Genomic DNA, 461,373 nt, shown 5'->3' on the forward strand with positions numbered 1-461,373 from the left:
CTAAATCACGTTGCACATCATCTGCTGATAATTGTTTTATTGGCTCTGTTTTACTGTGTTTAATCAATGCTTTTTCACCTGAAACAACAACATTCGCTTTAAGTTTTTTAATATCGTTGCTGGTGTCTGTTGCATCTTTAAGACGATTAAAATCAGTGGCGTCAACCTGAGTACTGGGGTCGGCAATCATCACTTTGCCTTCTGTTACAACGAGTTCTAGATCTGATGCCGTGTTCCGCTGCACGTTAAACACAGTGCCTAATGCCGTAAACGATTTATCACCCGCTATCACAGTGAATGGACGACTCGCATCTTTTGCAACATTAAATCGTCCTTCACCTCGATTCAAAATGAGTTGGCGACGATTACCTGTGTATGCAACTTCAAGATTTGTGTTGGTATTTAACTGAACAATAGTACTGTCTGGCAGGACAAAGGTGGCTTGTTCGCCGACTTTTGTTCGGTAAATTTTTGTAAATTTAGCATGATCGTTTTCAGCTGAATGCCAATAGCTTGAATAGATTAACATGATGCAACCAAGTAGCATCACCACTAAAAAGCTCGCAGCGGTAGCCATCCCAAATGAAGTACTTTGTTTTGTAGGCGCTTTATGTGGAAACAAGCTGCTTAATTCATTTAGCACACTCATTTCATCCCATAATTGTGCTAACTCAAACAATGCATCCTGATGCGCTCTGCTTTGACTTGCCCAAACTTGTAATTGTTTAACTTCCTCATCTGATAAGCCACGGTCAATCGCGCTTATCCAACGGCTTGCCTGCGCTTGAATCATGTCGTGTGAGGTAAATGGGTGAACATTACTCATTTATTCACCTCTTTGGCTGTAAATGTGTTTGTTTCAGGGTAATTGTTTTGTTGAATATCGTGGGCTTTCATCGCACGGTGCGCATGTAACAATCCTTTAGCGATATGTTTTTCAACAGTGCTCGTACTTAGGTTCATTTCTTTGGCAATTTCCTTTTGGCTCAAACCATATACTTTTTTAAGGATAAAACACTTTTTAACTTGTGGGCTCAATTCATTTGTTACACGACAAAAGAACAAAAATCGCTCTTTAGAGGTGACTTCATCTTCCAACGCCATTGTGCGCATATGACGTTCAACTTGCTGCTGTTCATCCAATGAATCTTTGTATTTATTATCCCATTTAGCTATATGATTAAGTGCTAAGTGCTTCGCTGTTTTAAGCATATAACTGTGCGTAAATTCAATATTTTGCTTGAGATCAGCCTCATAACTTTTAATAAAGGTTTCTTGCACTATGTCTTCGACATCATCTGGGCTCACAATGCGAGATACAAAGCGCCTTAGTTTATTAGATATTTCAGCAAACGTTGATGTTACCCCAATGTGTTTCGTCATCCCTAACTCACCTTTATTATTTTTATTACTTTAGGGTACGAGTTTTCATTATAAATACAAGCGTATTTGTTAAATTTTTGTTCCTCACGTAAACAAAGATTTCATAAACTCATACAAAGTCTGTTTTTACGAGTTGCTAAACTACAAAACAACTTAATATAGCCTCCTGTGAGCCACTGTGCCGACAGGCAAAAAACCAGACTATCAAGTCAATACAATTATACCAACCTGTCATAATACTGAATCATTCTGAGGGAGAGACCTGTCGCTACCTGCGCTAAACATGTCTGATTTACGCCTGCATGGATGCAGGTGGTAGAGCAATGCAGGAGCAATTGCCGAGAACACCTAAATAACGACTCTTTTGCCTCCTTAGCAACGACGTTTATCGCCTCAAAATAGCTCACTTCGTTAAGCAAATTGGTATGGATGAACTGGCTAAATTATTTAATCACTAACCCGCAATTAGAGTACACTGTATGTGCGCTATCTCTTTGTGAAGATAGCATTTAATTCTCTGATTATCTCACCTGTAAAAAGTAAACTAAAGGGTGTACCTTTCGCTAATTTGGGTATAAACTAAACGCGCTTAATTTCTGCATAGTATCGCCTTTCGATAGTGTATAGGCTATTTTCTATGCTTACCTACTTAACAATTGGACTGTGGAGTAAACATGCGCCTGCCTTTCGCGTCTGCCAAATTATCATTATCTGCGTTGTTTTTTGTAACTGCACCTTTACTATTACAAGGTTGCTCAGAAGCACCTCAGCAGCAACAGGGTCAAATGCACCCTGCCGCGGTAGCAACTATGACAATGACACCGCAAGATGCCCCCTTTACTATCGAATTACCTGCTACGTTGTCTGGTTCAAAAGAAGTCGAAGTTCGTGCTCGCGTTGCGGGAATTCTTGAATCACGTAATTTTGAAGAAGGTCAACGTGTTGAACAAGGTCACTCTTTATTTACTATCGACCTTGAACCTTATCAATTAGCGGTTGACCGTGCTCAAGCTGCACTTGATGGAGCCAATGCAGCGTTAGTACAAGCTAACAGAGATGTAAAACGTTTAGCTAAATTACGCGCAGAAAAATCTGTGTCGCAACGCGATTACGATAATGCGAGTTCAGCTTACGACATTGCAAAAACAGATCTCGAGGCGGCGAAAGTTGCCCTAAAACAAGCGCAGTTGAACCTTGAATATGCACAAGTTAAAGCCCCGGTTGCCGGTGTAATGGGTCGTGAATTTGTCTCAGAAGGGACCTTTGTATCGGGGCCCGATTTATTGCTTACACAAATGACACAGTTTGATCCAATCCGTATCCGCTTTGGTTTATCTGAGCGAGAGCAGTTACAAATGCGTCAAGATGTTCAAAATGGCTCTCTGACCTTACCTGAGCAAGGCCATTGGCAAACAAAAATTAAACTTCAAGACGGCTCTGTGTACGGTAAAACAGGTGAAGTTAACTTCTCAGATGTGCGTATTAACCCAAATACAGGCACCAGTGAATTTCAAGCGATTATTCCAAACCCTGATTTTCAATTACGTCCTGGTCAATTCGTCCGTATTGAGTTAAGTGGTGCTGTGCGTAAAAATGCGATCATTGTGCCACAGCGTGCTGTACTGGATAACGGCACAGGTAAGTTTGTGTACGTTGTCAGTAAAAATGAGCAAGGCATGGATGTTGCCCTGCCGGCTCCCGTAACGGTAGGAGAATGGGTTAAACAACCAAATAACGAGCAATATCAGAACTTTTGGCTGATTAAAAGTGGCCTTAAAGAAGGCGATAACGTGATAGTTGATGGAATGGCGCGTATTTTCTTCCCTGGTATGCCAGTGAATGTTGGCCAATCGGCTGCAAATTCAAACCACGCAGAATAAACACAGGGAGTCTTATGTTTTCTCGTTATTTTATAGACAGACCTATTTTTGCGTTTGTTATATCTATTGTCATCGTATTGGCAGGTCTTGCTGCCATGCGCAGTTTACCCATTGCCCAATACCCTGAAATTGCGCCCCCAGTCGTTCAAGTAACAGCTGCATACCCAGGTGCGTCTGCAGACGTACTTGAGCAAACAGTTGCTGCCCCAATTGAAAATGCGATCACCGGTGTTGAAGGCATGATGTATATGTCATCAACCTCGACGAGTGCAGGTTCAACCACTATTGAAGTCACATTTGAAATTGGCACAGACGTAGACCAAGCCGCAGTAAATGTGAACAACCGTGTTAAACAAGTTGAAGCGCGTTTACCAGAAGAAACACGCCGTCAAGGTGTGGTTGTTCAAAAAGGCTCATCCAGCTTTTTACAAGTGCATGCCTTTTATTCACCGGATGGTTCTCGCTCAAGTTTATGGACATCAAACTATGTCACCATGAACGTGCTAGACCGTGTAAAACGTATTCCAGGCACTACGAGTGTGCAGATTTTTGGTGCCAAAGACTACGCTATGCGCATTTGGTTGCGTCCTGATGTTATGAGTCAATTAGGCGTGACTGTCGAAGAGGTGGCCGGAGCGATTCGCGTTCAAAACTCCCAATATGCCGCAGGTAAAATTGGCGCTACCCCCACTGCATCCTCACCACAAGAGCTTGTTTATAGTGTAACGGCACAAGGCAGACTCTCTGAGCCTGAACAGTTTGAAAACATTATTATCCGTTCAAACCCAGATGGCAGTAGCTTACGCTTGAAGGATGTCGCGCGTGTTGAGCTCGGGTCCAAAGATTATAACTTTAAAGGCACAATCAACGGTAAAGAAGCGGTCCTGTTGGGTATTTTCTTACAACCCGGCGCGAATGCACTTGATGTCGCAGACGAAGTAAATACTGTAATCGAAGAGATGAAAAGCCAGTTTCCAACCGGTCTCTCACATTTAACTTCTTACGACACGACACGTTTTGTTGAAGTCTCAATTCGTGAAGTTGTTAAAACACTGCTCGAAGCCATGGTATTGGTATTTTTAGTAGTGTATTTATTTTTGCAAAACTGGCGCGCAACATTAATCCCCACCCTTGCTGTGCCTGTGTCTCTGCTTGGAACATTTGCCGGCATGTACATGCTTGGCTATTCGATTAACTCATTGACGTTATTTGGTATGGTGCTCTCGATAGGTATCGTGGTTGATGATGCCATTGTGGTACTCGAAAACGTTGAGCGTATTATGCACGAAGAACACTTAAGTGCACGCGAAGCGGCAATTAAAGCAATGCGTGAGGTCAGTGGCCCTGTTGTTGCAATCGTTTTAGTGCTGTGTTCTGTGTTTGTGCCTATTGCATTTTTAGGCGGCTTAACTGGTGAATTGTTCCGTCAATTTGCGATCACCATCTCTATTGCGGTGAGCTTATCGGGCGTAGTTGCACTAACCATGACACCTGCATTATGCGTCCTAATCTTAAAACAAGAGCATAAACAAACCGCGCGGTTTTTCTTATGGTTTAATGCAACCTTCACAAAAATTACGAGCCGTTATGTTGGTGCCGTCGGATTTATGGTTCGTCGTGGATTACTCGGCTTAATACTCATGACAGCAATGATTGCTGCCACAATTGGACTGTGGCAGAACACACCCGGTTCATTAGTACCAGACGAAGATCAGGGCTATTACATTTCGGCTATTTTCTTACCCGATGGTTCATCGCTTGAGCGTACAGAGCACGTTACTCAACAAGTTGTTAAAGCGGTGCAATCAAACCCTGCCAACGAAAACGTCGTGGCATTTACGGGGTTTGACTTTATCGGTGGCGGGTATAAAAACAGCGCTGCAACCTTGTTTGTCACTCAAAAACATTGGGATGAACGCGAGGTCGACACGAAAGCGCTTGTTCAAGAATTGTTTATGAAAACAGCCGGGATAAAAGAAGCACTGGTACTTGCCTTTAATCCCCCCGCTATTTTTGGTCTGGGAAATACAGGTGGTTTTGAGTTTTATATTCAAAACAAAGGTGACAGTGACCCTGATAAACTGCAACAAGCAATGCAGTTAATGACAGCAGAAGCACAAAAGAGCCCTATCATTAGTGGCCTTCAAACTCTGTGGCGCCCAGATGCCCCGCAACTGCGTGTTGATGTTGACCGCGAGCAAGCTCGTGCAATGGGGGTTGAAATAGACGATGCCTTTACCGCACTGGCTGGTAACCTAGGCACCTATTATGTAAACGACTTCAATAAGTTTGGCCGTGCATGGCAAGTGCTTATGTCTGCGGATGCTGAATTTAGAATGAAACCTGATGACATCAAACGTATCTATGTTAAAAACAACCTAGGCAATATGGTGCCCTTGTCAGCGTTTACAACAATTGAATACAGCCGAGGCCCTGAGAACTTAAACCGCTACAATAACTTACCAGCCGTAAAACTAATGGGTAATGCAGCACCAGGTTATAGCTCAGGCCAAGCAATTGCCGAAGTAGAACGGATCGCAAACGCAGTGCTCCCCCCTAACATGACCTACGAATGGACAGGGTCTGCGTACCAAGAAAAACGCAGTTCAGGGACAACGGGTATTGCACTAGGGCTTGCTGTGATCATGGTGTTTTTAATTCTGGCAGCATTGTATGAACGTTGGTCATTACCGCTCTCAGTGATGCTAGCATTACCCTTTGGTACGTTTGGTGCATTGATTGCTGTTTGGCTGGTAGGCATGACTAACGACGTTTACTTCCAAATTGGCTTAGTCACCCTACTCGGTCTAGCGAGTAAAAATGCCATATTAATCGTTGAGTATGCGCTAATGAAACATCAACAAGGGTGGAGCGCAAGTACTGCTGCATTGGAAGCAGCTCGCTTACGTTTTAGACCCATTATTATGACCTCATTAGCCTTTATATTGGGTGTTGTACCATTGGTGTTAAGCTCAGGTGCCGGTGCTGGAGCCCGTCACAGCGTTGGTACAGGCGTAATGGGCGGCATGATGGCGGCTACCTTCCTCGCAGTGTTCTTTGTACCGCTGTTCTTTTATTGGCTGACTGAGCGTAAGTTAACTGAAAAACGTTCAAGGCAAGAGCTTGCTGATGAAATTGCTGCGCACCATAAGCAAGAGCATGTCGATACGCAAGAAGGCAACTTATAAAAAACGAAGGGCAAACAATAAGTTTGCCCTTTTTTTATAAGTCATTTGTCAGTATTTCATTACTGGTAATTTGTGCTTTGCGGCGCTAATATTAACTAAATATGTGTGGAGTACAGCATGAACAATCAAAAATTAAGCGAATTTGAGCAATACTTTCAGATAGAAGAAAGCAACCGCGTGAACTTATACGCTGTTGAGCCACATGTTGTGCCGAAAACGCATGCTGAACTTGAAGCCGATATTCCCGCCCTATTTAAGCTTGCAAATGAAGTGAATGAACTTGAGCAAAGTACATTACGCCCACTGCGTAATTTAGGTGACATAGCTCAAGAGCTGGCCATATTTTTACAAGCTCAATCACGTAAAATAGACTTGATTATGAGCCACATTCTGGCCTCTGAACAGCCCGAAGATAACGCAAATTATTGTGATAGTTATGGTGGCGGTGGCGTAAAACTCACATCGACTGAGGTATACGAATTAGGGCAAACGTTTAGAACCAAACTATTTTTGCAGCATGAAGCATCAGCGATATATTGTTATACCGAATTAGTTGCGATTGAAAAGCGCGATGATGATAAATACCAATACACTTTATTATTCACTGCCATTCGCGATGCAGACCAAGATTTAGTCGTTCGGGCAGCATTGCATGCACAAACTCGCCAGCTTAAAAAACGTCAACAAGAAAACACGTCGCAAAGCAGTTAAAAATCCTGCTTTATCGCGCACAAAAAGCTGACATCTATGGCTAAAATGCTAAACTAGCCCCACCTTTGTTTGTTTAATACCTTCATGAAATTTAGACTTTTACCTGAATGGGCTGAGCAAGACGCTGTAATGCTCACTTGGCCGCACCAAGATACCGATTGGGCTGCAATTTTAACGGTTGTAGAACCCGTTTACGTCGCCCTATGTCAAGCAATTAGCCAACAACAAGATGTGGTGATTGTTGCTCATAACGACGCACTTAAAAACCACATAAGTGCCCTACTGGCCGACGCGGGTGTTGATGCACACCGTATTCACTTTGTCGTTACCCCGTGCAACGATACATGGGCTCGCGACCATGGACCGTTAACCTGTGCGAACCTTGATAACGCAGCTGATTTAAAAATCATGGATTTTATTTTTAATGGCTGGGGTAATAAATTCGAAAGCCAGCTTGATAACCATATTAATCAAGTGCTCGTCAAACAACTAGCAAACCCAAACACGGCTTATCAGCAAAGTGATTTAGTGCTTGAAGGTGGCGGCGTTGAAATTAATGAGCACGGTGTGCTGTTGACGACCAGTGAATGTTTGTTAAACCCGAATCGTAATCCATCGTTATCTAAAACAGACATCGAGCAAATCCTTAAAGAACAATTAGGTGCCGAATCGTTTTTATGGGTTGATCACGGCTATTTAGCGGGTGATGACACAGACAGCCACATTGATACGTTAGTGCGTTTTGCACCAAACAATACGCTTGTATACGTTAAGTGTGATGACGAAAATGATGAGCATTTTGCTGCATTAGACGCGATGGAAAAACAGTTACACACGTTTAAAACACACCAAGGTGAAGATTACAGGCTTATCGCTCTTCCTTGGCCTAAAGCGGTGTTTAACGATGACGGTGACAGATTACCCGCCACTTATGCCAATTATTTAATCATCAATAAAACAGTGCTTGTGCCAATTTACGGTGATGAACATGACTCACTGGCATTAGCTCAAATTGCAATGGCCTACCCAGAACACACCGTACTGGGTATTAACTGTTTACCAATTATCCATCAGTTTGGCAGTTTACACTGCATTACGATGCAATTACCGCGCGGCTTTTTAGCAGGAGCAAACAATGACTAAACCAACGCATTTAAAGGTTGCCCTTGTTCAGCAATCTAATTCTGATAACGCCCAAGAAAACATGGCAAAATCAATTGCAGGCATTCGTGATGCAGCAAGCCAAGGCGCTAAACTGGTTGTTCTTCAAGAACTACACCGCAGTTTATATTTCTGCCAAACAGAAGACGTTGATGTTTTCGATTTAGCAGAAACAATTCCAGGCCCAAGTACAGACACACTGGGTGCGCTGGCAAAAGAGTTAAATGTGGTGATCGTGTCATCATTATTCGAAAAGCGTGCCACAGGCCTTTACCATAACACCGCCGTTGTACTTGAAACAGACGGCAGCATTGCGGGTAAATACCGTAAAATGCACATTCCGGATGATCCGGGGTTTTACGAGAAGTTTTACTTCACACCGGGGGATTTAGGGTTTCAACCAATTCAAACCTCAGTGGGTAAACTCGGTGTGCTAGTATGTTGGGATCAATGGTTCCCTGAAGCCGCACGCTTAATGGCGATGGCGGGAGCTGAAATCTTAATTTACCCAACAGCCATCGGCTGGGATCCTCGTGATGATAAAGACGAGCAAACGCGTCAAAAAGACGCCTGGGTTATTTCACAGCGTGCGCATGCTGTTGCCAATGGTGTGCCCGTTATTAGCTGTAACCGCGTTGGTCATGAAAGTGATCCAAGTGCGCAAAGCGAGGGTATTCAGTTTTGGGGTAATTCGTTTATCGCAGGCCCTCAAGGTGAAATCCTTGCACACGCAAATAACAGCGACGAGCAGTTACTTGTTGTTGAACTTGACCAACAACGCAGCGAAAACATTCGCCGTATTTGGCCATACCTACGTGATCGTCGCATCGACCACTATCAGGATCTAACAAAAATTTATCGAGACTAAACACAGTTTAAAGGAGTAGTAAATGGCGTTTGCGCAATGGGCAGCATTGCCTTGGGTAAAATCTGAGAAAGATAAAATTCACTGGGGACAACTAACCGGCAGCGGGCTGAGTATCGCAATAGCCGAAGGTGTGAAACAACATAACGAACTTGTTGTGATTGTCACCCCAGATACACCAAGCGCCCTTCGCCTTGAAACTGAACTCGAATTTTTATTACCTGAAAACCCAGTCATGGTCTTCCCTGACTGGGAAACGTTACCTTATGATCATTTTTCACCGCATCAGGATATTATCTCTGCGCGTCTTGCCACTCTTAACACCTTAAAAAAAGAACAACAAAGCGTGTTAATTGTGCCCGTGTCGACCTTGATGCTACGCACTGCTCCCGCGTCATTTATCTATGGTTCAACCCTTAATTTTACGGTGGGTGACACGCTAGATACTCACACCCTACGTGATAACCTTGAGCAAGCAGGCTACTTACATGTTCAACAAGTGATGGAGCATGGTGAATATGCAATACGTGGCTCAATTGTTGACTTATACCCGATGGGGAGTCCTCACCCATTCAGATTAGACTTTTTTGACGATGAACTAGACAGCATCCGCTTGTTTGACGTAGAAAGCCAACGTTCTGATGAAAAAGTCGATAAAATAGAGCTCTTACCGGCCCACGAATTCCCGACAAACGATGCAGATATAGAACGGTTTAGAATTAACTATCGTGAACAATTTGGTGCCAGCTCCGAGCAAGATTCTATCTACATGCAGGTAACCAAAGGCACTTGGCCTGCGGGGATTGAATATTACATGCCGCTGTTTTTCGATCAACTAGCGACAATTTTCGATTACCTTCCTAACAATACCACTTTCATGCACTTTGGTGATATTGAGCATGCCGCTGAGCAGTTTTGGCATGATGTAAATGTACGCTATGAAAACCGCCGTGTAGACCCTCTTAGACCGCTTCTTGAGCCTATAAAACTTTATCAAAGTGTCAATGAACTGTTTGGTGAGTTTGCACACTACGCGCGAATACGTTTATCACAGGCAAAGCTTGGTACGAAAGCAGGACACACAAATTTAGCCAGCAACGATTTACCCAATGTACGTATTGATCATAAATTGCATGAGCCGTATCAAGGCTTAATTGACTATGTTGCCAGTGAAAAAAAACAAAAAGGCCGTGTGCTACTGTCTGTAGAGTCTGACGGACGACGTGAATCGCTGCTGACACTGTTAAGACCAAGTGGTTTAAAGTTTAAAGAATTTAATTCATTCACCGACTTTACCCAAAGCTCCAGCGACGTGGGTTTAATTGTCTCGCCCCTTGAACAAAGTGTGGTACTGGATGGTAAACCCCGTTTAACCATCATTACAGAGCAAGAGTTATTAGGTATTAAGGTGTCTCAGCGCAGACGCCGAAAACATAAATACGAAGCAAGCCAAGATGCATTAATTCGCAATCTGGCCGAACTGCGTCAAGGTCAACCAATAGTGCACCTAGATCACGGTGTGGGTCGTTATCAAGGTCTTGAAACCATTGATGCTGCAGGGGTGATTACCGAGTTTGTTACGATCACCTACGCAAACGAAGCCAAACTCTATGTGCCCGTTTCTGCACTTCATATGTTGAGCCGTTATTCAGGTGGAGAAGAAGCAAGTGCCCCACTTCATAAACTGGGTTCAGATGCATGGGAAAAAGCGAAAAAACGCGCCGCAGAAAAAGTACGCGATGTCGCTGCTGAGCTGTTAGATATTTACGCAAAACGCCAAGCTAAACCTGGCAATATGTTTAAGCTTGACGGCAGTGCTTATCGCCAATTTAGCGACAGCTTTCCATTTGAAGAAACAGACGACCAACGCAACGCCATCGAAGCTGTACTGGGCGATATGCAAAGTAAACAGGCTATGGACCGATTGGTGTGTGGTGATGTGGGTTTTGGTAAAACAGAAGTCGCCATGCGTGCTGCCTTTGTTGCCGTAAATGATAACAAGCAAGTCGCCGTGCTAGTCCCGACCACGTTACTTGCACAGCAACATTTTGAAAACTTTAAAGATCGCTTCGCTGATTTGCCAATAGAAGTCGGTGTTTTATCGCGTTTTAATTCGACAAAAGAGCAAAAAGAAACACTGGATAAAATGGCCGAAGGCAAGCTAGATATTGTCATAGGTACTCACAAATTAATTCAGCAAGACATTAAATTTAAAGACTTAGGCTTATTAATCGTTGATGAAGAACATCGCTTTGGTGTTCGTCAAAAAGAAAAAATAAAAGCACTGCGCGCCGATGTCGACATTTTAACCCTCACCGCCACCCCGATTCCGCGTACACTGAATATGGCAATGAGCGGCATGCGCGACTTATCGATTATCGCCACACCACCGGCTAAACGATTGGCTGTTAAAACCTTTGTAAGACAACGTGATGCTGAGCTCATTCGCGAAGCTATTCTGCGTGAAATTAAGCGCGGCGGCCAAGTTTATTTCTTACACAATAATGTTGAAACAATCGACCGTGTTGCTGAAGAAATTACTGGGTGGGTACCAGAAGCGAGCGTTACCACTGCACACGGACAAATGCGTGAACGCGAGCTTGAGCAAATCATGAGTGATTTTTATCACCAAAAATACAATGTGATTGTGTGTACAACAATCATTGAAACCGGCATTGATGTTCCGACTGCAAATACCATCATAATGGATAGAGCCGACAAGCTTGGCCTAGCTCAGCTGCATCAGCTTCGCGGCCGCGTTGGTCGAAGTCACCACCAAGCGTACGCGTATTTATTAACAGGCAATCCAAAGTCATTAACTAAAGATGCAGTAAAACGCCTTGAGGCCATCGAGTCTTTAGAAGATTTAGGCGCAGGCTTTGCGTTAGCGACACATGATTTAGAAATTCGTGGCGCGGGTGAGCTACTCGGTGATGATCAATCAGGGCAAATGCAGAGCATCGGTTTTAGCCTTTATATGGAAATGCTTGAACAGGCCGTTAACGCACTAAAAGAAGGCAAAGAGCCAACACTGGAGAACCTGCTAGGTCAACAGACTGAGGTTGATTTAAAACTGCCAGCCTTATTACCGGATGATTATATTCATGATGTAAATGCACGCTTAGGAATCTATAAACGCATCGCAAGCTGTGCTAATCTCAATGACATGGACGAGCTACAGGTCGAGTTAATAGACCGATTTGGTTTACTCCCAGATGCCACTAAAAACTTATTTAGTTTGCAACAACTGAAATTGCAAGCCAGCAATATTGGCATCAAAAAGATTGAAGCAAACCCGAAAGGCGGCTATTTTGAGTTTAGCCAGCATACAAAGGTTAACCCTAGCTTCATTATAGGTTTGATACAAAGTGCTCCGCATATATATAAAATGGACGGCGCAAATAAATTGCGTTTTGCGATCAGCGAGGCGAACCCTCGTGAACGCTTGAAAATGGTCACTGCAATGATTGCAGATTTCGAAAAAAAGGTTAGCCATTAATGTTGTTTAGAAATAGTTTTATTTTACTTTGTTGCTTATTTACAAGCTCATCGTTTGCAGCACGCTGGTTCGAAATAGAAGTGCTTATTTATAAACAACGTCCAGCGCCCTACTTACAAGAAGATTTCTCGTTAAAACATGATGAAATCAATGCAAAACGTTCGAAAGACTTATTATCACCTGTCTACAAAGCGCACGCTAAACAAGCTTGTATTAACGGTGATAGTCGTTTTCGTTCACAGTCATTTACTGATGAATTGATTAATTCAAACCCACATTCGAATGTCTGTGACGACAGCGTTGATTTTTTAGCAAGCTACAACGAATTACCAGTCTCTCCCCCTGTCGAACCACGTGAAGACACCGACGAAATTTATTTAATGGCGCCTGAGCAACTGCAATTTACTGAACAGAAAAACCAGCTTGATAGAAAAGGTTTAACACCGTTATTACACACCGGTTGGCGTTTTCCTGAAATGAGTGAATCACGCGCTCAAAGTATTCGGTTATTTGCAGGCAAACATTTAGCAGCAAGTTCACCTGCTATTGAACCAGATAACAATGACTTTATTAGCCTAGTAACTCCATCAGAGCAATATATTCCAGAGAGTTTGCAACAAACGCCTGATTGGGAATTAGATGGTTTAATGAAAATTTACGTTCGTCATTACCTTTTTATAAATGCTGATTTTGATATTAGTCAGCGTTTAGAAACCGGTGATTATGAAAAAGCCCGCTTTTCACAATTTAAGCGTGTGATCAGCAACGAAATACATTATTTCGATCATCCTCGTATGGGCATGATCGTGCAAATAAGACGCTACAACCATTAATGGAATCTATTATGAAAAAATATATGGCAATTGCTGCTGCCGCTGCAGTGTTAACATTAGCTGGCTGCTCTAAAGTAAACCTTGAGAACTATGAAAAAATAAAAATCGGTATGGATAAAGCAGAAGTTGAAGCTATCTTAGGCTCGGCTGATAAGTGCGAAGAGAAAACACTGCATACGAACTGTATCTGGGGTGATAATGATAAAAATATCGAAATCACTTTAGTTTCAGATAAAGTATCGCTTTATAGTAAAACAGGTTTAGACGCTAAATAATCCTGTAAGGGTGGCATATAGCCACCCTACTCACTCTTATCTAATTGACTGTGGATCAGCTCTATATTAATAATTTTGCTGCGATTTAACGTAATTTTGTAGCGTTCATACCTAGTTTCGTGCTCATTTTCTGAAAAAACTAACACCAAATTTAATTGGTAACGCCTCTCAACTGCCTGCTTTGATATTTTATTACTGTCGAGATGATAGAGTTTCCCCTCACCACGTTTTAAGTAACGCGCAAACGGCGCTAAGCTAAAGCTAACAGTTTGTTGCAACGTATCATACCCGGGCAAAAACTCTTTTGCATTGACGTGTGTTTCACTGGCAAAGTGTAACCATTGTGCTGCTTGTTTATTTTGATGGCGACGCTTAGAAAATATCTGACGCACTTTTTTTGGGATCCGCTTGAACGAGGTGTATTCGAGCCAAATGTACTGACTGGCGATCCTGTCTTTTGTAATACTGTTCTTAAACTGAAAACGCCATTTCGGCCTGCCTCTCACAATGGCACGCCAAATAACACGTGTTATATCTTCTTTAAATATTTCACGCAGCCCGTAGATCACCCCTAAAATCAAAATTAATGTCGCTGTCACTTCAGTAAAGGTTGAGCGTGCATTAAGTACAACCAGCATCACAAAAGCCATTATAACGGCAGTGACAGTGCCTTTAACCATTCGCTTTAGATAACTATTAAGATGCCGTGTGGTGCGATTTAAGATAACGCCATGCTCAATTAAGCGTTGTAATAAACGCATTTTATTTGTAATGCGGTTTGCATCTTCAAGGGTTGATTGCGAATTATACTCTTGTTCTTCTCGGTAGCTGTTTTCTGCTTTACAGAAATCGAGCAACTCACCACGCTCTTTTGCAAAATCGCTACTGCGCGGCCCTTCGTCTAATAACTTTAAAAATGATTGTTCAACATGCCAGCTTAAATAGTTATCGGCATTTTTATAAAATGGCAGCAACTTTTCATCATCTGGGGTATAACGACGTAGTTTTTTTAGTAACCCTTCAGTTTGCTCACACAACTCCATCGCCGCAGGGTAAAACTCGTCAGCTTCGTTATGTTTTAGGGTGTCTTTAATATCTGCATTGAGTGCTAGACGCACCTGATAACAATATAAATTTAGGTTTTGCCTATAATCTTGTTGCTCACCTTTGTTTTTACTCACAAACCGACTTCGCACCAGTGGCAAGTGAATATTGTTCGCATTGTAAGCTAGGTGCGACTTAAAGTGGTTGTTGAAGTACGCTTCTTCACTGAGTGTTTGTGGGTTGACACTCATTTCATTTGGAATAGAAAAATACAGATCGAGACGCTGCTCTGCGCGGGGACTTAGCTCAGGTTCGATAATAAAAGATAGGTTTTCGTCTTGTTTAAGCAATATCACCTCGTTGTTTACTTTTACACTGTAAGTTTACGCCGAGATAGCTTTTCAGACAATAAAAAAGGCCCAGTAAAAACCGGGCCTTAATAATCATTTCAAACTAGATTAGAACTTAACGTTCACACCAGCGTGGAAACGACGACCTAGTACATCGTATGTGTACGGGTCAGTGTTTGAGTCATTGTTACCTGTGTAGTAAGGTGGCTCTTTATCGAACAAGTTATTAACACCTGCAGATAGAGTCACTGTATCAGATAGTAAGTATGAACCACTGATGTCATGATAAACAACTGATGGTGTTGTAGGTGCTAAACAGCTTGATGGATCACTTTTACATAGGTAGCTATCCATTCCTGCGATATAACGTGCCTTGTATGTTGCATCCCAGCTTTCGCCACGTGCTGATAATGTAAAGTTAGACTTGATATCAGCGTAGCCACCAGAACCAGAAGTGATAAGACCCGCGTAATCAGTCGTATCATCAAGTACTGTTACAACGTACTCGTCTAGGTAAGTAGTATCTAGACCCGCTTTCCAGTTAAGGCCTGCAGCTTCAAAGCTGTAAGTTAGGTTTAAGTCGATACCAGAAGTCTTCTCAGAACCAATGTTTTGTAATTGGTTGTTGAATTTAACACGACCCGTGCTATCCATGCTGATATTCGCTGATTGACATAGCACTGTATTAGCATTGTCAGACGTTGCTAAACACTGATCAACAATGTATTGCTCATTAACTGACGCAATCGCATTCTCAATTTCAATTTTGTAGTAATCAAGTGTCATGCTGAAGCCTTCAAACCACTCTGGCTCGTACACGATACCAGCAGTGAACGTATCAGCTTCTTCTGGAGTAAGTAGAGAGTTACCACCAACAGTTACTTCAGCTTGGTCCTGAGCACCTGGGAAAGTGATCTGTTCAAACGATGGTGAGTTACCTGAGTAAAGCTCTGATACAGTTGGTGCACGGAACGCAGTTGACACAACGCTACGTAGCATTAATTCATCGTTTGCTTTCCATGTTAAACCTAGTTTCCATGTTTCATCTGAACCGAATGTGCTGTAATCAAACGCACGGATTGCTGCGCTTAGTTCAACATTTTGTGCAAATGGTGCATCAGCTAGTAGTGGTAATGCAAATTCAATATATGCTTCATTTACATCAAAACCGCCTGCTGTCGGCTCAACCATAGGGTCATTTGCAAGACCTTGTGCTGTTAGAGAGTCTGGTGTGTACCATGCTTTCTCTTGACGGCGCTCAACACCTGCAGCGAATGCAGCATAACCTGCTGGCATTTCAAACATTTCACCAGATACTGATGCTGCTAGGATGAATAATTGGCTACCACCATTGTTTACTTCTGTGTAAACATTTTTACGGAAATCTTCAGATACCCATGCTGCTTGGTCTAATGGGTTAAAAGTACCCGCAGTAATTTGATCTTGGATAGCACCCATGTTGTGAAGGTTGCTTAGCTTATCTACAGAGTCGTTACGACCGAAGTTAGCAGATACATCCCATGAGTAGTCGCCTACAAAACCTTGTGCACCAACAACAGCACGAACTGTATCTACAGACTGTTCGAAGAAACGAGCACCGGTGTCAGACATACGACGACCGTAAGAGATCTTGTCGCCATATTTGTAGTTCATTTCTTGAGTCACGTAGCTGCCATCAGCATTTTTATCTAAGTAACCGTCACCATCTAGATCAACACGTTGATCATAGCTTTGGCTAAGAAGTGAATTACCCATGTTTTCAGTGTATTCAAAGTCAAACCATACTGGCTGTGGTGCCATTTGTTGCTCTGACCAACGCTTCGTGTAAGTGAACTCAGTGAATAGAGATGTATTATCTGATAATTCATAAGTTGCTAAACCAGTCAGGTTTAAACGCTCCATTGGCGTATAAAGGTAGCTTGCTGGTGAGTAGTTATATGCATCAGCATTGCCATAACGGTGATATTCACCACCACGGCCCGTTACACCGCTGTCGTCGATAAGAGATACTGGTGTATCTTCGCCTTTAGCATTAACCGTTAGACCTTTCTCACCGTTACCATTCCAGATGTGACCACCTTCGTTGTAAGATGAACCAGTACAGTAAAGACCATTGCTGCCTTCAGCTAGTGGACACTCAGAGAAGCTACGGTCAGCTTGAGATGCTTTACCACGGTCAGTGTACTGCATACCGATTACGATATTACCTTTATCGAATGATGTACCAACAGTGAAGTCAACTGAGTTTTCTGTTGCATCGCCTTCGCCAGTGATCGCAGTATTTGCGTTCATGTCTAGGCCTTCAAAATCATCTTTAAGAATGATGTTAACAACACCTGCTACCGCATCAGTACCATAAACAGCAGAAGCACCATCTTTAAGCACTTCAACTGATTTGATCATTGATACAGGAATTGTGTTTAAGTCAACAGTAGAAGCTGCACCAGTACCCGATGCAATCATACGGCGACCGTTAACAAGAACCAATGTACGGCTGCTACCTAGACCACGTAAATCGATACGTGCATTACCACCAGAACCATTGTTGATACCTGGGTTAGTCATCGCACCGCCAGTGGCAGTCATTTTTTGTAGTACGCTATCGATGCTTGTTGCACCCATCGCTTTAATATCGTCTGCGCCGATAATTGTTACTGGGCTTGCGTTTTCCATATCTGAACGCTTAATGCGAGAACCCGTAACTTGAATTTTTTCAATAGACTCTGCTGCATTATCAGCAGCTAATACTTGCATGCTTGAGAACATTGGGATTGCTGAAACAACAGCTAAACCAAGAATTGATTTTTTCATGTGAAACCCTACTTGTTGGAAATTTACCTTTAGTTAGGTAGCGCTCGTTATTATTAGAATCACGAGTCAGCGGAGGGCAACTTAGGCGTAGTTAACTGAACGAAAACTGAATGTTAGATTAAATAAAAAACACTCCAAAAATTACGTACCCATTTAAGGTAATAAGGTTTCACTATGTATCAATGTTAACAATAAAAAACCAATACAAAACAAATAGGTACAAAATGTTTAAAACAAAAAAAACACGATTGAAATCAATTACACACACTTTGTAATCAAGTGTAACTGCGATGGATATTTGTCTTTAAATGAAAATTTTACAAGTTGATCACACAACGTTATAAAAACCGTAATAGGTCAATATGTCTGCTAACCATAGTTATTCACAAAAAATAACTAAATTGGCAAAGTTAGCTTTTAAACAAGGTATTAGAGGATGGTTTTTGTATTTTGTTCACACGGATTAAATTTCCATGCAAAAAAGCAGTATGAGCGTGTTATTCAAGATAAGTGGCAAACGTAAAAGCTATTACCTATTATAAGGCAATGAGGAGGCTGTTAATGCTCAACCTTATTTACACAGCATGGCGAGAGTCAAAGTAATAAAAAACACTCTGCTGACGGTTTTGCGCATCGGTAAAAACGACTGTCATTTTCCAGGTCATCACGGGTTCGGAGCACACTCCGACCATCGTCTGGGCCGACCAATAACTGCTTTTTTGGGTAAACTGTAAAGGGATATACCCCATATACATCGTAACCCCTTCTAGTTTTGCCGAAACGTTATACGCATTTGGAGGTAATTTAAGGTTGATTGAAAAGGGAGTTTCTGGGCTGATGGCTGAATTGGACAACCAAATTTCCACATCGTTTGCAAACTGACAATGTGTATTTTTTTCGCACGTTGCACTTGTCTGTGGCTCATCTATACTTTGCCTGTCACAAGCAACTATGAAAACACTCAAAAACAAAATGTAGATGGTTATTGTAGTTCGCACTCAACTTACCTGTATAAAATAAAAGCGGATACTAGTCCGCTCGTCTATGAAAAACAACTAGGCTAAGTAGAATAAGTTAATAAAAATACAATGACTGACAAAAAATAACCAACAAAGCGGGAAAATTTGATTGATGTCATAATTTTATGCAATTGACCTATCTTTTTAAGGTCAAAAATTTTATCATTTCCATCGCAAAATAAGGGTTTCTCGAGTTTGTTTTCTGAAGCTATCATCTACAGCTAGCTTTGGGTAACACGCTTGTGAAGTAATAGTAGGCCCCACTTATTACTAAGTGGGTAATTCATTTCTAAAACGCATTAATTGCAGCGGAAGCCAGAAAATGAGCCAAACAGTAGCATCACAAACTGAGTACAATTATAAAGTTGTACGCCAATTCGCTATTATGACAGTGATTTGGGGCATCGTTGGCATGAGTGTTGGGGTTCTGATTGCTGCCCAATTAGCTTGGCCAGCACTTAACTTTGATACACCATGGTTAACTTACTCTCGACTACGTCCGTTACATACGAACGCAGTAATTTTCGCATTTGGTACAAGTGCACTTTTTGCGACGTCTTATTACGTCGTACAACGTACGTGTCAAACGCGTCTTTTCTCAGATAAACTAGCGGCCTTTACCTTTTGGGGTTGGCAACTTGTTATCGTACTTGCCGCGATTACCTTACCGTTAGGTATCACGAGCTCAAAAGAATACGCAGAACTTGAATGGCCAATTGATATTCTTATCGCGGTAGTTTGGGTAACCTACGCCGTTGTATTCTTTGGTACGCTAATCAAACGTAAAGTATCGCACATTTATGTTGCAAACTGGTTCTATGCTGGTTTCATTATTACTGTTGCCGTATTACACATTGTAAACAGCATGGCAATTCCGGTGTCACTAACTAAATCATACTCTATTTATGCGGGTGCAGTAGATGCGATGGTTCAGTGGTGGTACGGTCATAATGCTGTTGGCTTCTTATTAACTGCTGGTTTCTTAGGTATGATGTACTACTTCGTACCAAAACAAGCAGGTCGCCCTGTATATTCTTACCGTCTATCGGTTGTTCACTTCTGGGCGCTTGTTTCTTTATACATCTGGGCAGGTCCTCACCACCTTCACTACACTGCGCTTCCAGACTGGACGCAAAGCTTAGGTATGGTTATGTCAGTTATCTTATTCGTCCCATCATGGGGTGGTATGATTAACGGTATCATGACGTTATCAGGTGCATGGCACAAACTTCGTACTGACCCAGTACTTCGCTTCTTAGTTGTTTCACTGTCTTTCTACGGTATGTCTACGTTTGAAGGTCCAATGATGGCTATTAAGTCTGTTAATGCACTTTCACATTACACAGACTGGACAGTAGGTCACGTTCACTCAGGTGCGCTAGGTTGGGTTGCGATGATTTCAATCGGTGCAATTTATCACTTAATCCCTGCACTATTCTCTCAGGGTCGTATGTACAGTGTTAAACTGGTTAATACACACTTCTGGTTACACACTGTAGGGGTTGTTCTATATATCGTAGCAATGTGGATTTCAGGTGTAATGCAAGGTCTTATGTGGCGTGCAGTAAACTCAGACGGTACGTTAATGTACAGCTTTGTACAATCACTAGAAGCATCGTATCCGTTCTACATCATGCGTTTCCTTGGCGGTGTATTCATCGTAACGGGCATGCTAATTATGGCTTACAACGTTTACCGTACAATTGCTGCGAAGAAAGATTCGCTTCAATTAGACGCTGACGCACAATTAGCATAACGGAGTAGGATGATGAGCAATAATAATTCACAAAACAAACATGAAATAGTCGAAAAAAATGTTGGCCTTATGGCTATCTTGACTGTCTTTGCGATCAGCTTCGGTGCACTTGTAGAAATTACACCGTTGATGTTCCAAGATGATACGACTAAGCCTGTTGATGGCCTACGCCCTCTTACAGCTTTAGAAATGGAAGGTCGTGATATTTATGTACGTGAAGGTTGTTACAACTGTCACTCACAAATGATTCGCCCTTTCCGTGACGAGGTTGAGCGTTATGGTCACTACTCTGTTGCTGGTGAATCAGTATGGGATCACCCATTCCAATGGGGTTCTAAACGTACTGGTCCAGACCTAGCACGTGTTGGTGAGCGTTACTCAGACGATTGGCATCATGCGCATTTAATGGACCCACGTGCTGTGGTTCCAGAATCAAATATGCCAGCGTTTCCTTGGTTAGACGAAAACAGAGTCGATACGACCCATACTCTTAAAAAGCTTCAAATATTCCGTGATAGCTTCGGAATTGATAAAGCAAGCACCCGTTACGACGGTAAAGGTTATGGAAGCGATGAAGAGTTACAAGCTGACATTGCGAAAATTGAAGCCATGAACAATGGTGAAGGCGCAACTGAGATGCAAGCTCTAATTGCTTACTTACAACAGCTTGGCACACACTTGAAGTAATTATTATGGATTACGGAACATACAGAGGCATTTTAACTCTGGTAATTTTAGTACTGTTTATTGTGATTGTTGTATGGGCATATAGCAAGCGTAGCAAACGTCGTTTTGATGACGCAGCTAATGCCATATTTGAAGATGAAAAAAAACACAACAACACAATCTCTAACGAGGAAAAGGAGTCTGAGAAATGACTAGCTTTTGGAGTATATGGGTTATTGTATTAACCCTTGCGTGTCTTGCTATCATCTTCGGCCTACTTCTGTGGAACTTAAAAAACTACACAGGTGTTAAAGAAGGCGAAAGCTGTGGTCACGAATTTGATGGCATTGAAGAGCTGAATAACCCACTACCAAAATGGTGGACTTACATGTTCTTTGCAACATTCGTTTGGTCAGTTTATTACTTAGCGGCTTACCCGGGTTTAGGTAACTGGGAAGGTTTAGGTAAATGGACAAGTTCAAACCAAGGTATTACGTCTTTAGAAGAGTCTAAAAAGGCTACTGAAGAAGCGTTAGCCAATGGTGTAAACGTTCAATTAGACCAAGAGTTTATTGCAGCAGATGAGCGTTTTGGCCCAATCTTTGAGTCGTTCGCGAAACAAGACATTGAATCACTTGTAAAAGATGAAAAAGCGCTTGAGATTGGTCAACGTTTATTCTCTCAAAACTGTGCTCAGTGCCATGGTTCAGATGCGCGTGGTGGTCAAGGCTTCCCTAACCTAACGGATAACGATTGGTTATACGGTGGTTCACCAGACAAAATTAAAGAAACGCTTCTTTACGGCCGTGTTGCAGCAATGCCACCTTGGGGTGATGCACTTGGCGAGCAAGGCATTAAAGAAATGACTGCTCACGTACTTAGCCTTTCGGGTCGTACAGTTAACCAAAAAGACGCTGAAGCTGGTGCAGCTAAATTTGCAATGTGTGCTGCGTGTCACGGTGCTGACGGCAAAGGTTCGGTTGCTCACAACTTACCGTTTGGTGCGCCTAACCTAACCGACAATATCTGGTTATACGGTGGTTCTAAACGTGCTGTTGAAGAAACACTGAGAAATGGTCGTGCAGGTGTGATGCCAGCATGGAAAGACATTCTTGGTGAAGACAAAGTACACCTTTTAACAGCGTACGTTTACAGTCTGTCACAAGAAAAATAACCGCGCGGTTAATAAAATGTATATACAATTAATCTTTTAATTCAATAGATTAATTAAGATCAAAAAAGCCTCCATCTGGAGGCTTTTTTTTAGTCTTTTGCTTTTAGATCCGATAAAATGCGTATAACGTTTTTTGAGGTAGTAAGTACTATGAATCCCACTCCTTGGTATAAAAATTTCTGGCCATGGTTTTTAATCTCTTTTCCACTTGCCGCTATCATCGGTTGTGCGGGTCTTATTTATATGGCAATAGGCAACGGACCTGACATGGTTGTTGATGATTATTATAAAAAAGGAAAAGCAATCAATTTAGAGCTTAGTAAATTTAATAAAGCCAAAGCGCTTTATTTACATGGTGATTTAAACGTTGCTGATGACAAAGTCACGTTTGTTTTCACTAAAGGTGATGCCAGTAATGTTCATTCTTTAAAAATGTCATTTTATCATCGCACCATTAAAGCTAACGACTTTGATGTAAGCTTAATGAAAAATGCTCATGGTGACTTTACAGCCCTGCTCGATGCTCATGTTGATGGTGCGTATACCGTATTTATTGAACCTGTCGATAACAGTTGGAAACTAAAAGAAGATATTATTCTTCCAACAGCTAAAACAATTTCGATTAGCCCTGAATATAAGTAGTTAACGCTCATGTCTGATAATTGCTTTCATTGTCTTGAAAGTGTGCCAAAAGGCTTTAATGCAACTGTCGTAATAGATGGGAAGGCACAGCCTATGTGTTGTATTGGCTGCCAAACAGTGGCCGAGAATATCGTTGCCCAAGGCATGACCGATTACTATAAGTTTAGAACTGTTCGCTCTGGGAAAGTTGAACAACTTGTTCCAGAGCAATTAGAGCTTATAAAAAGTTACGATAACGAAGATATTCAAGATGAGTTTATTGCCACCTCCCAAGAGTTATCTGAGGTTTTACTCACCGTTGAAGGGATTACCTGTGCCGCCTGTGCTTGGCTTATTGAAAAGCAGCTACTTAATTTGTCAGCCATCAGACGCGTAGATGTAAATACCTCAACAAATCGTGCCATGATCCAGTGGGATAAATCAGTCACCCCACTGAGTAAAATAATTACTGCATTACATGAAATAGGTTACAAAGCCTACCCCTTTCAAGCCGACTTAGAAGCCAGCCAAAAGCAACAAGCTGCAAAGGCCTATATTCGCCGCTTAGGTGTCGCCGGCCTGATGACTATGCAGGTAATGATGTTTGCTTTAGCAATGTACTTTGGCATGTTTTCTGGCATGGAAGAAAATTTTGAACAATACTTTCGCTGGATAAGCCTCGTACTTGCTTCGCCGGTTATTCTTTACAGTGCATTACCCTTCTTAACGAATGCAATTAATGGATTAAGAGCAAAACAGCTGAATATGGACTTACCCGTCTCTTTGGCTATTTTTGGCGCGTATGGCGCAAGTTGTTATGCAACCATAATGTCGGTTGGCGAAGTGTATTTTGAATCAATCTGTATGTTTACCTTTCTATTATTGTTGGGTAAGTATTTAGAGTTCAGAGCACGATTAAAAGCCAGCGAATTCACAGCAAACCTACAAAAACTACTCCCGCTTACCGCACGCATTATTGATAACACCCATCAAGAATCAATCATTGCCGCTAAAAAACTCAAACTGGGCGACGTGGTACTTATAAAAGCTGGTGAAACAATCCCCGCTGACGGGATAGTTATTAAAGGTAAAACAACGGTCGATGAAGCGATGATGACAGGCGAGCATCAACCCGTTAATAAATTTGTTAATCATCAAGTATTTGCTGGCACCATTAACCACGATGGCGTGATCAGCATTGAGATTAATAAAATTGGCCAAAACACCCTTATTAATCAAATTATAAAACTGCAACATACAGCCCTAACTAAGCGTCCACGACTTGTTGAGATAACGGATAAAGTGGCACAATGGTTTGTCGCATGCTTATTGCTTTTTGCCTCAATCACCGCTATTGGCTGGTATCAAGTTGATCCTGAACATGCATTTTGGATCACCATTTCTGTATTGGTTGCAACCTGCCCGTGTGCGCTCAGCTTAGCGATTCCTACGGCACTCACTTGCGCCGTGGCAAGCTTAACTAAACGCGGTATATTAATAAAACAAGCCCACGTCTTAGAGACACTCCCTCAACTAAGTGATATCGCCTTTGATAAAACAGGCACACTCACACAAGGTCGTTTTACAATTGAGCGCATTGAGTTAATAGATAATACGTACTCAGAAGCTGAAGCATTAACTCTTGCTGCTCAGCTAGAGAGCTTTTCCGAGCACCCGATTGCCAATGCCTTTGCAGGGTTTAACAATAGCGTCAATCAGTTCGAAAATGTCACTATTGAACCAGGCAAAGGTATCATTGCTAACCTTAATAATGAGCACTTTGCGATTGGTAAAAGTGGCTGGTTTGAAACCGATAAAGCAGACGCCCAAGCCACTTTATATGTAAACAAACAGATTGTTGCACGCTTCTACCTATCGGATAGTTTGCGTAATAATGCCGATAAACTCATTAAAAACCTTCATGCACAACACATAAAGTGCCATATGTTAACTGGGGATGCCTCAAACAGTGGGGAACGATTGGCTAAACAACTAAATCTCGACACTGTTCACGCTGGCTGCAGCCCACAAGATAAGCAAACGCATGTTGATGCCCTTGCAAGTAAAGGCGCTGTGGTTGCTATGGTTGGAGACGGCGTTAATGACAGCCCAGTTTTTGCAAGTGCACACTTATCAATTGCGATGGAAACTGGGGCAGATATTTCCAAAAACAGTGCCGATGTGGTATTACTCAATAGTGATTTAAGCGCCATTGAGCATCTGCTTAGCGTCTCGAAAAAAACGCGCAGAATTGTGAAACAAAACTTGGCGTTATCACTTATTTACAATGGTTCGATTTTACCTTTAGCAGCATTGGGGCTCGTTGCGCCTTGGATGGCTGTTATTGGCATGTCTGCAAGCTCCATTTTGGTTATTACCAACTCATTAAGGTTATTAAAACTATGAGTATCATTTACATGTTAATCCCGATTGCGATTTTGTTTGTAATAATCGCTATTGGTGTATTTTTTTGGGCTGTAAAAAGTGAACAATTCTCAGATTTAAATAAACAGGGCCACAGTATCCTGTTTGAAGATGACAAAGAGCAGCACAACAAAAGTAATGATTGATCCCCTTTTCATTAGTGCATTTGTTATGGGGTTACTTGGCAGTGGCCATTGCTTAGCGATGTGTGGTGGCATTGCAAGTAGCTTACAGCTTGCCGCCGACAAAAATCGTGCTGTGAGCTTTTCTGTTGCCTACAATGTAGGGCGCGCGCTGAGTTATATGTTAGCGGGTGCTTTAGTCGCGGGTATCAGCAGTCGCTTTGCAGCACAGAACACCAGTATCGCCCTCGCTTTATCATTTTTGAGTGGCATTTTTATGCTACTTGTGGGCATCTATATTATGCGTTTGGCTGCCACATTACAGTGGTTAGAAAAACTTGGGAAAACGCTCGTGTGGCAGCATTTAGCAAAATTAAATCGCTATTTATTGCCGGTTAATACAACCCCTAAAGCCCTGCTTTATGGTGCGCTTTGGGGTTGGCTGCCGTGTGGATTAGTCTACTCTGCACTGACATGGGCCCTGACGAGCCCTTCTGCGCTTCATGGTGCAGGGGTTATGCTATTTTTTGCCCTAGGCACATTTCCAGCGATGGTCAGTGTTGGCCTCGCGAGTCAAAAAATAAACGTTTTTTTAAACCATGTTTGGACTAGGGTTATTCTAGGAAGCGTAATAATATGGTACGGTGTATACTTATTAATTATAGCAACTGACAGGCTCGTTCATTAACCTTACGAGTTGTTAACTTATTAGAATGGATTTGATGTATGGACTTTTCACAAAACAAGTCAAAAGGCTTATGCACTATTAGCTGTAATAATTGCAGTATTAGTCAGCTGTGTTTACCATTTTCGCTTAATGGCCAAGAAATGGATCGTCTTGATGAGATTATCGAGCGTAAAAAGCCTCTTCACAAAGGCGACTTTTTATTTGAGTCGGGTGAAAAGCTAAATGCAATTTATGCAGTTCGCTCAGGTTCATTTAAGTCTTATACGCTTTCGGAGCAAGGTGATGAGCAAATCACAGGCTTTCATTTAGCCGGTGATCTCGTTGGCTTTGATGCTATCAATAAAATGTCTCATCAAAGTTTTTCGCAAGCGCTTGAAACATCAATGGTATGCGAAATTCCATTCGATACATTAGATGAATTGGCAGGAAAACTACCAAAATTACGCCAACAAATTATGCGCTTGATGAGTAACGAAATTAATTACGACCAAGAAATGTTGTTACTGCTTAATAAGAAATCAGCAGAAGAGCGTTTAGCCAGCTTTATTTACAACCTTGCAGAACGATTTGGTGAGCGTGGTTTTTCGCGTAAAGAGTTCCGTCTTACAATGACTCGTGGCGAAATAGGTAATTATCTTGGTTTAACCGTCGAGACAATTAGCCGCTTGCTAAGCCGCTTTCAAAAAGCCGACATTATCAAAGTTGAAGGTAAATTTATTACCATTTTAGATCAACAGGCGCTTGCTTCAACAGCCGCGATTAAATGTAAATAGAGTTTGATATAGCGCAACTTTCTATTGCTTGCCCCTTTAACTGCTCAGAATTTAGGTTACACTCAAGGTATATCTTTTTGCAGAACAGTTAAGGAGCAGCATATGGACGCAATAAAACGAATTTTAGCAGTAATAGATCCCACCAAGGAACAACAACATAGTTTAAGCCGCTCAATTGACCTAGCCAAAAAGTCAGGCGCAACCATCACTGCTTTTCTTAGTATTTATGACTTCTCCTACGAAATGACCACAATGCTTTCTTCTGATGAGCGTGAAGCCATGCGCGAAGCTGTCATCAAAGACCGTCAAGTCTGGTTAAATGAACAAATCGCCCTTTACCCTGAATTATCAATTGATAGTTGTGTTGTTTGGCACAATCGCCCTTACGAAGCCATTATTAATACGGTGATCAATGACGGTTATGATCTTGTGGTTAAAGGCACACATCAGCATGACACCCTTAAATCAGTGATTTTTACACCGACAGATTGGCACCTCATTCGTAAGTGCCCTGCACCGGTGTTATTAGTTAAAGAAAAAGAGTGGCCTGCACATGGCAATATACTCGCAGCAGTGAATGCAGTCAGTGAAAATGAGCAACACCTTGCGCTGAACAAACGTATTATCAATGATGCACGCTTTATTTGTGACCTTGCTAATGCGCAGCTTAATTTAGTGAATGCCTACCCTGCTACACCGGTAAATATTGCTATCGAAATTCCTGAGTTTAACCCGGGTGTATACAACGAATCGGTTAAAAAGCATCATTTTGAATCAACCTTAGAACTAGCAAAAAGTTTTCAAATTGATGAAGCACAATGCCACATTGAAGAAGGTCTTCCTGAAGATGTGATTCCTGATGTTGCTGCAAAACTTAACAGCGAGCTTGTGGTTATTGGCACTGTAGGCCGCACCGGTTTAAGTGCTGCATTGGTTGGTAATACAGCTGAGCATGTAATTGATAGCCTAGATTGCGACGTATTGGCTCTAAAACCAGATGGCTACGTGAGCCCTTTAGCAAAATAATTCTCATCGTTGCGGGAAACAAATAATTGTTGTTTACCCGCGCTTCAAATATAATACGCCCCTTTATTTTACCCATGTATTTATAAGGGGGCGTAGTGTCTCACTCAGCAGAAGCTAAAGCGCAATATAACTTTAATAAGTTACAAAAACGCTTACGTCGATTAACCGGCCAAGCCGTTATGGACTTTAATATGATCGAAGATGGCGATCGTATCATGGTCTGTTTATCAGGCGGCAAAGACAGCTACACCCTATTAGATACATTACAGCATCTACAACGTGTCGCACCGGTTAAGTTTGATTTGTTCGCGATTAACTTAGACCAAAAGCAACCAGGGTTTCCTGAGCACGTTTTACCCGAATACTTAGATAAACTCGGTATTGAATACAAAATAGTTGAAGAAGACACCTACAGCATTGTTACCGATATTATTCCTGAAGGTAAAACAACCTGTTCACTGTGCTCACGCCTTCGTCGCGGTATTTTATACCGTACAGCGAAAGAAATGGGCGCGACTAAAATTGCCCTTGGTCACCACCGCGATGACATGATAGAGACGTTGTTCTTAAATATGTTCTACGGCGGTAAATTAAAAAGTATGCCCGCTAAATTAATGAGCGATAACGGCGAGCATATGGTGATTCGCCCACTGGCATATTGTAAAGAAGTCGATATCGAAAAATACGCAGAGCGTATGGAATTCCCTATTATTCCATGTAACTTATGTGGCTCTCAGGAAAACTTGCAGCGTAAACACACAAAAGCCATGCTTGCTGAGTGGAATAAACAGCATCCGGGCCGTATTGAAAGCATTTTCACGGCAATGCAAAACGTCGTGCCGTCGCACTTAGCTGATAAAGACTTATTCAATTTTAAAGACCTGCAAACAGGTGATGTAATTGATGGTGGCGATATCGCCCTTGATAAGCCAGATATCCCAAAACAGCCTGCGCTTGATGACGAACACATTAGTGACGTTGTGACAATTAACCTAAGCTAATGGTTTAAAAAAACATTTAACTAATTATTAGGAGAGCAAAGAAGCTCTCCTTTTTATTTTTGGTAAAAAATTATCTAACTAACTTTCGCTCCTAATCGAGCTGCTTTCTCAAGCCAGACTTTTCTTTTATTGCTACTGGAATTTATAACTGGCCCAAAATATGTAGTGGTTTTATTTTTAATGCCAGAAAAGTCCAAAATACAATGTTTAAAATTCTTATAGATAACATTCCCTTGAATGTATTTATACCAAAAAGCAGGGGTATCTAACGTTATTAATAACTCTGATGTACGTCCTTTTAATAACTTTTTCGGTATTGATTTACCTTCGACATATTTAAACGAAAACCCCGGTAAAAAAACTCTATCAATCGCCCCTTTAAACTTAGCAGGCATGGTTCCCCACCAAACAGGACTAACAATCACAATATGCTCAGACCACAGAATCTTCTCTTGGAGATCTGCTAAACAAGGCTCTAAATCAATCACTTTGTCATAGCCTTCGGCTAAATTGATTTCGAAATTCAAGTCACCGATATTCACGTGCTTAACGTCATGTTTTTTTATGGCAACTGCTGCATACTGTTCCGCTAAAGATTTACACAGGCTGGTTAGTTTGGGGTTAGCATTGATTACTAATATTCTTTTCATACACTGACATATCCATTTAGAGTGAGGACACAGTGTAAACTCTCACCTAAGGGTAAGAGTCAAGTTCTTGAATACACTTATCAATTGAAATTCGGTAATTTTTAATGCGCTCTCTTTGAACTTCAAGCTCCTTTATCTTTTCTTCGACTGCAGCTTGCTTTTGAATAAGGCAATGGCTGACAGCCTGCCAATCAAAATCCTCGTTTTCTCCCTTCAAAGCAACCATATCTGACAGTGCAACTCCCAGAGTTTGAGCCTCTTTTATTAATTTGATTAAATAAATATTCTCTTGATTATAAACTCGATACTTTCCAACCCTAGAAACAGTCAGTAATCCCACTGATTCATAGAGCCTTATTGCTCTTTGTGTTGCCCCATACAGTTTAGATACCTCATTGAGATACATTCGAACGTCCTTATCCACCAAATCAATTTATGTGACATGCTTTATTTGTATTTAAGAGATAGTGTTAGATATAGATTTTTCAGATTAATACCATTGTGCTTAATTAAGTGGTCTATTTTGAGGCAATAAAACCGCGTTGATAACAAGGCAAAAATTTAGTTATTTAGTTGTTCTCGGCAATTGCTCCTGCATTGCTCTACCTCCTGCATCCATGCAGTCGTAAATCAGAAATTTTTAACGTAGGTAGCGACTGGTTTAATCACTCAAAATGATTAAGTATTTTTGCAAAATGGTATAAATCATTAAAGCGTAATTTAAAGCAACAAAAAAGGACCTGTAAAGATCCTTTTTTGAATAATAAGCTATGCTATCAAAAAGATGACTCAGCTATTTTACAATCCACGGCGTTGCACTAATAAGATTTGCACTGCTATTAAGCAGAGTCTTATCATCTTGCCACTCATCAGTAATTTTAATCGTGCAGCGGTTTTCTTTACAGCTAACCCCCTCACCCGACATATTTGCAGGAGCGTCAAATTTAAGTACGACTCCTTGTTGCTCAGGTAATAAAAACCACATTAGTTTGCTAACAAAAAAGCCCGATAAATCAGATAAAAGCTCATCAAACTCTTGGTTAAGCTCAAATAAATTCGCTTTTGTTAGTGCAAAGTTACTAAGCTCTGTTGCTTCAATTTGCAGCTTTAATTGGCAATCATGCTGAGGGTTTTTAGGCTGTACGACAATCACAGCTTTATCCGTGTCTAACTGCTTATCAAAAGGCAATAACAGCTGTGCATTGTCGGTGTACGTTAAATCGAACTCTTGTTTTTCGGTTAGAATTTTACCTGACTTAATCGTACATACTTCGTTAGTGGCAATATCACTTAAATAAAAGTTAACTTGTGCGTACTGAAACTCCCCCTTGTTTACGACTTTTAAACGGTCGTAAAAACCGTCATATGCAATCACAAACTCACTAGCAGTTGCTTTAAAGCTCGTAACGCTTAATGCACTGATCACACCCACCACTTTTAACAAAAAAAAGATTTTATTCATCAAAATATGCTCTGTTCTGATTAATCATCGTGTTTAATTCTTCTATGTATGCTTCACGTCGCTCAGAATACGATAACAACCCTTGGGTTAGTTTTGTCGCTTCAATCGGTTTTTGTTGGCGACGTAAATCTGCGCGGATTGTGCGTAAATCTTTATACGCCGCATGGGTATTAATATTCTTAAAGTAAGAGCTTACAGCACCACGAACAGATTTGAATGCCGTCACTTCATGAGCCGCCTCATTTGCACGACGTCGTGGCACCATGCCACAGCCTTTGTTATAACACCATTGGCCAAAAAAGTTTAAGCCAATACGCGCAAAACGCGATGTTCCCCATGCTGACTCATTCGCCGCCTGCATTAAGGCAAGTTCTTTTGGAATGATATCAACACGACGCAGTGCTTGTGTCAAAGACAATACATCAATACTTGTTGGTAATTTATAACTGGTAAGAATTTTCTTAATATCAGACAGCTGCTTACTCGTCAGAGGCTCATTATATTCTAGCATCATACGTGCAATTTCTAAGCTGGCACGCTGCTGTAGAATTTTCTTGTTTTCAGCTTCAACATGGGGACGAATAAAATCAAAAAACGCCTGTTTCTTTTCTTTTACATCAGTAAAGCCCGCAAAGTCAGGCAGCTTTACATTATGTAATGGCTTTTCTTTTTTAATTACTCGCTGTTTACCCTGCTGAGTTGCCTCGGTTTGGTCGGCCTCCTCCACTGCAACATCTTGATTCATGAAAGGCGATAATAACGCCCATGCAAAAAAAGCGGTCAGTAAACCTCGAAAAACGTACTTAAGCATGTATTCTCTCAAATAAACTACAACTCATGTGCGGTAAAGCCACGCACACACAAAGGCGGATTATATCAAAGAGCTAATTTTTTCGCGAATATCAGCGTATTTTTTTGCCCTAACTCAACATGACTTGCTGCGAATCACGTCCAATTTACTCGCAATTTTCAAGTGCTTGCGTATACTAAAGGGCAACTGAGCGAGTAATTATAAGGTTCTATTTATGTGCCAGTCTTGGCAAGCGCGTATCATTGATCAGCAAAAATATCGCCCAAACGACAACCGCACTGCCTGGCAGGTTGACCGCTCTCGTATAATTCACGCGGCAGCATTTAGACGTTTACAAGCTAAAACTCAAATAATGGGCATTGGCCTAAACGATTTTTATCGTACTCGCCTCACCCATTCTCTTGAAGTCGCACAAATAGGCAGTGGTCTACTGCGCCACCTTAAAAAACAACACCCAAATTTTAGCCATTTCCCCAGTGGTAGCTTACTTGAAACCTTGTGCCTTGCTCATGATATTGGGCACCCTCCTTTTGGTCATGGTGGTGAAATAGCCCTTAATTACATGATGCGTGAACACGGTGGTTTTGAAGGAAATGCGCAAACCCTAAGAATTGTTTCTAAGCTTGAGCCATACAGCAATGGCTATGGTATGAACCTAACACGCCGCACTTTGCTTGGTTTTATAAAATACCCCGCTTTTATTGATGACTTATGGCACACCATTCCACCGCTCTCTGAGCAGCGCAGCTTTATTAAAGCTGATCACTGGCGTCCTGCAAAAGGCTTATACAAAGACGACAAAGATGTGTTTGATTGGATTGTCGCGCCACTATCAAAAAACGACCAGCACATTTTAAGTCGCCATTATAACGTTGATGAATTCAGAGCAAAAACACATTATAAATCGATTGACTCTGCCATCATGGAGCTCGCCGATGATATAGCTTATGCTGTTCATGACCTGGAAGATGCTATCGCCACAGAAGTACTCACATTAGCTGATTGGCAAAACCATGCATTAACGCAGTTACAAGCACTAAACTCACCATGGTTAACAACGCATTTAAGCTCTATTACGGCGCGCCTTTTTTCACACCATGAATATGAGCGAAAAGATGCCATCGGTGAGCTTGTTAATACTTTTATAATTCACGCCAATTTAGTGGTGCAAAATGCTGATTTCGAATCAGAAATCTTGCAATACACGGTTAGTTTACCCGACGAATTTGCAAGCATTCTTAATGTGTTAAAACACTTTGTATTTAAACGTTTAATTCGTGAACCGAAAATGCAGCAAGTTGAATTTAAAGGGCAAAATTTACTCATTGAACTGTTCAGTGCGTTTGCAAGTGATCCTATGCGTTTACTGCCAGAAACCACCCAAGAAATGTGGCTAAATGCACACCAACAAGGTGATAATGCAATGCGTATTATCTGCGATTACTTATCGGGGATGAGTGACGAATACGCATATAAAACCTATCAACGCCTATTTTTACCCTCTGCTTAAGGACTTTGAAGAGGGTAAAATATTGAGCTAGTATTTAATTAGTACCTAATTACTATAACAACTTTCTTTCGCATTTTATTAAACATGGATTGGAATAATGCTCAAAAAATACCTGCTTATTAGCACGCTTTTACTCTCTCCTTTAACTTGCTTCGCAAATGAATCCCTGCCTGATCCACTGTTAGAAGAGCGTGGTGTCATCATTAAAGATGCCAGTCAATTTGACTGGGTAAGGCTCAACTCAGGTGAATGGCTCAAAGGTGAACTTATCGCAATGTACGATAAAGAGCTTGAATTTGACAGTGATGTACTCGACACCCTCGTAATTGACCGTGAAGATATCTATATGATTGTCTCTGACCGCCATCACACAGTACGCTTTAACGACGGCACAGAACTCAGTGGCACACTTAATATATCAGGCGGTTATGTAAAGGTCGGTGACTTACCGGCAAAGTATCGCTATCGTGATTTAGTGTCGATTGCCCCTTCAATCGACAGTGAGCTCAGCGCGTGGACAGTAAAAATTTCCTTGGGTGCTGATTTATCGCGAGGTAATACAGACCAAACAGAATACTCTGCCAGAGCCGATATTAAACGTCGTACGGCATCGAGTCGCTTTTTAGCCGAGTTTTTAGGCTACCGTACCACCAGCGATGAACAAGTAACTAAAAACAACATTAGAGCCAATGGCACGTTCGACTGGTTTTACACTCAAAAAATGTATTTCCGTCCTATCTTTTTTGAATATTACCGTGACCCTTTTCAAAACATTGCTAATAAATACACTGTAGGCGCAGGTGTCGGTTATTACGTGATGGATACCGACAAAACTGAGTGGGATTTTTCAACTGGCCCTGCGTATCAAAAAACTGAATTTGATACTGTCACCACCGGTGAAGACAAAAGTAATGCGTCAATGTCTTACTTTATTGGCACTAATTTTGAGCATGAACTTACTAAAAAAATCGACTTTACCTTCAATTATCGCTACCTCACGGCCAAAAGTGATACAGGAGGAGATTCTCAATACGCTATGGCAAGTTTCGAGATTGATATTACTGACGACATTGATTTTGATATCTCTCTGGTTTGGGATTACTTAGCAGACCCGATTGCCGACGAGAATGCCGTGGTGCCTGAAAAGGAAGACTATAAAATGATTTTTGCTTTGGGAATCGATTTATAAAATACGCGTTTAAAAACGATCGTTTAAAACAAAAAACGCCGAACAATTTTGCTCGGCGTTTTTGTTACCACTCATTAAATTAAAGTGATTTAACACCCATATTATAAAGCGTGAAACCATAGATATCAGCGTACTGATCAATAATCTTACTGGTTGGTGTACCCGCGCCATGACCCGCGTTAGTTTCAATACGGATCAGGTAAGGGTTCTGTTTTGCACCTTTTGCTTGTAACTCAGCGGCAAATTTAAATGAATGAGCAGGTACAACACGGTCATCGTGATCGCCTGTCGTCACAAGCGTTGCAGGGTACGTTACCCCCTCTTTTACGTTATGAACAGGTGAATACCCTTTCAAGTAGTCAAACATCTCTTTACTTTGTTCACTAGTACCGTAGTCATACGCCCAGCCTGCACCCGCTGTAAATGTGTGATAGCGCAGCATATCCAGTACACCAACAGCCGGTAATGCTACTTTGAATAGCTCTGGGCGCTGGGTCATAACCGCACCAACTAATAAGCCACCGTTTGAACCACCACGCACAGCTAAATAGTCTGGCGAGCTGTATTTTTTATCGTTTAGATATTCTGCAGCCGCAATAAAATCATCAAATACATTTTGTTTTTTAAGCTGTGTACCATTAATGTGCCACTGTTTACCATATTCACCACCGCCACGAATATTAGCAACTGCATACACACCACCGTGCTCAAGCCACGCTGCAACTGTTGGGCTGTAGCTTGGTGTTAAACTTACATTAAAGCCACCATAGCCATATAAAATCGTTGGATTTTTACCGTTAAGTTCAGTGCCTTTCTTATACGAAATAATCATCGGTACTTTCGTGCCGTCTTTCGATGTGTAAAACACTTGTTCAGACACGTACTCGTCGCTGTTAAATTTAGCACCCGACTTGCGATAAACATCCGATTGCCCTGACTCAATATCAAATGAGTAAGTGTTACCCGGCGTCGTGTAATTCGTGAAAGAATAATACAGCGTGTCAGCGTCATGCTTGCCACTAAAACCATAGGCTGTGCCTACACCTGGTAAACTGATTTCGCGAACTAACTTACCTGATTTATCGTACTGCTTAACTTGCGAGATAGCATCGACCATATACTTAGCGAAGAAGTAATTTCCCCCTTTAGTCAGGCTCAATACATTGTCTGTTTCGGGAATAAGATCTTGCCAGTTTTCTGGGCTTGGATTATTCGCATCAACTGTCACAACACGTTTATTCGGTGCATTTAAGTTTGTTACCAAATACAATTTACTGCCATCATTATCAATAATGGATGTATCAGAATCTGTGTTGTCTAAAATTGTCACCAATTCGCTATCTGGATTAGATAAGTCTTTAATAAACAGTTTATTACCAGATGTTGAGGTACTTGCCGAGATGATCAAGTAGCGATTATCACGGGTAACAGCAGCCCCAATATAACGATGTTTTTGTTCTTCTGTGCCACCATAAACTAACTGATCATCCGCTTGAGAAGTGCCAAGCTTATGATAATACACTTTATGTTGATCAGTTTTAGCCGACAGCTCACTCCCTTTTGGCTTATCGTAGCTTGAATAATAAAAACCTTCATTTCCTAACCACGAAATACCACTAAATTTCACATCAACTAACGCCTCTTCAATAGGCTGCTTAGTGGCAGTATCAATAATAATAATTTTACGCCAGTCGCTTCCACCCTCTGAAATCTGGTACGCAGCTAGCGTGCCATCTTCGGTAAACGTTAATCCCGACATAGAGGTTGTGCCATCAGCACTGAATGTATTAGGGTCAAGGAAAACTTCAGCCTCTGAGTCACCTTTTTTACGGTAAACAACGTATTGGTTTTGTAGGCCATCATTTTTGTAGAAATAGGTGTACTCGCCCTCAGTGAACGGCGCAGTGACTTTTTCATAGTTCATTAGCTTTTCGAGAGTCGTTTTTAATTCATCTCGATAAGGAATATTCTTTAGGTAAGAAAATGTCACCTCATTTTCGGCTTTAACCCATTGCGCCGTCTCTTCGCTCATGTCGTCTTCAAGCCAACGGTAAGGATCGGCAACCTTTTCACCGAAATACTCGTCAACAACATTGCCTTTTTTAGTTTCAGGATAATTCACGGCAGCTTTTACCTCTGCGGTTTTTACTGTTTGTTCTGTCTTCGTTGTGGTTGATTCACTGCAACCAGCCAGTGCAATTAGAATTGCACATGCAAGCGTCTTCTTAATCATAATCTTCATACTTTTTAGTTATTGTTAACAAACAGAAAATAGAGTTAATGAAATAGAAAGTCTAGCAATTTGCGGTTAAACACAGCCTAGGCTGTAAACCAATGTAAAATACCAATAAAAAAGCCACGCAAGTGCGTGGCTCTGCAATAAAAAGGGTGCCTATACTTTAGTCAACCAACCGTGGTTGTCCGGTGATTTACCCCATTGAATATTATTCAATGCTTGGCGTAACTTCGCCACTTTCTCACCCGGCTCGCCCGAGCCTACTTTAAACTCTTGGTCGTTATGAATAAGTGTACCAACAGACGTCAGCACTGCAGCAGTGCCTGAAAGCGCAGCTTCAGTACCTGGCTTAGCGGCACGCTCTAGTAATTCACTTACGGTAAAGTTGCGTTCAGACACCGTCATACCTAAATCTCTGGCAATAGTTAAAATACTATTACGCGTAACACCGTGTAAGAAAGTGCTATCAAGTGCCTTGGTGATAATTTCATCACCATCAATAAGAATGAAGTTGGCAGCACCCGTTTCTTGTACGTCACCACCTGGGCAGAACAATATTTGGTCAGCCTGATGCTCAGAGCGTGCTTGTAAAATAGGCCCTAATGCACTGGCGTAGTTACCACCACTTTTTACCATACCCATATGAGGCGCACAGCGCATGCCGTCTTCTTCAAGTAATACACGAAGTGCTGTTGCACCCCCTGCAAAATAATCACCTACAGGCGAAAGAAGCACATACAGTAATGAACTCATTGAAGGCGCAGCCGCTTTACCAATTGCCGCTTCTGTACCAATATGAGTTGGGCGAATATACATTGAACCCGGAGGGGCTGGCGTTTCGTCTGCGTACTCTTTAACAATGTCTTTGATCATTTGCTCAAGCATACTTTCATCAAAATCAGGCAAGTTTAATAGCTTTGAGCTTTGCTTCATTCGGGCAATATTTGCGTCCATACGAAAGATATAGACCGAGCCATCTTCGTGACGAAATGCTTTTAATCCTTCAAAACACGTGCTTGAATAATGTAATACGTGAGCACCTGCGTGTAATTCGATTTTATCAGATGGGACCAGCGCGCTTTCACTCCATGTGTTGTCTGCAAAGCGTGCTTGGATCATGTGTGGCATAAATACAGTACCAAATGCGGCCATTGTTGTTCTCTCTTGTTTGGACTACTTTTTCTCCATTGTATGCTAATACCTCCCCGTTTAACCATAGCTAACGCATGCCTTTTATCGATTAAAGTGCAAATAATTTCACCTCGCAGTATAAAAAACACGCAATTTAATTGCGTGTTTTTTATTAATAATCATTCACGGTCACGTTTTTGCTTTTACCGGTAATTCATTCGTGCCGTTAGTCGATTAAAAAAGCGAGGGAAAAAGCGTTTAATTGTCGGCGCTAAACCGCTGATCCCTTCACCAACGACAACCTCATCCTTTTCCGCTTCTATGGCTTTGATCATTTTCGCAGCAGCTCTGCCAACATCCATCCCATTTTCAATCGATTCTTCGGGTTTATTTTGTGGTTTACCTTGCCCATCCAACGAATTATGCGCAATGGCTGTTTTGATTGATCCGGGACAGATTGTTAAACAATTGACATTTTTATCTGCCAGTTCAGCACGCAAACAATCCATAAACCCCACAACCGCATATTTTGAGCCCGAGTAACCGGTTCTGAATTTAGAGCCAACTTTACCCGCCACACTGCTTATAGATACAACCATGCCCATACCTTGTTTAACCATCTGCGGCACGACCACTTTCGTTAATGCAATAAGGCCAAAGTAGTTCACCTCCATTAACTGGCGATACACACTGAAATCGTTTTCTAAAAACAAACTGCGCTGCGACACCCCGCCGTTATTAATTAGCACATCAATACGCTTAATACGTTCAACAACCGCAGGCATCTCTTTAAGCAGCGCCTCAGGCTCTGCTAAATCGAGTGGCACAACATGATGCATTCCGCCTAAACGTGTATTTAGCGCTTTTAATTTATCTTCATTACGGGCAGATAAAACCAAGATTGCCCCTTTTGCAGCCAATTGTTCACACAGTGCTTCACCAATACCTGATGATGCCCCCGTAACCCAAACTATTTTATCTTTTAAATTCATGTGTGTTCCTTTTCTTATTGTTATTATTGCTGTTATCACGCTTTATGAGGACCTGCATGTTGCTCAATGTAATCAGCAACATCTTTATAAAAACCAAGTATGATTAAGGCTTCTACGACAACAAATAAGGGTCCAATAACGAGGCCAATAATGTCATCAACAAAGGCGGGTTTTTTACCTTCATAGTAATGACCCATAAATTGAAATAGCCAACCCACCACAAAGCAGCCCACACTCACAGCCAGCCACATTGATGTTGAAAGCACAACGACAGGCTGTGCAATAATGCTCAATAAAGCAAAGCACACAGCCATAATTAGCCCCATAGAAATACTGAGCATTAAGTAATACAGGCACGTAATCGCAATAACAATACTTGCCACTGTTAACGTAACGGGTTCAAGCATGATTGTTGCGCGTTGCAATAAACAAATAATGGCAAACACAATCAAGGGAATACCAATAAAATGTGTATAGATATTGCGTTTTGAACGGTGATAAAGGGCGTAATTGCTCAGCTGTTGTTTGAGAGTTTTCATTATTATTCCTGCCAAAACTGTGTTCAAAACTCAGATTAGCAGAAAATTTACCACTAAGAATGTCAACTAGCCGACATTTTAAAGTAACTGCATTAAATTAGCGCATCGATGACCTTGCCTTTTTCGGCTTCTGGCTGCATATCCATGCGCTCGCGTCCTTTTTGATATTCTTCATCAAGCATGCCTTGCAACTTATTCATTTTTTCTTGCAGTGCTTTGGTATCTGCACCTTGTTGTTGCATTTGTTCAGCAAGCTTTTCTATTTGCGCTTTGATTTCATCGATTTTCTCTTTATCTACCCCTAAGCGCTGATAAACAAGAGCTTCGTTTGCTGTCTCTAAAAATGAACTTGGTTCGGGTTGTTTTCTTAATAGACTTTGTGCATCAGAAGACGTTTGAGGCATCAATTTTGATTCTGATACATCCAGTGCTCGCTCAAGTTTATTAGTGCCTGAGTAATGATAAGCTTTATATTGGTTATGAAAAGTAATAGCCACACGTAATCGTCCTTTAAACTTGTCTGAAAAGATGTAGCAATTTTAGTTCCAAGCTAACATTGAGCTAAGAGTTTATCTAAATTTTCTATTTCAACTATCTGATACTTAAGACTAATAACTGACTCTGTTTGCAATGATTGTAATATTTGATTCACTGTTTGCCGTGTTAAATAAGTCATATCGGCAAGTTGTTGCTGAGAAAGTGGCAACCTAGTTTGCCCCGATAAGTGGCACAACATATACAGTCGCTTACTGACTTTTTGCTTTGCCGTAAGTAACGCATGATCTTCTAAAGAATCAAACAAACTTCTCACTTTCTCGGTTAATAACACCCCAAAGTCATGCCAGTATATCGGGTGTTCGTTCAGCAATTGAGTGAGTGCTCGTTCAGACACATGTATAAGGCGCACTGAAGTATGGGCATACACATCGTGGGTGCGTTTGCCGCCATCAAAAAGCGCCACTTCACCAAACCACATGGCACTTGTTACAAAACTAAGCACCGCTTCTTTACCTTGTTTGTTTACGCCCGATACACGTAACACCCCACTTATTACACAATACAAACCCGTATTTTCATCACCGCGCAAAAATAAGGCATCACCTGCATTACACGTGATTAATTTAGCGTTTTTAAGTAAGTGTTGCTTAAACTCTTGGCTGCGATTTTTAAACCATTTATCGTGGTTAATTATCGAAAGGTCTTGTTCATTCAATTATTTATACTTACATTGTTATGAGTGCAATTACTTATAATAAGAGGATACAGGATGTTTAACAAACTACTTTCGACCAGCTTACTGCTCAGTGCTATGTCTGCTCCTGCATTTGCCAGTGATATAGAGGCAGAACTTAAATCAGCCAACAAAAGTGTCAGTGAAAAGGTCATAAAATGGCGCCGCCATCTGCATCAATATCCAGAACTGAGCAATCGTGAATTTGAAACGGCAAAGTATGTTGCTAAACACCTTCGCTCATTAGGACTAGAAGTGCAAACAGGCGTAGCTCACACCGGTGTGGTGGCCAAATTAAAAGGCGGCAAAAAAGGGCCACTTATCGCGCTTCGTGCAGATATGGATGCCCTGCCAGTTAAAGAGCAAGTTGATTTACCTTTTGCATCAACACAAACAACTGAATATAAAGGTAATACCGTGGGTGTTATGCATGCCTGTGGCCACGATAATCATGTTGCAATCTTAATGGCTGCTGCTGAGTCTTTGGTAAAAATTAAAGATAATCTCGCTGGCGATATTCTATTTGTATTCCAACCTGCAGAAGAAGGTGCACCCGATGGCGAAGAAGGGGGTGCTGAACTAATGCTAAAAGAAGGCTTATTTAAAGAAAAACCCGAAGCCATCTTTGGTTTACATGTCACCAGCTCACTAAACACAGGGCAAATTGGTTTTCGTGAAGGGCCGCTAATGGCCAGCGCCGATAAGTTTACGATTACTGTAAAAGGTCGCCAAACTCATGGCTCGCGTCCTTGGAATGGGGTTGACCCCATTGTCGCGTCATCACAAATTATTATGGCAACGCAAACCATTGCATCACGCCAAGTTGATGTAACGAAAGCCCCTTCTGTTGTCTCCTTTGGTGCCATTAATGGGGGTGTACGTAATAATATAATCCCTGATCAAGTTGAAATGGTCGGTACAATTCGTACTTTTGATCAAGACATGCGTGCTGATATTAAAAAACGCTTAGCTAAAACCGCCGAAATGGTGGCTGAATCAGGTGGCGCAGAAGCGCATGTTCACATTGATCACGGTTACCCAGTCACCGTGAACGATGTTGAATTAACCAAGAAAATGACACCAACACTTGCAGGTGTGGTTGGCAAAGAAAACCTGATCACAACGCCATTAATAACAGGGGCAGAAGACTTTAGTTACTATGCCTTAGAAACACCAGGAATGTTCTTCTTTTTAGGAGTTACGCCAAAAGGTCAAGATGCCGTAACAGCGCCGAGTAACCATTCACCACACTTTTTTGCAGACGAGAAAGCATTACAACTGGGTGTCAACGCCATGACGCAATTAGTGGTTGATTACCTTAAATAGTTGATTACATTAAATAATAATCTTGTGAAAAGAGCCGAACTAATCGGCTCTTTTTATTTAACCATGTAGATACAATCTGCCAAAGGCATTAGGGCTGGGTACTTGGATTCTTGAAAACCTAATTTTTTATAAGCTGCAATGGCCAAGGTATTGTGGGTATATACGAACAACGACACTGTATTACAGTGCAATTGCTGTTTGCCCTGCTCGCTTAATAAATTAATCAGTATTTTTGCAAGCCCTTGCCCCCGCATATTCAAAGCCACGACCAAACGTCCTAAATGACAGCATCCTTCACGTAAGTAATATTGGCCAAAAGCCAACATCTGGCCCTCATTATTTACCAGCGCGTATGAGTTCAGTTCATCAAGATTTAAATCTTGTTTAAAGCTGTGTGCATCAAATGGGAAGTTAAAAAATGGCCCAGACCAAATACGCAGCTCCGCCTCTGTGTTAAACCAACCCATTAGCTTAGTTAAATGCTCATCAGTCACGCTAACTAGCTGCATGTTTTAACCTATCGAATAAACCCGATGCTCGGGTAACTGATTTATTCATTGCCATTAGTAACACGTTTTTATCTGCCACCAGCTCAAAGGTGTTTTTTGCACGAGTGATCCCCGTGTACACAAGCTGTCTGTTGATCCCTTGGTTTGCTTGATTTATTGGCGGTAAAATCATCGCTGTATACGCAAACTCAGAGCCCTGCGATTTATGAATAGTCATGGCATACACTTTATCGTGAGCGGGTAAACGAGCTGGCGAAAAAGCACGAATGTTTTCTTGCTCATCAATAAACATTGCTTTTAGTTGACCTTGCTCATCGTGCATTAAAATACCAATATCACCATTGAACAGTTTTAACTGATAATCATTTTGGCTGATCATAATGGGCATACCCAGGTAATGGCGCTGATACGGTGAAATAAGCCCTTGTTGTGAAAGTGCTTTTTCAATTCGAAGATTAAGGCTGTTTACGCCATAATCGCCCTCTTTCACCGCTGCCAGTAATTGATAGTCAGAAAAAGCATTGTGCACTTTAGCCACCCCAGCACCTTCGCGTATCAGTGTTAAATACGCCTGATAATGCTGGGCTGCTAACTGAACAAAATGCTCAATCGGTTTGTTAATCACATTGTAATTAAGTTTAAGGTCGCTAAAGCCGCCCTCGTTCACCGTTTGCTCAACATACCCAAGTAACCCTTGGCTATTGGTATTAACAGCTTGCGCTAATTGACCTATGCCGCTTTTGCCGTCAAAACGGTAGCTTTGCTGTAAAAACGCAATACAGTCGCTTAACAAGTAACTGTCTTCACTGTGTGAAAGCACGGCGCGATTATTAAAACACACCCGATTGAGTTGCTCTGCCCGCGCTTGGCTGTAGGCGGGCATTTTTTCAAGTGTTAATCCTTGGCATAAATCGCTGAGAATACTGCCAGTATCGACCGAGGCTAATTGGTCTTTATCTCCCAGCAGAATTAACCGAGCATGACTTGGCAGCGCCTCAATTAATTTTGCCATTAACGATAAATCAACCATGGAGGCTTCATCAATGATCAACACATCTAAATGCAGTGGATTACGTTTGTTATGGCGAAATTTATTCGTGTGCGGAATCACGCCAAGTAAGCGGTGAATCGTTTGTGCCGTTTCAGGAATAAGCGGTGCGATGTCTTTTGGGATCATACTGAGTTTTTGCTTCGCTCCCAAAATTGACTCACTTAAACGAGCCGCGGCCTTACCCGTGGGTGCAACCAACTTAATTGTCAACGGTGCACTGGCATACAACGACTGCATAATAGCTAATAATTTGGTGACAGTTGTGGTTTTACCGGTGCCTGGCCCTCCGGTAATCACACTAAAGCCTTTGGTGGCGGCTATGGCACACGCTACTTTTTGCCAATTTAACGTTTTAATAGGATCTGCGGGGTCTTCACGGTGAGCTTCATCAGGGAAATACTCTGTCAAAAGCGCAGTTAACGCCGTTTCATCGATGTTTAGTGGTTTTGCTGCCAAATGACTCAAACGTGACGCTAACACAGTTTCATACTGAGCTAATCGCGCAAAATATAACTTATTAGCAAACAGCAGCAGTGGCTTGTCATCACCCACACAAGCTGCAGCCATGAGCTGTGTTTCAGCTTGCTGCGCGTCATAGTTTTCTGAAAACGGCGAAATAATATCAGGTGCAGCAATGCTTGCCTCCGATACTGCCTGTTCTCTAATTGCAAACGGATTTTGCCAATTAATAGCGTTTAAATCTAAGCAACTATGCTGGCTTTGCTGAGCGACGGCAAGCAACAAAATAAGGTAGAACACCTCATTTTTCTGGGAGGTATCAGTGCCTATTAAAAGCTCAGCAAGTTTTACATCCACTAAGCGAATACGTTTCGTCTCTAACAAAAAGTCCAGTAAGGGCTGTGTTTTCATTTCAACCTCAGTCCCCTCTAATGCCTGTACAGGCTCCTTTAACGGTTCTTTGTGTTTGCGAGGTTGCTCTGGTTCACGTTCATCAAAGCCAAATGTCATCTGACTCATAACATTGCTCCTCGTGCAAATAAACTATCCAGCTCAATTACTTGCTGCTTTGTAAGCTGATTAAAGTACACCCCTTGGCCATCACTCATGCCCCGTAAAAAGGTGTAATACACGCCGCCTAAATGGGTCTCTATGTCGTAATTTTTAACACGTTGTTGTAATAAGCGATGCAGTGCAACAGTGTAAATCAAATACTGTAAATGATATTGGTGACTGCTCATCGCTTGCTCAAGCTGATCATGTTGATAATCAGCTGCGCTGTTGCCTAAAAAGTTCGACTTATAATCAAGAATGTAATACTTATCCTGCCAACAAAAAATTAAATCGATGAAGCCTTTTAGTAAACCTTGCACATCAGTAAAGTCGAGTTTGCCCGGTAAACCAAAATGCTTTACCAAAATTTGATTTAACTTATCACTTGAAAGCGATAATAACGGTAAATTAAACTCCATTTCGACTAAACACACTTCAGGCGAAAGCGCCGATAAACAAAGCCCTTTATCGTTTAGTGGACACTTTAAAGCGGCATTGATCCAGCTTTCGGTCATTGCCTCCCAACTATCATCAATGTGATACTTAGCAAACAGTTTTGTTATTACCTTATCAAGAGCATGGTCGTCACGCTCGTTGTCTGGTCGTTTCAATGCATAGGGATCCGTAAAGTCCAATTGCTCAAATATTTCGTGTAAACAACTGCCCGGCTTCGCACCTTTCGGGAAACTATAGGGGGTTAGTTGCACTGCTTGCTGCGCTAAAAATTCATCTTTTTCGTGATCTTCATCACTGCGCCCCAGTTCAATATGATCAGTCTGCTTTTTAAAGGTTAATGCACTAAAGCTGGTTGAACGCCAATCTCGTTCAATGTGGGTTTCGAGTGTGTTGACTTGATATGACTGCTCAGCATCTGTGCTTGTTAGGTCAAGCACAGTGACCTCATCGGGTTGCGTAAAAGCTTCAAAATGCATATGCGCCGACTGAGCACAAAAATCGCTTAATAACCTGTGCCACTCATCAGCCGATTTAATTTCTTCCCCTGCAAACAGTACATGACCAATACTGGTACTTTGTATACCAGGGCGATTACTGCGCCCTTGTGCGATGTTATACACACCGACTGAGCAAAAATGTACAGCACGGGTCAACGCCACATACAATAAACGCAAGTCTTCAGCTAAACGTTCTTGCTCTGCTTTTTGTAAGGCCTCATCACTGTTAGCAAGGTCGTAAACCAGTTTTCCGTTATGATGATAAAGCGCTTCTTTGGTTTCACGGTAGCCACAAGCAAACGGCATAAACACTATCGGATATTCCAAACCCTTTGAAGCATGCATCGTGACGATTTTTACTAAATTGGCATCGCTTTCAAGACGAACTTGCACCGCTTCACCCTCTTGTTGGCTGACCTTTTGCGCAAACCAGCGCAATAATCGGTGAGTGCCTTCTAGTTCAATTTGCTTTTGCTGCAAGATTTCACCTAAATGGCGAAAATCTGTCAGCCAACGTTCCACGTTATAACCAAGCCCCTGCCAGCGTGCAGCGAGTTGATTGTGGCTCAGTAAGCGCTCAAGCATCGCCATCGCACCTTGCTTATGCCAAATATGTGAAAGCTGAGCGAAAAAGTTTAAATGTTCTTGCCATTCGCTTTCGTTTTCATGTAACGCATAAATACGGTTATAGCTTAAGCAAAACAAGGGGCCTGCCAGTACGCCGCGCAATAATGATTCATCGTACTGACCATGAAGCGCTGTTAAAAAGTTTAATAAATGATGACTAAGCTCTTGCTGAAACACGCTATCACGAGATAAATACACGCTGGCAATGGCTGCCTCACTCAACGCCGACTTCATCAGTTGTGCTTCGTTTCTATCTCGCACTAATACACAAATATCGGCAGCGGTGACCGCTTTGCCAGCAATTGTGGCTTCACCTGAATGCGCCTGCTTAAGTAAGCGTGTGATTTTTTGTGTGTAGTGCTGGGCAAGCGCCTGCTGGGCAACCCCTTTGCTGGTTGGCTTATTATTAGCCTGAGCGTATTCATCAACAAACACTGAAAACTCAAATGCATTGGTGGTTTCGCCATTGATTAAAAACGCTTTGTTTTCAGGCTTCCCCTTTGCATGAACTGCTTGAAACGGAATCGCATCGTTATAAATAAAGCTATTAGCGTTTTTAGAAAAAATGCGATTTACACTCTCGACCACCCCTTCACTTGAGCGAAAGTTAGTGTCTAATGTGTATTGTTTTTGCGCAACAACCGCTTTTTTGGCACCAATATAGGTAAAAATATCTGCACCACGAAAACCATAAATAGCCTGCTTTGGGTCGCCTATCATAGCGAGTGTGGTATTTTTGGCGTTATAAATGCGGCTAAAAATACCGTATTGCACTGGGTCGGTATCTTGGAATTCGTCTATCATGGCAACAGGAAATAAGGCCGCTATTTTTTCGCTTAGCACGTCTCCTTGGTCGCTACAAAGTGCCTGATGCAAGTTAGTTAGCAAATCATCAGGGGTGATAACCCCTTGCTCCTGCTTACGTTTTATAAGTGCATTCGCAACCCATTTTGTTGCATATTGCACTATCGCAATATTCAAGCCGTTATTAATAAGGCTACTCAGTTTGGCCATTTCATCAAACTGTGCCGTCATTGCGTGACTAAGCAAACTGCCGTTTTTCTTATAATTCGCAGGGTCGCTTAAATTCTCTGTGCTCCAAACTTCAAACGAATACTTGCTGGTGCCAAATACAAAAAAGGTGTCGTCATTGTTTAGATATTCTTCAAGCGCTGCAAGGCTGTTTTTGCGGCCTGGCGTTTTAGAACCACTCAGATCAGACGCTTTTACAGCATTGATAAATTCACTGTCACGGCATGCCTTTTTAAAAGCAGGTACTTTTGCGACAAAGTTATCGCGTGCTTGCCATATTTCATCAAGGTTGTATTCAGGGGTAATAATCGCCCCTTGTTTGCTGAGCAAACTGACCACGTGCGGATACATCGACGCTGGCACCGGGAAAATATCAGTAATCGCTTCTGTGCGCGCTTTTGACTGTGGGTATACAAAGGCACGCCAAAAATCATTGAGTGTTTCTTGAATGAGCTCTCGCTCATCTAAAATAAATTCTAAGTTAAACGCTACACCCGACTCAAACGCGTGCTGTTTGAGCATGCGCTGACAAAAGCCATGAATAGTAAAAATAGCCGCTTCGTCCATTGATTTGGCCGCAGCGTCGAGTAAATCAAACGCCGCGTGTTTGTCATTAACTTCATTGATAATTTGACTAATTAATTCATCTTCAGGATTTTTGCCCAGCAGTGCATCTCTGGCATTGATTATGCGTGCGCGCACACGGTCTTTTATTTCTTGGGTAGCCGCCTCAGTGAAAGTAACAACCAATATTTGTTCAACACTGAGCGGGGTATTTAAAAGCGCAGTGCCGTCTACGTGCGTCGCTTTTTGTAAGCCCAATAAATAACGTAAATACAACCCCGTTATAGTGTACGTTTTACCTGTACCGGCACTGGCTTCAATCAGGCTTTGCCCACAAAGCTCCATGCTAATAGGATTAAGCGTTTGCATGGTCAGCCTCCTGCGCTAATTCAACCAGCGGCGATAAAAGCAGCTCACTCCAATGAATAAACTCGTCTTCGCAGTCTTTTAGATTCCGAATGGTTAGGCGAATATAGGGGTTTTCTCCTTCACCCACCCCGATATATTGCGGGGCAAATTTATTATTCGCTTTTGCCATGTCTTTATTTGTTTTAATGTACTCGTAGCCACTTACTGGAAAAAATGCCACTGGCCGTGTAAGTAATGCTTTATAGAGCATAAACCAATCGTTCAAATAACCACGTGCATCGTCTTGTGAAAGCGCTGAAAAACTAATTTGTTTATCTAAACCAAGTATTAAGGTTTCAACATGTTGGCCCATGATCTGTGCAGCTAAATGCTGAATAAAGCCCTTAATCACGTCTTTGGCTTTAATGCTTGCGGTACGATAAAATACCTGTTTTTGCCCGTAAATGTGGTTAAGCCAGCCCTCTAAGGTGGTATTTTCAAGAGTTATTTTGACTTCAATTGGCAGCAACTCATCATCTTGAATATGGGCTTTCACCTGCCCTGCTAACGCATCAACACGGTGCTGCATACTTTCAAACACCAAATCGCCAACATGCGCTTGGGGCAACTCACCGCGTTGCATGATTTGCGCTTTATTAAGTGGTGTTTCTAGAATACTGGCTTCTAAAATTTCATCTAAGTAGAAATAGCGACGCAGTGCATCAAGGCTAAATGGCTCTTCATCTTTCGCAATATCATTAAATTGCGGCAACCTTAAGCCCAAACTCTGCTGATAAAAGCTTTCGTGCGGCTGACACACACTGCGAATAAACTGGTTTAGCTCAACAATTTGCTCGGGTGATACACACAGGTCTTGCTGTGGCTCTGGCGTAATACTTTGAGCGGGTATCCACACCGGGTTATAGCTGTGTAATTGCGTTACCGCAGGCTGCTTAGCCTTAAGATAATAGGCAGGATTAAACGGTTGCAAGTGCTGATAATTAATCAGCGCCTCGGGCAGTGCTGCGTGACAGTCTTTTTCATCGTCAAATTTAAAGCTACGGGCGATGTATTCTAACAGCTCACTGACGAGTGTTGAGGGCATTCTTGGTTGGTTATCAAAACACGAGCGCCCAATATAACTGATATATAAGTTTTCACGGGCGCTTAAAATGGCTTCTAAAAACAGATACCTGTCATCTAGTTTACGCGAACGGTCGCCTTTTTGGCGTTTTGAATACGGCACTAAGTCAAAACCAATGGGCTGCACGGTACGAGGGTAATCAGCATCGTTCAGACCCAGCATACACACCACTTTAAAGGGCACGGCACGCATTGGCATCAGCGTACAAAAGTTCACTTGCCCAACTAAAAAGCGCTGTCCTACGCCTTTCTCTTGAATACCTTGCTTCACTAAATAGCTAACAATACGCTGCGAAACATCCCCTTGGTAATCACCGTTTTCGTAATGCTTAATGAGCGTATCAAGCACTTTTTGCAGTACCAGTAAATCCCAGCTTTGCTCGCCCTCATCACTGTAAATTTCGCCAAGCAGGGCTTTTAAAATCGCGGCTTTTTCGTTTAATGGTGCATCATCGTGTAGTTTTTCTTTATAACGAGCCAATACATCAATAAATTCAATTAATTTATTAAGGGTATTTAACGCCATGCCTTCGACTTCATCGGCACTGTAAATTCCCGAAAATGGCATGTGTTCATCACGTTGTGCCACCCCTAGCAGTAACCGGTTTAACCCATGCTGCCAGGTATTTAAATCAATAGCAGGAAGACCAAAACTGTCTTTATGCGCGGCATCTAAACCCCATTTAACACCCACTCGCTCAAGCCAAAAGCCAATTTGTTCGTATTCATGAGCCTCTAAGTTAAACTTTTCGGCGATTTGTGTGACTTGCAGTAAATCAAGAATGTCAGACACACCAAACCGTGAGTAAGGTAAATCGGCCAAACTTGCAAATGAACTCAGTACAGGCTTTTCTTGTTCAATGGCTAAATCGGCTAACGCATAAGGAATAAAACGACGACCTTCTGCACCACCAAAAACGGCCTCGATATACGGGCTGTAAGTGCCAACATCGGGCATCATCACAATAATATCTTTCGGCGTTAAGTGTGGGTTTTGGTTAAACAAATTTAATAAGTAATCATGAAGCCGCTCTACTTCACGCAGTGGCGTGTGACAGTCACTGAGCACAATACTGGTATCGCCTGCTTTAATTGGCAGTTTACCTTCATCGTTAATAAACCATTCTTTATCGGGTGTAAGCGATTCGCCTTTAAACGCTAATTGATAAATCTCAGCGTGAATTTGCGATAATAAAGTGTCATCAAATTCATTCTCAAAACCATCTAACCACTGCGCGTCTAGCTGCAATAATTGCTCAAAGTAATCTCGGCCTAATTTCCCCCACGACGATAGCAGCGGATTGCCAATAAAAAAGTACTCATGGTCGGGATTTTTTGCATGGTCTTCAAGCGCATCTAGGTGCGGACGTTTGGCATATTTTGCAGCAATTTTAGCAGCCGTTTTTTCATCTAAAGTGTCACCCCAATAGTGCTCGCTTGGGTTGAAGAAAAACAGAAACACCTGCGTTTTTTTCGCAATGGCTTGGAACACTTCAAGCTGACTACTGGCAATCGCCGAAATACCAAATAAGCTAATACGCTCGGGTAATAAGCTGCTATCCATCGTTTCAAGCGCAGCGAGTAATTGGTCTTGCATATTGGCACGATGATAATGGCTTTGGCCAAGTTGTTTACTGTGCGCCACCAGCCTACGCCAAAGATCAGGCTGCCAAGGTGCTATGCCTATATCAACATCATCAAGTTGATCTGTGCCCTGCTCCCACGTGGCAATCCAATGTGGACGATACATTAGGTATTGGTCATACACATCGGCGATTTTTTCACATAATGCGAAGGTCTTTTGGCCATCAGTATCGCCATCTAAATACGTTTTTAGAGGTAAATACAACGGCTCATCAATACAATCAGGCAGAATAGCAAACAGCTTCCACGCAAGGTTTGCTTTATTATAGGGAGATTCACTGGGCACATCGGGCAATAGTTGCTGATACAGCTGCCAAATAAAACTAGATGGCAGTGGAAAATCAACCTGTGCGGCAATGCCTAAATGTTCACTTAAGCCTATTTTTAGCCACTGCGACATACCGGGTGACTGCACAAGCACAATTTCTTTTTTGAATGGACTCGTTAACGGATTAACTTTAAGAAGAGCGTGAAACCGCGCTTGCAGTGCTTCCATGCGATTTGATTGAATTATATTCAGCACTTTACACTGTCCTTGCTTGAAACTAACTAATTGACACAGTGTAAGATATTTTAATTAGATGGGATAGGTATAAGAGTCACCTAAGTACGCTCTTAGGTGACAATTTAAGCGATCTGCAGATTAGATAAGTTCTGCCAGCATTTCTTCGCTGTAAGGTGTTAATGCTTCACCATGGGTAACTTTACTAATGTAATCTGGGTTTGCGATAAAGGGGCGTCCAATCGCGATTAAGTCAAATTGGTTGTTATCAATTGCCTGATTAGCTGACTCAAACGTATAACTACCTACACCCACTAATGTACCTTTATATGCACTGCGTAAGTATTCAGATGTCGTTTTATTTTCAAGGCTTGCAAAACGCATACTGTCATCAAAAATACCCGCATGAAGATAGGCAAGATTGCGACTTTCAAGCGCTGTTAATAAATAATCAAACACGGCCTTATCGCGGTTATCTTCACTCATATTAAAATATGCACCCGGAGATAAACGTAATGCTGTTTTATCTGCGCCAATGGCTGCGATTACAGCATCTACAACCTCTAAGGCGAAACGTGACATATTTTCTGGTGTTTGACCGTATTGGTCATCGCGTTGGTTGGCAGCGAAGTGTAAGAATTGATCAATTAAATACCCATTTGCACCATGGATTTCAACCCCGTCAAAGCCCGCTTCTATAGCGTTTTCAGCCGCTTTAGCGTAATCAGCAATTAAACCTTGAATGTCTTCAATGGTTGCTGCTTTTGGTGTCACGTAAGTTAATTCACGCATGCGTGGCACAGACCCTTCTACACCGATTGCCGAAGGAGCAAGTACATCACCACCAAAAAAATGTGGGTGAGCCACACGCCCTACATGCCAAAGCTGAGCAAACATTTTGCCGCCTTTCGCATGCACTGCATCGGTGACTTTTTTCCAGCCTTGAATCTGTTCGCTGGTAAATAGCCCTGGGGTATTTGGGTAACCCTGTGCATCAGGGCGAATAATTGTCGCTTCACTAATGATTAAACCGGCATCGGCACGGCGTGCATAGTAGTCAACCATTGCTTGAGTGGGGACTAAATCATCATCACTCATACAGCGCGTAAGCGGCGCCATTAATACACGGTTTTGCAGTTCAATTGTGTCGTTTAACCTAAAGGGAGTTAATAAATCAGTAGCCATAAATGTCTCAATTATTTTTGAATGTACATTCAAGATAGGGATTCTTGAATCATTATTCAAGGCTATTTTTGAATATTTGTTCAAGATTAAGTAGACTGCAAATAATGACCTCAAAAAGTTGATGTAATGAGAACTGCTGAATTTGATAATGACTATGTGTTAAGACAAGCCATGCTAGCCTTCATGGAGTTTGGGTATGCTAAAACCAGCATGCAAAAACTAACGCACGTTACTGGCCTTCACCCCGGTTCGCTGTATGGCGCCTTTGGCAATAAAAAAGCGATATTTTTAAGAGCTATAGAACAATATCAAAAAGATCGTAATCAACAGTTCACAGCGTTATTTCATAATAAACAGCCTATTTTAGAAACACTTAAAAATTATCTGACCCTCATTGTTGATGAGTGTATCAAAGGCGAAGTAGCAAAAGTGTGCTTACTCACCAAGAGTATTTCAGAGGTAGAAGGCAACGATCCGCAAATTTGCAGCGTGCTACGTGGCAACTTAAATGCCTACGAAAATACGCTTGCCGAACAAATTCAAAAAGCCCTTGATAACAACGAATTTAAAAGCAGTAAAACCGCGCAGCAATTAGCGCGCTTTTTAGTTATGGGTATTTATGGTATCCGTACTTATGCGCTCACTAATAGCGATCCAAAAGCGCTACAGCTGCTTGCCGATGATTTATATTGTGCCCTTCTTAATTAACTCACGGCATTCGCACTATTAATAACTACTATGTCGCCACGCCAATAGCGAATAGTTATCTTACAAAAAGCAAATCAATTTAGGAGACCACTTTTCTCTTATTACACATACACATATAGCAACTGAGCCTGGAAAATATATATTTACAATCACAGCAAGTAACCATGACTTCATTGAACAGCTCAGTGTTAAATTAACTGTCCTGCCCCATAATCCCACTTTGTAGGTTTACTCATCCCGATAAATTGACCCTTCCTAACGACCCAACTCACAGCGTTATCAGCACGATTACTGTTGTAGAAAAAGTGCACGTGTACCCTGCTTATGTCACTGTTAATATTAATTCTTCGTGGATAAATGATTTATCTTTTGCATTGGTGCCACCTTCCAGTGAACGATTTCAGTTACTTAAATCTAAATCGATAAGTGCAAAATCAACACACACCGAACCAACAACTATCTAATTTATAAACAGCGAATGCACCAATGGCTTGCCGCTTACATTAATAGCCGTGAAGGCGCATTAACCACCATTCATTGCACAGAGATAATCGCTTTATTACTTGTCATATTAATTTATCACCTTATGATTAAGATAATGCTGTGTATAACTAAAAAGAGTGAGCCTGTCATGAATAATGCAACTGCAAAACGTGTTGAAACAGAATTAGACGAAATCCTTGCCCTTGGTACAAAAAAACGACTCGCTTATATGTTTGAAATGGTTCACGAATTTAAACAGATTTGGATCCTTAATGATGAGCACGGCTGTGTAATGCTTACCAATGAAGACGATGACTGCGTACCCGTTTGGCCTAGCCGTGAGTTTGCACAAAGTTGGGCAACCGGAGAGTGGCAAGATTGCGAGCCCAAAGCGATACCCGTCAAAGATTGGTTGAGCCGCTGGACGCCAGGTCTTGAACAAGATGACTTACTGATTGCCGTTTTTCCAACTGAACAAGATGACGGTACTATTTTATTCCCTGACGAATTTGACTCGCAACTAAGAGTGCCAAAAAGACGCTTTTAAATCATGCTTATAACTTAACAAAGGGAGCAATAGCTCCCTTTGTTATGCGGTATTTACCGATAGGCTATGATACCAATCCGTAAAATACCTAATCCTGCCAATTTAACAAAAATTATTGACTACTTTGCTAAATGCTCTAAATATAATTCTAATTTTTGTGATTCGTTTAATGTTTTTAGCACCGCTTCTTGTTGTGCAAACCAGCTATCGGCAATACCGTCGTTATTTTTATCTTGAACAACAGCAACATCTTTAAATTGAGCTTCATACGCTTGCCAGCTAGGAATAACGTCAAGTTCATGATTAATTAACCCATCCCCTGTTACGGGACGCTTGTCATTGAGTTGGTCATAAACTAACTGATCAACGCTGTCTATGAACACGCCATTTGCATTTCTATTCGCTCCCGCTAACTGATTTTGTGCGATGTCATAAAACACCTGCTTCGCATTCTTTGCTTTAAAATCAGACTCTTTCTCAACTATAATTTTTTTATCACTCAACCAAGGGCTGTTTGCTTGGCTGGCGATACGTTTCCCTTCTTTTTTATTTCTATAATTGACAGCTAACCAGTTTTTATCATCAAACTCTGGGTACCCTTCTAGAATATTTCCAGCGATATAAGCTTGGTTTTTGCTAATGAATGGGGAGAACCAAATATCCGCAAATTGAATGCGCTTGCTCGCTTTACCCGGTTTGTAATAATTCGCTATTAGGTTAAATCGCCCATTCTCAGAGCCATACACATTATTGTGTCCCCAATTAAAAATAATATTATTACTCACTTCGATAAATTCATCTGTGTAAGGGTAAGGAGATTTTAGTCTGTGTCCATTTATACGGGGAGTTCTACTTGCATGATTTGCTATTATATTATTAATAAAAGAGGCATTAGCTCCTCCCCAAATACCACCATAACCATGTTTTCCTTTAGGATGAATAGAGTCGTTTAAGCTATATGAAATAATAGAGTTTTGTAATGTGAAATTACGATTATTGTAAAAGCTACCCGTTTCATCAACAGACCAGCTTAATGAACAATGGTCTATAATAACATTGTTAGAATTGCGCACAGTTAATGCGTCTTCTACCACCTTAAATGTCCCTAATCGAAAACGAATAAACCGAATAATCACATCCTCTGCATTTGAGACAGTAAATGGCGCACCTGAAATGGTAATGCCTCCCGCAGAGGTTTGCCCTGCTAGCGTAATTCGACCGTGGTTTACTTTTAATTCTTTTGACAGCTTAATCACCCCAGACACAGCAAATGTAATAACGCGAGGATGCTTTTGATTAATTGCGTAACGTAAGGTTCCGGGCTCATCTTTGTCTTCGAGGCTCGTTACAATATACAATTTCCCCTCTGCGCCACCTCGAGAGAATTTACCAAACCCTTCGGCACCATCAAAGGCAATAGACCTAGGCGTTAACGACTGACCCATACTATTTGCACTAAATAGTGACACACTCAATGCACCAAACAGTAGCAATAGGACGTTTCGACGAAACCGGTATTGTTCACTTTTCATTCAAACCCACCTTTTTGTACCTTATAGAAAAAAACCAGCCTTTATGCTGATTAAAAAATTGACAGTTTAATTAATGCGGTGTTAACTTTATGTTATCTTCATTTGCCACCGGTGGCAAATGAATTTTTAAAAATAAAATAGAACACAATAAAAGCCTTTTAAAAAGGAACAACAATGAAAACGATAAAACTCAGCGGTATTGCAGCAGCACTTTTGGTTGCCCTGCCCGTCTATGCACAAGACGCACAGACAACCAAACCCGTACCGCAAACAGCGTCTAGTAGTAATGAAAAAACAGCGATAAAGAAAGCCCAAGATGAAGATGATGACATGGAGATCATCGCTGTAACAGGCATTTATCAGGCTGATTTAAAAGCCCGAGCAATGGAACGTGAAAGCAAAGCATTTAGCTCTGTGATTGCTACAGATGATTTAGGTAACTTAGTTGACCAAAATGTCGCTGAGTCTCTACGTCGTGTTCCCGGTGTCACCTTAGAAAGAAGCGAAGGCGAAGGTAAATATGTAGCAGTACGTGGTCTTGGTCCCAAATTTGTGTCGGTAAATATGAATGGCGCGGAACTTTCTGGTGCAGGTGATGACCGAAAAGTCGGCCTTGATGGCATAACGGGTGACTCTCTTGGTGCAATTGAGGTGTTTAAAACGCTCACACCTGATATGAACTTAAACTCAATCGGTGGCGCAGTAAACGTAAAAGCTATTTCGGCTTATGACCGTGGTGACAATACACTGAAAATAAAACTTCAAGATTCTTACAATGAAATGAGAGAGGCACATTCACCGAAGTTTAGTATTGATGGTACACAGTTGTTATTTGATGACAAAGTTGGTATTGGCTTTGCGGCCAGCTATGAAGACAGACAAACACAAGTCGATGAAGTACGTCATCACAGCTCTCGTGATATGAACTTTTTAAAAGGGGGTATTGGTCTCTCTGAAACAGAATTAGCAAATGCAGAAGAAATTTTAATCCCTGCACAGCTCGAAAACCGTCGCGAAATAGCGGATCGTAAACGTACCAATGCCACACTGAATGTCGAATTCAAACCAAATGAAGACAGCTTTTACTATATTCGTGGTAATTATTCAAAATACACCGACGACGATATCGCTCAACGTGAATTTTATAACTTTTATAATGGCGATCAAGAAGACGAAGTTATTTATGTTAACCCACAAACTAAGGAGTTTGCACTTTCAGATATTGATGTTTACAACCAGTATTTTATTCAAGAAGGTGAAACTGTAACCACCAACTATAGCTTTGGTGGTGAAAACTACTTTGCTGAGTCGTGGCGCGTAGATTATGAATATGCTTACTCTAAAACAGACGATGAATCAGTGGGTGATCGTCGTGTGCAATTCCGCGAACGAGAAAATATCGTTTATGGCAAGGCTGGCCGTGATTTTATTACTGCGAAAGTATTAACGCCTTCTGAAGCTGCGGCTCTTGGTGGTTTTGAGCTTGACCCAGACAATGATGTTTTTGCTGGTGAGGCCGACGGTGATTTAAGCGATCTTTCTAATATGCAATACGATAACCTATTCATGGAAGACAGCACCCGCACAGACGAAATCACAAGCTTTAAACTTAACTTTCAAAAGGAGTTTGATAGTCAGTTTTTAAATTCTATAAAGTTTGGGGGCACCTATAACGAACGTGAACACTATAGAGATAAAGATCGTTGGAGTTACACGATAAATGCTGATGATTGCGATGGTAATGAAACCTGTATCGCTGTTGCTAACTCTAATATTACCGATTATGACTATAGTGTGCCCGCTGGTGATTTATTCACCTACCCTTTAGTGTCCGCGCAGGATGTTGAGTACATGGTTGATTCAACAAAAATTACGCGCGAAAATGCCACCGGTGGCGAAGTGTCAATCGACAGCACTAAAGAAGACTATGTACTCACCGAGGACACGTATGCCGCTTATGTTATGGCAGAACTGCAGTTATCAGAAACAGTAAGCGTAATAACGGGTGTGCGTTATGCGCATACCGAGTTTTCGTCGACTGGTTTTATGTCACTTGAAAATGACGATTGGTCATTTGGTGGTGAGCATACCTTAGATATTGCAGTTCCGTTACCTGAATCATCAATAACTTACAGTGAATACTTCCCTAGTATGCATCTTCGTTATGAACCAAATGAAACGATGTTAGTTAGAACCTCTTTATGGACCAGCTACACTCGCCCTTCGTTTAAACAAGCACGAGGATATGCACGGTTTGATGATGATATCAGTTTATGCGACCCCACAACCAATACATGTTATAGCGAACCCGATGGGCAAAGTGCATTAGAATTACAAAACTATATTTTGGGGCCCGACAATGCACTTCAAGTTGGTAACCCAAATCTTGTCGCAATGACATCAGACAACTTTGACGCCTCATTTGGTTGGTATCCTTCCAAAGAATTATTCGTTGAAGTAGCTGTTTTCTATAAAAATATTGATAACTTCATTGTTGATGTCAGTGGTATTCAAATGGGGTTAGATGAGCTACCTCTTACATTACCTGTTGATCATGTTTCTGACTTCGCGATTCCACAAGACTTAGTCATAAATCAAGTTGATATCACCTTAAACGGTGATAAAGCAACCGTGTATGGTATGGAGCTTAGTTATAACCAGTTTTTTGAAAACGGCTTATTTTGGCAAAGTAATATGACCGTCGTCAGTAGTGAGTCAAAACTCGATGACACCATACGCTATGAAAAAATGCCGTTACCAGGCCAAGCAGATATTACCGCTAATATTGCGCTGGGTTGGGAGAATAAAACAGCGTCACTTAGGCTAATCAGTAATTATCGTTCCGATATTTTAGAGCAAGTAGGCTCTTGCCCTATTTCAGCAGACAAAAATGATGCTAAAGCATGTAAAACATGGGCTGATATCTACCAAGATGACATATTAACCTTTGACATAAAAGCGACTTACGACTTCAACGAACACCTTTCATTCTACTTTGATGCAATCAATATCACCGACGAGTCAGACCTTCGTTATTTCACCGGTAATGATCAGTCTGGCGGCGAGATTTTGTATCAACGAGAAGATTATGGTCGGACATATCAACTAGGAATGAATTATAAGTTCTACTAATAATTCAACTACTTAAAACAACAATAATCACTGAACACACGCGTTTGTGTTGCTAAACGCGTTCATCCTTGGAGGGATGTATGAATAGCACAATTAAAATTCCATCTTGCTTATTGCTTGCTGCCGTACTTGCAGGCTGCGGCGAAGAAAGCTCTGTCAACGTAAAAGAGGCGCCACTCCCCCCTATTCAAGGGGTTTTTATAGATAGCCCTGTCGCCGGATTGACCTATAACAGCCCGTCTGTGACAAACGGTAAAACGGACAGTAATGGCCAATTTGATTATTTCCGTGGTGAAGCGATCACATTTTCTATTGGTGAGCTGACATTTCCAAGTGTCGCGGCCAGCAATGTTGTCACTCCACTGAGCGTATTCTCTACAGACACCGTATTTCATCCTGCTGTAATCAATAGTTTGCGTTTATTGCAGTCGTTAGATGTGGATGGTGACACCAGTAACGGTATTACCATTAGTGACGCAGCAGCACAGGCTGCCGTAATGGAATTAGCCCAAGGACAAACACCTGCAGAATTCTTTGCCAGTGACGATTTTGACGAAAAGGTAAATCAATGGCTTGCTAACGCTGGGGGAGCAAATACCAGCTTAGTGAGTGCTGATACTGCCATTATGCATTTTGTAGATTTTATTTTTGAGCAGTATAACAGTACACAGCCTCTCGCCTTCACTCCTGCCGACTTCACGGGAACAATTTATAACCCCGTTGTAAAAGGGGCAAAAGCGAGTATTGAAATGTGGCAGTTTATACCTAGTGAAGAAGGAGCAAGCACGGGGTCATTCACTAAGCTAGTCGATGGGAATGAAACGCTTGTTGGCAGCTATGAGTTTCAGTTTGGTAATCGCGTTTTAGTATTAACAACCAGTGAAGGTGATACACCGAGTAAGCATTATTTAATTTCTCGCTCGCACAACACTGTCAATAATACCTTTAGTGTGTGCTCTACAAATGATGCAGCACAGCTTGCAACGTTAGTACTTAGCTGTGATAACAACGATGATGCATACAACAATATTTTAGCATTTGATGAACAGCAAGCCCAAAATGAGTTGGTAAAGCTTAGTGAACTTGCTGAACAAACCGGTCTTGCGTTAAACGAAGAATTCGATACCGACACTGATACATTCTTCTCATCCAGTTATAAGAGCCTCTCTGATGAGCAAGGAAGTGGGCCTCTTTATTTTAAATCTGGCGGCAGTGCCATTATCAATGAATTGGGTCAGCTTGTTTTGGAAGGTGACCGTTTCACAATCGGTAATACCCTACCTGGTAAAGAATCATCGCCAAGCGATACAATGGGTGTGGGGATATACAATTTAAGCGAAGGCTTCACTATTAGCTTTGACGTCATTAGCCATAATGGTGCAGGCTCTCTTTCTTTATACGTTGATAACAATACAACAAGCCAAAGTAACTCTGTGCATGCTGATGCATCAAAGTTTTATGGAAAATCGATTGATGAAACCAACCTGCCTGTCGGACAACGCTTCTCTTATACTTATATACCTGGGCAAGATGTTAATACAGGAACTGAATTAACGCACCCAGATGCACGCGGTATTCTGAGCGCAGATATTAAAAACTCTTACTTTCAAATCAGAACCGATTCAGCCGCCTTATTAGTCATAGATAATCTAAAAATAGAAACAGTTGCGACAGATGTGCCAGAAGTTGTGCCACCTGTTGAACCGCCAATTGATCCACCTGCGACAGGTGAGATTCCCACTGTTGAACTGCCTTACACAAACGATTTTACGACTGTTACTGGTGATATTTTTTCTGTCGACTATCAAAAAATAGTTGATAGTCAAGGTAATGAAGTTCCGATGTTTTCAAAAACTGGAGGATCCGTCACCGTCGTCGAAAACGGCTTAGAACTGGACGGGGGCCGATTCACTTTGGGTAATACCACTGCGGGCGTGGAAACCAGCGAAAATGATACAAACTCAACGGGGGTATTTGATTTATCAAGGCCTTACCAAGTCGTCATGGATATTGTCAGTGCCAGCGATCCTGAAGGTGACAACAAGTTCCAAATCTATGTCGACAACAATACATCAAGTAGCTCTAAATCGATGCACGGTGGTGAATCTCGATTCTTCAACGAGTTAATCAATGACTTAGTTGTTGGCGAAACCTTAGTCGTACCCGGAAAACTCGCTACCAAGAACTCTTTTTTACAATTGCGTACCGAGACAGGCGGTAAAGTAGTGATTAATAATTTACGCATTGAGTACGTTGAAGACCCAAGTATCTTTAAGTGTTCAGATGCACCTGAACTGTATTTTTGTGATGATTTTGAAAGTGGTGATTTGAGCAACTGGAAAATTTTAGCAACGCCTACTAACGTAGACGGTGCCATGGGTGAATTCGATATTTTAAATATCAACGGTAATAACATGATGCGATACACCGCAGGCAACGCAGGCGGTGAACTTATTTTAGCTACAGACGAAGCAATGCAAAATATCCCACAAACAGGTAATTATTTTGTAGAAGCGAAAATTCGTCCTCGTCAAAACAGTACAACAGCAAACAAACAGTTGTATATGATGGCCCGTTATCAAGATACAGGAAACTGGTACGGTGGCGGTTTAAATGTACAAAACTCATCTAGTAGCACGCGAGTAGAAGTTGCTGTCAGCACCGAGGGCTCTATTGCACGCCCTGTTCAGGCAAGTACACCTATTTTACTCGGCGAAAAAGGGGGCACAGAAGACGGTGTTTGGTACACCACCCGTTTTGAATTAATCAATGATCAATTAACCATTTACTTAAATGGTGAAAACTTAGGCTCAGTGAGTGATACAAATTACAGCGCACGTGGGCTAATAGGTTTATTTACTAATAACCGTTCATTTGAATTGGATGACTTAAAAGTTGGCGATCCGACTATCAAACCCATTCAACTCACACTGGATTACAAGGACCCTAACTGGGACACCTCAACGACAGCTGAACCATTAACAATTAATGTCACCGCCATTAAAAATGATGGGGTAACAATTGATGAATTCACAGTGACTTCAACTGATGACAAAATTGTCAGTGTCGATATCAATGGGAGTGTAATTACTCTCACCCCAATGGCGGCCGGTAATGCCACGATTACGTTCGTCTCTGGTTCTGATAGTACCATAACCCGAACAATAGAGGTGAGTGTGGCTGAAGGTTTTGTCATGCCAACAACTGACTATGGCGACTTAGCTGGAAAATTATTTCCTGAAAAAAACAGTGCCAATCAATTTATTGATACGCAATTTAGCCTTACATTTGATAATGAACCAAGTTTAGGCGCTTTAGGTGAAGTACGTATTTATAAAGTCAGCGATAACAGTTTAGTCGATACCCTTACCGTTGGTAAAAACATTGACCACATTGGTTTTGCTGGACAAGCTAAAGTTCGCTCTGTTTACTACTATCCACTACAGCTAAATGGGAACACGCTCACCATTAAACCACGCAATAATACCCTTGAGTATGGACATACATACCGTGTTGTAATTGGTGATGATGTCGTGGTTGGTGCAATGCTAAATGGTCAAGAATTTAGTGGCCTAGGTGATAACAGTCAATGGGACTTTGTCACTAAAGTAAGCATGCCTGCAGGTAATCAGCTGCTCGTTGATGATGAAGGTGCGGCAGACTTTAGAACTGTGCAAGGTGCACTTAATTTTGCTATGCAGTACTTGGGCAAAGATGAGCACACCACTGTCTCCATAAAAGACGGCATCTATAACGAACTGTTATTTTTACGCGATAAAAACAACCTCACTATTCAAGGTGAAAGCCAAGAAAACACCGTTATTCAATATGAGAATTACGAGTCTATGAATGGCGGCACGGGTGGCTGTGCACCTATTAGCACAGGAACACCTAACGGAGGTAGAAGTGTGTTTTTAGTAGAAGGTGTCGACATGCTGACCCTTAATAATCTCACCCTTAAAAATACGCATATTCGTAATAAAGTGGATTCGAACCAAGCAGAAACTATTTATTTCAATAGCCCGTACCGCCTAGTTGCGAACAATGCCCGCTTTAAAAGTGAACAAGATACCCTCCTGTTAAAAGGATACTCATGGTTCTACAACACGCTTGTTGCAGGGAATGTTGATTTTATTTGGGGTTACCCAACAACGGCGTTATTCGAGAGTTCAGAGATCCGTACAATCGGTGATTCAAAAGACGGTGATCCTTTAACTGACTCAGCGGGTGGCTATGTTTTACAAGCGCGTGTACCTGTAGAAACAGACCCTGGTTTTATTTTCTTGAATAGTCGATTCACACATGGTCCTGGCCCCATTGGCAATGATGTTTTAGATAACTCAACATACATTGCAAGAAGTGGAGGCAGCGATACATACTTTGATAATATAACCTTAATAAACAATAGGTTTGATACACATATCGCTAAAATTGGCTGGGCTGTTCAAGGTGTAAATAATCAACCTGCTCCTAACCCTAGCGTTGCCACAGCAACCAGTGGTTGGCGCGAATATGGCAGTATGGATTTAGACGGTAATCCACTTGATTTATCTGAACGCGAAGGTGGCTATATTCTTTCAGATTCAGAAGTCAGCGAGCTGCTAGACCGCGAAAACATTTTTGCAGATTATAACGACGGTCAAGGATGGAGTCCAAAACCACTTGCTATTCCTCAACTACCGGATGAGCCTGTCAGCATTGCGCCAATCAATCCTAGTCGAGGGTTTGCAGGGTATAACTATAATATCACCGGAGGTGAAGGCGGTACTGTTGTTACTGTTGATAATGGGGCTTCATTAAAAGCAGCCCTAGCACAAGCGAAGTCTTCAGCATCCGCTATTACTATCTATGTTGATGGTGTAATCACAGATGCTAACAGTGGCGGTGATAATAAATCTATTGAAATTAAAGATATGAATAATGTCTCAATTATCGGTGTGGCTGATAGAGGTGAGTTTAATGGGATTGGCATTGCTATTCGCCGCGCTAACAACATTATCATCCAAAACTTAAAAATTCATGAAGTACTCACTGGTGGTAAAGACGGAATTTCAATTGAAGGTGATGAAAACGAAACAACAGCAAACATTTGGATTGACCATAATGAGTTGTATTCTTCGCTCTCCGTGGATCAAGACTATTATGATGGCTTAATTGACTCTAAGTCGGGTGCTGAGAACATTACCATTTCTTACAACTATATACATGATAGTTGGAAAACTTCATTACATGGCCATAGTGACAATGACGACAGCAGTAATAAAAACCGTCATATCACCTTCCATCACAACCGCTTTGAAAATATTGTCTCTCGGGTCCCTTTATTTAGGTTCGGTAATGGTCATATTTTCAATAACTACTATAACAATATCACTTCAAGTGCAATTAATTCACGTATGGGAGCTGAGCTACACATAGAGAATAATTACTTTGAAAATACCAAGAACCCTGTGGTTTCTTTTTATTCAGCACAGATTGGTTATTGGAACACATCAGGTAATTATCTAGGCGAAGGCATTACATGGAGTGATGCGGCAGATGGGGATGTACGAGCAGAAGTGACTGAAAACGGCATGACGCCAACCAGCTCATATAAAGCACCTTATGAATATACGCTTACGCCTGTAATGGATGTTAAAGCACATGTACTTGCTCATGCAGGTGTTGGTAAGCTGGATCAAAGTGATTTAAACATTCCTGATATTCAGTCTCCAACGGAGCCTCCTATACAAGAACCACTTGGATTGCCTTTTACTGAAAACTTCTCTGCTGCTAATACTGATGAGTTTTTTAGTAACAGCTATCGTGATATTTCAGGAGCTGCGGGTAACGAACAAGCGCTGTTCTACCGTGTAACAGGTAATGTTGACGTCGCTGGCGGACAGTTAACAATGACTGGCGCTAGAATTAGCATTGCTAACACAACCCCAAGTACCAGTACGACAGGAAATGACACCGAAACAACAGGCTTGCTTGATTTATCAAACAACTACCAAGTAACGTTCAAAGTTGCAGCGGTGGCTGGAAACACAGCCAAAAACTTTCAAATTTATGTCGATAACAATACTTCGGGTAGTAGCAATTCAATTCATGGCACTGCGTCTAAGTTTTATTCTGTGCCGCTGTCTGACTTAACAGCAGGCCAAACTTATACTGTGGATGGACTCGTTGCAACCAGCACTTCATTCATCACCATAAGAACGGAAAGTGAAGCGACTATCACATTGGATGAAATAAGCATTCAATAGTGCATTTCGCATTACGCTATAAACCTCGCAATTGCGGGGTTTATTTTTTTATAAAGAAAATTTGATAAAAATAGACAAGTATATTGAAAGGAAATGGCGGTGACGGAGAGATTCGAACTCTCGATACGTTGCCGTATACACACTTTCCAGGCGTGCTCCTTCAGCCACTCGGACACGTCACCTAAAGCGTTAACTGATTAACGCGGCGTTATAGTATGAAAACAACCCTACATACGCAAGGGGTTTTTAAAATAGCTAACTTAAGTGGCTAGTAAACAAACAAAAAAGGCAAGGTATGTACACCTTGCCTTTCATTTCTATCGCAACAATTCTTAGCGTTGTAGTGTCGCAGAGAACTCTAACATGCGATTAAGCGATTTTAACGCGCCTTCGCGTAAGTCCATATCAACAAACACTTCTTTGCCTTGTGGGTCTGTTAGGGCTTCTTCAATCGCTTTTAAGCCGTTCATAGCCATCCACGGGCAATGTGCACAGCTTTTACATGTTGCGCCTTCACCGGCTGTAGGTGCTTCAAAGAATTCTTTCTCTGGGCATAACTGCTGCATTTTATAAAAAATACCGCGGTCTGTCGCCACGATGAACTTTTTGTTGTCCATGGTTTGCGCAGCTTTAATTAGTTGGCTTGTTGAACCAACAGCATCAGCAAGGGCAACAATCTCAGCAGGTGACTCTGGGTGTACTAACACCGCTGCATCTGGGTGTAGGGCTTTCATGTCCTTTAACGCTTTGGTTTTAAACTCGTCATGAACGATACACGCGCCATTCCACATAATCATATCGGCACCGGTATTCTTTTGAATATAAGAACCAAGGTGCTTGTCTGGACCCCAAATGATTTTTTCGCCTTGCTCATCTAAGTGCTCAACGATTTCAAGCGCACATGATGAGGTAACAATCCAATCGGCACGTGCTTTTACCGCCGTAGAGGTGTTAGCGTACACCACTACTTTACGATCTGGGTGTTGATCACAAAACGCAGAAAACTCTTCAATTGGGCACCCTACGTCTAATGAACAGGTCGCAGCCAAAGTTGGCATTACAACTGTTTTGTTTGGCGTTAAGATTTTTGCTGTTTCGCCCATAAAACGCACGCCGGCGACAACAATAATATCCGCATCGTGTTTAGCACCAAAACGTGCCATCTCTAACGAGTCGGCCACACAGCCGCCTGTTTCTTCAGCAAGTGCTTGAATTTCAGGATCCGTATAGTAATGGGCAACAAGAACTGCATTCTTGTCTATTAGTAATTGTTTAATACGTGCTTTGTACTCAGCTTGCTCATCTTTTGATAACGGCGCTGGCTTTGGAGGAAAGATATAATCCTCAGGCATAATTTGTTCAGCTAGACTCATTTCTCGACCACTTAGTCCACAGTGCATTCATGGCGCGAATTATACGAGAATATAACTCTAAAGAACAGTATTGCTGAGTGCTGTTAAAGATAATTAAGGGATAACTTAGATAAAAAAGATAAATTAAGCGTGGTGGGTCATGATGGACTTGAACCATCGACCAATGGATTAAAAGTCCACTGCTCTACCAACTGAGCTAATGACCCGCTCTGATATGTAATGCGTAAATCCGCCGATATGCATGACCATTCAAAAAGAATGGTGGGTCATGATGGACTTGAACCATCGACCAATGGATTAAAAGTCCACTGCTCTACCAACTGAGCTAATGACCCGCTCTTGATATGTGATGCGTAAATCCGCCGATATAAATAACCATTCAAAAGAATGGTGGGTCATGATGGACTTGAACCATCGACCAATGGATTAAAAGTCCACTGCTCTACCAACTGAGCTAATGACCCGCTCTATTACTTACTAAAAGCTATACGTAAATCCGTCGATTTTAGATTACCATTCTAGAAAGAATGGTGGGTCATGATGGACTTGAACCATCGACCAATGGATTAAAAGTCCACTGCTCTACCAACTGAGCTAATGACCCGCTCTATTGCTTATTAAAAGCTGCGTAAATCCGCCGATATTAACAGTACCATTCAAAAAGAATGGTGGGTCATGATGGACTTGAACCATCGACCAATGGATTAAAAGTCCACTGCTCTACCAACTGAGCTAATGACCCGCTCTGCTGCTTATTAAAAGCTGCGTAAATCCGCCGATATGTAACTGTACCATTCAAAGAATGGTGGGTCATGATGGACTTGAACCATCGACCAATGGATTAAAAGTCCACTGCTCTACCAACTGAGCTAATGACCCGCTCTGTTACATTATTAAAGCTGCGTAAATCCGCCGATATCTAAAAGTATACCATTAAAAATAATGGTGGGTCATGATGGACTTGAACCATCGACCAATGGATTAAAAGTCCACTGCTCTACCAACTGAGCTAATGACCCGCTCTTTTAGCCGCATTTTGGCTGTTGTTACCAATCGCCTGCTGCGGGCGCTTATAATACTTATTTAAATGCTGAGTGCAACAGAAAATATCTCTTTTTTTAAGTTTTTATGTCTAGTTGCCTAATTTTAGACCGCTTAAGTCAAAAAGCAGTCTAATCAGGTCAAATCTACAGTTGCGACAGACGTTCTGTGGCTAATTTAGCAGCGGTTGTACTTGGGTACTGATTAATTAAATCATTAAAGGTTTTAAGGGCTTGTTCGCCTAAACCTTGATCAACAAGTAAGTTGCCTAACTTCAACATAGCATCAGGACGTTTATTCGAATTCGGAAATTCATTCACAACCACTTTAAAGTGTTTAGTTGCAGCAGCGGGATCGTTTTGAATTGTTAAAAGCTGCCCTAACCAATAATGCGCGTTTGACGCATACACTGAATTTGGATAAGTCGTTAAGAATGTTTGGAACTCAGGTATTGCTTGCTCATAACGCTTATCTTTCATAATTAGCGCCACAGCACGCTCATAGGCTTCATTTTCAGATAAGTCTGAGCTGATAGTCTGTGATGCATTTATATCTGTGTAAGTATTCGTTGGCTGAGTTGCTGCCGCAGGCTGAGAATAGGCCTGACTAACGCGATTCTCAATTTCTTGATAAAGCTCACGTTGACGTTGGAGCACTTTTTCAAGCTTATAGCTTTGCTCTTCAGTAATGCCACGAACCTGACTCACTTCGTCTTGTAATATATTCAACTGCTGCTGAAGCTCAGCTTGCAATAAATTACGTGACTTCATCATGTTTTCTAATGCGATTAAACGCTTCTCTATGCTCGATTGCGAGCTTGCAGCTTCTGAAACAGGAGCGGGAGCAGCCCATAACTGGGTGCTCCCGCTTAAGATCATTGCTGCCAAAATAATTTTCGGCTTCATAATGTCTCTTTCTTAGTAAACTAATACTGCGCGACGGTTTTTAGCGAACGCTTCTTCAGTGCGAGATTTAACCATTGGCTTCTCTTCACCATAGCTCACTACCGACATTTGGCTAGCAGAAACACCTAAGCTTTGTAGATATTTTTCTACTGCTTGACCACGGTGCTCACCTAATGCGATGTTGTATTCAGGCGTACCGCGCTCATCTGCGTGACCTTCGATTAGTACTTTAACTGAAGGGTTTTGTACTAAGAACTCAGCGTGTGCTTGTAGAAGCTCAGCGTATTTGCTTTGGATTTTAGCGTTATCAAAACCAAAGTAAATGATTTGTTCTTGACGTAACGCTTCGTATTTTTCACGAAGTGCTTCTTCAGCTTGTTGCTCTGGAGTAAGCGTTGCAACTTCAACTGTATCATTGTTGTTTGCTTGCTCAACCGCACCTTGGTTTGTTTGGTTTGCAGCACCTTCGTCAACACCTGAAGAAGAGCTACATGCTGCTAAAGTCATCACTGGCACAGCAATTAGCAGGCCTTTTAAAGTTTTATTAAGTTGCATTGAATTGATTCCTATATTGAGTAAACCAGTAAAATTACTGTAAATAAGGCGACCAAGCCGGTGCCTTAACTTGTCCGTCTAGCACAGGTAAGCGTGCTTTAAAGCGACCATCCATAGAAACTAACGCTAACACCTGTTTATTATTATGAAGCGTGCTGTAGATAATCATCGAGCCATTGGGTGCAATACTCGGCGATTCATCTAGGCGTGTTCTCGTTAATACTTGGAACGCACCTGTAGCTAGCTCTTTCTTAGCAAGATGGTATTGACCGTTTGTACGGTTCACCATCACTAATTCTTTTCCATCCGGTGAAACCGAACCTGCTAAGTTCATGTCACCATCAAAGGTCATTCGTTTTGACCTACCTGTTTGCAAATTTAACTTATAAATCTGAGCATTACCACCCCTTTCAGAGGTAAACACGATATCTTGACCATTTGGAAACCATGATGGTTCAGTATCTATACTGCGGTGATTTGTAAGTCGAGTTTCTTTGCGTGTTGCAAGGTCTAATAAGTACACTTCTGTTGCGCCATTACGGTCTTTTGATAGCACTAACAGTAGTTTTTTACCATCAGGAGAAAACTGAGGCGCACCATTAATACCAGGGTGACTGGTAATTAGTTCGCGTTTTCCTGTATATAAGTCTTGAATGTAAATTTGGCTTTGGCGATTTTCAAACGTTACATACGCTAACTTAGTCCCATCTGGCGACCACGCTGGTGACATAAGCGGCTCTTTAGAGCGAAGCAACACTTGCTCATTAAAGCCATCATAATCAGCAACCACCAATTGATAAGGTTTAGCGTCATTTTCACGCACAATGACATAGGCAATTTTTGTTAAAAATGCGCCTTTTTCACCCGTAAGAGCTTCGTAAACCACGTCGCTGATACGGTGTGCGTACCGACGAAAACCATTTTCACCAATAACACTTTCTCGTGCATCTAAAATATGATCTTGGCTTTTAACCAACTTACCGTTGCTCATTAATTGTGTTTCGCCGCCCGTAATTTGGCCACGAATCACATCAATAAGTTCATATTTAACACGGTAACGGCCATTAGGTTGTTGCTCTACCTCACCCACTAACACAGCCTCGACACCTTTATTAACCCACGCGCCGTAATCAACATCTGAATCTTTAGCAGGAAGCTGAGGCATGGTATTAACGTCGATCGGCTTAAATTTTCCGCTGCGCATTAAATCGGCAGCAATCACTGAACTTAACTTTTCAGGGATAGGACCCACACCTTGATATTTAAAAGGCACAACCGCAATTGGGCGCGCACCATCGATACCATCGGTGATCACGATTTCTAATGCAGCACTGGCAATGCCATGAAAGCCCAGTAATACAATAAAACATGCTGTTTTTATCTGGTTAAACATATCATTCCTTTAAAATTGAGGCGCTATTGTTAAATTAATATTTTTTAATTGCTCAAATACTTCACGATCTGGTGAAACAGGTAGCGTGTCAGCCATACGCACTGCGCGCATCGCAGCTTCGCACACTAACGTATCTCCACCCAATGATTTAACTTGGGTCACCAAACCATTAAAGCCAAGGCGAATATTAAGGCGACATTCTTTGCCTTTCATCTTCTCATCTTTTAAGAAGTTTTGCTGAATACGCGCCATAATTAACGCTTTATATTTCTCAACTTCGCCAACAACCTGCTGCTGACGCACTTTATCACGTGCAGCCTGTTCTGCAGCCAGTTGCTCTTGGAGCATTTGCTCTTGCAATGCCTGCTGACGCTTACGCTCTGCTTCAGCCTCTTTGCGTTTACGTTCAGCTTCAGCTTCTGCAGCTTTACGCTTGCGCTCTTCTTCCGCTTTTTTCAATGCTTCTTCTTCGGCTTTACGCTTCTGTGCTGCGGCTTTTGCTGCTGCTTCGGCTTCTTGCTTTTGTTTTTCAGCTTGCTGCGCTTTAGCACGTTCTTTCTCTTGAATTTCACGCGCTTTCTTTGCTTGAGCTTCAGCTTCGGCTTTTTCTTTCTCTTTCGCACGACGCTGCTGTTCTAATTTTTTCAGACGGCGGTCTTCAGCTTCACGTTGCTTACGCGCGTCATTAGCACGACGCTCTAAATCACGAATACGTTTTGCTTCTGCTTGCTTTTTAGCTTCTTCTTGCTTTTTTAGCTCGGCAATCTTTTGCTCAACCTTCTGCTGATCAACCGTGACGGCTGACACCGCTTTTTCAGGCTCAGGTAATGCAGGGTTTAAAGTCACCTCCATTACTTTTGGTGCTGGCATATGAAAATTGGCTGTCGCCACTAATAAACCTGCAATTGCCAAGTGCAAAAGAACTGATTTTATTACTGATGCACCCATAACTAGCCTTTATTCCCCTCAAACGATTCGGTCATAAGGCCAACTGAAGGCACCCCTGCATTTTTAAGAAAATCCATTAACAACAGTACTTCTTGATAAGATACACGACCTGAACCTTTGATCATAACCGGAGTATCGGGATTTTTTTGCAACTGTAATTTAATCACAGCAGCGACGTCTAATGCTTCCATCGGTGCTTCTGGGTCAGTGCCGATACTGACATAATACTTACCTTCAGCGTCAATTGACGCAATGATAGGCGGTGTATCTTTTGTATCGACAAGATCAGATTCTTCCATTTTTGGCAAATCTACTTTCACCCCATGAGTAATTAATGGGGCTGTTGCCATAAATATAATAAGTAGTACCAACATAACATCAATGTAAGGTACTACGTTTATCTCCCCTACTGGGCGACGTTTTTTACGCTGATACATTCGCTTTTGCCTCTATTTGCGTAGCTGCTTGGCGGTGTAAAATATTGGCGAACTCTTCCATGAAGTTAATATAATTACCTTCCAGCTTTTCTACTTTATTTGCAAAACGGTTGTAAGCAATAACGGCTGGAATTGCCGCAAATAAGCCCATTGCAGTTGCAATAAGTGCTTCGGCAATGCCCGGTGCAACCATTTGTAATGTAGCTTGTTTCACTTCACCTAGTGCGATAAATGCATTCATGATACCCCATACAGTACCAAATAAGCCGATATAAGGACTAATAGAACCAACGGTCGCCAAAAACGATAAACTAGATTCTAATTTTTCAACTTCACGCGACAAAGCAACACGCATTGAACGATGCGTGCCTTCCATAACGATACTGGCACTTTGGAACGTATTTTTTTTGTGGCGTGCAAATTCTTTAAAACCGGCAACAAAAAGAGCTTCAACGCCCGAAGCTCCGCCTGGGCGGGCAGACACTTCATTATATAATTTACTAAGATCAACACCTGACCAGAACTTTTGCTCAAAACGCTTTGCGCCATTTAATGCATCAGAAATCGCTTTTTTACGTTGAAAAATAATTGCCCATGACATGACCGACATACCCACTAATGCCAACATCACTAATTGGACAAGTACACTGGCTTCTAGAATAAGATCTAAAAAGTTAAGCCCTGATCCCACGTTAAACTCCTAAAATAGATTTCTATATAATTTGTTATATTTTTTACACTTGCATTTATTGACCACAAACTTGGCCAAAAGTTACATCTAGTGTATCTAGTCAATAATGAACTGACAACGCTCTTGCTGTGAAATAGCGGCAAATAACGGTGAAAAGCACTCAGCTTAGCTATTTTTTGCTCACAATCCTTTAAAAACTTATTTTTGCTATGTTTTCACTGCAAAAATGAGTACCACCATTAGGCAACTAAAAATATAGCAAAACCTCATAAAACACGGCGTTTATTCATATTTTACGCATAAACACCCAAAACATGTTTTGCAAATCTACTACAGAATACTTAAACTAATCCTGAACAATGTTTGTTGATATTATAAAAATCATTTTATTCATAAACTTAAAGTAAAAACACTCAATAAGTGAACAAAAAGAAAACAAACCAACAAATCACTCACATTAGTTTTTTTTATCTGAAAATTAAATTTTTCTAGTTTGAAGAAAAATCCACCATTGCGTATCATTTCCCCATACCGAGCTGCAACCTTTGAAAGTTTTTTCATTAAGCTCCGTTTTTTGCAATATGAAGTTTCGTATTGCACTTGGTTGACTTAAACAGGATAAAACCTCTTTAAGAAAACCGTAGTTCCCTGGATTACTTCCTTCAACTTGTTGTTTGCCCGCATGCTTATGCGGGCTTTTTTTTGCCTGCACAAACGTCAATGAGAATACCTACAGATAACTTAACAGCATGTGAATTACAGATGTTAAAATGAGACCATCAATCGTGGTTTGTGGTTTGTGGTTTGTGGTTTGTGGTTTGTGGTTTGTGGTTTGTGGTTTGTGGTTTGTGGTTTGTGGTTTGTGCAAAATAAATCCACATTAACCTAAGGCAAGCTTTTTATATTTAATCGCTACAGTAACCCCCGCTCGATCCACCTTCTAATATCTACCTTCTAATATCTACTTTCTAGTATCTACTTTCTAATATCTAAAAACTAAAAACCCCGCTAAGCGGGGTTTTGTTATTTATCTGGGGTAAGACCAAAATGAAGGTAGGCAATATCAGAAACGAGTCGCCCTCTGGGCGTGCGTTGAATAAATCCTTGTTGAATTAAAAATGGCTCAATGACATCTTCAATAGTCTCTTTTTCTTCGCCAATGGCAGCCGCTAAGTTATCGAGACCAACAGGGCCACCCATAAACTTTTCAATGATGGCAAGAAGGTATTTTCGGTCCATGTAATCAAAACCGCTTTTATCAACATCGATCATATCAAGTGCTTGTTCAGCGACTTCGGCATTTACTTTACCGTCTGATTTAACTTGCGTGTAATCTCGTACTCGGCGCAAAAGTCTGTTTGCTATTCGTGGTGTACCGCGTGAGCGTTTAGCAATTTCAACGGCGCCTTCGTCACACATGATTAAATCTAAATATCGAGCAGAGCGGGCAACAATTTTTGATAAATCTTCAACCGAATAAAACTCTAAGCGTTGCACAATGCCAAAACGATCTCGTAATGGCGATGTTAACGAGCCAGCACGCGTTGTAGCCCCTATTAATGTGAAAGGCGGTAAATCGAGCTTAATTGATCGTGCCGCAGGACCTTCACCAATCATAATATCGAGTTGATAATCTTCCATTGCGGGGTAAAGTATTTCTTCTACTTGTGGACTTAAGCGGTGAATTTCATCAATAAACAGTACATCGCCTTCTTCAAGGTTAGTTAATAGCGCGGCTAAGTCGCCCGCTTTTTCAAGAACCGGCCCTGAAGTCGTTTTAATGTTTACATTAAGCTCATTCGCTACAATATTAGCCAGTGTTGTTTTACCCAAACCCGGCGGACCAAAAATGAGTAAATGGTCTAACGCTTCACCACGATGACGAGCGGCTTCAATAAAAATTTCCATTTGTTGCTTAACATGCGGCTGGCCTGTGTAGTCGTTTAATAGTTTTGGACGTATTGCACGATCGACACTGTCTTCATTACTTTGTTCACTCGCATCAATTAAGCGATCTGCTTCAATCATGGTGTACTCACAACATTGACTTTAGAGCTTCTTTAATAAGAACCTCTGTTGTCATACCTGGTTTATTTACAGCTTTAACCGCTTTTTGCGCTTGCGGTAGTTTATAGCCTAAAGATTCAAGTGCTGAAACAGCATCATCCGCAGCATTATTCGCTACTAGCGTATCATTACTTGCAGGCTCAATAATGGCATTATCGCTAAATGGTGTGAATAAGTCATTACCCCAATTTTTTAGCCTGTCTTTCATTTCAAGTACCAAGCGCTCTGCAGTCTTTTTGCCCACCCCAGGCAGTTTAACCAAGGTTGTCGCATCTTCATTGTTAACACAACTAACAAACTGCTGCGCCGACATGCCCGACAAAATGGCAAGGCCAAGTTTAGGGCCTACCCCATTTGCTTTTAACAGCTCTCTAAATAAAGCACGTTCAGTTTTATTATTAAAACCAAATAATAACTGTGCGTCTTCGCGAACAACAAAATGAGTATAAATAACCGCTTGTTCACCCACATTGGGTAAATCATAAAAACAGGTCATTGGCATTTGCACTTCGTAACCGACACCACTTACCTCTATAAGTATTTCTGGTGGCTGCTTTTCAACAAGTAACCCGTTTAATCGACCTATCATATTACTTCCTTAATCGTCCTCTTACGGTTTTGCTCGCGCTGCCCGCAAGTTTAATTAAATTTTGTTCTGAGTGAGCATGGCAAATGGCAATTGCTAACGCATCGGCAGCGTCGGCTTGCGGGGTTCCCGGCAGTTTTAGAATATTTTTAACCATATGCTGTACTTGCGATTTATCGGCACCACCATTCCCCACGACCGCCTGTTTTATTTGTCTGGCTGAGTACTCAAATACGGGCAACTCTGCCATTGACGCACCGACTATGGCGGCCCCTCGGGCTTGACCAAGTTTGAGTGCTGAGTCAGGATTATGTGCCATGAACACTTTTTCAATGGCAAAATTATCCGGCGAAAACTGTTCAATTAACTGGCTAACACCTTGATAAATCATTTTTAAGCGTATAGGAAAGTCGTGATCAGCAAGCTTTATACAGCCACTCCCTAAATAAGTAAATTTAGTACCTTGGTGGGCTATTACCCCATAACCTGTTAATCGTGAACCAGGATCAATCCCTAAAATAATCGCCAACTAACTGACCCATCTATAAAATCATCATCTGCATTTAATAATGCCAGAGCACTGTATAAATTACCAGTAACTAATTACAGTTCATAAAAAATGCCCGCAATTGCGAGCATTTTTTAAACATCGTCTTTATCCTAGCGACCGCAGTAAACCTTGAGTATTTTTTCGCATAGTGCGCGCTATCATTAAATACCCTAAACACGCAACAAATAACCCACCTGCTGCAGGGCCTATTAACCAAATATGTGGATGCAACTTACCTGCTAATTCGAACATTTGTTTTTGTACAATTAACAAAGCAACATCACTGACAACAGCCGCGACTAAACCGGCCGTAAAGCCTAATAATAAAAATTCATACAAGGTCGCGTTTTTAATTAATCGCCCTTTAGCGCCTAGCGTACGCAAAATAACAATTTCTTGCATACGCTCACCTAGGCTGGCTTGCACTTGCGAAATAAGCACTAAAGCACCACACGCAACAACAATCGCGAGTACAAAGCCAATCGCTAACGATACTTGCTCTATTGTTGAGCGTATTTGCTTAATAAAGCTTTCAACATCAATCGCATTCACCGTTGGGTATTGACGTAATAACTCACTAAACTCTCGCTTTTGATCTTTATTTACACGCACCGATGAAATGTACGTCGCAGGGAAACTTTGCAGCACATCGGGGCTCAAAATAATAAAGAAATTCGGTTTTAAGGTGTTCCAATTTACTTTACGTACACTGGTAATTTTGGCATCGAATGACTGAGCGCCAATTAAAAAGGTGAGTGTATCGCCCAACTCTACATCTAAACGCGCTAACATTGACTCTTCTAATGACGCCTCTGCCACTGAGCTCTCGGTAAACCATGTACCGTCAATTAACTCATTTTGCTTGGGTAGCTCAGCGCGCCACGTAAGATTTAACTCTCGGCCAATACCTGAACGTGCTTCTTCATCTTTTTTCTCATTGTCTTCTAATGATACCTCACGAGCCACCAGCTCACCATTAACGGCATTAACACGACCACGAACAATCGGGTAAAAATCTGACGTAGGCATGTCACGCTCTGCTAAAAACGACGTGATAGGTTCAAGCTCAGCTTCTGTTATATTCACTAAAAATGAGTTTGGCGCATCGGCTGGCAATTGTGACTGCCAATCTGAAATCATGTCGTTTTTAAGTACGATTAAAAACAACAGTAATTTAATAGCAAGCGCAAAGCTTATAAGCTGCACCGCATTTACGTTCGCTCGCTTTTGAATTGAAGCAATCGCTAAAGACCAGCTATTACCAGGACTTAAGCCTAGCTTACGACCCCCACCAAAAATAAGCTTCGATAGACCAAATAGCACCACGATTAAAAACGCTGTTGAGGTAAATAAAATGGCCGTAATTTTAATGTTATTACTGAACAACCACATTAACAAAAACACCGTTAGCGCCGACATTGCAAGGTGAATTTTGCTCACTAATAAACGGTCACCCAAGTTGCGACGAAGTACACGCAATGGGGGAATATCAAATAAATCCAGCAGCGGCTTAATCGAGAACATAACGGCACAAATCACGCCTGTACTGACTGCGATAAGCCAAGGTTTTGCCGATGCGCTTGGCAGCTCTGTGCCCATTGACTGAGCAAGGTAATCACTGGCTATCATTTGTAAAGAATAACCAATAACTAACCCCAAAATGACCGACATTGTGCAAACTAAACTTAAATGTAATAAGTAAATTTTACGGATAGTTGCCCTACTGCCGCCAAGAGTTTTCATCATTGCGACTGGGTCATATTGCCTTTCACAGTAGCGTTTTGCCGATACCGCAATTGCCACTGCCGCTAAAATGATACCTAACAAACCTGCCAGTAATAAAAAGCTCTCCGCTCTATTTAAGCTGTTCGCAATAGGTGATTGCCTGTCTTTAACACCATACCACTGTTGGTTTTCTTTCATTTGGGGTTTAAGCCAAGCATAAAAGGTGTCTAAGTCACTTTGCTCACCAGCATACAATTGACGATAAAACACGCGACTCCCCGGCTGGATCACCTGTGTCGCGTCTATGTCACGTTCATTAATTAAAATGCGTTGACTACTGGAAAAAACATTAAAAGGAGCATCGGGTTCTTCGGCAACCACTCGACTTGCTGTAAACGTTGCAGCGCCCAGCTCAACTTGACTACCAACCTGAATATTAAGCGCATAAAACACTGACTCACTAAGCCATACTTCACCCATTTTTGGCACTTCGTCAGTAACAATAGCATCTGAAGTTAAGCGTGTTTTTACTTTAAGTTCGCCTTTTAATGGATAACTATCAGAAACCGCCTTTACTGAGCCAAGTTGCATTTCGTCACCTGCAAATAGCATGGTATCGAAATACGTAATTTTTGCAGTGCGTAAGCTCTGTTCCTGCGCTTTTTGCAAATACTCTGTTGGTAACTGATGATTACTGGCCAACACACGATCCGCAGCGATAAAGGCACTACTTTTTTGCGCAATACTTTGACCAATTCGGTCTGTTACCATAGAAAGTGTTAATACAGTGAGCACAGCCAAAGCAATAGCCGCACTGATCACCGTTAATTCACCCCGTTTAAACTCACGTGAAAACAGTTTAAGTGCTAACTTAGCCCACATTCGCTTGCACCTCTTCGCTCTCTTTTACTGTTACTAATTGACCTGCTTCAATGTGTAAAATTTGTTGGCATTTTTCAGCAAGCTGTTCATCATGAGTTACTAAAATAAGCGTGGTACCGTGTTCTTTATTCAGTTCAAAAAGTAAAGATTCTATCAATCTGCCATTTTTGCTATCAAGGTTTGCAGAGGGCTCATCCGCGAACAAAATTTTAGGCGTACCAATGAATGCACGCGCAATTGCAACACGCTGTTGCTCACCACCAGAAAGTTGCGAAGGATAATGCCCCACACGGTGGCTAAGACCCACTTTTTCGAGTAACTCTAGGGCTTGTTGTTTTGCATTTTTACTACCAGCAAGCTCTGCCGGTAGCATCACGTTTTCAAGCGCGGTTAAACTTTGCACAAGCATAAAAGACTGAAACACAAACCCCACTTTATCAGCGCGTAATGCCGCGCGGGCTTCTTCATCTAAATCGTGCAATGCAGCGCCGTCTAAATGAATGCTGCCACTGGTTGACTGGTCAAGACCTGCTAATAAACTCAGTAACGTAGACTTACCCGAGCCCGATGTGCCAACAACGGCCACAGAATCGCCCGACTTGACATTAAAGCTGATGTCACTGAGGATGGTTAGGTCACCCTCCACTGTGGTGACTGTTTTAGTAAGTCCATTAACTTGAATAATGTTTAATTGAGAAAGCGCTGACATATGATGCATCCAATCCTACGTTTTATATTCGTTTTACTGTTAGTAATCAAACCACTTACGGCAGCAGCTGACAACACAATTTTAATTTTAGGTGACAGTTTAAGCGCCGCTTACGGCCTCAAACAAGAGCAAGGTTGGGTTAAATTGTTACAAGATAAGTACGATGAAAAAAGCCAACCTGTTAACTTAGTTAATGCAAGCATTAGCGGTGAAACAACTGGCGGAGCACTTAGACGACTCGATACCCTGCTAGCCGAATTTGAACCCACTCATGTACTTATTGAGCTTGGTGGAAATGACGGTTTACGTGGTTTTCCAATCAAACGTTTACACGCTAACTTACGTGATTTAATTAACAAAAGCCAACAAGCAGGTGCCAAAACTGCCGTGATGGAAGTTCAGATTCCACCAAATTATGGCCCCCGCTACACTAAGTTATTTACCGACAGCTTTGAAAGTATTGCCAATGAAACCGACAGCGAACTTATGCCATTCTTTATGTTAGACATAGCAGGTCGCCCGGAGCTCATGCAAAACGACAATTTACACCCAAACGCTGATGCCCAACCATTAATACGTGATTTCATGTATAAAACGATCAATGATTGGCTAGATTAACACCTAGCCTCTGTCTTTATTGCTTAAAATGAACAATAAACAAGCAATCAGACCACAGGTGTATTGATTTTTATAAAAAAAGACGTACTATTGCCTCAAATGTCGGCATATAGCGCAGCTTGGTAGCGCACTGTCATGGGGTGTCAGGGGTCGCAGGTTCAAATCCTGCTATGCCGACCATTTTCCTCCCCCCACTGTATCTCTAATCGCTTTCTTTATTGCGTTGCAGTTTAAACTCAGTGAATATTTGGTTCACATCTACTTTTGCGCCTAACTTTGCAGCGATTAAAAACAACCCTACTAACTTCCTGTGTACGAATAGTGCGTCAACTGGTGGTGCATGCCAGTATTGCGATGCAGTGCTCATTTCAAGACCGAGTTCTTTGATGCGTTTTGGTAAATCGCTTTTAGCGAAATCGTACTCGCCTTGACAGCTAAGTGGCTCACACGCGAGTAGAAAAATATCGACAACGTTATCAATGTATTCTTGCGCTAGTTCTTGCCCAAAATACCCGATACGCTTGGCTGCTGCTGCAACTTCTGCCCTGTCATTTTTGGCGGCTGCTGATAATAATTGCAAATAACCATTGCTTATATGTTGAGGTAATTCACGTGTTGCGCCAAAGTCTAATAACACTAAACGCTGCTGGTCCATTTGATACTGATAGTTGGCAAAGTTAGGGTCTGTTTGTATCAGCTTAAAGGTAAATAGCTCATTTAAAAATAAACGCAGTAACTGTTCTACCGCTTTGTTTCTTAACGCTTGATGTGCATCTACAAGTGCCTCTATCTCTTGCCCTTCAACAAAATGCATGACTAGTATCTGCTTTGAGCTGAGCTCATCAACCACTTTTGGAATAACGTAGTTTTCATCATCGGCTAAGCAAGCGCGATAACGTGTTAGGTATCGTGCTTCAAATTCGTAGTCTGCTTCATTTATCAATTGCTGTTTAGCTTCATCAATAAGGGGTTGCAGATCCACATTTTTTGGGAGCAAGCCACTTATTTTGAGTAGATAAGCAAGGTTATCAACATCACTGGCGATCCCTTTTGCAATGCCTGGGTATTGAACTTTCACCGCCAGTTTTTTCCCCATTTCAGTGTAGGAAATATGCACTTGCCCTATCGACGCAGCAGCGAACGGCCGTAATTCAAAGTGCGATAAGTGCTCTAGCCACGCATCCCCCCAATGGTTGCGCATCACCTGTACGAGCTGTTTGTGTGGCATAGGTGTCGCCTCAGCACGTAACCGAGCGAGAATAGCCGACAATTCGGGCGTAAGTAACTCACCACTGTCCATCGACAACAGTTGGCCTAATTTCATTGCTGCACCACGTAAATGGGCAAGCTGCTCGGTAAGACGCTGAATATTCTTAGGCTGTAATAATAATTCTTGACGAGAGGTTTCCTTGCCAGCGACCCATGCTTTTGCGCTTGAAAACAGCATATTTCCCGCCACTTTCGAGACTAAAGCACCAAGGCTTGCAGCCCTTGAAAACCTTGATGTAGGCACTGCACTTTGTTTAATAGTCATAGCGTGTCACGTATTTTATGTATCATGTTTTAAATACGTAAGTAAAAGAACTTTAGATCCCCTTTGTATTGAGCTTTAACAATGTATGTAATTTTAAACGCGACACAATACACGCTATAAAAATCAATTAACTTGTAGTGAAGATAAAAAGTGATTTCGTCATTTATCACTCAAACTACGTCATTTTAAGCCACTAAATTGAGGCGAAAATTGGAAAATTTCTAAGTATCGACAATACTTTATTATTATAAATCACTCATTTCTCAGCTCTGGCCTCTCAATGTCTCTTAGAACACAATTAATATTATTATTGAGCACTTTGTTTATTGTCGTTTTGATAAACACTTTTATTGTCTTTATTCTCGACAGAGAAGGCCGTTTAAAATTTGATGTACTTAATCGTACTCATGAGATTATTGATCAATCTGAACGACTCTATAACCATATTATTAATGCTGAAACGGGCCAAAGAGGTTATCTTTTAACAGAGAACCTCAATTATCTTGATCCCTACTACCGTGGTTTAGAAAAAACGAAAGAACAATTCCTAATACTCAATAAGCTGACTCTGAATGACAAAAAACAGCAACAAAACCTTGCACAACTCGATGCATTGATTGAGAAAAAATTCGCCGAACTGAATTTAACGATTAATTTAATAAAACAAAATACGCCCGATGCAGCCGAAGAGGCAAAAAGCATTGTTTACACCAACGAAGGTAAAGCGTTAATAGAGCAAATTGAGGCGTTAATAAAACAATTTCAAAATGTTGAGCGTACAAGGTTGGCTGAGCGAAACGCAGATTTCCAGAATAACCGGTTACTTATTACGCAAGTCGTATCTGTGCAAATTCCGTTATTTATTTTCCTATCCATTTTTTGTGCTTTTTACATTAACAATAAGCTGTTTAAACCGCTAAAGAGATTACTTAAAAATACCGAAAAGCTAGAAAAAGGCGAAATACCTGATCGTATTGAAAAATGTGACACCAATGAAATTGGCTATTTACTTCGACGTTTTCATCGTATGAGCAACATTATTTACAGGCGCACCAACAAGTTAAGTTTTTTGGTAAGTCATGACCACCTTACAGGTGTGTTGAACCGAACAGAGCTTGACCGTCAATTAAAATTCGCCATTAGTGCAAGCTCAAAGAACAATAAGATGGCTGTTATATTTATCGATATTAATCAGTTTAAACAATTGAACGATCAATACGGTCATGTCATTGGTGATAAAGTGCTTGTTGAAGCTGCTAAAAGAATAACTGGCGCTGTGCGTGCTGATGATGATGTATATCGTTATGGCGGTGATGAATTTATTATTGTGGCTCACCACCTCAGAAAACTAAGTTATATTGATGCGATGATCAAGCACTTGCTCGATAAGTTCAACAGCCCCTTTGAGGTAGAGCAGCATAACTTAAAAGTCACTTTAAGTATTGGTATTGCTGTCTCACCCGATCACACAACTGACCATACACAATTATTAAAATTTGCTGATCAGGCAATGTACGAAGCCAAGCAAAGCCAGTTACACACATATAAAATTTTTCAAGGAATTGAGGGAGATAACTGAACTTATTCAATGCTTATTACGTACAAATTTGCAAAAAGCTCAGTCGCTATGTATAAAAAACATACACTCATTTAATTAAGGTGCCCTATGCATATTTTATTAACAGGTGGAACAGGCCTCATTGGAAAGCATTTGTGCCCATTTCTTTTAAACCATCATAAAGTCACAGTACTGAGCCGAAATCCTATTCAAGCCAATGTATTACTGACTCATCAAGTGCATGCTGTAAAGTCGTTGGATGAGGTTGATTTTGAAGATATAGATGCAGTGATAAATTTGGCTGGCGAGCCTATTGTTAACAAACGTTGGAGCGAGTCACAAAAACGCCGTTTGCTCGACAGTCGAATAAACCTAACATTGCAAATATCTAAAGCGATTAGCCGGTGTGAAACGCCTCCTCATACCTTTATTTCTGGTAGCGCCATTGGTTTTTATGGTCGTCAAGGCGACAAACATATAGATGAGGAATTTAATGATATATACCCAGAATTCAGCCATGTTCTCTGTCGAGATTGGGAGCATGCAGCCACCAAAGCGCAATCAAGCAAAACCCGTGTTTGCTTGCTGAGAACGGGTGTTGTTCTTGCCAAACAAGGTGGCGCACTGAGTAAAATGTTACCTGCATTCAAGTTTGGTTTTGGTGGGCCTTTAGGGCATGGTCACCAAGGTATGTCTTGGATCCATATTGACGATATGATTCAGCTGATATTATTTGTACTGACCCACGACGACTTGCATGGGCCAATTAATGCCACAGCTCCAAACCCAGTTGACAATAATGAGTTTAGCCAAACATTAGGGACGGTACTTTCGCGCCCCGCCATGCTCAGAATGCCTAGTTGGTTACTTAAGCTGATGATGGGTGAAATGTCAGACTTACTTATCCATGGTCAGTTCGTCATGCCGAATAAATTACTCGCGCATAACTATCGCTTTCATTACCCTGAGCTAAAACCTGCGCTGGAAAGTTTAAAACTGTAATACATTGATAAGTAAAATTAAATTTGTATAAACCTTTACTGTATACTGTTATGCAGTAAAGGTTTTCTAACTATCATGGCAAACCAGCGACGTACCAAAATATACATGTAGCTACGTCTTCATGGTTAAACTGTGGTTTAGCGTATGAAGCTCATTTGTAACCCATTCTTTGTCTAAGCACTGTTCTAAATTAAGTTCTGCAAATCTTAAAAAATTACGTGCAGCATGGGACAAATGCCGATCTGTCCGAACAACAAAATACCAATGACTTGCCAGCTGAACATCAACAACATTAAGCATACAAAAGCTTTTATCGTGTGCTGGCAATACATGACGAGACACAACACCTAATCCCATTCCAGAACCGACGGCAACCCTAATAGCCTCATTACTTGCCATTTGCACGGTGTCACTAAGTACAAAGCCACGGCTTTGTAACTCACTTTCGAATAACATGCGTGTCGCCGAACCTGGCTCACGCAATAAAAAGCGCTCAGTCATTAAATCATGCAGTGTTACGTGTGAAGATTTAGCCAGAGGGTGATTCATTGGGGCGATAAACACTAAGGGATTTTGTAAAAAACGCCCTGCTTTCGCGTGCTCAAGCGACGGTGGATGACTAAATACATAAATATCATCTTCACCTCTTTCAAACCGAGCCAATACTTCGGCCCTGTTTCCTATTTCTAACGGAAGTTCTACATGCGGATGTAAATTACTGTATGGCCCTAATAGTTTTGGCAGGATGTATTGCGCTGTATTTACAATCGCTATTTTGCAACGTCCCCGCTCACCGCCTCTCAATTCAACCAAATAATCTTGATAATCGTCAAAATGACCAAACACTTGCTGACAAGTTTGAAATAAAGCAAACCCCGCTTCGGTAATATGAATACGCTGCTGGTTAACCACAATGAGAGGCTCGTTTACAGTTTCTTGCAGTCGCTTTATTTGCTGCGATACTGTTGGCTGCGTTAAATGTAATTGCCTTGCCGTTTCACTAATTGAACGTGTTTTAACTACACACATAAACACTTCTAATAGCCGAAAAGAAATATGTCGTAAGTCCACAACCTCACCTCATAGATAAAAACCTATATGATGGTAGCATTCATTTAATTATTTACTATGTGTTTTTTTATTTAGAATAGCGGCGCTTTTAACTAAGAGGAGAAAAAAGTGCCTGATATTGTTGTCATGTTTTTTGTTTTAGGGTTAGCCGCAGGTTTATTACGATCTGATCTAAAAATTCCGCAAGCAACTTATGAAACTCTCAGCCTATTGTTAATGCTAACAATTGGTTTAAAAGGTGGCATGGTGCTACACGGAAATATACATTGGCAATTATTACCTGAAATGGGATCGGTATTGTTACTCGGAGCGTGTATCCCTCTTCTACTTTACCCCGTACTCAAACGCTTACTTAATTTATCGGTCGCAAACAGTGCAAGTATTGCAGCACATTATGGCTCGGTGAGTGCAGGTACATTTGCTGTTGCTTTGGCGTACGCCGAATCAAATTCACTTGTGGTAGGTGCCGAAGTAACCCTGTATCTCGTCATGCTTGAGCTGCCGGCCATTATTGTTGGCTTATTGCTTTATCGCCGACTAGGAAATAAAGCCTCTGCAGGTAACCTATCGCTTAAGGCGCTGTGGCATGAAACCTTAACAAACAAAAGTGTTATTCTGCTTGTAGGTGGCGTTATTATAGGCATGATGTATGGCACACAACAAGGCAGCCAAGTTACGAGCTTACTAACCAATAGCTTTAAAGTTGTATTAGCCTTATTTTTACTTGAAATGGGTCTTATGGCAGCACAAACACTACGCCCTATTCCATGGCATCATTGGCGATTAGCGTTGTTTGCACTTATTACACCCAACTTATTAGGTGCGATTGGTGTTGGGGTTGGCACCGCATTGCAGCTTGAGCTTGGCTCAATCGTAATTTTAGGAAGCTTAGTTGCTAGCGCATCTTACATTGCAGCACCTGCAGCGATTAAAGCAGCAATCCCCGATGCAGATATTGGCTTAGCCATGTTAAGCTCGCTTGGGATAACCTTTCCGTTTAATGTATTAGTCGGTATAGGTTTGTATCATCATATGGCATTACTAATCTCATAAAAAAGTGAATTTAAACATCACTTTATGAATGCGATTTGGACTAAAGTCGTTTAATATAAAGAAAAAATGTGCAAGGACTTGCTATATGTTTGATCAATCTCTCAGCACAGAGCAACAGCATGTGAGTAACATTTTTAAGCGCTTATGTGCTGAATACAATGTGCAAAATAATGCAGAACTTGAGCACCATTTATCATTACAAAGCGGATTTAGTGAGCACTGTATTTTCAGTGCCACCATCCCTTATTCATTAATTGATAAAACGAGTAAAGCAACACACGTGAGTTTTGACTATTTACTTAATGGTCAAAATCAACACACGGTGCAATTAAGTAATGACCAATTAAAAGCGATTAAGAACGGCATTATCAAAAGTATCAAAAAAATGTCTATGGCTGGCTTAATTAAGGGTGAAAATCACAATCAAGAAACACTGGGTGAGCTGGCAGAAATTCATGTAGAACAGATTGAAAACGAGTTAAAAATACAAAGCCAAGTTAAATAACTTGGCTTTTTTTAATTCTTGCCTTTGTATAACTCATTATAGATATCGGCAATATTATTTTGTTTATCATAGTAGCGCTGCAATTCGCCCAGCGATAAATCTTTTAACGTATCATCAGTAAAATCTATTGGTTCGGCAAATTTAAAGTTGGCTACATTTGGCGACTCGCCTAGTAAAGCCGCAATTTCACTTTTTAAAGCTTCGGCTTTATTAAATAATTTGAGCGCTTTATTTATATCGGTTTCATTTTCAGCCTGAATGGTACACCAAACGACTTCAACCGATTTGCTTCTTATTTGATCTTCAAATATGTTTTTACGCGCAATTAGCCATGTACTCGCTATAAGCAGGATAGCTAAAACGGCAATTGCACTGTAAATTAGTTCAAGCATCACGTTCCCTCGGTAAACTAAATGTTACTATACACCCAAACTTGGTTCGTAATACATCAGGAAAAAGCATTATAAATGATAGTACGAGGCTGATATATAAGAAATATCTGATTCGCGCCCAATCTCTAGTGTGGCCAACTTGGACTCACCAAAAATTTTAACTTCGTTTTAAGCAAACTGGGGAAAAGCATCACCACAGCTAAGGCAATACTAATGTAAAGGACGACAAAACTGTAAATGTAATGAATATAGGCGTGCTCGGCTTGGATATCCAAGACAACAAATTTAAACCATAAAATAAAATGAGATAAAGCAATAATGATTGTTAATTTGAGCACACAAAAAAATAATAAGCCAAATTTATAGCTAAGCTTCACATGCAGTATGTAAAGCAACCATATACTCAAAAGGTTAAACAAACATAGTGCTAAATATACATTCTGTGCATTATTAACAGCGTGGCTTTCATGTATGTAAAGAAGAACTTTTTCCATTAAAAGCGACGTAATTAAGTACTTAGTTACTACTACAGCAATTGATAAAAAGTCACTAAATAGCTCTTTGTTTTTTACTGCTCTATAAACAGACAAAACTAAAGCAACTAAATACATCAACGAAATTATGACTTGCAATGAAAAAGCATCTCTACTTTCACTAGCAAACATAAATTCATTATATAAATCAGAGATGTAATCAATCATATCCCACCCTTAAACCGCGGGTAGGATATAACTATATTTAAAAGAAAACCAGCAATTCAGCTGACTTAGAGAATTAGTTTTCTTTTTTCTTAGGATCTTTAATAATGATGATACCGCCAGAACCTTGTAACTCTTGCTTTTTCTTTGGATCTTTAATAATAATAATTCCGCCACTCCCCTGAAGTTTTTGAGTATCAAAACTTGTTGCTGGTGCTGCGTCGAATGCTAAAGTAGATAGTAATAGGGCTGATAAAGTCATTTTTTTGTTCCTTCATTGTTAAAGATGCTGTTTCTTAGCAAGTACTGCGCCACTTATATTGCTATTTTAGTAACACAACACTCTTAATCTCTATATAAGCATAAAAAACAATCGATAGGCTATTTTTTGTTCTACCCTTGTTGGTAAAATAGACATTCCCTAACACCTTTACGCTTTGCTCTATAAACTAATAAGGCTCTATGCCATAATTCTGTTAACTAATAAATTTAATGGTAAGCGCACATACGCTTAGCAAGGTTTAATGCATGGCATATCAAGAACAACAGCAACCAACAATTTACTGGCATGACTACGAGACCTTTGGCGCCAGCCCGCAAAAAGACCGCCCGAGTCAATTTGCTGGCATACGTACCGATCTTGATTTAAATATTATTGGTGAGCCGCTCATTGAATATTGTAAACCCGCGGCAGACTATTTACCGCACCCAGAGGCGTGTTTAATAACCGGCATTACACCACAAATAGCCATGCAAAAAGGACTGCCTGAAGCCGAATTTATGGCAAAAATTCATGCCGAGTTTAGTCAGCCTAACACCTGTGTAGCTGGCTATAACAGTATTCGCTTTGACGATGAAGTAACACGTTACAGTCTATATCGTAATTTTTATGACCCTTATGAGCGAGAGTATAAAAACAATAATAGCCGTTGGGATATTATTGACCTTGTTCGTGCTTGTTATGCGTTGCGACCAGAAGGTATTGAGTGGCCATTAAAAGATGATGGCACACCCAGCTTTAAACTTGAGCATTTAACTGTTGCTAACGGCATAGAACATGCCGCAGCTCACGACGCGTTAAGTGATGTTACTGCAACCATTGCGCTTGCAAAGCTTATAAAAGAAAAACAACCCAAGCTGTATCAATTCTTTTTTGGTTTACGCTCTAAAAAAGCGCTGGCTGATTTAGTTGATGTGTTCAACATGACACCGCTGGTACATACTTCATCACGCATACCGGCAAGCCAAGGCTGTACTAGCTGGATAGCGCCGATGAGTTTTCATCCAGTAAACAAAAACGCCATCATCTGCTTTAATTTAACAGATGATCCGCAGGTGTTATTAGATTTATCGGTTGAAGAGTTACGGACACGCCTTTACACCAAACACACCGACCTTGGCGAAAACGAGGCCCCTGTCGGCTTAAAACTAGTTCACTTAAATAAGTGCCCTATTCTTGCGCCCGCTAAAACACTATTACCAGAAAATGCCGCACGCCTAGGGATAGACCGCGAAAAGTGTTTGCAAAACCTTGCTATATTAAAAGCCAATACTGAACTTCGCGACAAAGTAACCGAAGTATTTAACGAACAACGTGACTACGGTGAAACACATAACCCTGACTATCAACTATATGATGGCTTTACGAGCCATGCCGATAAAGCCAAATTTGCCATTATTCGCGATGCAAGCCCTGAGCAACTGGCCACAATGCAGTTAGATTTTGAAGACAAAAAGTTTAACACCTTGTTGTTTAGATACCGTGCTCGCAACTGGCCACACACCTTAAGCCAAGACGAACTTGCACAGTGGCGTATGTATTGCCAAAATAAATTAATGCACGGCGATGACAGTCCTTCTATTAGCGCACACGATTTTATGATTACGCTCGAAAATTTAGCTCATGAGCACGACGATAATGAAAAAAATCTGCACATTTTAAAAGCACTGTATAACTACGCACAAAGTATGTAATATAACCATCAATTACCATGCTTTTTGTGAAAATGGCACCTTATAAGATTAAACCGTTTATACAAAAAGCAATGCTCTAACATTATATAAATAAAGGAATATTTATGAAAAAAAGTATGCATTTTACCCTATTTGTCATTTTATTCATTGGCATAAGCCATGCCTACTCTTTTGAATCCAAAATGGATTTCGAAACTTACATACGCGCTTGTATATATAAACCTGATGCTAGCTATATGGGTCAGTGTAATGAGATGGGAGTAGATTACGAGAAGATTGATACAACACTTTATTCTGAAAATAATGATTCAATCTCATTTTCTACAAATGTCATTAAATCTAGGGCAGTTATATTTAAACAGTTCCACCATGGCTTTATAATTAATTGTAATGCTTGCTCAGCACCAACAAGTGTTTCTGATACTTTCAGTGCCTTCACTCGCTTTAAAAAAGCTTTTGAATCAAGTGCATTACATAGCGCATTTACTTCCACAGTTGTAACCAGAAATAACCGCAATACCTCAGAGCCAAGTGTGCAAAATAATGGAACAAGTTTCAGTGAAGACTTCAAAAACTTTGCAAGCGGAACTATAGATTTCAAAGATGTATTTGCATCCTTGTTTGATAGTGGAGACCAAAATATCGTCTTAGTAAAAGACAGTCGCGGCGAACCTTTTGCACTAATAGAGATAAAAAATGGCAAATATAGCTTAGTCGCAGATTTAACGAAAACAGTTAAGAACTCAGATGGTTCAACACTCTTCAATGCAAACCTAAGTACCAGTAATACACAGCCTTTTGTAGATATTGTCTATGGGGGCTCACTTAATATAGGCACTCATTGTAAAATTGCCTTTACGAGAGCTGAAAATGGGCAAAGATTAGTCTCGCAAGTTAGCTGCTATTAAAATAGTTTTTATAAGAGTTCACATGTGCCTAGCAATGCTAGGCACTTTTTATGACCAATACCCCATTACTTTTTATGCAACGCCTCAATACGTGCTAATAAACTAGAGGTATCGTATCGGCCGCCGCCTAAGGCTTGTACATCGGCATAATACTGGTCAACTGTTGCCGTCATAGGCAACGTTGCGCCGTTCGCTTTTGCCTCATCAAGAGCAATGCCTAAATCTTTACGCATCCAATCGACTGCAAAGCCAAATTCGTACTCACCTGCCCACATTGTTTTGTAGCGGTTTTCCATTTGCCATGAACCTGCGGCACCTTTAGAAATTGTTTCAATCACTTTTTCACCATCAAGGCCAGCTTGTTTAGCAAAGTGAAGTCCTTCTGCTAAGCCCTGTACTACCCCGGCAATACAAATTTGGTTCACCATTTTGCAAAGCTGACCTGAACCTACTTCACCTAATAGTTGGCTAAAACGACTAAAAGCAGCCATGACAGGTTGCACAACACCAAAGTCAGCTTCTGCGCCACCCACCATCACAGTGAGAACACCATTCTCTGCACCAGCCTGACCACCAGACACCGGGGCATCTAAAAACGCAATACCTTGTTGCTTAGCTTTAGCACCCACTTCACGAGCGACTTCTGCTGAGGTCGTTGTATGGTCAACTAAATAGCTACCGGCTTGCATGCTAGCCAGTACACCATTTTCGCCGTACACCACTGAGCGTAAATCATCGTCGTTACCAACACACATAAACACAATGTCAGCGTCTTTTGCCGCTTCTTTTGGCGTTTCGCTGTAGTGACCTTGATATTCTGATACCCACTTTTGTGCTTTTGCTGTTGTGCGGTTATAAACAGTCACGTGATGACCTGCGTTAGCAAGATGACCCGCCATAGGGTAACCCATGACACCTAATCCGATGAAGGCGACTTTCATTGACATAAAACTGACCTATTTGAGTGATAAATTAGTAACAATTTCATTATCTCAATCGAATAACTAAAAAGCGAATGAAAAAGCGTTCATTAATTTTAAGTAAGTTAAAAACACACAGGTAAAACATGGATAGTATATATCGTTTTAATGCCCAGCTTGCGTCTGGTGAAAATTTTAGCCTTGCGTCGCTACAAGGCAAAACCACTCTTATTGTTAACATTGCCAGTAAATGTAATTTTTCGATGCAAATGGCAAGTCTCGAAAAACTTTACAACACATATAAAGACCATAATTTTACTGTGCTGGGTTTTGCCTGTAACCAATTTGGTCATAATGAGCCACTCGAAGGTGGAGAATTATTAGCGTATTACCAGCAACACTTTAATGTAAGCTTTCCTCTTTTTAATAAAGTGCTCGTTAATGGGCCTGAGGCGCATCCGTTATTTAATTATTTAAAATGCCATACACGTGGAATTGCGCAAAACCGCGCAATTAAATGGAATTTCACCAAATTTCTTATAAACTCAGAAGGTCAACTCATTGCACGGTACGCCCCGCGTACCAAACCTGAAACCCTCAAAATGGTGATAGAGAGTAATTTAAATGATAAAGCTGGCCTTATTCAGTGCGCAAAAATATGAGAAACCCTTCTTTGACAATAACTCAACTAATTACAGTGAGTCTGTTTCTCTGAGCTTCATTGAGCAATCACTGAATATAACAACCGCACCATTAAGCAAAGGTTTTGATGCTGTATGCGTGTTTGTTAACGATACCGTTGATAAACACGTCATTTCTGCTTTAGCGAACGATGGTGTTAAAGCCATTTTATTACGCTGTGCTGGCTTTAATAATGTTGACCTTGAAGCCGCCAAAGAGCATGGAATAAAAGTTTGCCGCGTACCCGCTTACAGCCCAGAAGCAGTTGCAGAGCATTGTATTGCGCTCATGTTGACACTTAATCGCAAAACACATAAAGCATTTAATCGCGTTCGCGAAGGCAACTTTGATTTAAATGGCTTACTCGGCTTTAACCTATTTAAAAAAACCATTGGCATTATTGGCTGTGGTAAAATTGGCTTAGCACTGGTAAATATTTTAAATGGTTTTGGCGCTAACGTTTTAGTGTGTGATCCTAAAGTAAAAGCAGGGCCATTTACGCTATGTGACTTAGATACCCTACTCACGCAAAGTGATGTCATTTCTTTGCACTGTCCACTAAATGAGCATACCCATCACTTAATTAATGAAGCTGCATTTGAAAAAATGAAAGAAGGTGTCATGCTAATCAACACCTCACGCGGTGCGCTACTAGACAGTAAAGCCTGTATCAATGCGCTAAAATCAAAAAAAATTGGCTATCTGGGGCTTGATGTTTACGAACAAGAATCAGAACTGTTCTTTAAAGATCACCGTGAAGAAATTATGCAGGATGACATTTTTTCTCGCTTAGTCAGTTTCCCAAACGTACTTGTTACAGGTCACCAAGGTTTTTTCACTCAAGAAGCCCTTAACGAAATAGCTTGCACCACACTGCAAAGTGCTAATGAGTTAAGCCAAGGCTTGCCACTGACTAATGAAGTTATTTAAATGCGCTTAACTCTATGCGCTTAAAATAGTTCTATGCTCTTAAAATAACTCTATGCACTTAAACAATAAGGGCGTAAGGTTTGCGCCCTACGCCTTTTAAACAAGTGACTCTCGAATTAAAGCTGATAGTTTTATTTCAACAGCGCCACATTCACGAACACTGCGGTCATCAGTAACGGACACACAAAACGAATGTACTGAGCGAACCAATAATGTGGGCCACTCGCCACTTGGTGTAATTTGTTACCACGTTTCCATAACCAACCTACAGTAATGAAATAAAACAGCCCCATCAGCGGTAATTGGTATTGTGTTAATACCATAATCACTAAGCCAAATAACCAATCAAAGTTAAGAATGATCAAAGATGAAGCAACAAACACAACTAAGGTTACAAATAACGTGGCTTGTTTACGCTCAATGCTGTGATTTTCAACTAAAAATGCGACAGGAATTTCAGTTGATGAAATAGTTGAGGTCACCGATGCAATCGACATCAACACAAAAAACAACAAGCCAACCAGTAAGCCTACTTGCCCCATAGTGCTAAAAAGCTCAGGTAATATTGCAAAAATTAATTGCCCCTCACCGACTAGCTTACCATTACTGAATACCTCAACGCCGTTGTGCTGAGCAACAAAAATGGCAGGAATAATTAATAACCCTGCTAAAAATGCCACCCCCGTATCAAGCAATGCAACCGTGCCTGTTAGTTTTGGTAAGTTGGCGTCTGGCTTTAAATATGAGCCATATACCATCATACACCCCACACCTAACGACAATGAAAAGAACGCTTGCCCCATCGCGGCAATAATTAAGTTTGCATCGAAAATTTGACTAAAATCAGGCACTAAATAAGCAGCAAAGCCATCCATTGCGCCATCAAGGGTGGCAATATAAGCAATTAAAGCCACCAGCAACACTAACAATAGTGGCATTAAGCGGCGTGACCAGGTCTCGATACCCGATTTAACCCCTTTTAAAATAATACTGGCTGTTAAGATAAGCATGAGTGGCGTAAACACAAAATTGCGCGCCATTGAATCACTGTGTAAAAAGTCACTGAGCTTAGCTAAACCAAAAAAGCTAGCGATTGGTTCAAGCGCATATGCAAGCATCCAACCTGCAACAATCGAATAAAAACTTAGCATCACAATGGCGCCAAATAGGCCTATGTAACCCGCTGCGGCACCGACTTTTGGCGAGGTATCTTGCCATGCACTTGATAACGCTTTAACAGGATTTGCTTGCGCTTGATGACCTAAATACAGTTCGGTGTACAAGGCTGGAAGCGCTAATAAGAAAATAACAATAAAATAAACAAGTAAAAATGCACCGCCGCCATGGTTTGCCGCTTGCGTTGGGAAACCCCAAATATTACCTAAACCTACTGCCGCACCAGAAGCGGCGAGAACAAAACCAATACGACTTTGGAAGCCGTCACGAACTTGTGCCATACATCTACATTTCTGTTATTATTTTTCCTCATTAAACCATAATTACAGTCAACTGCGTAAACAATTTGCGTTTGTGTGTGCCTGCAACCGTGCATTTGCTGTAAAAATAAACAAATCTAATTCTGAGTATATGCGAAAGCCGCAAACCATGAGCAGTCACTATTTTTCTAACACTTTAAAAATTGATTCAGCAGTAAGTTCAGCTGATAAACAAATCGTACTTGTGGATGCTTCACATATCGATATTAGTGCCCTGCCGGTTAGTAAATTACTCAGCCAGTTTGAGCAAAGCGTACTTGCAAAGCGCAAAGTACAAGCAGCAAAACAAGAGTACATTGCCACACGGTTAACACTTAAGTATTTATTAAAGCTCAGCGTTCCAGCATTTAAAAACACACCTCTTTGCGACATTTCAAGCCAATTTGATGACGCAGACAGCAAGCTTAAACTACACACGCCTGAGGGTGAGCCCATTTGGGCCTGTTTATCGCATTCGCGTGGTTTTATCGGCGCAGCACTCAACCCTGAGCAACATAAATTTGGTTTCGATATTGAACACTACACAAAAACACGCCCCTTTGTAAAACTTGCCAAACACTTTTATCACCAAGAAGAAGTCAACCTAATTAGCGCCTTTAACGATATAAACGAGCAAGCTGGGTGTTTTTTTAGAATTTGGACACTCAAAGAAGCGTTGGCCAAAGCAACTGCACAGCCTATCGCTAAGCTCTTGAGCCCAAATGTGTTTGAGGAAATTGAAAAACATAGCTTGACCGCATCAAGCCGAACCGTAAATGATTTTGATATTAGCGTGGTGGCACAAAAAAGCACTGACTGGCAGTGCTCTTTTATGACATTTGACGACTTACGCCGCGTTTTGGCTTTCTAATAAACGACTATGAATAGCTTGAACAACAAGGTCAGACTCACTCTGCTCAACTAAAAAGCACAGGTTATGTTTACTTGCACCATGGCAGATTAAGCGAATATTAAAATCACTCAATACCTGCATTAAGTTAGTTTCTTGCTGACGTAATTGAATTTCTGAACCAATTAATGCTACCAACGTTAAGTTATTCTCAACCGATACATGACAAAACTCAGAGAGTTTATCTAAACAGGCTTGATCAAGCTCTGGGCGTGATGCGTTAGGTGCGTTATCTAAGGTAATTGCCACACTGATTTCAGAGGTTGTTACTAAATCAACCGAGATATTAAACTCACTTAAAATAGTGAAAACACGCGCTAAGAAACCACTGGCTAAAAGCATTTCTGGGCTTTTAACCGTTAAAAGAATTTGGTTTTTACGCTGTGTGACTGCTCGAATACCAGGCTGCTCTGACTTTTCTTTTTCAATCCATGTGCCCCCTAATTGCGGTTCACGGCTTGAGCCAACAAACACGCTAATATGGCTGCGACTTGCCGGTAAAATAGTCGCGGGGTGCAATACTTTTGCCCCAAAGGTTGCCATTTCAGCGGCTTCGTCAAAGCTTAGTCGAGCAATAGGCGTGGCTTTTACACATAAACGCGGATCTGTACTGAAAATACCCACTACATCAGTCCAAATATGCACACTTTTAGCGTTAATTGCTTCTGCAAGCAATGCCGCGCTGTAGTCAGAACCACCACGGCCTAACGTGGTTGTTTGGTTATGCTCATCACTGCCAATAAAGCCTTGGGTTACCACAACTTGTTCTGCTAATAAGGGCACTAAATGTTTTTGCGCTGCCGCGGCTGTTGCAGCAATGTTTGGGGTAGCTTTTGCAAATTGACTATCTGTTTTTAAGACTTTACGCACATCAAATCGCACAGCATCTAAGCCCTGACCACGCAGTACTTGAGTAAATAAATAAGATGACAGGCGCTCACCAAAGCTCAGCAGTTCATCTTGCTCAGCGGCCGATTTAGCCCCTGCTGCTGCAAGCGTTTGAAATGCTTTTAAGGTTTCATCAAAGCCATGAGCTAAATCAGCATCCAGCGACAGCTCGGCTAAAATATTTTCTTGAATAGCAATAACACCTGTGATGTGTTCATCGCGCTGTGCTGCGCTTAAATCACCTTTACACAGTGCAACTAAATGATTGGTTACGCCCGCACTTGCACTCACTGCAACAACGCGTACTTGATTATCTGCACAGACAATTTCTGCACAACGACTCATGGCGTCAAAGTTAGCTACACTGGTGCCACCAAATTTTGCAACTACATAATCTGATTTCGAGTTGGCGGCTAATTGGGTATTCATGTCGTCTCCTTTTGTGGGTAACAATCCACATTAATTCAAGAAGAACTCGGCAAGGGGTGCTTTGATAAAAAAGAGTAGTCCACTGCCAGAAGCTCTCCACCTAGTTTGGTGACAGTTTTGAGGATTCAGCCCCATAAACCGAAAAATAACCGCGACGACCGATTACTTTCCTCGGCGAGTACTTCCCTCTTTAATGGTCATTGGCAATCGTCACCTCACATTAAATACCTAAGTATCGCACCTCTTCTGAATGTTAAGTTAACACCTGGTTAAAATAACAAAGCCTGCTATAAAAAGCAGGCTTTGAAACTTATCGTTTAGACGTCTAGCTGTCAAGTATTAAATAAAACTTCCCGCTAGGTATGAGCCATAATAACCCGTTGTATAAGCTATTAATAAATACAGCGACATTTTTAAATAACTCATAAACGTTAATGCTTTTACTTTACTCATTGCGATAATACCCGCTGCAGAGCCGATAATAAGCATTGAGCCTCCGACACCTGTCGCATAGGTAAACGATAACCATTGCTGAGAGCTCATGACAATATCGGCTTTCAGTAATGCAGCCGTTAGCGGCACGTTATCAACCGCAGCCGACAACAAGCCCATTAAGTAGTTTGCATACTCAGGCGCCATAAGCTCATATAAGTGCGTAAATTTAGACAGCATACCCACTTCTTTAAGCGCACCTACGAGTAGCAATACCCCCACGAAGAATAAGAGCGTGTCGTATTCAATTTCACGAATATAATCAATAATTTTTTTGTTAACGTCTTTCTTGCGCATTAAAAATTGCGCCACTAAAAACATTAACGACAAACCAAATAAAAAGGTTAATAGTGGTGGCACACTATAAAGCACACTGAGTGTTAGGGTTGCGATAATCGTCGAGAAAAAGATCACCGCAATGGTGATGTCGGTCTTTTCTATGCGGCGGGCAGCTTGTTTTTCGAATACGACATTCCCTGACATCCCCGTAGATAGCATAACAGCCAATAGCGCCACACTTGCAAGTGAAGGCACAATAAGCAATAACAAGTTACCGATGGTGACTTTCTCATCAAGGAAAATCATTAAGGTCGTTACATCACCCGTAATAAGTGATACCCCACCAGAGTTCACACTGAATACAATGAGGGTCGCGTATTTTATTAATTTTTTAGGATCAAGCTTTAGCGACATCACTACTGCAAGCGAAATTAATGTTGCTGTGATATTGTCGGAAATAGAAGAAAACAAAAACGCAAAACCACCAATCAAAAACATCAGCTTTCGTTCGCTGATTTGATTTGGCATAATTTTGTGAACAATATTTTGAATAAACCCTTTCGAGTTTAAATAAGCAACAAAGGTCATAGCAGCCATTAGGAATAACCACAAAGTAGCAATTTCTAAAATATTGTGATCAAGTTGATGTTGTATAGTTTCTGGGCTTTGCCCATGAATTGGAGAGATAAACAAGATAATCCAGCATAAAGTGCCAAAAAAAAGCGTCGTTTTGGCCTTGTTTACATGGATAATATCCTCTATAACGATAAGCAAAAATGCCACCGCTATCAGGGTTAGGATAAGTGGGGTTACCATGGTGTTTGAACAACCTTTATAAAAATGTAAAAATTGTAAGTCGAGTGTTTCGGCGCGGATTCTAGCAGCATCTAAGTCATAAAACTATTCTCAATTACATAAATTACTACTAAACGCTAACACCAAAATTTTGATTTACTGGAGCCGTATGATCCCAGCTAAAAAGTTATTAAATACCCTTACAGAGCATTGGGGGGTGTTAGAACTCTTATTTAAACGTTTTAAGATGGCTGATTTCAGCTTAAAAGACGTGCAAAATGCGATAAAACAAAAACAGCCAAGCTGGTCAAATGAACGCATTTATAAAGAAACAAATCGTTTATTGAATCAAGATATTATTATTCCACTGGCAAAATCTTCGCAATTAGAAATCAACCGCGCAATTGCTGACTTTGCAACCTTTTTATTGCAAGAAGAACATTTGGGTTTAGCACAAGAGATCAACGTATTAGTTGATGACTTAGCACGCTTGGGCAACCGCTTAGCAAAAGCCGGAGAAATTGAAGATTACGACGAGCTGCGTCGCTTTAGCCGAATTATGGATGATCGGGTTCGCAAAATAATGAAACTGTTTAGCCATAACGAAAACGCTATTTTAAATATTGTTGAACAAGCTAAAGCTAATAACGCAGTACAATCGCTACAAAAACGCTATCAAGCTGTTATAGAAGCATTTGACGAATACATAGAGCCAATGCTTGAAATGGTTGATATACGCGGCGATTTCCATGCTTGTTTTAACACCATTGAAACGCAAATAAGCCTTCAGATTGAACAAATTGATCGGCTCGGAAAGTCATACCAAGACAAACGCATGCTTGAGCAACTTCGAACGCGTATTTTAGAAATGCATTTAGTGGGTCGCGAAAGCCTGCGTAAAAGTGCTGATATGCTAATGCCACTGCGTGAAGAGCTGCGCCGTAATAACTTGATCACCCGCCAAGCAGCGAAAGTACTTGGGCTTGTGCGTAAAAATGGCGTTGATAACATGCTGAGCGCCGTGCAACCTAATTTTGTTTCTGATTCACAACGCTTTTCACTTGGTCAACAACGCCATATTATCGCCTATATGGCAGGTTTAGTTGACTTTGAGCACGATGAATACGAGCTACCAGAGCATCAAGATGTGCCGGCGTACCAAAGCCCTAATATCCCCGATTACAACGATGTAAAATCACAGTTTAAAAAGCGCTTCAAAAAGGCCACCAAAAAGTCACAACCGCTGCTTAGTTTCTTAGATGAAAGCTACCCCGACCTTGACGCTGACGAAATGCTGTTTTTATATCAAAAACTCATTAGCGATGGCGACCTTGAAATCAGCCAAAGCCAAGAAAAAGTAAAAATAAAGATTGCCCAGCAGCACTTTTCACTCTACCCGTTTAATTCATCGCCTGCTGATGACAAACAAGCAACAGAGCAATAACTATGACAGATATTAATTTAGATGATTTAACACATCTACAAGCGATTAATAAAAAGCTCACCTCAGGCTATCACATTAGCGAGCAAGACACCTTAATGTGGCAAGAGCTTGATCAACACATTGATGCTTATCGCGCCCTATTCAATGCACTCGGTCATGATTTACAACACGATAGCCGTGGCTATTACTACTTTGGCAGCGATGAAAGCACACCTAATATGGGCAAGATCTCGCGCGCTATTGCACTGACTATTTACATTTTGATTGAACACTATGCCAACACAGGTAAAGACCCGATGCGCGCTTTGTTCGACGAAGTTAATGACTTAGAGCTCATGCAAACCCTTGTGCAAATTAATAAACATTTGTTTGATCAACTTGAAATTTTCTCTGGCTCAGATTTACGTAAAGATGTGTATCTACGTATGGTGCGCTTAGGACTTGCCCGCGAAGTTGAAAACGGCTTTATGCTACAAGCCCCTATTTATCGTTATATCGATGCATTAATGGAAGTAAACGAAGAAACCTACCTAGGAGATGACGAATAATGCAAAGCCAAAGCCTATACGGACTCAGTAAGCTTGCGCTATTAAATACCGCTGGCTATGCAAAATGCGTGATCCCGCTTGATAAAAGTAGCTCGATTTGTGCCCCTAACAATACCGGTAAAAGCTCTGTTATTAATGCCCTGCAGTTTCCGCTAATTAATGATTTACGCCTTACCGAGTGGGATGGTCACGATTTAGATGAAACCCGAAAGTTTTATTTTTCATCCGACCAATCATATATATTACTTGAAGCCGACTTACCAAACGGCCCAGTAGTCATTGGGGTTGCTGGTTTGGGTAAAATTGCAGGATTCGCACATCAGTTTTTTTGCTATCAGGGCAAACTACACCTTGACCATTACACCCAAGGCAAAACTATTGTTAAGTTCACTAAGCTGTTTAATCATTTAAAAGAGCAAGGATTCAATCCTATTGAACTTAAAGCACAAGAGCTCAACGCCCTTTTAACTGGTGGTGCGACGCCGTTTGATGGCGATATCAATTTAAAAATGATCCCGCTGAATAACGTACAAGACTCGGCAATTTACAAAGAAATCTTCCGCCGTATTCTTAACTTGCACAAGCTCGGTGCCAGTGATGTTAAACGCTTTATGCTGCGTGTGTTTGAGCGCCATATGTCAAACTCTCGGGTAGACTTTTATGAAGTATGGCGTCGCTCATTCGACAAAGTAAACCGTGCCAAACGCGAGTTAAAAGCCCTTGAATCAATGCAAGAGCCTATTGCAGCCCTTGAATCTATGCTTGAAAATCAAACCGTATTAAAAGGTAAACTGGCTGCGTACGCACCTAAGATTGACCAAGCTTTAATTGACTTTGAAAGCTATCAACAAGAGCAGCTAACAGAGCTCAATCTTGCCCTTGAAGATATCGAGCACGAAAAACACGAATTTGAACAAAAGCAACAGTTATACATTCAACAGTCTCGCGATATTGAACGCAAACAAACGCAAATTGAGCAATGGTTTTTAGACTACCGAGCATTAAAATCTGAGTTTGAACTGGTTAATAAAGCCACTTTAAAAGTAAGCCTTACCCAGCTTAAGCAGGACTATGAGTCGCTGTCGCATTCATTAAACAGCGCACAAGGGCAAAGCTTACACACGCTTGATTACCGCATCAGCGAAACACAAAAGCAAATTAAAAGCTTAAAGCTGCAGCTGAAAAACTTAGAGTTCAACCTCTTTACTCGTATGCGTGAAGACTTGTCTTTAAAAGAGGTTGAAGAAATTTCGCGTATTCTCAATCCCGATATTCTCTCGTTTGCGACCACCAGCAATGGGGATGTCGAGATTACTGACGAAGATGCCTTTGGGGAATTTTTAGAGCAATTATCAGCCAACGTAAAAGGCGGTATTCTTACCCTACCGGGTGCAACGATTAAGCTCAAAAAGCTTAGCCCAGTGCAAATGCAAACTGGCGAAAACAAAGAGCAATTAACCGCACAATTAGCCGCACTTGAAAACTCATTAAAAGAGTTTAAACAGCAGCGCGAAGTTGCTGCCAATGTCGCCCAAAAGCAAAAAGAGAAAGACGCGCTTTATGATGAGCTAATGGCCTCTGAAGAGGCGTTAAAACGCTTTGAACAATTTGAAATCATGCAGCAATCTGTTGATGCGCAAACCCTGCTTAAAGAGCAGCTAAATGCTGAACGCGAACAAGTGGACGACTACCTGCAAGATATCCAAAAAAACAGTGGGTCAATTAGTGATCGTCGTTCAATTATCAAATCGAAAAAAGATCTACTCGCCCGCCAAGCTGACCGCTTACGTCAAGTTAAGTCGGAGCGAATTGACCATACTCTCGATTTTTACTCAGGCAAAGTAACGCCGTACATGATCGAAATCAGCATTGATTTTGATAACTTAAGTGATCTCATTCATCATTTTAATAAAGATTGCCAAGAGCTGAGAAACTTTGATATCAACGTGCGCAATACCTACATGCATATTTACAATGCAGGAATTACAAAGTTCGATAACGAAAACGATGAGTTCACTAAGTACGAAAAACTAATAAGCGCGTTTAACAATATTGATAACGAACGCGATGCGGTTGAGCGCCAAGGCCGAGTTGCCCTTACCGAAGTAGCCGCCACCATTAAAGGCCTTCGTGAAGACCTAGATCGCCTTCGCCGCGAAATGAATAGCTTTAACAAAGGCATTAGTCAGCATCGTATTTCAAACTTACAAGCCTTTAAGATCAATGTGATCCCGCGAAAAATGTTGGTTGATAGTATCGACACCATTATCAGTACCTCAAACCAGTTTGAGCAAGGTGATACTCTCGATTTATTAAGCCAAGAGCCGTACAGTGAGTCGGCAGTAAACGAAGCAAAAGATCATTTAATTAAGCTCGCTTCAGATAAAGCGGGATTAACACTGACCGATTTATTTGATATTCGCTTTGAGGTAGTAAACCGTGCAGGTGAAACAGAGCACTTTGAAAAAATTGACTCTGCGGGCTCTAACGGCACACGTATAACAATTAAGTTACTATGTGGCATGCTGTTTATTCGCTACCTGTTAAGTGATCAAGAACAAAACTTATACCGTATCCCTATTTATATTGATGAAGCGGCGGATATCGACCCACAAAACCAAAAAGCAATAATAGAAACCGCTTTGAGTTTTGGCTTTGTGCCAATTTTTGCATCTGTTAAGCCACAAGTGAGTTGTGACTACATTGTGCCTATTCGGACAGTAAAAGATGGGGCACAAAACTGGGTCGATGAAAAAGACTGGATTGAGGTCGAACACAGCGCCTAATCACATAAATTAATAAATGATTCAGTCAAGGATGACTATATTTACATTCTATTACATTACTTTTTTTGAAATGTGCCATAGTAACTAAATAATCATTCAGTTGAATTATTTTTGTGTTATGTTATCAATCAAGTAGTGGAAATTTTTGCCAAGGAGCAAACAGTATGAAGAACTTATTAATCGCAACGGCTGTTTTATTTTTAGCGGCTTGTGCTAAAACCCCTGATTGGGATTACGATAAATCAGCTGACTTTAGCAACTATAAAACTTTCTCGTGGGTTCCTAACGCGAGCCTAACAAAGAATGTTGCAAACTACCAAATCAGTCCATTAATGGAAAAGCGTGTCCGCGAAGCGGTAAATGCTGAACTTGAAAAAAGTGGTATGCAACTGGTTGACGTTGCACAAGCTGATGTACTTATTAACTACCATGCATCTGTTGATACTAAAATCGATGTAGATACGTTTAATGTTGGTTATGGCGCACGCTGGAATTATTGGGGCATGGGCTACAACACGCAAACAACAACGCGTGAGTACGAAGTAGGCACATTAATTTTAGATGTTGTCGACCGCGCTTCTAACCAACTTGTTTGGCGTGGAGCTAAAGAAGGTCGTTTACAAAAGAACCAGTCACCAGAAAAACGTACTGAAGTGATCAAAGAAACTGTCGCGAATATTTTAAGTAACTTTCCGCCACAGTCAGTGAAACAATAATTACATGTTTCGATAAAAGACCGCGATTAATTCGCGGTTTTTTTATGCCTAAATCAATGCTGGTTGGAGTGGTATAACTCAGTGATTCAGATACAATAGCCGCAATTTTGCAGTGGTTTGCCATGTTTATACGGTAATTAACCCCACTGCTCTCAACACAGTAATCATAAGAGAGTTTTAGATGGTACGAGCGGTACACTTCACACTTCCTGCATTATTCGTCACTTGCTCACTGTTTGCAGAAGAAGCAAACAACATTGAACAAATCACCGTTGAAGTATCAGCAACAGCCAATAAAGAACCTGTTGGCACCTTTGATGCGCCCGTTTCAAATTTAGAATACGACCCACGTGTCGACTTACAATCACGTAATATGGCTGAGGCACAAGCCGATGTGACGATACGGGGTGGTATTTTTGAAAATACCGGCTTTCGTGTTGGCAGCAGCACCTTATTCGATCCACAGTCAGGGCATTACTTTGCAGAAATTCCTATTGCACCGCAGATGCTAGCAGGCCCAGCGGTTCTAACCGGTGCTGATAACGCTCTATATGGCATGAATAGCTCTGTAGGGACCGTTTCATTTGGCTGGCGACCTATTACAAGCACGGGGAGTGCTTCGTTAGGGATTGGTAGCAATGGCTTTAACTTACAGAGTATTCATGCAGCGCACAGCCAAAAGCTTGAGAGCATGCCTGATTGGCGCTTAGGCTTTGAAGGTGAGTATTCGCATTCAAAAAGTGATGGTTCTATTAAGAATGGTGACCATGATTTTGAACGCGCATCGGCACGCATTCAACTGGCAAGTGACACTTCACAAACTGATTTAATGTTCGGTAAACAAGCAAAGTTTTTTGGTTGGCCCAACTTATACACGCCGTTTAATTTTAATGAAACCGAAGATCTTGAAACCACTTTGGTAATGTTAAATCACAAACACTTGTACGGTGCGAGCAATACATTTGAAGTGACCGGTTATTATCGTAAACATAACGATCACTATGTATTATCACGTGAAAACCCCGCTATTTTTGAAGCTTTTCACGAAACAACGGTAAAATCACTGGGGTTATCGGGCCGCCACGCACTCAACACGGCATATGCAATTAACTACTCAGGGCAATTTATTGCAGATTCTATTGAGTCTACTTCTCTTGAAAACAACTTTACTTCACGCAATTACACGAAGTTAAGCGTATTGCCAGAATACACAACAGCACTTGCTACTGATAAACAGCTTACCGTGCGTGCGGGTGTAGCATTTGATAACACAAATCGTGATCGTTCAGATACCTCCTTCATTGCTGATGCGAGCCTTAAAGTTGTCAATCAAAATGGCAGTGAACACACGTGGTATGCGTCATACGCAGAGGCAACTCAAGTACCAGGTTATACAGCGATTGGTGGCAGCGAAACAGGTGGTTTATTCAGAAGTAACTACAACCTTGAGCGCGAAACGACCGACAACCTCGAGTTAGGCTTGCTAATTGAAGAGCAAACATGGCGCTTAGATTCAGCGATATTTTATCGTAAAGATAAAAACCTCACTGACTGGACCTACCGCTTTGATGCAACCTCAGCGCGTTTTGCCAACCCTGTTGATATTGATACTTTAGGGGTTGAGTTCCTAGCTAATAAGTCGTTTGACACCACCGAGCTTATTGCCAGCTACACCTATTTAGAAAAGTCCGAAGATTATGGCGCAGCGGATATTGATGCGAGTTTTTACGCCCTAAACTATCCAGATCACCGTTTAACACTCGGTGCAGTTTGGCAACCAATGGACGTACTTGAACTGCGTATTGATAATGAATGGCGTAAACAGCACAGCAATCGCCTGAGACGCTCAAGCGATGAAGCCTTCTTTACGCAACTGACGCTAAAATTCACTCCAGCTCAGCTTGAAAATGTGTTTATTACTTTAGCAGCAGACAACATATGGGATGAATCATTCGAAGAAGTCCCCGGCACTCCAGGACGCGGCGAGCAATACACACTAAGCGCTACGTATAGCTGGTAGTTCACAAACCAAAAATGCCAGTCAATAAGACTGGCATTTTCGGTTACATTCTTAAGCTAAAAATGAATGGTATAAGCCATAAAATATCGGAGAGCTAACTAAAAAACCCACAAATAATATTTTAAAAAAACTATCTTTGCTTTCAATCGAACTCATAATCGATACAGAATCCGTATCAGCCTGTTCTATGGGTTTAAATCTTCGGTAAGTTTTTACCACCACTAAACCGATAATGAATGGCATGACAATAGCTAATACAACTAACAACAAAAATAACCACGCTTCATTGGATGTGTGTCTCATATTCTTCCTTAATTACAAAATCAGTGTATCGTAACTAAAATAGAACCAGCTTGCTAAATGTTTTATGATAAATATTGTTTAAAGCTTTTCAGAAACAACAGCCAAATTTATGTCATCTGTTCAAGTTCGGTAATTAGATACAATGCTTGTTCGTTAGTCGTGCCACACACATCTATCGTGGCAGAAAAGTCGCTACACACCTTTGGCCTTGAGGCATCACCAAATAATTTACACAAATTATTCTCATCAAGCTGAATACAGCGCTCTCCGGCCGCTTTGCCGTTTGGCATCCCTGGAATGGGTGAGCTAATACTAGGTGCAATACAACAGGCGCCACAGCCTAATCTACATGCCATTTTATCTGTCATCACGTACCTCTTTAAGAACCTTTATCGCGTCTTTGTAATATGTGTAATGGTTTGTTACATCTTCAAACGCCTTGTAAACACTTTATTGCGTATGCTTAGCCTAACAAATTTTAAATTTAATCATTACCGTCAACCGTGAGGGAATATCCCGTGGCTAGTAAAAAACAAATCATTCTCCCTATTGCCGTTTTAGTCGGCGGCTTAGGAATGGCTTTTGCGTTTGCCTCAATGAAGCAAGCCCCTGTCGAAAAACCAGAACAAGATACGCGTCCGCTTGTATCGATTAAACCATTGAGCTTCGATACGATTACTCTCGATGTAAAATCGTACGGCATTGTTAAGCCAAAGAATCACACCGAGCTTGTAGCGCAAGTTAGCGGCCAAGTTGTATCGCTTTCTGATCAGTTTGTACAAGGCGGATTTGTTAAGCAAGGCGACATTCTAGCACGAATTGACCCAAATGATTACGAAGCAGCACTTATCGAAGCCGAAGCTGGGCTTGCACAAGCAAGTTCTGCACTGGAGATTGAACGTGCACAAGTTTCTGTTGCGCAAGCTGAGTGGGATCGTATCAAAGGCGACTCTCATCAAGTTATTCCCTCTGAACTTTACCTACGTAAACCACAACTCGCTGAAAAACTTGCTAATTACCGTGCAGCGCAAGCAAGCGTTAAGCGTGCTAAACGCAACTTAGAACGTACTTATATTAAAGCCCCTTACGATGCCATTATCGAAGAACGCTTAATTAGTTTAGGCAGTGTTGTTAACCCGGGTAACAGCTTTGGCAGTTTAAGTTCTACCTCACTTGCTGAAATCCGCTTACCCGTTGCCGATAAAGACTTACAGTATTTGGATAATCAAGGTATTGGTGCAAACGTTTCTATTAGCGCCGAGTTTGCTGGTAAACAAACCACATGGCAAGCTACCATTGTTCGCACTGAAGGTGTGGTAGACCAACGCAGTCGAATGAATTATTTAGTTGCCCAAGTTGCTACGCCCTACCAGCAAAAAAATCCATTACGTTTTGGCTCATACATCAACGCGACTATTCAAGGTCGCGCTTTAGATAATGCCATTGTTGTGCCACACCACTTAGTAAAAGACAACAAAATTGCCGTTTTACAAGAAGGCGAAACACTGACATTTAAAACCCTTCATATCGTGCGTGAACAAAATGGTATGGTGATCGCGGATAACGGCCTTGCGAATGGCGAAAAACTCATTACCTCAGCCCTTGAGTACCCCACTGAGGGGATGGCTGTAAAGTTAGATAACGCTGAGTTAAGCGCGCCAACCACGCAACTCGCGTTAAAAGAGGACTAAGTCATGACCACGCAAAGAGAAAAAGGTTTAATCGCGTGGTTTGCTCGCAACCCTGTTGCAGCAAATCTCCTCATGATCTTTATTTTAGTAGGCGGTTTGCTGACCGCTATGTCTGTTCGTAAACAGATGTTCCCACAGTTTGAAAGTAACTGGATCAGCATTCAAGCTGTTTATCCGGGTGCTGCTCCACAAGAAGTAGAAGAAGGCATCACCATAAAAGTCGAAGAGTCACTTGAAGGACTCGAAGGTATTAAACGCTTAATTACTTACTCAAACCGCGGGTTTTCACAAGCCTGGATCGAAATTGAAGAACAATACGATCCGCAGGAAGTGCTTGACGAAATCAAGATGCAAGTTGACTCAATTAATACCTTTCCTGCAGAGATGGAACGGCCTATTGTTCGCCGTGATAAGTACGAGCAAGAAGTCATGATCTTGGCGCTTTATGGCGATATGAGCAATTACCAACTAAAAGAGCTGGGTAACGACATAAAAGATGAACTTCAAGCGTTACCGCAAATCAACTTAGTTGAATTTCACAGTGGCCTAAATTATGAAATTGGCATTGAAATAAGCCCTGATAAACTGCGCGAGTATGGTTTAACGTTCCGGGATATTGCGACTGCCGTGCGTAGCTTTTCGGCAAATATGTCGGCGGGTCAAATTCGCTCTGAAAATGGTTATATTTCAATGCGTGTTGAAAACCAAGCTTACCGTGGTAAAGAGTTTGAGAACCTCCCGTTATTGCACCTACCCGATGGCGCACAAGTGCTACTTGGCGATGTAGCCACCGTGAACGATGGCTTTGAAGAGGGTCTGCAATACTCAAAATACAATGGCAAAAACTCATTAACGTTTGAAGTTAATGCCTCTAAAGATCAAGATATCACCAAAGTTGCAGCGGTTCTTAAACAGTACCTTGCTGATAAAGCCCCACTCTTACCAGAGGGTGTAAAATTATCACCTATTGTCGATTTAACTTACTACCTTGAAGGTCGTCTAAATATGATGATCGATAATATGATTTGGGGGGGTATTTTGGTGATGGTGGTACTCGCCCTATTCTTGCCATTGCGATTAGCATTTTGGGTCATGATGGGGTTGCCTGTGTCTTTCCTAGGTGCTTTTTTAATGATGCCAATGGGCTTTTTAGATATCACCGTTAACCTTGCATCCTTGTTTGCCTTCATATTAGTTCTGGGGATCGTCGTTGATGATGCCATTGTGGTCGGTGAGTCAGCCAGTGCTGAAATTGAAAAACACGGCCATAGCCTTGATAACGTTGTGCGTGGTGTAAAACGCGTTGCCATTCCTGCTACATTTGGTGTACTAACAACCATTGCTGCATTCTTACCGCAAACACTGGCGTCGGGACCTGGTTCTGCGTTCTCTAAAGCCATTGGTGGGGTAATTATTTTATGTTTAATTTTCTCTTTGATTGAATCGAAACTTATTTTACCAGCTCACCTAGCGGCAATGAAAAATAAGCCTGCCAACCCAAAAAACCCTTTACATCGTTTGCGTTTAGGTATGGATAACGGTTTGAAAAACTTTGTCGATAATTATTACACGCCATTTATTGGTCACTGTATCCACTATCGATATACCGTTATTGTTGGCTTTATTTGTGTCCTTATTGTGAGCGGTGGTATGTTTGCAGGTGGTTTAGTGAAGTTTGTTGCGAACCCTAAAATTCCGCATGACTTTCCGCGCATCTCAGTCGAAATGAACTTATCGTCATCTGAGCAAGCAACGCTTGAGACAGCAAAAACAATTGAAAACGTCATATTAAATGTCGATAAGCAACTGCAAGAGCAGTATGGTCAATCGATGATCCGTGACTTATCAGTCAGCTTACGAGGTCGCACCAATGCCAATATTATGGCTATTTTAGTTGAGCCTGACTTACGCCCTATCGATACATTTCAGTTAAGTGCGTTATGGCGTGAACAAATGCCGCCACTGCCTGGTGTAAAAACACTTAACATTCAAGACAGCATAATGAATGGCGGCCGTGATGATGGCGATGTAAGTTTTCGCTTAGAAGGCAAAGACATTAACAAACTAAAAGAAGTCGCAGCAAAACTTAAAGAGAAACTTAACAGCATGGAAGGTGTTGGTGACGTTAATGACTCACTACAATCGGCGACCGATGAAGTACAGCTAGAACTTAAACCTCTTGCGTATAGCTTAGGTCTTACACTGTCTGATGTTGCTTCGCAAGTGAGCTTTAGTTACTACGGATTAGAGGCACAACGTATTCTTCGCGAAGGTGAAGAGATCAAAGTCATGATTCGCTATCCACGAGAATCACGCAATGCTGTGAGCGACATTACCGATGCACGTATCATTACGCCAACGGGTGTTGAAGTGCCGCTGGCAGAAGTTGCTAAAGTAAATATCGTAGATGGGGTTAACCGTATTCGCCGAGAAAATGCAAAGCGTACTGTTAATGTGTGGGCTGCGGTTAATACCGAGCAAGCAGAACCATTTGCAATCGCAAAAGAAATTCGTGATGAGTATTTACCCAGCCTACTTAAAAACTACCCAGGTGTAGAAAGTAATGTAGCAGGACGTATTCAAGAAGAAATGGACAGTGTGGCTGAGCAAGTACGTGATTTTGCTCTGTCGATGATGATTATTTTTGCATTATTAGCGATTCCACTTCGCTCATATTCTCAGCCATTTATTATCATGTCGGTTATTCCATTTGGTGTGATTGGTGCCATGTTTGGTCACATGATTTTAGGGATGACCATGAGCAGCCTGTCGGTGTTCGGCATTATTGCGGTTGCAGGTGTAGTTGTGAATGATTCACTCGTAATGGTCGATTTTGTTAATAAAGCCCGAGCAGAAGGAGTCGCAATTAAAGAGGCAGTAATGCAAGCAGGGGCACGCCGCTTTAGAGCCATTTTATTAACGTCGATCACTACATTTATAGGTGTATTGCCAATAATTATGGAAACCAGTTTACAAGCCAAAATAGTTATCCCAATGGCTGTATCGCTGGCGTTTGGTGTGTTATTTGCGACCGTGATTACATTAATTTTAATTCCATGTCAGTACGTGGCATTAGAAGACTTCAAGCGTTTAATTGCTAAACTAAGAGGCAAAAAAACAACGCCTGATGCCCCACTACAGACATCGAGTAACTAAGCCCTCTCCTTATCCCAACCAAGCGCTTGGTAAGCTTTCTTACCAAGCGTTTTTTGTTAAAAAATAAACAAATATGTTCCTAAAATTTTCATAACTTTGCTAAGCTTAAGTGTGTAAAAAAGAAACAAATTCAAAGAATACTAATTTGCATATTCTAAGAGTTATTTTTAGGCGAAAACCCTCGTCGCGAGCACTGCAAAATTTCGTTGTTCAAAATCAGAAATTTTTAACGCTGTCAGCATCAGGTTTTACCCCTCTGAATAATTAAGTATTAATGCTAATTAGTGTCACTCTTACAAACACGTTATAAGGACATAGCTATGAAATTTATTCGCTACACTGCCTTGGTTAGTTGTTTATCTTTTTGTATTCCTGCGCTGGCTGAAAACCCATATTTACAACAACAGCTTGAACCTATTTTAATTGGCGAATCTCATTCTGTAGAAAGCGAACTAATCCACTCCCCTGAAATGACTGTTGCCACCTACAAAGCAAATAACTTTGAACGTGTTTGGTCTGATTTTGCGTACACAAAACAAGCTCTTAATTTAATTGCACAAGCTGAGCTTGAAGGACTTTTCCCTAACGATTACCACTTTGACACGCTGATGGCATTGGCAAAAGAAATTGACAAGCGCGGCACGCAAGCCGTCGAAGCACAATTCGATGTGCTGATGACCGATGCCATCATGACTTACGCAAAACACCTGATTCGCGGTAAAGTGAACCCTAAACTACTATCCGACACATGGAATTACGAGCAGTCTGATGTCACCCCAGATGCCGCTGCAAAAGCGCTGCTTAAACATGTAAAATCAAAAAGCCTCGAAAAAGGCCTTAATGATTTAAAACCCACTCTGCCCCACTATAAAACCTTGAAAGATGCATTGGTTTTTTATCGCGAACTTGACACCAAAGGTGAGCTTGCGAATATCACATTACAAAATAAGGTATTAAAACCCGGTCAATCAGACCCCGCTGTGCCACTATTAAAACAAAAACTACAACGCTTAAACTACTACTCTTCTGGAATTTCAGATGAAACCAGTTACGACAATGAACTTGTTGAGGCTGTTAAAAAATTCCAATATTTACATCAAGTTGCTGACGATGGTGTAATAGGAAATGAAACCATAAAGCTGCTCAATAGAGATTACAGTGAATATGTTAATGATATCTTAGTTAATTTAGAGCGCATTCGCTGGGTAGACAACACCATTACCGAGCGTTTTTTAATCGTTAATATTGCGGGGTATATGCTTTATCTGTTCGAAGATAACAAACTTCAATGGAAAACCAATGTAGTTGTAGGCCAAAACTACACAAAAACCCCCATATTCAAAGGGCAAATGAGTTACATAGTAATGAACCCGACTTGGACAGTACCACGGAGTATTTCTGGAGGGATTATTAAGAAAATGAAAGATAACCCCAACTATCTGAATGAAAAGGACTTTGTGGTAGTAGATAGCCGCCGTAACCCCGTAGATAGCAAGAGCATTGACTGGGCTAATGCGAGCCGCAAAAACTTCCCGTATTGGTTTGTACAGCAACCTTCAGAAAATAATTCACTGGGACAAATCAAATTCATGTTCCCAAATAAATACTCAATTTATTTGCACGACACTCCTGCAAAAAGTTTATTCCAGCAAGACCAACGTGCATTCAGTCATGGTTGCGTGCGGGTTGATGAGCCACTCACACTCGCTGAAAAAATATTAGGAACCTCGGATGGTTGGTCTCGCAGTAAAATTGATGACGCTATCTCTGCTAAAGAGACACAAAAAGTAACCCTGTCAAACCCGCTTGATGTCTTTTTAATGTATTGGACCGTGGCTGCAAATACAGATGATGGACTGCATTTTTACTCTGATGTGTATAATCGCGATCCTGTATTACTAAAAAAACTCACTAAGCCACTTTCAAATGATTCAATCTAGAGGTATTTATGAAATTTAGCCTAGTGGTTATCAGTACGTTGTTTGCATGCATAACGCTGCCTATCAGTGCACTTGAGCTCAACAACTCGCTGCACAGTATTGTAATGGATGCGAATGAAGTGCTCACCCTTGATAACACGGCTGACTTTTCTGCTACCGATGTGTCAGATGTAAAAACAGAACGGTTAGGCCCAGCAAGCCTCGCCGTTTATGCTCCTGAAAAAGCAGGGTTTTATTCTTTAGTACTGGCAAATTCACACGCTGAACGCACCTTAATGGTTATTGTAAAAAAGCCGTTTAACGCCAAAAACAAAGTACTGAATAATTACCAAATTGGCACGTACCCTGCTCCATACAAAAACAACCCACAGTACAGTGCCCCATCAGGGCTTATTGAAATAACAGAGCAGGATTTAACACGCCAATTAACACCTCATGTGCAAGTTAGAAATGTGATTTGTAAACAAGTGAGTGGTTTTCCAAAATACCTTTATGTTAATAACGACGGGTTAATGATGCTCGAAGATTTACTTAAATTTGTGCAACGTGAAGGGATTAAAGTAACTAAATTTGCCTTTATCAGTGGCTATCGTACGCCTCATTACAACCGCTCTATTGGTAATGGACGACACAGTCGTCATCAATATGGTGATGCCTTTGATTTATACATCGATGAAAACGGCGATGGACGCATGGACGATTTAAACGGTGATGGCAAGCTCACCATTGCCGATGTCGATGTACTTTATAAACTGTTCGAAAAATTTCAAAAGCAAAGCCGCTACACTGGCGGTATTGGCCGCTATATACCTGCGGCTCATCATGGTGGTTTTGTACACATAGACAACCGTGGCTTTACCGCAAGGTGGTAAGACACTCTATTAATAAATGAATTGTAATAGAATGTTTCTATTATATTCCAATAAGATAAAGACTAAGCTATTGTGAATTAGTACAAAAATCACACTAAATAGAAAATCCATCGCTCACATAGTGTCACGGCTAAAACGAGACTGCCTCTTTTGGAATTAGAATGGATTAGATTCATCATAAGGACAGCAATGAAAACATTTATAAATTACATAAAACTACTCTTTATCATTTCAATAATTATTTTTACAAGCCTTGCCCGCAGCCAAGATATGCAAACTGAGATGGCTCACTTTATTCAAGGTTTTCATGACTACAAGCAGTTCAATGGCAATGTACTAGTCGCTAAAGATGGAAAAGTACTGTTTGAAAAAAGTTATGGCTACGCAAACTTTGAATGGGATATTGAGCACAGCGAGAAAAGTAAATTTAGAATAGGTTCGATTACAAAACAATTTACTGCCATGCTCATTTTACAACTTGCGCAACAAGGTAAGCTCAAACTTGATGAACCTCTGGCAACGTACCTTCCTGATTACAGGCAAGATATCGCAGCAAAAATTACTCTTCGACAAATACTCAACCATACTTCTGGGCTTAGTAATTACACTCAATTAAAAACATTTCGCGACGAATATAGTAAAAACAACTACAGCGTTGATGAATTTATCCGCTTATTGTGCAGTGATGATCTATTGTTCGAACCCGGCACTGAATTTCGTTATAGCAACTCAGGCTACTTTATTTTAGGTGCAGTAATTGAAAAGGTAACGGGTCAAAAATACAAAGACGTATTACAGAAGAATATTTTAGATCCACTCGGAATGAACGACACTGGCTATGATTCTCACAATAAAATAATTAAATTTCGCGTATCGGGTTACGACAATGGCCTAACTGGCTACAGCAATACAGACTACTTAGATATGTCTATCCCGTATGCTGCTGGGTCTATGTATTCAACAGCACGAGATTTACTAAAATGGGATCAAGCCCTTTACTCAGATAAGTTATTGAACAAAGAATATAAACAGCAGATGTATCACGTGTCTGAGCAAAGAAATTATGCGCTTGGTTGGGAAGTAACTAACCTTGATAAAAGCACCTATGGAAAACCCCTGACACGTATTCAACATGGCGGTGGCATCAATGGTTTTAATGCATTTATAAGTAGGATCATCGAAGACAAATTACTGGTTATCATTTTAAATAATACCGGTGGTGCGCCACTCACCCCCATGACTAATGGCCTACTTGCAATCTACTATGGCAAACCCTACGAAAAAGCGACAGAGCATATAGATAGCAAACTTTATAACGTATTTAAACGTGAAGGTATTGAAGGGCTAAAGAAAACCTATCAGCAAATGGTGAGTGATGGTAATACGCCAAGAGAAAGGTCGCTAAACTACTTTGGCTATGAATTAATGCAGATGGGTGAGCTAGACGCCGCAATCACGGTGTTTGAACTCAACAATCAATCTTATCCAGATTCCGCAAATACGTTTGATAGTTTAGGTGAAGCATATTTAGCAGCCGGTGATAAACAAAAAGCATTAGCAAGTTACAAAAAAGCGCTCACGCTAGACCCAGAAAGTAACAGTGCACACGACGCGATTGAAAAACTGCAATAACAAAAGAAGCCACGCCACGTGGCCTCTTTTTACTTTTAGCATGGCTAAAGCGCTCGCGGGCTCACTTTAATTTAAAGTATAAAGCCTGAGAGGAATTTCACCCTGCTCTGAGAATGTTGCTTAGCCATAAAGATGAAAAAGCCTCGTTATTCTATACTTAAAATAATTAGTTATCGAGTACCCGCTTATCTAAAATACCCTTTTCAATCAGTTGATTGAGTATAGCTTTGGTTTTTTCGCGGCATATATCCCGAACTAAACGAACAGCAGGTGTAATTGATTGCCGACTTGGACAGATAAGCCACAGCTCTGCACATAAATGTGGATAGTCTTGCATAACAGGTATCACACGTTCATTAAGCAAATCATCACTGATATCAATGCATGATTTAACTGCAAGGCCTTTACCTGCAACACACCATCGTCTGACTAAATCACCATCATTAGAGGCACGGCGACCTTGCATTTTTACCTTAAAACGTTCTGTGCCGTCAGTAAAATCCCAGACATTATTAATGATATCTTGCAGTTGATAAAAAAGCCCCTGATGTTGTTTTAAGTCATTTGGGTGCTTAGGCATACCATGCTTGGCTAAATAGTCTGGGGTTGCACATAATATACGTGGCACATTACAAATTTTGAAACCATAAAGATTGGAATCTGATGGCGAGCCATAGCGCAGTGCAAAATCGACTGAATCACGGTAAAAGTCAACATTACTATCACTGATATGCGGTCTCAAGCTGAGTTTAGGGTACTCATCTAATAATTCATCAAGCCAAGGAATAATCATATTACGGCCCAGATCAGATGATAACGCCACTCTAAGCTCCCCTTCAATTTCATCATGCTCGCCTTTTAATGCAAGAGTTGCTTGCTCAAGCATGGCAATTGCCTGCTGACATTGAGGCAAAAAGCGCTCACCAGCTGCTGATAAACGCAAGTGACGCGTTGTTCGCACAAATAACTCAGTACCGAGTGCTGCTTCAACACGCTTTATTGCTGCACTCGCTGTTGCTGAGCGCATATCTAGTTTTGCAGCAGCGGTAGTAATGCTGCGGAATTCAGCGACCTTGAGGATTAATTTCAGATCTTCAACCAACATATTAACTAAAATTTTTTGATAATGTTTATTGAATTATGCGCTTTATCGCTAAGTATGCAAGGCGTACACTCAGTCATATTGTTATACATGCGGGAGCAATTACATGACACACCCTATTATTTCAGACTTACAACGCCGTTATACAAGCAAGCGCTACGATGCAACTAAACGCATTAGCCAAGATGATTTGGCCGTTATTTTAGAAGCACTGCGCTTAACTCCTTCATCGATTAACTCGCAACCATGGAAATTCGTAGTAATTGAATCAGACCAAGCAAAACAGCGTTTACACGACAGCTTTGCAAACAAGTTTCAGTTTAATCAATTACATGCGAAGGCCGCCTCACACACTATATTATTTGCTTATAACCCTCGCTACAAACGTGAAGATTATGAAAAAGTCATAGAGGCAGACATTGCTAATGGACGTACAAAAGCAGAAAACAAAGAAAGCGCTTTTGGTGCCTTTGCTTTTGTTGATTTAAATACCGATGAACAAGGCAATAATGCACAGTGGACTAAGTCACAAACGTATATTGCGTTAGGCAATACCATGCATGCCGTGGCTCGTTTAGGCATTGACTCTACTCCGATGGAAGGGGTTGATAAAGATTTACTCGGTGAGCTTTTCGCTGATGAGCTAGATGGGTATGTCTGTGAAGTTGCTTTGGCAATTGGCTATCACGAACCTGAGCAAGATTATAATGCTGCATTACCAAAATCGCGTTTAGATAAAGATACTATTATTTCAGTGATTTAAGCGCTACATGCCGTGTATTACGCCTACTCTCGTAGGCGTAATATTTAATTTAACGTTGTATTGACCTTCACATTACGCGCCATACCTTCACTTAAGTCAGCAGTAATCGTTGCAAAACCACCATTAATAAGCGCTAAATTTGGCGCAACATGTCCAATGTCTGCATCGACAATAACCGGAAATAAGTTGCCTTTAAATGCGAGCTCAATTGCTTGGTATTCATCAAAGTAGCAGTCGTTATTTATTGCAGGGCTGCGACCAAACACAACGGCATTTACATCGGTAAAAACATCATTCAATTTTAACGATAACAAACAGCGTGCAAGTGCCATCGGGCTGAGCTCTGCATTTTCTAAATATAAAATAAGTCCTTCAGGTGCATACTGTTTTTTAAATTCATGTAATGCGTAGTAATTAGAAGGTAATAGTAAACCTAACGTATCCAAACAGCCGCCTATCAAGCGCCCTGACACTTCAATTTTACGTGTGTCTTTGTAGTTTATACAACGCCATTGGCTCGGTGCAGTTAAATCAAACTGTGCCTGCGGCTGGTGCGAATAATCTATAACAGACTGCTGGTAATAAGGTGAGGCCACTTGATTTAATTGACCTTTTTCACCTAATTGTAGTGCTTTGAAAATGTTTGCTAAGTATTCATCAGGATCGTCTGGGTGAATTTGCATTAAATTTGCTGCGTGCAGTGTTGCCCAACCACATCGTGTCGTTAAAGCACATGCAAATGTACTGATATCTGAAAATCCCACTAACCACTTCGGTTGTGCTTGGCTTATCGCATTAAAATCAAGTAAAGATAAAATTTCCATGGTGAGATCGCCGCCCCATGGCGGCATGATAGCGGCAATTGAGTCATCTGTTAAAAACTGCATTAATTCATCTGCACGCTGTTTTGCAGGACTATGGGCTTCGCGTAAGCATGCCCCTTCTATAACTTGAAAGCCTTTTGCTTTTAAGCCCGCCAACACAAGATCTAAACGTGCGTGATATGCTTGATCAACCCCTGATGAAAAAGCGCAAATGGCTATTTTATCGCCTTTTGAAAGCGCTTTAGGGTAGTGAATTTTTGCCATTGTCACCTCTATATAATCGTTAATAGAACGCCAACGTAACGAATAATTGGGTGGCTGTAAACAGGCATAAAAAAACCGCGGTATAAAACCGCGGCTTCATCAATGCTTGGTTAAGCTATTAAATATACTCAACTTCAATGATTTCGTATTCAACTTCACCATTAGGTGTTTTAATGGTAACGGCGTCATCAACCTCTTTACCAATTAAACCACGCGCGATTGGCGAGTTTACAGAGATCAGGTTATTTTTGATATCTGCTTCATCATCACCCACGATTTGGTATTTAACCTCAGCGTCGGTTTCAACATTAACGATAGTAACCGTTGTACCAAAAATAACTTTACCTGTCTTAGGCATCTTAGTTATATCGATGATTTGTACATTTGAAAGCTTCGCTTCAATTTCTTGAATACGACCTTCACAAAAACCTTGTTGCTCACGAGCAGCATGATATTCCGCGTTTTCTTTCAAATCACCATGCTCACGTGCGTCAGCAATATCAGCAATGATTTTTGGACGGGTAACTGTTTTTAATTCGTTAAGTTCTTCGCGCAGTAATGCTGCACCACGAACCGTCATCGGAATTGATTGCATATTATTCTCACTTAATCCCAAGGGCGAATCACTCGCCCTTGGCACATTTCCTTAGTTCATTCGCTGGTGTAGTTCCTGAACTGACGTCACTTTGCTACGGTCGTCTGCTTGGTTTGCAGTACAGTTAGCAAATGCCGCGTTCAGTGTCGTTGTGTAGTTAGTCTTGTGCTGTAACGCACCACGACGTAACACCTTCGAATCTTCAATCGCTTGGCGACCTTCAGTAGTGTTTACAATGTAGCTGTATTCACCATTTTTAATTCTATCAAGAATATGAGGACGACCTTCGAATACTTTGTTTACGCGACGAACTGCAATACCAGCGTCTTCAAGTGCTTTGGCAGTACCACCTGTTGCATCTAGCTCAAAACCAAGTTCAGTCATAGTTTTAGCAAGTTCAACAATACGTGGTTTGTCACTGTTGCGTACCGATAGTAACGCGCGACCACCGCGTGGTAAAGTGTTGCTTGCACCTAATTGTGCTTTAGCGAACGCTTCGGCGAATGTTTCACCAACACCCATTACCTCACCCGTTGAGCGCATTTCTGGGCCACGCATTGGGTCAACACCTTGGAACTTAGCAAACGGTAATACAACTTCTTTAACGCTGTAGTAAGGAGGAATCACTTCTTTGGTGATACCTTGGCTTGCCAATGACTGACCTGCCATACAACGCGCTGCTACTTTAGCAAGTGCTACACCCGTTGCTTTTGATACAAACGGTACTGTACGCGCTGCACGAGGGTTTACTTCGATTAAGTAAACTTGGCCGTCTTTCACTGCAAACTGTGTATTCATAAGACCCACTACGCCAAGCTCAAGTGCCATGTCTGTCACTTGCTTACGCATTACGTCTTGTACTTCAGCAGTTAATGAATGAGCAGGTAATGAACATGCTGAGTCACCTGAGTGAACACCTGCTTGCTCGATATGCTCCATAATACCGCCGATAATCACTTGCTCACCGTCACAGATAGCATCAACGTCAACTTCGATTGCGTTATCTAAGAAACGGTCAAGCAATACTGGGGCTTCATTTGATGCAGATACCGCTTCAGTCATGTAACGACGTAAGTCATCTTCATCGTAAACGATTTCCATCGCACGACCACCAAGTACATATGAAGGACGTACAACCAGAGGGAAACCGATTTCAGCCGATTTTACAATCGCTTCTTCTAGAGACGTTACTGTTGCATTTTCAGGTTGAAGAAGGTTTAAACGCTCAACAAGTTGTTGGAAACGCTCACGGTCTTCAGCACGGTCGATTGCATCAGGTGACGTACCAATAACTGGCACACCATTCGCTTCAAGTGCACGAGCCAGTTTAAGTGGAGTTTGACCACCGTACTGAACGATTACGCCTTTTGGTTTTTCAACACGAACGATTTCTAATACATCTTCAAGCGTAATTGGCTCGAAGAATAGACGGTCAGATGTGTCGTAGTCTGTTGAAACAGTTTCAGGGTTACAGTTAACCATGATTGTTTCGTAACCGTCTTCACGTAGCGCTAATGCCGCGTGAACACAGCAGTAATCGAATTCGATACCTTGACCAATTCGGTTAGGACCACCACCAATTACCATGATTTTATCTTTGTCAGACGGGTTCGCTTCACACTCTTCGTCATACGTTGAGTACATGTAAGCTGTGTCTGAACTAAATTCTGCCGCACACGTATCAACGCGTTTGTAGACTGGCACGATATTTAATTGGTGACGTTTTTTGCGAATTTCAGCTTCAGATACACCCGCAATTTCAGCGATACGTGCATCAGCAAAACCTTTGCGTTTAAGCTTGCGTAAGAACTCGGCATTTAAACCAGCCATACCTACTTCGCTGATTGTTTCTTCGTCTTTTAAGATATCTTCGATTTGTACTAAGTACCATGGATCGATTTTAGTCAATTCGAATACATCTTCAACGCTCATACCATGACGCATTGCATCAGCAACATACCAAATACGCTCGGCACCTGGCTCACGCAATTCACGAATGATTTTCTCTTTCGCTTTCGGGTCATCAAGCGCAACAATTGGGTTAAAACCTGTTGCACCCACTTCAAGACCACGTAATGCTTTGTGTAGTGATTCTTGTTGGTTACGACCAATAGCCATAACCTCACCCACAGATTTCATCTGTGTAGTAAGACGGTCGTTTGAACCTGCGAATTTTTCGAAGTTAAAACGTGGGATCTTAGTCACAACGTAATCGATTGAAGGCTCGAATGAAGCAGGTGTTTTACCACCCGTGATATCATTTTGAAGCTCGTCAAGCGTATAACCTACAGCTAGTTTCGCAGCGATTTTAGCAATTGGGAAACCCGTTGCTTTAGACGCTAGAGCCGATGAACGAGATACACGAGGGTTCATTTCAATGATAACCATACGGCCATCAACTGGATTCACACCAAACTGTACGTTTGAACCACCTGTTTCAACGCCGATTTCGCGAAGTACCGCCATCGATGCATTACGCATGATTTGGTATTCTTTATCCGTCAACGTTTGTGCTGGTGCAACGGTGATTGAGTCACCCGTGTGAACGCCCATTGGGTCAAAGTTTTCGATAGAACATACGATGATACAGTTGTCGTTTTTGTCACGAACAACTTCCATTTCGTACTCTTTCCAACCGATTAATGATTCATCAATTAGAAGTTCATTTGTTGGTGATAAATCTAAACCACGCTCACAAATTTCATCAAATTCTTCTTGGTTGTATGCAACACCGCCACCGGTACCACCCATGGTGAATGATGGACGGATAATACATGGGAAGCCTATACGAGTAAGTACATCGTGTGCTTCGTCCATTGAGTGAGCGATTTCAGCACGCGGACACTCAAGGCCAATATTTTTCATTGCAGCGTCAAAACGCTCACGGTTTTCTGCTTTATCGATGGCATCCGCAGTTGCACCGATTAGCTCAACACCGTGTTTAGCCAACACACCGTGCTTGTCTAGGTCAAGCGCACAGTTTAATGCTGTTTGACCACCCATTGTTGGGAGTACAGCATCTGGCTTTTCTTTTTCAATAATTTTTTCTACCACTTCCCAGTGAATTGGTTCGATGTACGTCGCATCGGCCATTTCAGGGTCAGTCATGATAGTTGCAGGGTTCGAGTTTACAAGAATAACTCGATAGCCTTCTTCTCGTAGTGCTTTACACGCTTGTGCACCAGAGTAGTCAAATTCACAAGCTTGACCGATAACGATCGGGCCCGCGCCTAAGATAAGAATGCTTTTTATGTCGGTACGTTTTGGCATTGTTACTCCGGTTAAATTAGTTAGAACGAGCTTGCATCAAGTCGATGAAGTGGTCGAATAAAGGTGCTGCATCGTGAGGACCTGGGCTTGCTTCAGGGTGACCTTGGAAGCTAAATGCAGGCTTATCAGTACGGTGAATACCTTGTAGCGTACCATCGAATAATGAAACGTGAGTTGCACGTAAATTCGCTGGTAATGTCGCTTCATCCGCTGCGAAACCATGGTTTTGCGCAGTGATCATAACCACATTGCGGTCAAGGTCTTTAACTGGGTGGTTACCACCGTGATGACCGAACTTCATTTTTACTGTTTTTGCACCAGAGGCAAGCGCAAGTAATTGGTGACCTAAACAAATACCAAAAATTGGCGTATCTGTTTCTAAAAAGGTCTTAATTGCGTCAATGGCGTAGGTACAAGGCTCAGGGTCACCAGGGCCGTTCGATAAGAAAATACCGTCTGGGTTAAGTGCGAGTACGTCTTCAGCAGATGTTTGTGCCGGCACAACGGTTAATTTACAACCGCGGTCAACTAACATGCGTAAGATATTACGTTTAACACCGAAGTCATAAGCAACAACGTGAAATTTCTCGTCTGCTGCTTCTAGCGTTTTAAAGCCTTCACCTAATGTCCAGCTTGATTCACGCCACTCAAAATTTTCCTTGGTTGAGACAACTTTTGCTAAATCCATGCCTTTTAAGCCTGGGAAGGCTTGCGCAGCTTCGAGCGCTTTATTCTCATCTAACTCGTCGCCTGCAATGATACAACCATTTTGAGCGCCTTTATCACGTAAGATACGTGTTAATTTACGAGTGTCGATGTCAGCAATACCTAGGATATTGCGTTCTTTTAAGTAATCACTTAACGATTGCTCGTTACGGAAATTACTTGCTAGCAGTGGCAAATCACGGATCACTAGGCCTTTAGCCCAGATTTGACCCGCTTCTTCGTCTTCGCTGTTAGTACCCGTATTACCGATATGTGGGTACGTCAAAGTTACGATTTGTTCCGCGTATGAAGGGTCAGTCAAAATTTCTTGATAACCAGTCATAGACGTATTGAATACTACTTCACCGACTGACATGCCGTCAGCGCCGATTGCAGTACCGCGAAACACTGTGCCGTCTTCTAGGACTAACAGAGCGGATTTAGTCAAGTTAACCTCCTAACAGTAAAAAACGGGAGTAAAGTCATTTGCTCTACTGCCCGTTTAAAGCGATTGGAAACACGCATTTATGAATTTTTGGCAAATTGGCGCTATTTTACAGTAATTTGCTTTTCAGATCTAATCATAATTAATAAAATAGTAAAAATAAGCGTTATTAACTTAATTTTCACTGAAACTGCCAAAAAAGAAACTAAACTACTTCAAGTCAAGCACATCTTGCATGTCATAAAGTCCAGCCGGCTTATTTTTCAACCAGCCCGCAGCTCTTACAGCACCTAAGGCAAAGGTCATTCTAGAACTTGCTTTATGAGTTAATTCTAGTCTTTCGCCAGAAGTTGCGAAATATGCGGTGTGTTCACCTACTATATCTCCGCCTCGCATGACCGAATAACCGATTTCATTTTGCGATTTTGCTTGTTCATCGTGGCTTCTATCGAAACGTGCAACGTCATCATGTTGCCAGCCTTTTGCCTCTGCAATAGCCTCACCAATAGCTAAAGCCGTGCCCGAGGGCGCATCAATTTTATGACGATGGTGCGCTTCAAAAATCTCTATGTCCATGTCATCGCCAAATTTCACAGCTGCAGTCTGCACTAAGTTAAGCAGTAAATTAACGCCTACGCTATAGTTACGAGCAAAAACAATCGGGATATACTTTGCTGCATCGTTTAACGCTTCAAGGTCGTCGTGGGTTAAGCCTGTCGTGCCGATCACCATGGCTATATTTTTTTCTACCGCTGTTTTGAGGTGATTACGCATCCCCGCGGGTAAAGTAAAATCAATAAGTACGTCAGTCTCTTTTACATCAGTTTCTTTGCTAAATTGCACATCCGCATCAGCGGCACTGTTTAATTGATTAACAGCTAAATTAATAAGCGGTGAATTTTCACGGACATACGCCCCCGTTAACACAGAGTGCTCATTTTTTGTAACAGCCTCTAATAGTGCAAGCCCCATGCGGCCATTGGCACCAAATACACCTATACGGTTCATACTTTTACCTTATCTATTCTTATTAGCTGGCTAGATTTTATCGAAAACTCATGTAATAGTCAGGTTAGCTTATAAAAAATACAGCGCTAATTTTTTGGATTTATAAAATAACAACAATAATAACAGATAGCCTTTGCATTTAGCCATCTATACATTTAAACTTCTTCCTTTGCGCCGATTTGGTCTTTGGCTTGCGGGCGCTGTTGTTGTTTTTATTTTCATAAAACAACAACTAAATACAGCTAAAAGAAGTTTTTGGCTGTGTTTTTGGTTATCTAACGAGGAATATGATGCAGCCATCATTTAATAAAACAAAAGCAAAACTTTCTTTGCTGCCGCTTTTGGTGTTTGTCGGCTTATTTTTAGGCGCAGGCTTATACTTACAATCTCAAGGTGTTGATTACGCCTTTTATCAACTACCGGCACCGGTTGCTATTTTACCTGCCATTATGTTGGCCTTTATTTTAAATAGAAACACGATTAACCACAGTGTTGAAACGTTTATAAAAGGTGCAGGTCATAGCAATATCATTACTATGTGCTTGATTTACCTTCTTGCAGGTGCATTTTCTGCCGTCGCAGGCGCAACGGGGGGTGTTGATGCCGTCGTGAATGCCGGTTTATCTCTTATTCCCCCAGCTTTATTACTTCCGGGCTTATTTTTAATCGCTGCCGTGGTTTCAACTGCCATGGGCACATCAATGGGCACCATCGGCGCGATTGGCCCTATTGCCTACGCCGTAGCGCAAAAAACGGGTATCGATCCGGCATTGATGGCCGGTACAATTGTATCGGGTGCAATGTTTGGCGATAACCTATCAATCATTTCTGACACAACTATTGCGGCTACCCGTACACAAGGTTGTGAAATGAAAGATAAATTTCGCGAGAATCTAAAGATTGCTCTGCCTGCTGCTGCACTCACCATTGCATTATTGTTCTTTTTAACACCGGCAGCTGAAGCGGTTGAAACACAGGATTACGATATATTACTCGTGCTTCCGTATGCCTTTATTTTAGTGCTAGCGGTGATGGGATTTAATGTATTTGTGGTGCTGTTTAGCGGGATTATTTTCGCAGCACTAATGGGCTTTACAGGCAGTTATGAAGGCGCAAGCTTTGTAAAAGATATCTACAAAGGCTTTACCGATATGCAGGAAATTTTCTTGTTATCTATGTTTATTGGCGGCCTGTCAGAATTTATTCGTATAAACGGTGGCCTTGATTACATTGCTAACAAAATTCAGGCAATCACGAAAATTATTGCTAAATGGCATCGTAAAGTTGCTGATCAATTAGGTATTGCAGCACTCGTAATGACGAGTAACGTATGTATTGCTAATAATACGGTGTCTATTATTGTTGCAGGCCCTATTGCGAAAAAACTGGCCGATGACGGTGAAATCACTGGCAAGCGCTCAGCCAGTTTATTAGATATTTTTGCCTGTGTAACACAAGGCTCTTTGCCCTACGGCGCACAAGCCTTATTGTTAGGTGCAACGTTTAAAATCAGCCCTTGGCAAGTATCTACATCGTCATATTATTGTTTTATTCTCGCGTTTACTGCGATTGCGGTAATATGCTTACGCCGTAATAAAGCCTAAGTTAAATATTTTTGAGCAGATACGTCATTTTAAGGACGTATCTGCTATAATCCTCACTTTGTATCCCCCTTTATATACTAATTCGCTTAATCAAGTGAATTGTTTTGACTACATCAATATTGAGATATGAACTTGAAAAAGATCCTTTCTATTGCTGCGCTATGTGCAGCGAGTACTTCGAGCTATGCGGCTAATTGGAGCTCAACGCAATTACACATCAATAACGGTGAGCACAAAAATCCGTTTTCTTTGGCTAAATCAAACACAACGGTTGTGTCATTACAGCATGCATCTGGTTATGACTATGGCGATAACTTCTTTTTTATTGACTACAGTGATGATGATTTACAAGATGGATATCAAGATAAAGACTTTTATGGTGAATGGTATTCAACCTTCAGCCTGTCAAAAATCTCAGGCAACGATTTTTCATATGGTGCGATTGCTGACGTAGGTTTAACTGCGGGCTTTAACGCTGCTGGAGACTCAAAGGTTCTAAAATATTTACCCGGTGTAAAACTAAGCTGGCAAGCACCAGGTTTTAGCTTTTTATCAACGTTGTTTACAGCCTACATTGATGACAGTGAAGGTGTTGCTCGTGGTGGTGCTCCTACTGAAACAAACAGCTGGATGATTGATGTAGCATGGGGCTACCCATTCACTATTGGCTCACAAAAATTTAATGTGACAGGCCATGTTGAGTACATTGCAGAGCGTGAAAACGAATTCGGTCAAGACGTTAAAGCATGGATTTTAGCACAGCCTATTATTACATGGGATTTAGGTCATGCAATCAGCATGAAAGAAAATACCCTGTTACTTGGCCTTGAGTGGCAATACTGGCATAACAAACTAGGCACAGATACCACTGAATCAGTCCCACAACTTCATGTTGAGTGGACGTTCTAGCGAGTTGCGAGTTGCGAGTTGCGAGTTGCGAGTTGCGAGTTGCGAGTTGCGAGTTGCGAGTTGCGAGTTGCGAGTTGCGAGTTATCAATATTAAAGCCTGCAGTCAGCTAGACTACAGGCTTTTTTTAATTAAATTGATCAGAAGTCCATTTAGCCACATAGCGACCACCCGCAACGGCTATTTTCTCTAAGCGGTCACAAGCGTCAAAGGCTACTCCAGAACCAATTTCCTTCGTTGTTTTCGCTATAATCTCATCACTTTTTTTAGTTGCACATGTAATGTTGCTGATGAGCTTGGTCTAACCGATGGGAAAACCCATCTATGGAGTTAATTTCAATATATTTTGCTTCTATGAAATACTCTGCTTTGGATTTATCTTGCCGTTGTTCAAGTAATGTTACTGAATATTTTTTTGCCAAGTCAGTCATTGAATTAGCTAATTTATCAAGCATGATACAATCACGTTGAACTTTATCTGCTTCAACTCCAAGTGCAAAATGGAATTAAAAAGAGCTGCATAAGCAGCTCTGGTAAGATTTTATTACAGTTTACACTGTGGGTTTCTGCCCTGCGCTTTTGCCGCTTGTTGTGCTTTTAAAGCCGTTGGCATGTGTTTTTGTAGCTCTTTAATTCGATTACCCGGTGCTGGGTGAGTCGACATGAATTCGGGTGTGCCGCTGCTGCCAGCTGCACTCATGTTTTGCCATAATGACACTGACTGCTCTGGATTAAAGCCAGCCTTTGCCATTAAATCTAAACCTACAATATCAGCTTCAGATTCATGTGAGCGGCTAAAAGGTAACACCACACCAAATTGTGCGCCGAGTCCAAGTGCTTGCATAATTTCACCGCGATATTGCACATTACCCATATCAAGCGCAGCACCACCGACTTGTAAACCTGTTTGAATCAAGGAGTTTTGCGATACACGTTCATTCGAGTGCTCAGCAATAACGTGTGCAACTTCATGGCCTAACACGGTCGCTAGTTGATCCCTGTTAACCGCTACTTTTAATAATCCGGTATGTACGCCAATGTAGCCGCCTGGTAATGCAAACGCATTCGCGGAATCTTCTTCGAACACCACCACTTCCCATGCTTGTTGAGCATATTCACGCGGCAAAACAGAAATCACATCGTCTGCGATGCATTTTACATACGCATTAACTTTTGGGTCGGAGTTAATCGGCTGTGTTTTCTTCATTTCAGCAAAGCTTGCTTGGCCCATTTGACTCATTTGTTGATCTGAGTAGAGCGCGATCTGTGTACGTCCCGTTGGAGACGTTTTACACCCTGCTAAAACAGCGGTGGCTAACACGACCATCATTAACTTTTTCATGTGAATCCTTACAAATACTATTAGTGCAATTGTTGCTAATATAGCAAAGCATTCATTAATTTTATATGAAAATACATTTCCCACCGTGCAAATGTGATTTTTCAGTTAAATCTTTTAGTTAGCAGGCAAACTAAGTTCACCAATGAACCACTCGCTGCTACAATAGGGGTCTATTGATTGATAAATGAGTTTCCAATGCCTTCCCCCGACACATTAAATAAACGCATTTTATTGCCGTTACTGGCAAGTATTGTCGCCATTACTCCGCTGGCAATTGATTTGTATCTACCTGCGATGTTGGTCATTGCCAATGACTTACAAACAACCATGCCAAATGTACAAATTTCATTGAGTATCTATTTAGCTGGCTATGCACTGGGTATGCTATTTTTTGGCCCTATTGCCGATGAGCTTGGTAGACGATTACTGGCTAAAGTAGGCTTAGCGCTGTTTGGTTTAAGTTCGTTAGCACTGGCATTTTGCCATAACATAGAGCTTTTTTGGTCACTTAGGGCAGTACAGGCTTTCACTGGTGCCGCGGCAACCGTGGTTGTACCGGGTATTATTCGTCATATTTACCGTGAGAATACGGCAAAGGGGATGTCGTATGTATCGATGATCATGATGGTAGCGCCCCTTATCGCCCCCACGCTTGGCTCTTTAATTATGGGCATTTCGACATGGCAGGTTATATTTTTAGTGTTAGCTGCGTATAGCTTTGCGATTTTAGCACTTGTGCAACTTTACTTAATTGATATCCCTATTTTCAAAAGTCAGCAACGCGGTTTAGCGTTATTTTTTAACAGCTATAAAACCGTCTTTTCACGTCAAAGTGCGCGTGCCGACATCGCTAGCTCTATGTTTGCCTCGTTCGCATTTTTCTGCTTTTTAACGTCTGTGCCTTACGTTTATTTGGACTTTTTTAAAGTAGATGAACAACTCTTCGGTATTTTATTTGCCTTTAACGTACTTGCCTTAATGTTCGGTAACTTTATGAATACCCGACTTGTACCACGCTTAGGATCGCGCAAATTACTGTTTATAGGCTTAGGTATTGGCTTTGCATCGGGCTCAGCATTACTGCTGTTTAGTTTAATGCATTTGTCGCTGTATTTTATCGTCGCAAGCATAGCGCCTTTAATGATGAGTTTGGGGATTGTGGCAAGTAATGCCGACTCATTGATTTTAATGCAATTCGAGGAAAAGTCAGGGACTGCAACGGCGGTAATTGGTACGTTACGTTTTGGCAGTGGCGCACTCGTAGGACCTATCCTCGCGTTTATTCACCCACAAAGTGCGGTGCCATTTTCAGCCATGATGTTCAGTGCGCTTATCCTTATACTACTTGTGCAGCTTTGGCATCGAAAATTAGACAAAAAAAATGCCTGTCTATGACAGGCATTTTTCTCTAAAAAGCGTTTATTCAGCTTCTTTCGATACCATTACCATAGCAGGACGCAGTAAACGACCGTTTAACGTGTACCCTTTTTGCATAACTGCAAGTACCGTATTAGGTGCTACATCATTGCTTGGTTGAATTGACATCGCTTGATGGAATTCTGGATTAAACTGCTCACCTTGTGGGTTAACAATTTCTACACCAAACTTAGACACGGCATCGTTGAAGCTTTTTACCGTCATCTCGATACCTTCAAGTACAGGCTTAAGCTGCTCATTTTCTTTGTCAGAAAACTCAATCGCACGCTCTAAATTATCAATCACGGGTAATAATTCGTTAGCAAACTTCTCAAGTGCAAACTTGTGAGCTTTTTCAACATCTTGTGCGGCACGGCGACGCATGTTTTCAACATCTGCTGCGGCACGTACAACACTGTCTTTTTGATCATTTATAGTTTGCTTTGCAGCTTCTAGTTCACTATAAAGTAGTGCAATTTCAGCTTCAGGGCTTAGTTCTTCGCCTTCAACTTGCTCTGCTGCTTCAACGGCTGCGTCAACATCCGCTTGCATTTGTTCAAATTCTTCGTTTAGTTCAACTTCTTGCTCTGGTGATTTTGTCTGCTCAGACATAGCTTAAATGCTCCAATTCTTTACAACTGCGGTAATTATGGGGATTGAATAAAAAGATTCAAGAGGTTGATGACCCGATTAACTCAAATTCTTGGATGATTGCTTCAATTTGTGCTGATTTTGGACAAATAACACAAAAACGACTCTGATATTCGAGGTTATTAAAGTAAGGAAGGCTGATCACCATTAACTCATCACAATCGGTAAATGGAAGTTGTTCTGTGTTTAATACCGACAAACCGTTTCTAAATGCGAGCTTGTCTTCAACAAAATTTAGAAATGAGACGCCTATATTTAAGCTCGTTTGACAGTCTACTTGCTTATATAAATAGTTTTCACCTACCACAATACTGTTATCAGACCCCAGTTTCTGGCTCAATTGGCGAGTCCATTGGGTCAACGAGTCATGGCAGTTGCGCGGTGCAGTATTCGCCATTGCCTGCATACGGTAAAGACCTTCCATCAGAGTTTGTTGACTGAACACCGTATTAAGCCACGTTGCAAACTGATAGCGAACCGAATCACTGGCGTCCTCAGGTTTACTAATACAAATATTGTGACTTTGCCCTGCTCTATCAATCAGTAAAATAAGCCAATCACTGCCATCAAAGTCAAGTACTTCAACCCTAAAAACCAATTGCGAACTCACTTGCGGTAAACCAACACAACAACATACTTTATAACGTTGGCTCAAGCCGTGGGCCAGCTCAACAAGTTGTGCTTGTTGAGGTTGCCAATACGTCGCAATTTCGGGCAAAGAGAAAAATTCGGTTAACCAATAGTCAAACCCAGCATTTGTTGGCACGCGGCCTGCCGAGGTGTGTGGCGAATAAAGCAACCCTTCTTTTTCAAGCCTTGCCATTGCATTTCGCACTGTGGCAGAGCACACAGCCATGCCCTTTTGCTTTGCTATACGCGTTGAAGCCACTGGTTGGCCCTCGCCATTACAATATAGGCTCATTACGGCTGAAAAAATTTGTTGATCGCGGGGGTTTAATTTCATAATTCTTACATCTTGACACTTGCCCTAAGATATTTGGGCACTGCAAGTTTATTTCAAGTTATTTTCAAAGCATTAATTTTTAATGTAATCTATCCCTATGAAATAGTTAAGTGCACGTACCATGGACTCACCGTTTAAAACCATAGGTTTAATTGGTAAACCTAACCACAGCGCCGCGGCTACAACGCTACAGCGATTACACACCTTTTTACGAGCGTTAGGTTTTGAGGTGCTCGTTGAGCAACGAACGGGTCGGCAATTAGAAGATGTGCCTGCGAACAACCTCGTTAAACTCGTTGAGTTAGGCGAGCGTGCTGATTTAGCCATCGTTGTCGGTGGCGATGGCAACATGTTAGGTGCTGCACGTGTTTTAGCGCGTTTTGACGTTGCAGTGATTGGCGTAAACCGTGGTAACCTCGGATTTTTAACCGACTTAAACCCAGAAGGTTTTGAAGCAAGTTTAGAGCAGGTTCTAAGCGGTCAATTCATTGAAGAAAAACGCTTCCTGCTAGAAGTAGAAGTATACCGACATGCTGAACTTAAAAGCGCAAATTCAGCGGTTAATGAAGCGGTACTCCATGCCGATAAAGTCGCTCACATGATTGAGTTCGAAGCCTTCATAAATAATGATTTTGTATTTTCACAACGCTCTGATGGTTTAATCGTATCTACACCGACTGGCTCAACGGCCTATTCTCTCTCTGGTGGAGGGCCTATTTTGACACCAGAACTGAATGCTATTTCGTTAGTACCCATGTTTCCTCATACTCTTTCGAGTCGCCCTTTAGTCGTTGATGCCGATAACGAAGTACGCCTTAAACTCAGCCTAGAAAATACCGACAGCTTACAAGTGAGCTGTGACAGCCACGTTGTTTTGGCTGTTTTACCTGGCGATGAAGTGGTTATCAAAAAAGCTGACAAACGGTTACGCTTAATTCATCCAAAAGAATATTCTTATTACAATGTACTGCGAAAAAAACTGAACTGGGGTAGCCGCTTATTTTAAACAGCAATTTTCTTCTTAAATAATTGCCAAGTGAAATCTATTAGCGCAAAATAATTCACTTTACCGTAGTACACATTTAAGGAACCTAAGCAAAAATGAGCTATATAGTTTTTCTTGCTCTTTTATTGTTGATCACTCTACTAGGCTGCTATTGGATCATCGAAAGCAACCGTCGCAAAGCGATAGAAGCCGAAAAAAAACGCTTTCATCAACGTGTAAAAGAGATCAATAACGACTTCAAAATTAAATTAATCGAATTTAGTGAAGCAAAGCTCATTCGCCCTAAAAATGTTGCACGTTTGAACCAAATCACCAGTAATTACTTTGTCGTTCAAGCTCACAACGAAGAAAATCTAACGCATTTAGAGTTTATTAGTGAGTTGTTTATCAGCACCATAATCATGGAAGCAAACAAAGCACAAAGCCCGCATGAACATGACCAACTTGCCGATAGATTACAATACTTTATGGCACAACTTCCTTATAATGGCATTGAATACAATAAAGCGTTTTATCAAGAAGTATTACCCTCATTAATTGAAGTTATTAAATACGCGCCACCTATTAATCAACATGATGACCCAGCGCAAAGCCAGAGTCCATCAATGCCTGATGAATTAAATCACGAAAAACAGATATCAGAATTAACAAAAGCATAAAAATTTAATTTGCAAAACCCGAAAACACTGTATAAATTAACAGTTAATTAGCTGGATGGATAAACAGTATGTTAATCGGGTTAGAAATTAAAAACTTTGCCATTGTAAGTAACTTGAGTACTGAGTGGCACAATGGCATGACAGCCATTACAGGTGAAACAGGTGCAGGGAAATCAATTGCTATTGATGCCCTATCGTTGTGTTTAGGCGAACGCGCCGATGCGGGTGCTGTTCGTCCAGGAACTGAGCGTGCAGAAATCTGCGCGCAATTCGATATTACCCAATTACCCCTTGCACAACAGTTTTTAGAGCATCACTTACTGTCTAATGCAGAAGGTGAATGCTTACTGCGCCGTGTTATTTGTAAAAATGGCCGGAGTAAAAGCTATATTAATGGCAGCCCTGTCACTGCTGCGCAGCTTAAAGAGCTTGGGCAATACCTCATTTCTATTCATGGTCAACACGCGCATCAGCATTTATTAAAAGCCGAGCATCAGCTGCATTTACTGGATGCATATGCTGGCCATACAAACCTGCTTTCCAATGTTAAAGAACGTTTTAAAGCCTATCAGGCGCTAGTAAAAGAGTTTAACCACTTAGAACAACAACAAGCGCAACAAGCGGCTCAAAAACAGCTACTTGAATACCAAGTTGCTGAATTAGACGAGTTTGCCTTACAACCCGGTGAGTTTGAAGAAATAGAAGCTGAGCACCATAAGTTAAGCCACAGCCAAACTATTTTAGAGTCGTGCCAGCGTGAACTTCAGCACTTATACGAAAGTGATGAGCAAAGTGCATGCTCAATGCTGCAACACAGTGCACAGCAATTTGCTGAACTTGCCGGCTACGATGATAGCCTATCTAGCATTGCAGCGCTTTTAAGTGAAGCCGCTGTTCAGGTTGAAGAAGCAAGCCGTGAAATTCGCAGCTATGTAGATATAACAGATTTAGATCCTGCTCGCCTCGACGAAGTAGAAACTCGTTTAACTGGGGCAATGGATTTAGCACGCAAGCACCATATAAAACCGGAAGAGCTGGTAGAATTTCACCAATCAATTGCGCAAGAGCTTGCTTCAATTAGCTACAATAGTGACCGCTTAGCATCACTAGAAACCGAGATAAATACAGCCCTTGATGAATATAAAGACGCTGCACAGGTTTTAAGTGATAGCCGCCAGCGTTATGCTGAAACACTCAACACATTGATCAGCGATAGCATGGCTAACTTATCAATGGAAAATGGCCAGTTTGCGATTGATATTCAACAAACAAGTGATAAAGCCCCCAGTGCAATGGGGTTTGATACCGTGGCGTTTTTGGTATCGACCAACCCTGGGCAACCAATGCAAGCTTTATCGAAAGTTGCATCGGGTGGCGAGCTTTCGCGTATCAGTTTAGCGATACAAGTCATTATCGCCCAGCGCGTGACAACGCCAACACTCATATTCGACGAAGTCGATGTGGGTATTTCTGGCCCAACGGCCTCAGCGGTTGGCAAGTTATTGCGCCAGCTTGGCAAATCAACCCAAGTTATTTGTGTTACGCACTTGCCACAGGTTGCTAGCTCTGGGCATCAGCAATTTTTTGTTGCGAAAGAAATTGCAAATGGTGAAACCTACACACAAATGAATAAGCTCAGTAAAGATGGACGAATTGATGAAATTGCCCGTCTACTCGCTGGCGATAATATTAGCAAAATGGCCAGAGCAAATGCGAAAGAGCTGATTAGTGCGCATGCATAACCACTCTCGCACTTAATGACATTAACGTTTTAGTAATTAATTAAGGCTATTGTGCATAGCCTTCGACCGGATTATACAATGAATAAACAACGTAAGTTTGGGTTAGCAAGCGGGTTATTATTGAGCTTAAGCTCACCTTTACTGCACGCCTCTGTGTCATATACACCTGTCGTGTCACAAAATTATATGTTCGCTCTACTACAATGCACTTTATTTGCGTTTCCTATCGTGGCGCTACTTTTGGTGCTATGGAGCCGATGGAAGCACCTAAGGTTTAAACAACGTTTACAAACATATTTATATGCTTCTGCAGCAATGATGCTCATACTGTTTGTAATAGTGAGCCAGCAATCAGAGACAATTTCTGTTTGGTCTGTTGTTGTAATGATTTGTCATTTTATCGTGGTAAGCCTTGCTTACTTTTTATTAAAACAACACAGCAATAAAGTAAAAAACACGTTATCAGGCTGCTGGTAGTCTGTTTTAAATTGTCGGGCTTTTTCTCTCATTTAAAAAAACCTACTGATTTTTAGCCATCGTTACACATAGCTTTAAACAGGGTCAGTTAATAAGAATAAGCAATTATAATATTAGTAACGTAGTTAATATTGGTAACGTAGTTAAAGAAATTAGCGGGTAAGCGTAATGTTTACCCGCTGCTTATATTAGTCTTGAGTGACTATCTGCCAGTCGATACGATAATTAGTCACGACGCTGGTATACCCTTTTACTTTGAAAATATAGTCTCCAGCTTCTGTAACCGATAACTGTGCTGTTTCGGGGTTATCAAGTGTCGCAGAGCTTGCGAGGTCTTCTCCCTGACTGTTTGCTATTGAAAAATCAAGGTCTGCAAATGGTTGCCAACTTAAGACCGCAGTCACACCCATAACATTATCAGGTACTGAAACTAAATGCTCAATAATGCTATAGGCTGGGTCAACACCAAGCCCAGCAAGATCTAAACTTACTGATGGTCCCATTGTACCCTCAATACTTGGCATTAACTGTGTAGTAAATGACACACCGGGCTGGGTGACAATACCGTCAAATTCGAATCGATCTAATGCGACTTGTCCTGATATAGTGCGCACTTCAAGTGTATGTGCTGAGTCGTCTAATTGGTTAATTGCCACGGTAATGGCTTCGCCTTTTTCACCACTGACGCTCAACGATTCATACTCGACTCCATCCACTAATATACTGACCTCTCCTTGGTTAGTTGCCGCAAAGTGTATTTTCGCACGCTCACCTTTAAAGCCAACATAAGCAATATTTCCAGGCCCTTTTGCTTTTGCCAGTGTGCCGTTATAAGCACTGCTATCCGTTGTTTCTGACCACTTGCCGGCAAAGTAAACTTTATCAGCAGTGTTGTCTGCTTGCTGCCAAGCACCTTGACTCGAAAATTCAGTGTCTCCAGCTAAAAACTGGCGCATATTACCTTCAGTTTGTAATGCAAGCTCAACTGCTTTTTTCACATTAATATGACCCGCCCCTACTTCGTGCGGTAAGTACTGTCGCCCTGTTTCATCAAACATGTCATCGGCACTGGCTTTTAAAATTTCGTCAATTTGATCAGGCGATAAATGCGGGTTTGCTTCAAGCAGCACAGTCGCAGCACCTGCAACAAAAGGGGTTGCCATCGACGTGCCACTCATCGTCGCATAGTAAACATAATAATCAGGGTTATCTAAATCGATGACCGGTCCTAAAGCGGGCAAAGGGGTATTGAGTGCTCGCGTCGAATATATGCTTGAGCCAGGTGCTGTAATGTCGGGTGTTTTAATCGCATCACCTGGCACACCACGGCTAGAAAAATCAGCCAGCATTCTATTCGGCGTGCCTGCTGCGACGTCAATAACCCAAGGAGCGACGGCATACACATTGAGGGTATCATCACCGTCGCCATCGTTACCCGCAGCAAAAGTGACAATCATGCCGCGTTTGTATGCTTCGAATGATGCTTTGTTTACAGGGTTATTAGGGTCGAAGTTACTTCCTGCTCCCCCTCCCCAACTATTCGTAATAACATCAATATCGTATTTGTGCTGGTTAGCTAATGCATAATCAAAGCCTTTTAAAGAATGTAAAATTGAAATGGCTTCACCAGCAGAAATACCGACAATCTTTGCATCTGGGGCAATGCCATCATGCAAATTAGCACGTGTAGGATCATTCGCAGAATCAGTGCCACTGCCCGCAACAGTGCCAGCAACATGGGTGCCATGTCCTGATGATGTATCGGTGTTTGGTAACCCTTCGATATCGGCGGTCAAACCGTATAAATCAAGATCGTTTATTAGTTTTACATTTTGAATGGTTTTATCACCGTAAGCTAAATCGGGATGTGTCGCATCGACTCCTGAATCGAGTACAGCCACAACGCCACCTTTGCCTGTAAATAAATAGTTATCATGTACAAAATGACCGCCAGTGATCTCACCCGAGTTATAGTTGTAATAGCGCAGTGGCGCATCATAATAAATACTTTCAATGGCAGGGTTATTTTGTAACTGTGTGACGAGTGAAGGAGTCAGCGTAGCGCCAACCATGGGTAATTCTTTTAAGGCTAAGTACGGCACACCGAGTGACTGCATTACATTATAAACCTGCTGTTTATCTTTAAAGCTTATAATGACTTTGATACTTGGTTCAGTAAGGCTTTGAGTTAGGCTTGTTGTTGATAATTTTTCTGCTAATTCTGGGCCTAGTAAGGCTTGTGCTTGAGTGGCAAAGCTGCCAACCATGCCAAGACCGATGAGTATACTAGAAAGTTTAGTTCGCATTGGTTTATCTCCTGGATTAGTTTGTTACTTTTTTGTAACTACAGAACATATACTCGCAGCGAGTGACACTCACCGATATAGGGGAAAACCCTCATAAGGCTTTAGGAATAGCCCCTGCGTACGCAATCAATATTTTACAAGCACAAAAAAAGCAAGCCCGCAGGCTTGCTTTAGTATCTATACAAAATTATGAATGGGGAGTATTGCAGATAGCTTTTACACCTCTAGGTAATCCATAATTCCTTCTGCCGCATTGCGACCTTCAAAAATAGCCGTTACCACCAAATCTGAGCCGCGAACAATATCGCCACCAGCGAAGATTTTAGGGTTCGTTGTCTGATGGGTAAATTCACCTTGTTCAGGTGCATTAATACCACCCCAATGGTTAATTTCAACGCCATATGGTTCAAGCCAATCCATTTTGTGCGGTTTAAAACCAAATGCCATTAACACTTTAGTGGCTTCTATCACATGCTCTGAACCAGCCACTTCTTCAGCACGACGGCGGCCATTTTCATCTGGTTCACCCAGTTGCGTTTTGACCATTCTTACGCCTGCAACTTTACCTTGCTCGTCAACTACAATGCCTTTAGGTTGCACGTTAAAAGTAAACTCAACCCCTTCTTCGCGGGCATTTTTAACTTCACGTTTAGAGCCTGGCATGTTTTCTTCATCACGGCGATAAGCACATGTTACTTTGCTTGCACCTTGGCGAATTGACGTTCTTACGCAGTCCATTGCGGTGTCACCCCCGCCCAATACAACCACTTTTTCGTTGGCCATATCAATATAAGCTTGCTTGTCTTCAGCGTAGCCCATAACACGATTTGTGTTACCAATTAAGAACGGTAAAGCATCATGTACGCCATCGGCATCTTCATTTTCAAATCCTGCGCGCATACTTTGATAGGTCCCTACGCCTAAAAAGACTGCATCATATTCAGCAAGAATTTCATCTAGGGTAATATCAACACCGACTTCCGTGTTTAGTTTAAACTCAACCCCCATTTCAGTGAAAATTTCACGACGCTTCTGCATCACTTCTTTTTCAAGCTTAAATGAAGGAATACCGAAAGTAAGTAACCCCCCTATCTCAGGGTGACGGTCAAATACCACCGGTTTAACACCATTACGCACTAGAATATCAGCACAACCTAACCCGGCTGGACCTGCACCAATAATCGCCACTTTTTTATCAGACCAAACCACATAAGACATATCTGGTTTCCAGCCCATTTTAAAAGCAGTGTCTGTAATATATTTTTCAATATTACCAATTGTTACAGCACCAAACTCTTCGTCAAGTGTACATGAGCCTTCGCATAAGCGGTCTTGTGGACACACTCGACCGCAGACCTCAGGTAAACTATTTGTACGATGTGACAGCTCAGCCGCTTCTAATATACGGCCTGTACGAATTAGCTTTAACCATTGCGGTATATAGTTATGTACTGGGCATTTCCACTCACAATACGGGTTACCACAATCTAAGCAACGGTCCGCTTGTGAATTTACTTGCGTCTCAGAAAACGGCTCGTAAATTTCCACGAATGATTGTTTACGTGCCGAAATCGGTTTTTTACGCGGGTCAACACGTTGTACATCGATAAACTGGTATACATTTTCGCTCATACTACCCCCTTACTGAGCCTGAACACGAAGCTCTGCACTACTGCGTGCTCGGTGTCCGAGTAAACTTTTTACATCACTTGATTTTGGCTTCACCAATTTAAACATCGGAATGTATAAATCAAAGTTCGCTAAAATCTGCTCAGCGCGGTTAGACCCCGTTAGCTCTAAATGCTCTGCAATAAGACCACGAAGATGCTCTTGATGAGACGCTAAATCTTCCAGCGTAACAATTTCAACAAGCTCAGGGTTAATGCGTTTTTCAAAGTCATTGCTTTCATCAAGAATATAAGCAAAACCGCCCGTCATCCCCGCACCAAAGTTAATACCGACTTTGCCAAGGACACACACAACACCGCCTGTCATGTATTCACAGCCGTTATCGCCCACACCTTCTACAACCGCTTGCACACCTGAGTTACGAACAGCAAAACGCTCACCCGCACATCCTGCTGCAAACAATTTGCCGCCAGTAGCACCGTACAAGCACGTATTACCTGCTATGGTTGCTTTGTGGCTTTCAAATGATGATCCCATCGGTGGGCGAATGACAAGTTTGCCCCCCGCCATGCCTTTACCAACATAATCGTTAGCGTCACCCACCAACGTCATTTCTAGGCCTCCAGCATTCCATACACCAAACGACTGACCTGCAGTGCCGTGTAACTCTATAGATACAGGATCGGCAGCCATACCTTGGTTACCGTGCTTAGATGCAATGTATCCTGATAGCATCGCCCCCACAGAGCGGTCTGTATTACACACGCGGCTCACTAATGAAATACCCGATTTTTCATCAATCGCTTGCTTGGCTTTATCAAGCAAGGTTTCATTAAGCTGACCTAAATAGTGCGAGCTGTTTGGCGCACTGCAATACAAGGTTTCACCGGTTGGGTTGTTCGGCACAGCCACAACTGACGATAAATCAATTTTCTTTTGCTTCGGCGTTTTGCCTTCAATCGCCTCAAGTAAATCTAAGCGACCAATTAAATCGGTTAAATGGGTTACCCCTAAGCTTGCCATGATTAGACGCGCTTCTTGTGCAATAAACTTAAAGTAGTTCATCGCCATTTCTGGTAAGCCATGGTAGTGCTTCTGACGAAGTGTATCGTCCTGCGTTGCTACACCAGTCGCACAGTTATTCAAATGACATATACGTAAGTATTTACAACCCAGTGCCACCATAGGACCCGTACCAAAGCCAAAGCTTTCAGCACCTAAAATAGCGGCTTTAATAATATCGAGACCGGTTTTCAAACCACCATCCGTTTGTAATCTAATACGGTGGCGTAAGCCATTTTCAACCAAAGCTTGTTGTGTCTCAGCTAGGCCCAACTCCCAAGGACTGCCTGCATATTTAACAGAAGTAAGCGGGCTTGCACCTGTACCACCGTCATAACCCGCAATCGTAATGAGGTCTGCATAGGCTTTTGCTACACCCGTTGCAATCGTACCGACACCGGGTTCAGACACTAATTTCACTGAAATTAGAGCTTCAGGATTCACTTGTTTCAAATCAAAAATTAGCTGGGCTAAATCTTCAATAGAGTAAATATCATGATGCGGTGGCGGTGAAATCAACGTTACACCCGGTACTGAGTAACGCAGTTTAGCGATATAAGGCGTTACTTTTTCACCCGGTAACTGACCTCCTTCACCGGGCTTTGCACCTTGTGCTACTTTAATTTGAATCACATCAGCACTGCGTAAATAATGCGGTGTTACACCAAATCGGCCTGAGGCGACCTGTTTAATACGTGAATTTTTCTCGGTGCCATAGCGAAGTTTATCTTCACCCCCTTCACCTGAGTTAGAACACCCACCTAAGCGGTTCATGGCAATAGCCAATGCTTCATGTGCTTCAGGTGATAGTGCACCAATACTCATTGCCGCCGAGTCAAAACGCTTATACAGCTCTGTTGCTGGTTCAACATCATCGATACTGATTCCGGCATCAGGAATTTTAAGCGCCAACATGTCACGTAAATTTGTGATTGGGCGGTTATTAACTAAATCAGCGTAAGCAACGTAATCACTGTACTCACCCGAGCGCACTGCTTTTTGCAGAGTTTGGATCACATCAGGGTTGTAAGCATGATATTCACCACCGTGAACATACTTTAATAAACCACCATGGCTTAATAACTTGCGCTTACTAAATGCGAGCTTATGAAGCTTACGTTGATCATCATCAAAGTCAGTAAAACACGCACCTTTAATACGGCTTGCTACACCATTGAAACAGGTTTCAATAACCGCTTCTGACAAACCAACCGCTTCAAACAGCATCGAGCAACGATATGAGGCAACTGTACTGATCCCCATTTTCGACATGATTTTGTAAAGGCCTTTGTTGATCGCATTACGATACGCCAACGTGACTTCACAATAGCTCTTGTTGATAATTTTTTTATCGCTCATTGCAACCAGCGATTCATAGGCCAAATAAGGGTAAATCGCCGTCGCACCAAAGCCTAATAACACAGCAAATTGATGAGCATCTCGCACGCTACCTGATTCAATAATGATGTTTGATTCACAACGTAAGTTATTATCAACTAATCGTTTTTGAATTGATCCTACCGCCATTGCAGCAGGAATGGGTAGGTGCGTTTCACTAAAGTTACGGTCACTCAAGACTAACATCACACACCCTGATGCGGCTTTTTCTTGCGCTTCGTCACAAATACGTGTGATCGCTTTTTCAAGGCCTTCTTCGGCTGTGTAAGTAATATCGATTTTGCAGTAGCTGTAATGCGCTTGGTCAGCACTTAACAGCTGTTTCATGTCTGCGTACATCAAAATCGGTGTTTCAAATTGCAGACGTTTCGCATGACCCGTGGTTTCATTGAACACGTTTTGCTCACTACCAATACACGTGGCAAGTGACATAACATGATTCTCACGCAGAGGATCAATCGGTGGATTGGTTACTTGTGCAAACTTTTGGCGGAAGTAATCAAATAATGAACGGTGCCCTTCAGACAGCACGGCAAATGGGGTGTCATCACCCATTGAGCCCGTTGCTTCTTGACCGTTTTCGCCCATGACACGAACAACACTGTCGAGTTCTTCGTTAGTAAAGCCAAACATTTTTTGATATTTCAGCAGTGTTTCGTCATCAAACGAGCGATTACCTGCATCTTTTTCAGCCAGTTTTTCGAACGGAGTCAAACGCTTAACGTTAGCTTCTAGCCACGCTTTATACGGGTGACGTGATTTAAGATCTTGGTCAATTTCGTCAGAGTGCCAAATTTTACCTTGGTGAGTATCAATTACTAATAATTCACCCGGACCAACTCGTCCTTTTTCAACCACTTCGTCTGGCGCGTAATCCCAAATACCCACCTCAGAAGCAAGCGTAATAAATCCATCTTGCGTAATGACATAACGCGCTGGACGAAGGCCATTTCGGTCAAGGTTACAGGCCGCAAAACGACCATCAGACATAACAATACCAGCAGGGCCATCCCATGGTTCCATATGCATAGAGTTAAAGTCGTAGAAAGCACGTAAATCGTCATCCATGGCTCGGTTTTTCTGCCATGCAGGCGGAACAAGCATACGCATCGCACGGAATAAATCCATACCACCCGCTAAGAACAATTCAAGCATGTTATCTAAGCTTGATGAATCAGAGCCACTTTCGTTGACAAATGGGGCTGCTGATTGCAAATCAGGGATCAGTGGAGATGCAAATTTATAAGCACGGGCACGTGCCCACTGGCGGTTACCTTGAATGGTATTAATTTCGCCGTTGTGCGCTAAATAGCGGAACGGCTGCGCCAATGGCCAACGAGGTTGCGTATTGGTAGAAAAACGCTGATGAAATACACAAATCGCACTCGTCATGCGCATGTCAGCTAAATCGAGGTAAAAGTTCGGTAAATCCACAGGCATCATCAAGCCTTTGTAAACCGTTACCAAGCCAGACAAGCTCGCAATATAGAAATGCTCATCATTTTCTAGGCGCTTTTCTGCACGGCGACGCGCAACATACAAACGACGCTCTAAATCTTTTGGACGCCAGCCCTCAGGTGCGCTGACAAAAATTTGTTCAAAGCCAGGTAGTTGTTTTTTTGCAATTGGCCCTAAACAAGATGCGTCTGTCGGAACGACTCGCCATCCTTGGATATTTAAGGTTTCTTTTTCGAGCTCTTCACTCAAAACATCTTTAGCAGTCTGTGCAAGCACGGGATCGGCATTTAAAAACACCATGCCGACTGCGTAGTTCTTCCCTAAATGCCAATCGTGTTCACTGGCAATTGCACGAAAGAAACTATCGGGTTTTTGCATTAATAAACCACAGCCATCACCTGTTTTACCATCAGCAGAAATACCACCACGGTGTTCCATGCGATCTAGGCCTGTGATTGCGGTTCGAATCAAGCGATGACTCGCCTGACCATTGACCTGGGCGATTAAGCCAAAGCCACAATTATCTTTTTCTAATTTTGAGTCGTATAACATAGACCCCTCCCCTTGCTACAACGACTAGCGGTTCAGTCTTTTGTGACAGTGCTAGCAGACGAACAAAACTATCGCCAAATAAACCATGAGTCAATAGAGTTTTGAATACATATTCATATTTATGAATATTTCTCACTTGAGGACGCACTTTAAAGTCTATGCTATTTTTTTACATTTAGACGCTATTTAACCATTATTTTTTTATGACACTGGTGTCAATTTTAACAGTTTGTAAAAAACCATCCTGAAAACGGATAGTTTACGTTAACGTAAACTGACAACCCATTTTGCATAAATATTCAAATCATGCATAGTAATGCAGTTATTTTGCGCTCTCTCAGCTGTTAGCTGCTTAAATATTTACCAATACATTAAGCTTAGTTACAAATAGCACTTTTTAGCAGCCGACCTTAGTCTTACTTACCTTTAGGTGTTTACCTCTGCGTCAACCAATGCACTTTAAAAAGTGTCCGCTGCGGACACTTTTTCTGTCCGCGGACAGAATAAAAACCTCAAATAAAAATAAAAACATTAAAAATCAATGAGTTAAATATTGGCACACTATTGGTATAGATAGGACATTATCGAATTAGAGGATCGAAACATGTTCACTATGAGTTTGTTTATGACATCACCACTTACCATGATTGCCATTGGCTTCATGATTATATTTTTTGAGAATCGTAAGGAAGTATGATGATTAAAGATACCAGTGCCCAAGATATAACCGTGGCTAAAAAAAGAAACATTAAAAAACCACTGTTGTTCACTGTGAGTGTTCTTATTGTGAGTGCCCTTGGCTTTCAAGCACTCTTTGCGAGCAACGATGGGAGTGTGTCTGTTGATAAAGCCAGCTTACAAATAAGTGAAGTGACTCAGCAAACCTTAATTAGAGATGTGGCAGCAAGCGGGAAAATTGTCGCGGCTAATGCACCTAAAGTTTACAGCCCCGAGCGCGGCTTTGTCGATCTTAACGTAAAGGCTGGCGACAGTGTTGAAGCAAACGAAATTATTGCTGTGGTTAAAAGCCCAGAGCTTACCAATGAATTAAAACAACAACAATCTGTGTTGGCGCGTTTAGATGGTGAATTACAACGAAAGCAACTTGAAGCACGTAGACAAAAATTAAGCTTAACAAAAGCACTTGATTTGGCACAGGTAGAGCTAAATGCCGCTGATAGAGAAAACCGCCGTGCGCAATTATCTATCGAGAAGCACCTTATAAGTCAGATCGATTTAGAAAAAGCCGTAGACGATTTAGCCCGCGCGAAACTCTCCTTCAAGCATGCAGAACAAGAAGTCAGCCTTGCTAAAGACACACTGGCATTCGAGCTAAAAGCTGCAGAGCGAGACCTTGCTCGTCAACAACTCATTGTGGATGACTTATTACGCCAAGTTAATGAGTTAACAATTAAAGCCAGCGTCAGTGGCATTGTAGGTAATTTACTCGTGCAACCTAAAGAAGCGGTTACACAAAGCCAACCATTAATGACACTGGTTGACTTAAGTAATTTTGAAGCACAGTTGCAAGTACCTGAAAGCTATGCCAATGAGCTAGGCCTTGGCATGCAAGTAGAATTAACTCTCGGTGCCCGCCAAGTCATGGGGACATTATCAGCAATCTCGCCGGAGGTGAATAACCGTGAAGTCACAACACGTGTTCGCTTCGATAAAGAAATTACCGGCATTCGCCAAAATCAACGTTTAACCGCACGCATTCTTTTGGAGAACCGCGACAATGTTTTACAAGTTAAGCGTGGTGCGTTTTTACAACAAGGCGGTACCCGCGCCTATAAAGTAGACGGCGACATGGCCTATTTAATCGATATAAAAACAGGTGCTAGCAGTATCAATGCCGTTGAACTGTTAGAAGGGGTAAAACCAGGCGACAAGCTAATCATCTCTAACTACGACCGTTATAAACAAGCACCGACTCTCGTATTACGCTAACAGCAACAAGGAATAATTATTATGCTTACAATGAACAACATCAGCAAAGTGTATCAAACAGACATGGTACAAACTCATGCATTACGTGATTTCAATCTCCATGTAGAAGAAGGTGAATTTATTGCTGTTACTGGCCCGAGTGGTTCAGGCAAAACGACCTTTTTAAATATTGCCGGTATGCTAGAACCGTTTTCAGAAGGCCAGTATCTTTTAGATGGTATTGATGTAGGTGGTCTAAACGATAATCAGCGTGCTGATTTACGGAACCAAAAAATAGGCTTTATCTTCCAGGGGTTTAATCTGATACCTGATTTAAATCTATACGAAAATATTGAAGTACCTTTGCGATATCGAGGAATTAAAGCTGCTGAGCGTAAACGTCGTATTGAACAATGTTTAGAGCAAGTAGGTTTAGCGTCACGTGCTAAGCATTTACCGCAACAACTTTCAGGTGGGCAACAGCAACGCGTGGCCATTGCCAGAGCACTTGCGGGTGAACCCCGTTTTTTACTTGCCGATGAGCCAACGGGTAATCTAGACAGCTTAATGGCGCGCCAAGTAATGGAATTGCTCGAACAAATTAATCGTGATGGCGCCACCATTGTCATGGTTACTCACGACCCTGAACTTGCCCGAAGAGCCCCGCGAAATATCCAAGTGGTGGACGGTCAACTTGCCGATTTCACGCTTTACCAAGGCACGCAAAACCTCAAAGCGGCAGGAGTATAGTTATGTTCCTTCATTATCTAGATTTAAGTTGGCGAAGCTTTAAGCGCACGCCCTTAGTGAGTTTTTTAATGGTATTAGCGATTGCCATTGGCATTGGTGTAACGATGACGAGCTTGTCGGTGTATCACATGATGTCTGCCGATCCGATCCCGCAAAAGAGTAGCCAACTATACAGTGTGCAATTGCAAATAATGGACGAGGGTTCAACTTGGTGGACAAAAGATAATTTACCAATGCAATTAACCTATCAAGACGCGGTTAATTTAAATAAGGCAGAAGCCGGCGGTAAGCGCGTCACGATGGTGCGCACTGGGTTTTCAGTTTATTTAGACTCCGATACCGTAAAACCATTTATTGGTCAGGCGCGTTTAACAACCCCCGACTTCTTCGACATGTTTAACTTATCATTTTTATACGGTGGCGTGTGGAGTCAGCAACAAGAAGCAACTGCTGCACCTGTAGTCGTTATCAGTAAAAAGCTCAACGACAAACTATTTGCAGGAGAAAACTCAGTTGGCAAAATTATCTACCTTGATGATGCCAGCTATGAAGTGGTTGGGGTTATGGATGACTGGAATATTACGACCAAATATTACGATTTAAATAACGGCGCATTTAATAAAACCGAACAACTCTACCTGCCTTTTAGCTTATTAAAAGCACGTGAGCTTGAAAACTGGGGCAATACAAACGGCTGGAAGCACGAAAAAACCAATACGTTTAACGACAAGCTTAATTCTGAATTAGTTTGGCTGCAATTTTGGGTCGAACTAAAAACACCCGCAGAAAAGCAAGCGTATGAAGATTTCTTAATGGCTTATATGCAAGAACAGCAAAAGCGTGGTCGCTTTAACCGCGAAAAGCTTGAAGCGAAATTGCGTGATGTAAACGAGTGGATGGAATACAACAATGTGGTAAGTGAAGATAACGAAATTCTCGTTGGCCTAAGCTTTATGTTTTTAGCGGTATGTTTGGCAAATATTCTAGGCTTATTACTGGCTAAATTTCTTCGCCGTGCGCCAGAGGTTGGCGTACGCAGAGCTTTAGGCGCAAGCAAACGCCAAATTTTCTTTCAACACATTGTCGAAGTGGCCATGCTCGGGTTTTTAGGCGGTATTTTCGGGGTTATTTTAGCCCAAGTGGGACTTTTAGGTGTGCGCCAAAGCTACAGCTACTATCAAAGCTTAGCCACCATGGATTTAACCATGTTACTTAGCGCCCCTGTAATAGCAATTAGCACCTGTGTAATCGCAGGTCTTTACCCTGCGTGGCTGGTGTGTAAAACCAACCCTGCTATTTACCTTAAGAGCCAATAAGGAACTGTGTTATGTTAGAAATTAAACCTATATTTCATGCCTTATGCCGCTCAAAGGTTGGGGCTATTCTGTTACTAATTCAAATTGCCATTACCACAGCAATCGTCAGTAACGCCGCGTTTATTATTCAAGATAGAATTAGCTATTTAAGTCAAGAAACAGGCTACCCAGAACAAAACATTTTTATTTTTAATGTGATGATGTTCGGACAAGACACCTCGCCAAGCCAACAATACGAGCTTGATGAAGCTATGTTACGTCAAATTCCTGGGGTGGTTGATGCTGCTTACTCTAGTACCACACCTCTTTCGGGCAGTGGTTCATCATCTGACTTTAGTTTAAAACCGGCCCCACAAGAGAGTAAATCAGCACGTAGCTCATATATGTTTATCGACGAGCACGGCATTAACACGTACGGTGTTAACTTAATTGCTGGGCGTAATTACAGCGAAGACGAAGTGATCGTAACAGAGAATTACGATGAGCTTTCGAAGGTCATCGTGGTGAGTAAAAGTCTATCTGATGAGCTTTTCCCTGATGGTAATGGCTTAGGTCAATCTATTTACTTTGGTGATATTCCTTTAAAAATTATTGGTATTGTCGATGTAATGAAAGGCCCATGGCTTAAAGATAGTCGCCCAGATAATGTGGCATTAATTCCGTTCATTAAAGCAGGTAGCAATGCACGCTTTGTCGTAAGAACAGAGCCTGGGCAACGCCAGTCTGTAATGAACCGTGTTGAAGAAGCCATGCTTAAAAACTACAACAAACGCGTTATCTCGCGCATTCGCGGCCTTGATGAAGACAAAGAGCAGTACATGGCTGAAGACACGCTTATGATGCGTATGTTAATTGTTTTAATCACAATTTTAGTGTTGGTCACTGCGCTGGGTATCTTTGGTCTTACACTCTTTAATATTAGTAAACGCACGAAACAAATTGGGACTCGCCGTGCTCTTGGAGCAAGAAAGTCCGCCATTATTAGCTACTTTTTAGTCGAAAATGCCATGATTTGCAGTGTAGGTTTAGTAATAGGCATGATAGCAGCGATGTATTTAGGCCAATTACTGATGCAACATTTCTCGATTGCTCAGTTAGATGTGCGTTATGTAATTGCCACTGCAAGCGCTGTGTTTATTATGAGTTTGCTTGCGGTTCTTGCGCCAGCCAAACGAGCTGCGAACATTTCACCCAGCATTGCAACACGCACCATTTAGTTCTCCCAAGCTATGCTACACTGGATTTACAGTGTAGCATTTATAAGTACACACTTAAGTTGGCTCTTGCACCGGACTTACTTAACATATTTAGGAAAACAGCAAAAAAATAATAATATGGAAAAAATACTTATTGTTGATGACAACCCCGCGATATTAGACGCCTTGTCATTATTATTAGAGATCCACAATTTTACCGTGGTTACTGCAAGCACCCCATTTGAAGCAATCCAAGCAGTACAATACCAGCGTATTTCATTAGTTATTCAAGATATGAACTTTACCGCCGACACCACCTCGGGTGAAGAAGGCAAGGCGCTGTTTTATGACTTACGCAATATAAACCCATTACTGCCTATTATCTTAATCACCGCATGGACCGAGCTTGCAACAGCTGTTGAGCTTGTAAAGGCGGGTGCCGCAGACTATTTACCAAAGCCGTGGGACGATACAAAACTGCTGACTTGTATCAATAATTTACTCGAACTTGGTAAAGCGAAACAACAAAATGAAACTTTCGCACGCCACCAGCAAGAACGCGAAGATTCTATTAAAACTGCCAACCTTGTCGGCCTTATTTATAAAAGCACAGCGATGGAGCATATTGTTAATCTTGCTATTCAGGTGGCAAAGTCAGACATATCAGTGCTTATCACTGGCCCAAATGGCAGTGGCAAAGAGCGCATAGCACAGATAATCCAAGCCAACTCTCTGCTTGCAGACCATCCTTTTATCACTGTTAACGCCGGTGCATTGCCAAATGAACTCATTGAAGCTGAATTGTTTGGCGCTGAAGCTGGCGCGTACACAGGTATCACCAAGCAACGCATTGGCCGTTTTGAAGCCGCCGATGGGGGCACATTATTTTTAGACGAAATAGGCAACCTACCGTTGTCCGGTCAAATGAAACTATTACGTATTCTGCAAACCGGTGAATTTGAGCGTTTAGGATCAACGCAAACTCGAAAAGTAAATGTGCGGGTTATATCAGCAACAAACGAAGATTTAACGCACGCGATTAAAGCGGGTCATTTTCGGGAAGACCTATATTATCGTCTCAATGTTATTGAGTTAAACCTGCCTAGCCTAGCTGACAGACCCGATGATATTCTTGCCCTAGTGGCACACTTTTTACCACATCGCAGTGTGTCTCTAAGCACCGAGAAAGCCCTGCTTGCCCATCCGTGGCCGGGTAATGTACGTGAACTTGAAAATGCGTGTAAACGGGCTGCCGTATTAAAACCAACTGGCAATATTGAACTTGCCGACTTTGGCTTAAACGTCGATACCACTAAAGCGACATCACCCAAAAGTGAACCGACAAAGCACGATATTGAACTGGCAATGCGCGAACACCAAGGGGTGATTGCTAAAGTTGCGCGACATTTTGGTCTTAGCCGACAAGCGCTGTATCGCAGACTCGATAAATTTAAGATAGATTACTAATGTTAAGAAATAAGATTATTCTATTGTGTGTTGTTGCAGCGGTAGTCCCTCTATTACTGGTAAGCTATTTTGCTGCTCTTCCTGGGTTATATACTTTGCTTGCAGTCATTGGTTGCGCCTTGCTAGCTGGCCTTTTGGCGTACCAGTTAAGCCGCCCTTTAGCTGACGGTATTGCGTCTCTTGAATCTGGATTGCTTAACTTTAAAGACGGTGAACTGGCCACCCTTTTGGCCTATGATAGCAAAGATGAACTGGGTGACTTATGCCGACTTTATAACCAAACAGCAAAGCAACTTCGCCAAGAAAAGCAATGGATATACCAGCGTGAATTAATGCTCGACAAAGTACTGCAAAGCTCTGAGCAAGCGGTGCTACTTATTAACGATCAAGGTTTTATTGTTTACAGTAATCACAGTGCTCGTAGCTTGTTTGAAGCAAAATCAGCTATCGAAGGACTTAAACTAGAAAATGTGATAAGTACCTGCTCTGAACAACTGACACGTGCTATCAACAAAGGGATTGATGGCTTATTTACCCTCGATAAAACGGAACAAGAATCACAAACTTGGCATATGGCAACGGGCCGCTTATTACTTAATAATCAATACCACCAACTGTATGTGTTCAAACAGCTCACACGGGAACTCAGCCGCCAAGAGGTTGAAGTATGGAAAAAAGTAATCCGTATCATCAGCCACGAACTCAATAATTCGCTGGGCCCAATGTCATCAATGCTCCACAGCGCACAGTTATTAACAAAAGAAGTCGACGAGCCACGTTTAAAACGCGTATTCACCACCATTGAAGACCGTATCAAACACCTTAATGAATTTGTTCAAGGCTATGGTAAATTTGCCAAATTACCCACTCCTCAGTTATCAGCGATTAACTGGCCATCAATCGTCGAGCAATTAAAAAGCCAATGGCAAGTCAATATTACTCTTGGCGATAACGTAAACACACAAGCCGATCATACTCAGCTTGAGCAACTGCTGATTAATTTATTAAAAAATGCGTACGAATCGGGTACTAAACCTGAAGACATCAGTCTGAGTATTCAACAAGAAATGGCCAGCACCCACATTACTGTGAGCGACAGAGGCAAAGGCATGAGCGAAACTGTAATGGCGAATGCACTGATCCCCTTTTACTCCACTAAATCGACAGGCAGTGGTTTAGGGCTAGCGCTGTGCCGAGAAATAGTTGAAGCACATCACGGGCAAATTAGCCTTCACAACCGCGAGCAAGGTGGCTTAAGTGTGCATGTGATTTTAGCGCAATAAAAAAGCCGCTTATGCGGCTTTCTCGGCAAACTAAGTAAGATTACTCAGCGTCTTGTTCTTTGTACTTTGCAGCTGTTTCTGTGATTAATGGTTGTAATTCACCACGTTGAAACATTTCGATGATAATGTCACAGCCACCAATTAATTCACCTTCAACCCAAAGTTGTGGGAATGTTGGCCAATTAGCGTAAGCAGGTAACTCTGCACGAATATCTGGATTAAGAAGAATGTCAACGTAAGCAAACGGTTCACCACACGCCATTAAAGCTTGTGATGCTTGAGAAGAAAAACCACAGTTAGGTAATTTTGGTGATCCTTTCATGTATAAAAGGATTGGGTTTTCAGAAATTTGCTGTTTAATTTTATCGATGGTTTCCATTTACAACCTCAAAAGACATTGACTTACTACACTGGCCTTGAAAAATATTCACTGTGGCCTCAGATATATAACTTAAAATGGACTATAACAGTCACAATTTTAAAGAGTCTTTAGCAATAGCATTGCTGTTTGCTAAAACTTGAGTAAAATACTCAACAATTATAGTAACACTATAATACCATTTGGTATAGGTGAGTACGCTGTTTACCTCGCTATTACCTATAACTGAGTGGACTATCAACCAAGAAGATGGAGATAAAAAATGGCATTTGAACTACCGTCACTACCATACGCAATCGATGCATTAGAGCCACATATTTCAAAAGAGACTCTAGAGTTTCACCACGGTAAACACCACAACACATACGTTGTAAAATTAAACGGTCTGATCCCAGGCACTGAATTCGAAAACAAATCTCTAGAAGAAATCGTTTGTTCTTCAGAAGGTGGTGTATTTAACAATGCTGCGCAAATCTGGAACCACACATTCTACTGGAACAGCCTATCTCCAAACGGTGGTGGCGAACCAACTGGCGCTATTGCAGACGCTATCAACGCTAAATGGGGTTCTTTCGAAGCATTCAAAGACGCGTTAAACGACAAAGCTGTAAACAACTTTGGTTCAAGCTGGACTTGGTTAGTTAAACTAGCTGACGGCACTCTTGATATCGTTAACACATCAAATGCTGCTACACCATTAACTGATGAAGGTGTTACACCAATCCTAACTGTGGATCTGTGGGAACACGCTTACTACATCGATTACCGTAATGTTCGTCCTGATTACCTAAAAGGTTTCTGGGCACTTGTTAACTGGGATTTCGCGAACGCTAACTTCGCTTAATTCTGTTTAACTTGCAGTAATTAAAAAAAGACGCTCCGGCGTCTTTTTTATTGCCTTTTTTATATCACTGTTCAGCCGCAGCCCAAGCGCCATAATAAATGCGTACCAAGATGATCTTTTTTCAATTAAATTCTTAATTTTCTTGCGCAAAAATTCAAAATCGTGACTAAGCTTTAATTAACCTTTGCTTTTTTCTTAATCTAATTACACGTCATTTTAGCGGGTTTTCGGAGGTCTCTATGAGTATTTTTGAGCATTACCAATCACGATACGAAGCAGCGCAAGAAGAAGAATACAGTATTGAGGAATTTCTCGAGATCTGTAAGAAGGACAAATCAGCTTACGCAAGCGCACCTGAGCGCCTGTTAATGGCCATTGGTGAGCCTGAAATTATTGACACATCGACCGATGCGCGGCTCAGCCGATTATTCTCCAATCGTGTCGTTGCGCGCTACCCTGCATTCCACGATTTTTATGGTATGGAAGACGCCATTGAACAAATCGTTTCTTACTTAAAGCATGCTGCGCAAGGTTTAGAAGAATGTAAGCAGGTATTGTATTTACTTGGCCCTGTGGGCGGGGGTAAATCATCTATTGCCGAAAAACTAAAATACCTGATGCAACAAGTGCCTATTTATTCAATAAAAGGGTCCCCTGTCAATGATCACCCTCTCGCTTTGTTTGATCCAAACGAAGATGCTGAACTACTCGAGAAAGAATACGGCATTAAGCCACGCTATTTAAAAACAGTGATGTCACCGTGGGCAGCCAAGCGCTTAAGTGAGTTCAATGGTGATATAAGCCAATTTAGAGTGGTAAAACGCTACCCTTCTATTTTGAATCAAATTGCGATCGCCAAAACGGAACCGGGCGATGAAAACAATCAAGATATTTCGGCATTAGTCGGTAAAGTCGATATTCGTCAGCTTGAGCATTTTGCACAAAATGACCCTGATGCTTACGCGTATTCAGGTGCACTTTGTTTAGCGAACCAAGGGTTGATGGAATTTGTGGAAATGTTTAAAGCACCTATTAAGGTACTCCACCCGCTACTCACGGCCACCCAAGAAGGTAACTATAATGGCACCGAAGGTATTAGTGCCCTTCCCTTCAACGGCATGATTTTAGCTCACTCGAATGAATCTGAGTGGCAAACATTTAAAAATAACAAAAACAACGAAGCATTTTTGGACCGTGTTTATATTGTTAAGGTACCTTACTGCTTACGCGTTTCTGAAGAAGTGAAAATCTACAACAAACTTCTTGAAAACAGTGAACTTCACGATGCGCCATGCGCACCAGGCACGTTAAAAACATTGGCACAATTTACCACTCTTTCACGTATTAAGGAGCCAGAAAATTCAAGCATCTATTCAAAAATGCGTGTCTACGATGGTGAAAGCTTAAAAGACACCGACCCGAAAGCGAAGTCATACCAAGAATACCGTGATTATGCAGGTGTTGACGAAGGCATGACTGGGCTCTCTACACGTTTTGCCTTTAAAATTTTATCGCGAGTGTTCAACTTTGATACCACAGAAGTCGCAGCAAACCCTGTTCACTTGTTTTATGTTTTAGAGCAGCAAATTGAGCGCGAACAGTTCTCAGCCGATGTGGAAGAACGCTACCTAAGTCACTTAAAGGGCTATCTAATCCCGCAGTATGTCGAGTTTATTGGCAAAGAACTACAAACTGCCTATTTAGAGTCTTATTCTGAATACGGACAAAATATTTTTGATCGCTACGTAACCTATGCTGATTTTTGGATTCAAGATCAAGAATATCGCGACCCAGATACAGGCCAACTTTTTGATCGAGCAGCATTAAATGCAGAGCTCGAAAAAATTGAAAAGCCAGCAGGTATTTCGAACCCGAAAGATTTCCGTAACGAGATTGTCAATTTCGTACTGCGCGCACGTGCGCACAACCAAGGCAAAAACCCGCTTTGGACCAGTTACGAAAAACTTCGCACAGTGATTGAGAAAAAAATGTTCTCGAACACCGAAGATCTGCTTCCGGTTATTTCTTTCAATGCGAAAACTTCTGCCGAAGATCAGAAAAAACACGAAGACTTTGTCAACCGTATGGTTGAAAAAGGCTATACCCAAAAACAAGTACGTTTACTTTCTGAATGGTATTTACGCGTTAGAAAATCGCAGTAAAAAACGTTTGTTTCAAGGGGGTTGTTATGGCGCATTTTATAGACCGACGCCTGAATGGAAAAAACAAAAGTACGTTGAACCGTCAGCGTTTCATCAGGCGTTATAAAAAACAGATTAAAGAAGCTGTATCTGATGCCATTAATAAACGCAGCGTAACCGATACGAGCAGTGGCGAGAGTATTTCTATTCCACAGCGCGATATTAGTGAGCCTGTATTTCATCAAGGACGAGGGGGCGATCGGGAGCAAATACATCCAGGAAATGACCAATTCTCAACAGGCGATAAAATTAAACGCCCGCAAGGAGGCGGTCAAGGGGGTGGCAGTGGCGAAGGTGACGCAAGTGATTCGGGCGAAGGCCAAGATGAGTTTGTTTTTTCTATCTCTAAAGACGAGTATTTAGATTTATTATTTGAAGATTTAGAGCTGCCAAACTTACAGCAAAATCAACTTGATAAACTCGTGCAAATGAAAACGCATCGCGCTGGTTTTTGTAGCGATGGTATGCCCAGTAATATTGATATAGTGCGCTCATTACAAGGCTCGCTCGCTCGCCGTGTTGCAATGACAGCGGGCAAAAAACGACATCTGAGCGAACTTCAAGGACAATTAGCGCTTTTGAAAGCAGAGGAAGAGCCCGACAAAGCCGCCATTGCCCTGCTTGAGCGTCAAATTGAAGAGCTTGAAAGTCGCATAAAAGCCGTGCCGTTTATTGATAATTACGACTTACGTTTTCGCAATTACGAAAAACGTCCCCACCCGACGAGTAAAGCCGTGATGTTTTGCCTTATGGATGTGTCAGGTTCGATGGATCAAGCAACAAAAGATATGGCAAAACGGTTTTATATTTTGCTGTATCAGTTTTTGACTCGCAGCTACAAAGATATCGAAGTCGTGTACATTCGCCACCATACACAAGCGAAAGAAGTTGATGAGCAGGAGTTCTTTTACTCACAAGAAACCGGTGGCACTATTGTGTCGAGTGCGCTGAAATTAATGAATGAAATTATCGCTGAACGTTACCATGCAGATGAGTGGAACATTTATGCTGCACAAGCATCTGATGGTGATAACTGGGCCGATGACTCTCCTCATTGCGGTGAAATACTCCGCAATAAATTACTCAAAGCAGTACGTTACTATGCGTACATAGAAATTACGGCGCGTGCGCATCAAAGTTTATGGCGTGAGTATCAATCAATAGCACAAACACACGACAACTTTGCCATGCAACATATTCGTGGTGTAGAGGACATTTACCCTATTTTCCGTGAATTATTTAAAAAGAATCGTCAGCAGCAAGGCGCCGCATAGCCTTGCGAGTGAGGTAAAATATGGCCGATAAACGTATTAGTGACGGACCTGATTGGACGTTTGATTTATTAGCACAGTACCAAAGTGAAATTGAGCGAGTCGCAAAGATCTATAAGCTCGATACTTACCCGAATCAAATAGAAGTGATCACTGCTGAACAAATGATGGATGCTTACTCAAGCGTAGGCATGCCTATCGGTTATAGTCATTGGTCATACGGTAAAAAGTTTATTCAAACAGAGCAAAATTATAAACGCGGGCAAATGGGGTTAGCGTACGAAATTGTTATAAATTCAGACCCCTGCATTGCTTACCTAATGGAAGAAAACACCTTGCCAATGCAAGCTCTCGTGATGGCGCACGCGTGCTATGGCCACAACTCATTTTTTAAAGGTAATTACTTATTTAAAACCTGGACCGATGCAGGTTCTATTATCGACTACTTATTATTTGCGAAAAATTATATTGCGCGCTGTGAAGAGAAGTACGGTATTAATGAGGTAGAAAACCTTATCGACTCTTGTCATGCCTTAATGAACTATGGGGTTGACCGTTATAAGCGCCCGCAAAGAATTTCGCTGTATGAAGAGCAAAAGCGTCAACAAGAACGCGAAGATTATCTGCAATCGCAGGTGAATGAATTATGGCGAACTATTCCAACATCTCAACAAGAGTCGAAAAAACACGAGCGTCGATTTCCTGAGGAACCACAAGAAAATATTCTGTATTTTATAGAGAAAAATGCCCCGCTACTTGAATCATGGCAACGTGAAGTAATCCGTATTGTGCGAAAAATTTCACAATACTTTTACCCCCAAAAGCAAACGCAGGTGATGAATGAAGGTTGGGCAACGTTTTGGCATTATACGATTTTAAACCACTTGTATGATGAGGGAAAACTCACCGATGCCTTTATGCTCGAGTTTTTACAAAGTCATACCAATGTGGTTTATCAGCCGCCTTATAACAGCAATTATTATTCTGGTATTAATCCCTATGCATTGGGCTTTAATATGATGGTTGATATTCGCCGAATTTGTGAAAATCCCACTGATGAAGATAAAAAGTGGTTCCCTGAATATGCTGGAGCCGATTGGCTAGAAACCCTGCATTTTGCCATGCAAAACTTTAAAGATGAGAGCTTTATTAGCCAGTTTTTATCACCTAAAATTATCCGTGACTTCAAGCTATTTACTATTATTGATCATGAAAAAGAGCCAACCCTTAATGTCGGCGCGATACATGACGAAGTGGGCTATCAACAAGTACGTGAAACGTTATCTGCACAATATAACTTAAGTAATCATGAACCCAATATACAAATCTATAATGTTGATATTAGAGGAGATCGTTCTCTAACCTTACGCTATGTACCTCATAAAAACATTCCGTTAGCTGGCTCAAAAGATGAAGTGCTGAAACACCTTTACAGGTTATGGGGGTTTAAGGTAAAACTGGAACAAGAATCTTCAACCGGTGAAATTTCACTACTTGGTGAATGCCCAAAAAGTGATGCACGACACACAACAGAGTAGATCACATGGATAAAAAAATACTGGTCATCATCGACGCTATCGCCGATGCCAAAACCTCGATACTTCACGCCAAACAAAAAGCGAAGGGGGTTAGGCATATTGATATCGTCGCATTTAGCTATGAAGATACCAACAGTATTTTATTTTCGATTCCACCCGAAGAAGCACTTGCTATTCAGGATAAAGAATTAGGTAAAATTCGTGACACACTATCACCTTTAATTGACAGCCATTTAGAGCAAGGTAGCTACACATTCCAAACGCTTTGGCATGAAAGTCCTGAGCAGTGGCTTGCTAATGAGCTTGATACGTCAGCGTACGAGCTTGTGATTAAAACGCGTCATATTGATGCAGAAACACAGTTTAGTGAGCTTGATTGGCAGCTTATACGCTTCAGTCCCCTACCGCTTTATTTAGCTGCTGATAACAAGTGGAAAAACAATACTAATGTGCTCGCTGCGCTCGACTTAGGCAGTGAGAAAGCCACTAAATATCGTCTTAACGAAGCAATGATAAAAATGGGTCTAGCGTATGCCGCTGATTATGAAAGTGATTTTTTTGCTTGTTATACCGTGCATGTATCGCCCTTTTTACGCGATTTGGGGTTAGTTTTTTCTGATGAGCAAGTTATTAATGCTTATGAAAAACTCCCCAGTGCCCAACGCGCACTGATTGAGTCATATAACCTCAAAGAAAAGCTAGAAATTAAGGCAGGTATCGTCGAGCAAGTGATCCCCAGTATCGCCGCAAAACTCAGTGCAGACCTTGTAATAATGGGTACGGTGGGTAATACAGGAATTAAAGGGCATCTTATTGGTAATACAGCAGAAAAGGTTATGAAATTACTAAAAACGGATATTTTAGTGATCCCTCCTTTCGATAACTAAAGCCAGACTTAATATCAATTAGCTTAATTAGGTGGTCTATTTTGAGGCAATAAAACCGCGTTGATAACACGGCAAAAATGTCGTTATTTAGATGTTCTCGGCAATTGCGCATACATCCATGCAGTCGTAAATCAGACATTTTTAACGCAGGTAGCGACAGGTTTAATGCCTCAAAAAGATTAAGTCTTGTTTTGCAATTGGTGTCATAAGTCTGAATAAGCCGTCACTTTATTACGGCCATTTTGTTTAGAGTGGTATAAGGCTTGATCAGCTGCTTCAATCCACTTTTCATAACGCTCAAACTTTTTCTCATCAGAGCACGCAAAGCCAATACTCACCGTGAGTTTAATTTGTTTATCACCAAAATAAATTGACGAATTTTCAATAAGAGCACGTAAACGCTCTGCAAAGATCATTGCACCTTCATGATCCGTATCAAGCAAAGTTACGGCAAATTCTTCACCACCATAACGGCCTGCTAAATCAGTTTCACGTAATGTTTTTCTCAATAAATCAGCAATATGACGCAGTGCTTCATCACCAGCACGATGCCCATGCTCATCGTTAACGGTTTTAAAATGGTCGATATCAAACATTAATAACGTACTGCAGCCACCGCTTCTGGAAATACGCATGTATTCTTTACGTAGTTTTTGCTCCCAGAATCCGCGATTAGTTAGCTGTGTCAATGCATCAGTGCGACTCATTTGTTCGAGCTTCGCATTAACGTCTTCAAGTTCTTTTTTATTCACCGCTTCATCGGTCACATCGTAAATAATAATACAGATATGTGATACTTCGCCGGTCGTTGTGGTGAGCGGAATAAAGGTAGCATTTTGATACATATGATCCGCTTTACCGGTAATTGGACGGTAATTTTTAAAACGGAAAATATAGGGTTGCTGCTCCCAAATCGTGAACGAGCGATTATTAAGAATAAACACAGATTCAGACTTACTACGAAACCATTTTTCATCAATTGATGGAAAGAGATCAAATAAGTCTTTGTCTTTTACTGCGCTTGGCAATAAACCCGAATGGTTTTCCATAAAACCATTCCAAATGCAGACTTTATAGTCTCTATCAAGCACCACAAGGCCTACATCAACGGTATTAAACATATCCATTAACCAATGGAGTTCATTCATATTAAAATCGGCTGCAGGCATAGTTTAGTCTTCTAATAAATAAGCTACTTTATATTTTAAAGTTTTTAATGAGTCCTCAGTAAACAGCAACATAAGATCACAATTAATGTTGTGATTTTCAATGCCGTAACTGATCTCAATGGCGAGAGTTCGTTGCCAACGTGATTTATTGGCTTTAACCAAATCAGACACATCACAATGCTGACCTAACACCACCGGATGACCTTGACTAAAACGCATATCAAGTTGCTTTGACAGCCCACTCAAAATAGCGCCTATTAAGATGTTACTGACATCCATTAACAGTTCAAGCTCAACTTTATTGTTAAGCTCTCCTTCGTAATTCATTAACGAAGCAATTTCTTTAAAACTCGAATCATTTAACAGCAATAACGCTTCACCCGACACGCCACCGCCAATAAAGCCTTGGCACACACCTGACGTTGAGGCATTGGCATCAATCGACCGCAAGGCCATATCAAGCTCATTGACTTCAAGTACATTTACGTTCGGAATTGGAAGCTTTACAAACACATTCAATAAACGTGCTAATAAGTCCCCTGCTTGGCCCATAGCAACATTGGTGAGTTCTTGGTATATGTCACGTACATCGGGGTCGACTTGCTCACCTAGCTTATTTGCTAAGCGCTCCCGCATGGCTTTGTCTTTAATACCATGATGTTCAATAATGTTCGCGAGCTTTTCTGCTGAGCAGGGTTTCTGAATAAAATCGATTGCGCCAAGTTCAAGCACGCGTTGATGCGCATTTGGCTGGATATCGCCCGAGACGACAACGGTTAATACATGTAAGCCTTGATCTTGAATGGCTTGCAACACTTCATAACCATCCATTTCGGGCATATTTAAATCAAGAAATAAAATTTCGGGCTGTAAACGCTTAATTTGTTCAATACAGTGAATGCCGTTTTCAGCAAATTCGACTTTTATATCCCAATCATCAGGTAAAGAGCGCGCTAATTGTCTACGCGCTAATTTTGAATCATCACAAACTAATACCGATGTTGACATATATTCTCTCTAAATACGCACTTTTGAACTAGCTAATACAAAATGCACTAACTTTATTATTATTTTTATAAACAAAAATCGGACTACGCACACATGTTAATCAAACTACAGGTTATTTACAATTTTAAATTGTGGTAAACCTTGGAGCTATTGGTTCAGTATAATACACTGATGTTAAATGCGTTAATTTGAAGGAATGAAGTAATGTTGTTACGCCCTCTTATGTTTGCTCTTGGAGCAGTTTGTACATTCAGTTATGCCAATGATTTAGTAGAAAATAGTTTAGATGCTGGCAAAGTTTCTGCACAATCGAAACCCGTCACATTACTTGGACAAGGTGTTAAAGTAGGTCAGCAAGCCCCTAACTTCAAGGTCGTAGATGGTAATTTCACCCCTGTCACTCTCAACGACTATCAAGGGCAAGCCGTATTATTAAGTGTTGTGCCAAGCCTTGATACGGGCGTTTGCAGTATTCAAACAAAACATTTTAATGAAAAAGTAGCTTCTGAGTTTCCCAGCATTGCAATGCTAACATTAAGTGCTGATTTACCCTTTGCGCAAAAACGCTTTTGTAAAGCCGAAAATATCGATAAGGTCACGGCATTGTCTGACTCTGTTTGGCGTGACTTTGGTCAAAACTATGGTTTGATCATTAAGGATATGGGGTTATTAACCCGTGCAGTGTTCGTTTTAGATAAGGAACACAAAATCGTTTACAAACAACTTGTCGATAACCTCTCTAAAGAGCCCGATTACGACAGCGCAATTGATGCACTGAAAAAGCTATAACCTCAGCGATACTAAAAACAAAAAACCGCCAACAGGCGGTTTTTTTGCTTAGTTAATCCTAAGATTAACCAAGTAGTTCACCAAGTTGTTGGCTTACTGCTTCAACAGCTTGTGTACCATCCAGTTTGTGGTACTGAGTGTTACCCGCTTTTGCTTCAGCTTGGTAATAGTCAACAAGTGGTTTAGTTTGGTCGTGGTAAATACCTAAACGTTTACGTACTGTTTCTTCAGTATCGTCATCACGAATAATAAGGTCTTCACCTGTGATATCGTCTTTACCATCTACTTTTGGTGGATTGTAAACAACATGATATACACGGCCAGAACCTGGGTGTACACGACGACCGCCCATGCGCTCAACGATGATTTCGTCAGCAACATCAAATTCAATAACATGGTCAACAACCACGCCATTTTCTTTCATTGCATCAGCTTGAGGAATAGTACGTGGGAAACCATCTAGCAAGAAACCTTTTTCACAATCAGGCTTTGCAATACGCTCTTTAACAAGACCAATAATGATTTCATCAGATACTAATTGACCTGCATCCATTACTTTTTTAGCTTCAAGACCAAGCGGTGTACCTTCTTTGATTGCTGCACGCAGCATATCGCCCGTAGAAATTTGTGGAATACCGTATTTGTCCATCAAAAACTGAGCTTGAGTACCTTTACCTGCACCCGGCGCGCCCAAAAGAATAATGCGCATATCATTGTCCTCTGTGTGATACTAATCTTTAATTATGGTCGATCAGTGGAGTTTTGTTTTTAGAGCCTGAATTCTTCCACAACTGAGGCTATACCTCAAGTAACTTATACCAATTGCCTATATTAGCGGCAATAAAAAAGGAAGCTGGGCTTCCTTTTCTAATTCAAACTGTAAAAACGCTTACTTGCTTAAATCTAGCATTAGTTTATTCAAGCGAGTTACAAAGCCAGCAGGGTCTTTTAAGGTACCGCGCTCAGCCAGTAATGCTTGGTCAAGTAGGACATGTGACCACTGAGTAAACTTGTCTTCATCTTGTTCAACATTTAAATGCTTCACAAGTTGGTGCTCTGGATTAAGCTCAAAAATTGGCTTTTGCTCAGGCACTGTTTGACCTACTGATTCCATTAGTTTTTGCATTTGCGAGCTCATGTCATGCTCATCAGCAACAACACAGGCAGGCGAGTCGGTTAAACGGTGCGTAAAGCGTACATCTTTAACACTATCACCCAGGGCTGTCTTAATACGTTCAACTAAGCCTGCCACTTCTTTTTCTGACTCTTCTTGCGCTTTTTTGGTTTCTTCATCATCCATGTTGCCAAGGTCTAAGTCACCACGAGTGATTGACTGGAATGATTTTTCGTTGAACTCTGTTAGGTAGCTCATCATCCACTCATCAACACGGTCACTTAGTAGCAATACTTCAATGCCTTTCTTACGGAAGATTTCTAGGTGCGGTGAATTTTTTGCCGCAGCAAATGAATCAGCAACCACGTAGTAGATCTTATCTTGTTCTGGCTTCATACGCTCAATGTATTGATCAAGCGATACATTTTGTGTGCTTTCGTCTGTGTGTGTTGAAGAGAAACGCAGCAACTTAGCAATAACTTCTTTGTTTGCCGTGTCTTCTGCTGGGCCTTCTTTTAACACTTGACCAAACTCGTTCCAGAACGTTTGATAATCTTCTTCACGGTTTTTAGCCATGCGCTCAAGCATTTTAAGGACACGCGATGTACACCCTTTACGGATTGCTTGTGTCACTTTGTTATCTTGTAAGATTTCACGCGATACGTTAAGTGGTAAGTCATTTGAATCAAGTAGACCTTTCACAAAACGCAGGTAGCTTGGCATAAATTGCTCAGCATCATCCATAATGAAAACGCGTTGCACATACAGTTTTAAACCTGTTTGACGGTCACGATTCCATAAATCGAATGGTGCTTTTTTCGGGATGTATAACAAGCTTGTGTATTCAGTTTTACCTTCAACCTTGTTATGCGCCCAGCTTAATGGCTCTTCCCAATCATGACCAATATGTTTATAGAATTCTTTGTATTCTTCGTCTGTTACTTCTGACTTGTCGCGAGTCCACAGTGCCGTTGCGCGGTTAATACCTTCCCATTCGCCTGGTTGTGCTGGGATTTTCTCGCCATCAGGACCTTCAGATTCTGGTACTTCTGCTTTGTACATTTCAACAGGAATTGAAATATGGTCAGAGTATTTAGTAACGATACTGCGTAAGCGATATTCATCAGCAAATTCTTTTTCGTCTTCACGTAAATGAAGAATAATTTCAGTACCACGGGTTGGCTTATCAATTTCTTGTAGCGTGTATTCGCCTTCACCAGCTGATTGCCATTCAATACCTTGGCTCTCACCGGCTTTACGGGTGCGTACCGTTACTTTATCCGCAACGATAAATGCTGAGTAAAAGCCTACACCGAATTGACCAATTAATTGTGAATCTTTGCTTTGGTCACCCGTTAAGTTTTGAAAAAACTCTGCCGTGCCTGATTTTGCAATCGTACCTAATGAGTTAATTACATCTTCACGGCTCATACCGATACCGTTATCAGTAATAGTCACTGTGTTTGCATCTTTATCGGCACTGATACGTACTTTTAAGTCGGCATCGTTTTCATATAAATCGCCATTTGAAAGCGCAAGGAAACGTAATTTATCTGCCGCATCTGACGCGTTTGATACGAGTTCACGTAGGAAAATCTCTTTATTAGAATAAAGAGAATGAATCATCAGGTTTAATAGTTGTTTGACTTCTGTTTGAAAGCCTAATGTTTCTTTTTGTGCTGCAGTCATTGTGTAAATCTCCAATTAACAAAGTGTCTTATCTGCACTATGACTCATATATGGGGCAGGCTTTAGGAACTTCAAGGCAAAAAATTAAATTTGCAGGTAAATTGGAGATAAAACACAAAAAAGCCTGCATTAAGCAGGCTTTTGATACCGTTTTGGGTATTAGTTTTGATTTACTGCGCGTCGCCCGCTAAAGGCATGCATTAGGGTCATGCCATCAAGCAAGTCAAGCTCACCACCAACTGGCACACCGTGAGCAATGCGTGAAGCATTCACTTGGTATTTGTGACAAAGCTCTGCAATATAATGGGCTGTGGTTTCACCTTCAACACTTGGGTTGGTTGCGAGGATCACCTCATTAATGCCGCCGTTTTGCAGTTTACTTTCTAGGATATCAAGGCCGATTTCTTTGGGGCCTATGCCATCAATTGGTGACAAGTGACCCATTAAAACGAAGTAAAGCCCTTGATATTGTCCGGTTTGTTCAATAGCAAGTACATCGGTTGGCGATTCAACCACACACAATAAACCACTATCTTGGCGTTTAACACTTGAACAAATATCGCACACAGGCTGCTCTGTGAAGGTACGACAAGACTGACAGTGCCCTACTTCATCCATTGCTTTTGTGAGTGCGTGGCCAAGTTGTTTACCCCCTTGGCGGTCGCGTTCAAGTAAATGAAAAGCAATACGCTGTGCTGACTTCGGGCCAATACCCGGTTGGCAGCGCAGTGCTTCAATTAACTGTGTTAAACTAGGCGATAGTTGCATAAATGTTCACTTAGAATGGCATTTTCATACCTGGTGGTAATTGCATACCGCCAGTTACTTTGCTCATGCGCTCTTGTGTTTCTTCGGCAACACGGCGTACAGCGTCATTACATGCTGCTGCAAGTAAATCTTCGATCATATCTTTGTCGTCTTCCATTAGGCTTTCGTCAAGCTCTACACGACGTACATTGTGGTTACCTAGCATCGTTACTTTAACTAGGCCTGCACCTGCTTCACCTACAACTTCTAGGTTTGCGATTTCTTCTTGGGCTTTTTGCATGCGCTCTTGCATTTGCTGCGCTTGCTTCATCATGTTACCCATTCCACCTTTAAACATAACTGTCTCTCTTTCTAAACTACTTTAATTGGCATGAAGATAAGGGCTATTGTGTGTAATTACAATGCCTGAATACTGTTTTCGTCGATTATTGCGCTAAATAATTGTTGAAATTGCACAATGTTCTCATCGCTATTTATTACATCTATTGCTTGTTGATGACGGCCTGCATCAATCTTTTGCTGAATCAAATAAGGCGAATCTATCACCCCATCTGCAAAGTCGATATTGAGCTCTACATTATGGCCATAAATCTCGCTTAACGCTGCGTTGAGCTTTTGTCTTAGTACGGCGCTGTCGAGGTGACGTTGTGAAGAGTCGACTTCAATATGAAGCTGACGATCATTCTTTGTGAAAATAGAATGTAGCGCAAATTGACGCATACGCCCACCTAGTCCCATACGTTTTATTAAATAAGCCCATTCATCTTGTTCGTGTGCAAATTTAATACTGCTGATCGGGCTTTCAAAATCATCAGGAACAGGAATACTAGGCTCTTCTGCTACAGGCTCCGGTGCTTTTTGTGGATTAATCTGCTCAAGCAACTCAGGGGCTAAATTTTCTGTTATGGTTTGATGCTTTGCTTTAAAGTCGACTTTTTTTACTTTATGACTGCTCTCCCCCGTCGGCTGGGGGCTTGGCTTTTTTACATCAGCAGCCACTGTTTGCTGCTGAGGTTGAAAATTCGTTGATGCTGAACCATGTTGCGTTGGCTCATGTACTGTCGATTCCGCGGGCTCTGGCTTTATGTCAGTTTGACTTGCAGCACCGCTTAAACGCCCTGCACCAGAAATATTACGATCTTTTAAAATACGTGCAATTGCCGATTGAGCCAAGCTTTGCTGCTGTTGTAATTGCACAGGCGCTGTTTGCTCTGCCTGCGGCAGTGGTTGCACATCTGGCTCGTTAGCAATAAAACCCTGATCATAAGCGCTACTCATCACATCATCATATTGCGCTGCAAGCGATGAGTCCATTTGAGCATCGTAATCATCATAGTATTCTGTCGCTGGCATATCAGGCGTATCGGTACTATTTTGTTGATACAAAGAAGCCGCTGACTGTTTATCAGAACTCCCTAACGTATCAAAAGATTGACTAGGTTGTTGTGACTGCTCAGCTGTATTATCGACTTTTTGTTCAGGTTTTAGGTCAATCTGTGGTGCTGCCGCTTGTGTAACCGTAGGCTCGGCTTTTATTGGCTGTGGCTGCAAAGGTGCTTGGTTTACTGCCGTAGACGTTTGCTCGGATGCTGCTTGTTCACGCTGAGCTGATGATTTTTTTAAGATATCACGTAGTGCACCTGCACCACTTGGTTTCACCTGCTGTTGACTATTTGTCGGTGTTTGGCTTTGCGCAAATTGTGTCGGTTGGAATGCCAACAAACGCAACATGATCATTTCAAACCCTAGTTTTGCATCCGGTGCCCATTGCAAATCTTTTTTACCATTTAACAGCAACTGGTAATACACTTGCATTTGTTGAGCATCGGTTGTTTGTGCAACCTGCTCAATAAAGTCTCGGTTAGTCTCATCAAGTGCAGCGGCACTGGGGACTAATTGCACAAGCTGAATAAGGTGAGTAAGTGCAATTAAATCATCCAATAAGGCGACAAAATTTGGGTTTCGACTGACAACCGCTTTCACTTCGGCCAGAAGTGCATCACCATCTTGGCATAAAACGGCTGCTAACATGGTTTGACTGTAATGTGTATCCATCAAACCAAGCATGGTTTGAACAGCTTGATGATTAATATTACCGTTTGTCTGAGCAATAGCCTGATCGGTTAAGCTTAAGGCGTCTCGCATACTGCCATCGGCGGCTTTAGCAAGGATAGACAACGATTTATCATCAAAGCTTAATTGTTCTTGATTAAGAACATGAGCAAGTTGATCATGAATTTCTGATTGTGATAACGCGTTTAAATTAAACTGTAAACAGCGCGATAGAATTGTCACTGGCAGTTTTTGTGGATCGGTCGTGGCTAATAAAAATTTCACATGCTCTGGCGGCTCTTCCAATGTTTTAAGTAGCGCATTGAAACTGTGCTTTGAAAGCATGTGAACTTCATCGATAAGGTAAACCTTATAACGACCTCGCGTTGGTGCATATTGCACGTTATCAAGGATTTCACGGGTGTCTTCTACCTTGGTACGCGATGCAGCATCGATTTCTAATAAATCAATATAGCGACCCGCTTCAATGTCGGTACAGCTTGAGCATTGACCACAAGGTTCTGCAGAAATTCCTTTATCGCAGTTTAGACTTTTAGCAAATATACGTGCGATGGTTGTTTTACCCACCCCACGGGTTCCAGTAAAGAGATAAGCATGATGAAGTCTGTTTTGTGTTAATGCATTAACTAACGCTTGCTTAACATGAGACTGTCCCACTAACTCGTGAAAGGTTTGTGGTCGCCATTTCCTTGCTAGAACCTGATAACTCATTAATTATTCGCCTTCGAATTCAACCAACTTTAGAATTTTAATGCCCATTTGTGCAACACGCTGCTCTCCACCAAGCTCTGGTAATGAAACAACGAAAGCAGCATCGGTTGCATGACCACCTAATTTAGCAACAAGTTTAGCCGTTGCTTCAATTGTGCCGCCTGTCGCGAGTAGGTCATCTACTAATAACACTTTATCACCTGCAACGATAGCATCAGTATGAAGTTCAAGTGTATCTTCACCATACTCTAATTGGTAATTTTGCGAAATGACTTCACGCGGAAGCTTGCCTGGTTTACGCACAGGAATAAACGGAATACCCAGCGCATAAGATAGGGGTGCACCAAAAATAAAGCCACGTGATTCTGTACCAATGATTTTAGTAAATCCTTGATCTTTGTACGCAGAAATAAAGCTATCAATTGTTGCTTTAAAAGCGTCTGCGTTTGCCATTAAGGTTGTTACGTCACGAAACATAATACCTGGCTTAGGGTAATCAGCGATAGTTGCAATGCTCTGTTTAATGAGCGCTGAAGTTGCTTGAGTCATAATTTATACTGCTCAATAGTTAATATAACAAAGCTTGCGAGTATAACATCGCCTTATTTAAAAGTCGGTAGCAAGTTTTGAAATAAGCACAAAAAAGGCTGCATTGCAGCCTGATGTCTTAAATTTGCATACGCATATTAAGATAAAGCGGTGATCCAGCCTAGGATAGCGTTAAGGCAACCAATACCAGCAAACACTGCTAGGAACGCAATAAAATACGTTGCGTTGAACGGATCTTTAAAGTCTTTATCATTCGACATAATTACTACCTTTCTATTAAGCACGATAAAACAAAGCGCACATAATAGTCGAAGTGCTTACATCAATAAAGCGTTTATGCTGTTTTTTAAGGTGCTCGCTGAGTGACAATGACGCCTCGTTCAGCCATTGAACTCAGTGTACTTAATGCTCCTTGATACAGCTGTTCTAATGTAAATTGTGGAACATGTTTTGCAACCTGCTGACATACCTCAGCTAAATCAATACCGGGTTGTGATTCGATAATACTTAACAATAAAGCGGTCATTGCATTTGTTGAGAGAAATTGTACCTCATCGTTGTTATCGCGATACACAACAAAATAATAGGGTTCGCTGGCAGGCACTGTAGGTTGATGATCCTGACTGATTGTATGTACTGGGTAAAGATAACTTAAATTACGAGCCAAACTGGTTAAATATAAACCTGCACGCGCAACTTGGTTAGCTTCTAAATTTATTTCATGACTACCTTGATGTGACACCGATACATCGAGTTCAACCCATTCATAATGGGCTAATTCGAGGATAAATGGCGGATCGTTTTTTTGCTTTGTGTAGCTGCCAGCAAGAAACTGTAAAAACTCTCCTGCAATGTCTAAAAAAAACGGGGAACTGCAATCATGTTTACTAAAAAACTGCCGCACTCTTTGTTGCCAATCATCTTCTTTATACAAACTTTTTAAAACAGGAAATGCTGAACTTACAAAACCATCAACATTATTGAAAAATAAGTCACGATAAATCGCCATTCGTCGCTCTTCAACATCAGCTGGTTTTGCGTTGTGAGCAGGATCACGGATATGCGCCATAAATTGCTGTTGGACTTCAATAAAATGACTAGGCACTTTGTTTCACCGTTGGTTGATTTGTTTTTAAAGCTGCTCGTTGTAAGTTATTAATAATTGCCAGCTCAGCAAGAAGCTCATTCATTGGCGGTATATTAAAGTCACGCTCAAGCAGTGTTGGAAACACACCGTGCACATCATACGCCTTTTCTAGCAGCTGCCAAACAGGGTCTATAACGGGTGAGCCATGCGTGTCGACTAATAAATCCTCAGCTTCAGTATAATGCCCCGCAACATGTCCATACGCTATTCGATGGCTAGGCAAGCCCATTAAAAAATGCGTTGCATCGTAGCCATGATTTATTGAGTTTACATAGATATTATTAACATCGAGTAAGAGTTGGCAATCTGCTTCTTCAAGTATCGCTTTTGTGAATTCAAGCTCCGTCATTTCTTGGCCTGGAGCCGCATAGTACGACACATTTTCGATAGCGATAGTCTGCTCTAAAATATCTTGAACCTGTTTAATACGTGAAACAACATGTTTAATAGCTTCTTCAGTAAAAGGAATTGGCATTAAATCATACATATGACCCTCTCCCGAACAATAGCTTAAATGTTCACTAAACAAGCGTATGTTATGCTCTTTAAAAAAGGCTTTTAATGATTTTACAAACTCGACATCCAGCGCAGCGGGTGAGCCGATTGATAACGATAAACCATGACAAATAAATGCATGTTGCTCTGTAAGTTGCTTAAACTGTTTAGCAAAACGACCGCCTAGCTTCAACCAGTTTTCTGGTGCCACTTCTAAAAAATCAATTGGCTTTGGGACATCTGCGAGCATATCATCAAGCATTTCACGTCGAAGTCCTAAACCAATTTGGCCAAAATCCAAGGTCGATTCAAATGACATATCATCTCCTACTAAAAAGGGCCTAAATGGCCCTTTTACTCGCTAAGTAAAAGCTTAGTGGTTTGAACCACACTTACCTTCACCACATTTACCTTCTTTAGCAGCTTTTTTAGATTCCTTTTTGTCAGCGCCACATTTACCTTCGCCACACTTGCCTTCTTTGGCTGCTTTTTTAGATGTCATTTTGTCAGCGCCGCATTTTCCTTCACCGCACTTGCCTTCTTTGGCTGCTTTTTTAGATGCCATTTTGTCAGCGCCGCATTTTCCTTCACCGCACTTGCCTTCTTTGGCTGCTTTTTTAGATGCCATTTTGTCAGCGCCGCACTTACCTTCGCCACACTTACCTTCTTTGGCTGCTTTTTTGTCAGCGCCGCATTTACCTTCGCCGCACTTACCTTCTTTTTCAGCCTTTTTCTCGGCACCGCATTTACCTTCGCCGCATTTGCCTTCTTTTTCTGCCTTTTTCTCGGCACCGCATTTACCTTCGCCACATTTGCCTTCAGCAGCATCAAGCTGGTAACCCGCTTGCATTTGTTGGAACTCAAATGGGTTTGCATTTACATCTGTGGCTACAAAGCTTGATGCACCCACAACAACGGCGCCTAATGTTAATGCAATTGAGTTTTTCTTAACTGTGTTCATACGATGACTCTCTTTTTTATAAGGTATATTAAACAAGACCCGACGATTAAAAATTAATTTCATATTTATGCAATTATTTTAGTAAATCGCCCTACAAAGCAAATTACGATTTATCAAGTTGCTAATTGCAGGTAAAATACGCGTCCAATTTTTCATTAAGTTTAATGGTATTATGCAACTAGTTTTAGCACCAATGGAAGGCGTTGTCGATTTTAAAATGAGACAGCTTCTTACTGACATAGGTGGGTTTGATTTATGCGTGACTGAATTTGTGCGTGTTGTTGATGCAACACTTCCAGAACGTGTATTTCATCGCTACTGCCCTGAATTAAAAACAGATGGCTACACCCGTGCTGGAACACCAGTGAGAATTCAGCTACTTGGCCAAGTTGCAGATGCATTAGCTGAAAATGCTGTAAAGGCGATTAGCTTAGGCTCACACGGTATTGACCTAAATTTTGGTTGCCCCGCAAAAACGGTCAATAAAAGTAAAGGCGGCGCAGTACTATTGAAAGATCCGGAGCATATGTACGACATCATTAAAACGGTTCGCGATGCTGTAGATAGCAAACATCAAGTAAGCGCTAAAATTAGACTGGGTTTTGATGATGATAGTAATAGCCAAGAAATCGTTGATGCGGTAGTCAGCGCGGGTGCATCTAGCCTCGCTATCCATGCAAGAACAAAACGTGATGGCTACAACCCTCCTGCATACTGGGAAAAAATCCCGCCATTAATTAAAAATAAAGATATTGCTGTAGTGGCTAATGGTGAAATATGGCAAGTCGAAGACGCAATGCTGTGCCAGATTCGTAGTCAATGTCAAAACTTAATGCTTGGCAGAGGCGCCTTGGCAATGCCAGATCTTGCAATGCAAATTAAAGCGCATGTAAACAATGAAACATATACTCCACTGCAATGGGAACATGTTATTTACCACATTATTCACTCATCAATGCACCAAGACGAGAGTAAGTGTGAAAAATATTTTGCTTCTCGCACCAAGCAGTGGCTTGGTTATCTGAAACGCCAATACCCACAAGCACATACACTTTTTGATGAAATTAGACGTTTAAAAGCGAAAGATGACGTTGCAAATGTACTAAGAAAGTATGCCAAAGCGCCTAGTTTTGATGCAAATCATAACTAATGGATCGCTTTTGTTGGATAATTAAAGTATTGCCCACTTGGAACAAACGCGATGAACAATACTGAAATCCAAACAAAGCTATCTGCGGAACTGGCGCAGGTTAGACAACGTTTACTTGATATGTTGGCTAGTTCTAATCAAGGTCACCATCAGCTACTACTCTCGCAACTTAAGGATAACCCGCCTTCTGTTTGGTTAGAAATGACAGCGAATAATCTCGGACCCGAATTTCAAATATTGATATCTCGGTTAGAAAAACTCGAAGCAGCACTGTGCCAAATTGATATTGGTCAATATGGTTATTGCTGTGACTGTGAGGAAAAAATTGATAATGAGCGTTTAATTGCAGACCCTGCAAGCCAACGCTGCCGACACTGCGCTCCTTAAAGCGCAGTGTTGAATAGATAACCTAGTTAACGCGCAAAAATAAAGCTCATTGCAGGATAAAGTACAATATCTTCGATTAGCCAATCAGCCTGCTGCTGATTAACACTTAAACGCTTCATTAAATTTACCCGTGCTTGTTGCTCATTCCAAGTGTGATAATGAATCCCTAAATCGGTTTCCATCATTACAGACCAAAAGTATTGTTCATCTTGATTCAATTGACGTTTACTTTGTTTGACATCAATGAAATCTAATTGCCAGTCAAGCCCAGCATGTAAATCGCCGTCCTCTAAATACTGCAACACGAGTGGCTTGTTATGTGATGAAAAAACAGGTGATGACAAATCGACTGTGGGCTTTTCTTTTAGTAAATGCTGAATCTCACTTAACCAAGACAAGGGTGGCTTTGTTGTATTGGCAAAATAATTAAGTTTACTTTGATACCAATCCTTACCATTCGCAAGCCCAACTAACCCCAGCTTTGTTCGAGGCTTGTATTGCGCTAAATATTGATTAAGCTTCGTTAGTGCCATCACGACATTTTCATTATTATTATCGAGGTGAGATATCACCATACTGCGTAACAACTTTAGCTCAAGCTTATTAAGCCTTAAATTACTTTGCTCAGCCTCTATGAGTTTTGTTTCTACTCGCTCTATCCACTTGCAGAGCGCTTCCGGTGTGTAATCATCTTGCTTTATAGCATTACTTATCACATCACGCTGTACGGGCCATACAAAAAATCGTTCTGGATATCGCTGCGCAATAATTAAATAATTTAACTGCGCTTGCTGTGAATCACTCAACTCAACATTTGCTAAGCCTTGGTAAGCAAGATGACGAGCCTGTAAGTACGCTTCAGAAAATGGCCAATATGTTTTGCCACCATTGTCTAGCTGGGTTGATAAAAGATTATTTATATTGCCAATTTGCTGTTGTCCTTCGGTATACGTGCTAAAGCGATCACTTTGCTCACTGCAAGCAGATAACATGACACTGACTAATAACAACAAAACGATCTGTCTTATCATAATAAAATTCCATAAAAAAAGCCCCAGAGGGGCTTTTTATTTTAAAACAACATCAATTAGATTTTTACACCGTTGCGAGCGGCTTTATCTTTGATGTAGGTCGACCAGCTCTTCGCAAATTTGCGCGTGCGCGGATCATCCATTGCTTTTGTAATAGCAGCATACGCTTGCTTATACTTTTCTTGGTAGTAATAAGCTTCAGCTAAGTCTGTATAGATAGATCCCGTTTTATCAGAACCTAACTCTAATGCCTTGTTCAAACGAACAACGGCTGCACCATAATTTTGCGATTGTAAAAGTAATGAACCTGCTTTGCGATAAAGCTCTGCATCGTCATCAAATTTAGCCGCTTCTTCATAGTACTTAGCTGCTTTCTCAATATCTTTTGAGCGGTGATAGTTAGATGCCACTGCACTGATATTTTGCTTGTTACGAACCACTTTTTCTTCGTTAATTGCCTTTTCAAGCACAATAGCTGCTTTGTAAGGAATTTCGTTTAACGAGTAAAAGTTAGAAAGTACTTTGTATTCAACTTCGTTTTCAAAATAGCCATTTTTATAGGCAACTTCCATGGTCGCTAGACCTTTCTTGAAGTCTTCAGTTTGAAGGTAGTATTTACCTAAACCAACCCAGGCTTTTTTGTCTTCAGGCCAAACACGAACAATCTCTTCCGCTACTTCTACCATGTTTTTGTACTGTTTAAGTTCAAAATAGGCAGCTAGCTTTAATTGGTAAGAAGCTTTAGAAGGCTCCTCCGCCAATTTGATTGCTTTGTTTGCAGCTGGAAGAACGTCGTTAAACTGTTTTAACTCATAGTTTGCTTGCGCAATACGAGTGTAAACTTTGTCGTCTTCTTCACCTGTGAAGTCCATCCAAGCGTAATACGCATCTTTTGCTTTTGCGTATTGCTCAGTACCCGCGTACATGTCACCTAATAGTTTTAAGCCTTGCGATTGGTCAGCAAAGTTTAATACATCAGGTTTCACCGCCGCTGCGACATGCTTAATAGCCAGTTTGTACTGCTCTTTTTGAGCGTACATTTGACCTAGGTAGCGATCAACAGTTGCCTTATCAAACTCATCCGATGGATCAATTTCTTTAAGTAATGCAATCGCTTCATCAAGCTTCTCTTCATTGTACAGGTCGAATGCTTTAATAACTTTCTTACCAACGCGCTCACCCATTACTTTAGTTTTTGCTTTTTTACGCGCTTCAATCTTCGCGTAATCTGGCGCTGCTAAAGCAGGTGCAGTGAAAACCACACCTGAAAGAGTCATAAGAAGCGCAAGTGCTGTTACTTTAGATAAATTTCTCATTACTCGCCTCCTTAGTTGCCTTGGTTAAGTTTAAAGTCTAGTTGTACTTGAAGACCAAATTGTTTTTGTGGTTTACCATCGATGATTTTCGGACGGTATTTCCACTTACGAAGTGCACGTTTAGCTTCGCGGTCAAAGATACGTTTTGGATCAGCATCGATCACTTCAACATCTTCTACACCACCTACTTCATTGATAGTAAATGAAAGTTGAACCCAACCTTCTTTACCGTCACGCGCTGCTTGCGTAGGGTATTTTGGTTCAATACGAACGATAGGTGTCGCATCACCATCACGTCCAAATGCACCTGGACCACTTAGGCCTCCAGCTGTGCCACCCACATCGATGCTTGGCATATTAAATGACAAACCACCAGTGTTAGGGTTGCTGTTTTCCGGCTGAGGCGGCTGCGGCTTAGGCGGCTGCTTTGGCGGTGGCGGAGGCGGAGGCGGAACACGCTTCCTCTCCTGCACCTTAGATTCAGGCGGATTCGTCATAATTTCGACTACAATCTGTTCTTTTTGTTCAGTCGCACGATCAGCTCCACCGGAGATGAGGTACGCCATGAAGTAGAACAAGCCGAAAGTAACTGCCCCACCTGCAATCAGTGAAAACAGAAAACGAATCATTACTGATCTCCAGCTATTGAAATTTTAAGGTTATCACCCGTCGCTTTGATCTGGTCCATAACTTTAACTACTACGCCGTGTTTTGCTTCTTTATCAGCTTGCAAAATTACAACTTCAGTAGGTTGTTCTGCTAATAAACTTTCAAGTTTAGCTGAAACACGTTCAACGTCTACTTGTTGTTTATCAATCCAGATCGCACCGTCAGCACGAATAGCAACAAAAATATTTGCATTTTTTTGCTTCGTAGCTTGGGCTGCCTTAGGTTTATTGACTTCGATACCAGCCTCTTTAACGAACGATGTAGTTACGATAAAGAAAATAAGCATGATAAATACGATGTCAAGCATTGGCGTCATGTCAACCGCTGCTTCTTCTTCTTCACGAAAACGTTGTTTACGTGCCATATTTAATTCTCTCTCTAGTGATGAGGCATGCTATCTACAAGTTTAGCTTTCGCCATTCTTGCTCTCGCTTCAAGGCGTGAGCTGAAGAATACTCCAGATAGTGCCGCAACCATTCCAGCCATTGTTGGGATTGTTGCCATTGAAATACCTGATGCCATTAAACGTGCGTTACCAGTACCTTGAGTAGCCATGGTTTCGAAAACCGCGATCATACCCGTTACAGTACCTAATAAACCGATTAAAGGACAAATAGCTACCAATGTCTTAATCAACAACATACGCTGATCTAATTTTTCAGACGCTTCAGAAATCCATGCTTCACGGATTCTGTGTGCGTACCAAGACGTAGTGTCTTGGCGGGCATCCCACTGAGCTACAATATCCTTCGTCATACGAGGAAACTCAGCTAGTAGGAACCAATAGCGCTCAATCATTAAAACCCACATAAGAAAGAGTGCTATCGCGACCACGTATAAAACCTGGCCGCCTGTGCCAACAAAATCCCTGATAGATTCCCAGATCTCCATCAGGACTAGCATTAGGCTTTCTCCTTCTCCGCGTGAGCTGCGATGATACCAGCGCTTTGCTCATCAAGGACATGTAAAACCGACTTACTACGACCAGCAACAATTGAGTGAAGTAGGATAAGTGGTAGAGCTGCAATTAGACCTAACGCTGTAGTTACAAGTGCTAGAGAGATATTACCAGCCATGATCTTCGGATCGCCCGTACCGAACAATGTGATTGTTTGGAACGTAAGAATCATACCGATTACCGTACCTAGTAGACCAAGTAATGGTGCGATTGCTGCCAAGATCTTGATGATGTTGATACCAGCTTCGATGCGAGGCGTTTCACGTAGGATAGCTTCGTCAAGTTTAAGCTCAAGGTTTTCAACGTCTTGATTCTTGTTGTCAGCATAAACCTTAAGAATACGACCCAGTGGGTTGTTTGTATTCGGAGTAGAAAGGTTTTTAAGCTGGCTCTTAATCTTAGTGCTAGTAAGCGCAAGATCAACGAAACGTACTACGAAGATTAGTAGACCAACAAGTAATAATACTGTGATGATATAACCAACTTCAGCACCTTGCTCATAGTATTCCATTAACGATTTCTTCTGCGTATTGATACGTAAGATCGCGCCACGAGTCGGGTCGATGTATACGCCAGCATAGTTGTCAGCAGATGTATTTTCTAAATCGCTAATACCCGCTAGGATGTAGCTATCAGGTTGCTTACCTAGAGGTTGGATTGCTTTCGTTTCTGGAGAGTAAATTAAATAACCATCATCAGTTACTAAGTTAAAGTTACCGATACGCGTTACTTTTTTCACAGAAGATGAACCGTCAAGACCAGCAACTTCAGTTTCAAATGTTGAAACTTTTGCAGACTCAGTCATTTCAGTTTGAAGTGAAATCCAAAGCTCTTCTAATTCGCGAACTGTTGGAAGTTCTTTCGCTGCAGCTAATGAGCGAAGTACTTCAGCACGTCCTGGCTTTTCAGCAGAAACAAGTGATGCTTCGATTGAACCGATTGCATCAGCTGCTGCACGACGTACAACACCGAACATCTCACCTAACGTACCTTGTGCATTTAAAAGAGCTTGCTCTTTCTCAGCTAAAGTATTTTCGTTTTGAGCATATTCTTTAGCTAAACGGTCACCACGCGCTTTTTCAGCAGCTAGGTCACTTTTCGCTTTGTTAAGTAACGCTTGCTTGTCAGCGCGAGCTGAAAGGAACTCTTGTTCACGTTGCTTATTTAATTTACCTTCAGAGATACGTTCTTGCTTAACTTGCTCAAGAATTTTGTCTAAAGCATCAGTGTTTGCATGTGCATTAAGCGCGGTACCTGCAGAAACAGATAGTACTGCTGCAACAGCAAAACCTTTAAATAGTTTCTTCATTATTGATTACTCCGCGCCAAAGATTGGTAGTTTAACAAGTTCTAATGTCGCTTGTTTACGCGCCATACGAATAACTTCTTTAACAGGTTTTAGGTATTCTTCACCTAATTCTTTCCACTGTTTAGTGTTGTTATCCCATACCCACGCATGCTTAAGGTCAAAAGACTGAGCTACGTAAGTAATACGACCTAAACGACCGAAGTCAACGTTGATGCTCTTACCATCGATCTCAAGAGTACCTTGAGCAGCAGTTACAGCTGAGCTGTACGCAGTTTCAACAGTGTAAGCTTCAAGAACTTGGCGGAATTTTTCAGATGTAGTAACTGATGCTGACGCCATGATGTCACGAAGTCTTTCAACACGTGCTAGACGGTTTTCAAGATTAAACGGAACGTCCGCTTTGATGAATTGCTCAAGCGTATCGATCATGCGATACATCAAAGGCACAACGTTTTGTTTCGTGTTATCGATTGTTGCGATTTGACGGTCAAACGATTCGATAGAAGCGTTTTGGTCAGCGACCAAACGTGCTACGTGATCGTTATAAACCTTCATTAGCTCAGTTTCATCAACAACGCTACGGTACTCAGCGATTAGCTCTTGAGTTTGACCATATACATTGTCAATTTTAGTTTGAGACTTAACAGCAGCCTTTTGAATTTGTTGACCTGCATCTTGCACATCTTTCAAAGGATCTGCAATCACATTGCTGCTTGCAAATGCAAAAGCGCCAACCAACGCAGATGCTACAAGACTCTTTCTGATTTTAACAGACATAGTTCCCAACCAATTAAGTAATGTTACTTTTATAATTTAATTATCCTCCGAAGAGGACAACCCTGATATCTTTTAATAGATATCAACCCTCCAATAATGCTAAATGCATTAGAGTCTGTCAACTTGATGTTCGGGTTTCATCGGAAAAATTTGGTCACTCGTCGTTGCTATGAAAATAGCCAAAACAATGAATTAACAAAAATATAACAGAGGTGTTCGCGTTAAGGTTCTATAACCCTTGATTGGCAATCATTCCGTTCAGATTAGATTCAAACTTAAACATAAATGTAACATTTAATAAAAGTTTAAATAGGTAAAGATAAGTGAAAAAAAAAATCTCTTTTTTTTCTAACAAAACGGTTTTGAAGAATTTTTATGCATTAAAAAGAGATTAATGTTCAATAAGCAGGCAATTCACCCTTCCGACTGGAAGGATGAATACAGTGAGCGTGTTATGTGTCATCAAGAAATTGGTTAGAATACCGCGCGATCTTTTACAAGCTTTGCCAACGATATTATTGAGTCTACCTCAAGCTTTTCAAAAATCTTTGCTTTATAGGTGCTCACTGTTTTATTGCTAATAAATAGCTTCTCACCGATATCTTTATTGGATAGTCCTTGCAATAAATAATTCATTACCGCAAGTTCACGCTCAGTAAGCAGCTCATCAATGTCTTTTTCACAGGCCACTAAGTGGTCTTGTGGAAAAAACGTGTAACCTCGCAAAATCATTTCAACAGCTGACGAAATGTCTTCTAAGCTTTCTGCTTTATTAACAAAGCCTTGTGCACCTAATTTAGCAGCGGTACGAATAATGTGTTTGTCTTGCTTAGCTGACAAAAACAACACTTTCCCAGTAAAACCGCCACTGACAGCTCGCTTGTATAAACTAAAGCCGTCGGAGTCTTCCAGTTCAATATCTAGAATCGCTAGCGCAACATTATTATTCTTTAAAAACTGCAGCGCCTCCTTTTGACTTGCAACAGCTTGAACTTCGTTTACGAGAGTTGACTTCGCTAGCACCATTTTAATTGCTGTTGCCACCATCGGGTGATCGTCTACCAGCAGAATATTGTTTCCTATGCTCATCAATTAGCAAACCTTCATTATATTTTATCAAACAAGTATGAATTACTCAGCATTTTTTCTACGTTCGAGTTGTACTAAGTTTAGCGGGAAATTTTCAGATTGTTGAAAATATCTTCAAACTTATTATCACCAGTTTGAAATCGTAACTTGAGTGATAAAAACTACCAAATTACACAACTATCAATGTCACATTAAATAGATCCTGCGCAAAGCATATAATACTTTAGTTATGGAGAGTAGCTTTTAAGGAATAGTTATTTAACTTATAGCCGAATGGCTGATATAAAAAACCTAAATTAATGCCTTTGGAGGAATATAATTTCGGTACATGAGAAGTAATTGATTAAATTATGCAGAGGAAGTGTGTTTATTAAGAATGAATTTTGGTGAAACAGAAACTGTTTCACCAAAATGTACTAAGTTTCACATAAAAAATTATGCTACTTCTACGTTCTCAGCTTCAGGGCCTTTTTGACCTTGTTTGATGCCGAAAGATACTTGTTGGCCTTCGCTAAGAGTGCGGAAGCCTGTACCTGTGATAGCACTGAAATGTACGAATACGTCAGGACCATTTTCTTGTTCAATAAAACCAAAGCCTTTAGCTTCGTTGAAGAACTTAACTTTACCAGTAACCGTGTTTGACATACCAAATTTTCCTGTAAGTCAATTATTAAAATTCAGCCATAATGGCTCTATCCTCCCTGAGTGAATGCCCAATAAACTTGGGGTAAAGTACAGGAAGAACTAATAACCAACCGGTAACCGTACAAGCCGCACATTATCCGTAAATTCAATACGCAAAAACTCAAAGCAACTTAAGACTAACACAATAAATGTCTTTTAGCTCTATTAATCGAAAATTATTTTAAGGTCAACCTTCAGTTTTAAAAATATGACAGGCGTATTTCTAAACAATTAAATTACAATGAAAAAAGCCCATCAACTTTGATGGGCTTTTATTTCTTTATTTTATCTTACTTTACTTGCCAGTCCATTTGCGCTTCGGCCTTAATAGGCACTACCTGCGAATCGCCTAATTTATAAGTAGCAGGCACTGTCCAACTTTCTTTCACTAACGTGATGGTATCGCAATTGCGCGGCAAACCGTAAAAGTCAGGGCCATAATGACTCGCAAAGCCTTCTAGCTTATCTAAAGCCCCCGCTTCCTCAAACGCTTCTGCATAGAGTTCAATCGCTGCATGTGCGGTATAAGCACCCGCACAACCGCAAGCAGCCTCTTTCTTATCTTTATAATGCGGTGCAGAGTCGGTTCCCAAGAAAAACTTTTTACTGCCACTTGTCGCCGCCGCAATCAGCGCTTGCTGATGGATATTGCGCTTCAGTATAGGTAAACAGTAATAATGTGGACGAATGCCGCCTGCCAACATATGGTTACGATTGTATAAAAGGTGATGAGCTGTAATTGTTGCAGCAACATTATCTGGTGCGCTATTAACAAACTCTACCGCATCTTTTGTGGTGATATGCTCAAGGACAATTTTCAAGCTTGGGAAATCATTCACAACATCGGCAAGAATGGTTTCTAAAAACACTTTTTCACGGTCAAATATATCTATCGATGAATCTGTCACTTCACCATGAACAAGTAATAACATACCGACGTCTTGCATCGCTTCTAGAACTGGGTAAATATTCTTAATTGATGTAACACCCGAGTCAGAGTTTGTTGTCGCACCTGCAGGGTAAAGCTTTGCAGCAACAATTTTTCCTGTTGCTTTTGCTTTTTTTATCTCTTCTGGGCTCGTTTTATCAGTGAGATAAAGCACCATTAGTGGTTCAAAATCACCCTGTGGGCCAGCCGCTTTAATACGCTCATAATACGCCAATGCACTATCGGTACAGGTAGCCGGTGGAACAAGATTAGGCATAATAATCGCACGACCCATGTAGCGGCTTGCATCACGGACAGTATCGACCAATTGATCACCGTCGCGTAAATGAATATGCCAATCGTCTGGTCGTGTAATGGTGAGGGTTTGAATCGTATTTAAATCTGACATTGCTGGTTTCCACGGCTAAGAGTTAGAGGGATAGCTTAAACGAGGTTAAATCACTAATTGACTTACTTTCGTTTATATTCAGGTGCGTAGTTTACACCAGTTTCAGTTTTTTTTGAAAATAACTTTGTGGATATATTGATAGTAGGTTAACGTAATTAATTAACAGATTATTTGGCTCATTTTTCTTTATTATGCCTAAACATTTAGATACCGCGAGTGCACTTGAAGTCAAAACAGATCAGTTGCATATCATTAATCAGTTTTCATCATCGTTGATGCAGTTAGACACCATAGAAGAGCTACTTGAGTACGTCACATCACATGTTGTAAACAGACTCGGGTTCATTGAGTGTGTCATTTACTTAGCAGATGATGAAGCACGTACCCTCAAAGAAGTTGCTTCGATGGGTAAAACAAATAGCGGTGATAACTCTTATTACATTGACCGCACAGAAATTAGTTTTGATCAGGGTATAACCGGGTATGTTGCATCCACTGGCAAACCTTTAATGATAGGCGATGTAAGACACGAAAAACGTTATATCGCAGATGCGCGCCCCGCCCTGTCTGAATTATGTGTGCCGCTGGTTTATAAAGAAAAAATCTTAGGGGTCATTGACTGCGAGCATCCGCAAAAACATTACTATAATGATGCTCACCTTGAGATTTTATCAACGGTTGCCCATTTACTCAGTGCAAAAATCGACCAAGTCAGAACCGTTAAAAACTTAAAGCAAACTGTTAATCAGTTAAACGATGCGCAAAAACTTGAAAATTGTATGCTACAGATAGCCAATCTTACCTATCAATCTAGCGAACTCGACAGCTTTTTTGAGTCACTTCATGCCATTATTACCACGCTACTCAGGGCTGATAACTTTTTCATCGGGCTTTATGACAAAAAATGTGATGTGCTCGATATCGTTTATATTATCGAAGAAGGAGTGCGCTCTAACGCACACAAAAAAATCTCTAAGGATCTATTAAAAGACACGGCTTCCTATTATCTGCTCACAACAGAGCAATCTCTATTATTCAATAAGGAAGAATTCCAGCAACATATTGATGCAGGCCATTTTAAAATGGTGGGTCGCCAAGCAGAATCATGGTTAGGTGTTCCCTTTAAAGTAAATGACAGAATTAGCGGGGTCATTGCGGTGCAAAGCTACAGTGATCGTTATCACTACAGTGAGCATGATCGCGCGCTTCTTACCTATGTAAGTCGCCAAATTAGCATGGCTATTGACCGTCAATTATCACGTCAAGAATTAGAGCACCGTGCATTACATGATGAACTAACAGGGTTAGCAAACCGTTCATTATTAATTGAACGCATAAAACACGGCATATTGCGTTTAGCACGTGCGAATAAAGAGACCCAACATGCGTTGTTGTACTTAGATTTTGATCGGTTTAAAAGTATTAATGACTCATTAGGTCATGAAGTGGGTGACCATTTTTTAGTGAGAATTTGTGAGTTAATTCAAGGCACCATTCGTAACACAGATACTTTTGCCCGTTTAGGGGGAGACGAATTTGCGATTTTTATGGAGAATATAACCGATAAGCAGCAAATAAATGATGCCCTAGAGCGAATTCAAACTGCACTAGCTGATCCCCTCAATATTGACGGCCACTTATTACAGGCTTCTACCAGTATTGGCGTTGCATTTTGTGAGAGTGAAAACGACAAAGCTTACAAATTATTGCAACATGCTGATGCAGCCATGTACGAAGCTAAATCTTCAGGGCGTGGACACGTAAAGTTTTTTAATAACACAATGCGTAAAAAGCTAAAAACCCATGCCGATATCGAAAATGATTTACAGCATGGCATCGAACACAATGAATTTGAACTGTATTATCAACCAATTTTTACAATTCAAGAGGCACAGGTCATTGGCTTTGAAGCACTGGTACGCTGGCACCATCCAACCAAAGGGTTTGTAGCACCGAATGATTTTATCCCCGTTGCAGAAGATACAGGGCAAATCATCAACTTAGACCTGCATTTACTCGACTTAGCAGCTCAGCAAATTTCACATTGGTATCAACACGGACTTCCCTTTACCAGAGTCACTGTTAATGTCTCGTCTAGACACTTTGCGAGTCTTGATTTTGTAGCCCAAATGCATGCTTTATATAAAAAGTATAAACTTCCGTTAGGGTCACTCTGTCTAGAAATTACAGAATCAGGGCTAATAGGTAATTTAGAACTCGCAACTAAAATAATAAAAGGGTTAGCGCCCCTTGAAGTAAAACTTTGCTTAGATGACTTTGGGACAGGTTACTCTGCCCTAGGCTATTTACACCAATTACCGATTCATATCTTAAAAATTGATAAGAGCTTTATTGATCATATTACAAAATCACATAACCCATTAATAGATGCCATATTATCTTTAGCACAATCACTACAGCTTGATGTGGTTGCAGAAGGAATTGAAACTGAGCAACAGCTAGCCATCTTAAAACAAACACCGTGTAAATTTGGTCAAGGCTTTTTAAAAGCAAGGCCAATGCCGGCAAAGGATGCTAAAAACGTTATTTTACATGGCTTATAAAAAGCATACTCGCCTTTATAAGCCATGAAAAAAACGACCTTACTGTAAAAAGACGGATTTGTTTATTGATAAGCTTGCTGTAATAACCTTTAGCAACCATACGCAATCATTTTCAGGCATTAAACCTGACATACACAGCGTTAAGGATGTCTGATTAACGCCTCCATGGATGCAGGAGTTACAGCAATGTAAAGGCGATTACCAAACACAAATAACACAGCTACATAACACAATGTGCTTGCTACCGACGCGGTTTTCTTACCTCACATTTATTGCCACTAAATTAAAAGCCTTGCTAGCAACGGGATGACTCAACGTATACCTTTTTATATCGGTGTTAATATAACTTGCTAACACTGAACAAAGAGCCCTCTATTGAGCAATATATACATGCCACTCCCCTCTACACAGCACATTAATCTTTCTCACTCTATACCTTAAGTTTACCTTTATACCTGAGTACACCTTATGCCTAGTTCACATTTTTAGGCTTCAAAAGCTAAATTTGGCACTGGCGGCACTGGGGATACCTTTATTGAGTTTTCTCTTTTTTGTCGCTTTTCCTATGACTGCTAAATTCGCCACTTATAAACTTGAGGTAAATTCATGGAAATATCGCAGCAAGTGTAAAAAAAACAAACTGACAACGCTGTCATTTATTGTTTAGAAAGGTTATTGTAAACATGCAGTAAAAAACAACGCTATTTTAGACGTCTAGACGTTGAAAAAATATAAACGAAAGCGTAATATGTTTGTAATCTGAGTTTGACTCACATTTTTCATGAGATTTTTTAAAGATGATTGATATAAAGCACCTTAAAACAATTGCGACACTTAAAGAAACCGGTTCTTTAGTTAATACAGCCCGAGAACTCTTCTTAACGCAATCAGCGTTATCACATCAGATTAAAGATCTCGAAAATAAACTCGACTGCCAGTTATTCGAACGGAAAACACAACCGGTTCGTTTCACACCGCAGGGCATGCTCTTACTTGAATTAGCCAACGAGGTGCTTCCTCGGGTAGAAGCCACAAAATGTCGATTAAAAGAGAGTCTTAATCAACCAATATCAAACTTGAGATTAAGTGTTGAGTGTCACGCCTGTTTCCATTGGCTGTTGCCAACAATTAAAGAATTTAATAATTTTTGGCCAGACATTAAAGTCGATTATGAACGCGGTTTTAGCTACGATGCTATTCCTGATTTAATGAATGACGAACTCGATCTTGTGCTTACATCAGATATTCGTGAACCAGATCAGCTCGAATATGCACATCTATTCGACTTTAAATTAAAATTAATCGTGGCACCTGATCATGAGCTTGCAAAAAAAGCCTATGTGACCGCCCTGGATCTGAAAAACGAAACAATCATTTCATACCCTATTCCACGTGAACGTCAGGACATTTTTAAGCATTTTATACAAAATGCACGCTTTGACGGCACACTTAAAACCGTTGACCAAGGCTTATTAATTTTTCAGCTTGTTAGTGCTGGAATGGGGGTTGCTGCGCTACCAGACTGGTTAGTTACACCTTATGAAAGCCAAGGCTTGATAAAATCAATTCCATTAGGTGCTCTAGGTCTTACACGTCCTATGTACTTAGCAATGAAAAAAAATATGAAAGATAATCCTGTATATCGTCATTTTTTGAATACTTGCAAACTAAATAATGGTCGCTAAACACAGATAAACTATCTAACATCGTTATATCTTACAATCACTTGTATTTACTATGTTTGAAATTAAGAAGATAATTGGCTCATTGTTAATGCCACTCCCGTTGCTTGGCATAATAACATTACTAATGGTATTTCTAGCGATAACACAGCGACGAAAAGCGCTCTATTTAGGGTTTATCAGTGTATTAAGCCTACTAATTGTAAGCACCCCTTATGTTGGTCAAACACTGATTGCTTCAAGTAATAACCCACAATGGCAATTTAATAAACGCCAACACTCCCAGATTGATAACATTGTTGTTTTAGGTTGTACCATCATGCCGCATCCACAACTTGTTGCTAATAACCAACTGGGCGATTGTGCTATAAGCCGCTTATTAGAGGGTGTAAAACTTGCGCATCAATACCCGGATGCTATTTTATTTGTCTCTGGTGGTGGCTTTGCCAATACCACAAACAGCCAATTGATGTTTGAAACAGCCAAGACATTAGGTATAGCAACATCAAGGATCAAACAAAACCCGCTTGCGATGGACACCGCAGAAGAAGCGAAAAGACTGGCGATATATTTGGTCGACAAAAAGAGTGCTTTAGTCACATCTGCAAGCCATATGCCGCGCGCAAAAGATCTCTTCAACGCGCAAGGAATCGAGGTAATACCCGCAGCAACAGATTATAAAGATTACAGCCAATTTCCCATGTACAAACAATTTATCCCCAGTGCCGATGTACTCGTTGCAGTTACACGAGTGAGCCACGAAAAGGTAGGCAGTCTGTGGATTAAATTACGCCGCTGGATTGATCCAGAGGCGTTGTAATCACTTAACCCTGTTAGATTAAACAGGGTTATCAATATCTATAAAAGTAACATCAAAACCATGCTGCTCAGCTAAAAGCTCGCCAAGTGCTTTTATTCCGTATCGCTCAGTAGCATGGTGACCTGCAGCGAAAAAATCAATTCCTTGCTCTCGCGAGCTATGAATAGTTTGCTCAGATGCTTCACCTGTCAAATAGGCATCAATACCTTGAGCAGCAGCTAAGTCAATATAACCTTGCCCGCCCCCTGTACACCAAGCAATGGTTTCAATCTTGTCATCGCGCACTAAGCTCGTTAAAGGTTCACGGTGTAGCACTGTGCTAATTTTGTCTGCAAACTCTTTGCCCGTTAAAGGTGTTTTTAAAAATCCTTTTACTGCGACGCTGTTTGGTCCCGCTTCAAGGCCAGCGCTAAGTTCAATATCTAATAAGTGTGCAAGTTGCGCATTGTTGCCAATGACGGGATGAACATCTAATGGCAGATGATAAGCAAATAAGTTGATATCATGAGCAAGTAACGCCGCTACACGCCGTTTTTTCATACCTGTGATTGGCTGAGACTCACCTTTCCAAAAATATCCATGGTGAACCAAAATAGTATCCGCGCCGTGATCAATAGCCGCATCAATCAATGCTTGGCTTGCCGTGACCCCTGTCACTATTTTTTTTACCTCGTTTGCACCTTCAACCTGAAGCCCATTCGGGCAAAAATCTGCGATTGAGTCGGGTTTTAGAATGTCGTTTAATAACTGAGTAAATTGTTTACGTTGCATATAGAAATCGTCCTCTACCCCTTAAATTTGTGCAAATTTTGGCGTTTATAAGTCAAAAATGGAAGGAAAATCGCAAAAAATTGAAAAGTAAGCTGAAAATAGGTATAAATATATATTCTTAATCTGTGTTTACAACGTATAGGGTCTCTGATGAGCAAACTAGACAAAACAGAAGTGTTAAATGCCTTCGAAGCAGCTTATGAAGCAGCGAATGGTAAAAAACCTGAAATCACAACAAAACCTGGTTGGTATAGCATCGACGGTGGCAAAAATTTGCGCCTTGCTGATGTTGCAGCGCTGACTGAAGAGCTCACTTCTGGTAAAACAGCTGAGCCTAAAGCAGAAGAAGCACCAAAAGCACCGGCAAAAAAAACCAAAACTAAAACCGCTGCGCCAGCTAAGTCAGTTAAAAAGTCACCATTCACCGTAGTGAAAGCGAATGATGATGGTTTCAAAGCTGAAGAGCTGTGGATTGTTAACCTAGCTGAAAAAGACCACGATTGTCGTTTACCTCGTGGTGTTGTGTAACTAATTACACATTGGGAAAAAACCGCTACTAATTAGCGGTTTTTTTATGCCCAGTTATCGAGATATTTATCAAGTATTGTGAAACAAAACCACAAAGCACAATAAATACGGTACCTGTTAATACGGGCATTACTAAAAAATCCCAGCTTTGCAACGATTGCATTATTAAAATAGGATTTGCCCCAGCGGCAGGATGCACTGTGCGTGTTAGCATCATTAATGAAATAGCCAACCCACTGGCAATAGCAATCTCAAAAGGACTGACACCAACAAAATTTACAAATAAGACTCCTATAAACGCCGTTATAAGGTGACCACCAATCACATTTCTGGCCCGCGCAAGTGGACTTGTAGGTACACCAAAGACTAAAACGGCAGTCGCTCCAAATGGAGCCATTAACCATATGCCAAAATCCCCTCGTTGCTGTAAGTAAGCAAGTACAAAAATAGCCAGCGCTGCAAATCCACCTGCAATAACCGCTTTGTTAATTGTTTTGTCCATCATATCTCCATTGCTCAAAGTAGACCGAATTGTCTACCTGCAAATAGTAGACAGCTCGGTCTACTTATGTCAAGCTAGAATTTCTATCTAGGAGCAAGCATGGATAAAAGAACACACATTACATTGACTGCACTCGAATTGTTTTACGATAAAGGAATTCACAGCGTGGGGATTAATGAAATTATTAGTGCAGCAAATGTAGCTAAAAAAACGATGTACCATCATTTTGCAGGTAAAGATGAATTAATTTTAGCGTGCCTAAACGAACGGCATACTACATTCATAACGTGGCTTGAGAACGCCACCAACCAACAAACGACATTACACGATTTTCAAGAACGTTTATTTACAAGCTTCGAAGATTGGTTTCATTCTAAGGTTGCAGAGCTTGGAAACTTTAATGGCTGTATGTTCATTAACGCAGCGGCAGAATACTCAGCGCCGCAAAGCCCAGTCAACCTTGCATGTAAAGCACATAAAGCCGCTGTTTCTTCACTCATCAAACAGCGTTTGTCAGAATGTAAAGACGTAAAAGCCGAGAAAATTGATTCTCTTTGCCACTATTTAATGACACTCACTGAGGGAATGATTTGCCAAGCAAAAGTGTCTGGTATGAAGCAATTCCCTCGCCTGCTAAATTAAAAACCATAAAAAAAGCGGCTCAATGGCCGCTTTTCACTTTACGCTATTTATATCTTTTCAAAATATAATTTATCACGTTGTTTTCCGCCGACTTCATTCATCGTTGCCGCGTCAAATAAACGACCATTCACCATGGTATAGTCGATTTTGTCGGTATCGCGAATATTCGTCAACGGGTTACCATCAATAACGATAAGATCCGCTAATTTACCCGGCTCTAATGAACCAATATTTTTATCTAAGCCGATGTATTTAGCAGGATCGAGTGTCGCCGCACGAATTGCTTCTAGCGGCGTCATACCGCCTTGAGCAAACATCCAGATTTCCCAATGTGCAGCTAAGCCTTCACGTTGACCATGAGCGCCCAAATTAACCAATACTCCTAAGTCTTGTAGCTCTTTAGCAACGCGTGCGTTGTTAAAGTGGTTGTAATGATGATCGGGTGCTTTTACTCGACGCATTGAGCGCGGTAAAAGTTGGTTTTTAGGCACAAATTTACTTAGGCGTGGGTGGTTCCACACATCCGTTTTATCATACCAGTAGTTTTCACCCCAAATGCCGCCATAAGCAACACCTAACGTAGGTGTATAACCTACATCACTTTGCGACCATAGTTGGCGAATATCATCATAAATGTTCGCAACAGGAATTGAGTGCTCAATACCGGTATGACCATCAACGACCATGGTCAAGTTATGCTGCAATAATGAGCCCCCTTCTGGCACGACCATCATTTCAAGTTCACGCCCAGCTTCAATTACTTGCTGACGCTGTTCACGGCGAGGCTGGTTGTATGACTTAACACTAAATGCACCCACTTTTTTCAAGCGTTCAAGGTGGAATTTAGCATCGTCAAGCGAGTCAATATGCGATGTATAGCCCGGCATATTGGCACCGTACAGTATTGTACCGGTAGAGAAAATGCGTGGTGCTACTATCATGCCTGCTTTTTGCATTTCACTCGCAGCAAAAATTTCGGTGGTGTCGTTCGATGGATCATGAATTGTCGTAACACCCAGCGATAAACCAGCAAGGTTTTTCCAGTTTTGTTGCGGGATTATTTCATCACTGGCTTGCGCACCATGAGCATGGGCATCAACAATGCCTGGCATAATCGTCTTGCCGGTCACATCAATAACTTCTGCACCTTTAGGAATTGTTACAGAGTCTTTGCTTCCGACTGCTTTAATGTGTTTTCCATCAGTTACAATCACACCATTTTCAATAACTTGCTCACCATTCATGGTAATGATGCGTGCGCCCGTTAGTGCAAACATCCCCTTTGGCTCAGCCATTGTTTTGGTAAAGCCAATGTTGTCACCACTTTTCACTTTAAAATCTGTGTCTGCGTTTTTATTTATGTCAAATAAACCCGCTAAACTTGCATGATAAAGCTCAGGACCAAGACTCCAATACAGTTTATCACTGGTTCCACTCCAGCTAATATTCTCGCCCGCACGAACTGATAATTGTTCAATTGGGAATTGACTATCTTTCGGGCCAATATTAATGGTTTTACCGCGTTCAACAAAAGGGGTTACAAACACTTTAAAACGCTCAGCAAATGCCAAATATTTACCATCTGGCGACACTCTGAACTCCGTTGCATGCTCAGACTCATACAGCTTACGTACTTCTTTTGACTCAAGCTCAACCACACTAAGCGTAGGTTTAGGCCATGGGCTCATTACATAAATACGGTCATTCATTGCGCCAAATTGCGGCTGGTAACCTGACTTAGTGATCAGTGAGGATTCACCGCCCTTGGCACTAACAGAATAAATGCCCGGCTCTAATGACCAGGTTGGATTGAGGATACTGCCACCCGATGCTTTACGATAAACAACCGTTTTACCATCTGGGCTAAAGGTAGGTTCTACATATTTACCTGGTTCTTCTGTTAACTTATTACCTCGTCCGCCTCTTGAAGAAACGACACGCACAGAGCCTTGTTCATTGTCATCCCACGTTGTATAAACTACTTTTTTACCATCGCGGGAAAACTGTGGAAATAACTCAAAATGATCGTCTTGTTTAGTTAAGCGTTTCACTTTACCTGACTCAAGATCACGCTTATAAATATGACCCAAAGCTTCAAAAATGGCTGTTTCACCGTCTGGTGAAATTTGCACATTGCGCAGCATTTTTACCGCAAAATTATCGCTATCGATATTGTGTGTAAACCGCACTGCTTTTTGAATTTGTTTATTGGTTTCTACCTTAAATGGGATACGTGATACTGATTTATCATCAACATCTAATTTATGAATTGTGCCACCAGCCCAAAACACTAATTGCGCATTATCTGGCGTCCAAGCAATGGTCGGGTAAACACCGTGTATTGCCCATGTTTCTTGCATATCTCGCTCAAGCTCACCATATAACTTTGTATGCTCACCAGTGTGAAGGTCATATAAATATAAGCTTGTTTGAAAATCATCACGCTTGATATAAGCCAGCTTTTTACCATCTGGTGAGGGGGTTGGACGAATAGCGCCCCCCATTCCATCAATAATAGTTTCAATTTCACCGGTTTCACGGTCATAGCGTTTAATTTTGTAGATACCCGCAACTGAATCTTTTGAGTAATGGAATGTTTTACCTGGTGTAGCATCATGTGAAAAATACACATAACGACCGTCAGGTGAAAACATCGGTTCACCTAAATCTTTTTGATCGTTTTCACGTGCCGTTAACTGCACTCCCTTACCACCGGCTTTGTGGTATAGCCAAACTTCACCCGCACCGAGTGAGCGGCTTGCTGTAAAGTGCTTACGCGCAACTAAATAGTCGCCATCGGGGCTCCATGCAGGGCTATTTAATAAACGAAACGTTTCGTCAGTGACGGCCTTTTGGTTTTCACCGTTGACATCCATAATCCAAATGTTATCACCACCACCTTGATCGGATGTAAACGCAATGTATTTACCATCAGGGCTAAAGCGCGGTTGCATCTGCCACGCAATATCACTTGTTAATTGTTTTGCCGTACCGCCCGAGATTGGCATAGTGTAAATATCACCCAACAGATCAAACACCAAGGTTTCACCATCAGGACTAATATCAACATTCATCCACGTGCCTTGTTCAACACTGATTTTGGCATCTAAAAACTGACCTGCTGGCGCATCAACTCGCCACTTTTCATCACCTGACTGCTCGGTTGCTATTACTTGCCCTGTAAAGGCGAGTGAAATCGAAACAGCCAAAGCCGTATGAAGCATTTTCTTCATGGAATTCTCACTTGTTATTGTTTTGTTATTTGCACACATATTGATTGCATCAAATAGCATAGCAAGATTCCAGCATTACGTGTTAAACAGTCGTAAATTGGCGACTAATGCCACGCAATGGGATCAAATTCATAATAGCCTACCAATAAATGATAAATTTCAGGATCGAATTGCCTAAGTGCAGCAGGCTTTTCAAGGAAAGTTTCGGTGATCACGGCAAAAAACTCGGCTTCATTGGTCGCCCCATAACTATGAATAACATGGGGCATACCGTAAGCAATGTGTGTTTTAAGCTGATTAAAAGCACGACTGAATACTTTGGCCCATTGTTGATAGTCAGCATTACTAGCAAGCAATGGCGTGCCTGTCGTTTTTCCTGTTTCTTGGTCTAGTTGATGAGCAAATTCATGGAATACCAAATTGTGGCCATCACTAGGGAGTCGGCTTCCTTCTAGCACATCGTGCCAGCTTAAGACCAAGGTGCCACCAGGCCATGACTCACCTTGTCTCACGGTATTATGATAACTAACAAGACCTGCACCATCGCGTGATGTTTGTGGTGCATAATAGGCACTTGGATATAATAAAATGTCTTTCACATTACGATATAAAGGCCAAGGCTTATTGAGCACTAAAACACATGCATCTGCAGCAACAATGAGTTTCATTGCATCATTTAACTGCAGGCCATCACACCCAATAAATCGCTTTTCATTTAAGAACCAAACAATATGACGCTCTAATTTTTCACGATCAGCGTCCGTCATTTTTTGATAAATAGGCATGTACTTCAACAGCAATGACTTCTGCTCTGAAGTAAGGGAATAGGTCAGGTACTTTTTATGCCAAAAATGATTTCGAATATCATCCCAGCGCCAGTAACCGACAATAAAAATGAGCAAAAAAAGTAACAAAACAAGGTTAAGCATTATCATCGCCTAAAATATAATCTTGTTACTTTAATGTGTGCAAACAAAAAAAGATCAATTGTCTGCACACATTTTTATTTAAGTTGCAGTAAAAAGTTACAGGACAGGAACCGTTGCCGAACCAGTTACCACTTCTTTACTGCCTTTGACTCGATACTCATAGTCGAAGGTAATCGTATTAACGTTACCAGACGCGTTATCATCAAGGTATGTTACATCCCACGGTAGTCCATGCATATACATTAAGCCATCTGGTAAAGAAGTATATTTAATTGCATTGCCCGAATCACCATAGGCCGTTTCATTTAATGCAATTGAAACTAGGTTTCTTAAACTATCATTATAAATATACTCACCAGAGACAATTGTAAGCTCTTCGTAAACAGGATTCATAGTGCCATTGTTTGTATAACCCGTTAAGGTAATATCAAGTTCGGCAAGTGATGCAATAGACGTTGGTAAGTACAATCTCACGTTATTACCACGACTCGATGATGCTGCACTCTCACCCGCTGAGTTAGTAGCGTGAATCAATTGGCCAGCTTTCAAACCATTATTATTATCGAATTTAACATCTTCGATTGAAAACGCAGCTTTATCAGCAACCGTAAATTCATTTTCAAATGAATAATTAGCAGTTAAAGCAGTTTCTTTATCAATCACTGAATTTAAACGGTACTTATAACGACCAACACTAAGCGCTTGCTCAGGCAATACTTCCACAAAGGTATCATTTAATGACAATGATGAAGTCGTTGTAATGTCTACATCCTTTCTAATAAAAAATGTACTGCCAGCAGGGACTGAATCTGTTGTTGATTCATTACCACGGATCACTGTAAGTGAATTGCTTCTCACCAATGAAAAGCTATCTTGTGTAAGCTCTATTGGTTTTGAGAAGAACAAGTAATAACCATTATTCAACGCATTAACAGTTTGGCTAAGCAAATCTACTTGCGTCGTTTGTGTGCCTTTATTGGCCTTAAAAATCACCGACACAACACCGTCTTCGACTTGGAAATTACCTTGGTTATAGATATTGCCGACCACCAACTCACCATTTTCTTCTCTAACAGAAAATGAATCAGATAAATAATTCTGACCATTTACATCTGTAAAAGCCGACATTCTTACAGTAAGTGATGAGCTGCCTTTAAAGTCATAAACATACTCATTTTCTGTCGCATCAAAGGTCAAAGGATTAGACTCAAAATCATTGCTTGATGCCACTAATTCAATATTTGAAAAGACTTGACCAGTTTCATCGATGACTTTAACACGTAATTGATACTCTTTTGTCGCATCTGTATCTTTAAACAAAATGGTTGCATCATCATTCAATGTGCTAAATGAGACAGAACTTTGATTGTAATAATTTTGTACAAGCTCATAATCATTAATAGCATCGTTATCAACATCCATATCGATATGAAGAGCAATTGCATTTCCCAAACCGACAGGTTTCTCAATTGAGTAAAGATTAGTTTGCTCGTTATAGGTCGCACTGAAAAAATGCTCATTGCGAGATTGCCACGTGCTATCTGTCAGGCCTAATGATGTAGTATAAGTGAACTGAAGGTCTTTAATGGGTGTATTTTCACCATCAAGCAATGCCGTGAATTGAATGGTCTCAGTTGTAGTAACTGAAAGTGAGCCTAGCTGGCTGACTCCAGAGCCTGAGTTACCATAAAATGCACGCTGTTGAAACGAACCATCAGTACTTGTCACAAGTAACACGTAATCAGAATGTTTTGGAATATTTTTCAATTCAAACATGCCATCACTCAGCGAAATCGCCTCTGACCAAGTATTGCCAATTTTAATTTGAATTTGTGCATTAGTCGCTAAGCTGTCAGTGACGTAATTTTTAACCGTTCCTGTTAAAGTCGCTGTTTCAGCTTCTTGAGTGGCCTTATTTTGTTCTTCAATTGCACTGACTAGTTCATCGTTATTGTTGTCTTCAACTTCTAAACAACCAGATAATAAAAAACTCGCAGAAATTGCGAGTGCAATAGTATGTTTTTTAAACATAAAAACTCCATTTAATTATTATTGTTTCCCTTGTGGGGTCTACTATTATAATGAACTTAAAATGAATAAAAAAGCCATTTGTGACCAATCTACAAAATTGATGTTTCTTTATTGTAAATTACCACTTTGTTCCTGCCATTATTTTTAGCGTGGTAGAGCGCGGTATCGGCATGAGAAAGTAGCCGATCATAGTCGGTAACATTTGCATTATCTGCAACACCGAAACTTACAGTGACAGACAGTTCTTTCGCAAGTTCAGAAAAATTATAATCCGCGATTTCTAAGCGAATAATTTCACATAAACGCGCGGCTTCATCAGCACCTTTATGAGGAAATAGTAAAGTGAACTCTTCGCCCCCCCAACGCGCAGCATAACCTTCATCTGGAAAGTTGATACGTAACAAACGGGCAATTTCACAAATCACTTGATCACCAATCAAATGTGAAAAATTGTCATTAATTAATTTAAAGTGGTCAATATCCATAATCGCAACACTTAAGCTTTGCTTATTATGTTGGAACTGACTAAAGTTCTCGAATAGCCAACTATCGAATGCTCGTCTATTAGGTAGCTGAGTTAATTGGTCATGATTAGCGAGATGCGCGAATGCATCTGCTTGGTTCTTTAAATCGTGCATTTGTTGCTCGACCTTCTCCGTCAGCTCTATTTCAATGCGTTTATAATGATATAAACGGTATTTATATATTGCATAGGCTATTAAAAATAAGCCCAAAATAAGCACTAATTTAAAGCTGGTCTTTTGCCAAAAATATGGCGCAATTCTGAATCGTAGCGTTTGTTCATTGTTTTGCCATTCACTATTTGGATAGCCCGCACGGACTTTAAATGTATATTCTCCCGGAGGTAAGTTTGTATACTCAGTAATAGCTAAGCGGCCTCTATCAACCCATTCTTCGTTGTAGCCACTTAAGTGAGTTTGATAATTTAGACGCTGCGGCATAATAAAACTTAAGCCTGCATAATTAAATGACACCCTTGAAATACCCGCTGGTAAACTTAGTACATCACTTTTAGCGGGCAATGCAACGGGCTTACCATCAACTTCAAAGCTTTCTATGACTGTTGACAAACGGCGTTTACTCGCTTCTTTTAATCGCTCAGGCTTTACAATCGCAACCCCTTTTGCCGTTGCAACCCAGAGTTGACCATCAGAATGTGTCACTGCTGCAGGGTTAGAACCGCCATTTGCTTGCGCGCTCAGCATGCCATCGCCTTCATCATACAACTGCATAGAAACAACAACTGACTCCGCATCCGTAGGGTTATCTAAAAATTCAGTAAGCTGGGTTTTATTGAGCTGAATAACACCTCGATTACTGGTTAACCACAACGAGTCACCTTGCTCAATAACCTGAAATAATTTATCAACGGGTAAGCCCTGTTCACGTCCAAACAAATGCATAACATCGGTCTTCAAATCGTAACGTATGAGGCCTCGATCCGTTGCGAGCCACATTTTTTCGCCATCAAGATAGAAACCAAACGCATATTCAGTGCTAAATTTTTCAGGAAATTCTATGTTAGAAAATGTGTTTAATGCGGGATCAAAAATAGACACTCCAACACCCGTACCAACCCATAGCTGGCCTTGATTATCTTCAGAAAGTGCCATAATAAAATTGCCAGCTAAGCCTTCTTCAGTAGTGTAAGAATGAATTTGTCCGTCGTCTGTGAGCTTTGTAAGGCCGCTGGCAGTACCGATCCATAAATTATGTGAGCTATCGAATAATACCGCTCGTACCTCATTATTAAGAAGCCCATTAGTGCGATTCTTAACTGGGTAAATTTTGTTATTCACCACTTTCATGAGGCCACCAGTGTACGTGCCCAGCCATACATCCCCATTTTTGTCTTCAGTTAAACTTAGCACTGACAGGGGATCACGTTCATATGCTTGGTTTAAGGTGGTTATTTCCCCATTTATAATTCGGTTTAAACCATTGCTACTGCCTACCCACAAACTACCATCAGAATGAGACAATACGGTACGAACATAATCTGAAGCAAGACCACGGCTTTGGCTCCAATTCGTAAACGGGGCTTCACGCAGTCTGAATAGCCCTGCATTAGTACCAACCCAAATGCTTTTTTCACGGTCCTGCAGTAATGACAGAATACGGTTATTCGGCAAGCCATCATCGGCATCGAGATTTTCAAGGCCTGATTGCCTCAATCTAAAAACACCTTTGTTGATTGTACCGAACCAAATGTCTCCTTGGGTATCTTCGAGCAAACTCGATATGGATTCATGATTGAGCGTTGCATCAACAGAGACAAATTTATCGTGTTGCTTTTGCCATGCCCCTTTTTCTGTGCCGACGATTAAGGTACCCGACTGAGTCAATAACAGCGTAAAAGCAGAGGCATCAGGTAAACCGGCCTCTTGACCAACTTTACTGACCTTTTTACCTTCAATTTTGTATAAGCCATCACTGGTTGCAGCCCAAATGACATTCTGTTTGTCTTTTATTAGTCTGTATGCACTCAGTTTATCAACCAATGTGTGTTCTGTTGCTTTTTCTGATGCACGATACACAATACCTTGTCCCTCAAGAGCGAGCCAAATTTCGCCTTGTTCTGAGATCAATGCATGATTAATCATGGTCGATGAACTTGGAAGCGACCGCCACTGACCCTGTGAGCGCACGGCAATCCCACCTCGTGCTCCAACAATGTATAAATCGCCATTATCCATGGCTATCAGACTTCTTAAACCTGAATCAGGCAATCCTGGGATCTCGGTTCGTGTAAAAAGTTTAAACTCTCGACCATTAAAACGCGCCAACCCTTCCCACGTTGCTATCCAGATATAGCCATCTTTCGTTTGTGCAACACTGTTAATGCTATTGTGAGGTAAACCTGAGCGTGTATTCCATGTCTCAGTAAAATAGTCACTCAATGAAAGGCGAGTTGATTCTGCAAAAGCGCTAAAACATACACACAGTAAAATGAGACTAACTACCCGCGCCATAAAGCTTAACCTTTAATTATTGTTCTTTTCAGTGATGCTGTGTGGTGCTCATATCGTCAACCAACACTTCCATTACTACTACATTAGTTGCAATTCTTACTCACTTTAATCACATTTAGCAACAATCAATTACAGTAATCATTAATTTTTTCTTGCAAGATTTGAACAAACCGAGCGACATGTAAACCATCCATTAAAGCGTGATGGACATCAATGGATAGCGGGATCTTGCCGGTTCGCTTATCGTATTGACCAAACACCAATTTAGGAATACCTAACCCGTGCCCCTCACTAACGGCATGTGAAAACCCCGTGAAATTTAGCCAAGGTAAAACAGAAATATGAATGAGATCGGGTTGCCCTTCTGTCGCTGCAAACGCTTCTGAGAAGAAAGGTTGCCCTTTGCTTTCTTTTGCTACCTGCAATGCATGCTCAGAAAAGCGTTGAATAGAATCATGTTTTTCAAAGTAACTGAAACGCAATGTATCATCATCAGCTAACTCAACCACACTAGCACGTACAGTTGATAGCTGAATAGGACACGAATCTATAATACGCTGGCGCATGGGCGCATAATCGTGGCAAGCCTCTAAAGTCAGAAAAATATAGCTATGAAAAAATGAATACGGCGCTGACTTACACTGCTCATAAAGTGCAGCCATGTCGAGCGACACACAAACATTAAAGTAAGGGAGACTAAATTCTTTGAAAAAAGCAAAATGTTGCTTACGAGGCCATGACTCAAGATCAATTACGTGACAGTCATTTGGAAGAGAATGCATTGGGTGGCCCTGTGAAATAAAAAAACAGTGTAGCCAGATACATTCATTAAGTCATGTAATTGCGATTAAAATCCGCGATAGTCTATTGGCTTTTTAGGGCTGTTTGCATGTTGTCGCAAATAAAGGTATTTGCCGTAATATGTTATAGCTGTAAGCTTAATTAAGCGGTTTATTTGGAATAATATTGCAAATGGGTATTGAAGCCTATTTGGGCACAAAAAAAGGCGCGCCATGCGCACCTTTTTAAACAGCAAATTAATTAAATTATAAGCCGTTTTCGATGATTTCTAATGCAAGCTCATCAGCAATTAAATGCGTTGATTTTTGCTCTTTCTCTGAGCGAGCAAAAATTTCTGTTAGCGTATCAAAAATACCTTCAACGTGCTTCGTTGACGCCTCTGCACTGTAGCCTTCTGGTGCTGTTTCGTAATACACATTAATGATACCACCAGCATTAATTACATAGTCTGGCGCGTAAAGAATGCCTTTTTCACGAATGATTTCACCGTGGCGAGACTCTGCGAGTTGATTGTTAGCACAACCAGCAATAATCGTTGCTTTTAAACGTGGAATTGTCATGTCGTTTACTGTTGCACCTAACGCACAAGGTGCATAGACATCAACATCTAGGTCATAAATTTCATCGATACCCACTGCTGTCGCATTAAAGTCATTAACAACACGTGATACAGCTTGTTCGTTAATATCAGTAACAAACAATGTTGCGCCTGCTTCATGAAGGTGTTTACAAAGACCATATGCAACGGCACCTAAACCTTGCACAGCAACCTTTATACCCGATAAATCTTGATGACCACGTTGATGCTGTAACGCGGCTTTAATACCTAAAAATGTACCATAAGCAGTGAAAGGTGATGGATTACCACTTTTACCTTCGAGACCCAGCACATAGTTAGTTTCTTTATTCATGATTGCAACGTCATCGCACGTGATGTTTACGTCTTCTGCTGAATAATAACTACCACTTAAACGCTCTAGCTGACGGCCAAACGCACGGAAAAGCTGCTCTGATTTAATTTCTTTTGCATTACCGATAATAACAGACTTACCACCACCGAATGGTAAACGTGCAACCGCATTTTTGTATGTCATACCTTTCGATAAACGAAGGGCATCGGTTACTGCGTCTTCGTCAGTCGCATAGTCCCACATTCTACAGCCACCTACAGCTGGACCTAACTTGGTATTGTGAACCGCGATAATAGCCTTAAGGCCTGATTCTTTATCTGAACAAAACACCACTTGCTCGTGGTTATCAAAGTCGACTTTATTAAATACAGCCACAGTTAAATACTCCGAAATTTTCTTACCCTTTTTGGGGTGTGAGCGCTGAAATTGCCGAGACTTTATCACTTCGTTTGCTCCCATGCCACTATATGAGATGATAAAACTAAGCTAAGTTACGCGATTGAAATAACAACGCAAAAAGCACGTTAAAACAGGAAATATATACCTATATAAATCCACATAAAGCATGATTAATTCAAAACAAAAGTAAATCTACTAAATCTTTTTTACGTGAACGTAAAGGTCAAGTATAGCGTAAAGAAAAAGTGACAAAGTAATTCAGTAGCAAAAGCCTGAAAACACACACTTTAAGTCAAAAGTGTGGATGAGAAAGAGACTGGTCAGAGCTGAAAAAAAACGGCGCTCGGGCGCCGTTTCATATAAACGATTTAATGACGATTATTTTAATTTACCATCAAGCTCTTCGATTTTAGCTTTCCAAATTGCTGGGCCTTGCGTGTGAGCATTGGCACCTTCGCTGTCAACAGCAACAGTCACAGGCATGTCTTCAACTTCAAACTCGTAGATTGCTTCCATACCTAAATCTTCAAACGCCACTACACGCGCTTTCTTAATAGCTTTAGATACTAAGTAAGCAGCACCGCCTACCGCCATTAAGTACACAGACTTATTGTTTTTAATTGATTCAACCGTTGCAGGACCACGCTCAGCTTTACCAATCATACCAATGATGCCCGTGTTTTCTAACATCATGTCAGTGAACTTATCCATACGCGTTGCCGTTGTTGGGCCTGCTGGGCCTACAGCTTCATCACGAACCGCATCAACAGGACCGACGTAATAGATAAATTTATTATCGAAATCAACACCTTCAGGTAAACCTTCACCTGATTGGATCATATCTTGTAGGCGTTTATGCGCCGCATCACGGCCTGTTAAAATAGTGCCAGAGAGAAGCACAGTTTCACCCATCTTCCACTCTTGCGTGTCTTCTTTAGTTAGCGTGTTTAAGTCAACACGGCGTGTGCCCTCGCCAACTTCGAACGTCACTTCTGGCCAATCTTCAAGTTTAGGAGCTTTAAGCTCTGCTGGACCTGAGCCATCTAAGGTAAAGTGAACGTGACGCGTTGCCGCACAGTTCGGGATCATTACAACAGGCTTAGATGCCGCGTGCGTCGGTGCCGTTTTAATTTTTACATCAACAACGGTTGTTAAACCGCCTAGACCTTGAGCACCAATGCCCAACTTATTCGCACGCTCAAAAATATCAATACGCATTTTTTCTTCTGTTGTCTCAGCGCCGCGTTCAATTAGCTCGTGAATATCAACCGGATCCATTAAAGATTCTTTAGCAAGCACGGCTGCTTTTTCAGCGGTACCACCAATGCCTATACCTAGCATACCCGGCGGACACCAACCAGCCCCCATTGTTGGGAGTGTTTTTTCAACCCACGCCGCAACATCATCCGATGGGTTCAACATGACCATTTTTGTTTTGTTTTCTGAGCCGCCACCTTTAGCTGCAACCATCACTTCAACTTCGCCACCTGGCACTAAGTCGATATGAACCACAGAAGGTGTATTATCTTTGGTGTTTTTACGCGTACCAGCAGGGTCTGCAACGATTGATGCGCGTAATGGGTTATCTGGGTTTAAGTAAGCGCGACGTGTACCTTCATCAACCATTTGCTGAACAGTCATGTCTGTTTTATCCCACTTAACATCCATACCCACTTTAACGAAACAGGTAATAATACCGGTATCTTGACACAGTGGACGTTTACCTTCAGCAGACATGCGCGAGTTAATTAAGATTTGCGCAATAGCGTCTTTTGCCGCTTTACTTTGCTCTTTATTGTACGCTTTTTCTAAGGCTTGGACGAAATCGAGAGGGTGATAAAAAGAAATGTATTGCAATGCATCTTCAATGCTATCAATGAAGTCTTGCTGACGAATTGTACTCATTACGGGTTCCTTAAGTTTTTATCACGTCGCTTAGTACGTGATCCTGAGTAAACCGGTGACGAAGATTTACTCTACGGGTTAGTCATGGCATCACTATAAAGGAAATCATAACGCTGCCAATCAAATTTAACTTATGATAACCTCCTCGCCCGTTTCGGGCTAGTTATTCAAGGCAATGTAAATGATAAACGATGAAAATTTGTGCATAAAATTAGATTTAACCGATGATTGTATCTCACTCTTTACTCATTTTGCTCATTTGCCCTATGCCGTGTTACTTGATTCAGCAAATAGTAATCATGTAAACAGTCGTTTTGATATCATTGCCATTGAACCACTAAACACATTAGAAGTTCGCAACAACCAATGCTTTTTAAATGGCGAAGCGCAACCCCGTGATTGCTTCACGCTAATGAAATCAGCACTTAATGATTTTGATAATACAGCCAATCCAAACGGGCTTCCTTTTACGGGGGGCTGGCTGGGCTACTTTGGATACGATTTTGGTCGTGTAATAGAAACCATGCCATCGCATGCCGACAATGATATTGCGATGCCACAAATGGCACTGGGTTTATATCCTGATGCACTGATTTTCGATAAACAGCAGCAAAGCTGGTTTTATGTTGCTCAGCGACACCATAATCGTTTAGCTCAATATCAACACTTTTTATCTCAAACACCCACAGATTCTGTACCGTTCACTCTCAATAGTGATTGGCAGTCGAACATGACAAAAGCCAGCTACACTGAAAAGTTTGAACAAATTCAAGCCTACTTAAAAAGTGGCGACTGTTATCAAATTAATCTAGCACAGCGTTTTAGCGCTGAGTTTTCAGGCTCAACATGGCATGCATATCGCACCTTAAGAGACGCCAACAAAGCACCTTTTTCGAGTTATATAAACCACCCAGACGGCGCCATTTTATCGATTTCTCCAGAGCGTTTTATTGCCATAAACCAAGGAAAAATTGAAACCAAGCCAATTAAAGGCACACTACCACGTTTAGCCAAACACGCCGATGATGAGGCACAAGCACTGCGCCTACAACAGTCAGAAAAAGACCGTGCCGAAAATGTCATGATTGTTGATTTATTACGTAACGACTTAGGCAAAGTGGCAAAACCGGGCTCGGTTACTGTTCCCGCCTTATTTGCCATTGAAAGCTTCCCAGCGGTGCACCACTTAGTCAGCACTGTTCGAGCCGAATTAGCGCACGGTAAAGATGCTGTAGATCAAATACACGCTGCATTTCCTGGGGGCTCTATCACAGGCGCACCTAAAATTCGTGCCATGGAAATAATAGAAGAGCTCGAGCCACATCGCCGAAGCGTATACTGTGGTTCAATTGGTTACTTAAGTGCCTGCGGTAATATGGACACGAGTATCACCATACGTACCTTAGTGTGCCATCAGGGCACGATATACTGCTGGGCCGGAGGCGGTATTGTCGCAGATTCACAGGTCGACTTGGAGTACCAAGAAACATACGATAAAGTAAATAAAATATTGCCTTTACTAAAGTAATAACCTTGAATAGCCAGCAATTAATCACCCGCTTCAGCTTAAGTATGGCCACTGAGCCTGCACAGCAAATTCACATTAATGCGGATAAGCGTGCCAGTGCGGTGATGTTACCGCTCATCGATGTTGAAAACGACGCACATTTAATATTGTGTAAGCGTCCTCGTCATTTACTTCACCATCCAGGGGAGATCTGTTTACCGGGTGGTAAGTTCGAGATGCAGGATGAGTCATTAATGCACACGGCACTGCGGGAACTTCATGAGGAGCTTAATATTGCTGCACATAATGTTACAGTGCATGGGCAACTTCATCAGTACTCAACATTAACAGGGTTTACGATTGCCCCCTATGTATGCAGCCTTGCTGCAGGAACCGGTTGGCAGGCAGATCCCAGCGAAGTCGAAGTGAGCTTTTTACTGCCTATTTCACATTTAAGCGATCACAGAAACTGGCAACCGCTAAGCTTTCAACGAAACGGTAAAACATTCGTTTTAAAAGGCTTAATGACACCGCATGGTCTTCTATGGGGAGCAACAGCCAGTATTATTAATAACTTTATAAAACAACTCGCCCTACCAGTTTAATTTTCATGCTTTTAGGGTTACACACGCTCGCATACACGTTATTATGTGACACCGTTCAAAGGCAGAAAATACGCCGTATTTAATAAAAAATGAGTAGCAAATTATGATCAGTGCATTCGATATGTTTAGTATTGGTATTGGCCCATCATCATCTCACACTGTTGGTCCAATGCGCGCTTCACGTTTATTTGTAAATGAGCTAGAAGAAAAGAACTTATTGTCTCAGGTAACCGATGTAAAAGTTGAGCTATTTGGCTCGCTTGGCCAAACAGGTATCGGCCACGGTTCTGGCAAAGCCGTTATTTTAGGCTTAGCAGGTTACGACCCTGAAACAATCGATGCTGACTTAGTTGATGACATATTAGCTAAAATCGAAAAAGAACAAGTTATCTACTTAAATCAGAGCCACAAAGCGAAATTCCCTAAACAAGGTGCGATTGTTTTTCATCGTAGAAAAACCTTGCCTAAGCATTCAAATGCGATGGAAATCATAGCAAGTCAAAATGGCGAAAAGCTCTTTAGTAAAGTGTACTACTCTATTGGTGGTGGCTTTATTGTTACAGATGAAGAGTTTGAAAATGAAAAACAAAAAGCCCTTGATGTTCGTGAAGAAAATCCAGCACCCTACCCCTTTAATACAGCCAAAGAATTGCTAGAGTTATGTCGCGAATCAGGTTTTAGTGTATCGACATTAATGATGCATAATGAGAAAACGTTGCGCAGCGAAAATGAGATAAAAGACACCCTTTTTAATATCTGGCAAGTAATGAAAGCCTGTATAGAGCGTGGTATGCGTACCGAAGGTATCCTCCCTGGAGGCTTAAAAGTTAAACGTCGTGCCCCCAGCTTACACCTTAAACTAAACATTGAAGTAAACAATGATCCGCTGCGTGCTATGGACTGGGTTGATTTATTTGCGCTTGCAGTAAACGAAGAAAACGCAGCGGGTGGCCGTGTGGTCACTGCGCCAACAAATGGTGCTGCCGGTATTCTTCCTGCGGTTCTAATGTATTACAACACCTTCATCAAAGAAGTAGACCGTGATATTGCGACACGTTATTTATTAACAGCGGCTGCAATTGGTATTTTATATAAAAAGAATGCGTCAATTTCTGGCGCAGAGGTTGGCTGTCAAGGTGAAGTCGGGGTTGCTTGCTCTATGGCTGCCGGCGCCCTGACCGAAATAATGGGTGGTAACGTAGTACAAGTAGAAAATGCCGCTGAAATTGGCATGGAGCACAACCTAGGTTTAACTTGTGACCCCGTAGGCGGTCTTGTACAAGTTCCGTGTATTGAACGCAATGCTATGGGGGCGATTAAAGCGATTAACGCCTCTCGTTTAGCTATGCGCGGTTCTGGTGAACAAAAAGTAACGCTCGATAAAGTCATCAAAACCATGCTCGACACAGGTAATGATATGAAAACTAAATACAAAGAAACCGCACGCGGCGGTTTAGCGGTTAATATCATTGAGTGTTAATTAATACCATATATGGTATGACACATGCCCATTATCAAAAAAGCCGCTTTTAAGCGGCTTTTAATTTAATAACTTCACTACTTGATTGGCAATTCAATATTTTCAAACAGCTTATCTACGTCTTCTTGATTACGCAGTAAACTGGCGCGTTCAACCAATTCTTTTGTTAAATGAGGGGCAAAGCGCTCAATGAAGTCGTACATGTAACTACGCAAAAAGCTGCCTTTTCTAAAGCCAATCTTAGTGGTACTCGCTTCAAATAAATGACTTGCGTCAATACACACTAAATCGTTGTCTGTCACTTGATCAATTGCCATCGACGCTACCACGCCAACCCCAAGGCCAAGACGCACATAGGTTTTAATAACATCGGCATCCGTGGCTGTAAACACAATATGCGGTTCGAGCCCATGTGCACTAAAGGCTTTATCAAGTTCAGAGCGACCTGTGAAGCCAAACACATAGGTAATTAACGGATACTTCGCGACATCGGCAACAGTCAGGTTATCTGCTTTTTTCGCCAGCGGGTGTGTTTTTGCAACCACAATACTGCGATTCCAGTGATAACAAGGCAGCATGACAAGGTCAGAATATAAGTGTAATGCTTCGGTCGCGATAGCGAAGTCAGCATCACCACGTGCTGCCGCATCAGAAATTTGCTGCGGCGTGCCTTGATGCATATGCAGTGACACCGCGGGGTATTTTTTCATGAACCCCTGAATGACATTTGGCAGCGCATAACGGGCTTGTGTGTGCGTGGTTGCAATGTTCAATTTACCTTGATCTGGCAAAGTATGTTCATTTGCGACGGCTTTGATACCTTCAACTTTCGACAAGATTTCTCGTGAAATATTAATGATTTCATTGCCAGCACTGGTTACATGTGTCAAATGCTTACCACTACGGCCAAAGATCTGAACACCCAATTCGTCTTCTAGCATACGAACTTGTTTTGAGATCCCTGGTTGAGATGTAAATAAACTTTCAGCTGTCGCAGAGACATTGAGTTTATGATTTTGGACTTCGACTATATATCTGAGTTGTTGTAGTTTCATGGCTGCATTGTAAACGTTGTTATTCTTTATTTATAAAGGCTGCTAAGCGCAATGCCAAGTGATATTTCATCGCACTGTCATTTTTTACTTTTATCGCGATTCTTTCTAAGGCTACCACATTCAACTGTGACTCGGTAGCGATGTTTATTCATAAAATACTCAATAAACATGCTTGCTTAACACGACCCTAATAAAAAAGAATGGTTGATTGATAGTTTATTGCACATAAGTATGCGCAAAACTATCCAGATGTAATATTTTTAATGTAAGATAAAAAAATTAGATAGTGAAAACTGAGATTTAGCTATGATTGTTTCTATCATCATTATGCTCATTGTTGCCTTGATTGTCATTGCACTGTGGGTAAGCGCGGTGCAACAACATAAAGAAAAACAAGAGTCAGAGCGTCGCAAAGAACTAACAAAACAGAAAAAAATCATCGAAGAAGCAGAAGAAGTACTGCTCAATAGTACAAACATTCCAATGTCTGAAAATATTTTACGTATTATTCAGCGCCGTGTTTATGATGCATTAGCGAGCATGGTGCAGCTATCACCTAACTCAAAAGAACTAAAAAGTCGCTTAAACGAAGCTAAGCAGCGCTTGACCTTGCCAATTGACTCTAATAATTCTGATGCACTTGTATTACCCGATAATGACAAACAATTAATTTCGCTGATCCAAAGTATCAAAAAGTTACGTGCATTACTGCGCTCTGAACATAGTAAAGGCAAAGTAGATAGTCAGGTATTTGTGGCCGAGGATAAGCGTTTAGAAAAGTTGCAATTAAGAATCAATGTTGAAAGCCAAATTAAGCGCGGTATTTCAGCGCGTGCAGCAAACATGGTTGGCTCAGCACGTCAGTACTTTGAAAAAGCGTTAGCCACACTTGCTTCTGTAAGCTATAGCGATGACTACATAAATACTAAAAAGCAGGAAATCGAAAATTACTTAGAAGCTATCAGCACGGAGCTAAAGGCGTCGAACGCAACATCAAGAAAGAAAAAAGCAGAGCAAGAGCAAGACGATTTAGATGTGTTATTTGCCCCAAAGAAAAAGTGGTAATCCACTTTTTCTTTGGTCTGCATTCATTACGATAAAAACGCGAATTTAATAATAAATAGTGCAGTTAGTACCCATACACTCACACTGATTTCATCTTTTTTACCACACACTAATTTAACCGCAGTATACGCAATAAAACCTAGTGCAATACCATGCGCAATTGAAAACGTTAGCGGGGTCATTAATAGCACTACGCTTACAGGAATTGCATCTGTCATGTCATCCCAATTAACCAGCTTTAAATTTTGCATCATTAAGACGGCCACGTACAATATCGCGCCCGCTGTTGCGTAGGCTGGGATCATACTGGCAAGCGGTGCAAAGAACATCATAAGCAAAAAGCAAATTCCGACGACTACCGCCGTTAAACCTGTACGCCCACCTACAGATACACCGGCCACTGACTCAATGTATGATGTGGTTGTCGACGTTCCCAGCATAGAGCCTGCAATCGTGGCAGTACTGTCCGCACTCAGCGCTCGGCCTAAACGTGGCATTTTGCCTTGTTCATCAGCAAGGCCCGCTTTTTGTGTTACAGCGACAAGCGTGCCTGACGTATCAAATAGATCTACAAAGAGAAACGCAAAAATAACCGTCAACATCGAAATTTCTAGTGCGGCTGCAAAATCTAATTGCATAAACGTAGGCGCAATTGAAGGTGGCATAGAAACAATGCCTTTGTATTCAACAAGATCTAAACCTAATGCGATGCCCGTCACTAACAAGATACTGATCAGCACCCCACTTTTCATATCACGATACAATAGCGCAGCAATCACAAAGAAGCTTAAGATAGCCAATAAAGGGCCAGGCGCAGTAATATCACCTAATTGCACCAGTGTGGCAGGACTTGCGACGATTATCCCTGCATTTTTTAATGCGATTAGCGCTAAAAAAGCGCCAATACCCGTTGCGATAGCACGCTTTAAAACCAAAGGAATCGCGTCGATAATCCATTCTCTGACTTTAAATAAGCTCAAGCATAAAAAAATACATCCCGACATAAACACCGCACCAAGCGCTGCTTGCCAACTGTAACCCATACCAAGTACGACACCATAGGTGAAAAATGCATTTAAGCCCATGCCTGGAGCCAACGCTAATGGGTAATTTGCCCACAACCCCATAATAAAGCAGCCAATCGCCGCCGCAATACAGGTTGCTACAAACGCAGCACCTTGGTCCATACCTGCTTCTGCTAGCATGGCTGGATTAACGAAAACAATATAAACCATAGTGATAAATGTTGTGATACCCGCAATGGTTTCACGGCGGACTGACGTGTTGTTTTCACGTATTTTGAAAAGTCTTTCGAACATGTTGAACTTTAAGTTAAGATTAATTGGCTAATTTTATCATATTTTCTCATAATTAGAGGACAATTTACCTTGCAATGTTCTAAACTAATAAGGTCTTTTATTTCAAGAAAATAACTAAACTATGTCTGATAAATCGCCAGTAGGCTTAGATTTAGAGCAACAACTTGACAACGTACTTGCCTTTATAACGCAGCCTGATACAGGGGATGAGCCACAAAAAAGTACGCAATCAGTTGAAAAAACACTAAACAAAGCGTTGTATTATCTTAAAAACGAACAAGCGCCACTTGCCGCAAAGTGGATGCGTTTAGCTGCAATGGCAGGTAATCATAGAGCACAATTTTACATGGGGCTGTTTTTTATAAAAGGCCAAGGCGTGCCGCACAGTGTTTTCCATGGTTCAGTCTGGTTGAGTCTCGCCAGCAGCCAAGGTTACGAGCCTGCAACCGCTGCCCTAAATGATTTAAGAAAGCACATTAGTACTCGCCGTCTGCAAGACGCACAAAGCTATGCAGCAACGCTATATGAACAAATCCACCAGCAACAATTTTCGCACCTTATTCCACACAACCCTGACGCCAATTAACAAGCGTCAGGATTCACTGCTAATTACGAGTGTTTTGTCAGTTTGCTCTCAAAGGCGATAAGCCCTGCGCCTATCACAACCAATAAAATACCAACAAACTCAAGCCATACATGGCCTTTATGCGACTTAATAATAGGTGTTTTTGAAGTTACACTAAATAAACGCCTACCCTGTTCGCCTGACTCGACGAACGAAGTGCCTTTATAGTCAGGTGAAATAATAAATTTAAAATCACGTCTGTTAGTCATTTCGCGATGTTTTGCATCTATATTTTCCCCGCTTTTATCTACGAGTAGTGTTCGCCAATCATAAAAAATACCATCCGGCTCATTATCTTTCACTACACCGTATGATTTGTACTCATAAAATTCTGTGTTAAATAACTTTTCTTGATGGCCTAAATAAAATAGCGCACAACCTAAAGCACTAATCAGTATGGCGCTATAAATCAGTGAACGCTGTTTAATAAATTGTTTGTTAGTTTGTTGCTTATACCAAGCTTCAATATCAGGCACATTAATCAGCCGAGCTTTATCTACTGAGTGTTTTAATGGCTGCATAAAATCACAAATGGTTAAATTGAGTGCGGCTAATATAGAGCGAAATGTGTCATTAGAAGGCACTGACTTATCGTTTTCAAGTTTTGATAAGTAACTTTGCTCTATCCCTACTTGCTCAGCAAATTCTGGTTGGTTTAGTTTAAGCTCACTACGATAGTGTTTTAGTTGTGATCCGAATGTACTCATAACGCATGTCCTTTTCTATTGTGGAGCGGTCATTCTTTGCTATTCATGCAGAAATAAGAAGCTGAATAAATATGAATAGTGAAGAATATTAGCAAGTTAATTGGAAAGATACGAGATACGAGATACGAGATACGAGATACGAGATACGAGATACGAGATACGAGATACGAGATACGAGATACGAGATACGAGATACGAGATACGAGATACGAGATACGAGATACGAGATACGAGATACGAGATTATCAGAATAAAGGGGTGTTTTTTAAAATCAATCATTTGTTTGAGGAAAACAAATGGCGGAGTGGACGGGACTCGAACCCGCGACCCCCGGCGTGACAGGCCGGTATTCTAACCAACTGAACTACCACTCCGCAGTGGTATGTGCATGGGGTAATGCACTAAATTTGTTCATGATATCAAGTGGCGGAGTGGACGGGACTCGAACCCGCGACCCCCGGCGTGACAGGCCGGTATTCTAACCAACTGAACTACCACTCCGCAGAGATATCATTGTTATTACTTAATTTGTTGGCGGAGTGGACGGGACTCGAACCCGCGACCCCCGGCGTGACAGGCCGGTATTCTAACCAACTGAACTACCACTCCGCGATACAAATTTTGTAATTAAATAGCTGTTAAATAGTGGCGGAGTGGACGGGACTCGAACCCGCGACCCCCGGCGTGACAGGCCGGTATTCTAACCAACTGAACTACCACTCCGCAGTATCTAATGCTATTTATTTTTTCCTATTGGCGGAGTGGACGGGACTCGAACCCGCGACCCCCGGCGTGACAGGCCGGTATTCTAACCAACTGAACTACCACTCCGCAAAGGAAAATGTTTTACAACCATTAGTTGTGTAAGTATTGGCGGAGTGGACGGGACTCGAACCCGCGACCCCCGGCGTGACAGGCCGGTATTCTAACCAACTGAACTACCACTCCAGCGCGTACTTACAAATTGTCGAAAATTGGCGGAGTGGACGGGACTCGAACCCGCGACCCCCGGCGTGACAGGCCGGTATTCTAACCAACTGAACTACCACTCCACAATTTCGTTGCTGACTGAGTCTCCCCTGACAGCGGCGTGAATAATACGAATCACCCTCTGGTTCGTCAAGGGCTTTTTTGTATTTTTACAGGTTTTTTAGTCATCTGACATCGAAAGGTTTAAAATTTCACCTGATTTGTCATTTTTTGAACCATTTTTGCCAACTTCATTTTCATTCGTTGCTTGCTCAACATTTTCAGATGAGCTTTTTTTCTTTAAAAACGGTAACGATAATTTGAATTTAAGTGGTTTCTTTTGCACAAAAATACGAATGGCTAACCACCCTAATAGAAGAACGATTAAATTTCCAACAACAATAAGTGTCACCATTAGCACAGTGGATGCTTTTTTTTCTTCTTCTAGGATTCTTTGCTGCTCAGCTTGCGCTGCTAAATCGACTTCTGGGCGAACAATTTCAGGTACAATTTCAATGGGTCGTTCAATTTCAAATTTATACGTCGGCAGCGTCGCCATAAATTCACGGCCATTTATATTACTACCAAACACCGATAGCTCGACACTGTATCGACCCCAATCATAATTTTTGATTGCTAATTCTCTGGTTTGAGATTTATCAGCATCAATTGAAAACATTTGCTCTTCATTATTGGGGTAATAGATTTTACCTTGAATAAGCACTGTTTCTGGTTTGACGATTTCAGGGTTTAAAGTAATCGTTAAGGTATGCTCATCGGTATCTTGCTTTGCTAATACCATGTCATAGCTAAAAGGAGGCTCATGAACAACAATCGGCTTTTGTACTACAGTGCGTTTTAATATCGGTGTTTCTATATATAACTCTGGTTGCCACTCCCCTGCTGGGAAGACTAATTTAAACTCCCCGGTAAACACACCATCAAGAGGGCGCTCATCAAACCCACGACCATCATCTTTAAAATCGGTAACACTTTGCGTGCCCGCTCCAAAATTAGCGAAGTCACTGTTATTAGTACTTACAAAATCAACATGTAAACTTATGACATCTCGAAATTGCCCCACCTCAATTGGCTTACCATCATTGAGTACTCGGCCTGTTAATTTAATGGTTTCGCCACGAAACAACATGGGAGGGAGAGGGTCTACACGTAATTCAATTTCGCCTAATACCATTACTCGACTGTCTGGCAAAATACTGCCAACGACTTGCCAAGGGCCAGGCATCGGGTCTGTGATGGTGATCAAATCGTAGCTTAGTTCATCATGCCAGTCTAAATTGGCGTTCTTCACCGAGTCAGTCGCGTAGTACTTGCTGCCATCTGGGCGTACAAGCACCACGGCGGGTGCACCGCGTTTACGGAAAAATAATAACGTAATTTTATCAACTTTGTGATCAATGCGAAAACGGTTATCTAGTAGAGGAATTTCATTTTGAATCCCGTCACGCTGTAACGGGGTTATTTTATCTTGCTCAGTGGCAAGTCCCATCAAGGGCAATACACACACTAATCCTGCTAGAAGCTGTTTTCTCATTTTATTACCTTATTCTGCACGCCATAAGCATTGACCGCCTTTTGCGACCAAGTCTAAACGCTCTTCATGAGCGGCATGCTCTTGCTCTGTGGCCTTTAATACAACCAGTGGCGCTCTATCAGCGCTCACGCGTCGAATACCACCCATTTGTTGCTCTGAACCTTCATCTTTATTCTGATTTAAATTTAGCTTAACTTGCCCACCTGTCATGGCGAGGTAAACGTCGGCTAAAATCTCGGAATCCAGTAATGCGCCGTGTAAGGTTCGCTTTGAGTTATCAATATCATAACGACGACATAACGCATCAAGGTTATTCTTTTGACCAGGATGCAAATCACGCGCCATCTTCAAGGTATCAAGAACTTGACAGACATCTTCAGTATTCGGATAGCCCTGATTCAACAGCGCAAACTCATTATCCATATGGCCGATATCGAACGCCGCGTTGTGGATGACAAGTTCTGCGCCTTTTATGTACTCAAGAAATTCATGCGCTATTTGGTGATACAACGGTTTATCACGTAAAAACTCATTAGTAATACCGTGAACATCGATGGCTTCTTCTTCAATGTCACGCTGTGGATTAATATACACGTGAAAATTGTTGCCAGTAAGGCGGCGATTTACAAGCTCTACACACCCGATTTCAATAATCCGATGGCCTTGCTTTGGGTCAATACCCGTGGTTTCTGTATCTAAAACTATTTGTCTATGTGCCATATCGTCTTAAGCCTGACTCTGGTATCTTTCTATAATCACTTTATTGTACATAATATCAAGGTAAAACAGTGCAAAAAACCGTAGAGATTTACACCGATGGGTCATGTTTAGGTAATCCGGGGCCAGGAGGTTATGGCGCAGTGATGCGGTATAACGGTCATGAGAAGCAATTAAGCCAAGGATATACCCTTACTACAAATAATCGGATGGAAATGCTCGCAGCCATTGTTGCACTCGAAACATTAACCCGCCCCTGCCATATTATCCTTACCACCGACAGCCAATATGTCAAACAAGGTATTGAGTCATGGGTTGAAAACTGGAAAAAACGAGGCTGGAAAACCGCAGCCAAAAAACCCGTCAAAAATGTCGACTTGTGGAAACGCCTTGATGCAGCTTGCCAACGACACACCATTGAGTGGCGTTGGGTAAAAGGTCACAGCGGGAATAAATACAATGAACTCGTTGATGACCTTGCCCGTGAAGCAGCAGGTGGCAATGCCCTACTTGAAGACACCGGTTACGACGAAGCAAGTTAAAAATTAACGCAGAGCATTTAAAGTTTTTGTTATATGTTATAAGATTTAGCTATAACAATAATTAAGGACTCATTATGGCTCTGCGCATTCATTCTTTTTTTCATCAACAAAGCGCAACTTTGTGCTATCTAGTATGGTGTGAACACAGCAAACACTGCCTACTTATTGATGCACCAGCTGATTTTGATATGCCAAGTGGTGAATTAAGTTTTAGCACTGCCAATGAAATTATCGCCTACATAAAGCAGCATAAACTTTCATTACAGTGGTTGCTCGAAACACATGCTCATGCAGATCACATTACCGCATCAAGCTATATTAAACAGCAACTGCAACACGCTCACCCATGTAAACTGGGCACCGGTGAAGGTATTGTTCACGTACAAGCACATTTCAGTAAGCTTTATAATATTGATATGCCATGTAATGGCGAACCCTTTGAGCAACTATTCGCTGATAAAGCACAGTTTCAGTTAGGGGAATTTACAGTCGATGTGATTGCCACCCCCGGCCACACCCCTGATAGCGTGTGTTATCACATAAATGGCAATGTATTTGTTGGCGACACTTTCTTTATGCCAGACAGCGGCACAGCACGTTGTGATTTCCCAGGCGGCAGTGCGGCTGAGTTATATGATTCTTTACAACGTATTTTATCACTGCCGGATGATACCGTGCTTTGGATGTGTCACGACTATCAACCCGACGGCCGAGCACTCGCGTATAAAACAACGGTTAAAGAACAGCGAGAGCAAAACGAGCATTTAAAAGGTGATAAACAGAGTTTTATTGCAATACGTGAAAGCCGAGATGCAACGTTAGCAGTGCCAAAATTGTTGCATCCGTCGATTCAATTAAATATTCGCGCTGGCCAGTACCCGCTTAAAAGCGATGACAAACAGCACTATTTAGCTATCCCGCTCACAGTGCTGCTTTGATGTTTGGCGAAGACCTGCGCCTTTTACAGGTGAAAATTGAGGTCTTGCGTGCCATTTAGGTTTAATTGGCGTCAGTGGTGCTACTCGCTTGCGTGCCACGAGTAAATAGACACTGCCCATAGGCTTTAAGTAATGTTTACCAAAGCGACGCCATGCCGCAAATCGCGATAATCGATTACCTCGTGCAAGCGACGAATGGATAAATCGCTCATCAGAAATAATTTCGAACCCTAATAAATTCAGCCAGTCTTTGACGCGTGAAGGGGTAAAAAAGCGCCCCGTCCAAGGCAGCTTTTGACGGCTAAACGGCAACAATTGAGCCAAGCCACATAAACTAAATGGATTAAAACCGCTTATTACAATGTATCCACCTGGGATCAGCGTACGGTGTGCTTCTCGCAATATATGATGCGGGTCAGAATGGTACTCTAAGCAATGAGATAAAATACACGCATCGACACTGTGCTCATAAAAAGGCAGTTCATCAACATCGGCAATAACACCGGTAAATAAGCCCGGCTCAGCAACACAAACCTGATGCTTAATGGGGCTCTCACTCGTAGCAAGCTCGCCACTTAAATTACCTAATTTAAGCATGTGGTAACCAAACATGCGTGGCAACCAAGGTGTTAACTTTCTTTCAATTTCAGCACGCAAATAGTCCCCATGAGGGAACTGCTGCCACGAGTACGGCTTAGGACCTTCTTGAAAACTAAGGGCTGGTTTCATTTTCTGAGCTCGTTATACTGTATCTTAACTGTCACTTTATAGAGCAATTAAACATGGTGCAAGTTAAAGCAATTAAAGCCTTTTCTGATAATTATATCTGGTGCATTGTAAATAATGACCAACAAAGCGCTTGGGTCGTTGATCCAGGCCAAGCAGACCCCGTCAACCAGTATCTTGATGAGCATAACCTCACCTTGGCAGGTATCTTAATTACACACCACCATTATGATCACACTGATGGTGTTGAGCCATTGCTCAAAACCAACCGTGACATTCCCGTATACGGGCCAAGACACAGTCCGTTTAAAGGGATTAATCACCCGCTTTCAGAAGCAGACAAAGTCACGGTTTATGATCGCACATTTACAGTGCTTGCTACACCTGGCCACACTTTGGATCACATTTGTTATGTTAATGATGAATTGAGCTTTACGGGCGATACACTCTTTAGTGCTGGTTGTGGCCGCTTATTTGAAGGCAGTGCAGAACAAATGTGGCATTCGTTATGTAAACTTAAATCGCTGCCTGATGACTGTAAAATCTACTGTACCCACGAATATACGCAAGCCAACTTAGCGTTCGCTAAGGCGGTTGAGCCAACAAATGAAGCATTATTGAGGTACAGTGATAAAATAGACACATTAAGAGCAAATGATGACATCAGTCTGCCCACCACCATTGCCATTGAAAAACAGCTAAATCCATTTTTACGCAGTCATTTGCCCCACATAACTGACCAGCTACCCGACACGCTAAAAATTAATTTTAACTTAAATGAACCTTGGCAACGTTTTGCTAGTCTCAGGGCGTGGAAAGATAATTTTTAAAACGTGTATTATCTTGGTTACAATTTTGTATTTTTAGATCAGTACGTTGTAAAAATAAGCTGACATAAATTGGTCATAAAGTGGCAATATGTTCTCTGAGCAGGTAATATTCGCCGAGTTTTTTTACCTGATGTATGGGTATGTATGTATAAGTCTCCTTTAGTTTTAACGCTTGCGCTGGTTTTGAGTGGCTGTCAATTAACAGCAACTGACACTGCTGGGTCAGATAATGACAACCGTGTTGAGCAACAGCTTGCAGGCGCAAGCCCCAGTGACATCAATGATGCATTGATGCTCAACGCACAGTATCAGCAATTAGCTGATACTGATGAGCCCCCCCCAGTATTTGATGATGTGTGGGAGCGTATTCGCTACCAGCTATCTATTGATGTACCGCAAAATCGCCCTGTTGTCGCCGAGCGTAACTACTATGCACGCCATCAAGCATACCTAGATCGTATCGCCAAACGTGCCGAGCCTTATCTTTACTTTATTGTTGAAGAAGTCGAAAAACGTGAAATGCCTATCGAAATTGCACTGCTGCCAATTGTTGAGAGTGCATTTGATCCCTTTGGTTATTCACATCGCAGTGCATCTGGCATATGGCAATTTATGCCACAAACAGGCGAGCGTTTCGATTTAAAACAAAACTGGTGGTATGACGGTCGTCGCGACATCGTGCAATCTACGCGGGCTGCTTTGGATTACTTATCCTATTTGCACAAGACCTTAGAAGGTGACTGGTTAAATGCAATTGCAGCCTATAATTCAGGTGAAGGTCGCTTACTAAGAGCAATTAAAAAGAACCGTAAGAAACATTTACCGACCGATTTCTGGTCGTTAGATTTGCCCAAAGAAACCACCTCTTACGTACCAAAGCTTCTCGCACTTTCTGATCTTGTTAAACGTAGCGATGAATTTGGCATTAAGTGGCAACCGATTATTAATGCACAAGTTATCGATGTCGTTAACGTAGGAAGTCAAATTGATTTAGCCCTCGCTGCAGATATGGCAGGTATTAGCTTAACGGAGTTATACCGTTTGAACCCCGGTTTTAACCGCTGGGCAACCGATCCGAATGGGCCGCATTTCTTATTATTACCATCAGATAAAATAGACACCTTCTCTGAGAAATTGGCAAAAACAGAGCAAAAAGATCGTTTACGCTGGCAACAGTATGTTGTGGCGCGCGGCGATAGCTTATCGGTTATTGCGAAAAAGTTTTCAACCAGTGCGGGAGCGATTAAAACACTCAATAAATTGTCATCAAACACAATACGTGTTGGGCAACAATTATTAGTGCCTTTAAGTGATGGCGAAATTAACAGCCAACACCTGCCAGACTCTGTTCGCATGGCTGCAAATAAAGCAACGCGAAAAAAACTGAGCCATAAAGTAGCCAGTGGTGACACGTTGTGGGACATAAGCCGCGAATACGATGTCACAATTGCTGAACTTGCTAAGTGGAATAATCTTAAGAAAAATGCAGTGTTACGTGTTGGTCAAACACTAACGGTGTATAAAGATGAAAAAACACAGCTTGCAGCGACTCAAACGACCGAGCGCACCATTACCTATAAAGTTCGCCGTGGCGATTCATTAGCACGTATCGCTGCTAAGTTTAATGTCTCTGTGGATGATATTATAAAGTGGAACTCGTTGGCTGGGCAAAAATACATTCAACCAGGCCAAAAGTTAAAATTAAGGGTCGATGTTCGCAGCGCCTAAGTTTAAACTTACTGCCAATAAAAAAGAGCGCCTAAGGGCGCTCTTTGCATCTCACATTTAGTATTTGTGTTTTAAGGCCCACAAATGCAGTAATTCATTAGCAATCGTGGCTGCCGCAATGGCTGTAAGCTCACTTTGATCATACGAGGGTGAAACCTCAACCACATCCATACCCACCATATTAATGCCTTTAAGCGCTCTTAATATTTTTAACACTTTATCACTGGTTAAACCGCCACATACTGGTGTACCAGTTCCTGGTGCAAATGCGGGGTCAAGGCAATCAATATCAAAAGTCAGGTAAACAGGTAAGTCCCCTACTCGCGCTTTAATTTGCTCTGCAATCACATCTGCAGACAGGTCATTTGCTGCCATGGCATCAATGACCGCAAATTCATGTTTGCTCTGATCAAAATCAGTGCGAATACCAATTTGAATGCTGTGGTCAACGTCAATCAGCCCTTCCATCGGCGCATGATAAAACATAGTACCGTGGTCATAGCGTGAACCATTACTGTAAGTGTCTGTGTGCGCATCAAAATGCACCAAAGCCATTTTACCATGCTGTTTGGCATGTGCGCGCAACAATGGCAACGTCACAAAATGGTCGCCACCTAAACCTAGTAACGTTTTACCTTGACGTAAAATTTGCTCAGCCGCTAATTCAAGCTGCGCAGTAAAATACTCAGGGTCGCCTACGGGGTAGGTAAAATCCCCAGCATCCGCTAACTTTAAGCGCTCAAACAATGGGAACGTCCAAGGGTATTTGGTTTCTTCCCATGCAAGGTGTACAGAGGCACGGCGTATAGCGTCTGGACCTAGTCGTGCACCTGGACGCCCCGATGTTGCTAAGTCAAAAGGTAAACCTAATACCACGACATCCGCATCAATTGCAGTGATGTTTTGCACCATTGGCTGGCGTAAAAACGTCATGCCGTTTGAATATAACGAATGATCTGTATGGTCAAACAATGTCGACATTGCTTATAACTCTTCTAAATAAGTGTAACCGTTTAAGCCAGCTTGCAGCTCGTCTAACACGCTTTGCTGTTCAGTTTCTGGCAGTTTTGTAGCCACCAGCTGAGCATAAGACTGCTGGAAGCTCTCTACATCTAAATGCACATAACGCATCATGTCAGCCACCGAATCACCTTCGTTAATTTCAGTGATCTCTGCCTGACCTTGCTCATCCATTTTCACAATTGCGCTGTGTGTGTCACCAAATAAATTGTGCATATCGCCTAAAATTTCTTGATAAGCACCCACTAAGAAAAAGCCCATTAAATATGGTTTTTCTTCGCTATATGCAGGCACAGGTAGCGTACTTTCAATGCCTTGGCCATCCACATAGTGCTCCATGGCACCATCTGAATCGCACGTAATATCAAGTAGTACAGCACGTTTTTGTGGTGCTTCTGTTAAACCACTCAATGGCAAAACAGGGAACACTTGGTCAATACCCCATGCATCAGGTAGAGATTGAAACAATGAAAAGTTCACAAAAAACTTGTCTGCTAAACGCGCGTTCAATTCATCGATAATTGGACGATGAAAGCGGTTTTTATTATCCATGTGTTTGTTAAGTTCATAACAGACACGAAGGTTAACTTGTTCCGCCCATGCACGCTCTGTTAAATCAAGTAAACCCAGTGCAAACTGATTATGCGCTTCGGCTAAATCACTTTGACTATCATGGTAGATTTCAATCAACGCACGGTCGTCGTTATCACCACTTAGCTGTTGCCACGATGTCCACATATTGTTTAATAAAAGAGGTGCATCGGCCGCAGGCGCAAGAATATCTTCAGGCTCGTAGCTTTCAGTACCAATCACATTCGAAATCAATACCGCATGATGCGCAGTCAGCGCACGGCCAGATTCAGAAATAATACGCGGCATTGGTTGCTCATACTGCTTACAGGTATCACCAATGGTGTAAACAATGTTATTCGCATATTCGCTAAGACTGTAGTTCATCGAGTTATGTGATTGACTGCGTGTGCCATCGTAATCAACTGCTAAGCCACCACCCACATCTAAGCACTCTATTTGCGCACCTAACTTGCGCAACTCACAGTAAAAGCGTGCCGCTTCGCTCACGCCTAAACGTACGTCACGAATATTGGCCATTTGCGACCCTAAGTGAAAATGCACAAGCTGAATTAAATCTAATTGTTCAGACGCTTTTAAGCGATTTACCACGCTCAGTACTTGCGATGCCGATAAACCAAACTTTGATTTTTCGCCGCCACTCGCTTGCCACTTGCCTTTACCTTGTGACGCTAAACGAACACGAATACCAATACGAGGCTTCACGTTTAGCTCTTTTGCTTGGCTGAGCACCATGTCTAATTCAGATAGCTTTTCCAGTACGATGTAAACCTTATGACCCAGCTTTTCGCCGATAAGTGCCAGACGAATATACTCTTGATCTTTGTAGCCATTACATACAATCACTGCACTGGTTTTTTCTGCCATCGCTAAAACAGTCAGTAGTTCGGGTTTACTGCCCGCTTCTAAACCTAATTGCTTTTTCTCAACATCGGCTTGGCTTGCCACAATTTCCTCAACCACTTCGCGTTGTTGATTCACTTTAATTGGGTAAACAAGCAGGTAATCTCTCGGATAACCATAGTTTTCAATCGCCGTATTGAATGCCTGACACAGGCTGTGTACACGGTGATGTAAAATTTGAGGAAAACGCACAAGCGCCGGCAAACTTAAACCTTTGTCTTGTAGTTGCTGTGCTATATCGATAAGTGCAATGGTTTGCTCTGGGGCATGGGCCTTTGGCGCAACATACACATCACCTTGATCATTTATACCAAAGAATCCTTGGCTCCAATGACGAACATTGTAGCTCGTGCGAGCTTGTTCTAGTGATGTTGTCTCTTTCATCTATCTTTCTCTTTTATTTAATGGTGCCAAAATCGGCAAGGGTATTGCCGCGCATTAAAAGAAAAATAGTGACTTAAGTCCAACAAGTATTTTTACTCGTAACGAGTGATTTTTGATGTGAGAAACTGATTAAGTTGTAGATTACATTGGCTGAAGAATCAGCGTATTTAATAACGTGTTTAGTACGTGGCGTTCTCAGTGCTTAACGTGAATAATTTCGTCAGCCTTTGCAGAGGAAGACCCTAACTGTCGCCACGCTTCATATTGCTCACCATTACGCCACGTGATACCGATATACTCTTGCCAATGTTCAAAGTCTTTACTTCTGTATTTTTCAACCCCACATCCTCCGGCACCAAAGGCAACACGACAGAGTTTAACAATCAGGTAGGTGCCATCAAACTCTAACTGGCGCGGGTTTTCAGTTGAACTGGAGCAAGTACTCAAAAAGCGAGGCGGTATTTTCAATATAATTCGCGAGGTAATTTCACCCTTGTCATTAAAAACACCGGTTACCGAATGGCATGAATTGAAATAAAAGGTATTACTGCCAACAACAAGGTCAGAAGGGCTATGTTTATTACGTTGCTCGGGGGATACACGCACCGTGTCTGACTGTTTATTATCGCCACATGCACTGAGTACAATAAGCGACAAAAAGCCAAACAGACGCGCACATAATTTAACTATAACAATAACCCCATAAATAATGTGATTAGGTTAACTCGTTATTGATTAAGCCCTAATTCCATAAATAAACTTTGTGGGTTTTCAGTGTAATTACCAAACGGCCCACAACGATGAAACCCCAAGTTCTCATACAAACTAATTGATTCTGTTTGCTTAGGGCCTGTTTCCAAGCGAATAAGGGGAATTTGTTGCTCTCCCGCATGATGCAGTAAAATTTGCATAATACGACGTGATAACCCTTTACCTCGATAGCTTGGTTTTACATACAAACGGCGAATTTCGCCATAAGGCGGATTCCCTTCTTGCATCACAATAGCACCGCAGGCAACAATACCATCCTCGTTTTTTAAGCCAATTGCATACACGTTAGGTTCTGCTAATTCTTCGACGCTTAATGATTGTGCGGTTGCAACTGGATATAAAGAGTTTATAAGTCGGTCTATATCAGAAAACACGTGTACTACTTCAGGATCATGTGGATTTAAATCGACTAACTGCATAAAACTCCCATCTTGAATATGTCATTTTTGTTAATTCTGTTAACAATAATATCGGATCATCGTCTGATCCTCTAGTGCTGTTTTCATTATTCGTTCTTATCGGTACGTATGACTACCATACTACCGTGTAGTTCCTTGCTATGTAACTGAAAAAACACTTTGTTACGGAAAAAGGCTGTTCAAATACAGTGAAAATCATATACTGCAAACACGAAGTAATAATGAGAGGTTATCGCGTGCAGTTTACTCAAGGTATGGAATACTTCTTTTCTGGCTTTAAATTAATTAGCCAAAAAGGGTTAAAACGTTTTGTACTTATTCCTTTATTAATCAACATCGTACTTTTTGGCAGCTCACTGTTCTTTTTATACGGCTGGCTTACCGATGGCTTTGCCTATTTAAACTCGCTGTTACCAGAGTGGCTTAGTTGGCTTGAATGGTTAATGTGGCCTATTGCCGTATTAGTGATTTTATTTAGCTACAGTATGTTGTTCACCGTCATCACCAATTTTATTGCCGCCCCCTTTAATGGCTTGCTGAGTGAAAAAGTCGAGCTATTTTTGACGGGTCAAAAAGTCAATGATGATGGGCTACTTGATACCATGAAAGATGTGCCACGAATGCTTGGTCGTGAATGGACAAAACTCTGCTATTACTTACCAAGAGCAATTGGCTTTTTTATCTTGCTATGGATTTTACCTGTTATTGGTCAGCTCTTATGGGTGTTGTTTACGTGTTGGATGTATGCCGTTCAATATGAGGATTACGCATTTGACAATCACAAAGTCAGCTTTAATGATATGAAAGATGATTTAAAAGAAAAACAAACTCTCTCTTATGGTTTTGGCCTTGCCGTTATGGTGCTTACAGCAATCCCCTTTGTTAATTTAATTGTGATGCCTGTTGCAGTCTGCGGAGGCACCCGTTTATGGGTTGATAATTACCGCAGTAAATACCGCCGTTAAATCTTAAAAGCCATTAAGCCAATAGTGACACTATTGGCTTTTTAGTACCGTGTAATCGAGTTTCACCGGTAAAGGGTCTGAAAGACCTAAATCAGAACGCGGTTCTTCAAATTTACTAATAACCGCATCATACGTATTTTCGCCGATATTGACTGTGAACGGTTGTGCAAGCTTGGTGATTATTTTAAGTTCAGCGTGCTTGTTTTCTAATTCTAATAAGCCATCTTCCCGTGTTTTAACAAGTAAAAAATGCGCGCCATTTTCAAAGACAATACGAGCTTGATGAGATTGTCGGTGCTCTGCACGCCACTGCCCTTGCTGAAAAACAGTAATAACATCACTGACACCATCGGGCTCCAACAGACGCTCTTTTTTAAACTCACATTGTTCACACCCTTTTATTGATTCTGCTTGCCAATTAATCGGGTAACCATCAAAGCTAAGTCTTGATGACATTTGCCATGCAGAATCTGCAGCAGGCTTGCAGCCACAGAGCGCGAACATCACACTTATATACACGAAGGACTTCATGGGTTTTCACCTTGTGATGTTCTTACTGCTTTGATCTCTTCTAATAAATAACGTGGAGGAGCTTGCTCTTCAATGATGTGTTGAACAGGCACTTGAGACACATCTGATTGATCATTTTGAACAGTATTAATTCCTAAACGGTTACCCGAGAAAAAGGTATAAAAGCGCAGCTCAATAAGGCTCCACTCATCAACATCACTCAACGTTGAAATGTTACTATCGCCATTGGTGTCTTGGCTTAAGGTTTCAGTAAGATCTAAATTACAGTTATAGTCTATCGCAGTGGAACCTGGGTAGCCCAAGCCATTTGCTTCATTAATATTTGCTTCGTCGAGTGCATTTCCCAAACCATGAGAAAACGACATCACAAAGTTATCGGGCGACCCTTGTGGGCCATTGATAAGGTCGGCTGTTTGCACACCACAATTTGGGTTGTTTCTATAACGACTTGAATAATAACGGTCACCTTCATTATTTCCTATTGTCGCTAAACCGCGTAATTGATAAAGATAATTCATAATACTTAAATGGTTCGGCTTATAGTTCACGGCATTATTACCGCCATGATCAAGCCCTAAATTATGACCCAGTTCATGCATGATTGTCGCAGCCTGGTAGTTATAGGCTAAATTGGTTGAGATTTGATTGTCCAACGACAAGCCCCAGTTGCCAAGGCTTATCATTAAATCGTTACCGTTAATTTCGGCAACGCCAGATGACCCTGCACTGCCATCAACATTGCGGCTATTCGCCATTAACATGTAATGAAAAATCGGTTTACGGCGCATATCAAAATTAGCCATTTTATAATGAAATAAACTCTCAACGCCTTGGTTAAAGCTGTACGGTGTATATTGCCTAAAGATAACACGGTCACCGCCACCTAAATCATGATCAGCAGGTGATACCCCCTCAGCTTGGTGAAATAAATCACCCACATCAAAATGCACCACGATGTTTTCTGCAGCGAATGACGATGCCACTTTTTCAAGCGCCGTCCTGTGAGGTGTAATGCCTGCATCACTGCTGTCCATGTAATCTACTTCAATAAAGATATCTTTTTGATTTGCTCTGGCTCCCCAGTCATAAAGTGGTAATCCAGCAAATGTTGAGCCTGGTTGCTCTGAGCAATCAGGAATACCGTCTTCGTCTTCATCTAACGAGCACGTGATATCATTGACCCCTCCAGGAGTGGTAAAGGTGCTGTATGTCCAGTCGGTGGCACTATTCGTATCTGTGCTGCTCTGGTCACGCTTGATACTTGAGCCCGTAAAGTTCAAGATTGTGGGTGCCGCTCCCGTTTGCCATTGACCCACCGATGTCGGTTCCGTTGTATCATTTCCAAAGCGAACAAAGTCAATAGTTTGAGCTTGATCGCTCGTCAGTAATTCAATAAACCCATTCAAAAACCAATAAGGGCGAACAGTGGAACCAATGTCTCCAATAAAGGCAATGTATTTATTCTGATCAGCAGCATCATAAAATAATGAATCCCCAAAGCGACTGTGAATAATCACATACTCACCGGCAGCAAGAATTTGATTAGGTAGAGTAAAAATCGTAGAAGCCGCAACGCTATTATCCGCGCTATCACGACTCTTAACCCTGACGCTGTAATCAACCAAATTCACATCACTGTTAGTGCCATTGTAAAGTTCAAACCATGGGGTGTCGTTCGTAAATCGAATCGCCACCACCTCGGTGATTTTTAAATCTTCGCTGCCCGTCGTAAATGTTGTAATAATCTGTGCAGACACGGGCGTATCGGCAAAATTAACTAAGTCACTGGTCAGCCTTAATTGATATTGTGTTGACTCACTCAAAGCAGCCGTAAATTCAGCACCGTTAAAGTATTCACTGGTATTCGCTTCTGGGCCTGATAAGACCAGTGAGCTAAGCGCTAAACAACTGTTAAAGTTATCTGCTGATAATTGCACTGAGCCAGTACACACCCCTTCGTTTTCATTAAACGATAAGCTTGTGGTCTTCATTACGTCAGATAACGAAAATGAGATACGCGCGTTTGCACTCACTGCCTGACTGTTATCCTGTGGGCTCACATTCACGACAGTGGCTGCTGTTGTGTCTGTGATTGTAACGCTGACTGTCGCCTCGTTACTGTCAACACCATCTGATACGGTCACTTTGAAGGGGGCTTGAGCAATACTATTTTCTGCTGGCTGATATTGGTAATTAAAACGTGTCGCATTGAGCGTAGTGATGGTTGCTCCCCCAATGTCACTGGCAAAAGTAACCGATAACTCATCATCGTCAGCATCGCTTACGTTAACCGTGAAATCCCTCGGTTGATTAAACTCCGTAGTAAAGGCAATAGCGTCAATAGTGGGCGCTTTGTTAACATGTACAATCGTAAACGTCAGCGTTAACGATGATATCGCCCCCATGTCATCGGTTGCCGTGACTAACAATACGACCTCACTATTCACAGACACTTCGGGGGCAGTAAAACTAATTGCTTGGCCATTTTGAACAAAGTTTAGTGTGGGTCCACTTTGTTGCTGCCACGTAATTTCACTGACTGTGCCATCAGTGTCGGTCACAATAACACTGATTGACGCCTCAGTGAGCTCAGTAATATTGGCAATAGGGTCAGCCGTAATCACTGGGGCAACATTTACAAAATTTTCAATCACGACATCATATTCGGCCAAGCGTGTAGCCCCGTCGTTATCTGTAACAATGACTTGAAAACGCACGCCGCTATCTGCATCGACTTCAGGGGCTGTAAACATCAATTCGCTACCACTGGCAGTAAATGAAGTTGTAGGGCCTGATACTTGGCTCCAACTGTAATTTGTAATGCTGCCATCGCTATCAATGGCAACCGCACTTAATGTGCCCTCCACCCCTTCTCGGATTGTTTGCTGCCCAGAAATTGATACTGAAGGAGCAATATTGGCACTGACCACAACACTAAAATCTGTGCTTGTTTGCTCACCAAAGTTATCTGTCACGCGCACAGTAAATGCCAATTCTGTATTACTGCTCACTGAAGGGGTCGTAAAACTGATTTCACTACTGCCATTACTAAATACCACACTTGGCCCAGCTGTTTGACTCCAGTTATAACTCAGGACTTCACCGTCAACATCGGTGGCATTTGCACTGAGTGTTATTATATTGCTAGAGGGGGAGATTTGTGGGCCCTGTACAACGATACTCGGTGCTTGATTAACATTAACAATGGTCGCTGTATACGAGGCACTGGCTGTCGCACCTTGATTATCAGTCACGGTGACTGAAAAACTGATGGGGGTATCTTCGTTTACGGCGGGAATAGCAACAGTGAGTTGCTCATTACTGCTGGTTATACTGACTGTAGGGCCGCTTGTTTGCTGCCATGTAAAGCGGCTAATAGAGCCATCTGAATCACTTGCTGATGCCGCAACCGTCAGTGTAGAAAGTTCATTGACTTGGCTATTGCCCGACACCGTGACTTGTGGCGCTTGGTTACTGGCAGATGCAGGCTCATCGCTGCCGCCTCCGCCCCCACACGCGGTTAAGAAAATAGGGAATAAAATACACAACCAAACCGTTACTATTCTATTCCCCATTTTGCTATCCTCTATTTAACTGTATAGGCTTTGCGGCACCTTTGTGACATTTAAATGAACCGTAACCTCTTCACGGTCATGGTATAAATGTTTTGCCTGAAGCTCATAACTAACGCCGTATTTTTCAAGCTCTTCCTTAATCATCTTTAAACATTCATAAACACTGTCGAAGCGTTTTTTCATTGGCAGTTTAAGATTAAAAATAAGCTCTTTTGCGTATGCATTCACGGCCCAATCAATCATAAGATTAGTAACTTTTGCTGGCTTTTCCACCATATCACATACTAACCAATGAATATTTCGCTTTTCAGGACGGTATTTAAAGCCATCAACACGGAAATGTTTTACTTGTCCGGTTTCCATTAAATCATCGTTCATTGGGCCGTTATCTATGGCACTAACAAACATACCACGACGAACCAATTGGTATGTCCAACCACCCGGACACGCCCCTAAATCAACGCCTCGCATTCCTGGCTGCAAACGGTCTTCGGCTTCATGAGGCGGAATAAACACATTAAACGCTTCATCAAGTTTAAGAGTTGAACGGCTTGGTGCGTCATTTGGCATACGCAGGCGTGGGATACCCATAAAAAATGGCGAGTTATTAAAAGTATACGAATACCCTACATACGCAGTGTCATTACTTAAAAAGAGTACATGCAGCACAGGCTTTTTATCCGCAAGTTCACGCGTAACCGTCGCGCGTTTTTCGAGGGCTTTTTTTAGCGGTGTCGAAATCTTTTTACAAAATTTAGACAACTCTTTACCTTCATTGGTATCTGGGGTTTCAACTCGTAAGTCACCACAGGATGGAAAATCAACGGTTGCATTCACAATCGCACTGACCCTGTCTTCAAGCGGCATATTATCGACTAAAGTACCGGTAAACCATTGGCGGGCAAAGACCATGTTTTTGAAATCTATTTTTTTTATAATTTCATCGCCATGGCTCGGATCAAAACATTCATAGACGACAATTCCAGTGTTCGGCTTCGTTTTTACATAGCCCGCAAACCCTTGTTCCGCAGCCTGAAAAGTGATTTCAGCGGCAGCGTCGCTTTCAAACCCACTGCGACAATAAATAACAACACTCGACATAGATAACCCTTAAAATTTATACCGTGCGGCTTGAACTAATAAAATAGTCCAACCAATAATAAAGCACACACCGCCTAGGGGTGTGATTGGACCAAGCCATTTCGCACCTGTTAATGCGAGTAAATATAGGCTGCCACTAAATAACAAAATACCGGCGATAAAAAAGCCACCAGCCCAACTTAAGTTCATTCCCCACTTAATTAAAATCGCGATGGCGATTAAGCCCAAGCCGTGCACCATTTGATATTCTGCAGCTGTTTTAAAAATACCTAATGCATAGTCCGATACGCGGCTTTTTAAACCATGCGCAGCAAACGCGCCTAGCACAACCGAAAGCATGCAAAACAGACTCCCCGCGATTAAATAAAGTTTGATCATTGTGAATCTCCATCAATCAACTTAAGTATAAATTGGGCCGCAAGGTTCGCAGCGTGTTGTAAGTTATCGTCTTCAGTTAAACCACTTTTCTTACGCGGTTTTAATGAATGATCACCGTCTTTTAGCCAGCTAATTTCTGGCGGATTATTCATTTCAAGCTCGGCTAATTCTTGCTGATTACCAAAAGTATCGCGTTCACCTTGAAGTACTAAAAAGGGGCATGGCATATCGATGAAGTGATCGATACGAAGCTTATCGGGTTTTCCGGGAGGGTGAAACGGGTAGCCAAACGCAACAACACCAGCAACCTCTACAGCGTCCTCTTGTGTGCAAAGCATAGAAGCCATTCTACCGCCCATCGACTTTCCGCCAATAAATACAGGTAAATCTGGCTGACGATGCGCTAACACTTCAGCAAAATAAGCCAGCAGTTTAGGGGCACGATCTGGGGGCCTGCGTTTATTAGTCTGTTTTGCGATTTGCATATACTGAAAGTCAAATAACGCCACATCAATCTGATGCTGGCTAATTAACGTTGCCATATTTTGCATGAACGCTGAGTCACTTCCCGCCCCTGCGCCATGAGCAAATATAAACTGTGCACGAGCATCACCCGTTGCACTTTTAAACCACTGTAACATGTTAATACTCTTGTTCTTGTTCAACTAAGCTCAGCATCCAGTCTTTGAAAGAAACTATTTTTCCCAGTTCTGTTTGCGATTCGCGTATCACTAAATAATAGGCATTTTTACTTTCTAATGAGTGATTAAACGGAATCACTAAACGCCCGGCATCAATATCGGGTTTTGCTAAGACACTATTCCCAATTGCCACGCCTTGACCATGCACTGCCGCTTGGAGCACCATTGATGAGTGACTAAAAATAGGACCTTGGTTTACTTGGACATTACGCACTCCGGCTGTTTTCATCCACGTTTTCCAATTTTTACGCGTTGTGTCATGCAACAGAGTATGGTTAGCCAAATCACTCGGCTGATTTAAAGGCTTAGGCCCTGTTAGCAGCATGGGACTGCATAACGGCACAAGGTATTCTGTGTGTAACTTGTAAGTTTGTACGCCACTCCAATGACCACGACCATAGTAAATGGCAATGTCTACATCATCAGACAATGAATTTTCGTCTTGATCTTGTGCTTTTATTCGCACATCGATTTCAGGGTGTAACTCATTAAATAAACTAAGCCTTGGCACCAACCATTGAATAGCAAAACTGGGCGTTAAACTAACCGTTAAAGACCCTTTTGCCCCGCGTGCTAATAACTTTTCGGTGGCATCAATCAGCTGAGTAAATATCTCTTTAATATCGAGAAAGTACCCTTGCCCTTCTTCCGTTAATAATAGCGAACGATTTTTACGAAGAAATAATTTAAGGCCTAAATGCTCTTCCAGCGTTTTAATTTGGTGGCTGACCGCGGCTTGTGTCACATACAGCTCTTCAGCTGCTTTGGTAAAACTCAAGTGACGCGCTGCAGCTTCGAACGCTTTTAGTGCATTTAAGGGAGGGACACGACGAGACATAAACACCAAGCTTAGAATTAGTTTTTCTTATGCGTCGATTATAGCGATACAAATAAAAAAAGGCGACCTTGGTCGCCTTTTTCGTCATTAAATACTCATTAATACTGAGTATTCTATAAATCGCTTGCGCTGGTGTCTAACGGTGCAAAGCTTTTAATTAAATCATCAACCGCTTTCATTTGTGTTAAATACCCTTCAAGCTTACTTAATGCAAGGGCGCAAGGGCCATCACATTTTGCTTCGTTAGGGTTAGGATGCGCCTCAATAAACAGACCCGCAATACCTAATGCCATACCACTGCGAGCAAGCTCTGCCGCTTGCGCACGACGACCATCAGCCGAATCAGCACGGCCACCCGGGCGTTGTAACGCATGCGTTGCATCAAAAATAACCGGAGCCATTGGCTTCATGTCATCCATACCAAGCATATCAACAACAAGGTTATTGTAACCAAAACTTGTACCACGCTCACACAGCGCCACATTATTGTTGCCTGCTTCATTAAATTTCTTAATGATATGACGCATTTCGTGCGGTGCTAAAAACTGTGGTTTTTTCACGTTAATAATTGCACCTGTTTTCGCCATCGCGACAACTAAATCAGTTTGGCGTGCTAAGAAAGCAGGTAATTGAATAACATCAACAACCTCTGCCACTGGCGCAGCTTGGTGTGGCTCATGCACGTCGGTGATGAGTGGCACGTTAAACGTTGTTTTAATTTCTTCGAAGATTCTTAACCCTTCTTCCATCCCCGGGCCACGATAAGAGTTAATTGATGAGCGATTTGCTTTATCAAATGACGCTTTAAAAACATACGGGATATTTAGCTTCGAGGTTACTTCGACATAGTGCTCAGCAATGCGCATTGCTAGGTCGCGAGACTCAAGCACGTTCATACCACCAAACAACACAAAGGGTTTGTCGTTTGCTAATTCAATCTCGTTGATTTTAATTAACTGGTTGTTCATTTTTCATTCCTTAAGGTGCAACAGCTTGCAGCATTAATCCACAAATATATGCCATATAGGTTCCGACACCATAGCCCAAAACTGCCAGTAAAACACCTACAGGGGCAAGTGATGGATGAAACGCTGAGGCAACTACGGGCGCTGATGCTGCCCCGCCTACATTCGCTTGAGACCCAACGGCCATATAAAATAAAGGCGCTTTAATTAATTTCGCTACAATCAGCATTAAGCTTGCGTGTGTCAACATCCAGATCACACCCAAAACAAAGTACATTGGCGAATCAAAAATAGCCGTAATATTCATGTGAAGACCAATTGATGCCACCAAAATATATAAGAAGCTTGAAGCCACTTTTGATGCACCAAATGCTTCGATATGACGTACTTTAGTAAACGATAAACTAATCCCGATTGTCGTCGAAATTACAATTAGCCAAAAGAACTTACTGTTTAAACTATATTCTTGTGCCCATGGGAAGTTAGCGCCAAAATACGGCCCTAAAAAGTCCGCACAAAAATGCGCCAAGCCCGTTATACCAAAGGCAATCGCAATAATGGTCATGTAATCATTGAGTGTGGGCATACGTGCATGTTCAGCATGATAGGCTTCAACACGCTCTTTAAGCTCTTCAATTGCACGGGTGTCTGCCCCCGTTTTGGCATCAATGGCTTTGTGATTAGCAGCCATCAGTAACAGTACAGCCATCCATAAGTTAGCCACAATGACATCAACCGTTACCATTGCCGAGAAAATATCCCCACCAACTTCAAACATTTCTTTCATTGAGGCCTGATTAGCGCCCCCGCCTATCCAGCTACCTGCGATAGTTGTCATACCGCGCCAAACCGCATCGGGGCCATGACCACCAACGGCTTCAGGGTAGACCGCGCTCATCACTAAAATCGCTAACGGACCCCCAATCACAATCCCCATGGTACCGGTTAAGAACATGATTAACGCTTTCGGACCAAGGTTTAAAATGGCTTTTAAATCAATGCTGATGGTTAACAGAATTAAACAAGCCGGTAATAAGTAGCGAGATGCTACAAAATAAACATTCGACGAGTGACCATCAACAATCCCAAAAGTATTTAATAACGAGGGTAAAAAGTAGCACAGCAGGAGTGCGGGCACATATTTATAAAATTTTCGGCATGCCGCATTATTACTGTGTGAGGTTTTAAAGATAAACCCCAAAATAACGGCAAGCAAACCAAGTACGACTGCGTCATTGGTAATAAGCGCACTGTGGGCGTCAGTCATAAATGTTCCTTTAATTTAGTGGTGTGTATTATTGTTATCTTCGATTTCAGCAATTTGATGCTGAATAATCTCTATGGCCGGATCATCTGGGCATTCATTAATAAAATACTGCAAATCGTCACGGGCCATTTTAGGGCAATCTAATTGATTAAGCAGGTACCCTCGGTCACGGCGTTCATAGGGGTCATCACCGAGTAGTTCCATTAACATGTCAACGCAATGAAGGGCATGACCAAACTTGCTCTCGCTGATAAACGACCACTTTTGCTGTGCTAAATACAGCTTATAAAGCTCTTCTTCAAAAATTAGCTCAAGTGGTTCTTGTTCATCACCATTCTCTTCACAGGCATTTTCGGGGGTAATATACCAACTTTGCTGGCCCGTACTTGGCTCAATTAAATAGCCCTCTTCTTCGCTTATTGCGACATGAATATGAACTTCACCTTGACTTAAAGTCACTGTGGCATCAAATTCAGCGTGCTGTAATAAGTGACAAAGTAATATCGCCAGTGTGGTTTGTGTACCACTACGCATCGTAATGGTGTAGCTAAAGCTGTTTAACGTGTACTCAGGCACTTTTAGGCTTGAGGCACTGAACAACCATTGCTGATAAAAGGTATCAAGAAGTTTATCTAGACGCTCGTGTGGCTCTTTAAATTCAGTACAAAGTGCTGATACGGTATCTTCAAACTCATTTAATGTGTCATAACAAGCAGTTAAATCTACCTGTGTGTCCCACGTTAATTCAGCATCGATACAACGATAAAGCACGTTTGAAGAAAATGCGTCAAAGGCCTCATCTTGATAGGATTCATTGTGATCTTCAAACCAAGGGGTGGTCATTTATACTGCAACATCTCTTTCGAAAACGAGAGGCTAGTTTACCTACTTTTAGCGTCAGTTGCCAATCTTGAAAAGAGAAAGTGAGCAGCGGTATAACGGTTAACAGTCGATATACCGCGTTTCAATGTTTACAGGATAAAAGCGTTCTTTGCAGAGGCGAGATAACCAATCGCAAGTAAAATGAAGGTTGTCACAACAAGTAAAATGACACGTGCCGATTGTGAGCTTTGTCTGGCTGCAACAATTCCTAAAGCGATATAGGCAATCACTAAAATAATTTTTTCAAGCAACCACGACTGCTCTAGCGGGTTAAACCCAGCCATTACAATCAATGCAATAGCAGAAACCAACAACAACGTGTCGATACTATGACTGCCAATAAAAACGATTTTATTCTTTGCTAATGTGGCTGTTTTTAATCGCGAAAAAGAGCGAACGTAAAATAAAATGATACTCAACACAGCGAGTAACATGTGAGTGTGTTTAACTGCTAAATAATCCATATGCCTCAATTCTAATTGTCATTAATCTGGGTAACGTACAAGTACGTCTTCTATTTCTTTAATGCGTTGATTAAACACATCTATTAACTTTGGATCAAACTGTTTTCCTTGCTGAGCGTTTATCTCTTTTACAACATCTTCAAGAGACCAAGGCTCTTTGTAACAACGCTTGTGTCGTAGTGCATCAAACACGTCGGCCAGTGCAACAATGCGCCCAGCAATCGGGATATCGTCCCCTTTTAAGCCTGCAGGATAGCCTGTGCCATCCCAACGCTCATGGTGAGATAACGCAATAACAGCTCCTGTGTTAACAATATCACGTGACGAGTCTTTTAATATTCGGTGCCCCTTTTCTGCATGCTGTTTCATGATTGCCCACTCTTCATCGCTTAGTGGCCCTGGTTTATTGAGAATAGCGTCAGGTATCCCAACCTTTCCAACATCATGAAGAGGAGCTGCATGTCGAATTAATTCAGCTTCGCGCTTAGGTAATCCATAGCCCACAGCCAATTCGTAGCAAATGTGCGACACACGTTTTACATGGTTTCCTGTTTCGGTAGAGCGTTGTTCAAGCGCTTCACTTAATCTAAACACCAGTTCTTGTTGAGTTGCTTCTATTTCAGCCTGAAGCTGAACGTTTTCATAAGCAAGTTGCACGTTTTGTGAAAATATCTCGATGAGGTGGCGCTGTGTATCGGATAAGTGCTTTGGAATACCCGAAATAAACAGCATAGAATTATGATTGTATTCACTGCTGCAATACGCAAATAGGTAGTTTTCACGGTAAACGATGGTTTTTTCTCTTAGCGCTTCCTGACAAGCTTGTAGCTGCTCTTCATTGAGCACCTCTTCAATCGCTTTGCCTTCGCTGCGTTCAAACTCACCTTTGCCTGAGAATACAACGAGCTTTTTCTGGTTATCGAGCGGGTTACTTGCCACCAGACTCGTAGCATACACGGCTTGCTCTACTGTACCGAGCAATGAGGTGAGTTGTTGCATCACCCCTTCAATAAAGTGCTCTAATGAATGAGTAGAAAAAATATCACGCGATGCTTTTATAATTTTTTCAAGGCCTTGGCGTGATTGCTCTATAGATAAGATATCGCGATACGAACGCAAACTCGACATCACCACTGTAAAGAGCTTTTGTGCTGTCAGCTCTGTCTTAGATTTGTAATCGTTAATATCATAATTAACGATTACTTGTCTTTCCGGTGCCTGACCGGGTTGGCCCGTACGAAGAATAATACGAATATGATTGTTCTTTGCAGTTTCACGAATATATTTTGCAACCCGCAGGCCAGCATCATCGGTTTCCATTACTACATCGAGTAATACGATGGCTGCATCTGGGTGCTGCTCTATTAATTGCTTTGCCTCTTCACCTGAGTAAGCACTAATAAATTCAAGACGTTTGTCTTGGAATTCAAAGTCACTGAGCGCAAGCTTTGTTACGGCATGTACTTCTGGTTCGTCATCAACGACGATGACTTTCCAACTACCCTGAACCACTTCTGATACATCATCAAGTGCTTCATCCGAAAACAAAAAATCATCCATTGTTTGGGACCCTCAAAGGCTATATGCGCACAGTGTTCTGTTATTTTATTTAGGCCATTGTGCTAACGTTACACGGTCATTACCGCCAAGATCTTTAACTGTAAGTATATGGCTATACGACATTTGTGCAAAAAATTCTTGAACTTTAACACTTTGTTGGTAGCCATGTTCAATTAAAAGATAGCCATTTGTTGCTAAATAGTCACGTGCCATTGTAATTATTTGCTTAATATCAGCCATGCCATCATCATCAGCCACCAAGGCTGACAAGGGCTCAAAACGCACGTCACCTTGGCTCAAATGTTCATCATCGTATTCAATGTACGGCGGGTTACTAACAATCAGATCAAACTTTTTATGGTTTACAGCGCTAAACCAATTACTTAAAGCAAAAGTGGCGTTGTTAATATTAAGTCGTTGTTGATTCTCGTTAGCAAGCGCAACGGCTTCGGGTACTCTATCAACCCCTAATACTTGCCAATTGGGCATTTCACTGGCCAGTGCAAGCGCAATTGCCCCCGTCCCGGTTCCTAAATCGAGCACGTTTGCAGCATGGGGTAATTCAAGCCCCAGTGCATACTCAACCAGCGTTTCCGTATCAGGACGAGGTATCAAAGTGGTGGCATTCACCTTTAGTGGCAAACTCCAGAATTCTCTAATGCCGGTGATATGCGCGACAGGTTCACCTTGCAAGCGACGCTGGCATGCATGATTAAACTCAGCTTCTTGCTGTTCCGTTAGGTGTTTTTCAGGCCAACTAAATAAGTAACTACGGGGTTTGTCGAGAATAGAAAGTAGCAGGACTTGCGCGTCTAGTTTCGCGCTGTCGCTGCTAGGCGTTAATAACGCCGTCGCAGCAATCAGTGCTTGTTCTATGCTTTGTGGCACGATTATTCATCGCCCATCGCAGCAAGTAAATCAGCTTGGTGTTCTTGCATTAGGGGCTCGATAACACAGCCTAAATCACCTGCAACAACTTCATTTAAACGATACAATGTTAAATTAATACGGTGATCAGTAATACGACCTTGCGGGTAATTATAAGTACGAATACGCTCTGAACGGTCACCACTGCCCACTAGATTACGACGCTCTGATGCTTCAGCCGCTTGGCGTTTTTCATCTTCGGCTTGTTGTAAACGTGCACCAAGTACCGACATCGCTTTCGCACGGTTTTTATGTTGTGAACGCTCATCCTGACACTCAACGACCACACCCGTTGGAAGGTGGGTAATACGAATTGCTGAGTCAGTTTTATTTACGTGCTGACCACCGGCACCCGACGCACGGAATGTATCGACTTTAATATCTGCAGGGTTAATTTCGATAGCCTCTGCCTCAGGCACTTCTGCCATAACCGCAACGGTACACGCCGAGGTATGAACACGGCCTTGCGACTCAGTTTCTGGTACACGTTGAACACGGTGCGCCCCTGATTCAAACTTAAGCTGGCCGTACACGCCTTCACCCGAAATATGTGCGATAACTTCTTTATAGCCACCGTGCTCACCTTCGTTGGTGCTCACTATTTCGACTTTCCACTTTTTCGTTTCTGCGTAGCGGCTGTACATGCGGAATAAATCGCCCGCAAAAATAGCGGCTTCATCGCCCCCCGTGCCTGCGCGCACTTCTAAAAAGACGTTGTTATTGTCTTTCGGATCTTTTGGTAGCATTAAGATCTGAATTTCATCTTCTAATGCAATAATTTGTGCTTTTGCTTCTTTATATTCTTCTTGCGCCATTTCGCGCATCTCAGGATCAGAGTCTTTTAGCATTTCTTCTGCTGCAGCGACATCATCTTGTGCTTGCTGGTACGCTAAAAACGCTTTAACAATTTCTTCTAATTCTGAATATTCTTTAGATAAGGCACGAAAGCGATTTTGATCGCTGATCACAGAGGGGTCGCTTAGCAGCGCTTGCACTTCCTCATAACGCTCGACTAAGGTTTCTAACTTTCTATAAACAGACTCTTTCATTTAACGGCTATTCCTGATCAATACCTAACATTTTCTTTAATTGACTTAACTCAGCGGCTTCACCATTTTTAGCCGCATCTTGAATAGCACGGGTAGGTGCGTGCATCAAGCGGTTGGTCAGTTTGTTTGCCAACTCGAGTATCACTTTTTCTGCGTCTTTGCCTGCTTGCAGCTGGCCAAGTGCTTTTTCGACAAGTTCTGATTTAATATCTTGTACATCATTTCGATACAGACGAATAATATCGACCGAATCGAGAGACCGCAGCCACATGACAAATTCATTGGTGCGCGCATCAATAATTATTTGCGCTTGCTGCGCCGCTTGTTCGCGCGCGGCGATATTCTCGCTCACTATCGCTTGTAAGTCATCTACTGAATACAAATAGGCCGCATCTAATTCGCCTACTTGGCTCTCAATATCCCGAGGGACAGCAATATCAATAAACAGCATGGGCTTGTGACGACGTTTTTTTAAAGCCTGCTCAACCACCCCTTTACCAATAATTGGCAAAGTACTCGCGGTAGAACTAATAACAATATCGGCATCGTGGAGACGCTCAGGTAGTTGCGCCAAAGCGATAACATCAGCGTCAACTTCGACAGCTAAACTTTTTGCACGCTCGATGGTGCGGTTTGCCACCGTGATTTTTTGCGGATCATTTTGGTATAAATGTTTAGCCACCAGTTCAATGGTCTCACCTGCCCCAATCAGCAATACGTTGGTTTTATCTAACTTACCATAAATATGCTTGGCTAAATTAACAGCAGCATAAGCCACGGATACCGCACTGGCACCAATGTCTGTCTCTGTGCGAACTTGCTTTGCTACCGAGAACGTTTTTTGAAACAAGCGGTCAAATGTCACACCAATGGCATCATGCGTTTTTGCATTATGGTAGGCTTGCTTTATTTGCCCCAAAATTTGTGGCTCACCCAATACCAAGGAATCAAGGCCGCACGACACACGCATTAAATGATTAATAGCCTGCTCGCCCTCATGATAATAGGTGTTACTGCTCAGTTCTTGTTCATCCAAACCATGGAAACTGGCTAACCAGTGCAACAGTGTTTGGGAATTACGCTCAGCAAGGCTACAATAGATTTCGGTTCGGTTGCAGGTCGAAACAATAACCGCTTCATTAAAATGCGCATGGCCACTTAATTGTTGTAACGCCTCAGACATTTGCTCAGGCGAAAACGCGACTTTTTCGCGTAATTCTACGGATGCGGTTTTGTGATTTATACCAAGTGCTACGATGGTCATATGTACCAAATATTGCTAAGCCCAGCTGTAAAGGCGTTAATTTTACCAAAAATCAGCGGAATATGGAAAGTAAGGAACGACATTTGATTAAACAATATTTGATTTTATTCATGTTTTTTTTATTTATCAGTGGTTGCGCCCAAAAAACATCAACGATTGACTACGTTTACCCTGATTGGAAAACCCGCCTTGATCACCATGCCAAGTGGCAAGTACAAGGAAAAATTGCCTTTATTAGTTCAGAGCAACGTCAATCAGCTAACGTCAATTGGCAACACGACGAGTTACACAGCGACATGATCTTAACCAGTTTTATCGGTACCCGTATTTTGTCGTTAAAACAAAATGCATATGGCGCTGAAATTGAATACGACGGTGATGTTTACACAGACCGCGATGCCTCCTTATTACTTTACCGGCTGACGGGTTTCACTATTCCGCTCAATAACGCGGCGACATGGCTCAAAGGGACCGCTGACAACGAACACACCCAATTTGACGAACTCAATCGCTTAACAAGTCTAATATGGCACGCTGAAAACGGCCAGCAATGGCAAATCACCTATTCTCATTATATAAAACAAGATGGCTATTGGCTTCCAACAAAGCTGAGCCTTAAAAACCCGCAAATTCGTATTAAAATTCAACTTAATGATTGGCAGTTTAATTAATCATGACAGAAACTTCGCACGCTCCACTCACCTTAATAGCACCCGCAAAACTAAATCTGTTTTTACATATTAATGGTCGTCGTGAGGATGGCTATCACGAACTCGAAACCCTGTTCACGTTTTTAAATTTTGGTGACGATTTAACGTTTTCACTCACCGATGACCGTAAAATTACCGTCACGGGTGACACACAAGGCATTCCTACTCACGACAACCTCATATATAAAGCCGCATTTTTATTGCAACAACATTGTCAGTGCCAGCAAGGTGTAAACATTCATTTAGTTAAGCGCTTGCCTATGGGCGGCGGTGTTGGTGGTGGCTCATCAGATGCGGCAACCACCTTACTGGCACTCAATAGATTATGGAACTGTAATCTGTCATTGGCTGAATTAGCACAGCTAGGAGTCACGCTTGGCGCTGATGTGCCCGTGTTTATTAATGGTCATACCGCAATTGCGCATGGCATTGGCGAGCAATTACATAATGTTGAATTAACCCCAGGTTGGTTCTGTGTTGTGCATCCTGGCGAGCATGTGAGTACGGCAGAAATCTTTACTCACCCTGATTTAAAACGCGACACAGCCAAGCTAAAAGCTGATTGGCAAACAGAAAATTTACGCAATGATTGCGAGCCTTTGGTCAAAAAGCTCTGCCCCGAGGTTGAAAAAGCCCTCCAGTGGTTGCTAAAATACGCTCCGTCAAAGATGACTGGCACGGGCGCTTGCTGCTTTGCTGAGTTTTCAACTCAGGCCGAGGCAGAACAAGTTTTAGCTCAGTTGCCAGAAAAGTGGACAGGTTTTGTAGCAACTAGTGCTACACTTTCTCCTGCTCATACAGCATTAAATGCTCACTTTGAAATGAAGTAACGTACAAGTAAATGTAAAAGTTAACCTGCTTTGGTGCCTACCAAAGCCTGTTAGTCCCAAAATTCAGTGCCTGAGGAACCCTACCGTGCCTGACATGAAGCTCTTCGCTGGTAACGCAACACCTGAGCTAGCTCAAAAAGTTGCAAAACGTTTGTATATTGAATTAGGCGATGCTGTTGTTGGCCGTTTTAGTGACGGTGAGATCAGTGTTCAAATTAATGAAAATGTTCGTGGCTCTGACGTTTTCATCGTTCAATCAACCTGTAACCCTACTAACGATAACCTAATGGAACTTATCGTTATGGTTGATGCCCTACGTCGTGCGTCTGCTGGACGTATTACTGCAGTAATCCCATACTTTGGTTACTCACGTCAAGATCGTCGCGTACGTTCTGCTCGTGTACCAATCACAGCTAAAGTCGTTGCAGATTTCCTATCAAGTGTAGGTGTTGACCGTGTTCTAACGGTTGATTTACACGCTGAACAAATTCAAGGTTTCTTCGATGTGCCGGTTGATAATGTATTCGGTAGCCCAGTGCTATTAGAAGACATGAAAGAACGCGACTTCGATGACGTTGTTGTTGTTTCACCCGATATCGGTGGTGTTGTTCGTGCTCGCGCAATCGCGAAGCTATTAAACGATACAGACCTTGCTATCATCGACAAGCGTCGTCCACAAGCTAACGTTTCACAAGTAATGCACATTATTGGTGACGTTGAAGGTCGCGACTGTATCATCGTAGATGACATGATCGACACAGGCGGGACACTGTGTAAAGCGGCAGCTGCACTTAAAGAACATGGTGCTAAGCGTGTATTTGCATACGCAACTCACCCTGTACTTTCTGGCAACGCAGCTGAAAACATCCGTGAATCGGTCATCGACGAAGTGATTGTTACTGACTCAATTCCACTGTCTGATGAGCTTAAAGCACTGGATAAAATCAAAGTGCTTACGCTTGCAGATATGCTTGCTGAAACAATTCGTCGTATCAGCAACGAAGAATCTATCTCAGCGATGTTTGAACACTAATAAACACGCAGTGATAGCCAAAAAGCACCGTCTAGGTGCTTTTTTTGTGGTCGTTATTTATTTTCCCTCAAAGTGGTGGTATGATAGCGCGCCTTTTGGCTGGGGACCTTGGTCGCAAAGGCCCTAAGACTTTTAATTTTTGGAGACATTATGTCAACTTATACATACAATGCAGAATTACGTACAGAAACAGGTACTGGTGCGAGCCGCCGCCTACGCCGTGAAGATAAAGTTCCTGCAATCCTTTACGGTGCTGACAAAGAAGCTGCATCAATCGTTCTTGCACACAAAGATATGATCAAAGCGCAAGAAGACGAAGGTTTCTACACGCACATCCTTACTTTAAACATTGGCGGTGAGTCAGTTGAAGCTATCCTTAAAGATATTCAACGTCACCCGTTCAAGCCTAAGATCACTCACTTAGACTTCCAACGTGTAGATGCTTCTCACAAACTTCACACTAAAGTGCCAGTACACTTCATCGGTGAAGAGAAAGTAACTAAAGCAGGTAACACTGTTGTTCACCAATTAACTGAAATCGAAATCACGTGTCTTCCTAAGTCACTTCCTGAGTTCGTTGAAGTTAACGTTGCTGATTTAGTTGCAGGTGATTCAATCCACCTTTCAGACCTTAAACTACCTGCAGGTGTTTCATCTGTTGAGCTAGCTAAAGGTGCAGACCACGATCAGTCAATTGTTACTGTAAAAGCTAACAAAGCTGCTCCTGCTGAAGAAGCTTCAGAAGACGCTGCAGAATAATTTTTAAGGTGTACACACCTTGAATTCTATTCAAATGCTTGTGGGCCTGGCTAATCCAGGCCCCGAATACGCAAATACACGCCATAATGCAGGTGCTTGGTTCATTGAAGAACTCGCAGCACGCTATAACTGCACACTCAAACACGATCCTAAATATCACGGCCTCACTGGCAAAGTGATCATTCAAGGCCAAGAATTTAAATTACTGATCCCAACTACTTACATGAATTTAAGTGGTAAGGCGGTGAGTAGTCTCGCTAATTTCTTTAAAATCCCTGTTGAGAACATTCTCGTAGCGCACGACGAAATGGATCTTGATCCCGGCATTGCTAAACTAAAAAAAGGTGGCGGCCACGGTGGTCACAATGGTTTAAAAGATATTATTGCGAAAATGGCAAACCAAAAAGATTTCATGCGCCTTCGTATCGGTATTGGTCATCCGGGTCACCGAGAAATGGTGACAGGCTGGGTACTTGGTAAAGCCGCTAAAGAAGATCAAGAAAAAATGGATGCCGCTATTGATGAGGCAGTTCGTTGTATGGAAATTCTTGCAAAAGATGGTGTGTTAAAAGCACAAAACAGACTACATTCATTTAAACCTTAATCCGTTTTAATGAAATTACACAAGGTATCTTACTATGGGTTTTAAATGTGGCATCGTTGGCTTGCCAAACGTTGGTAAATCAACATTATTTAATGCACTAACTAAAGCGGGAATTGAAGCCGCTAACTTCCCTTTCTGTACCATCGAGCCGAACACAGGTGTGGTACCGGTGCCTGATGCACGCTTAAATGCATTAGCCGAAATCGTAAATCCGCAACGCATTTTACCAACAACGATGGAATTCGTTGATATTGCAGGCCTTGTAAAAGGCGCTTCAAAAGGTGAAGGTTTAGGTAACCAGTTCCTTGCGAATATTCGTGAAACTGATGCAATCGGTCATGTAGTGCGCTGTTTTGAAGACGAAAACATCGTTCACGTTGCCGGCACTATCGACCCTGCTGACGATATTGATGTCATTAACACCGAATTAGTACTGGCTGATATGGACAGCGCTGATAAAGCAAGTTTCCGTAATGCGAAAAAAGCCAAAGGTGGCGATAAAGATGCAAAAGAACAAAACGCAGTTCTAGAAAAAGTAAAAGCACACCTTGATGAAGGTTTAACGTTACGTTCTTTAGAACTAACAAAAGAAGAAAAAGCAGCTATTAAGCCTTTAAACTTCTTAACAATTAAACCAACAATGTACATCGCAAACGTGGCAGAAGATGGTTTTGAAAATAATCCATACCTCGACAAAGTGCGTGAAATCGCAGCTGCAGAAGATGCGGTTGTTATTCCTGTCTGTGCGGCTATCGAATCAGAGCTATCTGAGCTTGAAGAAGAAGACAAGCTTGAGTTTATGGCTGACTTAGGTCTTGAAGAGCCGGGCCTTAACTTAGTGATCCGTGGCGGGTACGAATTACTTAAATTACAAACCTACTTCACAGCAGGCGTAAAAGAAGTACGTGCATGGACAATTCCTGTCGGCGCAACAGCACCACAAGCGGCAGGTAAAATTCATACTGATTTCGAACGTGGCTTTATCCGTGCACAAACTATCGCTTTTGATGATTATATTGAGTTCAAAGGTGAAAGCGGCGCGAAAGAAGCAGGTAAAATGCGTCAAGAAGGTAAAGAGTACATCGTGAAAGACGGTGATGTTATGAACTTCTTATTTAACGTATAAGTTGTGTAGCACACTCTATATAAAAGGCTCGTTATCACGAGCCTTTTTTGTTTTCTGAATTGACACCACGACGCGCAGGCTATTTTTAGCGCTGTAAACAGAGCTATTTTATCTATTTGCTCTGTGTATAGTATTCTACTCCTATCACTGTAAATACGTTTATGTGTTATAAAAACTCTCAACAAAATAGTTTTTAAATTTACACACTTAATTTTTGTATAAAAATCAAACAGATTAAAAGTGGGCTTTTATTAGCAACAATACGTAATATACTTTTAGTGGTGTCTTTGTCTGTCAAAAAAACAGCAATTTAAATAAAATTTAGCCGCTTAGCTTAATTTTAATGCAAACAAACCCTGTTAAGCGTTTTTTTGCAAAAAAGGTGTTGACGGATTTAGGTCATATCAGCATAATACGCCCCGCACTCAGCGATGAAGTGCTAACAAAAAAGATGGCTAAGTAGCTCAGTTGGTTAGAGCACATCACTCATAATGATGGGGTCACAGGTTCAAATCCCGTCTTAGCCACCATTCTTTTTGTTGCTCAATGAAGAGTTAAAAATAACTACCAGTGTTTTTTAAACACAAAATGCGGGAGTGGCGGAATTGGTAGACGCGCTGGATTTAGGTTCCAGTAACTTCGGTTGTGAGAGTTCAAGTCTCTCCTTCCGCACCATGTTCTGATAAGAACTAAAATTATCAAATTTTTGTTGGGATATCGCCAAGCGGTAAGGCAGCAGGTTTTGATCCTGCCATTCCCAGGTTCAAATCCTGGTATCCCAGCCACAATGGCTAAGTAGCTCAGTTGGTTAGAGCACATCACTCATAATGATGGGGTCACAGGTTCAAATCCCGTCTTAGCCACCATTCTTCTTTTAGAATGGCTCTGCAGGAGTTTAAACTGCACTCAATGAAGAGTTAAAAATAACTACCAGTGTTTTTAAACACACAATGCGGGAGTGGCGGAATTGGTAGACGCGCTGGATTTAGGTTCCAGTAACTTCGGTTGTGAGAGTTCAAGTCTCTCCTTCCGCACCATGTTCTTGATAAGAACCAAAACTATCAACTTTTTCTTTGTTGGGATATCGCCAAGCGGTAAGGCAGCAGGTTTTGATCCTGCCATTCCCAGGTTCAAATCCTGGTATCCCAGCCACTTTCTCTACCAAGAGAGTGAATAAGAAAAACTCTGTATAGAGTATAAAAATGCAACTTAATGATGCGGGAGTGGCGGAATTGGTAGACGCGCTGGATTTAGGTTCCAGTAACTTCGGTTGTGAGAGTTCAAGTCTCTCCTTCCGCACCATGTTCTTGATAAGAACCAAAACTATCAACTTTTTCTTTGTTGGGATATCGCCAAGCGGTAAGGCAGCAGGTTTTGATCCTGCCATTCCCAGGTTCAAATCCTGGTATCCCAGCCACTTTCTCTACCAAGAGAGTGAATAAGAAAAACTCTGTATAGAGTATAAAAATACAACTTAATGATGCGGGAGTGGCGGAATTGGTAGACGCGCTGGATTTAGGTTCCAGTAACTTCGGTTGTGAGAGTTCAAGTCTCTCCTTCCGCACCATGTTCTTAAGTAGAACTAAAACTCTTCAAGTTTAGCGTTGGGATATCGCCAAGCGGTAAGGCAGCAGGTTTTGATCCTGCCATTCCCAGGTTCAAATCCTGGTATCCCAGCCAACTTCCTTTCTAATTTCTAATTTCTAATTTCTAATTTCTAATTTCTAATTTCTAATTTCTAATTTCTCCAAAATTTAATTCATTTTATTTAGCGCAAAAAAAAACAGGCTAATTTTCATTAACCCGTTTCTTTATCGTTTATGTGTATTATTTTGTTTAACTGAGTGTCCCACTAATGGCATATTTTAATACCCAGTTCTTAGCCGGGCCAATATTGTTCGCTAGTTTTAAAAACTTACTACGTGCCCAACTGAGTGGCTGTAGTTCATTTGAGAATCCGAAGTAACAGGCATCCATCATACTCATCATAAGTAAATTAGCGCGACGACGTTTCTTCTCATACTGCTTTAATACCGCATGCTGACCAACATCATCGTGGCCAGCAAGAACCTCTGCAAGTGCAACCACATCTTGAAAACCTAAATTAACCCCTTGGCCTGCCAAGGGATTAATAGTGTGTGCTGAGTCGCCCACTAAGACTAAGCGCCCTTGCGAATAATCATTTGCGTGCTGACGAGCCAATGGAAAAACAGCATGCTCAAGTAACTCAAATTCACCCGGCAACTCAGGAAAATGCGCAATGAGTTGGGCTTTTAGTTGTTCTGTGGGGAGTTTATTCCAACGGTTTAAAACCGACGCGTTGTGGTAACAAATTAAATTTGCATACGGGGCTTGCATAGGCAAAAACGCCACAGGGCCCGTTGGCGTAAATTGTTGCCACGTTTTAACTTGTTGCGGCGCATCCAGTTTAATTAACACACCCATACAGTGTTGACCATATTGCCACCCTGTTACACCTAAGCCAGCTTTGCTACGTAATTGTGATTGTCCGCCATCTGCAGCAACCACTAAATCAGCCGTATATTGGGTGTCACCGTAATGAAGCGTGATTGAATCACTCTCTTGGCTTATCGCTGTAACCGGTGTTGTCTGCTCAATAACCTCAATGCCATATTGAGAAAATTGCTGCCAAAGACTCGCTTGAATTAGGCTATTTTCGATTAAATGACCCAGATGTGTTTCACCAATATCATGGCAATCAAACAATAAGTTTTCGCCTTGTTGCTGATACGCCTCAAGCTGTTGGTATGGAGCGATACGATTTTGGCGCAATAACGGCATTGCCCCCAGCTCATCAAGTAAGTTTTCTGAAAAACGATTAATAGCCGAAATGCGAATATCCACCTTATCTGAACTGAGAATGTCATCAGCATCGATAAGGTGCTTTTCAATAATAGTGACGTCCCTGCCCTGCTGTGCCAGTTTAACAGCTGTGGCAGCACCTACCATGCCACCACCAACAACAATTACCTTATTTTTCTTCATTTAATAGTCGCTCATTTGGCTATTTGAATACGGCATAAATTGTAACGTAATTCACTAAACTGTGTCAGTGCATTTACGCGTTAAGAAATTTAAAACAGTGACTTGTTTGATTTCACACCACAAAGATAAAAACTATACTTGGATCTGTGCGGGTATCCAGCTAAAATACGCGTCCTTTAAGTCGGCATTAAAGCCGCTTAATCCTGTTTCTAACACATTTTTGTGTCACTACCGAATTGAAAACGAGGCTATATTTCAATGAGTAAAAAGCTGCATATTAAAACCTGGGGTTGTCAGATGAACGAGTACGACTCTCAGAAAATGGCGGATCTACTGGATGCGACTAACGGCTATCAGTTAACTGATGAAGCTGAAGATGCAGATGTGATCTTACTCAACACCTGTTCAATTCGTGAAAAAGCGCAAGAAAAAGTATTCCACCAACTAGGCCGTTGGAAGCTATTAAAAGACGATAAACCTGACCTTATCATTGGTGTAGGTGGCTGTGTAGCGTCACAAGAAGGTGACTCAATTCGTCAACGTGCGCCGTTTGTCGATGTAATTTTTGGCCCGCAAACGTTACACCGTTTACCAGAGATGATTAAGCAAGTGCAAAGTGGCGACAGTACATCTGTTGTTGACGTATCATTCCCTGAAATCGAAAAGTTCGACCGTTTACCTGAGCCAAAAGCAGAAGGCCCAAGTGCGTTCGTATCGATTATGGAAGGCTGTTCTAAATACTGTACTTTCTGTGTTGTGCCATACACGCGCGGTGAAGAAGTAAGCCGTCCACTTGATGACGTACTACTCGAAGTCGCCCAGCTCGCTGAGCAAGGCGTACGTGAAGTAAACTTACTAGGTCAAAACGTAAACGCTTACCGCGGTGAAACGCATGATGGCGAAATTTGTTACTTCTCTGACCTACTGCGTTATGTTGCCGCGATTGATGGTATTGACCGCATTCGTTACACCACTTCGCACCCAGTAGAGTTTACTCCTGACATCATCGATGCATATGCCGATGTACCAGAGCTTGTCGACCACTTACATTTACCAGTGCAAAGTGGCTCTGACCGTATTCTTAATTTAATGAAACGTGGTCATACAGCTCTAGAGTACAAATCAACGATTCGTAAATTACGTAAAATTCGCCCTAACTTAAGTATGTCTTCTGATTTTATCATTGGTTTCCCTGGCGAAAGCAAAGCAGACTTTGAAGCAACAATGAACCTTATCAATGATATTGGTTTTGATATGAGCTTCAGCTTTATCTACAGTGCACGCCCTGGTACACCAGCAGCTGATTTACCGGACGACGTATCAGAGCAAGAGAAAAAAGAGCGTTTATACCTTTTACAAAACCGTATTACGCAAATGGCACAGCAAATCAGTCGCCAAATGTTTGGCACTGAACAGCGAATCTTAGTTGAAGGTCCTTCTAAGAAGAACCCTATGGAGTTACGTGGCCGTACTGAAAACAACCGTGTGGTTAACTTTGAAGGCCCACATTCAGTGATCGGTCAATTCGTTGATGTACGTATTACTGAAGCGTTGCCAAACTCTTTACGCGGTGAATTAATTCGTACAGAATCAGAAATGAATCTGCGCCGTGATATTGCGCCATCGTCTATTCTTAGTAAAGCAGCCGAAGCAGACGCTGCACAAGCCCCTAACGAAATTGGCGTTGCAACTTTCGTCCCTTAGGGTGAATTTTGGTGCTGGCCCTTGCCAGCACCCATCAATAGGAAGCAATTTTGAGTAATCAATTAAAAACTTTAGAGATTTATTTAGAACCCGCCGACAACAAACGCCTTTCATCTTTATGTGGTCCGTTTGACGAAAACATCAAACAAATTGAACGCCGACTAGGTGTTGAAATTGCCCATCGCGATAATTTTTTTAGAGTCACTGGTAAACTTCACTGTGCAGCAGCCAGTGTCGAAATCTTAAAAAACCTTTATGTTGATACTCAACCAGTTCGTGGTGAAATTGGCGAAATTGAACCCGACGCTGTGCACTTAGCGATTAGCGAATCAAACGCCCTTGATCAAGACGACAACCCGGGCGTTTATGGTAAAGACATGGTGATAAAAACTCGCCGTGGCGTTATTAAACCGCGTAACGATAACCAAGGCGTGTATGTGGCTAATATTCTGCATCACGATATTACCTTTGGTATTGGCCCTGCAGGCACAGGTAAAACCTACCTTGCCGTTGCTGCTGCTGTTGATGCACTGGAGCGTCAAGAAATTCGCCGTATTCTGCTTACTCGCCCTGCCGTTGAAGCAGGTGAAAAACTGGGTTTCTTACCTGGCGACTTGAGCCAAAAAATCGACCCTTATTTACGCCCTCTTTATGATGCATTATTTGAAATGCTCGGCTTCGAGCGCGTTGAAAAACTGATCGAAAAAAATATTATCGAAGTAGCACCGTTAGCGTACATGCGTGGCCGTACATTGAATGACGCATTTATCATCCTAGATGAAAGCCAAAATACCACCGCAGAGCAAATGAAAATGTTCTTAACCCGTATTGGTTTTAATTCTAAGGCCGTTATTACAGGCGATATCACCCAAGTAGATTTACCGCGTGGTGCACGCTCGGGCCTTCGCCATGCGATTGAGGTACTTAACGGTGTCGATGAAATTAGCTTTAACTTTTTCCAATCACATGATGTGGTACGCCACCCTGTTGTGGCGCGTATTGTTGAAGCCTATGAGCGCAACGATGAAGCTGAACGTTTAAAACGGGCTGAAAAACAACGCGTAAAAGAAGCGCAAGCAAACCAACAAGAAGCAAACTCGTGACCGAATTAGATTTACAAATAGCGTGTGAGTTTGACAACTTACCAAGCTTTGAACAATTTCAACTGTGGGCTGATAAAGCCCTCAGTCACTACCGTGAAGATGCTGAACTGACAATTGTGATCAGTGATGAGGCACAAAGCCAACAACTCAATAATGACTACCGTGGTAAAGATAAACCGACTAATGTCTTATCGTTTCCATTTGAAGCCCCCCCTGGTATTGAGTTACCTTTAGTGGGTGATTTAATCATATGTCCAGCTATCGTTTTAGCTGAGTCAATTGAGCAAGAAAAAACCTTTCACGACCATTTTGCCCATATGGTGATCCATGGATGCTTGCATTTACTTGGATTTGACCATATAAAGGACGAAGATGCACTCGAAATGGAAAGCATAGAGAAGCAATTACTTGCCGATCTGAACATTGCTGACCCATATCGAGACGATATTTAAATTTACGGAGCAATTAGACGCAATGAGCGACGACAACTCGCAAACTAGCCAGGGTTCTTCTGGTAAAACGTGGCTGGGCCGCATAGCCCAGATGTTACAAGGGGAACCCCAGAATAGAGAAGAGCTGGTAGAAGTAATTGCCGATGCGCAAGAACGCGACCTTATCGACCCTGAAACAAAAGAAATGATTGAAGGGGTATTAGGTGTGTCAGAACTAAAAGTTCGAGACATCATGATACCACGTTCTCAAATGGTGACGCTTGAAATTGACGCCCCATTAGAAGAGCTACTCCCGATGATGGTTGACTCTACACATTCTCGTTTCCCCGTGGTTTGTGAAGATAAAGATCACATCGAAGGTATATTACTCGCAAAGGATTTATTGCCTTTAATTCTAAATAAAGATGAACTATTGCCATCACTACGTGACTATTTACGTCCTGCTATGGTGGTTCCTGAAAGCAAACGAGTTGATACGCTGTTAAATGAGTTTCGTCAACAACGTTATCACATGGCCATCGTTATTGATGAATACGGGGGTGTGTCAGGATTAGTAACCATCGAAGATATTCTCGAAATCATTGTGGGTGAAATAGAAGACGAACACGATGAAGAAGAGGAACAACAAGATATTCGACAAGTTGCGAAACATGTTTACGCAGTTCAAGCTCTAACACCTGTTGATGACTTTAACGAATATTTTAAAACGGGTTACAGCACCTCTGACGCCGATACAATTGGTGGTACGGTTTTACATGCGTTTGGTCATATGCCAAGCCGTGGTGAGACGATAGACATTGAAGGCTTACAATTTAAAGTCACCAATTCTGACAATCGTCGCATCTTACAATTGCAAGTCACCATTCCTAAGGCTGATGATAACGACAGTGAAGAAACTGCTAACTAACCTCTGCGTTCTTGCAAAAGATAAAAAAGCCTGGCTCGCACTTATTGCGGGCCTCTTTTTAACCTTAAGTTACGCCCCCTTTAATCTGTGGCACATTGCCTTTCTTTCTCTTGGTGCACTGCTTTATTGCATCAACCCTCTTGCAAACGGTAAAGACGCAGCAAAGCGCAGCGCAAAATATGGCTTCATCTTTGGTTTAGGGTGGTTTGGTGCCGGTATCAGCTGGGTGCATGTTTCAATAGCAACCTTTGGTGGAATGCCATTAATTGCCTCTCTTGGTTTAATGGTTGTTTTATGCGCCTACCTTGCACTTTATCCAGCTTTAGCTGCTTGGCTTAGTACTCGACTGGCTTCAGGGCCTTATAGTTTTGTGTGCTTATTATTGGCAAGTATTGCGGTCACTGAGTATCTGCGTGGCACGCTACTGACTGGATTTCCATGGCTTAGTTTTGGCTATACACAAACAGACAGCCCACTAAACTTTTTAGCCCCTGTGATTGGTGAGTTTGGTATCACGCTTATATGTGTATTAATCGCCTTTGCGCTATATCGCTTAATCAGTAAAGACATTAAACCTTTGATAGTCTCTGTCGCCGTGCTCATTGGCTTATATTTTATTGCAGGTAACAGCCCAGTTAAATACCAAGATAAAACGATTAAAACCGTGCTGGTACAGGGTAACATCAAGCAACATTTACGGTTTGAGCCGTCTGAGTTTTGGAATACCATGAGCAAATACCAAGACATGACACGCCTGCATTGGAATGCTGATTTAATCGTTTGGCCTGAAGCCGCCGTGCCTGAGCTAGAAGCCCTTGCGACGCAATATTTATCTGGCCTTGACAGTGCCGCAACATTTAATAACACCGCACTTATCACTGGCATTGTTGATTACCAGTACGACACCCGCAATATTTTTAATACCCTCATTGTACTTGGTAAAAAAGAGCCCAGTGACAATGAAGGTCACTATCAGTATTTAGGGCATAACCGCTATCAAAAGCATCAATTGTTACCCATTGGTGAGTTTGTGCCATTTCAAGATTTACTGCGCCCTATTGCTCCCCTATTTGACTTACCAATGTCATCGTTCACCCGTGGTGATGAAGTACAAGATAACTTGCGCGCCAATGGTTTAAATATTTTGCCTGCTATTTGCTACGAAATTGCCTTTGCCGATTTAGTGCGTGGAAACTACAGAAGTGATTCTGATATTTTGTTTACTGTTAGTAATGATGCCTGGTTTGGAGATTCTCATGGGCCGCATCAGCATATGCAAATAGCCCGTATGCGCGCCCTTGAGCTTCAGCGCCCGCTTATTCGCGTAACGAATACCGGTATTAGCGCTGTGTACGACCCTATCGCAAAATCGCAATTGAGCATGCCACAGTTTAAAGCCGATGTGCTTGAAGCGAATATCACCCTAATTCAAGGTGACACGCTATACAGTCGTTTAGGTAATTGGCCGGTATGGCTGGCTGTTTTATTACTAACTGTCATAGGGTTAATAAGAAAAACCAAAGCAAACGCGTAAAGAATACGACTGCGTTTAATTGGAGTGCTATTTTGAGGCTATACCTAATGGGTATAGCCTCATTAATCCCGCGGAATTAAATCAAAAAAAGGGCTCCATTTATGAAGCCCTTTCTTTTTTGTCGTTTGGCTGGCGCTTACGATTCAATCTTAAGAAGTTCAACCTCAAATATTAGTAACGAGCCTGGCGGAATGCTACCAACACGTTTACGCCCATAGGCAAGCTGTGGCGGGATATAAAAGGTGAACTTATCGCCTTCGCTCATTAGCTGTAAGCCTTCAGTCCAGCCGGCAATCACTTGGTTTAAACCAAAGCTAATTGGCGAATTGCGTACGACTGAACTGTCAAATACACTGCCATCCATGAGCGTACCATGGTAATGCACATTCACCTTACTGCTAGTATGTGGCTTAGCTTCATTACCCGCGCTGTGCTCAATTTTGTATTGCAGCCCAGATGTTGTTTCATGGACATCATCAGCTTTACCATTTGTCGCTAAAAAATCAGCGGCCAAAGTTTCATTTTCAAGTGCTTGTAATTTCGCTTTTTTGCTATTTTTAAAAATCAAAAAACAAAATACACCTATGACCAATAAAAGAATTAAGTTAATCATTCCGCTTCCTTTTCATCATCGTTATCGCCATTAACAATATCGGCAATGTTTGCAAGTCGGGCTAATGCTAAGGCATTAATAGAGCCGTCTTGATAGCCCTGCTCCGTCATTTCACCCGCGTCTTTGTCCATTAATAGACTTAACGCCTGGTCTACTGTTTCAACGGCATAAATATTAAAGCGGCCTTTTTCAACGGCGTCGAGCACTTCATCATCAAGCACCAGGTTCACTTGGTTTGACTTTGGAATGATCACGCCTTGCTCGCCCGTTAAGCCACGCATTTTACAGAGTTTAAAGAAGCCTTCGATTTTCTCGTTAACACCACCAATAGATTGCACGTCACCATGTTGGTTAATTGAGCCTGTAAGCGCAATTGACTGGCTAATAGGTAAGTTGGTTATTGCCGAGATAAGCGCACAGAGCTCGGCCAGTGACGCACTATCACCGTCGATATAACCGTAACTCTGTTCAATCGCGATATTAGCACTGAGCGTTAAACTAAATTGCTGCGCATATTTGTTACCTAAGTAGCCCGTTAGTAGCATCACCCCTTTTGAGTGAATTGCTTTACCCAGCTCGGCCTCACGCTCAACGTCAATGACCCCATCGGCACCAGCATAAACCGTGGCAGTTATACGTGCAGGCGTACCAAACGATGTATCACCGATATGCAGCACCGTTAAGCCGTTTACTTTACCCACGGCCTGACCTTCGGTAGCAATGAGGATCTGCCCCTCTTTAATATCGCTAAGCATGGTTTCTGAAATTTGCCCAGTACGGTACTGTTTACCAAGAATGGCTTCATCAATGTGGTGCGCATCAATCAGTGTATGTCCATCTTGCTTGGCATAAAAACTGGCTTCGGCCACCAACTCAAGGACATCTGCAAAACGTGCAGACAGCTTATTTTGATGCTCAGCTTGGCGATAACTAAACTTGAGTAAACGTGCCATTGCCGCTTCGTTTGCAGTGCAATTTAAGGTTTTCTCACAGTATTCAGTCACTTTGGTAATAAACTGGTACTGCAGCTTATCGCTGCTTGGTAAGTAATAATCAAAGTCAGCAAGCACACGAAACAGCTCAGCAAACTCTTCATCGTACTCACCAATGGTGTAATACAAATCACGTGAACCCAGCAGCACAATTTTTACATCCAGCGGAATAAGCTGCGGACGTAAAGTAAAACTGCTCCCCACTGAACTGTCTTGATACGGTAAGTCGTTCTTAATTTGATGCGTTTTTAAAGACAATTTTAGGCCATCCCACACTTGTGGATTCGCCATTACTTTTTCAGCGTCCATAATCAAGTAGCCGCCATTAGCACGGTGCAGTGCACCCGGCTGAATTGAGCGATAACTGGTTATGAGCGAGCCCTGCGATGTCGCGTATTCAATTTTGCCAAAAATATTGCCAAACGTTGGGTTAGGCTCGTAAACAACAGGCGCTGCATCCCCTTCTTTAAATTCGACTAAAATATTGGGGGCGAAAAAGTCGGTTAGCATGCCCTTACGGTCAAAATCTTCTTTGTTTTCGTCGTTGTCATCATCGTCGAGCCACTCCAGCACCGCATCAATGATTTCTTCACGTATGTCTTTTAAATAACGCAGCACGCCAATATGCGTTGCATATTTGTGCTCGAGCGCTTTAATAAGTGGCTTGGTCGCTAACTCAGCCGTTGATTTTTTAAGATTACGCAGTTTTTCAGATGATTCACGTTTCCAACGCGGTAACTCAATCAGCGCTTCGATTAACGCATCTTCGAGCTTTTCAATCACGTCATAAAATTCAATACGCAATGGCTCTTCGAGTGCCGCAAACTCACTGTCGCTTAATTGCTTACCATTAACCAATGGTGCAAACCCCACCACGCCATTTTCTTCGATAAGCGCTACACTTTGCTCAAGCGCGGCAATTTCTACTGCGGTTATAGCTGCATCGTAAGTATCGGTGAATTCACGGTCTATTGATTTCTTCTTACGCTGATAACCTGGGTTATCGAATGCAGCTGGGAATGTATCAAGCACTTCATCAATAAATGAATCAATATCATCTGCAAGCTGCTTGCTTTGCCCAGCTTGCATAAACAGCGCGATAGGCTCGCGGTGGTCGTCGTAATTATTGACATACAGCCACTCATTAGGCGTTGGGCGGCCTTTTGAATGGGCTGTTAGCTTGTCTTTCACTAAGGTAAAACGACCCAGTGCAGCCTCACCCATAACATAAACATTGTAACCAGGTAGCTCCATACCTAATGAAAAATCGAGCGCACTTTGAGCACGTTGTTGGCCAATAAACGTTAAAGCCTCTGGGTATGGATTATTCATGCAGGTAGCAACATGACTGGCGGCAATTTCTGGCGCTAAGGTAGAGACTGGCAATGGGATTAGTTTTTTTGTCATTCTAACTTCTTATTTCCCAGGATTAGCTGGGCATTATGGGTAACGCCCAGCTTTTGCTTGCGTTACAGATTAAGGTTGTAATGCCTTACGGCTAAAGTAAATACCACCGCATTCAGTACAAGGGGTAATTTGAGTAGCATGGTAAACATCGTAACTATGTTGGCAATTTTTACATACTAATGTGCCCATGGCTATCCATTCTCCCTGATGATAGACACCATTGTGCTTAAAATCTTGATTTAGGGCCTGCCATTCTAACTGGGTTTTGTCTTCGATGTGCGATAACTCGTACCAAAGCGACTCTTTTAGTTCAAGCCACGCTAAGGAGTCATAATGTTTATCGTTTTCTTTGATGTGATCAATATCGCGTTTAAGGTAGTCGCGATACAGCTCAAGTTTTTCTTTTCCTAGATCTTTAAGTGCCTGCTCAGATTCAACAAACTTCTCCATTGCCTCCTTCAACTCGTGGTCTTTTACATCTTTAAGCCATGCACTTAAATCGCTGAGCCATGTTTTATAATCTGCCATCGTTTACTCCTTCAAAAGTGATGAAAAATCAGTACTTACTATAGTTGAGTATAGGTTAACCTGCCCTGAAAGTGATAATTTCGGAAAAGCCCTTATTTGCCGCTGTGATTAGCCTGTATTTTGGGTTATCCTTAGCGACAATTTTTTATCAATTTGCAAGAAGTCTGGAATCGTAGATGCAAGAGCAATATAACCCGCAAGACATAGAGTCAAAAGTACAAGCCTACTGGGATGAAAACCAAGTATTTAAAGTCACTGAAGATGAGAGCAAAGAAAAGTATTACTGCTTATCAATGTTCCCATACCCAAGCGGCCGACTGCATATGGGTCACGTTCGTAACTACACTATTGGTGACGTAGTATCACGTTTCCAACGCTTGCAAGGTAAAAACGTAATGCAACCTATGGGTTGGGATGCGTTTGGTCTTCCAGCTGAAAATGCCGCAATTAAAAATAATACGGCACCGGCTAAATGGACATACGAAAACATTGACTACATGCGTAACCAATTAAAGCAATTAGGCTTTGGTTATGACTGGGATCGCGAAATCGCGACGTGCCACCCAGAGTACTACAAATGGGAACAATGGTTCTTCACTAAGCTGTATGAAAAAGGCTTAGTATATAAAAAGATGTCAACAGTAAACTGGGATCCAGTTGACCAAACAGTGCTTGCCAACGAGCAAGTAATCGATGGTCGTGGCTGGCGTTCAGGTGCGATTGTTGAGCAAAAAGAAATTCCACAATGGTTCATCAAAATCACTGATTATGCTCAAGAACTTTTAGATGATTTAGATAAACTTGATCACTGGCCTGAGCAAGTTAAAACCATGCAACGCAATTGGATTGGTCGTTCTGAAGGCTTAGAAATTGAATTCAAACGTGCCGACAACGATGACACATTCCGTGTTTACACAACACGCCCAGATACCTTTATGGGTGTGACTTACGTTGCTGTTGCAGCCGGTCACCCAATTGCACAAGAAGCGGCTAAAAATAGCGATGCTGTTGCGATGTTTGTTGATGAGTGTAAAAACACCAAAGTTGCTGAAGCCGACATGGCAACCATGGACAAAAAAGGCATTGCAACTGGCTTTTACGCAATCCATCCATTAACAGGCAAGCAAGTCCCTATTTGGGTCGCTAACTTTGTACTCATGGACTACGGTTCAGGTGCGGTAATGGCGGTGCCTGCGCATGACCAACGTGACTACGAGTTTGCAAGTACTTACGGCCTAGAAATTACGCAAGTTATTGCACCAGCAGCTGGCAGCGAAGATACGGTTGACCTTGCAAATCAAGCTTTCACAGAAAAAGGCGTATTAGTAAACTCAGGTGAGTTTGATGGTCTAGAGTTTGATGCAGCATTTAATGCGGTAGCAGACAAGTTAGAAGCACTGGGCGTTGGTGAGCGTAAAGTAAACTTCCGTTTACGTGATTGGGGCGTGAGCCGTCAGCGTTACTGGGGTTCTCCAATCCCTATGTTAAGCGACGAAAATGGCCAAGAGATTGCCGCTACTGAAGACATGTTACCAGTACGCTTACCTGAAGATGTGGTTATGAATGGTGTTACATCGCCAATCAAAGCGGATCCTGAATGGGCTAAAACAACCGTAAATGGCGTACCTGCATTTCACGAAACTGATACATTCGATACCTTTATGGAATCATCGTGGTACTACGCACGTTACTGTAGCCCTCGTTTTGACGAAGGAATGATTGAGCCTGGCGCTGCAAACTACTGGTTACCTGTAAACCAATACATCGGTGGTATTGAGCATGCGATTTTACACTTACTTTACTCTCGCTTTTTCCACAAACTATTACGTGATTTTGGCTTAGTTAACTCTGACGAGCCATTCGAGCGTTTACTGTGCCAAGGCATGGTATTAGCAGAAACGTTCTATCGTAAAGATGAGAAAGGCGGTGATGTGTGGATATCACCAACCGACGTACAAACTGAAACTGACGAAAAAGGTCGTGTGACAAAAGCATGGCATAAAGTAGATGGTGAGCCGGTATTCTCTGCAGGCATGAGTAAAATGTCGAAATCGAAAAACAACGGTATCGACCCACAACAAGTTATTGCCGAATACGGTGCCGATACGGTACGTTTATTCATGATGTTCACAGCACCTCCAGAGCAAACTCTTGAATGGTCTGATTCAGGTGTAGAAGGCGCAATGCGTTTCTTAAAACGTGTTTGGAAATACGCAGTCGATGTTGAAACCGTAGGTTATCAAGCACTTGATAAAGCCGCTTTAAGCAACGATCAAAAAGTACTTCGTCGTGAGCTTCATAAAGCCATTGCAAAAGTGACCGATGATGTTGAGCGTCGTCAAACATTCAACACAGCAATTGCTGCCATTATGGAACTTTCAAACAAGTTATTAAAAGCGCCACTTGCTGATAAACAAGATGTCGCGATAGCAAACGAAGCGCTTGAAGCATTACTTATCATGCTCGCACCTATTACGCCGCACATGTGTCATCAACTATGGCAAGACCTTGGCAAAGAAGGTGACATCTTAGATGCTTCTTGGCCAACCGTGGATGAATCGGCACTTGTTGAAGATGAAAAGCTAATCATCGTACAAGTTAACGGCAAGCTTCGTGCTAAGTTAACAGTGCCAGCAGATGCCACTAAAGAGCAAGTTGAAGCCCTCGCCTTCGCCGAAGATAATGTGACAAAATTCACAGACGGCGTGACAATCCGTAAAGTAATTTACGTACCAGGCAAGCTTCTGAATGTGGTTGCTAACTAAGATGGCAGCGCTTCATGCACTGAAAAACAGACTAGCTTTAGTGCTAGTCTGTTTACTAGTAACAAGCTGTGGCTTTCATTTAAAGAAAGCCTCTAACTTACCGGATGACTTAAAGGTGATCTCGCTGGTTGGAGATGACGAAAAATCAGCTCTGTTCGAGTTAGTCGAAAAAGAGCTAATAGCCAGTAAAGTAGAATTTGACCACGGCGACAGTTCAACGCCTGAGCTCACTATTCACAAAGACCGCTTAGAGCGACAAATATTGTCGTTATTTGATAACGGTCAGGTCGCAGAATATGAGCTTGCTTATAGTGTCAGTTACACCCTTAAACGCCCGGGCCAAGAAGCAGTTAACCAACGTTTTGAGCTGTATCGTAACTATCAAGACGATCCTGATAACGCACTTGCAAAAGCCAAAGAACTTGAGCTGCTGCTCAGTGAAATCAGAAAGCAAGCAAGCCGCCGTATTGTTAGAGAGTTATCGCAACTGTAATGCGTTGTTATGCGAATCAACTCACCAGCCAACTAAAAAAAGGCCTCGCCCCTTTCTACATGGTGTTTGGTGAGGAGCCCTACCAAATAGCGGAATGCGTATCACAGATACGTCAAGCAGCTAAACAGCACGGTTTTGACGAAGTCATCAAATTCACATTGATGCAGGGCTTTGATTGGCAAGAGATTATTGCTCAATATCAAAGTATGTCACTGTTCAGTGCACGCACCCTGATTGAATTTGATTTAAACGAGCAAAAACCGGGCACCACGGGCAGTCAAATATTTAAACAGCTTACTGAGCTGGTCAATGATGACACTATTTTAGTGTTAAAAGGCGCCAAAGCCAGCCAAGATATCCAGCGTAGCGCTTGGTTTAAAGCACTCGATAAACAAGGCATCTTTGTGCCTTGTTATCCGCTAACAGGCAATCACCTAACCCGCTGGTTAGATGAGCAATGTTATCGTTTAAATTTAAACCTGCATAACAATGCTAAGCAAAGCCTCATAGAAGCAACTGAAGGCAACCTGCTTGCGTGTCATCAAGAGCTTGAAAAGCTCTCACTGCTTTATGGCAGTGACTTAGTTGACCAACAAGCCGTGATGCAAGGGCTGCTCAATCAATCAAAGTTTGATATTTTCGATTTGAGCGATGCATTACTCAAAGGTCACGCTGAGCAAGCAGTCAAAGTCATGACCAAACTCGCTGCGGATAATACCGAAGCCATGAGTATTTTTTGGGCTATTAATAAAGAAGCCAGCAACCTACTTGCTATGCAGCATGCCAGACTAACGGGCGCCAATATGACTGACTTATACAAGCAGTTTAATATTTGGAAGAATCAACAAGCGACAATCCAACACGCGCTGAATCGTTTAAACAGCAAAGTACTTGAGCAAATAATTAAACAACTCGCTCAATTTGATGCCGCTTACAAACAAGGTAACTTAATTGCCCCTTATCAAGCGTTGACTCATATTTGTTTAGTGTTTTGTCAGCCGTTATCAATCCCCTTACCTTGTCATCCACATTCTGACTGAGAGTCGTAACTGATGATTGCTATTTTCGGTGGCACGTTTGATCCCATTCACTTAGGTCATTTAAATATGGCTGAACAGTGTGTTAAACAGTGCCAATTGAATACCCTCTATTTTATGCCTTGCGCTATCCCCGCTCATAAAGCAAAACCGGGGATAAGCGACGAGCATCGGATTAATATGCTCAAGCTTGCGATAGCGTCTAACCCGCAATTTGCCATCGACTACAGAGAGCTTAACCGCAGCGGTGCATCGTATTCATTACTGAGCTTAAAAGAGCTTCGCAGCGAACACCCGACCGCCCCTATTCTGTTTTTAATCGGCATGGATTCGTTTAATAACTTAGATAAATGGTATCAATGGCAAGAAATAGTCACACTGTGTCATATCGTGGTGTATCAGCGCCCTGGCCAAATATGCCATGTTGAGGGTGAACTGGCCGCTTACAAAGCCGATGCGTTGACTGACAAACTCGCGCAACTAAAACAATCACCTGCTGGCAAGTTATTCTTTTTAAATGGCTTACAAGTAGATGCTGCATCGAGTCAGATTCGAAAACAATTATATTTAAATGATCAGGCCGCGGAACTTTTACCCGCTAGCGTCAGTCAATACATTGCGCAGCATCATCTTTACCAAACAGATGAATAAATACTATCTGCGTGATAAAATAACACATTACGATTATTTACTTTTGAGAAAACACTTTGGATTCTAAACAACTACTCGCATTTGCCCTTGATAAAGTCGACGATATGAAAGCCCGTGACGTGGTACAACTTGATGTTCGTGGAAAATCTGACATTACTGACTACATGGTGGTGTGTTCAGGTAATTCTAAACGCCACGTTCAGTCTATTGCTGATCATGTCGCGAAAGAAGCACGCCATGCTGGTGAAGAGCCACTTGGCTACGAAGGCCAAAATGAAGGTGAATGGGTACTGGTAGACCTCGGTGATGTGGTTGTGCATGTAATGCAAGACCAAACTCGCGACTTCTATGATCTAGAAAAACTTTGGGGTTAACCCTTAGCAAGGACATAGGTAAAGCATTTTGAAGATACAATTGATTGCCGTTGGCACGAAAATGCCAGCATGGGTAGAAAAAGGGTTTACGGAATATCAACGCCGGTTTCCGCGTGATATGCCGTTAGAACTCATTGAAATCCCAGCAGGAAAGCGTGGTAAAAATGCGGATATCAAACGTATTTTACAACTTGAAGGTGAAAAGACATTGGCGGCTATCCCCAAAGGAAACCGCATTGTTACACTTGAAGTAACCGGTAAGCCGATGGATACGCATCAGCTCGCTAAAAGTATGGAAAAATGGCAGCTTGATGGCCGAGATGTCAGCCTACTGATTGGCGGTCCTGAAGGGCTTGCACCTGAGTGTATAGCAGCCTCTGAGCAAAAATGGTCTTTATCGAACCTAACGCTACCGCATCCGTTGGTGCGTATTATTGTTGCTGAAAGCCTTTATCGTGGCTGGAGCTTAAATAACAACCACCCTTATCATCGCGAGTAGTAAAGCCCATGCGAAAACACAGACCCACCATTCGAGACCACTCGGCTGAAGCAAATTTATTTGCCCGTCGAGCATTTGTGGGTTTTGTGTTTGTTACCCTGCTTATTGGTGTCTTGTTATCAAATTTATATAACATTCAGGTTATTGATCACCAAGACTATCAAACACGTTCAAACGACAACCGCATAAAAGTAATACCAATTGCGCCTAATAGAGGCCTGATTTACGACAGAAATGGGGTGTTACTTGCCGAGAACAAACCCGTTTACAACCTTGAAGTCATTCCTGAAGAAGTTGATGATCTTGACAAAGCACTGGCTGCTGTTGAGCAACTAATTACGATAAGCGAACAACAAAAAGCCGACTTTTTAGACGATATAAAACATAATCGCCGCTTTAAAAGCCAAGTGCTTAAAGCACGGTTAAACGAAACCGAAGTAGCCACGTTTTCAGTAAACCAACATAAATTTCCAGGGTTCAGTATTGAAGCGCGTTTAGCACGCTATTACCCGTATGGCGATACACTCACTCATGCCTTAGGTTATGTTGCCAAGCTAAACAAAAAAGAACTCACTAAACTTGAAGCCGAAGACCAAGCAACGAATTACCGCGCCACTCATGACATTGGTAAGCTTGGTATCGAAAAATACTATGAAGAGTTACTACACGGTGTTGTTGGCTCACAACGCGTTGAAGTAAACAACCGTGGTCGCGTTATCCGTACTCTCAGTCTGACTCCGCCAGAGCCGGGCCATGACTTAGTGTTAACCTTGGACATTGGCTTGCAACAAATAGCCCAGCATGCCTTAAAAGACATGCGTGGCGCAGTGGTCGTGCTTGATGCAAAAGATGGGGGCGTGCTGGCAATGTATTCAAACCCAAGTTATGACCCAAACTTATTTGTGCATGGCATTAGCAGTAAAAACTACAAAGAATTATTAAATCCAGACCGCCCACTTATTAACCGTACTACGCAGGGTCGCTATGCTCCGGCATCGACGGTTAAGCCCCATATGGCCATTTTAGCCCTCGAAGAAGGTTTGGTAACAGAACAAACACAGATGTGGGATCCGGGCTTTTTCCAAATTCCGAATGTTGAACACAAATGGCGTGACTGGAGACGTTGGGGCCATGGTCATGTCGATGTTTACAAAGCGATTGAGGAGTCATGTGATACCTACTTTTACGATGTTGCCTACCGACTAGGCATCACTAAAATCAGTGACTTTATGACTCAATTTGGCTTTGGCGAGCTCTCTGGTATTGATATTCATGAAGAAACAACGGCAATTATGCCATCTAAAGAATGGAAAGAAGCCCGTTTCAGAGAATCATGGTGGCGAGGCGATACAATCTCGGTGGGTATCGGACAAGGTTATTGGACCGCGACCCCGATGCAAATAGCCAATGCAACTAACATTTTGGTTAATAAAGGCATTGATCATCCACCTCACCTTGTGCAAGTAGCCAAAAAAGAAAACGAAGTAACGCAAATCAATAATGATGAAAAGCCCCCTGTACAACTTAAAAACCCACATCATTGGCAAATAGCCCTCGATGCAATGCACAACACAGTGCATAAAGTAACCGGTACAGCACACAAAGCGTTTAAAGGTGCAACCTATGACCCAGCCGGTAAAACCGGAACGGCGCAGGTAGTCAGTATTGCTCAAGGCGAGCGATATGATGCAGAATCACTCAAAGAACGCCAACGAGATAACGCAATATATGTTGGCTTTGCCCCTTATAATGACCCACAAATTGTGGTGTCGGTGGTCGTCGAAAATACCGGTGGGGGAAGTACTGTTGGTGCGCCAATTGCGCGCCAATTAATGGATTACTACTTTTCTGCTAACCCTATAAAACTTGCTCAAAGTGATGCGCCATGATCCCATTAAATAAAAAACGCTCGATTTGGCAGCGCCTCCATCTTGATGTACCTTTGCTGATTGCGCTCATGCTCATGATGGTCGCAAGCCTTGCTATTGTATACAGTGCCAGTGGTCAAGATTCTGCAATGATGATCCGCCATGCTACACGTATGTTTGGTGCTGTACTGGGCATGTTTATTCTGGCGCAGTTTTCACCGAATACCTTAAAAAGCATGGTCATTCCTCTGTATTGCTTGGGCTTATTAATGCTCGTTGGCGTGTTGTTCTTTGGTGTCAGTTCCAAAGGCGCGCAACGTTGGCTTAATTTAGGTATCACGCGTTTCCAGCCTTCCGAATTAATGAAAATAGCCGTGCCAATGATGGTTGCCTGGTACATTGGCCGTAATCACCTGCCACCACGCGCGATTCATTTAATCATTGGTTTTGTAATTGTGATGGTGCCGACCATTTTAATTAAAGAACAACCAGACCTAGGAACGTCAATCTTAATTGCCAGTTCAGGTATATTTGTGTTGTTTTTATCAGGCTTAAGCTGGCGCTTAATTGGCTTTTTCTCAGCCGTTGTTGCACTCGCTGCATGGCCATTTTGGCATTACGGAATGCATGACTATCAACGTCAGCGAGTACTCACCTTTTTAGACCCTGAAAGTGATCCTTTAGGCTCGGGTTATCACATTATTCAATCAAAAATAGCCATTGGTTCCGGGGGAATTGAAGGTAAAGGCTGGTTGCAAGGGACCCAATCGCAACTTGAGTTTTTACCCGAACGCCATACTGACTTTATCTTTTCGGTACTCAGTGAAGAATTTGGTCTATTTGGTGTTTGCTTACTGCTGTGCATGTATTTATTTATTATTGGTCGTGGCTTGTACATTGCCGTAAATGCACAAGACGCATTTGGTAAACTACTCGCTGGAGCCTTAACCCTGACTTTCTTTGTCTATGTGTTTGTGAATATAGGAATGGTTTCTGGCCTATTACCTGTCGTTGGTGTCCCCTTACCCTTAATTAGTTACGGGGGGACTTCTATGGTGACCCTGATGGCTGGATTTGGCATTATTATGTCTATCGCCACCGATAAAAGGATGCTGTTAAAATAATGACCCACTTAATAAATGCCCTTTTAATCGCGCTTATCTGTGTTGTGCTCAGCGCATGTAGCTCACCGTCGTCACAACAAGGGCGCTATGCAATGCAGCATGATGCAGCGCCACTGCGAACACCGACAGAGCTTGAAATGCAAGATGCTGTGGTCACTGCTGTTATCAAAAGCGCCAGTGCAAGCCGCTCCTACGAGGTGAGAGGAAAGCGCTACACGCCCATGCTAGATGAAACGGGCTACTCAGAAGAAGGCATCGCTTCTTGGTATGGTCGAAAATTTCACAACTACCACACTTCGAACGGCGAAATATACGATATGTTTGCCATGACTGCAGCTCACAAAACACTGCCGCTGCCAAGTTTTGCTCGCGTCACGAATTTAGATAACGGCAAATCAGTGATTGTACGTGTTAATGATCGCGGCCCTTTTCATGACGATAGACTGATCGATTTATCTTATTCTGCAGCATATAAGCTTGGCTACTATCGTCAAGGTACAGCCCGTGTTAAGGTTGAAGCCATTACACTTGCAAATTCTGCCCCTCGTTTAAGTTACATACAGGTTGCAGCGGGAAGTACTCTTTCTAATGTCGAAGCGCTCGCGTTTCAACTTCGCCAGCAATACCATGTGCCAACAAACATTGTTGAAAAAGACGGGATCTATCGTCTGCGTCTAGGGCCAATTAAAGATGCTGCAGAAGCACAATCCGTTTTAGATAAATTAAAACAAAACCAATTTCAGAACGCGTTCTTGCTTTACAGTGAGTAAGACCTTTAGAATGGGTTAACGCGACATGTTTAACTTCAACCATTAATGAGTACGATGAAATCTATAAAATATAAAATCTTAAGTGGCGTTTGTGGCCTTGTTTGCACTGCTAGCGTATTTTCTGCAACAGCCCAAATCATCCCCGCCCCACCTCAAGTTAATGCTAAAGGTTACTTTTTGGTTGATTTCACCACAGGAAAAGTAATTGCCGAAGGCGAAGCTGATACAAAACTAGCACCAGCAAGTCTGACCAAAATGATGACCAGTTATGTCATTGGTACAGAAATTAAAGCAGGTAATATCTCACCGACCGATATGGTAACAGTGAGCGAAAAAGCATGGGCAAAGAACTTTCCAGAGTCATCAAAAATGTTTATCGAAGTGGGTAAACAAATCAGTGTTGATGATCTTAACCACGGTATCATAATCCAATCAGGAAATGATGCGTGCGTAGCAATGGCAGAGCACATTGCAGGCAGCGAAAGTGCATTTGCTGATTTAATGAATGCCCATGCTGAAAAACTAGGCATGAGCAACAGTCACTTTGTTAATAGCCATGGTTTAGATACCAACGAGCACTTTACCACGCCACGTGATATGGCAACACTAGGCGCTGCACTTATCCGTGACGTACCTGATGAATATGAAGTTTATGCAAAAAAATCATTTACTTATAACGGCATTAAACAATACAACCGTAACTCATTGTTATGGGATGAGAGCTTAAACGTAGACGGAATTAAAACAGGCCATACCTCAGAAGCGGGTTATAGCTTAGTTACCTCAGCAACCAAAGATGATATGCGTTTAATTGCAGTTGTAATGGGAACTGAAAGCGAGCGTGCACGTAAGGTAGAAAGTAAAAAACTACTTAACTACGGTTTCCGTTTCTTCGAAACAATCACACCCTATAAAGCAGGTGACAGTTTTGCAGAGCAACGTATTTGGATGGGTAATAAAGAAAACGTATCGTTAGGTATTTTAGAAGATACACCCATTACTATCCCACGCGGTCAACGTAAAAACTTAAAAGCGAACTTTGAGCTTGATAAAACCTTAGAAGCCCCACTGGCGAAAGGCACTAAAGTAGGCACACTTTTCTTACAGCTTGAAGGTGAAGAAATTGCGCAATATCCACTTGTTACCTTAGAAGAAGTGGAAGAAGGTAGCTTCTTTAGCAAAATTTACGATTACTTACGTTTACAAATAATGTAAACCCGTAAAAAAGATTATAAACGCCTTGCACTGCAAGGCGTTTTTTTTTGCCTGAAAAATGATAGAATGCGCCCCATATCAGTCGCGCTGGGTCGAGTGCGTCGTAATCCAGTTTGCTTAACGCCAAGAAATGGCAAAGAAAACGTCTATTAAGCAGACCATTGTTTGAGGAGTCACCGTCGTGGTTCAACCTGTAAAAGATACTAAGTTTGACGAGTATTTAGATTTCCCTTGCCCATTCACATTTAAAATCATGGGCTTAGCTAATGTAAATCTGACAGATCAGATCCTAGAAAAGCTGCAACCCATTGCACCGGGCGATTACGCACCTAAGATCAAACCAAGCAGTAAAGGGAATTATGAGTCAGTCACACTTGTTGCTACGGTAACAAGCAAAGAGCACATCGAAGAAATCTATAACGTGATCAGCAACATCGATGACGTACGTCATATGCTATAGACTGATTACGGAGTAAGTCGTGAGCGAGAGAGAATTAATCGTTCGCCAATTAGGGCGACAGCGTTACATGCCAATTTGGCAAAAAATGCAATCATTTACCGATACCCGCGATGAGCACACAGCTGATGAAATTTGGCTTGTGGAACACGAACCTGTTTTTACACAGGGTCAGGCAGGTAAGGCAGAGCACCTTTTAAACACCGGTGATATTGAAGTGATTCAAGTAGACCGAGGTGGTCAAGTGACCTATCACGGACCGGGTCAACAAATGATGTACGTGCTGTTTAACCTTCGCCGTTTAAATATTGGCGTTCGTGAACTCGTCACTTGGTTGGAAGAGTGTATTATCGATACACTTAAAGATTATGATATTGAAGCCTATGCAAAGGCGGATGCACCTGGCGTTTATGTTAACGACAGTAAAGTTGCATCGTTAGGCTTACGCGTTCGTCGCGGCTGCTCTTTCCATGGTTTAGCACTGAATGTAAATATGGACCTAAGCCCATTTTTACGTATCAATCCATGCGGTTATGCTGGTATGAACATGGTGCAGACAACCGATCTCAATGGCCCACAGAACCTAGAGCAAGCAGGTTCAGGGCTTATTAAACACATGATTAAAAAGCTTAATGCTACTGTGGTTAAGCACACTGAAGGGTTTGAAAACGAATGAATAAACCAGTCAAAATGGAACCAGGCGTAAAACTGCGTGATGCTGAGAAAATGGCGCTGATCCCAGTGAAAGTTTTACCAACAGAAAAGAACGAAATGTTACGTAAGCCAGAATGGCTTAAAATTCGTTTGCCAAAATCAACAGAGCGTATTGATGGTATTAAAAGTGCCATGCGTAAACACGGCTTACACTCTGTGTGTGAAGAAGCATCGTGCCCTAACCTATCAGAATGCTTTAATCACGGTACAGCAACCTTTATGATTCTTGGTGCAATTTGTACGCGTCGCTGCCCGTTTTGTGATGTTGCGCATGGGCGTCCATTAAAGCCTGATGCGGCAGAGCCAGAAAAACTAGCTCTAACGATTAAAGATATGAAGTTAAGCTATGTTGTTATTACGTCTGTTGACCGTGATGACCTACGTGATGGCGGTGCACAACACTTTGCTGACTGTATTCGTGAAATTCGTAAGCATAACCCAAATATCACCATTGAAATTCTAGTACCTGATTTTCGTGGCCGTATGGACAGAGCGCTTGATATCTTAATTGAAACGCCGCCAGATGTGTTCAACCACAACTTAGAAACGGCACCACGATTATACAAACTAGCGCGTCCGGGGGCTGATTATAAATGGTCATTAGAGCTACTTCGTCGCTTTAAAGAAGCGCACCCAGAAGTGAAAACAAAGTCTGGCCTAATGGTCGGTCTAGGCGAAGAAATCAGTGAGATTGAAGAAGTATTACGCGATTTACGTGAACATAACGTAGATATGCTCACGGTAGGTCAATACTTACAGCCTTCAAAGCACCACTTACCGGTTAAACGCTACGTGCCACCAGCCGAGTTTGATGGTTTAAAAGCTTATGCTGACGAAATTGGCTTCACACATGCTGCATGTGGCCCGTTTGTTCGCTCAAGCTACCATGCTGATCAACAGGCAGCAGGTAAAGAAGTTAAATAACACTTCTTATTAAACATTTAAAAGCCGCGCTATAAAATTTTATAGCGCGGCTTTTTTGTAGACATTAAAATATTTTGCTCTTCTCTTAACATTGCCTGCTGTTCATGAGCACGTAACAAAGCAAGCTCAGTGGCTGGTAAAGGCGTGACTGCAGGCACACACTCAAATTCCATCAAAGGCATAATGTGTCGAAAAACATAATGAACACGTTCAATATGAAACTCAGAGCTGACTAATAGTACTTTTTTAATCTCAGCACGGTCTAAAATAGGCTGTGCAAGTGTCGCATCTTCAAAGGTAAAACGGCTTGGGGCATGCGCCAAAAAGCGAGATACTGGAATACCTTGTTTAACTAAATAACGCTTGGTTAATTCGCCATGCGGATACGCACTTTTATTAAAGCTGCCAAAGCCACCTGTACACAATAGACTTGCATGTTGATGATCGCGAAAAACGGCGTAGGCTTTATCACAGCGTGCTTTTGCAATAACAGATAATCTGCCGTCAGGTTCATTTGGAGCGCCTAATACTACAATTGCCGTTTTCATCAGAAATACTATCGTTGATAACGCGCTAAAAACATTTTCACGGTTTCGCTAATCACTTTCTCTTCTGTGTCACCATTTTGGCGCTCAAATCCATACAAAAGAGGATAAAAGATCAGCGATTTTAATTGATACACAAACTGTTTAGCCGCAAATTCAGCATCGTCAATATGTAACACATGCGCGTCACTGGCCGCCTCTAAAAAAGCCACTAAATCTTGCATGCAACCCATACTGTTGTTGGCGAGCGACTTAGCTAAATCGGGCTGTTGGAGCATTTGCATAAAAGCCACTTTCGCTATTTTTAGAAACTCTTCAGAGGTAAGCAAAGCCACCTCTTGCACAGCAATTTGTGTTAACTGCTCTGCAATAGGGTGTTGCTTATTAAAAATAACGGCTTTTTCTTGACGCACTTTTTCAAACATAAACACCAGAATAGCCTGAAACAGCACACCTTTATTTTCAAAATGATTATAAACAGTGCGTTTAGAAGCGCCCGCTAAGCTTGCAACCTGATCCATACTCGTCTGTTCAAAACCTTGTTGAAAAAACAACGTTTCAGCTGCATTCAAAATATCGAGTCGTTTTCTTTGTGATAATTTCATGTACTTCCCCCATGACATCAATAGTGTAACGCAAAAATAAAAAATGCACTAGATAGTTTACTTTTAAAGCAAACAATGAAAAACTACACCACTCAGTTTACTTATGGTAACGATATGAAATTTCTAAGATGGCTCGTAATCGCCACAGTATGCTTCATGGTCGGCGTGTTAATTATGAATAATCAAATTGCCGCTGAAGGCGTAAGTGATGACAGTCACTCAGCTCAATTAGTAGATGGCACCTTCTATAATAATGCAAAGGTTGAGCAGCCTGGTTTTAGAAAAACGCTGGGAATCTTCATACGTTTCATGACAGAAAAGAAAATTGATGCAGAACCCAAACACGAACTGCCTATGTATGCTTTATCAACACAGCAGCTTGCGTCTTTATCGAATGACAGCGTCCATTTTGTGAAACTGGGCCACTCATCAATTTTAGCTAAAGTGTATGGTGAGTTTTGGCTGTTTGATCCTGTATTTTCCGAGCGAGCTTCGCCATTTTCGTTTATGGGACCAAAGCGTTTTCAACCTACGCCAATACGCATTGAACAGTTACCTCACATTGCGAAGGTTTTTATCTCGCACAACCATTATGATCATTTAGATAAAGCAGCTATCAAGCAACTGGCCGACAAAACCGACTCTTTTTATGTTCCGCTCGGTGTAGAAAATGAACTCATAAAATGGGGAGTAAAAAAGCAAAAAGTGCTTAGCTTTGATTGGTGGCAAGAGCATACGACTACAAACAGCCAAATCGTTTTTACACCCACACAGCACTTTTCAGGCAGAGGTTTAACGGATAGAAACAAAACACTGTGGGGCTCATGGGCAATAAAAGTAAAAGACAAACGCTTTTATTTTAGTGGTGACTCTGGTTATTTCGCGGGCTTTAAAGAAATTGGCAAACGCTATGGGCCATTTGATATTACCTTTATTGAAACTGGGGCTTACGACCAAGAGTGGTCGAATATTCACATGACACCAGAGCAATCTGTTCAAGCGCATTTAGATTTACACGGAAATATCATGGTCCCAGTGCATAATGGCACATTCGATTTAGCATTTCACGCCTGGTATGAACCACTCAACCGCGTGACTAAAAAGGCTGTACAAGAGCATGTCTCGCTAAGCACCCCACTAGTTGGCGAGGTATTCAGTATTCAAGATCCTGCGATAAACAAAACCTGGTGGTAAATTTTTCATGGCTGAAAATTGAATGATTATCTACTCATCCTGAATAATCAGTTGTTTGTAGCGTCTTTCTGGACAGCCCTCTTCTCGTCCCATATAGTGAAACTCTGTACAATCAACCAGAAAAACTATGACAACTTACCTTAAATACGCAAGTTTAGCGCTTGCCGTGGGTTTATTAGGTTGCTCTGAGCAACCAACCCCAAGCGCTGATGAAGCAAGCACTGATAAACTAAGTACATCCACGCTTGAAGCCGTCAACATTGACAAAGTACGTTCACACATTAAAACACTTGCCTCTGATGAGTTTTTAGGCCGTGGTCCACTCACAGAAGGCGAAACTCTGACCATTAACTACTTAGCTGACGAATACAAAAAGCTAGGCTTAACGGGCAGTTTTAATGGCAATTTTTTACAGCCAGTGACAATGGCAAAACTCACGCCTGATCAGAATATGACGCTAAAGGTTGGCGAGTTAAGCTTTAATGCTGGCAGTGATTTTACCGCACGCACGCAACAAATTAATCCAGAGTTCAACATTGCTGGCTCTGACGTGGTGTTTGTTGGCTATGGTATTAATGCCCCAGAGTATAACTGGGATGACTTTGCTGACATTGATGTAAAAGACAAAACAGTTATTGTACTTGTCAATGACCCAGGATTTGCGACTCAAGACGACACGCTATTTACAGGCAATGCCATGACCTATTATGGTCGTTGGACTTACAAATACGAAGAAGGTGCACGCCAAGGTGCAAAAGCCGTGTTTATCGTGCACGAAACAGCACCAGCCGCTTACCCTTGGGGAGTTGTTGAAAGCTCGAACACAGGCAGTAAATACACACTTATCGACCAAGACAATAATGCATCAGACATTCCTGTCATGGGATGGATTGATGAGCAGGCCGCAAATGAAATTTTTGCTCAAGCAGGCTTTGATTATCAAACCGAAAAAGCCAACGCATTAAAAGCTGATTTTAAGCCGCTTGATTTAAAAGTGAAAGCGGAGCTGACATTGAAAAGTGATATCTCCCAAGCACAATCGCATAATGTTGTAGCAACACTTAAAGGCAGTGAAACACCTGATGAATACATCGTTATTGGCGCTCACTGGGATCATTTTGGTACGAAGCAAACCGAAGAGGGGCTGAAGATTTATAATGGTGCTGTCGATAACGCTTCAGGCACCGCAGCCACTATTGAAATTGCCCGCATTTTGAGTGAAATGCATAAGAAAAAGCCATTCAAACGCTCAATAATCTTCGCAAATTTCACCGCAGAAGAAACGGGGCTAATTGGTTCAGAGCAATTCGCTACCGGCGAAATTGCCCCCACCAAACAAATGGTGGCACTGCTTAATATCGATGGTATGAACGTACTTGATGGCGTTGACTACATTTTACAATACGGCAAAGGCATGTCTGAAATGGAAGACTACCTAGCTGAGGCAGCACAGTCACAAGGACGTCACGTAAAGATGGATCCAAGACCACAGAATGGCTTGTTCTTCCGCTCAGATCATTTTTCATTGGCTAAACAAGGCGTGCCAAGCTTGTTATTTATGAGCTTAGGCGATACAGACCCCGACTATATTGCTCATAAATACCATAAAGAAGCTGACGACTATTCGCCGCAATGGTCAATGGGCGGTGTGAAACAAGACATTGAACTGATTGTTGATATTGCAGCCAAGCTTGCTAATAACGGTGATTGGCCAAAATGGAAAGCCGAGTCTGATTTCAAGGCTCGTCGTTTACAAGATAGGTAATACCCTATATTAAATACAAAAAAACCGAGCGACTAAGCTCGGTTTATTTACTTTGATACTTTATGACTTAATTTTAGCTTTTAAAGATAGCGCCTCTTCTTGCACTTCTTCTGGGCCATTGGCAATCACATCTTCAATTGCCTCTAACGCAGAATCAAAATCATCTATTTCGATATACGCTCGCACTAAATCAAGCTTGGCAGAGTAGCCCCCACTTTCAGCATCAACATCTGTAGGGTTATCACCTGCAAGCAAGTCATTAAAATCGCTAAGACCCACATCCATATCAACATCGTCATATGGTTCAAAATCAAGCGCTTCATCATCACTCTGTTCAAGCAATGAATCTATATCAACAAACTCATCGTCTGTTTGCTTAGAGGCTTGTTCATCTGAGGGTTCAATATCAGTTGAAAAGTCACTTTCGTCTGCGGCTTCAACTTGCAGGTCTTCATTTAACAGTGCATTGAAATCAACGTCGAACTCACTGGCATCCGTTATGTCTGTTTCATCCGGTTCGGCGAGCTCATTAAGCAATGCATCAAAATCTGTTTGCGTCAGATCTGCCATAAAATCATCATCGATTTCATCATCTGACAGCTCACCGATACCGTCACTATCCGCAAGAGTAGATTCAATATCAGCCAGTGTTTGCGCATTATCTGCAACACTTTCTAGTTCAGCCTCTTCTAACTCAAACTCTTGTAAATCATCAAGCTCTGGTAGCGGGTCATCTACTGTTACTTTATTTTCAAGTTCAGCAGAGTCACTTTCAGGCTCAAATGCATCAGCTTCAGTGAATTCATTATCGAGCAAAAGATCATCATCAAAGTCATCTTCAAGCTGGTCAAGTTCATTGCCACCTGCGAGTGAGTTAGCTAGATCTTGCTCTGCTTGGCTCGGCTTTATCGTATCTTCGTTTTTGAGCTCTGTGTCATTATCATCTAACTCAAAACCTGCTTCATCTAACTCAAGTTCTGGGTATTCCTCCAGTTCTTGGCTTGGTGTCACCGTATCTTGCGTTAAAGGTTCGTCTTCAATGTCTAAATCAAATTCATCGGTTAACTCGTCCTCGGCAAGCGGGTCGTCACCTAAATCAATTTCAACCTCTTCAAAGTCCTGCTCGGGTTCATCAATAGACCAATCTGGTGGGGCAACATAGTCTTCGTCTTCACCGATTTCGTTGAGCAGTTCATCAACACTTTTTAATGCCGGATCATCATATTCATCTAAGCGGTCATCTTCGTCTAACAGCTCATCACTGTCTTCATTAAATTCCTGATGCAGAGCTTCATCAATGTCTACTTCTTCTGTGCTATCAACTAATTCAGATGCCACTGATTCTACATTCATGTCATCAATTGCTTGATCAGCATCAGCAAGATCAGCTAATGAGTCTTGTAGATTTTCGTTATGCTGCGCGTTGTTGTCTTCTTCGTTCGATAGGTCAGAGATTTGCGCTTCTGTCTCTTGCTTAAGCTCATTTGCTTCTTGAATGAGTTCATCAATATCATCGAGATCATCGTCTTCAGTAATCAGCGAATCATCTAACTCATCTTCATCATTAAGTGTATCGACGCCTGTCTCTTCATCGGCTTCATCTTGATCGGTTTCGACTTCATCAAGTAATGAATCAATGTCGTCAATATCAAGCGCGTCATCAAGCTCATTTTCATCAACCTGTTCATCGAACTCAGGTTCTTCATCGACTAATGGCTCTTCACTCTGCGCGTCTTCAATTGCAGCTTCATCCGTTGCAACCTCATCAAGTAGTGAGTCAATGTCGTCAACATCAAGTGCATCGTCTAGCACGTCTTCGTCAACAGACTCGTTTTCATCAACCAACGCATCTTCATCAACTAGATCGTCAACTTGAGGTTGGTCGTCAGCTTGAGGCTGGTCATCCTCTTCTGGCTCTTCACTGAGTGTTTGTTCAGTCGTAGCTTCATCAGTTGAGGCTTCATCCAATGCAACGTCATCAAGGAGTGAGTCAATGTCATCAACATCTAGTGCATCGTCTAGTTCATCTTCGTCAACTAGCTCGTTTTCATCGACCTGTTCGTCAGTTTGAGGCTGGTCATCAACTTCAGGCTCTTCACTGAGTGTTTGTTCAGTCGTAACTTCATCTGTTGCAGCTTCATCCATTGCAACGTCATCAAGGAGTGAGTCAATGTCGTCAACATCGAGTGCATCGTCTAGTTCATCTTCGTCAACTAGCTCGTTTTCATCGACCTGTTCGTCAGTTTGAGGCTGGTCATCAACTTCAGGCTCTTCACTGAGAGTTTGTTCTGTTGCGGCTTCATCCATTGCAACGTCATCAAGGAGTGAGTCAATATCATCAACATCGAGTGCATCGTCTAGTTCATCTTCGTCAACTAGCGCGTTTTCATCAACTAGCTCGTCAACTTGAGGCTGGTCATCCTCTTCAGGTTCTTCACTGAGAGTTTGTTCAGTCGTAGCTTCATCAGTTGAGGCTTCATCTGTTGCAACGTCATCAAGGAGTGAGTCAATGTCGTCAACATCGAGTGAATCGTCTAGTTCATCTTCGTCAACTAGCTCGTTTTCATCGACCTGTTCGTCAGTTTGAGGCTGGTCATCAACTTCAGGCTCTTCACTGAGAGTTTGTTCTGTTGCGGCTTCATCCATTGCAACGTCATCAAGTAGTGAGTCAATGTCATCAACATCTAGCGCATCATCATCACTCGCTTCATCTAATAAAGCATCAATATCGTCAGCATCGACCGATTCCTCTTCCACTGTGTTCGATGTGTGTGCTGGCTGCTCATCCGTTTGCACGTCATCAATTAAGCTATCGATATCAAAATCATCTTCATCGATTAATTCAGCATCAATAGTGCCTACAGGGGTCTCGTCCTCTTCATCGAGTAAGTCGTCAATGTCATCTAAATTAACGTCTTCATTTTGCTCTGAGCTGGTATTATTGTTTTGCTCGTCAATTAGGCTGTCAATATCAAAATCGTCTTCGGCAAGCTCTTCACTTAATGCCGCCATATCATCGTTTTTGTTGCTGTCTTGCGAATCATCGGTGTTGTCGCTGGCGAATAGATCATCAATATCATCCGCACTTAAAATATCGCCTGAAGAGTCGACTTGTGATTGTTCACCTTCTAAATCAATTTCATCGCCTAAGCTGTCGTCATCAGATTGATCAAAATCTTGCTGTAAAAATGCGTCTAAATCATCATCTTCACTGCCTTCTGACTCATCATTAAACACAATATCGTCACTTAAAAGCCCTTCGAGTTCATCTTGATTTAAAACACTGTCATCGTCGTCAAAACTATCATCAATACTGTCATCAAAGATAATGTCATCATCTGGCAGCATATCTTGGTCTAAGTCATCATCTAAGCGAACACTCAGATCATCGTTATCTTCAACGGGGTCAGGAATAAGCGGATCATTATCGACTAGAGGGTCTAACTCATCATTTTCAGTGTAAGTTGGGCTTTGTGGTAGAAACTCATCGTCATCGCTGGCTTCTGGCGCGTTGTTATTTCTTTTTTTCAAAAACAACACAACAGCCGCAATAATAAGTAACGCAGGAATGAACATTAAAGCACCGAGAACAAATGGGTTGCTTAAAATTGACGACACGTTAAGCCCACTGTCCTCTTCAATCTTTTTTGCTTTTTGCTGCTCTATAATCTCATTCTGTTTGGCAATTAACTCTTTAAGTTGCTTTTGAATTTCACTGTCTTGTCCGAGTTGGTCACGAACCGTTTCTAGCTCTTTCGAAATACCTGTTAGCTGTTGTTTTAACTTATTATTTTCGGCAAGAATTTCTTCAACATTATCGACCGATGTTTTAAATTGCTTTTGCAATTCAACAAGCTGCGTGCCTTGCTCAGTTTTGATTGTGTTTATTTCTTGTTTAAGCTCTTGCTTTGCTTCGTCTAAATCGACTTTACGAGCTTGCGTCACCTTTTTTTGCGATTCGTTTATTTCGGCGACTGTTAATGTGCCATTTTTCTTTTTCTCCCACAGCTCATCGTCTTGCTCAGATCGGGCTTTCGCTAGGGTCGGGTTAACAGCACGCATTTCTGCAATAGTCGGAATTTTAAGATACGCGCCATCACGCATGTGATTCAGGTTTTGATCTAAAAACGATGACGGGTTTTTGTCGTACAATGCTTGCATAACCTGATAAATGCTTACAGAGTTATCAGGTCGAATTTTAGCGGCAATACGCCACAGAGTATCAGTCGGTTTTATCGGACCAATTGATCGCCCCTGCGCACCATAATCGACGCCTTTAGGGCCTTTAAGAGTGGAGCCTTCATCAGAGTAAGTCGGTGTTACCACCAAGGCAGACGCTAATATGAAGAGTGTTGCTAAACCGCGCATGCTGATCCTTTATGTTTTAAATGTTAACGCAGCAACGTTGGTTGCTTAAACATCAAGTAATTCTTGCAGAATTGATTCTTAATTATGCTTTCTTGCAAGCTCTATTCCAGCTGCAAACTATAAACCAGTTGGTGAGCAATATCTATTGCAACACGTTGATAGTAAATAGCTTAAATATTAGCGGCTGAGAGACTTTTTTATTGTTATGTTAAGTTTATACGCTTTTACAGCGTATGCGGCAATAATTTGGCACTGAAAACATAAAAAAAGCGGCAATTAGCCGCTCTCTTTACTGAATGACTCAGTCAAAATCATCAGATTTAAAGGTAGTTTGCAATTAGCTCTTCAGCGATTTGCACACTGTTCGTTGCAGCCCCTTTACGCGTGTTGTCACTCACTACCCACATGTTTAAGCCGTGTGGATGAGAAATGTCTGCACGTAAACGACCAACATACACAGTGTCATTACCACTTGCATCAGATACCGCTGTTGGGTAATCACCCAAGTCATCAATCAGTTCTACACCGGGTGCATCATTCAGTAACTGTTTTACATGCTCAAGATCAACTGGCATACGTGTCTCAATATTAATCGCTTCACTGTGACCAAAGAAAACCGGAACACGAACACACGTTGGGTTTACCACGACACTCGTGTCACCTAAGATTTTTTGTGTCTCGTTCACCATTTTCATTTCTTCACGGGTATAACCGTTGTCTTCAAAAGTATCGATTTGTGGGATGACATTAAAGGCAATCTGCTTAGAAAAAACAGCATTATCCATTGGACGCGCATTCATTAGGTTAGCGGTTTGCTTAGCAAGTTCATCAACGGCCTCTTTGCCCGCACCCGACACAGCCTGATAAGTCGATACATTAATACGGTCAATACCGTATGCATCGTAAATAGGCTTTAACGCGACCAACATTTGAATAGTTGAGCAGTTAGGATTTGCAATGATATTGCGGTTTCTAAAATCCGCTAAGCTCGATGCATTCACTTCAGGTATCACTAATGGTACATCGAAGTCATTGCGAAAATGCGAGGTATTATCAATCACCACACACCCTGCGTCTGCAGCAATGGGAGCGTACTTTTCAGAAACATTTCCCCCAGCTGAAAATAAACCTATGTGTGCCTGGCTAAAGTCAAATCCTTCTACGTCGAGTACTTCAATCGATTCACCACGGAATTGTATTTCCTCACCCGCACTGCGGCTACTTGCAAGCAAGAACAACTCGCCAACCGGAAATTTACGATCTTCTAAAGTTTCGATAATTTGACGACCCACTAAACCTGTGGCGCCTAAGACAGCAACATTAAATTTTTGCGACATGTGTTTTCCTCATATGAATAAAGTACTGACTTTATTCGTTAATTCTAAATCCCAGTGCAGCTAAAGCGGCTTCACAGGCACTGTTTGCAGCCACCGACAGTGTATTAAACTCACGTCGTGGCGGGTAATTTTTCCGTAGGCTATCAAACCCTTCTTGATTTAACTTACTACGCAAGATGCCATCATCACGACGAACATCGTAAATAAGGTGTACTAAGCGGCCTATGTCATCTAACGTAAAGGTTTCACCGAGCGAGACAGCATGGCTAATTGGTTCAGGTAAAAAATCTTCCAGCGACTTCAGTGCTGCAACCCCCTCAAGTTCGCACACTTTTTGGTACAACATTTGAGTACCACGGGCTTTTCCTTCAAGGGTATGGCCTGCAATGTGCACACTCGCAAAACGCACATAATTAAGTAGCGGAGTGAGTATATTTGGCTCGTTTTCCCAAACATCAAGCACGCAATCAAGTTTCGCTCCTTGCTCAAATAACTCTAGCAAAGCCTGATTATCGATAACATCACCACGGCTTGCATTAATAAGCGTCGTGCCATCTTTAAGCTTCGCTAAACGTTGTTTGTTTAACATATGCAACGTTTTATGCGGCCCCTGCTTCACCAACGGCACGTGAAACGTAATAATATCGGCAGTGTCAAGAAGGGTATCAAAATCAGTATGTTCTACTAATTCACCGGTCTCATGCTTAGGAGGATCGCAGAGCAATACGTTCATACCCAGTAGGTTTAACTTATCGCGCAGACAACTACCAATGCTGCCTACCCCAACAATACCAATGGTTTTACCTTGCAGTGACTCAGCATTTTCTTGGCATAAAGCATATAAACTACTAATAACATATTCTGCTACAGCAACGGCATTACAGCCCGGCGCACTGCTAAATGCAATATTGCGCTCAGCCAGTAGTTCAGTATCAATGTGGTCAACACCTATGGTTGCCGTACCAACAAACTTCAACTTATCTGCCTGAGTTAATAACGCGTTATCAACATTTGTCACTGAACGAGTTAATAGTATATCAACCCCAGCCAACTGCTCAGGTTGTAAGTTACGGCCATCAAATCGCTCAACATCACCAAAATCGGCAAAGTACTGCTCAACCAATGGCATATTTTGATCTGCAAGAATTTTCATCTGTGTGTCCGAGAAGCAGAAAAGTGGCGCTATTGTAACGAAAATATAGCTATACGGATAGCGTAACTACTCATACAGACTCACGCTTAATAAATATAAAAGGCAAAGAATACAGTGCAGAGTTAGAAACGAAAAAGCCGAGCAAACGCTCGGCTTTGGCAAATACTGGAGAGGTTTAACCTTTATATTTGCTCATTACTAGTGTGGCGTTTGTGCCACCGAAACCAAAGCTGTTAGACATTACTGTATTCAGTTCAACGTCTTTACGCTCAGTAACAATGTTTAGACCTTCTGCTTGCTCATCTAACTCATCAATATTGATAGAAGGTGCAACAAAGTTGTGCTCTAGCATTAACAACGAGAAAATAGCCTCATGAACGCCTGCCGCACCTAATGCGTGACCCGTCATTGCTTTTGTTGCACTGATCATCGGTGAGTTACCGCCAAACACTTCTTGAATTGCGCCAAGCTCTTTAACATCACCAACTGGGGTTGAAGTACCGTGCGTATTTAAGTAATCAATGCCGCCTTCAAGACCTTGCATTGCTTGCTTCATACAACGTACCGCACCTTCACCTGATGGTGCTACCATGTCGTAACCGTCAGAAGTTGCACCATACCCTGTGATTTCAGCGTAGATGTGTGCGCCACGAGCAAGTGCATGCTCAAGTTCTTCAACGACAACGATACCGCCACCACCAGAGATAACAAAACCGTCACGGTTTGCATCGTAAGTGCGCGATGCTTTCTCAGGAGTTTCGTTATATTTAGTCGACAATGCGCCCATTGCATCGAATTCCATCGCCAGTGTCCAGTGAAGCTCTTCACCACCACCCGCAAAGATCACATCTTGCTTGCCAAGTTGAATTTGCTCAACCGCATGACCAATACAGTGTGCAGATGTTGCACAAGCAGAACTAATTGAGTAGTTAACACCTTTAATTTTGAATGGTGTTGCAAGACATGCCGACGTGGTGCTCGCCATCGTGCGCGGTACCATGTATGGACCTACACGCTTCACGCCTTTTTCACGCAGAATGTCAGCGGCTTCAACTTGCCATTTAGATGAACCACCACCCGAACCCACTAATAAACCAGTGCGTTCGTTTGAAACTTGCTCTTCATTAAGGCCTGCATCTTCAATTGCTTGTGCCATTGAAATATAAGCATATGCTGCTGCATCGCCCATAAAACGCATCGCTTTACGATCAACAAATTCTTTAACATCAATATCGATTTTGCCTGAAACGTTGCTACGTAGGTTGTAATCAGCAAACTCTTGGTTGAACGCGATACCACTACGGCCTTGTTTTAATGATTCTAATACTTCTTCTTTGTTGTTACCGATGCTTGAAACAACACCGATGCCCGTAATAACGGCTCTTCTCATGGGTAATTACCTTAGCTCTATACTAAATTGTGTTCTATTTTACGCTGAAAATACACGTTAAGTGGTCAGCTTTCTAGCGTACACATGTACTCTGAATGTGTAGCTTATAAATAACGCCAGACTATTTCAAAGAAAACACGTAAAATAATGAAAAAAAGTTGTAGTTATTTAGTTAAACCATGATCAAAAACGCAAATATACATTTTAATCACCTTGGTACACCCGTCGCCGATCAGTTTGACGATGTTTACTTCTCCAATGACGATGGCTTAGCTGAGTCGCATTATGTGTTTTATCAACAAAACAATATCTCGCAACGGTTACAAAATCATGACCGCGCGCATTTTGTTATTGCCGAGACGGGTTTTGGTACAGGGCTTAACTTTTTAAATACCTGGCAGCAATTTGCTGCTCACCTTGATAGGCAGCATGACAAGCAAGAAGTTCAAAATCAACACGACCTTAGTGTAAATAAAAGTGACAATAGCTCGGTTAGACGCTTGCATTTTATCTCGTTCGAAAAATTTCCAATTAAACGTGATGACCTTGCCCATGCACTAAAGGCGTGGCCTAGCTTACACACATTTAGTGCCCAGTTAATTGCTCAATACCCCATTAACCTTGCTGGCTGCCACAGATTAGAATTTGCCGACGGGCGAGTCGTGCTCGACCTTTATTTTGGTGACGTACAAGACAGCATTGATGCCATGAGTTATCCACGTGAAGGCGTTGTTGATGCATGGTACTTAGACGGTTTCGCGCCGAGTAAAAACCCCGATATGTGGCAGCAAAGTGTGTTTAATAAGATGCGTGCAATTTCACGCGAACATGCCACCCTAGCTACGTTCACAGCTGCAGGATTTGTTAGACGCGGTTTAAATGAAGCCGGTTTCGCTATGGCCAAAGCCAAAGGCTACGGCAAAAAACGTGAAATGCTGATTGGCACCTTAACAACACCCACAGAGCAGCAATCTGGCCCTGCGTATTTTTCTCATCATGCAAGTACATTAAATAACGTTGCTGTTATTGGTGGCGGCATCGCCAGTAGTAGTGTGATGTACTCTTTAGCTAAAAGGGGCATTACAACGACACTTTTTTGCCAAGATGACGCACTTGCTATGGGAGCCTCACACAATGTTCAGGGCGCTGTTTACCCGCACCTGCAAGCCAAGAACTCACCGCACAGCGAAATGTTTGCGCATAGCTTTTTATACGCAAAACGCCTATATCAACAATTACTCGATGACGGCTTCAACTACCCTCACCAATGGTGTGGTGTATTGCAACACGCAGTAAAACAGGGCTTGGCTGATAAACACCAAAATTTAGCCGACCAAGCGCTTTGGCCAACTGAATTAATGCGCAATGTCAGTGCGACTGAAGGCGATGATATTGCGGGAGTAAACACAGGCTACTCTGGCGTATTCTTTGAACAAGGTGGCTGGGTAAACCCGCCTGCCTTAGTGACCGCCCTCTTTAATAAGGCATACTCACTCAATTCAATTGAAACCCATTTTAACTGCCATATTGAACAACTTGAAAAAACAGAATCAGGTTGGGTGTTACATACAAAAACACAGCAATTTGGTCCATTTAGCGATGTAATAATATGTGCGGGCGAGCATAGCGACCAATTTAAACAAACCCAGGCATTGCCCGTTGTGGGTGTGCGTGGTCAGGTATCGCATGTTGAGGCAAGTGAGCAATCCAAACAATTAAAAACGGTGCTGTGTCATAAAGGATATTTTACCCCTGAGTTTCAAGAGCATCACTGCATGGGGGCAACATTTGAGAAAAACTCAAAAAGCCGCGAAGTAAAAGAGCAAGATAACCAAACAAACCGAGAACAACTGCTTAGCTTCTATAAAGACAGTGACTTTGCCACATCATTAGGCGAAATTACCGCAGCCAAAGCAGCAGTAAGATGCAGCTTTATTGATCACCTACCAATGGCTGGCGAGTGGGCGGAGCAAGACGATTATGTCAATGCCTTTGCGAATTTAAGACTCGGAAAACGTTACCAATATCAGCCCTTAGCAAAACCTCAACAAGGCTTGCATGTGCTTACAGGGTTTGGGGCAAGAGGTCTGTGCAGTGCGCCACTGTGTGCCGAACACTTGGTCGCCTGCTTAAACAATGAACCCAGACCTTTTAGCGAACGTGTTAGCCAAGCAATTCACCCTGCTCGCTTTATTATTCGCGACCTAATTCGTAATAAAATCTAAAAAGACAGGGGGCTAAAAAGGCCCCTTCTTTTTCAAGCCGATTACAAATTAGTTTAATTTGTCCCTTTAAAATTAAGATCACACCCCAAAGTAGTAAGTTACACGTAAAAGTTAACGCAACTGGAAGGAGTTTGGTATGAAAACCCTAATCATAGGTGCAAGCGGACAAATAGGTAAAATGACCACCCAAAAAATGCTCGCTCAAGAGCATGAAGTCGTGGCATTAGTACGTGATAAAAGCAAATTGACTGATATTGAGCACCCAAACCTGAGCATTGTTGAGCAGGATCTAGAAAATGATTTTAGTCGCGCACTTACAGGGATACAGCAAGTTATTTTTAGTGCCGGCTCTGGTGGTGCAACCGGTGCCGATAAAACCTTGCTCATTGATTTATGGGCTGCGGTAAAAGCAATTAACTATGCAGTTGATGCACAGGTTGAGCACTTTATCATGGTAAGCTCCATTGGCGCTGATGATCCCGATGGCATTGAAAGCAGCATCAAACCTTATTTAGTGGCTAAGCACATGGCCGATGAGCATCTACTACACAGTGGCTTACATTACAGCATAGTAAGACCAGGCACACTCCTTAACGAATCGGCGTCTGGATTATTCACCATAAATCGTCCTGCAACACGCCAAGATGCTGTGATAAACCGAGAAGATGTTGCTGATGCACTGGTTTATATCGCCAGTCATAGACCTGATAAATCGCAACTATTCGAGTTATTTAATGGTGACAAACCACTCGACGAGCTATTAGCAGGTAACTAAGCAAACACAAAATAGATTCCCTGCCACGCAAGTTGCAGGGAAAGTAATGTCAGTACTAAACGAAAAATTTGTTTAAATTTATCTGATGAGATACGGTGCAATAGCTTCAAACCCAGCCAAGTGCCTATTGCACCACTCATAATCATCGACATTACAAGCGGCAACCACTGCCAAAATGCAAACCCGACAGCACCATACAAAATAGCCTTTAAAGTATGCTGCACCGTCATACAACTCGAAAATGTCGCGGTAAATTGCAGCTTATTGTAGTTATTTACATACAAACAACTACCAACCAGCGGCCCACTGGCACCCACAAACATCGAAATAAACGAGGTCCAAAGCCCCGCTAAAATGCGCCAAAGCGTTGATGTTTCTCTGATCTTAGGTGTCACACCCCAAAGCAAATAGAGCACAAAAGCTGCCACCACTATTTTCATTAACTCAAGCGGAATAGCGGTGACTATAGTTGACGCTACCAGTGCACCAAAGATTCCTCCCAACGAGAAATATAAAAACATAGCGCCATCGATATGCTTAAAAGTATATAAAAAGCGGTTCGCGTTAGAGCCCAGCTGCACTAAGCCGTGCACAGGGATCACCACACTCATAGGCATCAGTGACGCCATAATGACTAACAACATTAACCCGCCACCAGCACCAAATGCAGCAGACACCATCGAGGTAAAACCTGCCAATATAATTAAGATAATTGTGCTGATCGGGCTTAACAACCCCCCACTAAAGAAATCCCAACTTACCAGTTCCATTATCGCGCTTTAAATAGAGTGTTTAGACTAAAATTACCATGGCAAGATAGTATTAGCGACTGTTTGAAACTGCATTTCGACTAAAAGCGGAGAACCTCCTCAGCACTCAAACTGGTCGGACTAGAGGTTTATTTTGTGCAACTGATGGTATATAACTATATCTATAACAAAAGAAAACGATAAAGGCACACCATGACCCCCATAACCGTAAGCACACAAGGCAGTGTTGCTATTCTCACTATGACCGCAGGTGAAAACCGCCATAACCCCACGTTTGCAGAAGCATTTTTAAATTGCCTTAATGACATTGAAGCGAACTCAGAACACAAAGCACTGATTATTACCTCAAGTGATGAAAAATCGTGGAGTTTAGGTATAGACACCGACTGGCTAATGCCCGCTTTAAAAGCACAAAAATATGAAGAAGTAAGTGGTTTTATGCACGCTATGGATGCCGTATTTAAACGTTTGTTACTTTACCCAATGCCAGTCATTGCCGCTATTAATGGCCATGCATTTGGTAATGGGGCTATTTTAGCGTGCGCCTGCGATTTTAGATTTATGCAAAGTAACCGTGGCTTTTTCTGTTTTCCAGAAGTTGATTTATCGATTCCGTTTTTACCAGGCATGATTGAATTTGTAAAAAAATCGATGCCTTATTACCGCTTTAACGAAATGAAATTGACAGGACGCCGGGTTACCGCAAGCGAGCTTGTTGCAGACCACGTCATCGAACAAGCCTGCCCCGACAGCGAAAGCTTGTTTAATACCGCATTCGAATTTGCCAGCCAGTTCGATAAAAAACGCCCTATATTTGCCGAACATAAAAAGCGCCTTCATAAACACATCATCGAAACGATTGATGTTGAAAACAAACCCATCATCGATGCCGTTCAGTTGGTTGTGTGATTTAATGTGATTAACCCCTTCAGACTCAATGAATAAGAGGTGTATTTTAGGCAATAAAAAAGGCCGCTCTTAGAGCAGCCTTTTTCATATTTGGTGGAGCTGGGGTGAGTCAAACTAAACAGCCAAACATTTGATTTTAAATAAAAATTTAGAAATCTAAAAAACCCATGGGCCACACCATGGGCCTCAAACTATCTCTGAACCCCGGGTTCAACTTTGCTCAAAAACAGGGATGAAAATATTTTGAAATTTTCCCTTTTTTAATGCTTTCAGCATCGTATTTTGTCTGATAAGTTCGAAATTGTATGATGAGTACTTAATATAGCAGGGATGCCTCAGTTTTAAAATTAATACGTGAGGGCAAAATGCATCTAAACGAAATAACAACTGACCTTTCCCCCTGTCCGACAAAAGTTTACCAGTAAGATTTTTCACGGCATACGTTTTGGGTTGGTTTTAGAATCAAGTAGGTTGGAATATTAAGCGAAAGTAAGCGTGTTACTTGATGGTGATAGCTCTTCTTTTTAGGTATTCATCATACAAAGAGGGGCTTGCGTTTTTGCAAAGTTCAGCAACTTGGTCAAGCCAAACAAAGTACTCAGTTAGTCGCTCATTTGACCAACCGCAAGGAATGGCTGTAGCGTTTGAGCAAATATCAGCAAGCTTAATACGCTGGACTGAGGTGGCTTTAGTGGGCAGCTGTTCGAGCATGCTAGCCCTACGTGCTGTTAATGATAGTGTTTTATCGTCTGTTAGCGCTTGCACCATTTCAAGTACACAAATACCAAATTCATTCGCAATTTGTTCCTTGGTAATCTCTGTGTCTTCTAGGCTGTCATGAAGAGCGGCAGCGCACAACTCATTTTCATCTTGAACATGAGCGATATTAACAAGCATATCGACAACTTCGATTAAATGGTTAATGTAGGGTGAGCCATCTGATTTACGCTGTTGTTGAGCGTGGTATTGGGCAGCCAACCGAAGTGATTTAGCCAAAAGCGCAAAATGATTCATCATGGCAACCTCAAAGTTTTAGAACAAAATTAAGCGTAGACCGTGTTGATGTATTATGTCACGTTAAAGTGCTGCTATGATAAATTAAATGTAAGTAACAAGCTATTTGAGCCAGCGCCACTGAAACAGATTACATTGTCTACTAGCTGTAAGTGCGCAGCAACTAGTGTTACTTGCGCACTTGATAGTTTTTGCAAAACAATAAACGGAAAAAGACAAAACGAGACATTACCTATTTCTTCAACGTACAATAGAAATAGAACCTTAACCTTTAAGCTGGAAAAGGTATTCACTCTGAGTTTTTCAAAGGGTTAACTTCCGAATGCTAAACTACTTTAATTAATATGAACAAACTTTAAACCTGTGAATTCATACCGCTGGACTAGATTAACAAATTCTTCAGTCAAAATAGGAGGCTGATTCTCCAATCCTTTCATCTTAAAAATTTTTTGGGTTAAATTAGGTATCTCTTTAAAGCATAACCGATTAATTCCTGTGATATAACCGTCATATTCTTCAAACTCTGAATTACTAAAGTCAACCACATCTACAACAGCAGTGGTATTAAAATAATAATAAATTTCCGAATTGAAAGTCATCTCTAAAAACTCGCCAAATGGCTTTAAGTAGTTCCTAAGCACTCCATAAACATTGCTCTTCATAAGTAAACCATACGAATAAAAACCAATGAAATCAGCCAAAGAATCTGCACTATGGTGACTCTCACTAGCAATTAGCTCCAAAACTTTATTCGACTTAACTAATTTTCCATTTGACAACTGCCGTCTCAAGAAAGAAATATCATCTTTATTATCATTAATAGTCAAAAATCTGTATTTTTCATCAAACTCAAACTTGTAAAATTTCATTACTGTGTTTCCCAAAATTTATGCCCACGCTCGAGATCATTTCGTATACTCCTTAATATTGCTCGAGCATGATTTTTATCTACAGCCATATTAAGCCTTTGATTAACTGAAGATATAGCTCTGTAAGTATGAATACCATCTCCATGATGAGCTAAATGAGGCACACCAAGTTGCCGTTTATCATGTTGTGTTCTTGGGAGCCAAACTAAGTTATCAGCACTATTAATGTCTATCCCAAACTCTTCAAGCAAGTCTCTTGCCGCTTTAGAATCGACATGTGAATGACCCCAAAATACAATATGATGAGCATCCCAGTTGCCATCTGGCTTTTGCATTCCAGCTTTAGCCAACGTATTTTTTAACACTTCACTATTAGGCCGCCTAAACTCCGTCAAAGCCATCTGAACAGCTTTTAATACAAGCTTTTTTTGTTCCGCAAGATCATTTGATAAGTCTGTAAGACCTTCCGCCATTCGTTTATTTCTATCAGCTTGACCTGTAACATCGCTCATTCCTGCTACAGGAGGCGGAGGTAGTACACCGCAAATAGCAACACTTGCACTAAGAGCCCCCCCGCAACCACCTGAACTTTGTTCTCCGCTTGGTGTTGGAGATGATTTATTGATATTAGATTGAGACATTATATCTGGAGACTTCCCAACATTATACGCTGATGTAAATGCACCTTTCGCATCAGCCCCATTTATTGACTCAACTTGATATGAATTACCATCTTTAGTATTGACAACCATATTGCCATCTTTGGTGACTTGAACATTTTCAACGTCATCCATCTTTATATTACCGATATCACATACGCCACTATCATTACATTCGGCGGTATAACCTGTAGGGTCAGTGCCACTGAGCGGATTATTCATTATGTAAGAATAAGGATTAATACTTTGGCTATTACCAACACTTTGAATAATAGGGTCTACAGACATAAACCGCCCAAGGTTATAATCGTATACCCGACCGTTCATATGAACGCGGAGCTAATAGCCTTAATACCTCGAACTGACAACAAGCTTTTAAAGAGCAAATGGTTACACCAAATCAATCTCCTATAGTAAATGGCATTATCCTGATAAATCAATGGATACTTTGAGACAGGAGCGATGAAGTGCTAATGCAAGACTGATAGTAACTGGCAATCGTTCATAAACTTGACAAGCCCAAGCATAAGAGTGATACTAAGCATGAATTGAACGTATGCACGGGATAACGAAAGTTATGCGTTCCTCCGACCATTTGGTTACCAGCCCAAGAGCGGTTATAAAGCGAGCCTAGTTCATTCCAGAAACCCTGCCTTATGGCGGGGTTTTGTCATTTTGGAACTTTGATATTCTTATTTATTTGTCGATTATAAGCAATAACGAAGAAGTTAATTTTCTTTTTCTTTGGCTGAGATGATTCATGTTCATTATCACGGATAAATGCACTCTCAACAAACAATCGTAATTTCGCGCCTGAACGAGCAACATTAAAGTAGACTTCATACTCTTCTAGCTGATTATTTTCATTGGGCAGCTCAATGATAAAAAAGTTACCTTTGCCAGTGTGAAAACATTTCTTGGTATCAATAGCCTTCACAATATCTGGCAAGCCAAAAGATAACGCTCTGCGATTAAAGCAAAATATACGAGTTTCTCTAGAGTCTGAATAATAAAGCGCTGGATCGTAATCTGCTAACGTTTCGCCCTTGTGTTTGTTTGGTCCCTTTGTAAAACAATGCAAACCGTACTCAATAATAAAGTCATAAGTCTTAGCTGACTTGCCACCTTTTCCTTCTTGCACAAACTGCCATTCAAACTCACTTAAATGTTCAAGCGAATATTCTTTTCCTTGATATATAAACGGTTCCCAAGACTTGATAACAGATCACCTACTAAGTTAAAAAATCTATTCTAAAAGCCAATAGACCAATTAGCTAATCATTTATCTAATCAGCAAATAGATCAGACAATATTTACACACCTTCTACTTTTGAAGTGGGTGGTTGAACGGGGTATATAAATTCGGGTTATTAACCGCTGGATGAAACTTCTGATAATCATCACTCATTTTCCGAACTGCTATATGGGTATAAACTTCCGTTGTACTTAAGCTTGCATGTCCCAGTATGCTTTTAACGGTCAGCAAGTCGGCACCGTTATCTAATAAGGTTGTCGCTGTGGTGTGGCGATATAGGTTGCTGGCACCTTTCTTTGAAACGCCTGCTCGGTGTTTATATCGGTTCACCAAGCGGGTGACTTGATGACCACGCAACTGTTTGCCCTTATCGTCCAAAAACAAATAATCACCTGACTCAAAGTTAACCAGCTTTGGGCGAAATTCTTTTTTATAGTGAAGCACTAAATCAAGCGCCTCCTGTGCTATGGGCACAACTCGGTCTTTATCGCCTTTACCATTAGGAATAAACAACAACTTGGCCTCCACACTTATACCATTGAGCTTAATGTTAGTAACATCAACTCGTCTTAGGCCACACGAGTAAAACACCGCTAACATCGCAGCATCACGAACACCTTTTTCACCTCGATATGCGGTTTGGGTGGCAATGGCAGCAACTTCATCAGGCTGTAAGACTGCTTGTGTGATGTTTTTACCTGCCTTTGGCGTTTGCACCTTTTCTGCAAGGTTTACTTCTATCAGTTCATTGCGATAGAGAAATAGACAAAACATACGGACCGCTGTGACTTTATTTCGTCTTGTCGCTTTCCCAATCAATTTATTAGATTGTGAGTCATGATAGGTGTGGAGGTATTTCATAAACTGCTTAATACCCTCCACACTCAAATCAGAAACAAACAGGCCAACATTGACGATATACCACTTCACAAACAATTGAAGATTCGACTTCTTGCCTTCAATTGTCCGAGGCGACAGCTCATCAAGTTGGCACTGCTCTATGTATTGTTGCAGGGCTGCAATTAGTGATAATTTTTGTGGCATCGTTGATGACCATTTAACTCACTGAGCACAAACCCAAAGCGCTGTGACTGTGCCCATAAACTATTCACACTCTCGCCCACCACCATTTCCAGTTTCTTGACTTTGATATCTACTTCCAGCAACTTTCTGCGCACATGCGCAACATAACGGTCACCTCGTGGTGTGCGCGAAAATGCCAATGTCACTTCTCGCACATTATGCTCCAGCAACTGGCATAAATGCTCGTCATCAAAATAAGTGAAATCAAGTAAACTGATTGCGTTAATAACACCACCAAGATTAAAGCTCAGTACATCAAACGGTGACTCACAAAGCACAATTTGGTTATATGACCCTAGTATTTGCTGATTAAAGAAGTAACCATCAACACCATGCGCTAAACTCCATAACGTGTCGCCTCGCTGTGATAGCGGGTATTTTTCAATGCGCTGACCATAACCACCAATTAGCTCTCCATTGTTGTCAAACAGCGGTACGAATATCATGCCTCGAAAAGCTTCATGACCTGTCAATCCATTGATGATACCTAGCCGTTCATAGAATCCTCGTGCCATTTCACCTTCCAGCGTATCAGTTGAGGGTAATTCTATTGGAAACTTGCGGTCACAAAAGCCAACAGAGAACTTGGCAAGTAAACTTTCATCGCTTAACCCTAAGTCTTGAGTTACGAACTTGAGTGCTCTGGGTGTTTCATATAGCGCCTTTTGGTAAAAGGCTAAGAGCTTATCTGCATAATGCAGTTCACTGTCATGACTAATAAGTGTCGAAGGGCTGTATGTTAACCAATCGTTATTAATGGAAGGTTGCATGGTGCTGCCCTCCATTCAACTTCAAATTTTGAGTGCTACCAGATATAACTTTACTTATTGCAATTGACAGTCGTGCATCAAAAATTCGCCATTGAGAGTCATCCCAATCTACCATTCCACTAGGACAAAATGGCAGCACTACATGACACAGTTTTATATTAAAACGCTTGGCATATTGTTCCAACTTAACAACATTAAAGTTTGGACCAAAGACATCACTGAAATAAACAACAACATCGATCCCCAGCTTTTTGAGCGCTATCAATGTCTCCTCACAAACATCGTTATCACTTTCATAAAAAACGTGTTGATAGCCATACGAATCTAACTCAATAGCATCTAATGGTACATCACATCGTAACGCCACAGCCGTTGAATCTTGCTCATTGCTTGCAGTAAAAACCATATGTTCCAAATTTAAGAAATTGGAGCAAGAGTGATTAATGTTTAGATCAATAGATGAATCCACGGCATTTATTTCAGGTGAACGATTAATGTTTAACATAAACACCTCCGTTTTTCTGGCCTAGTAACTTACGGACAGATTCTTCATCACTAAAATTAAACGTATTCGAGCAATGCACAATACGATCTAAGACTGCATCAGCGGTTGTGCCGTCACCGATAGCTTCATGCCATTTATTAGGTGGATATTGGGACGTAATTATTAATGAACCCTTATCCTCTCTTTGCTGGATGACTTCAAAAAGCAATCTGCGCTGACTTGTTTTTAGGGGAAACAAAGCCCAATCATCGATCACGAGAACATCGATAGATTTTAATTTACGAAGAAATCGTTTGAGGTAATTGCGATCCTCTTTGTCGTCCTCAATTTTCAATGCTTCTAGCAAGTCAAATAATGTATAAAAGCGGACTTTATAGCCGCGCACTATTAATGCATTTGCAAAAGCACATGCAAGGGTCGTTTTCATTGTGCCCGTTGGTCCAATGAAAATCAGGTGTGCGCATTCCTTCACCCAATCACCTTTCGCCAATCGCTTTACAATTGCTGGGTTTAATCCTTTTTTAAGGCCGAAATCGATATTCTCCAACATGGAGTTTGGAAATCGTAACTGCGCTGCTTTACGGCTTCTAAGTTGCTTCGCAATATCATTTTCTTGAACCTGATACCCAAACAATTCTTCAAGCGCAAGCATGGCTTGGTTAATGTCGATGCCATATTTTTTAAATACGGGTCCAATATACTCTTTAATCGCGTTTAGCTTGAGTAAGTTACATAAGCTTGCTAATTTTTTAGTGAACATTGCCTTGGTCTCCGTTATCTAGAGAATAGTAATTACTGCCACGTAAATTCTCATGATTGATTTGTGGATGAAGACCTAATACTTCTTCGTCCAAATAAATCTTGCTTTTCATGATGTTATGAATATATGAAGGGCTAGTTTGATGGTAGGAAATTGCAAACTGACAAACCTGCTCAAAAGCTTCAGAAGATAAGCCAAACTTTAGATAGTATTCCTGTATATCTCTGCACGCTCGGTTAGCTTCATAAGATCTCTCACGTTTGCTTTCAAATTGAATAGCCATAACTTGTTGAGCTGCCGAGCCAAATTGCTCAGCCCAACCCCAGAAAAATGCTAAAGGCTTATCCTCAAACCAATCGTGGCTAGGATGCAGATGCTCTGACTTGCGAGTGATCCCTTTCGTTACAAAGCTACGCTTATGTTTTGCGATCAAAATCATATCGTAGTAAATCAGCACTTCATCTTTGGTAAGATGCACATCAACCATTTTGTTCCGATATTGATGTGGAACACCATAAAAGTGTTCATCTACGAGAACGTCATATTCATTACGAGTACTTAGTCGTTGATATGTTTCGATAAAAGGGTATCTAGTCTTAGCTAATGGACCCAGTGCTGGTTGATCCCATTTATAAAACAAATCATTGCGACTAACGCTAAACTTCTGAAATTTCATGTTATTCAGCTCGTCAGACTTTTCACGCAAATGAGCATTTAGTTCTTTAAAACTGAAGAACTTCATTTCACGCAAGTCAGAAAGAACACGAGAGTATATAAACGGGTTAGTTCCTTCCGTTACGCCCTTGTCTTTCGGCTTATAAGTACGCGTTGGTATAAAAGCGACATTGTAATGTTTACCAAACTCTTCAATATTAACTTGCAGAACTTTTGGCTTAACTGCATTCACCACGATAGCTTTGGGATTGTCTGGTATCGTTACGTTGGGTACACCACCGTGATAAATATAAGTTTCTTCCGTGGCTTCAAGCCAATCTCTAGTGGTTTGTCCGGGCGTTGCATACATGAAAATTCGTTGAGACTTACCAATGTTACTCACAAAAATATTGGCGACTTCTCCATTCCCCAACTTTTTAGTAAAAACACGCCCAGTTTTACCTGCGTAATCTATGTACATGTTTTCTCCGGGCTTCTCATCTTTACGATAACTCAAGCCTGAAGCTTTTCGATGTTTGCGATAACGTGCATAGTACTGTGACAGCTCTAACACGTTTTTGCCTTCATTCTGCTTTTTGTAAATCGTCCAACCTTTAAAAATAGTGTAGGTATCATCATCAGCCATTTTTTTATCTAACTCTACAAAATCAGGTAAAACCTTATTTGTGTTGCGATAAGGATAATTGGGAAACATCTCAGCATTTAGCTCATCCGTTGGTGTCATCTCTATCTTGGTACTCGTAAGACCAAGTTCAGTAATTAATGCCTTTGTAGTTCGCACAGTTTCTTTGCTACAACCAACTGTTCGTGCGATAGCTTCATTGCTCAACCCCGTTGTTTCAGACAGCCAAGCAATTTTCCAGCGTTGATTCTTCGTAAGCATATTAGCCTCCATTTTTTAATGAAGGGCGCAACAAGCTACACAAGCAACAACTGAAGCTTGCATAAATTTAGGCTTGTACTAATATTGTTGTGTCGATAGAAAACGACAACAATTAATGAAAAGCCTCTGGACCGTCATATCTTTGAGGTTTTTTCATTTCTACGCCCGATGAAATTAATCTCTTAGGTTTTATTCTGGGTGTTTTTCCTCCTTACTTGTCTCAATAGATTGTTTTGCTAGCCACAAAGCAATGTCCTTGATTAATGCGTATTTTCCTCGCCTATTTTTTAAGCTAAACACATTTACAGGCACTGTTTTCCTTGCAATAGCTTGCCGTAAAGCATCAACACTTCGATATCCCATTGCTTTTTTTAAGTCATCCCCTGATAACAAGGGTGAGCCATACATTTGCAAAAGATCTTTTTCGAGTTGCTCTGCCAACTTTTTTATCTCCTCCTCTTTTTTCATTTATTTCTCCGTTAGGTAGGAATCTGCTGTAACAGAGTCAGACTAGGCTATACTTTCAAATACGTCATTGGCGGTAATTAGAGAGGATTTCCGATCTGAAGCTAACCATTTGATTATTTAAGGGCTTTAAATGGAACTTTTAACTTATAAATCGTATCCGAAACCAATTAGGCTTGTGATCACCAATATTTGGATACGCGAAATAATGTTCCGTTTGACAGTCATTAATGTGGCGGATTTATTGAAAGAGTTGAAAAAAGTTGAGGGGCGAGAGGTTGAGGCAGCTAAGGAAGAAAAAAGTAACTTTTGGTATTTGGCTATCAAGACATGTCCTGTAACATGGCTACATAAAGTTAATAGTATTGAAGCATATTTCCCTAACACAAAATCAATACTTGAACATCCGTTTTGGCACTTTATATTTACCTTACGAAGAAGACATTTGAGATCAAAACCTGCGCATTTTTACAATCATTACTGTGGACCAGCAATCCAACACTCCACGCTACTTACATTAATTGACAGATATATTAACCGTAGTATTCGCTCTAAGTTTAGCGAAGCCGAGTTAGAACACATTCATTCGCTCGATGGCTTATCAGCCTTTTTGTCCATGCACTACATTAATATGTATGAAAAAAGACCAACGAATGATTGTCTAAAGAATCTGTTTGAAGCGTTTTTAAAGACTTTTTCTGTTCGATATCGCTCTCAGTTTGTATGGGTGATATTTAATTTTTTGAGGGCACATATTAAAGAATATGGCTCACCACCGTTGCCTCAATTTATATCAGAAATAGACAGTGAAGAAGAGTTGCTACATATACTAAATAAAATAAATAAACACGTAGAAAAAGCCAACTCAGCAAACCTTACCTTACGTCAACAACTCTTATTTTTAGCAAAAGATGAAACAGCTATAACCTCAATCTAAAAATCTCAACACGCTATTTGGTTTGATGTTTTTTAATTTTCCAATAAATATCTTCAGCCCAAATATTAATCGTAAAATGAGCTAGTCTTAATCGTTTCTAGACGAACCTTAATTGAATCGACTAGCTATTTTTCACGTAATACTCACTTGCATATTACGGTCCACACTTTTCTACGAAGCAAGACACAGTAGCTACGTTGCGATTAGCGCTAGCCAGCACTACGGTTAATAGTTGAATGGCCCAACTAGTCCCCCCAAAAATAGCGCAGTGGCTTTTTGACAATTTAAATAGCGGTTTTTACTAATAATTATCGTTTTATTAATTAGTTGAGAAGATAGCAGTGCCCACTATGAGCTTATCATATTAAAAAATACAAATGCCTAGTTATGAAAAAAGTCGAGATTAGATCCACGCTTTCGTTATATTTTTAACTCGATATTTCCTATCATGAACTTAAATTCTTTAAAGAGATTCGCTCATGAATACCGTTATTTCAAACTGGCAAATTGTCTCGGTAATGGACGGAGAGAAATTAATTGGTAAAGTGCTTTGGGGAACTGTGGTTGATGATTCTACTTGTCGTTTTTACAAAGGCAACTATGTATGCACATCTAGGATAATTAAAATCAACCTCGACTCTCGATTAGTAACCACTGCTACGGGAAGCCTTTATCAACTTATTGGCAATGGTAATAACAAACAAGCAAAAATTGACATTGATGATTTCGAATTATTAAGACATGGTTTTAGTCCTGAACAAATCAGGTCGTTAAATCATTTCTCATCTATGGCAAATTAAGCTCGATGGGCAAACCTCGCTTCCACTGGCTTTGAGAACAAAGGCTAATTCAATGGGCGCATTATTTTTTCACCACTTTCAGTTAAGTCAATTAGCTTGTAGTCTAAGCCCACAGTTGCCTTCTTCAATGGCTCTGTTTTTTCAGATGTTGCTAAAATGACTTGCTGGTTATGTTTCTTAGTCTCTGACGCTTTCTTTAACAAAGAACTAAAACTCACAGGGTCTGCATCTTGTTGTCTTGGCTCATCAAAAATTAACAGTCCGGGGTGATTCATTTCATATTCACGTGATAGTTCTAACATACTCATCAAGTACCCCCAAATAATTCTAATACCATCACTAGCAGAAGTATCAAAACCTAAGTCATAATTTTCGAGTGTTGGTAAATATGAATCAAAAGAAATATTTAGATCATTAGGCGAAAAGCTACTAAAGCCATACTCTTTCTCGTGTGTTATCAAAATATCTCTCAACCTGAATAGTTTTCTCTTATCTAACTTTGTTAAGCCATCTTTAGGAATGTTGTTAATTGATTTTTCAGTAGAAGTAATTTCCCGGTGAAGTGTAGTTACTTTTTCCTTAACCTGCTCTCTAAAAACCCTTACTTCTTCAAGCAGTTTAATTTGCTCTTCAAGCTTTACTTCTTCACGAATAAACTCTTCTAAGTTAGTTTTACTTACATCAGTTATGCTTTCTTTTAACCTACGTATTTCAGCTTTGCATTCAAATAAATCATTTCTAATTTCATTAACAAGTTGCTGTTGTTTCTCAAACTCTTGTGTCGAGTTATCAAGAATAAAAGTAAAAGTTTTAATTTGATTTTTTAAGTACTCCAAGCTTTCATCTGCCGACATTACATCATGCTCGACAATATTTGGTAATAGAGCATCGGCAACAGGTTGTTCACACGCTGGGCAACTTCCTTCATCGATGCTAAGACCGTCAAATAAAGCTAATTCGTTGACTTTTTTAAGGTCCTCATATTTTCGCTTATTTTCGTTAAGTGAACGCAGTCGAGTGCTAACGGAAGATACATTAGTTGCCAGAAACTGAAGTTTTTGACTTGCTTCGTCAAAATTATCTTGGGTGACTTGCTGTTTTATTTCTTTATCCACAATCTGCGATTTCACGCGTGACACATCAAAGTCATTCCCACTTTCTTTAACCCGCTTACTTTTTGCCTCATCCAATGCTTTTTGTTTAGTTACTAGCAAGTCATCCAATAAAACTCTTTTTTTATCAACAGCTATCTCAATTTCAATCAGATATTGCGAGAACTCTTTGTGAGGATGTTTTTTTAAACCAACGACTTCACCCCTAACTAACTTAGCTTTATTGCTGAGCTGCATATACCATTGATGCCAATGTCCCAGCAAATTGTCGTTCTTCATTTTTAATTTTTGCTTTTTAACTAAAAGATCATGAACACCTAATTCCATTATGAATTCAATAGCACGTTTTCTAACATCTTTGATTTTAAAATAATAAGGTAGGGTAGATTGAATCCCTGTCCAGCCTCGCTTTTGCTCTACGAACAATAACGGGAAAATAGTGGACGGATATAGTAAGCTTTCGCCACCATCCGTTTTGGGCACGGTTGGTAATTTCCAACCAATGAATTTACATAACCAAGCATAAAATCCTTTTTTACTGCTCGTGTCGTTAACTTTATTTATATAGTACTTTTCACTTAATACAGGGGAAAAATTATCAATACTTCCTTGCTGAACTTTTATTATATTTGTATCGCAATCAAACGCATGAATATCCCGTTGTAAAGTGTATTCTTCAGTACCATTTGATATTTGCAAAAACACTTCGGAACTTACAACTGAATAGCTTTCTCCGTCAAAAACCAATGTTTTATTCATAACAGGAGTAAACGGAAAACGACTCGTAGCCCCAATACCTTTTTCCATACCTAAAGCGTAAGCAATGGAGTTTAAACACGTTGATTTACCATGAGTGTTATCCAATCGTATTACAACTAGCCCTTGTTCGAAGGTAATATCTAAACCGAATGGGCCACCATCCATTGCTTTAATTTTTACAAGCAGACGCTTTAAACTCAATGACATATTTACTTCCCTTCAAGCGCTTTTTTTACTTTATCTTCAGTTAACGCCTGTTTTAATTTTTCCAAAACTCTTTTTTCACTATTAAAAACATCAGCTTTCTTTAATTTGTTAGCTATTTTGATACCATCTTCAGTCAGTGACACTCTGTTGTTTTCTATACTAAGCAACTTGGAGTACAGGGCATAATCTATGGCCTTATCCATTGTCGGATCTAAATTTATAAAAGGGCGTTTTCCCTGTCCATTTTCTATATACGCAAGATAGCTTTGAGCATGTTCTTCATTTTTCAATGCCCAATTAACAATGTGTATCTTGTTTCTAGAAGCTTTACTCCCTCTTCCAACTAAACGTAAAATGAGAAGTAATAACGAGATCCGCCAATTTGGCCTTAAATCACATGAAATAAACTCCTTTCTTTCACTGATATAGAATGGTTTTTTAGTAACCAGTTGTTTCAAATCCATTTTAAAACCTCAAGGGGCATTCTATTAACCAACCAGCGATAACTCCTGCACACATATCTGAACGAGTACCACCAAAAAAATTAGGCATTATTTCAGCTAAGTCATTTTCAAGTTGCTTAAGATTTTCTTCTAGAATTTCTGCCGGAGCTTTACCTCTGGCGAACAAAGAAATTCTCTGTTTGAGTTTTTGTTTGCGTGCATTTACGCAATCAATGACTGACAAGTGTATCTGTGGATAATCCCGTTCTAAGATGTCCAGCATGTTTTGGTAAGTCAAATAAAGGTTTGAGATTGCTAACTTTTGATTATCTATTTCTTTTAAATCACCATCAGCTAATATCTCTAATTTAGGATGTAAGTCGGCTAAAAAGCCAACTTGTTCACTAATCCACTCAGCTAAGTCAGAATCAGAAATATCATCAACATCTATTTTTATTTGAGTAAAGCAGTTTATCAAATGTTGCTTTTCTACCGGATAGTCTTCATCTGTTTGTACCGAAACCCTAAAGTCATCATCAACAAAATTCAACTCTAGATCCCTGACTTCACTAGTTTTCTTCGCAATATATTGAGCGAGTAATTTATTAGTATAACGCGGTGTAGCTAGAACCCAAGACTTAACTTTTATTCCATGATTGTCAAAAATCTCTTGCCAAATCTCAGCATTGGTCGCAGTCAACTTCTTCAAATCATTATTGATTTTGTCTCTTTGACTTTCATAAAGCTTTGTTACTGAGTGATTTTTGTCTGGAAAATAGCATTGGAATACTTTTCCACACGCAGTGTAACATTCTACTCCCCAGTCCCCTTCATTTTGATCAGGGATATCAAATACGTTTTCTTGACCGTAACGATATTTAAGCAAAGATTTAAAATAAGTTTCCCAAGATTTAGGATCATTAATTTCACTAAACTGAACCGTCATTATTATCGTCTTTTCCATAAATTTTATGATAATTATCAATAAATTAATTAATGGGTAATTCCCTTTTCACTGCATATAGTCACACTATACATGAATAGAAAGATATGCCAATAAACAGATATATTTAATTTAATTTGATATAAAACAAAGCCCCGACTATGAGGCTTTGGACTCAATTAAGGTTACTTTAGCTGTGGTTTAGGGTTGCACAGATAACAATCGGATCAAAATCAAGTAACGGCTTGTAAACCTAAAGCTTAGTTACTGCATTCATTTTCATAAACTCTATTGTAACTTATTTCTTGTTGAATCTGATTCTTGATTGACTTATTTGAAACTTGATTCAAACTTGCTCTAAGTGATTCTAGCATGTATTTGTCATCAATAAGTAAGAGTGAATTTAATGCTGTTTTACCTATAAAACTATCTTGATTATCAATTAATATCGCTATTAACGTATCAACATCATTTTTTTCACCAATCATTCCAAGCCCGGTTATAGCTGAGTTTTTTAAGATATTTTCATTCGAACTGATCATCTCCATAAAATATTTTCGTGCAATACTCAGATCCACTCCACTATCAAAACATTTATTTTTAAGATTAATTCTCCATTTCATAGCAGCTAATCGAATTAAGTGATCATCTAATACACGTACATGCTTAGTGTTCCTCCATACCTCTAACAATATAGAATTATATAAATCAGCATCAAAACCTTCACTGGACCAACCATTGGAAATTAAATTTGAAACAGAGAACACAGCTTCTCTGTAGTTTTTATTCCAATATGAGCCAATTTCCATGTTCTGAACCGAGTTGTCAGCATGCCCAATTGTCTTTTCAATTTCGAGTTTCCACTGCCAATTACCATCGTCTGCATATGAGCTGCATGCAGATAGCAGCCAAATACCGCATGTTATGCAAATTTTAAATATCTTCATGTGTTTTCCTGTTTATGGGACTATCGGCCAACTTTGAACTTGGTTAACTCCACCCCTTCGTCTCGATTCAAAATATTGGATTTTTGAATCAACTTGCTGCACCTCTTTTGTATACTTCCAACGAGTTTCAACAAAAGTTCTTTTACGATCATTACTATAGGAAGACATTCTAATCTTTTGCCTATAGATTTTAACATCTAATATTGGCGTTTTTTCAATACTCCAGTTCACATAAACATTGTACACATTTACTTTCACCTCTGGAGCAAACACTATATTTGGCATCCTCATGCGCCATGCGTCAGGAAGGTCATAATTGTATGAAAGCCCTAATCTGGGATTCTCATTTAGATAAGTTTCAAAGGCTCCGCTTGCAAGAATCTCAGAATCGCCATCATAAAGACCTTCATGATGCAGCTCTCTTGAACCTAAATACTCAGTAGATGGATATCCATTCTCACCATCCCTTCTTTCTCGCCAATATTCATCAATAACTTCTGGCATATCAACACCATCTATAGAATTACTACCGCCAAAACAATTTGTACAAGCATATAAATCTCTACCAGAGCTATTATTACCTTTTGCAGTTGTTGATGGTGCGCCTATATCGGCTGTTGCAGACATATTACCTATCTGAATATTAACCGTGCCATTACCATTACCTGTCATCGTGCCGACTTTCACATCGCGTTTTATGCGAGAACCTGTGACAGATTGCTTCTGCGTAATATCCGCTTTTTCACCTTTCCCAAGGTTTTCTGCAACCTCTTGGCAACTTGCAGCATCATCCGCACTACAACTTGCATACCCTGTAGGGTCAGTGCCACTGAGCGGGTTATTCATTATGTAAGAATAAGGGTTAATACTCTGGCTATTTGTTGGGCTTTGAATAACGGGGTCTACCGACATAAACCGACCAAGGTTATAATCGTACACCCGACCGTTCATATGAATTAACTCAACATCATCCAAATGCTCATGGTCAGTAAAGCCACGGCGTGTTTTGGCCTCATCTAAGTCATCGAGTTTTGAATTACCATACGTCATTAGGTCACCACTTGCCAAGCGTGGTTTGCCAAATGGGTCGAAGTTACGCTGGGCAGTGACATAGCCATTGTGGTCGGTAAATATTCTTGCACTGTTTAAACGGTCACGATGCGTATAACGAATTGTGGCGCCTTCTCCCGTAGTTTGGCTAATCACTGCAATGTCATCAACATAAGCACGCCATGTAGTTTTTGTTCCGCTAACTTCCTCTTCATACAGTTTATCATTGTAAAAGGTGGTTACACTGCCATTGACCTGCTTAAAGCGCATATGTTGTGGGCCATAGGTAAAATTAAGAGTTTTACCTGCTTTGACTATTTGTGTCGGTTTATCCATTGCGTTATATGTGGCGCTGATTAAACCATCCCCACTAGTCATGTTACCACGGGTATCGTAACCAAATAACTTCCAACCACCGCGATACACACGCTTTACGGCGTTTGGCCCACCTGTTGAACCAGTTGAGTAATCGTATTGGGTTGCGTAATCAGATTTAGATAACAAGTTACCTACTGCATCATAACTGTAACTAACAACTTCATAGCCATCCACCAAGTTACGCTCTAGGCGATGCAAGTTATCATACTCATAAGTTTCGATAAATTGATGTTGGTCAATCCCCACATTGCCTGTGGTCACATCAACTTGGGTTAAGTTACCAAAGCCATCGTAACTTTGGTAACTGATATTCATCAGATTGTTACTGCCTTTGGCTACCGCTTTTAACAACATTTGGCCATTAACATTGCTATACGATACGGTTTCTGACGTGCCATTACCTAGGTTAGCTGAGGTGATATTACCAAATACGTCTTGGTCGGTAATGGTTTTATACACATAACTACTGGCGGCATTTTTCACGCTTTTTTGGTAACCAGAGTCTGTGTAACCATATTCAATAGTGAGATTATTCGGGTAGCGCAAGCCTTTCACACGACCATAATTAGCATCATAAAATGTAGTGGTTGTAAAGGATTTACTATCACCGTTTATGGTTTGTGTAGTCGGACGGCCGCGGTTGTCAAAACCAAATGTTTTAGTAATGCCATTGCCTGAAGCTTGATTTAACTGCCCTAACCCATAGGTTGCCCCATCATAGGTATAAGTGAGTGTATTTTCACCTGTGGCTGTACGACTGGTCACACGGCCTAATACATCGGTGACATACGTGAGTGTTTTACTGTTAACACGTGCCTCTCTTTGCAACTCACCAAAGCCATTGTACTCAAAATTCGTCACACCTTGATTTGGGTCATTCACTTGCGTTTTACGACCAAAAGCATTGTACTTCGCTATGATATTATTGCCATTTGCATCTTGAATAACAATGGGCAAGCCTTGGCTATTATAACTGTAACGCGTCACCCCATCATTGGCATCCACCGTCTCCATCAACTGCTTTAAGCTATTGTATGTACGTGACATATCAAGTATTTTACTCTCGCAATCTTCAGAGACTGTGATATCGGTTTTTAATCCTGAATAAGCGTAACTTGTTGTCATATCACCGCATTGTTGATTCGTTACTTTTTCTGTTAAACGACCAAGCACATCATAACTGGTGTAACTCACACCATAAGATATATCACCTTCTTTATAAGGGACAGATTCAAAGGTTTTGTAACCTTTTTCATTGTAGGTAACATCAGTGAACACCCAGTCGCCGTTAAAGTCCTCCACAGCGGTACGCAGTACACGGCCTAGCTTATCTTGATAAACTTTTTGTGTCGGCATGCCAGCACTGACTTTAACAATTTGCAACACCGCATTGTTTGGTGCTTGCTCATCCGGTGATTGTAAAGCGGTATAAACAATCGGTTGGCCATCCGTTTGACTACTATATGGACGGTTGTAATCATCATAGGTATAAGTGCTTGTAAGGTAACTACTCCCACTCAGTTGTAGTCTCGATTCAGTGATTTGTCCTGTTGCAGGGTCAACTTCAGTATACGTAATATGATTCTTGGCATTTTTCTGCTCATAAGGGAAATAACCATCCGCCGCTACCAACGAGCCATTTTTAGAATAGCTTGTCGATGTGGAGCGCGTTTGATTAACCCAATTACCACTGCCATTACGCACCTGTGCTGTTTGGCTTACCTGTGTTGGTAAACCATAGTCATTGAAAGCTATGACCGTTGTACTACCTCGGCCTGAAGAAGCTCCAGCACTTTGACCTGTCACAACAATATTGCGGGCCTGTCTATTTGCATGAAAGTCACTATAGACATAGTTACTGGTTGTTTGTGAGTCCGAGCCTGTAATGTTTAAAGCAGGGTCGCTTTCATTACGACTGGTAACCGTGTGTCTCGTCACCGTCTTATTAGTTAATTTATCAAGCCACCAGTTATTTTCATCGTGAACAAATGTGTAACTCTCTGACGTTTTATACTTTCCCCACGCATCAGTGATTTCATTATGACTCAATCTAACATTACCGAACTGGTCTATATCAGTGATCTGTTTAATCGTGGTTGAAACTTGCGGTTTAGTCGATGAATGAGCATACACTTTATCCGTATCAGGCAATCGACTAATCGTTGTTGATGTTTCAGGATACACACTATATACATCGGAAATTGAGTGGCTTGGATTGTCTTTCCAAATAATCTCTTTATAGCTTAACGCATCGATTTCCGTTGTTGCTGACCCTAGTAAATCATGCACCTCAAAGTCTTCACTGGCAAAGATAGCTTGGCGAATCAGTTTGCCATGATAAGGGAACACCTGATTAAAGTCTGATTGCGTGACAATCCCCTTCGAAACATCTTCCTCAACGATGGATTTAAACCCCATAAAACCACGGCCTTGGATATTGTATACGGCCCCATTATATGAATACTTACTTTCATTTAAAGTGCCCAATCCATTACTTTGTTTAAAAGTAGACACCGTATACATGCTTGAAGCAAAATTTATGTAACCTGCATCATATTCAACTCCAAGTTGGTAATGAGGTACTTCACTATTTATACCGCCTTGCCCTGAACTTAAAGGTAGATATTGCCAATGACTTTCAACACCAAGGCCATTTGTAATGGAACTAACAAGATTTGTAGGCAAGTAATCATAATTGCTACTACCGTCTTTAACTCCATAATTACGGTTAACATATACTCCATAATCTTGTTCTTTCCCTGAAAAATATTCATTTTGTGAATCTTGATGAAAAGTCCATTTACGCTTCCTATGCAAGAATACAAAGCTTTGTAAACCAGTCCCAAATACATCTAGAAAAGTAGATTCATACGCATGACCTACTAAGTCTGTGGAACTAGCCCTAACAGTTACATCACCATATTCATCAAAATTGAAATCGAACTTCTTGAATTTGTAGAGACTATCGTCGTTATTTCTAGGATTTATTGAATATTCAGGTCCTGATGCACTATTACTCCAAGTATTATAATAAATTTCATTTCCACACCATGTCTCAGCCTGGACCCCAGATGGGTATTGAAAATTCATTATCCCTGTAGCGCAACCAGTTACTACGCGTTCATCAGGTACAAGCAATTCCATTTTTCCATCATTATCAATGTCAAATACCTTAATAGCACCGACGAACAGAGGTTCATTGCGAAGCTTTGGCTCATCATTGACCATTAGTCGAGCCCTTCTAATAGGAACAATTGACACCCCCAGATCTTGCGGTGCAGAAAATGCTCCCCCCCCTTCGTTTATACGTAAAACAAATGAACCAGATTGCCACCCTAACCAATCAGGTAGGGAATCACCTGTTACATCTGCAAAATAGCTAAAGACTTGATTTAAATAGCTAGGATTGGTAACTAAGTCGAGTTCAATAGTATCAAATTGAATATTTGAAGGAGTTGAAATATTTGCTAACAACCTATCTGGAACCGGCTGTACAAAATATTGTTCAACTGACGGATCTTGCATGTCAGTAACAACTAAGTCTGGCAGCCCGTTACCAGTAATATCGCCATTAAACTCTATGTTCATGGTTAGATAATTACCTGAGGTCGGATAATTAAAAACAACACTCCCTTGGGGATATGGAGATGAGAGATTTTTAGAGTGCAAATAAAGTTTTAGAACAACATTATTAGGTTCAGCAGTAAATACCATTAAATCTGGGTACGAGTCCCCATTATAATCTGCTATATCTACAATTCTATTCTTTGTGGCAGCGATAGTAGAACTACTAGGAATATAAACACCTGTATTTACGGTACTTCCTTTGGTGTAAGATATCTGGAGGTAATTATTTACAACATTCCAACCATCAGAAAAGCCATCTAAGTTGAAATCGCCAGACAAGCATACTAATTGGCCTGTATAAATAGTTTCTCTACAATGATCGAAATTATTAGAGAAAGAACCATTTTCTTCACCTTCAGCATTTATAAATATATTTTTCCAATCTCTTACACCATCCCCATTTACATCTCCTCTAGGAAGTTCAAGAGAAAGGTATTCAGCATCCTGGATTAAAAACGGTGTTGTATCAGTGCCAAGGGGCATTAATTTATAATTATCTAATTCTCCAGACCACTCAATGATTGTCGGATTTTGGCAGCTATTGATAAAACATTTATTGATAACTTGTAAGTTGTCAGATTGTTCACTTACTAGATAATTTAATGTATAAGAATATTGGGTAATGTTATTTGATTGAATTTTAATTTCACCCAAGCGCTGTGAAACTGTAGCTTTCCCGCCAGATATGTATGAAAAACTACTTACATTTCTTTTTTCGTAAACAAACTCTACACTTTGCATACCAGGCTCAGTACTAGAACTAGCGGTATAGTTTATTTCTTTGATTAACTTTTCACCTGCACCAAATTCTGAGTATGAAAAATTGATAAAATTATTTGATGTAGCATCATGTTGGTACTCTAACAGCCATGAATACGCCGAAGTTTTTCCATCATGAATGACTCGAGTGTTGGCAGATTTACCAAAATACCCAACTTGACCATTTTTATATTCAACTTTAAACCAAGTTGAAGTTCCATTTAGAGAACCGTTTTGTGTTACTCGAACGAAAGAATCAATCTCAGTCCGATATTCAGTGCCTGAGAACCCATAATTACCAGAAGTTGCAATTAGACGCTGTCCATCTAAACATAATCTATCATTGTAATTGTATTGTACGTTTTGAACAAAACCATCATGTATATAAGTAGCTGCACAACGAGAGATGCTAGAACCCGCAGACAGCGACCAACCAACACCAACAATACCATTGCCACTTCTTGAAGAATAATTTAACGATACATTAGGCCGCATACCGGCACGACCTGGCGGGAGTTCAATTGGAATGTGATACGCCGCTGCTCCACCATTCACACTTGCTTGCCCTTTTAAAGCACCAGTGTTATCAAAGCTAGGTGCTAACGCACTTGAGAAGGTACTATTATCAGGTATTGCTTCTGTAGTTTTGGAAAATGCTTCTTCTGGCCTATTCTTTCCTAAGTATTCTATTTCCACTAAAGTGCTATAATAAAAAACAGAGCCATCACCTAGCTCCAGTTTTATTTGAACATTTGTAGATGAATCAAAATCGTTAAAATCAAGTAGCCATTTATTATTTCCGTTATAAGCTGCGGTTTTCCACTCCCCGTCATTCCCCATGTAGTAAACAGCTACCACATTGTGTATGGTTTCTGTCGATAAAGTTACCTGTTTATCATCTCCTTCATAATAGCCTATGTAGTTTGTATTTAAGTTAACCTTATTATTATCAGAGTTATTAACTGTTATGTTATCAATAGCAATATCACCTTTATATCCACCATTTGCTATCGCTTTATAACGTAGGTATTTTGTGTTTTCAGGAATAGAAGCACAAGCATTCGTCCAGTTGCTTGATTTTGTAAAATGCTGTTGACCTGAAATCTGGAATAGGTTTAACCAATTACTATTATCTTTCGTGTACTCAAGTGATAACGTACCGATTTCAGCACCAAACATATAAAACCAAAAACAAATTTCTTCTTCGTTATTAAGCTCAGGGCTTTTTAATATTGCTGTGTCGCCAGCTTCAGAAGCGGCCCCTAAAGATGTTTCAAATAATGCATAATACTCCCCTTGATGGGCTGAAGAGGGGCCCGTGCCAGAACTTGGAGCACTCCCTGCTTGTCTTAACCAATAATGGTCACCTTCATCTTTCCAATTTATCCCTCCCTCTAAGTCGTTTGTTAGATCTCCAAATTCTGGCGGATCAAACACAACTTCATCTATTGCCATATCACCAAGGTATCCGCCATTGGCTATAAACTCGAATCGAATCGCTGTATAATGTTCGCTTTTTAAGTACACTTTATGCCAAGGCTCATTAGGGCTAACCTGCTCTTCTCCTGACTTTTCCCATAAGACTTGCCACTGACCATTAATGAAGGCTTTAACTTTTAAAGTCCCCATTTGCCAGCCAAACATATAAAAATAAAAACTAAGCTTAGTGCCCGTAACATTTGCTTCTAAAATACCTGTGTCGCCTGCTGAATTAGCTGCTCCAGCAGAAGTCTCTAAAAATGCATAGGTTTGAGTACCATTCGCCCCTGACGAAGGTCCTGTATCGATTGTTGGGGTTTTTCCATGATAACGGCTAACCAAGAAAGGGGTTTGATTCGAGAATACACCTAGGTTGTCTTCAAAGTTTGCAATAATTGCAGATGAAGGTGTATTGTTTTGTTTAAAAGTAATTTGGTCTAGTGCAATATCCCCCTTGTAGTCGCCTGCTGCTGTAGCTACAAATCGAATATTCAGTGGCTTCGGAAAATCTGCTAAGGATACAGAACTAAACTTCCAAGAGGCAGTATTACTATATTGTTGTGGTCCCTCTAATAGAGTTATTGTTTCCCAAATACCATTTTTCTTAGCTTGAAGAGACAGACTTCCGATATGATCTCCAAACATATGATAATAAAATTCAATAGACTCAGCATCGATATTTTCCGCTAACAAGATAGCCTGATCACCCGCTGTGTAAGCAGCTCCATTAGATGCTTCTAAATAAACATAACCATTTGTACCATTTGCTCCAGTCGCTGGGCCAGTATTAGGAGAGGGCGTTCCTCCTGACTCTATAATCTCGAAATTAAAAGGGCCCACATTTTTGAAATGAGAAAATTGAGAGCCTTCAAATGAAATAGTCTCATCAGCTTTTGCTTGTAAACACCCAAAACTAGCAAAAACTGCGAAACAATAAATCAAGAGGTAACGCATACTAAATCCTTTTATAATTTTTTAGTTACAGATGTACTTTGCAGCTATTTCTATATTCCAGTTGTTTTCATCGTCACAACGATTCTTTGCACCATTTTTTGAGTAAGCACAAATATTACTTTCTTCTCTAGAAATAACTCCTTTAGTTCCATTCACACAGTGGACTTTAAAAGTATCTTCTTTTATCTCTTTTAATTTTTTAACGCCTGGGATATTAGTTGCAGCCACAGCCAGGAAAGAAGTAGTAAACACCACCCCAAAAAACGACTTTTTTACATTAATTTTCAACAATTTAACTTCCTCCATTTTAAAGTTCCGAAAAAATAGCAAATTTTTATACTTTTTTAAATAAACTTTAATGAATAAATACATTAGTTTATCAAAATATAATAAACACACTTTTAACAGCTTGAATTGAGTTTTATAAATATTTTGAAGGTAATGAGTACCGGATGCTCTAATCTGTTTCTATTCACACAAATTAAAGCCGCGATCTGAAGATTTTCATTTTAATCTTCCATAAAGTAATCGCTATCGAGCGTTTTTACTTCAAATACATGTTTGGTGCTTACGCCTAAATTATGAGTAAGCATGAGTTCGGTTAGTTGTGCGTCATCCACCAGCACGATGCGTTTTTCTATCATTCCTACATATTCGAGAGCATCTTTACTAAAGCTGCTGGTGGTAATGACCCCCCCTTTTTAGCACGGTGCATATCAAGAGCACCTGCAAAGGCTTGAATATCAAGTTTTATTCGTATAATGCTTGGCTTGCAAGTATATCATTTCAAGACCAAGTTTATCTTCTTTGATTACACCATCAATACCACCATCTTGTGTGTATTGAGTGGCTTGACCTGCATCTTTTCGAGAACCGCCGTAACCCATAGTAAGCATTAAATCGACCACTAGGTTTTCAAAGAACACAGGGGATGCTGCTAATATAGCCTTTAATATTTTTGTCACTTAGATTGGTGTTAAGAGTATCTACTGCAGCTTCGATAAGCTCTTCTGGGGTTTTATCAGAGTTATTACTTACTATACTTGTGGTGTCTACTTTTGTAGGCTCGTTTACGTCTTTAGACCGTGTTTTAAAATCAAGGAAAGCATCGAACTTACTTAAATATTGGTTATTGATTGGTTCGCCTGACTCTATTGCAGCAAGCCCTTGTTGCATGATTTTACAAAAAGCCCTTTTTGGCTGCTCAATTAACCCTGCTTGCACTAAGTAAGTTTTAACCCAACCCAAGCGGTGATATGCATAAGTTTGTTTTACTCTTGAAATTCGCTGTTTTACCGTTAGCTAAACATTCTAGTAACGGAGACATAAAAGATTGGTAATCAGGGAGAGCCATAATTATTCTTTGTTTTAAAAAGCAATTCCATTTCTTATGGCTGATAATAACGAAGCTAAAAAAATGAATCAAAGCTTAACGGTTAAAAATTAGCTTTCTTTTATTTTTATAAATAACAGAACAACGATTGTGAAATCTTCAAACGTTTGAGGAAATTTAGGCAATAAAAAAGGCCGCTCTGAGAGCGGCCTTTTATGTTTGGTGGAGCTGGGGGGATTTGAACCCCCGTCCGAAAAGCCTCGACCTTTGGTACTACATGCTTAGTATCGTCTTTTAGTTAACCTTTACAGCTCGGACGAACACGATCTGCAAAGGCGAGGCCGCTTAGTTTTAACGCTTCAACCCCGGCCAGGGTTTCCGTCGCGATCATGTGTAAGGGTGACACTCCAAAATCCAGTCCACAAGAATACATGGAAGGAGCGCTAGCCAGCCTAAGCTGCTAGAGAGTAGTTATCGTCGTTTGCGATTACTTTAAATTGCGGCTTTTTTACGAGGCCAACCGCACCTCGACATGCACCTCGGGCGTCTTGAATTCCGTCGAATCCTAATCAGCCCCTGAATTTGGTATCTCATTCAGAGTGTATGTGAAGTATAACTGAGTAAACCCTTTATACTCAAGGCATTAATCAGGTTATTTTGGCATAACCCCTTTGAGTGCTGAAAAACCAAACAGGAAAAGTCAGTTTTTATACGAATTTTCACATATTAAGCATACAAGTTCTTAACATCATACAAAAGTTGTGCTGAAATGGGAGACGTTGTTACCTCTTCTTAAAACAATCCTGTAGCAACGAAAAAATAATAATAACAGGCCTCTTTTACAGGACTTACTTGATGTCGATGTTTTTGTTCGATGAGCAAAGTGGATATGTATCCTTGTGTGAGCATCCGCGCGATGCTGGCTTTCCCATAACGAGTTCACAACTCATTGAGTTAATTGAGCAATCGTCTTACGCAGACTGTGAACTTGTTGATGCCAATATTGGCAAACTTTTTACACCTAGCAGTCAATATCAAAATCAATCATTGGTTGTTGCAAAAGCCGTTGATGCACATATTGAAATCACCGTTGATGAAAAAAATATGATTGCAGAAGCGAGCCTGACAACAGCACGTGGTGGCAAAGTTGTGAGTATGGATGATGCACAAGCAGCGCTATCTGCTGCGGGAGTTAAGCGCGGCATAAGTCACTCTGCGCTTGATACTTTTTTAGGTCAGCAGTTTAAACAACCTGCTGGTGCGCACTACAGTGCTATTGTTGCGCATGGCCGTAACCCAAAAGATGGGAACGATGCACGGTTTGTCCGATTATGTTCAACAGCACAAGATCGCGTTCTTAGCCCACAAGCCACATCGGGTGGCAAAGTTGATATGCGAAACTTGGGCGCGATTATCACGGTTAAGCCCGGTGCGCCACTTATGCAACGTATTCCTGCAACTGCGGGTGAAAATGGCTTTACTGTATTTGGCGATACTTTACCCGCGCAAGCAGGTAAAGATTACCCCCTAGAGCCCTTTGAAGGGACCCGTCTTGATCCGATGAACAGTAATTTACTCATTGCCGACACCAAAGGAGTGCCCGTTGCACTGCCCCGCGGCATGCGCGTAGACGATGTGTTGTGCTTTCATCATGTTGATATCAGTACAGGCCATGTTGAGTTTGATGGCAGTGTTATCATTAGTGGCGATGTTAAAGATGGTATGTGCGTTAAAGCTACAGGTGATATTACAGTACTGGGATTTGTTGAATCAGCAACAATCGAAAGTAAAAGCGAAGTCACTATTATGCTCGGGGCCATTGGCCGGCACCGTGAAAATGAAGATCACTTTACATGCAATATAAGCGCAACACGCACTATTTCGGTTGGGTATGCACAGTTTTGCCATATTAAAAGTGAGCAAGATCTGTTTATAGAGCGTCAAGCTCTGCACTGTGATTTAAGTGCACGTCGTCTAATTCGTGTCGGTAAAGCGAATAACCCTCGCGGCAAAATTATTGGCGGGAATATTTTAGATGCAATGCGTATCGAAACCGGTGAGCTAGGTGCGCCATCAGGCACTAAAACCCGTGTCTTTATAGCGCAGTACTGGCATGATTTAAGACAAAAGCAACAACAAATCAATGACTTTGAAAAGCTGCTTGCCAGTAAAGCAGCCGCCTTACAACAAGCTCGAAAAAAAGCGAATAAAATAACCAATGCAGCTCAACGTGCGCATTACATCAATAAAATAACAGCCAGTGAACAACAAATAAAAATTAAAACCGCAAGCACTAAGAAAAAGAAATACCTTGTTAAGCAAAAGATTGCGCGTTTGTTGGCAACCAGTCGCTTAAAAGTGAATGAGTTAATGCATCCGGGCGTTGAGCTGAAAATAGCACAAGAGAGTAAACATTTTTCACGTATTTACCCTCCCCACTTAGTGCGATACTTCGAAGGGAAAATTACTCAGTCGTTTTAGCGGCTGAGTCTGGCTTTTCATTCTCTTCAGCTTGCTCTGGCAATGGCCATCCGCCTAGTTGTTGCCAACGATTAACAATTAGACAGAATAATTCTGCTGTGCGCTCTGTATCATAGAGCGCTGAGTGGGCTTGTTTATTATCAAACTCAATACCCGCTGCACGACAGGCTTTCGCTAATACAGTTTGCCCCAACGCAAGCCCCGCTAGTGAGGTCGTATCAAAACTCACGAACGGATGAAAAGGTGTGCGTTTAATTTTACAACGCTCAATCGCCGCATTTAAAAAGCCATGATCAAAAGCCGCATTATGCGCAACCACCACTGAGCGCTGACAACCTGCCGCTTTTTGTGCTTTACGTACGGCTTTACAGATTTCTTTAATGGCCTCTTCTTCAGGCACCGCACCGCGTAACGCCGAAAATGGGTCTATGCCATTAAAATCAATCGCGGCCTGCTCTATATTCGCGCCTTCAAATGGCTCAACATGAAAATGCACCGTATGGTCAATGCTTAACACTCCATCGTCATCCATTTTTAAAACAGAAGCAGCGATTTCAAGTAACGCATCAGTGTCTTTATTAAACCCTGCCGTTTCAACATCAATAACCACGGGGAAAAAGCCACGAAAGCGTTTTGCGAAAAGAGTTTGTTCAGTATTTTCCATAGTCTTCTTGGTTTGCCAGTGTAAGCTGGCTATTATGTCAAAAACCACAGCTGCTCTGCTAGAGCAAAAGCGATTAAATCACAGATTCTTACAGGGTTTTTAGGCACAATAATTGCTTTAACTTAATGAGCTAACACGCTGTCAGGCAGTTTTGGACTGCTTGCTATAAAACTTGCCAATTATTTGGCATTGATGATTTGTTGGAGATTTACTGTGATGAAGCTTTCATTACTTTCTTTAAGCCTCGGCCTTTTAACAACGTTTGCAGCCACGCATGCAAGCAGTGCCATGCGCGAATACACTGCTACCGCAGATACTTCAAATTGGCAAATGGTTAAAACATCGCGCTTAGAATGCCAATTAAATCATGAAGTTCCTTTTTATGGCGAAGCCATTTTTAGCACTTCTGCCAGCAAGAATAAAGACGTCAACTTTAATCTCGACATGGTTGTACGTCCAGAAAATTACAGTATTGCTGGTTTAAAAGCTGTGCCGCCCAGTTGGCGTGCAGGCCTACCAGCACGCGATATTGCGAATATGAAATTATTACGTAAATTTGACGGTGAGCTAGGCAATAAAACGGCTTGGGAAATGCTGACAGAGCTCGAAAAAGGCTATCAGCCTACTTTTTATTACCAAGATTGGCAAAACCGTGCCGATAAAATTGCCGTAGGCTTGTCGAGTGTTAATTTTAAACAAGCCTATTGGGCTTTTTTACAATGCCGAGATGCCATGCTGCCTTACAGCTTTGAAGATATCTCATTCACGGTAATGAACTATGAACCTAACTCCAGTAAGCTGACAAAATCATCTCAAAAACGCTTAGATAAAATAGCCGAATACCTCAAATATGACACCAGTATTTCTGCTATTTCAATTTCATCTTATACCGATAGCTACGGTGGTCGTTGGAATAACCTTGAGCTTTCTAAAAAGCGGGCTAAAGCAATCAAAGAGTATATTGTGAGCTTAGGCATCGATGAAAATAAAGTGGATACCGAAGGGTTTGGTGAAAAACGCCATGTTGCCACTAATGACAATATTTTAGGGCGAAATACAAACCGTCGCTTGGTTATTCAAATTGCAAAAATGTAGTCGCCGCTATACGGCGACTACACTGCTAATTCATTTTAATTGGCTTAACGCGTTTAAAGCGCTTAAGCCACTTGTCACCAAATTGAAAAAACGCCAAGCTAATCATAATGACAGTTGCGCCAACAATCAGTGCTTGATCAATCGGCTCATTATTAAATATGCCGCCAATTGCAATAGCAAAACTTGGTGTAATTAAGGTGGTCAAGGCTACCGTGCTGGCATTCAGTTTTTGCAAAACATGAAAATACGCCAATGCACCGATTAACGATCCAAACACCCCTAAGTACACAATCGAGTAAAGCGACTTTACGCTCCAAAGCTCGCTATTGAGTTGACCATCAACCAATAACCAGGTTATAAAAAATAAAGGCGTTACAAAGACTAAAGCACCGAATGTCGTCGCCATTGGGTGAATAGCGATTCGAACACGTTTGATCATCACCCCGCTTAGGCTGAAAAAACACACCGCCATAAATACATACAGCAACCCACTTAGCTGCTCTACCCCACCTTGAATATGACGCTGGCTTACTAAAAAAAGACCGATTAGTGCACACCCAAGTGAAGCGAGTTTTAGTGTGCTGAATTTTGGCTCATTTAAAATTTTCTGCGCCAGTAATCCCGATAAAATAGGTGCCAAACCAAACATTAACGATATTAAGCCAGAAGGCACTGTTTTGGCGGCCATATAGCTCAGTAGCATGCCCCCAAATATGCCGATACTCGAGTATGCATATAAGAATAAGGCGCGACGATGCCAAGGCACTCGGATATTAGCGATAGCAACCACCAATGCAGCAAGCACAAGACCCACCAGCATTCTTAACAAGACTGCCAATGTGGGCGCAACGGTTTCACTACTCCAAACAATACCTAGAGGGGTTGTAGACCAAATCACCACCATTAAAAAATATGAGGCTTTAACTGGCACAAGCTTATTCCTTTAATAAGGCGAAAAAAGCGGAGGAAAAAAACAAAGAATGGCCAACCGCTTTGAACGCGGTTAGTAAAACTTACTTAATTAACCGCAGCACATAACTGACCACACGGCTGGCGTTGCCAGACGCATACTGCGATTATTTGGTCGTTTATTTAGCTGCATCATCATCATAAAAAAGTAAGTAGAAGAGCGTTAAGAATCTGCCTATATGATTATTTTGTCAACTCAAAATTACGACAATGTAGAATAAAATTAAGCCTAATATTTACGCGCCTAACCGTGCTTGTAAATCATAAGTTACAATAAGTTTCTTTGATTTATAACAAAACTATTTAAGTTTTATTAAACAAGTTATATCTTGCATGCCTCTCACGAAGTTTAAGGGTCAAAAAGTGCTTAAAAATAAAACAATAGGTAGCATGTTAATTGTTGCTGGCACCACCATAGGAGCAGGGATGCTGGCATTGCCCATCGCCTCTGCGGGGCTTGGATTCACCACCGCGCTGTCACTCATTTTATTAATTTGGTTTTTAATGACTTACACGGCTCTATTAATGTTAGAGCTTCATCAATATGCAGACAGAGACGCGACACTCAACACCTTGGCTAAATCTTGGTTGGGCAAGCGAGGGCAATGGGTGGCTAACTTTTCAGTTATGTTCTTGTTCTATGCCCTATGCGCCGCATACATAGCAGGCGGTGGTGCACAGTTGCAAGAAAAGCTAAATAATGGCTTGTCACTCTCGCTGGCCCCCCAAGTTGGCTCCATTATTTTAGCCGTGGTCATTGGTACCGTAGTAACGCTTGGCACAAGTAAGGTTGATAAGCTTAATAGAGTGCTTTTCACAATTAAAGTGTGCGTACTGGCAAGCTTATTTTATATGCTCACACCGTATGTGCATGGGCAGCACCTACTCGAAATGCCTATTGAACAAGGTTTAATTCTTTCAGCTATTCCGGTGGTATTTACATCTTTTGGCTTTCATGGCTCCATTCCATCGATTGTTAAATATGTGGGTCTCGACATTAAGGCTTTACGAAGAGTCATGGTGGCAGGTGCCGCATTACCGCTTGTCATTTACATTTTTTGGCAACTGTTGAGCCAAGGCATAATGAGCCAAAATGACTTAATGCAAAGCCAAGGTTTATCTGGCTTTGTTAGCAGTGTAGCAAGTATTGCACATAACCCTCATGTTGCGACTGCGGTCAATGTTTTCGCAGATTTAGCACTCGCCACGTCATTTTTAGGTGTGAGCTTGGGTTTATTTGATTTTTTTGCCGATGCCTTTAAAAAAGGTGATGGCAGCAAAGACCGTATTAAAACGGCATTAATTACCTTTGTACCGCCCCTTGGTTTCGCATTATTTTACCCACAAGGTTTTATTATGGCCCTTGGCTACGCTGCGATTGCTTTGGTTATTCTGGCCGTATTTTTGCCTGTCGCCATGGTTTACAAACAACGCCGAAGCCAACCTGAAACAGGTTACCAAGTAAAAGGGGGTAATGTTGGTTTAGTACTGGCGGCTTTATTTGGTGTGCTAATCATTAGCGCCCAAGGTTTACAGATGGCTGGTGTAATCCCTGCTATTGGTTAATAAAAATCACACACTGAAAAAAGGCACCTTTGGTGCCTGTTTTCATTATTTTGAGGGATTAAACGGGTCGCTACCTGCGTTAAAAATTGCTCACTTAATTAGACGAATTAAGGGTATCAAATACCATCGCTTTACCACGACCAGATTCTTCAGATGCGGCATCGAGCTTGCCATCTTTATTGATGATCACATGCATATCACCAAAGTGACGCTCATCAAGTTTGTAGCCCATTTTTTCAAGCGCTTTAATAACCTTTGGCTCAAGCCCTTTATGGTGTCTTATCACGTTTTTAGGCCACAGTTGATGATGAAATCGCGGGCTATTTACGACTTGCTCAGCAGACATATTAAACTCTACCGCATTTAAGATTGATTCATACACTGAACTAATAATGGTGGTGCCGCCCGGTGAACCGGTTACCATTTTCACTTTATTGTCTTGTAATAAAATGGTGGGTGTCATTGAGCTTAACATCCGTTTGTGTGGTTGAATTTCGTTGGCCTCACCGCCTAATGCACCGAAAACATTCATAACACCTGGTTTAGCACTAAAGTCATCCATTTCATCATTAAGAATAAAGCCTGCTCCAGAAACAACCACACCGCTGCCAAAGCTTAAGTTGATTGTTGTTGTGTTTGCGACCGCATTACCCCACTGATCAATAATTGAGAAATGTGTTGTTTGCTCACTTTCATGTAAACCTGGTTTGATGTTTTCAGTTGTCGAAATTACATCATTACGAATACCCGTTGCACGTTTAGCGAGATAATCATCCGCGAGTAAGGCTGTTTTTGGTACATCGTAAAAATCAGGATCGCCTAAATACTCTGCTCTATCAGCAAAGACTCGTTTGCCGACTTCTGCAAGAATGTGCACATAGCGGGTCGAGTTATGCTCTAAAGGGCCTGTTGGTTTAGCAAGATCATACATTTTTAGCCATTGTAAAATAGCAATGCCCCCTGAACTGGGTGGCGGTGAAGTAAGCACTTCAAAACCACGCCAATGACCTTTAATAGGCATACGCGATTTGGCCTGATAGTCTTTAAGGTCTTGCTCTGAAATGATACCGCCATGCTGTTTCATAAACGTGGCAATTATTTTAGCTGTCTCGCCTTCATAAAAACCCGCCTTGCCATTATCACGAATGCGCTTAAGCGTTGCCGCAAGCTCTGGTTGCTTAAAGGTTTTATTAGCTTTAGCATCAGAAAAATAATCAGCAAAGTTAACTTTTATCGACTTTTTCTGCATTCGCGAAATATATTTTTGGATACTTGAAGCAAGTTTCGGGTGCACAATAAAACCGTCTTCTGCCAACTTTACCGCAGGATCTACGAGGGTTTTCCACTCTAAGCTGCCATGCTTTTGGTGTGCTAGCCACATTCCGGCAACACTGCCCGGCACACCACTTGCGTGAATACCATACACTGACATGTTGTCTATCACATTCCCTTTTTCATCGAGATACATATCGCGATGAGCTGCTGCGGGGGCAGTTTCACGGTAATCTATAAAGTCACCTTTGCCGTCTTTTTGAATCAGCATAAAACCGCCGCCCCCAATATTACCGGCCTCAGGTAACGTGACAGCCAACACAAATTGGGCTGCTATGGCTGCATCAATGGCATTCCCGCCTTGCTCTAAAATTGCCCGTGCAGTATCGCTACTGTAACTGTCTGGCATCGCCACAGCCGCTTGTTTGGCTAATAATGGCGGATGAAAAAATAATACAACGAGAAGCGAGACACTGACCGTGTATTTTATTAAAGTTCGCATACTAATTCCTTTTGACGTTTTTATACTCATTTATACATGCCAAACTACTAAGGTCAATTAGTTACGCTTAAGTGAGGTTAATTCTGCTTTCGGACATGAATAAAGCACCGCTGGTAATTCTCCGTGTTCATCTTGGTGCAAGTATTCTTTTATAAATTTTAGCCCTAGCTTTTTCATTACACTAATCGATGCAAGGTTGTCTTTTAGGGGCTGTTGCTGAGAGTGTTTTAACTTCGGGGTGTTGACTAACCGCCAATGCAACACTCAAAGCGGCTTCAGATGCATAACCCTGCCCCCAACTAACACGTTTAAAACGCCAACCAATTTCAAGGTCGCTATAATCTGGCTTATCAAAAAATCCCATTGGCCTCACTAACACCCAGCCAATAAACATGTTGTTGTCGGTAACGCTTACCTGCCATAGCCCCCAGCCCTTTTGTTCATTGCGAAAAGCATTTAAACGGGGAATAAAAGTGTTTTTAATTGTTTGCATTGTTGATACTTTGCCACGGGTTAAATATTTCATTACCTGAGGATCGTTATCAAGCTCATATAATAATTCTGCATCATTTTCGTCCATTAAACGAAAACTTAGCCGTGTTGTTCTAGCTATATTCATTTTTAAATGCTTATACTGCTTATGGTGTTAATTAACCATTAGAGAAAAATATGAAAAAATTAGCAAGTTTAGTTTTACTAGGATGTATTGCCCTAACGGGGTGTGAAGATGCTGATGAAGCAAAAAAAGACGCAGCCGAAGCGAAAGAAGAAGTTAAGCAAGCTGTCAATGATGCATGGAAAGATGTAAAAGAGGCAACCAGTGAGTTTAACGATGACTCATTACAAGCACTGCTAGCAGAAAGCAAAGAAATGGGTTTAAGCATGTATGACGACGGTAAAGAAATTGCCATAGATGCATGGATCGAGAGTAAAGAAGCCGCTGGTGAACTTTCTGAAAAAACCAAGCAAAAAGCAAAAGAGTTGGCTGAAGAATTAAAAGCAGCCCGCGAAAAGCTTGAACAAGAAAAGAATTAAACTGTAAAAAATAAAAGGGTAAGCCATGCTTACCCTTTTTCATTCACCTTGCGATTAAAGCTCAAATTCTTTTTTGAACTTTAAGCCAAATTCACTGCGGTCATTACTGCGCATAACACCAACAAAACCTGACTGCTGTAAACGACCAACATCGTAAACTTCATTCAATACGTTTTCACCGTATAGCGTCACTTCAAAGTCGCCATTAGGGTTTAAATAAGAAATGTTAAACCCAACAAGTTCACGCGATTCAATATGTTCACTTTGGTTGTAAACTGATTGGCCTTGCATGTCACTGCGGTACGAATAGTTTGCGTTAATCGCCACCGTACCACCGTTGCTTAAGTCAACAAAGTACGATGGGGCAAGCATAACAGTCCAGCGCGGAGTTAATGCAGGTGAGTCACCTTTACCAATGCCTTGCACTCCTTCGTCAACCTCGGTGATCTCTGAATCTAAGTAGCCAATCGCACTACGCAGTGTAAAGTCATCCGTAAATGCTATCGTTGTTTCAAGCTCGATACCTTGTGCTTTTGACTCGCCAGCATTTTCAACAATCGTTACAAACCCCCCCCCGGCTGTTGGATCAGAGAATGGCAGTGCTAAATCGGTATAATCTGTGACAAAAACAGCAAGCATCATAGAAATATCTTCATGCACTTGACCTTTAAGGCCTAGCTCATAGTTAATCGCTTTTGTTTCATCAAATGAGACAAATTGATCAGGACCACCAAATGGACGTGGCGGAAAGCCACCTGTTTGATAGCCTTTTTGAATTTGCCCATACAGGTTCATGTTATTGCTGAGCTGGTAAGACGCGTTTACGTCCCATGTTACCGCATCAAAGTCAGCACTTACGTATTTACGCGTTGCAAAGCTTGGAAATTGTGCATCGGCTTCTTTTTTGTCTTTTGAATAACGAAGACCACCGCCTACTGTTAAGTCGTCACTTAAATCGTAACTTGCGTTGATATACGCTGCGTATGAATTTGTTTCTTGGTTAATATCAAAATAACCATAATTACCAAATGAAGCCGTTGTACCATCATTCAATAATCCGTCTGGCGTGTTGAATGGGCTAAATACAAAAGGCCCTGAGCTTGTAAATCCATCTTCATTAAAGAAATACAAACCAGACACAAAATCCATATTATCGTAGCTACCGTTTAACTGGATTTCGAAAGAATACTGATCGGCCCCCCCCTCTTCTGGGAATTCAGATAAATTAAGTGCCACGGCATCATCATCAAGGCCGCCTTCATATTCTGAGCTGCGGTAACTGGTGATAAATTTAGTCGTGTAAGTATTATTAATGTCCCAATGTGCTGATAATGATGTCCCCCAGCCTGAGTAAGCCGTTGATTCGATTCCTGCGACAGTCGTTGCTAAATCATCTGGATTACTTGGTAGCATGTCTTCAGTTAAAAGTGGAAAATCACCATTAAATGGATCATTAGCGTCCAACGGTGCCGTTAACTCGATTGTGTAAGGTGATTGACCTGATTCATTGTCGACGCCATCAACAGAGAAAACAAAAGATAAGTCGCTGTTAGCTTGCCATTTCAACGCCATACGACCACTTAGCTCTTGCTCTTCACCAATTTCGTTTGCTGGATTAACAAGGTTAATTGCCTCACCGACTCCATCACGTTGTTTGTACGACACACTGGCCGACATGCTGACAGTGTCTGTAAGGCTGTTATTAAAATAAACATCACCCGCTAAACGATTGCGACTTCCAACTTTAGCCGTTGTGGTTACAATCCCTTCGTCACCAGGTTGTTTAGTAATAATGTTAACTGCACCACCAAGTGTATTACGGCCATATAAAGTACCTTGTGGGCCTCGCAACACCTCAACACGCTCTACATTCGGGAGTGATAAGTTTGAGCCCATTTGACGCCCAAGGTAGACACCATCTAAGTATACGCCTACGCCAGGATCTGTGGTGATCACGTGATCTTGTAAACCAATACCGCGAATAAACACAGAGGCATGCGCTGCATTACCCACACCATAACGGGTAATATTTAAATTAGGCACGTATTTACCAATATCTTCTAAGTTGCTCATATTGGCTTTATCAATCAGGTTTTCACCGATTGAAGTAACCGCTGTTGGCGACTCAAAAATACTTTCTGTGCGTTTGCGAGCTGTGACTTCTATTTTTTCGAATGCATCTTGTTTCGCGGTGGTTTTTTCTTGCTCAGCGAAAGCTGATGAAGATAAGGCAGCTACAACAGCCACACTTAATTGTGAGAAATGACGTAATTTCAATTAAAACTCCAAAGGATACCGTGTGTGTATTTTTACCTGTAAATCGCAGGCATAAAAAAAGACGCTTAGGTATAAGCATCTTTCCTCTGGAGGGACATTATATGTCAATTTTGTGAAAATACGTATAATTATTTTATATTTTATTATTTTTTATAAACTAAATGCATAATATGTATGACAAATTGGATAACTTTTTCACACAAACCCAATTTTTAAAGAAAAATAATTGCAGAAATTCAAAGAGTAACCCACTTTCCGTCTAAATAATCACCACGCTATGCGCATTATCATAGTTCCTTTAGAAAATATTAAAGTGCACTGCTTTTGATTGAATAATAAACAAAAAATAGTCTATGCTGTTACTTGACCCTATTTTGCAAGGAGCATACTTTGAAATTACTATCCCCATTACGCGCTGCGATTATTGTTGCTGTATCGACGGTGTCCCTCACGGGCTGCCAACTTACCTCCAATGAACTCCCCGCTATTAGTGACTCTGGTACAAAAAACACGGGCCATGTGGTGTGGCATGACTTGATTACGCCAAATTTAGCGGAGTCTAAAGCTTTTTATGGCAAGGTGTTCGGCTGGCAATTTGAACAGGTAAATGACAGCTACACTTTCGCCAAACTCGACGGTAAATTAATTGCAGGCATGGCACAGTTAGATAACACACAAAATGCAAGCCTCTGGTTAAGCCTTATCAGTAGCCAAGATATAACTGATGCCACGAATAAAACACTTGCTGCAGGCGGTAAAGTATTAGTAAAAAGCACTGAAATCAAAGGGCGAGGCACAATTGCCGTATTAGAAGACCCTCAAGGCGCTGTATTTTCATTAATTAATACTGTGAACGGCGACCCCACAGTGAGCACACATGACAATGGGTGGATTTGGCAAGAAGTATGGAGTGATGACCCAATACAAAGCAAAGCTTTTTACCAACGCCTCGGCAATTACTCTTCTAAGGAAAAATCACTGCAACAGCTCAATTACAGCTACCTCGCTGTCGAGGATAAACCTGCCATTGGCTTTGTTAAAAAGCCCGATGCTGAAATCGGTAACACATGGGTTAACTACATTAAAGTCGACGATGTTGATGCAACATTACTTAAAGTAACGGCTGCAGGCGGGGTTATATTAATGGCACCAAATGAAACCGTTCGCAAAGGAAGTGTTGCTATTATTAGAGACCCAGCGGGTGCAGGTCTGGTCATTCAAGAGGAAATAAAATGAAAAAGCGTTTAATTAAAGTCATCACAGTAGTCGCAGCAGCTATTCTATTAAATGCATGTTCACCTTATGCAAGCCTTAATGTAAACGCCCCATTTAAAGTGGGCCCTGTTTATGTTAACCCAAGCATTGGTGTAGGTGGTTCGTTATAAAAACGACCGTCATAGGGCTCATGCGCCCTGTGACGGTATTGCTTTAAGTTATGTGTTTTTCGCCGTCTAATTATTGTAAAGAGGTATTAATTTTGGCACGCTGAACTTGGGTTAATATGCCTTCGGCTTTCGCACCTAAATAGACATAAATAGCCAATGCGATTAACAAACCCACCACCGCAAACATCATCAATACCGCAGGCATCACATATTCTGTTTGACCCAAAGCGGCTTTAAACATCGTAAGTAACGCCTCTATTGACACTGCAATAAGAATGGTTGAGATAAAACGGGTAATAGTGCGACGTGTTGAACTGTGACGAAAGATATCTTTGTGCATTAAAATCTCTTCTTCTAAAATCGTTTTTCCTAGGTCGAAAATAGCAAGGGCTAAGGTAACAAAGATAATAATAGTAAAGGGCTTTAGAGGATCTGAATGTGCCTGCTCGCTCGTAACCAAAGAAAACATGCCCTCGAATACTTTAAATAATAAATAAAATACCAAGCAAAATAAGCAAGCGACAATAAGCCCATACCCTACTTTAAAGTAAGCCGTCATATTCGCTCGTTTCGTATCCCCCATGATGAACTCGATAAGTTCGGTGAGGCACACATCAATAACGACGTAACACGGAGCGCCTTCTTTGAATTGAACAGACTTTATAACCGAAATACATAAATGCCTCGTGGCCGTTGATACATAGGGTGAGGTGAAATGTGCCTCTGTCGAGTTTGATATCGCTGTAAAGTAGGGTCGAGCGCTTAAATCTTGCCCTGCCCCTCTATTAGCTAAGTCTTTCTTATACTGGGGTTTAAAGCACACATTATTACCTAGCTGAATCCCCTGCTCATCTAAACAATACTGCAACTCTAAAAAGGGATACTGCTTAATGAGGGGTTGAACATCTTTTTTTTGAGCAAGCGCTGTATGCACACTTGCCAGAATTGAAAGCAATAAATTTTGAATCAGCCCTTGGTATTCTTCATATCGTTCTATTGCGCTTAAATAACTCATTCTTGCCATAATGGCATCCTCTGGTGAACACACACAAGATAACAAGCAAGGAGAGAACCAAGTTATATATATCTTACAAATCAATGAGGTAGAGTATTAACAGAGGGCGAACAGCACCAAAAAAGTGCAAAAACATACCGAAACGAAAAAAGCCGTGACTTTTAGGTCACGGCTTTTTAAATTTGGTGCGGATGGGGGGACTTGAACCCCCACGGCCGAAGCCACCACCCCCTCAAGATGGCGTGTCTACCAATTCCACCACATCCGCATACAATTCTGTATGATGTTAAGCTGTTTGATTTACTGAGGAGATAAATCGCTTAACAATAATTAGCAACGCTAATTAATTTGGTACGTCAGAGCTTTTCTCTTCTGTCACTGGCACATCAGTTTGTGCTGGAGTAACAGTTTCAACAGCTGGCGCAGCCTCTAGGTTTTCCCACTCGTCCGTCTTTTTAATTTGACCGGCAGTCAGGTTACCTAAAACAATACTTAACACGAAGAAAATCGTTGCAAGAATTGTTGTTGTTTTTGTCATGAAGTTGCCTGCACCTGATGAGCCAAACACTGTAGCAGACGCACCTGCTCCAAATGATGAACCCATATCAGCGCCTTTACCTTGCTGGATTAAAACCATACCAACAAGCGCTAAAGCAACAATTAAATAAACTACTAATAAAATTTCGTACATCTTATACGGTCCCTTTTGCACTTTCACAAATAGCAGTAAATGATTCTGCTTTTAGACTTGCGCCGCCTATTAGGCCGCCATCTATATCTGGTTGTGCAAATAATAATTCGCTATTTTTTTCATTCACGCTACCACCATATAAGATGGTTAGCTGTTCAGCTAAATCACTATCCGCAGAAGCAATTTTCTCACGGATAAATTTATGTACAGCTTGCGCTTGCTCAGGAGAAGCAGTCTTACCTGTGCCAATGGCCCAAACGGGCTCGTATGCTACCACAGAATTCTTCAGTGCTGCTACACCTAATTTGTTAATTACAGCATCAATTTGTGCTGCAACCACTAATTCGGTTTCATTCGCTTCACGTTGTTCTTCGCTTTCGCCAACACATAAGATAGGTGTTAAACCAACGTGTTGAGCGCGAGCAAATTTATCCGCAACTACCGCATCAGATTCACCATAAATACTGCGACGCTCTGAATGCCCTACTAAGGTATACGTTGCGCCTAAGTCTTTAATCAGCTGAGCATCTACTTCACCCGTAAACGCACCCGCTTGGTTTTCTGAGACCGTTTGCGAACCGACAACAACATTTTGTTGTTGCAGCGAACTTATCAACGGGAATGGTGGAAACACCACAATATCAAGTTCATCAGACTGAACATTTTTGATAGCGTTTGCTAATTGTTCAACAAGTTCTAACGAACCGTTCATTTTCCAATTGCCTGCTACCATTGGCTTACGTGTTGCCATATTTCCACTCCACATTAGAAAGCGGGCAAGATACTAACTCGACTTGCCCAAAGTTACAAGAGGTTATTGTTATCCCTCGGTTTGTTTGCTCACAGATTCGACAATTTCAGCAATTTTTTGTGCGCTGTCTAGTACTGTTTTCTCTTGATCAGCCTCTACCATTACGCGAACAACAGGTTCTGTCCCCGATTTGCGAAGTAGAACACGCCCTGTATCACCTAATTTTTCTTCGATTTGTGCCACAATATCGATAACAGCTTGTGCTTGCGTTGGATCCGTACCTTGAGGGTAACGAACATTGATCATTTTCATCGGGTATTTTGTAAAGCCAGCACCTAAGTCTTGCAGTGTTTTATTCTGTGCAACCATGGCAGCTAACACCTGCAAACTCGAAATAATACCGTCACCAGTACTAATTAAATCAAGATTCAATACATGGCCTGAGCTTTCGCCTCCGATTTTCCATCCTTTCTCTTGCAAAAGCTCCATGACATAACGATCGCCAACTTTACTGCGAGCAAAATCAATACCACGCGCTTTTAATGCATTTTCAAGCCCCATGTTTGACATGACCGTGCCAACAACACCCCCACCCAACATATCGTCGTTTGCAGCTTGGCATGCAATAATATAAACAATGTCATCACCATCGAAGACACGTCCGTTGTGGTCAACCATCATCACACGGTCACCGTCACCGTCGTACGCAATACCAACATCGGCATCATGCTCAAGTACTTTGCGCTTGAGTGTTTCAACGTGAGTTGCACCGCATTCAAGGTTAATGTTGACACCATTTGGTTCACACGCATGACAAATGACTTCTGCACCAAGCTCACGCATAACAGACGGGGCTATATGATAAGTTGCGCCATTAGCACAATCTAATACGATTTTTAGACCCTCTAATGATAAACCTTGAGGGAATTGGCTTTTACAAAACTCAATATAACGGCCATCAGCCGTTTCTAAACGACGTGCTTTACCTAATTTATCTGAAGCTACGCAAGTCATTGGCTCTTCCATCATGGCTTCAATTTCAAGCTCAACTTCATCCGCTAGCTTCAAACCACGACTAGAGAAAAATTTAATCCCATTATCATGATAAGGGTTATGTGATGCACTAATAACGATGCCAGCTTCAGCACGGAAAGTTTGCGTTAAATAAGCAACCGCTGGGGTCGGCATAGGGCCAAGTAGGACAACATCAATGCCTGCAGCAATAAGACCTGCTTCCAGTGAAGTTTCTAACATATACCCAGAGATACGCGTGTCTTTACCAATAATAACCTTCTTGGTACCAATTTTTGATAATACGCGTCCAGCTGCCCAACCAAGTTTTAATGCAAACTCTGGAGTAATAGGGTATTCGCCCACCATGCCACGAACGCCATCCGTGCCAAAATATTTTCTTGTTTTACTCATTTATAATTCCTTTCTTACATGCTTGCCATACGGTCAACACATCTAAAGTTTCTGAAACATCATGCACACGAATGATTTTTGCCCCATTTTGGGCAGCAATTAAAGCACCTGCTAAACTGCCAGCTAAACGCTCATCCGTGCTTTTATTTAATAAATTACCAATCATGGATTTGCGTGATAAACCCGCAAGGACCGGTAAATTGAATTGATTAAACTCGTCAAACCTATCAAGAATTTCGTAGTTGTGCGCGAGCGTTTTCCCAAAACCGAAACCGGGATCTAAAATAATACGTTGTTGCTGAATCCCCGCTTGCTCACATGCTTCGATACGCTCGGAAAAAAAGTCATTAATATCTGCAAATAAATCCTCATACTGTGGATTACTTTGCATCGTGCGAGGTTGTCCTTGCATATGCATCAAGCAAATTGCAACGTCAGGGTATGCAGATAATACTTCAATAGCACCGGGCTCTTGTAATGCCCTAACATCATTAATGATATCTGCACCCGCTAAAATAGCCTGACGCATGACCTCACTTTTGCTGGTATCAATTGAAATTATACAGTCGCTTGTTTTTCTGAGCGCTTTAACCAGAGGGATAACACGGTCAAGCTCATCTTCCAATGAAACGTCAGGGGCACCAGGGCGTGTCGACTCACCGCCAATATCAATGATTTTTGCGCCTTGTTCTAAGAGTGTATGAGCTTGTTTGACAGCGCTGTCTAGTTGGCAATAATTGCCGCCGTCTGAAAATGAGTCAGGAGTGACATTTAAGATCCCCATCACAACAGGGGTATCGAGGTGTAAAGTGCGGCCTCGAGGTAAACTAACAGTGGTCATCTATCACCTATACTGCTTCCATGGCGAATGTTTAGGTGCTGCACCTAAACGATTTTTTATGTCGCTACAAAAAAGCCCCGGCAAGCGGGGCTTTTGCTAATCGTATTTTAACGATTATTCAGCTTTGTCATCAAGGTTTGTTTCATCCTTTTTTACTGAATCATCCGATTTTGACTCTTCAGCAACAGGTTCAGCCTTGGCAGCTGGTTTTTTATCATCTGGACGACGGTCATGCATGTCACGCGGTTCGCGCACTGGCTGACGAGCCATTAAATCGTCAATCTGACCCGCATCAATTGTTTCGTACTTCATTAATGCATCTTTCATCGCGTGTAAGATATCAATATTGTCTTTTAAGATTTGCTCAGCACGTTGGTAATTACGATCTGAGAACAAACGAATTTCGCTATCGATAACTTTTGCTGTTTCATCTGACATGCTCATGGCACGGCTTCCACCGCCACCCATGTACATCTCGTTTTGATCTTCAGCATACAGCAGTGGACCTAACTTTTCGCTTAAGCCCCATTGAGTAACCATTTTACGTGCGATGTCTGTCGCGCGCTCAATATCGTTACTTGCCCCTGTGGTTACTTTGTCTTCACCATAAATCAGAGCTTCTGCAATACGACCACCGTAAAGACTAGAAATCATTGACTCTAGTAACTCTTTAGAGTGACTCACACGGTCTTGTTCAGGCAAGTACATCGTAACACCTAGTGCACGACCACGTGGAATAATAGACACCTTATAAACAGGGTCGTGTTCTGGCACCATACGGCCCACAATCGCGTGACCTGCTTCATGATAAGCGGTCATCTCTTTTTCTTGTTCGCTCATCACCATGGTCTTACGCTCTGCGCCCATCATGATTTTATCTTTTGCTGCATCAAACTCAGCCATGCTAACAACACGCTTGTTGCCGCGCGCTGCATATAGCGCCGCTTCATTTACCAAGTTTGCAAGGTCAGCACCTGAGAAACCAGGTGTACCCCGTGCAATCACAGCGGCCTCAACGTTATCGCCTAATGGCACTTTACGCATGTGCACTTTCAAGATTTGCTCACGACCACGAATATCAGGTAAACCAACTACAACTTGGCGGTCAAAACGACCCGGACGTAATAACGCGGGGTCAAGTACATCTGGGCGGTTTGTCGCTGCAATAACGATAATACCTTCATTACCTTCAAAGCCGTCCATTTCTACTAGCATTTGGTTTAGAGTTTGCTCACGTTCATCGTGACCGCCCCCCATGCCTGCACCACGTTTACGACCTACCGCATCAATTTCGTCGATAAAGATGATACACGGGGCTGCTTTTTTCGCTTGTTCGAACATGTCACGGACACGTGATGCACCCACACCAACAAACATTTCTACGAAATCAGAACCTGAAATTGTAAAAAATGGTACTTTTGCTTCACCAGCAACCGCTTTCGCTAAAAGAGTTTTACCCGTACCCGGAGGACCTACCATAAGTACGCCTTTAGGGATACTACCACCCAGCTTTTGGAATTTTGATGGATCACGTAAGAAGTCCACTAACTCTGTGACATCTTCTTTCGCTTCATCACACCCGGCAACATCAGCAAACGTTGTTTTAACTTGATCTTCGCTCATTAGGCGGGCTTTGCTCTTACCGAAAGACATCGCCCCTTTGCCGCCACCGCCTTGCATTTGACGCATGAAGAAAATCCACACACCAATAAGCAGTAACATTGGGAACCAAGAGATTAAAATGCTGGCGAGGAAAGACTGCTCTTCAGGCTTAACACCTTTAACATTTACATTGCTTTTCAATAAATCATTCAAAATGTCTTTATCATACATTGGCATGATAGTTTGAAAGCGCTCACCATTTGTTTTGGTACCTGTAATGGTGCCGGTTGTGCTTTCAATAGAGACCTCTTGAATAGCGCCGCTACGTGCGTCACTAACAAATTGAGTGTAACTTGTTTGGCGATCTGCTTGATCACCACCATTAAAGCTCTGAAACACTGACATTAGCACAACTGCAATGACCAGCCAGAGTATTAGATTTTTCGCCATATCGCTCAAGGGGTTAACCTCTTGTATCCAATTAATTTAAATTCAACTTAACGCAGCACAACTGTACTACAGTTTGTAGCCTGTCGCCACTATATAAACTTCCCGAGAACGGGCACGCGAAGCATCGGGCTTTCTAATTTTTACCGCCTTAAAGCTATTACGTACGTCCTGTAAGTATTGATCAAATCCTTCTCCTTGGAATACTTTGACACAAAAAGCGCCATTTTTCTTCAAAACTTGATGACACATGTCGAGCGCAAGTTCGACAAGATACATACTACCAGCTTGATCAACTGATGTATTGCCACTCATATTCGGTGCCATATCAGAAAAAACGACATCAACATTTTTACCGTCAATACGTGTTAATAATGCATCAAGCACAGCTTCTTCACGGAAGTCACCTTGCAAAAAATCAACACCTGCTAAAGAATCCATCGGTAAGATATCACAGGCAATAACCTGCCCTTTATCACCTACTTTTTCAGCTAAATACTGAGACCAGCTGCCGGGTGCGGCCCCTAAGTCAACCACTGTCATAGCCGGTTTAATTAATTTATCTTTATTTTGAATTTCGTCTAATTTGAATACCGCACGAGAACGCCAACCTTTCTTTTGCGCTTCGTGAACATAAGGATCGTCGAAATGTTCCTTCAACCAACGCTTAGAACTGGCTGAATGTTTTTTGTTTGCCATAAAATTAATACGTAACTAATTAGTAATATTCTCTAGATGGCGTTAGAATACCCTTAATTCAAGCCATATTCAGCAAAATTTGTAACATCATGAAATTATCGAACAAACAAAAGCAGTTTTTAAAAGGTCAAGCACACAGTTTAAAACCGGTTGTATTACTTGGTGCAAATGGTTTAACAGAAGGCGTTTTAGTTGAAATCGAAAGCGCACTTAATATTCACGAGCTTATCAAAGTAAAAGTACCTACCGACGAGCGTGAGACTAAAGCATTGATTTTTGATGCAATTGTTCGCGAGACCGGCGCAGAAAAATTACAAACAATTGGTCATACAATTGTGCTTTATCGCCAAAGCGAAGAGAAAAAAATTCAGCTTCCTCGCGGCTAATTTTGCAACAAAGTCATGCAATAAACTAAAAGCCAGCGCAGAGCTGGCTTTTTTGTAACTAAATTTTATTACTTAAGCGTTTTATCTTCTCTAACGAACTTAAGCGTCCGATTTATAAATTCGGTGGTTAATTCGTTGATCAATCCTGTCTCGGCATTGAGTACTAAGCTAAAACCAATATTTAAATAAGGAAACACCACTAAATCACTTCGGTAACCTTGCACCCAGCCACTATGATAATAAAGTACTTCATCATCATAGTTGTATACCCGCCATCCAAGCCCGTAATATGCATCTTTAACATGACTGCGCCACACTCTTCGACGCGTCTCTTTTTTGGTGTGTGTATACGGTCGGGTTTGTTTGATTAGTGCATCTAAAGGCAATACTTCGGGGTATTGACCTAGCTGCGCGTTAAGCCAAATAGCCATATCGTTTGCGCTGGCATTAACCCCTGCGGCAGCTGCAACCTTGTAGTAATTTTTCTTTAACCGAGATGTATACCACCGTTTTCGGCCACGAACATGAGGGTGAGCAAAATTATCGTCGCGGACCATGCCATCATAACCCACACTCGCATCGACCATTTTAAGGGGGGCAAAGATATATTCAGAAATCCAATGCGTGTAGTCCATTTGAGTCGACTTTAAAATCACCGAGTCAATTAAGCTAAACATCACATTTTGATAACCGTAACATTCACCCGGCTTACATATTGGTTGCACGCTCAGCAGTTGCTCGACGATATCAGGGTAACTCATTCGCGATTCAATCAGATTATCATACGCATTCGGCACTAAGCCGCTTGAATGACTTAAAATATGGTAAATTTTTAAATCATCTTTATAAACGGTATTGGAAAACTCAGGAATAAACTTACTCAGAGGATCATCGATATTAAACTCCCCCTGCGCAGCAAGTTTTGAGGTTAATGACCCTGCAAAAGTTTTTGATACGGATGCCAAACGAAAACGCGTGTGTTTATCAACCTTTCGGCCATTGTCTATTTTTGTGCGGCCTATCCCCCGCACAAAATCATCTTCTCCGACTTTGACAATTGAAAGCGCTCCACCTGGAATACCTTTACTTCTTAATTTTCGAGATAAGTACGTATTGTAATCGTCTAAAAATGTCTGCCATTGTGAACCGCTACCTGCAGCCTGACTGCTAAAAGAAAGCAGTAAAAGAAATGAAAATAGACAAATGATAATAGGTGCTGAGTACTTCATTATTTATTTTTTTAATCTGTTTCGGAAGTTTCTCATAACATAATATCATGAACTTTTGCTTCGACTAACGTACAATGCGCACAATCTTAACTTTTTTCATGGGTAGACTTATTTTTATGCGCTTACTTGTCGTTTTGCTTTTTACTTTAATTTCAGCCGGTTGTGCCCTAAGACCAGAACCAGCTCCGTTGTTAGTAATGCCAGAAAAGCCATTGCTACAAAGCCAACGTTATCAAATAAAGTATGAAACAGACCATGCAGCACCTAAAGTTAAGTCTGTGCAGTTACCGGCTCATACTGTCAGTAAAAATCAAACAGTGACGATTGTTGCCGACAAAACGAGCGTGACAGATACGCTTTATTCACAAATTTCTGAATCGTTAGTGGCAAAACAATTAAAGGTTGTTGATGAAGGTCAAGCGGATTACACGCTCTCAATCCATCAATTAGATTTAGAGTTGGTTGCTGACACTGAGTACACACTCGTAAAACCACAAAAACCATTTCCTTTATTCGATGATATCGCGGTTCAGTTCCCAACTAAGCAGTGTGCAACAATGCTTGGACAAGTGAGTATGCGTTTAACACATAAAAAAACCGGTGATGTAGTTTGGTTTGCAAAATCGTCTATCGATAGCGCAAGCTTTCACCGCGAGCCACTTATTTACAGCTTTGAACAGCAGCAAATGATTAAAAATGAACTCGAAGTTGCCAGTTTCATTCATGAGCAAAACACTGAGCAAGCTCGTCTTGAGCGCATTAACAAAAACATTGAGATACCTGCTTATCAAACTATTTCACGTATGACAGCTCTAACGAAAGAACAAGGCCCGTGTAATCGTACAGAGATAAGCGCGCTGACACCGATGATGCAATACTACCTCACCAGTATTTTAATCGACAAAATTAAAGTCCAGTGAGTCATCTATAAACGCTCACACTGTTAATGTGGCTGCTTTTCTTACCTACTACCCTCAAGGAAAGCAGCGTTTAATTTAAGCCACACTTTTTAACACACCTGATTACACCCCTACATTTTTTTACAGATTTCGGGAACTCATTAACAATATACTATATCCTAGTACGAGCTTATTTTTATTAGTAACAAGGATGACAAACTTGCGAGCCTGCAGCGCCCTTTTATTTATCTACTTATGCATTTTTAGCACGTCGAGCCAAGCAAGTAATCGTTATTACGCCGACAATACACTCGAACCAAGCCAAGGTTTTGCCTGGGATTGGGGAATTGGTGCAGGGTATTATGCTGAAGATTCATACCTTGTTGGCATGGACTCCTATAATGATGGATTTGAGCCCGATATCCATCTTGCTGTCTCTTACGAGAAATTTTACCTCGATTACGACCAAAGCCAATTAAGTGGTGGCCTTTCTCTTGGCTACAGCATTATAGATAAATTTGAGTGGGGTCTTGATATTGTCGGGACGAATGTTCAATCAGGGTTTGACGAAACAGGTTTAACGTTTTACGGCGACGATGTTATCGCGGAACTTGAGGGAATAAAACGCCGCAATTATGATTTTGATGTTGGTCTTCGCCTGTCCCGCCGCTTTGAAAATTCACACATTTCTTTTGAATATTTACACGATGTATCTGGCACTCATAATGGCTGGGTAATGAATTCATTTTTTAGTCAGATCATTCCATGGCGAAACTGGGAATTTCGTTCAGGTGTTGGCCTGAGTGCCTACTCAAGTGACTTTACCAATTACTATTTTGGGATTTCGCAGCCCGAATCACGCGCTGACAGACCTCTGTATATCCCAGATACATCATACAGTCTCATTTTTGAGTTTCATGCGGAATACCCGCTTAATCAGCACTGGGTCTTTTTAACGGGTTGGTTATCAACTTGGTTTTCAAATGACATTCATCAAAGCCCTATTATATCGCAAGAGTATCAGCATAAAGCCAAGGTAGGCCTGCGCTATGTTTTTTAAATACTACTTTTTGTTCGCCTTACCCATTGCACCCGTCAATGCACAAGAACAGACAGCCGATAGCAATACTCTTGTTGCAATACCTGATACCTGTGTGGCACTGCGTGAAGGACGAAATTGTTACGCTGATGTTGAAGTTTCTTGGCGACAGCAGCAAATAGGAAACTACTGTTTACGTAATTCCGACAGCAAACATATTATTCAATGCTGGCTTATGCAGCACAAAGGGCTGTTTAGGTATGAGTTTGACTCTACAGAAACGGTCGGATTTGAGTTGATTAATAGTGATAATGGAAAAATTGTCGCCTCCACTGAAATACAGTTACAGTGGGTATATAAAAACCGTCAGAAAAAACGTCGTTGGCGACTGTTCTAATACCATTCCGCTTAATTAAGTGGTCTATTTTGAGGCAATAAAACCGCGTTGATAACAAGGCAAAAATTTAGTTATTTAGTTGTTCTAAATCAGAAATTTTTAACGCAGGTAGCGACTGGTTTGATCACTCAAAATGATTAAGTATTTTTGCGGATTGGTATAACTATTAGGAGTAGATAATGGAGCATTACGGAACAATTTTACTCGTTGAAGATGATATTTCTTTGGCGAATTGGGTAGCCGAATACTTAACAGAGCAAGGTTACAATACCACACTTTGCCAGCGTGGCGATCTCGTTGTTGAACAAGTTCGCACCTCACCGCCCGACCTCGTATTACTGGATATTATGCTACCAGGGCAAGATGGCATCAGCGTTTGTCGCGACTTAAGGCAGTTTTATCATGCCCCCATTATTATGCTGACCGCCCGAGATGATGAAATGGATGAGGTTATTGGTCTAGAAGTGGGTGCCAGTGATTACATGATGAAACCAGTGCGTCCTCGAGCATTACTCGCCCGTATTAAAGCGGCTCTTCGTTCTCAGTCTGACAAACAAGACTCAGCCACTGAATCGAGTATTATTACAGTAGGCAAGTTAGCGATTCATACCGATTCTCGCACGGTTTACTTTAATGATGAAGAAGTTCATATATCAAGTGCCGAATATTTATTACTGCACTACCTTGCGAGTAATGCAGGCCAAGTTGTTTCAAGAGACGCCGTTTTCAAAGCAACAAAAGGGCGAGAATACGACGGTTTGGACCGTAGCGTTGATGTGCTTATTTCATCATTGCGGAAAAAATTCAGTGATGATCCTCAACATCCCGAAAAAATAAAAACAATTTGGGGACGAGGTTATCTACTGGTCGCCACGGCTTGGCAATAGATTTAAACCTGTGAAAAAGTTTTATATTTCTCTTCTTGGCAGCGCACTTATCTCAATTATTGTATTGGGCTGGCTAATTGACGCCTTTAGTCAGCAAACTCATACGCCACAGGATGAGTTTTATAACCAAACACAAATGATTAAAGGCTTTGCTAAACAACTGGCTGCTATGGCCCCGACCGAGCGTGAACGGGCAATAAAACAGTTAAACAGCGACTTTAATGTGCAACTTGAATATAGACCCACCCAATCACTCGCACTGCCTCATTCATTACTGCAGCAAATAACCCAACCTAACGGCTTAATTCTTGAAGATCAACAAGGTTACTATTTACTGTACAGTGAAGCCTCTCTTGGAGCACATCATCTAAAAATGCGCCTTGGTAAAGACCCTATACACGACCAAGGCAACGACGTGTTACTTACGCTTTTATTTTATGCTGGTTTGTGTGTTTTTATGGGCTTTATTATTACCCCTCTCGCAAAACGCTTAACAGTATTAAATGAAGCGGCAAAACGATTTGCTAAAGGAGACTTAAGCAGCCGTATTCATGTGTCTCATTTCACGTATATACGAGATGTTGAGCTGACCTTTAACCGAATGGCGAGCCAAATTGAGAAGCTATTAGACGAAAATAAATTAATGGCGTCGAGCTTGTCTCATGATATCCGCACGCCTATTGCCTGTTTACGATTTGGTTTAGAAGCCGCACAAGACTGTCCAAATGAAGAAAAACGTCTTGAGTATTTAGCACGCATGGAACAAGACCTTGATCAAATGGAGTCTATGCTAAAAAGTTATCTCGCATTTGCAACGTTAGAACAAAAAGCGAACCAGTTAACTTTTAATGAATCAGATTTACACAGTTACTTACTGACTGTAATCCATCAAGTAGAGCCAAAGTTAGAGCAACGCGCTTTACATTTAGAACATGATATTAAGACAGGATATATTTGCGCTGATCTTCATTGGTTAGCTCGCGCAATTGTAAATTTATTAAGTAATGCATGCGATTTCGCACACTCAGACATCCTCATTACAGCGCACTGCTCACCAGAGCTCGTGGTGATAAACGTAGAAGATGACGGACCAGGGGTCAATGAGCAAAACTGGCATAAAGTATTTAGTCCCTTTTTCCAAGAACAAACTCACCGTAACCGTGATGGAGAAAGTTACGGGCTTGGCCTTGCAATCGCAGCCAAAGTCGCAGATTGGCACCACGGAACCATCAGTGTATCTAAGAGCAAAAAGCTCGGTGGCGCTTGCTTTACACTTTCAATTCAGAATAAAAGCCCCTAAAAATGTTTCAATTGTGTTAATTCTTTCGTATTGTTACGCCCAATAGATTGAAATCTACGCTGACACGACACACGGTAAGACATAGAGCAAAATTGCCCGTCATTAACCCTTTTTATTTAGCGTTAATTCAAGTAGATTGTCAGCGCCGTCACAAATAGAGAAGTAAAAATAATATGAGCGCATCACGCGGGGAGTTCAGCTCTCGCTTTGGATTTATTATGGCAGCTGCAGGCTCTGCGGTTGGCCTAGGAAACATTTGGGGTTTTCCCACTCAAACAGCAAGTAATGGCGGTGCCGCATTTTTAGTTGCTTATTTAATTTTAGCATTTTGTTTAGCCTATCCGGCGTTAATGGCAGAGCTTGTCATAGGACGTCATGGTCAAGCAAATGCGGTTAGCGCTTTGCGTAAGGTAACCAATCAAGCGTGGCAAAAGAAGTTTGCGTTTTTAGTTGGGTTTGGGGGCATTATCTGTGCAGGCTTAATCCTCAGTTTTTATGCCATTGTTGCCGGATGGATGTTAAGCGCAACACTTGAACCCATTGCTCAATTAACAGGGCAAGTGCAAGCCCAGACCTGGCTAAGTGAGCAGTCACTCTCAAGAAACATCATTTTTACCGCCGCGTTTATTATTTTAACGATTGCTATTATTTCAAAAGGTGTCGAAAACGGGATTGAAAAATGGTCAAAGCGCTTAATGCCTGCGTTACTGGGTATTCTGTTTATGTTGATCATTTACGTAATGACACAAGAAGGTGCTGTTGAAGGTCTTAAAGCTTATTTAGTGCCTGATTTTTCGTCTATTTTGAACCCTGAGTTGTTAGTCAACGCGCTAGGACAAGCCTTCTTTTCACTGTCTTTAGGCACCAGCGTAATGATCATTTACGGCTCGTATATAAGTAAAAAAGAAAACCTCGTTTCACTTGGCGCCTATGTCACGTTGATTGATGTATTTATTGCGTTTGTCGCGGGTTTATTAATTATTCCAGCCATGTATGTTGCGCAAGCGCAAGGTGTGCAAATTTTCTCAGCTGAGGGCACCCTGCTTTCTGAAGATACATTGGTATTCCAAGTGTTACCGGCCCTATTCACGAGCATGGGCTATGTGGGTATTTTTGTCGGCTTCGCCTTTTTTGCACTAATGAGTATTGCGGCATTAACATCGTCAATCTCGATGCTTGAGGCGCCGGTATCATACGCTGTTGAACGTTTTGCACTGAAACGTCTGCAAGCAACGTGGTTAATAGGCGGGTTAATTGCGCTCGTCAGTTTTACTATTGTGTTTAACCTTGGCTCATTATTTGGCTTTGTGATCACACTGACCACAAAAATAGCGCAACCACTGCTTGGCTTAATGTGCTGTATTTTTGTTGGCTGGATTTGGCATCGCAGTGCGTTACTAAAAGAGATTCAACAGGGCTGCCCAGAAGCCGGCAATAGCTTTTTTTGGAAAGTATGGCCTTGGTATATCAAGTTTGTATGCCCCATTGCCATCGCACTCGTGTTTGCAAACTCACTGTTAAGTTAACAAATTTTGCAGTAGCCCTGTGGCTACTGCAAACACATATCTTGGTGTGGTATTCCATCTTCAAGGTAATCTTCACCCACACACTTAAAACCTAACTGTTGGTAAAAATCGACTAAATAGCATTGCGCGCCAATTGTAATAGCTCGCTCAGGCCAATGTTGCTGGCAAGTATCAATGGCCGTTTGCACTAACTGTTTTGCCAGACCTTGACCGCGAAAATCAGCAGTCACTAACACCCGCCCAAATGCACTCAATTCAGTATTTTTTGGGTAACAACGAGCATAAGCCGCAAGCCTATTGTCCTTAAATAAACACAAGTGCAACGTTTCTTGATGGTTATCAATATCATCTATTTCAGGGTATGGACAGGTTTGCTCTACCACAAATACATCCACTCTGGCACGAAGTATACTCAATAACTCATCTTTGCTTAACGCACCATAAGTCTTAATTGAAAACATAACTCTCCCTTTAATAACAAAAAACCCAGCCAAAGCTGGGTTTCTAGGTTTTTAGCTTAGCGTATTATGCGAACAATCGCTCAAGCTGATCACACAATTGCGATAAATTCACATGATCATGTTCAATGGTTAAATCAACATATCCATCGCCTCTAAAGGCACGGTCAAGTTCAATCAACACATGTGTTTTATGGGCTTCAGGCACAAAAGACAATTCGATTTCTTGTAATCCAAATAAACTGCGGCTATTCGGTCTGTATTCTAGTTCTTGATAGCAACCTGAATGTGATTGAAAGGTAGGCGCTCGCAAGTACCCTTTTTCGACATCAGCCTTCACCAAATTAAAACCAAGCTTGTCCATTGCTTGCATTAAGGTGCTTACCGCATCATTCGGATACACATGGAGCGAATCACGGTCTGTTGGGTCAAGTGCCATATCAATATCTAAGCCTGTTTCAATCCAAACATGCGACTGATTATACCCTGCGTTGATCTCTGTCATTGGCGTTTCAGAATGTAAACGCGCCTCGAAAGGAATGTGCTTTTCTTCACCCGCGGCAATTGTACCAATCTCGTTAATACGCCACTTTTCTATAATGTGATTGGTGAAGTAATCTCCATCATCACTTTGTACCTTCACGCGCGTCATTAACGCTAAGTCTAAGCCCGCGATTTCCTGTTCAACATCCCCGCCTTTAATCACAATGACAGCGTTAAATTTTTGGCCGGGTTGTAAATGTTCTGTCTCTAGTACAGTGTCTACTTTTGCTGCACCAATACCAACTGATGCAAGGATTTTCTTAAACATCTTTTCTCCTTAAGCCAGGTTCTATAACAAATTGGCTTAAATTCCTTCGTTACTGCATCTTAACCACAATTAAAAGCCAATGTCAGCGAAAAAATGTTACTTTTGGCGCATTAATCAATAAATAACGCAAAAGTGTTTATTTTTTAAACTCTTTATATTCGTTAGTGTTTTCCAATATAGAATATTTCGCTACACTCATAACAAATGAAGTCAAAAGAAGAATTATGGAACTTATATACTTTGCTACCGCGTTTGTATGTGGCTTTGCTGTTTATCAGCTAAAGCTTCCTCCCCTTATTGGTTTTTTGTTGGCGGGCTTCGCCCTCAACTTATATGGCTACAAAACAACAGAACTACTCAATACTCTCGCAAGCTTAGGTGTAACACTTCTTCTGTTTAGCATCGGCCTAAAACTGAAAGTCTCTAACTTAATAAAACCCCAAGTGTGGGCACCAGCCTCAATTCACATTGTGCTTAGTAGCACGTTATTCAGTGCTTTTATGCTATTGCTGGGTGCGCTTGCACTGCCCCTTTTTGATCAGCTCACGTGGCAAAGTGCCTTACTCGTTGGCTTTGCATTTAGTTTCTCAAGTACTGTATTTGCAGTTAAAGTACTTGAAGAGCGCGGAGAAATGGCAAGCCTACACGGTAAAATCGCTATCGGTATCTTAGTGATGCAAGATATCTTCGCGGTTATTTTCTTAGCCATTAGTACGGGCAAAGCACCTAATATGTGGGCACTGGCACTATTAATAGGCTTACCTGTTTTACGCCCCCTTATGTTTTGGGTGCTCAACCGTTCAAAACACGGTGAACTATTGCCTTTATTTGGTTTTTTCTTTGCACTCGTACTTGGATATCAAGCATTTGAATTTGCAGGCCTTAAAGGTGATTTAGGCGCGCTTATCATCGGTATGATGTTTGCGTCGCACAAGAAAGCCGGTGAGTTATCAAAATCACTACTTAATTTGAAAGATATTCTTCTTGTAGGGTTTTTCTTAAATATTGGCTTAAATGCAGAACTAACGACTCATGCCGTGTTAGTTGCCATGGTGATTGTATTTGTATTACCTATCAAAGTGGCGCTTTATTATGTACTGACTAATCTCTTTAAACTACGCGCGCGTACCTCACTGTTAAGTGCTTTTAGCCTCTCTAACTACAGTGAGTTTGGGTTAATTGTGTGTGCTGTTGCAGCAAGTAGCAATATGATCACCAGTGAATGGCTCGCTGTAATGGCTATTGCCGTATCTGTTACCTTTATATTGGCGTCTCCTTTAAACAAACGTTCAAACGAAATTTATGTCAAACTAGAAAACTGGCTGCTCAAATTTGAAAGCGATACGCGACTTGCCGAAGAGTTACCAGTAAACCTAAATGACACAAAAATTGTTATTTTTGGCATGGGTCGTATTGGCACTGGTGCGTACGAAACGATTAGTCAAACACACCCTAATCTCGTTGCAGGTATTGATATTAAGCCCGATGTGGTAGAAAAACATATTAAGCGTGGCCGACGGGTACTCATAGCAGATGCGACTGACCCTGATTTTTGGCAACGCGTAAATCATTCTCATGTGGGCATGGTTATGCTCGCAATGCCAAAACATATGCAGAATATTTTTGCCCTTGAACAGTTACGTGCCTCGGGTTATCAAGGCCAAGTTACTGCTATTGCGAACTACCCAGATCAGCAAAAAGAACTAGAAGATATGGGCGTAGATTCAACCTATAACTTCTATTTAGAAGCCGGTAGTGGCTTTGCTGAACATGTAAAACAAAAACTTTTTTCTTGATGTAAAAAATAATTCTCAGCACCTAATTATGGTACTGAGAATTATTTTCATTATATTCATATACTTGCTTAGACATAGAAATTAACCCCATACCTGACGTACCCACCCTAGGTCATTCTTATTTACAAAGCTTTACATGCAAATTAGCAATCATTGTCAAAAAAGGAGTAAACTGGGCTTAGATACTACGCTAAGTATCTATTTTTAACACAAAAAAAGTTTATCAGTCTGCTTGCGTACTTCATGATTTATGCACTACTGTTAGACTGTTTAAGGTTGTTTAAATGAAAAATAAGTTTACCAGAGAATCTTTAGCAAACACGGATGATGCACATTCCGGGAAACTTGTAGATATTCAACAGCAGCTTGATGAGTTACAACAAAATGGCATGACAGCGATGGATATTAGAACTGTGCTATTCAACAAGATGCTCGATGTTTATCAAGTTCCGCGTGATCATTTTCTTCGTGACAGTGAAACACCTGAGCGAATTGACGACCCGACTATCGTAACGAGGCTCAAGCAGCTTGGGTTTTCGAAAAAGAGTCGCCAACAACTACATTAGCATTCAGTATTATTTTGCAGTAGTCATTCCGAGGGCCTACCTCCCTCACTAAATAGGCTGTTTCTTGCCCGTCACAGCCTATTTTCTCTTTCCTATTTGCCGTATCATTCATAATAAATATAAGTCCAATTGAGACAGTAATGGATACAGCCCAATTAAAGCTCGCGATAAATACAAAAATGCCGTTTGGAAAGTACGCTGGTCGCCCCCTCTTATTGCTACCTGAACCCTATCTTGTATGGTTTAAACAGCAAGGATTTCCAGACACACAACTTGGCGCGCAACTAGCAATGATGTACGAAGTAAAACTCAATGGTTTAGAGAAAATGCTGATGCCATTATTAGATGAAAAATAATTTCAATTTTCGTGAACTTTTACTTTTGAACGTAGTCTATTACTTTGCTACTTGTTTATTTTTGGTTTTAACCACAGAAAAAGCGCCTAAGGCGCTTTTTTTATGTCTGCTAATGAGTGACTACACGTTAGCTTAACGAAGAGAGTTATGCTGACGTAAAAAACCGTGTAATAACGAAGGTAATACTTTGTAATTGAGGTGCCTTGGCAATTGCTCCTGCACTATTCGGCCTCCTACAAGCATGCAGTCGCCAACCAGAAGTTTTTAACACAACTGACGTCAAGCGTTAGGTTTAGTCACTCAAAATGATGACCTATTAATGCACAGTGGTATAGTCGAGCTTATAGAGGCGAATAATAAATTTTGCCCCACCCAGCTCAGAATTACCCAGTTCTGATTGCCCTTGATGCCAGCTTACAATTTTTGCCACAATAGCAAGACCTAAACCAAATCCACCGGTTTTTTTATCTCGACTCTTATCTAAACGTGTAAATGGCTTAAATACACTCTGCCACTCACTTGGGGCAATACCGGGGCCATCATCTTCAACATTGAGCTGTATATAATCAGGAAATTCTTGCAAACTCACTTGAATTTTATGGGCTGCATACTTTTGAGCATTCCCCAGTAAATTTTGAATGCAGCGTGCCATAAAGTGCTCATCACATTCGTAGTAGAGCTCTGCCGGCGCATTCAATTGCACATCAATGTCAGTGGCAAACTCTAGTTTATTCACAACACTATTAATCAATGCCGTTAAATCACAAGGGCGACGCGTTAAACTTGGCTGATGGGAATCAAGGCGGGCATATTCAAGCATTTCTGACACTAAGGCTTCAAGCTCAGCAATGTCTGCTTGCATGTTATCGATGTAATCGAATGACTTTTCATTTTCTATTTGCTCTTCAAGCATAGCAACCGCAAATTTTAACCGTGCTAAAGGCGTTCTAAACTCATGAGAAACTGATGAAGTAAGCTCTTGTTGAGCTGCAAGCAAATATTGGATGCGTTCTTGCATCGCGCTTAAGGTATCGGTGATTGGTAAGAAAAATGATTTAGACGCATCATGAAGTTCAAAATCTTGTGCGCCACCGACCGCCTCACAAGCAAGTGTCAGCTTATTGAAGTCGCGCCACAGTAAGAAACTCCATAAGCCTACAGGCACACCAATCACGGTTAATAATAGAAAGTAAGGCCAAACCGAGCTAAAACTTGGATTGGACACTGAAAAAGGACCCACATGCAACAACTGCTTATCATTCAGTGCTATGTACCAAATGACTTCTTGTTGGTGATTAAAAAGATAAAGGTGTTTATCAGCGTTTAACTTGGCGTTTAATTCTTCAGGTAGAGCGACATCATTACGGTTAATGCGTTCGCTATTAAACGCTTGCTGTAATTTTTCTAGTCCCTCTTCTGTTTGACTTAAGAGCCAGAGAGATTTCCCAAACTCTTGGTCGAGGGCGATGTGTTGTTGAGTATCTTCATAGGGCCAAAGTTGCTCAATGACCCCACTAACCAGAAACAAAGAAACTATTATATAAAGGTATAAGCTTGCAAACAGTTTCCCCATTAATACTTACATTTCCCATGCATCAGATACGAACAAATAACCTTGTCCCCACACCGTTTTAATACGATAAGGCTTATCACTGTTATCACCCAGCTTTTTACGGATCCGTGATACACGTACGTCAACTGTACGGTCTAAACCATCGTATTGACGACCAATCATATGTTGATGAACATGCTCACGACTTAGCACCTCACCTGCATTTGACGCTAATAACCAAAGCAATTCAAATTCATGAGACGTAAGTGTAATTTCATTACCTTTGAGTGTAACAATGCGACTGGTTTTATCAATGCTTAAATCGCCAAAGGTAATTTCTTCAGGGATTTTGTTTGTTGCTTGGCCACGGCGAAGTAATGCATTAATTCGTGCAAGTAAAACACGCGGCTCAGCCGGCTTAATAACGTAGTCATCAGCACCAAGCTCAAGACCAATAACTTGGTCAAAGTCTTCACCTTTTGCTGTCAGCATTAAAATCGGTAGGCTATATTTATCGCGTACCTGACGGCATACACTAAAGCCATCTTTACCGGGTAACATAACGTCTAGAATCATTAAATCTACCGGGTTGTTTTCAAGGTAATCAAACACTTCATCGCCGCGTTCAAGGACCGCAACATCCAACCCGTTATGCTGAAGATAGTCCCGTGTTAACTGTTGTAAACCGAGATCATCTTCAACAAGTAAAATCTTTGCCATTGGTTGCTCCTGAATTAAAATAAGCTCCACGGTGAGCGTAATCTGCGTCTCGTTGTTTTTGCTTCAGTGCTTTGCACTTCAACTTTAGCTGTTGCAATTTTACTCCCCGTGTGCGGATTGATTAAGGAGTATATTGTTTCAACCTGAACACGCGCTTTATGATGTAACTGCGCTTTTCGAGTGTTCTTCCAGCATTGAATTTGCTGATTATTTTGGTACAAACACACATCTTCAGGCTGCGCCACTTGCCAACTTATTTTTAACTGAAGATCGCAAAAATCATGCTGCTGTAATACAACACACACTTTGGGTGAGATAGCTAAGTGAGTCGCTTGTGCGTGACTCGGGAACCCCCAAATAACAGCAACAAACACACACAGACTTAAAACAAAATACTTCATATTAAAAAATATGATTGAATCCTATAAAAGCAGTCATTGAATACGTGTGTTCAAAAAGCGGACTGTCATCCACGGCTGAGTAGTCATAATATGCTAAATGAAAACGAAGAGAGTTAGTCTCACTCAGAGGCCAACGGGCGTCGATTTTAGCATAAGGTTGCCAGCTACTGCCAACACCAATTACCCCATTTAAAGACTCTTCGGCAGATAAACCATAAAAATAATCATTTAGTTTGGCTGATTTGTACCAAATGCCTACGCTCGGCATTATTTCAAGGTCATCGACTTGATAATGTGCTTGCCATTGTAATGCACTTCGCATTCCTTGGTAGACCCCAGATACATCAGCTAAAGCTTGAAAAGAGAAAATATGGTTATCACGTACGTAGTGGTAGCTCACGCCCGCATCAAGTGCCCAACGACGTTTACGTACATCGTCAATTGTCACCCTTTTCTTAACGAGTTCGTCACTGGTCGTTGATTCAACCATGAAGCTATTTGATGTTTGCAGTGCAAACACATTACTTGGATGAAAATCAATAAAAAAGCGAGTTTCAGGATTAAACTCGGTCACAAAATTAACAACGTGTGAAGCACTTTCATGAAAAGAATAACCGAGGCGGCCATTATCAAAAAACCACTTTTCGCTGTAATAGGCTATTTCAGGTAGCACTACTAAGGGTAAATTTTTACCACCATGTAGCGGGTTCGTCATGACACCAATACCCGCATTAACACTTACGTGCCAGCGATTAATATCGATTTCTTGACTAGCCACACGGCTTTCACGTTCAGTGCGTGTTGATTCATCGGCATAGACTTTACTTGAAAGCAAAAGCAGCACAGAAAAAACGATTACGCACATCCTGATCGTCTGAGACTTCATTATTATTGTTACGACCAAAGAGAATTATGCAATGACACCATACTACCAAGTTGTGAATAAACTGTCCTTAGCAAGTTACAACTATTCACAAATTTGATACATTTATACGCAGTAAGTCTATCACTTTGTTACTCTTCAATAATTTCTATGCGATTACGACCGTGCTTTTTAGCGAGATAAAGTGCCTTACCAGCTTTTTTAATGAGTTGATTTGGTTGACTATTTATTGATTTAATTGCAATACCAAAGCTTGCGGTGACATAACCCAGTACAGTCGTGGAAGCAGGATCTTTAATGTGTAATTTTGTGATGGCTAAACGCAGTTGTTGAGTAAAGTTAGTCATATCACTGATGCTGGCAAACTGCGCAGTGAAACAGAACTCTTCTCCCCCATAACGATAAACTTGGCCAGCACTTGCGATATACTTCAGTAATTTTACCGCAACAGCACGTAAGACTTGATCACCTTTTTGGTGACCAAAAGTGTCGTTAAATACTTTAAAGTGGTCAATATCGACCATCACTAGCACAGCGATTTCGGCTAAATCATCACGCTGACAAAAAACGGTAATATCTTCATCAAATTTGCCGCGATTAAAAAGCCCAGTGAGCGTATCTTTTTCAGCTTTTCTTTTTGAATCAATCAGCTCTTGTTTTAGCGTTATAATTTTTGCATATGCTAGGGCTAGTTGATTTTGAAAATCTTGCGTGCGATTTTGTAATGCGGCTGATTCGTTAGTTAAACGCTCAACACAGTGAAGTACATCATCGAAGCCTCTTTCTTTACTAATATCAGCATCGTGTAACTTCTCCCTGCATGCATATAATACCTGATTAAACTGCGTTGATTGATTAAGCGCTGCAGTTAAATCATGTTGGACTTGCCCTACAACATCATCAAAACTATTCGAAAGCTGATTAAATAAGGATAGGTCATTGACTGAAAGGTACTTGTTGAATAAGTAGTTAGCTTGCTCATAACTACAGCCATTAAATCTGCTAATAAAGCCATCCAGCTCTTTATTTAAATCATGGTTCTTGTCACTAACATAGCAATACCAAATTGCATAATTAAGCGGCGTTATGGGAATTTTATATTTCACCATTAATGGAATGGCTAGCTTTAAACAGTGGCTAGAATAACCTAAAGAATGAGCGGCTTGAGCAGACAATACCATGTGTCGTTGCCATGAATTTTTATTATTTTAAATTACGGTAGCAACACATTGAAAAAAATCAATAAAAAAGCAATTTAACAGACATAAACCAGTACAAACCACGAGTTAAACTTTTAAAAAACCATACTAAATAACTATAAAAAAATAATATACCTATACAAAAACAGAACAACCAAAAGAACCAAATTAAACTCATACACCCAACCAAATAAGCGAGCATAAAAGTATTAGATTGCCTGTTGAGTTAACGATTGCGCAATACTCCAAATCGCATTCAGTGCCGGGTCATGCCGCTCTTTGTTGAGTACCGCTAAACCAATATCAAAACCAGGAATAGTTTGTTCGGCATCACTAATAATTTGAACTTTATCTTTTAGCGGACTGTTGTCGAGCACGATCTTCGGCACCATTGCCACCCCTAAACCCAAACTCACCATTGATACCATGGCTTCATGTCCCGCTACTTGTGCATAAATTCGACCATGAATGTTTTTCTTACGCCACCACTGCTCTAAACGCTGTCGGGATAACCCCTGCTCTGCCACGATAAACTCAAGGTTTGACCAGGCAATATTATTTTCATCTTTAAGCTGCTCACTAATAGGACACACAATTTTAGGAGCAATAAGTACCAAAGGCGAGTAACCAATACTGGTGAATGCTATTTGCCCCGGTAACTTAGCAGGTTTTGCTGCAATGGCCATGGCTTCATGACCATCTAAAACCCGATTAATAGCCAGTGCTGGATCACCCGTATTTAAAGTTATTTCAATATAGGGATGCTGCATCCGTAGCTGTTCTAATATCTGATGTAAAAAACTATACGAGGCGGTGACCGAACAATAAATACTCACATTACCGTATATATGCTGCTGTGGCTCTTGTACATTCGCTTTGAAACGGTGCCAATTCGCTAACGTTGCGTTAGCATATTCAATAAAAGACTCACCCTCTCGAGTTAATTTAACCGTGCGATTATCTCGATTGAACAAGACGACGCCAACCTCCTCCTCAAGCTGCTTAATGTTTCGGCTCAGTGTCGGAGCACTGATATGGCAAAGCTCACTGGCCCTCGCAAAGTGTAATGTTTTCGCCAATGCTAAAAAGTAATGTAGATGCTTGTGATCCATAATTTCACCATTTCATTTTATGAAACACTTTAATGCAAATATATCATTTTACGCAAGGTTTAAAATTGCATACTGTTAACCCATACAAAGAACGACTCTTTGTTTTCTAACAAACTAGTATTAATAGGACACTAACAATGGCGAATTATTTCAACACTCTTCCTTTACGTGAGCAGTTAGCGCAATTAGCGCAATGTGAATTTATGGATCCATCAGAATTTACTGATGGCGTAGACGCTTTAAAAGGGAAAAAACTCGTTATTGTCGGTTGTGGCGCACAAGGTCTTAACCAAGGTTTAAATTTACGTGATTCAGGTTTAGATGTTTCATATACGTTGCGCGAGTCGGCTATTGCTGAGCGTCGTCAATCATTCTTAAATGCATCTGAAAACGGTTTTACTGTTGGTACATACGAAGAACTTATCCCAACTGCCGATGTAGTATTAAACTTAACACCTGATAAGCAACATACATCCGTTGTGAATGCCATCATGCCACTTATGAAACAAGGCGCGACCCTTGCCTACTCACATGGTTTCAACATTGTTGAAGAAGGTATGCAAATTCGCGAAGATTTAACGGTCATTATGGTAGCGCCTAAATGCCCAGGCTCTGAAGTACGCGAAGAGTACAAACGCGGCTTTGGTGTCCCTACGCTTATCGCTGTTCACCCTGAAAATGATCCGCAAGGACATGGCCTAGCACAAGCAAAAGCATACGCGGCTGGCACCGGTGGCCACCGCGCAGGTGTACTAAAATCATCATTTATTGCTGAAGTTAAGTCAGACCTAATGGGTGAGCAAACTATTTTATGCGGCATGTTACAAACCGGCTCATTACTGTGTTTTGACAAAATGGTTGAAAAAGGGATTGATCCTAGTTATGCCTCTAAATTGATTCAATACGGCTGGGAAGTAATCACCGAAGCACTAAAATATGGTGGTGTAACAAACATGTTAGACCGCTTATCGAACCCTGCGAAAGTAAAGGCATTTGAGTTAAGCGAGCAGCTAAAAACAATCATGCGCCCTCTTTATAATAAGCACATGGACGATATTATCAGCGGCGAGTTTTCTCGTGGCATGATGGCTGATTGGGCTGAAGATGATGCAAAATTACTCGCATGGCGCGCAGAAACAGCAGAAACAGCATTCGAAAAGCAACAAAATACTGATGAAGAGATCAATGAACAAACCTTCTTCGACCAAGGTATTCTAATGGTTGCAATGGTAAAAGCTGGCGTTGAACTGGCATTTGAAACCATGACAGCAGCGGGCATCATTGCTGAATCGGCTTACTATGAATCACTGCACGAAACGCCACTAATTGCTAATACGATTGCGCGTAAAAAACTTTTTGAAATGAACAGAACTATTTCCGATACCGCAGAATATGGCTGTTACTTATACAACCATGCGTGTTTACCACTGCTAAAAGACTTTATGCAAAACATGGATACTGATGTCATTGGTAAAGGCCTTGATAGCACCAGCAATCAGGTTGATAACCAAACGTTGATCGCTGTGAATAAAGCACTTCGAGAGCACCCTGTGGAAGTGGTAGGCAGTAAACTACGCGGTTACATGTCAGCAATGAAGAAAATTGTTTAACCCTGGAAAGTAAGTTTCGCTTGTTAGAAACAAAGCCCAATTGCATATGCTTTGGGCTTTTTTTTTGTCCCTACATTTATTCGTCATCTGCAAAGTGTATGCTAAAATTACTCTCTTATTTGTTGTAAACTAAGACACTTTCATGGCGTTAAATCAACTTACCATTACCAAAAAAATAACTCTACTAGGCAGTTCTATTGCTCTTATCGTTGCAGCACTTATCGGTGCAACAGCCCTTTACAGTGCAAAAAAAATCATCGAACACCGTATGATTGAATCTGAACTGCCAAGTAAATTGCAAGCAATTGATAACTATATCACCCACGATATAAACCAAATGATCAGCGCTGCAGAACAGCTTTCTAGCAACGAGTTCGTTTTAGAATGGGCTCGCTCAGGAAATAATAACGATAATACGCTGCTCAAAGAGCTCAACCGCCTTGTTAAACAGTATGATTTAGCCACGGCATCATGGGCCAATCGTGAAACTGCACAATATTGGAATCAAGATGGTTTTTTACGTGTGCTTACGAAAGAGCAAGACAGTTGGTTTTTTGACTTCACGCAATCATCAGTGCCTTTTTCTATCAGTATTTATCAAGAGTCGCCCACTGATGTAAAAATGTTTGTTAACCACCAGCAAACCAATGGTATTGGTCTTGCAGGATTGGCAAAAAGCATTGATGACATGCAAGCCATGCTACAAAGGTTTAAGATTGAAGAAACTGGGTTTGTGTTCATAGCAGATAAAAATGGCTTAATTCAATTACATAAAGATGCCAGTAAAGTGGCTAAGGCAAAACTAGATTCGGTGTACCAGCCAGGTATTACAGACTCTTTACTAACCAATCAAGATTTTAATTTACACGAACTCGACCTGAATGGCGAAGCAACACTGCTTGCTGCCAGCCCAATTAAAAATACCGATTTATTTGTCATTGCTCAAGTGCCCAAAAATGAGGTATTTGCCAGTATTCAAGTGTTACAATGGCAGATAATCAGCTTTGCAATTGTCATTGCGCTAGTTGCCAGCTTCGCAGGTTTCTTATTAGCAAAAACACTGTCATCCCCCCTATCAAAAATGGCAGAGCTGTTCATGCGTTTAGGCTCTGGTGATGCAAACTTAGCATACCGTTTGCCAGAATCTGAGCAGCCTGAACTGGCTAACTTAAGCACGGGCTTTAACCAATTCATTTCAAAAATTGAAACGGCCATCATGCAAGTAGCGCAAGAAAGTCGCGAAATAAGACAAAGCGCGGCCCATGTATTTAAGCAGGCCCAAAAGAACTCTGAAGCACTTGATAATCAAAAAGAACAGACAATTTCAGTTGCTGCCGCAATTAATCAAATGGGCGCGACGGTACAAGAAATTGCCTCCAGCGCCACGAATACCGCAAAACTGACAGAAACCAGTAAACACAGTACCGAACAAAGTCATACGCAGGTGACCCAAAGTAAAGAAGCAATAATTGAATTAGCAACCGACATCGACAACATTACGGAACAAGTTAACGAACTTGCAAACAAAACGCAGGCAATTGCCAGCATTGTTGATGCTATTCGTGGTATTTCTGAGCAAACAAACCTTTTAGCGCTTAACGCCGCGATTGAATCTGCTCGCGCTGGTGAGCATGGTCGTGGTTTTGCTGTTGTTGCAGATGAAGTACGCGCACTTGCCAGCAGAACCTCACAATCGACGAATGAAATCCAAACGATGATCAGTGAATTAACAAGCACATCCGATCTTGTTGTCGAACATATAAATCATTCTAAATCACGCGCTCAATTGAGTGTTAATGCCATGCAAAGCTCTGTTGAGTTGCTTAACACGATCACCAATGCAGCTAATGAGATTAATGATATGGCAACATTAATTGCGACGGCCACAGAGGAGCAAAGCAATGTCGTTGCTGATGTCGGACGCAATATTGAGCAAATTAGCGATATCAGCGATACCGTGATGCATGAGCAGATTGACACTGAGCAAGCAATAAAGGATTTAGCAAGCAGTGCGCAAACGCTAGACGATCTTGTTGCGACCTTTGATAAACGCTGACACCTTTTGTAACAGTAAACACTGACCCTTTTTTAATTACAGCCTATACTTACAGACATGTGATTCCCTAGGCTGTTAATTAAAGGGGGCCTTATGAACGCGCCTACGATTGCTCTATTATCAAGTCTTTGCTTTTTATCAGCATGTAATAATACACCTAAGCAGTTGGCCCCTGCGCCATTAGCACTCACTGAGCTTGATGAATTTAGGCTTTCAAAAGTCGAAAGTCAGGAAGAAATTTTTGCGCTAACTCCGCGTATTAAACGTCAGTTAGACAGTGCTTTTCCTGAAGACACTCGCTCACTCGAGACAACTAAACGCTTACTGCACTTTTTATTAGAAAATGGTGATGCCTCATTGTCTTATCAATCAGGCGCGACACTAACCGCGAATCAAGCCTATGCTGATTTAAATGCCAACTGCCTCTCTTTATCAATATTAGCGTACAGCTTAGCCGAGTATCTTGGTCTTGAAGGGCAATTTCAAAAGGTTCACATTCCAGAGTATTGGGCACGAAATAATGGCTTTAGCTTACTGACAGGACACATAAATTTAAAGGTAAGAGAACACGACAAACACGCCATAAACCGCACGATTATTTATCCTGGTTCGCGTTCATTAGTGATTGATTTTGATCCAAATAGCCGTCAGGCAGCATTTAAAACCAGTCATATTAATAAAGCACGTATCACCGCCATGTTTTATAACAACAAAGGGGTTTCGGCCATGCTTAGCCATGACTATGGTCGTGCATACAGTTATTACAAAGCTGCTATCAATACAGATAGCGCTTATTCAGGAGCTTGGGGGAACTTAGGTGTGCTCTTAAGGCTAACAAACCTCTACCCAGAGGCAGAAGTAGCCTACCAATATGCCATAACCTTAGATGCTGATAACAACACGGCTTTGGGCAACCTAGCACTGCTTTACAATTTGACGAATCGTGAACAACAGGGTGATGCCATCCTCACACAGCTAGATAAAAAGCGTCAAACTAATCCGTATTATCATATTTCGCTTGGCAATGATGCCTACGCAACTGGGCGCTATGAAGATGCGATAGCGCATTTTAAAAAAGCACGCACTTTAGATAGTAACTTACATGACAGTGACTTTGGCCTTGCACGTATATATTTTCAGCTAGGTGACTTGAAACTAGCCAAAAAATACCTGACCATGGCGAACAATAAAGCAGATTTTGATCATGATAAACAGCGTTATGAAAGTAAACTACAGGCACTGCGTTCGCATACTGCAAAGCTTACTGATTACCAGTAGCTTATTTTACTGTGATGCTGCGTTTGCCAGTGCTGACTCTCATTTAAAACAAGATGTCACAACGCTTACTTCAACGCAATTTTATGGTCGGAAAACCAATACAATCGGCGCAAAGCGTGCCGCTGATTACATTGCAAGCCGCTTAACCTCATTAGGCTATGAAGTTCAAGAACAAACATTTCAATACCCCGCAACTTTTTATCAAAAAGCCACTGCCCGCAATATCATTGCAACTAAACCATCCGCTTGCACTCAATGTAAAAAGATTATCTTTACTGCACATTATGACCATTTAGGGCAACGCGGGACTAAGCTCTATCCTGGCGCAAACGATAATGCCAGCGGTGTTGCTGCTTTACTCTATTTAGCAGCGTATTTCGCCGATAAGCCCCATCAGAACCAATTAATGTTCGTTGCCACCGATGCAGAAGAAAATGGCTTACATGGCAGTGACTATTTAGTGTCACAATTAAACAGCGCAGATATCGCATTAAATATTAATCTGGATATGCTCGTGGTTAACAAGCGAAAACCTCGCATTTATGCCTTTTTAGACGGCCAATCAATAGCGCAGTATAAAACAGTAATTACTGGACTTTCTGATGAAAACATTACATTTTTTGCAACCAGTTCATCTGCCCGACTTAATCGATTATTTGATCTTAACGTTGATTGGCGAAGAGCCAGCGATCACTATTCGTTTGCAAAAGCAGGTGTCCCTTATATTTATTTTGGCATGGGACACGATAAACACCATCATCAACCGAGTGATACCCTAGAGCACATTGACTTTAGGTTATTTGAACACGCAGTGAGCAAAATTGCAGAGTTTGTTAGTGCCCTAACCAGGTAACTTGGCTGTGATAACAAACTGCCTTTTTTGCGCTTTGTTTAACTTTTTAACCTGAATCTCAAGCTTACTAGCCTCGCTGCGAGAGCCAACCGGTTGCTGATAAATTAAGGTTAAAGGTCCTTTTCCTTTTAAATTTTTTGCCCCTTTGTCAGCTTGGTGAGCTGCAAAACGTTTTTCAACATCGGTGCTGATCCCTGTATACCAGTGGCCAAAACGAGTCTGCACAATATACAAATGCCAGTGTGATTGAGAACTGTCGCGCTTTTTTATTGATTCAGGTAAACTTTTTGTCGTGTCGGTGGTCAAATCTGTGCCTCGTGAGCATTAATCATGTTTCAGTAAAACAATTATTGAAAAGGGTTTTACCTTCTGTGACTAATCGGTATCATGCAGTGTATAAAAAATAAGGATTCAAACAAATAATGCAGTCGTTTAAAACTTTTTCTTTTTGGTTAGTACTTACCCTTACTTTAAGTGCTACCGCTGGGTGTTCTAGTTGGGTTTATCGCATCAACATTCCTCAGGGTAACTTTTTAGAACAATCTGACGTTGATAAGCTTCGCGTTAATATGACTCGTGAGCAAGTGGTTTACGTACTTGGTAAACCGGTTGCAGAAGATTCATTCGACAAGAATACTTGGCATTATCTTTATGTTTTTAATCTAGGCCGTAGCAATGAACAACGCAAATCGTTAACGGTTAATTTTGAAGATAATAAGCTCGTGTCAATATCAGGTGATTATGAGCAACCAAGTGAGTTCAATACCCCACTTGAACAAGAGTAAATATAAAAACAAAGGGTAGCAAAAGCGACCCTTTTTTGTATGCTAAATAGATAAAACCACCGCTTAGAACGTGCAGTAAGTGATTCACTTTCAATAGGTTACTATGCTTTATTCAGTGGGCGCCCACCGGTAACTTTATTAGCTCTACCTTCTTCTTTGGCTTTCTCTGCACGACGTCTGCGTGCATCTTTGGGGTCTGCAATTAATGGGCGATAAATTTCAATTCTATCCCCTTGCTTAACCTCTTGTGTTAACTTGCAAGTGCGATTCCACACACCTAATGTGAGGTTATTTGCATCTATTTCGGGGCACTTTTCGATAATGCCCGATTTAATAACAGCTTGCTCAACAGTGGTTCCCTCTGGTACTTCGACAAGTAAACTTGTCGCGGTTGTAGGTAACGCAAATACAACTTCAACACTTATCATGAGCGGACTCCATACACCGTTTTCGCACGTTGGGTAAAAGCATTCACCATATTCTTTGCCACTTCGTTAAACACCTTACCAAAAGCAAGCTCAATTAGTTTACTCGCAAATTCAAACTCTAAGTGTAATTGCACTTTACACGCTTTATCGTCTAAAGGTAAAAAATGCCATTTCCCTTGCAAGCTTTTAAAAGGACCATCAACTAAACGTAAAGCAACGGTTTGCTCATCAATAAAGGTATTTTCTGTGGTAAACCACTTTTTTAAACCCGCTTTCGATATTTCTAAACTGGCCGTCATACCGCTGGGTTGTTGTGCAATAATTTTAGCGTCTGAACAATGTGGTAAAAACTCAGGGTACGCATCAACATCGTTCACTAAATCAAACATTTCTTTACTGCTGTACATTACCAGCGCACTTTTTTCTATTTGTGGCATATTCACTCCCAACTGTGTCGGCGAATTTTAGCAAGCTTTGGCTATTTCCCCAAATTTTAGTAACGGGATTATTTGTATAAAGCCTTAAAAAAGCGATGTAAAAACGCTGTTTTTACGTATAATATGAACCACTATGGCTAAGAAAAAATCATCTAAATCGACAAGCAATACTATCGCGCTTAACAAAAAAGCGCGTCATGAGTATTTTTTACACGATAAGTTTGAAGCAGGGGTTGAACTACAGGGCTGGGAAGTAAAAAGTATCCGAGCTGGTAAAGTAAACATCTCTGAGACTTATATTCACATTAAAAACGGCGAAGCATTTTTACTTGGCAGTCAAATTCAGCCTCTCAACAGTGCTTCAACACATGTAATTTGTGATCCGCTTAGGTATCGCAAATTACTTTTGAACAAACGTGAAATCGATCGTCTTATCGGTGCAACAGAGCGTGATGGTTATTCACTGATCGCCACTGCCATGTACTGGAAAAAATGCTGGGTGAAGTTGGAGTTCCACCTCGCTAAAGGTAAAAAGATGCACGATAAACGTGAAGATGGGAAAAACAAAGATTGGGCGCGTGAAAAAGAACGCCTGATGAAACATAAAGCATAAAATCCCTGCTTGAGCCTAACTTTCTGTTAGGCTCTGACCCCCTTACTCTACCTCACTTTTAACATTTTGAAACGTTTCCACGTGTCAACCTCATTCTTTTGTAGTATTTCAAAACCAACCATTTACATGGTATCAATCTTTACTGTGATTATTTCACAAAAATCTCACAATTAAACAAGGATTGAAATTTATGAAGAAAACTCATCACTTTATTCGACGACCTCTTACTGTTTTTACCATTGCCGCATTAGCGGGCACAACTTTCACCTCAGTTGCTGCCGAATCATCAGAAAGCGCTGAAAAAGTTGAGCGCATCGAAGTAACCGGTTCACGTATTAAACGCTCAGATATTGAGGGACCCTCACCTATCCAATCAATCAGTCGCGCAGATATTGATAATATGGGTTATGACAACCTACAACAGCTTTTAGAGCGTATGCCAGTTGCCGGTAATGGCACATTTTCAACCCGTGGGAATAACCAAGATTCAACAGCAAATGGCGCTGCTGCCGTGAGCTTACGTGGCTTAGGTTCGGATGCAACCTTAGTACTTATCAATGGACGCCGTGTTGCTATTAGTGCTTTCGCAGAAAGTATTACCAACTCATTTGTTGATATTAACTCTATTCCTGTTTCAGCAATCGAGCGTATCGATATTTTAAAAGACGGTGCATCTGCTATTTATGGCTCTGACGCGGTTGCTGGTGTAGTTAATATTATTCTTAAAAAAGACATTAATGGTCTAGAGGTCAACTTAGGTTATGGTGGTACTGACGGACCTAATTATGAAGAAAAAACAGCGAGTTTAGTATGGGGGACAAGCACAGAAAAAAGTAGTGCGTCTGTTATTATTGATTATTTTAATAATACGGCATTATCGTCAGATGAAATGGGACGCCTAGGCACCGCTAACCAAGAACCATATGGTGGTATGGATTTCCGCTCTTCGCGTGGTTTTCCAGGCTACTTTTACGTCGATGGCGAAAAAACAATTGACCCATCTTGCCCTGCAGAAAATGCAACCGCCAGTGGTAGCTGTTTATTTGACTATGGCCCCTATGGCTATATAACACCGGCGTCTGAACGTGTTGGCGCTATTTCACAGTTTGAATATAACTTTGATAATGGCATCACTGCATTTATGGAAATGGCAGTACAGCATAACTCCTCACAGGCAGCGGGTGCTCCCACTCCTCTTGATGAAGACGCAGGACTCACGGTACCAGCAAGTCACCCAAACAATCCTTTTGGTCAAGATATTGAAATTGGTCGGTATCGTACCGTTGATGCAGGTCCTCGCCAATGGGATATCGAATCAGATACACTGCGTTTTGTGGCTGGCTTAAAAGGTGAAATTAATGATTGGAGCTGGGAGACAGCCGTTCAAAAAGGCCGCAGTAAATCAATGCAAACAGGCAGTAGAAGCCAGGGCTGGGTGCGTACCGACTTTCTTCAGCAAGAAATTGATGCGGGTAATTACAATCCATTTGGTGGCACCTATAACGACCCTGCGGTTATCGACAGAATTACAACAAGTCTGGTGCGCCGTGGTGAGTCGCATATGACCTCATTCGATGCCAATATCAGTGGTGAAGCATTTAGCTTTGGTGATGATGTCGTTATGATGGCCGCCGGTATTGAATACCGTGAGGAAGATGTAAGTGATATTCCTGATGATCAATTTCAACGTGGTTTAATTTTTGGTACCGAGTCAGTGTCAGCAGCAGCTGAGCGTGACCAGTATGCTGCGTATATTGAGTTTTCAATCCCGCTTGCAGATAACCTAGAGTTACAGTTAGCGGGTCGCTATGATGATTACAGTGACTTTGGCTCAACAACCAATCCAAAAGTAGCTGTACGTTGGGCACCAACCGATTCAATCACTGTTCGTGGTTCTTGGGCACAAGGTTTCAGAGCACCTTCATTAGCACAAATTGGTTTAGGTCCCTCAGAAGAAAGTCAGTTCTTTGTAGATACTTACCGATGCCAAGCGACAGGGCTTGATTGTAATGCACTTGATTACAACATTCAGTTTGCAGGTAATCCAAACCTAGAAGCTGAAGAATCTGAATCTTGGAACGTTGGCTTTATTTGGGCACCCACAGCTGAATTTGGTTTCGGTATTGATGTATGGAGCATAACGCAAGACAATAAAATTGATGAGCAAGAATTCGGCCCTATTTACGATCAAAATTGTAATGATCAAAATAGCACAGTGTGTGTACGACTTGCGCCTCAAGGCGGCCTAAGCTTAGGGGTTATTCAAAAAGTACATAGCACTTTCGAAAATGTATCCTCACAAGAAGTATCTGGTGTTGATGTCTCTGCTAATTACACGCATGCAATGAATGACTACGGGTTCTTAAAATTCAATCTTGAATGGGCATACCAAAATGAATTTAAGAAAGATGGCCGTGATTATACGGGTGAATATCGTTACCCAGAAAATCGTTGGATATTCAGCACTAACTGGGAAATGGGTGACTTTAATACGAATGTGAATGTGAGTTACATCGGTGAGTTTGAAGATACCCCTGATATCGACTTTGACGGTAACCTAGACTTTGATAGCAACACATCACGCATGGTTGACTCTCAAACACTGGTTGATTTACAGACTGCGTATAACTTCTCAGAAAAACTAAAACTCTCTGTGGGCGTTAATAACGTATTTGACGAAGATCCTCCATTTGCAATTGGTGATGGTGATAGCGACTTATATGGCTATGTATCAAGCGTGCATAACCCTCGTGGACGTTATTTCTATACAAAGCTAACAATGCGCTTTAACTAAACGCATACCAGATAAAACAAAACCCGCCAATTGGCGGGTTTTTTAATACTTTCAACAAAGGCCTAAATTATAGGTCGCCTTCGTTTTCAGAAAGGAATTTAGCAACACCTTCAGGGCTTGCATCCATACCTTTTTTACCTTCAGTCCAACCTGCTGGACATACTTCACCGTGCTCGCTGTGGAACGCTAGTGCGTCAACCATGCGAAGCATTTCATCAATGTTACGGCCTAATGGTAAATCGTTAACTACTTGGTGACGTACTGTACCTTCTTCGTCGATTAGGAAAGAACCACGGAAAGCAACACCTGCTTCTGGGTGCTCAACGTCGTACGCTTGACAGATTTCGTGCTTAACGTCTGCAACTAGTGCATATTTAACTTGACCAATACCGCCGTCAGCAACAGCAGTGTTACGCCATGCGTTGTGTGAGAATTGTGAATCGATAGAAACACCGATTACTTCAACGCCACGCTTTTGGAACTCTTCAAAACGCTTGTCGAAAGCGATTAACTCTGAAGGACATACGAAAGTGAAGTCTAACGGGTAAAAGAAGATAACTGCTTTTTTACCTTTGATAGTGTCTTTTAGGTTGAAGTTTTCAACGATTTCACCGTTACCAAGAACAGCTGCTGCAGTAAAGTCTGGTGCCTGACGGCCAACTAATACACCCATTTTTATCTCCAAATATTTGAGTTTATTTCCAATTGCCTACGCAATACTCACATATATATGGTTCCGAAAAAACAAAAACCAAGAGTAAGTATCGATATTTAGCAAGATAGTTTAAAGAGGTTACAGGCAAATGAACAATCGAAAAAAGCGATATATGCAATCGGAAAAATTGATATAAAAAGATATGCGCTATGCCTATCGAATTACCTTATGATGCAGGGTGATTATGAACCCACCTTATTGTTAAATAAATACAAAAAACCCAGCTTAAAGCTGGGTTCTCAAATATAAAAAGGCGCATAACTAAGGGCTGTTAGTCCATGATATCTTCTGGCATATCACCACGGATCTGCTGCCAGATTTCACCCGTTTGATGGCCGTATTTACGCATAAGCGAAATAGCCCCGTCGTGTTCATGACGCTCAGCAAGCGAGGTTAAATCTTTATAAAATTGGCGAGCAAGCTCACGTGTACGCGAATCAGAGAAGTAATGGCAACCGATTTTTGAGTAAAAACCTTTAAAGCCATTTAAGATAAGTACATAGATTCTGTTGTTACCTGCGACAGCAAGTTCATGATGCACTTTGTAATCGTAGTCTGCAAATGCTTGCGCGCTGTCTTCAAGCCGCTCACTTTGCGATAAAATTTCGATCACGCGTTCAGGAGCTAATTTTATTGCAGCACGAGTGTAAATGGCACTAATGTTAGTGCGAGCCGATAGAAGTTGATCGGTAAGCTCTGGCATTTTGTCTTCATCTAGTCGTGCTAACGTCTCTAGAATGTTAAGGCCTGAGGTTTCCCAGAAATTATTAACGCGAGTTGGTTTACCATGTTGAATCGTTAACCAGCCATCACGCGCCAAACGCTGTAGCACTTCACGCAAAGTGGTACGAGTAACACCTATTAACTCTGACAACTCTCGTTCTGCTGGAAGAATTGAGCCAGGCGGAAAGTCACCATTCCAAATAGATTCAACAATGTATTCTTCAGCAAAACCTGCTGGACTTTTCGCTTTAAAAATTCTCATTCAATTTCCACTTGGGTTAGCACATACTTCTATCGCACAAAGCGATCAACCCACTGATTGTACCAGATGCTCTGTAACTAACAAGTAAAGTCCATCCAGTGTACATAAAAATCTAAATATAATAACGAAATAATTAGCCTAGTATTAATAAACCACACTTAAGTTAATAATTAACAATCGTTATCGTACTTTAGCTATACTAAAATTACACTAACAGCATATTTACTGTTAACGCTAAGTGAATTAACTTATTAGCGTTATCATCCCATCTAATAAGGTACTGCAATGCAGCAACGAGTTCTGCCGGCAATCTTTAAAAACTTTTTAGGGAATTCGCCACAATGGTATAAATACACCATTCTTGCTTTTTTATTGTTAAATCCGATTTTATTTCAATTAAACCCTTATATTGCTGGCTGGGTGCTGGTACTAGAGTTTATTTTTACCCTTGCTATGGCATTAAAATGCTATCCGCTTCAACCCGGTGGACTTCTGGCGATAGAAGCGATGTTTATTGGAATGACTTCAGCGGGTCAGGTTGAACATGAAATAGTTCAAAATGTGGATGTCATCTTACTGTTGATCTTTATGGTTGCGGGCATTTACTTTATGAAAGATCTGTTACTGTATATTTTCACTAAGTTAGTTGTCTCAGTTCGCAGTAAAACAGTGCTGTCGCTGTCTTTTACACTTGCTGCTGCATTCTTATCTGCATTTCTTGATGCCCTGACTGTCATGGCGGTTGTTATTGCCGTTGCAATGGGTTTTTACAGCATTTACCACAAAGTTGCTTCGGGGAAAGACTCCAGCAGTGAACATGATATAAACGACGATAATCAAGTGCGTCCTGTCAATCGTCAAGAATTGGAAGAATTTCGGGCATTTTTACGCAATTTGTTGATGCATGCTTCAATAGGCACTGCATTAGGGGGCGTATGCACCATGGTTGGTGAACCGCAAAATTTAATTATTGCAGAACGTGCTGGCTGGTTTTTCGGAGAGTTTTTCTTTCGCATGCTCCCCATCACCTTGCCTGTAATGATTGCAGGTGTAGCGACAACTATTCTACTCGAAAAAACGAAGACATTTGGTTACGGTGCTAAATTGCCAGTTCCTATTCACACCATATTATCTGAGCATGCTAAAAAGCTTGAGAAAAAACGAACAACGCGTGACAAAGTCAATTTGGCTATTCAAGCAGTAATAGCGGTGTGGCTCATCATTGGACTTGCTTTACACTTAGCAACCGTCGGGTTAATTGGTTTATCGGTGATTATTTTTGCCACTGCCAGTGCAGGGATCATTGAAGAGCACCAGTTAGGAAAAGCATTTGAAGAAGCACTCCCCTTTACCGCTCTGCTGTGTGTATTCTTTTCAATTGTTGCAGTAATAATCGACCAACATTTGTTTACGCCGGTTATCAGTTGGGTGCTGACATTTGAAGGGCAGTTACAATTGGTGATGTTCTTTATTGCGAATGGATTACTTTCTATGGTGAGCGATAATGTTTTTGTTGGTACAGTTTATATTAATGAAGTCGCTGCCGCGTTAGAGGCGGGGCAAATCAGTCGTGATCAATTTGATTTGTTAGCCGTTGCAATTAATACAGGGACTAACTTGCCTAGTGTGGCGACACCAAATGGTCAAGCTGCATTTTTATTTTTACTCACCTCGACACTCGCCCCCGTGCTCAGGCTTTCTTACGGACGAATGGTCTTTATGGCACTGCCTTATACAATCGTATTGACTGTAGTAGGTTTAAGTATGACGTTATTTAGTTTGTCTGATATGACTGAATTACTCTATCAATGGGGACTTATTCAACACCATTCGGGTGGATTACCTGGCTCATTAGGCGGTCACTAATAAGCAGTGTATAGCGAGCAGCAAACAATGTGCTCGCTTTTACTTAAGCGACAGTGTTAATCAAGCACTTTAGCATCATTCGCTTTATTCAATAAGCTACGACTTTGTGTCAAGAAATGTGCCGTTGCATCTGAAAAATACGCTTTAGCTTCTGCAAAGGCATCTATAAGAGCGGCTTTATCACCCGCTTTTAATTTTTCTAATGTTTGCGCAAACGTATCTTGGTAGTTAGCCAATAAGGCTTCGACATCATCAAATTGCGCAAGCATAATATCAGAGTAAAGCTCTGGCGACTGCGCAAATAAACGACCAACCATCATGAGTTCTAGCTGATAAATGGGTGATGAACAACTTCTCAGTTCTGCGAGTGTATGACTTTGTTTTGCTAAAAACTGACCATAAACAAAAGTCGTTAAGTGGCGCATGACCTGGATAATTTGCATTGCTTCATCATGCTTTTTAGCATCCATTTCCACTACCTGACAGCCCCACACTTGTAATTGTGCCAATAATCCTTGCGCAACTTCATGATTACGTCCTTCACATACCACAACAGTCTGCTTTACCCAATGAGATATATCGGGGCCAAACATTGGGTGTAAGCCAACAACAGGGCCTGAATGAGCTGCCATTAATGCTTTTAATGGCTTTTGCTTCACCGAGGTTATATCAACCAATAAACACTCATCATCAAGCGTTGGTAATGCTGCTACTACCTGCTCTAACGCATTGATTGGCACACTCACTAACACCAACTTTGCGCCTGCTAAAATAGCTTCACTATCAGCCTGCTGTTGTTTATCTAAAATACGGACTTCATACCCAGAACGAATAAATTGTTGGGCAAATAATTGCCCCATAGCCCCTTGACCACCCACAATGACAATCGGAGATAGCTGAGGAGCAGAACAGGCCAAGCTCCCTTGCTGATTTTGATACGCTTCTCGCATCATACGACGCAGGATATCTTCAACAAGCTCAGGGTTAACGCCTTGACTCATTGCCTCTTGGCGACGAGCTGCCAGCAAATCGGCTTCACGGTCAGGCGCATGTAATGGCGCCCCTGTTTGCTGCTTAATAGCCCCTATTTGCTCTGTAATACCATTACGCTTTGCTAATAACGCGACTAATTGCGCGTCACATTCATCGATCCCTGCTCTTAATTCTGCTAGCTTATCCACTGTTACCACACCTCAAACCCAAAACGTAAACTAAAATATACAAAAAAGTAAACCTTTTAATACGAAATATAGTACCAGCATAAGCAGCAAAGTACAAAGTCCTTGGGGCTAATCACACGGGGGAAATACGCCAGTTCAAATATTGCTGTACGGGAATTATTGAAAGAGGTGTGAAAAGTAAAATAAGAAGAAGCCAGCTAATTTCAATCCACAATAATGCTTCATCATTTTGAGGGATTAAACCTCTCGCTACCTGCGTTAAAAATGTCTGATTTATGACTGCATGGATGCAGAAGGTAGAGCAATGCAGGAGCTATTGCCGAGAATGACTAAATAACGACATTTTTGCCTTGTTATCAATGACGTTTTATCGCTTCAAAACTGCTCTCTTAATTAAGCGAATTAATACAATAGAAAAATTGTTCCCTTAAAACCAAAACGGGTTGCAACCCGAAGGCTGCAACCCGTTTTTTTTTGCGTTGATAAACAGCGCGTATTAGTTAAGTTTTTCTCTAATACGTGCAGATTTACCAGAACGCTCACGTAGATAGTAAAGCTTCGCACGGCGAACTGCACCGCGACGCTTAACTGTTACGCTGTCGATAAGAGGGCTGTGCGTTTGGAATACACGCTCAACACCTTCACCGCTCGAGATTTTACGAACTGTGAAAGCTGAGTGAAGACCACGATTACGCTTAGCGATTACAACACCTTCAAAGGCCTGTAGACGCTCTTTGTTACCTTCTTTTACACGTACCTGTACAACTACTGTATCACCAGCGCCGAATGCTGGTACGTCTGTTTTAAGCTGCTCTTCTTCAAGCGCTTTAATAATATTTTGGTTTACTTTTGCCATTATATTTCTCACTTTCCTAGGTGTAACTGTCTTCTAGCCACAAGCTTGTTGGTACTCTTGCTTGAATTCTGCAAGAAGTGCCGCTTGCTCCTCAGTCAGAGCTAGGTTATGCAACAAGTCAGGACGACGTAACCAAGTTCTACCTAATGACTGCTTTAAGCGCCATTTAGCAATTTCTTGGTGGTTTCCGCTGAGCAATACAGCAGGCACCTGTTTATCATCCAATGTTTCTGGCCGTGTATAGTGAGGACAATCAAGCAATCCATCCGAAAATGAATCTTGCTCTGCTGACTGATTGTGACCTAGTACACCAGGCACTAATCGCGCAACAGCGTCAATTAATGTCATAGCGGGTAGTTCACCACCACTCAGAATAAAATCACCTATTGACCATTCTTCGTCAACATATGACTCTATGATTCGCTCATCTATACCTTCATAGCGACCGGCAATCAAAATCAGTTTATCGGAGTTGGCTAATTCAGCCGCACCTTGCTGATCTAATTTGCGCCCTTGCGGGGACATATAAATTACTTTTGCACCATCGCCTGCCGCTTTTTTAGCGTCAAGGATGGCTTGTTTCAATGGTTCAACCATCATCAACATGCCGGGACCGCCCCCATAAGGACGATCATCCACGGTTCTATGCTTATCAGTAGCGTAGTCACGTGGATTCCAGCAGTTAAAGTCAATTAAACCATTTTTAACTGCGCGACCTGTTACCCCTTGAGTGGTAATAGCATCAAACATGTCCGGGAAAAGGCTTATCACCCCTACCCATAACGAACTCGTTTGTGACATTAAAACCCTGGGTCCCAGTCTACGGTAATTTCTCTTGCTTCGTGTTTAACTTCTTTAATAACAGAGTCTGTTAAAAAAGGAATTAAACGCTCAGCTTGGCCAAATGCATCTTTTTTGTTTGCTTTCACAACCAAAACATCATTTGAACCTGTCTCCATTAGGTCATCAACCGTGCCTAAGTCGTAACCCTTATCGGTTACAACAGACATGCCAATGAGATCTCGCCAATAGAATTCACCTTGCGGTAATTCTGGTAGTTGCGCCGCGTCAACAGAGATTTCAACATTGGTGAAAGCCATTGCTTGGTCTCGATCGTTTACTTGCGCAACTTTAGCGATAAAGCCTTTGTTGTGGCGACGCCAGTCGACCACCTCTAAGGTCTGCCATTTACCTTGTTGCCCTATCAACCATGGGCTGAAATCGAAGATCCCTTCGGGATCATCAGTAAATGAATGCACCTTAAGCCAGCCCTTTATACCATAGGGGGCGCCGAGCTTTCCTACAACAATTATCGAGGTGTTCTCTTGACTCATGGTTACACTTACGCCTATTAAGCCGCTTTACGAGCGTCTTTAACTAATTTAGCTACGCGATCTGAAAGAGATGCGCCTTGACCTACCCAGTGTTCAACACGAGATAAATCTAAACGTACTTTTTCTTCCTGACCAGAAGCGATTGGGTTAAAGAAACCTACTTTCTCGATGAAGCGACCGTCACGCGAGAAACGGCTATCCGCAACCACAATTTGATAGAAAGGGCGTTTTTTAGCGCCACCACGTTGCAAACGAATAGTTACCATACCGTCCTCTAAATAGATTGACTGTTTTCATTAATAAGATTTACTCCCCAGTACGGGGAGCTGGGGAATTGTACGAGTTTTTTGCAACATTGCAAGTAAGAAGTGATGCAAAATGTAAGTTTAGTTGATTAAACACTGATCTGTGCGTTAGATCTTACATCTGCGCCTAAATTCGGCATAATTTATCCATTAAAAAAGGAGCTATTTGCTCCTTTTTTATACGTAACGGACTTTTTGAAAATTAAAACTTAGGTCCGCCACCCATCATACCTGGTGGTAACATCCCTTTCATGCCGCGCATCATTTTCATCATGCCGCCTTTACCTTTCATTTTCTTCATCATCTTTTGCATCTGCGTAAATTGCTTAAGCAATTTATTGATTTCTTGTACTTGAGTACCAGAACCCGCTGCAATACGTTTTTTACGTGAGCCTTTAATGATTTCAGGACGGGCGCGTTCTTTTGGCGTCATTGAGTTAATAATCGCCTCCATTTGCACAAATGTTTTATCACCCATTTGCCCTTTTACTGCATCGGGTAAATTTTGCATACCTGGCAATTTATCAAGCATCGACATCATACCGCCCATGTTTTTCATTTGGCGCAGCTGCTCAGCAAAATCATCAAGTGTAAAGCCATCGCCTTTAAATACTTTTTCAGCAACTTTGGCGGCTTTCTCCTTGTCGACTTTCATTTCGACTTCTTCGATCAATGAAAGTACATCACCCATGCCTAGAATACGCGACGCTATACGGTCAGGATGGAATGGTTCAAGAGCATCGGTGCGCTCACCCACACCCATGAACTTAATCGGCTTACCGGTGATATGGCGAATAGATAAAGCAGCACCACCACGGGCATCACCATCAGTTTTCGTTAGAATCACACCACTGAGTGGTAATGCTTCATCAAACGCTTTTGCTGTATTTGCAGCATCTTGACCTGTCATTGCGTCAACAACAAATAAGGTCTCAATAGGATTAATCGCACTGTGTAGTGCCTTGATTTCATCCATCATGTCGCTGTCAACGTGCAAACGGCCCGCTGTATCAACTAAAACAACGTCAATAAACTTTTTCTTCGCGTGGGCAATCGCATTACTGGCAATATCAACAGGCTTTTGCGAAATATCACTTGGGAAAAACTCAACCCCTACTTCAGTAGCTAGGGTTTCAAGCTGTTTGATTGCCGCAGGACGATATACGTCAGCACTCACCACAAGCACAGATTTCTTTTTGCGTTCTTTTAAGAACTTAGCAAGTTTACCCACACTGGTCGTTTTACCGGCACCTTGTAAACCCGCCATCATCACAACTGCTGGCGGCTGCGCATTCAGGCTTAGCTCTTCATTTGCTTCGCCCATGGCTTTTTCAAGCTCTTCACGAACGATTTTAATGAACACTTGGCCCGGGCTTAAGCTTTTAGTTACTTCAACGCCAACTGCGCGTTCTTTAACTTGCTTAACAAAATCACGAACAACGGGTAACGCAACATCCGCTTCCAAAAATGCCATGCGGACTTCACGTAATGTATCTTTAATATTGTCTTCAGTTAAGCGTCCGCGGCCACTGATATTTTTTAAGGTTTTACCTAAGCGTTCTTGGAGATTCTCAAACATGTAAAGGTTCCGATAAAACGTGTTTCACCTGTAAAGCGCGCAAAAAACACAATTTAAGTTGCAATACAGGCAATATTAAATTTCAATTCCTAGCAGTATACCGTAAATGGTGGTCGACAATACAGTGTTCAAGTGCGCTGTTTGAGTTTCTTTTTACAAACTCTATGCTTTTGCCTTGCTATAAAATACAATGGCATCAATGAGACAAGGATTTATTGATATAAATTAAGTGGCCAAAACACGATGATTATTAGTTTAACTATTATTGCTAGTTTGTTTTATGTGTTAGCAACGTCGCATGTGCTTTCACGCCTTTTTCACAAACAAGGCCCAAGCCAAAAGCTCACGGTGATTTTAAGCACCGTAGCAATCCTTGCACATATGTTATTACTGGTGAATTCTGTTTTTCGAGCAGACGGCCAAGATTTAAGCATTGTTAATGTGGCACTTTTAACCTGCTGGGTCATTGTGGTGTCTGTCACGGCGGTGTCGCTTAAGTTTCCTGCAACGTTGCTATTGCCTGTTGTTTATGGCTTTGCAGCTATTTTAACGCTTGCTAGCCTATTTATACCGCATCATGTGATTATTCATACCATTGATGTAGAACTAGGCTTGGTGACACATATCTCGCTATCTTTGCTAGCTTATTGCGTACTTATTATCGCGACTTTATACGCTATACAATTTTACTTTATTGATAAACGCTTAAAGCGTAAAGATTTGGCCATTGTGCACAGCCATTTACCCCCGCTAATGGTGGTCGAGCGTCAGCTCTACCAACTATTAACTTTAGGCACTATTTTACTCACCTTCGCACTTCTGTCTGGTTTTATATTCTTAGACGGTATGTTTGCCAGTGAGTTTATCCATAAAACGGTTTTATCATTGATTGCGTGGCTTATTTTCACGGTTGTTACGGTTGGTCACTTACGCCAAGGTTGGCGAGGAAAACCCGTGGTATTTTCGATCATGATAGCTGCATTTATCCTATCACTTGCTTATTTTGGCAGCCGTTTCATTCAAGAAGTGATACTAAATAAGTTTTAACTTGACTCAGCAAGCTCTCTCTAGCTTAATATGCATTGGTTTATAAAAAAAGGATCCATCGTTGGACGACATATCGACTAGTACCCTGTTTATCGTATTGGGATTATTGATACTTATTTCTGCTTATTTTTCGGGTTCTGAAACCGGAATTATGTCAATTAACCGTATTCGTTTACGCCATCTTGCGAAAGAAAACCATCGCGCAGCGAAACGCGTCAGTAAACTCTTAAGTCGCCCAGACAGACTTATTGGTCTGATCTTGATTGGTAACAACCTAGTTAATATCGCTGCAGCACAGGTTGCGACGATTATTGGTATTCGCTTATACGGTGATGTTGGCTTGGCTATTGCGACAGGTGCTCTGACTTTAGTGGTGTTAATTTTTGCTGAAGTTACACCAAAAACGCTCGCGGCTCTCTACCCTGAAAAAGTCGCGTTTCCTAGCTCTATCGTGCTTAAAGGCTTGCTTAAAATACTCTTCCCGTTCGTTGTAATGGTAAACTGGCTGACCAATGGTATGTTACGTTTATTTGGTATTACGACCGCGCAAATCGAAGAGCACAGCTTAAGTAAAGAAGAATTAAAAACCGTGGTTAATGAATCGGGTGCCTTATTGCCTGCACGTCACCAAAGCATGCTGACGTCTATCTTAGATTTAGAGCAAGTGACCGTCGAAGACATCATGATCCCACGCAACGAAATTGTCGCCATTGATATTAATGACGATTGGAAACTAATCAGTCGCCAACTAACACATGCACAGCATACTCGCGTATTACTTTATCGCGACCAAATTGATGATGCGGTTGGTTTTATTCACTCACGTGATGCACTTCGTCTATTGACGAAAGAGCAGTTTGATAAACCATCATTACTGCGTGCGGTCCGCGAGATTTACTTTATCCCTGAAGGTACCTCGCTGAACACACAGCTTTTGAAATTCCAACAATCAAAAGAACGAATTGGTTTAGTGGTTGATGAATACGGTGATATTCAAGGCCTTGTAACTCTTGAAGACATTCTTGAAGAAGTGGTAGGTGATTTCACCACAACGCAAACACGTACTCCAAGTGAAGAAGTGACAACTCAAGATGATGGCACAGTGCTTGTTGATGGTGGTGCAAACATCCGTGATCTAAATAAAGAGATGGGGTGGGAATTACCTATCGATGGCCCTAAAACCTTGAGTGGCTTAATTGTTGAATACCTTGAAGATATCCCAGATTCGAATTTAAGCCTACGAATAGCAGGCTACCCAATAGAAGTATTGGAAGTGAAAGAGAATATGGTAAAACTGGTGAAAGTTATTCCCAGTAAACGAACTGAATAACAGATAAGGAGTAGCTTGCTACTCCTTTTTTTATAGCTTATTTCATAATTCTACCCCGAAGTTTCCTATTTCATACCTATAAACACACATTAAGCAGCTAATTCGTCTACTATGGCTTGCATATTTTAACGTCTCGTTACATGGAGCAAAAATGGACGAAATATCGATCGAAAAAGTATATAACCAAGCAATTGAGCTACTCATGACGTATGGACCAAAGTTTATTTTAGCGATTTTGGTGCTTGTTATTGGTTGGTGGCTAATTGGCAGAATTGCCAAGATGACCGAAAAATCAATGTATAAAGTAAAGTTTGAAGCAGGCCTGACACACTTTCTAGTGTCGTTTATTTCTGTCATTCTGAAGATACTATTACTTATTTCTGTCGCCTCAATGATTGGCATAGAAACCACCTCATTCATCGCAATGCTCGGTGCTGCAGGTTTAGCTGTGGGTATGGCATTGCAAGGCAGTCTGGCTAATTTTGCAGGTGGTGTGCTGATCTTATTCTTTAAACCTTTTAAAGTGGGCGATGTTATTGAAGCACAAGGTTACATGGGGAAAGTCGTTGAAATTCAGATTTTCGTCACTATTTTGCTTACCTACGATAATGAAAAAATAATCATTCCGAATGGGGCCCTGTCAAACGGCTGCGTGAAGAATAAGTTTGCGGAAGCCACTCGCCGTGTCGACATTGAATTTGGTATTAGCTATGGCGATGACGTTCATAAAGCCCGTGAAGTACTACTGAGTGTCCTTAATGACTACGAATTAGTGCTTAAAGACCAAGAAGCGAAGAAACCTGTTGTGCATGTTAGTCAACATGGTGACAGCCACATTGGTATGCTCGTTTGGGCATGGGTTGATTCTGATAACTATTGGCCTGTGTATTTTGGCCTCTATGAAAAAGTGAAAATTGCTTTCGATGCAGCAGATATCACTATCCCATTCCCGCAGCGCGATGTGCATATTCACCAGTTTCCTGGCAAGTAATCACATGCACAAGTGTACCTAACAGTAACAGAATGGGTACTCTTTGTAGTGCAATTGAATGCAATAAAAAAGCCCGTAGTTGCGTAATGCAGATCAGTTAAGGAAAAACCAATAAAATAAAGGGTTACAGCGATGATTTATAAAAATCTTACTGAAGCCCTTTTGCTATATGGTCTTTAGCTAATTTTGTCCCCACCTGCTTTAAGCAGCTTTAACTGAATAATATTCACATATTTATTCAAAAAACTGCTTAACTGACTGGCATTACGTAGTTGCGGGCTTTTTATATTTTTGTACCTGTTTAACCAAATAAGCGCTCAAACCAGTTTTTATCAAGCTCATCTTCACACTGTTTAAGCTGAGCACCATACCGGCTCGCACGGTGTTTTACTTTATTAGCTACACTCATTAACCACTTTTTGCTTTTGTAGGTACCGCGCTTATACCCGCCCCACCCTTCGTGGTAATTTAGGTATTGTGCGTAAGCATCCCACTTTGATACACCATTCACTTTATGTGTTTTATAAACAAACCAAGCCATAAAATCGATGGCATCATCAAAGTCATCTCTGTCAGCGCCACTGTTGCCGGTTTCACGAATATAGTCTGACCACGTTGGTGTTTTTGCTTGCGAGTAACCATAGGCAGAGCTTGCTCGGCCGATAGGAATAATCCATAAAAAGTATTCCATCGGTGGAGCGGCATCATGACGGAATGAACTTTCTTGATACATCATGCTCATCAGCACATGTTTTGGCGAGCCCCACTTTTCTTGTGCATCACGTGCATCATAATACCAATCAGGTTTTTCTTCGAAAATCTTACAAATATCATGCGGTTGCTCTGGTGGAGCCGTGGCACAACCCGCCATAGAAGCGACCAGCGATAAAATAATTAAATTTTTTTTCATTTTTTTAATATCTCGCTGAACTTTTTCTTATTGAGTCAGTCTGACTTTATGAATGCAGCAGTATAGCATTGTTTCATCCCTGAAGAATCTTTGACGCAGCCAACCTAGGCTGCGTTTTTTTATGCCTAAAAGCCGCTAAGCTTTAGCAAAGTAATCATCTAAAAAGGCCGTAAAAGATAGCGTATCTGCTGCTTTTACTTCACGCTCTTTTGCAATCGAATTGACGGCTTGTTCCCTTAAAAAAGCCGGATCGTAATACTGATAATCCGCAGCTAAATGATTTTCTTTATATTGCTGTGCAAGTGCTAAAGCAAACTGGCCGTTATCTTGGTTTTCTTTTGCAAGTGTTGCAACATAACGCCCTGAAAACGTTTTACTTGACTCAATTACCCAACTCGACAGCTCATGAATTGTTTCGCTGTAATAACTTACGCCATACGCACTGTCCATATAACGCGCAACAGGGATTAGACTCTCAAAAATAGTCGATGCCCAATCAACCAAGCTAACTGCTTCACCTTGTTTTGTTAATTGTAATTCAGGGTTGCGCCCTTCATTAACTACCGCATCAAGGTTCTGCGTGCTTAACTGTTGCTCTTGCCAATCCATTGTTGGAGATTCGCTTAAAAGACAATACGTTAAAAAGACATCGAGGAAACGGATTTGCTGTAAATCGATCCCTGTTTCACTGAATGGATTTACATCAAGTGCACGCACTTCTATGTACTCAATGCCCCCTCGTAATAGGGCATCTGTCGGTGTTTCGCCTGATGTAGCATTACGTTTTGGTCGAATTGGCGAGTAAAACTCATTTTCTATCTGTAAGATATTTTTATTAAGCTGCTTTGGTTCAGCACGGGTGTAGTCGTCAATATGACCGTAGATATCTGAAGGCGTATGAATGGCAGCTTTCAAACCTGCTACGTACTCCTCAAGCGAGTTATACATCACTCGCAACGATGATTGAGCGCTGTTTGTGTAACCTAAATTACCTAATCGCAGTGCGGTGCCAACCTCAAGGTACAATGTGCCTTTGCCCAACTTTTTAAATGGCAGATCAGTTTTTCGCCCTTGTAAAAATGAGCTACATAATGCAGGTGACGCACCAAATAAGTAACTTATTAACCAAAGCTCACGCTTAAAGTTTCGAATAAGCCCCAGATAACCATCTGAAATAAAGGTGCTAAGTGGTTGCTCACTGGCACTCAACACGTGCAAGCTCTGCCATAACTCATCAGGAAAAGAGATATTAAAATGCACACCAGCAATAGCTTGCATCATGCTGCCATACCGATTCTTTAACCCTTCTCGGTACAACGTTTTCATGCGCCCTATGTTTGAGTCACCAAACTGAGCCAACACAATGTCATCTTGATTATCAATAAAGCATGGCATGCTGATAGGCCATAGCAGCTCATCATCCATCTGTGACAAGGTAAACTTTTGCAAATCTTTAAGCTGCGCTAATGTTTGCTCAGCCGATGTGCTAACAGGCGTAATGAATTCTAATAAAGACTCAGAAAAATCAGTGGTGATATGGTCATTGGTTAAGGCGCTTCCCACTCCTTGTGGGTGACCCTGTTTTGAGATAACACCATTTGGTTTAATCCTTAATGCTTCTCGCTCGATGCCACGTTTAATCCCATTTATTGCGTGTGGAAAATGTGCTGTTAACGCTTCTAGCGTTTTATTTAAATTATGTTTTATCAAAAATGCTTCCTCGAGCCGCGTGGCTTTAATCCTAAGTGTATGGGGGCAAAAAATAAATACTCAAGAGTAAATAGTTGTTTGATTTTATGCTCCGTCACTCATAGCTCATCTTGCCATTGTGAATACTATTATACAATTGGTTTGAGGGCACTTCATTGATGCTAAATTGCTTCATCACCCCCATCAGCAAGACCGATTATTTTTGACATTCATTTCATGCAATACAAAAGGGTTAGTTTAAGCATAATTTATCAGACAAGTTATTGTTTTAGATCAAGGGATGAATAAAATTTCTAAAACTTTAGCAGTAATCAGCTTGTCCCCTCTTCCCTTACATTTTTCTGAGATTATAATCCGCACACCGTAATAAAGTATATTTCAAGGACTCATATGCGTCGTGGGCAAGAAATCATTAATCAAGAAGTGACATACTCTGAACAACAGGAGCTTGTCTCGACAACCGATTTACGCGGGGTAATTACCTACGTAAACACAGAATTTTGTAACATAGCGGGCTATACCGAAGATGAGCTATTAGGTAAAAACCATAACATAGTGCGCCACCCAGATATGCCTAAAGCCGCATTTAAAGAAATGTGGGAAAAGCTTAAACAAGGCCACTCTTGGCGAGGCATGGTAAAAAACCGCTGTAAAGATGGACGTTATTATTGGGTTGATGCCTTTGTCACACCCATTTACGAACATGGACAATTAGTCGGCTATCAATCAGTGCGTACAAAACCCTCTGAACACTTGAAAACACGCGCTACGGCTTTGTATCAAAAGATTAATGATGGCAAATCAATCGCCTCGTTTCGCGAAAATGTGTCACTAAGGCAAATAGTGTCTTTGATTATTATTCTTGCGGGGGTTATTGCACTTGGTTTTACCACATCGTTGATGACTGTATTAGCGACACTTGCCATTATTTTACTGCTTGCTGCGCTTAATTATGATGAGTTAATAGTGACTCTGGCCCCCAGAAATAAGTGACTTCGTAATATCATCTCTCCGCGGTATTTGGCTATATGACCTATTCGCACTTTTCCACCACTTGAGTGCTGACGTGGGGTGACGCCAATATTGGCTGCTGCATTACGTCCGCTCGTAAAATGGGTTGTGTCACTTAAGCTAATTAATAAACCAACCGCGGTGATAGGCCCTACGCCCTCAAGAGCCAGTAAGCGTTCACATTGCTCATCTTGTTTTACTAAGCCTGTCAGTAACTCATTTAATGTTTCTTTTAATGTTGATTGGGCTTTAAATAATTCATAGCACTGCGCTATACACTGCCTTAAACCAGCGGTTAACCCATTATCGCTATCTTCTAAAATCTCAGGGATAGCCTGCCTAAACGCGCATTCTGATTGCTTGATTACAATTCCAAATTCAAGTAACAAGCCTCTGATTTGATTCGCCAACTGCCGTTTCTGCTTTTCAGCTAACGCACGCATTCGCTCTATCGACTGTAGGCTTTGCTGTGCTTGTGTCAGTGATTTACACGGGCGAACATTGGGTGAGAAAGAAGCCGCAGCTATTGCAATAACATCGTTTGCATCTGTTTTCTGGCCAATCCTAAATGCTTTGACAAATCGAGGGTCTAGAATCACGACTTCATGACCAACACTACGCGCCTTGCGTGCCCAATAATGAGCACCGCCACATGATTCCATAACAACTTTACAACGAGGAGACGTGGTGAGTATCGACAGTAGCTCTTTTCTGCTTACCGCTTTATTACTTTGTAGTTTTTGATGAAAAAATTGACCGACTTGAAAAACATTTTTTGCCAAGTCGATACAAATTAAGTTAAATTTTGACATGTATGGATTCCTTATTGGTAAAAGTGGTTTTGCAATTTCTTTATACCGTACTTACCCTATTTAGGGGAGGAGTCCATACATCTCCTTCAGCACTTAAATCACAGCGTGCAGAGTTTGATTCTGTGTCACGCTATGTGTATTGCGGTGCACACCCATTTAGTATTGCGCAATATAACCAGCAGATGCTATTTGCAAAATTACGAACAGTGCTGGGTCGCGTTAAAGACTCGACCTACTCCTTTAAGAATATCGCTACAAACTTAGATACGCAGTCATCGCTTACTGAGCAGGGTATAGCGGCACAAGGTCAGCGTTTAGGTGATATTGCGACTGCAATGACACAAATGAGCGCAACCATTGGTGAAATATCAGCAAATACGCACCATACAGCTGAAAAAGTAAATGATACATACCAAAGCTGTACAGATATCAAACTGCATATTGAAGACAATAGCGCAATGGTATCAGACCTTGCTAACCAAGTTGAACAAGCAGCAACAACCGCTAATTCATTAGCCAGTGAAGCCGATAAAATCGGCCAAGTGATGACTGAAATTGAAGGTATAGCTGAGCAAACAAACTTACTTGCCTTAAACGCCGCAATTGAAGCTGCCCGTGCAGGTGATCATGGTCGAGGTTTTGCTGTCGTTGCCGATGAAGTGCGTGCACTTTCTTCACGAACACAGAACGCCACTGCGCAAATTCATAGTTCAATTAAAGAAATTCAAGATACATTATTTAGTTGGTCTAAAGTAATGCAGTCAACTAAGCAACAAGCTGATAGTTGTGTTGAAACAACCACACATACTCAAGCTGAGCTTGCGAGTATATTCGCACAGATAAATGAAATATCTGGTTTGGCGACCGAAATCTCTACCGCAGCCGAAGAGCAACAAGTTGTCAGTGCAGATATACGCGAAAACGTTGAAAGTATTAAAGGACACAGCGAAGAGAACTTAAAGCTCAGCTATAACGTAGCTAAAGATGCCGCAGGCCTCGTTGAGGGGTCGCGCAAAGTAAACGATATGCTATTAACGTTTAAAGTTTAGTGTTTCTTAAATAAGCGATTTATTTAAATTGTTTAATCAAACACAAAAGCCGCATCATTTGATGCGGCTTCTTTATTTGCCGATATTAACGGGTTGAAAAAACCAACCCATTTTCATCTGCATCAATATGGATAATAGCACCAGGTAGGTATTCACCTCCAAGCAAGCGCTGCGCTAGCGGGTTTTCTATGGTGTGCTGAATTGCACGTTTTAACGGTCGTGCACCATAGACAGGATCAAAACCACTTTGTGCTATACGGTCAAGGGCAGCATCAGTTACCTCCAGAAGATAGCCTTTTTCGGTTAAGCGTTCACGCAGTTTACCTAACTGAATATCGGCAATTTCTTTAATATGATCATTCGCAAGTGGATGGAATACCACCGTTTCATCAATCCGGTTTATAAACTCGGGTCTAAATTGGCTTACCAACACGCCCATCACTTTCTCTTTTAGCGTTGCATAGTCGTTCGAACCAGCTTGCTCTTGGATGATGTCTGATCCTAAGTTTGAGGTCATAATGATCACCGTATTTTTAAAATCAACGGTACGACCCTGTCCATCAGTTAAGCGGCCATCATCAAGCACTTGTAAAAGTATATTGAACACGTCGGGGTGCGCTTTTTCTACTTCATCAAGCAAAATAACAGAGTATGGACGACGACGAACAGCTTCTGTTAAATAGCCACCTTCTTCATATCCAACGTAACCCGGCGGTGCTCCCACTAAGCGTGCCACTGAGTGTTTCTCCATAAACTCAGACATATCAATACGCACCATGGCATCTTCAGTGTCAAACATAAAACTTGCAAGCGCTTTAGTAAGCTCTGTTTTACCTACCCCTGTTGGGCCTAAGAATAAAAAAGAACCTATTGGGCGGTTTGGATCAGCAAGCCCTGCACGTGACCGACGAATTGCATTCGCTACAGCAACCACGGCTTCATCTTGGCCAATGACTTTGTGATGAAGTTGATCTTCCATTTGCAGTAGTTTTTCTCGCTCGCCTTGCAGCATTTTAGAGACGGGTATACCTGTCCAGCGCGATAAAATTTCTGCAATTTCATCTTCACCAACTTGGTTTTTAAGTAAGCTCATTTCTTGCATTTCTGCTTGCGATGCAAGATCTAACTTGCGTTCAAGTTCAGGAATACGGCCATACTGTAATTCAGACATCCGTTGTAAATCACTTGCTCGGCGCGCGACTTCTAAGTCTAAACGAGCTTGTTCAAGCTCCGCTTTAATCACTTGTGTGCCTTGCAAAGAAGCTTTTTCGGCATTCCATACTTCATCAAGCTCACGATACTGCACTTCAAGTTCAGCTATTAGCTCTTGCATTTCAGTACGACGCTTTTGACTTGCTTCATCTTTTTCTTTGGCAAGTGCATTATCTTCGAGTTTTAACTGAATAATACGACGCTCAAGTTTATCAAGTGACTCTGGTTTAGAGTCAATTTGTAAACGAATTGACGAGCCCGCTTCATCAATCAAATCAATCGCTTTATCGGGTAACTGACGATCGCTAATGTAACGGTGCGATAGCTGCGCCGCTGCAACAATTGCCGGATCGGTAATATCAACAGAGTGATGTAGCTCGTAACGCTCTTTTAAACCACGAAGAATCGCGATAGTGTCTTCTACCGATGGCTCTGCTACGAATACCTTTTGAAAGCGACGTTCAAGTGCTGCATCTTTTTCAATGTATTGGCGATACTCGTCAAGCGTTGTGGCTCCCACACAGTGAAGCTCACCACGTGCAAGAGCAGGTTTTAACATGTTCCCTGCATCCATCGCACCATCAGTTTTACCTGCACCAACCATGGTATGAATTTCATCAATAAAGAGGATTACTTGGCCCTCTTCTTTGGCTAATTCATTTAAAACTGATTTTAAACGCTCTTCAAACTCACCACGGTACTTAGCACCCGCAACTAATGCCCCTAAATCAAGCGACAACACGCGTTTGCTCTTGAGCCCTTCGGGTACCTCACCATTAATAATACGTTGTGCTAAGCCTTCAGCAATGGCTGTTTTACCCACGCCTGGCTCACCAATTAACACGGGGTTGTTCTTCGTACGACGTTGTAAAACCTGAATGGTACGGCGTATTTCGTCATCGCGGCCAATCACAGGATCAAGCTTACCTTGCTCGGCACGCTCAGTAAGGTCGATGGTGAATTTTTTTAATGCCTGACGGGTTTCTTCCGCATTCGGGTCATCCACTTTTTGACCGCCACGAATAGCCTCTATGGCCGCTTCAATTTTTGTTGAAGTAATATTGAGCGCTTTAAATATATCTCCAAGCGGGCCTTTATCATCGCACGCAGCAAGTACAAAAAGTTCACTCGATATATATTTATCTTTACGCTTTTGAGCATATTTATCACATAAGTTAATTAACGAAACCATATTATTCGATAGCTGTACGTCGCCACCAACGCCTTCTACTTTAAAAAGCTTTTCGATTTCTTGTGATAATTTTGTATTTAACTCGTCTGCACTCACACCAGCTTGCGCAAGGAGTGCACGAACACTAGAGCCACTTTGCTGAAGTAATGAATACATTAAGTGCACGGGCTCAATAAATTGATGATCGCGCCCAAGTGCTAATGACTGCGCATCTGAAAGCGCAGATTGAAATTTACTTGTAAATCTATCTAAACGCATGAAGGTTTACCTATTAAAAAAACTAATTGCTTAATTAATGGGTATGATATGTAGTTTGTTCAAGTAAGAGATGAAAATTTAATCACTAAAAAGTGCGATTATTTGCGCCAGATCAAGCTTGCCATTCGCCCTGTTTGACCATCTCGTCGATACGAAAAAAATAATGATGGCTGTGAGTAGGTGCAATACTCTGCGCCATAAATACCCACAACACCAAGCTGAGTGAGTTGCTGCTTGGCAAGTAAATAAATATCCGCTAAGTATTTTTCACCTTGGGCAGTAAATGCATGCTGATGAATCTGGTTTTGATCGCAAAAACAATCTTTAACATCCTGCCCGACTTCAAACTGCAAAGCCCCGATAGCAGGACCAAACCAGGCAATGATGTCAGCAGGCTCAGCCTTAAACTTACTCAGTGTATTGGCAAGAATTCCCTTCGCTAATCCGCGCCACCCACCATGAACCGCAGCAACTTCATCCCCTGACGTTGAACACAATAGCACGGGTAAACAATCGGCCGTCATGATGGCAAGCGGTTGCTGCTTTAGGCGAGTATAAAGTGCATCAGCGCTACTTACTGAATGAATATCAACGCGTTCATCAACCACCACCACATCCGCACTATGTACTTGATTTAACCACACAGCTGGGCTTGGCAATTGCCTCGTTAAAGCAGTGCGATTTGCCTGCACAGCTTGCTCATCATCACCAACATGAAACCCCACATTAAAGCTATTAAACGGTGCCTTAGATACCCCGTTTTCACGAGTTGTACTGAGGGCCCCAATAGTGTCAGGGGCAGTCCATGTTGGCGTAATCATAATGTTTAATACTCAATATTTGGATTGGCTTTCGTATCAGCTCGCAATGCTTCTGTCATAGCGGCCATATCGTCTGGAATAGGCGCCTGCCAAGTCATTAACTCACCTGTGATAGGGTGCGCAATTGACAATTTAACCGCATGCAATGCCTGACGTTTAAAGTCTCTCAGCATTTGAAATAGCTCTGGCGTTGCGCCTTTCGGTGGACGTGGGCGCCCGCCATATAACTGATCACCAACCAGTGGATGGTTTAAATACGCCATGTGCACACGAATTTGGTGAGTACGGCCAGTTTCTAGGCGTAAACGTAAGCGTGTGTGAGCACGAAACTTTTCAGCAACACGGTAATGAGTCACCGCAGGTTTGCCCATTTCATGAACAGCCATGTGAGTACGTTTTGTTGCATGACGGCCAATTGGCTTTTCAATCATACCGCCTGCCGTCATAGTGCCATTACAAATTGCTTCATATTCACGTGTGAAGTTTTCACGCTTTTGCAGTGCAGACACTAAGTGCGTTTGCGCAGGAATTGTTTTTGCTACCACCATTAAACCTGTGGTGTCTTTATCAAGACGGTGCACGATACCTGCACGCGGCACGTTAATTATATCGGGGTAATGATGAAGCAAGGCATTCAATACTGTACCGTCTGGATTACCAGCCCCTGGGTGTACCACTAATCCCATCGGTTTATTGATTACTAATATATCATCGTCTTCATAAACGATGTTTAATTTGATATTTTGTGCCTCGTACTCGCGCGGTGCTTCAATGGTTGTTTCAACACTGACCAGTTCACCACCGAGTAATTTTTCACGCGGGGTGTTTAATATTTCACCATTCACGGTGATTTTATCATCTAAAATCCACGTTTTTATACGTGAACGAGAATAATCAGGGAACAATTGCGCCAATACTTGGTCTAGACGTTTACCGCCAAGGTCAATTGGAACCTCGGCTTGGAGAGAAATTTGCTCTGACATTAGTAACTTTACCCAATTTACCAGTGCAAGCTTTGCTCGACTGGGTTAGAATCGCTTTAATTAGCATTGTATGTATAGTTTACTCGGTTTTCCTCACTTGGCCTAGCCGAAGACATCGAAGGTAATAAATAAAATGATAAATAAAATAGGGAAACGTGCGTTCGCCATTGTTTTTTCAGTTTCATTACTTGGCCTAGGAGCCTGTTCATCTGCTCCTGATCAAGAAGATATTCAACGCGTTCCGAATAAATCTGCACAAGCTTTATATGAAGATGCGAAACAAACGTTAGATTCGGGCCTTTATGCACGAGCTATTGAGTTATTAAGCGCTATTGATTCACGCTATCCATTTGGTCCACTATCAAAACAAGTACAAATGGATCTCGTGTATGCACATTATCAAGCAGGCAATACTGAACAAGCTCTCGCAACAATTGACCGTTTCATTCGTTTAAACCCAAATCACAAAGATTTAGATTACATGTACTACATGCGTGGCTTGGTTAATATCAAAGCAGACAAAAACGCATTCCAAGAATACTTTGGTGTAGACCGTGCGGATAGAGATGCAAATCGCACTCGGGTTGCATTTACCGATTTATCAACCTTACTGAAACGTTTCCCAAATAGCGTTTATGCGCCAGAAGCGAAAAAACGTTTAGTATGGTTACTTAACAAAATGGCGCGTTATGAACTAAAAGTAGCAGAGTACTATTACGAACGTGAAGCTTATCTTGCCGCTGCAAACCGAGGTAAATATGTCGTTGAACACTACTCGCAAAGCAGTTACCTGGATCAAGCATTAGAGATCATGGAGAAAAGCTACGAGAAGCTAGGTTTACCTGAGCTAAGTGCGCATGCTAAAGAAACGCGCGAAGCAAATAAGCGTAAATAGTCTAAGCGCTGAATAAGCATTAAAAAGGCGCCAAATTTGGCGCCTTTTTTACAGTGTGTGTGACTGCTATTTCGTTAAATTGCGTCTTCATCTTCTTCTGCGGTACGAATACGCACAACACGCTCAACATCTGTGACAAATATTTTACCATCACCAATTTTGCCTGTTTGTGACGTTTTAACAATCACATCAATAGCTCTATCTACGTCTTCATCACTTAGTACAATATCTAGTTTTACCTTGGGTAAAAAATCAACCATGTATTCAGCACCGCGATAGAGTTCTGTGTGCCCCTTTTGACGGCCAAAACCTTTAACTTCACTAACCGTCATCCCCGTGATGCCTACCTCTGATAATGCTTCTCGAACATCATCAAGCTTGAATGGTTTAATAATTGCTTCGATTTTTTTCATTTTAAGGCTACTTATTATTTCTTGATTGCCTCGATTTTAGACAATACGGCTCTCTATAGCAAACAAAGCTATGAAATACGGTGATAAAATCAACAATCATGATATTATTAAATAAAGTATTAAAAGTAGAGACAACAATGAAATCATTACAAAAGGGCTTTACACTCCTCGAACTGATGGTCACTATTGCAATCGTGGGCATTGTGGCTGCCATAGCACTGTGGGATAGCTCTGATTTGCTAGAAAATGACCGCGCCGAAAGCTACTTACAAGAATTAAAGCGCAGTATTAGCTTTGCACGGGCAAAAGCCACCAGTAGCGATGCAATTGTTGTAGTCTGTAGTGGAGCAACAGCTAATATTGAGAGTAATACAGCAATGAATTGCTCTAATGATTGGGACCAAGGCACGGTCTTTGTATTTTTTGATTCAGATCAGAATGGCAGTTATAACCCTGCTAATGGCGATACCACTTTGAGAGTCCTCCAAGAAATCCCTAAAACGAGTAAACTGAGTTTCAGTGGCAATAACGCACTTATCTTTGATACTAGCGGCATGATCACCTCTGATCCAGGTACCTTTACTTTTTGTCCTTCTGGCGCAAATGATAACAACAAAGCATTGCAGGTATTAAAATCTGGCACTGCTTTATACCTAGGTGATACAACAAATACCTGTGATTAAGCCCCATAATTTGACACCATTTTAGGTCCAACTATAGTTAATTAAACTGTCACAATTTGGAGTCTTCACGGATGGAGACCTTAAACACATTACACCATAGGAATGGTGCAACACTCATCGAAAGCTTAGTGGTGCTATCAATAGTCGCAATACTTATGAATATTGCGCTGTTTGAATATAAGCCTTATCTAGCTAAAAGTCGCCTAGAAAACCGCACTCACTTAGTTAAACGCGCATTAAGCGTAAGCCGTCATAACGCAAAAACCCACAGCACGTACGTTACTTTTTGTGGGCTGCAAGAAAATCAATGCAATCGAGAGCACTGGCACAAAGCACTCACCGTATTTGTCGACAGGGGCGATATTGGGGTGTTTGATGAAGGTGATACTATTATTTGGGAACTTGAAGCAGTCGATAAACTTGATATGCTAACTTACCCCCGCCATTCAATCACATTTCGTTCAGATGGCACGCCTGTGGGATTTAATAATGGCACCTTTGTGTACTGCCCTGAATACAAAATAGCAAGCCTTAAAGGGCTTGCTATTTCAATAAGCTCTATTGGGCGTACTCGGCTAAAAGACACCAACAAATGCCAATCCTGATATTTCAATTATTCAATGAGGGATTACTTACCCCAGCAGGTGCTCGCACTCGCAGAGCCCGTTGAGGTTTTTAATCCTGTATCTGAAATAGTTAATGTTGCACATTCGCCATCTTGCAAAACGGGCCCTGCTGCGGGTGTGGCAGTAAACGCGAATGTACCGGCATCATTATCGACAACAACTGAAATTTTATAAAAATTATTCTCAGTTGTAGCACTGACCCCTAAGTTAGCCAAAGTTGTTGTATACTGCCTGTTATCGACAAAGAACTGCTCTTGCTTATTGGCAGCATCAAGTAATGCAGTAATGGCTTCTGTTCTGGCGGTGCGTTTAACATGCTCAAAGTAACTTGGTAACGCAATACTGGCTATAATACCTAAAATTGCCACGGTAATCATCAGTTCGATTAAGGTAAACCCTTTTACTTTATTAGTTACTCTTGTCATTTACTTCTCGCTTATAAATATAGGTTTGCTGTGTTTTAAAACCAAAACCAATCGGAGTTGCATCATTAACCAGTTGTATTTTTCCATCTTTAACCGTTAAACCCGGACCTTGTATTTCTTTCACTTTAAAGGGGTTTTGCTCGCCTTTAAGACCTGGTCCTATGGTTAAGAACTGACTCATCTCTTTGACTTTTTCGTCTGTATCTTTGATCACATCTGGGTTATCAGGATCCGGGTCTTCAGGATTCGGGTCTTCAGGATTCGGGTCTTCAGGATCCGGGTTTTCAGGATCCGGGGTTTCATCACAAAAACCATTATTATTACTATCAACACAGCTATCACCAACACCGAAATAAAGCTGAGGTGTATCAGGTACATCATTTGAGGTCGTAAATTTTAGACTATCATACACTTTTGTACCGTAGTGTAAGTGGAACGCATATAAACTCCCTGAGCCCCCTGTTAATGAACACTGATTCGCTGTTTCTGTTGAAGAAGCGGGTGCGTAACTGGTGAAATAAGCGACTCCTCCAATAACCGTGCTTGCTGCCAGTGATTTTTCACCAGCCGCTAGAAGGTTATAATACCAACCATGGTATTGACCTAATTCAACTTCTAAATCGGTAAATTTATCTACACTATCAAGTGCATTACCAAACGGGTCAGCATCCATATTCATTAAATTAGCCTGGGTGATCGCCGCTGGAATCTCATCGCTTTGGAATGAGCGTGTTACTGTATTGATATCGCGGATCATAAACAATTGATCACTCGTTGTGGTGCCCGTTGGTTTAGAGCGATTCCCACTACCTAGTAATACTGCATCAAAGGGGGTATCAATACGTGTTTTAACCGACTTACCATTTACGTCTGTTTCAGAGACCTTACTAAACATTGTTCTCGCAACCATCGGTTTATAAAAGAAACGACGATCTTGAGATGCAAGTGCACTGCCTAAACTCGCAAGTTTGAAGTGTGTCCAAGGACTTTCTGTGCTCGTTGGGCTATTTGAAGGCATATCAATACGCCATACATCACCGCCGGTGTCGGATGCATATAATCGATCAGTGTAACCGTCATAATCAGAATCCAAAACACTAATATCAGAAGCAATACTGTGTTTACCTGCAAAGCCATTTTCACTCGACGTTAAAGCCCACACTTTTTTGCCGCTCTGTGCATCAACAATATAAATACCGCGCCCTTTTGTGTCTTCAGTACGCAGAACATTGTCTTTATTGGTGTCGTACCCTGCACCAAAAACAAGCAGTGGTCGATTTTCATACCCTTTTAAGTTAATGTATGTCACCGTAGGTTTAGACCATGATTGCGCAAGTTCTTTAAAGTCTCCCGTTCCACCAATAATCGGTCCCCCCCACATGAGTCGAGGTGAATCTGGGTTTGTAATATCCAGTCCATAATAATTATTGCCGCCACGTCTTAAGCCAAAAAACGCCCAAACACGATCAGTGCCATTTACAACTCCATCACCATTTTTATCATCAAAGAACACAGAAATAGGTCCATCAACACCATAGACCTTTGATTTTTCTTGATTCTCTCGTAATGGTTTAATAATTTTGTATAAGCTACTGGGTATAAAAGCCCAGCTTTCTTTTAATACATCATTTTTATCTTGAAAAAAGTGTAGGTAACCTGCATTGGTGCCAATTAAAATGCGCACATCATCATTACCGTAATCAATTGTCACAGGTTTTGAGTGCAGAGGATCACCAAAAATATCTTGTCGTTGATCACTGGTACTGCCATCACCGTCTTCATCATCCACATCTATTCCTCGGCTCCACTTGATCGTTTTATCTAACTCGGTCGATAAGAGCCCAAGAGTCAACGAATTGACACTTGTTGCTGTAGTTAAATTAAACTTTAACGCTGCCGCTAAGTCGCCACCTAGTGCCGTAGAAACTGTCGACTTAGTAAAATCAACTAACCCAGCGCTCCCGGCATCGGTATAAATGGTCCGCGATGATAGGTTTGATAACATAAGATTTGCACCACCTTCCTGAACAATGTTCCCGTCTGGTGCTGTATTATCTGGTAACCAAAATGTCTTTGCCCCTTTTGCAATCAAACCATCAGCGTTTAATGCCGGCTTTCCATCCAAATCAACGATTTCATCGCCTGACACTTTCAACTTTTTAAGATTTCCACGCCACCGAGCACCGGTTTCTGGGTAAAACATTGCATAATAAATACCTTCACGACTGCGTGTTTGATCAACATTATTATTCGCAATAGAAGGTGAAGTAAAAGTATCATTTACTTCGCGTATGCGTGTTATCGTATTTTTTAAAGCTTTTGATAATTGTTCTGCAGTGTCAGCATGAAGATACTGACCACCGCCTAAATCAGCGGTTTCTGATAATAAGCGTTTACCATCCTTACTCATACCGCTACCAAAGCCAATCGTATACACCCGCCCTGTTTCATGAATATCAGATGTTGAAGGAAACAAATCCACTTTAACATCTTCAGTGCCATGAATAATCTGCGCAAGCTTGTGTAAATAAACACCCGCAATTTTATCAGAGCCGCTTAAATTGCTACCGAAATAAGATTTATAGAGATCACTGATTTCTCCATCTTGCTCATTATCTGAGCCTGAAGAGGGGTCACCATCTGTCATATAAATAACATTAACAGAGTTATCACAGCGTTTTGCTTCCTCTGTGGTATCAAATGGAGAGATATATGTATAACTGTATTTTGGTTTACGCTTTGACCCCCTTCTGACTTTTGTCTCTACTGACGTGTCTCGCCAAGCCTCATTAACTTTTTCTCCGTAATACAAACTTTGACCCGTAATGTATAAATAGGCTTCCCAAAGCGTCTCTGTTAAAGGTGTCCCCCCGTCAGCAGGTAGTACAGAAATGGCTGTCTTCAAGGATGAAGATGACGAGCCTATTCCAGCTAATACATAACCGCCATTTGTGCTATTAAAACGCATCAAACCGAAATCAATATCGTCATTGTTATCTACTAAGCTTGTAATCGCACTTTTTGCTACACCAAGACGACTGTCTGGGCACACAACATAGCCCGTGTAGCTGCTGTAGCCACAACTTTTACCCGTTGCAGTAGAAAATGCCATACTTCCAGAAGTGTCAAAAATAAGTAAAACACGCGGTTTTTCATTTGTTTTCACATTATAGTTAACGTATAGCTCTATGTCTTCAGCATACACTGCAGTAACCATACAGGTTACAAAACCAGTCAGTATACTGCGCACTAACGTTTTCATTTTCATCATGAGTCTCCGTTAACGGCCTGAGTTACGGCCTACCATCTCTTGAGCAACACCCGTTGTGATTGTGAGTGTGTGATTACTTTTAGAGCCATAGGTAATTGATGTATCTATTTGCAACATGTTGCATGACACACCCGCTGTAAAATTAAACTTGCGTGGACAAGGAATATCACTTGGGCCGTTATTTAAATTAACCATCGAACTTGATGCATCGCCAATATTCCCTAAATCATGAACTCCGCCAGGTATTGCTGATGCTCTTTTAAAAAAGGCACTATTTGCCCCTGCAGCAGCTTGGTTGGCTATTACGCGCTGTACCGTGCCAATTAACTCATTTTCTGCAGCTTCACGTTCTTGTGCTGCATTGGTGATTTTAATGTCAATACTACTGCTACTCATAAGAGTAACTGCAATGCCTGTGACCGCGACAACCATAATAAGAGCAACAATTAACACAACGCCTTGTTGTCTTTTTGCTAACGTTATATACGCCATAAATTAGCTCCCACATTATTTAAGCGAATAGTCGTGGTAAACAATGCTCGACGGTAATTATCAGTAAAGGTTAGCTCTCTACTACTTTCATCTTCACCCAAGGTATACGTTTGATTTTGAATTTTTAAATCGCCATCTGGGGTAAGCGCTCTGACTAATAGGAAAACTTGCACAGTTAAGATGCCATGACGGTTTTCCCAATCAGTATTCGTCATTTGGTTAATACTTTTATACGTATCAACACGGCTATTATTGGTTGTATCGAGACCAAATACAAAGTGCATGTCCTCAACCCCTTCCATTATCGTTTCTGTAACCATGCCTGAGCCTGGTTTTAAACGTCTGCGCATTAAAACGGGCACAGTGACAGGTTGGTCATTTATTGTGTAATTTTGCTCAGAAATGTAATAAACGTGATGACGATAACGCCATACAGTCGCGTTAACATTAAGTGAGGCACCATCAATTGGCCCTTGTACAAACTGAGCTCTTTCTTGTTCGGCAACAAAGTAATAACTGCCAGCACCTGTATCATCAGGTCGAATTTGCAAACCTTCAAGAAACTTTAACTGCAGAACATCTGTATTTTTTTTAGCGTTTTTTATGCAGCCTAATGCATCACCAGTCGCGGTTAACACTGCATACACTGAGCGAAAGTTACTCGTTGCTGTTTTAACCGGGAAACTACCATTGTTAAGCCCTTCAGAACAATCGGGAGTAGGATTAGCGGTTGACTCTGTATTTGCTGGCGAAAACGAGTCTTCATAAAATGTTCCCCAAAAGCCTATTTGCTCAATATCACGTTGCATAATATTAATCGCTAATCGGCCTGTTTCTTGTAACTCACCAATTGTCATGGTGTCACGCGTGGTCACTTTCATACTAATATAGGTGAACATAACGCCACCTAAAACAAGTCCGCCTATAAATAGCGCAACCATCATTTCAACTAACGTAAATCCTGCATGCTTTCTCATATCAAGACCTTAAGTAAATATAGCTTTCAAGCACAATTAAACGACGCTTATCATTGGCTGCACCGCATTCAATTGCCGACGTACCTGCATTTGCTTTAATTGCTTGTCGACCTTGCCAACTGATCACCACGTTAATATTAAATTCACTTGCATTACCCGCTGCGACAGGCGTGCTCTTGATACACACCGTTGCATCATCTAAAGCCCCGGTATTTTCACGCGCTTGAATAGCCCGCACCCATTGCTGTTTATCAAGGGCTGCAAGTTGCTGAGCATTACACGCTGCGTTGTAGCATTGTAAATTGGTATTTAACGCAGTGTCACTTGTGAAAGTGCCATTATAGAGGGCTGTAAATCCTGTGGAATCGTTTGCTCGCATTCGTTGAATAATATCGTTTCCTAACGCCACCGCTGCAGCACGCTGCATTGAATCAAAACTAGCTTGCTTAGCTTTTGCCTGCAGCGCTACAGCGCCTAACAACCCAAAGCTTAAAATCACAAAAGCAATAAGTACTTCAACTAAGGTAAAGCCTTGAACATGTGAATGCCGTGTCATATTAAAATCAGCTCATAGATTTCCATACAATAAGCATAAAAGGACAATAATAAATAGCAATGAGGGTTTAGATGAACGGTCAAATTTATTGATAAGCGGTCCGAACATACCGACTAAAACAGCATCGAAAATTGGCACCGTAAAACTGTGTGGTAAAACTATTCACCCATCGCTTGTTTTACGGTTTTAAGTGCTCGACGGCTAATGGTGAGAGGTTCATCATAATGTCGCATTATCAAATGATGACCACTCGACACAGAGCAATGAAGGCTCTGTATATGCAGCTTATTAACCAAGGTATTACGATGAATACGCAATAATTGTTGTGAGTACGTACTTTCAAGCTGTTTCAAGCTATGCTCGATAATAGCTTCACCGCCAACAAAAATTAGTCGCGTATATTTTTGCTCTGCAACACAGCACACCACATCGTCGATATTGACTCGGCGCATAGCACCCGCTAACTGATAAGTGATATGTGAATGAACAGGCCTATTGACTTGTGTACGATTTAGTTTGCTAAGTTGCAGTAAGGTTTTTGTAAGTGCTTGCTCGGTCACAGGTTTTACTAAATAGCCATCTACCGCTAACTCAAATGCTTCTAGAGCATGTTCAGAGTGGGCCGTTAAAAACACCACAGCCGGAGGTATAGCAAGCAACTTTAATGCCTTTGCGACCTCTAAGCCACTTAATTTTGGCATATTAATATCTAATAACACGATATCCGGTTGCAACTCTTTACACAGCGTTACCGCCTGCTCACCATTGTCTGCATCGCCAACAACATGGTAGTTAGGATGCATGGTTAATAAACGCCTAACACGTGCCCGAGCCAGCGGTTCATCGTCAACAATCAAAACATTGATCATGTAATTTCCTGCCTTGGAATAACGAGTTTAGCTCTAAACTCACTATCGCGATGTGTGGTGGTTAACTTGGCACGATAGTGATAAAAAAGCGCCAACCTTTGGCGAATGTTTTCAAGTGCCATGCCATTACCAGCGCGGCGCTGCTCTGCATTTTCAACCACAGGATTAATAATAATAAACGTATAGCTTTTATCGGTTATATGCATCTCTATGGTAATTTTTGTGCTCTCAGAAGCCGGTTCAAGGCCATAATACACCGCGTTCTCAATAATAGGCTGTATCGTTAGACACGGAATTTCAACGTCTGGGACGCACGCTGGCATCTGCCAATTAACCGTTAATCGCTCGCCATAACGCCAACGCTCAAGTGCAATATATTGCTCACATAATATCAGCTCGTCTTGTAAAGAAATCGCTTTACCGCTTTTCATTGCAGCTTGTGATAACGCAGCTAAAGCTAAAATAGCTTGCTCGGCGGCTTCGGCATCATAATGCGTTAGCTCGGCAGCTGTGTTCAAGCTATTGAATAAAAAGTGTGGACGAATACGTGCTTGTAACGCATCTAACTCAGCATGCGCTAATGCTTTGGTTTGTAGCTCTTTTTGGTTTTGTATAACAACAAATTGACTAAATAATGCCGCCACTAAAAAGATTATGAGTACATTACTCGCGATAAAATAGCCCGCTGATTCAATATAATAAATATCTGCAAAGAGAGATAATACAGCCACACTGTAAAAACACGTTGATAGCAATAATGAAATAGTCAGGATAAGTAGTTGGAAATTATTAGAATAGCGTGCCAAGTATTTTCTAAAAATATACAGTGCGGCAACACTTGTCAGAAAGATTAAGTGCAAAAAGAAACTGAAAATGGCAAGACGAAGCCATACATCGCCTTCGGTTGCAGGGGCAAACGCTAGTAAAATAGCAATAACTTGACTTACCACGAGTGTAGCAAGCACACCTCGGGATTGAAAAAGAGCCGCAATCAACAAGCCGTTTTGATTTGGCTGTGTGCTCATGGGCTCTCCTAGTATCTGTTGTTAACTACTCGTTTAGATTAGCGTAGCTCAACAGGAACGGCAAATACTATATTCTCTTCTTCGCCAGGGTTTTCAACAACTTGGTTTCCACCCAATTCTTTTAGACGAGTAATTACTTGCTGCACTAACACTTCTGGTGCAGATGCGCCCGCAGTAACCCCTACGGCATTGAGGTTGTTAAACCAATCAGCTTCAACGTTACTTGCATCATCAATTAAATACGCTTTAGTGCCCATTTTATCTGCAAGTTCACGTAAACGATTTGAGTTTGAGCTATTTTTAGCTCCCACAACCAGTAACACATCAACTTTATCTGCTAAGTCACGCACCGCATCTTGACGGTTTTGTGTCGCATAACATATATCATCTTTACGCGGACCATCAATTGCAGGAAACTTTGTACGTAAAGCATCAATAACATCGGCAGTGTCATCAACCGACAAGGTTGTTTGACTGCAATAAAATAAATTGTCAGGATTTTTAACCGTCAGATTTGCAACATCTTCCGGTGTTTCTACTAAGTAGATACCCCCTGCTTCGTTATTATATTGCCCCATGGTGCCTTCTACTTCAGGGTGACCATGATGACCTATTAAAATGCACTCGATGCCTTTACGGCTCGCGCGCGTTACTTCCATATGTACTTTGGTAACTAGCGGACAGGTTGCATCGAAAACTTTTAATTCACGACGCTTAGCCTCACTACGTACCGCTTGAGATACACCGTGCGCACTAAAAATAACAATGCTGTCATCAGGAACTTGATCAAGTTCTTCAACGAATACAGCACCGCGGTTTTTAAGACCGTCTACTACATAGCGGTTATGCACCACTTCGTGTCGCACATAAATAGGCTTTTCAAAGATATCTAGTGCTCGCTCAACGATACTGATTGCGCGGTCAACACCTGCACAAAAACCACGTGGGTTAGCTAATAAAATATCCATTACCCTGTTACCTCTAAAATATCGACTTCAAAGGTTAAACGCTGGCCAGCAAGTGGATGATTGAAATCAATCGTTACAGACTCACCTTGTACCTCACGGACAAGTCCTGGTAATTCAGTGCCATCAGGTTGAGTGAAGGCAATAATGTTCCCCACCTCAGCTGGAGTGTCAGCGCCAAACTTACTGCGGTCTACATAGTAAATATTATCTGGGTTTGGTTGCCCAAAGGCATCTTCAGGTTCAAGTTCAAATGACTTACTCTCGCCTGCGGCTAGGCCTAACAAACACTTTTCAAAGTTGGCGGTTAGACTACCATCGCCCATTCTTAATTTTGCAGGCTTATTGTGCACCTTCGTCGAATCAGCTGCTGAGCCATCTTCTAATTTAATTGAGAAATGAAAGATCACTTCAGACTTTTCACCAATTACTGCTTGGCTCATGCTTTTTGCTCCTTAGGACTTTCGCCTGTAAAGGCATCGTATAAAAGTAATGCTGCACCGATACAAATTGCACTGTCGGCAATATTGAATGCTGGGAAGTGCCAATTTTCATAATACACATGCAAAAAGTCTATTACATAACCATAGACAATACGATCGTATAAATTACCAATCGCACCCGCAAGTACAAGTGCATACGCAGAGCACAACACCTTATTACTGGCAGGTAAACGTTTTAACCACCATGTTAAAAGCACACTAATAACCACAGCAATTAAGCTTAAAAACCAGCGTTGCCAACCACCAGCATCACTTAAAAAGCTAAAGGCAGCACCATAGTTATGCACATAGGTAAAATTAAAGAATGGCAAAATTTCAATAGATTCTTTGTAGGTCATGGTATTTACAACAAGTGTTTTTGTCGCATGGTCTACTACTAAAAGTAGTAGACTCAGCCATAACCATACTAAGCCACTTTTTCCGGATAGTTTGCTCACAAACAACTCCTATGCGAACTGACGTTGTTCACCGTCGCCATCAACATTGCTAACACAACGGCCACAGATTTCAGGATGAGCAGGCTCAGCACCTACATCATCACAGTAATGCCAACAACGTTCACATTTTTCTGCCGTTGTTGCTGTAACGTTGATGAACAAGCCATCAATTTCAGTTGCTTGGCTACCTTGTGGTTGTTCAGTAACCGTTTCAACAGTGACACCAGAAGTTAATAATACAAAGCGTAATTCATCACCTAATGCGGCAAGTTTTGAACTTAACGCTTCAGTTGCATAAATACTGACATTTGCTTGTAAAGTCGCACCAATAATGTCTTCTTTACGCGCCGCTTCTAATACGCGGTTCACTTCATCACGTACATTCAGAATTGTGAGCCAATCATTGTTACTGAACTTACCTTGCGTAGAGGCTTTAAGCCCATCGTACCACACTGATGTGAATACAAATTTATCACGTTCGCCCGGTAATGCTTCCCAAATCTCTTGTGCAGTGAAGCTTAAGATTGGTGCCATCCAACGCGTCATTGCTTCTGCAATGTGATAAAGCGCTGTTTGACATGAGCGGCGTGCATGGCTATCGCTTTTCGCTGTGTATTGACGGTCTTTGATTACATCTAAGTAGAATGAACCAAGCTCACCCGTACAGAAATTCATTAATTTTTGCGTTACAAGTAACATTTGGTACTTGTCGTAAGCAGCTAAAATTTCATCTTGTAACTCGGCAGCACGACCAACAATCCAGCGGTCTAGTTCAACCATATCGTCGATAGCAACGTGATCTGTTTTTGGATCAAAACCATTTAAGTTAGCAAGTAAGTAACGGCTCGTGTTACGAATACGACGGTAACGATCTGCCGAGCGCTTGAAGATTTCATCCGATACCGTCATCTCTGCGGTAAAGTCAGTTGATGCAACCCATAGGCGTAAAATATCAGCACCTAGTTTGTTCATCACATTTTGCGGTGAAATAACATTACCCAGTGACTTAGACATCTTACGGCCGTTTTCATCAACGGTGAAGCCGTGTGTTAACACTTGCTTGTAAGGTGCATGGCCATTAATTGCAACCGATGTCATCATTGACGACATAAACCAACCACGATGTTGGTCAGACCCTTCAAGGTAAAGATCTGCTGGGCCCGTCAAGTCTTCACGCGCATCAACAACACACGCGTGAGTCACACCTGAATCAAACCAAACATCTAAAGTATCTTGCACTTTCATGTACTTATCAGCGTCATCACCAAGTAATGTTGCAGGGTCTAAATCGTACCACGCTTGAATACCTGATTTTTCAACTAGCTTAGCCGCTTCTTCGATTAATGCTTGCGTATTCGGGTGTAACGCCCCTGTGTCTTTATCAACGAACAATGCAATAGGTACACCCCATGTACGCTGACGTGAAATACACCAATCAGGTCGGCCTTCAACCATGTTCGCAATGCGGCTTTCACCCCACTCAGGTAACCACTCTGTCTTTTTGATTTCATTCAATGAATCTTGACGAAGGTTCGCTTGATCCATGCTTACAAACCATTGTGGTGTCGCACGGAAGATGATTGGCGTTTTATGACGCCAGCAATGTGGGTAACTATGATTGAGTGCATGATGATGCAACAGCGCGTTATTTTCTGTTAATACATCAATAACACTCGCGTTGGCTTTGAATACATGTTGACCTGCAAACAGTGGCGTATTAGGTAAATAAACACCATTTGCACCCACCGGGTTTGCTACTTCTAAACCATATGCAAGACCAGCCGCGAAATCTTCTTGACCATGACCAGGTGCAGTGTGAACAACCCCCGTACCCGAATCTGTCGTTACGTGATCAGCAACAATCACAGGCACTGTAAAGTCATAAAAAGGGTGAGCAACGTGTAAGTTTTCTAAGGCAGCACCTTTAACATAACCCAGTACATGGTAATGATTGAAACCGTAACGATCCATCGCATCTTTAACGAGTTCAGAGCCTAAGATCAAACGCTGTTGCGCGCCCTCGTCATCAACTTGAACTAATGCATACTCAAGCTTCTCATGAACAGCCACTGCGCGGTTGGCAGGAAGTGTCCACGGTGTAGTTGTCCAGATAACAGTGCTTACAGCGCCTGTACCTTGATGACCATCGGCAAGTTCAAATGCGTTAATAACGGCATCTTGATCTGCAAACTCAAAGCGTACGTCGATAGCAGGTGATTGTTTGTCTTGGTACTCAACTTCTGCTTCAGCAAGCGCTGAACCACAATCTGTACACCAATGAACCGGTTTAGCACCTTTGTGTAAATGACCATTTTTAATAATACGGCCTAATACACGGATTGCATTCGCTTCAAAGTCAAAGTTCATGGTCAGGTAAGGCTTGTCCCAATCACCAAATACCCCTAAGCGTTTAAAGTCTGTTTTTTGACCTTCAACTTGCTTTTTAGCATATTCGCGACATTTTTCACGAAACTCAGCCGCTGACACTTTAACACCAGGCTTGCCAACTTTCTTTTCAACCATTAATTCAATAGGTAGACCATGGCAGTCCCAACCAGGCACATAAGGCGCATCAAAGTCAGACAAGGTTTTTGACTTAACAATAATGTCTTTAAGAATTTTGTTTACAGAGTGGCCTAAATGGATGTCACCGTTTGCATACGGAGGGCCGTCATGCAAAATGAAGGTTTTTTTACCTTTTTTAGCGCTGCGAATTTGACCATATAGATCGTCTTCATACCATGTTTTAAGCATAGTTGGTTCACGTTGTGCCAAATTGCCGCGCATTGGAAACGCTGTTTCCGGTAAATTCAAAGTATGTTTGTAGTCGCTCATTAATCCTACTTTCCGTATCGGCTACCTAATTTAAACCAAAACACTGCTTAGCGGCGGTTACATCATCTGCAATCTGCGCCGTCAGTTGTGTTAATGTCTCGAATTTTTTCTCATCGCGAAGCTTTTTTACAAGCTCCACATGCATAAATTGTCCGTAAATGTCCTGCGCAAAGTTAAAAAGGTGAACTTCTAATAATGCGCGTGTCCCGTTAAATGTGGGTTTGTTGCCAATATTTGCAACCCCAAACAGCTGTTCATTGCCAACGGTCGCTTTCACCGCAAATACGCCATTTACTGGGCATACTTGACGTTTCAAGGCAATATTTGCCGTTCTAAAACCAAGCTCACGGCCTTTTGCCCAACCGTGAATAACACGTCCAGAAATCGCATACCCATGACCCAGCATCGTTTTAGCCTCTTCTAATTGCCCTGCTGCTAGCGCATGGCGGATTAGTGTGCTACTTACTCTGTCATTAAGACGACGAAAGCTGGCCGTACTTTTAACATCTATATTCAGCGCTGCACCCATATTTTTTAGCAACGCAAAGTCACCACTGCGACGTTTTCCAAAACAAAAATCATCACCGACAGTGAGCGCTTTCACGCCGAGCTTATCAACCAAGACTTCGTTAACAAACTGCTCTGCTTCCATGTTAGCAAACTGCTGATTAAAACTAATACAAATTACGCGTTCAACACCCAGCTCTGCTAACAATCGAAGCTTATCACGCAAACGTGTCAATCGAGCGGGTGCGTTATCTTTAGCAAAAAACTCTTGTGGCTGAGGCTCAAATAACATAACAGTGCTGGGTAACTGATGTTTTTGCGCATCAAGTAGCAAGCCTTTAATCACTTCAGCATGGCCTAAATGCACACCATCAAAGTTCCCAATCGTTAACACGCAACCATAGTGTTGTGCGCGAATATTATGAATACCTCTAATTAACTCCATGCCACCTATTTGCCTTTGTCAGCACGCCCAAAACATGTTCATCGGGCTTGAAGCGCCGATTATAATCTTTTTTTTAGTTGGATTCAGTAGTTGCAACACTTTTTATCGTATTTAGTCGTATTCCTAAAATAAAGAGCACAACAAAGTATACCAATACAGCCAACACAAGCAGCCCTGCCAACAACATAACTTGTTCACTAAAGTGCCAGCTTCGCCATGCAAAGTGCTGACCTGCATACCATACCGCAGTCGCCATCAAAATACTCGAAAACAAACACTTAAATGTAAAACCGACGCTCATTGAAGAAAACTGATAAACCCCTTCTTTGCGTAACTGCCGATAAAGTAAAAACGCATTACAGCTGGCCGACATAGACGTGGCTAAAGCTAACCCTAAATAACCAATAAAAGGCGCTAACATGATGTTAAACACCATGTTTAGAACCAAGGTTTTTATGCCTATTTTCACGGGGGTTTTAGTGTCTTGTCGCGAGTAAAAACCAGGCGCTAACACCTTAATTAACATAAAACTGACTAACCCTACCGAGTACGCCATCACGCCATAACTAACCGCTTGAACGTGATCAATTTCACCGTCTTGAAACGCACCATGGTCAAAAAGCACCGTGATGATCAACGGGCTTATCACCATTAAACCAAACATGGCTGGTAAACCTAAGAAAATAACAAATCGCACTCCCCAATCAAGCGTATGCTGAAAATCAAGTGTGCTTTTCGTACTATGTAATTTAGACAGTGCCGGTAAAATCACTGTTGCAATACCAATACCGAATAACCCAAGGGGGAACTCTATCAATCTGTCTGAATAGTAAAGCCAGGCAATGGAGCCTGTCATAAGCATTGAGGCAATCATGGTATCGAGCAATAAATTAATTTGACTAATCGATACACCAAACAAGGCCGGTAACATCAACTTTCGTACTTTCACGACATTTTCGTCTTGCCACCCCCACTTAGGTCGGCTCAACATGCCCGCTCGATACAAAAATGGCAGCTGAAAAATCAGTTGCACCAAGCCACCAATGAACACCCCTATTGCTAATGCATAAGCACCTACTGCAAATTTATCATGCAGAAAAATAGCACAGGCAATAATTGAAATATTCAATAATACAGGGGTAAATGCGGCCACGGCAAAGCGGTTATACACATTCATTACTGCGCCACTAAGAGCAACAAGACTCACAAAAAACAAGTACGGAAACGTGAGCTTTAATAACGCACTCGCTAATTCGAACTTAGCGGCATCCTCTCCCCCTTGCCACCAATCAATAAACCAGCCAGTACCAAATAAAGCAGCAATCACTGGCGAGGCAATCACACCAAATAAAGTGACGATCAGCAAAATTGTGCCCAAAGTGCCCGCAGCCTGCGCGACAAAGAGTCTAACCTTGTCGTCACCTTGCTGCTCTTTTATTTCAGACAATACGGGTACAAATGCCTGTGCAAATGCGCCTTCGGCAAATAGACGTCGTAAAAAGTTAGGGATTCTATTAGCAAATAAAAACACATCAGCTGCCGCACTTGCACCCAGCAAGTTAGCAACAACCGCATCGCGAACTAACCCTAAAATACGCGAAATCATCGTCATCGCACTGACAATCATCCCGGAACGAAATAATCCTTTTGCCACCTTAAACCTATTATCAAAAAACCTTTAAGATGGGCGATTATGCCTAAAATATCTCTAAAGCACTAGGCTCGGACACGACGCTTTGTTACAATGTCGATATTAACTGCTAAAGCGGCAAATTGATGTTCGTTATAAGGAGCAGTTTTTCTTGAGCTGTCAAAAATTCATTGACATTCATGATAAAAACAGGCATATTCCACGGCCTTTAAATTAAGCTTATTTTAAGATTGTTAGGAGCAAACCTTGGCTAACATCAAGTCTGCAAAAAAACGCGCTATCACGAGCGAAAAAAATCGTCAACATAACGCAAGCCGTCGTTCAATGATGCGCACTTACTTCAAAAAAGTAGTTGCTGCAATTGAAGCGGGCGACAAAGAAGCTGCACAAGCAGCATTTGCTGTTGCAACACCTATCCTAGACCGTTACGCAACTAAAGGTCTAATCCACAAAAACAAAGCAGCTCGTCATAAGAGCCGTTTAGCAGCTAAAATCAAAGCGCTATAATTTGTTTTTGAAAGATATAAAAAAACCGGCTTTTGCCGGTTTTTTTTTACCTGAAATTTGACGTTACACAATTTCCAGCTCTGGGTAGAACTTTTTCAACATTGCCGCAATTTTCTTCGGTGTAAACGGCTTAACAACAAACCCTTTAGCGCCTTTATCAATTGCATCTTTCACATTTTCAACTGTTGAATGGGCTGACACCATCACCACATTTGCCTCTGGTGAAATGTCGTTGATATGAGAAATAATTTCTTTTCCATCGCCATCTGGCAATTCAATATCTAAAAAAATGATATTAAACTCTTTCTCTTTACATTCACTTAAACACTGCGCAGCCGTTGAAGCCTCGCGCACGTCATCAATCCCCAAGTGCATGAGCGTTTGATTTAAAAAGCTACGAACTGTTCCCACATCGTCAACGATAAGAATTGAAAGCTGCGTATCCATACTATTCCTCTTAAGCAATAAAGGTTCACACTAATTGAATGTAACTCTGTGACGCAATAAGACAATCAGTGTTATATGATCTGAATTTGACTATTATATCAAAAACTTCGTTATAATCTCATTATAGAGAGCTATGTATAAAAGGCCAGATAAGCTTTATGTCTAATAAAATAAAAAAACAATCGCTGTTAGGTAAAACACCAGCACGAAAAAAACCAACATCGACAACAAAACGACGACCTGCAAACCCGCAACGTGTCTCCCCCCAAACGGTGCAGCAGGCTGGCGCCCACGAACCGGTTAAAAAAAGTGCAAGTCGCTGGTATGCAATTGCCGCTGTTGTATTAATTATGCTAATTACGCCCAAGCCCGTTCTCATTACCTATGAAAAACTAGGGATGGTATCTCAAAGCGTGTATTGGCCAGGTGTTTTTGGCTTCGGGGCAAACCTCTTTGACTCAACCCTTATACCCCGTGCAGACCTTAGCCGTAATGTGATTTACTTATGCCAAGATAAACGCGACCCTGCGAGTTGCCAAAAATACCGTGTAACAGAGCAAAGCGGTTTTTTTGCGGCAATGAAAAAGCTAATAATGGATTAAAAAATCTAATCTGAAAATAAAAAATTACTTGGTTGAAAGCTGTGTAAAAGATCACCATAATGGCGCTCCTTTTTCAACACAGACACTATTAGATACGACCATGCTAAACGAGCTAGATTGGCTTTTAAACTTTACGTTACTTGCACTAGGATTAGGTGCTTTTTTTATTAATCAGTTAACCTTATTGCGTTTTGCTGCTATTAGCGCGTGTAGTTTATTATTTTTATCGTTTAGTTTAGATCTGATGTCATCAAGTGTGATCTCAAATATGAGCTTAGTGTTGATCAACACATTTTATTTATTCAAGGTCTACACTTTTGGCCAATTGAATATTAATCAAGGTTAATCTTCTCCCAAGATTATTTGATAGAACACTTTAACGCTTCTATCATCCTTTACGCCCAAACATCGCTATGTTTGGGCTTTTTTTTACTTACAATATGACTGAACTGAGATACCATATATTCCGTATAAAGATATTTTAGAGGTGCCTTATGTCATTAAACGACTTCGACTTATTTCTCTCTTCTATGGAAGATGTAAAGCCTCTCAAGCACGATACTGTAAAACTCGATACCACCAAGCAAGGCCCTTCTCTGTCACAACAAGAAAAACGTAAAGCCGCTGAGTCTGATCTCGCAATCGATGAAAACTACCTTCGCAGTGAGTTTGTTGAATTACTTGATCCACACGCTGTTTTAGCGTTCAAGAAAGATGGCGTTCAAGCCCAAGTTTATAAAAATCTTCGCTTAGCGAAATATCAGCTTGATGCAACCCTAGATTTGCATGGACAGGCACTCCAACATGCCCGAAGCACCTTATTCAATTTTATTAATGATTGTCATCTGCGCAATATTCGCGTGGTGTTAATTCGCCATGGAATTGGTATTAAAAATAAATCAAAACCGGGTATCTTAAAAAGCTATACCAATAAGTGGCTACAAGAAATACCCGCTGTACTTGCGTTTCACAGCGCACTTAAGCAGCATGGCGGCAACGGTGCTACCTATGTAATGATCAAAAAGTCAGATGAGAAAAAGCACGAGAATAGAGAGCGCCATTCTAAGAGAAGTTAATAACATAATTTAGATGTAATCAGGTGCAACGCTCACTTTGCGAAGCACCTCTTAAAACGTTATGATTGACTTTGTACAATTTCTGGTACGTCAACACCTGCAGCATTGGCTTGATTAAACCATGCAGATATACCTAATACGATTACAGACACCACCACTAAGCTAAGTTTTGCCCCACCTTGATTAGATTTCATAACACCTCTTATTATTATTGTTGGTTTATTGTCCACCAACAGCATAGCAAAGTTACAGATGTTAACAAGCTGTTTAATAAAATAATTTATTAGATGTCAATAACCTTTTGTTCTATCAACCAGATTTACTAGCCTTTCCCCATTTAGCAATCTTTTTACATTACCTGCAATTTGTTCAGTTACCGTGTTTATATCCGATAAAGCAGCACAATGAGGAGTGAGTGTAATTTTATCATGAGACCAAAATGGGTGCCCTTCAGGTAAAGGCTCTTCAGCGAACACATCAAGCGTTGCGCCACGTAAGGAATTGTTATCTAAAGCCGCCAGCAAATCGGCGTCAACGACATGCTTACCACGGGCAACATTAATGAGCACCGCATGATTTTGCAGCTTACTTAATAATGCAGCATCAATAATGCCTGTAGTATGTTGATTAAGAGGCAACAAACACACCAAGTAGTCAACCTGTTTTAGCATTGTATTCAAGCCATTTTCTGTATGGTAACAAGTAACCTGTTGTTCTTGTTTTTCGCTATTTGACCATGCACTTACCGTAAAACCATTCGCCACCAAACGTTTGGCACATGCCTTTCCAAGCTCACCATAGCCTAAAATACCCACATGCTGATGTGCATATGCTCGTTTGGGTTTCCATGCTCCTTGTGATTGTTTTAAAAAATATTCTTTCAATCTTAATTTTTGCGCTAATACATGGGTCAACACATATTCAGCCATATCGCTGGCAAGGGTCTCGTCGACAATACGTACCACAGGAACAGAGGGGGCAATCGCCGTTAAGTCAATGCTGTCTACGCCTGCACCAAACGACGACACAGCTTTTAAATTAGGGAGTTTCGCCCATAAGTCTGCAGGCGCATTCCACGCCAATACAAATTCAACGGCGCTATAATCTGTACATTCTGACCACAACTGTACTTCCACTTCGGGTAATAAAGTACGTAATCGTTCAATTAATTGACTGCAATCTCGGCCAGTGATTGCCACAAGTAAAATCATTTTGTTCTCCGCTTATCGTTAGCGCTCTTTAAAAAGTCACACAACTGCAACTTAACTGTCACAGCGAGCTTTTACCCTACTTATATCGCTAGATGCGTTTAAGATTGAGGTGTGTATGATCAGTGTTGATAAAGTAATAGAAGCAAATTTACCACAGTTAGAAAATTCACCAAAAGTAAAAGGGTTGGTAAAAAAGGGGCTAGGCTATTTATTACATGAACAAGAGTTTGTTGCCTTTGGCGATGCCTACCCTCACTTACAGGGGCTCGAGTTTGTTGAGCAAGTACTCGATGAACTTGACTTTGATACACGTTACAAACCAAAACAAATGGAACACATCCCCAGTGAGGGTCATGTTGTTATTGTTGCGAACCATCCAATTGGCTCGCTCGATGCATTAGCATTAATCAAAGTGCTATCCAGCATTAGACCCGACCTTAAAGTCGTTGCTAACCGCATGCTAATGTCAATCACGCCAATGCACTCATTGTTATTACCCGTCGACAACTTATCGGGGACAAGTAAAAAGAAAGAGCTGGCCAATATTCAACAGCATTTAAAATCAGAAGGCGCATTATTAATATTTCCGGCTGGTGAAGTGTCACGACTAAGCCCTACAGGTATCAAAGATTGTAAGTGGAACAGCGGCTTTTTACGCATGGCAAAAAAAGCCAACGCGCCGATCTTGCCAATTTATATTAAAGCCAAAAACAGCCCACTATTTTATGGCACTTCGATGATCTACAAACCATTAGCAAGCTTGTTATTGGTCAAAGAAATGTTTAAACAACGGCAAAAATCGTTAGAGTTTGAAATTGGTGCATCAATACCGCCTGAGTCATATTTAATTGAGAATTTAAAAGATAAAGAAATTGCGCAATTGATCAGAAAGCAGCTTTATCGCCTGATCACTAAAAAGCCATTACCTTTAAAAACACAAACGCCAATCGCAAGCCCAGAGGCCACTAAGGATTTAAAGAAAGCCATTGAACAGTGCGAACTGCTCGGTGAAACATCAGACGGAATGAAAATTTATCTTTATCAATATAGCGGTAGCTCTCCGATTTTTCGTGAACTCGGTCGTTTACGCGAAATAGCCTTTCGTGCTGTCGGTGAAGGCAGTGGTAAGCGACGTGATATTGATAAATACGATATGGATTATCAGCACCTCGTACTGTGGGATGCAAAACAACTGGAACTAGTTGGTGCATATCGTCTTGCGTGTGCAAAAGATATTATAGAAAAACATGGCCAAAAGGGACTGTATACCGATAGCTTATTTAGTTACAGCGACGAAATGGCGCCATATTTCGCACAAGGTATTGAGCTGGGTCGCAGTTTTGTACAACCCAAATATTGGGGCAGAAAAAGCCTCGATTACTTATGGTTTGGTATTGGCGCATTTGTAAATAGGTACCCGCAATATCGCTATTTATTTGGTGCTGTTAGTGTATCAAATGCCTTACCTGAACAAGCAAAATCTTTACTCGTTCATTACTATCAGCATTATTACGGTGCGCAGCGAACATTAGCGATACCCAACAATGAATTTCGTCATACTGAACAACAGCGTGAACAATGTACTCAGTTATTTTCAGGGAATGATATTAAAGAGGATTTTGTAGAGCTGAAGCATATTCTGGCTAATATTGGCGCTCAAGTCCCCACTTTGTTTAAACAATATACCGAATTATGCGAACCCGGTGGCGTACAATTTCTCAGCTTTAGTATCGATCCTGAGTTTAATAATTGTATCGATGGTCTTGTACTGGTTGATCTTAATAAAGTAAAGGCCAGTAAAGCTAAACGCTATTTGGGCGAGTCTCGCTAAAACACACAGTGGATATCGGCCAATCGGCCGATTATCTATGCTTTTTAGGTGTTAACATTGCTAAAGATATTAACTAACAGCTCGCTGTAAATTTTTTCAATGAGTAGTAAGTCGGCCACAGGAACATGTTCATTCACCTGATGAATAGTGTGGTTTCGCACACCACATTCAATTACTTGCGTATGCTCACTCGCAAAAAAACGGCCATCTGATGTACCACCGTGAGTGCTTAAGACTGGAAATGTGCCTGTTACTTGATGTATCGCCTGCTCAACCTGTTTGAGCAAACAGCCGCCTGATTTATGGGGTGTGTAATAAGACTCACATGGGCGCTCCCACTGCACCTGTAGGTGCTGCGAAAGATCAGCTAAGGCAGCCTGAATTTCATTTTTTATATCGGTACTTTTATAGCCATGGCTGTAACGTACATTAAACGTTAATTCACACTGTGCAGGCACAAGATTATCGACCACATTGGCAATATTAATACCGGTTACTTGTAATGTCGTTTCTGAGCTTGGTTCATCTTTAAACCAGTTAATGGCGATGAGTCGCTTTACGACCTCTGCGCTAATATGTGCCGCATTCACGGTGTTCTCAGGATAAGCAACATGCCCCGCTTTCCCTTTTATAAATAAACGTGCAGAGAGCGCTCCGCGGCGACCATTTTTAATCGTATCACCAACATGCAAATGACTGGTTGGCTCACCCACGAGACACCCATCTAGTATGACGCCTTGTTGAGCCAGTTTCTGTGCAATTAAAAGAGAACCATACTCGGCTTCGCCTTCTTCATCTGAGGTGATCAACCAATAAAAGGTTCCTCGCACGTTTTTGCGTTGTTGCAGCAGCGCCTGTGTTGCACATAACATGGCAGCTACACCGCCTTTCATATCTGCGGCACCGCGTCCATACACAGCGCCATCAACAATGTCACCCGAAAACGCATCAACTTTCCAATCCCCCTGTGCAGCAGGAACAACATCAATATGCCCTGAGAAAGCCACTACGGGTCCATCACCAAATGAGACTTTAGCGATTAGATTCGTTACTTGATTATCGCTAAACACATCACACTCAAAACCAACCGTGGTTAACTTTTTTGCTAACCAATCAATCGCTCCTGCTTGTGCGGGTGTGACAGATTTAAATCGAATTAAGGTTTGTAAAACATCAACCACCTCATCATAGGCAGATAAATGTTGCTCAACGTGTGAATTTAGTACGCAGTTCATAATAACCCTAGCCACTGAGATAAGTAAGGGTATTACAGCGCGCTTTTATTACCGCAATGTGAAAGTAATGACTGTTCGCCATGCATTATCGTCATTTGCATTCATTAATAAGCCTGTTTTGCACAGCACGTTACTGTTGCGAAAACCATGATGAATAACGCCCCTCTCTGCCAAAGGAGGGCACAGTTGCAGGCCCTTTTTTAGTAATAATTAAGGTGTACTAAATACAAATAAACAATAAAAAAGAGCGACTCTAGAGGTTCAAAAAACCGATAAGAGTCAATTACTTTTTTTCTGTTCTTGGTTAAAAACTTAATCTAAATCAAAAAAAGCTTCACTTCGTTCAAACATTTTTGAAACTTTGATCTAGAACAGGTTTTAGCTGTGTCGACTCGGTAATAATAGCCTCAACCAAACAAGACAAGTAGTTCGTGGAGAACAGCATGAAAACTAAATTAAGCATTGCATTACTGACTTCATTATTAGCACTCTCTCCTGTTGCAAACGCTAACTTAAGCGTCAACGTCGGTGCGATTAATGTTAACCCTGATAACGACAGTTCAAAAATCAACGAAGCACCTACTTTAGGTTTACGTGGTGATGACAATACACAAGTGGGTATCACTATCGATTACGCATTTAATGATAATTGGGTACTTGAGTTAGTTGCAGCAACCCCATTTAGTCATGATGTTCAAGGCACGGGAGGCTTAGCTGGCAACAAGATTGCTGACATTAAACAATTACCACCGTCGTTGATCGCGCAATATCACTTTTTAGATTCTACTTACAAATTCCGTCCATTTGTGGGTGTCGGTATCAACTATACAACGTTCTTTGATGAGCAGCCTTCAGCAGCGTTAAAAGCAACGCTGGGTACGAACGATGTAGAAGTAAAATTAGATGATTCATTTGGTTTTGCAGCACAAGCTGGTTTCAACTACATGATGAATGAAAACTGGGGTCTACACGGTATGGTCGCATTAATCGATATCGATACTGATGCAACCGTGTACGCAGATGGCGCAAAAGCACTCACATCAACGGTAGAAATCGATCCAGTTGTTACTATGCTAGGTGTTAAATACAAATTCTAACTTTCATTTTGTGAAAGCCCATACGCACAAAAAGGCCGCAAAGGCCTTTTTTATTGTCTTTTTATTCCTTTCTTCACAGCGCTAGTTGTATAAAATTAAAAGTAAAAATCTGCGAAGTATTAAATTTAAACTACACTTAACACTCGGTGCACAAACAAAGTACTAAAATTACAATTTTGGGTGTAAAAGTAGATGGCATGTTGCATTTATGAGGACAATATCTGAATTTTCAGAGTCAATGTTTGGTTGTTCCAATCTGTTAACGTCGATAGAATGCGTCCGCAGTAAATATTGCCCTAAAGAAATGTAAATAAAGTAAAAACGAGGATCATTTGTTTAAAGTAGTCGTGAATTTTTTGCTTTTATTTGTTTGTCTTGGTTTAGTGGCATGCAAAGTAAAAGATCCAAATGAGGATAAACCTCAACAACAAAAGCAAGATGTGATCGACGCACGTGAATCACTTTTAACAGGCCATGCTAGTGTTTCGCTGACTGTCGTTAATGACGACTTAACTCCCTTAAGTAACATTCCTCTGACTATTGCAGAGCAACAATATACGACTGACAATAATGGTCAGGTATTTATTGATAAGCTGGGTTACGGTAATCATGCCATTACAATTCAACAGAATGGTTACTTTACCAAAGTAGGTATTCTTGTAAATCACCCAAACTCGACAACCACACAAATCAAACTCCACGCCAAACCTGCAACGAGTAAAAGCCTGGTATTTGGGGGTGATTCAATGTTTGGACGTCGTTACTTAGACCCGAGTCTCGCAACAATGGGCACCACAATCCCCAATGTGAGTGACGCACTCATTCGTCCAGCGACAGCCGCAGCAGATAGCATCGCAATTACTAAAGATGTTGCTCCCCTGTTTAAATACGCAAATTTTGCTTCAGTCAATTTAGAGTCACCGATTACCAGTAACCCTGCTGTCGTTCATCCGACCAAAGAATTTAGCTTTTTTTCGTTACCTGATTCGTTACAAGGCTTAACAGAAATTGGGATTGATTACGTGGGACTTGGTAATAATCATATCTACGATTATTTACAAACAGGTTTAGAAGACACACTACTTGAAATATCAAACACAGGGCTGCTGTATAGTGGCGCAGGTCTTGATGAATTTGCTGCATTCAGCCCTATTACAGCACAGCTCGACACATTCAATTTAGTACTCTTTGCTGCTACATCAATTACCGGAAAAGAGCACGAATTTACTTACGTCACCGATGCAATGAAAGGCGGTGCTGCAGATTTAACAAATGCAGAGTATGTGCAAGAAACGCTTGAGAAAATACACCCAAGTAATTTTGTTATTGCGCAAATGCATGGTGGCGACGAATACACTTATTCTCCTTCGCGCTTTATTGCAAGTCGCTTAGTTGATTTATCAACGCAAAATACCGACTTACTCATTGCTCACCACCCTCATGTAGCACAAGGTTTTGCGGTATATAATAATGTGCCTGCCATTTTAGGGTTAGGTAACCTCGTGTTTGATCAAGCTCGCCTCGATACCTTATTAGGGGTAACGGTGATGGTCGAATTAGACTCACAAACTCAAACCGTTCAGCGTGCATTTGCCTACCCTATCTTTATTGAAGATTACAAACCACGTTTTACAACGGGCTTTTTAAGTCACTATTTATTAAGGCGCCTAGCCGAATTTTCAGACGATAATATTACGCTTATCCCCCGCGATAATTATGCTGAGGTGTACTTTAAAAAAGCACACGCAACCAAACGCAATCACAAAGTCAGCGTTGAAGTAAATTCACAGACTCCTATCCTTGATTTACGTGAGTATGCTCCCTCTTCTGCCGCCTATCTATCGGCAATAGAAGTCACCAATGGCACTTTAAATGAGCTTACTTTTGGGCGAGATTTAATGGTCTTTGGGGACTTTGAAGATTGGGATAACGACAGCGAGGCATTTGAAATTAGCCGCTGGGATCATAGCAGTAATAGCGTTTTACCCTGCACTGAAAACCCGCACAATGGCATTCAAGCTTTATGCTCAACACGCGATGAGTTTGATAATACCCCCTCAATCATTCCCTTTAGACACACAATGCGTGTGATGGAGCTAACTGATGAAAATTTTCAACCAATGCTTAGCAAGCAGTTTTCTTTATTTGGTTACATTCAATCTGAAAACGGCGGCAAGATAGAAAGCTTACTCACCTATACCACAGAGGTAGATGATCTGGCTTTTTCACAACATCAAGTCTTAATTAGTGAAGGTGGTGACAGAGCATGGCAATCCTTTAGTCACGATTTCACATTACCATCTGATGAATTTACATTAGGTCAAAAAAAACAACCACCTCGGGGTGTAAAACTACAATTTAGGCACTATGCTCCTAATAAGGGAGAGGCCATGACTCGCTTTGATGATATTGCGATGATTTCATGGCAAAAAAGCGTTGCACTGCAAAACAATCAGTGGAACACAGATAAAATGCACGGATATGACTTTTTAAAGGTCTCTGTAAACGATACAGCAAGCTTAACACTCACTTTTACTTCACTTGATTAAGGAAGAAGCGTGGCTGTCACTCAACGACTATTGTTATTAAAGAATCAGCATATTTTTTGGCTTACGCTTGGCTTGTTTGCTTTAGTGGTGATTAATAATGTTTTGAATCTTTTTCAAGCTAGTAATGCTTATTTCTATCAAAAGTTAGCATCGTTTGGTGAAACGCAGCAAACCAATATCGTACTTATAACAAGTAAAAACTTGGCTAAAAACCATTCAGAACTTATTGAAAAAATAACTGAATATAACCCCAAGGCCGTTATCGTTTTATCAAACCAAAATATAACACCTTCAATTACAAACCGTGTTTATTATCCTATAACGCAAAGCGAATACTGTGTACCACGTGTTGAAATGTGGTCAAGTTACCACATGCGAATCCCAGCCAATGATAAAGAGTCTCTGTGTAATAGCATCTGGCAAACTGTTTTTGGCTATGAAGGTCAGCAACCTCGGCTAATTGATTTTAAGTTAGCGGTCAGTGCTCTCCCTAAATTCAGTGCTGAGCGGGTTCTAAGCTCTGATGTTATGAGTGAACAATTAAAGAATAAAGTCATTATTGTTGGCCAAACAAGTTCTGCGTTTAATGTAAATATTCATGCTCCTAAGTTAACGGGATTGAACGATCCTCTCCTGCTTATGGCCTATGCCGCAGACAGTATCGAAAAAACAACCACGGTGATAGAGCTTAAACCTAGTTATAGCGCCCTCATTGAACTTGCTCTGGTAATTAGCCTGCTGTTTAGCTTTCAAAAACTGGCTGTTATTTACTCATTTGTCATTGCCTTGGCAAGTTGCCTTTTCTGGGTCGTGGTCAGTTACCTTGGTATCGAGTTTGCTGCTGTTTATATCCCTGTTGGCCAATACATTATTGTTATCTTTTCGACCCTTTTTTCGGCTTTGATTGTACGAAAACTATCTGAAGATAAAGCGCTAACGGGGGTTGTAAATAATATCCAACAGAAAATGATGGGCCGTTTTTTACCGCAAACCTTTATTGAGCAAGCCTCTCCATGGGATCCAATAATTCAACTAATAAGCCAGCAATTAGATCTCGAAAAATCAATTTTTTTGGCGAGAAAAGAAGATGATCATCGCATTGTTGAAATAAGAGCGATCAATTGCGAACTCGACAATATCCAAGAAATGCGCCGTGACTACAAACGATCCCCGTACAGTGACGCATTAAAAGCACTGGGTATTGTAAAGATTAGCCGACCTTTTTTTAAAAATGTGCTCAACACTGAAATAGAGTTTATGGTCCCCCTCGTATACGCGGGCGATGTTCGGGGTTTTTGGGCTTTATCGGTTATTCCAAATGAGACTTTTGATCGACACGCCTTTGAGAAAAATGTGAACAAATTTGCAGCACAAGTCGCTGAACTGCTCTTTCATTATCATATCTATAAAACAACTCAGGCGAAGAATCAGAACTTACTCAATAGACTTGTCTCGTTCAAACTACATGAACCAATCGATCAGCAAGTTAAACGTTCGCTCAATGACATGGAGCAAAAGTTAACAACCTTAGAGTTGGTGTTTAATCATACACGCTGCGCAACGGTTCTCTTTAACCTGTTCGGTCAAGTCGTACAAACAAATGCAGCGTTAGAACACTTTGCTAAACAACATCAGCTTACCATTTTTGAAATGACAGCCTTAGATTTGTTATGTCATAGCTGCGCCCTTGATAGCGAAGTAGCCAAAGGTAAATTGCGCTATGTCACATTAAATAAGGCGGATATTCATTTACCGGCAGTCCTTAATAATCAACATTATGTTTTAAATATAAAAGCGATTCATACCGATGGATCGCAAACCGCTTCGGGTGAACCATTTCAAGTATCGGGTATTTTATTTGAATTTCTCGATACCTTTGAGAATGAGCCACAACTCGACGACGGTTATAATGAAACCCTGAGTGAGCAATAATGGACTTTGTCTTAGCTCTCTTTCCTGCAGGCAGTGGCCTTGGACAGTCAGTTATTACCACCGTGTGGGTGGGTACGGCCGTTGTTTGTCTATTGAACTTACGTTTTGGTTTCCCATTAACGGGGCTTGTGGTGCCAGGTTATATCGTGCCTTTGCTCATCATCAGTCCCACATCTGCCGTCGTTATCATTATTGAAGCAATCGTTGTGTATGGCTTAATGCGATTTAGCGCACATTACATAATGGAAAAATGTGGTTATGGCGAGATGTTTGGTCGTGACCGGTTTTTTGCCATTATATTGCTGAGTATTTTAGTACGTGTTTGTATGGACACGTTAGTGTGGCCTCCCGTTGCCAATCAATTAAGTCAGTGGGATATTACCCTAGACTACGCGTCACAACTGTACTCTTTGGGTCTTGTGATTATTGCTTTAACAGCGAATGTAATGTGGAATGGCGGCTTCAAATACGGTCTAAAAGTCACCTTTATTCAACTTTTGATCACCTTTGTGCTCGTTCGCTTCGTACTGATGCCGTTTACTAATTTCAGTATTGCTAATTTAGGTATTATGTACGAAGCCGTTGCGGCATCCATTATTGCCGCTCCCAAAGCCTATATTATTTTAGTGATCACGGCCTTTATTGCCTCAAGAGCAAACATAAAATACGGCTGGGAATTTAACGGAATAATGCTACCCGCCTTATTAGCACTTCAGTTAACTCAACCTAGTAAACTGTTGACCTCTTTCGCTGAAACAGCGGTCATTTTAGTGTTAGGCGGCTCGTTAATTCACTTTACTCGCCTTAAGCACGCCAATATTGAAGGCGCTCGATTACTGCTATTCTTCTTCACTATTGGCTTCGTGTATAAACTAATTCTCAACTACATTGTGGTGTGGTATTTCCCCGCTATAAAGGTCACAGATACGTTTGCATTTGGTTATATGCTTGCCACTTTACTTGCACTCAAAATTTACCAAAAAAACGCATTAGGGCTGGTGATCAGGGCAACATTTCAAACTTCAGTCGTTGGGGGGGCATTTGCTATTTTGGTTGGTTTTATTGTGATGCTTGTACCGTCAATGCTGTCAAAACACACTGAGACTTCAGACATTCAAAGTCACCACGTATTCACCCTTGACCAGCAAATCAGCCGTTACAAAAGTTATTTATATACCGCACAGTCAAACAAAGTCACCGTGAGTAGCTATAAAGCAAATCAAGCTGTCACTGATTTTAAATATGGGGTTTACCAAGTTAATCAGGCGATTAAAAATAATCAATCGATAGCCAGTCTTAACGCGCTGTTTAACCCGATAGGATTCAGACTTGAAAGTGATGAAGACTATATTTATATAATAGACACGTTTGAAGATCAGCAGCGCGGTCTTTTCGTATTAAATAAAAATCCGCAATCAGCGCCTTTATTGATCACCGTACCATTTCCTATCACCGAAAGTTTAGCAAGTGATTCAGCAGGGCTTATATTTCAGCACCTCAAAAGCAAAGCGCTGGTTTATGGTACCGCAAAGACGCCACAACAAACGTTAGCCCAAGAAAACCAACAAAGTCCTTTCTATCAGGCATTTATTACGGCACTTAACACTGATGAAGTATTGCAGGTACGTGAGTCTAACCACTTTACTAAAGTCTCTTTAACTGATTCTCCAGCAAAAACACAGAGCCAATATTGGATTTATAATCAACTTCCTGCATCAATAAGCCAACGAGAAATTCACCAATTTATGGGGTCTGAAGAAACGTTCTTTGGTAGCGCAACAGTAAATAGTCTACCCACCTCACAATTTTCGGGCTCCTTGCTTGAGGTGTTTTTAGATAGCGACAACTACGCGAGTATATTAGCCAATGCTTATCGCGATAATAAACGCTACAGCACACTTCAGTTTAATAAATTAGAACGAGACATTAACCAAATCATTGATGATTTTTCTGTGCATATCAGTGAAAAAGGCAGTTTTAAATATCAACCGCTGTCTAAAAACCAAGTGGCCCTTTGGGAGTTCGAAATACTTAAACCACTGTATAAATTAATTGCACAGATAGGAAATGATCCTCTCAATGAGAATAACCTAAATCAGTTAAAACAAATTAATGGCACTGCTGAGTTACTTAACTACCAATTACAACAGGTCCAGACAATGAGCGGCCGCTATTTACTATTGAGCCCTCAGGACAAAAACCAAGCGTATCAGCAAGGTCAGGGCTTATATATCTTTAAGTTAAGTGAACATGAGTCTATCACTCTTAGTGTTCCCCGCCCTTTATTTGAAAGTAATACATTGGCTGTTGCCAGCGAGTTGTTCAGCCGCACCAATGCAGCTTACTTAGCAATTGCGGGTGCTCATCCGTATGCACATCCAAAAGCGAATGTATTAGCCGTCGATAATGTAGGGTCGTTATTTAATATCGTTCATCAAAGCTACTTACGCTTTAATGAAATGACACCCAGTTTAAACATTCAGATAAGAAGCCACAGCGCGCCTTCTTGGGTGCGCCCGAATGCTATCGCGTTCTCGACGACACAGATTAATGAGCTTGCCACACCACTGATGAATCAACTGAGTAATCAGTTAACGGCTTTGGGGATTAAGTATCAAGTTGTTGAAGGACAAACAGCAACTAGAGGGCTTGAAATTGGTAGCTCTCCTCAAGCGGGCTATCAACAATTTAATGCGAATAGCGAGCTGGCAACCTTGTGGTTAGCGTCTGATTTCAAAACACAATTTTCAGTAAGCCAAAGCAGTTTGTTACAGCGTTTACTGGCTATTTCGAACACCCCAACACTAACAGTGATCAATCTCGCTACTTTGTCGCCGTCGAACTGGCAAGCGTTAAGCGACCTTGATAAGCAAAATATGAAGAGCATTATTGATAGCTACGCCGCGAACCAACGTCTCACGTCTTTGGCACGATTATGCAACGAAATGAATAAATGTTCACTGCACACAATTGAGTTAGAGCATGTCAATAAATATGCTTTGATGTTCAAACACAACAGCAAAGTCACAGCCATATATTACCCCACTAAAAATCAGCTATTTGACCTAGATGGGTTTAATCTTATGATGAGCGGAGGCGACAGTGTATTTAATTAAACGCTTGCTTGCGCTACTGGTTATTGTCAGTGTGGTATTCACCCTACTGTTCTTAGGTCGACACTTTTTTGTTTGGCTCGATTCAGCTGAGCCTATTGGTGCCAGCACAGGCGAAGAAACACGCTCTAATGTGCAATGGTTGAGTAGCGATAAGCCATTGCGATTCAATTTTTCGAATCAGCGGACCCACTCGTTGCGCATTCTTTCTAATGCCGTATTTGATAACTCGATTTCTTTTGATCAACCGGTTAACTACGCTATTAAGTATGTTCTGTATGACCAACAAGAGCGTGTGATTTTAGACGATATTTATCATCATGCTTCTAAGCTGTACACCGACTTAGACGGCCAAAAAGTTAAGCAAATTATTGAAAACAAACAATCCTTGAGTGTTGCCTCGGGACAATCTTTTTACTTACCCATAGCTCATTACCCACATGCGACCAGCTTAGAGCTGACTATGATCCCCGAACAGGCTAATCTTCAAGGAGTGGTCGTTCGTGTGCATGCTAAAACCCCTGAACAAAGTATTGATCCTCTTAACACATGGCTTAAAAGACCATTAGATCGCCGTCAACGGGCAACAAACTATTTAACGTTAGGTGAAAATGCCTTAACCAGTAACGAAATCAGTAATGCGATGGCTTATTGGTGGCAGAAAATCGCCCCGCAAGGTATTCCAGATATCGACTTTAAATCTGATATTCTCTACGAAAGCCTCCCCTATAACGTGTTGACCTATGACTTTAGTGTTGAGCAGCACGATTTAGGTGCTTACTTTACCGAAGAGGGTTTATGCGCCAGCGTTCGCTTAGATGAACCCGACAGCCTTATTTTCACCGTCAAAGAAGGCGCAAAACTGCCACATTTAATGTGGTATGACAAACTGCAATTCTCGGCGCCGACGCCTGTCAGCTTTGCTCCTACCGATATCGAAAACCGCTATCAAACACAGCTCATTGCAGCTGGATTAGTGAGTATTTGTAGTGATGAAGCGATACTTACTCAATGGCAAACTCTCTCAGACACCCCAATTTTAACGAGTTATGCTGGCAGTTATTTAATAAATGAGCTAGGCAATGTCGAGTTTGATATTGACCCCAAAAGTGACTTAAAGCTAGACGTACGTGCTTTAGAAACAAGTCAGTTAGAGGTCGTTTTATTTGATCAAACACACACAGAAATCGAACGCTACTCTTTAGCGCATAAAGGCGACGTCTCACACTACGATCGCCTTATAGACGATACAACGCAAAGGCAGCGTGTTGGTTTACTCACCTCGTATTATTTGCGCACGCCAGCTAATGCGTATCGAGTACAAATAAAGGCGAATAAAGACACTTATGTCCAGTTGCGCGCTCGTTACGCACAATTTCATTATCAGCGTGTAGTTGCTCATCAAAATATCACAACGCCGATTGATCAATTTTATGATATTGCAGCGTGGTACGAACTACGCGCGAATAATCATTTTGAATTAACACAGCAGGCACGTTTTGCCAATATTCGAACCTTTACGCCCCCTGCTGAAGTTGAGCCAATGACGACCTTTTATCAGCCAAGAGAGCTTTACACTCTACTGCCTATTTCAAATGTGGCCCTCGCACTTAGCCCTGACCGTTACTTTATACCTAAACAACCGGCACAAATTTTTAACTTTGGACTTTACACACCTAAGACCCCAGCCAGTTATTCTGATACGGGTGATAACAAACTGATTTTTAAGTTGTCTAATACCCGTGCTCAAGAACGTAATGCATCAGATGTGTCAGCGACTGAGTTAAAACAATTACAAAATAAAGCAACGGCAACCTATCAAAACTGGCATGGTGAGAGACCGTGGATTAAACAACGCCTCTATCAACTCAATAAAAATACGCCTTTGATACTCAACTTTGATGCGCAAGAACAACCAATGAGTGTGGTCTTTAAGCTGTTTCGTTCGCGCAGTGCACAGCCTATTGAGTTTAACATTCTTGAAAAAGCTAATTACAAATCAGGATTAACCAGCGAGTACAGTATCGCTAAACAGCGTGTTCAATTGCATAGCTCAGAATTACTTAACGCGTTTCTAATTCATCCAAAAAATAGCCAATTAAATAGCTACCCTAGCGTCACGCATACGGTATCAAGTGACATAAATAAACTGCACTCACTGACAATTAGCGCATCTGAGACAGTCTGGTTATCGATACTTCAGGAGTACCCGCTGGGGGAGCAAAAAGTAAGGTGGTGGAACAATGAATATTAAGTTTATCATCATTATCACGGGGTTATTGGTCTCGGCATGCCAAGCTGAATCAAACATCTCTGAACTTCATACCGACTTTCAGCAGTGGTTAAAAAATAGCGAGGCCGTCCCTTCCCATTTCACGTTAAAGGATGGAGGGTTATACGCAAAGAAATCATTAGATTCTGGCGGTGAAATACATTTTAAAGAAACCGGATATGCCTGTATTGCGTATGCCCCACACCGCTTCTATGACCTGCATACTTTAGATATTGCACGCTCCCTATTTAATGACTGCCAGGTACTCCTTACCAATACCAAGCACCGCACAAGTCGCGACGCAAATGGCGTGCTTATTGACTTTGGTAAATATAAAGAAAGTGCTGCAAATGCATTTATTTTAGCTTATGCGGATACCGTTGAGTCTTTTACCATTTTCCAATTACATGGATTCGCCAAAGAAAAACGTAAAACTAATCAAGGCAGAAAAGCCGACATTATTGTCAGTCAAGGTCGTGAAAATGCATCGTTATTTACACGTAATATCACCGACTGCTTAAATGAAAAACTAAACATTGCTGTGATGCTCTATGGCCGAGATATTTATGAGCTTGGAGGAACAAAAAATATACTCACAACCCTTGCGCCAAGCAATAGTCAATTTATCCATATTGAATTAAGCCGCGAAATTCGCGAAAAATTAATTACTGATAACCACTTATTAAAGCTGTTTAAACAATGCCTTACTTCGTAATTGCTCTCGTTAGTATAACGCTGCTGCTATGTCAGCCAGCCAAAGCCTCACAGCCAAAACACGCCGTGCTGATGCCCCCTACTTGGTTAAACACATCACCACACTTATCGCCTTTGGCGACAACGCAGCACCTAACTTTTGATGCCAAACAGCACCGTTATTTGTGGCTACCTGAAGGTCATTGGCTTGAAATAGCCCCTGCACTTTTAAATCAGTTTATTCTAAGTGCAGGGAACACGCAGTATTTACAACAACGCTTACGCGTTCACAGCGACTTACTTTGTAATACCAAACGCTGTCAGCTGCCAGCCACTGGGCATAACCGCATTATTGCCATACAAAATCATCTCGACGAGCGTGCTGAATTTACTGCCATGATAGGCCATTACCAAGGCGCAAGAGACAGCTTTAGGCGCGCCATAAAAATAGCCGCTCCTTCCATACAACTAAGCTCTGCCCAAGGAAATGAGCGGTATTATGCGCTCAAAAAAAATGAAGAAGTGAAGCTGTTTTTTCCTGCTGCAAAAAAACTAACGATCTCTGTACGTCAAAATATGCAGCAGCCCGATCCTAATGGTGTGGTGTACGCATCTATTGATAACGAACTGGTTGCCAGAGTAAATACCATAAATAGCCAAGCATTTGAGTTTAGCGAATACGATGTTGGACTTGTAAACAGTGACTACCTTGCCATTGCGGCTGGGCAGTATTTAACTCTTAAAAGTCACACCAATGCGTATATTAAAATAGAGCAAAGCCACCGCGCTATTTATGATGACCGCGCAGCCGAAAAAGAACAAGAAAAACTGTTACTCCCCTATTGGCTAACCACCGCAAATGAAGCGATTGAATCGGTTTATAACACACACTCTTTCAGTGTGTTTAGCGATGATGTGTACACACAAAACAACCCGCTTTCGCTAAAACGTCATTATAACTTATTATCGATGATGACTGTGCAATCAAACCTCACTGGCAGTACTGAGCATTCATCACTACAAATGCATAGCAAAACCATTAGCGAATTAGTGGAGCAACGCCTCGTTGATGAGCGGTTTTACCCACGTATTAATCAGCAAGTGCGCGAATTAACCTACCTTGGACACCAACCCATTGAGTTCGATTTAAGCATTCAACAACGTGCAACGCCGTGGTTAACCCTTATTGCAAAAACACAACAAGACACCCAATTTCAGTTAACCGCGGGTGAGCGTAATTGGCTTATAAACCTAAAAGCGACCGAACATTATCAAACACTTATGATTTCGGTGCCTATTTCAACCTCATCGGTAACGATTAAAAGGCTAACCAACACCTCGAAGCCTATCGATTTTGCCCTGTATGCGAGAACACTCGCCTCCTTACCGAGTGACGAATTACTGTATCAGCAACAGGGAGACCTCAGTGAAACAAGCCCTATTATCGCTAATTTATTGAGTCGTTATTTAAACAAACAACATGACGACTATGTGGCTTCAATCGAACCCTATACACCGGCTTTGCAAAATAACCCCGATATAGACTGGCAAGCGTCACTCACAAAAGCACAACATATTGCTACATCAGCGCCTCTAGAAGCACTGGCTTTATTGAAACCGTTGAGCACAAGCCCAGACCCTGATATTGCAATTCAAGCATGGCAGCTAAGAGTAGCCATACTGCGTGAACAACATCAGTTTCACCTTGCCAACAGTTACCTTGAAGGCTTGTATAAAAGCGCGCAGCACGCTCAGTTAAAGCACTATGCCGCACAAGCCCTTGTTCGTGCCTATCAAGCAGAACAAATCGAGCATAAACTTTTTGCATTATGTGCAGGGAACGTGAGGACAATAGAGCAATGTGAAGCTCAACTTATAAACCTCGCAGTAAAACAGCAAAAGAATCGTTTAGCAGTATGGCTTGCACATCACACCCAGGCGCAAACACAGGTTGAACACAGTTTTAGTGCACTCAATTATCAGAGTTTAACGGAACTTGAAAAACCTGAAGAGGCACTTTATCAACGCTCTATTGGCTCGCAATACGCGTTTATTAACCCAGAAGGAAAGCAACAAAGCACCCTCGTTAATAACGATATACCTTGGGTATTTACCGCTAACCGCGCAATGCATTTAAGCATAAAGGCGCGGACTAAAGCCGATCAAAGTGGTGAATATCATACCGCGTGGTTGAAAGCTGATAGTCAGTATCAGCATAAGTTAATGCCCATTTTTAGTGATATAGCGGCCACATCCCAATTCGTCAGTAATCAGCAAGCAGTCTCTATTGCCGCTAATTTGGTTATTAGCTTGCAAGCCGGTGAAACGCTCACTGTGACCACCAATCAAGCTGCTTACCTTGATATAAGTGTTATTCCAAAGCCGTTATTTGCACTTTTTGATTATTATTCTGATGCCACCACTCAAGCAACCAGCGATGATATTAGCTCGCTTATTCATGCGTACGATACAACGCCAAACAAACTCCTTATCAATGGGTTGTATCTACTATCTGAAAAACGTCTTAGCAATAATCAGTACACACAACTGCTGCAACGAATCGACACACTTCCCCCCTCTGCCCATTCGGTTTTCTTACAAAATAGAATTGAACGCTTTGGTCAGTGGCAGCCCATTGAAAACATGCTCGATTACGCTGGTACACGTCTGTTTAATATGCAAGAGACTGAACAACGTAGTTTTGCCGATAGGTTTGCTCAACACACGACTCAATCCGCACCAGAGCAAGGGATCTTATTACGCCCTTTTCATACTTTATACGTTGATTTAACGAAGACTGAAGGCACACAAATTCGCTTTAAATTTAACTTTTCTAGCGCAGAATTAGCGCGTGCAAATAGAGCAAATATCTCTTTTCAGTTAGCAAATCAACAAAAGGTGTGGTCTGTTTCTGAGCAGCAAAGCATTCCATTCACTTTTAATAAGCAAGAGTTAAGCAACAATACAATTGCCGTACGTTGGCTCAACCCATACCTGTCGCAACAGCTTGCTATTGAAGCAGAGCAATATATTGCGGGGCAATGGAAAGCGTTGCCGCTACCAACAAATTTAGCGTTTTATACTGTATCAGCTGATACGCCACTTATTGCTAACTTACCTGCCGATACATTAGTAAAACTAGAAGAGATGAATGAAAACAAACGCAGCGAGCGTCGTTTTTTCCATCCAGCAGGTAAAATTGAAGTGCGCACGGATCAATTAAAGTATGTACGCCTCTATCGTTGGCATTTAAGTGAAAGAAACAACAAGATTACGAGTTTTTCTGACATCGATACGCCACTGCCAGAACTAATCACTTATCAGGCACCATCAGCACCTAAAATAGTGAATAAGCAAGCCACTTTGCATAGCGATGAGACCAACCTACAAGGCTTTATTCGCTTTGATCGACAACATATATTTCAAAGTGCAGAAGACATTCCTGCACAACAAGAAACCGACATAGGTGTGAGGCTTCGCTTTAATGATCAACAACATTGGTATCAATTAGAAGGCTATTATGCGTTTGACGAAAAGCAGCATGACTTCATTGCCTTAAATGGTTACCACTCTTGGCTTGATGACACGAGTCATTGGTTTATCGATTCACAGATCACAAGTCGATGGCAGCTTAGTCGTGATAACTCAGATAGCCAATACGCGTTAAATGGCGCGATTAGTATTGGACAAGTATGGCGCCAAGATACAGTGCATCGGCATCAATGGTCTGTTGCCCCTTTTATTCACACCAGTAGCGCAGACTTAAACGACTACCTCAATGACAAGAAACTAAACTCAAATATTTTTAATTTTTATCGTGAAAATCATGCTTCTGGCTGGCAAGGTTCTTACCAATATCGCTACCAACCTTGGGTAGATAACTACCTCAACTTTGGTGTTGCATCTGGCTCAAATGATGATTGGCTAAGTCTTGATTATTTGCGGTTTAACAGCAGTTGGAACCAATATTACCATGGTCACATTTTGCAAGTTGGTCTTGATAGCTACTACCGTTTTGCCGATGATCATCGTGCAACAGCCACGTGGCAGTACATCAGTCGGGTAGCTTGGCAAAAACAAATTGATATAGGCTCCTTCTCACAGGGTTGGCTAAAAATCAGTTGGCAGCAAGACTGGGGATGGAATAACCATAATATCAGTCTGGAATTTTCATCGGGCAATAATCAGCATACTGGCTTTGCTCCCTATGCCCATGATGAAATTATTTTTCCGACACTTCAACTTAACCATTTGCTAGAGCGAAGAGATTATGAGCAGTAAAGAACTTAAAAAACGCTTAGAAACCTTACTTTTTGCAGATATCGCAAGCTTTTGGTTAGATCTCTACAGGCAAAAATACCGTCAATTAGTCAACGAGCTAAGTCAGTGGGAATTGATCAAGAACCAACCAGACGGACACGACGAAGATGACTGGTTATTACTGCAAGCAATTGCCTTTTTAACTCATAAAATAGATACCCTACAACATCAACTTACAAAGTTAGATGCAGATCACAGCCGTTTTATAGAAAAGCTAAGTCATGCCGAACTCAAAGCAGAAAGACAGTTCCATATACTGGATTATGCGGCCACGTTAGGGGCTGATAAACAACAGTTACAACAAGATCAAGAAGCCTTCGCACGTTGGTTTGATGAAGGGGCCATGATCAACCGTTATCAAGATAAAGTGTCTGAACTTGAGCAATCATTAAAGTTTTTAATTGGTAAACTGGGCGACTTAACGCACCGTTATTTATGCCTTCATTTACATGAAATAGAGCAGTCATGGCAAACCGTAAATTTAGAAAGCTTTTTTTTAGATTTACTCGAACACACTGATAATGATGCAATAAAAAACTCTCTTTTTAGAGCCTTGGCAAACCAAGTTACTTTATTAAGCGAGCATGTGGACGATCCGGAATTTAGCGCGGATCTGGTTGAAATGCTGTTACTCTCGCTTGAAAAATCAACCACTCCACATGCAGCCAAAGTGGATATATTAGAAATACTGATCAACCTTCGCCCCACCTTTACCCGTTATTTCATGCGTTCGCACATTGACTTAGAGGTCCCAAATACGGGTAAAGTTGACCGCCAGCAATTATTTTTACTAAGCGCTTTTTCAGCCATCATCAGTAAACAACAAACGCTCAATGAGGCAAATCAAAACCTGTTACAGTTGCTGGCAGCTCACCCCTACCCGCGCGTGCGTCAAAGTGTGATAGAACAATGTTTTATTTTGCCGTGCTCATTCGCACTTGCACTAATAACCGAGCGTTTAGAAAAAGAAACCCACCTCGCAATCAGGCTCACATTAATTAAACAATTAACCGCAACCCGATTTAGCGATGGGCAACACAGCTTGATTATTTGGCAACAGCAACTTATGCAAGCTCAACATTTTGCAGAGCAACGTTTATTGCTCGAACTTGCACCACGTATTATGTTTAATTTACAGGTTGAGTGTGAGGAGCAACAAGCCAATACGATTTTCAAGCGCTTCATCGACACCTTAAATAAACACCTTGAAGCACAACAAAACCTTGCCATAAAGCGGATTATTAGCCGTGTCCGTGAACAACTTGTCAGTTTTATGCACCAACAACACGTTGCTGAACTCGAGGCAAACTTAAACACCCATTCGTCAATCAATAACCAAAACATTGACGAAGCACTACTAGGCCGGCTTTTAAGTCAACAGGCTCAAAAATATGAAGCCTACAATGTGAGTCAAAAGAAACAAGGTTGGCACATAAATCAAGGTTATCAACGCGGCTTCCGCTTTTGGCGCTTTTGGCATGAATTTAAAAACCCCAGTACAGGTAAGCGCCAAAGCTATAACCATTTACAAGCAAGAAAACCCAGTGCATACATGCATGTTCCTAGCTGCACTGTCGCAGAAATTAGCCAAACAGATGTCCCCGGCGAACCGCGATTTGATGACCTACAATTTAGTTCGCGTCCTCATTTGCCATTGCTCGACTTTCTTTTAAGTACTTTATCGCAAGATAACTTAAAAGCCCCAGCGAAAACCTATACCCCTGATGGCATATTAGTTGTAACACCACCCAAAACAGTATTTAAACGCATTCAAGCATACTGCTGGATTTCACTTAACTTTGAAGAACTTAATAATTTACGAAACGGCTCTGACATAGAGCAAAATAATTTTTTAAATGCTTTAAGAGCGAAAGGATTTACATTTGATTTCCAACAATATGGTGCGGTACTCGATAGCGACTTCCCGGTAGAATCAAGTATTGCGACTCTGTATAAAAAACTCGCTGTTACCCCTTTTATGTTTAATATTTGGGTGAGTTTTAAAGAATATGCCTATTCAATTTATCAAAACAGTATTGGTCAGCTGGTATTTTTCGTGCTGGCTTTCATAGGTTACTTTTGGACACGCCACATAAAAGTGAGCCGCCAAATTCGCGCCGACAGAGCGCAAATTCCAGTATCTATTGGTGGTTGGGGTACTCGCGGAAAATCAGGTACAGAGCGATTAAAAGCAGCACTGTTTAGTAGCTTGAGTTTAAAGCTAATCAGTAAAACAACAGGCTGTGAAGCCACATTAATTTATGCAAGAGCCAGTGGAGAGCAATTCGAAATCCCCTTGTTCAGACCATTCGATAAAGCCAGTATTTGGGAGCAAGGTGATGTGCTTCATTTTGCAAAAAATGTTAAGGCCGATGTGTTTTTGTGGGAATGCATGGGGTTAACACCTCGTTATGTCCGTATTCTGAGAAACTGGATGCAAGATAACTTTTCAACAATAACCAATGCATACCCAGATCATGAAGATATATTAGGCCCCACAGGCATTGATGTTGCAAACGAAACAAGTCATTTCATTGGTGAGAATAGCCTTGTTTTTACCAGTGAACAAAATATGGCGCCGATTTTAGAACTCAATGCCAAACGAAAAAATGCCAGTTTAATTCAAGTGCATTGGGCAGATGGTATGCAAGTTACTGACGATATTCGTGCTTTATACCCATATCAAGAACACCCCGCTAATATTGCACTTGTGTGTAAAATGGCGCAACACATCGGCCTTAGTAAAGACTATGTGTTTAAAGAAACCTCTGCACGCATTATTCCTGATATCGGCGTATTGCAACACTACCCACAGGCACGCATAGGCGCAATATCTCAGTCGTTTGTTAATAGCATGTCAGCCAATGAGCGCCTAGCAACACTAGAAAATTGGCAGCGATTAAGTCTTTATGATTTAAATAATAAAGCAGATACGCAAGTGATCGCCTTAATCAATAACCGCAATGATCGTGTGGCACGATCCAAGGTGTTTGCCGGCATTTTAAGCCATGATTTGCGATTTGACCGCATCGTTGTCATTGGTACTAACGTCGATGGTTTTTATAGTTATTACCTGCAAGCACTCACAGAGCGCATCGATAAAATTATCAGCAATAACGACACCAAAGCGCTTGAAATTTTACTCACTCAGCTTAATTTAATGTCATCTTGTCAACTAAAGGCACGTTTAGTTAACGCCTATGATGAAGATATTGCTGAGAAATTACTCTTGGTGGCGCACCGCACTTCTGTAAATAAAACCGATATCAGCGAAGTACTCACAGATGCGAGTAAAAAGGAAATTTCGACAATCCTATTAAACCTAAAACATTATCAAGCCCGAACAACTTTAGACTCTTTAAAACAAGACACATCTAAGCACAGTGAAGAAATCAAGCAGCAACTACTCAGTATTGCAAAATCAAAAGTGACCTTGCTTGATGATAGTAGTTTATCTGCGGATGCACTCACCGACACAATCTCTGACTTAGCATTAGCAAATACTCATCAAGTCATTGTTGGGATGCAAAATATTAAAGGTGTCGGCCTCAATTATGTTTATGCATGGCAACAGTGGCAAAAGATTTCACACTCGGTAGAACACCTTTTTGATGAGCAATGCACGGCCAAAGAGTTTAGAAGTACACTGTCTAATTTAAATATGATTGTGTCTTTCAATCGTTTAGATATTGATTATCTTCAAGAAAAACTAGCGCTTTTAAAGAAAAGTGCATTGGCGCAAAATGAGTTTTGCCAAGCTGAGATCACAAGTCTATTCAACAAACTAGATAAAACAGATAACAAGCAACAACACACACAACAACATCAACATGCTTTTACACGTTACTTTAACCAAGTCGTTGAATCTTTTTTAGATGCTGGGGCTGCTGTTAAACGTAAAAAGCGCGCAAATCAAATTTACCAAGACATTGCTGATCAACGCATCACATTAGAAAAAGCCATAAAAGTATTGGGTAAGTTAAATCGAAATCAAAAAGCGGGGTGGTTTGCGAACAAGTCAGAACAAGATTAACTAAATAATGACAAAGTAAAATAAAAACCATACTAAAGGAGGTTTAGCATTTTAAACCTCCAAAGCAATTGAAAAATCAGAATTTTCCCAAAGATAAAACAACTGTTTTATCGTCAATAAGTTACCTAATTATTAGGGTATTTCGCATATAAACAGGACCGTTCCTCGTTTGAATACTTCTATCCTAAAGCAGTAAAATGATACCAGCTCACATTAATTAAATGTTAACAAATAAGGTTATCATGAAAAAACTGATTTCTAAATTTGCAATATTACCTTTCACTATTGCAACAAGCATCGCATTGGCTAACACCAATTTAGTTACAAATGGCTCTTTTGAGAATACTAACGCTGTAACAGCAAACTCAGGACAATGGCAACTATTCAGTGATATTCCTCACTGGGATCGTAGTGGCTATGCAAAATTTGAAATTCAAACCAATAAACTTGGCTTAATTACAGCACAAGACGGCATGCAATATCTAGAGCTAGATTCAACATCGAATTACGGTATTGTGCAAAATATTGCCACTCAAGCTGGAAAAAAATATGAATTGAGCTTTTATTATTCAGCACGCATTGTTGGTAACATTCATACCAATAAAGCTGAAGTAAAATGGAATGGAAACTCACTCGCGGTCATTAACAGCAGTGCAAAAGGTTGGACCAAATATACCTTCAACGTAGAGGCCACCAATGCTAACTCCGTACTCGAATTTATCGGCCGTGGTAGCTCAGATTCTGTAGGTGCATTACTTGATAATGTTTCCTTAACTGAAGTACCTGCACCTTGCGCTGTGACGACTGGCTTGTATGGTATCAATAACTTTGGCTCTGAGACTGAAGGGTATGTATACCACTTTAATCCAGAGTCAAATGCTGTCACTGTTGTGGCAGGTATTACGAATACAGCATCGAACATTGCCAGCAATGAGGGTGTGCTTTATTTCATGCAGCAACTAGATAGCACTACAAAAGCATCTCAAATCTTCAGCTTAGATTTAGCAAGTAACGTGCAAGCAGAAGTTGCCAATAGTACATCGTTCCCTATTTACCGCTCAGCTATCACGCCTGATGGTCTATCACTTCGTGCGACAAGCAAAACTTATATGTACGACTTTGATTTAGCAACAGGTAATAAAACTGTGCTTGGTAAGCTTTCATACTCTGGCGACACATTTGCAGATGGTGACATTGCTTATTCAAACGACAATAACGTGTTATATGTGCTTACAGGTAAAGCACTTTACACATTAGATGAAGGCAGCTTTGAATTAACACTGGTTGGCGAGCATGACATTAATTGGGCTTCTGGCATTGCCATTGCAGATGACGGCACTATTTATATTTCTGGCAGAGAAAATAGTGAAAATGCCAAAATCTACCGCTTAGATCAGAACACTGCAGAAGCGACATTCATTATGGACGGTCCTTCGCACATAAACGACTTAACGTTTGTTAGCCACACGGTCTGTGCAGCGAAATAAATTGTGTTCAAAGCCTCAAAAATGCCGGCAAATCGCTGGCATTTTTTTTACTTTGAGCATTATACCTGTACGCGCTAATAGTGAGTGTTTTGGCAGCGTATTAACATCATTGATTAGTGATCTTTTTTTGCTCAAGCATTTCTTTCCAATGCATTATCTCTGCCGGTAAAATAGGCGCAACACCTTTAAACCCAGCAACTTCAAGCATTTCTTCAACACTAACCACTCCTTTCTTACGCTTGAATACACCGCGTACATAAGCAATGGCATGTAAGCCACGCTCTGAATGAAACTTTTGCTCAATATAAAAATACTTATGATCCCATCCGACTAAACGCGTGCTTACTGTGTATTTTTGCATCGGTTTAATGTCTCGAATGTAGGTGATTGCCGTCGCGTTAACGATTGGAAACCAACGACGCTTCATAATATGCTGCAACAATCCAACCCGCTCAGTCATCCAAGTACGTGCTAAATCCATGATGCCTAAATACCGAGAGTTAGTCAGATGAAAATTTATATCACAGTCAGTGGGTAATGCTTTAAATTCAATATCAATCGTATCAAGTAAGTCTTGGTAATCACGATTACGTTTAATTTTAAAAAACAATAAAATGAGTCGAAAGTAGAGGTTCACGATAAAGGTCTAACCAGTTGTTAATGAGCAAAGTGTATCACAGCATATTGCTATGGCGAATATTCTGCTCTAATCTGTGCATATATTAGTATAAAAAAAGAATAATCTAATGAAATTTATTAATTTAGCGGCCTTGTTGACTGCAAGCTTATATACTCAATCTGCCTTTGCTGATTTTAATTACCCGGGAGAAGGGACTTTAAGTTACCCTACCGGGGTTGAGAAACCCTTTAAGTTTGGTTTTGGCTGGCAACAAGACACAGAGAAATTCACCATTGGTAATAAAACCTATGATATGTCATTGCCTGAGTCTTACTCTGTCGCCATTACATTAAGTAAAGATGAGCAACAAATATGGGTACAGGAATTTAATAATGGGTTCTTCGAAGGGTTTCGTTGGCAAATTGGCGAGCACACTCTGGCATTAGAAAAACGTCAGTTTTCTGAAGCAGTCAAGGGCGATTATGTGATAAGCCTAGATAACCGAGACTACTTTTTTGCGCGCAACAATATCAGTATTGTTATTAAATTTGATAACGAGGGTATAAAAAACATCGCCATTGATGGCGTCACAAAAGACATGGGCACTAAACAATAGTGCCCATAGGGTAATTACACTTTCACCGTTTTACGATTAATGCCGTAATCTCTAAGCTTATTAGCCACCGCGGTATGGCTTAACCCTAAACGCTTCGCTAGCTGACGAGAACTTGGATACGCCGGATACAACTTACGAAGTAACGTGGCTTCAAAGCGTTTTACGGCTTGGTCTAGTGTGCCCTCAAAGTCTGACTCCAAATAGCCTAAATCATGTGTAAATGTTGGTAATTGTAAATGCTCAATTCTAAGCTCATTATCATCTAACAATGAAACAGCGCGATAAATCGCGTTTTCTAATTGTCGCACATTACCCGGCCACGGATAATCCTGTAAAAACCGTAAACATTCCTCCGATAAAACAGGCACCGAATGACCGTTTTGCTGAGCGTATTTTTGAATAAAATGCTCAGCGAGTGGACCCACATCCGCTTTTCTATCACGAAGTGGCGCTATTTCAAGAGTCAAAACGTTGATACGATAGTAAAGATCTTCTCTGAAGGTGCCTTCTTGAACCATGGCTGGCAAATCTTTTTGAGTCGCCGCAATAATACGAACATTCACTTTAACTTCGTTTTCATCGCCTACTTTTCTAAAAGTTCCATCCTGCAAAAAGCGTAATAACTTAGTCTGCAACTGAGTCGACATTTCACCCACTTCATCTAAGAATACGGTGCCGCCATCAGCCTGCTCTAACACGCCTCGTTTTGGGGCTGCATTTTCCTCGTAACCTGCATAGCCAAACAGTTCAGATTCAGCAACATCATCTGGTAACGAGGCGCACGATAAAGCAATAAAAGGTTTTACAGAACGATTAGACGCATAGTGGCAAGCACGCGCTAAAAGCTCTTTACCCGTACCTGTTTCACCGGTTATTAAAATAGGTGCTTCGAGTTGCGCCATTTTCCGTGCTTCTCTGACAACACGACGCATAGCAGTACTAAAGTTATGAATAGTGGCAAAGCTTTCTTGCCCATAACGACGAAAAGCACTGACCTGCTGACCAAGACGGCTTTGCGATTTAATATTAATAACAGCACCTGCAAGCACATCCCCTTCAACGCCTTGGGGAACTGAAATAGGCAGAATATCGGCAATAAAGTCTTCACCTGCCACTTCAACACGCGTGGTTTGTCCTAATACTTCTTTACCCTCAAGCCAGCGGGTGAAGTTAAAGCCTTTCAATAAATTATTTATATTAGCGCCAATAACTTCTTTTTCTGATAACTGTAAATCACGGCATGCTGCATCATTACATAAACGCACCCATCCTTTTGCGTCTATAGAAATAACGCCGTCGGGCAAAGCTCTCAGCAGTGTATTTAGCTCATTATGTTCTCGCTCAGAAGGTAAGAATGCAGTTGTTCGCACATCTTTTACGCCATCAATTAAACGAATTGATGGCATAATTTTTTGAAACTGCTCAAACTCTATCGGTGGAAAACTCACATACATTCGGCAATTAACCGAATCAACTTCGATACCTTTTAAATCGACCTGGTAACTTACCAAAATATTGAGAATTTCTTGTGCGATACCAATTCGGTCGGCACAGTGAATATCTAAACGCATTACATCCTCAAAGAACGGGAACCTATAGTATGAGAATAATACGCTAACTCCCCATTTCTGGGTAGTCTATTGTAAAGATTTTTGGACAAACGTGTGCAAAAAACTCAATTGCTTGGGTACTTGGTCCACTCTTGGCCATCTAATTGGATATAAGGCTGTCCTTTAATGTACATCATAACGGTATCTTGGTTTTCAGCGACTACCGGAGCACTTGGTAAATTATCAAGCACACGCTTAACAGGCACCGTACCCGCAAATACATCCAGTTTCATGGTGTTATTGATAAGTTCAGACAACGAAAAATAGCTCATCGTCTGTTGTACATCATTCAAACCGCTGTGTTTAACATCAGGACCAATAAACTTCACGGCAGTGGGTACAGACACAATTGACGGGCTTGGGATTTCACGAAGACCTGCAAATTGTAGTTTATCACCCTCTAATGCTGCACCATGTTCAGGCACAACCATTAACAGTACATTGCGCCCTTCTCTTTCAAGCTGACTAATAAAGTCATCAATATCACTAAATAAATGCTGCTGGCGAATTGGATAACTCTTTAGGCTATTCATACGAGAGCGGCCCGCTAGCTGATTACCATCATGCAAGCTAATCGTGTTGTAATAAAGCGCACGTGGCTGCTTGGTATTTTTATGACTCTCCAACCAATTACTTAAGATAGCGGCATCTGAATAAATAGGCTTTCCATCGAAACCATATTGCGCAGCTTGAAATTGACTAAAATCCAAATTAGGCACTGACACGCCACCGTATTGTTTGATCAAGCCAATAAAGTCATCAAAATGACCATCATGATTTAATGCCACGCTCGTGTTATAACCTAGCTGCGATAAGTTACTAAATAATTGACACTCTTTAGCCACAGGTTTAAACAGTTGGTCTTGAGGAGTTTGCCCACAACTCGCACGCAGTAACCTTATTGCTGCAGGACCACTGTATGAGGTTGCTGAATTAAAATTACTAAACAAAATATCAAAGTTATCAAATAAATCACGCGGTCTCACACCAATGGCGTCCAGGTCCGCAGTGGCCAAAGAGCAAATATTAAGCACAACCACGTCAAAGGGTTGTCCATTGAAATTAGTCGGAAATTGGCTTTTTAGTTGAGTTTGTTGCTGATAAAAATCATCGAGTTGTTGATCAAACGTTTTTTGTGGTGACGAACTCGACACTGCGACAGGTACCTGTTTTTTCGTTGATTGATTATTCACAACCACAGGGGTTGAGAGTGTATCTGTTACTGTCGTCGCACTCAGCCAATAAACGTAAATAAACCCGATCACTGAAATACTGGTGTAGCGTATCCATTTTACTGAATACCAATACACCACGACTAAAACAAACAGCCCCAGTAATATATCAACACTGATCACTCGCGTCGCAATCTCCGCAAAGTAAGCAAAGCTGAAGTCTTGTACATTTTCAGCTTGTTTAGTTAAACGTGAAATGGGGGGGAGCCACGAATCGTGATACAAAAGTGCAGCCCCAACTACGACACTGATACTCTGTTTTAAATACGTTAACCATTTGATTTGAAATGACACGGCTAAAAAAGCAAAAAACGCTAAATTTGCGACGAGATCAAATGAAATATCACCACGACTATAAAGAAAAAACTTTACTAAAAAGTATAAGTTCCAAACACCTAATCCTGAAAGCCTCACTGAGAATCCTTTTTCTGTTTTTTGGGAGTATAGGGCGTTAATAACACATGCCTAAAAGTCAATGTACGGTAAATGCTTACTATTTTTTTAAACAAGATTTTACCTGTATTACTAATCAAAACCCCCAATAATAAAGCGATAATAAAAGTAATAAAGAACTGATTTAAACTCATATTTGCTCACCTTTTAAAGTTACTTTTACGGGTTTAGAGATAGGCCTAATCACCTTTTTAAATTCAGGAGTCTCCTTATTCAATGAAGAAATATCAGCTGTTTTAGCATCAAAAACATAACTGACATTTTCTTTTAATTGCTCGGTGTAATCAGGCACGTCAACATTGGTATACCTGCGCTGCAGATGACGGCATTCTTGCTGAATGTAGAAATGATCTGCAATCACATTTTTCGACATAAAAAAGTCGCTAATTTCAAGCTTAAATAAATGCTTAATCGCACTTTCTACGTCATGCTCACGACACGCATGTAAATACAGGTAAATATAATCGTCAGCAAAGCTAAAAATATCCCCTTCACGTTTTACATGAAACAAATGCAGCGGGTGTATTGCATCTATACGGGGTAAAAGTTGTAACATAACAAGCACCCCGCTAACACCTAAATTTGCAGCTGAGTCACTATGCTTAGCAACTTGTTCAACAAATTTATTTATCGGCAGATACCCTTTAGTCAGTACGTTTTCACTGTATTTCAATACCTCATCAATTGAGTTAGGAAGTGGTCTTGAAAACTGGAATCCTTGGATTGATTGAATTTGTGATTGTAACCGCGAAGGCTCAGAGAAACTGTATAAAATAAGGTTCACGCCTAACGTTAAAAAGAGGCACTCATCTTGATGGCGAATAATGCCATCTACATTTTGAATGACTAGCTTTAACTTTCGACCACATTGTTTGCGAAGCGAAAAGCACTCACCAGCCAATGCAGACAAATCAGTGTAGCGCGTTACCGAAAACACTAATGTAGCAGCTTTTTTTGTAAGGCCTAGTTTATACAGTGCATTATTATCTTCGACTATTTTATAAGACAGCGGTAACTTCGTCCCTTGCGGCAACGCATGTTTAACAAGCCATACCTCATCTTCATCTAATCCTTGTTGCGATGATGTTTGCTCATTCGACTCTTCTAAATGAGCATCAAAAACGCTCAATTGCCCCTGCAAAAGCTCACAATTTATAGAATGACCCGCAATTACGCCATCTTTATGGCTCCAATAGTCATATTCTAAGGTACGAATTGAGGCTTCTTGAGTAATAAAAATTTGGCCATCAAAAAGCGTATTTAAAGCCAGAAACTGGCGCCTTACATCACTAATACGCGAGCCCGAAATCAAGAATATAACTGTTACGTTTTTAGCAATAGATAAATCACGGTAAAACCCGAGCTTTTTAGTTAATTGCGCTTCAGTAAGAGGTACTAGCAGCTCTGAATCCAAGTGTAAAATCAGTGTACTATTTCGAAGCTCTTTATATTGTTTTAATTCCTGAATCACGCCGCGAGAGAAATGTAAGTTTTTTGCTAAATTTGCATCGTGATGTAAATGAAAAGGATGCAGCAAACCTTGCTCAAAAAGGCTAAATAATAGCGTGTTATTTTCACTCTCAAAAAACACCTCAACGTGCTCAGAGAGCAGGAAAACAGGGTCTTTATTACTAGCTAATAGGTGTCTTACTAACTCTAATAACTGATTGTCTAAAGATGCCAACAGTGCATAATTTGCACAGCGCTTGAGCGCTGAGTAAGCGTTTTGTAATCCTGTAATTTGTAAATGGGGCACCAGAAAATCCTTTTAAAAGATACTTTAGCGCTAGTTTTAAGCGCTATTCTATATATAATGCGGCTTATGTCCATGTATCGTAGACAAATTAAATTCAGTTTTTGCCGTTATAGGTCTATTAGATGAATGACTTTGCATTTAAAAAATCAACTGTTTTAACAAAAAATGACATTGACAATTTATTACGCCAATTTGGCGGAAAAAATCAAGGTTATATTGAAATAGTCGACGTTGAAAAAAACCGTCAAACGATCGATAAATATCCTTTAATTAAAGATATCGCTTTATCTATTAAAGATACACAACAAGATAAATTATTTAACAAAAGCACATACTAAAGAATGAAAAAGATTTTCGTGAAAGGGATAAAAGGAGGTACTGGAACCACATCGGTAGTGGCAAACCTTGCGTGTGCTTTAAGAAAATCACATGAAACAGTCTATGTAATAGATCTCGATCCTAAAAGCGACATAGGCTTACACCTAGGGCTTGCATGGGACCATTTACTAGGATGGAGTGATTACGCCGATTTTGCATCTGCCAGTGAGCAGTTCCATCAAGATAATGACGGCGTCACATTCTTACCGTACGGAAGTGGCTCAAACACAAAAAGCAGCTTTAAAGATATAATAAATCATTGCCAGCAACTTCATGACAGCGATGACGCGTGGTTCTTATTTGATTGCCCTGCACATATTAATGCACTTGAATACCCGCTTGACTCTGAAGATATTTTTCTTGAAGTCATCAATTGTGACGCCATATGCCATAGTTTGATGTATAAGCAACTGAATTTTTTAAAGCAGTCTGGTTCATCGTGGCAGCACTACTTCTTGACTAATCGTTTTAATTCAGCGTCTGAATTAGAGTCTGACTTATTACAGCTATGGCAATCTGAATTACCTCTTTTTGCGCCTTTATACATCAACAAAGACGAAGCTATCATGGAAGCAACCGCATTTCGTAATGTGGCGATTAATTGTGCTCCATACAGTGTTGCCAACGATGACTTTGAAACCTTAGCCGGTTGGCTCGTTAGTCGTGCAAACAATAATGAATCATAAGCCAACAGCAATGAAATTACCTGAACGTATCATCAAAACCTGCTTAGGCTTCTTATTTACAAAGAAGATAACTCGTTTTGTGTTTTTTAAATTTCATGGCTACTTTAATCAGCATAAAATAAGCCTACTTGGGGCATTTATTCTGCCTTTTTTGGTGTTATTTTTATCCTTGTTTATAAAACTGGACAAAAACAGAAAAAACCAAATAAAACAAAAGTTAAAGTACTTTTATCCGCATGTAACGCGCCCCGTTGTCACACCCAGTAACTGTGTACGCATTTTATTGCAAAGTATTTATTTAGCCTTGTTCAACACCACAACAACATCACAGGCACAGATAAGCTATGAGCAGCGTAAAACATGGCGAAAAATAAAGCATTCACTCAGAATACTGCGCCTTGTCGACAAAAAATTAGTACGTGCATTTAAGCGACTTTGGCTGTTTGCTAAAACAAACCCATCAGCAGAATCTTACCAGCGTATTAGTAAAGCTGAAATTTGGAACAATCGCATACTGAAAATCGCGTTTTTCACCATACTCATTTTTGCTGTGGCAGTTTTTGTCACGGTGCCTTTCAGTATCGAAGCACAAGCGGTGTTCATTAGTTTACTGCTTATCGTTGCCTACTCGCTAAGGCGCGTTGAAGGACAGATGGCCACCATCACCATGATCACGCTGGCAGTCACAACATCAACACGTTATTTATGGTGGCGCTACACCGACACGCTTAACTGGGATGACCCCGTCGCATTAGGGTTAGGTATTGGCTTATTATTAGCTGAAAGCTATGCGTGGCTGGTGCTTATTTTAGGCTTTTTTCAAACCATTAACCCACTAAAACGTAAGCCTTTACCACTTAATGAAGACACGTCAATGTGGCCAACCGTCGACATTTATATTCCGACTTACAATGAGCCATTAAGTGTCGTTAAACCTACCACTATTGCTGCCCAAAGCATCGACTGGCCTGCTGATAAGTTAAACATCTACATTTTAGATGATGGTAAGCGTCCTGAATTCGCTGAATTTGCAAGACAAATTGGGGTTGGCTACCTCACTCGCTCAGACAATAATCACGCTAAAGCGGGTAATATGAATCAGGCTATGAAAGTGACACAGGGCGAATATATCGCTATTTTTGACTGTGATCACATCCCTGCCCGCTCTTTCTTACAAATGACTATGGGGCAATTTCTTAACGACAGCAAAGTGTGTCTAGTGCAGACTCCACATCACTTTTTCTCTGCGGATCCATTTGAACGAAATTTAAAAAACCATCGAAAAATCCCGAATGAAAACATGCTGTTTTATGGCTTAATTCAAGACGGAAATGACATGTGGGACGCTACATTTTTCTGTGGTTCGTGTGCTGTACTCAGGCGAAGTGCGCTTGAAGAAATAGGCGGTTTTGCCGTTGAAACCGTCACCGAAGATGCTCACACTGCATTAAGAATGCAGCGTGCAGGCTACAAAACCACCTATATCAATATTCCACAAGCTGCAGGGTTGGCTACTGATAGTTTATCGGCACATGTGGGTCAAAGAATTCGCTGGGCACGAGGGATGGCGCAAATTTTCCGCTTAGATAACCCTTTGTTTGGTAAAGGCCTGAATATTGCTCAACGACTCTGTTATCTCAATGCAATGTTACACTTTTTATCTGGTATCCCTCGCATTGTCTTTTTAACGGCCCCGCTTGCGCTAATTTACTTCAATGCACAAATTATCTATGCGCCTTTTGTGGCTATTTTCTTATATATAGTGCCAACATTATTGCAGGTAAAAATTACTAACTCTCGTATTCAAGGTAAGTATCGTTACTCTTTTTGGGGGGAGGTCTATGAGTCTGTTCTTGCGTGGTATATTTTAAAGCCCACCACAGTTGCGTTAATTAACCCTAATAAAGGAAAGTTTAATGTGACTGAAAAAGGGGGATTAAACGACACCGATCATTACGACTGGACTATTTCAAGGCCTTACATCATCCTTTTACTTATCAATGTTATCGGCATGACCTATGGCGTATTCAGACTCTTTTTTGGTGATACATCACAGATAGGTGTGTTAATTATCAGTATGTTATGGGCAAGCTACAACGTTATAATTCTGGGTGCTGCGGTTGCCGTTGCAGCTGAAGCAAAACAAGTACGTAGCTCACACCGAATTAAAGCTAACTTCCCTGCTGCAATTAGATTAGCCAACGGACACACGATAAAGGTCAAAATCACCGATTACTCTGATAACGGCGTCGGGCTTGAAACAGAACATAGCCACCTGTGCCGTGTAAACGATAAAGTTGAACTACTAATGAGTCGAGGATTTAAGCAGTATTCATTTGCCACCTACATTTGCAACACACGCGACAAACAATTGGGCTTAACGCTTCGTGATCTAGATTTAGAAAAACAAAAAGCGTTTATTCAATGCACCTTCTCTCGTGCAGATGCCTGGCTTGATTGGCAAGAAAACTTTAAACACGATAAACCGTCATACAGTTTTTCAAATGTATTTTACACCAGCCTTCGAGGCTTTAAGAACTTGATTTTCCACGCTCCAAATGAATTAAGACCCGTCATTGTATTTGTATCGCAGGTCTTATATTTTGTGGCCTCGTTATTACCTAAAAAACCAACAAAAGCGTTTAAACCATCATGATGAAATCACTATTAACCTTGTTATTAGCAGTTGGCACTCTCAGTTTATCTGGCTGGGCTATGAGCGCAGAGCCACTCCCTGATAAATCTATTTTTGATGATGGTTACCCTGAAAGTGCCCCTGTCGAAAGTTTAACGCTCAGTTTTGAACAGTTAGGGCTTAGTAAGTTTAAACTCGATGGCGTGAGTAGTAATACACGTGTTGAGTTTACCAATCGTTTAGACAGGCTCGGGAAAAAGTTAACGCTTAACTTTTCATATACTTACTCACCTTCTTTAATAGGCCGAGTCTCGCATCTAAAAATATTTTTCAATGAAAACTTAGTCACTGTATTACCTATTGACGATAAAAATACGGTACTCGGCAGTGTAGCCGAGCACAGTGTTGCGCTTAATCCCAAGCTAATTAAAGATTTTAACCAAGTGCGTTTTGAACTCATCGGTTACTACGATTTAGTGTGCCAAGACGATTACAGTAAAACAATTTGGGCAGAAATTGGCAAAAGTAGTCATATCAGCATTGAGAGACAATCACTTGCACTTGAAAGTTTACTTGAGTATTTCCCGGCGCCGTTTTTTGACTCGCGTGATTACACCAAACTGACATTACCATTTATTTTTTCTTCGCAACCCGATGAGCCAACACTGGAAGCTGCCGCTGCACTATCAAGTTTTTTTGGTGCGCAAGCGAAATGGCGTAAAGCGCAGTTTCCTGTCCATATCAATAGTACGCCCACTGAGCATAGTGTGGTGTTTGCAACCAATGATAATAAGCCTGACTTTTTACTAAATTATCCCGATGTCGATAAGCCAACAATCGAAATCATCAGTAGCCCGACACATCGCTATGCAAAAGTTTTATTAGTGTTAGGCAAAAACACAGAGCAATTAAAAGAGGCGGTTGTTGGATTAGTGTTTGGCTATAAAGTCATGACAGGTCGAAGCGCCACCGTTGACGCAATTGCCAGCCTGCCTTTAAGAAAAGCTTACGATGCGCCGCTGTGGGTTCGTTCAGACCGTGCTGTGAGCTTTGATGAATTTATCGAATACCCGACCCAATTACAATCACAAGGCTTTCGTGGACAACCTGTCCGTTTAGACTTACGCTTTGCGCCCGACTTATTTACATGGCGCGAAAATGGCATTCCCATTACGCTAAACTACCGCAACACCCCTGTTGAACATGGCATGTTGTCGCGCTTAAATATGCTTATAAATGGCAAATTTGTAGATGGTTTTATTCTTGAGAACGACCATGGTAAAACCATTACCACGCAAACGTTACTGCCGCTATTATCAGACATAAACCCGAGCCAATCACGCCAAGATTTTGAGCTAACAGGGCTTGATTTAACCACTAACAACCAACTCACTTATGACTTTAACTTTGCCGTTGTAAAAACAGGCGAATGCAGTGCGATTCCTGCCGGTGGCGAATTTGGTGCTATCGATGGCAGCTCTACAATTGATGTGAGTAAATTCCATCACTATATTGCTTTACCCAATTTACGAGCATTTGCGAGTGGCGGTTTCCCCTTTACGAAATATGCCGATTTACATCAAAGTACTTTAGTGATGGAGGCTAATAGCTCTACAAATGCGATTAGCTTACTGCTGAATTTTACAGGCCATTTAGGGGCGATTACCGGTTATCCTGCTCATCGTTTGAGTATTCAATTTCCAAGTAGTCAGCTAGATTTTGCTGACAAAGATATTGTCATTATTGGTAAACCAGATTCATTTTTAAGCTCGGTCGCCGAAAACAGCTCTCTCAGTGTATTGATTGATAATAATCAACGTATTGTCGATCAAGCTATTTATAATGGTGCTTATGACAGTACCGATGCCGAAAAAATTAAAGTCAATATACGGAGTTTGGGCCGTTTAGCCATTATATCTGGTTTCCAATCGCCTTTTGATTCTGACCGCTCAGTAGTGTCTTTAATTGCCACTAACGACAATGCTTACTCATTGCTTACAGATGCACTATTAGATAACGCGAAAACATCACAAATAATGGGTAGCTCTGCAATTATTAATAACCAAGGCATTAAAACCATAAAAACCGATGACCAGTATTTTGTTGGCCACGTGCCAATCCACACGTTAATTTGGTTCCATTTTTCAGACCAACCTTTGTTGTTGGCTATTTTATCAATTCTTACCCTACTGCTCATTTCATTTATGTTATGGCGACTATTAATGTTGTTAACAAAGAAACGTTTATCTGAAGGAGATAAAGCATAATGAAAACTCTTGCTTCTTTGCTATTCGTTTTAGCATTTTCAACACCCGCTTTTGCACAATTAACCTGTGCAGCGTGGCCACAGTGGAATACGTTTAAAACGCATTTTATTTCGCCTAAAGGACGTGTTATCGATTTAGGCAGCGAATATGATATAACGACATCGGAGGGTCAATCATATGCACTTTTCTTCGCCTTAGTTGCCAACGATCAAGCCAGCTTTGATACATTATTAGAGTGGACGGAAGTTAATCTTTCTGAAGGTGATTTAAGTACGCGCCTGCCTGCATGGAAATGGGGTATAAAGGAAGGTGAAGGTAAAATTTTAGATTCAAACCCAGCCTCTGACTCTGATTTATGGATAGCATACACCCTCTCTCAAGCAGCCAAGCTATGGCAAGACAGGCGCTATGCTGTGCTAAGCAGTGTGCTTGCAGAACGTATTATTCGTGAAGAAACTGCACAGCTTCCTAAACTGGGGATTACATTACTGCCTGGACCTAATGGCTTTAAGGACGAAAACACTTGGAAACTTAATCCAAGCTATGCCCCACTGTTTATCCTTAAGCAATTTGCTGAACTTTATCCGCACTCTCCTTGGCAGCAATTGCATGACAACTCTGCCAATATGCTTATTAGCACAGCCGCTAAAGGGTTTAGCCCTGACTGGGTTAATTACAATGCAGAGCAAGGCTTTTTTCATGATAAACACGCACCTGCTCTTGGAAGTTATAATGCAATACGGGTCTATTTATGGGCCAGTTTGATGGCTGAAGATGCGCCTTACAAATCAGCATTAATGAAACAATTAACCCCCATGGTTGAGCACATTGTTTCTTCAGGCAAAGTGCCCCTAGAAACACAGACTGTCACGGGGAAAGTATCAGGTACGGGACCTATTGGCTTTGGGGCTGCGTTGTTGCCATTTTTAGCGGCAGAGAATGCATCGCAATCAATCACCGCATTACAACAGCAAATGATGATGGACACCGGTTTTATTAGTAGCCGCTACTATGACAGTGTGTTGTATTTATTTGGCACGAGCGCATTAAGCAAACGCTTCAGCATTGATAAAAATGGCGAACTCATTACGAACTGGAGTGCTGAATGCCAATAAAATGGTTACTTGCTGCAATTATAGCAAGTCCGAGTGCAATCGCCTCTTCGACACAAAACAGCCTTGATACCCAATCTATTGATTGGTTAATAAGCCAAGTGCAACTCGGTGAGATAGAGCTAGACACTGAACTTATGACCAATAGTTTAGATAAGCTGTTGAGTATCGCGCCTAAAGACACGCAAGTGCAGTGTGCAGAGATACGCGTGCTGTATGCGCTGAAAGAAACAGAGCAAGCCAACAACTTGCTAGCAGGCATTGCTCAACAGCCCCACCCCTGTGTTGACAGCCTTGCACTTTTGGCCAGAGTAAATAACGAAGATAAAGCCACGATTCAACAGGCTCGCCTGCGTGCGCGTGCGGGTCAATATGCTGCGGCTGTTAAAATTTACAATACGTTATTTAAATCGACTTATCCGAATATCGAGTTCGAGCTTGAGCATATTAATTGGCTAGCCCAAGACAGCAGCCAATATCAACACGCCCTAAGGGGGTATCGTTCTTTAATGAAACGCTACCCAAATAGCGGCCGTTTTGAGTTGGCTTATGCCCGTCATCTTATTAAGAAAAATCCAGCAAATGCACACGCGATTGACCTGCTAAGTCACTACGCACACAGTAATCAATATGGTGTAGAAGCCGAATTTGCTTGGCTTTCAGCACTCGAAGACATGCCGCTTAACCAACAAACCATGCGTGCCTATGCACGTTATTTTGAAGCGTACCCAAAAAGCAGTAAGGGGCAGTTACAATTTAGTGATTTTGAAAAAAAATACCAAGCAGAGCAAAGAAAGCTTGCAGATCCTGCCTACAAAGCGTGGGTAAGAGGCAACCAAGCACTTGAAAAGAAAGATTTTTCAAAAGCACAGAGGTATTTTAATTCTGCGTTATCAGGGCGTCCAACAGACCCAGAAATCTATAATAGTTTGGGTTTGCTTAATCTTCGGCAAGGCAATAATGAGCAGGCTTACAACTTTTTTAAAAAAGCACAACAGTTCAGCACAGATGTAAATCGTATTACCGTATTAAAAGGCTTAGCAAACACAGCACGATTTTGGCAGTACATCGATGAGGCAAAATCGGCACTCAGTGCATCACACTTTAAACGTGCTGAACTTAAGCTAAATTTAGCCGACACTCTCGATGAAGACCCAGACACTGTGCTGTTTTACCGCGCACAACTTGCTGAACAAAGTGGCCAATATCAAACGGCTATGAATTTGTATAAGCAAGTATTAAAAAACGATCCACTGGCAGAATCGACCCTAAGCGCAATGCTTCGCCTCAGTGCGTCAGATGGTAATTATACGAGAAGCCATCAGTTTTATAATGGTTTAAGCACTCAGCAGCAAGCGCTTATAGCCCAAGATTATACACTTTTACAAACTCAGCAATTACGTGAACAAGCCGATGAATTAACCGCCAAAGGTGACCTCGATGGAGCTGTACAACGCTTATTAGTCGCCATAAAACAAAGCCCGCGCCAAAGTTGGTTGTACTATGATCTAGCAAACTTATACCAACAACAAGGGTTGGTTGATCATGCCAAAGCTCTTTACAAAAAAACCTTATGGCAATTCCCTCTTGATGCTGAGCTTCGCTACAGTCATGCTTTGTTTTTACGCTCATTAAATGACTACGAGGGGGCATTAGCAACCCTTGATTATATTCCAAATAACGCACGCACTGAGCAAATTAATGTATTAACAGAGCAACTGAGTATTAATGCCAAACTTGAAAAGCTTGCGACAAATAATACGGCAACGAATAAAGCCACAATTATTTATAAACTCACGGAATTAGAAGCGCAACCACTCACCCCGCTTATGCAGGCAGAGCTGGCAACTCAGTGGCGACAAATTAATGAAAATAACTATGCTATTCGACAGTTAAAGAAGGCGCTTACACGCGATCCAAGTCTCAACCCTTACTGGCATATGCTCTATGGTGGCTGGCTTATCGAAAGCGCTAATCAAGCAGACACCGACACATGGCTTGCGCATTACCAATTACCCACTAAGGCAACTGAGGCCGAGCAAGCGCAGTGGTTAGCTTTGCAAATTAACTACATTAATACCTTCGAGCAAGGACAACGTCGTATTGCAAAACTGAGCTCACTCGATCAGCAACACAATAATAATCCCCAATTAGTTGAAGCCCTTATCACTGCGTATATTGAACAAAGTGAAGGCGACGCTGCAATTAACCGATACCAACAACACACTGCGGCCGGATTCAGTGTTTCGATTGATACCGCATTGGCAGTTGCTAAATTAAGTCGAGAGCAAGGTGAGCACCTTTTAGCGGATCACATCATTACAGAACAGGTCCATGCTGTTAATGCACAAGAAGCATACCGCCAACAACAGCTAATGGCTGCCCTCGGTAATGTTGAAAACCAGTCAACAGCCCTCAAGCTCGCTCAACAATTGCTCGCCAAGTCAAACAATAATGCCGAGCTTTATTATCAAGCCGCATCCGTTGCCGATTCGCTTGAACAAACTACCCGTGCAGAGAATTGGTATCGTACTGCAATCGCCCCGCAAACACACAACCAGACCACTCTCAGTGATGAACAAAATTATGCGCTTTACGCGCTGAACGACGATGCACCTTGGTACGTCAATAATGCGAAACGCCAGTTGCAACGTATTGAGCGCGATGAGCAGGCGTATATTACTGCGGCCATCAACCTTAGCAGCCAAACCAGCACTCAAAATGAGTCATCATTAGGGGCCGGTGCCACTCCCATAGAGGCTGGTTTCCCGCTTTTTGGCGGCACCGGTATTGTTAAACTCGATCCGATGACGATTTCAAGTCAAGAAACACGTTTTGATGAAACCTTCGCGGGTAGCCGCTACGGACAAGGTGCGTTGTGTATTTTCGATTGCCCATTGACCAGTATTAAGCCGAAGCAACAAGGTATCGATATTGGCCTTGCGTGGCAAAACGAACAGTGGCGCTTTGATATTGGCACGACCCCACTGGGCTTTTTAGTTGAGGACATTGTTTGGGGCATTGATTACAACGGCGATATTGGTGATTTTGGCTATGGTGTTACAGTGAATAAACGCCCTGTCACCAGCTCAGTTTTATCGTATGCTGGTCTAGAAGATGTATTCACTAACCAAGTGTGGGGTGGCGTACGCGCTACACAACTTCAGCTCAGCCTTTCTCACGATCTAGGACTCGACTGGGGATTTTGGGGCAGCACAAACTATCAATTGCTCAAAGGTAAAAACGTTAAAGACAATCAAAGTTACAGTCTTATGGGGGGCAGTTACTACCGAGCCATCCGACAGCGGGATCAAGAGTTAAGCTTGGGCATTAACCTATTACACTGGTCTTATAAATATAATTTAAGTGAAGAAACGTGGGGTCATGGTGGCTATTACAGCCCGCAAAACTACTTAGGGGCTTCTTTTCCTGTGGTTTATGATCACCGAATTGGTCACAATTTTATTTATCGTCTTCGTGGGGGTGTATCGTGGTCAACAACAACGACTGACGAAATTGAATTTTTCCCGAACGATGCTCTTTTGCAGGCTCAAGCACACGCGCAAACAGATGTAACCGGAGTGACACCTATTTTTGAAGATGATAAAAGTAATGGGCTTTCTTATAACTTAGGAGCCAGTTTTGAATACCGTTTTACACCCCATTGGTTTTTTGGCGGGTATTTAAATTTAGATCGTGCAGATTTTTACGAACCAAACTATGCACAGTTCTATTTTAGGTACTACTTTAAGCCGGTTTATAGTGAACTGACCTTCCCTGGAAAGCCCGTTGTACCTTACCAAAGCTACTAAACACTGGCCTATAACCCTTCCCCTGAACTGAAGGTCTATGTATACTGTAGCGCGCATGTAGCTAGGATAAGGGTGTGTCTCTTACCCTCAAGTTCATAACTTGAACAACAAACCATTATCTTAGCTGCATCACACACATGGCCGCCCGTTCAACAATAAAATACACAGAACGACCAATGCAAAAATAACAAGGCCTCAACAAAAACTTAAAGTTAGGAAGTAAATATGAGTTCATTACCTAAAGCAGGTGACTTTTTAGGGCATCCTAAGGGGTTATTCCTGTTGTTCGGCACAGAAATGTGGGAACGATTTGGTTATTACGGCATGCGTGCCATTTTAGTGCTGTACTTAGTTGCACTTGTTCAAGAAGGTGGTTTTGGTTGGTCAAATGCTGATGCATTGAGCCTTTACGGTACCTTCACTATGGCTGTTTATATTACGCCATTACTTGGTGGTTGGTTAGCTGATAACGTGCTAGGTCAGCGTAAAGCAATTATCCTAGGTGGTTTATTAATGGCTGCTGGCCATTTTACCATGGGTATTCCTCACAGCTATTTAGCAGGCCAAGAAGAAAACGTTTTCTATCTTGGTTTAACACTACTGTGTTTAGGTAATGGTTTATTTAAGCCAAACATCTCAACAATGGTAGGTGACCTATATAAAGAAGGTGATCAACGTCGTGATGGCGCGTTCACTATTTTCTACATGGGTATCAACTTAGGGGGTGCACTTGGTCCACTTATCGCTGGCTATGCTGCTGCATCAATGGGCTGGCAATGGGGCTTTGTAGTGGCAGGTATCGGTATGGTGATCTCTGTACTAATGCAACTTGCACTGAGCAACAAATACCTAGGCGATATCGGTGTAGTTCCTTCTGCTAAGCTTTCACAAGCACAATCAGAATCAAACACGAAAGAGCCACTGACTAAAGTGGAAACTGACCGTATTAAAGTTATCTTCACAATGAGTGTATTCAGTATCATCTTCTGGATGGGGTTTGAGCAAGCAGGTGGTCTTATGAACCTATTTGCCAACGACTACACTAACCGTATGCTATTTGACTTTGAAGTACCTGCATCTTGGTTCCAATCGTTAAACTCTATTTTCATCATTGTATTTGCACCGCTCGTTGCCATTATTTGGTTAAAACTTGATAAGCGTGAGCCTAACTCACCAGTTAAGTTTGCTATTGCACTTATCTTCTTAGCACTTGGCTTTATCACCATGATTTTGGCACTAATGACGCAAGGTCAAGGCGATAACCTGCAAATCAGCATGATGTGGCTCGTGTTATTTTACTTATTCCATACACTTGGTGAGCTATGTTTATCACCAATTGGTTTATCAATGGTAAGTAAACTAGCACCACTGCGTTTAGCGTCAATGCTTATGGGTATTTGGTTCCTGTGTACAGCTGTTGCAAACAAGATTGCAGGTTTCGTAGGTTCTTTCCTAGGCGAAGGCGAAGCGGCTGTTGAAAATGCAATGGGTATCTTTATTGGTTTAGGTGCGACAGCAATCATCTCTGCTGTCATCATGTACTTATTAAGCGATAAACTTGTTAAGTGGATGCACGGTGCTGAAGGTCAGCATGTGCCTCACACACAAGAACACATTCTTGCAGAAGAGCTAGAAGTGACTGCTGAAAAGCAATAATACGTTTCCCCACAGCGCCTGCTGTGGGGATTTTCTTTCTAAAGGCTACTTCCCCGTCCTCAATACTGATACTATAATCCAACGTTAATCGGTATATCGGCAAGGACGTTACATTGCGCTTTTTAATTCAACTGTCAGTTTTTTTAACTATTTCATTACTCGCAGCCTGCGGGGGTGACAAAACAACAAAAGAAACAGCAGTCCCCCCTACTCAAACCGGGTTAATTATTTCTGCCGATAATGGCTTAACTGAGCAGTTTGATAATGGCAAAGTCATTCTCACAGCCCCAAAGAATACCGTCACAACAGACACAACGTTCACGTATACATCAACAGCTGCGACACCTACCGATACTGACCAAGGCATTGTCTCTGCGCGCTATACATTCAGACCGAATAATGTGGTTTTTTCAGACCCACTAACCTTAGCGATTAAGCTACCAGAGCAACAAACTGATGTTGCTTTTAGCATCGTAATTTTAAAAAATGAGCAATGGCAGCCCCTTACTACAATAAAAAATGACGATGACTTTGCAGTCAGTCAAATCACTGACTTTGGCACATTTGCTTTAAAGTCGCGCAGTGTGCCTGCGGTCAGTAAAACGATTGGTGAACAATGTGATGATAACGCAACGTCACAAACCGTCCGCTTTATCCATGTAGCTGACTTACATGCTCGCTTTGGGTTTAAAGAGCAGCTTTTTAGTCGTATCCGCAGTTATTACGACAATGCAAAGCAAGCGAACCCAAACACCCTCTTTACGAATGGTGGGGATGACTATGAAAAAGGCACGGTTGCTGAACAAACATCGCAAGGCTTAGCTACGGTTGAAGCCATTAAAGCAATGGCATTTGATGTGAGGGTTATTGGTAACCACGATTACGCCTGGGGTCCTGAGCAATTACTTGATTTTGCCGATGACGATAATGCCATTGTGCTTGCCAGCAACACGGAATACGACGGTAATGCCGACATTGAATTTGCAGCAGTTGATTTTTCAGTGGTAAAGGTAGGCTGTCTGCGTATTGGTTTTTTTGGCATGACTTCAGTGCCATGGAATGAGCTTGATAATCCGATTGAAGATGATCCAATTCCAGATTTTATTGCTAACTTCAAAATGAATTGGCAATGGCAGGAAGTGGCAGAGCAAATCGTTAATCAATATCGACAAGACGTAGACTACATGGTGATGGTAAGCCACCTTGGGGAAGGCACTGATACGCGTATTGCTACCACTGTATCTGGCATTGACTTAGTGCTCGGTGGGCACACCCATGGCGGCGAAAATTATCAAACTCTCGAAAACGGCAGTCTTGTAATTCAGCCAAACTTTTTTGCCCAAGGTCTAACCGATTTAACCTTAACCTTCGACCTTAAAGATAAAAGTATCATCGATGTTGATTACAATACGGTATCGACCAGCGACATAATGACAGTTAGCACAGACACAAAAACAGCAATAGACGAAATTATGGGCCGCTATGCCCCCGACGCCAATACCGAAATTGCTGTGTCTGAAAACTACCCAAGCGCTGAGGAAGTAGCCCTGCTCACAGCGAAAGCAACAAAACAACAATTTGCAGCTATTGATGCAGCTCTTTTTGATGCAAGCCAAGTACAAGATCGCTGGTTGCCCGGCACACTCACACAAGAAGATTTTCATGCCGCGTTTAAAGTTGAGCGCCAACCCTCAAATACATCAGGCTTCAATGCAATTTACCAAGTCAATGTCACAGGCGCTGAGCTTAAAGCCATGGTACAAAGCCAACCTGAGTGGGTTTACTTAGCCCCCGCGAGTATTGACGATGCTGCACAGTATCAAGTGGCACTTTTTAAAGGCCCTGCCCTCAATAGCACCTTATTCTTCCCGACTGTGCCAGCATTAGAGGCAAATTTATTGGCCGAAAGTTGGTGGATACTGGATAACTATGCCCGTTTTCGTACCAGCCAGTGTTTATATTTAGACACAGAGAATACACTGAGTGCCTGCGAAAATGAGGATGTAGTCACTGTCTGGAATTTTAATGATCCGAGCCAAGGGTTTAAAAGTGACTTAGGTCCCGCAGCTCTTAACTTCTTCGACCCAGAACAACGTAATTGGGGAGAAGAAAACAGCCAATTTTCGACGACCAGCGCATTACAAATTGCTGATTTAAAAGACGGTATATCAGGGGTATTAGCGTTTTCTCGGCACAGTCCAAGTCAAGGCTTACTACTAACTGCAAATAGTGCTGCCAATGGCGACTTTACCAATGACGGATTGATTGCCGATTACACACTCGTCATGGATTTACTGTGGCCTGAACAAAGCAGTCAACAATGGCGCGCTCTGTTACAAACCGATATCACCAATATAAGCGATGCCGACTTATATACGAATAAAGCTAACGCGATAGGTATTGCTACAACTAAGAGTGGTTACTTTGGTAACCTAAACGCTGGTGAGTGGCATCGCCTTGCTTTTGTATTCTATGCAGCGCCGACTAACGGAGCACTAAAAATTTACCTAGATGGTAAGCTTATCGGTGTGAAAGACGAAGGCGAAATAAACCAGCGCTGGGCGATTGATAAAGCAACCTTACTGCTGACCGATAATGACTATGAAACGGAGCCTGGGTATTTAAATGCGCTGCTGTTTGCAGGCCGAGCCATGACAGACAATGAAATAGCCACCTTAGGCGCAGCAAAACAACAATTGAATTATGTCCGCTCAACACGCATCTTAAATAACGTTGTTGAACGTCATTACCAAACGGCACCACAAATAATGAATAATCCGTGGTTACAACAACGCAGTAAGTTTTTTAACAAACAACGCCAAAGTGTAAACTAATTAATACACACAAGCTAAATAAAAAGGCCAATATTGGCCTTTTTAACTCCTTTAAAAAAAGCATTTAAAGCATTTAAATTCAAAAGCTTAATAACGAAAAACAATGTGCATCATGCGTCCTATTAAGCCTTTCTATTTGCTTAAGCCTAGGGTGATTGTTGAAATTAAAATCATTGTCCCATTTAATTTACAAAACACACCGTCGCTAAATAAGCCTCAGATCTTCCCCTTATCGGTTTTCTGGTTAATCATCCGCTCATTACACAACAATAACTTTTTTAGCGCAGTGCTTATAATTGCGGGAGTAATGACAATGAGCGAAGTAAATAATCCGTTAGGTTTAGTGGGCATTGAATTCACTGAATACGCAACACCTGATGCAGATTACATGGACAAAGTATTTACTGATTTTGGTTTCTCGAAACTAAAAAAATTCAAAGGTAAAGACATTGTTTACTATAACCAGCACGACATTCATTTCTTACTAAACAATGAGCGTGAAGGTTTCTCGGCCGAATTTGCTAAAAGCCACGGCCCAGCAATCTGTTCAATGGGTTGGCGTGTAGAGAATGCTCAAAAAGCATTTGAAGTAGCGGTTGAACGTGGCGCAAAACCTGCCACTGATTCAGCACACAAAGACTTACCTTACCCTGCAATTTACGGTATTGGTGACAGCTTAATCTACTTCATCGAACAATTTGGTGACAAAGGTTCAATCTATGAGTCTGATTTCGAAGACTTAGAAGAGCAAAACGTTGTTGAAGACAAGGGCTTCCTTCGTATCGACCATTTAACAAATAACGTCTACAAAGGCACCATGGAAACATGGGCTAACTTCTATAAAAATGTATTTGGTTTTACTGAAGTTCGCTATTTCGACATTAAAGGTCAAAAAACAGCGTTATTATCTTATGCACTTAAATCACCGTGCGGAACCTTCTCTATTCCAATCAACGAAGGTAAAGATAACAACAACAACCAAATCGATGAGTATCTAAATGAGTACAATGGTCCGGGTGTACAACACTTAGCATTCCTAACGAATGACCTAGTAGGTTCACTTGATAAGCTAGACCAATCAACAATTGCAACGCTAGATATCATCCCTGAGTACTACGACACCATTTTTGACCGTGTACCTTGGGTTAAAGAAGACAAAGAAAAAATCCGTGAGCACCAAATTCTTGTCGATAGCCAGAGCGAAAACTGCTACTTGCTACAAATCTTCTCGAAGAACCTTTTTGGTCCTATCTTTATTGAGATGATCCAACGTGTAGACGACGGTGGTTTTGGTGAAGGTAATTTCCAAGCATTGTTTGAGTCTATTGAACGTGATCAAGAGCGTCGTGGTGTAATCTAAACCACACGTAACCAAAAAAGCAGCGTGTTTAACACGCTGCTTTTTGTCGTTTTGATTTCTGTTTTCAACGTAACTGTTTAAATTGCGCAGATTGCCTCCATATCACTATCTAACACATCAGCGCGAACTAATAAGGAAAGAGTATGAGCCTAATTAACGAAACCCATGATATTAATTTAAAAAGCTGGGTGAGTTCAGCAAACGAAGCGAACTGTGACTTCCCGATTCAAAACTTACCATTCGCAGAAGTTCGTCGTAAAAACTCAGACGAAGCGTTTCGTGGTGCCGTTGCTATTGGCGATCAAGTAATTGATTTAGCGAAAGTGAATGAACTTGGTATCTTCTCAGGTGATGCACAGGTTGCTGTTGCAGCGGCTAGCAAAGCAACGCTTAATGAGTTTATGGGTTTAGGTCAGCAATACTGGTCTGCACTGCGTCTTGCATTATCAAACGCACTTCGCGAAGGCGCCAAAGAGCAAGCTCAGCTTACTGACGCCCTCATTGCACAGGCTGATATAGAATTTGCACTGCCATGTCGCATTGGTGATTACACAGACTTTTATACCTCTATCTACCATGCAACGGCTGTCGGCAGCTTATTCCGTCCTGATAATCCTTTACTGCCTAACTATAAATGGGTACCCATTGGCTATCATGGTCGTTCTTCATCGATTGATGTATCAGGTCAAACATTCCACCGTCCAAATGGTCAAACAAAAGCACCTGACGCTGAAGTACCTTCATTTGGCCCGTGTAAACGCCTAGATTACGAATTAGAGCTCGGTATTTACTTAGGTAATGGTAACGAGCTGGGCGATGCAATTGCCATCGAAAACGCTGAAAACCATGTATTTGGTTTCTGTGTATTCAATGACTGGTCAGCACGTGACTTGCAAGCATGGGAATACCAACCTTTAGGTCCATTCCTTGCGAAAAACTTTGCATCAACTGTCTCACCATGGATTGTAACAACAGAAGCACTTGCACCGTATAGAACACAGTGGACGCGCGATGAAAATGATCCGCAACCAATGGACTACTTAGAATCGACGCACAACCGTGAATTTGGCGCGTTCGATATTAAGATGGATGTGCAAATTGAAACTGAAAAAATGCGTAAAGAAGGTCACGCTCCAACGCTAGTTTCTAAATCAAGCTTCAAGCACTCATACTGGACAGTGGCACAAATGGTCACACACCACACGGTAAACGGCTGTAACTTCCAACCTGGTGACATGCTAGGTTCGGGTACGCAATCTGGCCCAGAGCACGAAGAAGCGGGTTCTTTATTAGAGCTTTCACGTGGTGGTAAAGAAAAAATCACACTTGAGAACGGTGAACAACGTACTTTCTTAGAAGATGGTGACAACGTTATTATGCGTGGCTGGTGTGAAAAAGAAGGTTTTGCACGTATTGGCTTCGGCAGAGTTGAAGGCACCGTATTACCTGCTAAATAGAAATACTTATCTATTTTCATAAACTAAGGGCATTTTTTGCCCTTTTTTTTGTACTTTTTTTAACTGAGTTACAATTTTTTGCTAGCTTTTTTAGTTCAGATTGCTATCTTAGCTCGGTTATTAGCCGATTTATGTACGCCATGTTAGTTAAACTTAAGTCTTTTTATCGCACGTTTTTTCCAGCTCGACAGCTGCTGATCCGTCAAAACGGCGAAGTAAAACACCTTATATTAGCACCTTGGGTACAATTAACGACTTTACTCGTCGTTTTAACCGCTCTTGTTTGGTTGAGCGTGTCAACATTACAAATCATTTCGCAAGCTGACAAAATGTCTCAAATAGAGCAAACCCAGCTTAGCAAACAACAAGAATGGCAAAAGCAATACCAACAACAGCAAGCCATTTACACAAAACAACTTGAACAATTGGCGGTGTTAGAGCAAAAACAAGCTTTACTGCAAAGCATGATTGAGTCTTTACCTGAGTCAATGAACAAACCAGCATTAAATAATGAGGCTGAACCTATCCTACTGCCGATTCAAGAGAACGCAGACGAGTTTCATGCCCCATTAGAAGACGAGCAACTACCTGCACAGGCAAAACAATACGAAAGCGCCTCAATGCGCATTACACGCCTTAATAAGAGCTATGACTACACCTTCAATTTTTTAGATCAGCAAATTAAGCAACGCCACGAAGAGATTATCGCAATGCTTGAAGGGGCAGGATTAGACAGCGCACTTGCTCGCAGTTCTGTAGCTGAAGATACCGACACTGCACAAGGGGGTCCGTTAGACTTATTTGATGAGTCTAAAATACCCAGTCAATTTTTGGCCATTGCAGACAAACTCTTGGCATTAAACAATTTAGAAAATTTATTAAGTGAACTACCGCAAACACTGCCTGCAGCCGATTACTATATTTCAAGCAGTTACGGTTTACGTAAAGATCCAATGAATGGCCGTCGCGCTTTTCACAAAGGAGTAGACCTGGCAGGTTGGCACAAAACAGAAATTTTTGCGCCTGCTGATGGCACCGTACTTCGCGCAGGTCGCAATGGCGGCTATGGTAATTTTATCGAGCTACAACATAAAAATGGCTTCGTAACACGCTTTGGTCACTTAAATAAAATTAAGGTGAAAAAAGGCCAAACAGTCACTAAAGACGATGTAATTGGTTTAATGGGTAGCACTGGTCGAAGCACCAGCACGCACCTACATTACGAAGTTTTAGTGAATGGTAAACATGTCAATCCAGTTAAAATAACAAAGGCGCTTTCTCGTGTTCGGTAAGAAAAAAAAAGCAGCAACCAGCAGTAGCTCATCTTTAAAAAGAACCAACCACACTCCCTCTATCATTGCAGAAGATATGCGTTTGACGGGCTCACTCACCAGCCAAGGTGAAGTTCAACTTGATGGTCGCATTGAAGGTGATTTGCGTGTAAAGCATTTAGTGATTGGCCTAACCGGTATGATTGAAGGCATGATCGAAGCTGATAGCGTGGTCGTTAAAGGTAAAATTATTGGTTCGTTGATTGCAAACAAAGTGATGATTGAAAGTAGTGCCGAAGTGCATGGTGATGTCTTTCACGACACTTTAAGCATTGAAGCAGGCGCAATGATAGAAGGCAGCCTAAAACATCGACACGAAGAAGACAACGTTGCCCCTATTAAACCTGAAGCAGGCGAAGAAAGTACATCCTCGCTGCTAGTCGATGATGACAACGACTTGTCATTTGTTAATAAACAAGCCGCTGACAAGTCTTAACGCTTTTTAGCCGTTATATACATTGTAATGTCTGCGGTGAATACCAATTCATCGCGGCTGTTATACACCTTAACGGGTACAACTAAATCTTCTTTATCTAGCCATTGCCTAGGGAAATCTATCTCAGCCACTGCGCGCATATCACTATCCACTTTTGCTAAATAATTAACCGTCATACTTTTTGGGATCCAACGGTGCGTTTTAGCAGGTACGGTGGCATCAACCATTAGCCCTGCACATAATTCAGCAATATTACACTGAGCAATGGCATGTATCGTACCAATATGATTATGTATCGCACGGCGATTTTTAACCGTTGCACTGCAATAGCCCAATTTCAATTCATTGACGACAGGCTTTATTGAAGCAAAGTAAGGCGCTTTAAAACACACGGCTTTACTAAAAAGCCATTTTCCTTTTGGCAAAGACTGGCACTTCGACCAAATTTTTAACAGATTCGATTGTGAGCTCACGACATCTATCCAATTTTTTTATTAGAAATAAAAACTAACACATCAGACCAGATAGCGAAATGAAAATTTAAAGTAACCATTACTCGCGCAAACGAATGACAACGTATGTATCACACAATAACCCGCATCAACGCTTTTCTTTTCTTTAAGGGGCACATAAAATACCGTTTTAAGGAGAGCGAATGCAGTCACGCCAGCACAAAAACCCCAGTTTACTATTCATCTTAGGCCTTCTGGTTATCTTTAGCCCGTTAGCTATTGATATTTATTTACCGGCTTTTCCAACTATTGCAGACCAGTTTCATGCATCGGAGAAACAAGTACAACAAACCGTCGCAATTTTTATGCTGACCGTAGGACTTGGGCAGTTAATTGCAGGTCCTTTAGCAGATAAGTTTGGCCGTAAACCTGTCGCCATTGCAGGAGTAACTTTATATGGTTTGGCTGCGTATGGCGCTTACCTATCTCCTGACTTTACCAGCCTTATGTTTGCAAGAGCACTGCAAGGCTTGGGCGCCTGTGCAACCTTTGTCGTAGCATTTGCCATAGTTAGAGACAGATTTGGCAGTGAGCGCAGCGGTCAGATAATTACTTACCTCAATGGTATCGTGTGTTTTATCCCTGCCCTCGCCCCTATTTTAGGTGCGTGGTTAACGGTGCAATTTGGCTGGCGTATGAACTTTTTATTTATGGCTGCCTTTGCCCTCGCAGGCTTACTTATTACGCTAATACTTTATAAAGAAACACGCCCTGCCGACAGTGTATACAGCGGTCACATTCTTGATTTACGGCGCTTTATTCCCATAATCAGCACCCCTCTGTTTTTATTTCATAGCTTAATTTGTTTAGTGACTATGTCAGCAATTTTGGTGTTTGTGACCTTAGCACCCGGCTGGCTTATTACTGAATTAGGCGGTAGCGTCAGCGATTTTACTTTTTGGTTTACCTGTAACGCCGTGCTTAGCATTCTAGCTAGTTTCATAATGCCTCTGTATATAAAGCGACAACCTAAACGCGCATTAAAAATTGGCCTTATGTTATTAGTGCTCTCTGGCGGTTTAATGCTCATTTTAAGCCAGCAGCGTAGCGCTATTGCCCTCATGTTCCCCATGTTTATAGCTGCATTTGGCTTTGCATTAACTTTAGGGTCATCAGCCGGTAGAGCGTTAAGCTTATACCCAAAACAAGCGGGGACTGCATCTGCACTTATTGGTTTAATGCAAATGAGTGGCGCAAGTTTACTGGTGTTTATAACACAGTATTTAAACTTAGTTACGCCCGTTTTAATTGGTGTGCACTTCTTAATGCTTATACCTTTTGCTTATTTACTCTTAAAACACAAACACTTGTCATAGAGTTTAGTTCACATTCGTTACCAAATACGGGTAAATGAGAATAGTTATATTCTATTTACCCGTTTAGACTTCTCAATATAACATTAGATTATAAAAGACCTGTTTCTAGAATTTTTTGTTCCGTTTTTATGGATAATTTTACTTGTACCCACGGTTTTATTAAATTATTGTTTAATTAAGTTAACATTTAGTTAACTCAATAACACGTTTGGGATACGAAATATGAAAAAGAATAAATTAGCTTTAGCGTTAATCATCAGTGGTCTGTGCGCAGCAGGAACTGCACACGCAGCAAACGACCGTTATATCATCCAAGTAGACAACAATAAAAAAGGCGTGGTGAAAGCCCTTGCTAAAAAACTGGGTGGTGATATCAAAGTTGATGGTAATGGCTTTATTGCAGCACAATTTACTGGTCACGATTTAGCAAGCGTTAAAGGCTTACTTAATAACCCACATATTAAACTCATTGAAGAAGATCATAAACGTGTACCCATGGCGGTATACAATGATGATGCTGGCAATGCAATGCAGCAACAGTTAACTCCCTATGCAGTTTATCAGTCACAAGCTGATCAAGTAACATTTGATGCCAATGCCGGTATGAAAGTGTGTGTCATTGACTCAGGCCTTGATGCATCAAACCCTGATTTTGTGTGGGGTAATATCACAGGTGATAACGATAGTGGCACAGGCAACTGGTTTGACAACGGCGGTCCTCACGGTACTCACGTAGCAGGCACTATTGGTGCTGCTGACAACAACCTAGGTGTTGTTGGTATGGCTCCGGGTGTTGCTATGCACATCATCAAAGTATTTAACGCTGAGGGATGGGGTTACTCGTCTGATCTAGCTCATGCAGCTGATTTATGTTCTCAAGCAGGCGCTAATATTATCAGTATGAGCCTTGGCGGTGGTGGCTCAAACAGCACAGAATCAAATGCATTCGCAAACTTCACAAACGCTGGCGGCCTTGTTGTAGCAGCAGCGGGTAATGATGGAAACAGTGTTCGTTCATACCCTGCTGGTTACCCATCAGTAATGATGGTAGGTGCAAACGATGCAAACAATCAAATTGCTGATTTCTCACAATTCCCAAGCTGTACGTCGGGCCGTGGTAAAAATGTAACGACTGACGAAACAATCTGTGTAGAAGTCACTGCGGGTGGTGTTGATACCTTATCTACATACCCTGCTGGCATGGCAACGGCTGCAAGCTTAACCGCGGATAATACCGGCTATGCTACATCTGCAATGGAAAACTCAGGAAATGCTGCGGGTACAGCTTATTATATGGGTACAGCAGAAAGCGTTGATACAGCGGCATCAGGCAAAGTATGTATGATTGACCGTGGTGTCATTTCGTTCTACGACAAAGTGGCAAACTGTGAAAACTCTGGCGGTATTGGTGCAGTTATCATCAATAACGAAGCGGGTATGTTATACGGTACGTTAGGCGATACAAACAACACAAGCATTCCAGCCGTAGGCGCAGCACTTGAAGACCGTGCAGCTTTACTTGCAAGCACGAACATTAGCATTAACATTGGTACTAGCGATTACGGCTACATGAGCGGCACTTCAATGGCAACCCCTGCAGTTTCAGGTGTGGCAGCGCTGGTTTGGTCAAATCATCCACAATGTACTGGTACTGAAATCCGTGCTGCACTTAAAGCAACAGCCGAAGACCAAGGCGCTGCGGGTCACGACGTTTACTTCGGCCACGGTATTGTTAAAGCGGCTGCGGCTGATGCTTACCTAACAGCTAATGGCTGTGCGGGTGGTAATAACGGTGGCGGTACGACACCGGGTGGTGATGAAATTAGCTTATCAACATCAGGTTATAAATCAAAAGGTGTTGCGTATGTTGATCTTAGCTGGAATGGCGCAGCAACCAGTAATGTAGATATTTACCGTAACGGCAGCAAAGTAACGTCTGTAGCAAATAACAACAGTTACACAGACACAATTACAGCGAAAGGCGGCGGTTCTTACACTTATCAAGTATGTGAAGCACAAAGCACAACTGTTTGCTCAAACAATAGCACAGTCGCGTTCTAATACTTTCCCCAACCTCGATGAGCGGGCAACATTGCCCGCTTTTTCTTTTCTTGAAAACTTGTTAACATCAAGCACCTAGCTTTATTCACCTGTGCCAATGATCAATCCTGAGTTTTTACTGTCGTTTTTAGGCGCCAGTTTTTTAATCGCTATTGCCCCCGGTCCTTCTAACGCTTTTTTAATGGCACAAACCTTTGCAAATGGAAGAGCGGCAGGCTTGCAAAGCGCATTTGGTTTTGCGTTAGGCGGGGTTGTGCATACCTTTTTTGCTGTTATAGGTTTAACCGCTATTTTAAAAGCCTCTACAGTTGCTTATACCACGGTTCAATATTTAGGTGCTGCCTACCTGTGTTATTTAGGATTAACGACGTTAAAAGCAACGGTTAGTCAGCCTAATCCACAATGCGAAGATAAGCCCCATGTAAGCACCAGTAAAAAACAGAATGTCATGTTTCAAGCCATGATGACCGAAGTGCTTAACCCAAAAGTTGCGTTGTTTTTTATTGCTTTTATACCGCAGTTTGTCGACCCAAGCTTATCGTCAACCACATTTCAGTTAGCATTTTTTGGATTACTCTATCCTCTTTTTGCTTTTCCTATCGACTGCACGTATATTTATTTCGGCGATAAGATAGCCAGTTACTTTCGTGATCACCCGCAAACCCAACTTTGGATTGATAGAATCACAGGACTGGTCTTTATTGCACTGGCAATTAACCTTCTAATATAAGAGCACTTATGGAACAAAAACAACAAGCCTTACCCGCCAAAAAAAATATTGCCCTTGTTGCCCATGATGGTAAAAAAGCAGCACTGAAAGCATGGTGTGAAAAACACAAAGCGATATTAAGTAAACACACTTTATATGGCACAGGCACAACAGGCCATTTAATAGAGCGTACAACAGGTCTTGAGGTTATTAAGCTGTTAAGTGGCCCAATGGGTGGAGATCAGCAACTAGGGGCTAAAATCGCTGAACACGAAGTGCATATGCTGGTATTTTTCTGGGATCCACTGGCTTCTCAACCTCACGACCCCGATGTAAAGGCGTTACTGCGTTTAGCTGCAGTGTGGAACATACCTGTAGCGTGTAATGAAGTCAGTGCAGATATGCTCTTAAGCTCACCAATGATGGAAAGTGAGCTTAATCGTACGCTACCTGATTACGAGAAGTACTTAGCTACGCGCCAAGTAGCATTGTAATTTTTATCAATGAGCACATTTAGCGATAAAGCGTATGTGCCCATTTAGTTAATCCGGCTGTTACGCTGCCAAAATGGTCACCATTGAGCATATCAATATTTCCCAGATGTGTTTTTAACGCTGCTTTAATTAATGGCGACTGGGCACTGCCTCCCGTTAAATAAATTACGTCGGGTGAAGTGCCGGCCTCTTGTATCGCCTGTTTAGCCAGTGCCACAATTTGGTTTATTGAATCTTCTACCGCTAAAGCTAAATCATTGAGCGTTAAACATTGACTCAACTCTGAATCTAAAAAGCTTAAATCAGTATTGAATGTGTCTGTTGATGAAAGTGCTATTTTTGCAGCCTCACCTTGCTGGACCAACTGGTGACCTTGCTTATTTTGCTGTAAATGAATTAAGCGCTTAAATAAATCAGGTTGCTGCACTTCGCGCAATTGCGTAACAAGTTCTCGATGATGAGCGTCACTATAAAATTGGCTTTGCAGGTTCACATCATTAATTTTGCACGCTTGCCAAAATGGCTGATTTGGTAAAGGTAAGCCTGACTTAAACTCAGTGCCTAAGCCTAATAATGGCATTAAGCCATGAAAGCTCAGGGCGATGTCTAAGTCATTGCCCCCTACTCGTTTACCACTGTGTGCTAAAAAGTCATTGTCGCGACATTGATTTTGACGAAAGCCTGGACCCATCTGCACAAATGAGCAATCACTGGTGCCCCCACCAATATCAACTACCAGTACTTTTTTATCAGCCTGTAGCGACGTTTCATAATCAATCCCCGCAGCCAGTGGCTCATATAAAAATGATACCTCTTTAAAACCCGCACGTTTTGCTGCTCGTTCTAAAATTCCCAGTGCCTGTTGGTTTGACTCTTCTCCGCCCACTGACTGAAAGTTTACAGGCCGACCAATCACTGTTTCAGTTAAGTTTTGCTGTAAAGACTGCTCTGCACGTTGCTTAATTTTTAAGATCATCGCTGTGGCTATGTCTTCAAAAAAGTTAATTTGACCTTGCTTTAAGCCGACTGCGCCAAAAAATGACTTGGGTGATTTAACGAAATAACCTTCTTCTGGAAATTGAACATACTCGCTAATCGCTTCACGACCAATAAATAAGGTTTCATCGCCTGTTTGAATATCTAAATCAGACTTCACACGGGGTATGGTATTGAGTAGCGCTTGGCGCTGTGCCCTAAATTCAGCTTCTTGATCGCTCCCTGTCAAATGTTTCGCAACAAAATC

The 461,373-nt window shown here is 41.5% G+C and carries 379 protein-coding genes, 27 tRNA genes, 1 other RNA gene, 4 pseudogenes and 1 riboswitch (2 of these 412 running past the window's edge); of the genes and pseudogenes, 188 read left to right on the top strand and 223 right to left on the bottom strand.

Going from position 1 to position 461,373, the window contains the following annotated elements; all coding sequences use genetic code 11:
• A protein-coding gene (locus GZH31_RS09215; protein ID WP_036967913.1) for a FecR family protein crosses the window boundary here: on the bottom strand, positions 1–826 show its 5' portion. It extends 245 nt beyond the left edge of the window; the window shows 826 of its 1,071 coding nt (coding positions 1–826); its start codon is at positions 824–826; the stop codon falls past the left edge of the window.
• Positions 823–1,383: an RNA polymerase sigma factor gene (locus tag GZH31_RS09220; RefSeq protein WP_074989402.1), complete on the bottom strand. Its 561-nt coding sequence runs from the start codon at positions 1,381–1,383 to the stop codon at positions 823–825. The genes GZH31_RS09215 and GZH31_RS09220 overlap by 4 nt, the downstream gene beginning before the upstream one ends.
• Positions 1,384–2,057: 674 nt before the next feature.
• Here GZH31_RS09220 and GZH31_RS09225 point away from each other — a divergent pair.
• From GZH31_RS09225 to GZH31_RS09260, 8 genes are all read left to right on the top strand, one after another.
• Positions 2,058–3,263 (top strand): efflux RND transporter periplasmic adaptor subunit, encoded by a 1,206-nt coding sequence (locus GZH31_RS09225; protein ID WP_065978498.1) that lies wholly within the window; start codon positions 2,058–2,060, stop codon positions 3,261–3,263.
• Between the two features lie 14 nt (positions 3,264–3,277).
• Complete coding sequence (locus GZH31_RS09230) at positions 3,278–6,451, top strand: efflux RND transporter permease subunit (RefSeq protein ID WP_036967904.1); 3,174 nt, start codon at positions 3,278–3,280, stop codon at positions 6,449–6,451.
• 117 nt (positions 6,452–6,568) lie between these two features.
• Entirely contained in the window at positions 6,569–7,162 is a 594-nt protein-coding gene (locus tag GZH31_RS09235) for a hypothetical protein (RefSeq protein ID WP_065978500.1), read from the top strand.
• An 84-nt stretch (positions 7,163–7,246) separates the two neighbouring features.
• Entirely contained in the window at positions 7,247–8,305 is a 1,059-nt protein-coding gene (locus tag GZH31_RS09240) for an agmatine/peptidylarginine deiminase (RefSeq protein ID WP_118844375.1), read from the top strand.
• The gene (locus GZH31_RS09245; protein ID WP_036967897.1) at positions 8,298–9,191 is read left to right on the top strand and encodes a carbon-nitrogen hydrolase; all 894 of its coding nucleotides are present in this window, start codon (positions 8,298–8,300) and stop codon (positions 9,189–9,191) included. Before GZH31_RS09240 ends, GZH31_RS09245 begins: the two co-directional genes overlap by 8 nt.
• 22 nt (positions 9,192–9,213) lie before the next feature.
• Positions 9,214–12,687: a transcription-repair coupling factor gene (gene mfd, locus GZH31_RS09250; RefSeq protein ID WP_180310898.1), complete on the top strand. Its 3,474-nt coding sequence runs from the start codon at positions 9,214–9,216 to the stop codon at positions 12,685–12,687.
• The gene (locus tag GZH31_RS09255) at positions 12,687–13,520 is read left to right on the top strand and encodes a CsiV family protein (RefSeq protein ID WP_036967893.1); all 834 of its coding nucleotides are present in this window, start codon (positions 12,687–12,689) and stop codon (positions 13,518–13,520) included. The genes mfd and GZH31_RS09255 overlap by 1 nt, the downstream gene beginning before the upstream one ends.
• Before the next feature lie 11 nt (positions 13,521–13,531).
• Positions 13,532–13,795 (top strand): lipoprotein, encoded by a 264-nt coding sequence (locus GZH31_RS09260; protein ID WP_036967891.1) that lies wholly within the window; start codon positions 13,532–13,534, stop codon positions 13,793–13,795.
• A 26-nt stretch (positions 13,796–13,821) separates the two neighbouring features.
• On the opposite strand, the gene GZH31_RS09265 is transcribed toward GZH31_RS09260, so the two are convergent.
• The 3 genes from GZH31_RS09265 to GZH31_RS09275 all read right to left on the bottom strand — a co-directional run bounded on the left by GZH31_RS09265 (position 13,822) and on the right by GZH31_RS09275 (position 18,866).
• A complete protein-coding gene (locus GZH31_RS09265) occupies positions 13,822–15,189 on the bottom strand; it encodes a hypothetical protein (protein WP_036967889.1) in 1,368 nt (455 codons plus the stop codon).
• Positions 15,190–15,297: 108 nt separating this feature from the next.
• Entirely contained in the window at positions 15,298–18,000 is a 2,703-nt protein-coding gene (locus GZH31_RS09270) for a TonB-dependent receptor (RefSeq protein ID WP_075593483.1), read from the bottom strand.
• 575 nt (positions 18,001–18,575) lie between these two features.
• Positions 18,576–18,866, bottom strand: a complete 291-nt coding sequence (locus tag GZH31_RS09275) for a hypothetical protein (protein WP_180310899.1) — start codon at positions 18,864–18,866, stop codon at positions 18,576–18,578.
• A 475-nt stretch (positions 18,867–19,341) separates the two neighbouring features.
• Here GZH31_RS09275 and ccoN point away from each other — a divergent pair, with 475 nt between their 5' ends.
• From ccoN to ttcA, 11 genes are all read left to right on the top strand, one after another.
• On the top strand, positions 19,342–20,775 hold the full coding sequence (gene ccoN, locus GZH31_RS09280) for a cytochrome-c oxidase, cbb3-type subunit I (RefSeq protein WP_036967883.1): 1,434 nt from the start codon (positions 19,342–19,344) through the stop codon (positions 20,773–20,775).
• 12 nt (positions 20,776–20,787) lie between these two features.
• Positions 20,788–21,462 carry a cytochrome-c oxidase, cbb3-type subunit II gene (gene ccoO, locus GZH31_RS09285; RefSeq protein WP_036967880.1) on the top strand — a complete coding sequence of 225 codons (675 nt, stop codon included), beginning with the start codon at positions 20,788–20,790 and terminating at the stop codon, positions 21,460–21,462.
• Between the two features lie 5 nt (positions 21,463–21,467).
• The gene (locus GZH31_RS09290; RefSeq protein ID WP_010373992.1) at positions 21,468–21,653 is read left to right on the top strand and encodes a cbb3-type cytochrome c oxidase subunit 3; all 186 of its coding nucleotides are present in this window, start codon (positions 21,468–21,470) and stop codon (positions 21,651–21,653) included.
• Positions 21,650–22,615, top strand: coding sequence for a cytochrome-c oxidase, cbb3-type subunit III (ccoP, locus tag GZH31_RS09295; RefSeq protein WP_065978503.1), 966 nt, complete (start codon positions 21,650–21,652; stop codon positions 22,613–22,615). The genes GZH31_RS09290 and ccoP overlap by 4 nt, the downstream gene beginning before the upstream one ends.
• Before the next feature lie 150 nt (positions 22,616–22,765).
• The gene (locus GZH31_RS09300) at positions 22,766–23,257 is read left to right on the top strand and encodes a FixH family protein (protein ID WP_036967874.1); all 492 of its coding nucleotides are present in this window, start codon (positions 22,766–22,768) and stop codon (positions 23,255–23,257) included.
• A gap of 9 nt (positions 23,258–23,266) precedes the next feature.
• Entirely contained in the window at positions 23,267–25,642 is a 2,376-nt protein-coding gene (locus GZH31_RS09305) for a heavy metal translocating P-type ATPase (RefSeq protein WP_180310900.1), read from the top strand.
• Positions 25,639–25,806 (top strand): cbb3-type cytochrome oxidase assembly protein CcoS, encoded by a 168-nt coding sequence (gene ccoS, locus GZH31_RS09310; protein WP_036967866.1) that lies wholly within the window; start codon positions 25,639–25,641, stop codon positions 25,804–25,806. Before GZH31_RS09305 ends, ccoS begins: the two co-directional genes overlap by 4 nt.
• On the top strand, positions 25,799–26,470 hold the full coding sequence (locus tag GZH31_RS09315) for a sulfite exporter TauE/SafE family protein (RefSeq protein WP_036967863.1): 672 nt from the start codon (positions 25,799–25,801) through the stop codon (positions 26,468–26,470). Before ccoS ends, GZH31_RS09315 begins: the two co-directional genes overlap by 8 nt.
• Positions 26,471–26,508: 38 nt before the next feature.
• Positions 26,509–27,243: an FNR family transcription factor gene (locus GZH31_RS09320; RefSeq protein WP_036967860.1), complete on the top strand. Its 735-nt coding sequence runs from the start codon at positions 26,509–26,511 to the stop codon at positions 27,241–27,243.
• A 102-nt stretch (positions 27,244–27,345) separates the two neighbouring features.
• A complete protein-coding gene (gene uspE, locus GZH31_RS09325; protein ID WP_036967857.1) occupies positions 27,346–28,269 on the top strand; it encodes a universal stress protein UspE in 924 nt (307 codons plus the stop codon).
• A gap of 95 nt (positions 28,270–28,364) precedes the next feature.
• Entirely contained in the window at positions 28,365–29,270 is a 906-nt protein-coding gene (gene ttcA / locus GZH31_RS09330; protein ID WP_065978506.1) for a tRNA 2-thiocytidine(32) synthetase TtcA, read from the top strand.
• A gap of 74 nt (positions 29,271–29,344) precedes the next feature.
• Here the strand turns inward: ttcA and GZH31_RS09335 are convergent, their stop codons facing one another.
• From GZH31_RS09335 to GZH31_RS09350, 4 genes are all read right to left on the bottom strand, one after another.
• On the bottom strand, positions 29,345–29,920 hold the full coding sequence (locus tag GZH31_RS09335) for an NAD(P)H-dependent oxidoreductase (RefSeq protein WP_036967851.1): 576 nt from the start codon (positions 29,918–29,920) through the stop codon (positions 29,345–29,347).
• Positions 29,921–29,966: 46 nt separating this feature from the next.
• Positions 29,967–30,326 (bottom strand): MerR family transcriptional regulator, encoded by a 360-nt coding sequence (locus GZH31_RS09340; protein WP_180310901.1) that lies wholly within the window; start codon positions 30,324–30,326, stop codon positions 29,967–29,969.
• A gap of 387 nt (positions 30,327–30,713) precedes the next feature.
• Entirely contained in the window at positions 30,714–31,292 is a 579-nt protein-coding gene (locus tag GZH31_RS09345; protein WP_374027199.1) for a DUF2987 domain-containing protein, read from the bottom strand.
• Between the two features lie 82 nt (positions 31,293–31,374).
• The gene (locus GZH31_RS09350; RefSeq protein WP_180310903.1) at positions 31,375–32,193 is read right to left on the bottom strand and encodes a glucosaminidase domain-containing protein; all 819 of its coding nucleotides are present in this window, start codon (positions 32,191–32,193) and stop codon (positions 31,375–31,377) included.
• Between the two features lie 214 nt (positions 32,194–32,407).
• Between GZH31_RS09350 and GZH31_RS09355 the strand changes: the two genes are divergently transcribed.
• A complete protein-coding gene (locus tag GZH31_RS09355) occupies positions 32,408–33,703 on the top strand; it encodes an anti-phage deoxyguanosine triphosphatase (protein WP_036967839.1) in 1,296 nt (431 codons plus the stop codon).
• Between the two features lie 97 nt (positions 33,704–33,800).
• Entirely contained in the window at positions 33,801–34,892 is a 1,092-nt protein-coding gene (locus GZH31_RS09360; protein WP_051501754.1) for a YdiY family protein, read from the top strand.
• A 79-nt stretch (positions 34,893–34,971) separates the two neighbouring features.
• Here the strand turns inward: GZH31_RS09360 and GZH31_RS09365 are convergent, their stop codons facing one another.
• From GZH31_RS09365 to GZH31_RS09390, 6 genes are all read right to left on the bottom strand, one after another.
• Positions 34,972–37,125 carry a prolyl oligopeptidase family protein gene (locus GZH31_RS09365; RefSeq protein WP_036967836.1) on the bottom strand — a complete coding sequence of 718 codons (2,154 nt, stop codon included), beginning with the start codon at positions 37,123–37,125 and terminating at the stop codon, positions 34,972–34,974.
• 159 nt (positions 37,126–37,284) lie between these two features.
• Positions 37,285–38,280 carry a branched-chain amino acid aminotransferase gene (locus GZH31_RS09370; RefSeq protein ID WP_036967833.1) on the bottom strand — a complete coding sequence of 332 codons (996 nt, stop codon included), beginning with the start codon at positions 38,278–38,280 and terminating at the stop codon, positions 37,285–37,287.
• Between the two features lie 182 nt (positions 38,281–38,462).
• Positions 38,463–39,251 carry an SDR family oxidoreductase gene (locus GZH31_RS09375; RefSeq protein ID WP_065978510.1) on the bottom strand — a complete coding sequence of 263 codons (789 nt, stop codon included), beginning with the start codon at positions 39,249–39,251 and terminating at the stop codon, positions 38,463–38,465.
• 35 nt (positions 39,252–39,286) lie between these two features.
• Complete coding sequence (locus tag GZH31_RS09380; protein ID WP_036967827.1) at positions 39,287–39,790, bottom strand: DUF962 domain-containing protein; 504 nt, start codon at positions 39,788–39,790, stop codon at positions 39,287–39,289.
• A gap of 92 nt (positions 39,791–39,882) precedes the next feature.
• Positions 39,883–40,287 (bottom strand): hypothetical protein, encoded by a 405-nt coding sequence (locus tag GZH31_RS09385; RefSeq protein WP_180310904.1) that lies wholly within the window; start codon positions 40,285–40,287, stop codon positions 39,883–39,885.
• Positions 40,288–40,340: 53 nt separating this feature from the next.
• Positions 40,341–41,003, bottom strand: coding sequence for a Crp/Fnr family transcriptional regulator (locus GZH31_RS09390; protein WP_180310905.1), 663 nt, complete (start codon positions 41,001–41,003; stop codon positions 40,341–40,343).
• Positions 41,004–41,057: 54 nt separating this feature from the next.
• Here GZH31_RS09390 and GZH31_RS09395 point away from each other — a divergent pair, with 54 nt between their 5' ends.
• The gene (locus tag GZH31_RS09395) at positions 41,058–42,347 is read left to right on the top strand and encodes an amidohydrolase (RefSeq protein WP_180310906.1); all 1,290 of its coding nucleotides are present in this window, start codon (positions 41,058–41,060) and stop codon (positions 42,345–42,347) included.
• Between the two features lie 53 nt (positions 42,348–42,400).
• Here GZH31_RS09395 and GZH31_RS09400 read toward each other — a convergent pair whose 3' ends face one another.
• From GZH31_RS09400 to GZH31_RS09420, 5 genes are all read right to left on the bottom strand, one after another.
• Complete coding sequence (locus GZH31_RS09400) at positions 42,401–42,856, bottom strand: N-acetyltransferase (RefSeq protein WP_036967814.1); 456 nt, start codon at positions 42,854–42,856, stop codon at positions 42,401–42,403.
• Complete coding sequence (gene recD, locus GZH31_RS09405) at positions 42,843–44,876, bottom strand: exodeoxyribonuclease V subunit alpha (RefSeq protein WP_083633640.1); 2,034 nt, start codon at positions 44,874–44,876, stop codon at positions 42,843–42,845. The genes GZH31_RS09400 and recD overlap by 14 nt, the downstream gene beginning before the upstream one ends.
• Before the next feature lie 5 nt (positions 44,877–44,881).
• Positions 44,882–48,463, bottom strand: coding sequence for an exodeoxyribonuclease V subunit beta (gene recB, locus GZH31_RS09410; RefSeq protein ID WP_180310907.1), 3,582 nt, complete (start codon positions 48,461–48,463; stop codon positions 44,882–44,884).
• A complete protein-coding gene (gene recC, locus GZH31_RS09415; protein ID WP_074989411.1) occupies positions 48,450–51,752 on the bottom strand; it encodes an exodeoxyribonuclease V subunit gamma in 3,303 nt (1,100 codons plus the stop codon). The genes recB and recC overlap by 14 nt, the downstream gene beginning before the upstream one ends.
• A 120-nt stretch (positions 51,753–51,872) precedes the next feature.
• A complete protein-coding gene (locus GZH31_RS09420) occupies positions 51,873–52,916 on the bottom strand; it encodes an alkene reductase (protein ID WP_065978515.1) in 1,044 nt (347 codons plus the stop codon).
• A gap of 126 nt (positions 52,917–53,042) precedes the next feature.
• On the opposite strand from GZH31_RS09420, the gene GZH31_RS09425 reads away from it, so the two are divergent.
• Together GZH31_RS09425 and GZH31_RS09430 are read left to right on the top strand one after the other, a co-directional pair.
• On the top strand, positions 53,043–53,624 hold the full coding sequence (locus GZH31_RS09425) for a TetR/AcrR family transcriptional regulator (protein ID WP_036967802.1): 582 nt from the start codon (positions 53,043–53,045) through the stop codon (positions 53,622–53,624).
• A gap of 631 nt (positions 53,625–54,255) precedes the next feature.
• Positions 54,256–54,654, top strand: coding sequence for a DUF2750 domain-containing protein (locus GZH31_RS09430; RefSeq protein ID WP_074989413.1), 399 nt, complete (start codon positions 54,256–54,258; stop codon positions 54,652–54,654).
• Between the two features lie 119 nt (positions 54,655–54,773).
• Here the strand turns inward: GZH31_RS09430 and GZH31_RS09435 are convergent, their stop codons facing one another.
• Positions 54,774–56,186 (bottom strand): polysaccharide lyase family 1 protein, encoded by a 1,413-nt coding sequence (locus GZH31_RS09435; RefSeq protein ID WP_065978516.1) that lies wholly within the window; start codon positions 56,184–56,186, stop codon positions 54,774–54,776.
• A 174-nt stretch (positions 56,187–56,360) separates the two neighbouring features.
• Here GZH31_RS09435 and GZH31_RS09440 point away from each other — a divergent pair, with 174 nt between their 5' ends.
• Together GZH31_RS09440 and GZH31_RS09445 are read left to right on the top strand one after the other, a co-directional pair.
• Positions 56,361–59,318 (top strand): TonB-dependent receptor, encoded by a 2,958-nt coding sequence (locus GZH31_RS09440; protein WP_180310908.1) that lies wholly within the window; start codon positions 56,361–56,363, stop codon positions 59,316–59,318.
• Between the two features lie 80 nt (positions 59,319–59,398).
• Positions 59,399–65,566, top strand: a complete 6,168-nt coding sequence (locus GZH31_RS09445; RefSeq protein WP_180310909.1) for a pectinesterase family protein — start codon at positions 59,399–59,401, stop codon at positions 65,564–65,566.
• A 94-nt stretch (positions 65,567–65,660) separates the two neighbouring features.
• Here the strand turns inward: GZH31_RS09445 and GZH31_RS09450 are convergent.
• The 21 genes from GZH31_RS09450 to GZH31_RS09550 form a co-directional block, all read right to left on the bottom strand.
• Positions 65,661–65,748 (bottom strand) — tRNA-Ser (locus tag GZH31_RS09450).
• Between the two features lie 150 nt (positions 65,749–65,898).
• Positions 65,899–66,939 carry a quinolinate synthase NadA gene (nadA, locus tag GZH31_RS09455; protein WP_036967789.1) on the bottom strand — a complete coding sequence of 347 codons (1,041 nt, stop codon included), beginning with the start codon at positions 66,937–66,939 and terminating at the stop codon, positions 65,899–65,901.
• A gap of 130 nt (positions 66,940–67,069) precedes the next feature.
• A tRNA-Lys gene (locus tag GZH31_RS09460) sits at positions 67,070–67,145 on the bottom strand.
• Positions 67,146–67,198: 53 nt separating this feature from the next.
• Positions 67,199–67,274: transfer RNA gene (locus GZH31_RS09465), tRNA-Lys, on the bottom strand.
• Positions 67,275–67,327: 53 nt separating this feature from the next.
• A tRNA-Lys gene (locus GZH31_RS09470) sits at positions 67,328–67,403 on the bottom strand.
• Between the two features lie 64 nt (positions 67,404–67,467).
• A tRNA-Lys gene (locus tag GZH31_RS09475) sits at positions 67,468–67,543 on the bottom strand.
• A gap of 62 nt (positions 67,544–67,605) precedes the next feature.
• Positions 67,606–67,681: transfer RNA gene (locus GZH31_RS09480), tRNA-Lys, on the bottom strand.
• A gap of 61 nt (positions 67,682–67,742) precedes the next feature.
• A tRNA-Lys gene (locus GZH31_RS09485) sits at positions 67,743–67,818 on the bottom strand.
• 64 nt (positions 67,819–67,882) lie between these two features.
• Positions 67,883–67,958: transfer RNA gene (locus tag GZH31_RS09490), tRNA-Lys, on the bottom strand.
• Positions 67,959–68,126: 168 nt separating this feature from the next.
• Positions 68,127–68,885: a tol-pal system protein YbgF gene (ybgF, locus tag GZH31_RS09495; RefSeq protein WP_036967786.1), complete on the bottom strand. Its 759-nt coding sequence runs from the start codon at positions 68,883–68,885 to the stop codon at positions 68,127–68,129.
• A gap of 12 nt (positions 68,886–68,897) precedes the next feature.
• Positions 68,898–69,440, bottom strand: a complete 543-nt coding sequence (pal, locus tag GZH31_RS09500; RefSeq protein ID WP_036967784.1) for a peptidoglycan-associated lipoprotein Pal — start codon at positions 69,438–69,440, stop codon at positions 68,898–68,900.
• A gap of 34 nt (positions 69,441–69,474) precedes the next feature.
• Positions 69,475–70,833 (bottom strand): Tol-Pal system beta propeller repeat protein TolB, encoded by a 1,359-nt coding sequence (gene tolB, locus GZH31_RS09505; protein ID WP_036967780.1) that lies wholly within the window; start codon positions 70,831–70,833, stop codon positions 69,475–69,477.
• 9 nt (positions 70,834–70,842) lie between these two features.
• Positions 70,843–71,781 (bottom strand): cell envelope integrity protein TolA, encoded by a 939-nt coding sequence (gene tolA / locus GZH31_RS09510; RefSeq protein ID WP_036967778.1) that lies wholly within the window; start codon positions 71,779–71,781, stop codon positions 70,843–70,845.
• 2 nt (positions 71,782–71,783) lie between these two features.
• Entirely contained in the window at positions 71,784–72,218 is a 435-nt protein-coding gene (gene tolR, locus GZH31_RS09515) for a protein TolR (RefSeq protein WP_036967776.1), read from the bottom strand.
• Entirely contained in the window at positions 72,205–72,909 is a 705-nt protein-coding gene (gene tolQ, locus GZH31_RS09520; RefSeq protein WP_036967773.1) for a protein TolQ, read from the bottom strand. The genes tolR and tolQ overlap by 14 nt, the downstream gene beginning before the upstream one ends.
• 478 nt (positions 72,910–73,387) lie before the next feature.
• Positions 73,388–73,630 carry a hypothetical protein gene (locus GZH31_RS09525; protein ID WP_036967770.1) on the bottom strand — a complete coding sequence of 81 codons (243 nt, stop codon included), beginning with the start codon at positions 73,628–73,630 and terminating at the stop codon, positions 73,388–73,390.
• A 302-nt stretch (positions 73,631–73,932) separates the two neighbouring features.
• Positions 73,933–74,937 (bottom strand): Holliday junction branch migration DNA helicase RuvB, encoded by a 1,005-nt coding sequence (gene ruvB / locus GZH31_RS09530; protein WP_036967767.1) that lies wholly within the window; start codon positions 74,935–74,937, stop codon positions 73,933–73,935.
• A gap of 7 nt (positions 74,938–74,944) precedes the next feature.
• Complete coding sequence (ruvA, locus tag GZH31_RS09535; RefSeq protein ID WP_036967766.1) at positions 74,945–75,565, bottom strand: Holliday junction branch migration protein RuvA; 621 nt, start codon at positions 75,563–75,565, stop codon at positions 74,945–74,947.
• Position 75,566: 1 nt separating this feature from the next.
• Positions 75,567–76,091, bottom strand: coding sequence for a crossover junction endodeoxyribonuclease RuvC (gene ruvC, locus GZH31_RS09540; protein ID WP_036967765.1), 525 nt, complete (start codon positions 76,089–76,091; stop codon positions 75,567–75,569).
• Positions 76,092–76,217: 126 nt separating this feature from the next.
• Complete coding sequence (locus GZH31_RS09545; RefSeq protein ID WP_118844392.1) at positions 76,218–78,719, bottom strand: ABC transporter permease; 2,502 nt, start codon at positions 78,717–78,719, stop codon at positions 76,218–76,220.
• Positions 78,709–79,428, bottom strand: a complete 720-nt coding sequence (locus GZH31_RS09550; RefSeq protein ID WP_036967761.1) for an ABC transporter ATP-binding protein — start codon at positions 79,426–79,428, stop codon at positions 78,709–78,711. Before GZH31_RS09550 ends, GZH31_RS09545 begins: the two co-directional genes overlap by 11 nt.
• Here GZH31_RS09550 and GZH31_RS09555 point away from each other — a divergent pair, their 5' ends adjacent.
• Positions 79,429–80,046, top strand: coding sequence for an arylesterase (locus GZH31_RS09555; protein WP_065978522.1), 618 nt, complete (start codon positions 79,429–79,431; stop codon positions 80,044–80,046).
• 103 nt (positions 80,047–80,149) lie between these two features.
• A tRNA-Pro gene (locus tag GZH31_RS09560) sits at positions 80,150–80,226 on the top strand.
• Positions 80,227–80,248: 22 nt separating this feature from the next.
• Here GZH31_RS09560 and GZH31_RS09565 read toward each other — a convergent pair.
• On the bottom strand, positions 80,249–81,580 hold the full coding sequence (locus GZH31_RS09565) for an AarF/ABC1/UbiB kinase family protein (RefSeq protein WP_180310910.1): 1,332 nt from the start codon (positions 81,578–81,580) through the stop codon (positions 80,249–80,251).
• A gap of 280 nt (positions 81,581–81,860) precedes the next feature.
• Here GZH31_RS09565 and GZH31_RS09570 point away from each other — a divergent pair, with 280 nt between their 5' ends.
• Together GZH31_RS09570 and GZH31_RS09575 are read left to right on the top strand one after the other, a co-directional pair.
• Entirely contained in the window at positions 81,861–83,159 is a 1,299-nt protein-coding gene (locus tag GZH31_RS09570; protein ID WP_180310911.1) for a diguanylate cyclase domain-containing protein, read from the top strand.
• An 87-nt stretch (positions 83,160–83,246) separates the two neighbouring features.
• Positions 83,247–84,140: a TIGR01777 family oxidoreductase gene (locus GZH31_RS09575; RefSeq protein ID WP_036967749.1), complete on the top strand. Its 894-nt coding sequence runs from the start codon at positions 83,247–83,249 to the stop codon at positions 84,138–84,140.
• Positions 84,141–84,251: 111 nt separating this feature from the next.
• Here the strand turns inward: GZH31_RS09575 and GZH31_RS09580 are convergent, their stop codons facing one another.
• Positions 84,252–85,211: a LysR family transcriptional regulator gene (locus GZH31_RS09580; protein WP_036967747.1), complete on the bottom strand. Its 960-nt coding sequence runs from the start codon at positions 85,209–85,211 to the stop codon at positions 84,252–84,254.
• 108 nt (positions 85,212–85,319) lie between these two features.
• On the opposite strand from GZH31_RS09580, the gene GZH31_RS09585 reads away from it, so the two are divergent.
• Both GZH31_RS09585 and GZH31_RS09590 read left to right on the top strand, forming a co-directional pair.
• Positions 85,320–86,264, top strand: a complete 945-nt coding sequence (locus tag GZH31_RS09585; protein WP_065978525.1) for a sodium-dependent bicarbonate transport family permease — start codon at positions 85,320–85,322, stop codon at positions 86,262–86,264.
• A gap of 85 nt (positions 86,265–86,349) precedes the next feature.
• Positions 86,350–86,769: a hypothetical protein gene (locus GZH31_RS09590; RefSeq protein ID WP_065978526.1), complete on the top strand. Its 420-nt coding sequence runs from the start codon at positions 86,350–86,352 to the stop codon at positions 86,767–86,769.
• Between the two features lie 11 nt (positions 86,770–86,780).
• On the opposite strand, the gene GZH31_RS09595 is transcribed toward GZH31_RS09590, so the two are convergent.
• The 3 genes from GZH31_RS09595 to GZH31_RS09605 form a co-directional block, all read right to left on the bottom strand.
• Complete coding sequence (locus GZH31_RS09595; protein WP_036967741.1) at positions 86,781–87,161, bottom strand: hypothetical protein; 381 nt, start codon at positions 87,159–87,161, stop codon at positions 86,781–86,783.
• Positions 87,162–87,286: 125 nt separating this feature from the next.
• Positions 87,287–87,862: a hypothetical protein gene (locus GZH31_RS09600; protein ID WP_075594360.1), complete on the bottom strand. Its 576-nt coding sequence runs from the start codon at positions 87,860–87,862 to the stop codon at positions 87,287–87,289.
• A gap of 73 nt (positions 87,863–87,935) precedes the next feature.
• Positions 87,936–88,121 (bottom strand): hypothetical protein, encoded by a 186-nt coding sequence (locus tag GZH31_RS09605; protein ID WP_075594361.1) that lies wholly within the window; start codon positions 88,119–88,121, stop codon positions 87,936–87,938.
• Positions 88,122–88,387: 266 nt separating this feature from the next.
• Between GZH31_RS09605 and sbcB the strand changes: the two genes are divergently transcribed.
• Together sbcB and GZH31_RS09615 are read left to right on the top strand one after the other, a co-directional pair.
• Positions 88,388–89,833: an exodeoxyribonuclease I gene (gene sbcB, locus GZH31_RS09610; protein ID WP_074989316.1), complete on the top strand. Its 1,446-nt coding sequence runs from the start codon at positions 88,388–88,390 to the stop codon at positions 89,831–89,833.
• Between the two features lie 104 nt (positions 89,834–89,937).
• A complete protein-coding gene (locus GZH31_RS09615) occupies positions 89,938–90,741 on the top strand; it encodes a hypothetical protein (RefSeq protein WP_180310912.1) in 804 nt (267 codons plus the stop codon).
• Between the two features lie 65 nt (positions 90,742–90,806).
• Here the strand turns inward: GZH31_RS09615 and GZH31_RS09620 are convergent, their stop codons facing one another.
• Positions 90,807–91,688, bottom strand: coding sequence for an NAD(P)-dependent oxidoreductase (locus GZH31_RS09620; RefSeq protein ID WP_036967732.1), 882 nt, complete (start codon positions 91,686–91,688; stop codon positions 90,807–90,809).
• Between the two features lie 119 nt (positions 91,689–91,807).
• Here GZH31_RS09620 and GZH31_RS09625 point away from each other — a divergent pair, with 119 nt between their 5' ends.
• Positions 91,808–92,323 carry a glutathione peroxidase gene (locus GZH31_RS09625; protein ID WP_065978532.1) on the top strand — a complete coding sequence of 172 codons (516 nt, stop codon included), beginning with the start codon at positions 91,808–91,810 and terminating at the stop codon, positions 92,321–92,323.
• Positions 92,289–93,272 carry a 2-hydroxyacid dehydrogenase gene (locus tag GZH31_RS09630; RefSeq protein ID WP_180311636.1) on the top strand — a complete coding sequence of 328 codons (984 nt, stop codon included), beginning with the start codon at positions 92,289–92,291 and terminating at the stop codon, positions 93,270–93,272. Before GZH31_RS09625 ends, GZH31_RS09630 begins: the two co-directional genes overlap by 35 nt.
• Before the next feature lie 131 nt (positions 93,273–93,403).
• Here GZH31_RS09630 and GZH31_RS09635 read toward each other — a convergent pair whose 3' ends face one another.
• Positions 93,404–94,729, bottom strand: a complete 1,326-nt coding sequence (locus tag GZH31_RS09635; RefSeq protein ID WP_065978682.1) for a sodium-dependent transporter — start codon at positions 94,727–94,729, stop codon at positions 93,404–93,406.
• Positions 94,730–94,877: 148 nt separating this feature from the next.
• On the opposite strand from GZH31_RS09635, the gene GZH31_RS09640 reads away from it, so the two are divergent.
• Positions 94,878–95,618: a 4'-phosphopantetheinyl transferase superfamily protein gene (locus tag GZH31_RS09640; RefSeq protein WP_180310913.1), complete on the top strand. Its 741-nt coding sequence runs from the start codon at positions 94,878–94,880 to the stop codon at positions 95,616–95,618.
• Here GZH31_RS09640 and lysC read toward each other — a convergent pair.
• Together lysC and nhaD are read right to left on the bottom strand one after the other, a co-directional pair.
• Entirely contained in the window at positions 95,595–96,974 is a 1,380-nt protein-coding gene (gene lysC / locus GZH31_RS09645) for a lysine-sensitive aspartokinase 3 (protein ID WP_065978684.1), read from the bottom strand. The two genes, GZH31_RS09640 and lysC, sit on opposite strands and share 24 nt — an antisense overlap.
• An 81-nt stretch (positions 96,975–97,055) precedes the next feature.
• Positions 97,056–97,228: riboswitch (Lysine riboswitch) on the bottom strand.
• 85 nt (positions 97,229–97,313) lie between these two features.
• Entirely contained in the window at positions 97,314–98,561 is a 1,248-nt protein-coding gene (gene nhaD / locus GZH31_RS09650; protein WP_180310914.1) for a sodium:proton antiporter NhaD, read from the bottom strand.
• Between the two features lie 148 nt (positions 98,562–98,709).
• On the opposite strand from nhaD, the gene GZH31_RS09655 reads away from it, so the two are divergent.
• The 5 genes from GZH31_RS09655 (at position 98,710) to GZH31_RS09675 (ending at position 106,054) form a co-directional block, all read left to right on the top strand.
• Positions 98,710–99,984 carry a hypothetical protein gene (locus tag GZH31_RS09655; RefSeq protein ID WP_036967717.1) on the top strand — a complete coding sequence of 425 codons (1,275 nt, stop codon included), beginning with the start codon at positions 98,710–98,712 and terminating at the stop codon, positions 99,982–99,984.
• Positions 99,985–99,986: 2 nt separating this feature from the next.
• Positions 99,987–100,532 carry a hypothetical protein gene (locus GZH31_RS09660; protein WP_062564547.1) on the top strand — a complete coding sequence of 182 codons (546 nt, stop codon included), beginning with the start codon at positions 99,987–99,989 and terminating at the stop codon, positions 100,530–100,532.
• The gene (locus tag GZH31_RS09665; protein WP_180310915.1) at positions 100,532–103,318 is read left to right on the top strand and encodes an ATPase; all 2,787 of its coding nucleotides are present in this window, start codon (positions 100,532–100,534) and stop codon (positions 103,316–103,318) included. Before GZH31_RS09660 ends, GZH31_RS09665 begins: the two co-directional genes overlap by 1 nt.
• 164 nt (positions 103,319–103,482) lie before the next feature.
• Complete coding sequence (locus tag GZH31_RS09670) at positions 103,483–104,034, top strand: DUF4136 domain-containing protein (protein WP_036967710.1); 552 nt, start codon at positions 103,483–103,485, stop codon at positions 104,032–104,034.
• Between the two features lie 181 nt (positions 104,035–104,215).
• The gene (locus GZH31_RS09675; RefSeq protein WP_180310916.1) at positions 104,216–106,054 is read left to right on the top strand and encodes a TonB-dependent siderophore receptor; all 1,839 of its coding nucleotides are present in this window, start codon (positions 104,216–104,218) and stop codon (positions 106,052–106,054) included.
• Positions 106,055–106,105: 51 nt separating this feature from the next.
• Here GZH31_RS09675 and GZH31_RS09680 read toward each other — a convergent pair whose 3' ends face one another.
• Positions 106,106–106,357, bottom strand: a complete 252-nt coding sequence (locus tag GZH31_RS09680; RefSeq protein WP_065978689.1) for a hypothetical protein — start codon at positions 106,355–106,357, stop codon at positions 106,106–106,108.
• A 107-nt stretch (positions 106,358–106,464) separates the two neighbouring features.
• Positions 106,465–106,713 (bottom strand): YkgJ family cysteine cluster protein, encoded by a 249-nt coding sequence (locus tag GZH31_RS09685; RefSeq protein WP_180311637.1) that lies wholly within the window; start codon positions 106,711–106,713, stop codon positions 106,465–106,467.
• Between the two features lie 162 nt (positions 106,714–106,875).
• On the opposite strand from GZH31_RS09685, the gene GZH31_RS09690 reads away from it, so the two are divergent.
• From GZH31_RS09690 to GZH31_RS09710, 5 genes are all read left to right on the top strand, one after another.
• Entirely contained in the window at positions 106,876–108,048 is a 1,173-nt protein-coding gene (locus tag GZH31_RS09690; RefSeq protein ID WP_036967700.1) for an efflux RND transporter periplasmic adaptor subunit, read from the top strand.
• Between the two features lie 3 nt (positions 108,049–108,051).
• A complete protein-coding gene (locus tag GZH31_RS09695) occupies positions 108,052–111,204 on the top strand; it encodes an efflux RND transporter permease subunit (RefSeq protein ID WP_036967697.1) in 3,153 nt (1,050 codons plus the stop codon).
• A gap of 320 nt (positions 111,205–111,524) precedes the next feature.
• The gene (locus GZH31_RS09700) at positions 111,525–113,144 is read left to right on the top strand and encodes a murein L,D-transpeptidase (protein WP_036967694.1); all 1,620 of its coding nucleotides are present in this window, start codon (positions 111,525–111,527) and stop codon (positions 113,142–113,144) included.
• Positions 113,145–113,152: 8 nt separating this feature from the next.
• A complete protein-coding gene (locus GZH31_RS09705; protein ID WP_180310917.1) occupies positions 113,153–114,016 on the top strand; it encodes a D-Ala-D-Ala carboxypeptidase family metallohydrolase in 864 nt (287 codons plus the stop codon).
• Positions 114,017–114,205: 189 nt separating this feature from the next.
• Positions 114,206–115,648, top strand: a complete 1,443-nt coding sequence (locus GZH31_RS09710) for a serine hydrolase domain-containing protein (RefSeq protein ID WP_180310918.1) — start codon at positions 114,206–114,208, stop codon at positions 115,646–115,648.
• A gap of 166 nt (positions 115,649–115,814) precedes the next feature.
• On the opposite strand, the gene GZH31_RS09715 is transcribed toward GZH31_RS09710, so the two are convergent.
• The gene (locus tag GZH31_RS09715) at positions 115,815–116,753 is read right to left on the bottom strand and encodes a LysR family transcriptional regulator (RefSeq protein WP_036967684.1); all 939 of its coding nucleotides are present in this window, start codon (positions 116,751–116,753) and stop codon (positions 115,815–115,817) included.
• A 103-nt stretch (positions 116,754–116,856) separates the two neighbouring features.
• Between GZH31_RS09715 and GZH31_RS09720 the strand changes: the two genes are divergently transcribed.
• Positions 116,857–117,513 (top strand): nitroreductase family protein, encoded by a 657-nt coding sequence (locus GZH31_RS09720; RefSeq protein WP_074989299.1) that lies wholly within the window; start codon positions 116,857–116,859, stop codon positions 117,511–117,513.
• A 44-nt stretch (positions 117,514–117,557) separates the two neighbouring features.
• On the opposite strand, the gene GZH31_RS09725 is transcribed toward GZH31_RS09720, so the two are convergent.
• From GZH31_RS09725 to dapB, 5 genes are all read right to left on the bottom strand, one after another.
• Entirely contained in the window at positions 117,558–118,601 is a 1,044-nt protein-coding gene (locus GZH31_RS09725; RefSeq protein WP_065978695.1) for a S66 peptidase family protein, read from the bottom strand.
• A 118-nt stretch (positions 118,602–118,719) separates the two neighbouring features.
• Entirely contained in the window at positions 118,720–119,196 is a 477-nt protein-coding gene (gene greA / locus GZH31_RS09730) for a transcription elongation factor GreA (RefSeq protein ID WP_036967677.1), read from the bottom strand.
• A 51-nt stretch (positions 119,197–119,247) separates the two neighbouring features.
• Positions 119,248–122,466 (bottom strand): carbamoyl-phosphate synthase large subunit, encoded by a 3,219-nt coding sequence (gene carB, locus GZH31_RS09735; protein ID WP_036967675.1) that lies wholly within the window; start codon positions 122,464–122,466, stop codon positions 119,248–119,250.
• Positions 122,467–122,482: 16 nt separating this feature from the next.
• Positions 122,483–123,619: a glutamine-hydrolyzing carbamoyl-phosphate synthase small subunit gene (gene carA, locus GZH31_RS09740; protein WP_036967672.1), complete on the bottom strand. Its 1,137-nt coding sequence runs from the start codon at positions 123,617–123,619 to the stop codon at positions 122,483–122,485.
• Between the two features lie 207 nt (positions 123,620–123,826).
• Positions 123,827–124,624 carry a 4-hydroxy-tetrahydrodipicolinate reductase gene (gene dapB, locus GZH31_RS09745; protein WP_065978698.1) on the bottom strand — a complete coding sequence of 266 codons (798 nt, stop codon included), beginning with the start codon at positions 124,622–124,624 and terminating at the stop codon, positions 123,827–123,829.
• A gap of 290 nt (positions 124,625–124,914) precedes the next feature.
• Between dapB and GZH31_RS09750 the strand changes: the two genes are divergently transcribed.
• Together GZH31_RS09750 and GZH31_RS09755 are read left to right on the top strand one after the other, a co-directional pair.
• Positions 124,915–126,228: a Na+/H+ antiporter NhaC family protein gene (locus GZH31_RS09750; protein ID WP_036967666.1), complete on the top strand. Its 1,314-nt coding sequence runs from the start codon at positions 124,915–124,917 to the stop codon at positions 126,226–126,228.
• A gap of 126 nt (positions 126,229–126,354) precedes the next feature.
• Positions 126,355–127,137: a nucleoside-binding protein gene (locus GZH31_RS09755; RefSeq protein ID WP_065978699.1), complete on the top strand. Its 783-nt coding sequence runs from the start codon at positions 126,355–126,357 to the stop codon at positions 127,135–127,137.
• A gap of 264 nt (positions 127,138–127,401) precedes the next feature.
• Here GZH31_RS09755 and GZH31_RS09760 read toward each other — a convergent pair whose 3' ends face one another.
• The gene (locus tag GZH31_RS09760; RefSeq protein WP_180310919.1) at positions 127,402–127,590 is read right to left on the bottom strand and encodes a hypothetical protein; all 189 of its coding nucleotides are present in this window, start codon (positions 127,588–127,590) and stop codon (positions 127,402–127,404) included.
• 89 nt (positions 127,591–127,679) lie between these two features.
• The gene (locus GZH31_RS09765; RefSeq protein WP_065978701.1) at positions 127,680–128,477 is read right to left on the bottom strand and encodes a M48 family metallopeptidase; all 798 of its coding nucleotides are present in this window, start codon (positions 128,475–128,477) and stop codon (positions 127,680–127,682) included.
• A 195-nt stretch (positions 128,478–128,672) separates the two neighbouring features.
• Here GZH31_RS09765 and GZH31_RS09770 point away from each other — a divergent pair, with 195 nt between their 5' ends.
• On the top strand, positions 128,673–129,872 hold the full coding sequence (locus tag GZH31_RS09770) for a multidrug effflux MFS transporter (protein ID WP_036967656.1): 1,200 nt from the start codon (positions 128,673–128,675) through the stop codon (positions 129,870–129,872).
• A 24-nt stretch (positions 129,873–129,896) separates the two neighbouring features.
• On the opposite strand, the gene grpE is transcribed toward GZH31_RS09770, so the two are convergent.
• Both grpE and GZH31_RS09780 read right to left on the bottom strand, forming a co-directional pair.
• Positions 129,897–130,505 (bottom strand): nucleotide exchange factor GrpE, encoded by a 609-nt coding sequence (grpE, locus tag GZH31_RS09775; RefSeq protein ID WP_036967654.1) that lies wholly within the window; start codon positions 130,503–130,505, stop codon positions 129,897–129,899.
• Between the two features lie 58 nt (positions 130,506–130,563).
• A complete protein-coding gene (locus GZH31_RS09780) occupies positions 130,564–131,508 on the bottom strand; it encodes an HrcA family transcriptional regulator (RefSeq protein ID WP_036967651.1) in 945 nt (314 codons plus the stop codon).
• Between the two features lie 121 nt (positions 131,509–131,629).
• Here GZH31_RS09780 and nadK point away from each other — a divergent pair, with 121 nt between their 5' ends.
• The 4 genes from nadK (at position 131,630) to GZH31_RS09800 (ending at position 135,392) form a co-directional block, all read left to right on the top strand.
• The gene (nadK, locus tag GZH31_RS09785; protein ID WP_036967648.1) at positions 131,630–132,514 is read left to right on the top strand and encodes an NAD(+) kinase; all 885 of its coding nucleotides are present in this window, start codon (positions 131,630–131,632) and stop codon (positions 132,512–132,514) included.
• 95 nt (positions 132,515–132,609) lie between these two features.
• On the top strand, positions 132,610–133,173 hold the full coding sequence (locus GZH31_RS09790) for a hypothetical protein (protein WP_036967646.1): 564 nt from the start codon (positions 132,610–132,612) through the stop codon (positions 133,171–133,173).
• Positions 133,174–133,241: 68 nt separating this feature from the next.
• Positions 133,242–134,915 carry a DNA repair protein RecN gene (recN, locus tag GZH31_RS09795; protein WP_065978704.1) on the top strand — a complete coding sequence of 558 codons (1,674 nt, stop codon included), beginning with the start codon at positions 133,242–133,244 and terminating at the stop codon, positions 134,913–134,915.
• Positions 134,916–134,993: 78 nt separating this feature from the next.
• On the top strand, positions 134,994–135,392 hold the full coding sequence (locus GZH31_RS09800; protein ID WP_036967641.1) for a hypothetical protein: 399 nt from the start codon (positions 134,994–134,996) through the stop codon (positions 135,390–135,392).
• Between the two features lie 188 nt (positions 135,393–135,580).
• On the opposite strand, the gene GZH31_RS09805 is transcribed toward GZH31_RS09800, so the two are convergent.
• The 3 genes from GZH31_RS09805 to gltB form a co-directional block, all read right to left on the bottom strand.
• Positions 135,581–137,698 carry a S8 family serine peptidase gene (locus tag GZH31_RS09805; RefSeq protein WP_180310920.1) on the bottom strand — a complete coding sequence of 706 codons (2,118 nt, stop codon included), beginning with the start codon at positions 137,696–137,698 and terminating at the stop codon, positions 135,581–135,583.
• 216 nt (positions 137,699–137,914) lie between these two features.
• On the bottom strand, positions 137,915–139,330 hold the full coding sequence (locus GZH31_RS09810) for an FAD-dependent oxidoreductase (RefSeq protein ID WP_065978706.1): 1,416 nt from the start codon (positions 139,328–139,330) through the stop codon (positions 137,915–137,917).
• A 9-nt stretch (positions 139,331–139,339) separates the two neighbouring features.
• Complete coding sequence (gene gltB / locus GZH31_RS09815) at positions 139,340–143,797, bottom strand: glutamate synthase large subunit (protein WP_036967633.1); 4,458 nt, start codon at positions 143,795–143,797, stop codon at positions 139,340–139,342.
• A 696-nt stretch (positions 143,798–144,493) separates the two neighbouring features.
• Here gltB and GZH31_RS09820 point away from each other — a divergent pair.
• From GZH31_RS09820 to GZH31_RS09845, 6 genes are all read left to right on the top strand, one after another.
• Positions 144,494–145,747 carry an efflux RND transporter periplasmic adaptor subunit gene (locus tag GZH31_RS09820; protein ID WP_074989286.1) on the top strand — a complete coding sequence of 418 codons (1,254 nt, stop codon included), beginning with the start codon at positions 144,494–144,496 and terminating at the stop codon, positions 145,745–145,747.
• 21 nt (positions 145,748–145,768) lie between these two features.
• Entirely contained in the window at positions 145,769–146,476 is a 708-nt protein-coding gene (locus GZH31_RS09825; RefSeq protein WP_036967628.1) for an ABC transporter ATP-binding protein, read from the top strand.
• A 2-nt stretch (positions 146,477–146,478) separates the two neighbouring features.
• Positions 146,479–147,792, top strand: a complete 1,314-nt coding sequence (locus GZH31_RS09830; RefSeq protein ID WP_036967626.1) for an ABC transporter permease — start codon at positions 146,479–146,481, stop codon at positions 147,790–147,792.
• 11 nt (positions 147,793–147,803) lie between these two features.
• Entirely contained in the window at positions 147,804–149,009 is a 1,206-nt protein-coding gene (locus tag GZH31_RS09835) for an ABC transporter permease (RefSeq protein ID WP_180310921.1), read from the top strand.
• Positions 149,010–149,126: 117 nt separating this feature from the next.
• Complete coding sequence (locus GZH31_RS09840) at positions 149,127–150,455, top strand: sigma-54 dependent transcriptional regulator (RefSeq protein WP_075594377.1); 1,329 nt, start codon at positions 149,127–149,129, stop codon at positions 150,453–150,455.
• A complete protein-coding gene (locus tag GZH31_RS09845) occupies positions 150,455–151,738 on the top strand; it encodes a PAS domain-containing sensor histidine kinase (RefSeq protein ID WP_118844413.1) in 1,284 nt (427 codons plus the stop codon). The genes GZH31_RS09840 and GZH31_RS09845 overlap by 1 nt, the downstream gene beginning before the upstream one ends.
• A 40-nt stretch (positions 151,739–151,778) precedes the next feature.
• Here the strand turns inward: GZH31_RS09845 and GZH31_RS09850 are convergent, their stop codons facing one another.
• Positions 151,779–152,117, bottom strand: coding sequence for a Grx4 family monothiol glutaredoxin (locus GZH31_RS09850; protein WP_036967616.1), 339 nt, complete (start codon positions 152,115–152,117; stop codon positions 151,779–151,781).
• Positions 152,118–152,379: 262 nt separating this feature from the next.
• Here GZH31_RS09850 and GZH31_RS09855 point away from each other — a divergent pair, with 262 nt between their 5' ends.
• The 5 genes from GZH31_RS09855 (at position 152,380) to GZH31_RS09875 (ending at position 158,858) form a co-directional block, all read left to right on the top strand.
• Positions 152,380–152,961 carry a superoxide dismutase gene (locus GZH31_RS09855; RefSeq protein ID WP_036967613.1) on the top strand — a complete coding sequence of 194 codons (582 nt, stop codon included), beginning with the start codon at positions 152,380–152,382 and terminating at the stop codon, positions 152,959–152,961.
• A gap of 239 nt (positions 152,962–153,200) precedes the next feature.
• Entirely contained in the window at positions 153,201–155,123 is a 1,923-nt protein-coding gene (locus GZH31_RS09860) for a PrkA family serine protein kinase (RefSeq protein WP_036967610.1), read from the top strand.
• A 26-nt stretch (positions 155,124–155,149) separates the two neighbouring features.
• Positions 155,150–156,436: a YeaH/YhbH family protein gene (locus tag GZH31_RS09865; protein ID WP_036967607.1), complete on the top strand. Its 1,287-nt coding sequence runs from the start codon at positions 155,150–155,152 to the stop codon at positions 156,434–156,436.
• Between the two features lie 20 nt (positions 156,437–156,456).
• Positions 156,457–157,971: a SpoVR family protein gene (locus GZH31_RS09870; RefSeq protein ID WP_036967604.1), complete on the top strand. Its 1,515-nt coding sequence runs from the start codon at positions 156,457–156,459 to the stop codon at positions 157,969–157,971.
• 5 nt (positions 157,972–157,976) lie between these two features.
• Positions 157,977–158,858, top strand: a complete 882-nt coding sequence (locus tag GZH31_RS09875) for a universal stress protein (protein WP_118844414.1) — start codon at positions 157,977–157,979, stop codon at positions 158,856–158,858.
• Between the two features lie 203 nt (positions 158,859–159,061).
• On the opposite strand, the gene GZH31_RS09880 is transcribed toward GZH31_RS09875, so the two are convergent.
• Positions 159,062–160,027, bottom strand: coding sequence for a diguanylate cyclase (locus GZH31_RS09880; RefSeq protein WP_036967597.1), 966 nt, complete (start codon positions 160,025–160,027; stop codon positions 159,062–159,064).
• A gap of 3 nt (positions 160,028–160,030) precedes the next feature.
• Complete coding sequence (locus GZH31_RS09885) at positions 160,031–161,035, bottom strand: response regulator (RefSeq protein WP_036967595.1); 1,005 nt, start codon at positions 161,033–161,035, stop codon at positions 160,031–160,033.
• Positions 161,036–161,242: 207 nt separating this feature from the next.
• On the opposite strand from GZH31_RS09885, the gene tpx reads away from it, so the two are divergent.
• Positions 161,243–161,824 (top strand): thiol peroxidase, encoded by a 582-nt coding sequence (tpx, locus tag GZH31_RS09890; protein ID WP_065978729.1) that lies wholly within the window; start codon positions 161,243–161,245, stop codon positions 161,822–161,824.
• Between the two features lie 64 nt (positions 161,825–161,888).
• On the opposite strand, the gene adk is transcribed toward tpx, so the two are convergent.
• The 10 genes from adk to GZH31_RS09935 all read right to left on the bottom strand — a co-directional run bounded on the left by adk (position 161,889) and on the right by GZH31_RS09935 (position 171,331).
• Complete coding sequence (gene adk, locus GZH31_RS09895) at positions 161,889–162,533, bottom strand: adenylate kinase (RefSeq protein WP_036967590.1); 645 nt, start codon at positions 162,531–162,533, stop codon at positions 161,889–161,891.
• A gap of 180 nt (positions 162,534–162,713) precedes the next feature.
• A complete protein-coding gene (gene htpG / locus GZH31_RS09900) occupies positions 162,714–164,627 on the bottom strand; it encodes a molecular chaperone HtpG (protein WP_180310922.1) in 1,914 nt (637 codons plus the stop codon).
• 159 nt (positions 164,628–164,786) lie between these two features.
• Positions 164,787–165,395: a recombination mediator RecR gene (recR, locus tag GZH31_RS09905; RefSeq protein ID WP_036967569.1), complete on the bottom strand. Its 609-nt coding sequence runs from the start codon at positions 165,393–165,395 to the stop codon at positions 164,787–164,789.
• 10 nt (positions 165,396–165,405) lie between these two features.
• Positions 165,406–165,732, bottom strand: a complete 327-nt coding sequence (locus GZH31_RS09910) for a YbaB/EbfC family nucleoid-associated protein (RefSeq protein WP_036967566.1) — start codon at positions 165,730–165,732, stop codon at positions 165,406–165,408.
• A gap of 59 nt (positions 165,733–165,791) precedes the next feature.
• Complete coding sequence (gene dnaX, locus GZH31_RS09915; RefSeq protein WP_180310923.1) at positions 165,792–168,179, bottom strand: DNA polymerase III subunit gamma/tau; 2,388 nt, start codon at positions 168,177–168,179, stop codon at positions 165,792–165,794.
• Positions 168,180–168,182: 3 nt separating this feature from the next.
• The gene (apt, locus tag GZH31_RS09920) at positions 168,183–168,728 is read right to left on the bottom strand and encodes an adenine phosphoribosyltransferase (protein ID WP_036967559.1); all 546 of its coding nucleotides are present in this window, start codon (positions 168,726–168,728) and stop codon (positions 168,183–168,185) included.
• 137 nt (positions 168,729–168,865) lie between these two features.
• Complete coding sequence (locus GZH31_RS20005) at positions 168,866–168,988, bottom strand: hypothetical protein (protein WP_256213662.1); 123 nt, start codon at positions 168,986–168,988, stop codon at positions 168,866–168,868.
• An 86-nt stretch (positions 168,989–169,074) separates the two neighbouring features.
• Positions 169,075–169,797 (bottom strand): DUF2063 domain-containing protein, encoded by a 723-nt coding sequence (locus GZH31_RS09925; RefSeq protein ID WP_180311638.1) that lies wholly within the window; start codon positions 169,795–169,797, stop codon positions 169,075–169,077.
• 28 nt (positions 169,798–169,825) lie between these two features.
• On the bottom strand, positions 169,826–170,689 hold the full coding sequence (locus tag GZH31_RS09930; RefSeq protein WP_036967556.1) for a DUF692 domain-containing protein: 864 nt from the start codon (positions 170,687–170,689) through the stop codon (positions 169,826–169,828).
• A 54-nt stretch (positions 170,690–170,743) separates the two neighbouring features.
• Entirely contained in the window at positions 170,744–171,331 is a 588-nt protein-coding gene (locus GZH31_RS09935) for a hypothetical protein (RefSeq protein ID WP_065978714.1), read from the bottom strand.
• A gap of 172 nt (positions 171,332–171,503) precedes the next feature.
• Here GZH31_RS09935 and GZH31_RS09940 point away from each other — a divergent pair, with 172 nt between their 5' ends.
• A complete protein-coding gene (locus tag GZH31_RS09940) occupies positions 171,504–172,481 on the top strand; it encodes a tRNA-dihydrouridine synthase (protein ID WP_065978731.1) in 978 nt (325 codons plus the stop codon).
• 51 nt (positions 172,482–172,532) lie between these two features.
• Complete coding sequence (locus tag GZH31_RS09945) at positions 172,533–172,868, top strand: TraR/DksA C4-type zinc finger protein (protein ID WP_036967551.1); 336 nt, start codon at positions 172,533–172,535, stop codon at positions 172,866–172,868.
• Between the two features lie 26 nt (positions 172,869–172,894).
• On the opposite strand, the gene GZH31_RS09950 is transcribed toward GZH31_RS09945, so the two are convergent.
• From GZH31_RS09950 to pyrC, 10 genes are all read right to left on the bottom strand, one after another.
• Positions 172,895–173,899, bottom strand: coding sequence for a hypothetical protein (locus GZH31_RS09950; protein ID WP_180310924.1), 1,005 nt, complete (start codon positions 173,897–173,899; stop codon positions 172,895–172,897).
• A 56-nt stretch (positions 173,900–173,955) separates the two neighbouring features.
• Entirely contained in the window at positions 173,956–175,215 is a 1,260-nt protein-coding gene (locus tag GZH31_RS09955) for a lipopolysaccharide assembly protein LapB (protein ID WP_036967545.1), read from the bottom strand.
• 11 nt (positions 175,216–175,226) lie between these two features.
• Positions 175,227–175,844: an energy transducer TonB gene (locus GZH31_RS09960; RefSeq protein WP_036967542.1), complete on the bottom strand. Its 618-nt coding sequence runs from the start codon at positions 175,842–175,844 to the stop codon at positions 175,227–175,229.
• Positions 175,844–176,248: a biopolymer transporter ExbD gene (locus tag GZH31_RS09965; protein ID WP_036967540.1), complete on the bottom strand. Its 405-nt coding sequence runs from the start codon at positions 176,246–176,248 to the stop codon at positions 175,844–175,846. The genes GZH31_RS09960 and GZH31_RS09965 overlap by 1 nt, the downstream gene beginning before the upstream one ends.
• Before the next feature lie 14 nt (positions 176,249–176,262).
• Positions 176,263–176,787: a MotA/TolQ/ExbB proton channel family protein gene (locus GZH31_RS09970; RefSeq protein ID WP_036967538.1), complete on the bottom strand. Its 525-nt coding sequence runs from the start codon at positions 176,785–176,787 to the stop codon at positions 176,263–176,265.
• The gene (locus GZH31_RS09975; protein WP_036967535.1) at positions 176,787–178,151 is read right to left on the bottom strand and encodes a MotA/TolQ/ExbB proton channel family protein; all 1,365 of its coding nucleotides are present in this window, start codon (positions 178,149–178,151) and stop codon (positions 176,787–176,789) included. Before GZH31_RS09975 ends, GZH31_RS09970 begins: the two co-directional genes overlap by 1 nt.
• Positions 178,152–178,157: 6 nt before the next feature.
• Positions 178,158–178,928, bottom strand: a complete 771-nt coding sequence (locus GZH31_RS09980; RefSeq protein WP_036967533.1) for a DUF3450 domain-containing protein — start codon at positions 178,926–178,928, stop codon at positions 178,158–178,160.
• Between the two features lie 474 nt (positions 178,929–179,402).
• A complete protein-coding gene (locus tag GZH31_RS09985) occupies positions 179,403–180,017 on the bottom strand; it encodes a response regulator transcription factor (protein ID WP_036967529.1) in 615 nt (204 codons plus the stop codon).
• A 435-nt stretch (positions 180,018–180,452) separates the two neighbouring features.
• A complete protein-coding gene (locus tag GZH31_RS09990) occupies positions 180,453–180,662 on the bottom strand; it encodes a cold-shock protein (RefSeq protein ID WP_036967526.1) in 210 nt (69 codons plus the stop codon).
• A gap of 329 nt (positions 180,663–180,991) precedes the next feature.
• Positions 180,992–182,038, bottom strand: a complete 1,047-nt coding sequence (gene pyrC, locus GZH31_RS09995; protein ID WP_075593165.1) for a dihydroorotase — start codon at positions 182,036–182,038, stop codon at positions 180,992–180,994.
• Between the two features lie 191 nt (positions 182,039–182,229).
• On the opposite strand from pyrC, the gene GZH31_RS10000 reads away from it, so the two are divergent.
• The 3 genes from GZH31_RS10000 to GZH31_RS10010 all read left to right on the top strand — a co-directional run bounded on the left by GZH31_RS10000 (position 182,230) and on the right by GZH31_RS10010 (position 187,104).
• Positions 182,230–184,602 (top strand): EAL domain-containing protein, encoded by a 2,373-nt coding sequence (locus GZH31_RS10000; protein ID WP_180310925.1) that lies wholly within the window; start codon positions 182,230–182,232, stop codon positions 184,600–184,602.
• Between the two features lie 797 nt (positions 184,603–185,399).
• Positions 185,400–186,287 carry a LysR substrate-binding domain-containing protein gene (locus tag GZH31_RS10005; RefSeq protein ID WP_036967517.1) on the top strand — a complete coding sequence of 296 codons (888 nt, stop codon included), beginning with the start codon at positions 185,400–185,402 and terminating at the stop codon, positions 186,285–186,287.
• A 52-nt stretch (positions 186,288–186,339) separates the two neighbouring features.
• Positions 186,340–187,104 (top strand): YdcF family protein, encoded by a 765-nt coding sequence (locus GZH31_RS10010; RefSeq protein ID WP_065978718.1) that lies wholly within the window; start codon positions 186,340–186,342, stop codon positions 187,102–187,104.
• An 18-nt stretch (positions 187,105–187,122) separates the two neighbouring features.
• On the opposite strand, the gene GZH31_RS10015 is transcribed toward GZH31_RS10010, so the two are convergent.
• Positions 187,123–187,875: a Nif3-like dinuclear metal center hexameric protein gene (locus GZH31_RS10015; RefSeq protein ID WP_065978719.1), complete on the bottom strand. Its 753-nt coding sequence runs from the start codon at positions 187,873–187,875 to the stop codon at positions 187,123–187,125.
• A 150-nt stretch (positions 187,876–188,025) separates the two neighbouring features.
• Here GZH31_RS10015 and GZH31_RS10020 point away from each other — a divergent pair, with 150 nt between their 5' ends.
• The gene (locus tag GZH31_RS10020) at positions 188,026–188,403 is read left to right on the top strand and encodes a hypothetical protein (RefSeq protein ID WP_036967506.1); all 378 of its coding nucleotides are present in this window, start codon (positions 188,026–188,028) and stop codon (positions 188,401–188,403) included.
• Positions 188,404–188,431: 28 nt separating this feature from the next.
• On the opposite strand, the gene GZH31_RS10025 is transcribed toward GZH31_RS10020, so the two are convergent.
• Positions 188,432–188,908 carry an HPP family protein gene (locus GZH31_RS10025; protein WP_065978721.1) on the bottom strand — a complete coding sequence of 159 codons (477 nt, stop codon included), beginning with the start codon at positions 188,906–188,908 and terminating at the stop codon, positions 188,432–188,434.
• Positions 188,909–189,004: 96 nt separating this feature from the next.
• Between GZH31_RS10025 and GZH31_RS10030 the strand changes: the two genes are divergently transcribed.
• Positions 189,005–189,547 carry a TetR/AcrR family transcriptional regulator gene (locus tag GZH31_RS10030; RefSeq protein WP_036967499.1) on the top strand — a complete coding sequence of 181 codons (543 nt, stop codon included), beginning with the start codon at positions 189,005–189,007 and terminating at the stop codon, positions 189,545–189,547.
• A 47-nt stretch (positions 189,548–189,594) separates the two neighbouring features.
• Here the strand turns inward: GZH31_RS10030 and GZH31_RS10035 are convergent, their stop codons facing one another.
• The 7 genes from GZH31_RS10035 to GZH31_RS10065 all read right to left on the bottom strand — a co-directional run bounded on the left by GZH31_RS10035 (position 189,595) and on the right by GZH31_RS10065 (position 202,749).
• On the bottom strand, positions 189,595–192,780 hold the full coding sequence (locus GZH31_RS10035; protein ID WP_180310926.1) for an amidohydrolase family protein: 3,186 nt from the start codon (positions 192,778–192,780) through the stop codon (positions 189,595–189,597).
• A gap of 104 nt (positions 192,781–192,884) precedes the next feature.
• Complete coding sequence (locus tag GZH31_RS10040) at positions 192,885–193,709, bottom strand: M90 family metallopeptidase (RefSeq protein WP_075593148.1); 825 nt, start codon at positions 193,707–193,709, stop codon at positions 192,885–192,887.
• Positions 193,710–193,805: 96 nt separating this feature from the next.
• The gene (locus tag GZH31_RS10045) at positions 193,806–195,740 is read right to left on the bottom strand and encodes a hypothetical protein (RefSeq protein ID WP_180310927.1); all 1,935 of its coding nucleotides are present in this window, start codon (positions 195,738–195,740) and stop codon (positions 193,806–193,808) included.
• A gap of 89 nt (positions 195,741–195,829) precedes the next feature.
• Positions 195,830–198,733 carry a two-component regulator propeller domain-containing protein gene (locus GZH31_RS10050; protein WP_180310928.1) on the bottom strand — a complete coding sequence of 968 codons (2,904 nt, stop codon included), beginning with the start codon at positions 198,731–198,733 and terminating at the stop codon, positions 195,830–195,832.
• A gap of 125 nt (positions 198,734–198,858) precedes the next feature.
• Positions 198,859–199,515: a CatA-like O-acetyltransferase gene (locus GZH31_RS10055; protein WP_036967488.1), complete on the bottom strand. Its 657-nt coding sequence runs from the start codon at positions 199,513–199,515 to the stop codon at positions 198,859–198,861.
• A 264-nt stretch (positions 199,516–199,779) separates the two neighbouring features.
• The gene (locus GZH31_RS10060; RefSeq protein ID WP_036969160.1) at positions 199,780–200,820 is read right to left on the bottom strand and encodes a Glu/Leu/Phe/Val dehydrogenase; all 1,041 of its coding nucleotides are present in this window, start codon (positions 200,818–200,820) and stop codon (positions 199,780–199,782) included.
• Between the two features lie 402 nt (positions 200,821–201,222).
• Entirely contained in the window at positions 201,223–202,749 is a 1,527-nt protein-coding gene (locus GZH31_RS10065) for a fumarate hydratase (RefSeq protein WP_036967485.1), read from the bottom strand.
• A 181-nt stretch (positions 202,750–202,930) separates the two neighbouring features.
• On the opposite strand from GZH31_RS10065, the gene pabB reads away from it, so the two are divergent.
• The 3 genes from pabB to GZH31_RS10080 all read left to right on the top strand — a co-directional run bounded on the left by pabB (position 202,931) and on the right by GZH31_RS10080 (position 206,341).
• Entirely contained in the window at positions 202,931–204,277 is a 1,347-nt protein-coding gene (gene pabB / locus GZH31_RS10070; protein ID WP_180310929.1) for an aminodeoxychorismate synthase component I, read from the top strand.
• Between the two features lie 5 nt (positions 204,278–204,282).
• Positions 204,283–204,861 (top strand): CoA pyrophosphatase, encoded by a 579-nt coding sequence (locus GZH31_RS10075; protein ID WP_074989271.1) that lies wholly within the window; start codon positions 204,283–204,285, stop codon positions 204,859–204,861.
• 103 nt (positions 204,862–204,964) lie between these two features.
• Positions 204,965–206,341: an L-serine ammonia-lyase gene (locus GZH31_RS10080; RefSeq protein WP_036967478.1), complete on the top strand. Its 1,377-nt coding sequence runs from the start codon at positions 204,965–204,967 to the stop codon at positions 206,339–206,341.
• A 77-nt stretch (positions 206,342–206,418) separates the two neighbouring features.
• Here the strand turns inward: GZH31_RS10080 and cysB are convergent, their stop codons facing one another.
• Positions 206,419–207,396 (bottom strand): HTH-type transcriptional regulator CysB, encoded by a 978-nt coding sequence (gene cysB, locus GZH31_RS10085; RefSeq protein WP_036967477.1) that lies wholly within the window; start codon positions 207,394–207,396, stop codon positions 206,419–206,421.
• Positions 207,397–207,702: 306 nt separating this feature from the next.
• On the opposite strand from cysB, the gene GZH31_RS10090 reads away from it, so the two are divergent.
• Positions 207,703–208,461, top strand: coding sequence for a hypothetical protein (locus GZH31_RS10090; protein WP_180310930.1), 759 nt, complete (start codon positions 207,703–207,705; stop codon positions 208,459–208,461).
• 26 nt (positions 208,462–208,487) lie between these two features.
• Here the strand turns inward: GZH31_RS10090 and GZH31_RS10095 are convergent, their stop codons facing one another.
• Positions 208,488–209,780: an NCS2 family permease gene (locus GZH31_RS10095; protein ID WP_065978728.1), complete on the bottom strand. Its 1,293-nt coding sequence runs from the start codon at positions 209,778–209,780 to the stop codon at positions 208,488–208,490.
• 121 nt (positions 209,781–209,901) lie between these two features.
• Here GZH31_RS10095 and GZH31_RS10100 point away from each other — a divergent pair, with 121 nt between their 5' ends.
• Positions 209,902–210,366 (top strand): sel1 repeat family protein, encoded by a 465-nt coding sequence (locus GZH31_RS10100; protein ID WP_036967474.1) that lies wholly within the window; start codon positions 209,902–209,904, stop codon positions 210,364–210,366.
• Between the two features lie 23 nt (positions 210,367–210,389).
• Here GZH31_RS10100 and GZH31_RS10105 read toward each other — a convergent pair whose 3' ends face one another.
• The 10 genes from GZH31_RS10105 to dnaQ form a co-directional block, all read right to left on the bottom strand.
• A complete protein-coding gene (locus GZH31_RS10105; RefSeq protein ID WP_180310931.1) occupies positions 210,390–211,112 on the bottom strand; it encodes a helix-turn-helix domain-containing protein in 723 nt (240 codons plus the stop codon).
• A 297-nt stretch (positions 211,113–211,409) separates the two neighbouring features.
• Positions 211,410–211,486, bottom strand: a tRNA-Asp gene (locus tag GZH31_RS10110).
• 50 nt (positions 211,487–211,536) lie between these two features.
• Positions 211,537–211,613 (bottom strand) — tRNA-Asp (locus GZH31_RS10115).
• A 31-nt stretch (positions 211,614–211,644) separates the two neighbouring features.
• Positions 211,645–211,721: transfer RNA gene (locus GZH31_RS10120), tRNA-Asp, on the bottom strand.
• Positions 211,722–211,758: 37 nt separating this feature from the next.
• Positions 211,759–211,835, bottom strand: a tRNA-Asp gene (locus GZH31_RS10125).
• Positions 211,836–211,866: 31 nt separating this feature from the next.
• Positions 211,867–211,943 (bottom strand) — tRNA-Asp (locus GZH31_RS10130).
• A 40-nt stretch (positions 211,944–211,983) separates the two neighbouring features.
• Positions 211,984–212,060: transfer RNA gene (locus GZH31_RS10135), tRNA-Asp, on the bottom strand.
• A gap of 27 nt (positions 212,061–212,087) precedes the next feature.
• Positions 212,088–212,164 (bottom strand) — tRNA-Asp (locus GZH31_RS10140).
• Between the two features lie 98 nt (positions 212,165–212,262).
• Positions 212,263–213,636, bottom strand: a complete 1,374-nt coding sequence (locus GZH31_RS10145; protein WP_180310932.1) for a TIGR03503 family protein — start codon at positions 213,634–213,636, stop codon at positions 212,263–212,265.
• Positions 213,637–213,645: 9 nt separating this feature from the next.
• A complete protein-coding gene (gene dnaQ, locus GZH31_RS10150; protein ID WP_036967470.1) occupies positions 213,646–214,356 on the bottom strand; it encodes a DNA polymerase III subunit epsilon in 711 nt (236 codons plus the stop codon).
• 68 nt (positions 214,357–214,424) lie between these two features.
• Here dnaQ and rnhA point away from each other — a divergent pair, with 68 nt between their 5' ends.
• Both rnhA and GZH31_RS10160 read left to right on the top strand, forming a co-directional pair.
• Complete coding sequence (gene rnhA, locus GZH31_RS10155) at positions 214,425–214,895, top strand: ribonuclease HI (protein ID WP_118844425.1); 471 nt, start codon at positions 214,425–214,427, stop codon at positions 214,893–214,895.
• A 74-nt stretch (positions 214,896–214,969) separates the two neighbouring features.
• Positions 214,970–215,833, top strand: coding sequence for an MBL fold metallo-hydrolase (locus tag GZH31_RS10160; RefSeq protein ID WP_036967466.1), 864 nt, complete (start codon positions 214,970–214,972; stop codon positions 215,831–215,833).
• Here GZH31_RS10160 and GZH31_RS10165 read toward each other — a convergent pair.
• Positions 215,804–216,562 carry a class I SAM-dependent methyltransferase gene (locus GZH31_RS10165; protein WP_036967464.1) on the bottom strand — a complete coding sequence of 253 codons (759 nt, stop codon included), beginning with the start codon at positions 216,560–216,562 and terminating at the stop codon, positions 215,804–215,806. The genes GZH31_RS10160 and GZH31_RS10165 overlap by 30 nt on opposite strands.
• Before the next feature lie 53 nt (positions 216,563–216,615).
• Between GZH31_RS10165 and gloB the strand changes: the two genes are divergently transcribed.
• Both gloB and GZH31_RS10175 read left to right on the top strand, forming a co-directional pair.
• Positions 216,616–217,389, top strand: coding sequence for a hydroxyacylglutathione hydrolase (gloB, locus tag GZH31_RS10170; protein WP_180310933.1), 774 nt, complete (start codon positions 216,616–216,618; stop codon positions 217,387–217,389).
• Between the two features lie 144 nt (positions 217,390–217,533).
• Positions 217,534–219,117, top strand: coding sequence for a LysM peptidoglycan-binding domain-containing protein (locus GZH31_RS10175; protein WP_180310934.1), 1,584 nt, complete (start codon positions 217,534–217,536; stop codon positions 219,115–219,117).
• A 57-nt stretch (positions 219,118–219,174) separates the two neighbouring features.
• On the opposite strand, the gene speB is transcribed toward GZH31_RS10175, so the two are convergent.
• The 4 genes from speB to GZH31_RS10195 form a co-directional block, all read right to left on the bottom strand.
• Positions 219,175–220,098 carry an agmatinase gene (speB, locus tag GZH31_RS10180; RefSeq protein ID WP_036967455.1) on the bottom strand — a complete coding sequence of 308 codons (924 nt, stop codon included), beginning with the start codon at positions 220,096–220,098 and terminating at the stop codon, positions 219,175–219,177.
• A gap of 3 nt (positions 220,099–220,101) precedes the next feature.
• The gene (speA, locus tag GZH31_RS10185) at positions 220,102–222,015 is read right to left on the bottom strand and encodes a biosynthetic arginine decarboxylase (RefSeq protein WP_065979330.1); all 1,914 of its coding nucleotides are present in this window, start codon (positions 222,013–222,015) and stop codon (positions 220,102–220,104) included.
• Positions 222,016–222,210: 195 nt separating this feature from the next.
• Positions 222,211–222,672 carry a hypothetical protein gene (locus GZH31_RS10190; protein ID WP_051501748.1) on the bottom strand — a complete coding sequence of 154 codons (462 nt, stop codon included), beginning with the start codon at positions 222,670–222,672 and terminating at the stop codon, positions 222,211–222,213.
• Between the two features lie 71 nt (positions 222,673–222,743).
• Positions 222,744–223,205 (bottom strand): GNAT family N-acetyltransferase, encoded by a 462-nt coding sequence (locus GZH31_RS10195; protein ID WP_036967450.1) that lies wholly within the window; start codon positions 223,203–223,205, stop codon positions 222,744–222,746.
• Between the two features lie 254 nt (positions 223,206–223,459).
• Here GZH31_RS10195 and cysZ point away from each other — a divergent pair, with 254 nt between their 5' ends.
• Positions 223,460–224,170 carry a sulfate transporter CysZ gene (gene cysZ, locus GZH31_RS10200; protein ID WP_174403856.1) on the top strand — a complete coding sequence of 237 codons (711 nt, stop codon included), beginning with the start codon at positions 223,460–223,462 and terminating at the stop codon, positions 224,168–224,170.
• Positions 224,171–224,200: 30 nt separating this feature from the next.
• Here the strand turns inward: cysZ and GZH31_RS10205 are convergent, their stop codons facing one another.
• The 14 genes from GZH31_RS10205 to hemA all read right to left on the bottom strand — a co-directional run bounded on the left by GZH31_RS10205 (position 224,201) and on the right by hemA (position 239,672).
• On the bottom strand, positions 224,201–224,701 hold the full coding sequence (locus GZH31_RS10205) for a hypothetical protein (protein ID WP_036967447.1): 501 nt from the start codon (positions 224,699–224,701) through the stop codon (positions 224,201–224,203).
• Positions 224,698–228,276: a tandem-95 repeat protein gene (locus GZH31_RS10210; protein ID WP_180310935.1), complete on the bottom strand. Its 3,579-nt coding sequence runs from the start codon at positions 228,274–228,276 to the stop codon at positions 224,698–224,700. The genes GZH31_RS10205 and GZH31_RS10210 overlap by 4 nt, the downstream gene beginning before the upstream one ends.
• Before the next feature lie 15 nt (positions 228,277–228,291).
• Positions 228,292–229,377 carry a 23S rRNA (cytidine(2498)-2'-O)-methyltransferase RlmM gene (rlmM, locus tag GZH31_RS10215; RefSeq protein WP_065979332.1) on the bottom strand — a complete coding sequence of 362 codons (1,086 nt, stop codon included), beginning with the start codon at positions 229,375–229,377 and terminating at the stop codon, positions 228,292–228,294.
• Positions 229,378–229,386: 9 nt separating this feature from the next.
• A complete protein-coding gene (locus GZH31_RS10220) occupies positions 229,387–229,755 on the bottom strand; it encodes a DUF423 domain-containing protein (RefSeq protein ID WP_036967443.1) in 369 nt (122 codons plus the stop codon).
• Positions 229,752–230,396 carry an alpha/beta family hydrolase gene (locus GZH31_RS10225; RefSeq protein ID WP_036967440.1) on the bottom strand — a complete coding sequence of 215 codons (645 nt, stop codon included), beginning with the start codon at positions 230,394–230,396 and terminating at the stop codon, positions 229,752–229,754. The genes GZH31_RS10220 and GZH31_RS10225 overlap by 4 nt, the downstream gene beginning before the upstream one ends.
• 1 nt (position 230,397) lies before the next feature.
• Entirely contained in the window at positions 230,398–231,294 is an 897-nt protein-coding gene (locus GZH31_RS10230; protein ID WP_036967434.1) for a transcriptional regulator GcvA, read from the bottom strand.
• Between the two features lie 113 nt (positions 231,295–231,407).
• On the bottom strand, positions 231,408–232,262 hold the full coding sequence (kdsA, locus tag GZH31_RS10235) for a 3-deoxy-8-phosphooctulonate synthase (protein WP_036967432.1): 855 nt from the start codon (positions 232,260–232,262) through the stop codon (positions 231,408–231,410).
• 10 nt (positions 232,263–232,272) lie between these two features.
• Positions 232,273–233,526 carry a DUF819 domain-containing protein gene (locus GZH31_RS10240; RefSeq protein ID WP_036967429.1) on the bottom strand — a complete coding sequence of 418 codons (1,254 nt, stop codon included), beginning with the start codon at positions 233,524–233,526 and terminating at the stop codon, positions 232,273–232,275.
• Between the two features lie 15 nt (positions 233,527–233,541).
• Positions 233,542–234,369: a tetratricopeptide repeat protein gene (locus tag GZH31_RS10245; protein WP_036967428.1), complete on the bottom strand. Its 828-nt coding sequence runs from the start codon at positions 234,367–234,369 to the stop codon at positions 233,542–233,544.
• A gap of 128 nt (positions 234,370–234,497) precedes the next feature.
• The gene (locus GZH31_RS10250; RefSeq protein WP_036967427.1) at positions 234,498–234,872 is read right to left on the bottom strand and encodes a SirB2 family protein; all 375 of its coding nucleotides are present in this window, start codon (positions 234,870–234,872) and stop codon (positions 234,498–234,500) included.
• A 21-nt stretch (positions 234,873–234,893) separates the two neighbouring features.
• Positions 234,894–236,432 (bottom strand): DUF3369 domain-containing protein, encoded by a 1,539-nt coding sequence (locus tag GZH31_RS10255; protein ID WP_180310936.1) that lies wholly within the window; start codon positions 236,430–236,432, stop codon positions 234,894–234,896.
• Between the two features lie 45 nt (positions 236,433–236,477).
• Positions 236,478–237,320, bottom strand: coding sequence for a peptide chain release factor N(5)-glutamine methyltransferase (gene prmC / locus GZH31_RS10260; RefSeq protein ID WP_036967419.1), 843 nt, complete (start codon positions 237,318–237,320; stop codon positions 236,478–236,480).
• A gap of 2 nt (positions 237,321–237,322) precedes the next feature.
• Positions 237,323–238,408, bottom strand: a complete 1,086-nt coding sequence (prfA, locus tag GZH31_RS10265; protein ID WP_036967416.1) for a peptide chain release factor 1 — start codon at positions 238,406–238,408, stop codon at positions 237,323–237,325.
• Between the two features lie 7 nt (positions 238,409–238,415).
• Positions 238,416–239,672 carry a glutamyl-tRNA reductase gene (gene hemA, locus GZH31_RS10270; RefSeq protein ID WP_036967413.1) on the bottom strand — a complete coding sequence of 419 codons (1,257 nt, stop codon included), beginning with the start codon at positions 239,670–239,672 and terminating at the stop codon, positions 238,416–238,418.
• A gap of 83 nt (positions 239,673–239,755) precedes the next feature.
• Between hemA and lolB the strand changes: the two genes are divergently transcribed.
• The 16 genes from lolB (at position 239,756) to GZH31_RS10350 (ending at position 246,414) form a co-directional block, all read left to right on the top strand.
• Positions 239,756–240,343 (top strand): lipoprotein insertase outer membrane protein LolB, encoded by a 588-nt coding sequence (lolB, locus tag GZH31_RS10275; protein ID WP_074989264.1) that lies wholly within the window; start codon positions 239,756–239,758, stop codon positions 240,341–240,343.
• Positions 240,344–240,345: 2 nt separating this feature from the next.
• Entirely contained in the window at positions 240,346–241,212 is an 867-nt protein-coding gene (gene ispE, locus GZH31_RS10280; protein ID WP_036967407.1) for a 4-(cytidine 5'-diphospho)-2-C-methyl-D-erythritol kinase, read from the top strand.
• Between the two features lie 85 nt (positions 241,213–241,297).
• Positions 241,298–242,245, top strand: a complete 948-nt coding sequence (locus GZH31_RS10285; RefSeq protein WP_036967404.1) for a ribose-phosphate pyrophosphokinase — start codon at positions 241,298–241,300, stop codon at positions 242,243–242,245.
• Positions 242,246–242,395: 150 nt separating this feature from the next.
• Entirely contained in the window at positions 242,396–243,004 is a 609-nt protein-coding gene (locus GZH31_RS10290; protein WP_036967397.1) for a 50S ribosomal protein L25/general stress protein Ctc, read from the top strand.
• Between the two features lie 19 nt (positions 243,005–243,023).
• Complete coding sequence (gene pth / locus GZH31_RS10295) at positions 243,024–243,608, top strand: aminoacyl-tRNA hydrolase (protein ID WP_036967395.1); 585 nt, start codon at positions 243,024–243,026, stop codon at positions 243,606–243,608.
• Between the two features lie 34 nt (positions 243,609–243,642).
• On the top strand, positions 243,643–244,734 hold the full coding sequence (gene ychF / locus GZH31_RS10300) for a redox-regulated ATPase YchF (protein WP_036967393.1): 1,092 nt from the start codon (positions 243,643–243,645) through the stop codon (positions 244,732–244,734).
• Between the two features lie 453 nt (positions 244,735–245,187).
• A tRNA-Met gene (locus tag GZH31_RS10305) sits at positions 245,188–245,264 on the top strand.
• Between the two features lie 60 nt (positions 245,265–245,324).
• Positions 245,325–245,409 (top strand) — tRNA-Leu (locus tag GZH31_RS10310).
• Positions 245,410–245,444: 35 nt separating this feature from the next.
• A tRNA-Gln gene (locus GZH31_RS10315) sits at positions 245,445–245,519 on the top strand.
• A 4-nt stretch (positions 245,520–245,523) separates the two neighbouring features.
• Positions 245,524–245,600: transfer RNA gene (locus GZH31_RS10320), tRNA-Met, on the top strand.
• A gap of 86 nt (positions 245,601–245,686) precedes the next feature.
• A tRNA-Leu gene (locus GZH31_RS10325) sits at positions 245,687–245,771 on the top strand.
• Positions 245,772–245,811: 40 nt separating this feature from the next.
• Positions 245,812–245,886, top strand: a tRNA-Gln gene (locus GZH31_RS10330).
• Between the two features lie 65 nt (positions 245,887–245,951).
• Positions 245,952–246,036, top strand: a tRNA-Leu gene (locus GZH31_RS10335).
• A gap of 40 nt (positions 246,037–246,076) precedes the next feature.
• Positions 246,077–246,151, top strand: a tRNA-Gln gene (locus GZH31_RS10340).
• A gap of 65 nt (positions 246,152–246,216) precedes the next feature.
• Positions 246,217–246,301, top strand: a tRNA-Leu gene (locus GZH31_RS10345).
• Between the two features lie 38 nt (positions 246,302–246,339).
• Positions 246,340–246,414, top strand: a tRNA-Gln gene (locus GZH31_RS10350).
• 156 nt (positions 246,415–246,570) lie between these two features.
• Here GZH31_RS10350 and GZH31_RS10355 read toward each other — a convergent pair.
• Positions 246,571–247,740, bottom strand: a complete 1,170-nt coding sequence (locus GZH31_RS10355) for an FAD-dependent oxidoreductase (protein ID WP_074989680.1) — start codon at positions 247,738–247,740, stop codon at positions 246,571–246,573.
• A gap of 258 nt (positions 247,741–247,998) precedes the next feature.
• Between GZH31_RS10355 and miaB the strand changes: the two genes are divergently transcribed.
• From miaB to lnt, 5 genes are read left to right on the top strand one after another with little or no spacing between them, the layout of a single operon-like run.
• Positions 247,999–249,444, top strand: coding sequence for a tRNA (N6-isopentenyl adenosine(37)-C2)-methylthiotransferase MiaB (gene miaB, locus GZH31_RS10360; protein WP_036967384.1), 1,446 nt, complete (start codon positions 247,999–248,001; stop codon positions 249,442–249,444).
• A gap of 50 nt (positions 249,445–249,494) precedes the next feature.
• The gene (locus GZH31_RS10365) at positions 249,495–250,547 is read left to right on the top strand and encodes a PhoH family protein (protein WP_036967381.1); all 1,053 of its coding nucleotides are present in this window, start codon (positions 249,495–249,497) and stop codon (positions 250,545–250,547) included.
• Positions 250,544–250,999 (top strand): rRNA maturation RNase YbeY, encoded by a 456-nt coding sequence (gene ybeY / locus GZH31_RS10370; RefSeq protein WP_036967379.1) that lies wholly within the window; start codon positions 250,544–250,546, stop codon positions 250,997–250,999. Before GZH31_RS10365 ends, ybeY begins: the two co-directional genes overlap by 4 nt.
• A 22-nt stretch (positions 251,000–251,021) precedes the next feature.
• On the top strand, positions 251,022–251,906 hold the full coding sequence (gene corC, locus GZH31_RS10375; RefSeq protein ID WP_036967376.1) for a CNNM family magnesium/cobalt transport protein CorC: 885 nt from the start codon (positions 251,022–251,024) through the stop codon (positions 251,904–251,906).
• On the top strand, positions 251,887–253,440 hold the full coding sequence (gene lnt, locus GZH31_RS10380) for an apolipoprotein N-acyltransferase (RefSeq protein WP_180310937.1): 1,554 nt from the start codon (positions 251,887–251,889) through the stop codon (positions 253,438–253,440). The genes corC and lnt overlap by 20 nt, the downstream gene beginning before the upstream one ends.
• Before the next feature lie 136 nt (positions 253,441–253,576).
• Here the strand turns inward: lnt and GZH31_RS10385 are convergent, their stop codons facing one another.
• From GZH31_RS10385 to GZH31_RS10395, 3 genes are all read right to left on the bottom strand, one after another.
• Complete coding sequence (locus tag GZH31_RS10385) at positions 253,577–254,053, bottom strand: FKBP-type peptidyl-prolyl cis-trans isomerase (protein WP_074989683.1); 477 nt, start codon at positions 254,051–254,053, stop codon at positions 253,577–253,579.
• The gene (locus GZH31_RS10390; RefSeq protein WP_065978076.1) at positions 254,050–256,452 is read right to left on the bottom strand and encodes a Lon protease family protein; all 2,403 of its coding nucleotides are present in this window, start codon (positions 256,450–256,452) and stop codon (positions 254,050–254,052) included. Before GZH31_RS10390 ends, GZH31_RS10385 begins: the two co-directional genes overlap by 4 nt.
• A 69-nt stretch (positions 256,453–256,521) precedes the next feature.
• Positions 256,522–256,980, bottom strand: coding sequence for a zinc ribbon-containing protein (locus GZH31_RS10395; protein WP_074989684.1), 459 nt, complete (start codon positions 256,978–256,980; stop codon positions 256,522–256,524).
• A 176-nt stretch (positions 256,981–257,156) separates the two neighbouring features.
• Here GZH31_RS10395 and leuS point away from each other — a divergent pair, with 176 nt between their 5' ends.
• From leuS to lipA, 13 genes are all read left to right on the top strand, one after another.
• The gene (gene leuS / locus GZH31_RS10400; RefSeq protein WP_075593703.1) at positions 257,157–259,745 is read left to right on the top strand and encodes a leucine--tRNA ligase; all 2,589 of its coding nucleotides are present in this window, start codon (positions 257,157–257,159) and stop codon (positions 259,743–259,745) included.
• Position 259,746: 1 nt separating this feature from the next.
• A complete protein-coding gene (gene lptE, locus GZH31_RS10405; RefSeq protein WP_180311639.1) occupies positions 259,747–260,238 on the top strand; it encodes an LPS assembly lipoprotein LptE in 492 nt (163 codons plus the stop codon).
• A complete protein-coding gene (gene holA / locus GZH31_RS10410) occupies positions 260,238–261,278 on the top strand; it encodes a DNA polymerase III subunit delta (protein ID WP_065978079.1) in 1,041 nt (346 codons plus the stop codon). Before lptE ends, holA begins: the two co-directional genes overlap by 1 nt.
• 12 nt (positions 261,279–261,290) lie before the next feature.
• Complete coding sequence (gene nadD / locus GZH31_RS10415; RefSeq protein ID WP_036967354.1) at positions 261,291–261,926, top strand: nicotinate-nucleotide adenylyltransferase; 636 nt, start codon at positions 261,291–261,293, stop codon at positions 261,924–261,926.
• Between the two features lie 56 nt (positions 261,927–261,982).
• A complete protein-coding gene (gene rsfS, locus GZH31_RS10420; protein ID WP_036967352.1) occupies positions 261,983–262,300 on the top strand; it encodes a ribosome silencing factor in 318 nt (105 codons plus the stop codon).
• A 28-nt stretch (positions 262,301–262,328) separates the two neighbouring features.
• Complete coding sequence (gene rlmH, locus GZH31_RS10425; RefSeq protein ID WP_180310938.1) at positions 262,329–262,799, top strand: 23S rRNA (pseudouridine(1915)-N(3))-methyltransferase RlmH; 471 nt, start codon at positions 262,329–262,331, stop codon at positions 262,797–262,799.
• 8 nt (positions 262,800–262,807) lie between these two features.
• Positions 262,808–264,688, top strand: coding sequence for a penicillin-binding protein 2 (gene mrdA / locus GZH31_RS10430; RefSeq protein ID WP_036967349.1), 1,881 nt, complete (start codon positions 262,808–262,810; stop codon positions 264,686–264,688).
• Positions 264,685–265,791, top strand: coding sequence for a rod shape-determining protein RodA (rodA, locus tag GZH31_RS10435; RefSeq protein WP_036967346.1), 1,107 nt, complete (start codon positions 264,685–264,687; stop codon positions 265,789–265,791). Before mrdA ends, rodA begins: the two co-directional genes overlap by 4 nt.
• Positions 265,791–266,561, top strand: coding sequence for a septal ring lytic transglycosylase RlpA family protein (locus GZH31_RS10440; RefSeq protein WP_180310939.1), 771 nt, complete (start codon positions 265,791–265,793; stop codon positions 266,559–266,561). The genes rodA and GZH31_RS10440 overlap by 1 nt, the downstream gene beginning before the upstream one ends.
• 54 nt (positions 266,562–266,615) lie before the next feature.
• Entirely contained in the window at positions 266,616–267,776 is a 1,161-nt protein-coding gene (locus tag GZH31_RS10445) for a serine hydrolase (RefSeq protein WP_036967339.1), read from the top strand.
• 181 nt (positions 267,777–267,957) lie between these two features.
• Positions 267,958–268,236, top strand: coding sequence for a DUF493 family protein YbeD (ybeD, locus tag GZH31_RS10450; protein WP_036967336.1), 279 nt, complete (start codon positions 267,958–267,960; stop codon positions 268,234–268,236).
• A 19-nt stretch (positions 268,237–268,255) separates the two neighbouring features.
• Entirely contained in the window at positions 268,256–268,909 is a 654-nt protein-coding gene (gene lipB, locus GZH31_RS10455; RefSeq protein ID WP_036967333.1) for a lipoyl(octanoyl) transferase LipB, read from the top strand.
• The gene (gene lipA, locus GZH31_RS10460; RefSeq protein WP_036967331.1) at positions 268,906–269,871 is read left to right on the top strand and encodes a lipoyl synthase; all 966 of its coding nucleotides are present in this window, start codon (positions 268,906–268,908) and stop codon (positions 269,869–269,871) included. The genes lipB and lipA overlap by 4 nt, the downstream gene beginning before the upstream one ends.
• Before the next feature lie 29 nt (positions 269,872–269,900).
• Here the strand turns inward: lipA and GZH31_RS10465 are convergent, their stop codons facing one another.
• Both GZH31_RS10465 and GZH31_RS10470 read right to left on the bottom strand, forming a co-directional pair.
• Positions 269,901–270,419 carry a YdcF family protein gene (locus GZH31_RS10465; protein WP_180310940.1) on the bottom strand — a complete coding sequence of 173 codons (519 nt, stop codon included), beginning with the start codon at positions 270,417–270,419 and terminating at the stop codon, positions 269,901–269,903.
• Positions 270,420–270,427: 8 nt separating this feature from the next.
• Complete coding sequence (locus tag GZH31_RS10470) at positions 270,428–271,021, bottom strand: TetR/AcrR family transcriptional regulator (RefSeq protein WP_036967326.1); 594 nt, start codon at positions 271,019–271,021, stop codon at positions 270,428–270,430.
• Between the two features lie 114 nt (positions 271,022–271,135).
• On the opposite strand from GZH31_RS10470, the gene GZH31_RS10475 reads away from it, so the two are divergent.
• Both GZH31_RS10475 and GZH31_RS10480 read left to right on the top strand, forming a co-directional pair.
• The gene (locus tag GZH31_RS10475; RefSeq protein ID WP_180310941.1) at positions 271,136–272,215 is read left to right on the top strand and encodes an MBL fold metallo-hydrolase; all 1,080 of its coding nucleotides are present in this window, start codon (positions 271,136–271,138) and stop codon (positions 272,213–272,215) included.
• A 127-nt stretch (positions 272,216–272,342) separates the two neighbouring features.
• Complete coding sequence (locus tag GZH31_RS10480; protein WP_180310942.1) at positions 272,343–273,980, top strand: M28 family metallopeptidase; 1,638 nt, start codon at positions 272,343–272,345, stop codon at positions 273,978–273,980.
• A 60-nt stretch (positions 273,981–274,040) separates the two neighbouring features.
• Here GZH31_RS10480 and GZH31_RS10485 read toward each other — a convergent pair whose 3' ends face one another.
• The 4 genes from GZH31_RS10485 to fabB form a co-directional block, all read right to left on the bottom strand.
• The gene (locus GZH31_RS10485) at positions 274,041–278,348 is read right to left on the bottom strand and encodes a FimV/HubP family polar landmark protein (protein WP_180310943.1); all 4,308 of its coding nucleotides are present in this window, start codon (positions 278,346–278,348) and stop codon (positions 274,041–274,043) included.
• A gap of 320 nt (positions 278,349–278,668) precedes the next feature.
• Positions 278,669–279,685 carry an aspartate-semialdehyde dehydrogenase gene (locus tag GZH31_RS10490; RefSeq protein ID WP_075593707.1) on the bottom strand — a complete coding sequence of 339 codons (1,017 nt, stop codon included), beginning with the start codon at positions 279,683–279,685 and terminating at the stop codon, positions 278,669–278,671.
• 31 nt (positions 279,686–279,716) lie between these two features.
• Complete coding sequence (locus GZH31_RS10495) at positions 279,717–280,838, bottom strand: 4-phosphoerythronate dehydrogenase (RefSeq protein WP_036967315.1); 1,122 nt, start codon at positions 280,836–280,838, stop codon at positions 279,717–279,719.
• A gap of 175 nt (positions 280,839–281,013) precedes the next feature.
• The gene (fabB, locus tag GZH31_RS10500) at positions 281,014–282,228 is read right to left on the bottom strand and encodes a beta-ketoacyl-ACP synthase I (protein ID WP_036967312.1); all 1,215 of its coding nucleotides are present in this window, start codon (positions 282,226–282,228) and stop codon (positions 281,014–281,016) included.
• Between the two features lie 179 nt (positions 282,229–282,407).
• Here fabB and mnmC point away from each other — a divergent pair, with 179 nt between their 5' ends.
• Positions 282,408–284,453 (top strand): bifunctional tRNA (5-methylaminomethyl-2-thiouridine)(34)-methyltransferase MnmD/FAD-dependent 5-carboxymethylaminomethyl-2-thiouridine(34) oxidoreductase MnmC, encoded by a 2,046-nt coding sequence (gene mnmC, locus GZH31_RS10505; protein WP_180310944.1) that lies wholly within the window; start codon positions 282,408–282,410, stop codon positions 284,451–284,453.
• Between the two features lie 136 nt (positions 284,454–284,589).
• Positions 284,590–285,228 (top strand): SDR family oxidoreductase, encoded by a 639-nt coding sequence (locus tag GZH31_RS10510; RefSeq protein ID WP_180310945.1) that lies wholly within the window; start codon positions 284,590–284,592, stop codon positions 285,226–285,228.
• Here the strand turns inward: GZH31_RS10510 and GZH31_RS10515 are convergent.
• Entirely contained in the window at positions 285,225–285,998 is a 774-nt protein-coding gene (locus GZH31_RS10515) for a sulfite exporter TauE/SafE family protein (protein WP_036967304.1), read from the bottom strand. The genes GZH31_RS10510 and GZH31_RS10515 overlap by 4 nt on opposite strands.
• 192 nt (positions 285,999–286,190) lie before the next feature.
• On the opposite strand from GZH31_RS10515, the gene GZH31_RS10520 reads away from it, so the two are divergent.
• Entirely contained in the window at positions 286,191–286,907 is a 717-nt protein-coding gene (locus GZH31_RS10520; RefSeq protein ID WP_180310946.1) for an enoyl-CoA hydratase/isomerase family protein, read from the top strand.
• Positions 286,908–287,405: 498 nt separating this feature from the next.
• On the opposite strand, the gene GZH31_RS10525 is transcribed toward GZH31_RS10520, so the two are convergent.
• The 10 genes from GZH31_RS10525 to GZH31_RS10570 all read right to left on the bottom strand — a co-directional run bounded on the left by GZH31_RS10525 (position 287,406) and on the right by GZH31_RS10570 (position 295,848).
• The gene (locus tag GZH31_RS10525) at positions 287,406–287,924 is read right to left on the bottom strand and encodes an HD domain-containing protein (protein WP_180310947.1); all 519 of its coding nucleotides are present in this window, start codon (positions 287,922–287,924) and stop codon (positions 287,406–287,408) included.
• A gap of 332 nt (positions 287,925–288,256) precedes the next feature.
• The gene (locus tag GZH31_RS10530; protein WP_180310948.1) at positions 288,257–288,790 is read right to left on the bottom strand and encodes an imm11 family protein; all 534 of its coding nucleotides are present in this window, start codon (positions 288,788–288,790) and stop codon (positions 288,257–288,259) included.
• Positions 288,790–289,737: an AHH domain-containing protein gene (locus GZH31_RS10535; RefSeq protein WP_374027185.1), complete on the bottom strand. Its 948-nt coding sequence runs from the start codon at positions 289,735–289,737 to the stop codon at positions 288,790–288,792. Before GZH31_RS10535 ends, GZH31_RS10530 begins: the two co-directional genes overlap by 1 nt.
• 382 nt (positions 289,738–290,119) lie before the next feature.
• Positions 290,120–290,590, bottom strand: a complete 471-nt coding sequence (locus tag GZH31_RS10540; protein ID WP_180310950.1) for a heat-shock protein — start codon at positions 290,588–290,590, stop codon at positions 290,120–290,122.
• Between the two features lie 183 nt (positions 290,591–290,773).
• Entirely contained in the window at positions 290,774–291,748 is a 975-nt protein-coding gene (locus GZH31_RS10545; RefSeq protein ID WP_180310951.1) for a tyrosine-type recombinase/integrase, read from the bottom strand.
• Positions 291,727–292,557, bottom strand: coding sequence for a toprim domain-containing protein (locus GZH31_RS10550; RefSeq protein WP_180310952.1), 831 nt, complete (start codon positions 292,555–292,557; stop codon positions 291,727–291,729). The genes GZH31_RS10545 and GZH31_RS10550 overlap by 22 nt, the downstream gene beginning before the upstream one ends.
• The gene (locus tag GZH31_RS10555) at positions 292,541–293,062 is read right to left on the bottom strand and encodes a hypothetical protein (protein ID WP_180310953.1); all 522 of its coding nucleotides are present in this window, start codon (positions 293,060–293,062) and stop codon (positions 292,541–292,543) included. The genes GZH31_RS10550 and GZH31_RS10555 overlap by 17 nt, the downstream gene beginning before the upstream one ends.
• Positions 293,049–293,822, bottom strand: a complete 774-nt coding sequence (locus GZH31_RS10560) for an ATP-binding protein (protein WP_180310954.1) — start codon at positions 293,820–293,822, stop codon at positions 293,049–293,051. Before GZH31_RS10560 ends, GZH31_RS10555 begins: the two co-directional genes overlap by 14 nt.
• Complete coding sequence (locus GZH31_RS10565) at positions 293,812–295,380, bottom strand: DDE-type integrase/transposase/recombinase (protein ID WP_180310955.1); 1,569 nt, start codon at positions 295,378–295,380, stop codon at positions 293,812–293,814. The genes GZH31_RS10560 and GZH31_RS10565 overlap by 11 nt, the downstream gene beginning before the upstream one ends.
• A 189-nt stretch (positions 295,381–295,569) precedes the next feature.
• A complete protein-coding gene (locus GZH31_RS10570) occupies positions 295,570–295,848 on the bottom strand; it encodes a hypothetical protein (RefSeq protein WP_180310956.1) in 279 nt (92 codons plus the stop codon).
• Between the two features lie 130 nt (positions 295,849–295,978).
• On the opposite strand from GZH31_RS10570, the gene GZH31_RS10575 reads away from it, so the two are divergent.
• Positions 295,979–296,782, top strand: coding sequence for a hypothetical protein (locus GZH31_RS10575; RefSeq protein WP_180310957.1), 804 nt, complete (start codon positions 295,979–295,981; stop codon positions 296,780–296,782).
• Between the two features lie 479 nt (positions 296,783–297,261).
• Positions 297,262–297,582 (top strand): hypothetical protein, encoded by a 321-nt coding sequence (locus tag GZH31_RS10580; RefSeq protein WP_180310958.1) that lies wholly within the window; start codon positions 297,262–297,264, stop codon positions 297,580–297,582.
• A 44-nt stretch (positions 297,583–297,626) separates the two neighbouring features.
• Here the strand turns inward: GZH31_RS10580 and GZH31_RS10585 are convergent, their stop codons facing one another.
• From GZH31_RS10585 to ssrA, 10 genes and pseudogenes are all read right to left on the bottom strand, one after another.
• Positions 297,627–299,660, bottom strand: a complete 2,034-nt coding sequence (locus GZH31_RS10585) for a hypothetical protein (RefSeq protein ID WP_180310959.1) — start codon at positions 299,658–299,660, stop codon at positions 297,627–297,629.
• A gap of 2 nt (positions 299,661–299,662) precedes the next feature.
• Complete coding sequence (locus tag GZH31_RS10590) at positions 299,663–300,124, bottom strand: hypothetical protein (RefSeq protein ID WP_180310960.1); 462 nt, start codon at positions 300,122–300,124, stop codon at positions 299,663–299,665.
• A gap of 1 nt (position 300,125) precedes the next feature.
• Positions 300,126–301,067, bottom strand: coding sequence for a hypothetical protein (locus GZH31_RS10595; RefSeq protein ID WP_180310961.1), 942 nt, complete (start codon positions 301,065–301,067; stop codon positions 300,126–300,128).
• 239 nt (positions 301,068–301,306) lie between these two features.
• Positions 301,307–301,993, bottom strand: a complete 687-nt coding sequence (locus tag GZH31_RS10600) for a hypothetical protein (protein ID WP_180310962.1) — start codon at positions 301,991–301,993, stop codon at positions 301,307–301,309.
• 12 nt (positions 301,994–302,005) lie between these two features.
• Positions 302,006–310,240 carry a SpvB/TcaC N-terminal domain-containing protein gene (locus GZH31_RS10605; RefSeq protein ID WP_180310963.1) on the bottom strand — a complete coding sequence of 2,745 codons (8,235 nt, stop codon included), beginning with the start codon at positions 310,238–310,240 and terminating at the stop codon, positions 302,006–302,008.
• 21 nt (positions 310,241–310,261) lie between these two features.
• A complete protein-coding gene (locus GZH31_RS10610; protein WP_180310964.1) occupies positions 310,262–310,546 on the bottom strand; it encodes a hypothetical protein in 285 nt (94 codons plus the stop codon).
• Positions 310,547–310,749: 203 nt separating this feature from the next.
• Complete coding sequence (locus GZH31_RS20010) at positions 310,750–310,884, bottom strand: hypothetical protein (RefSeq protein WP_257473706.1); 135 nt, start codon at positions 310,882–310,884, stop codon at positions 310,750–310,752.
• A 6-nt stretch (positions 310,885–310,890) separates the two neighbouring features.
• Positions 310,891–311,136, bottom strand: a pseudogene (locus tag GZH31_RS20015) (restriction endonuclease); the annotation flags it as partial.
• A 19-nt stretch (positions 311,137–311,155) separates the two neighbouring features.
• Positions 311,156–311,488: a hypothetical protein gene (locus tag GZH31_RS20020; protein WP_257473651.1), complete on the bottom strand. Its 333-nt coding sequence runs from the start codon at positions 311,486–311,488 to the stop codon at positions 311,156–311,158.
• A 305-nt stretch (positions 311,489–311,793) separates the two neighbouring features.
• Positions 311,794–312,150, bottom strand: a transfer-messenger RNA (tmRNA) gene (gene ssrA, locus GZH31_RS10620).
• 278 nt (positions 312,151–312,428) lie between these two features.
• On the opposite strand from ssrA, the gene GZH31_RS10625 reads away from it, so the two are divergent.
• Complete coding sequence (locus GZH31_RS10625) at positions 312,429–314,054, top strand: FapA family protein (protein WP_036967253.1); 1,626 nt, start codon at positions 312,429–312,431, stop codon at positions 314,052–314,054.
• Here GZH31_RS10625 and rnt read toward each other — a convergent pair.
• A complete protein-coding gene (gene rnt / locus GZH31_RS10630; RefSeq protein WP_036967250.1) occupies positions 314,038–314,718 on the bottom strand; it encodes a ribonuclease T in 681 nt (226 codons plus the stop codon). The genes GZH31_RS10625 and rnt overlap by 17 nt on opposite strands.
• A 216-nt stretch (positions 314,719–314,934) precedes the next feature.
• On the opposite strand from rnt, the gene GZH31_RS10635 reads away from it, so the two are divergent.
• Positions 314,935–315,813, top strand: a complete 879-nt coding sequence (locus GZH31_RS10635; protein WP_036967246.1) for an OmpA family protein — start codon at positions 314,935–314,937, stop codon at positions 315,811–315,813.
• Between the two features lie 25 nt (positions 315,814–315,838).
• Here GZH31_RS10635 and GZH31_RS10640 read toward each other — a convergent pair whose 3' ends face one another.
• On the bottom strand, positions 315,839–316,744 hold the full coding sequence (locus GZH31_RS10640) for a DMT family transporter (RefSeq protein WP_036967245.1): 906 nt from the start codon (positions 316,742–316,744) through the stop codon (positions 315,839–315,841).
• A 401-nt stretch (positions 316,745–317,145) separates the two neighbouring features.
• On the opposite strand from GZH31_RS10640, the gene GZH31_RS10645 reads away from it, so the two are divergent.
• Positions 317,146–318,348 (top strand): aromatic amino acid transport family protein, encoded by a 1,203-nt coding sequence (locus GZH31_RS10645; protein WP_180310965.1) that lies wholly within the window; start codon positions 317,146–317,148, stop codon positions 318,346–318,348.
• A gap of 94 nt (positions 318,349–318,442) precedes the next feature.
• Here GZH31_RS10645 and ggt read toward each other — a convergent pair whose 3' ends face one another.
• Together ggt and GZH31_RS10655 are read right to left on the bottom strand one after the other, a co-directional pair.
• Positions 318,443–320,122, bottom strand: a complete 1,680-nt coding sequence (ggt, locus tag GZH31_RS10650) for a gamma-glutamyltransferase (RefSeq protein WP_074989694.1) — start codon at positions 320,120–320,122, stop codon at positions 318,443–318,445.
• A gap of 57 nt (positions 320,123–320,179) precedes the next feature.
• Positions 320,180–320,741, bottom strand: a pseudogene (locus GZH31_RS10655) (GNAT family N-acetyltransferase).
• A 50-nt stretch (positions 320,742–320,791) separates the two neighbouring features.
• Here GZH31_RS10655 and GZH31_RS10660 point away from each other — a divergent pair.
• Positions 320,792–321,157, top strand: a complete 366-nt coding sequence (locus tag GZH31_RS10660; protein WP_036967240.1) for a hypothetical protein — start codon at positions 320,792–320,794, stop codon at positions 321,155–321,157.
• 54 nt (positions 321,158–321,211) lie between these two features.
• Here the strand turns inward: GZH31_RS10660 and GZH31_RS10665 are convergent, their stop codons facing one another.
• Positions 321,212–323,434 carry a TonB-dependent receptor gene (locus GZH31_RS10665; protein WP_180310966.1) on the bottom strand — a complete coding sequence of 741 codons (2,223 nt, stop codon included), beginning with the start codon at positions 323,432–323,434 and terminating at the stop codon, positions 321,212–321,214.
• Positions 323,435–323,824: 390 nt separating this feature from the next.
• Between GZH31_RS10665 and GZH31_RS10670 the strand changes: the two genes are divergently transcribed.
• Together GZH31_RS10670 and GZH31_RS10675 are read left to right on the top strand one after the other, a co-directional pair.
• Positions 323,825–324,670 carry a VOC family protein gene (locus GZH31_RS10670; RefSeq protein ID WP_230235376.1) on the top strand — a complete coding sequence of 282 codons (846 nt, stop codon included), beginning with the start codon at positions 323,825–323,827 and terminating at the stop codon, positions 324,668–324,670.
• Positions 324,667–324,819, top strand: a complete 153-nt coding sequence (locus tag GZH31_RS10675) for a hypothetical protein (RefSeq protein ID WP_162898041.1) — start codon at positions 324,667–324,669, stop codon at positions 324,817–324,819. The genes GZH31_RS10670 and GZH31_RS10675 overlap by 4 nt, the downstream gene beginning before the upstream one ends.
• Positions 324,820–324,889: 70 nt before the next feature.
• Here GZH31_RS10675 and GZH31_RS10680 read toward each other — a convergent pair whose 3' ends face one another.
• From GZH31_RS10680 to rlmE, 8 genes are all read right to left on the bottom strand, one after another.
• Positions 324,890–325,843, bottom strand: coding sequence for a general glycosylation pathway protein (locus GZH31_RS10680; RefSeq protein ID WP_180310968.1), 954 nt, complete (start codon positions 325,841–325,843; stop codon positions 324,890–324,892).
• Positions 325,844–326,017: 174 nt separating this feature from the next.
• Positions 326,018–326,102 (bottom strand) — tRNA-Leu (locus tag GZH31_RS10685).
• Positions 326,103–326,177: 75 nt separating this feature from the next.
• Positions 326,178–326,525, bottom strand: a complete 348-nt coding sequence (secG, locus tag GZH31_RS10690; RefSeq protein ID WP_036967228.1) for a preprotein translocase subunit SecG — start codon at positions 326,523–326,525, stop codon at positions 326,178–326,180.
• 1 nt (position 326,526) lies between these two features.
• Complete coding sequence (gene tpiA / locus GZH31_RS10695) at positions 326,527–327,276, bottom strand: triose-phosphate isomerase (protein ID WP_036967226.1); 750 nt, start codon at positions 327,274–327,276, stop codon at positions 326,527–326,529.
• A 69-nt stretch (positions 327,277–327,345) separates the two neighbouring features.
• A complete protein-coding gene (glmM, locus tag GZH31_RS10700) occupies positions 327,346–328,701 on the bottom strand; it encodes a phosphoglucosamine mutase (protein ID WP_036967223.1) in 1,356 nt (451 codons plus the stop codon).
• Positions 328,694–329,542, bottom strand: a complete 849-nt coding sequence (folP, locus tag GZH31_RS10705; RefSeq protein WP_180310969.1) for a dihydropteroate synthase — start codon at positions 329,540–329,542, stop codon at positions 328,694–328,696. The genes glmM and folP overlap by 8 nt, the downstream gene beginning before the upstream one ends.
• 114 nt (positions 329,543–329,656) lie before the next feature.
• The gene (gene ftsH, locus GZH31_RS10710) at positions 329,657–331,603 is read right to left on the bottom strand and encodes an ATP-dependent zinc metalloprotease FtsH (protein ID WP_176714535.1); all 1,947 of its coding nucleotides are present in this window, start codon (positions 331,601–331,603) and stop codon (positions 329,657–329,659) included.
• A gap of 57 nt (positions 331,604–331,660) precedes the next feature.
• Entirely contained in the window at positions 331,661–332,290 is a 630-nt protein-coding gene (gene rlmE / locus GZH31_RS10715; protein ID WP_036967218.1) for a 23S rRNA (uridine(2552)-2'-O)-methyltransferase RlmE, read from the bottom strand.
• 89 nt (positions 332,291–332,379) lie between these two features.
• Here rlmE and yhbY point away from each other — a divergent pair, with 89 nt between their 5' ends.
• Complete coding sequence (gene yhbY, locus GZH31_RS10720; protein WP_036967216.1) at positions 332,380–332,676, top strand: ribosome assembly RNA-binding protein YhbY; 297 nt, start codon at positions 332,380–332,382, stop codon at positions 332,674–332,676.
• A gap of 68 nt (positions 332,677–332,744) precedes the next feature.
• Here the strand turns inward: yhbY and GZH31_RS10725 are convergent, their stop codons facing one another.
• Positions 332,745–333,905 (bottom strand): serine hydrolase, encoded by a 1,161-nt coding sequence (locus GZH31_RS10725; protein ID WP_036967213.1) that lies wholly within the window; start codon positions 333,903–333,905, stop codon positions 332,745–332,747.
• A gap of 116 nt (positions 333,906–334,021) precedes the next feature.
• Between GZH31_RS10725 and GZH31_RS10730 the strand changes: the two genes are divergently transcribed.
• The 6 genes from GZH31_RS10730 to GZH31_RS10755 all read left to right on the top strand — a co-directional run bounded on the left by GZH31_RS10730 (position 334,022) and on the right by GZH31_RS10755 (position 339,953).
• A complete protein-coding gene (locus GZH31_RS10730) occupies positions 334,022–334,825 on the top strand; it encodes a hypothetical protein (RefSeq protein WP_074989710.1) in 804 nt (267 codons plus the stop codon).
• 190 nt (positions 334,826–335,015) lie between these two features.
• Entirely contained in the window at positions 335,016–335,864 is an 849-nt protein-coding gene (locus tag GZH31_RS10735) for a MipA/OmpV family protein (protein ID WP_036967207.1), read from the top strand.
• The gene (locus GZH31_RS10740) at positions 335,854–336,240 is read left to right on the top strand and encodes a DUF3019 domain-containing protein (RefSeq protein WP_036967206.1); all 387 of its coding nucleotides are present in this window, start codon (positions 335,854–335,856) and stop codon (positions 336,238–336,240) included. The genes GZH31_RS10735 and GZH31_RS10740 overlap by 11 nt, the downstream gene beginning before the upstream one ends.
• A gap of 179 nt (positions 336,241–336,419) precedes the next feature.
• Positions 336,420–337,127 (top strand): response regulator transcription factor, encoded by a 708-nt coding sequence (locus GZH31_RS10745; RefSeq protein WP_036967204.1) that lies wholly within the window; start codon positions 336,420–336,422, stop codon positions 337,125–337,127.
• 10 nt (positions 337,128–337,137) lie between these two features.
• Entirely contained in the window at positions 337,138–338,427 is a 1,290-nt protein-coding gene (locus GZH31_RS10750; RefSeq protein WP_065978103.1) for an ATP-binding protein, read from the top strand.
• A 173-nt stretch (positions 338,428–338,600) separates the two neighbouring features.
• Positions 338,601–339,953, top strand: a complete 1,353-nt coding sequence (locus GZH31_RS10755) for a sodium-dependent transporter (protein WP_074989701.1) — start codon at positions 338,601–338,603, stop codon at positions 339,951–339,953.
• Positions 339,954–339,976: 23 nt separating this feature from the next.
• Here GZH31_RS10755 and GZH31_RS10760 read toward each other — a convergent pair whose 3' ends face one another.
• Both GZH31_RS10760 and GZH31_RS10765 read right to left on the bottom strand, forming a co-directional pair.
• Positions 339,977–340,414 (bottom strand): GNAT family N-acetyltransferase, encoded by a 438-nt coding sequence (locus GZH31_RS10760; protein ID WP_074989702.1) that lies wholly within the window; start codon positions 340,412–340,414, stop codon positions 339,977–339,979.
• Positions 340,415–340,478: 64 nt separating this feature from the next.
• Positions 340,479–341,222 (bottom strand): sporulation protein, encoded by a 744-nt coding sequence (locus GZH31_RS10765; RefSeq protein ID WP_036967192.1) that lies wholly within the window; start codon positions 341,220–341,222, stop codon positions 340,479–340,481.
• 224 nt (positions 341,223–341,446) lie between these two features.
• Here GZH31_RS10765 and GZH31_RS10770 point away from each other — a divergent pair, with 224 nt between their 5' ends.
• The 3 genes from GZH31_RS10770 to GZH31_RS10780 all read left to right on the top strand — a co-directional run bounded on the left by GZH31_RS10770 (position 341,447) and on the right by GZH31_RS10780 (position 343,940).
• The gene (locus GZH31_RS10770) at positions 341,447–343,018 is read left to right on the top strand and encodes a cation:proton antiporter family protein (RefSeq protein ID WP_036967189.1); all 1,572 of its coding nucleotides are present in this window, start codon (positions 341,447–341,449) and stop codon (positions 343,016–343,018) included.
• Between the two features lie 284 nt (positions 343,019–343,302).
• Positions 343,303–343,584, top strand: a complete 282-nt coding sequence (locus GZH31_RS10775; RefSeq protein WP_036967185.1) for a hypothetical protein — start codon at positions 343,303–343,305, stop codon at positions 343,582–343,584.
• Between the two features lie 140 nt (positions 343,585–343,724).
• Positions 343,725–343,940 (top strand): DUF3820 family protein, encoded by a 216-nt coding sequence (locus tag GZH31_RS10780; protein WP_065978107.1) that lies wholly within the window; start codon positions 343,725–343,727, stop codon positions 343,938–343,940.
• A 316-nt stretch (positions 343,941–344,256) separates the two neighbouring features.
• Here the strand turns inward: GZH31_RS10780 and GZH31_RS10785 are convergent, their stop codons facing one another.
• From GZH31_RS10785 to ilvY, 6 genes are all read right to left on the bottom strand, one after another.
• Positions 344,257–345,513 carry an ATP-binding protein gene (locus tag GZH31_RS10785; protein ID WP_074989703.1) on the bottom strand — a complete coding sequence of 419 codons (1,257 nt, stop codon included), beginning with the start codon at positions 345,511–345,513 and terminating at the stop codon, positions 344,257–344,259.
• Between the two features lie 6 nt (positions 345,514–345,519).
• A complete protein-coding gene (locus GZH31_RS10790; RefSeq protein WP_074989704.1) occupies positions 345,520–346,212 on the bottom strand; it encodes a response regulator in 693 nt (230 codons plus the stop codon).
• 14 nt (positions 346,213–346,226) lie between these two features.
• A complete protein-coding gene (locus tag GZH31_RS10795) occupies positions 346,227–346,613 on the bottom strand; it encodes a DUF3019 domain-containing protein (protein WP_036967167.1) in 387 nt (128 codons plus the stop codon).
• A gap of 1 nt (position 346,614) precedes the next feature.
• Complete coding sequence (locus GZH31_RS10800) at positions 346,615–347,478, bottom strand: MipA/OmpV family protein (protein WP_036967164.1); 864 nt, start codon at positions 347,476–347,478, stop codon at positions 346,615–346,617.
• Positions 347,479–347,627: 149 nt separating this feature from the next.
• A complete protein-coding gene (locus GZH31_RS10805) occupies positions 347,628–348,677 on the bottom strand; it encodes a GGDEF domain-containing protein (protein ID WP_180310970.1) in 1,050 nt (349 codons plus the stop codon).
• Positions 348,678–348,904: 227 nt separating this feature from the next.
• Positions 348,905–349,807, bottom strand: a complete 903-nt coding sequence (ilvY, locus tag GZH31_RS10810; protein WP_036967158.1) for an HTH-type transcriptional activator IlvY — start codon at positions 349,805–349,807, stop codon at positions 348,905–348,907.
• A gap of 137 nt (positions 349,808–349,944) precedes the next feature.
• Between ilvY and ilvC the strand changes: the two genes are divergently transcribed.
• The 4 genes from ilvC (at position 349,945) to GZH31_RS10830 (ending at position 355,604) form a co-directional block, all read left to right on the top strand.
• Positions 349,945–351,417, top strand: coding sequence for a ketol-acid reductoisomerase (gene ilvC, locus GZH31_RS10815; RefSeq protein ID WP_036967155.1), 1,473 nt, complete (start codon positions 349,945–349,947; stop codon positions 351,415–351,417).
• Positions 351,418–351,559: 142 nt separating this feature from the next.
• On the top strand, positions 351,560–353,473 hold the full coding sequence (locus GZH31_RS10820) for a methyl-accepting chemotaxis protein (protein ID WP_036967152.1): 1,914 nt from the start codon (positions 351,560–351,562) through the stop codon (positions 353,471–353,473).
• Between the two features lie 93 nt (positions 353,474–353,566).
• Positions 353,567–354,751: a tetratricopeptide repeat protein gene (locus GZH31_RS10825; RefSeq protein ID WP_074989706.1), complete on the top strand. Its 1,185-nt coding sequence runs from the start codon at positions 353,567–353,569 to the stop codon at positions 354,749–354,751.
• Complete coding sequence (locus GZH31_RS10830) at positions 354,678–355,604, top strand: M28 family peptidase (RefSeq protein ID WP_083422935.1); 927 nt, start codon at positions 354,678–354,680, stop codon at positions 355,602–355,604. The genes GZH31_RS10825 and GZH31_RS10830 overlap by 74 nt, the downstream gene beginning before the upstream one ends.
• Here GZH31_RS10830 and GZH31_RS10835 read toward each other — a convergent pair.
• Complete coding sequence (locus GZH31_RS10835) at positions 355,593–355,910, bottom strand: GIY-YIG nuclease family protein (protein ID WP_036967146.1); 318 nt, start codon at positions 355,908–355,910, stop codon at positions 355,593–355,595. The two genes, GZH31_RS10830 and GZH31_RS10835, sit on opposite strands and share 12 nt — an antisense overlap.
• A gap of 116 nt (positions 355,911–356,026) precedes the next feature.
• On the opposite strand from GZH31_RS10835, the gene GZH31_RS10840 reads away from it, so the two are divergent.
• Entirely contained in the window at positions 356,027–356,389 is a 363-nt protein-coding gene (locus GZH31_RS10840) for an outer membrane protein assembly factor BamE (RefSeq protein ID WP_036967144.1), read from the top strand.
• 101 nt (positions 356,390–356,490) lie between these two features.
• On the opposite strand, the gene GZH31_RS10845 is transcribed toward GZH31_RS10840, so the two are convergent.
• Together GZH31_RS10845 and GZH31_RS10850 are read right to left on the bottom strand one after the other, a co-directional pair.
• On the bottom strand, positions 356,491–356,817 hold the full coding sequence (locus GZH31_RS10845) for an RnfH family protein (protein ID WP_036967142.1): 327 nt from the start codon (positions 356,815–356,817) through the stop codon (positions 356,491–356,493).
• The gene (locus GZH31_RS10850) at positions 356,814–357,254 is read right to left on the bottom strand and encodes a type II toxin-antitoxin system RatA family toxin (RefSeq protein ID WP_036967139.1); all 441 of its coding nucleotides are present in this window, start codon (positions 357,252–357,254) and stop codon (positions 356,814–356,816) included. Before GZH31_RS10850 ends, GZH31_RS10845 begins: the two co-directional genes overlap by 4 nt.
• A 133-nt stretch (positions 357,255–357,387) precedes the next feature.
• Between GZH31_RS10850 and smpB the strand changes: the two genes are divergently transcribed.
• Positions 357,388–357,867 carry an SsrA-binding protein SmpB gene (smpB, locus tag GZH31_RS10855; protein WP_036967136.1) on the top strand — a complete coding sequence of 160 codons (480 nt, stop codon included), beginning with the start codon at positions 357,388–357,390 and terminating at the stop codon, positions 357,865–357,867.
• Positions 357,868–358,057: 190 nt separating this feature from the next.
• Positions 358,058–360,661, top strand: coding sequence for a TonB-dependent receptor (locus tag GZH31_RS10860; RefSeq protein WP_118844450.1), 2,604 nt, complete (start codon positions 358,058–358,060; stop codon positions 360,659–360,661).
• 67 nt (positions 360,662–360,728) lie between these two features.
• Here the strand turns inward: GZH31_RS10860 and GZH31_RS10865 are convergent, their stop codons facing one another.
• Together GZH31_RS10865 and fadR are read right to left on the bottom strand one after the other, a co-directional pair.
• A complete protein-coding gene (locus GZH31_RS10865; RefSeq protein ID WP_036967121.1) occupies positions 360,729–361,334 on the bottom strand; it encodes a peroxiredoxin C in 606 nt (201 codons plus the stop codon).
• Positions 361,335–361,647: 313 nt separating this feature from the next.
• On the bottom strand, positions 361,648–362,361 hold the full coding sequence (gene fadR / locus GZH31_RS10870) for a fatty acid metabolism transcriptional regulator FadR (protein WP_180310971.1): 714 nt from the start codon (positions 362,359–362,361) through the stop codon (positions 361,648–361,650).
• Between the two features lie 285 nt (positions 362,362–362,646).
• On the opposite strand from fadR, the gene nhaB reads away from it, so the two are divergent.
• Positions 362,647–364,227, top strand: coding sequence for a sodium/proton antiporter NhaB (gene nhaB / locus GZH31_RS10875; RefSeq protein ID WP_036967117.1), 1,581 nt, complete (start codon positions 362,647–362,649; stop codon positions 364,225–364,227).
• A gap of 56 nt (positions 364,228–364,283) precedes the next feature.
• On the opposite strand, the gene tyrA is transcribed toward nhaB, so the two are convergent.
• The 6 genes from tyrA to ffh all read right to left on the bottom strand — a co-directional run bounded on the left by tyrA (position 364,284) and on the right by ffh (position 369,482).
• Positions 364,284–365,408 carry a bifunctional chorismate mutase/prephenate dehydrogenase gene (gene tyrA / locus GZH31_RS10880; protein WP_036967115.1) on the bottom strand — a complete coding sequence of 375 codons (1,125 nt, stop codon included), beginning with the start codon at positions 365,406–365,408 and terminating at the stop codon, positions 364,284–364,286.
• 496 nt (positions 365,409–365,904) lie between these two features.
• On the bottom strand, positions 365,905–366,264 hold the full coding sequence (gene rplS / locus GZH31_RS10885; protein WP_004587324.1) for a 50S ribosomal protein L19: 360 nt from the start codon (positions 366,262–366,264) through the stop codon (positions 365,905–365,907).
• 33 nt (positions 366,265–366,297) lie between these two features.
• Positions 366,298–367,065: a tRNA (guanosine(37)-N1)-methyltransferase TrmD gene (gene trmD / locus GZH31_RS10890; RefSeq protein WP_036967113.1), complete on the bottom strand. Its 768-nt coding sequence runs from the start codon at positions 367,063–367,065 to the stop codon at positions 366,298–366,300.
• The gene (gene rimM / locus GZH31_RS10895) at positions 367,065–367,598 is read right to left on the bottom strand and encodes a ribosome maturation factor RimM (RefSeq protein WP_036967112.1); all 534 of its coding nucleotides are present in this window, start codon (positions 367,596–367,598) and stop codon (positions 367,065–367,067) included. Before rimM ends, trmD begins: the two co-directional genes overlap by 1 nt.
• Before the next feature lie 17 nt (positions 367,599–367,615).
• The gene (rpsP, locus tag GZH31_RS10900; RefSeq protein WP_036967110.1) at positions 367,616–367,864 is read right to left on the bottom strand and encodes a 30S ribosomal protein S16; all 249 of its coding nucleotides are present in this window, start codon (positions 367,862–367,864) and stop codon (positions 367,616–367,618) included.
• A gap of 241 nt (positions 367,865–368,105) precedes the next feature.
• Complete coding sequence (gene ffh / locus GZH31_RS10905) at positions 368,106–369,482, bottom strand: signal recognition particle protein (RefSeq protein WP_036967108.1); 1,377 nt, start codon at positions 369,480–369,482, stop codon at positions 368,106–368,108.
• A 243-nt stretch (positions 369,483–369,725) separates the two neighbouring features.
• Between ffh and GZH31_RS10910 the strand changes: the two genes are divergently transcribed.
• The 3 genes from GZH31_RS10910 (at position 369,726) to GZH31_RS10920 (ending at position 372,850) form a co-directional block, all read left to right on the top strand.
• Positions 369,726–370,529: an inner membrane protein YpjD gene (locus GZH31_RS10910; protein ID WP_065978555.1), complete on the top strand. Its 804-nt coding sequence runs from the start codon at positions 369,726–369,728 to the stop codon at positions 370,527–370,529.
• Between the two features lie 61 nt (positions 370,530–370,590).
• A complete protein-coding gene (locus GZH31_RS10915; protein ID WP_141687232.1) occupies positions 370,591–371,859 on the top strand; it encodes an HlyC/CorC family transporter in 1,269 nt (422 codons plus the stop codon).
• A 151-nt stretch (positions 371,860–372,010) separates the two neighbouring features.
• Positions 372,011–372,850 carry a mechanosensitive ion channel family protein gene (locus GZH31_RS10920; RefSeq protein ID WP_065978556.1) on the top strand — a complete coding sequence of 280 codons (840 nt, stop codon included), beginning with the start codon at positions 372,011–372,013 and terminating at the stop codon, positions 372,848–372,850.
• A 301-nt stretch (positions 372,851–373,151) separates the two neighbouring features.
• Here GZH31_RS10920 and GZH31_RS10925 read toward each other — a convergent pair whose 3' ends face one another.
• Complete coding sequence (locus GZH31_RS10925; protein WP_036967095.1) at positions 373,152–373,760, bottom strand: transglycosylase SLT domain-containing protein; 609 nt, start codon at positions 373,758–373,760, stop codon at positions 373,152–373,154.
• 135 nt (positions 373,761–373,895) lie between these two features.
• The gene (gene gshA, locus GZH31_RS10930) at positions 373,896–375,470 is read right to left on the bottom strand and encodes a glutamate--cysteine ligase (RefSeq protein ID WP_180310972.1); all 1,575 of its coding nucleotides are present in this window, start codon (positions 375,468–375,470) and stop codon (positions 373,896–373,898) included.
• Between the two features lie 390 nt (positions 375,471–375,860).
• On the opposite strand from gshA, the pseudogene GZH31_RS10935 reads away from it, so the two are divergent.
• Positions 375,861–376,293 (top strand): annotated as a pseudogene (locus GZH31_RS10935) (PAS domain-containing protein); the annotation flags it as partial.
• Between the two features lie 127 nt (positions 376,294–376,420).
• Here GZH31_RS10935 and GZH31_RS10940 read toward each other — a convergent pair.
• Complete coding sequence (locus GZH31_RS10940; protein ID WP_180310974.1) at positions 376,421–377,293, bottom strand: IS110 family transposase; 873 nt, start codon at positions 377,291–377,293, stop codon at positions 376,421–376,423.
• Between the two features lie 116 nt (positions 377,294–377,409).
• On the opposite strand from GZH31_RS10940, the pseudogene GZH31_RS10945 reads away from it, so the two are divergent.
• A pseudogene (locus GZH31_RS10945) lies at positions 377,410–378,342 on the top strand (methyl-accepting chemotaxis protein); the annotation flags it as partial.
• An 85-nt stretch (positions 378,343–378,427) separates the two neighbouring features.
• Here the strand turns inward: GZH31_RS10945 and clpB are convergent.
• The 3 genes from clpB to rluD all read right to left on the bottom strand — a co-directional run bounded on the left by clpB (position 378,428) and on the right by rluD (position 382,808).
• Positions 378,428–381,004 (bottom strand): ATP-dependent chaperone ClpB, encoded by a 2,577-nt coding sequence (gene clpB / locus GZH31_RS10950; RefSeq protein WP_065978558.1) that lies wholly within the window; start codon positions 381,002–381,004, stop codon positions 378,428–378,430.
• A gap of 98 nt (positions 381,005–381,102) precedes the next feature.
• Positions 381,103–381,825: a peptidoglycan editing factor PgeF gene (pgeF, locus tag GZH31_RS10955; protein WP_180310976.1), complete on the bottom strand. Its 723-nt coding sequence runs from the start codon at positions 381,823–381,825 to the stop codon at positions 381,103–381,105.
• A 5-nt stretch (positions 381,826–381,830) separates the two neighbouring features.
• Positions 381,831–382,808 (bottom strand): 23S rRNA pseudouridine(1911/1915/1917) synthase RluD, encoded by a 978-nt coding sequence (gene rluD, locus GZH31_RS10960; protein WP_036967080.1) that lies wholly within the window; start codon positions 382,806–382,808, stop codon positions 381,831–381,833.
• A gap of 133 nt (positions 382,809–382,941) precedes the next feature.
• On the opposite strand from rluD, the gene GZH31_RS10965 reads away from it, so the two are divergent.
• Complete coding sequence (locus GZH31_RS10965; RefSeq protein ID WP_036967077.1) at positions 382,942–383,703, top strand: outer membrane protein assembly factor BamD; 762 nt, start codon at positions 382,942–382,944, stop codon at positions 383,701–383,703.
• Between the two features lie 74 nt (positions 383,704–383,777).
• On the opposite strand, the gene glnB is transcribed toward GZH31_RS10965, so the two are convergent.
• A complete protein-coding gene (glnB, locus tag GZH31_RS10970; protein ID WP_036967074.1) occupies positions 383,778–384,116 on the bottom strand; it encodes a nitrogen regulatory protein P-II in 339 nt (112 codons plus the stop codon).
• Between the two features lie 137 nt (positions 384,117–384,253).
• Here glnB and GZH31_RS10975 point away from each other — a divergent pair, with 137 nt between their 5' ends.
• Both GZH31_RS10975 and GZH31_RS10980 read left to right on the top strand, forming a co-directional pair.
• Positions 384,254–384,799 carry a GspH/FimT family pseudopilin gene (locus GZH31_RS10975; protein ID WP_180310977.1) on the top strand — a complete coding sequence of 182 codons (546 nt, stop codon included), beginning with the start codon at positions 384,254–384,256 and terminating at the stop codon, positions 384,797–384,799.
• Positions 384,800–384,870: 71 nt separating this feature from the next.
• Entirely contained in the window at positions 384,871–385,404 is a 534-nt protein-coding gene (locus tag GZH31_RS10980) for a GspH/FimT family pseudopilin (protein WP_180310978.1), read from the top strand.
• 23 nt (positions 385,405–385,427) lie between these two features.
• Here GZH31_RS10980 and GZH31_RS10985 read toward each other — a convergent pair whose 3' ends face one another.
• The 13 genes from GZH31_RS10985 to murJ form a co-directional block, all read right to left on the bottom strand.
• Positions 385,428–385,850 carry a type IV pilin protein gene (locus GZH31_RS10985; RefSeq protein WP_180310979.1) on the bottom strand — a complete coding sequence of 141 codons (423 nt, stop codon included), beginning with the start codon at positions 385,848–385,850 and terminating at the stop codon, positions 385,428–385,430.
• Positions 385,834–389,118 carry a pilus assembly protein gene (locus GZH31_RS10990; RefSeq protein ID WP_180311640.1) on the bottom strand — a complete coding sequence of 1,095 codons (3,285 nt, stop codon included), beginning with the start codon at positions 389,116–389,118 and terminating at the stop codon, positions 385,834–385,836. The genes GZH31_RS10985 and GZH31_RS10990 overlap by 17 nt, the downstream gene beginning before the upstream one ends.
• 12 nt (positions 389,119–389,130) lie before the next feature.
• The gene (locus GZH31_RS10995) at positions 389,131–389,613 is read right to left on the bottom strand and encodes a type IV fimbrial biogenesis protein PilX (protein WP_036967062.1); all 483 of its coding nucleotides are present in this window, start codon (positions 389,611–389,613) and stop codon (positions 389,131–389,133) included.
• A complete protein-coding gene (locus tag GZH31_RS11000) occupies positions 389,601–390,590 on the bottom strand; it encodes a PilW family protein (protein WP_075593730.1) in 990 nt (329 codons plus the stop codon). Before GZH31_RS11000 ends, GZH31_RS10995 begins: the two co-directional genes overlap by 13 nt.
• A 1-nt stretch (position 390,591) precedes the next feature.
• Positions 390,592–391,146: a type IV pilus modification protein PilV gene (gene pilV / locus GZH31_RS11005; protein ID WP_075593731.1), complete on the bottom strand. Its 555-nt coding sequence runs from the start codon at positions 391,144–391,146 to the stop codon at positions 390,592–390,594.
• A gap of 158 nt (positions 391,147–391,304) precedes the next feature.
• Positions 391,305–392,015 carry a LytTR family DNA-binding domain-containing protein gene (locus tag GZH31_RS11010; RefSeq protein WP_268260695.1) on the bottom strand — a complete coding sequence of 237 codons (711 nt, stop codon included), beginning with the start codon at positions 392,013–392,015 and terminating at the stop codon, positions 391,305–391,307.
• On the bottom strand, positions 392,012–393,040 hold the full coding sequence (locus tag GZH31_RS11015; protein WP_180310980.1) for a sensor histidine kinase: 1,029 nt from the start codon (positions 393,038–393,040) through the stop codon (positions 392,012–392,014). The genes GZH31_RS11010 and GZH31_RS11015 overlap by 4 nt, the downstream gene beginning before the upstream one ends.
• 38 nt (positions 393,041–393,078) lie before the next feature.
• Positions 393,079–394,008: a 4-hydroxy-3-methylbut-2-enyl diphosphate reductase gene (gene ispH, locus GZH31_RS11020; RefSeq protein WP_180310981.1), complete on the bottom strand. Its 930-nt coding sequence runs from the start codon at positions 394,006–394,008 to the stop codon at positions 393,079–393,081.
• Positions 394,008–394,448, bottom strand: a complete 441-nt coding sequence (fkpB, locus tag GZH31_RS11025; protein WP_036967041.1) for an FKBP-type peptidyl-prolyl cis-trans isomerase — start codon at positions 394,446–394,448, stop codon at positions 394,008–394,010. The genes ispH and fkpB overlap by 1 nt, the downstream gene beginning before the upstream one ends.
• Positions 394,445–394,945 (bottom strand): signal peptidase II, encoded by a 501-nt coding sequence (gene lspA / locus GZH31_RS11030; RefSeq protein ID WP_180310982.1) that lies wholly within the window; start codon positions 394,943–394,945, stop codon positions 394,445–394,447. Before lspA ends, fkpB begins: the two co-directional genes overlap by 4 nt.
• 9 nt (positions 394,946–394,954) lie before the next feature.
• On the bottom strand, positions 394,955–397,780 hold the full coding sequence (gene ileS, locus GZH31_RS11035) for an isoleucine--tRNA ligase (RefSeq protein WP_180310983.1): 2,826 nt from the start codon (positions 397,778–397,780) through the stop codon (positions 394,955–394,957).
• Between the two features lie 25 nt (positions 397,781–397,805).
• Positions 397,806–398,732 (bottom strand): bifunctional riboflavin kinase/FAD synthetase, encoded by a 927-nt coding sequence (gene ribF, locus GZH31_RS11040; RefSeq protein ID WP_065978564.1) that lies wholly within the window; start codon positions 398,730–398,732, stop codon positions 397,806–397,808.
• A 73-nt stretch (positions 398,733–398,805) separates the two neighbouring features.
• Positions 398,806–400,344 (bottom strand): murein biosynthesis integral membrane protein MurJ, encoded by a 1,539-nt coding sequence (murJ, locus tag GZH31_RS11045; protein ID WP_371915639.1) that lies wholly within the window; start codon positions 400,342–400,344, stop codon positions 398,806–398,808.
• 285 nt (positions 400,345–400,629) lie between these two features.
• Here murJ and rpsT point away from each other — a divergent pair, with 285 nt between their 5' ends.
• Positions 400,630–400,890, top strand: coding sequence for a 30S ribosomal protein S20 (gene rpsT / locus GZH31_RS11050; RefSeq protein ID WP_036967030.1), 261 nt, complete (start codon positions 400,630–400,632; stop codon positions 400,888–400,890).
• A 63-nt stretch (positions 400,891–400,953) separates the two neighbouring features.
• Here rpsT and GZH31_RS11055 read toward each other — a convergent pair whose 3' ends face one another.
• A complete protein-coding gene (locus tag GZH31_RS11055; protein ID WP_036967027.1) occupies positions 400,954–401,337 on the bottom strand; it encodes a response regulator in 384 nt (127 codons plus the stop codon).
• Positions 401,338–401,495: 158 nt separating this feature from the next.
• Here GZH31_RS11055 and GZH31_RS11060 point away from each other — a divergent pair, with 158 nt between their 5' ends.
• The 3 genes from GZH31_RS11060 to smrA all read left to right on the top strand — a co-directional run bounded on the left by GZH31_RS11060 (position 401,496) and on the right by smrA (position 403,015).
• A complete protein-coding gene (locus GZH31_RS11060) occupies positions 401,496–401,939 on the top strand; it encodes a hypothetical protein (RefSeq protein ID WP_180310984.1) in 444 nt (147 codons plus the stop codon).
• A 100-nt stretch (positions 401,940–402,039) separates the two neighbouring features.
• The gene (locus tag GZH31_RS11065; protein ID WP_036969134.1) at positions 402,040–402,285 is read left to right on the top strand and encodes a hypothetical protein; all 246 of its coding nucleotides are present in this window, start codon (positions 402,040–402,042) and stop codon (positions 402,283–402,285) included.
• 148 nt (positions 402,286–402,433) lie between these two features.
• The gene (smrA, locus tag GZH31_RS11070; protein WP_036967020.1) at positions 402,434–403,015 is read left to right on the top strand and encodes a DNA endonuclease SmrA; all 582 of its coding nucleotides are present in this window, start codon (positions 402,434–402,436) and stop codon (positions 403,013–403,015) included.
• A 59-nt stretch (positions 403,016–403,074) separates the two neighbouring features.
• On the opposite strand, the gene GZH31_RS20025 is transcribed toward smrA, so the two are convergent.
• Both GZH31_RS20025 and GZH31_RS11075 read right to left on the bottom strand, forming a co-directional pair.
• Complete coding sequence (locus GZH31_RS20025; RefSeq protein WP_036967016.1) at positions 403,075–403,209, bottom strand: hypothetical protein; 135 nt, start codon at positions 403,207–403,209, stop codon at positions 403,075–403,077.
• A 96-nt stretch (positions 403,210–403,305) separates the two neighbouring features.
• Positions 403,306–404,226 carry a glyoxylate/hydroxypyruvate reductase A gene (locus GZH31_RS11075; RefSeq protein WP_075593736.1) on the bottom strand — a complete coding sequence of 307 codons (921 nt, stop codon included), beginning with the start codon at positions 404,224–404,226 and terminating at the stop codon, positions 403,306–403,308.
• Positions 404,227–404,341: 115 nt separating this feature from the next.
• On the opposite strand from GZH31_RS11075, the gene GZH31_RS11080 reads away from it, so the two are divergent.
• A complete protein-coding gene (locus GZH31_RS11080; protein WP_180310985.1) occupies positions 404,342–406,057 on the top strand; it encodes a lysophospholipid acyltransferase family protein in 1,716 nt (571 codons plus the stop codon).
• Between the two features lie 44 nt (positions 406,058–406,101).
• Here GZH31_RS11080 and dapE read toward each other — a convergent pair whose 3' ends face one another.
• Positions 406,102–407,292, bottom strand: a complete 1,191-nt coding sequence (gene dapE / locus GZH31_RS11085; protein ID WP_180310986.1) for a succinyl-diaminopimelate desuccinylase — start codon at positions 407,290–407,292, stop codon at positions 406,102–406,104.
• Between the two features lie 443 nt (positions 407,293–407,735).
• On the opposite strand from dapE, the gene GZH31_RS11090 reads away from it, so the two are divergent.
• The 9 genes from GZH31_RS11090 to GZH31_RS11130 all read left to right on the top strand — a co-directional run bounded on the left by GZH31_RS11090 (position 407,736) and on the right by GZH31_RS11130 (position 428,788).
• Positions 407,736–408,389 (top strand): OmpW family protein, encoded by a 654-nt coding sequence (locus GZH31_RS11090; protein WP_074989548.1) that lies wholly within the window; start codon positions 407,736–407,738, stop codon positions 408,387–408,389.
• A 347-nt stretch (positions 408,390–408,736) separates the two neighbouring features.
• The gene (locus tag GZH31_RS11095) at positions 408,737–410,938 is read left to right on the top strand and encodes a CapA family protein (RefSeq protein ID WP_257473655.1); all 2,202 of its coding nucleotides are present in this window, start codon (positions 408,737–408,739) and stop codon (positions 410,936–410,938) included.
• A 9-nt stretch (positions 410,939–410,947) separates the two neighbouring features.
• The gene (locus GZH31_RS11100) at positions 410,948–412,870 is read left to right on the top strand and encodes a hypothetical protein (protein ID WP_180310987.1); all 1,923 of its coding nucleotides are present in this window, start codon (positions 410,948–410,950) and stop codon (positions 412,868–412,870) included.
• Entirely contained in the window at positions 412,870–415,986 is a 3,117-nt protein-coding gene (locus GZH31_RS11105) for a poly-gamma-glutamate biosynthesis protein PgsC/CapC (protein ID WP_180310988.1), read from the top strand. Before GZH31_RS11100 ends, GZH31_RS11105 begins: the two co-directional genes overlap by 1 nt.
• Complete coding sequence (locus GZH31_RS11110) at positions 415,973–418,237, top strand: hypothetical protein (protein WP_180310989.1); 2,265 nt, start codon at positions 415,973–415,975, stop codon at positions 418,235–418,237. Before GZH31_RS11105 ends, GZH31_RS11110 begins: the two co-directional genes overlap by 14 nt.
• Complete coding sequence (locus GZH31_RS11115; RefSeq protein ID WP_118844466.1) at positions 418,227–418,970, top strand: hypothetical protein; 744 nt, start codon at positions 418,227–418,229, stop codon at positions 418,968–418,970. The genes GZH31_RS11110 and GZH31_RS11115 overlap by 11 nt, the downstream gene beginning before the upstream one ends.
• On the top strand, positions 418,955–423,229 hold the full coding sequence (locus tag GZH31_RS11120) for a hypothetical protein (protein ID WP_118844467.1): 4,275 nt from the start codon (positions 418,955–418,957) through the stop codon (positions 423,227–423,229). Before GZH31_RS11115 ends, GZH31_RS11120 begins: the two co-directional genes overlap by 16 nt.
• Positions 423,219–427,301: a poly-gamma-glutamate synthase PgsB gene (locus GZH31_RS11125; RefSeq protein WP_180310990.1), complete on the top strand. Its 4,083-nt coding sequence runs from the start codon at positions 423,219–423,221 to the stop codon at positions 427,299–427,301. The genes GZH31_RS11120 and GZH31_RS11125 overlap by 11 nt, the downstream gene beginning before the upstream one ends.
• Positions 427,302–427,543: 242 nt before the next feature.
• Positions 427,544–428,788 (top strand): DUF642 domain-containing protein, encoded by a 1,245-nt coding sequence (locus tag GZH31_RS11130; RefSeq protein ID WP_180310991.1) that lies wholly within the window; start codon positions 427,544–427,546, stop codon positions 428,786–428,788.
• Positions 428,789–428,894: 106 nt separating this feature from the next.
• Here the strand turns inward: GZH31_RS11130 and GZH31_RS11135 are convergent, their stop codons facing one another.
• Positions 428,895–429,425, bottom strand: a complete 531-nt coding sequence (locus GZH31_RS11135; protein ID WP_036966987.1) for a thioesterase family protein — start codon at positions 429,423–429,425, stop codon at positions 428,895–428,897.
• Positions 429,426–429,534: 109 nt separating this feature from the next.
• On the opposite strand from GZH31_RS11135, the gene GZH31_RS11140 reads away from it, so the two are divergent.
• Entirely contained in the window at positions 429,535–430,023 is a 489-nt protein-coding gene (locus GZH31_RS11140) for a hypothetical protein (protein WP_036966984.1), read from the top strand.
• A 14-nt stretch (positions 430,024–430,037) separates the two neighbouring features.
• Here the strand turns inward: GZH31_RS11140 and tyrR are convergent, their stop codons facing one another.
• From tyrR to bcsE, 3 genes are all read right to left on the bottom strand, one after another.
• Entirely contained in the window at positions 430,038–431,594 is a 1,557-nt protein-coding gene (gene tyrR / locus GZH31_RS11145) for a transcriptional regulator TyrR (protein WP_036966980.1), read from the bottom strand.
• A 104-nt stretch (positions 431,595–431,698) separates the two neighbouring features.
• A complete protein-coding gene (gene bcsG, locus GZH31_RS11150; protein WP_036966976.1) occupies positions 431,699–433,279 on the bottom strand; it encodes a cellulose biosynthesis protein BcsG in 1,581 nt (526 codons plus the stop codon).
• A gap of 169 nt (positions 433,280–433,448) precedes the next feature.
• The gene (bcsE, locus tag GZH31_RS11155; RefSeq protein ID WP_036966973.1) at positions 433,449–435,074 is read right to left on the bottom strand and encodes a cellulose biosynthesis protein BcsE; all 1,626 of its coding nucleotides are present in this window, start codon (positions 435,072–435,074) and stop codon (positions 433,449–433,451) included.
• A gap of 122 nt (positions 435,075–435,196) precedes the next feature.
• Here bcsE and bcsR point away from each other — a divergent pair, with 122 nt between their 5' ends.
• From bcsR to GZH31_RS11215, 12 genes are all read left to right on the top strand, one after another.
• Positions 435,197–435,412 (top strand): BcsR/BcsP family cellulose biosynthesis protein, encoded by a 216-nt coding sequence (gene bcsR / locus GZH31_RS11160; protein WP_036966971.1) that lies wholly within the window; start codon positions 435,197–435,199, stop codon positions 435,410–435,412.
• A gap of 3 nt (positions 435,413–435,415) precedes the next feature.
• Positions 435,416–436,138, top strand: coding sequence for a cellulose biosynthesis protein BcsQ (bcsQ, locus tag GZH31_RS11165; protein WP_036966968.1), 723 nt, complete (start codon positions 435,416–435,418; stop codon positions 436,136–436,138).
• A complete protein-coding gene (bcsA, locus tag GZH31_RS11170) occupies positions 436,128–438,794 on the top strand; it encodes a UDP-forming cellulose synthase catalytic subunit (RefSeq protein WP_118844470.1) in 2,667 nt (888 codons plus the stop codon). The genes bcsQ and bcsA overlap by 11 nt, the downstream gene beginning before the upstream one ends.
• Complete coding sequence (gene bcsB, locus GZH31_RS11175; RefSeq protein WP_180310992.1) at positions 438,791–441,040, top strand: cellulose biosynthesis cyclic di-GMP-binding regulatory protein BcsB; 2,250 nt, start codon at positions 438,791–438,793, stop codon at positions 441,038–441,040. Before bcsA ends, bcsB begins: the two co-directional genes overlap by 4 nt.
• Positions 441,040–442,155 (top strand): cellulose synthase complex periplasmic endoglucanase BcsZ, encoded by a 1,116-nt coding sequence (gene bcsZ / locus GZH31_RS11180; RefSeq protein WP_180310993.1) that lies wholly within the window; start codon positions 441,040–441,042, stop codon positions 442,153–442,155. Before bcsB ends, bcsZ begins: the two co-directional genes overlap by 1 nt.
• Complete coding sequence (locus GZH31_RS11185) at positions 442,146–445,964, top strand: cellulose synthase subunit BcsC-related outer membrane protein (RefSeq protein ID WP_180310994.1); 3,819 nt, start codon at positions 442,146–442,148, stop codon at positions 445,962–445,964. The genes bcsZ and GZH31_RS11185 overlap by 10 nt, the downstream gene beginning before the upstream one ends.
• A 225-nt stretch (positions 445,965–446,189) precedes the next feature.
• Positions 446,190–447,620 (top strand): peptide MFS transporter, encoded by a 1,431-nt coding sequence (locus tag GZH31_RS11190; protein WP_075593749.1) that lies wholly within the window; start codon positions 446,190–446,192, stop codon positions 447,618–447,620.
• 113 nt (positions 447,621–447,733) lie between these two features.
• A complete protein-coding gene (locus tag GZH31_RS11195) occupies positions 447,734–450,454 on the top strand; it encodes a metallophosphoesterase (RefSeq protein WP_075593750.1) in 2,721 nt (906 codons plus the stop codon).
• Positions 450,455–450,767: 313 nt separating this feature from the next.
• Complete coding sequence (gene hppD / locus GZH31_RS11200) at positions 450,768–451,814, top strand: 4-hydroxyphenylpyruvate dioxygenase (RefSeq protein WP_036969124.1); 1,047 nt, start codon at positions 450,768–450,770, stop codon at positions 451,812–451,814.
• Positions 451,815–451,957: 143 nt separating this feature from the next.
• Positions 451,958–453,271: a fumarylacetoacetase gene (gene fahA, locus GZH31_RS11205; RefSeq protein ID WP_036966951.1), complete on the top strand. Its 1,314-nt coding sequence runs from the start codon at positions 451,958–451,960 to the stop codon at positions 453,269–453,271.
• A 140-nt stretch (positions 453,272–453,411) separates the two neighbouring features.
• Positions 453,412–454,563, top strand: a complete 1,152-nt coding sequence (locus GZH31_RS11210; protein ID WP_036969122.1) for a M23 family metallopeptidase — start codon at positions 453,412–453,414, stop codon at positions 454,561–454,563.
• Positions 454,553–455,038, top strand: coding sequence for a polymer-forming cytoskeletal protein (locus GZH31_RS11215; protein WP_074989562.1), 486 nt, complete (start codon positions 454,553–454,555; stop codon positions 455,036–455,038). The genes GZH31_RS11210 and GZH31_RS11215 overlap by 11 nt, the downstream gene beginning before the upstream one ends.
• Here GZH31_RS11215 and GZH31_RS11220 read toward each other — a convergent pair.
• Entirely contained in the window at positions 455,035–455,511 is a 477-nt protein-coding gene (locus GZH31_RS11220; protein WP_036966946.1) for a hotdog fold domain-containing protein, read from the bottom strand. The two genes, GZH31_RS11215 and GZH31_RS11220, sit on opposite strands and share 4 nt — an antisense overlap.
• A gap of 182 nt (positions 455,512–455,693) precedes the next feature.
• Between GZH31_RS11220 and GZH31_RS11225 the strand changes: the two genes are divergently transcribed.
• The 4 genes from GZH31_RS11225 to GZH31_RS11240 all read left to right on the top strand — a co-directional run bounded on the left by GZH31_RS11225 (position 455,694) and on the right by GZH31_RS11240 (position 460,130).
• Positions 455,694–456,866, top strand: a complete 1,173-nt coding sequence (locus tag GZH31_RS11225; RefSeq protein WP_036966943.1) for a multidrug effflux MFS transporter — start codon at positions 455,694–455,696, stop codon at positions 456,864–456,866.
• Positions 456,867–457,088: 222 nt separating this feature from the next.
• Positions 457,089–458,927 carry a S8 family serine peptidase gene (locus GZH31_RS11230; protein ID WP_036966941.1) on the top strand — a complete coding sequence of 613 codons (1,839 nt, stop codon included), beginning with the start codon at positions 457,089–457,091 and terminating at the stop codon, positions 458,925–458,927.
• 97 nt (positions 458,928–459,024) lie between these two features.
• The gene (locus tag GZH31_RS11235) at positions 459,025–459,657 is read left to right on the top strand and encodes a LysE family translocator (RefSeq protein ID WP_036966939.1); all 633 of its coding nucleotides are present in this window, start codon (positions 459,025–459,027) and stop codon (positions 459,655–459,657) included.
• A gap of 8 nt (positions 459,658–459,665) precedes the next feature.
• On the top strand, positions 459,666–460,130 hold the full coding sequence (locus GZH31_RS11240) for a methylglyoxal synthase (RefSeq protein WP_036966937.1): 465 nt from the start codon (positions 459,666–459,668) through the stop codon (positions 460,128–460,130).
• Between the two features lie 19 nt (positions 460,131–460,149).
• Here GZH31_RS11240 and yegD read toward each other — a convergent pair whose 3' ends face one another.
• Positions 460,150–461,373, bottom strand: the 3' portion of a protein-coding gene (gene yegD, locus GZH31_RS11245; protein ID WP_065978847.1) for a molecular chaperone. The gene runs 144 nt beyond the window's last position; only the last 1,224 of its 1,368 coding nucleotides appear in the window; its start codon lies off the right edge, out of view; it ends in the stop codon at positions 460,150–460,152.

This window comes from Pseudoalteromonas sp. JSTW (assembly GCF_013423925.1).
Classification (GTDB): domain Bacteria; phylum Pseudomonadota; class Gammaproteobacteria; order Enterobacterales; family Alteromonadaceae; genus Pseudoalteromonas; species Pseudoalteromonas lipolytica.

Excerpts from the sequence above, each read along its gene's own strand:
- GZH31_RS20025 (WP_036967016.1), bottom strand. The coding sequence starts at position 403,209 with ATGAAATCTAATCAAGGTGGGGCAAAACTTAGCTTAGTGGTGGTGTCT.
- clpB (WP_065978558.1), bottom strand. The coding sequence starts at position 381,004 with ATGCGTTTAGATAGATTTACAAGTAAATTTCAATCTGCGCTTTCAGAT.
- GZH31_RS09225 (WP_065978498.1), top strand. The coding sequence starts at position 2,058 with ATGCGCCTGCCTTTCGCGTCTGCCAAATTATCATTATCTGCGTTGTTT.
- murJ (WP_371915639.1), bottom strand. The coding sequence starts at position 400,344 with ATGACGATGATTTCGCGTATTTTAGGGTTAGTTCGCGATGCGGTTGTT.
- GZH31_RS10580 (WP_180310958.1), top strand. The coding sequence starts at position 297,262 with ATGAATACCGTTATTTCAAACTGGCAAATTGTCTCGGTAATGGACGGA.
- ggt (WP_074989694.1), bottom strand. The coding sequence starts at position 320,122 with ATGCGAACTTTAATAAAATACACGGTCAGTGTCTCGCTTCTCGTTGTA.
- nadA (WP_036967789.1), bottom strand. The coding sequence starts at position 66,939 with ATGAGTCTAGCTGAACAAATTATGCCTGAGGATTATATCTTTCCTCCA.
- GZH31_RS09800 (WP_036967641.1), top strand. The coding sequence starts at position 134,994 with ATGAATAAACAACGTAAGTTTGGGTTAGCAAGCGGGTTATTATTGAGC.
- GZH31_RS11125 (WP_180310990.1), top strand. The coding sequence starts at position 423,219 with ATGAGCAGTAAAGAACTTAAAAAACGCTTAGAAACCTTACTTTTTGCA.
- pyrC (WP_075593165.1), bottom strand. The coding sequence starts at position 182,038 with ATGTCAGATTTAAATACGATTCAAACCCTCACCATTACACGACCAGAC.
- GZH31_RS09860 (WP_036967610.1), top strand. The coding sequence starts at position 153,201 with ATGAGTATTTTTGAGCATTACCAATCACGATACGAAGCAGCGCAAGAA.
- GZH31_RS11000 (WP_075593730.1), bottom strand. The coding sequence starts at position 390,590 with ATGAGAAAGCATGCAGGATTTACGTTAGTTGAAATGATGGTTGCGCTA.
- GZH31_RS09600 (WP_075594360.1), bottom strand. The coding sequence starts at position 87,862 with ATGATTGATTACATCTCTGATTTATATAATGAATTTATGTTTGCTAGT.
- pilV (WP_075593731.1), bottom strand. The coding sequence starts at position 391,146 with ATGACACGGCATTCACATGTTCAAGGCTTTACCTTAGTTGAAGTACTT.
- yhbY (WP_036967216.1), top strand. The coding sequence starts at position 332,380 with ATGAAATTATCGAACAAACAAAAGCAGTTTTTAAAAGGTCAAGCACAC.
- fkpB (WP_036967041.1), bottom strand. The coding sequence starts at position 394,448 with ATGAGCCAAGCAGTAATTGGTGAAAAGTCTGAAGTGATCTTTCATTTC.
- lysC (WP_065978684.1), bottom strand. The coding sequence starts at position 96,974 with ATGAATACCCAATTAGCCGCCAACTCGAAATCAGATTATGTAGTTGCA.
- GZH31_RS10925 (WP_036967095.1), bottom strand. The coding sequence starts at position 373,760 with ATGAAAAAAAATTTAATTATTTTATCGCTGGTCGCTTCTATGGCGGGT.
- GZH31_RS10035 (WP_180310926.1), bottom strand. The coding sequence starts at position 192,780 with ATGAAGAAAATGCTTCATACGGCTTTGGCTGTTTCGATTTCACTCGCC.
- GZH31_RS10510 (WP_180310945.1), top strand. The coding sequence starts at position 284,590 with ATGAAAACCCTAATCATAGGTGCAAGCGGACAAATAGGTAAAATGACC.
- bcsA (WP_118844470.1), top strand. The coding sequence starts at position 436,128 with ATGAATCATAAGCCAACAGCAATGAAATTACCTGAACGTATCATCAAA.
- GZH31_RS10940 (WP_180310974.1), bottom strand. The coding sequence starts at position 377,293 with ATGTCAAAATTTAACTTAATTTGTATCGACTTGGCAAAAAATGTTTTT.
- recR (WP_036967569.1), bottom strand. The coding sequence starts at position 165,395 with ATGCAACTATCGCCTAGTTTAACACAGTTAATTGAAGCACTGCGCTGC.
- ilvC (WP_036967155.1), top strand. The coding sequence starts at position 349,945 with ATGGCGAATTATTTCAACACTCTTCCTTTACGTGAGCAGTTAGCGCAA.
- GZH31_RS10575 (WP_180310957.1), top strand. The coding sequence starts at position 295,979 with ATGGAACTTTTAACTTATAAATCGTATCCGAAACCAATTAGGCTTGTG.
- GZH31_RS10545 (WP_180310951.1), bottom strand. The coding sequence starts at position 291,748 with ATGCCACAAAAATTATCACTAATTGCAGCCCTGCAACAATACATAGAG.
- miaB (WP_036967384.1), top strand. The coding sequence starts at position 247,999 with ATGAGTAAAAAGCTGCATATTAAAACCTGGGGTTGTCAGATGAACGAG.
- GZH31_RS10605 (WP_180310963.1), bottom strand. The coding sequence starts at position 310,240 with ATGCGTTACCTCTTGATTTATTGTTTCGCAGTTTTTGCTAGTTTTGGG.
- GZH31_RS10595 (WP_180310961.1), bottom strand. The coding sequence starts at position 301,067 with ATGGAAAAGACGATAATAATGACGGTTCAGTTTAGTGAAATTAATGAT.
- pgeF (WP_180310976.1), bottom strand. The coding sequence starts at position 381,825 with ATGATTACGCCAACATGGACTGCCCCTGACACTATTGGGGCCCTCAGT.
- GZH31_RS09395 (WP_180310906.1), top strand. The coding sequence starts at position 41,058 with ATGTTTAACAAACTACTTTCGACCAGCTTACTGCTCAGTGCTATGTCT.
- GZH31_RS09420 (WP_065978515.1), bottom strand. The coding sequence starts at position 52,916 with ATGGCTACTGATTTATTAACTCCCTTTAGGTTAAACGACACAATTGAA.
- GZH31_RS10585 (WP_180310959.1), bottom strand. The coding sequence starts at position 299,660 with ATGTCATTGAGTTTAAAGCGTCTGCTTGTAAAAATTAAAGCAATGGAT.
- GZH31_RS10225 (WP_036967440.1), bottom strand. The coding sequence starts at position 230,396 with ATGTTACAGTGGTTTAAAAGTGCAACGGGTGATGCTCGTGCACAGTTT.
- glmM (WP_036967223.1), bottom strand. The coding sequence starts at position 328,701 with ATGAGTAAAACAAGAAAATATTTTGGCACGGATGGCGTTCGTGGCATG.
- mfd (WP_180310898.1), top strand. The coding sequence starts at position 9,214 with ATGGCGTTTGCGCAATGGGCAGCATTGCCTTGGGTAAAATCTGAGAAA.
- GZH31_RS09300 (WP_036967874.1), top strand. The coding sequence starts at position 22,766 with ATGAATCCCACTCCTTGGTATAAAAATTTCTGGCCATGGTTTTTAATC.
- GZH31_RS11075 (WP_075593736.1), bottom strand. The coding sequence starts at position 404,226 with ATGATTTTACTTGTGGCAATCACTGGCCGAGATTGCAGTCAATTAATT.
- ispH (WP_180310981.1), bottom strand. The coding sequence starts at position 394,008 with ATGGATATTTTATTAGCTAACCCACGTGGTTTTTGTGCAGGTGTTGAC.
- rlmM (WP_065979332.1), bottom strand. The coding sequence starts at position 229,377 with ATGTCGAGTGTTGTTATTTATTGTCGCAGTGGGTTTGAAAGCGACGCT.
- GZH31_RS09805 (WP_180310920.1), bottom strand. The coding sequence starts at position 137,698 with ATGCGAACTAAACTTTCTAGTATACTCATCGGTCTTGGCATGGTTGGC.
- GZH31_RS09965 (WP_036967540.1), bottom strand. The coding sequence starts at position 176,248 with ATGGCACGTAAACAACGTTTTCGTGAAGAAGAAGAAGCAGCGGTTGAC.
- GZH31_RS09725 (WP_065978695.1), bottom strand. The coding sequence starts at position 118,601 with ATGGCAAAAATTCACTACCCTAAAGCGCTTTCAAAAGGCGATAAAATA.
- GZH31_RS10590 (WP_180310960.1), bottom strand. The coding sequence starts at position 300,124 with ATGGATTTGAAACAACTGGTTACTAAAAAACCATTCTATATCAGTGAA.
- GZH31_RS09980 (WP_036967533.1), bottom strand. The coding sequence starts at position 178,928 with ATGTCTGTTAAAATCAGAAAGAGTCTTGTAGCATCTGCGTTGGTTGGC.
- GZH31_RS10635 (WP_036967246.1), top strand. The coding sequence starts at position 314,935 with ATGAAGCTTTCATTACTTTCTTTAAGCCTCGGCCTTTTAACAACGTTT.
- GZH31_RS10015 (WP_065978719.1), bottom strand. The coding sequence starts at position 187,875 with ATGCAACGTAAACAATTTACTCAGTTATTAAACGACATTCTAAAACCC.
- greA (WP_036967677.1), bottom strand. The coding sequence starts at position 119,196 with ATGCAATCAATTCCGATGACGGTTCGTGGTGCAGCATTACTGCGCGAA.
- GZH31_RS10775 (WP_036967185.1), top strand. The coding sequence starts at position 343,303 with ATGAAAAATAAGTTTACCAGAGAATCTTTAGCAAACACGGATGATGCA.
- GZH31_RS09245 (WP_036967897.1), top strand. The coding sequence starts at position 8,298 with ATGACTAAACCAACGCATTTAAAGGTTGCCCTTGTTCAGCAATCTAAT.
- GZH31_RS09625 (WP_065978532.1), top strand. The coding sequence starts at position 91,808 with ATGGATAGTATATATCGTTTTAATGCCCAGCTTGCGTCTGGTGAAAAT.
- GZH31_RS09590 (WP_065978526.1), top strand. The coding sequence starts at position 86,350 with ATGTTTGATCAATCTCTCAGCACAGAGCAACAGCATGTGAGTAACATT.
- kdsA (WP_036967432.1), bottom strand. The coding sequence starts at position 232,262 with ATGAACAACCAGTTAATTAAAATCAACGAGATTGAATTAGCAAACGAC.
- GZH31_RS09760 (WP_180310919.1), bottom strand. The coding sequence starts at position 127,590 with ATGCTTGATAAATTAGCTAATTCAATGACTGACTTGGCAAAAAAATAT.
- GZH31_RS10025 (WP_065978721.1), bottom strand. The coding sequence starts at position 188,908 with ATGATGGACAAAACAATTAACAAAGCGGTTATTGCAGGTGGATTTGCA.
- GZH31_RS09680 (WP_065978689.1), bottom strand. The coding sequence starts at position 106,357 with ATGAGACACACATCCAATGAAGCGTGGTTATTTTTGTTGTTAGTTGTA.
- speB (WP_036967455.1), bottom strand. The coding sequence starts at position 220,098 with ATGTCGACATTGTTTGACCATACAGATCATTCGTTATATTCAAACGGC.
- GZH31_RS10980 (WP_180310978.1), top strand. The coding sequence starts at position 384,871 with ATGGAGACCTTAAACACATTACACCATAGGAATGGTGCAACACTCATC.
- GZH31_RS09550 (WP_036967761.1), bottom strand. The coding sequence starts at position 79,428 with ATGTCAGCGCTTTCTCAATTAAACATTATTCAAGTTAATGGACTTACT.
- folP (WP_180310969.1), bottom strand. The coding sequence starts at position 329,542 with ATGACCACTGTTAGTTTACCTCGAGGCCGCACTTTACACCTCGATACC.
- GZH31_RS10050 (WP_180310928.1), bottom strand. The coding sequence starts at position 198,733 with ATGGCGCGGGTAGTTAGTCTCATTTTACTGTGTGTATGTTTTAGCGCT.
- GZH31_RS09875 (WP_118844414.1), top strand. The coding sequence starts at position 157,977 with ATGGATAAAAAAATACTGGTCATCATCGACGCTATCGCCGATGCCAAA.
- GZH31_RS10995 (WP_036967062.1), bottom strand. The coding sequence starts at position 389,613 with ATGGCGTATATAACGTTAGCAAAAAGACAACAAGGCGTTGTGTTAATT.
- GZH31_RS09435 (WP_065978516.1), bottom strand. The coding sequence starts at position 56,186 with ATGAAAAGTGAACAATACCGGTTTCGTCGAAACGTCCTATTGCTACTG.
- GZH31_RS20005 (WP_256213662.1), bottom strand. The coding sequence starts at position 168,988 with ATGTCGAATGATAAAGACTTTAAAGATCCGTTCAACGCAACGTATTTT.
- GZH31_RS10790 (WP_074989704.1), bottom strand. The coding sequence starts at position 346,212 with ATGGCAAAGATTTTACTTGTTGAAGATGATCTCGGTTTACAACAGTTA.
- GZH31_RS10090 (WP_180310930.1), top strand. The coding sequence starts at position 207,703 with ATGATTGTTTCTATCATCATTATGCTCATTGTTGCCTTGATTGTCATT.
- dapB (WP_065978698.1), bottom strand. The coding sequence starts at position 124,624 with ATGAACCGTATAGGTGTATTTGGTGCCAATGGCCGCATGGGGCTTGCA.
- GZH31_RS10480 (WP_180310942.1), top strand. The coding sequence starts at position 272,343 with ATGACAACTTACCTTAAATACGCAAGTTTAGCGCTTGCCGTGGGTTTA.
- GZH31_RS09660 (WP_062564547.1), top strand. The coding sequence starts at position 99,987 with ATGACAGATATTAATTTAGATGATTTAACACATCTACAAGCGATTAAT.
- GZH31_RS09545 (WP_118844392.1), bottom strand. The coding sequence starts at position 78,719 with ATGTGGGCTAAGTTAGCACTTAAACTGTTTTCACGTGAGTTTAAACGG.
- tyrR (WP_036966980.1), bottom strand. The coding sequence starts at position 431,594 with ATGCGTTTAGATATTCACTGTGCCGACCGAATTGGTATCGCACAAGAA.
- recB (WP_180310907.1), bottom strand. The coding sequence starts at position 48,463 with ATGCAAACGCTTAATCCTATTAGCATGGAGCTTTGTGGGCAAAGCCTG.
- GZH31_RS10795 (WP_036967167.1), bottom strand. The coding sequence starts at position 346,613 with ATGAAGTATTTTGTTTTAAGTCTGTGTGTGTTTGTTGCTGTTATTTGG.
- GZH31_RS10475 (WP_180310941.1), top strand. The coding sequence starts at position 271,136 with ATGAAATTTCTAAGATGGCTCGTAATCGCCACAGTATGCTTCATGGTC.
- GZH31_RS10470 (WP_036967326.1), bottom strand. The coding sequence starts at position 271,021 with ATGAAATTATCACAAAGAAAACGACTCGATATTTTGAATGCAGCTGAA.
- GZH31_RS10660 (WP_036967240.1), top strand. The coding sequence starts at position 320,792 with ATGAAAAAATTAGCAAGTTTAGTTTTACTAGGATGTATTGCCCTAACG.
- mrdA (WP_036967349.1), top strand. The coding sequence starts at position 262,808 with ATGCGAAAACACAGACCCACCATTCGAGACCACTCGGCTGAAGCAAAT.
- fabB (WP_036967312.1), bottom strand. The coding sequence starts at position 282,228 with ATGAGAAGAGCCGTTATTACGGGCATCGGTGTTGTTTCAAGCATCGGT.
- GZH31_RS10390 (WP_065978076.1), bottom strand. The coding sequence starts at position 256,452 with ATGACAAAAAAACTAATCCCATTGCCAGTCTCTACCTTAGCGCCAGAA.
- dapE (WP_180310986.1), bottom strand. The coding sequence starts at position 407,292 with ATGAACTGCGTACTAAATTCACACGTTGAGCAACATTTATCTGCCTAT.
- rlmE (WP_036967218.1), bottom strand. The coding sequence starts at position 332,290 with ATGGCAAACAAAAAACATTCAGCCAGTTCTAAGCGTTGGTTGAAGGAA.
- GZH31_RS09230 (WP_036967904.1), top strand. The coding sequence starts at position 3,278 with ATGTTTTCTCGTTATTTTATAGACAGACCTATTTTTGCGTTTGTTATA.
- GZH31_RS10805 (WP_180310970.1), bottom strand. The coding sequence starts at position 348,677 with ATGGTATTGTCTGCTCAAGCCGCTCATTCTTTAGGTTATTCTAGCCAC.
- GZH31_RS09780 (WP_036967651.1), bottom strand. The coding sequence starts at position 131,508 with ATGAAATTAAACCCCCGCGATCAACAAATTTTTTCAGCCGTAATGAGC.
- GZH31_RS09750 (WP_036967666.1), top strand. The coding sequence starts at position 124,915 with ATGCAGCCATCATTTAATAAAACAAAAGCAAAACTTTCTTTGCTGCCG.
- GZH31_RS09705 (WP_180310917.1), top strand. The coding sequence starts at position 113,153 with ATGAAATTTAGCCTAGTGGTTATCAGTACGTTGTTTGCATGCATAACG.
- GZH31_RS10745 (WP_036967204.1), top strand. The coding sequence starts at position 336,420 with ATGGAGCATTACGGAACAATTTTACTCGTTGAAGATGATATTTCTTTG.
- ffh (WP_036967108.1), bottom strand. The coding sequence starts at position 369,482 with ATGTTTGAGAATCTCCAAGAACGCTTAGGTAAAACCTTAAAAAATATC.
- ribF (WP_065978564.1), bottom strand. The coding sequence starts at position 398,732 with ATGGAGTTAATTAGAGGTATTCATAATATTCGCGCACAACACTATGGT.
- GZH31_RS09605 (WP_075594361.1), bottom strand. The coding sequence starts at position 88,121 with ATGACTTTATCAGCCCTATTACTATCTACTTTAGCATTCGACGCAGCA.
- GZH31_RS10080 (WP_036967478.1), top strand. The coding sequence starts at position 204,965 with ATGATCAGTGCATTCGATATGTTTAGTATTGGTATTGGCCCATCATCA.
- GZH31_RS10760 (WP_074989702.1), bottom strand. The coding sequence starts at position 340,414 with ATGTTTTCAATTAAGACTTATGGTGCGTTAAGCAAAGATGAGTTATTG.
- recD (WP_083633640.1), bottom strand. The coding sequence starts at position 44,876 with ATGACATTTGGCTTTGATGAACGTGAACCAGAGCAACCTCGCAAACAC.
- prfA (WP_036967416.1), bottom strand. The coding sequence starts at position 238,408 with ATGAAAGAGTCTGTTTATAGAAAGTTAGAAACCTTAGTCGAGCGTTAT.
- GZH31_RS10785 (WP_074989703.1), bottom strand. The coding sequence starts at position 345,513 with ATGGGGAAACTGTTTGCAAGCTTATACCTTTATATAATAGTTTCTTTG.
- smrA (WP_036967020.1), top strand. The coding sequence starts at position 402,434 with ATGTCATTAAACGACTTCGACTTATTTCTCTCTTCTATGGAAGATGTA.
- GZH31_RS11010 (WP_268260695.1), bottom strand. The coding sequence starts at position 392,015 with ATGATCAATGTTTTGATTGTTGACGATGAACCGCTGGCTCGGGCACGT.
- rplS (WP_004587324.1), bottom strand. The coding sequence starts at position 366,264 with ATGGCAAAAGTAAACCAAAATATTATTAAAGCGCTTGAAGAAGAGCAG.
- GZH31_RS09665 (WP_180310915.1), top strand. The coding sequence starts at position 100,532 with ATGCAAAGCCAAAGCCTATACGGACTCAGTAAGCTTGCGCTATTAAAT.
- rodA (WP_036967346.1), top strand. The coding sequence starts at position 264,685 with ATGATCCCATTAAATAAAAAACGCTCGATTTGGCAGCGCCTCCATCTT.
- GZH31_RS10840 (WP_036967144.1), top strand. The coding sequence starts at position 356,027 with ATGCAGTCGTTTAAAACTTTTTCTTTTTGGTTAGTACTTACCCTTACT.
- GZH31_RS11230 (WP_036966941.1), top strand. The coding sequence starts at position 457,089 with ATGAAAAAGAATAAATTAGCTTTAGCGTTAATCATCAGTGGTCTGTGC.
- GZH31_RS11235 (WP_036966939.1), top strand. The coding sequence starts at position 459,025 with ATGATCAATCCTGAGTTTTTACTGTCGTTTTTAGGCGCCAGTTTTTTA.
- GZH31_RS09885 (WP_036967595.1), bottom strand. The coding sequence starts at position 161,035 with ATGTCAACATCGGTATTAGTTTGTGATGATTCAAAATTAGCGCGTAGA.
- GZH31_RS10000 (WP_180310925.1), top strand. The coding sequence starts at position 182,230 with ATGCCTAAACATTTAGATACCGCGAGTGCACTTGAAGTCAAAACAGAT.
- GZH31_RS09595 (WP_036967741.1), bottom strand. The coding sequence starts at position 87,161 with ATGCTTGAACTAATTTACAGTGCAATTGCCGTTTTAGCTATCCTGCTT.
- GZH31_RS09355 (WP_036967839.1), top strand. The coding sequence starts at position 32,408 with ATGTGCCAGTCTTGGCAAGCGCGTATCATTGATCAGCAAAAATATCGC.
- GZH31_RS09840 (WP_075594377.1), top strand. The coding sequence starts at position 149,127 with ATGGAAAAAATACTTATTGTTGATGACAACCCCGCGATATTAGACGCC.
- GZH31_RS10030 (WP_036967499.1), top strand. The coding sequence starts at position 189,005 with ATGGATAAAAGAACACACATTACATTGACTGCACTCGAATTGTTTTAC.
- pabB (WP_180310929.1), top strand. The coding sequence starts at position 202,931 with ATGATAAACGATGAAAATTTGTGCATAAAATTAGATTTAACCGATGAT.
- GZH31_RS10730 (WP_074989710.1), top strand. The coding sequence starts at position 334,022 with ATGCGCTTACTTGTCGTTTTGCTTTTTACTTTAATTTCAGCCGGTTGT.
- GZH31_RS10725 (WP_036967213.1), bottom strand. The coding sequence starts at position 333,905 with ATGAAGTACTCAGCACCTATTATCATTTGTCTATTTTCATTTCTTTTA.
- GZH31_RS11120 (WP_118844467.1), top strand. The coding sequence starts at position 418,955 with ATGCCTTACTTCGTAATTGCTCTCGTTAGTATAACGCTGCTGCTATGT.
- GZH31_RS09810 (WP_065978706.1), bottom strand. The coding sequence starts at position 139,330 with ATGAGCGAAAATGTATACCAGTTTATCGATGTACAACGTGTTGACCCG.
- GZH31_RS09655 (WP_036967717.1), top strand. The coding sequence starts at position 98,710 with ATGATCCCAGCTAAAAAGTTATTAAATACCCTTACAGAGCATTGGGGG.
- nhaB (WP_036967117.1), top strand. The coding sequence starts at position 362,647 with ATGCAGCAACGAGTTCTGCCGGCAATCTTTAAAAACTTTTTAGGGAAT.
- recN (WP_065978704.1), top strand. The coding sequence starts at position 133,242 with ATGTTAATCGGGTTAGAAATTAAAAACTTTGCCATTGTAAGTAACTTG.
- GZH31_RS09675 (WP_180310916.1), top strand. The coding sequence starts at position 104,216 with ATGGTACGAGCGGTACACTTCACACTTCCTGCATTATTCGTCACTTGC.
- rnt (WP_036967250.1), bottom strand. The coding sequence starts at position 314,718 with ATGGAAAATACTGAACAAACTCTTTTCGCAAAACGCTTTCGTGGCTTT.
- GZH31_RS10825 (WP_074989706.1), top strand. The coding sequence starts at position 353,567 with ATGAACGCGCCTACGATTGCTCTATTATCAAGTCTTTGCTTTTTATCA.
- GZH31_RS10625 (WP_036967253.1), top strand. The coding sequence starts at position 312,429 with ATGTCGATGTTTTTGTTCGATGAGCAAAGTGGATATGTATCCTTGTGT.
- GZH31_RS11185 (WP_180310994.1), top strand. The coding sequence starts at position 442,146 with ATGCCAATAAAATGGTTACTTGCTGCAATTATAGCAAGTCCGAGTGCA.
- GZH31_RS09360 (WP_051501754.1), top strand. The coding sequence starts at position 33,801 with ATGCTCAAAAAATACCTGCTTATTAGCACGCTTTTACTCTCTCCTTTA.
- GZH31_RS11065 (WP_036969134.1), top strand. The coding sequence starts at position 402,040 with ATGCTAAACGAGCTAGATTGGCTTTTAAACTTTACGTTACTTGCACTA.
- GZH31_RS09445 (WP_180310909.1), top strand. The coding sequence starts at position 59,399 with ATGAATAGCACAATTAAAATTCCATCTTGCTTATTGCTTGCTGCCGTA.
- GZH31_RS09940 (WP_065978731.1), top strand. The coding sequence starts at position 171,504 with ATGCAACTAGTTTTAGCACCAATGGAAGGCGTTGTCGATTTTAAAATG.
- GZH31_RS10770 (WP_036967189.1), top strand. The coding sequence starts at position 341,447 with ATGGAACTTATATACTTTGCTACCGCGTTTGTATGTGGCTTTGCTGTT.
- grpE (WP_036967654.1), bottom strand. The coding sequence starts at position 130,505 with ATGTCTGAGCAGACAAAATCACCAGAGCAAGAAGTTGAACTAAACGAA.
- GZH31_RS09350 (WP_180310903.1), bottom strand. The coding sequence starts at position 32,193 with ATGCTTAAGTACGTTTTTCGAGGTTTACTGACCGCTTTTTTTGCATGG.
- htpG (WP_180310922.1), bottom strand. The coding sequence starts at position 164,627 with ATGACTGCAGCACAAAAAGAAACATTAGGCTTTCAAACAGAAGTCAAA.
- GZH31_RS09820 (WP_074989286.1), top strand. The coding sequence starts at position 144,494 with ATGATTAAAGATACCAGTGCCCAAGATATAACCGTGGCTAAAAAAAGA.
- GZH31_RS10850 (WP_036967139.1), bottom strand. The coding sequence starts at position 357,254 with ATGCCACAAATAGAAAAAAGTGCGCTGGTAATGTACAGCAGTAAAGAA.
- pal (WP_036967784.1), bottom strand. The coding sequence starts at position 69,440 with ATGCAACTTAATAAAACTTTAAAAGGCCTGCTAATTGCTGTGCCAGTG.
- GZH31_RS11140 (WP_036966984.1), top strand. The coding sequence starts at position 429,535 with ATGAAATTTATTAATTTAGCGGCCTTGTTGACTGCAAGCTTATATACT.
- GZH31_RS10205 (WP_036967447.1), bottom strand. The coding sequence starts at position 224,701 with ATGAAGTCCTTCGTGTATATAAGTGTGATGTTCGCGCTCTGTGGCTGC.
- GZH31_RS10290 (WP_036967397.1), top strand. The coding sequence starts at position 242,396 with ATGTCAACTTATACATACAATGCAGAATTACGTACAGAAACAGGTACT.
- GZH31_RS10525 (WP_180310947.1), bottom strand. The coding sequence starts at position 287,924 with ATGATGAATCATTTTGCGCTTTTGGCTAAATCACTTCGGTTGGCTGCC.
- GZH31_RS09430 (WP_074989413.1), top strand. The coding sequence starts at position 54,256 with ATGAATAATGCAACTGCAAAACGTGTTGAAACAGAATTAGACGAAATC.
- GZH31_RS10005 (WP_036967517.1), top strand. The coding sequence starts at position 185,400 with ATGATTGATATAAAGCACCTTAAAACAATTGCGACACTTAAAGAAACC.
- GZH31_RS09870 (WP_036967604.1), top strand. The coding sequence starts at position 156,457 with ATGGCCGATAAACGTATTAGTGACGGACCTGATTGGACGTTTGATTTA.
- ispE (WP_036967407.1), top strand. The coding sequence starts at position 240,346 with ATGACAGAAACTTCGCACGCTCCACTCACCTTAATAGCACCCGCAAAA.
- GZH31_RS09790 (WP_036967646.1), top strand. The coding sequence starts at position 132,610 with ATGAGCTATATAGTTTTTCTTGCTCTTTTATTGTTGATCACTCTACTA.
- mnmC (WP_180310944.1), top strand. The coding sequence starts at position 282,408 with ATGATCAAAAACGCAAATATACATTTTAATCACCTTGGTACACCCGTC.
- GZH31_RS09340 (WP_180310901.1), bottom strand. The coding sequence starts at position 30,326 with ATGTATCTCAATGAGGTATCTAAACTGTATGGGGCAACACAAAGAGCA.
- smpB (WP_036967136.1), top strand. The coding sequence starts at position 357,388 with ATGGCTAAGAAAAAATCATCTAAATCGACAAGCAATACTATCGCGCTT.
- GZH31_RS10680 (WP_180310968.1), bottom strand. The coding sequence starts at position 325,843 with ATGGCAAGAATGAGTTATTTAAGCGCAATAGAACGATATGAAGAATAC.
- GZH31_RS09710 (WP_180310918.1), top strand. The coding sequence starts at position 114,206 with ATGAAAACATTTATAAATTACATAAAACTACTCTTTATCATTTCAATA.
- GZH31_RS10920 (WP_065978556.1), top strand. The coding sequence starts at position 372,011 with ATGGACGAAATATCGATCGAAAAAGTATATAACCAAGCAATTGAGCTA.
- GZH31_RS10490 (WP_075593707.1), bottom strand. The coding sequence starts at position 279,685 with ATGTCGCAAAAATTTAATGTTGCTGTCTTAGGCGCCACAGGTTTAGTG.
- GZH31_RS10040 (WP_075593148.1), bottom strand. The coding sequence starts at position 193,709 with ATGCTTAACCTTGTTTTGTTACTTTTTTTGCTCATTTTTATTGTCGGT.
- tpiA (WP_036967226.1), bottom strand. The coding sequence starts at position 327,276 with ATGGCAACACGTAAGCCAATGGTAGCAGGCAATTGGAAAATGAACGGT.
- ychF (WP_036967393.1), top strand. The coding sequence starts at position 243,643 with ATGGGTTTTAAATGTGGCATCGTTGGCTTGCCAAACGTTGGTAAATCA.
- GZH31_RS09370 (WP_036967833.1), bottom strand. The coding sequence starts at position 38,280 with ATGGCCGCATTTGGTACTGTATTTATGCCACACATGATCCAAGCACGC.
- GZH31_RS09255 (WP_036967893.1), top strand. The coding sequence starts at position 12,687 with ATGTTGTTTAGAAATAGTTTTATTTTACTTTGTTGCTTATTTACAAGC.
- GZH31_RS10255 (WP_180310936.1), bottom strand. The coding sequence starts at position 236,432 with ATGGATGATTTTTTGTTTTCGGATGAAGCACTTGATGATGTATCAGAA.
- GZH31_RS09770 (WP_036967656.1), top strand. The coding sequence starts at position 128,673 with ATGCCTTCCCCCGACACATTAAATAAACGCATTTTATTGCCGTTACTG.
- GZH31_RS10600 (WP_180310962.1), bottom strand. The coding sequence starts at position 301,993 with ATGAAGATATTTAAAATTTGCATAACATGCGGTATTTGGCTGCTATCT.
- GZH31_RS09845 (WP_118844413.1), top strand. The coding sequence starts at position 150,455 with ATGTTAAGAAATAAGATTATTCTATTGTGTGTTGTTGCAGCGGTAGTC.
- GZH31_RS10465 (WP_180310940.1), bottom strand. The coding sequence starts at position 270,419 with ATGAAAACGGCAATTGTAGTATTAGGCGCTCCAAATGAACCTGACGGC.
- bcsR (WP_036966971.1), top strand. The coding sequence starts at position 435,197 with ATGAATGACTTTGCATTTAAAAAATCAACTGTTTTAACAAAAAATGAC.
- leuS (WP_075593703.1), top strand. The coding sequence starts at position 257,157 with ATGCAAGAGCAATATAACCCGCAAGACATAGAGTCAAAAGTACAAGCC.
- ileS (WP_180310983.1), bottom strand. The coding sequence starts at position 397,780 with ATGAGCGACTACAAACATACTTTGAATTTACCGGAAACAGCGTTTCCA.
- GZH31_RS10780 (WP_065978107.1), top strand. The coding sequence starts at position 343,725 with ATGGATACAGCCCAATTAAAGCTCGCGATAAATACAAAAATGCCGTTT.
- GZH31_RS10975 (WP_180310977.1), top strand. The coding sequence starts at position 384,254 with ATGAAATCATTACAAAAGGGCTTTACACTCCTCGAACTGATGGTCACT.
- GZH31_RS10865 (WP_036967121.1), bottom strand. The coding sequence starts at position 361,334 with ATGGGTGTATTAGTTGGCCGTCAGGCACCAGACTTTACTGCAGCAGCT.
- GZH31_RS10485 (WP_180310943.1), bottom strand. The coding sequence starts at position 278,348 with ATGCGCGGTTTAGCAACACTCTTCATATTAGCGTCTGCCTTGGTGGTA.
- GZH31_RS10495 (WP_036967315.1), bottom strand. The coding sequence starts at position 280,838 with ATGAAAATTCTTGCAGATCAAAATATGCCATTGGTTGAGCAGTACTTT.
- tolR (WP_036967776.1), bottom strand. The coding sequence starts at position 72,218 with ATGTATCAGCGTAAAAAACGTCGCCCAGTAGGGGAGATAAACGTAGTA.
- GZH31_RS09835 (WP_180310921.1), top strand. The coding sequence starts at position 147,804 with ATGTTAGAAATTAAACCTATATTTCATGCCTTATGCCGCTCAAAGGTT.
- GZH31_RS10020 (WP_036967506.1), top strand. The coding sequence starts at position 188,026 with ATGAGCAAACTAGACAAAACAGAAGTGTTAAATGCCTTCGAAGCAGCT.
- GZH31_RS09970 (WP_036967538.1), bottom strand. The coding sequence starts at position 176,787 with ATGCTAGTCCTGATGGAGATCTGGGAATCTATCAGGGATTTTGTTGGC.
- dnaX (WP_180310923.1), bottom strand. The coding sequence starts at position 168,179 with ATGAGTTATCAGGTTCTAGCAAGGAAATGGCGACCACAAACCTTTCAC.
- GZH31_RS10535 (WP_374027185.1), bottom strand. The coding sequence starts at position 289,737 with ATGTCTGTAGACCCTATTATTCAAAGTGTTGGTAATAGCCAAAGTATT.
- GZH31_RS10755 (WP_074989701.1), top strand. The coding sequence starts at position 338,601 with ATGAGCGCATCACGCGGGGAGTTCAGCTCTCGCTTTGGATTTATTATG.
- GZH31_RS09825 (WP_036967628.1), top strand. The coding sequence starts at position 145,769 with ATGCTTACAATGAACAACATCAGCAAAGTGTATCAAACAGACATGGTA.
- GZH31_RS10065 (WP_036967485.1), bottom strand. The coding sequence starts at position 202,749 with ATGAGTACAATTCGTCAGCAAGACTTCATTGATAGCATTGAAGATGCA.
- GZH31_RS10045 (WP_180310927.1), bottom strand. The coding sequence starts at position 195,740 with ATGTTTAAAAAACATACTATTGCACTCGCAATTTCTGCGAGTTTTTTA.
- GZH31_RS10105 (WP_180310931.1), bottom strand. The coding sequence starts at position 211,112 with ATGAGTACATTCGGATCACAACTAAAACACTATCGTAGTGAGCTTAAA.
- GZH31_RS09640 (WP_180310913.1), top strand. The coding sequence starts at position 94,878 with ATGAGCAGTCACTATTTTTCTAACACTTTAAAAATTGATTCAGCAGTA.
- GZH31_RS10100 (WP_036967474.1), top strand. The coding sequence starts at position 209,902 with ATGTCTGATAAATCGCCAGTAGGCTTAGATTTAGAGCAACAACTTGAC.
- GZH31_RS09635 (WP_065978682.1), bottom strand. The coding sequence starts at position 94,729 with ATGGCACAAGTTCGTGACGGCTTCCAAAGTCGTATTGGTTTTGTTCTC.
- GZH31_RS09400 (WP_036967814.1), bottom strand. The coding sequence starts at position 42,856 with ATGCAGCTAGTTAGCGTGACTGATGAGCATTTAACTAAGCTAATGGGT.
- bcsZ (WP_180310993.1), top strand. The coding sequence starts at position 441,040 with ATGAAAACTCTTGCTTCTTTGCTATTCGTTTTAGCATTTTCAACACCC.
- ybgF (WP_036967786.1), bottom strand. The coding sequence starts at position 68,885 with ATGAAGCCGAAAATTATTTTGGCAGCAATGATCTTAAGCGGGAGCACC.
- GZH31_RS10145 (WP_180310932.1), bottom strand. The coding sequence starts at position 213,636 with ATGAGAAAACAGCTTCTAGCAGGATTAGTGTGTGTATTGCCCTTGATG.
- trmD (WP_036967113.1), bottom strand. The coding sequence starts at position 367,065 with ATGTCACAAACGAGTTCGTTATGGGTAGGGGTGATAAGCCTTTTCCCG.
- GZH31_RS09575 (WP_036967749.1), top strand. The coding sequence starts at position 83,247 with ATGCATATTTTATTAACAGGTGGAACAGGCCTCATTGGAAAGCATTTG.
- GZH31_RS09700 (WP_036967694.1), top strand. The coding sequence starts at position 111,525 with ATGAAATTTATTCGCTACACTGCCTTGGTTAGTTGTTTATCTTTTTGT.
- GZH31_RS09620 (WP_036967732.1), bottom strand. The coding sequence starts at position 91,688 with ATGTCAATGAAAGTCGCCTTCATCGGATTAGGTGTCATGGGTTACCCT.
- GZH31_RS10830 (WP_083422935.1), top strand. The coding sequence starts at position 354,678 with ATGATAAACAGCGTTATGAAAGTAAACTACAGGCACTGCGTTCGCATA.
- lptE (WP_180311639.1), top strand. The coding sequence starts at position 259,747 with ATGGCAGCGCTTCATGCACTGAAAAACAGACTAGCTTTAGTGCTAGTC.
- GZH31_RS09375 (WP_065978510.1), bottom strand. The coding sequence starts at position 39,251 with ATGAATTTAAAAGATAAAATAGTTTGGGTTACGGGGGCATCATCAGGT.
- GZH31_RS09220 (WP_074989402.1), bottom strand. The coding sequence starts at position 1,383 with ATGACGAAACACATTGGGGTAACATCAACGTTTGCTGAAATATCTAAT.
- rluD (WP_036967080.1), bottom strand. The coding sequence starts at position 382,808 with ATGTCAGAGCAAATTTCTCTCCAAGCCGAGGTTCCAATTGACCTTGGC.
- GZH31_RS10445 (WP_036967339.1), top strand. The coding sequence starts at position 266,616 with ATGAAATCTATAAAATATAAAATCTTAAGTGGCGTTTGTGGCCTTGTT.
- GZH31_RS11240 (WP_036966937.1), top strand. The coding sequence starts at position 459,666 with ATGGAACAAAAACAACAAGCCTTACCCGCCAAAAAAAATATTGCCCTT.
- gltB (WP_036967633.1), bottom strand. The coding sequence starts at position 143,797 with ATGTTATACGACTCAAAATTAGAAAAAGATAATTGTGGCTTTGGCTTA.
- GZH31_RS09755 (WP_065978699.1), top strand. The coding sequence starts at position 126,355 with ATGAACTTGAAAAAGATCCTTTCTATTGCTGCGCTATGTGCAGCGAGT.
- GZH31_RS09685 (WP_180311637.1), bottom strand. The coding sequence starts at position 106,713 with ATGGCATGTAGATTAGGCTGTGGCGCCTGTTGTATTGCACCTAGTATT.
- GZH31_RS10160 (WP_036967466.1), top strand. The coding sequence starts at position 214,970 with ATGGCTCTGCGCATTCATTCTTTTTTTCATCAACAAAGCGCAACTTTG.
- GZH31_RS10675 (WP_162898041.1), top strand. The coding sequence starts at position 324,667 with ATGAAAAAGCGTTTAATTAAAGTCATCACAGTAGTCGCAGCAGCTATT.
- GZH31_RS09960 (WP_036967542.1), bottom strand. The coding sequence starts at position 175,844 with ATGATTCGTTTTCTGTTTTCACTGATTGCAGGTGGGGCAGTTACTTTC.
- GZH31_RS10990 (WP_180311640.1), bottom strand. The coding sequence starts at position 389,118 with ATGAAAATGAAAACGTTAGTGCGCAGTATACTGACTGGTTTTGTAACC.
- nadD (WP_036967354.1), top strand. The coding sequence starts at position 261,291 with ATGATTGCTATTTTCGGTGGCACGTTTGATCCCATTCACTTAGGTCAT.
- GZH31_RS10985 (WP_180310979.1), bottom strand. The coding sequence starts at position 385,850 with ATGACAAGAGTAACTAATAAAGTAAAAGGGTTTACCTTAATCGAACTG.
- secG (WP_036967228.1), bottom strand. The coding sequence starts at position 326,525 with ATGTACGAAATTTTATTAGTAGTTTATTTAATTGTTGCTTTAGCGCTT.
- GZH31_RS10095 (WP_065978728.1), bottom strand. The coding sequence starts at position 209,780 with ATGTTCGAAAGACTTTTCAAAATACGTGAAAACAACACGTCAGTCCGC.
- GZH31_RS11060 (WP_180310984.1), top strand. The coding sequence starts at position 401,496 with ATGTCTAATAAAATAAAAAAACAATCGCTGTTAGGTAAAACACCAGCA.
- GZH31_RS10245 (WP_036967428.1), bottom strand. The coding sequence starts at position 234,369 with ATGACCACCCCTTGGTTTGAAGATCACAATGAATCCTATCAAGATGAG.
- GZH31_RS10010 (WP_065978718.1), top strand. The coding sequence starts at position 186,340 with ATGTTTGAAATTAAGAAGATAATTGGCTCATTGTTAATGCCACTCCCG.
- GZH31_RS09570 (WP_180310911.1), top strand. The coding sequence starts at position 81,861 with ATGTCTCTTAGAACACAATTAATATTATTATTGAGCACTTTGTTTATT.
- GZH31_RS09425 (WP_036967802.1), top strand. The coding sequence starts at position 53,043 with ATGAGAACTGCTGAATTTGATAATGACTATGTGTTAAGACAAGCCATG.
- GZH31_RS10610 (WP_180310964.1), bottom strand. The coding sequence starts at position 310,546 with ATGGAGGAAGTTAAATTGTTGAAAATTAATGTAAAAAAGTCGTTTTTT.
- hppD (WP_036969124.1), top strand. The coding sequence starts at position 450,768 with ATGAGCGAAGTAAATAATCCGTTAGGTTTAGTGGGCATTGAATTCACT.
- fadR (WP_180310971.1), bottom strand. The coding sequence starts at position 362,361 with ATGAGAATTTTTAAAGCGAAAAGTCCAGCAGGTTTTGCTGAAGAATAC.
- GZH31_RS11015 (WP_180310980.1), bottom strand. The coding sequence starts at position 393,040 with ATGAGCACACAGCCAAATCAAAACGGCTTGTTGATTGCGGCTCTTTTT.
- GZH31_RS10220 (WP_036967443.1), bottom strand. The coding sequence starts at position 229,755 with ATGATCAAACTTTATTTAATCGCGGGGAGTCTGTTTTGCATGCTTTCG.
- GZH31_RS10240 (WP_036967429.1), bottom strand. The coding sequence starts at position 233,526 with ATGACTGACGCCCACAGTGCGCTTATTACCAATGACGCAGTCGTACTT.
- GZH31_RS10965 (WP_036967077.1), top strand. The coding sequence starts at position 382,942 with ATGATAAATAAAATAGGGAAACGTGCGTTCGCCATTGTTTTTTCAGTT.
- GZH31_RS09440 (WP_180310908.1), top strand. The coding sequence starts at position 56,361 with ATGAAAACGATAAAACTCAGCGGTATTGCAGCAGCACTTTTGGTTGCC.
- GZH31_RS10735 (WP_036967207.1), top strand. The coding sequence starts at position 335,016 with ATGACAAACTTGCGAGCCTGCAGCGCCCTTTTATTTATCTACTTATGC.
- ccoN (WP_036967883.1), top strand. The coding sequence starts at position 19,342 with ATGAGCCAAACAGTAGCATCACAAACTGAGTACAATTATAAAGTTGTA.
- GZH31_RS11105 (WP_180310988.1), top strand. The coding sequence starts at position 412,870 with ATGGACTTTGTCTTAGCTCTCTTTCCTGCAGGCAGTGGCCTTGGACAG.
- GZH31_RS11080 (WP_180310985.1), top strand. The coding sequence starts at position 404,342 with ATGATCAGTGTTGATAAAGTAATAGAAGCAAATTTACCACAGTTAGAA.
- GZH31_RS10230 (WP_036967434.1), bottom strand. The coding sequence starts at position 231,294 with ATGTCTCGTCGTGTCCCTCCCTTAAATGCACTAAAAGCGTTCGAAGCT.
- rimM (WP_036967112.1), bottom strand. The coding sequence starts at position 367,598 with ATGAGTCAAGAGAACACCTCGATAATTGTTGTAGGAAAGCTCGGCGCC.
- bcsB (WP_180310992.1), top strand. The coding sequence starts at position 438,791 with ATGATGAAATCACTATTAACCTTGTTATTAGCAGTTGGCACTCTCAGT.
- apt (WP_036967559.1), bottom strand. The coding sequence starts at position 168,728 with ATGACTCAAGCAACTTCAGCGCTCATTAAACAGAGCATTGCAACTATC.
- bcsQ (WP_036966968.1), top strand. The coding sequence starts at position 435,416 with ATGAAAAAGATTTTCGTGAAAGGGATAAAAGGAGGTACTGGAACCACA.
- dnaQ (WP_036967470.1), bottom strand. The coding sequence starts at position 214,356 with ATGGCACATAGACAAATAGTTTTAGATACAGAAACCACGGGTATTGAC.
- GZH31_RS09380 (WP_036967827.1), bottom strand. The coding sequence starts at position 39,790 with ATGAAAACTCTCAAACAACAGCTGAGCAATTACGCCCTTTATCACCGT.
- GZH31_RS09270 (WP_075593483.1), bottom strand. The coding sequence starts at position 18,000 with ATGAAAAAATCAATTCTTGGTTTAGCTGTTGTTTCAGCAATCCCAATG.
- GZH31_RS10800 (WP_036967164.1), bottom strand. The coding sequence starts at position 347,478 with ATGTGCGTAATCGTTTTTTCTGTGCTGCTTTTGCTTTCAAGTAAAGTC.
- GZH31_RS09715 (WP_036967684.1), bottom strand. The coding sequence starts at position 116,753 with ATGTTGGTTGAAGATCTGAAATTAATCCTCAAGGTCGCTGAATTCCGC.
- GZH31_RS09990 (WP_036967526.1), bottom strand. The coding sequence starts at position 180,662 with ATGTCAAACACGGTTACTGGTAAAGTTAAGTTCTTCAACGAAGCTAAA.
- GZH31_RS10550 (WP_180310952.1), bottom strand. The coding sequence starts at position 292,557 with ATGCAACCTTCCATTAATAACGATTGGTTAACATACAGCCCTTCGACA.
- GZH31_RS09365 (WP_036967836.1), bottom strand. The coding sequence starts at position 37,125 with ATGATTAAGAAGACGCTTGCATGTGCAATTCTAATTGCACTGGCTGGT.
- glnB (WP_036967074.1), bottom strand. The coding sequence starts at position 384,116 with ATGAAAAAAATCGAAGCAATTATTAAACCATTCAAGCTTGATGATGTT.
- GZH31_RS10565 (WP_180310955.1), bottom strand. The coding sequence starts at position 295,380 with ATGCTTACGAAGAATCAACGCTGGAAAATTGCTTGGCTGTCTGAAACA.
- GZH31_RS09320 (WP_036967860.1), top strand. The coding sequence starts at position 26,509 with ATGGACTTTTCACAAAACAAGTCAAAAGGCTTATGCACTATTAGCTGT.
- GZH31_RS09670 (WP_036967710.1), top strand. The coding sequence starts at position 103,483 with ATGAAGAACTTATTAATCGCAACGGCTGTTTTATTTTTAGCGGCTTGT.
- GZH31_RS09880 (WP_036967597.1), bottom strand. The coding sequence starts at position 160,027 with ATGCCTGCAGCCGATTTTAATATGAATGAACTCCATTGGTTAATGGAT.
- GZH31_RS10910 (WP_065978555.1), top strand. The coding sequence starts at position 369,726 with ATGATTATTAGTTTAACTATTATTGCTAGTTTGTTTTATGTGTTAGCA.
- GZH31_RS09565 (WP_180310910.1), bottom strand. The coding sequence starts at position 81,580 with ATGACTATTAAACAAAGTGCAGTGCCTACATCAAGGTTTTCAAGGGCT.
- nadK (WP_036967648.1), top strand. The coding sequence starts at position 131,630 with ATGGACTCACCGTTTAAAACCATAGGTTTAATTGGTAAACCTAACCAC.
- GZH31_RS10355 (WP_074989680.1), bottom strand. The coding sequence starts at position 247,740 with ATGAAGAAAAATAAGGTAATTGTTGTTGGTGGTGGCATGGTAGGTGCT.
- GZH31_RS09925 (WP_180311638.1), bottom strand. The coding sequence starts at position 169,797 with ATGGCGCATATCCGTGATCCTGCTCACAACGCAAAACCAGCTGATGTT.
- GZH31_RS10520 (WP_180310946.1), top strand. The coding sequence starts at position 286,191 with ATGACCCCCATAACCGTAAGCACACAAGGCAGTGTTGCTATTCTCACT.
- GZH31_RS10860 (WP_118844450.1), top strand. The coding sequence starts at position 358,058 with ATGAAGAAAACTCATCACTTTATTCGACGACCTCTTACTGTTTTTACC.
- corC (WP_036967376.1), top strand. The coding sequence starts at position 251,022 with ATGAGCGACGACAACTCGCAAACTAGCCAGGGTTCTTCTGGTAAAACG.
- GZH31_RS09985 (WP_036967529.1), bottom strand. The coding sequence starts at position 180,017 with ATGAGCATAGGAAACAATATTCTGCTGGTAGACGATCACCCGATGGTG.
- sbcB (WP_074989316.1), top strand. The coding sequence starts at position 88,388 with ATGGCATATCAAGAACAACAGCAACCAACAATTTACTGGCATGACTAC.
- GZH31_RS10820 (WP_036967152.1), top strand. The coding sequence starts at position 351,560 with ATGGCGTTAAATCAACTTACCATTACCAAAAAAATAACTCTACTAGGC.
- cysZ (WP_174403856.1), top strand. The coding sequence starts at position 223,460 with ATGGAATACTTCTTTTCTGGCTTTAAATTAATTAGCCAAAAAGGGTTA.
- GZH31_RS09555 (WP_065978522.1), top strand. The coding sequence starts at position 79,429 with ATGATGCATCCAATCCTACGTTTTATATTCGTTTTACTGTTAGTAATC.
- GZH31_RS09315 (WP_036967863.1), top strand. The coding sequence starts at position 25,799 with ATGATTGATCCCCTTTTCATTAGTGCATTTGTTATGGGGTTACTTGGC.
- GZH31_RS10560 (WP_180310954.1), bottom strand. The coding sequence starts at position 293,822 with ATGTTCACTAAAAAATTAGCAAGCTTATGTAACTTACTCAAGCTAAAC.
- GZH31_RS10395 (WP_074989684.1), bottom strand. The coding sequence starts at position 256,980 with ATGGCAGATTATAAAACATGGCTCAGCGATTTAAGTGCATGGCTTAAA.
- ilvY (WP_036967158.1), bottom strand. The coding sequence starts at position 349,807 with ATGGATCACAAGCATCTACATTACTTTTTAGCATTGGCGAAAACATTA.
- GZH31_RS11130 (WP_180310991.1), top strand. The coding sequence starts at position 427,544 with ATGAAAAAACTGATTTCTAAATTTGCAATATTACCTTTCACTATTGCA.
- GZH31_RS09910 (WP_036967566.1), bottom strand. The coding sequence starts at position 165,732 with ATGTTTAAAGGTGGAATGGGTAACATGATGAAGCAAGCGCAGCAAATG.
- GZH31_RS11190 (WP_075593749.1), top strand. The coding sequence starts at position 446,190 with ATGAGTTCATTACCTAAAGCAGGTGACTTTTTAGGGCATCCTAAGGGG.
- GZH31_RS10175 (WP_180310934.1), top strand. The coding sequence starts at position 217,534 with ATGTATAAGTCTCCTTTAGTTTTAACGCTTGCGCTGGTTTTGAGTGGC.
- ruvB (WP_036967767.1), bottom strand. The coding sequence starts at position 74,937 with ATGATTGAAGCAGATCGCTTAATTGATGCGAGTGAACAAAGTAATGAA.
- GZH31_RS10570 (WP_180310956.1), bottom strand. The coding sequence starts at position 295,848 with ATGAAAAAAGAGGAGGAGATAAAAAAGTTGGCAGAGCAACTCGAAAAA.
- GZH31_RS10845 (WP_036967142.1), bottom strand. The coding sequence starts at position 356,817 with ATGATAAGTGTTGAAGTTGTATTTGCGTTACCTACAACCGCGACAAGT.
- GZH31_RS10385 (WP_074989683.1), bottom strand. The coding sequence starts at position 254,053 with ATGATTAACTTAATTCTTTTATTGGTCATAGGTGTATTTTGTTTTTTG.
- GZH31_RS10210 (WP_180310935.1), bottom strand. The coding sequence starts at position 228,276 with ATGGGGAATAGAATAGTAACGGTTTGGTTGTGTATTTTATTCCCTATT.
- GZH31_RS09955 (WP_036967545.1), bottom strand. The coding sequence starts at position 175,215 with ATGAGAAATTTATCTAAAGTAACAGCACTTGCGCTTCTTATGACTCTT.
- GZH31_RS10515 (WP_036967304.1), bottom strand. The coding sequence starts at position 285,998 with ATGGAACTGGTAAGTTGGGATTTCTTTAGTGGGGGGTTGTTAAGCCCG.
- GZH31_RS10765 (WP_036967192.1), bottom strand. The coding sequence starts at position 341,222 with ATGTTTAAGAAAATCCTTGCATCAGTTGGTATTGGTGCAGCAAAAGTA.
- GZH31_RS10440 (WP_180310939.1), top strand. The coding sequence starts at position 265,791 with ATGACCCACTTAATAAATGCCCTTTTAATCGCGCTTATCTGTGTTGTG.
- ccoO (WP_036967880.1), top strand. The coding sequence starts at position 20,788 with ATGAGCAATAATAATTCACAAAACAAACATGAAATAGTCGAAAAAAAT.
- uspE (WP_036967857.1), top strand. The coding sequence starts at position 27,346 with ATGGACGCAATAAAACGAATTTTAGCAGTAATAGATCCCACCAAGGAA.
- GZH31_RS09235 (WP_065978500.1), top strand. The coding sequence starts at position 6,569 with ATGAACAATCAAAAATTAAGCGAATTTGAGCAATACTTTCAGATAGAA.
- ccoP (WP_065978503.1), top strand. The coding sequence starts at position 21,650 with ATGACTAGCTTTTGGAGTATATGGGTTATTGTATTAACCCTTGCGTGT.
- fahA (WP_036966951.1), top strand. The coding sequence starts at position 451,958 with ATGAGCCTAATTAACGAAACCCATGATATTAATTTAAAAAGCTGGGTG.
- GZH31_RS09945 (WP_036967551.1), top strand. The coding sequence starts at position 172,533 with ATGAACAATACTGAAATCCAAACAAAGCTATCTGCGGAACTGGCGCAG.
- GZH31_RS09240 (WP_118844375.1), top strand. The coding sequence starts at position 7,247 with ATGAAATTTAGACTTTTACCTGAATGGGCTGAGCAAGACGCTGTAATG.
- speA (WP_065979330.1), bottom strand. The coding sequence starts at position 222,015 with ATGAAAGAGACAACATCACTAGAACAAGCTCGCACGAGCTACAATGTT.
- GZH31_RS09850 (WP_036967616.1), bottom strand. The coding sequence starts at position 152,117 with ATGGAAACCATCGATAAAATTAAACAGCAAATTTCTGAAAACCCAATC.
- gloB (WP_180310933.1), top strand. The coding sequence starts at position 216,616 with ATGGTGCAAGTTAAAGCAATTAAAGCCTTTTCTGATAATTATATCTGG.
- GZH31_RS10165 (WP_036967464.1), bottom strand. The coding sequence starts at position 216,562 with ATGAAACCAGCCCTTAGTTTTCAAGAAGGTCCTAAGCCGTACTCGTGG.
- GZH31_RS10555 (WP_180310953.1), bottom strand. The coding sequence starts at position 293,062 with ATGTTAAACATTAATCGTTCACCTGAAATAAATGCCGTGGATTCATCT.
- GZH31_RS09935 (WP_065978714.1), bottom strand. The coding sequence starts at position 171,331 with ATGAACACAGTTAAGAAAAACTCAATTGCATTAACATTAGGCGCCGTT.
- GZH31_RS09855 (WP_036967613.1), top strand. The coding sequence starts at position 152,380 with ATGGCATTTGAACTACCGTCACTACCATACGCAATCGATGCATTAGAG.
- GZH31_RS10250 (WP_036967427.1), bottom strand. The coding sequence starts at position 234,872 with ATGGATTATTTAGCAGTTAAACACACTCACATGTTACTCGCTGTGTTG.
- GZH31_RS10055 (WP_036967488.1), bottom strand. The coding sequence starts at position 199,515 with ATGCATTCTCTTCCAAATGACTGTCACGTAATTGATCTTGAGTCATGG.
- carB (WP_036967675.1), bottom strand. The coding sequence starts at position 122,466 with ATGCCAAAACGTACCGACATAAAAAGCATTCTTATCTTAGGCGCGGGC.
- GZH31_RS09930 (WP_036967556.1), bottom strand. The coding sequence starts at position 170,689 with ATGTCATTTGAATCGACCTTGGATTTTGGCCAAATTGGTTTAGGACTT.
- tolA (WP_036967778.1), bottom strand. The coding sequence starts at position 71,781 with ATGGGTGCATCAGTAATAAAATCAGTTCTTTTGCACTTGGCAATTGCA.
- GZH31_RS20010 (WP_257473706.1), bottom strand. The coding sequence starts at position 310,884 with ATGATAGAAAAACGCATCGTGCTGGTGGATGACGCACAACTAACCGAA.
- GZH31_RS09335 (WP_036967851.1), bottom strand. The coding sequence starts at position 29,920 with ATGAAAAGAATATTAGTAATCAATGCTAACCCCAAACTAACCAGCCTG.
- adk (WP_036967590.1), bottom strand. The coding sequence starts at position 162,533 with ATGCGCATTATTCTTTTGGGCGCGCCGGGTGCAGGTAAAGGTACTCAA.
- GZH31_RS09975 (WP_036967535.1), bottom strand. The coding sequence starts at position 178,151 with ATGAAGAAACTATTTAAAGGTTTTGCTGTTGCAGCAGTACTATCTGTT.
- GZH31_RS09695 (WP_036967697.1), top strand. The coding sequence starts at position 108,052 with ATGACCACGCAAAGAGAAAAAGGTTTAATCGCGTGGTTTGCTCGCAAC.
- GZH31_RS09720 (WP_074989299.1), top strand. The coding sequence starts at position 116,857 with ATGACACACCCTATTATTTCAGACTTACAACGCCGTTATACAAGCAAG.
- GZH31_RS09615 (WP_180310912.1), top strand. The coding sequence starts at position 89,938 with ATGAAAAAAAGTATGCATTTTACCCTATTTGTCATTTTATTCATTGGC.
- GZH31_RS11090 (WP_074989548.1), top strand. The coding sequence starts at position 407,736 with ATGAAAACTAAATTAAGCATTGCATTACTGACTTCATTATTAGCACTC.
- ccoS (WP_036967866.1), top strand. The coding sequence starts at position 25,639 with ATGAGTATCATTTACATGTTAATCCCGATTGCGATTTTGTTTGTAATA.
- GZH31_RS09765 (WP_065978701.1), bottom strand. The coding sequence starts at position 128,477 with ATGAAAAAGTTAATGATGGTCGTGTTAGCCACCGCTGTTTTAGCAGGG.
- tolB (WP_036967780.1), bottom strand. The coding sequence starts at position 70,833 with ATGTTTAACCAGATAAAAACAGCATGTTTTATTGTATTACTGGGCTTT.
- GZH31_RS09865 (WP_036967607.1), top strand. The coding sequence starts at position 155,150 with ATGGCGCATTTTATAGACCGACGCCTGAATGGAAAAAACAAAAGTACG.
- ruvA (WP_036967766.1), bottom strand. The coding sequence starts at position 75,565 with ATGATAGGTCGATTAAACGGGTTACTTGTTGAAAAGCAGCCACCAGAA.
- GZH31_RS10740 (WP_036967206.1), top strand. The coding sequence starts at position 335,854 with ATGTTTTTTAAATACTACTTTTTGTTCGCCTTACCCATTGCACCCGTC.
- lipA (WP_036967331.1), top strand. The coding sequence starts at position 268,906 with ATGAATAAACCAGTCAAAATGGAACCAGGCGTAAAACTGCGTGATGCT.
- GZH31_RS09305 (WP_180310900.1), top strand. The coding sequence starts at position 23,267 with ATGTCTGATAATTGCTTTCATTGTCTTGAAAGTGTGCCAAAAGGCTTT.
- GZH31_RS11225 (WP_036966943.1), top strand. The coding sequence starts at position 455,694 with ATGCAGTCACGCCAGCACAAAAACCCCAGTTTACTATTCATCTTAGGC.
- cysB (WP_036967477.1), bottom strand. The coding sequence starts at position 207,396 with ATGAAACTACAACAACTCAGATATATAGTCGAAGTCCAAAATCATAAA.
- rpsP (WP_036967110.1), bottom strand. The coding sequence starts at position 367,864 with ATGGTAACTATTCGTTTGCAACGTGGTGGCGCTAAAAAACGCCCTTTC.
- GZH31_RS11210 (WP_036969122.1), top strand. The coding sequence starts at position 453,412 with ATGTTAGTTAAACTTAAGTCTTTTTATCGCACGTTTTTTCCAGCTCGA.
- GZH31_RS11115 (WP_118844466.1), top strand. The coding sequence starts at position 418,227 with ATGAATATTAAGTTTATCATCATTATCACGGGGTTATTGGTCTCGGCA.
- GZH31_RS10530 (WP_180310948.1), bottom strand. The coding sequence starts at position 288,790 with ATGAAATTTTACAAGTTTGAGTTTGATGAAAAATACAGATTTTTGACT.
- GZH31_RS10195 (WP_036967450.1), bottom strand. The coding sequence starts at position 223,205 with ATGCAGTTAGTCGATTTAAATCCACATGATCCTGAAGTAGTACACGTG.
- nhaD (WP_180310914.1), bottom strand. The coding sequence starts at position 98,561 with ATGGTAACCCCACTTATCCTAACCCTGATAGCGGTGGCATTTTTGCTT.
- GZH31_RS09950 (WP_180310924.1), bottom strand. The coding sequence starts at position 173,899 with ATGATAAGACAGATCGTTTTGTTGTTATTAGTCAGTGTCATGTTATCT.
- GZH31_RS09830 (WP_036967626.1), top strand. The coding sequence starts at position 146,479 with ATGTTCCTTCATTATCTAGATTTAAGTTGGCGAAGCTTTAAGCGCACG.
- GZH31_RS09260 (WP_036967891.1), top strand. The coding sequence starts at position 13,532 with ATGAAAAAATATATGGCAATTGCTGCTGCCGCTGCAGTGTTAACATTA.
- holA (WP_065978079.1), top strand. The coding sequence starts at position 260,238 with ATGCGTTGTTATGCGAATCAACTCACCAGCCAACTAAAAAAAGGCCTC.
- GZH31_RS09290 (WP_010373992.1), top strand. The coding sequence starts at position 21,468 with ATGGATTACGGAACATACAGAGGCATTTTAACTCTGGTAATTTTAGTA.
- hemA (WP_036967413.1), bottom strand. The coding sequence starts at position 239,672 with ATGACCATCGTAGCACTTGGTATAAATCACAAAACCGCATCCGTAGAA.
- GZH31_RS11055 (WP_036967027.1), bottom strand. The coding sequence starts at position 401,337 with ATGGATACGCAGCTTTCAATTCTTATCGTTGACGATGTGGGAACAGTT.